The sequence below is a fragment of the Paraburkholderia sp. EG286A genome (assembly GCF_040965375.1).
In the GTDB taxonomy this organism is placed as follows: Bacteria; Pseudomonadota; Gammaproteobacteria; order Burkholderiales; family Burkholderiaceae; genus Paraburkholderia.
In genome coordinates, this window is record NZ_JBFRCB010000001.1 from 281,266 (window position 1) to 741,417 (window position 460,152).

Below are 460,152 nucleotides of genomic sequence, written 5' to 3' on the forward strand. Positions count from 1 at the left end.
ACACCGAACGAGAACGGGGCACCCAATTACGAGGACCCGGGCGAGTCGGGCGGTGCCGGCGGCGCGGGTGGTGCGGCCGCCCCCGGCGCGTCGAACAATGGTCTGCCGAATTACGACGATCCGGGCGAGGGGAGCGCGGCGGGCGCTGCCGGCGCTGCTGCGACGGGTGCTGCCGCGGCTGGTGCAGGTCCAGGTGCTGCTGCCGCGGCCGGCACGGCGGGTGTAGCGGCAGCGGCGGCCGCTTCCGCACCGGCGAGCGCATCGGCGCCTGTTGCGGCTTCGGGTGCGACGGCAGTGCCTGCGAAGCCGGCATCGGCGCCCTGAAAGCAGCATAGCGGCGGCCCGTTTGCGGGCGGGCGGCGTACAAACGCAAAAAAACCCGGCAACCTTTCCAGGTTGCCGGGTTTTTTATTGCGTCGTGCGCGCCGCTCAATGCACCGAAGCGTCCTCGCTCTCGGCCTGGCGTTCGGCCTCGTTCGCCGCCGCCAGCGCCGTGGCGTCCGCGGTCGTCTGCACGGTCTGGCGATAGCGCTCGTAGGCTTCGTCGGCGTAGCGGATGCGTTCGCGGCCGTGCGGGGCCGGCACGCCGTCGGCGCCCAGGTTCACGAACACCATCTTCTCGATCGTCAGGATGCTCTTGCGCGTGATCTTGTTGCGCACTTCGGCCCGCAGCGTGATCGACGTCCGGCCGAAATCCGTGGCCGTGATGCCGAGTTCGATGATGTCGCCCTGACGCGCTGAGCTCACGAAGTTGATCTCCGACATGAACTTGGTCACCACGCGCTGGTTGTCGAGCTGGCAGATCGCGTAGATCGCCGCTTCTTCGTCGATCCAGCGCAGCAGGCTACCGCCGAACAGCGTGCCGTTCGGATTCAGGTCTTCAGGCTTGACCCACTTGCGAGTATGAAAATTCATGGCTGGTAACTCCCCGAAATGTGATTCGTCCCCAGCTCGCGAGTACGAACCTAGGGTTAACACTGAGATGTTACCAGAGATAGGGGTTTACCCTAGGTATTTCAATAACCCGTCTGGGTCATTTGGGGAAAAAGGCGCCGGTGGCCGTCAACACCTGCCGCGCGGCGCTCAGCGACTGGCGTGCCGCTTTCGCGTCCGCGGCCACGCGCAGCAGGCCGCCCAGCTGCGCCGGGTCGCGCGCCAGCTCGCGCAGGACCGGGAGCACCGCCGTCGTGCCGTCGTCGCGCAAGCCGGCCATGGCTGCTTTCGGCAGGCTGCGCCACGCCGGATCGACGATCGCGCGGCACACCGCGAACGGCACGCCATGCGCGGCGGCCGCGGCGGCGGCCAGATGCGATTCCATATCGACGGCGAGCGCTCCGCACACGCTGAACAGCGCCGCCTTGTCCGCCGCACCGGTGAGCGGCGCGGCAACGGCTGCCTCCACGCCGCGCCGGGTTTTCGCGGCGAGCGGCGAGGCCATCAGCGCGTCGGCCATGCGTGCGCTCCAGGCGGCATCGGTCGCGACACGCCCGAACGGTCCTTCGATCGCCTGCGCGATCACGAGGGTGCCCGGCTCGAGATCGGGCGCCAGACCGCCCGCCGTGCCGAAACTGACGATGCCCGCCGCGCCGTCCTGGAGCGCCGCCGCGAGCGCACTCTGCAGCAGATCGGCGCGCGCGGCGTAGACGGCGCGCACGCCGTCCTGGCCCTTGCCCGCGGCAATGCTCGCCTCGAAGGCCATACCCGTTACTGCGATCACGGGCAGGGCACGCGCCTTGACGCCAGCCGCCACGCTCACAGACCGACCGTGACGCGCGTCACGCCCGCGCGCTTGAGGTTGCGGTAGCGCGCCAGCGCCCACAGCGGGAAGAACTTGCGATAGCCGTGGTAGCGCAGATAGAACACGCGCGGGAAACCCGTGGCCGTGAAGCGCGTCTCGTCCCAGAGGCCGTGCTCCTGCTGCGTTGCCTGCAGATACTCGATGCCGCGTGCCACCGCCGGATGATCGACCGCGCCCGCGGCCATCAGACCGAGCAGCGCCCAGGCCGTTTGCGAAGCGGTGCTCGTGGCGCGCTCGTAGCCGCGGTATTCGAGCTTGTAGCTCGTGCCGTCTTCGCCCCAGCCGCCGTCTTCGTTCTGGATCTGCACGAGCCATTGCACCGCGCGCGTCATGTGCGGGTCGTCGTGGCCGAGACCGGCCGCGTTGAGCGCGCACAGCGCCGTCCACGTGCCGTAGATGTAGTTCATGCCCCAGCGGCCATACCAGCTGCCATCGGCTTCCTGCTCTTCGAGCAGATAGTTGTACGCGCGGCGTGCATGCTCGCTCATGGCCGGCATCTCGCCGAGCTGCGCGAGCATCGACAGGCAGCGGCCCGAGACGTCGGCGGTCGGCGGATCGAGCAGTGCGCCGTGGTCCGAGAACGGGATGTTGTTCAGGTAGTACTGCGTGTTCTCCGGCTCGAACGCGCCCCAGCCGCCGTTGCTGCTTTGCATGCCGACGACCCATTCGCGCGCGCGGGCGATCGGGGCGTCGTAGGCCTTCGTGTTGTCGAGCTTGTCCACGCGGTCCATCGCGGCCACGACCACGGCCGTGTCGTCGACGTCGGGGTAGTGCGGGTTCGCGTACTGGAACGCCCAGCCGCCCGGGCGCACCGCCTCGCGGCGCGAAATCCAGTCGCCGCGCACGTCGAGAATCTGCAGCGGACGCAGCCATTCGAGGCCGCGGCGCGCGGCATCCTCGGCGCGGGCGTCGCCGGTCTCCAGCAGGGCGTGCGCCGCCAGCGACGTGTCCCACACGGGCGACAGGCAGGGCTGGACGTACGCTTCCTCCGTGTGCACCGTCACCAGCTTTTCGAGCGACTGGCGCGCGATCGCGCGATGCGGATGATCGGCGGGATAGCCGAGCACGTCGTACATCATCACGGCGTTGGCCATGGCCGGGAAGATCGCACCGAGACCGTCCTCGCCGTTCAGGCGCTCGTCCACGAACGCCACCGCGGCGTCGATCGCGCGCTGGCGCAGATAGCTCGGAAAGAGCGGATCGGTCACGCGCAGCACGCCGTCCACGGCGCGGAAGAAACCGAACCAGCCCTTGCTCTGATGTGGGGAGCGGGCGTTCAGGCCCACGCTCACCGGCGCGCCGCGGAACAGCTCGTCGATGCGCACGCCGCGCGGGTTGCGCGCCACCGGGCGCTTCGCGCCCAGCACGAGCAGCGGCACGATCACCGTGCGCGCCCAGTACGACACCTTGGAAAGATGGAACGGGAACCACTGCGGCAGCAAGGTGATCTCGACGGGCATCATCGGGACTGCGTACCACGTCACCACGCCAAACAGCGCGAGCAGGATGCGCGTGAACACGTTGACCTGCTCCGCGCCGCCCGCCGCGAGAATCGCCTCGCGCGCGCGCACCATGTGCTCGGCATCGTCGGCGTCGCCGATCATCTTGAGTGCGAAGTAAGCCTTCACGCTCGCGCTCACGTCCATCGCGCCGTCGGTGAAGAGCGGCCAGCCGCCGTCCGGCAGCTGGATGCGGCGCAGGTAGCGCGCAATCTTCTGTTCGAGCTCGAGGTTCGCGGTTTCGCCCAGGTAATGCACGAGCAGCACGTATTCGGCCGGGATCGTGGCGTCCGCTTCGAGTTCGTAGACCCAATGGCCATCGGCGCGCTGGTCGGCGAGGATCGTGTCGGTCGCGCGCACGACGGCGGCGTCGAGCGTGGCGAGCGGTGCGGCCGTCACTTCGGCAAACGTGGGGGTGGGCATCGCCACGCCTGGCGTGGCGACGCCGAGCATGTCCTGGGATAAATCGTTCATCTACGTTCCAAATTTTCGGTCAGGAGCAGCTCGGCGGCCTTGCGGCCCGAGCGGATCGCTCCTTCGATCGTCGCGGGCAGACCGGTAGCCGTCCAGTCGCCTGCAAGCATCAGATTGTTCCAGCGCGTGCGCGTCGCGGGGCGGCGCCATTCCTCGTCGGGCACCGCGGCGAAGGTCGCGCGCGCGTCGGCGCACACGCGCCAGGCGGGCAGCGGCTCGAGCGGCAGCGAGGCCGCCTCGGCCACGTCGGACCACACGCGGCGCGCGATCTCCTCGGGATTGAGGTCGAGCACGCCCTGCGCGTCGTGGATCGTCGCCGAGAGGCGACCTTCGGCCGCGCACAGCCAGTGGGCCGTGCCGTTGACGAGCGCCATCGGCGTCACGAGGCCCGGCGGCGCCGGCACCGCGTAGTGCACCGTGACGATCGCATTGTGGCGCTGCGGCGCCTGCAGCGCAGGCACGAGCGCCGCGGCGGCCGCGCCGGGCACGGCCAGCACCACCGCCTCGTCGGGCGCGAGCGTGACGCGCCCGTCTGAAAAATCGAGTGCGGCGACGCGGCCCGCCGCGTCGTCGTACACGATCTCCCTGAGCGGCGAGTCGAGGCGAATCGCCGCGCCGCCGTGCTGAAGCATGCGCAAGGCCGGATCGACGAACGCGCTGGAAAGGCCCCCACGCGCCGCCAGCGGCCGGAACGACTCGCCGCCCGCCGCGAGCGACTCGCGCAGCATCGCGCCCGCCAGCTCCGCGCTGCCCACGCGCGGCTCGACATTGAGCGCCGTGAGAAAGAACGGGTGCAGCAGCCGGTCCCACAGCACGCCTTCGCAGCGCATGGTCTGCGCCATCGTGCGGCCCGGCTTGGCGAACAGCAGCGGCAGCAGCCCCAGATAGTCGGCGGCGCGCGTACCCGGCACGCGCGAGCGCGAGTCGCCGATCCAGAACGGCATGCGCGAACGCGAGAAGCGCACCGTCCAGCGCGAGCGCGCAGCGATATCCATGAACGCGAAGCCCGGCTCGGTGGGGCCGGAGAGCGCGTCGCCGGCGCCGATCGTGCGCACGTACTCGAGCGTGCGCGCATGTCCCGCCAGCACCAGATGATTGCCCGTATCGAGCGTCGCCGACAGCGTGCGGTCGTAGTACGAGCGGCAGCGTCCACCTGCCTGGCTGGCGGCCTCGTAGAGCGCCACCTGCACGCCACGCCGTTGAAGCCGTACGGCCGTCGCGAGGCCCGCAAGCCCAGCGCCGATGACGTGGACTAGCCGAGGCATCAGAACAGCGCGTAACGCGCGACGATCCACATGAGCCGTGCGCGCGGCTTGCTGACTTTCGTGCGCGGCAGGTCGAAGCCGCGATCCACGGTGCGCTCGAGCAGCACGCGGTAGACACCCGACATGATGCGCGGCGCTTTCACCTGCGCGCGCGGCACGGCGTCCATGATCGCGTCGGCCTGCGCGAAGTGCGCGCGGGCGCGCTGCACGAGCGTCTCGCACACACGCGGCAGCGACGGGTCGGCGGCGATCGTGTGCGGATTGCCGGCCGCGATGCCTTCGCGCGCGAGCAGCTCGCGCGGCAGATAGCAGCGGTTGATGTCCGCGTCTTCGTCGATGTCGCGCAGGATGTTGGTGAGCTGCAGCGCGCGCCCCAGATGGTGCGACAGCAAGCGGCCCGGCTCCTCCTGCATCCCGAAAATCCTCACCGACAGCCGGCCTGCGGCGCTCGCCACGCGGTCGCAGTACAGGTCGAGCGTGTCCTCGTCGGGGGCGCAGATGTCCTCGGCGGCGTCCATGGCCATGCCGTCGATCATCGCGTGAAAATCTTCGCGCTGCAGCCCGAACGTATGGATGTGGCGCGTGAGCGCCGCAAGCGAGGCGCGCGGCGTGCCGGCATAGCACGCGTCGATGTCGGCGCGCCATTGGTCGAGCCCCGCCGCGCGCTCGGCACGCGGCAGGTCGCTGTCCGCGATGTCGTCGACAGCGCGGCAGAAGGCGTAGACCTGATACATGGCGTCGCGCTGCGCGGGGGGCAGGATCCGCATCGCCAGATAAAACGAGCTGCCCGACGAAGCGGCGGCAGCGTCGGTTTGTTGTGTATCGTCCACGACGAGATTGGAAACAGCCAAGACGATCTCCGCTGGGGGCGCCCTCACCGGGCGTTCGACTCTATTCGGGCCCGCATTGCCGCGGGTCGCCCGCGCGCGCGGACACGCGCGAGGCACCCGACCCTTAAATTGCTCGCCAGGTGGCGCGCAAGGCCGGAAACGGGCAAAAGTATATCAACCTTTGGGGCGACCCGCGTAGGGCGGTCGGCGCATGGGGACCGCAGTGGAGGCGCGGCCGCGTAGCCCCGGAGCATGGGGCGAAGAGCCGGATTGAGGCGGGGGCCGTCGGCGCCCCGGCAGGGATCAGGCGAGCGCGACCGAGCGGTTGCGCCCCTGGCGCTTGGCCGTGTAGAGGGCGGCGTCCGCCTCGTTGATCATGCCTTCGTAGTCGGGCGCACCCGTGCGCGCCGTCGCGGCGCCGACACTGGCCGTCACGGGCACGATCACGCCCTGCACCTCGATCGGTTCGTCGCCGATCGTGCGGCGGATCTTCTCCGCGACGTAAAGCGCGTCGTCGAGCGGCGTGCACGGCAGGAGCAGCGCGAATTCCTCCCCGCCGAAGCGGCCGAACACGTCCTGCTTGCGCACCACGCCCGAGACGCGCTGCGCCATCGAGCGCAGCACCGTGTCGCCGGCCACGTGGCCGAATTCGTCGTTGATGCGCTTGAAGTGGTCGAGGTCGAACAGCAGCATCGACAGCTCGCCGCCATAGCGCTGCCAGCGCAGGAATTCGTCGGCGAGGCGCGTTTCGAAAAAGCGCCGGTTCGCGATGCCGGTGAGGCCGTCGCGGTCGGCGTATTCGCGCAGCTTCGCCACGGCGTCCTCGCGCTCGCGCTGCATGACGCTCACGTGCGTGACGTCCGAGATGGTCACGCACACGGCGATCACGTCGCGCCCGCGCATGAGCGGCATGAAGGTGCAGTCCTGCTGCATGTAGTCCACACCGCCCGTGATCGGCCGGTCATGGTCGAACTGGAACAGATACGGGCGCTGCTCCCACGAGCTGAACGCGAAGCTGCCTAGCTGGAACACGCTTTCCACCTTGCGCGTGAGCCACGCGCGCGGCAGGTCGGGGAAGCGTTCGAAGATCGAGCGGCCGATCACATCCTCGGCGGTCACGCCGCTGTGATCCTGCATGAAGCGGTTCCAGCTCAGCACGTTCATGTCGCGATCGACCACGAAGATGCCGAAGCCCACCCGTTCGACCACGAGGTCCGCTAGTGTTGGCAACCCGGCTGGCTCGTTCATAGGCTATGTAACAACGCGTCGATGGCCCGGCTCACGACATGGATCGACTCCTCGGCCATCAGCATGACGAGGTGGGCGCGAAAGCGCTGGTCTTCCAGCGCGAAATTGACTTCGACGAGCAGCGCGACGTCCCAGGCGAGCAGGCCCGGCTGGAACACCTCGTCGAGCATGATCGCCTCGCCGAGCAGGCCCGGCTGCGAAAACACCGGCATGCGCCCGAGCTGGTCGAGCATCGACGACACGCACGCGCCCGTGAGCGCGTTGGCGACGTCGAACATCAGTTCTTCCTCGGTGAGGGCATCGTCGCCGATCGTCGCATAAGGTCCGCCGACCAGGCTGCCAAGTTCGGCGATCTCGCCGCTGCGGCAGATCACCAGCGCCTCGCCCTTGATCTCCGAGCGAAAGCCCTGGCGCACGGCCGCAACCGGGCCGTCGATACCGGTCATCTCGCGCAGCGCCGCCGCGGCCTCGGAGACGGCGACCACGCGCACGCGCGGCACCGACAGCTCGATGAAGGCGTTGAGCAGCCCCGACAGTCGCGTCGCAGCCTGCCCCATGCCGAGATTGGCGATCTCCTGCAGCGCGTCGCGCTGGAGTTCCGTGAACACTCGATCAGGCATACAACCCGTACTCCTTCAGGATGGGCAGCAGCGCCTCCTGGGTTACCGGCTTTGCGACGAACGCCGCCGCGCCCAGCGCGTGCACGCGCTCGCGGGCACGAGGCTGGACGTCCGCGGAAACGACGATCACGAACGTATTCAGGTCTTCGTGCTGCAACGCTTCGAGGACCTGGAAGCCCGTCAGGTCGGGCATCGTGAGGTCGAGGAACATCACAGCCGCGCGACCGGCGCGGTAATGGGCGAGCGCTTCGTGTCCGTTCGACGCGTACGAAATCGCCACGTCCCAGTCCTCGGGCAGCGCCTTCGTGAGCACCTTGCGGGCTAACAGCGAGTCATCGGCGATCACGATGGGCAAGGACATGGATATGCTGAATGAGTGTGCGTTGGACGGAGTGCGTTTCGACGGATTAACGGCGGCGCGGGCAATTACTTTAGGGAGACTTCAAAGAAAATTGCGAACCGGGCCGAATAATTCGTAACGCATAAACGGGCTCGCGCGCGGGCGCGCCGACGCAAGGCGCATGGCCGCGCCGTTGCCCAATGGCTACCGGCAACCCGTGCGCCGGTCGTGAAGGCCCTCGTCTGCATGCCTGCAGCCACCCCGTTGCATGGCCATGCGCCGCAATGGCGAGCATGGCGTTCATGCGAATGCGTTATTTATCGTGTCCGGGATTCTCGAATCAAATTGAATCAAATGCAACTCGCCGTTAATCAATCAACGAACAAAATCGACTCATTCCGGCTAGTTTATGGAAATAAATGATCCATCCCCTAAATAAAGAACGTCGATTATCCCTTTGTGGTACGTTTGCGCTTTGCCGATTTTCGCGCATTCGGCATCCGGCGAGAGGAAAACCCCTGGGCGGCCAGCCTGCCGCACGATGCTTGCGGCGCGCCGGGGATGCGCTGGCGTCGGGGCATCATCGCGGTCGTTTATCATGTCGACTGCCCCGCCGCCTTTTCCCTGCTTTTCCGTACGATGATTGCTGACCGGCCCGAGCGGCCAGACGAACGCATACCCCAGCCGCCCCCTGCCGACGACGCGCCGTTTCCGGCCGCGCCGGGCCACGACTTCACGGTACGCCGGCGCACGCTGCTCGCGCTGCTCGTCGCGGCGATCGTGCTGCCGTGCCTCTACGTCGCCGCCATGGCGTACAACGACCTGCGCGCGCGCGAAGCCGACGCCACCGACACCACGCTGCGCACCGTGCGCGTGGCCGAAGAGCACGCGCTCAAGGTGTTCGACATGAACGAGGCGCTCGACGCGCGCGTCGTCGACCTCGTGCGCGACCTGAACGACGACGGCATCCGCGCCAGCGAGCCGCAGATCCACGAGAAACTCGATGCGATCGGCGGCGGTTATCCGCAGGTGGCGGCGGTGTCGATTTTCGGGACGGACGGCGCCCTGCTCGCGAGCAGCCGCTATTCGCCGCCGCCGCCCATGTCGATCGCCGCGCGCGACGACTTCACCGGCATCCGCGACGGCCACGTGCTCGACCACGTCTCGCGCGTGATGCAGGGCCAGGTGAGCGGCGAGACCGTGTTCAACATGGGCGTGGCGCGCCTCGACAACGCCGGCGGATTCGCGGGTCTCGTCTCGGTCGCCTTGCGCCCCGGCTATTTCAGCTCGTTCTACCGCGACCTGCTCGGCCCCGACTCGCCGATGTCGCTCGGCCTCGTGCGCAGCGACGGCACGATCCTCGCCTTCGACCCGCCGCCGCGCGTGGACGGCCCGGCGATCACGCCGCACTCGCCGCTGGGCGCCGCGCTCCAGCGCGGCACCGAGTCCGGCGTCGTGCGCATGCATTCCGCGCTGCTCGGCAGCAACGTGATCCTCGCGTTCCGGCGCGTGGGCGCGTACCCCGTCTACGTGACCTGCGCGTATCGCACGCCGGCGATCTGGGCGGCCTGGTACCGGCACCTGAGTGTGCTCATCATCTCGATGTTCACGCCGTCGATTGCCCTCTGGTGCGTGATCTGGCTGTCGCTGCGGCGCCTCGCCGCCGAAGAGGAGGCGTGGGAGCGCTGGCAGGCCGAGGCTTCGATGCGCCGCTCGATCGAATCCGCCTACCGGCAGTCGCGCAAGATGGAAGCGCTCGGCAACCTCGTGGGCAGCGTCGCGCACGACTTCAACAACCTGCTGATGATCGTCTCGGCCAACGTGCAGATCGCGCGGCGGCGCGGCGCGGCGGGCTTCGAGCGCGAACTCTCGGCGGTCGAGCGCGCGCTCAAGAGCGGCCAGTCGCTCACGCGCCAGCTGCTCGGCGTGGCGCGCAAGCAGCCGCTGCGCAACGAGACGATCCACGTCGGGCGCTGGCTGCCGGCGGCCCGCGAACTGCTGCGCGCGTCGCTCGGCGCGAAGGTGTCGCTCATCGTCGAAGTCGACGACGACGTGTGGTCCGTGCTCGTCGATGTGGCCGAATTCGAGCTCGCGCTGATCAATCTCGCCGTGAACGCGCGCGACGCGATGCCCAACGGCGGCCGCTTCACGGTGCGCGCGCGCAACATCAGCTTCCGGCCGGGCGAAGGCTTCCCGCTCGACGGCGACTTCGTGCACGTCACGCTCGAAGACACCGGCACGGGCATGCCGCCGGATGTGCTCGCGCGCGCGTTCGAGCCGCTCTATACGACCAAGTCGAAGGGCACGGGCACAGGCCTCGGGCTGCCGCAGGTGTTCGCGTTCTGCGAGCGCACAGGCGGACTCGCTGCGATCGACAGTGCGATCGGCGCGGGCACGACGGTGCATCTGTATCTGCCGCGCTCGCTCGCCGAGCCGCCCGCGCCGCGCCCGAGCGAGCCGCGCGAGGAGAGCGCCCAGGTGCAGCACGGGCTGAACGTGCTGCTCGTGGAGGACAACGACGAAGTCGCGGCCGGCACCGAGGCACTCCTGCAGATGATGGGCCACCGCGTGACCTGCGCGAGCGACGCGGCGAGTGCGCTGGAACGGGTCGAAGCGCCGCCTGCCGAGGGCGAGCCCACGCCGCGCTTCGACCTCGTGCTTTCCGACATCCACATGCCGGGGACGATGAACGGCATCGATCTGGCCGAGGCCCTGCAGGGGCTCGAGCCGGACCTGCCCGTGATCCTCGTGACCGGCTACGCGGAGGAGCTCGAGCGCACGCGCAATGCCGATGTGCGCGTGCTGTCGAAGCCGTTCGACATCGCGCTGCTGGAGAAGATGCTCGAGGCGATTCGCGAGGACCGCCAGGCGCGTGCGAAGCGCGAGCACGATGCGACGCTCCCGAGCCCTCGGGCATGACAGGCCGCGGGTGACGCGCCTCGCGGCACGAGGCTTGCGGCAGGCGGCACGACCCGCAGAATCAGGCGGTTAGACGTCGCGCGCAGCATGCGCCAGCCGATGCACGAGCCACGCACAATCGGCGCATGATGTAAGCAGGCGTCGCCATCTGGCGAAGGAGGCTGCCATGAAACAGACCGTGACCGGCGTTTTCCAAACCTACGACGAAGCACGCCACGCGCAGGACGCGCTGCTGCAACGCGGCTTCGCGGCGGGCGACATCGACCTGCCGGCGCGCACCGAGGGCGTGCTGGCCGGCATCGAGCGGCTCGTGGGAAGTTTCTTCTCGTCGACGGGCGATGCGCGTCGCACCACCGAGGCGCAGACGGGCATGACGCCGCCGCCGGGCGAAGCGGTGCGCATCGGCGTGCACGTGAGCGACGAGGCGCACGCCAATCTCGCGTACGAGACGCTGCGCGAAGAGCACGCGATGGAAGTCGCGCTACGCGGCACGCCGTGGGCATGGCCCGCGACGGACCGTCCGGTTGCGCGTGAGCACTCGGCGCTCGACGAACTGGGTCTCTCCGAATTCGCCGACGCCATGCGCCGCCGCGCCGCGCAGACCGAAGCGGCGCGCGAACAAGGCTCCGTTGCCCCGACCGTCGAACCCACTGTCGAACCGGTGCGGCCGACGAGCGAAGCCGAAGCGACCGTGCTCACCTCCGCCAGTGCACCAGGCGCCGGTGCGGTGATGGGCGCGCATCACGTGGACGTTCCTGGCGCGCCCGAAGCGACGCGACCCGCAGCAGGTGTCGCGCCGCAAATTCCGGACGAATTCCTCGAGTACGAGGAAGACACGCCCGAGCACCACAAGGATATGCCGGGGCAGCGCCGCACGTTGCACTGAAGCCCCTCGCGCCAATGCGGCGTGGGTCGCGATCAGGCGTCAGCGGCCGAGCTGGCGCTTGACCCAGGCCACGTAGGTGTCGACGAAGCCCTGCAGGAACTTGCGCGTATCCTCGCTGACGATCTCGCCTTTCTCGTTGATGCGGCTCGGGTCGTGCTTGATGAACATCTCGGGCTGACCGAGCAGCGCGACGTCGAGATAGGCGAGCACGTTGCGCAGATGCTGCTGCGAGAGCGCTGTGCCCGTTGCCCCCACCGACGTGCCGAGCACCGCGCCCGGCTTGCCGCGCCACGAATTCGTGCCCCACGGCCGCGAACCCCAGTCGAGTGCATTTTTCAACCCGCCCGGAATCGAGCGGTTGTATTCGGGCGTGACGAACAGCAGGGCGTCGACCGCTTCGATCTGCTGCTTGAAGCGGCGCGCCACCTCGGGATAGTCGGCGTCGTATTCCTGGCTGTAGAGCGGCAGCACGCCGATGTCGAGATACTCGAAAGTAAAATCGGCGGGGGCCAGCGAAGTCACCGCGTGTGCGAGTTGCCGGTTGAATGAATCCTTGCGCAGACTGCCGACCACAACTGCGATCTTGTAGGCCATTTCGGTTTCCTCGGAAGCGCGCGCGAAGCGCAGTGGAAGGAAACATCATCATAGACGCGTGCGCATTCCGGCGATGCGCACGCGCTCGCCCGGACCCGCCCGATATCAGTATCGGCGCGGCGCTGTGGATAACCAGGGGTAACGCGAATTTATCCACAGATTTTGGGCATAAGCTTGTGGACAACTTGCGTGGAGAGCCGATGAACAGGGGCCTCGCGTCGGATTCGTCTGCAGGTTAGCAAAGATGCAATTTCCATGCGTGCATGGCGAGGATGGTACCTCGTCCATGCACGCGGGCTCATGCGCTCGCAATTCGCTCGCGTTTGGCGCGTGAGCAACCCAACGCATGCATCCCGCCAAGGTCAACCGAACAGCGCCGCGATGTTTTCGGTCGGGCGTCCGATCACGGCGCGGCCATCGCGTACGACGATGGGTCGCTGCAGCAGAATCGGATGCCGCGCAATTGCTTCGTAGAGCTGATCATCGGTGACTCCGGGTGCATCGAGGCCGAGCTCCGTGTACTCGGTTTCACCGGTGCGGATCATGTCGAGCAACGGGCCGCCCAGCATTGCGTGCAGCGCTTTCAGTTGGTCGACGGTGAGCGGCTGCTTCAGGTATTCAACCACCTCGACTGGCTCGTTCGCCTTTGCGGTGGAGACCAACTCGCAAGCCGCGCGGGACTTGGAGCAGCGGGGGTTGTGGTAGATCGTGATCATGGCGTCGGAAGTGCGAGAGGGGAGTAGTGGGTGAGCCTCGGTGAGACCGGGGCGTCGCTGCGATTTTACCGGGGGGCGTGTTGGCACGCGTAGGGGCTTCAGTCGATGAGGTCGGACTCTTGTGCTCAAGGCTTGCTGCCAGGGGGTCTCGCGTGTGGGATTCGCGCTGAGGTTCTCCGGTCGCGCGCTTGTGCGAGACGGGAGTGCGACGAGGTGAGGCTGACTTTATGCGCATAAAGCGGTGAGGTCCGCGCATGGTCATCTTCCAGCGCGCCCGTTATTCGACCGATCGACACCACGCACCGAGGGCATCGCTGAAGCGTATGTCAGTACTGCAGGCGACCGCTACGCGGCATCCCCATCCTCCGCCCGAGCTTTATGCGCATAAACCTTGTCCGAATGGCTAATTCAGCCACGAATTACGCCAAAAATCATTGAACTGAAAAACATTCCAGGTAAAATCCCAACCTAATAGCAAAAAGGAGAATACCAATTGGCAGCAGAGATAATCGCAGTCACGCAGCAAAAGGGCGGGGTCGGCAAGAGCACGATCGCGATGCATCTCGGCGCGGCCTTTCACGAGAAGGGGAAACGGGTTCTCGTCGTCGATGCCGACGGCCAAAACACGCTGGTCCATTGGGCCAGTGCGTCAGCCGATGGTGATACCGGCATCCCGTTTCCGGTCGTCAATCTTTCGGAAGCCGGTGGCCAGATCCACCGGGAGATCAAGAAGTTCGTCAACGACTACGACGTGATCGTCGTGGACTGCCCGCCGTCGATCACGGAAAAGGTCTCCGGTGTGGTGTTGCTCGCTGCGACCGTCGCCGTCATCCCGACTTCGTCTTCTCCGGCTGACTACTGGTCGAGTGTCGGTCTCGTGAAGCTCATCCAGCAGGCCCAGGTCATGAATGAAGATCTGCGCGCGGTATTCCTGCTGAACAAGACCGAAGAGAAGCGCATGCTCACCCGCGAACTGAAGCGCGCCCTCGAAGAGCTTGGTTTCCCTCTGCTCAGAACGCAGATTCCCACACGAGAGGCGTACAAGCAGGCGATGGCCTTGGGCCAGACGGTTCTGCAAATGAACGACCGCGGCGCTCGCCTCGCCGCAGTGGAAGTGCGCGCATGTGCCGACGAGATCGCGGCGATGCTCCCCTGACTTTATGCGCATAAAGGACCCTGAATGAAACCCTCCCAATTCGCCAAAGGCTTTCAGGCTCGCCCTGATACGACGAGCAGCGAGAAGCGCACTGCGCTCGACCGCCTCAACGCCATCGACGGGCTCGTCCAGGACAAGCCAAAAACGCGCGAAGTTGCTGGGCGCTCGAGTCAGCCTGCGCTTGTGACCGGCCTTGAACCTGCCGTCGAGCCGATTCTCGACGACGCAGTCGGCCTCGAAAACGAGTCGGTCGAATACCGCGCCTGGCGCATCGCGCAAGGCTACCGTCCGGGGCAGATCATCGAGTTGCCCCTCAAGGACATCAAGCCGAGCCCCTTCAACCCGCGTCACTTTTATCTGAAGGCCTCGATCGCCGAACTCGCTGTCAATCTCGCGAAACAAGGTCAGCAGCAGGCGATCCATGTGATCCCCGACTACGCGGCGCCGGGTAGCTACTACGTGAGCGATGGCGGCCGTCGCGTGCGGGCCCTGAAAGAAGCGAACAAGGAAGTCGTCAAGGCCATCGTCGTCGACCTGCCGATCGGCATCCAGAGCTACAAACTCGGTTACGACCTGAACGTCCAGCGCGACTCGCAAACCGTTTTCGATAACGCGGTGGTGTGGAAGCGATTCATCGACGAAAAGCATTTTCAGAGTCAACGCGAACTTGCCGACCACCTCGGCCTCGACGAATCGACGGTGGCGGTCGCGCTCGCGATCGGCAAGTTGCCGGAACCGGTCATGCAGGAAATGGTGGCACGTACGGACCGCTTCGGCTCGAACATGGCCTATCAGGTCGGGCGCTATCACGGCGCGCGCGGCACCGACGCCACGCTGCGTCTCATCAACCGCATCGTGGCCGACGACCTCAGCACGCGTCAGGTGGCGGATATCGTGAAAGGCCGGGCGAGCGCGCAGGAAAGTCCGAAGCCGGCTGGGCGGCAACGCTACGCACAACGGCTGGAGATCAAACTGGATGGTGTCGCCGTCGGCGACCTGAAGTCATATGGCGACGACCGGCTCGAGTTGCGCCTGAAGGGACTCACCAAAGATCGACGCGACGCGATTCTTCAGCAGATCGAGCAGATCCTGAAGACGAAGTAGGGTTGGAAAATGTGTCGACGGCTGCCATGCTTTGGGCGGACCGTCGACGATGGAAGCAGGATCGTTTCACGCCTCCCAATCGGCCGAACGGCCCCCACCATCACCGCCCCGCCTTGCACGGGCCGGCCACTCCTGACGCTCAGGCAGCGCGCGTCTGGCTCAACGTGAACGCGAGCAGATCGCCGTCGGTCGGTTCGCCCCAGGTCTTGCGCGCGAGCCAGTCGAAGAACGCTGTATCGGCTAGTTTCGATTCGAGCCCACGACGACGCCAGTCGTCGCGCAAATGCGTGCCCAGTCCCGGCAGTTCATCCGTCTCAAACGACTGACGCGCCAGTTCGCGCTCCATGTCGCCCTGCTCCTCGTAGAGCGAGCGCGCTTCCTTGCGCCGATACGCCGCGTATTCATCGAGCAGGCGCGCCTTCGGATCGTCGGCCGTCACCGCTGCCGCCGCGCTGCGGCCCACGGCCGGTGTCGCGCCAGCCGCCGTCTCGACCGGCGGCGCATAGCCCTTCTTCAACGCGTCCTTGAACAGCGCCGCGGCGCTGCGCACCGGCGGCAGGCTCGTACTGCGCATGCGCTGTTCGGTCAGCTGCAACGCGGCGCGAATGCGGTTTTCCTCGCTGTCGGCGTAAAGCGACTGCGCTTCCTTGAGCGGGATCCCGATCTTGACCATGCGGTCGACGAGCGTGCTGTCGAACACATTCGGATGCTCGTCGAGCGCAAGCATCGGCTGTTTGCGCTCGGTTACGCGAAACTGGATTTCGGCGACCCGGCGCCCTTCGCGGTGCTCGATCAACTCGACGAAGATATTCGTCACCGCGTTCACTTCGGCAATCGCGGGCCGCAGATAATCGCGCTTGAAATACTTGTACTCGCGTTTGGCTTCGTCGCCCGCTTCGGTGTCCGGGGTGCCGGACAGGATCGGGCGCCACCACTCCCAGGTCTCGCGCATCGTCAGATGGCTGGGGTTGGTCAGATAGCGCACGCAGATCTCGTAGAGCGCCAGCCCCGCGCTGCTGCGCAACTGACTCTGGAATTGCAGGCTCAGGCGGGCGTACTGGACCGGATCCAGCAGTTTCTTCTTGATCTTCGGCGCGAACGAGAACTCCACCCAGACGCGACGGGTTTGCGGATCCTCGAGAATTTCCGCGTCCGCAATCAGCGTGGAGATCCCCCACTTGCGACCGGGCTTCTGGCTCGACGTGCCCTGGCTCCATTCGACCTGCACCGACACCATGCGACGCAGGTGCTCCTTCACGAGCGCCGTATCGTTCGAATCGAACGCCGAGTTGGCGACGATGTCGGACAGCAGCGCACGGTAGGTATCGCCAGACTCGTCGGCCTGCTGGGCGACGGCCAGCAGGACGTTGAACAGCTTGCGGGTCAGCAGGGTGATCTTGCCGCTCTTCGGCTGGATCGCGATCGCCTCGACGGCCTTGCGCAATTCCGCCGAGCTGGGGCTTACCACATCGGTCTTTTTCACGCGCTTCGTGGCCATGCGTCGGGTCGAGGAGAGAATTTCGCGAAAGGATACCGTCTGTGGTGATAGGCGTCTATAGGGCCTCCCTCACCATTGCCGGTGATGCGCATCTCGCGCGCGCCGCTCACCGCGACACCTTCCCGTATCGCCTCACCTTTGGCTAGACGCCCATCCGGCGGGGCGCTTTGCGTCATGCACGATCCGGCTGGGTTCCGCATTTCTGCCGGTGTGCCAGGGGGCGCCATCGGCTCCCGCATTCGCTCACCTTAAATATTTTCGCGCGGACGGTGAAAAAAGTCCGTCGATGGTCCCGAAATCCTGGCGACCGGCCAGTTGCCAACCCAAACATACGCAACGAGGCGATCGCACTGCAACAAAACATGGTGTGTCACCGGCACAAAGCGATCGGAAAGCCTCAATTGTGGCGGCAAAAGTGGCCCGACACGGCGATCGAGGCACCCGATCATCGGCGCGGCGCCCAAAAGTGCCCGAAGCATCCCGAAAAGCCTCACCTGTCGTCGCGCGGACCAACGACATCGAACCGCTCCCGAAGGCCGTCGCTGCGGCTGCCATGCCGTAACCGCTCCTGAAAACTCTCACCTTTGGCGTCCAGGTACGGTTCCGCTGCACCGTCGTGGCGTCTCCCGGAGATCCTCACCATTCATCGCACCGAAAAGAAAAATTCAATGGATTCCGTGACTTATCCACATGCGCGGCAGGCGGGGGATGGCGATATCGGCTCCCGCATTCCCTCACCGCAGATCGCGACGCAAAATTCGGCCACGTGCGAGTTTGCCGGGAAAACCCTCCTGAAAAATCTCACCCATGCTGGATTCCAACCGGGAGCGACACCATCCGCGAACCCGTAATCTCGGCGTTTGCAGCGCAGTGAACACCAACTTTCTCCCGAATCGGCTCACCTTCGGCAGGAAATGTGCCAAAAAGCGCCCCCGAAAAGTCTCACCTTATCCCTCCAGGCGCCAACGGACGCCTCTGGTTTCGCGGCACTGCGGCAATCTCCCGAAAATCCTCACCTTTTGTCGCAAAAAGTCTTCGCGAACGTCCTGCGGGCAGCTGGCAGATCCGCGCGGCTCGCGTGCAAGCCCCCGAAAAAGCTCACCTCTGGGCCCCGAAAGCGCCCATTTCGCCCGATTTCGGGCGTCGGCTCCCGAAAAACTTCACCTTCGATCCGCATTTTTTCCCGATCCTTCTCACCCCACGCGTTTTAGCCCCTCGATTTAGCCGAAAAATGGCGCCAATCGCCGCTCCCGAATCCGCTCACCGTTGCATTTCCCGTAACATCCAGGCCAGGCCCGGCCACGCGTGATCTGCCCGGCCGCGTCTTCCCGTATCGCCTCACCCTTGCCGGGAAGTCAAGAATCCCCCCGCTCCTGAACCCGCTCACGTCCTCTCCTGCAGTGGCTCACCGGCGTTCCCGAAGCCCGCCACCCATCTGTCCCGCAGGTGCTCACCCAGGGTCCCGTAAAGCTTCACCTGATCGGCCGGAAAGTCCCGCCAGGTAAGGATTTGCCGTGGCGTTAACGTTTTTAACCGGTATCAAGGGTGTTTACTTTTATATCTCTCAAGCAAGAATCCCCCCGCGAGCTACCCGAGATATCCACAGCCCAAACCAGACACCGCGCCAGATCCTCGAGGCCGCTCGCGTGAAACAACGGATCGCAGTAGAATCGAGCGAGAAATTCGCGCGTTTACAAGGGCTTATGAAACAAAGTTCGATTTGTTTCACGGAAGCCCCACGCTAATTGCCTCTCGCGACGAGATAAAAGGCCCCATGAGCGCCGTTTCGCCACTCCCGGCAATCTCCAGATTCAAAAACGTAGCAAATAGAACGTAATTTGTTATTATTCGTCCACTCCCCTGCCGAGAAGACGAAGATGCGAGACCAGGACCGCCAAGCAATCCGCGAAGAAATCGAGGATTTGCGCAAAAACGGAGCACGCAGGCAGGAACTGTCCTTACACGCCTGCAAACGCTTGTTCTTCGATTTCGAGATCAAGCCATCGATGGCTGCCGTCCGTGAGCTGACCCAAACCGGAAGCGCCAGCGACATCCCCAAGGACATCGAGCTTTTCTGGCAGCGCATTCGCGCGACTTCCAAAGTGCGTGTCGGCGCCGGGGCCATTCCGCCCGCGCTGGAAGAGCGCGCCGGCGAGTTGCTGGGCGCGCTTTTCGAGGAAGCGCTCGCGCTAGCGGGCGAAGCCCTGCAGGCGGACCGCACGGAATTCGAAGCCGGCCGCCTCGATGCCGAGCAGGCGACCCGGGAGGCCGAAGCCCGTCGTTCAGCCGCCGATGAGATGCTGCAACGCAGCGAAGCGCGTGTGGAAGCCGCCTATGAGCGGGTGCGCGAACTCGAAAGCCAGCTCGCCGCGGCATCCGCCCAGGGCGTCGCGGCACATGGCAACCGCGAAGTGCTGGTACAGCGTCTGGAAATGGAAAACGACGCCCTGCGCAAACGGGTCGAGGCGGAGCAGACCACCAACGCGGGGTTGCGCGATCGCATCGACGGCTTGCACGAGGAAATGCGCAAGAGCACCGAGCATTACGCGCAGCAGATCAAGGACGCGCTCGCCGAGGCCGAACGGCGCGTCAAGCCGATGCTGGTCGAACTGGATTCGTTGCGTACGATGTCGTCGACCTGGCAGGCGGCCCAGCGCGATGCCAGCAAGAAGGAATTCGATTTCATCCAGCAGCTGGCGACGGCGAAGGCCCGCGCCGACCGGCTCGACGCCGTGCTGCGCGAACGCTCCGACGAAGTGGACGTGCTCACCCGCCAGGTCACGGCATTGCGCGGACAGCAGGGACTCGACACCTCGGTCGCGTCCTTGCTGTGTTCACTCGCCGCCGCGGGTCGACTAGGCGCAACCGAACTGGCGAACCTCGGCACCGTGGTCGATGGTCACGTCGCCTTGCCCGCGCGTTGTCCTAACTGTCACGAAGGGGAACCGGAGTTGTCCGAAGTGGACGAGGGTTTCGAATTCACGTGCCCGGAGTGCGAGCACACCTCGGGAACGGGGGCGTCGAAGCTTGCGGCGTACGCGCGCTTCATGGCCGGCAAGCATTCGCACGAACAGGCTTGACGTGAGCTTTTACGGGAGGCGGCACGCGCCTCTCAAACGCCCAATCGCCGGCCGACGCGGCGTTTCACGCCTCGTCCGCTTGCTCAGAGATGTGCTGGGACGCCTCGCGTTCCGCCCACGTTTTCCATGCGCGATGGAGCCGGCCCGCGGAGATCGGCTGCAGGAAGCCGAGCCACTGCCCTACCTGATCGGTATCGATGCCGCGCTCGAACAGGTCCGCCGCGAACGTGTTGCGCAAGGTCTGTGGGCTCGCGCGGTCGGCGCGCGTTTCCGCCACGCCGGCCGCTTCCATCAAAGCGTCGATGGCGCGCAGCACCGTGGCCTTGTGCATGGGGCGCCCCGAGGGCGAGCCCGGAAACACCAGCTGTCCCGGCAGTCCAGCCAGGCGGCGTGCTTCGAGCCAGGCGCCGAGCACGTCGACGGCAAACGGCGTCAGTCGCGTGACGCGCGTGAATGCCGGGTTGGCGGCTTCGATCGTGACCCACTCCGAGCCGATCGCCACGCAATCGAGCGTGAGCGCGATGGCGTCTCCCGTTTTCAATCCGCCGCCCAGAAAGATGGCGACGAGCGCCCGGTCGCGGCGTTCGCGCCATCGTTTCGCAGCCGATGGCTCGACGAGCGGCGAGAACAACTGGCCGATGATCGCGGCGCGCTCGGCGGTCGCCAGGAAGCCGGTCGGCTCGTTTTCGCGCGCGTTGCGCCATGCGGCTTCGCCGTCCTGGGCGATGAAGCGCGCCGGATTCGTCGAGGCAAGTTCGATTTCGCGCACGTGATCGAGCACGCGCTCGATGAGCCGCAGGTAGCGAAGCCGTTGCGGTTTTTTCACGTCGAGGCTGGCGACGAATTCGGCGATCGTGCCGGTATCCACGGTCATGATCGTCTTGCGCTTGAGCGCGAGCCATTCGAGAAAGCGTCCCCATTGCACGCGATAGACCTCGGCGGAGGAACGGCGCAAGTTCTGTGAGGCGAGCCAGGCGTCGAACGCGGCGACAGGGTCGCGCTGCCAGTCCTGGCGTTGCTGGTCGAAGAGGTCGCGTGAGGAAGTGGAAGACGCCATCTCTATCATTCCGTTAGTTGCGTTACAGGGCCATTATAGCGATAGCACGATCCTGGCTGACGCTATTGTTCCGTGCGATGCCTCGCCGCCTTGCGATCAGCCACCCCAGGCCCTCGCACGCCGTACAGCGTCGTGGCGTCTTGCCTGCCGGCGCGATTCTTCCGCGCCTTGGGCGGCGCGTTCGTAGGCCGACACCGCGAACGCAAATACGGCCGGCAGCGCGTTGGATTGTCCGAAGTCGACGGTCTCGTCCGTTTCCGGCCAGGCGAGGTCGCCCGGCCGCTGAAAGAGGCCCAGCATGAGGGCGTCGTGGCGGCTGGCGAAGCCGAGATCCGCGAGGGCTTCGGCCTCGATTGCATGCAGCAGGCGCCAGGTGAGCGGCACCTGCCGCGCGATATAGCGCTGCGCGATGTTGCGGACGATGTGTTCGAGGTCGCGCGCGGCGGCCTGAAAGCGCAAGGCCGCTAGGGCGGGCTCGCGCGGCAGTTCGGTTGGGAGGGACATCGACGGCTCCAGTCGGACTTTCACTGTATAAATATACAGTAGTCGAGCCGATCGCGCAGCCTCGTCCGTTCGGCCAAGGCTCGCGGTGAGGCGGTCCGTTAGCCGTGGATCACCACCAGCAGCGCGCGCGCCTCGCCCTTGCCGGCGTTGCGGATCGCATGCGCCTGATCGGCGATGTAGCGCGCCGTGTCAGCGGCCTTCAGGCGCTGCGTCGCGCCGGCCGCCTCGACCTCGATGCTCCCCTGCAGCACCGTGAGATGCTCGCGCGTACCCGGTTCGTGCGCCGCCGAAACCAGCGCCCCGCCCGGCTTGAGCGTCAGCTCATACCATTCGAAGTGGCCGGCCAGCTCGATGGGCCCCCACACGCGCAACTGGTAACCCGCGTCGTGGCCGTGCAGCGTCGGGATGTCGTGCGGACCGGCCACGGCGATCGCTTCGGGCGCCTTCGGGGCGGCGAACAGCGAATCGAGTTTGACGCCCAGCGCGTTCGTGAGCCGCCAGGCCACGGCAATGGTCGGGTTCGCCTTGTCGCGCTCGATTTCCGATAGCATGGATTTTGAGACGCCCGCGGCGCGCGAGAGGTCGTCGAGCGTCATCTTGCGCTCGGTGCGCAGCCGCTGGATCTGTTCGCCCACGCGCGGCGGCGTGGTGGCAGGTACGGCGGATGCAGGTGGTACGTTGGTTGCAGCCGATGCAGCCGACGCCGGTGCGTCAGGAACAGCGCCCGCCGGGGCGGTGCGCGATTTGCGGGTGCTTGCCATTCACGGCCTCATCGATTAGAGTGCGTTCGACATATCGAACTTGGGTTCGAAATAAAGGAAATTTTCGCCAGCGGCTGACGGCGACTATAGCAAACCGCGGGCAAACCGCAGGCAACCCGCAGGCATGTCGCAGCACAACTGCGGCAGGCCGCAGCGATGTGAGGAGCACGACTCATGCGTACCCCGTATCTCGACCACTTGCGCGCAACGCTCGACCAGATCCGCGCCGACGGCTTCTACAAGAACGAGCGCGTGATCGCCACGCCGCAGTCGGCCGATATCCGGCTCGCAGACGGCAGCGACGTGCTCAACTTCTGCGCGAACAACTACCTCGGCCTCGCCAATGACGCGCGGCTCATCGCCGCCGCCAAAGACGGCCTCGAGCGCGATGGCTTCGGCATGGCGTCGGTGCGTTTCATCTGCGGCACGCAAACCGTGCACAAGCAGCTCGAAAGCGCGCTCGCCACGTTCCTGCAAACCGAAGACTGCATTCTCTATTCCAGTTGCTTCGACGCGAACGGCGGCCTGTTCGAAACGCTGCTCGGCGAAGAAGACGCCATCATCAGCGACGAACTCAATCACGCGAGCATCATCGACGGCGTGCGTCTTTCGAAGGCGCGCCGCTATCGCTACAGGAACAACGATCTTGCGGATCTCGAAGCCAGGCTGAAAGAAGCCGACGAAGCCGGCGCGCGCTACAAGCTCATCGCCACCGACGGCGTGTTCTCGATGGACGGCATCATCGCCGACCTCAAGGGCATCTGCGATCTCGCCGACCGCTACGACGCGCTCGTGATGGTCGACGACTCGCACGCGGTGGGCTTCATCGGCGAGCACGGGCGCGGCACGCCCGAGCACTGCGGCGTCCTGCAGCGCGTCGACATCATTACCGGCACGCTCGGCAAGGCGCTGGGCGGCGCGTCGGGCGGCTATATCGCGGCGAAGCAGGAAGTCGTCGACTTGCTGCGCCAGCGCTCGCGCCCCTATCTGTTCTCGAACACGCTGACGCCGAGCATCGCGGCCGCCACGCTTGCGGTGCTCGAGCTGATTGCGAGCGACGAAGGCGCGCAGCTGCGCCGCCGGGTGCGCGAGAACGGCGCGCAGTTCCGCCGCGAAATGAGCGCGCTCGGCTTCACGCTCGTGCCCGGCGAGCACCCGATCATTCCGGTGATGCTCGGCGACGCCCAGGTCGCCTCGAAAATGGCCGACGCGCTCCTGCACGAGGGCGTCTACGTCATCGGCTTTTCGTATCCCGTCGTACCCAAGGGCCGCGCGCGCATTCGCACGCAGATGAGCGCCGCCCACACGTCCGCGCAGATCGGGCGCGCCGTCGAGGCGTTTGCACGCGTCGGCAGACAGCTCGGCGTGATTTAACAAGGATTGCGAAGCAAATGAAAGCACTCGCCAAACTCGAACGCGCGCCCGGACTCACGCTCACGCGCGTGAAGAAGCCCGAAGTCGGCCACAACGACGTGATGATCAAGATCCGCAAGACCGCGATCTGCGGCACGGACATCCACATCTGGAAATGGGACGACTGGGCGCAGAAGACCATTCCGGTGCCGATGCACGTGGGCCACGAATACGTGGGCGAGATCGTCGAAATGGGCCAGGAGGTGCGCGGCTTCCAGATTGGCGACCGCGTGTCGGGCGAAGGGCATATCACCTGCGGTTTTTGCCGCAACTGCCGCGCGGGGCGGCGCCACCTGTGCCGCAACACTACGGGCGTGGGCGTGAACCGCGAAGGCGCGTTCGCCGAATACCTCGTGATTCCGGCCTTCAACGCGTTCAAGATCCCGCCCGAGATCTCCGACGAGCTCGCCGCGATCTTCGATCCGTTCGGCAATGCCACGCACACGGCGCTGTCGTTCAACCTCGTCGGCGAGGACGTGCTGATCACGGGCGCGGGGCCGATCGGGATCATGGCTGTGGCGATCGCTAAGCACGTGGGCGCGCGCAACGTCGTCATCACGGACGTCAACGACTACCGGCTCGAGCTTGCACGCAAGATGGGCGCGACGCGAGCCGTGAACGTGGCGCGCGAGTCGCTGCGCGACGTGATGAACGAACTCCACATGACCGAAGGCTTCGACGTAGGCCTCGAAATGTCGGGTGTGCCGAGCGCGTTTACGGCGCTGCTCGAGTCGATGAACCACGGCGGCAAGGTGGCGCTGCTCGGCATTCCGCCCGCGCAAACCGCCATCGACTGGAACCAGGTCATCTTCAAGGGGCTGGAAATCAAGGGCATTTACGGCCGCGAGATGTTCGAGACCTGGTACAAGATGGTCGCGATGCTGCAGAGCGGGCTCGATCTCTCGCCCATCATCACGCACCGCTTCGACGTGGACGACTACGAGAAGGGCTTCGCGGCGATGCTCTCGGGCGAGAGCGGCAAGGTCATTCTCGACTGGACCACGGCCTGATCGCGCATCGATTCGATGCTGCGCTTACGACGCTGCGCCCGGCGCCGGCTGCTCGAATTCGGCCTCGATGCGCACGTCGATCTCGTCGCCCACGGCGGGATACCAGCTCGTCAATCCGAACGCCGAACGCTTGAAGCGGCCCGCTGCGGTGAAGCCGAGCGTGGGCTGCTTGGTCAGCGGATTCGGCGCGTAGCCGTTCAAGGTGACGTCGAGCGTGACTGGTTGCGTCACGCCGCGGATCGTGAGATTGCCCGTGAGCGTGCCGCGCCCTTCGCCCGTGCGCTCGAAGTGCGTGCTCGTGAAGCGGATCTGCGCATAGCGCGCTACATCGAGCATCTGCGGTCCTTTCACCATGGTGTCGAGTGCGCCGACGTTGGTGTCGAGGCTCGTGGCGTCGATGGTCGCGTCGACCGTGGCCGCTTCGAGGCCGCCGGCCTGCCAGTCGAGCGTCGCCTGCGCGCGGTCGAAGCGCATGACGAAGCGCGTGTAGTGGAAGTGATCGACGTCGAACACGACGCTCCAGTGATGCGCGTCCATCACGTAATGTCCCGCCGGCACGTCGGTTTCCGCGCGGCTCACGCTGTGCGTGACGACGCGCAGCGGCGTGCACGCGGCGAGACTCGCTGCGCATAGCGCCATGCAGAAGGCGCGGCGCGAGCCGCGAACGAGAGGCGCAAGCGATACCAGCGGCCGGTCTTTCATCTCATCTCCCTTTGACTCGTCGACACCCGTAAGGACGTTTGGCGACGTGCGTTTCTTCCATCCGGTTCGCGAAGCATAACGCGACGGGGCCGGATCACGGCGAACCGCGCAGTTCCTCGTCCAGGTCACGCGCACATTGCGCGCCGCGCGAAACTCGGGTCTCATACGCCGATTGGAGCCCGAACGAGCGGAGAGCCGAGCATGCCAGCCACGAACCACGCCGTGCGTTTTCACGCCACGCTGGTGCGCGACGTCGACGCGATGACGGCGGCCACGGCGCGCGCGTTCGGGCGTCACACGCACGACCAGTACGGCATTGGCGTGATCGATCGCGGCGGCCATGTCTCGCTCAGCGATGCGGGCCAGGTCGAGGCCGTGCCGGGCGACCTCATCCTCGTCAATCCGGGCGAGGTGCACGACGGCCGCCCGCTCGACGCCGCCGGGCGCACGTGGCGCATGCTGTATTTCGAGCCGCGCTGGGTCGATGCGCTGCAAGCCGACATCACGCAGGGTGACGACGCGGCGTTTGCGCTGCACGCGCCGGTGATCAGCGAGCCGCGTTTGCGCGCGCTGTTCGATGCGGCGTTCACCCACGTCACCAACCAGAGCAGCGACCTCTCGCAGATGGCCTTCGACGCCGCCGCGCTCGAGGTGATGACGCGGCTCGTCGAGGCGCTCGGCCACCGGCGCGCGCTCGCGCAGTGCTCACCGGCGTCGCTGGCGCGCGTGCGCGACATGATCGACACCGACCCGGCCCAGCCGTTCTCACTCGCCGAACTTGCGCAGGCGGCGGGGCTGAGCCGCTTCCAGCTGCATCGCGGCTTCCTGCGTGCGTTCGGCGTCGCGCCGCACGGCTATATCCTGCATCGCCGCGTGGCGCTCGCGCGGCGCCTGCTCAAGGCGGGCCATGCCCCGGCGCAGACCGCGCTGGCTGCCGGTTTCTGCGACCAGAGCCACCTGAACCGCGCGTTCGCGCGGCAGTTCGGCGTATCGCCGGGACGTTACCGGCTCGCGCGCGCGGCATGAGTCGCACGCGCGTCAGGCGCTGACGCACAACGATCCAAGACGGTGCGTCGTGGTGAGCCTATACAGGCGTATCACCACGAGGAGCGCTCCATGTCGAACCGATTGCCGTCGCGCGAAAATGCGCGGCGCTTGACCCACTCCCCCCGATCCGTCGCGCAGGCGCAATTGACGGCGGCCATGCTCACCGTCGGCAGCACGGTCATTGCGAGCAAGGCCATCGGCGCCGGGCTCGATCCACTGCCTGCCACCGCGCTGCGCTTCGGCATGGCGTTGCCGGTATTTCTGCTGCTCATGCGTCTCACCGGCACAGCGTTTCCGCGTCCCGGCCTGCGCGACGCGCTGCTGCTCGTCGCGCAGGCGGCGATCGGCAGCGTCGGCTATACGGTCTTGCTGATCGCGGGCACGCAGCGTACTTCGGCGAGCGACGCCGGCATCATCCTCGGCACCCTGCCTGCTGTTTGCGCGTTGACTGCCGCGCTCGTATTGGGCGAGCGGCTGAGCGCGAGCACACTTGTTTCGGTGACGATCGCGAGCCTCGGCGTCGCGATGGTCACACTCGCGCCTGGCGAGCATCGTGATGGCGCCCGCTCGCTCACGGGCGACGCGATGATCCTCGGCGCCGTCGTGTGTGAAAGCCTGTTCGTCCTGCTGAACAAACGGCTTTCGCGGCCGTGGCCGCCTCTTGCGCAAGCTAGCGCGATGACGGGAATCGGTTTCGTCGTAGCGGGCTTGTGCGCGCTGCCCGGCTGGTTTGGCGCGGCTCACACCGTGCCGTTGAACGCCTTGCTTGGCGTGGCGTATTACGCACTCGTGCCGACCGTGGCCGGATTCTGGCTGTGGTACGCGGGTGCGGCGCGCGTGCCGGGCGGCGAGGCCGCGGTGTTTACCGCGGTGGCGCCGGTGTCGAGCGTGGCGCTGGCCACGGTGCTGCTCGGCGAGCCGCTTACGCTCACGCGCGTGCTCGGCCTCACCCTGGTCGTGGTCGCTGTGTTCGCGGTTTCAGGACGCGGGCTGTGGGATCGCGTTAGAGCGCAGCGTAGCGCGCGCGACAGCAAAGTGTCTTGACTTCGGAGAATGATCGTTCTACATTGCGGGCTGGGAGAGCGATCATTCTCCCGCTGATTTCCGCAATCCCGCCGCAATCGCGCTGAACGAGACTAGCCATGAGCCCGCCCGCCGTAACAAACCCCGAAGCGAATGCAGACGCGCCGCAGGCCGACGCGCGCGAGCGCCTGCTCGAAGCCGCCGAGGCGCTGATCTACGCGGGCGGCATTCACGCGACGGGTGTCGATGCGATCGTTCGCGCGGCGGGCGCGGCGCGCAAGAGCTTCTACACGTACTTCGAATCGAAGGACGCGCTCGTCGCGGCTGCGCTTGCGCGGCGCGACGAGCGCTGGATGCGCTGGTTCGTCGCCGGTACGCTCGCGCGCGGACGTACGCCGCAGGCACGCCTTGTCGGCATGTTCGACGTCTTGCGCGAGTGGTTCACGTCCGAAGGCTTTCACGGTTGCGCGTTTCTCAACGCCGCGGGCGAGATCGCGTCGCCAGACGACCCCGTGCGCGTGGTCGCGCGCGAACACAAGGAGCGTCTGCTCGAGTTCGTGCGCGAACAGAGCGAGGCGTGGGCCGCGAGCGTCGGCGTCGATCGCCGGGTCGCCGCCCGCCTCGCGCGGCAATGGCTGATCCTGATCGACGGCGCGATCGGTGTCGCGCTAGTAAGCGGCGACGCCGATGCGGCGCTCGACGCACGCGCGGCAGGCCGATCGTTGCTCGACGCCCTCACACCGAAACGCAGTTCCGATTCTTGAAGCCCATCCCAAAACCGATCCCCATCGCGCGCACCGTCCCGGCGCGCCGCCCAACGCAAGGAGCAAGACCATGAGTGATTCGCCCGAAGTGCGTCCGCCGCTGCCGCCGTTCACGCGCGAGAGCGCCATACAGAAAGTGCGCGCCGCCGAAGACGGCTGGAACACGCGCGACCCGCAACGCGTTTCGCTTGCGTACACGCCGCAAAGCGTGTGGCGCAATCGCGCCGAGTTCGTGACGGGCCGCGAGGCCATCGTCGAACTTCTCACGCGCAAGTGGGCACGCGAACTCGACTATCGCCTGATCAAGGAGCTATGGGCGTACACGGACAATCGCATCGCGGTGCGATTCGCCTATGAGTGGCACGACGATTCGGGCAGCTGGTTTCGCTCGTATGGCAACGAAAACTGGGAATTCGACGCGAACGGCCTGATGGCGCACCGTCACGCATCGATCAACGACCTGCCGATCCGCGAGGCGGATCGTCTCTATCACTGGCCGCTCGGGCGCCGTCCCGACGATCATCCGGCTCTCTCCGAACTCGGCCTCTGACGCTTCGCTTTCATCGGGACGACTCGCTATGCTGGCACCATGCCAGCGGCGAGCGAGTTGCCCGATCCGAGCCTGGACTCCATTGCGCACGCATCGGGTTGCGGTACAGTTCGTCATTCACCGCGAACCAGCAATCAGAAAACAGGCGATCCCCAGGTGGATCGGCGCAAGAAAGGACGGAGAGCCCATGCGGTTTTGGCAGAAGCAAGGTGGCGCAACAACCATAACGACAACGAACGCGACAACGCGAGCGAACACGCAATCGAAGAGAACGAAACGCGGCGCGGCGGCAGCCCTGCTGCTCCTGCCGCTGCTGCTGTTCGGCGCGGCGCAGTCGGCACACGCGGCGAACTGGTGTAGTTCGGGACTCTGGGTCGATGCGATGGTGGGCTCGTACCACATCCATCCCGACAAGGACTTCGAACAATTCAACCCGGGCCTCGGCATCGAATGCTGGCCCGGCGATACGTGGGCGCTCACGGCTGGTGGCTTTCGCAACTCCTTGCGCCGGCCCTCTTATTATGGCGGCGCAGTGTGGGCGCCCGAGTTTCTGCACTGGGGCTTCGTGCGGCTCGCGGCGATGGGCGGCATCATCTCCGGCTACAACTATGGCAACTGGGGCCTTGGCCACGACCATACGATCGGGCCCGTGATCGCGCCTATCGTGATGGTCGCGTACAAGCGCGTGGGCGTGAACTTCATCGTCATTCCGCCGATACCGTCTGACGATCTGCCGTTTACCATTGGGTTTCAGTTGCGGTTCAAGTTTTAGGGTCCAACGTCCTCCCGCAAACTCTCACCTTTGCTGCTCACCTGACGCCTCTGCCATATTGGCGTCAGTGACGTGCCACGGCCCGACCCTAAGATACGAGCCTTCGCTTCACAGGCGCGCGACGTGACGCGCTATCCAAGTCAGAGGAAAAGAATGAAGAAGTTCACACGCATGCTGATCGCCGCAGGCGCACTGGCCATGAGCGCCGGCGCCATGGCCGCCGCGGCTCCTGAGCCCACCTGGTTGCCCGCAACGGCGGCTGCAAGCCTGCAGAATGCGAGTGCGATCGTCGAAGGTGCGAATGGGTCGAACGTGAAGTCGACGCTTTATGTCTTTATGGACCCAAACTGTATTTACTGTCACCTGGTGTGGAAAGCGCTGCAACCGTATGAAGCGGTCGGCCTGCAAGTGCATTGGATTCCTATGGGCTTTCTGAAGCCCGATTCGGCGGGCAAGGCGGCCGCGTTGCTGGAGGCGAAAGACGGCGCTGCGCTGCTCAAAGAGCTGGAAACGCACTACTCGGAGAAGGACGAATCGGGCGGCATCGCGCCGCTCGCGCACATTTCGGCCGCCGACAAGAGCAAGCTCGACGACAACATCAAGCTCTTTCAGGACCTCGGTTTCGACGGTACGCCTACGCTTGTTTATCAGGGCTCGGGCGGCCGCTGGGCCAATGTCAGCGGCCTGCCGAAGCTGGGCGACCTGCCGGGCATGCTGAATCTGCCGGCGCAACCGATCACCGATGCCGAACTGCAGAAGTATCGTTGAGCGCGCGCGGCGGTGAGTCATTCACCGCATCGTGAGTTCACCGATACAACGATAGGTGAGGAGTTCCAGGAGTCGAACGTCGTGCACTCCTCCCGAAAAGCCTCACCTTTGCCCTCGCGGCCCAGGTTTCAGAACCTGTAATCGGGATTCTTCGGATCGAATGCGTCGTCGTCGAAGGACTTCGGCGTGATGCTGTCGATGACGATTTTCTCGAACATCTGCCCGTCGTCGCCGTAGGCTTCGACGGTGCGGAAATACGGATGCCGCAGGTCCAGCCCGAGCGTCTGCTTCTTCGCGTAGAACTGCGGCTTGCCGCTCGGCGAAACGTAGGTCAGCGCCACTACGCGCACGCCATCTATCGTTTTCACCTCGACTTGCGGCTTGTATGACGCGCCCACTTCGACGTACTTCTTCGCGTCGGTCATGAACTGGCTCACGATGAATTCGGTGCCGAGATCCGTGATCTTGTGATTCGACTGCGAGCGCGCGAGCGTGCCGTCGAGCGCGGTCCACATTGGCATCACGCCGAGCAGGCCGCCGAGGTGTCCGTACATTTCGTCGTGGCGCTTCGAGGCGTCGTAGATCACCTCCTCGCCCGAATGATCGCTGTCAGGCAGCCATTTCGCGTAGATGCGCAGCGGCTCGTGATCCAGCTTCACCAGCATGTGCGCGGGCTTCGCGGGCCACTTGCCGTTCAGGCGCTCCCAGCGCGACAGCACGAATTCGTATGAGGGATAGCCCGCCGGGCCGAGCTTGATGAGCGTGGGCACGACGAGCGGATCGAACGCCTCGAAGAGCGCGGTGAGCTGCGCGTCGTCCAGCTTCGTGAGCGCGTCGGTCTTCTGCGCGCGCTGCAGCCAGCGTACCTGTTGATCGACGCTCAGTTTCGCGACTTCGGCGGCGGACGTCGCGCCTGGCGATGCGTTGCCTGTTTCTGCGCCGTCGCCCTGGGCGAATGCCGTGGCGCTGGCGAGCGCAAGCACCGCACACGCGATGAACGTCCGCGCTTGATGAACTTTCATTGCCTGTCTCCCTTGATGAATGCTTGCGGCCCACGCGTTCCCAGGCGGCCCGACGCATTTTTCAGTTTCGCGATTTCCTCGCCACGCAACGTATGCCGCGTGGCGGGGCCGGCTAAGTCGCGGACGGATTGCCCAGCACGCCCGGTGCCGGCGAACCGGTGTCCATGCCAGGCTGGTCCGCCTCGATTGGGCGCGCGTGGCCCGCGTGCACCGTGCCCGCGAGCGCGCAGAGCAGCCAGTCATAGGTCGTGGACGGCGCGGTGACGGGCAGCATGTGGCCGCCGCTCACCACCTTGAGCGTCACCTGGCTCGTGAGACGGCTCAGCGCGTCGCCGTGTCGGGTCCAATTCAGCACGACGTCGTCGCGTCCAAACAAAACATCGACGGGAACGCTCAGTTGTGCGTAGCGTTGCTCCATCTGCGCGAGATCGTCGGTGTCTTCAATCGCGATGAGATCGGCCGAGGCGTGGTAGAAGCCGCTGGGCCGCAAGCTCAGCAGTCCGCCGCCGCGCGTGCGGAAATCGCCCGGTACGGCCTCGGGTGCGAACACCTGCTTGAGGACGGCGGAACTGGTCGCGAGTCCGATGGGCGTCGCGAACGTGCGCGCCACGAAGCGGCGCACGGCCTGCGAGCGCAGCACGAGCGCGCGGAAGGCCTTGGGCACCTCGGTCTGTACGTGGGTGAGCGGCGCGATCAGCGCGAGCCGCGAAACGGCGTGCGGATGATCGAGCGCCACGGCCAGCGCGATCGCCCCGCCCAGCGAATGCCCGACGAGCACTGGCGATTCGAGACCCAACGCATCGATAAAGCGCGCGACCGTGCGCGCCTGCGCGCGGATGGTCGCCGATGCCTGCGGCCCGCGCGTGGAGTAGCCGGAGCCCGGGCGGTCGATGAGTATCACGCGATGTTCGCGCGCGAGCGCCTGCATGGGCAGCCAAGCGAAGTTGCGCATTTGCCCGCTCAGACCGTGAATGAACACCATGGGCGGCCCACTGCCGTATTCGACGTAATGAATCCGGTCGCCGTCGATGTCGATCAGTTGACCGTCCATCGGCACGGCGGCTTCGATGCGGCGCGTGGCGCGTCGCGAGAATGCGGCGAGCGCGGCGCTTCCTGCGACGAGAGCGGCGCCGGCGGCAACGACCGCGGCAGGCAGGGCAAGTGGGTTCACTGGCGGTCCTCAGAGTGCAGGTTGGGTTCGAAGCCTTGTGCGCGAGGCGAAGCGCACGTGGCAAAACGCGTGAAGCGCGCCGCGATCTGCCGTGCCTCGCTCACCACGGCCCAATGCGGCGCGGCGATGATTTCGCGCTGATGTGCGCCGAGCCAGCGCTCGACGCCTTCGGACATGGCCGGGGTCACGTAGCGGTCGAAGCGCGGCACGATGAACTGCACCGGAATACGTGTGCGGCGCTCGCGCGGGCGCCGCGCACACGCGAGAAAATTTGCGCGGTAGAGCTGCAGCCCGTTGAGCGCGTTGCGCAACTGCCGGGGATCCGGCTCGACGCGCACGCGCTCGGTCTTGCGCAGCCACCACGGCCACAACGCCGCGCCGCCGAGCCGCCAGGCGAGTTCGGGCACGAGCGGCAGATGAAAGAATGCGATGTACCACGACTTCAGCAATTGCGCGGGAACGCGCGGCTTGAGAAACACATGGTCGAGACAAGGACCGGAAATCGAGGTGTACGAAGCGATACGCGAGGCGTTCGCCGGATCGGTCACGGCCTCCCAGCACTGGATCGACCCCCAGTCGTGCGCCAGCAGATGAAATGGCCGCGCGCCGCAGGTGGCATCGGCGACCGCAAGCAGATCCCGCGCGAGTTGTGCGAGCGCGTAGCCAGACTGCGCACGCGGCGCTTCGGAAGCCCCCATGCCGCGCACGTCGTAGGCGATCACGCGAAAGCGCGTCTCCAGTTCGCTGCGCAACGCGCGCCAGACGCGCGCCGAGTCGGGGTAGCCGTGCACGAGCACGACGGGCGGCGCATCGACGGGCCCGCTGACGTAGACCGCGAGGCGCACGTCGTCGGACTGGACGAACACGGGTTCGGGCGCGCCGCGCATGACCTGCCTCACACCGCGCGCGGCGTTGCCGCCGGATGCAGCGGCACGCGGCGCGTGGCGGCGCGCGAGGCGTACTGCGCGTTGGTCTCGTCGATCTGTGCAACGAGGCCGTCGATGCGCACGAGATGCCGCCGGTTGTCGTGATCCCACGGATGAAAGCCGGGCTTGAAAAAACGCAGCCATTCGAGCGCAATGCCGGGAAACACGCCGTGACGCGGCCCGTAGAGAAACTTCACGAGCTTCCACATGCCGCGCACCTTGCCCTGGCGTCGGCGGTGCGCGCGCAGGAGCGCGAGGTGATAGTCGAACACGATGAGCCAGAAGAGAACCGTGGTGGCGAGCATCGTACCGGTTCGCATGAGATAGCGCTTGACGCCTGGCTCGATCACGAGATTCCAGACATCGAACGAGACCGACTTGTGCTCGGTTTCCTCCAGCGCGTGCCAGAGCCACATCTGCTTGTAGCCCGCCACCGAGCCTTCGATACGCGTGCCCGTGTCGGCGAGCAGCAGGTCGGCGAGCATGGCCGTGTAGTGTTCGAGCGCCACGGTCTGCGCGAGTTGCAGCGAAGGCGGCAACACCTTGCGCGCGAAATTGAGGATGGCCCACAGGCGCTTGTCGAGCTTGTGCGCGGGCAAGCCTGCCGCCTGCAGCAAGTCGTTGTACTCGACGTGCTCGCGCGTGTGCATCGCTTCCTGACCGATGAAGCCCATGACCTGCTTCTTGAGTTCGGGGTCCTCGATGCGGTCGCGATAATGCCGCACCGCATCCATGAAGAAGCGCTCGCCCGCGGGAAAGAGCAGCGAAAGCGCGTTGAAGAAGTGGGTGACCGGCACGCCTTCGACGTGCCAGTCACACGCCCTCTCGGGCGGCAATGCAAAGCGGATGTCGCGCCGTATCGGCATCATGTTATGGCTCCCTGTTGTGTGCCTGCTGTTGTTCATGGCGTGGCGGCCGACCCGCGCGCGGCGCGGCGGCGTGCCTTCGCGGCTTCGCGCCGCGCGCTCATCACGACCAGTGCCTGGTAGGCGGCGGGCAGCGTGCGCGCGAGCCAGTCCGCTGCGCGCGCGTCGCGGCCGATCAGCACGCGCCGCGCGTTGCGCTTCACGCCGCTCAGGATGGCGCGGGCCGCGTCGTCGGCGGTGGTGATGAAGAACTTCTCGAAGTCGTCCTTGCCTTGCTGCTCGCTCGCTACCATGAAGCCCACCATGTTGGGCGCCACGCGGCTCGATTGCGCGATGTTCGTGCGGATGCCGCCCGGATGCACGCAGGTCGCGGACACGCCGCAGCGCATCATGTCGAGTTCCTGGCGCAGCGCTTCGGTGAAGCCGCGCACGGCGTATTTGGTCGCGTTGTAGCCGCTCATGCCTGGTTGTGCGAAGAGACCGAACACGCTCGAGGTATTGACGATGTGTCCTTCGCCGCATGCCTTCAGATGCGGCAGAAATGCTTTCGTGCCATGCACGACACCCCAGAAGTTGATGTTCACGATCCATTCGAGATCGCTGTACGCCATGCCTTCGATGGTGCTCGACAGCGCGACGCCCGCGTTGTTGAAGACGAGATTGACGCCACCGTGCGTGGCCGCTGTCTCGTCGGCCCACGCGAATACGGCGTCGCGCTCGCTCACGTCGAGCACGCGAGTGCTCACGCGCACCGAAGGCGCGAGCGCGCCCACGATGCGGGCGGTCTCCTCGAGCGCCGGGGCGTTTCGGTCGGCGAGCGCGAGATGGCAGCCGGCGCCGGCAAGCTGGAGCGCGAGCGCGCGGCCCATGCCCGAGCCGGCTCCGGTGATGGCGGCGACCTTGTTGTCAAAGCGTTTCATGGGCGGGCTCCGGGTGGGGCGATGGCGCCTGGTCAGGCGGCCTCGGTGGGTTGCGTGGCGACGGTGAGCGGCGCTTCGGGCTGCGCGGCATGCGGCGCGCGATAGACCTGGTAATCGGCGAGGGAGAAGTGCGCCGTGGCGCGGCGAAAGCGCCAGGTGAAACCGGGCCACAGCGTCGTGTTCCGGCCGTTGCGCGGGTCGAGGTACCAGCTTTTGCAGCCGCCCACCGACCAGATCGCGCGGCCAAGCTTGTTCTGGATGCGCTCGTTGTAGCGCGCTTCCACATAAGGCCGCACGTCGATCGAATCGGCGCCGTCGTGCTTCATGGCGGCGAGCGCGCCGAGCACGTACTCGATCTGCGATTCGATCATGAACACCATCGAGTTGTGGCCTAGGCCGGTGTTCGGGCCGACCAGCATGAAAAAATTCGGATAACCAGGCAAGCTCGTGCCGAGGTAGGCATGCGCGCCGTTGCGCCAGGTCTCGACGATATCGATGCCGCCGCGGCCCACGATCGTGCCCGGCGGAAATGGGTCGGCCACCTGAAAGCCGGTGCCGTAGATCAGGCAATCGACCTCGTGATGCACGCCATCGGCCGTCACGACACCGGTGCGGTCCACCCGCTCGATCGCGTTCGTCACCACCTGCACGTTCTTGCGCGAGAGCGCCGGATAGTAGTCGTTCGAAATGAGCACGCGCTTGCAGCCTATCGTGTAGTCGGGCGTCACGGCCGCACGCAGTTCAGGATCGGGCACCTGATGGCGGATATGGCGCAACGCCAGCTTCTGGACGTTCTTCATGAGCGCGGGATGCACCGCGAAGCCGAGCACGCGCGTTTCGAGCATCCAGTAGAGCCCCGCGCGCGCGAGCGCCTGCGTGAAGGGCAGCGTGCGGAACAGCCATTGTTCGAAGCCCGAAATGGCGCGGTCGGGCTTGGGCATGATCCACGGCGGCGTGCGCTGGAAGAGCGAGAGTTGCGCCACGCGCGGCGCAATCTGCGGCACGAACTGAATAGCGCTTGCCCCCGTGCCGATGACGGCGACGCGCTTGCCTTCGAGCGCATAGTCGTGGTCCCAGTGCTGCGAGTGGAAGGTTTTGCCTTCGAAGGTGTCGAGTCCCGCAATCGCTGGCAACGCGGGGCGCGAAAGACCGCCCATGCCCGAGATCAGCACGCGCGCGGTGAGGCGCCGGCCGTTGGCGAACGCAAGGCGCCAGCAGTGCGCGGCTTCGTCCCATGTCGCGTTCGTGAGTGCGTGCCCGAAGTTGAGCCACGGAAAAAGCCGGAAGCGATCGACGCAGCGGTTCAAATAGGCGCGAATCTCGGACTGCGGCGCGAACATGCGCGTCCAGCGCGGATTGGGTGCGAACGAGAACGAGTACACGTGCGATTGCACGTCGCACGCGCAACCGGGGTAATGATTGTCGCGCCAGGTGCCGCCCACGGAATCGGCCTTCTCGAACACCGCGAAGTCCTGGTTGCCGCTTTGCAGCAGGCGGATCGCCATGCCAAGGCCGGCAAAGCCAGTGCCGATGATGGCGATGCCGATCGCGTCGCCGGTACGGGCGGGTGCGTTCATCCGGAGCGTCTCCCTGTTGTCGATCCATCTATGACTGTGACATTGATGGATGTAAACATAGTGCGATCGACGCCAATGCGCAAGGGGCTAGATTCAGCGCTCTAACCCATCAACAACCGTAGGGGCGCAAGGGGGCGCGAGCGCGCGAAAGGCCGCCTGGCGGGGCCTTTCACGCGTTCGGCAAAGCAGAAACCAGCAGGGACGAGGTGCGCGTTTAACGCTTCTTGAGCGCGGTTTTCTTCGCCGGGCGAGCCGGTTTTGCTGCAGCCGGCGCGCGCACGGCGCTCTTGCGAGGCGCGGCTTTGGGCGCGCGCTTCTTCGCGGCGCTGGCGGGCACGGAAGCGGCCGAAGGCGCGGCTTCGCTTGCGCGCTCGCGGCCGAGCGTCTTGTCGAGGATCGTGGCGACCCGGCCGCCCAGGTAGTCGCTCGACTGCGCTTCGAGCGCGCGCAGGATCTCGTGCTCGACGAACACGGTGGAAAGCGGCCGCAGCCGCCAGATCGCGTCGACGAGCGCGGGCATGTCTGTGGCGGGCGGCAGCGCGCCCTGATCGTAGCGATCGAGATGGCGCACGACCATTTCGACCAGCACGCGCGCGATGGCGTCGAAATGCGGACGCGTTTCTTCGAGCACGTCGAGCAGCTCGCGCGCGGGAATGCCCTCGCGCACGGTTGCCGCCGCGGCGTCGAGCATGCCCGGATTGCGCGAGACGAACGACAGCCCCTGGCGTTCGAGCAGCCCGAGGTCCGCGAGGCGCGCAAGGCTACTCGGCGCTTGCGGTCCGAACAGCTTGATGAGCTGCGGCAGCGAATATGTTTTCGGCCGCGCGTGCGACCACGGACCGCCAATCGCATTCTCGAGGCCGAGGATCGAGCGCAGGTCGCCGCCGTCGTCGATCGCCAGGATGAGATCCTGAATGTTGGCGAGCGTGTAGCCGCGCGCGAGCAGATGGTGAATGAGCTTGAGCCGCGCAACGTGCGAGTCGTTGTAAATGCCGACGCGCCCGCGCTTCTCGGGCGGCATGAGCAGGTCGCGGTCCTGATAGGCGCGCACGTTGCGCACCGTCGTGCCCGCCACGCGAGCGAGTTCGTCGACGGTGTATTCGCTGTCGGTGACGCGCTCGGGCGCGGCATCGGTCACGGGGGCTTTGGGCGTTTTCGGCATGCAGCGATTTTAGCGCGAGCGGCCCGGCCCACGCGAGCGCGCCTGGGTACACGCTCAGGTCCGTGCCCGGGCGTGCCCTTTCTCGCCCTTGCGCGCAGGCGCCGCCTCGCTGTTGCGCCGGCCCGGTGCGCCCCTAGAAGCGGTAAGAGAGCGCAAGGAACGAGATGATCGGATCGGCCTTGAGGTCGGCCCGGCTCACGCCGAGCTCGCTGCCGTCCGCAGCCTTGACGATCACCGATGACGTCGTCTTCAGCGGAATATAGGTGACCGACGCAACGATCCCCAGATGCTTCGTGACGTTGTAGGTGGCCCCGAGATTGAATACCGGCGACCACGACGACGACGCCTTCGCGCTGATCTGCGTTTGCCCCGACTTGCCCGCGCCGGCCGCGAGCACGGAGCCGAGATCGTCCTGAGTGGCCTTCACGAAGTTCGGATTGAGCTGGATATCCGAGAACCAGTTGTACGACACGCCGATGCCGAGGAACGGGCGGAATTTTGCATCGGCGTCGCGAAAGTAGTACTGGAAGATCAGCGCCGGGCTCCATTGGCGCACGCTGCCGACAATGGGGTTCGTCGCCGGGTCGCTGAGATTCTGGCTGCCGAGCGCGCCCGCCGGACCCGGCGGCTTGATCGTGCCGTGACCATAGAGCTTGAAGGTGGGCGGCACGCCCGCCACCGTGGTGAGCGCGATATGGTCCGTGAAGAAGTGGCTGATGACGAGGCCGACCGTATCCGCGTTCGACGACGAGAGCCCCGTGCCCGCCGAAGTGAACGAGCTGGGCAGCCGCAGCGGCGTGTTGATCGGCACGGGCGCGACGTCCGTGGTGAGCGGCGTGCTCGAATTCTGCGTCGTGACGTGAAACCAGCCGAGTGCGACGACGTTGTCGCCGGCGTGCTGCGCATACGCGCTCGCCGTCAGCCCGGCGGTCAGCGCCGCCACTGCCATGCGTTTCATGATGTCCCTCCCAGGTGCGGGTGTGCCTGACCCGCGCGCGGCGGCGCGACGCATGCTTCGGGATGCCCGGCATGCGTCGTCCGCTTTTGCTGCGCGCGCCTTTGTGGCCCGGCCGCCGCCGCGTTGCGCGACGACCGGGAGTGGCCACCTCGTGAATGGCGCGGTTCGCCGCGCCGTTATTGTTCGAAGATTCGCTTCGTGATCCTTACTGAACGAACGCGCCAGCCGTGAAGTACGGGTCCGATGGCGTCGTCATGTCGAGGTAGCCGAACACGCCGCCCGTGAAGATCATCTTGCCGGTGGGTGTCGCGCCGGTGGAGGCGCCCACGTGCGTGGTTGTCACCGTGCCCGGTACGGTTTGGGCGAAGTTCAGATCGAGGGCAGTGGCGAGCGCGGCCTGCGAGGCGTTGAACGGATCGAGCAGCGTGGCCTGGGTGCCCTCCAGCGCGAGCGTGCGATAGTCGAACTGGCTGTCCACGCCGATGTATTCGCCGTTCTGCGAGCCTTGCGCGATGGCCGTTTGCGGCGCGAGCACGGAGATGCCCGATTCGTCGTCGGCCACCGGGCCCGTGGCGCCGCTTTGCGGATCGACGCCGACCTGCGGATACGCCACGCCGGTGCGCACGAGCACGGGCACGAGCTGGCCGCGCAGCTTGCCGACAATCATGAAGCCCTTGCCGGCCGGCTCCGTAGTGACGAGCGTCGGCTTGACCTGCCCCTGGAAGTGATCGGTTTCGAACGCGCCGCTGCCATCGGCCGACTGCGCGAAGTTGGTGCCGGGCTGCTGGCATTTGCCGGCGTTCACGCCCGTGTTGTCGCATTCGGTCCATGTGCCGTTGGCATTGATCGTGATCTTCGCGTCAACCGCAGCCGGCTGGAAATTCTGCGAAGGCACCTGGTGATAGCCGAGCTGGCTGTACGTGCCGGCGACGTTCGCGAGATTCGTTTCGATCGCGGAGAAGCCGATGAACGGGTAGTACGGGAATGTCGTGTCCGGCACGACGCCGATACCGCCCGAGCCCTTGTACGCGATCTCGGCGCCCGGAATCGTGCCGCCCGCCACCCCTTCGCCAATGAATACGCGCGCCGGGCGGTTGGGATCGAGACTCGCGCCATTCAGGCGGAAGGCGCACTGGTTGAGCTTTGCCGTGGGGAGGCCGGTTTCCGCCGTCAGCGTGCCGGTGGCGAGCTGGCCTTTGCGCGTGGGCGTCACGGTGCCAGTGGTCTGCGGGATCGGCGACTCGACATAGGTGATTTGCCAGGTCATTTTGGCCGTGTCGAGCTGCAGCTTGACGAGTTCGCCGTCGCCGCCGCCGCCGGTGTACACCGTGTTGTAGTCGAGCGAGGTGGGGCAAAGCGCTGCTTCCACGAGCGGCGCGCTACTGCTGCTTCCATTGCCGCCACCGCACGCGCTGAGCGCTGCGATCATCGGTGCGGCAATCGAGAGCGCCGCGAAAAATTTCCATTGCATACTGCGTCTCCAGAGTCTTGTTGTTGGCGAGAGCGCCTGCCAGTCATTCGTAGTGCGAAGTTAAGGCGGTCGTGACAGATCGGGCTGCCGCGACCGCCTGATGGACTACTGTGGCTGGATCAGCGCACCGACGCCGAAGTAAGGCTGATTGGGCGTGGCGCTGTTCGCCGAACTGGCCGTGACGCCGCCGTTTTCTTCGCCGTTGATGAAGATGCCGTAAAGGCCGCCCACCGCAATCAGGTTGCCCGCCTTGCCCTGGGTATCGGTCACGCCGATCAGGCCGGGGTGCGTCTGCGTGTAGTCGAGCGTGAACTGGCTCTGCGTCGTCATCGTCGAAGGCTTGAGGAAGCCGGCCTGCTGGCCGTTGATGAGCGTTGCCGTGTAGGCGAAGTTCGAGTCCGCACCAATGTAGCTGCCGTCGAACGCGCCCGACGTGAGGGTCGTCGCGGGCGCGAGCAGGGCGATGCCGGACTCGTCGTCCACCGCGATCTGGTTGCTCAGGCTGATGGTTTCGTTCACGTAGCCGGTGCGTACGACCACGGGCACGATGGCTCCGTTGAGCTTGCCGAGGATCAGGTGCCCGGCGCCGCCCTGGCGGCTCACGATGACGTTGTTGCCGAGATTCAAGGGGAACGGCAACGGTGTGGGCGTCTCGATCTGCGGTGCGTCGGGGCTGTCGAAATAGCTGCCGCTCGTGCTCGCCGTCCATGCATTCGCCGCGGTTGCGCAACTCGTGTTGGTCGCGCCGCTGGGCACGCTGCAATTGCCGCTGCCGTCGTACTGCTCCTGTGTCACCTTCGCCGCCGGCGCAAAACTGCTGGAGGGGAGGATGTGATAAAGCAGCGCGTTATACGAGCCCTTGAGATCGGCGAGGCTCGTGCTCACCGACGAAAAGCCGATGAACGGATAGAAGTCGAACGTGCGCGGCGCGACCCCGCTGAAGAGCAGATTCGCGGTGGTATCGCCGTCGATGTTCACGGTCGCGCCCGGAATGCCGCCGCCCGCCACGCCAAAGCCAACATAGATCGTGGGCGGATTGTTCGCGTTGTACGCCGTGGTGTAGGTGCTGCCGTTGATCGTGCCCGTGCCCGCCTGAAGCTGGAACGCACACGTGATCTGCGCGGCGGTTGGCAGCGAGCCCGCGGGAGGATGCTGCACGGCGCCCGTGATGGTGAGGCCCGCACGCGTGTTTTGCACCGAACTCGCGGCCACGGGAATGGGCGAGGTGAGGAACGTGAGCTTGTACGTCATCTTCGTCGGGTCGATGTTCAGGCTCACGACCTCGCCACTGCCTGCGCCGCCCAGATACGTGTTCGCCGCGATGTCCGCCGCGGCGGGACACAGCGCCGTGGCCGTGGGTGCGCTACTGGGCGGGCCCTGGTTCGCGCATGACGAACCCGAGCATTGCGCCGGGGTGATGGGTGCCGGATTACTGGCGGTACCTCCGCCGCAGGCGACCAGCAAAGGGGTCGCGGCCGCGGCCAGCATCAAGCTGCTGCGGACAATGCTCTCCAACATTTGTCTGCCTCCCTGTGTCGTATTTATGCGCAGAAGATTGGATCATGACATTGACCACTGTCAATTGAACGAACCGTCTAAAACGCGTGACGAGGTCGCTTCTGCTTGATGCTTCGCGGTTTGCGCACGCAGCAAGCGGGGTTTTTCCCGAGGCCGCGGTGCACGCGCCGTGCGCCCCTGCGCAATTGGCGTGCCTGAAACGGCTCGTTGACATGTCATCGCGATTCGTTGCGTGCGCGACGGTCGCTGAAAGGCAGAGGAAAGCCAATGATGAAATCGCGTTGGTTGGCCAGTTGTTTCGGAATGCAGATGAATATGCGCGTACTGTCTGAGGGTGAGGATATTCGGGAGTAGTCATCGCGCCGCAATGCTCAACGGTGAGTACATACGGGAATGGTCGGGGTGAAGCACTGCACAAACCTGCGTAGCAGGGTGGGCGTCGCAAAGAAAACCAAAGGTGAGCGTGTGCGGGAGCGTAAGTTCACTGCGGTGTGCGCCGCGCGATTTTTCGTCGCACCGTTTCGCACATCGACGGCCACGTGCAGGGCTATGTGCCGCGCGTTGCGCAACCCAAAGGTGAGTGTTTTCGGGAGCATGAACGCAACGAGGGCCATTGCTGCGTTGCGGCAGCGTCGCCGCGGGTGGGTCGTGATTCGCGGTATAGTCATTCGCGACAAGAGGCCTCGTTGTGCGCCCTGCGCTTCACCGCCGCCGTGTCCGAGCGGTCTGCAACGGAGTTAATCCATGGGTATCCTGGACAGGCTTTGGCCGCGCGCCCGCGCGAAGCAGGTGCCGGAATCGCCGCAAATCCAGACGCTGATCGGGCGTCTGCTCGTGCTCAGCCCGACGCTCAAGCTCGTGCCCGAGTGGCGCGAACGGCTTGCCCCCGCGCTCGCGCAATCGGTCGCGTATGTGCGCGAGGTGGTGGACCGCATGCCGCCCGCGCGCGAAGCGAGCGCCGCCACGTGGTCGAGCGACCCCTATATTCACGCGTTTTTTGCCGCGCCCGACGAGGTCGGCCATGTGCTGAGCCGCTCGCCCGAGCTGCATGCCTGGTTCGAGAGTCATCCGCTTGCGCGCGAGACTTACGCGGTGCTCGGCATGGCTCTGAACGAGCGGCGCGCCTTCGGGGCCGAGCAGCATGGCGACGAAGTGCACACCGATGTCATGCAGACGACGTTGAGCTTCGACGATCATCAGGTGCGCGTGTGCGGCGAAACCGAAAGCGACCTTCGCGAGCAGATCGTGCAGCGCGTGGTCGAGCAGATCGCCCTGGAAGGCCTCGAGCAGATCGGCGCCGACGAGTCGCGCCGCGACGTGCTGGAACAGGAGCGCGCGCTGCTCAGAACGCGCCTGCAACTGCTCACGCGCCACGGCGCGGGGACGCAACGCATGCTGGGCGAGCACGCCGTGCCAAACGTCGCCGAAGTGGCGAAGGTCGAGGCGCAGATTGCGCAGAACGAGAGCGAGATCGCCGCGCTCGGCCTCAAGAGCGAAGCGCTCGAACATCAACTCACGGTGATCTGCAGGGTGCTCGCGAATCCCGCGCAATACACGAACGTCGAAATGCGCGAGATCTGCCTGAGTCCGATGAATGTCCTGCTCGCGAACGGCGGCCCGGGCAACAGCGCCTCGATCATGTTCCCGCTCGCTCGGCTGCCGTCGAGCCCGCAAGGTTTGCGCGCCTTCTCCCTGGTGCGCTTTGCGCGCACCGACCTGCAACCGTTGCCGCGAGTGCTCGTGGAAGACAGCCGCTTCATGATCTGAACGCGGCGCCGCGGTCATAGGTGAGAAGATCCGGGAGCCGTGTGCATCGCTTTGCGACGGTTCGTCGATGAAGCGTGCCGTAATCACCGTCGCGCGCGCTCGGCTGCGGAAGTTTCGTGATCCCGATGGACAGGAGAACCTGGTTCCAGCGCGCAAGATTTTCCTGGTAGTCCCAGGTTAAGGGATGCGAATATTGCCGACTACCAGGTGTTCGCAGTCGAAACCTTGCGCGCGTGAGCGCGAGACGGCAAAAGGTGAGAGTTTTCGGGAACCGTGAGCAACGGTGCGAAATGGCGTATCGAATCGCTAACCGTTTACGCAAAAAGCCCCTTTAGCCGGGGCTTTTTTGTCATCGGCCGCGACAACGGTGCAGGTCCGTCGGCGCGAAAGGTGAGCGTTTTCAGGAGGCGTGAATCAGGCGCCCTGCGACGCCGGCCAGGCAAGCACGCCGTTCGCGTCGATCGAGAAGCGCAGCTCGCCGGTATGCGATGCCGGCGCATCTTCTGCGGCGATATCGAAGGTTTCTCCGGCGATCTCGACGGTAACGTAGCGGTCGCCGTGACGCAGCGACGTGCCCGCAATACGCCCTTGCCAGGCGCCTTCCTGCGTCGCGACGAGCGCGCGCGGCGAGACCCGCCACATTACGCGCGTGCCCACCGCAAGCGAGGTATCGGCGCAGGGCAGGCGCAGTCCCGTCGGCGTTTCGATCGTGCCGCCGGCACGCACGATCCCCTCGCCGACGTTGTGCAGTCCGAGCAGTTCGGCCACGCGCAGCGTGGCGGGCCGCTGGAACACGTCGGCCACGGCGCCCGCCTGCAGCACGCTTCCCTGTTCGATCACGAGCACTTCGTCGGCGAGCAGCGCCGCTTCGTCGGGGTCGTGCGTGACGATCACCGTCACCGCGCCTACCTCGCGTTGCAGCGCCCGCAACGACTGCTGCAGAAGGCGGCGGCGCGGCGTGTCGAGCGCGGCGAACGGTTCGTCGAACAGCAGCAGTTGCGTGTGCCGCGTGAGCGCGCGCGCGAGCGCCACGCGCTGGCGCTGGCCGAACGAGAGCTGGCGAGGCAGGCGTTCGGTGAGCGTGTCGAGGCCGAGGTGCGCGAGCCAGTAGCGCGCGCTGGCCGCGTCGGCATCGACGGGAAACGCGAGCTGCTGCGCCACCGTCATGTGCGGGAAGAGCCCGTAATCCTGCGGCATGTAGCCGATCTGGCGGCGCTCGGGCGGCAGCGCGCCGAGGTCGGTCGCCCCGAGCGTGACAGCGCCCGCGTCGTTGCGCTCGAGCCCGGCGATGATGCGCAGCGCGAGCGACTTGCCCGAGCCCGAAGGGCCGATGATCGCGAGCCGGCGCGTTTGCGGCTGCCACGCCACATCGAGCGTGAATGCGCCGAGGTGCCGGCGCGCCGCGAAGGCGAGACGCAGGCCGGCGTTTTCGGCCGCGGTGGCGGCCGGCGTGATAGCGGTGAGTTCGTCGCCGTAGTCCACGTTCACCGCCAGCGTCGAGCGTGCGCTGCGGCTATAGACGGAGAGCACCGCGCAGATGATCGCAATGCCGAGCGTGGGCAGCAGGAGCGGCATCATCGCGGGCAGGCCCTGGCCGCCGAACACGACGTAGGTATACACAGGCAGCGAATACGGGTGATACGCGACCATCACGGTCGCGCCGAATTCGCCGAACGCGCGCAGCCAGGCGAGCGCGAGCCCCGCGCGGATGGCGGGCCACGCAATGGGCAGCGTGACACGAAAGAACCGGCTGGCGGCGTGATGGCCGAGCGTGGCGGCGACGTCGTCGTACACGGGATCGACGGCGCTGAACGCCGAGCGCGCCGCGACGATCAGGAAGGGCGCCGCCACGAAGGTCTCGGCGAGCACGATGCCCGTGAACGAGTCGGTGAGCGAGCCACCGAAGAGCTGGCCAATGCCACTATACGGTCCGATGAGAAACAGCAGCAGCACGCCGCTCGTCAGCGGCGGCAGCGCGAGCGGCAACTGCACGACGAAGCCGAGCAGGGCAATGCCGCGCGCGCGCGAACGCGCGAGCCAGTAGCCGAGCGGCACCCCGCCCAGCAAGATGATGAACGCGGCCACGCTCGCGCTCGCGACCGACACGCCCACTGCCGACCAGGTGGCGTGCCAGTCGACGCCGGCCCAGTCCGCCTGCCCGATCTGCGGAATGCTCGCAACGAACGGCGCGCACAGGTAGACCGCGAGCAGCGCGCCGAGCCACCAGAGCGGCTGGGCGCGTTTCACGGCAACCTGTTCGGCACGTTGCGCGGCTTGTGTCATTGCTGTGCGGCGTCGATTACGGCTTGCACCGACGGCGGGATCGCCTGGGTCTGACCGTTGACGGCGGGTTTGGTCACATCCACGCCGTGCTCGGCGAGCAGCTTGCGGCCTTCTGCCGAGAGCAGGAAGTTCACGAAGCGCGCGGCGCCGGCGCTGTTCGGTGCGTCGTTGAGAATCGTGAGCGTGTAGTTCGCCTTGATCTTCAGTTCAGGAGCGGGATGGATCGCCGGAATCTTCAGGTCGGACGTTTCGGTCGAGTAGAAGAAGCCCGCGTCGAGCTGGCCCGACTGCAGACGGCCAACGAGCGTTTCTTCCGGCAGCACCTGCTCGGGATTCTCCGGCGTGCCAAGCGTTTTCTGCACGAGGTCAGGCTGGTTGTACGCCTGCGCGGCCTTCGTCATGAGCTCGACGGTGAAGGCGCCCTTCGGGTCGAGCTTCGGATCGGTGCGGCCGAGGCGGATGCCCGGTTCCTGCAGCACCTGATCCCACTTCTTCGTCTTGAAGTCGCCGGCGAAACGGCTCTTCGGGTTGTAGCCGATCAGGAGCGGCGATTCGGCGAAATTCACGTACCACGTAACGTGATTGCCGTTGGCCTCGCCCGTCAGGCTCGCGTTGACCTTCGGGCTCGCACTGATGAACACGTCGCCGCGGCGCAGCTTGCCCTTGATCTCATTGGCGATCTTGTTCGAGCCGGCTGCATAGCCCTTGAAATGCAGGCCCGTTTCCTTTTCGAACGCGGGGCCCACGCTCTTCTCCATGAGGTTCACGAGCGAGCCTGCATAGAGCACGTTGACATCGGATTCGTCGGCGAATGCGTTGGCGCTCGCGCCCATCGCGCCCATCACACCGCTCATCACGACGACTGAAGCCACCAGCTTGCGGATAAACATGTTCGACACCCCGTTCGTTATAAAGGCCCATATATTACGATGGACTGCTGTATTCATGTGCTTGCGACATTCGCTATTTTGGCGATCCATGCCTGTGCGCGTCACACTGACACGGCTAAACTGGGGGGCCAGTTCTTTTCCCCGTTCATTGTCCTGTTCAATTGTGGAGGCCCTCATGCGCACCAGCGCCCGTAACCATTTCTCCGGCCAGATCAGTGCGGTCAAGGCCGGCGCCGTCAACGACGAAGTCACGCTGCGCGCCGACGGCGGCCTCGAGATCGTCGCGATCATCACGCATGGCAGCGCCGCTTCGCTGGGTCTTGCCGCTGGCAAGCCGGCCTTCGCGCTCGTGAAGGCATCGTCGGTGATCCTCATGGTCGACGGCGACGCGAGCAAGGTGTCCACGCGCAACGTCGTGGCGGGCACGGTTTCGTCGGTCACGAAGGGCGCAGTGAATGCGGAAGTCGTGCTCGCGGCCCCGGGCGGCGCGCAGATCGCGGCCATCGTCACGAACGACAGCGTCGATCGTCTCGGCCTCGCGGCGGGCAAGCAGGCCGCGGCGCTCTTCAAGGCCTCGAGCGTGATCGTCGGCGTAGACGGTTGATGCGTTGCGAGCGCACGTGAGTGCAATGACACAGGGCAGTCACGACCCCGGCGCGCCGCCGCGCGATGTCGATGCGCTGGCCGCCGCGCGCTGCGACGCCCTAACGGGGGCGCCAGAGACGCCGCGCACGCCCGATGCCTGGCTCTTCGCACGGCTCGTCGCGGCGCGCGCGGTGCGCGGCGAATTGCCGTTGCTCGGTCTAACGCGCGCGCAGATCGACGCGCTCGGGGCGCGGCACTTCGTGTGCGCGGTGACGAGTGAAGCGCCGCACACGCACGTGATGGCCGATGCGTCGCATGCTGCATTCGCCACGGCAATGCATGACTTTCTCGTGGCGCTTGCCGCGCCGCAAGCCGACCCCGACGATGTGCGTTGCCTCGCCGCGATCATTGCCCACGCATGCCTGCGCCCCGATCATTTGTGGCGCGATCTCGGCCTGCGTGGCCGCGATGACGTGACAGGCATGCTGGAGCGCTTTTTCCCCGAAGTCGTGGCGCGCAACGTGGAAGGCTTGCGCTGGAAGAAGCTGCTGGCGCGCGAACTCGCGCTGGCATCGGGCGCCACGCCGGGCCCGGCGCCCGGTTGCCCCGGCTGCGAGGACTTCGGCTTCTGTTTTCCTGCTGGTCATTAGCCATCCAGAGGGGAACGGGGTGCGGCACGCATCGTGTATCCTTGCGCGCATGACCAAGTCCCCCAACGATCAACCGCGCGCGGACGCTCCCGCGCCCGCCCAGGCGCAGCAACCGGCCCGACCCGAGGTGCGTTTTCGCATGCGCATCATCCAGGACGGCACGATCGCGCTCGGTCCAGGCAAGGTGTCGCTGCTCGAGGCCGTTCGCGAGCATGGCTCGATCTCGGCTGCGGCGCGCAGCATGAACATGTCGTACCGTCGCGCGTGGCTGCTGATGGATGAACTCAACCGCGCGCTGGAGTCGCCGGCCACGGTCTCGGAGCATGGCGGGCAGAGCGGCGGCGGCAGCATGCTCACGCCCGTGGGCGAAGAGATCGTGCGCCTGTATCGCAGCATCGAGGCGCGCGCCGCGGCGGTCTGCGAGGCCGAGATCGAAGCACTCGTCAAACTCGTGAAATCCTGATGCGATGTGACGTGATGTGACGTGATGTGACGCGGCGGCGCACAGCCGCCAACGCCAGGCGTCTAGCCGTGGCGCAGGCAGAAACGCGAGACGGGCACCGCCGCAAGCGTCGGCGTCGCGTTCGCATGTAGCCGCATCATCAACTCGACGAAGCTGGCAAGGCTCGCCGTGCGCAATGGGTGCCACGTGACCTGGTGGCGTTCGCACACGCGCTTGAGCGTGCTCATCGAATCGTGGTCGATGCAGTCGACGGGAAACACCGCGAGATCCGCGTTGGCGAGCGCTGCGGCGAGCAGCCCCTTGCGATCCTCCACGCCGCCGTCGTGCACGGTCAGCTCGCCTCCCGCCGACTGCACCCAGCGCCTGAGCGCGTGATTCGAACCCGGCCTGCCACCCACGTAGACGATCCGGCGGCCCTTTAATGCATCTTCGGGAAGCGCGCGTTGGGCCTGCGGGTCTTCGTGCGCCTGCGTGGTCTGCTCCATCGCATGGACTTCGGCGCGCAAGGCGTCGATCAGCGCGTGGGCCTCGTCGAGCTGCGCGCGCAGCGTGTGGAGCGCGGCGGCATCGGCATGCGCGCGCTGCTCGGCGATTTCGCGGCGGCTCGTGTGCAGGGCGACCCGCGCGTCGCGTGCCGCGAGCGCTTCCTGCAGCACTTCGAGCTGCGCGTGCTGCGGCGTCGTCTCGCGCTGCGCCGCCAGCTGTGCGGTTTGCGCATCGAGGGCATGGCGCGCGGCGTCGCGCTCTCGGCTCATCTCGTGCAGACGCGCCTGCTGGCGCTCGATTTTGGCCCGGAATTCGGCGTTTTCCGCTTCCAGCGCCACGAGGCGGCGCAAATCCGCGCGGTTGGCCGCGCCAACCAGGTGCGAGAGCATGTGCAGCTCGCCGAACGCGGCCTGGCGCACTTCCATCGTCGTGGCCGGATGTGTCATCACCGCCCAGTATGCGGGCGGGATGTCGCCGTTCGCGAGCGCTTCGTTCCAGAGCGCGAGCACGGCCTGCGTGTCGCGCGCACTGGCGAAACGGCGCACCGCGCCGGCATAGCGCGTGTCGAGGGCCTTTTGCAGTGCCTTGCCGCCCGCGCTGCCTTCTATCGCCAGCTCGACGGCGGCGTGATGGATCTCGAGATCGCTCGCGCGCTGGGCGTCGAGCCGGGTGAATTTCGGGACGAGCTTGCGCAGCTCGTGCGTGCTCAGGCATGTGCCGATGATGGAGCAATGCAGATGGGCGTCGAGTTCGACGAGGCGCGTGCGCTGCCGCGCGCGGGCGAGTTCGGCTTGCGAAGGGCCGCAGCAGTCTGCGCTCGTCAGGCCGCGCAGCGTGGTCTCTTCGGCGGATGTGCCGCCCGGCGTGCGGGCGAGGCGGAACGGCGGTGCGTGCATGATGACCTCTGATCCACTGCGGAACGCGGGGCGGTGCATGGGCGCGTGCGGCGGCTGTGCCTCGACCCGGCCAGGCGCCCCCGGCCAGGCGCCCCCGGCTGGGCGCCCCCGGCTGGGCGCCCCCGGCTGGGCGCCCCCGGCTGGGCGCCCCCGGCTGGCCGCGCGCCGACAGCGCAATATACCATGGAATATAACGAAGGCCGGATGGTGGCCAGGGACACGGATCAGGCGGCGGGTTCGCGCACGAGCGTTGCTTCGACGGCGCTGGCGGTGACGGCTTTGGCCACTGAGCGACTCGCGGCCGCCTCGCGTGAAAGCGTTTCACAGTGCGCGTCGGCCGCGTTGGCATGCTGCGCGAGCACATGCTCGACGCCGAGCCCGACGAAGGCGGCATCGAGCCGCTCCAGTTCGGCCACGGTGCGGCGCAGCGCTTCGGTATCGAGACAGAACGCGTCGCTGAAAAGCGCATCGCGCGTCTTGTCGAGGCGGCGCGCGTCGCGAATCGCGCGCTTGAGTTCGCGCTGGCGGACGAAGCGGGCCAGATCGATGCGCCGCGAGAGCGCGACGAGGAGCGGCTGCAGCGACGCCCCGGCTGGCGCCGCGTGCGCGTCACCCATGCCGCCACCGCCACTGCCGTCGCCACGCGCGAGCATGCGCTCGAAGCGCTCGATGCTGTTGCGCAGGCGCCGGAACGCGTCGATCAGGTCGCGGATCAGCTCCGCGCGCTCGCGCCCTGACGCGGGACGCAGCGTCGTGATCGTGGCCGCGAAGCCGTCCGCGCCGGCCCGCGCGGGTGCGCGACGCACCCGCGGTATCGATGTTGCCGGTGTTGCGCTTACGAGGCGCCGACTACTCGCCAATTCCTGCCTCCGTCTGCTGGATGGTCGTGCGATGTATTCTATAGGATATAGCGATTCAGAGAGGGAGCGCATGAATCGCGCGGCCCCGTGTTTCTGTGGCGCCACGTCGCATGAACTAAAATTCCCCCTTCACGCCTCGTTGCGCACGCACCCGATTTTTCGCTTTTTCCCGCTGTTCAATGACCACACCTTCTCCGGAGGCGGCGTCCGACGACCCGCCCAGCCTTTCGCGCAATCGCGGTTTCCGGCGCTTTTATGGCGCACGCGTGCTGTCGTCGCTCGCGTTCCAGATGCTCGCCGTCGCCATGGGCTGGCACATCTACGCGCTCACGCATAGCGCGTTCGCGCTCGGTCTCGTCGGCCTCGCGCAGTTCCTGCCGATGTTCTGCCTCACGCTCGTCGTCGGCCACGTGGCGGACCGCTACGACCGCAGACGCATCGCATCCGTCTGCCAGCTCATCGAATGCGCCGCCGCGCTGACCTTCGCGGCCGGCACCGTCGGCGGCTGGCTGAGCGCGCCGCTCATCTACGCGCTCGCCGCGTGCGTGGGCGCGGCGCGTGCGTTCGAGTCGCCCGCCATTTCGTCCTTGCTGCCGGGCGTCGTGCCGCGCTCGCAGCTGCCGAACGCGACCGCGTGGTCGACCTCGGCGAACCAGACCGCGAACATCGTCGGCCCGGCGCTGGGCGGCCTGCTGTACGGCATCGGCGCGACGCCGGCCTATGCGGCCTGCTCGCTCGCGTTCGCGGCGGCGGCCACGCTCTCGGGCACGATCCCGCTGCGCGCGAAACCGCCCGCGCGTGCGCCCGTCACGCTCGGGTCGGTGTTCTCGGGCATCGCGTTCATCCGTTCGCAGCCCGTCATTCTCGGCGCGCTGTCGCTCGATCTGTTCGCGGTACTGTTCGGCGGCGCGACGGCGCTCTTGCCCGTGTTCGCCCGCGACATCCTGCACGCCGGGCCCATCGCGCTCGGTCTGTTGCGCTCGGCGACGGCCGCGGGCGCGCTGGCGGGCTCGATCTGGCTCGCGCACTTTCCGCTGCGGCGCCGGCCGGGTCTTGCGATGTTCGGCGGCGTGATCGTGTTCGGCTGCGCGACGATTGCGTTCGGGCTCTCGCACAACATCGTCGTGTCGCTGATGGCGCTGGCGGTGCTGGGCGCGTCGGACGTGGTGAGCGTGGTCGTGCGCACGTCGCTCGTGCAGCTGCGCACGCCCGATGAAAAGCTCGGCCGCGTGAGCGCGGTCAATTCGCTTTTCATTGGCACGTCGAACCAGCTTGGCGAGTTCGAGTCGGGGCTCACCGCCGGCTGGTGGGGCGCGCAGCGTGCCGTGCTGGTGGGCGGCGTGGCGACGATCTGCGTCGCGCTGCTGTGGATGCGGCTCTTTCCGGCCCTGCGCGACACGCGCTCGCTCGAGCGCGAAGAGGCGCACGCCACCGCCAGCGCGAACTGATCGCGCGCGGCCGCCTGCGGCGCCCCGTCCCGCCGCTGCCGCGCGCCGGGGTTTGCCGTTATCCTTGCTCCAGGGCCCGCTCGCCGCAGCGGAAGTAGCGGACCGCCGTTTTTCTCATCCACCCATCAAGTCATGCATCCATCGACCATCGCCCCGAGGAGCGCCGCATGCGCGTAGGCCGCCCCGTCAAGGCGCTGCCGCAGCCGCTGTGCGACTACTGCGGCGCGAAAGCGGTGCTCGCGCGCTTTGCCGACGAGGCCTACCCGTATCGCGACGATCATGGCCCGCTCTGGGTCTGCACGCCCTGTGAGGCCTGGATCGGCGTGCCCGCGCGCAGCACGCGCAACGTGCCGCTCGGCCGGCTTGCCAACGCCGCCCTGCGCGACGCCAAGAGCCGCCTGCACGACGCGCTCGAACCGCTGGTGGCCGCGAAGATGCGGCGCGACAAGGTCAACGCCTTCGAAGCGCGCGGCAAGGCCATCCGCTGGCTCGGGGAGGAGCTGGGCTTCGACCTGCCCAATCCGTCGATCCACCTCCTGAGCCTCGAGCAGTGCGAGCAGGCCATCGCCCACATCGAGGCGTTCATGGCCGCGCGGCGCACCGAGGGCGGGGGCGAGCGCGAACCGCGCTGAGCCGGCCGCCGCCAGCCGCTTGCCCGCCCATCAGGCGATGCGCGGCGCATGTCTGTCACTGATCGTTACATTCGATTTGAGGGTCGGCGCTTAACCTTCGGCGCGCCGTGCCGTTATTGCACGGAACAGACTCTTACTTGCCCTTCCATGGCCAGGACCATCCCTTTTCCGCAGCGCTCGCAAGCCGGTCGCCCCCGACGCAGCAAGTCGATGCTGCTGCCGATCCCGCGCGCGGTCGCCAACGAGCTCGCGCTGCAGGTACATCTCGCGCTCGCCGCGCTGCGCCGCGGCGGCACCGGCGACGACGCACGCGCCTTGCTCCATGCTCACGTGCTCGCGCAATCGATTGCGGAGGCCGGATATGGCGTGCTCGAGCCGGAACAGGTGCGGGCGGCCGATGCCGCGCTGATCGCCTGCTTCGAGCGCGGCAACACGGGCGGCGGCTGGCAGCTGGACGAAGCGGGCTTCGAGGCGGTTGCGCAGCTCGTGAGTGTGTACGACCGGCAGCTGCAAGGCGCGCCGCTGTGGGCGCTGACCGAGGCAAGCGAGCGGCTCGAGCGCATGGGCGCGGGCGATGCCAGCCAGCAGGCCTTGCGCAAGAGCGCGTGACGTGAGGATGGGGCACGTCGGGTACGCCCCTTGCGGCGAGGTGGAATGACCGTCGCCGCACAGACGCAGTGGGCAGCAGGCAGTATGGTGAAGTGAACGATCCCTCTTTGAAAGACGAGCCGGATCGAGGCGATGGACGGAAGGCCGCCGGCGATGCATCCCCAAAAAATGCATGGCCGCTCCGGTCGAGCCTGGGATGCGCTGGAGCGAACCAGGGGCGAGCCCGACGCGGGCCGCCAGCGGGCGCTGTGGCGACATTGGCACGAGATTTGACGCGGGACGCGAATCGTGTTGACTTCGGACAGGTGGCGCGCCTAAAATTCGCCCGTCTTAACAAAAGGGGCTGACGCCTTGGACAGTAGCAGTTGTCGATCTTCGAACAGTTTCGCTGCCTGACCGGCAGGACGTCCGCGCTCCCTTTCTTTCAGCCGCCGTCTTGCCAGCCAGGCAGATGGTGCGCGTCCAGCAGTAAATCCTCGTGCACTCTTGAATAGCGTCGACCGACGCCGCAGCGCCTTGACCGTATCAAGCGCCGCGGATGGCCGACATCGCGCCGTAAGCCCGCCCTGATCGATGCGCGCTTGCGGCACGGTTCGTTCGTTGCGCCCTGCGCGCGACGCGCGGATCGACACATGCGCGCTTTGCAGCCCTTGAAGCCGCTTCGCGTTCGAGCCACCGGCTCGATGCAAGCCCTGGGGTCAGCCGCCGTGACGATAAGGAGTTCCGATGTCTGACAGTGACAGTTATCCGTTATGCCGCTTCCTTTTGAATTGCACTGAGGAAAGCGGGCAGACGCGAGCCGCCGCGCGCTGAACGAAGCGCTCTGCCGGGTCTGCTGGCTTTCCTCCCCAACGCGTCCCCCGCGACGCCAGGAGAACCAGTATGAACTTCGGCCTTCTTTTGCCGCATCTGTCGCAACTGCAGCAAACGCAGCACACCCTCCATCCCGATGTGCTCGGCGCGCGTGAGCGTGCGAGCGCCCCGCCGCCCTGCCGGGAATCGCAACTCGCCGCGCGCTGGCGAGACCTGCGAGCGCGCGTGTTTCGGGTCTGAATCAGACAAGCAGTAACGGATCCCCGCGCGTATGCCCAGCCGGCCGGGCCGGCCCTACGCGCCGCGCGAGGGATTCGCGCAATAACCCATCGCCGGTGCTTCGACATGAACCAGTTCAACCACACATTGCGAACGACCCGCCGCGCAGCGCGCGCCTGCGCCGGCGTGCTCGTGCCCACGCCTGTACTCGCCAACGGAGGCCGCTAATGGAGTTCAGCTTCAACCTGAACCGCACGGCCAACGCCTCGGCGTGGCGCGTGCTGCCGAACCGCTGGGACTTCGTGGCGTTCCCGCTGATGATCGGCCTCATCGCGATGGCGGCCGTGGGCTTTCACGAAACGATGGCGCCCATCGCCACGTTGAAGGCGCAGCCCATCTCGCTCGATCCCGCGAACCTGCCCGAGTACGCCATGCGCACCACGCTGCGCATGCTCGCGGCGATGGTCGCATCGCTGATCTTCACGCTCGTCTACGGCACGCTCGCGGCGAAGAGCCGCCGCGCGGGCCAGGTGCTCGTGCCGATTCTCGACATCCTGCAGTCGGTGCCGGTGCTCGGCTACATCTCGTTCACGGTCACGTTCTTTCTCGCGCTCTTTCCCTCGCGCGTGCTCGGTGCCGAACTCGCGGCGATCTTCGCGATCTTCACGAGCCAGGCCTGGAACATGACCTTCAGCTTCTACCAGTCGCTGCGTACGGTGCCGCGCGATCTGGACGAGGTCTCGCGAGGTTTTCACCTCACGGGCTGGCAGCGCTTCTGGAAGCTCGAAGTGCCGTTCTCGATGCCGGGCCTCATCTGGAACATGATGATGTCGATGTCGGGCGGCTGGTTCTTCGTGGTGGCCTCCGAAGCGATCACGGTGGGCAACAACACGATCACGCTGCCGGGTGTCGGCGCGTATCTGGCGCAGGCGATCGCGGAAAAGAACCTGCACGCCGTGGGCTGGGTGATCCTCGCCATGATCGTGGTGATTCTCGCCTACGACCAGTTCCTGTTCCGCCCGCTCGTGGCCTGGGCCGACAAGTTCCGCATGGAGAACACGAGCTCGGGCGACGCGCCCGAATCGTGGCTGCTCGATCTGATTCGCCGCACGCGCCTCATTCACCGTCTGCTCGTGCCGATGGGCTTCCTGCTCGCCACGCTCGCGCGCATTCCGTTGCGCGTGCAACTGCCGAAGTCGCTGCCCGTCGTCACCACGATCAGCAAGCGCTCGCGCATCGGCGACATCGTCTGGGCCGTGCTCGTGATCGCGCTGACCGTGTTCGTGGTGTGGCGCGTGGTGGCCTATGTGCGCACGGGCGTCACGCTCGATGAAGTCTGGCACGTGTTCGTGCTCGGCCTCATCACGCTGCTGCGCGTGCTGCTCCTGATCGCCATCGCTTCGGTGATCTGGGTGCCGCTCGGCGTGCTGATCGGCCTGCGCCCGTCGCTCGCCGAGAAGGTCCAGCCGCTCGCGCAGTTCCTCGCGGCGTTCCCGGCGAACCTGCTGTTCCCGGTGTTCGTGATCGTGATCGTGCGCTTTCATCTCAACCCTGACATCTGGCTGTCGCCGCTGATCGTGCTCGGCACGCAGTGGTACATCCTCTTCAACGTGATCGCGGGTGCCAGCGCGTATCCGAACGACTACAAGGAAGCGGCCACGAACTTCCGCATTCGCGGCTGGCAATGGTGGAAGAAGGCCATGCTGCCGGGCATTTTTCCGTACTACATCACGGGCGCGATCACGGCTTCCGGTGGCGCATGGAACGCGAGCATCGTCTCCGAGTTCGTGCAGTGGGGCGATACGAAAGTCGTCGCGCATGGCCTCGGCTCGTACATCGCACAAACGACCGCCGCTGGCGACTTCCCGAAGATCATTCTGGGCATCGCGATGATGTCCCTGTTCGTTACGTTGTTCAACCGCGTGCTCTGGCGTCCGCTGTACACGTACGCCGAGTCCCGGCTGCGCCTCGATTGAGATGGAGTGACATCATGCTGAATCCGAAAATCGTCTCATCCGACCTGCTGCCGATGCGGCCCACTCCCGGCCAGGAAGTGCTCGCCGTCAAGCATGTTTCGCGCGGCTTCGCGAAGAAAGAGGACGAGCGCCTCGTGCTCGACGACGTCAACCTCACACTGCGCGAGGGCGAGATCGTCGGCTTGCTGGGCCGTTCCGGCTCGGGCAAGTCCACGCTGCTGCGCATCATCTCCGGGCTCATCGAGCCGACCGAAGGCGAGGTGAACTGGCTCGGCAAGCCGCTCGAAGGGCCCGCCGAAGGCGTGTCGATGGTGTTCCAGACCTTCGCGCTGTTCCCGTGGCTCACCGTGCTGCAGAACGTGGAAGCGGGCCTCGAAGCGCAAGGCGTGGGCGCGCGCGAACGCCGCGAACGGGCGCTGGCGGCCATCGACCTGATCGGTCTGGACGGCTTCGAAAACGCCTACCCGCGTGAGCTGTCGGGCGGCATGCGCCAGCGCGTGGGGTTCGCGCGCGCGCTGGTGGTCGACCCGACGCTCCTGCTCATGGACGAGCCGTTCTCCGCGCTCGACGTGCTGACCGCCGAAACGCTGCGTACCGATCTGCTCGACCTGTGGACGCAAGGGCGTCTGCCGATCAAGTCCGTGCTGATCGTCACGCACAACATCGAGGAAGCGGTGTTCATGTGCGACCGCATTCTCGTGTTGTCGTCGAATCCGGGGCGCGTGTCGGCCGAGATCAAGGTGCCGTTCAAGCATCCGCGCAACCGTCTCGACCCGGCGTTCCGCAAGCTCGTCGACGACATCTACGCGAAGATGACGGCGCGCGAAGCCGCCGAGGCCACGACTCGCCGTCTCGAAGTGGGCAGCCGTCTGCCGGACGTGTCGACCAACATCATGGCGGGTCTGATCGAGACGCTGGCGGCCGCGCCGTATCACGGCCGCGCCGACATGCCGGAAATCGCGCGCTCGTTGCATCTGGAAGTCGACGACCTGTTCCCGATCGTGGAAATGCTGCAGCAGCTCGGCTTCGCCGACGTGCGCGAAGGCGATGTGCTGCTCACGCCGCCCGCACGCGTGTTTGCGGAGATGGGCACGCAGGCGCGCAAGCTCATGTTCGCCGACCACCTGCTGCGCAACGTGCCACTCGCGGCGCGGATCAAGAAGGTGCTCGACGAGCGGCCCGGCCATCGTGCGCCGCGCGTGCGCTTCGAGCAGGAGCTGGAGGACGTGCTTTCCGATGTCGACGCCGAAGAAACGCTCGATACCGTGATCGAGTGGGCGCGCTACGGCGAGGTCTTCTCGTACAACGACCAGTCGGAAATCTTCAGTTTCGAGGACGTCGAGGCGTAACGCCTGCGTCCTTGCAAAAACAAAAACGGGCGGCGAGGGTGACACCTCAACCGCCCGTTTTTTTGTCTTCAGAATCCGCTGGCCTTACTGGCCGATTCCGATCAGCTCGATTTCGAACGTGAGGTCGCTGTTCGGCGGGATCGGGCCGACCGCGCGATCGCCATAAGCGGTCGCCGCCGGGCAGGTCAGCTTCGCCTTGCCGCCGACCTTCATCTTCTGCACGCCCTGGGTCCAGCACGGAATCACGCGATTGAGCGGGAAGGTCGCCGCCCCGCCATGCTTGTCGGAGCTGTCGAATTCGGTGCCGTTCGCGAGCGTGCCGCGATAGTTCACGCGCACGACGTCGGTGGCGCTGGGCTGCGGACCGGTGCCTTGCTTGATGTGTTCGACGACGACGCCCGACGGCAACTTGTCGATGGGGTTGGCGGCGAACGCGGTCGTGGCAACGGTGGCAGCGGCGACCAGGGCAATCAGTGATTTCATGAGAGGTCCTCGTTGAATGGCAAATCGATTATATCGGGCGCGCGACCCGGGTCCCGGTTCGTTGCCGGTACGACGGTTCAGGCGCTCGCGTACGGCGTGCCGTCCTTGTGCAGAAACCGTCCGTCGCTGCTGGGGCTGATCATGTCGACGTCGGAGCAGGTGATGACGTCTGCCGGCGAACGCGAGCCGACTTCGAGATACACGGCGACGCGATCCGACCGGTTGATCATGTGGTGCCCGTTACCGGAGTGCTTCGCAAACGCCGCGCAGTCCCCCGCGCGCAGCACGGTTTCGCCATCGTCCTCGATCAGGGTCAACTCGCCTTCGAGGACGTAGACGAATTCGTCTTCGTCCGAATGCCAGTGACGCTGGCTCGACCAGTTGCCCGGCGGCAAGTGCATGAAGTTGACGCCAAAGTCGCGCAGACCGCCGGCGTCGCCGAGCCGCTGGCGGACACGCTCGGCGCATGGCGCGTCGAATGGCGCGGGATAGCCGGTGCCCTGACGCTTTGGCACGCTCGCGATGTCGATCTTCGGCATGGACGACTCCACAATTTGCGAAGGCAGAGGCATAGGTGAGCTTCTTCGGGACTCACCGCGCCGCGCGTGCGGCGCACCATGCTACCGCGCGCAGACCCTTGATTAGACGGAGAACTTTACCCTGCCAGCGTTGCGCCGCGAGGTGGCTTGCGGCGTATCGGTGAGATTTTTCGGGAGATGGACCGGGCGAAGCGACGGGTGAGACCGGCGCGCGCGAGCCGCGCACCGGCCAGGGTGCCGACCCATCAATTCGGCTTGCCGCTCGACGACCCGTTACCGTCGCCCGATGCACCGGCGCGGCCAGGGCGCGGCTTGCCGCCTTGCGAAGCCGTCTTCGAAGCGCCGTGCGCCTGCGCCCGCCCGCGATCGTTGTCGGTGGCGTCGTCGTCGTGATCGTCGTCGCCGTACGTATGCCCTTCGACATCGTCACCGCGCGCCATGCCGATGAGGAAGTTGCGCTGCGGATTCGCCAGCTCGATGCCGCGTTCCGTGAAGCGCAGCAACACGCGCTTGTTGAACTCGCGCTGCACGCCCCAGCGCGCCGAGTCCTTGCACTGAATCTGCCCGACGAGCGTCACGGCCGCGCCATCCACCTGATCCACGCCCCAGTAGGCGAAGTCGCTGAGAATGCCGTTCTTGAACGCGTCTTCCTTGCGGATCTCGGCGCCGATGTCCTTGAGCGTGTCGATGGCGCGCTGCAGATCCACGCCATGCGCGATCTGCACCTTCACCGCCGCGTTGCCGATGCCGCGATTCGTGTTGTTCACGGTCGTCACCGAGCTGAACGGCACGGTGTAGAGCGAACCGTCGCCGCCGCGCAGGCGCACGGTGCGGATCGAGAGAAACTCGACCGTGCCCGAGACGCCCGCCACCGTCACCCAGTCGCCCACCTGCATGGCGTTTTCCGTCAGCAGGAAGATGCCGGTGATGAAGTCCTGCACGAGCTTTTGCGAGCCGAAGCCGAGCGCCACGCCGAAGATACTCGCGCCCGCAATCAGTGGCGCGGTGTTCACGCCGAGCTGCGAGAGCGCGGTGAGCCCGACCACGACGAGGATCGAAACGAGCAGCGTGGTGCGGAACATCGGCAAGAGCGTGCGCAGGCGCGCGGCGCGCACGAAGTCGCCTGCGTCGGTCCAGGCGTTCAGGCGCCGCTCGGCCGCGCCGTTCGCGAACTCCCAGATCGCGACGGCGGCAATGACGGCGATCACGATAGTGAGGAGTGCAGAGCCCAGCAGATGCCCCATCGGCGCGAGCGCGAGAAGGCGTGCGGGACGCAGGCCCCAGACGTGCAGCAGCAGGTCGAGCGTGACGATCCAGATCGCCACGACGACGATGCGTCGCAGCGCCGGGTAATAGCGATACGCACGGCGCTGGCCGAAGCTCATTTTCTCCTGATCCTCGCGCAAGCCGAACGCGCGGCTCAACGCGCCGAGCAGCACGATGGCGCTCACGCGCGCGGCGAGCAGGACGACGAGCGAGAGTCCGCCCGCGCGCAGCAGCGCGGCGTAGCCGCCGCGCAGATCGAGCGCCCAGACGAACCAGAGCGCGAGGACGACGAAGAGCGCGACGCCAACCCAGATGTCGGCGAACCATTGCATGAACCAGGCATACGAGCCATGGCGCGCGGCGGCGGCGCGCATGGCGTCGGCCACGGGGCGGCGCAGCTGCAGGATCATCACGGCGAGCGCGAGGTGGCCGACCAGCGTGACGACCTTCACGAGCGCGAGATGCGCGTCCTCGGTCATGCCGAGCGGCACCGCGCCGCCGATCGCTCCGCCCACGCCGCCGATCACGGCGATGCGTACGAGCCAGCGCTGCGCGTAAGCGGCCCAGTCGTCGGGCAGCGGCACGAGGCGCAACGCGGCCGCGTCGGGCGCGAACAGCAGCTTGCCGAACATCACGATCACGCGGCAGATCACATACGTATCGACGATCTGGCCGACGGCTTCGGCGGGCGCGGCGTCGTCGGGGCCGAAGAGCGACAGCACGCCTGCGGCGCACAGGCCGAAGGCGACCACGGGCACGACTTCGAGCAGCATCACGAGCAACGCGCCCGGCAGACGCTGCAAGAGGCGCCAGTGATGCGCGCCGCGCAGCGCGTGGTAGGCCTCCTTCGCGCGGTCGGCGGCGGTCTTCGGCGAGGCGCCGGCGTTGTCCTCGGCTTGCGCCGCGACTACGGTGGCGCGCGCCGCCTCGTTGGCGCTGGCGTTCGCGTTGGGGCCGGCGTTCGGGTCGCCGTCCTTGTCGTCCTTGCCGTCCTTGCCCTCGGCCGGTTCCATGCCGGCGGCTTCGCGCAGGGCGTCCTGTTCCGCGTCGGCCTTCGCATCGGCGGCTTTCGCCTGCGCGGCGAGCGCGAGGCTCGTGCCCGTTGCTTCAGGCGTTTGTGGCTGCGGCGTCGGTGTGCCGCCTTGCGGGGGGCCGGCGTTCTCGCGCTGTTTCGCGGCCTGATGCGCGGCGATGGCACGCTCCGGCGTGGCGACGACGCGGCGCAGCACCGTGGCGAGCGCGAGCGCGGGCACCAGCGTGAGCAGCAGCACGCGCAGCAACGCGAGCAGCAGCGCGTGGCCTTCCGGCGTGTTCAGATGGTCCTGCCACCAGTTGCGCGTGGACCAGAGGCCGAGCAGCGTCGCGAACGTATGGTTCAGATGCTGGCCGATCGCGCGTGCGCCGTGCGCGGCGTGATCGGCGATCTGCACGACCAGACCGTTCGAGCGCAGTGCGCCCGCGAGCGGCGCCGAAGCGGGTGTGGCCGCCGCCGCGCCGGAGGCCGCGGCGGGCGCACTGGCCGGCGCGCTCGCCGAGGGGGGCACGGCCAGCGCGCCGGCGGCGGCGATGGCGCGCAGCGTGTCTTCCATGTGGCCGCGCTGCACGGGATCGTCGAGAACCTGCAGGGCGGCTTGCGCCTGGGTGGGCGTGAGCGCCACGGGGGCGGCCGGGTTGGCCGCGTTGGCGCTAGTGGCGGGCGCGGCAGGCTGGGCGGGATGCGCTGGGCTCGTGCCGGGCCTGAGCGCTTCGGCGACGGTGGCCGGTGTCGCCGCCGCCGCACTCGACGCGCCGAGCGCGAGCGTCAGGCCGGCTGAAACGGCGAGGACGGCGACGAGAGCATGCAGGCGCGATGCGCGCGGGAACCGAAAGGCAGAAGAAAGGGACATCCTTGTCATTGGCTTACGGGTCGCGACTGCGGCGACCCTTCAGTGGCGGCGGAGGAAAAGACAGCGGGACGAAACGCGCGGCTGGAAGCGCGTTGGCGCGGCGCACAGCCTGCCGCCGCCCGATTCGTCGGAACGTTCGACGCGCTGCCGCAAGTTTGGTGCCCACTTTGTGCGTGGGTGGCCCGCATGGCGTTTGCGGAACCGCCAAAAACGGCGCGGCGCGCGAAACGTGAGTGCTGACTATGCCGGGAGTATGCCTCTTTTACCTTACGAACGCGGATGAGGTGCGCACGCCGGGGCGCCGATAAAAGGGACGCTTCAATGCCGTGCGGTCTGCCGCCTACGCGGGTTTTGATCAGTGGCGCGTGCGCCCGCGCGAGTGCTACCGTTGCACGGTCAACATTCAGGCCCGCCAGAGGCCGACGAGGAGAGCCATGAACAGCGTCAGCATGACCGGAGTGCGCAAGGGCAAATTGAGCCGCACGCAGTTGATCGTCGCCGCAACGATCGGCAATGCGCTCGAATTCTTCGATTTCACCGTCTACAGCTTCTTCGCGCTGACCATCGGCAAGCTGTTCTTTCCCACCATGTCGAGCTACGGGCAGTTGCTGGCCTCGGTGGCGACCTTCGGCGTGGGCTTCGTGATGCGGCCGCTGGGCGGCGTCGTGATCGGCGCGTATGCCGATCGCGCCGGACGCAAGCCCGCCATGACGCTCACCATCTTCATGATGGCGCTGGGCTGCATGCTGATCGGCCTCGCGCCCACCTACGCGCAGATCGGGGTGGCCGCACCGGTGTTGATCGTGTTCGCGCGCCTGCTGCAGGGGTTTTCCGCGGGCGGCGAAGTGGGCGCTTCCACCACGCTGCTGATCGAGGCGGGCACGCCCGTCAATCGCGGCCTGCTCGGCAGCTGGCAGTTCGCGAGCCAGGGGATGGGCGTTTCGCTCGGCGCATTAACGGCGGGACTCCTGACGACTTTCCTCGCCGCCGACACGCTGCTCGCCTGGGGCTGGCGCGTGCCTTTCCTCATGGGCGTGGCGATCGCGCCGCTCGGCATGTGGATTCGCCGGCGTCTGGACGAGCAGTTGCCGCAGCAGGCGAGCGTGGTGCGCATGCCGGTGCTCGCCGTGCTGCGCGACCACTGGCGCCGCGCCGCGCTCGGCATCCTGCTGACGATCGGCTCCACGGTCACGGCCTATGTCGTCACGTTCTATATGCCGACGTATGCGATTCACGAACTGAAGGTGCCCGCGCCCACGGCCTTGCTGGCGGGGCTCGTTTCCGGCGTCGTGACCTTTCTGGTGGCGCCCGTATCGGGCCTGCTCTGCGACCGGTTCAGCCGCCGCGCTCTGATCTTCTGGCCGCGCGTGGGCGTCTTGTTGTTGATCTACCCGGCGTTCCTGTGGCTCGCGAGCGGCCCGGACGCCACGCGTCTTTTGACCACCGTAGGCGGCCTGAGCGTGCTGCTTGGGCTGCAGGCCGCGCCGTCCATCACCATGCTGCCCGAGATGTTCCCGCGCGCCGTACGCGCGACAGGCATGGCGATCGTCTACGGCATCGGCGTGGCGATTTTCGGCGGCTTCGCGCAGACCGTTGCCACCTGGCTCGTGAAGAGCACGGGCAATCTGCTCGCGCCCGCGTGGTACGTGATGGCGTGCGTGGCGATCTCGTGCCTCGCGTTGCCGTTCATTCGCGACCTTACGGGCAAGCCGCTCGAGGATTGACGGTTAGCCTTTCTGGCGCGCCGCTTCGAGATTCGCGTCGAGCTGCCGCGCCAGACCGTAGAGCATGCCGAGCGAGGGCGCCGCGACGCCCACACGCTGCGCCAGTTCATAGGGCGCGCCTAGCAGCGCTTCGACTTCGAGCGAGCGCTGCGCTTCGACGTCTTGCAGCATCGAAGTCTTGAACGCGCCGAGCTTGCGCGTGATCGCGTTGCGCTCCTCGATGGTCATCGCGAGGCGAATGCCGAGCGCTTCGCCAATCGCACGCGCCTCTGCCATGACCGCGCTCACGAGTTGAGTCGTGAGCGGGTCGTCGAGAATCACGTCGGCGGTCGAGCGCGTGAGCGCGCTGATGGGGTTCATCGTCATATTGCCCCAGAGCTTCGCCCAGATATCGGCCTGAATCGGCTCTGCCTTCGTGACCTCGAAGCCGGCCTGCGCAAGCAGCTCGCGCGCTTCCTGTGCGCGCGTGGCCATGTGCGCCGAGCCCTCGCCGACGATCAGATGATTGCCGCCGCCCTTGCGGATCACGCCCGGCCCCGCAATCGACGACGACAGATGCACGACGCAGCCCGAAGCCTGCGCGGGCGGCAATGCCTTCGAGACGACACCGCCCGGATCGACCGCTTCGAGCCGGCCGTTCGCGTGCGTGCCGCCGAAGCCGTGGAGGAACCACCAGGGCACGCCGTTCATCGCCGAGACGATATGCGTGTGCGGGCCCACCAGCGGCGCGAGCGAAGCGGCCGACTGGGCGAGCGCCTGACCCTTCAGGCAAACGAAGACGATGTCTTGCGCGCCGAGCGTGGCGGCGTCGTTCGTGGCGTTGACGGCTTGCGTGTAGCGCGTGTCGCCTTCGACGATCGTGAGACCGTCGCGGCGAATCGCTTCCAGATGCGCGCCGCGTGCGAGCAGATTCACGGCGATGCCCGCGCGCGCAAGACGCGCCGCGATCAGGCCGCCGATCGCACCGCCGCCGACGACGGTGATCTTCTGATTCGGTGTGTTCAAACTTTCACTCCAGATAGGACGGGTCGATGCGCGTGACGCGGCGGACCAGCGCGTCGAGCACGTTCTGGCCTGCGCCGTGTTCGGGCGAGAACTGCAAGGCGTCGCGCGTCGAGCGTTCGGTGATGGCGGGCGCGATCGGCAGCGTCTGGCCGCGCATCGAATCGGTCACGACCTGCACTTCGCACGCGCGGTTGAGCGTCCACAGCAGCGCAAACGCGTGCGCGAGGGTCACACCATGCGAGAGCAGCCCGTGATTGCGCAGGATCAGCAGCCGCTTGTCGCCCATCGACTTCAGGATGCGCGATTTTTCTTCGGCGTGCACGGTGATGCCTTCGAAATCGTGATAGGCGACCATGTCGTGCAACTGCGCCGAATAGAAGTTCGTATACGCGAGGCCGCCTTCCATGCACGCCACCGCGAGCCCTGCCGTGGTGTGCGTGTGCATGACGCAATGCGCGTCTGCCACGTTTGCATGAATCGCGCTGTGAATCACGAAGCCGGCCGGGTTGATCGGGTATTCGCTCGGGCTCAGGATATTGCCTTCGAGATCGATCTTGACGAGATTCGAGGCCTTGATTTCGTCATACGTGAGCCCGAACGGGTTGATGAGGAAATGCTTGTGCGGGCCGGGCACGCGCAGCGTAATGTGATTGAAGATCAGCTCGGTCCAGCCCATCAGATGAAACACGCGATACACGGCGGCAAGCTGCACGCGCGCCGCCCATTCCGTGGGGTCGCACCATTCGGGGCGCGTGCGCTGGATGTTTTCATTCATGAAAGTCTCCTCGTGGCGGGCTCTGATCAGGCCGATCCTACGCGCAAATAAATGCGTGTGCAAGCATCAAATTTTCCATGAAATGCCTGCAGAAAAGGGCTTTCATCGATGCTATCCTGATGCCGTGGCCGCATTTCGCGGCCGGTGAAAACCTGGCGGGAAGATCCATGACGGGGAAGTACAACATCGCGGAGCTGTTCACCTACCGGCTCCATGTGCTCAAGAAGCAGACCGATCGCACGATGGGCGACGCGTTCGAGGCAGCGCTTTCCCTGTCGCTCACGGAGGCGCGGCTGCTGCTCAGCGTGGGCGCGTTCGGATCGCTGTCGGTGTCGGATCTCGGGCGCGTGTCGAATCTCGACCGCAGCCAGGCGAGCCGCGCCACCGACGTGCTCGAACGCAAGGGCCTGCTCGCCAAGACCTCGAACGAGGCGGACGCGCGCGGCGTGCTCGTGGCGCTCACGGCGCAGGGGCGCAGCACCTACCGGCGCGCCGCGACGATCTCGAAGGCGACGAACGAGGCGATTCTCGCCACGCTGAGCGAGCACGAGCGCGAAGTGCTGGCGAGCGTGCTCGCCAAGCTCGTGCAGAGCGGGGAAGCGGGCGAATGAAGCGCGCCCCCGCGCGTGGTGGAGTGAGCGCGCGTTAGCCGCGCGCCGCGGGCTGGCGGAATTTCGCGGCCAGTTCGCTTGCGCTGCGTGCGAGCAAGGACACGTCGCTGCCCACGGCGACGAACGTCGCGCCGGCTTCCAGATATTCGTTCGCAATGACCGGATCGGCCGCGAGCACGCCCGCGCCTTTGCCTTGCGCGCGCACGGTGCGAATCCCGTTGCAGATCGCCTCGCGCACCGGTGGCGAGCCCGGTTGGCCCAGCAGGCCCATCGAAGCGCTCAGGTCCGCGGGCCCGAAGAACACGCCGTCCACGCCCTCCACCTGCGCGATGGCTTCGAGCTGGGCGAGCGCGCTTGCCGTTTCCACCTGGACCAGTACACAAAGTTCTTCCGCCGCATGATGCAGATAGTCGGCCGAGCCATTCCAGCGCGAGGCACGCGCAAGCGCGCTGCCCACGCCGCGCACGCCGTGCGGCGGATAGCGCGTCGCGGCGACGGCGGCGCGCGCCTCCTCGGCGTTCTCGATCATCGGCACGAGCAGCGTTTGCGTGCCGATGTCGAGCAGTTGCTTGATGATGGCGGCGTCGTTGCGCACGGGCCGCACGATCGCGTGCGTGGGGTAGGGCGCGACGGCCTGCAGTTGCGCGAGCGTGCTGCGCAGATCGTTGGGCGCGTGCTCGCCGTCGATCAGCAGCCAGTCGAAACCCGTATTCGCAAGCAGTTCGCTCACGTACGCGTCGGCGAGTGCGGCCCACAGGCCGATTTGCGGGTGGCCTTGCGCGAGCGCGCGCTTGAACGGGTTGGCGGGTACGGCCATGATTTCGGCGTCCTGATCAGATGAAATGGAAGCCGATGCCGCCCAGCGGGCCGTAGTCGGCATGGAACGTATCGCCCGCGCGCGCCGGAACCGGGGCCGTGAACGAGCCGCTCAGGATCACGTCGCCGGCTTCGAGGCGCTCGTCGTGCCGCGCGATCTTGTTGGCGAGCCACGCAACGCCGGTCGCCGGATGGTTGAGCACCGCGGCGGCCAGGCCGCTTTCCTCCACGGCGCCGTTCCTGTAGAGCAGCGCGCCGACCCAGCGCAGGTCCACGTCGAGCGGCTTCACCGGGCGGCCGCCCAGCACGACGCCCGCGTTGGCGGCGAAGTCGGAAATCGTGTCGAACACCTTGCGCGGCGCTTTGGTTTCGCGGTCGAACTGCTCGATGCGCGCGTCGATGATCTCGATGGCCGGCGTCACGTAGGCCGTGGCGTCGAGCACGTCGAAAAGCGTGACGTCGGGCCCTTGCAGCGGCCGGTTCAGCACGAACGCCAGTTCCACTTCCACGCGCGGCGCGATGAAGCGGTCGGCGCGAATCTCGCTGCCCGCGGGGATGAACATGCTGTCGAGCAGCGGCGCGTAGTCGGGCTCGTCGATCTGCGACGCGCGCTGCATGGCGCGCGACGTGAGGCCGATCTTGCGGCCCTTGATCGTGTGGCCCGCGGCGAGCTTGAGTTTGACCCACTCGCGCTGGATCGCGTAGCCGTCGTCGATCGTCATGTCCGGATGCGACCGCGAAAAATGCCGCAGCTGCGTGCGCGTGCGTTCTGCTTCGTCGAGCCGTGCAGCCAGCTCGCGGATGGTTTGCTGATCGAGCATCATGAACTCACGTTTTTGAGCCTGGCGTGCAGGTTGTTGTGCTTCCACGCGCCTTCCTCGCTGAACTCGACGATTTCGAGCGAGAGCGCGAGGCCGTGCGACGCGAAGGCTTGGGCGAAGTGCAGCTTGATCGCCTCGAAGAGCGCCTCGCCCGTCGCGCGGCGCACAGCCTGGGAGCGGCCCGCGCCGATCTTGAGGCAGCCGTGCAGGAAGGCGTTGCCGGGATCGCCGTCGGCAACGAAGTACTGTTCGCAGCGCAGCGCGCGCGTGCGAATGCCGCCGCGCGGATAGACGCGTGCGCCACTTTCATCGCGTTGCGCGTCGAGCACGTGGGCAAGCGATTCGCATAGCTGACTCATGCTGCTCGCGTCCGCGAGATTCGCGCTGTATTCGAGGGTGAGATGGGGCATGGCGTTTTCCCGTGCTTTAGCCGCTTAGACCGGCAGAGGCGTGACCGGCAGGATGGCATTGATCTGCCCGGTGCCGGAACTGCCGAAATACGGCGTGACGACTTCCGCGCGGCCTTCGTAGCGGTCCAATCCCAGCGCGCCGAGCAGCATGGCGGTGTCGTGCATGCCGCCTTCGCCCCAGCACTTTTCGTTGTACATCGGCAGCATGGCGCAAAAGGTTTTCCAGTCGCCGCGCTCCCACATCGCCACGACGTTGCGATCGGTCGCTTCGAGAAATGGGTCCCAGACCTTGTGCATGAAGGCTTCGGCCGTGCCGTTGTTGGCGAAGTGGTGGCTCAGCGATCCGCTCGCGAGTATCGCCGCCGTGCCGTCGTAGCGCTCTTCGATCGCGCGTCGCACGGCGAGGCCGAAGCGCGCGCTGGTGGCGAGGTCGTGCCACATGCACCAGCCCGCGACCGAAACGGTGCGGAAATGTTCGTCGCCGTTCATGTAGCGCATGGGGACGAGCGTGCCGTATTCGAGGTCGAGCGTCGTTTCACTATGGGCGCGCGTCTTGACGCCCATTTCGTTCGCGACATCGGCAATCAGCTGGCCAAGCTGCGGATTGCCCGGATACGCATACGGCATGTTCTTGATGAAGTGTGGCAGCTCGTTGCTCGTGTAGACGCCTTCGAAGCGCGGCGCGCAGTTGATGTGATACTCGCTGTTCACGAGCCAGTGCACATCGAACACGACGATCGTGTCGACGCCCAGCTCGCGGCAGCGGCGGCCGATCTCGTGATGGCCGTCGATGGCCGCCTGGCGGCAGCCCTTGTGGGGGCCGTCCAGTTCCGAGAGGTACAGCGAAGGCACGTGCGTGACCTTGGCTGCCAGCGCGAGTTTGCCCATTACACGCCCCAGTGCGGAATGTGATGCGAGCCGAGCGAAACACACACGTTCTTCGGCTCGAGGAACACTTCGTAGCTCCACGTGCCGCCTTCGCGGCCCACGCCCGAAGCCTTCGTGCCGCCGAACGGCTGGCGCAGGTCGCGCACGTTCTGGCTGTTCACGAAGCACATGCCCGCTTCGACGGCGGCGGCCACGCGCAGCGCGCGGCCGGTGTTCTCGGTCCACACGTAGCTGGACAGGCCATAGGCGATGTCGTTGGACTGGCGGATCGCGTGCGCCTCGTCGTCGAAGGGAATCAGACACGCCACCGGGCCGAAGATTTCTTCCTGCGCAATGCGCATGCGGTTATCGACATCGACGAACACGGTCGGCTGAACGAAGTTTCCGTTCTTCACCGCGTCGGGCAGCGCCGGCGCGTCGAGGCCGCCGCACGCGAGCGTCGCGCCTTCCTTCGGGCCGAGTTCGATATAGCTGCGTACTTTCGCGAGATGGCCCTGGCTGATCATCGGGCCGACGATGGTTTTCTCGTCGAGCGGATCGCCCACGCTGATGCGCTTCGCACGTTCGACGAAGCGCTCGGCGAACTTCGCGTAGATCGAACGCTGCACGAGAATGCGCGAGCCGGCCGTGCAGCGCTCGCCGTTGTTCGAGAAGATCATGAACACGGCGGCGTCGAGGGCGCGCTCGAAATCGGCGTCGTCGAAGATCACGAACGGCGATTTGCCGCCCAGTTCCATCGAGAACTTCTTCAGGCCCGCGGCCTGCACGATGCGGTTGCCCGTGGCCGTCGAGCCCGTGAACGACACCGCGCGCACGTCGGGGTGCGCGACGAGCGGCTCGCCCGCTTCCTTGCCATAGCCGTGCACGATATTGAGCACGCCTGCCGGAATGCCGGCATCGAGCGCGAACTGGCCGAGCATCGAGGCCGTGAGCGGCGACAGCTCGCTCATCTTCAGCACCGCGGTATTGCCGAACGCGAGGCAGGGTGCGACCTTCCACGTGGCGGTCATGAACGGCACGTTCCAGGGCGAGATGAGCGCGCACACGCCCACGGGATGAAACAGCGTGTAGTTCAGATGCGTGGACGTCGGGTAGGTGTGGCCGTCCACGGCGGTGCAGACTTCGGCGAAGTAGCTGAAGTTGTCGGCGGCGCGCGGCACGAGTTGCTTGCCGGTTTGCGAAATGGTCTGGCCCGTGTCCTTCGTTTCGGTCTGCGCGATTTCGGGCACATGCTTCGCGATCAACTCGCCGAGCTTGCGAATCGCCTTCGCGCGCTCCGCGGCGGGCGTGGCCGCCCAGGCGGGGAAGGCGTCTTTCGCGGCGCGCACCGCGAGATCGACTTCCTCCGCGCCGCCGCGCGCCACTTCCGCGAGCACGTCCTGGTTGGCCGGATTCACGGTCTCGAAGTAGTCGCGCCCGCTGTGCGCGCGGCCGTTGATCAGATGGTCGATTCGCATGTCTAACGTAGTCCGTGTTCGATTCGTTGGCGGATCAGCGCCCGTAGTCGGCGTCGCTCGCGATGGTGTTGACGAGACGGCCCAGACCGTCGATCTCGCACACCACTTCGTCGCCCGCATTCACGTTGACGACGCCTTCGGGCGTGCCGGTCAGGATGACGTCGCCGGGGGCGAGCGTCATGAAGCCGCTCAAATACTCGATGAGTTCCGCGATGCCGGTGACGAAATCGCGCGTGTTGCCGTTCTGTTTGAGTTCGCCGTTCACGTAAGTGCGCAGGCCGAGCGCGTTGACGTCGGCGACGTCGGCGGCGTCGACGAACCAGGGGCCCAGCACGGTGCCGCCATCGCGATTTTTCACGCGCAGGTTCGGGCGGTAGTAGTTCTCCAGGTAGTCGCGGATCGCGTAGTCGTTCGCGATCGTGTAGCCGGCCACGTACTGCATGGCGTCCTCGCGCTTCACGTGCTGCGCGGTGCGGCCGATCACGACGGCAAGCTCGCACTCGTAATGCATGAACGTGACGTCGGCGGGGCGGCGCGTGGTGCCGCGATGGCCGACCACGCTGCCCGGCCCCTTGAGGAACACGAGCGGCTCTTCCTGCTTCGAGAACTGCAGTTCTTTGGCGTGCTCGGCGTAATTGAGCCCGAGTGCGAAGATCGTGCCGGGCTCGAACGGCGCGAGCCAGACGACTTCGTGCTCCTCGCACACGCGGCCGTCGGCGAGCCGCACGCGGTTTCCTTCGGGCGTGGCTTCATGGATGGCGCCTGCATAGGCGACGCGTCCGCGCGTCATGCTTGTACTCCTTGCGCTTCACCTGCCGCGACGAATTCGATTTCGAGTGGCGCCCAGTCGCCAATGGAGATCGCTGCACGCGCACCGGCCTGCACCACGGGTGCGCCATGCGGCACGCCGAGCGTGATGACGTCGCCGGGGGCGAGCGTCATGAAGTCGGTGACATCGGCGAGCAACTGGGCGACGCCGCGAACGTTCGTAGCCGTTGTCGCACGGAAGGCCGCGCCGCCTTCGACGTTCACCGCAATGGCAAGCTCGTCGGGATCGGCCACATGCCGGCGCGCGACCACGGCGGGGCCGATGGCGCAGAAGTTGTCGCGCGCGCGAAACCGCACCGAGGGGCGGTAGACGCTCGCGTGCGGCACGCTCAGATCGGCCACGAGCGTATACCCCGCGATGTAATCGAACGCTTCGTGTGCGGCGACGCGCGCGGCGGTGCGCCCGATCACGACGCCGAGCGACGCGCCCACCTGGACGCCCTCGCCGCCCGGCACGGCCACGCGCGTGCGGTGGCCCGCGAGCGTGTTGCGCGGCTTCAGGTAGAGGATGGGCGCGCGCGGCGGCGCCTTGTAAGGGGGCGCGTTCACGGCGTCGCCCAGCGCTTCTAGCGCGTGGCGGTCGTTGAGCAGCGTGCCGTAGACAGCGCCGCTCACCGGCGCCCGGCAACGCGTGCCCGTGGCGAGCAGCTCGCGCATGGTGGCGACGCTGACGTCGCGCGGCAAGGCCTCGCCTTCGACGTGCAGCAGATGATCGGCAACGGAAAACATGGCTTGGATGGGCTTCACGGAAACACTAATATGTGAGTGATAGTGCGCTTGCTATCATCCGTCGTCAATCGTCGATGAGAATTTTTCGGGTTTCCCCTGGGCCTGTTCGTCGAATTCCTCGTTTAGCTGAAACCGCCATGTCCGATACTTCGCGTCCGACCACTCGCGTTGCGCATCGCAACCTGCCCATGCTGCTGCTGCGCGCACGCGAAAAGATGATGGAACGCTTTCGCCCGCTCATCACGTCGCACGGTCTCACTGAGCAGCAGTGGCGCGTGATCCGCGCGCTCAACGAAAGCGGACCGCTCGAGCCGCGGCAGATTTCCGACCTCTGCACGATATCCAGCCCGAGCATGGCGGGCGTGCTCGCGCGTATGGAAACCCTCGGGCTCGTGACGAAGGAGCGTTTCGCCGACGACCAGCGGCGCGTGCTCGTCTCGCTCACGAAGAAGAGCCATCAGCTCGTGAAAGCGATTTCGAAGGAACTGGAGGCGCGCTACAAGGCGCTGGAAGCGGAGGTGGGGCCGGAGGTGGTCGAGCGTGTGTATCGCGCGATCGACGATCTGCTCGCCGGCCTGGAGGCGTGAGCGCGACGCGCGCCTTCGGGCGCGCTCGCGGGCAAAGGTGAGGCTTTTCGGGAGCGGTCCGCGCAGATCGTTCGGACCGCGTAGGAGGGCCGCGCGCGACTACGCGAGCGAAGCGAACGCCTCGTCGAGTTCGGCGGCGTTTTGCGGACGCACGACACGCGCGACCTCCACGCCGTCGCGCAGGAAAATGAGCGTGGGCCAGAGCTTCACGCGAAACGAGCGGCCGAGCGCGCGGCCCGGTCCATCTTCCACTTTCAGGCGACGCACCTGCGGATTGCGCTCGAACGCCGCGCCGATCAGCGGTTGCGCGCCCTGGCAATAGCCGCACCAGTCGGTGCCGAATTCGACGACGGCGGCCCCGCTCAGCGAGTCGATTTCGTTGCGGGCGGGCGCGTGCGTGGCGTAGCTCATCGTGTGATTCCTCGTAATGGCATCTGCAGACATCCACGTACGATACCGCAACGCGCGGCATCGTTCAGGCTTCGCATCGGGGGCCCACAAGAACGTTTGCGCGATAGGTGAGGCTTTTCGGGAGTGAGCAGGTTGGCACCTGGTCACGCACCTTGAACGGAACGGTGCGAGCGCGCGGGTTGCGCCGTCACGAGCAAAAGTACCTTGAAAACAAGGGCGAAACGCCAATCCAGCGCGTGATGCGGTGAGCGCGAACCGATCGGCGGACGCACTCGAAGCGGCGTGAATCCACGCTTCGAAGCACAAAGGTGAGCGTTTGCGGGAGAGGCCGAAGCGAGCCGTCGGCGAGGCTTTGAAGCGAGGCGAAACACCTGCCGGTCCATCGTGTGAAACCCACATTAGCCCTGATTTCAAGGCTTTTTTTAGTCACCGGGCGTGACGAAGCGACAAGCCGTCGCGCTCGCGGCCTCGGCGTGTGCGCGGCAAAGGTGAGAAGATTCGGGAGTGCGCCCGGCGTTGGCCCTCGCGCTGCCGGGCCTCGAATGGACGCCCGCACCCGATGGGTATATAACATTGAAAAGTGCGGGATTCTTTTGACTACTGCTCACCAAGGGAGATCGACTTCATCATGACGAGCGACGACAAGCAAAAGCAGGACGCTCAAAAGCCTGGCGCCGGTTCATCGCAACCGGATCTGGAGAGTCTGAACGCCGCCTTCAGTCACGTCGACGAAGGCGTGAAGTCCGGCAAGATCGCGGCGGGCGCGGCCAAGGGCCTCGTCTTCAGCCTCGTCGAAACGCTGGGCGCGCTGGTGGGCGACCCCGACCTGCCGCAACACGCGCGTTCGGGCTACGAAGGGTTGCTCGAAGCCGCGCGCGAGCTGCGCGCCAAGCTGGAGCACTAATCGTTCTCAACGCGTGCGGCGGCTCTGGCGGGTCGGCAGCCGCACGCTCACGCAGCCAGCAGGGCGGCCGCGAGGCCGTCCGGCGCGGCGCCGATGCGCAGCTCCGGCGTGCCGTGCCAGTCCGCGCAACGCTGCAGCGCGCGGCGCAAGTCGGCCACCAGACGGCCGCTCGCGCGCACGCCGGGCTCCAGATGCAGCGACTTCACCTCGAACACCTGCTGCCCCCGATGCGCCTTCGCGTCGATGCGCCCGATCAATCGCCCGCGATTCAAGATCGGTAGTACGAAGTAACCGTACTTGCGCTTCGCAGCCGGTACATAGCATTCCATGGCGTAATCGAAATCGAATAGCGCGAGCGCGCGCTTGCGATCCCACACCACCGGATCGAAGGGCGAGAGCAGGGTTGTGACCGTGGAGGCGAGCTTGCCACTCGCCGCTTCGCCGATCAGCGCCGCGTGCTCGCTATGCACGAACGCGTCGTGCTTCCAGCCTTCCACGCGCACGGGCAGCAGCTCGCCCGCGTCGGCGAGTACGTGTAGGGCATCGGCATACGGGCGGCGCGGCAGGCGGAAGTAGTCGGCGGCCCAGTCAGCGCGGATCACGCCGAGCGCACGGCAGGAGCGCAGCAGCAGCTCGCGTTCCGCTTCGGCGCGTGGCGGCAGGTCGCGCGCGTCGTTCCAGTGCGGCAGCACGCGCTCGGCCACGTCGTACACGCGCTGGAAGTTGTGCCGCTGGGCCACCATCAACGCGCCGGTTGCGAACAGCACTTCCAGATGCCGCTTCTCCGGCTTCCAGTCCCACCAGCCGCTGCCTTTGGCGCCTTCGGCGCGCGCGAAGTCGGCGGAACGCACGGCGCCCCCGGCGCGAATGCGCTCGAGCAGGGCGTCGATCTCGTCGCGGTATTGGTCATGCCACTCGGCTGCGTATTTCCAGCCCATGCCGGAAGGATCGAGCATGCGATGGCGCAGCAGCCCGTAGTCCTCGATGGGCAGGAAGCAGGCCTCGTGCGCCCAGTATTCGAACAGGCGCCCTTGCGCGAGGTGCGCGTCGAGCCACGCCGGCTCGAACGCGCCGATGCGGCTGAACAGCACGAAATAGGGACTGCGCGCGACCACGTGGATCGTGTCGATCTGCAACTGCGCCATGCGGCGGATCGCGTCGAGCACGTCGTCCTGGGTCGCCTTGCGGCGCGGCGGCGCAAGCAGCCCCTGCGCCGCGAGGTGCAGCGTGCGGGCCGCCGCGAGCGGCAGCACTAGCGAGGAACCGGCTTCGGCAAGCGTGGGCGCTTCTGCAACCTCCGCAGCGCGCTCACGCATGGACGCCCGCGACCACCGTCACCGGCCGCAGCGCCGCGAGCCGTTGGTGGATCTGCGCGACCACGGCCGCGCCTTCGCCGACCGCCGCGGCCACGCGCTTGGTCGAGCCCGCGCGCGCGTCGCCGATCGCGTAGACGCCTTCCACCGAAGTCGCGAGGCTGCACGACTCGTTGTCGCCGGTCAGCACGAAGCCGTGCGGGTCGAGCTTCACGCCGCATTCCCGCAGCCAGCCGGTGTTCGGGTCCGCGCCCGTGAAGAGGAACAGATGGCGCGAATCGAAATGGTCGACGCCCTCCGGGCACGGCATCTTCAGGCGCACCGCGGCGAGGCCGCTCGTGTCTTCGTCGAGGCCGCCGATCTCGCTGTGCCCATGCACGCGCACGTTCGAGAGCGAGGCGATCCGGTCGATCAGATAGCGCGACATCGTCGATTCGAAACCGGCCTTGCGGATCAGCACGTCGATCTGGCGCGCGTGCGTGGAGAGATAGACGATCGCCTGGCCCGCCGAATTGCCGCCACCCACGAGCACGATGTTCTCGTGCTTGCAAAGCTTCGCCTCGACCGGCGAGGCCCAGTAGTAAATGCCGCGCCCCGTGTAGCGATCGATGCCCTCGATCGCGGGCTTGCGGTACACGGCGCCGCTCGCGATCACGACCGTATGCGCGCGTACATCGCCGCTACAGGTTTCGAGCCGCCGCGGTTCCTCATCGCAGATCAGCTTGCGCACCGAGACCGGAATGGCCACGTGCGCGCCGAACTTCTGCGCCTGCACGAACGCGCGGCCCGCGAGCGCCTGGCCGGAGATGCCGGTGGGAAAGCCCAGATAGTTTTCGATGCGCGAGCTGGCGCCCGCCTGGCCGCCGGGCGCGCGCGAGTCGAGCACGATCACCGAAAGGCCTTCGGAAGCGGCATAGACCGCCGTGGCGAGACCGGCCGGTCCGGCGCCCACCACGGCGACGTCGTAGACGCGCTCGCCGTCCAGTTCGGGCAGGATGCCGAGGGACGTGGCCAGTTCGGGCGCGCTGGGACGGCGCAGCACCGAGCCATCGGGGCAGATCACGAGCGGCAGGTCCTCGCAGCGCGCGGCGAAGCGCTCGATCACGCCGCAAAGCATGCCTTCGTCGCGCTCGTCGAGCACGGAATACGGATGGCCGTTGCGCGAAAGGAAGCCTTGCAGCGCAACGAGCGTGGGATCGTCGTGCTTGCCCACGAGAATCGGGCCGCCCGCGCCCTTTTCGATCAGCGAGACGCGGCGCAGGATCAGCGCGCGCACGATGCGCTCGCCGAGTTCGGCTTCGGCGACGATGGCCGCGCGCAGCCGCTCGGGCGGAATCAGGATCGCATCGACAGGTTCGAGCGCCGTGCCGTCCACGAGCGCCGGGCCGCCCGAAAGCTGGCCCACTTCGGCGAGGAAATGGCCGCGCCCATGCTCGACGATGAGCCTTTCGCGGCCCAGCCCGTCGCGCTGGGACACTTTCGCCGAACCGGAGAGCAGCACGAACATGCCGGGGCCGGTTTCGCCCGTGCGAAAGAGCAACTCCCCTGCCGACCAATGGCGCTCCTCGCCGAAGCGCGAGAGGCGCGCGATTTCGTCGTCGTTGAGCTCGGGGAACATCTGGTGGCGCCGCGTGGAGAGCGTCGAGAACGGCGCTTCGGCGGGTTGCGGCTGCGTGTCGGAGTGGCGGCTCGCGGAAGGAAGTTCCGCGGATTCCGGAACCTCGGCTTCGGTGATCGTGCCCATCTGGCGGTTCTCCTCGTGCGGGCGGCTCGGGAGCGGGCCGCCCGGATCAGACAGCTTTAGGCGTGATGTTGACCGGGACGTCGGCGTGGGCGTGCAGCTGGAGCGACTCGAGCGTGCGGCCGGCGTCGCGCCACGCATCGAGACCGCCCAGTAGCGGCACCACGTCGGTAAAGCCGGCCTCGGCGAGCTTCTTCGCCATCCAGGCCGCGGAAATTTCATTGGGGCACGAGCAGTAGATCACGAGCTTCTGGTCGTTCGGGTACTTGCCGACGATGTCTTCGAGCTTGCGCTCGTCGGCGAACAACGCACCGGGGATGATGTACGGATCGAGCTTGCGCTTTTCTTCTGAACGAATGTCGAACACGACCGGCGGCGGCTTGGCGCCCATCGCGCGGTAAAGATCTTCCACCGTGATGCGCGCGTTCGCGAGCTTTTTGATGAGCTGGCGGCGGCGTTGCCAGCGGTAGGTCGCGTAGAGCACGAGCAGCACGGCCACCACGACGAGTGCGAAGCGGCCAAGCCGGCTCGCGCCGCTCATCAGCATGTCGATCTGCGGCGCGAACATCACGCCGACGAGCAGGCCGGTGCCGGACCACAACGCCGCGCCAATGCCGTCGAAGCCGACGAACTGGCGGTAGGGCACGCCCATCGCCCCGGCCATCGGCACGGACACGAGCGACAGCCCCGGCACGAACTTGGCGACGGCGAGCACGCGCACGCCCCAGCGGCCGAAAAAGCGCTCGGTTTTTTTCACGCAGGTGTCGCGCGAAAGCGAGAGCTTGCAGAGCGTCTTGAGCGTGTTGCCGCCGTAGAGGCGCCCGGCCATGAACCACACGCTGTCGCCAATCAGCATGGCGAAGATGGCGAGCCCGAGCACCGGCGCGACCTGCTGGCCGATCGAACCGGGATGCATGGCCGCCATCGCGCCGAACAACACGAGCGCGGGCATCGCGGGCACGGGCAGCCCAAGCGATCCGGCAAGCACATTGATGAACACCAGCGCAGGCCCGTATTGCGCGATGAGGTCATGTAGCATCGGCTTACTTCCGTTGCGCCGTGAGGCGAGGAACGGGAAAGATAGGAGGGTAACGTAAAGATTATGGACGCATTTCGAAGGCGTGCAAGCGACCCCCCTGCACGCGCGTGAGAATGCCTGCCGGGTGGGGCAGGCATATGAAAAAAGCGCCGGATTGAAACGAGAGAAACGCGAGGTGTTCGCGAGATGCGCGCGATGAGCGGAAAGCGACAGAACGCGGCACACGAGACTGCGCGTGCCGCGTTCGTGTCGCCGGTTTCCGTGCGCTTAACGCGTGTGTGATTCCCCGGGCAGCTCGGCGCCTTGTGCGCGAATGGCCGCGATCAGCTCGGCCGGCGTGATTTCGTAACGCACTTCGCGATGGATGCCCGGCTTGCGCTCGTCGACTTCGACCAGCAAGAGGCTTTTGCCGTCGGCCGCCGATTCGAGGCGCAGTGAACGCAGTTCGCGTCCGGTCGCGTCGTCATGCTCGGTGAGCAGGGTCATGTTTCCGGAAGACCCGGTCGTGCGCATTGATGTTGTCCTCGTGCGTTGGGTGGTCGAGCCATTGTACGGGGTCGGCTGCGCGGCGTGTTTATGCAAGTGAGCGCAGACACACACAGCGAGATCGCTTTGCCGCGACCCTGGCCAGCCAGTGTAACGCGACTCGCCGCCGCAACGCCCGTTTTTGCGCGCCCTGCAACGGGCCATGCGAAATGCGTTGCGCGTTGCACCGCTGTCATGGTTGCGAAGCAAAGCGATGCCAGGCACCAGGCGGGCGCAACAGAAAAAACGGCCCACCCGGGCAGGCCGGGCGAGCCGTTGAAACGCCGTTGTTACTCGGATCAGCAAACCGGGGTACGGCTTGCTGACGGTTTTTATGGTGCCGCCCGCGCGCCGCACTGTCGAGATGGGACTAACGCCGATCTCTCAGACCAATAGGCGAAGCCAGCCGATTGCGTTTGCGGCGCGGCGTGCGAGCCGGTTGTTATGCCGCGATCTCCGCGGCCGCTTCGGCAAGATTGACGCTCTGGCGGCGCGCCGGGGTGCGGGCGGGCTTCGCGCGCTTTTCCGCTTCGGCGCCTGCCACGGTGAAGAGGCGCACGGCCTCGTCGAGCACGTCGGCCTGCTCGGCGAGCCGCTGCGCCGTGGCGGCGGCCTGCTCGACGAGCGCGGCGTTCTGCTGCGTGGCGCTGTCCAGATGCGCGACGGCCTGATTGACCTGGCGGATGCCTTCGGCCTGCTCGCCGCTTGCGTTCGCGACCTCGGTGATGATCGACGAGACGCGGCTCACGGCTTCGTCGATCGAGCGCATCTGCGCAGTCGTGTTGCCGACGAGGCGCGTGCCTTCGGCGATCTCGTTGACGCTGGCGTCCACGACCTGCTTGATCTCTCTTGCCGACGCCGCGCAGCGCTGCGCGAGCATGCGCACCTCGCCCGCCACCACGGCGAACGAGCGGCCGGCCTCGCCGGCGCGCGCGGCTTCGACGGCGGCGTTGAGGGCGAGGATGTTGGTCTGGAACGCGATGCCGTCGATCACGCCGGTGATGTCGCTGATCCGGCGCGACGCGTCGGTGATGCCCGTCATCGTGCGCTCCATCTGCGCGGCGATCGAGCCGCCCTCCGCGGCGGCGGACTGCGCGTCGCGCGCGAGATCGAGCGCGCGGGCGCTGGCTTCGGCGTTGGCCTCCACGGTGGTCGTGAGTTGATCCATCGTGGCGGCGGTTTCTTCGAGCGATGCGGCCTGCATTTCGGTGCGGCGCGAGAGATCGAGATTGCCGCTCGAGATTTCGTGCGCGGCGTCGAGCATGCCGTCGATCTGCGAGCGCACGTCGAACACGATCGCCGTGAGATTGGCCTGCAACTGGTTGAGCGCCTGGAGCACGTCGCCGAGATCGTCGTTGGTGGCGACCGCGAGCGTGGCCGTGAGGTCGCCCGCGGCCATGCGCGTGGAGGCCGAGGTCATCTGCGCGAGCGGCGCGCCGAGGTGGCGCGTGGTGAGACGCCAGGCGCCGAGCGCACACACGCAGGCCGCGCCGAACGCGCCCCAGAACGGCAGCGGCGGCAGCCCCTGCCAGGCGGCGAAGCCGGCCGCGGCGAACACGGCGGGCACGGCGCCATAGCCGAAGGCGATACGCGTGGCGATCGGCACGCGCAGCAGCGACTGCAGCGCGCCCACGAGTCCCGTGCGCACCACCGAGCCGTGGCGCAGCCGCACGCCTTGCAGACGGCCCTCGCGCATTTGCGCGTAGAAGGCTTCGGCCGCGCGGATTTCTTCGCGCGTGGGCTTCACGCGCACGCTCAGATAGCCGACCACCGTGCCCTGCTCGGCGACGGGCGTTACGTTCGCGCGCACCCAGTAGTGGTCGCCGGACTTGCGGCGGTTCTTGACGATCGCGGTCCAGGGACGGCCATCGCGCACGGTCTCCCACAAGTCGGCGAAGGCTTCGGCCGGCATGTCGGGATGACGAATGATGTTATGTGCCTTGCCGATCAGCTCTTCTTTCGTAAAGCCCGACACCGCGACGAACGCAGGATTGCAGTACTGAATGCGGCCCTTGAGGTCGGTGGCCGAGACGAGCATCTGCGAAGCGGGATAGTCGAATTCCTGTTGCGTGACGGGTTGATTGTTGCGCATGAGATTCCTTCGATGGGGCCGCTTGAGACCCAACAACACAGCGAGGCATAACGGCATTTCCCTTACAAACTTTAGGGATATGCACGCGTGAGGCGCGTCAGGGCCGATCCGCGCGCAGCGAGAAAATCCGTTGTGCTATCAATGGATTGGCGCGGATGTTGGGGGGTGTATGCACAGACTTTTCCCCGTTAACTGTGGACAAGTCCAGTGCCTCCAAAACGTGCAACTTCTCTGTCGCTTGGCGCATTGACGTTTGCGATCAGTGACTTAGGTTCGCTGTCCAGAAGTTGTGCACAGGGCTGCCAACAAAATCTGTGGAAAAGACGGGTGCGTTTCGAGGCGCTGCGAGACGCTGTTGCCGCGATTGGGAACGCCATGGGTTAACCGAAACGCATCAAGGACTTGATGCGGTCTTCCAACGGTTACGCACAGGGCTGCCAACAAAATATGTGGACAAGTCATGGCGCGCGGAACGGTTCGTGTTGCCAACGAAACCGGCCTCGACGGCGGCGCTTCGAACGGCGCGCCTTCACCGGCGACTTAACCTTGAGTTATGTCGACGTAACCGATTTCAATTGCCGCCTCGCTGCAAGGCATGAATACTCGGGTGCGGCGCACGAAGCGCCGACGGACCATCCGGAGGAGACTCAATGAAAAAAGTTACAACGCTCGCAGCCGTCGTCATGGGATGCACGTATCTCGCACCGGCTCAGGCGCAGGACGCCACGAGCGCTACCCTCAAAAAAATCCGCGATACAGGCGTGATTTCCCTGGGCGTGCGGGAATCGTCAGTGCCGTTCTCCTACTACGACAGCGAGCAACACACGATCGGCTATGCGCAGGACATCGCGCTGAAGATCGTCGACGAGGTGAAAAAGGAGCTGAAGCTCGACAAGCTCACGGTCAAGGAAATTCCGATCACTTCGCAGAACCGCATCACGCTCGTGCAGAACGGCACGATCGATATCGAGTGCGGTTCGACCACGCACACGAAGGAGCGCGACAACCAGGTCGCGTTCACGAACAGCTTCTTTCAGTACGGCGTGCGCCTGATTGCGAAAAAGGATTCCGGCATCAAGGATTTCCCCGATCTCGCAGGCAAGACGGTGGTGACCACGGCGGGCACGTCGGAGGACCGGCTGCTGCGCGAGATGAACAACGACAAGAAGATGGGCATGCAACTCATCGCCGCCAAGGACCACGCGGAGTCGTTTCTCAACGTGAAGACGGGGCGCGCGGTCGCGTTCGTGATGGACGAGCCGCTGTTGTACGGGGCGCGGGCCAAGGAGGCGGACCAGCAGGACTACGTGATCACCGGTACGCCGCCGCTTTCGGAGGTTTATGGCTGCATGGTGCGCAAGGACGATCCCGTCTTCAAGAAACTGGCCGATGGCGTGATCGCTCGCATGCAGACTTCGGGTGAAGCGCAGCGGCTGTACACGAAGTGGTTTACGCAGCCCGTGCCGCCCAAGGGGATGAACCTGAACTATCCGTTGTCCAACGAGAATCGGGCGCTGTTTGCGCATCCGAATGATCGGGCGCTCGACTGATCGCAGGATTTCAATGCGGCGGCCGCAAGCGGGCGGCCGCTGCGTCACGCACGCTTATTTCGCTTCCCCTTCCTGCCATTCTTCGGTCGCTTCCACATCCCCCGCCACCGAATACAGCACGCGCGTATTGCGCGTCTTGAGGAAGTCTTCGAGCGTCTCGCCGCGCATGGCCGCGTAGATGTGAAGGTTCGAAGTCCCGACGACTGCGCCGAGCTTTTCCAGCATGAAGAAGATCACGCCGTAGTGAATCAGTCCGCGCCAGTCGCGGCGGCGCACGAGAACCTTTTCCTCTTCGGTCAGCCCGGCCTCATTAAACGAGCGCTCCGGGTCGGCGAGAAACGCGCGCCGATGTCCCTCGTCGATCATCGCGTGCAGGTACTTGTTGAGGCGATACGCCTTCACGCTCGACTCGAGCCCGAACGGGTAGGTGCCCGTGAGCTGCTCCGCGCCGGCCAGTTGCCGCGCCATGTGCTGGCGGTGCCGCGCCTGCGCGTCGCCCGCCGGCGTCATCGCCGTGTTCTCGAGCACGAGCGTACCGATGCCCGTCATCGAAGGCAGGTAATAGCCGCTGTGCACCTGCTTCACGTTGCCGCTCAGCGCGCCGCGCATGATCAGCCACATGATGATTTCGGCGCCTTCGAGCCCGCCCAGTTGCGCGTACTCGGCGTGCGTCATGTCGGCGAGCGCCTGCGGGTCGTTCGTGATGGCGTCGAGGAAGCGGTGGTCCCAGTCCACGTTGTTGAAGCCCGCGTGTTCGCCATGCACCTGGTGCGAGAGGCCGCCCGTCGCCATCACCACCACGCGCAGGTCCTCGGGGTAGCTTTCGATCGCCCGCCGCAGCGCCTGGCCGAGCTTGAAGCAACGGCGAGCGGTCGGAATCGGGAATTGCAGCACGCCCACCTGCAGCGGCACCACGCGCGTGGGCCAGCCCGTTTCCGTGCGGTCGAGCAGCGCCGACATTGGCGAGAAGAAGCCGTGGTCGAGCGGCTTGTCCTGGAAGAACGACATGTCGAACTCATCGCTCATGAGGCTCGTGCCGATATGCCGCGCGAGCGCCGCGTGCCCGCCGATGCCGGGCAGGTCGCGCACGCCGCCGCCTTCGTCGGCGACCGCATATTCGTTGCCGATGCCGAGCGCGAACGCCGAGTAGTGGTCGAAGAAGAACGACGTCACGTGGTCGTTGTAGACGTAGACGATGGCGTCGGGCTGCTGCTCGCGCAGCCAGCGCTTGACCGGCTCGAAGCTCTCGAAGATCGGCGCCCAGGCGGGATCCTGCTCCTTGTGCGCGTCGTGCGCGAAGCCGATGGTCGGGGTGTGCGAAACGGCGATGCCGCCAACGATCGTGGCCATGTCTCCCTGCTCCTTGTCGCGGGTGATTGATGTGGATGGCGCCAATGTAGGGTTGACGGCAGGTTATGTAAATTGACTTATTCGCGAAAATTCCATAACTTCAGATTATGGAAAATAAGGCATCCCGGCGGCGGCCGGCGTCGGCCAGCAAGGCGGACATCCACGCAGACGCCGCCCGCGAGGCGGCAGACGAGGCCCAGCGGCAGCTGGCGTCGAGGCTGCGGCTGCGGCATCTGAACTGTTTCGTGGCGATCGCCCAGGAGCGCACGCTCGCGCGCGCCGCGGCGCGTCTGCATCTGAGCCAGCCAGCCGTTTCGAAAACGCTCGTGGAACTCGAGCAATGGGCGGGCGTGCGCCTCGTCGAGCGCGGCAGAAACGGCGCGGCGCTGACGGCGCAGGGCGAGCGCTTCCTGCGCTATGCGCTCGACGCCACGCGCGCGGTCGCAGCGTCCGCCCTCGCGCTGGCGCGGCAGGACGCGCATGCCGTGCCAGCGGTGCGCCTGGGCGCGTTGCCAACCGTGGCGACAGCGCTGCTGCCGAAAGCGCTCCTGCGTTTCAAGGCTTTGCACCCGCAAGCGGGCGTGAAGATTCACACCGACTCGAATGCCGAACTCCTGCGGGCGGTGAAAGCCGGCGACCTCGACCTGATGGTGGGGCGCATGGCCGAGCCGGCGATGATGCAGGGCGTGTCGTTCGAATATCTCTACACGGAGTCGCTGCTCGTCGTCGTACGGGCGGGACATCCGCTTGCGAACGACAGCGTTGCGCCCGCGCTCGGCGACGTGCTCGGGTTTGCGCTCGTGATCGCGGGCGAGCGCACCGCGCCGCGTCATCACACCGAGGCGTTTTTCGAAACGCATGGCTTCGCCGTGCCCGAAGGCGCGATCGAAACGCAGTCGGCCTCCGTGGCGCGCCTGATCGTTTCCGGCTCGGACGCCGTGTGGATCGTGCCGCAGCGTGTCGCACAGAGCGACATCGACGCGGGGCTGCTCGTGCAGATCGACGTGCCGGCCCCGCAGGGCGTCGAGCCGATCGGTATTCTCCGGCGCAGCACCGCTACGCTCGACGAGGCGATTGGCGCCCTCGCGCAGCAATTGCGCGAATGCGCGCAGCTGACCTAGAGCAAGATTTTGAATTTATTTCGGCATGCAGATGATATTCGGCGCGCGCAAAGACTTTGATCAGACGATTCATCGGCGTGCCCATTCTTTCGTCATTCGTAAAATTACATTTACCTTGATGTCACCAATGGTGTCGCTAAAACGGTGTCGCTAAAACGCCAATTCCATTTGAAAGAATATGCAAGATATGGAATGATATCGATTCTCATTACCGCGGACATTTTCGCGGCCAAACAACAAGACCAGCCAGCCTAGCGTCGTTTCCCTCGGTCCTTTCGGGGCGGCCCAGCCAGCCAATCGACCCGTGTCGTCCACGCCAGCTATCCGCGCGTGTCGCACGGCCGGGTCATACGCCGTGTACAGGGACCTCATGTTGAACCGGACGCCGCTCGCGAGTGCGCTCGCGCTGACCTTTGCTGTGCCTTTCGCTTCGTCTGCACTCGCCCAAAGCGAGCCTGCCGCCGCTACGGCGGCAAGCGCCACGAACACCACCACGCTGCCCACGATCGCCGTATCCGCCCAAAGCGATGCCCAGGACTTCCAGGCGGATCGCTCGACCGTCGGCGCGAAAACGCCCACCGCGCTGCGCGACATTCCGCAGTCGGTCACGGTGATCAACAAGGCCGTGATGCAGTCGCAGGGCGCCACGTCGTTCCAGGACGCGCTGCGCAACGCGCCCGGCATCACCATCGGCGGCGCGGAAGGCGGCCAGATCGGCAACAACATCAACCTGCGCGGCTTCACGGCGCAAAACGACATCTACCTCGACGGCTTTCGCGACCGCAACCAGTACTACCGCGACACCTTCGACCTCGAATCGATCGAAGTGCTCTACGGCCCCTCGTCGATGCTGTTCGGCCGCGGCTCCACGGGCGGCGTCATCAACCAGGTCACGAAGCAGGCGAACCTCAAGCCGCTCACCGAAGTGTCGACCACGATCGGCACCGACGACCGCTATCGCGCGACGCTCGATGTGAACCGTCCGCTCGGCGATCACGCCGCCTTTCGTCTGAATGCGTTCGGCCAGTCGATGGGTTCGACGCGCGACGTGATGAAAAACAAGGACTACGGTTTCGCGCCCGAGTTGCGCTTCGGCATCGGCACGCCGACCGAGGTCACGATCTCGGCGCTCATTCAGCACAACTACGACATGCCGGACTACGGCGTGCAGGCGATCAACGGCCGTCCGTTCGCGCCTTCGAAGAGCACGTTCTACGGCCTGACCGACGACCGCACGATCCAGGACGTGCAGACGGTGCAGGCGCGCGTGGAGCACCGTTTCAACGACCAGTTCAAGCTCACCAACCAGACGCAGTTCTCGCACTCGCTCACGGACGCGCGCGAGACCGCGCCCGGCGCGGTGCTGACGGGCCCGCTTGCTTCGAGCACGGCGCTCAAGAACGGCAACTTCACGAACCTGCCGCTCGAAGATCTCTACATCAAGCTGGCGAGCCACGATCGCGTGATCGAGAACCACTCGATCTACAACGATACGATGGCGCAATACAAGTTCACCACGGGCTTTCTGAAGCACGAGATGCTCGCGGGCGTCGAGGTGGGCCACGACAGCTACACGAATCAGGCCTATACGCGTAACAACCTGCCGATTCTCTCGCTGCTCAACCCGGTCTATATTTCGACGCCTTCGAACGTCACGACGACGGTCGGCAATCACGCGGCGTCGGGCGCAAACACGTTCGCGGCCTACTTCAACGAGACCATGTCGATCGGCGAGCACTGGAAGCTCATCGGCGGCGTGCGTTGGGATCGCTTCCAGGCGCATATCGCCAACACGATCAGCGCGCCGGCGTACGCGGATCAAACCAACACGTTCACGAGCGTGCGCGCGGGGGCGATCTATCAGCCGACCGACTGGCAGTCGTACTACTTCTCGTACGGCACGTCGTTCGACCCATCGCTCGAAGCGCTCACGGTCACGAACAACACGCAAAACCTCTCGCCCGAACATACGAAGTCGTATGAAGTCGGCGCGAAGTGGGACCTGCTGGGCGGCAATCTTTCGGTGACGTCGGCATTCTTTCAGCAGGAGATGGACAACGCGCGCACGCAGACTTCGACCGGTGAGTACACGCTCGAAGGCGACATTCGCGTGCGCGGCTTCCAGGCGGGCGCGACGGGCCACATTACGAACAAGTGGCAGGTGTTCGCAGGCTACACCTACATGGACGGCGTGGTCCTCAAGGCGCTCGACGGCACCCAGGGCAACACGCCGGCGAATACGCCGCGCAATACCTTCACGCTGTGGACCACGTACGCATTCACGCCGCACTGGGAAATTGGCGGCGGGCCGACCTATATGTCGGCGCGTTACGCAGCGAACACGAATTATGTGGAAACCGGCGGCTACACCCGCTGGGATGCAACGGCCGCGTACCACGAAAAGAAGTGGGACGTGCGGCTCAATCTGCTGAATCTGACCAACAAGTTCTACTACGACGCCCTCATCCAGTCGGACGGTGGGCGGTCGGTGCCGGGTATCGGTCGCACGTTCCTCGCGACGGCCGACTACCGGTTCTGACACCCGAGTGCTACGCGTGCGCGCTGCCTTTTTGCGTGCCGTCGCGCGAAGCCCGCATAATGCGGGCTTTTTGCGTAACGGCGCGCATGCACATGCATGCGGCCGCCTTGCCGCTTATGCGGCACAACGAAGGAATTGACGATGCTGGTTCACGTCCCCAACGTATTGACGCCCGAGCAGGTGCGCACGCTGCGCGCGCGGCTCGATCAAGCAGGCGACGCCTGGGTAGACGGCCGCGCAACGGCCGGCTGGTCGGGTGCGCCCGTGAAGCGCAATGTGCAGATCGCCGAGCACACGCCCATCGCACGCGAGCTCGGCGACATGGTGCTCGCGGCCATCGAGCGCAATCCGCTTTTCATCAGCGCGGCGCTGCCCAACCAGGTGTATCCGCCGCTCTTCAACCGCTATGAAGGCGGCATGACGTTCGGCAGCCACGTGGATGGCGCAGTGCGTGTGCTGCCCAACGGCGTGAAGCTGCGCACCGACGTTTCCTGCACGCTGTTTCTCTCGTCGCCCGACGAATACGACGGCGGCGAACTCGTGGTCGAAGACACCTACGGGGTGCAGGAGGTCAAGCTGCCGGCGGGCGACATGATCGTCTATCCGGCCACGAGCCTGCACCAGGTCACGCCGGTCACGCGCGGCGCGCGCGTGGCGAGTTTTTTCTGGGTGCAGAGCCTCGTGCGCGACGACACGAAGCGCGCGCTGCTCTTCGACATGGACACCGCCATCCAGCGCCTGAACGCAAGCGACGCCGACGCCCAGGCGCGGCGCAGCCTCGTGGGCTGCTACCACAATCTTTTGCGACTCTGGAGTGAAACATGAGCTTTTCCGATACCGCCGAGATCGACGCGCCGGTAACGCCGCGCACGCATCTCGACGCCGAACAGCGCGACGAGCGCGCGAAGCGCTCGCGCCGTGCGACCTTCATCAAGTGGCTGCGCAAGGTGCACGGCTGGGTAGGCCTGTGGGGTGCGGCGCTCGGCCTGCTGTTCGGCGCAACGGGATTCGTGCTCAACCATCGCGCCGAACCGCTGCGCATTTCGCCGGGCGCGCCGCAAGTCTCGACGGTGCAGATCGCCGTGCCCGACCCCGCGCCCGAAACGCCGCGTGAGATGGTGAAATGGCTGCGCTCGCAACCGGATCTCAAGTTGCCCGCGCGCATGGGCCGCGTGCAGAAGGAGCCCGAGCACAACGTGGCCTGGGGCGACCGCGAGGTCGTGCAGCCCGAGCATTGGCAGATGATGTTCACGTCGCCCGGCGAGAGCGTGATGGTCGAGTACTGGGTGGGTAACGACAAGCTCACGCTCAAGCGCAACGACAACTCGCTCGTCTCGACGATCACGAACCTGCACAAGGGTACGGGGATGAGCGTCGGCTGGGTGCTGTTCATCGACAGCTTCGCCGGGGCGCTCATTCTGCTTTCGCTCACGGGCGTGCTGCTGTGGACGGAGCTGAACAGGCGCAAGACGGTGGGCGCCGTGCTGTTGTTCGGCTCGATTATCGTGGCGGTATGCGTGGGGCTGGCGTAAGCCTCGACGTGTGAACCCGGCAACGGGCGCGAACGCCGAGGTTCGCGCCCGTTCGATTTCAGTCTTTCACGCCGCGCTTGCGCAGCAGATAGGTGTCCATGATCCATCCGTTCGCTTCGCGCGCCTCGGCGCGAACGCGGACGATCTCGTCTTTCACGTCTTCGAGCCGGCCCGCCATCAGGATCTCGTCGGGGGTGCCGACATAGGCGCCCCAGTAGATATCGAGTGCTTCGCCCGCGAGCTGCGCGTACGCGTTCTGCGCGTCGAGCATGACCACCGCGCTGTCCACGTCCTGCGGAAAACCGCCCTCCGCGAGCCGCCTTCCCGTCGTGATGCTCACCGGTTTGCCGATGAAGTTGAGCGGCACGCGATGCTTCGCCGCGAGCGCCTGCACGCTGCTGATGCCGGGAATCACCTCGAAGTCGAACGCGAGCCGGCCATCGGCCAGGATCGAATCGAGAATGCGGATCGTGCTGTCGTAGAGCGACGGGTCGCCCCAGACGAGAAACGCGCCGCATTGGCCGTCGGTCAATTCCTCTTCGATCAGGCGCTCGAATACGCGCTGCTTGTCGCGGTTGAGCTCGTCCACGGCGGCCTTGTAATCGAGGCCTTCGTCGCGGCGCCGCTCAGGGCTCGTGGCCTCCACGATGCGATAGTCGTGGTCCTTGATGAAGCGAGCGCAGATTTCCTTGCGCAGCGCGACGAGCTTGTCCTTGGCCGCGCCCTTGTCCATCACGAAGAACACGTCGGCCGCGTTGAGCGCTTCGATGGCCTGCACGGTCAGGTACTTCGGATCGCCCGCGCCGATGCCGATGATGAGGATCTTTTTCACGTTGCAGTTCCGGAATGGGAGTCGTCGGTGCGGCGCAATGATAGCGCGAGTTCCGCGCCGTGCCGCGCTCGCGGGCAGGGCAATTTTCTTCAATACGCGGGCGGCGGGCGCGTCTACCCTCGACGCTTGTTGATCGCCCCTGAGCGTAGCGAGGAAAACCGTGAGCACTGCCTTCTCGATGGCCGCCTTCGCGCTGGCCACTTCCATTACCCCCGGACCCGTCAATATCGTCGCGCTGAGCGCGGGCGCGCGCTACGGGCTGCGCGCGAGCCTGCGCCACGTCACGGGCGCGACCGTGGGCTTCACATTGCTGCTGCTGCTGATCGGTCTCGGTATGCAGCAACTGCTGGCGCGCCTGCCGTTTCTCACGCGCGCGCTCGAATGGGCGGGCGTTGCCTTCCTGCTGTACGTTGCGTACCGGCTCGCCACCGACGATGGCCGCATCGACTCTCCGAACGCGGCGCGCGGTCCTTCGCTGATGGTGGGCGCCACGATGCAATGGCTCAATCCCAAGGCGTGGCTCGCCTCGGTGGCGGGCATGGGCCTGTATGCGGCGTCCGGCGAGAATGCGCTCGTCTGGCAGTTCGCCGCGATCTATTTCGTGGTGTGCTACGTGTCGATTGCGTGCTGGGCGTGGGCGGGCGCGTCGCTGCGCCAGGCCTTGCGCGAACCCGCACGCGTGCGTTTCGTGAATCGCGCGATGGCGTTGTTGCTGGCGGGCAGTGCAGTCTGGCTGGTGCTCGCCTGAACGCGCGGCGGCTCCGTTAGCCGCGATACTGGCCAGGCGTCGCGGCAACGAACTGGCGGAACGCGCGCTGCAGATGTGCTTGATCGGCGAAACCCGCTTGCGCCGCCACATCGGCAATGGCGTGCCCGCGACGCAGTTGTGCGCGGCTAAACTCGATCCGGCGGTTCACGACATACGCGTGCGGCGTCATGCCGTATTGCTCGCGAAACGCGCGAATGAGGTACGAAGGCGAAAGATCGGCGGCGGCGCAGATCTCTTCGAGCTTGAGCGTGCGCGTGTAGTTGCCGTCGATGAATTCGGCCGCGCGCGCGAGGCGCTCGTTCGGTTCGCGTGCGCTGACCGGCGCAGGATTCAGGGACTGCTGGAGCCTCGAGAAATAGGCGACGGCGGCGCATTCCTTGCGCAATGCCGACTCATTCGTATCGGTGAGCAACGCGTAGAGCGCGTTGAGCCCGTCGAACAAATCGCGCTCCCAGCTCAAGGTCTGTTCGAATGGGCGAAAGCCCTCGTGCGCGCCGAAGCCCAGGTCGTGTTGCAGATTCGCGAGCCACGCGGTGTCGAGATAGAACATGCGGTAGGCCCAGGGCTCGTCGGCGGCCGGGTTGCAGGCGTGCACGACTTCCGGGTTGATGACCACCACCGCGCCCGCGCTGATATGCGAGAGCGTGCTCCCGTTCAGGTAGGTGCTGCGCCCGCCCGTGACCGCGCCGATCGAGAACGTGCTGTGTGCGTGACGGCCGTAGCGGACCTTGCGGCCGTCGGCGATGGCGCGCACCTCGATGAACGGCAGATCAGCGTCGCGCCAGAAGTAGGGTTGAGCGTCGGACGTCGTGGCTTGCGGCATGGGAGACCTCGGAGTGATGCTGCGCGCATCGAGCGACGCAGGTGGTCCATATTAGCGCAACGCGAGCCGGCAGGGGGACGTGATAGGCTTGTCCGAATCGCGCGAGTCATTCCCTTTCCATTGCCAGGCACTGCACATGAACGAAACGAATCCGACGAAGCCAACGAAAGCAACGATTCGCCCGTTGACCGAGCAGGACGCCGAGGCGTTTCACGCCATGCGTTTGTACGCGGCCGAAAATTATCCCGCCGGCATCGTCCCGACCTATGAAGAGGAATCGAAGCGCACGCCCGAAGAGACCCGGGCCCGGGTGCGCGCCACGGAGAACCAGGTCGTATTCGGCGCATTCGTGGGCGACACGCTCGTCGGCATCACCGGCCTCATGCGCGAGCCGCGCCGCAAGCTCGCGCACAAGGGGCTCATTTGGGGCGTGTTTGTCGATCCCGCGTGGCGAGGCGCCGGCATCGCCAGGCAATTGCTGGAAGGAGCCATCGCTCATGCCCGCGCGCTAGGCCTGCTCCAGGTGCAACTGGTGGTGAGCGTGCTGAACCCCCGTGCCCAGGCACTCTACCGCGCGTGCGGCTTCGTGCGCTACGGGGTCGAGCCCCGCGGCCTGTGCATCGACGGCGAGTACGCCGACGACGAACTCATGGTGCTCTTTCTCGACGACCCCGCCGTGCCCGACTGAGCGTCACGCCGTGGCCGGACAACGCGCAACGCAGAGCGGACGTCAAGTGTGGTGTAACGCACAGTGCGCTCGGGCGAATTATGCGTAGTCATCATTTCGTCATACCTGAACGTCGATAATCCACCGCGAATAAATTGGCCGACGTGTCCCGAGCTGCGCAACCATAGCGCAGCCGGCGCGACGAAGGCCCGGGGATTTCGACATGACCATTCGTCACCGCATCACGCTACTCATCGTCCTGATGTTCGTCGCGCTGTCCGCCATCGGCGGCTACGCGGCCTTGCAGGCCCGCCGCAGCGCCACCGACGTCCGCCAGGTTACCCAGGGCGTCGTGCCGAGCGCCCTCGCGTCATCCGACCTCGTGTCGCTCGTGAAAGACGTGCAGCTCGCCACCATGACGCTCGTCTACGCACCCGACGCCACGGTGGCGTCGCTTGCGCAAAACGAACTCAAGGACAAGGAAGCCGCGTTGCGCGCCGCGCTCGACGTGCAGCGCAAGGCGGCAGCCAGCCACGCGCAGGAAGGCCTGGTTTCGCAGGCGCAGGAAAGCCTCGCGAATTACTTCTCCGCGATCGACGACACCGCGAAGATGAAGGCGAGCGGCAAGAACGAACTCGCGCAGGCCTATCTCTTCGCGAACGTCGCGCAGTACCGCGACGAACTCGAAGGCATCGTCACGACGATGCGCGTGGAAAAGAACCGCCAGAAGGACGACGCCATCCGCACGCTCAACGGCACGCTCGACACCACGACGAGCGCGATTGCCGGCGTGACGGGCGGCGCGGTGCTGCTGCTCACGCTCATCGGCGCGCTGCTGTACCGCCAGATCACGCGGCCGCTCTCGCGCATGCAGGCCATGATGAGCGAGATCGCATCGAGCCAGGACTTCACGCGCCGCGTGCCCGTGGGCCGCATGGACGAAATCGGTCATTCGATCGTCGCCTTCAACGGCATGATCGAGAAGATCCAGCAGAGCTCCGCGCAGCTCAAGCGCAAGACTGCCGACATTCAGGCGATGCTGCAGAACATGCAGCAGGGCATTCTCACGGTGGTGGAAGGCGCGACGATCCACAACGAATATTCGGCGTATCTAGAGGCAATCTTCGAAACGAACGAGATTGCGGGCCGTTCGCTGATGGGCCTCGTGTTCTCGCATACGGATCTCGACGCCGACACCCTCGCGCAGATCGACGCCGCCGTGCACGCGTGCCTTGGCGAAGACGACGTGAACTTCGCGTTCAATCAACATCTGCTCGTGAACGAGATCACGCGCACGCTGCCCGATGGCCGCGCGAAGGTGCTCGACCTGAGCTGGTCGGCCATTACCGACGAAAACGACGTGGTCGTGCGCCTCATGCTGTGCGTGCGCGACGTGACGGAGCTGCGCGAACTCGCGGCCGAAGCGGGCGAGCAGAAGCGCCGCCTCGAAATGATCGGCGAAATTCTTGCGGTGAGCGAAGAGAAGTTCCATCACTTCGTGGAAAGCTCGACGAGCTTCATTCACGAGAACGAGCACATCATTCGCCAGCACGACTGCGCGGACACGAGCGCGATTGCCGCGCTGTTCCGCAACATGCATACGATCAAGGGCAATGCGCGCACGTACAGCCTGCAGCATCTCACGGGCGTGGTGCACGAAGTCGAGCAGCGCTACGACGCGTTGCGCCGCGAAGACACGAGCCACACGTGGGACCAGCAGGCACTGATTGACGATCTGGAGCGCGTGAAGACGGCGCTCGAGCACTATACGAGCATCAACGAAGTGAGCCTCGGGCGCGGCCCGCGTGCGGCTGGCGCGCAAAACGGCGCGGCGAGCCTCACGGTCACACGCGAAGCGATCGAAGAGACGCTGCGCATCGTCGATCGCACCGACGACAACGACCTGCCCGCACTGCGTGCGATGCGCGCCGAACTGCGCGCCACGCTGCGCGCCATCGGCACCGAGCGCGTGGCCGATGCGCTCGCGGGCGTGACCGGTTCGCTGCCCTCGCTCGCCCTGGAACTCGGCAAGGTCGAACCGGTGGTGCAGATCGCCGACAACGGCTATCGCCTGCGCAGCGAGGCCGCCGGCACAGTGAAGAACGTGTTCATGCACCTGCTGCGCAACTCGCTCGACCACGGCATCGAAACGCCGGCGCAACGCCGCGTAATCGGCAAGGACGAGTCGGGTCATATCGACATCGACGTGAACGTGCACAACGGTGCGCTGCAACTGACGCTCGCCGACGACGGCCGCGGCCTCGCGCTCGCGCGCATTCGCGGCATCGCGGTGGAGCGCGGCTGGCTGCAGGCCTATGAAGCGGTGAGCGACGACGTAATCGCGGCGTTCATCTTCCGCCCCGGCTTTTCGACCGCGGCGAGCGTGACCGAAGTCTCGGGCCGCGGCGTGGGCATGGACGCGGTGCGCGATTTCCTCGAACGCGAGGGCGGCGCCATCGAACTGCGTTTCACCGATGACCGTGCAGGCGCCGATTACCGGCATTTCCAGACCGTCGTGCGTTTGCCGCAGCAGTGGGCCGTAAAGATGACGGATGCAACGCAGGCAAAGCAAGAGGAAGCGCTGGCGGGCTAGCGCATGGCGGGGGTGGAAGTGGTCTTACCGTATTTGATCGAAGGCGCGGCGCTCGTCGCCGTGGCGGCCGGCCTGGCCGTCGCGTGGGGCAAGCGCGCACAAACGCAGGCACGTGAGGTAGCGCGCGCGCAGGACGCCGCGCATGCGGCCGTGCTTGCACAGGCTCAGGCCCAGCACGCGGCGCAGCAGCAAGACGCCGCGCGAGAACACGAGGGGCTGGCTGCGCAGATCGAGTCGCTGCGCGCGGAACTCGCCCAGCGCCGGTCCGTGGCCGACGCACTCGAAGCGGCGCTCGCCGGCGAGCGCGCGCAGCGTGACGACGCCATGCAGCACGCGGCGCGCATCGCGAGCGAGGCTTCGCGCCTGAAGCTCATGTCGTCGACGTTCGAGCGCTGGCACGAGCAGATGATCTCGCTGATGGCGCAGAACAACGACATGCACAAGAAGAACCAGGAGCTGTCGTCGATCGTGAGCCATGTGCTGATCGTCTCGCTCAACGCTTCGATCGAAGCGGCGCGCGCGGGCGCGGCCGGGCGCGGCTTCTCGATCGTGGCGGGCGAGGTGCGTTCGCTGGCCACGCGCTCGCAGGAACTCTCGAAGAGCTATCGCGACAGCCTGAACCGCAACGACCTCATCACGGCCGCGACGTTCCAGGACATTCAGGCGGGCGGCAAGATGATCGCGGCGACGCTCGCGAGCGTGGAAGCGTCGACGCAGCAGCTGCATCACCAGCTCGAAGCGACGCGCGCCGGGGCGCACGCATGATCGGCACGCACGCGAAGGACAGCATCGAGCGGATTTTTTTCGCGGCGGCGCGCATGCGTCTCGTGACCGACGCGCAGCACAGCTGCGAAATCGAGCCGCGTGCGGGCGACGCGCCCCAGGGCGAGCGTCTGGTCGTGCTGACGATTTCGTCGATGCAGTTCCGCCTGCTGTTGCTGCTGCACTTCGAAGATGACGAGCGCACGCAGCGCTACTACGTGGGTGACGCCGCGCGCGCGCTCACCGAATGCTTCATGGAGTTCGGCAACCTGTGCTGCGGAGCCATGAACCAGCAGCTGGTCGAGCATTTCCCCGACCTCGGCATGTCCACGCCCTATGCGCTCAGCAGTGGGTGCCTGCCGTATCTGCGCGAACTGAAGCCCGATTACGTGCAGTCGTATGCGCTCACGATCGATCACGATGTTCGGCTCGGCGCCACGCTGTGCGTCTGCACGCAAGCGCCGCTCGATTTCGTGGCGAGCACCGCAGCGGTCGAAGTGCACGACAGCGCGGGCGAACTCGAATTGTTTTGAAGGTAGAGAACGGAAACATGAACGCGAACAAGCCAGTCAGCAAGCTGTTGCTGCTGGAAAGCGATACGGCGCGCGCCGAGGCGATCGCGCAAACCGCAGCCGCACACGATTGCGTGTGCGTGCCGGTGCGGCGCGACGCACTCTCGGCGGCGCTGAAGACGCATTACGACCTGGGCGGCGTGCTGCTCGGCGAGGACTTTGGCGGCTCGCTCGAAGCCGCGGCGGCGGTGGCCGTCGCGCTGGAAGCGGAGCGCCCCGAACTGCCCGTCGTGCTGCGGCGCGCAGCAAACGAGCACGGCGATGCGTTGCCCGAGCCGTTGCGCCGCCTGCCGTGCGCGAGCTGGCACGACAGCGATCCCGCAACGCTGATCGCGGCGCTCGAAGCGCACGTGTTCTCGCACGACTACCCGGACCCGCTCGTGGACGGCATCACCGACATGACGCTCGGGCGTCTGCGCGGCCTCTTTGCCGGACTCGAAGTGAACTGGGACACGCCGAGCATCGTGCGCGACCGCATCATCTTCGGCGAGGTGTTGACGCTCATTCCGATCGAGACCGCATGGTGCCGCGGCTGGCTTCTCATGCAGACCGAGGAGGCGCCGCTGATCGAGCTGCTCCCGCCGCGCGCGGGCCGCGACGAAGCGAGCGACTTCCGCGACGTAAACGGCGTGCTCGCCGAACTCACGAATCTCGTGTGGGGGGCGTTCCGCAACCGTTATCTGGGCAACGCACACGCTGCCGGCGAGGCGGGTTGGGGGCGCGCGCAGGTGCAGGTGCCGCTGCTCATCAATCATCGGCGGCGCTATCTGTCGTTTGGCTCGGACAACCCGCAGCTGTGCATCAAGTACCGGCTCACGTGCCCGGATACGGGCCGCGAAGTGGTGATCGACCAGCGTTTCGTGTTCAGCCTCGGCTGGTCGCGCGAAGGCTTTGACGAGACGGCCGCGCAGGCCGCAGCCGCTGCCGTTGAAGAACAGGCGAGCGGCGAACTCGAATTATTTTGATCAAATGCGCGCCCAAAGCGGCGCAACAGAGAGGGACAACATGGCAAAGATTCTGGTGGTGGACGATTCGAGCACGGTGCGCGACGAAGTGGCAGGCTTTCTGCGCAAGAACGGTCTGGACGTCGATACGGCGGTGGACGGCAAGGACGGCCTCGCGAAGCTGCGCTCGAACCCGGGCGTGAAGCTCGTGGTGAGCGACGTGAACATGCCGAACATGGACGGCCTCACGATGGTCGAGAAGATCCGCAGCGAACTCGCGAATACGGCCGTGAACGTGGTGATGCTGACTACGGAAAGCAGCCCGGCCATGAAGGAGCGCGGCAAGGCGGCCGGCGTGCGTGGCTGGATCGTGAAGCCGTTCAAGGGCGAAGCGGTGCTCGAAACGTTCCGCAAGCTCGCGAGCTAAGCGCAGCGCAAGCAAAAAGGCCCCGGCGCCATTGCCGGGGCCTGCGGACCAGACATCACGCCGCGATGGCGTGATCGGCAGCCGTGGCAGGGCTCAGCAGCACCGGAATCGACTTCGACGTCGGCGTGCCTGCGCCGTCCGCAATCGACGAAAGCGGCACGAGCGGATTGGTCTCGGGATAGTACGCGCCGAGGCAACCGCGCGGAATGTCGTACTCCACCAGCATGAAGTCTTCGACGTGGCGCTCCACGCCGTCGTCCCACACGCTCGTGATGTCCACGTGCTGGCCCGGCTCGAAACCGAGCATCGTCATGTCTTCGCGGTTCGCGAACAGCACGCGGCGCAGGCCGTACACGCCGCGATAGCGGTCGTCGAGACCGTAGATCGTCGTGTTGTACTGATCGTGCGAGCGCGTGGTCATGAGCGTCATGAGCCGCGGGCCATGCTCGGCGCGCGCGCGGTGAATGGGCGTATCGAGCGCGATGGCGTGCACCACGAACTGCGCCTTGTTGCTCGGCGTTTTCCACACGCGGTCGCGCGAGGCCACCCCCAGGTGGAAGCCGCCCGGGTGCTTCAGGCGTTCGTTGTAGTTCTCGAAGCCGTCGAACACCTTTTCGATGCCGTCGCGGATCTTCGCGTAGTCGGCGGCGAGGTCGAGCCAGTCCACCTTGTCGCTGCCGAGCGTGGCGTGCGCCATGCGCGCGACGATCGCGATTTCCGAAAGCAGGTTGGTCGAAGCGGGGCGGTTCATGCCGTAGGAGATGTGCACCATGCTCATCGAGTCCTCGACGCTCACGCCTTGCGGCACGCCGTTCTGCAGGTCGATCTCGGTGCGGCCGAGCGTGGGCAGGATGAGTGCGTCGTGGCCGTGAACCAGGTGGCTGCGGTTGAGCTTCGTCGTCACGTGCACCGTGAGCGCGCACGCGCGCATGGCTTCCCACGTGCGCGGCGTGTCGGGCGTGGCGATCGAGAAGTTGCCGCCCAGACCGATGAACACCTTCACGTGGCCTTCGAGCATCGCGTGGATGGTTTCCACGACGTCGTAGCCATGCTCACGCGGCGGTTCGAAATCGTAGGCCTTGCCGAGGCGGTCGAGAAACGCCTGGGTGGGCTTTTCCTCGATGCCCACCGTGCGGTCGCCTTGCACGTTCGAATGGCCGCGCACGGGGCACAGGCCCGCGCCACGGCGGCCGATGTTCCCGCGCATCATCATGAGGTTCGACAGCAACTGGATCGTCGCCACCGAATTCTTGTGCTGCGTGAGGCCCATGCCCCACGTCGAGATGACGGCGCGGCCCTTCACGTAGATGTCAGCGAGCTTGAGCACTTCTTCGATCGGCACGCCCGCTTCGGCGACGATGGTGTCCCACGACTCGGCACGCAGGTCGGCCGCGAAGGCGTCGAAGCCCATGCAGTGCTCGGCGATGAAGTCGACGTCGAGCACGCGTTCCGTGCCTTGCGCGAGCGCTTCGTCGTCGAGTTCGATCACGCGCTTGGCCACACCCTTGATGAGCGCGAAGTCGCCGCCCACGCGCGGGCGGATGAATACCGAGCTGATCTGCACGCCCTTGGGCGAGAGCATGTCGAGCGTGTGCTGCGGGCTCGCGAAACGTTCCAGCCCGCGCTCCTTCAACGGATTGATCGAGACGATGGTCGCGCCGCGCTTCGCGCAATCGCGCAACTCGCCGAGCATGCGCGGATGGTTCGTCGCCGGGTTCTGGCCGAAGATGAGCAGTGTGTCGGCGTGCTCGAAGTCGTCCAGCGTGACCGTCCCCTTGCCGATCCCCACCGTGCCCGGCAGGCCGCGGCTCGTGGCTTCGTGGCACATGTTCGAGCAGTCGGGGAAGTTGTTCGTGCCGTACATGCGCACGAACAGCTGGTAGAGGAACGCGGCCTCGTTGCTCGCGCGGCCCGAGGTGTAGAACGCGGCGCGGTTCGGGTCGTCGAGCGCGTTGAGGTGCTTCGCGATCAGCTTGAATGCGTCGTTCCACTCGATCGGCACGTAGCGGTCCTGCAGCGCGTCGTAGACGAGCGGATCGGTCAGGCGGCCGTGCTGCTCCAGCTCGTAGTCCGACTGGGCCATCAGCTCGCTGACCGTGTGCTCCTGGAAGAACTGCGGCGTCACGCGCTTGCTGGTCGCCTCCGCCGCCACGGCTTTCACGCCGTTCTCGCAGAATTCGAACGTGGAAGCGTGCTCGCGGTCGGGCCATGCGCAGCCGGGGCAGTCGAAGCCGTCGGGCTGGTTCTGCTTGAGCAGCGTGCGGTAATTGCCGCCCGTCACCTTCTCCTTGATCAGGTTGATGGCGACCTGCTTGAGCGCGCCCCAGCCGGCGGCGGGGTGGTGATATGGCTCGATGCGACCTTGCGGCTTCTTCATGATGCGGTTGGCTTTTCGTTTTCCAGGGCGGTCTGCCCGATGACTCAAGGCTACTGTGTTCCTGTGCCCCCGGAGATCACAGAAAAACCAAAAAGCAAGGGATACAGTTGCGGCGTTTTGTCATAGACTTGCCGGCATCGGCCGCGCGCGCGGCCTCGCCCCTTAGCCTGATTGAACGCAACCCGAACGTGACCCGCTACGAGCAACTCGCCGACGATATCGAAGCCGCCGTGCGCCGCGGCGTGTTTGGCCCCGGCGAGCGCATTCTCTCCGTGCGGCGCGCGAGCCAGCAGCACGGCGTGAGCATCAAGACGGTGCTGCGCGCCTATGCGCTGCTGGAAAGCCGCAGCGTGATCGAGTCGCGGCCGCAATCGGGCTATTTCGTGCGTGCGCGCCTGGGTGCGCCGCAAGGGCGCGGCGCGGCGGGCGCACGAGGCGCGCAGGGCAAGGACGCCGATTCCCCGGTCAAGCCCCGCCGCGCCAGCGCGCCGCGGCAGCCCGTGCCCGCCAACGTGGATGTGAGCCGGCTCGTGCTTTCGACGCTGCGCAGCATCGGCGCGCAGGACGCCGTGCCGCTCGGCTCGCCGTATCCGGACCCGGCGCTGTTCCCGTGGCGGCGCATCAACCAGTACGCCAACGCCATTGCGCGCCGTCATGCGAGCTGGAACCTCATCGACGACCTGCCGCCCGGCAACCCCGAGCTGATCCGCCAGATCGCGCGGCGCTACGCCGAAAACGGCGTGAGCGTCGATCCCGAGGAAATCGTCATCACCGTGGGCGCGACCGAGGCGATCAACCTGAGCCTGCAAGCCGTGGCCAAGCCGGGCGACACGGTGGCCGTCGAGTCGCCGACGTACTACGCGATGCTGCACGCCATCGAGCGTCTGGGCATGCGCGCCATTGAAGTGAGCACGCACGCGGATACCGGCATCGACCTCGACGCGCTGGAGCGCGTACTGACGCGCCAGAAAGTCGCGGCCTGCATGGTGATGCCGAACTTCCAGAATCCGCTGGGCTTTCGCATGCCCGACGCAAACAAGGCGCGGCTCGTGGCGCTTGCCGAGGCGCACGACTTGCCCGTGATCGAGAACGACGTTTATCAGGAGCTGTACTTCGGGCAGACGCGGCCTTCCACGCTCAAGCAGTTCGACACGCGCGGCCTCGTGCTGCATTGCGCCTCGTTTTCGAAGAGCCTTTCCGCCTCGTACCGCATCGGCTGGGCGCTGCCGGGGCGCTACCGCGCGCAGGTCGAGAAGCTCAAGTTCCTCAACACGCTCACGACACCCTCGGTTCCCCAGGTGGCGCTGGCCGACTACTTGCGCCACGATGGCTACGACCGGCACCTGCGCCGCGTGCGGCGCTTTTACCGGCAACAGGCGCGGCTCATGCGGGCGATGGTCGAGCGCTTCTTTCCGGCGGGCACGCGCACCTCGGAGCCGCAAGGCGGCTACGTGCTGTGGGTGGAACTGCCGCCGCGCGTCGATTCGATGCGGCTCTATCAGGCGGCGCTCGCGCAGGGCATTACCATCGGGCCCGGTTACATGTTCTCGATGCGCAACGAGTATCACCACTACATCCGGCTGAACTACAGCTACCCATGGAACGCGCAGACCGAAGCCGCGCTGAAGACGCTAGGCGAAATGGCCGCGAAGATGGCATGAGGAGACAGACGATGAACGCAGATAAAGAGCGCGACGATGACGACGCAGACGAGTCGGGCGTCGACCCGGTGCTGATTGCTGTGCTCGAGCAGTTGTGGCGCGCAGAGTGCGAGAAGCACGAGCGGCCTGAGACTCAGGGCCGGGCGTGGTCGCTCGCGAAACTCTCGAAGCAGGCCGGCGTGCCGATGAGCGGACTGCGCAGGCAACTCACGGCGCTCGTGGACAGCGGCCTGGTGGTGACGACGCAGGCCGAAGATGGAACCGGCACGGCGAGTCTGTCGGATGAAGGGCGGGCGTTTTGTGCGGAGGTGTTCGGCGAGGGCGAAGCGTAGCGCGCCGCCTTGCTCGCTCGTAACCCGATGTTGCCGTTGTCGGTTTGCGACACGGTTCATGCGCAACGGGTCAATACATCTAGGACAAATCTGAAATTCCTGCGCAATCGCCGCTTTGACAATTTTTGACGTGTTTTGAGATAGTCGCCTGACCAGAATCGCCTGACAAACTGAAAGTGTCGGGCGACGATGAACAAGATTTACAGGCTGGTGTTCAGCCGTGCGCGCAACATGCTCGTCGCAGTCGAAGAGAGCGCGACGGCATGTGGCAAGCGGGGGCGCGGCGAGGCCGCTGTGGCGGCGGCCGTGTTGCTGGTGGGCGGGGCACCGCTGCTCGTGCACGCCCAGATCGTTCCTTCGGGTGCCCATGCGCCCGGCGTCATCAACACGCCCAATGGCCTGCCGCAGGTGAACGTCAACCGCCCCTCGGGCGCTGGCGTGTCGATGAACAGCTACTCGCAGTTCGACGTCCAGCAGCGCGGCGCGGTTCTCAACAATTCGCCGACGATCGCGAATACGCAGCTGGCGGGGCAGATCAATGGCAATCCGAACTATGTTGCGGGCCAGTCGGCGCGGATCATCGTCAACCAGGTCAACGGTGCCAACCCTACGCGGTTCAATGGCCCACTCGAAGTTGCAGGTCGGCGTGCCACGGTGGTGCTGGCAAACCCGTCGGGGATTTCCGTCAACGGTGGCAGCTTCATCAATACGAACCGCGCCGTTCTGACGACCGGCATCCCGCAACTCGACGCAAACGGTGCGCTCACGGGCTACAACGTCACGGGCGGCAATATCGCCGTGCAGGGCGCGGGCTTTAACGCGTCGAATGTCGATCAGGTCGATTTACTGGCAAGAGCCGTGCAAATCAATGCGGCGGTCTATGCCAACAGCCTGAGTGTCATCGCCGGCGCGAACAACGTCAATCACGATACGCTCGCGGCGACGCCGATCGCGGGCAATGGCGTTCCTGCGCCGGTCTCGATCGACGTCAAGCCAGCTAGGCGGTATGTACGCGGGCAAGATCTATCTGGGGTCCAACGAGCACGGCGTGGGCGTGTCGAACGCGGGCGTAATCGCCGCCCAGGCGGGCGACTTTACGCTGCGTTCGGATGGCCGCGTCCTGCTCACGGGCAGGACGACCGCAAGCGGCAACGTCGCCCTGAACTCGAATACAGGTATTACGAACACCGGCACCGCTTACGCGCGAGGCTCGCTTGCAGCGCATAGCGCAGGCGATCTCACGAACAGCGGCACGCTCGCGGCGCAGGGCGCGCTCAATGCGGGCGCGGGGTCGGTGAATTCGACCGGTTCGCTCGCCGCGGGCGTGAACGGCGATGGCGTGGTGACGCAGGCGGCGAATCTGAATGTTGATTCGTCGGGCGCGCTTTCAGCCACGGGCCATAACGTCGCGGGCGGGGATGCGACGCTTTCGGGCGTGTCGGTCAATCTCGCAGGCAGCGAAACGGCGGCGAACGGCAACCTGTCGCTCACGGCGAACGCAGGCGACCTGAATCTCTCGGGCGCGACGACGAGCGCCCAAGGCGCAGTGAACGCGCAGGCATCGGGCGCGATGGTCAACGACCACGGCGCGATGACGGGCGGTGCCGTGACACTCAACGCGGGCAGGCTCTCGAACCAGGGCGGCAATGTCTCGGCGCAGGGGCCGCTCAACGCGACGGCGGCAGGCGACGTGTCGAACCAGGCCGGCGTGTTCGTTTCGCAGGGCGCGATGCAGGTGCGCAGCGGTGGGGCCGTCGCCAACGGCCAGGGCACGATGCAGAGCGCGATGGGTTTTTCGCTGTCCGGCACGTCTCTGGACAACACGGCAGGCCGCATTACCTCACTGAACGGCGACGGCCTGAACCTCGGTGTGACTGGCACGCTGCTGAACGGCGTGGGTGGCGTGATCGGCGGCAATGGCAACGTGCAGATCAGCGCCTACACCTTCAGGAACGCGGGGCAGGTCAGCGCGCTGCATAACGCCATCCTGAACGCATGGAACCTGAGCAACAGCGGCTCGGCGAGCGCGGGCGATGCGTTGACGGCTACCGCGACCGGGTTGCTTGCCAACGCAGGCGGCACGCTCTCGGGTACGACCGTGACGGCTACGGGTGCGTCCATCGACAACGCGAAGGGCAACATCGATGCGGATACCGTAGCGGTCTCGACGCCTGGAGACCTCAACAACGAAGGCGGCGTGATCACGCAGACGGGCAGCAGCGCGCAGACGGCGAGCGTGGGCGGCAGGCTGGACAATTCGAACGGCGGGCGGATCGCATCGAACGCCACGAACCTGCGCGTAACGGGAGCATCGATTGATAACGGAGCAGGCGCGATTGCGCACGCTGGTACGGGCACGCTGACGGTCAGCGCGGGCAACGGCGCGGGTGCGGTATCGAACGCGGGCGGCGCGATTACCAGCAATGGGAATGTCGTGGCCCAAGCGGGCTCGCTCAACAACACGGCGGGTTCGGTCAGCGGACAGCGCGGCGTCGCGGCGACGGTCAGCGGCGCGCTGGACAATACCGGCGGCAAGGTACTGTCGAACACGGATCTGAGCGTCACAAGCGCCACACTCACGAACGATGGCGGTCAGATTGGCGCGGGCGCCAACGGGACGATCCGCATCGGTTCGATGACGAACAGCGGCGGGAAGGTCGTCGCGCCAAACCTCACGATCTCGACCGCCGACACGCTGGACAACAGCGGAGGCGATATCGAGTCAAACCGGCTCGCGCTCTCCGCCACCGATCTGCTGAACCACGGCGGCACGATCACGCAATACGACGCGGTGCCGATGGGCCTGCACATCAGCGGGACATTCGACAACTCGTCGGGCGGTACGCTGCAAACCAGCAGCACCGACTTCTCGCTCACGCCCTGGGCGCTCAACAACAACGGAGGCTCGATCCTCCACGCCGGCGCGGGCACGTTCACGATTGCACCGGGCAACGGCGCGGGTGCGCTCTCGAACGTGGGCGGCAGGATCATCACGGCGGGCGAACTCGTCGCGAACGCGGGGAGCGTCGACAACACGTCGGGCGTATTTGCCGCGCAGGGCTATCTCTCGGCCGCCATCGCGGGCGTGCTGAACAACACTCAAGGTGTGGTGCGCTCGCTCGCGTCCGCTTCCATCGACAGCGGGGCGCTGACGAACGTGAACGGCCAGATCCAGTCCGGCACCGGGGCGGCAGGCGACGTCAGCACGCTCGCCGTCCGCGCTGCGTCCACTGACAACACGCGCGGTGTCATCGGCAACCTCGGCAGGGGCGACACGACGGTTCAGGGCGGCAGCGAACTCCTGAATGCGGGTGGCCAGGTCACGGGCAACGGCAATCTCGACGTCAATGCGTCGTCGATCCTGAACACCCAGGGCGCTCAGGTGAGCGGCGCGAACGTCACGGTGACGGGCGATAACCTGAACAACACCAGCGGCGCAATCGGCAACGTCGCGGGCCTGACCGGTGATGTCACGGTCACGACTACGGGCGCGATCGACAACACCCGCGGCCAGATCGGCGCGACCCACGACCTCGCGGTGAGGGCATCGACGCTCACGGGCGGCGGCGCGTACAGCGCAGCCAATGACGTGGCGATCAGCATGCAGGGTGATTTCGCGACCGCGGTCGATGTGCAGTTCAACGCCGGTCACGACCTTACATTCACGCTGCCAGGAGCGTTCGCCAATGCGGCGCTGGTGGAGGCGGGCAACAACCTCGGCATCAACGCGGGCGACATCTTCAATAGCGGGACCATGATGGCGGGCGGCACGCTCACCACGCACTCGGGCACACTGCAGAACACGGGCACCATGGTGGGTGGCAGCGTATCGCTGTATGCGAACCGCAGCCTGACCAATGTGGGGCCAGCCGCGCTCATCGGTGCGACGGACAGCAACGGTACGCTGGAACTGCTTGCGAACGATATCGAGAACCGCGACGACACCACGGCCACCGACACGCAGGCGACCACCGCGATCTATGGCCTGGGCAAAGTCGTGCTGGCGGGCGGCAAGGATGCGAACGGGCACTACACCAACGCGGCGCTGATCCGCAATCAGTCGGCGCTGGTCGAATCGGCGGGCGACATGGAGCTGCACGCCGACCAGGTGACGAACACGCGGCGCGTGATGACGACGACCGGCCTTAATCAGCCTGTCGATCCCGCGCTGCTGGAACAGCTTGGCATCAGCCTGTCCGGGTGCGTCGCGACCTATATGGCCGCGTGCGGGCCGGGTAATCCGCAGGTCCTGGGTTCAAAGGGCGATCCGACGATGATCGGCGGTGTGCCGACCGACCCGCCGCATGGCGGGCAGTGGAACAGCACGTACCAGTACACGACCTATACGGGCGTCGCGGTGGCGAACCTGATTGCCGGCATCAGCCCGCAGGCGCAGATCATTGCTGGTGGCACTCTTGATGCCTCGTCGGTGGGCCTGTTCCAGAACTACTGGAGCGCGGTCGCGGCAGTCGCCAACATCGCTGCGCCTGTCTCGCTCGACCAGAATAGCTGGCGGGTTCAGGCCGCACCCGGCGTGCAGGTTACGTACTCGGGCCAGTATCACTACGACAACTACGACAACAGCGAGCACAACTGGCAGTTGCCGTTCGGTGATGCCGGGTTCGTCACCAACCATCCGGGCGGCTATACGCAGGCCGCACCCGCAGACATCCGCAACTACGCGCTGCCTGCCTACGAGTCGAGCTTTGTTGCGGGCGGCACGCTCTCCGGGTCGGGCATCCACATCGACAACACGGCGGGCAACGCGGGCATTCCTTCACTCGGGCTTGCCGCTGGCCAGTCGCTGACCGGCGTGGATGTCGGCGCGGTGAGCGGCAATGCCGGCGGCACGAAGGGCGGCACGGCCTCGGTCAAGGGCGGCGGGAGCAGGGTCGATCCGGTCATCGCGAGCGCGACCGCACAGAACGTGCTGCAAAACCTCACGATCCCCCAGGGGGGTCTCTTCAGGCCGGTGAGCACGCCCGGTGTGAATTACCTGATCGAGACGAACCCGGCGTTCACGAACCAGAAAGCGTTCATCTCGAGCGACTATTACCTGCAACAGCTTGGCCTGAATCCGCAGACGACCGAAAAGCGCCTGGGCGATGGCTTCTACGAGCAGCAACTCGTGCGCAACCAGATGACGTCGCTCACCGGCAAGGCCGTCCTTGGGCCCTATACCGATCTCCAGTCGATGTACGAAGCGATGCTTGCGGCGGGCGCATCGCTTTCGAAGTCGCTGGACCTGCCGCTCGGCATGAGCCTGTCGCCCGAGCAGGTGGCGCAACTCACGAGCAACGTCATCATCATGCAGACGCAGGTTGTGGACGGACAGTCGGTGCTCGTGCCCGTGGTCTACCTCGCGAAGGCGAGCCAGCAGAACATGGACGGGCCGCTCATCGCGGCAACCGATATCGACCTCAAGAACGCGCAGACCTTCACGAACAGCGGCACGGTGCAGGCGGCGAACTCGATGCAGATCGACGGCCAGTCGATCAACAACGCGTTCGGCGCGCTCACGAGCGGCGGCCTCATGGCGCTGGCCACAGCAGGCAACGTCGATCTGACCTCTGCGAAGGTGAACGCCGGGAGTCTTGTGCTCAACGCGGGCGGCAACGTGATCCTCGACGCGGCCACGAAAACGCTCAATCAGGTGAGCGCCACAGGCGCCACGCGCGTGAGCACGACGACGGGTCCGGTGGCGAGCCTGAACGTGGCGGGCGACGCGGCGATCATCACAGGAGGCAACTTCGAGCAGCACGGGGCCAACCTCGATATCGGCGGCAACCTCGGCATGGCCGTGGGCGGCAACTACGATATCGGCACGGTGCAGACGGGCGAGCACAAGGTGGTCGAGCGCGCGAATGGCGTGTCGGACACGAACATCAACAGCGTGACGGGCAGCACCGTGAACGTGGGCGGCGTCTCGGTGATTGGCGTGGGCGGCGACCTGACGGCGAGCGGCGCGAACCTCAACCTGGGCGGCGGGGGCACCATCGCGGCGAAGGGCGACGTCACGCTCGATGCGGCGAAGGCAACCTCGACCATCGACAGCAATAGTTCCGGCAGCGACGGTCACGGCAGTTACTCGGAGTCGTCGCACAGATCGCACGATGCGTTGACGGCGACCACGCTCAATGCGGGGGATTCACTCGCGGTGGTGTCGGGCAAGAACATCGACATCAACGGCAGCTCGGTCAACCTCGACAAGGGCACGCTGGCGCTTGCAGCAACGGGCGATGTCAATATCGGCGCGGCGACCGAAACGCACATCGATAGCTCGCAGGAGCAGCACAGCCACAGCAACGTGGTCAGCGGCAAGGAGGTGGCGAGTTCGCACGATACGACCGTCACGCGCTCGCAGGGCAGCACGATCTCGGCGGATAGCGTGTCGATCTCGGGCGGCCACGATATCAGCGTGAACGGCAGCACGGTTGTCGGGACGAACGATGTGGCGCTCGCTGCCGCGCATGACGTGAACATCGGCACGACGCAGGACACCATGCAGTCCTCGGGCAGCTATGCGGAGAAGCGCACGGGCCTGGGCACGAGCGGCCTGACGGTGACGGTCGGCTCCAGCAAGCTCGCGAAGACTGATCAGCAGTCGAGTGTCACGAACAACGCGAGTACGGTGGGGTCGATCAACGGCAATCTGGCGATCCAGGCGGGCAATACGCTGCATGTGACGGGTAGTGACTTGCTGGCGGGTGGCAACGTCACGGGCATGGCCTCGAACATCATCATCGATTCGGCCACCGATACCGCGCACCAGGCGCGGACGCAAAAGACCAGCAGCAGCGGCGTGACGATTGGCCTCGCCGGTTCGGTTGGCGATGCGATCAACAATGCGTATTCGGAAGGTCGCGCCGTCAGCCATTCTGCGGACAGCGGCAATGATCGTGCGGCGGCGCTGCATGCGATTGCAGCGGGGAGCGATGCTGCAATGGCAGGCGCGGGAGTGAAGGCCCTTGCCGATGGTGGGAAGCCCGATATCGGCATCAAGGTGAGCATCGGTTCGAGCAAGAGCCAAAGCCAGTCGTCGGAGGACATGACGACGCAGCGCGGCTCGAACGTGGCGGCGGGCGCTGCGGCGGCGTTCGTCGCAACGGGCGACGGTACACCCGGCAGCGGCAACGTCACGATTGCCGGTTCGAACGTGAGCGCAAACGACGTGCTGCTGGCGGCGAAGAACCAGGTGGACGTGGTCAACACCACGAACACCGATTCGACGCGCAGCTCGAACAGTTCCAGTAGCGCGAGCATTGGCGTGCAGTACACGCTGGGTGGCGGCTTTGGTGTGTCGGCCGCGATGGCGAACGCGCACGGCGATGCGAACAGCGACGCGGCGGTCCAGAATGCCTCGCACGTGAACGGCACGAACAGCGTGACGGTGATCTCGGGCAGCGACACGAACATCACCGGCTCGCAGGTCCACGGTGGGAAGGTGATCGCGGACGTGGGCGGCAACCTGAACATTGCAAGCGTGCAGGACGTGACGAACAGCGCCGCGCACCAGAGCAGCGCGGGTGGTGGCTTCACGATCAGCCAGGGCGGCGGCAGCGCGAGCTTCAGCGCGCAGAACGGCCATGCAGATTCGAACTATGCGGGCGTGAAGGAGCAGGCGGGGATCAATGCGGATAGTGGTGGCTTCGACATCAATGTGAGGGGGAACGCGGACCTGAAGGGCGGCGTGATAACGAGTGCGGCCGACGCAGCACAAAACAGCCTGACGACCGGGACGCTGACGTACGGCGATATCGCGAACCAGTCGCACTACAGCGCCAACAGCAGTGGCATCAGTGTGGGCGGCGGGCTAGATTCGACGGGCAAGGCGATCGGCCCCGGCTCGACGCCGGGCGGGGCGATCCCGACGTTTGCATCGCAGGCGGGCGACGAAAGCGCGACGACGAGGAGCGCCATTGGCGCGGGTACGATCACGATTACCGACGCGACGAACCAGACACAGGACGTGGCGAGCCTGAGCCGCGACACGACCGGCACGAACGGCATGGTGTCGAAAACGCCGGACGTGAACGAGATCCTGAACCAGCAGGCCGACACGATGCAGGCGGCGCGAGCGGCGGGTCAGGTGATTGCGCAGGGGATTGGCACGTATGCGCAGGGCAAGTACAGGGAGGCCCAGGATCAGGCGGATGCGGCGACAAAGGCGGGCAATCTGGAGCTGGCCGCTCAGTACCAGGCGGTCGCGGATTCGTGGGCTGAGGGTGGGAGTAACCGTGTAACGCTGCATATCGGGGGCGGAGCGCTGCTGGGCGGGCTGGGTGGCGGCAGTGTCGGGACGGCGCTGCAGGGGGCGGCCGGAGCAGGGCTGTCGGCAGCGCTGGCGAATCAACTGGACAGTCTGTCGAAGGGAATCGCGGACAGTACTGGCTCAACGCTGCTGGGCAGTCTGGCGTCGAACGTGGCGGCGGGTGTTGGTGGCGCGCTGGTTGGTGGGGGTGCGGGCGCGACCACGGCGGCCAATGCGGACCTGTACAACCGGCAGCTTCACCCGGACGAGCGAAAACTGGCGAAAAATATTGCCGATAAAAGCAACGGCCAGTACACGCAGGCGCAGGTGGAAGACCAGTTGCGGCTCATGGGCCTGTCGTCCGCGGATGGTAGCTCGGTGCCGCCGGGAACCGCCGAGGAACTGAACGGGCGCACCCCAACCGATCCGGGCGCGAAGTGGATCGATACGGGCTTGACGAACGCAAACGGAAATCCGCTGGTGATCCAGGCGCTGCCGCAGGCGAATCCGGAGTTGCAGGCGTTCATCCTGCAGAATTACAACTCGGCCACACCGGGCGGTGTCCCGAGCGTCTACACGTATACGCCGACCCCGGTCGCAACGGATGTACGGGGCGCGGTGGCCAATGTGGCGGAGAGCGTTTCGACGGCGGCAGGCCGGATAGGTTCTGCTGCCGCTGCGGGAGCCAGTCTTCCGACGCCGTATGCCCCGGCCCTAGATACCATCGCCTTTGGCAGCACGGTGACGGGCATCGCAGCAGATTTTATCCAACAAATCGCGCAGCCGAATTCGGCGCAATATGTGTTCAACGGCTTCACGGCAATGTTGAGTAACTACGCATCAAGCAAATTTCCTGGGCTCACGCCGGCTATTAATGAGCTAACAAACCAGGTGAACTCCAGTAGCGCCGCAGCCTCGATTCAAGACCGTACGAATAAAGCGGTGGGCGCAAACACCACAGGGAAAAAGCAATGAAGATTCGATTCATCGAGGACGGAAACCTTAGTTCGTGGCTGCGTCTTCTTCTTATTCTCCTCGGCATTGGGTTTGCTGCCACTGCAATTGAGTTCGATCTTCCCATTGTCTGGGCTCGCATGCTCCTGCTTATCGGATTCGCTATTGCACTTGTTGGGGGAATGACGAGTCGCGCTAAATTTCTGCACATAAAACCCTTCGACAACAGCTACAAAAAGGCGCGCAAGAGCTACGAAGTGAAAGACGACGGGCAGAACAAGTCCTGATAACAAACCGGCGTTGGCCGGGTTTATTGTTTGCAATACTGTTCAATCTGTCGTGGTGACAAGCCTGCTGTGCTCGACGATGATTCTCACGCGCTGACCGGGTTCCTCATTTGAGCGTCGGCTCCAGCAAGAGTGAAAGCCAGTCGTCGGAGGACATGACGACGCAGCGCGGCTCGAACGTGGCGGCGGGCGCTACGGCGGCGTTCGTCGCAACGGGCGACGGTACACCCGGCAGCGGCAACGTCACGATTGCCGGTTCGAACGTGAGCGCGAACGACGTGCTGCTGGCGGCGAAGCACCAGGTGGACGTGGTCAACACCACGAACACCGATTCGACGCGCAGCTCGAACAGTTCCAGTAGCGCGAGCATTGGCGTGCAGTACACGCTGGGTGGCGGCTTTGGTGTGTCGGCCGCGATGGCGAACGCGCATGGAGATGCGAACAGCGACGCGGCGATCCAGAACGCCTCGCACGTGAACGGCGCGAACAGCGTGACGGTGATCTCGGGCAGCGACACGAACATCACCGGCTCTCAGGTCAACGGTGGCAAGGTGATCGCGGACGTGGGCGGCAACCTGAATATCGTGAGTGTGCAGGACGTGACAAAGAGCGCCGCGCACCAGAGCAGCGCGGGCGGTGGTTTCACGATCAGCCAGGGCGGTGGCAGTGCGAGCTTCAGCGCGCAGAACGGGCATGCGGATTCGAACTATGCGGGCGTGAACGAGCAGGCGGGGATCAATGCGGGTAGTGGTGGCTTCGATATCAGCGTGAGGGGGAACACCGCGCTCACGGGTGCGGTTATTTCCAGCGCTGCGGATGTGGAGAAGAACAGCTTGAGCACCGGCACGCTCACATACAGCGATGTGCAGAACCACTCGCACTACGATGCGACGAGTAACGGCATCAGTGCGGGTGTGGGGATTGCAAATACGGGCAAGGCGGTAGGCCCCGGCTCAGGGTCGAACAGGGGCGGCGTAGCACCGATGTTGCCGCAGAGCGACAGCGGAGCGGCGGATGCGACCACGCGCAGCGCCGTGAGTGCAGGTGCGATCACTGTGACGGACGGGGCAAGCCAGAGGCAGGACGTGGCAAATCTCTCCCGGGACACGACGAACACGAACGGTACTGTGTCGAAGCTGCCTGACGTGAGCGCCCTGCTGAACGAGCAGGGCGACCGAATGAACGCCGCACAGGCCGCAGGGCAGGCGGTGGCGCAGCGCATCGGGGACTACGCGGACGCGCAGGCCAGGGCGACGGGTGACCCCGCGTGGGCCGAAGGCGGCAATAAGCGTGCGGAGATGCAGGCGGCGGGCGCGGCGGTCGTAGCGGGCCTGGGCGGCGGCGTGGGCAGTGCTGTCGCGGGTGCAGCAGGCGCGGGTATTGGCTCGAAGCTGGGGGGCGAGTTGAACAAGCTCAGTGATTCGATTGCTGCGTCGAACCTGACCGGCGATGCGAACATGAACGCCGCGCTTGGCAACATCGTGGCGAACGTGGTCGCGACGGGCGCGGGTGCGGCAGTAGGTGGCGCGGGTGCGTTTGGCAGTTCGACCGTGGATCTTTACAACCGGCAATTGCACCCTGACGAGCGCAAGTGGGCGAAGGACAACGCGGGCAAGTACGCGCAGATCTACCAGGACCAGACCGGGCGAACGATCACGGAGGATCAGGCGCAGCAGATGCTGCTGGCCAATGGTTATCGTCTGGTGGATGCTGCGGCGAGCAAGGGGCCGGGCGGAGACACAACGGCAATCCAGTACATCAGCCAGAACGGTGGCGGTCTGTTCGTCAAGGATCAGTACTACAACGATCCGTTGAAGTTTGGAAACACGGATGGTTCGCTGACACTCGAACAGAAGGCACTGCCTGGTGCGATTGCGAATCCGAAGGCAGGTCTAGCGATAGCGGGTGGTCTGGTGACGGCGGGTCTTGCCCCTGAAATCGTTGCTGGTGCATCGAATGGCGCAGCGTATGCACAGGACCTGTTTGCTGCGTATAAAGCGGCACAGGCAGGCTATTCTCTAACGACAGCGGCAGCGACCGGTGCAGCCGCATCGGGTACGCTTTACACAGGTGGTGCCGCAGCGGGAGCGTACGTCGATTATCGAAAGAATGGATCCGACTTTATGGACAGCTTCGACCAGCGCTTTTCTTACGCCGGCTTGGCAACGGCTGCTACGTTTGGTGCGTACAGTAGTATGTTCACCACATCAATGTTCAATTGGGCTGGGATTCCGAACTCGATTCAGAACATCACAACCGTTCCAGGAATCGTAATTCGTGGAACCAAGCTTGCATTAGGGCAGACGGCTGGAAAAGCAGCGCAGGCTGCAGTGAAGCCCAGCGAATCCAATAAGGATTGAGGAGCATCTATGTCCGGCGAATTTTTAAATGGTCTAATCGGTGGCGTACTCGGTCCCGTGTTCGGAAAAATACTCGGTCGATTCAGGCTTTGGAAGGTATTTGCGGTGTGTTTTTTCTCGATCTATCTGGTGATTTTCTTGATCGGCGCGCTTTACGTTGGGCCTAAGCAGGCGTTCTTTGAACTGCAGCAGTTCGTTCAAGCTCGCGCTTTGTTGATCTTTGCCGGGATATCTGGGGGCGCTACGCTCGTTGCTTTCTTAGGGCGCTCGACAAAACCTGCCTTGAATGACATTGGTGAAAATAGCGCGGCGGCAGCGAGCGAATCTAAGCATGATCTGGGAGACAAGCGGGGACGTTCGAAAAACAGTTGACTGCGGGTGGTGACGCAAGGGGGTGTTCTCAGCGTATGAAGCGCGGGCGGTGGCTTCACGATTAGCCAGGGCGGCGGCAGTGCGAGCTTCAGCGCGCAGAACGGCCATGCGGATTCGAACTATGCGGGCGTGAACGAGCAGGCGGGGATCAATGCGGGTAGTGGTGGCTTCGATATCAACGTGAGGGGGAACACGGGCCTGAAGGGAGCGGTGATTTCCAGCGCGGCGGATGCGGAGAAGAACAGCCTGAGCACCGGGACGCTCACGTACAGCGATGTGCAGAACCGCTCGCACTACGACGCGACGAGCAACGGGATCAGCGCGGGCGTGGGGATTGCAAATACGGGTAAGGCGGTAGGCCCCGGCTCAGGGTCAAACAGGGGCGGCGTAGCACCGATGTTGCCGCAGAGCGACAGCGGATCGGCGGATGCGACTACGCGCAGCGCCGTGACTGCAGGCACGATCACTGTGACGGACGGGGCAAACCAGAGGCAGGACGTTGCAAATCTCTCCCGGGACACGACGAACACGAACGGTACTGTGTCGAAGCTGCCTGACGTGAGCGCCCTGCTGAACGAGCAGGGCGACCGAATGAACGCCGCACAGGCCGCAGGGCAGGCGGTGGCGCAGCGCATCGGGGACTACGCGGACGCGCAGGTCAGGGCGACGGGTGACCCCGCTTGGGCCGAAGGCGGCAATAAGCGTGCGGAGATGCAGGCGGCGGGCGCGGCGGTCGTAGCGGGCCTGGGCGGCGGCGTGGGCAGTGCTGTCGCGGGTGCAGCAGGCGCGGGTATCGGCTCGAAGCTGGGGGGCGAGTTGAACAAGCTCAGTGATTCGATTGCTGCGTCGAACCTGACCGGCGATGCGAACATGAACGCCGCGCTTGGCAACATCGTGGCGAACGTGGTCGCGGCGGGCGCGGGTGCGGCAGTAGGTGGCGCGGGTGCGTTTGGCAGTTCGACCGTGGATCTTTACAATCGACAATTGCACCCCGACGAGCGGCAATGGGCGAAGGACAACGCGGGCAAGTACGCGCAGTTCTACCAGGACCAGACCGGACAGACGCTCACGGCAGACCAAGCGCAGCAGATGCTGCTGGCAAGCGGCTATCGGCTGGTTGATGCCGCAGCGAGCGCTGGACCGGCGCCGGACGGTAACAAATACGCAACGGCGTTCATCAGCCAGAATTCCGGGAGCAATATGTTCCGGGCCACCTCCGCGGAGTACAACAGTCCGTTCCTCTATGGCAATGCAGATCATTCGCTGACGCCAGAGCAAAGAGCACTGCCCGGGCACGAAGCGAATCCTGCGCTGGGTCTTGCGATTGCTGGTGCTCTGGCTGCGCCTGCGGTGCTTCCGGCATTGGCGGCGATTCCCGGTGCGCCGATCTTCGGGATAGATGGAGCGTTGGGATCGGGTGCATTGGCCTCAAAGGCTGGAACGGGCGCGATCAGCGCGGCAATCAATGCAGGTTCCCAATACGTCCAGAATGGAAATATCAATTGGTTGGATGTAGGGGGTTCGTATGCGACTGGCTTTATAGGCGCGTATGACCTTGGAGGGGCATATAAAAATCTCGCATGGAATGTCCTTGTGAATGCGGTTAACGGGGGCGGGACGACTGCGATCAAGAACACCATGAATGGAACGAGTGACAGCATTGCGTTTGGAGCATTCAGTGGAGCGACCGCTTCTGCTCTCGGTTTTGGAGCAGGCAAGATTGCTGACGCCGGGTTTGGCAGTCTCTTGCGTCCGACAATCAATGGCAATCTGGCTTGGTCGAATGTCGGCCAATGGGCTGGCCCGTCAGGGTTGAATATATTCGGGCCGAACAACTGGGCTACCGCCGGTGCGTCCATCGGTGGAAGCATTGGGGGAGAGGCCGCGGGAGCGGCTATAAATGGGACAAAGAGCCATATGGAGCGCCAGAAATGATTCGGCTTCTATTGTTTTTTGCGCTTGCTTTCGTCGCATCGATACTCTGCGTCTCTCTAATTAAGGTTGTGAGCGTATACGCAGCCGAAGTGTTTTTTGATGGCAAATACCAGTGGAGCTATGAAGACGTTCGTTTTATCTTAATTCGCGGCTCACTTATGGCGTTTGCCTTCTGTGTGCTCGGGTTGATTCGGTATATCAAAATCAGGAAAAACATCTAGAAAATGGGGCTGCTAGCGGACCGCTTCAACCGGCAGCTTCATCAGGACGGTAAGGCGCGGGACTGACGTACAGCGATATCGCGAACCACTCGCACTACGATGCGACGAGCAACGGCATCAGTGCGGGCGTGGGGATTGCAAATACGGGCAAGGCGGTAGGCCCCGGCTCAGGGTCGAACAGGGGCGGCGTAGCACCGATGTTGACGCAGAGCGACAGCGGATCGGCGGATGCGACTACGCGCAGCGCCGTGAGTGCAGGCACGATCACTGTGACGGACGAGGCAAACCAGACGCAGGACGTGGCAAATCTCTCCCGGGACACGACGAGCACGAACGGTACTGTGTCGAGGCTACCTGACGTGAGCGCTCTGCTGAACCAGCAAGGCGACCGCATGAGCGCTGCACAGGCCGCGGGGCAGGCGGTGGCGCAGCGCATCGGGGACTATGCGGACGCGCAGGCGAGGGCGACGGGTGACCCCGCTTGGGCTGAAGGCGGCAACAAGCGGGCGGAGATGCAGGCGGCGGGCGCGGCGGTCGTAGCGGGCCTGGGCGGGGGAGTGGGCAGCGCTGTCGCGGGTGCAGCAGGCGCGGGTATCGGCTCGAAGATGGGGGGCGAGCTGAACAAGCTCAGTGATTCGATTGCGGCGTCGAACCTGACCGGCGATGCGAACATGAACGCCGCACTTGGCAACATCGTGGCGAACGTGATCGCGACGGGCGCGGGTGCGGCAGTAGGTGGGGCGGGCGCGTTTGGCAGTTCGACTGTGGACCTGTACAACAGGCAATTGCATCCAGACGAGCGGCAATGGGCGAAGGACAATGCAGGCAAGTTCGCGCAGTTTTATGAAGGCCAGACTGGACAGACGATCACGACCGATCAGGCGCAGCAGATGTTGCTGGCGAACGGCTATCGGCTCGTCGATGACATGGCAAGCAAGGGCCCGGGCGGCGATCCTCTAGCTGTACAGTTTATCAGCCAAAACGCCAGTGGCTTGTTCAATGCTACTCCCGCTGAACGGGCGAACCCCGGGCGGCTGGGTGGACCGTTGACGCCTGAGCAACCTGCATTGCCCGGTTACGAGGCGCATCCGCAGGTTGGTATGGCGGTCGGCGCTGCGGTTGGTATAACAACCCTTGGAGCCGTTGCTCCCATCGCAGCTACAGCGTGGGGACTAGGTGCGTTGTACGACTATTCGGGCGACGCACTTAGTCGCGCCCTTGGCCTTTCGAATGATGATCCTAACGTCGGCAAGTCACTTATGGTTGGAGGAATTACTGCTGCCATTTCGGCGTTGTCTCTTCCGCTCGGAGCGCTAGGCAAAGAGGCCGGGATCGCGGGTAAGGTTGTCGTAGGCGGTTATAACGCGGCTGTAGCGGGGGTCGGTAGTTTCGGCGCAACCGCAGTCGCAGACTCTGGAAGCCCTGATCTCGCTGCCGGCGTGGGAATCGGGTCGAACGCACTTGGTGCATTGATGACGGGCATGATGCCTGGACCACTCGGTAACTTTTTGAAATAAATCAGGTTCTGGCGGGTCCGGCGCAAAGTGCAATCTCAAATGCATCGAAATCAGAGGGGAAGAATTGATCGCGAAAAGCAAGCGAAAAATCGTCTGGCGAAAGGCGCTTACTGCCTATGTTGCCGCTTGTGCGCTACCAATGTTCATTTTGGCAGTCTCCTTGGTGAAAGGTGCGGGTTGGCGTCCTGTACTGGTCGGATTGCCCGCTTATCTAACGTTCTTTGCGGCGATCACATATCAATTGGTCAAGGAACTTCGTGCGTTGGAGCGCGACGTCGAATCCAACTCATGAATCGATTGATCGCGTACCCATTCGATCTATTAACGCAAGGCGGAGCAGCGTCCATCATGGGATTGTCGCTTTTCCGGTGTCAACGTGTTTGGCGGTACGGCGGCGTTCGTCGCAACGGGTGACGGTACACGCGGCAGCGGCAACGTCACGATTGCCGGTTCGAACGTGAGCGCGAACGATGTGCTGCTGGCCGCGAAGAACCAGGTGAACGTGTTCAACACCACGAACACCGATTCGACGCGCAGCTCGAACAGTTCCAGTAGCGCGAGCATTGGCGTGCAGTACACGCTGGCCGGCGGCTTTGGTGTGTCGGCTGCGATGGCGAATGCGCACGGAGATGCGAACAGCGACGCGGCGATCCAGAATGCTTCGCACGTGAACGGCACGAACAGCGTGACGGTGATCTCGGGCGGCGACACGAACATCACCGGCTCGCAGGTCAACGGTGGGAAGGTGATCGCGGACGTGGGGGGCAACCTGAACATTGCGAGCGTGCAGGACGTGACGAACAGCGCTGCCCACCAGAGCAGCGCGGGCGGTGGTTTCACGATCAGCCAGGGCGGTGGCAGTGCGAGCTTCAGCGCGCAGAAAGGCCATGCGGATTCGAACTATGCGGGCGTGAACGAGCAGGCGGGGATCAATGCGGGTAATGGTGGTTTCGATATCAACGTGAGGGGGGACACGGACCTGAAGGGCGGCGTGATAACGAGTGCGGCCGACGCAGCACAAAACAGCCTGACGACCGGGACGCTGACGTACAGCGATATCGCGAACCACTCGCACTACGATGCGACAAGCAACGGCATCAGTGCGGGCGTGGGGATTGCAAATACGGGCAAGGCAATCGGGCCAGGCTCGGTGAGTGGTACGCCCGCTGTGTCACCGATGATGAGCCAGAACGAAAGCGGCGACCAGAGCGCGACGACACGCAGCGCGATCAGCGCGGGCACGATCAACTTGATCGACGCCGCGAACCAGAAGGAGGACATCGCGAGCCTGTCGCGCGACACCACAAACACGAACGGCATGGTTGCGAAAACGCCGGACGTGAACAGCATCCTGAACCAGCAGGCCGATACGATGCAGGCCGCACAGGCGGCGGGCCAGGTGGTGGCGCAAGGCATCGGCGCGTATGCGGAAAACAAACAGGAGACTGCGCAGGCAGCGGCTGACGCGGCGCAGGCTGCGGGCGACATGGACGGTTACGCGAAGTACCAGGCCGAGGCGAGTTCGTGGGCCGAGGGTGGGGACAGCCGGATAGCACTGCACATTGCCGGAGGAGCGCTGATCGGTGGTCTTGGCGGTGGCAGTGCCTTCTCAACCATCGGCGGTGCGGCGGGGGCGGGTCTGGCTGCGAAAATGGCGGACCAACTGGAGCAGATCTCGAAGGGAGTGGGATCGGCAACGGGTTCCGAACTGCTCGGCAATCTGGCTGCGAATGTTGTGGCGGGTGTCGGCGGTGCGCTGGTCGGTGGTGGAGCGGGAGCCGCCACGGCATCGAACGTCGAGCTGTATAACCAGGCCATGCACCGGAAAAAGAATGATCTGGTTGCGCAGGTGTGTAGTGGCATGAGCCCATGCAGTGAATTGCTGGTGACGGCAGCGGTCAATGCACAAGGAGCAAATGCGGAGGCGGCTGCGGGCACTCTCCAGCCCAATTACGCGACGGTCGGTGCGGGTAGCCTGTCAGGTTCAGTGGGCAGTGCGGTCAACCTTTACGATGGTACGGTCTATACGTCATACAGCGTTAGTCAGTCGTTTCCGCCTGCATCATGGGCGCCAGGCGCAACAGCCACGCTTGGTTGGATTTGGGGTGCGCGTGATGCGTCGTCGACGAATGCATTCATGAATGGAGATGGAAACCAGGTTTACGTTTCCGTTCCCTTTGGTAGAGTTAATTTGATGGGTGCTGTTACCCACGCTTATGGCGGCTCAACGGCTATTGAGGTAGGCGTAACGTCGCCGGGAGGAATTACGGCGGGTGTGGTGCCTTGGAGTCATTCGACTCCGCTCAACGAGAAGAAGTGACGATGGAGGAACACGATGCGAGGTCCAACGGACGAAGAATGGAAGCGCATGACCCCGGAGCAGAAGACGGCCTATAAAATATTTATTGGCGTTGCCCTTTGTATCTTGGTTCTAGTCTTTGCAAAGAAATTCTTCTTCTAAATTTATACGGCTAGAGCGACAAACCGAGCAGTCTGAAACAACAAACCCAGCCTTCGAGCTGGGATTGTTGTTTTGGGGGCATCAGAAGTGCTCGGGCGAGATGGTGAGGCAGTTGTTGCGGTAGTCGAAGGACAGGCGCATGGGTTGCCGAGGTTCAAAGCCGGCGCGTTGCAGGTAGAGGTCAGCGACCTGCGTCCACGGCATGAAAGCCTCAGTGGGTGGCGCGAGGTCGTAGTCGTGCGTCGTGCGCAGTGTCACGCAGCGGCTGTGCTGCGCGTGCGCAGGCGATAAATGTCGCTTAAGATTGGCCTCAGCCATGATCAGTTCCTCCGGGGAGCTGGTGGTGGTCAGCGGGCGGTATGGGTTGCCGCCCATGCGGCCCGCGCTTCGTTTGCGGTCCTGCGGTGCTTCCTTCTACACGCTGGCCGGCGGCTTTGGTGTGTCGGCTGCGATGGCAAATGCGCACGGAGACGCGAACAGCGACGCGGCGATCCAGAATGCTTCACACGTGAACGGCACGAACAGCGTGACGGTGATCTCGGGCGGCGACACGAACATCACCGGCTCGCAGGTCAACGGTGGGAAGGTGATCGCGGACGTGGGGGGCAACCTGAACATCGTGAGTGTGCAGGACGTGACGAACAGCGCGGCACACCGGAGTAGCGCGGGCGGGGGCTTCACGATTAGCCAGGGCGGCGGCAGCGCGAACTTCAGCGCGCAGAACGGCCATGCGGATTCGAACTATGCGGGCGTGAACGAGCAGGCGGGGATCAATGCGGGTAATGGCGGCTTCGATATCAACGTGAGGGGGAACACGGACCTGAAGGGTGCGGTTATTTCCAGCGCTGCGGATGTGGAGAAGAACAGCTTGAGCACCGGCACGCTCACATACAGCGATGTGCAGAACCGCTCGCACTACGACGCGACGAGCAACGGGATCAGCGCGGGCGTGGGGATTGCAAATACGGGTAAGGCGGTAGGCCCCGGCTCAGGGTCAAACAGGGGCGGCGTAGCACCGATGTTGCCGCAGAGCGACAGCGGATCGGCGGATGCGACTACGCGCAGCGCCGTGACTGCAGGCACGATCACTGTGACGGACGGGGCAAGCCAGAGGCAGGACGTCGCGAATCTCTCCCGGGAGACAACGAACACGAACGGTACCGTGTCGAGGCTGCCTGACGTAAGTGTCCTGCTGAACCAGCAGGGGGACCGAATGAACGCCGCACAGGCCGCAGGGCAGGCGGTGGCGCAGCGCATCGGGGACTACGCGGACGCGCAGGCCAGGGCGACGGGTGACCCCGCTTGGGCTGAAGGAGGCAACAAGCGTGCGGAGATGCAGGCGGTGGGCGCGGCGGTCGTAACAGGCCTGGGCGGCGGAGTGGGCAGTGCTGTCGCGGGTGCAGCAGGCGCGGGTATTGGCTCGAAGATTGGGGGCGAGTTGAACAAGCTCAGTGATTCGATTGCGGCGTCGAACCTGACCGGCGATGCGAACATGAACGCCGCGCTTGGCAACATCGTGGCGAACGTGGTCGCGACGGGCGCGGGTGCGGCAGTAGGTGGCGCGGGTGCGTTTGGCAGTTCGACCGTGGACTTGTACAACCGGCAGCTGCATCCGCAGGAAAAGCCGCTCGCGAAGCAGCTGGCCGACGGGAGCGGCGGAAAATATACGGAGCAGCAGATTGAAGACCAGATGCGCATCATGGGCGGCACGGTTGGCGGGGATCAAGAATCGGGCGCAGCGGCGACCCTGATCGGCCAGACGCCGACGGACTCGGGGGCAAAATGGATATCGGGCGGTACGACGGCAGACGGCAAACCGATCCTGACGCAGATCACGGTGCAACCGAATCCGGAATTGCAGAGCTACATCTTGGCGAATTCTGCATCGGCGCAGAATGGTGTGCCGAACATCGTCTATGACCAGACCGGAAACAAGGGTTATACGTTCAACCTGACGGGGCCGCTCACGAAGTTCGATCAATCAGATCTAAACTACGTGCGCAGCACTACTGCAGGCGCGACTTCGATGATTTCCAATACTGCCGGATGGGTTGGTTCCACTGCGGCTACCGCTGCAACAACTCCGTCCCCTCTTGCGCCAGTTTTCGGCCAGATTGCCTTTGGAGCTACTGTGGTTGGTACCGCTGCTGACGCGGTATCGCAATTGGCGCAGCCGAATGTTGGTCAATACACGTATCAAGGCGCGGTAGCGCTTGGTGGGCAGGTCGCGGGGGACCATTGGCCGGCGGCGTCATTGATTGTAAACGGGGTTACCTCAATCGTTAATAATTTGCCGAGCGCAAGTGACATACAGAATTGGATAACCAGCGAATCGAATTCGATTTTTAGTTCTAGTCCTAAAGGTGCCACAAGGTGAAACTCATCGAAGAAGGCAATTTCTCTGGCTGGCTGCGCATCACGATGTTTGTTGCTGGACTGGTAGTCTTTGCGGGTAGCTTGGCGCTCGACTGGTTGCCTCGATGGGCGAGGATGACCGGTTTTTTGCTCGGATTTGGATTAATGGCGCTAGGAGGATTTTCTAGCCGCGCGCATATGTTGCATATCAAGCCCTTCGATAGCAGCTACAAGAAGGCGCGCAAGAGCTACGAAGTGAAGGACCACGGGCAGGATAAGTCCTAACAGCAACAGACCCACGTGCAGCCGCATTTGCTGATTTGCTGGATCTGTACAACCGGCAGTTGCATCAGGACGGCAAGGCACAGGAAAAGACCCTCGCGAAGAAGCTGGCCGACGAAAGCGGTGGCAAGTACAGCGAGCAGGACGTGGAAAACCAGATGGCGATGATGAACCTGACGGTGAACGGCCAGACGGAATCGGGAGGTGTGCGGGTGGCTACCGGTGCACAGCCGCAGGACGGAACCGATTGGCAGCCCTACGGCGTGAACCAGGCTGGCCAGCAGGTGTGGGCGCAGAGCCTCGGGCCGGGAGATCCTGACTTGCAGGCGTATATCGTGAAGGGCGCGCAGGGCAGCGGTTTGTCGTATCAGGCGACCACGACCGGCTCGAACCCTGGATTGATCCGCGCGCCGGACTTTGTGAATTTCCAGGTGGATTACTTCGTGGGGAGTGTGTGGGGTACCTTTACACGTGACGGCAATTCGTTCTTTGGATATGGTGTGAATCTTGGTATTCCAAATTCCGTAGGCGCTGGTATTAATGTTTCCGCTGGCTATCTGAACACAACATCAGTCAGCCCTGGGCAGACGAATAACTTTGCCGGGGGATATGCCGGCGGTGGCTCTGCTCTATACGGTGGTTTGGGCGGCGGCATTATGGTGTCGCCTGGAAACGGGACTGCGACTGTCATCGGTTTCGGTGCGGGTACAAACGTAGGCAAAACCGATAATCCTGTATCAGTGGGCTGGGGCTTCTCTAACGATCAAGGTAAGACTGGAATCAGGTGGTAGCACTATGGGACCTTCGATTACATCAACGCCAAAAACTCGGACGCAAAAAATTATCTGGTGGTGTGCCTTCATGGCCATCATGGGCTTCATTGCGTACGTGATCGTAAAGAACGTGTTCTTTAGCTGAAACGCCAGGATACGCCCCGGGCAACGCGACGTTGAATAGCGGGAACAACGATAACGAGGCCGGCGGCAATGCTTCAGGCGATGTCAATTTGGCATCGCCTGATAGAACGACTCATATACTTACTGGAGATGCAACCGGCGGAGGCCATCAATGGCCAGGTGGCCCGGGTAGTCCGTGTTCCCGGAGAATTGGCCGGCTTCGAAGATTGTGGACACAGTCTCGGATATCGCTACGGACCCGACCATTGCTGAAACCGTTCAAGCCAACGGCAGAATAGTTAAGAATGGTATCCGTGATGGCATTGACATTCGTGTCGTAATCGAACCGGCTAGTAAGGGGGTCGGAATCGTCACGGCATTCCTAACAAATGTTCCGAGAAATCCTAAATGACGATGCAGCAAGAGCCTTATGGCGGGATTGAGCGACTGATGCGCGAATCTCTTGAACAGACCGGGAGCGAAATCTCCGAAAGTGACCGCAACGATGTATCGGAATACATTGACTTCGGCGAGTATGGCGTGGCCTATGAGCTGCTGACGTGCGTTCTTGACAAACTACAGATTGCCCATCCAGAGCCGTTGCTGGCTGCAGGAAAAATGATGGGTATGAGTAGCTGATGTGGATGGTGATAAACCCGGCCTAGGCCGGGTTTATTGTTTGCAGTGTCGTTTCGTGCGTGATGACGAGCCTGCCGTGCTGGACCTCGATCCTCACTTGCTGGCCTGCTTCAAAGCCCGCGAGTTCAAGCCAGCACCCCGAAAGCTTGATCCACGGGTAAAGCGGCGTCTCGGTGTGCCTTCGCGCATTGAGCCGCCGGTACCGCCACGATTGCTGGCTTCACGATCAGCCAGGGCGGCGGCAGCGCGAGCTTCAGCGCGCAGAACGGCCATGCGGATTCGAACTATGCGGGCGTGAAGGAGCAGGCGGGGATCAATGCGGGTAATGGTGGTTTCGATATCAGCGTGAGGGGGAACACCGCGCTCACGGGTGCGGTTATTTCCAGCGCTGCGGATGTGGAGAAGAACAGCTTGAGCACCGGTACGCTCACATACAGCGATGTGCAGAACCGCTCGCACTACGATGCGACGAGCAACGGCGCCAGTGCGGGCGTGGGGATTGCAAATACGGGTAAGGCGGTAGGCCCCGGCTCAGGGTCGAACAGGGGCGGCGTAGCACCGATGTTGCCACAGAGCGACAGCGGAGCGGCGGATGCGACCACGCGCACCGCCGTGAGTGCAGGTGCGATCACTGTGACGGACGGGGCAAGCCAAAGGCAGGACGTGGCAAATCTCTCCCGGGACACGACGAACACGAACGGTACTGTGTCGAAGCTGCCTGACGTGAGCGCCCTGCTGAACGAGCAGGGCGACCGCATGAACGCCGCACAGGCCGCAGGGCAGGCGGTGGCGCAGCGCATCGGGGACTACGCGGACGCGCAGGCCAGGGCGACGGGTGACTCCGCATGGGCCGAAGGCGGCAGCAAGCGTGCGGAGATGCAGGCGGCGGGCGCGGCGGTCGTAGCGGGCCTGGGCGGCGGCGTGGGCAGTGCTGTCGCGGGTGCAGCAGGCGCGGGTATTGGCTCGAAGATGGGGGGCGAGTTGAACAAGCTCAGTGATTCGATTGCTGCGTCGAACCTGACCGGCGATGCGAACATGAACGCCGCGCTTGGCAACATCGTGGCGAACGTGGTCGCGACGGGCGCGGGTGCGGCAGTAGGTGGCGCGGGTGCGTTTGGCAGTTCGACCGTGGACTTGTACAACCGGCAGATGCATTCCGAGGAGAAGACGCTGGCCAAGCGATTGGCGGACAACAGCGGTGGCCTGTACACCCAGACACAGGTCGAGGAACAGATGCGCATCATGGGAGTTTCCACTGATGGAAATCATGAGTCAGGGGCACCCGAGACACTGATCGGACAGGCCCCGAGCGATTCGGGAGCGCGATGGATTTCGGCTGGAACGACTGCCGACGGCAAGCCCATCCTGACGCAGGTCACCGCACAAGCCGATCCTGAATTACAGGCCTACATTCTGGCGAACTACAACTCGACATCGCGGGGCGATGTGCCGAGCCAATTCACCTATGACCGACCGACCGGCACGGGTTCGTGGAACATCTCGGGACCCTTTACGAAGTTCGATCAGTCGGATACGAACTTCGTACGCAGTACAACGGCGGATGGGGCGTCGATGATTTCGACGAATGCGGGACGAATCAGCGCAGCAGCCGGTGCTGCAGCTGCAGTTCCCGGCGTGCACCAACCCGCCGCAGCTTCGTTGGCAGCCGGGTCAGGGATGGTTGGCTTGGTAGCCGATGCCGTTGCTCAAATAATCAGACCGGACCCGGCTGCCATGTTCAAGGATGACATCATTATTGGCGTGCCGAGCAGCATTTTGGGGGATCGGTATCCTATGCTAGGTCCAGTAATCAACGAAGTTGGCGAGTACCTGAAGGGGGTGACTAGCAAATGAAACTATTGCAAGAAGGAAACCTAGCCCAACCACTTCGCGACGTGTGCATAGTGCTCGGATTGGCGCTGATATGGGGAAGCGCCTTTTTCATCAAAGACTTAGCTAATCCCTTGCTTTGGATATGCGTGTCAATCGGTACATTATTGGGCGGTGTCGGCGGCGCGTGTCATTTAGCCAGCAAGGCGGGTATCAAGCCCTTCGACAATAGCTACAAAAAGGCGCGCGACAGCTACACGGCAAAGGACGACAGACAGGAATGGCGAGAATGAATGAAACAGAACTTGATAGGGTCGCGATCGAGGATAGCTTTGCCGTCGCCCAAGTTGCGCTCTACCTATTTGCGATTCATCAGGTGGTGTTCACGCTGATGACTGTCACCGCGGGCGGTTCCGCTCGGCATCGCTCCGCAGGCATCGACAATGCAGCGCCTGTCGGCGACTACAAATGCGGCTGTCAACGTGCTTTGCTTTGCGGTGGGTTACATGCTGCTGGCGAGGTGTCTGAATCGATGCACGCCTCTGCTGTGGCGCATTGCGTTGGGCATATTCCTGCTCAACACAGGCGGCGGTGCACTAGCTATAGTAGCTCAACCCAACCTCTATCCAGCTTTGACCTGCGGTCTTTCTGTCGCCGGTGCGATCTCGGTATGGAACGGGCGCGGAGTGATCAGAAGGTGTGAACGTCTGGACCCGATCCGCAGACCTCTGCAACCGGCAGCTGCATCCAGAGGAAAAGACGCTAGCGAAGCAATTGGCCGATGGGAGTAACGGGAAATACACGCAGGCGCAGATCGAAGACCAAATGCGCATCATGGGTGTGAGCGCCAATGGCACGTACGAATCAGGCGCACCCACCACGCTGGTCGGGCAAACACCGACGGACTCGGGCGCACAGTGGATATCGGGCGGTACGACGGTGGACGGCAAGCCGATCGTGACGCAGCTAACGGCACAGGCTGATCAACAGTTGCAGTCGTATATTCTGGCGAACTACAACAGCACTTCGCCGGGCCAGGTTCCGAGTCAGTTTACGTACGCGTTGACGGGTAACAGCGGGTCGACCAACCTGACGGGGCCGTTCACGAAGTTCGATCAGTCGGATGTGAACTTCATGCGCAATACGACGGCGGATGCGGCGTCGTTGGCTTCGACCACTGCGGGGAGATTCGGAGCAGCAACTGCGGCAGCGGCAGCAATTCCGTCACCCTACTCGCCCGGGTTGACTACAGCGTCATACGTTGCAACGGTGGCCGGATGGTTAGCGGGAGGGCTCGAGCAAGCGGCGAGACCGAATCCCAGAGGTTACGTTTCCGATAGCCTGGTCGACACGGGTAACTTCTTTGTATCCGATCGTCTGCCAATGCTCGCACCAGCTTTTAACGAGACGGCAGAAAAAGTCAAATCATCGGATTGGATGCAACAACTTAAAAAGTAAATGATGCTCAAAGAAAAGTTCATTCGTAATGGAAATTTCACCCCCACAGTGAGGGGAGTGTTGTGCGTTGTTGGTATAGCTATTGGTATCGCTGGCTTAAAGTACGATCGCTCTCTGCTAATCGCCCTTGTCGGGCTTCTAATTGCTGCAGTGGGTGGTTACGCGAGCCGTGCTCATATGCTTGGCATCAAGCCCTTCGATAACTCGTACAAGAAGGCGCGCGAGAGCTATAAAGTCGAAGACGATAAACAGGATGAACCGAAATGAACGGAACGACATTCGACGAGGTAACCATTAGGGCAATTTTGCCCTCGCACAGATGGCACTCTATCTGTTTGCGCTTCTGAAAGTGGCGGCTGTACTAATGACGGCAACAATGGCAATCTGGCTTGGTCGAATGTTGGCTGATGGGCTGGCCCGTCAGGGGTGAATATATTCGGGCCGAACAACTGGGCTACCGCCGGTGCGTCCATCGGTGCGGCAAGCCGATCGTGACACAGATGACCGCGCAGGCGGATCCGCGATTGCAGGAATATATCCGCGCTAACTACAACTCAGCTTCACCGGGCGAGGTGCCGAGCGTGGTTCAATATCCGCAAATGTCCGCCGCCGGGTCGATCAATATCACGGGGCCGCTAACGAAGTTCGATCAGTCAGATGTCAACTTCATGCGTAATACGACGGCAGATGCCTCTGCGATGGTTTCAACCAATGCGGGACGGTTTAGCGCGGCGACCGCCGCTGCAGCCGCAGTGCCCTCCCCATATTCACCTATATTTGAGGCGGCTGCCTATGTAGGTACAGTTGTCGGAATTGGTGCAGACGCGGTTAGTCAAGCCATCCGTCCTGATGTGGGGCAATACTGGACGAATAGTGGCAGCGCCATGATTTCCGATCGTTTCTCTTCGAGATATCCGCTCGCGAGTCCCGTAATCAATGAAGCCGCAAACGCATTCAATACCAGCACTTTTTCCCAAAAAATTCAGGATTTCGTAAATGCATCGTGGAATAGCTTCGTTACTGAGCCGGTGAAAAAGTGAAAATTATAGACGACGGTAATTTATCCGGTTGGGCATGTACCATGCTAATCGCGGTTGGCATTGGGATTTCATACGTAACGTTCAAATGCGCACCTCCCTCAATCTGGAGCGCTTTCTTGGCGCTATTTGGATTCGTTCTTATGGCGGTTGGTGGCCTATGTAGTAGGGCCCGAATGCTACACATTAAGCCCTTCGACAACAGGTACAAAAAGGCGCGCGACAGCTACAAGGCCAAGGACGACAAACAGGAATAGCGAGAATGAATGAACCAGAACTTGGCAGGGTCGCGATCGAGGATAACTTTGCCGTCGCCCAGATTGCGCTCTACCTGTTTGCGATTCTGCAGGTGGTACCCACGTTGATGACTGCCACCGGGGCGGTTCCGCTCGGCATCGCTGCGCAAACCTCGACAATGCAGCGCCTGTCGGCGACGACAAATACGGCCGACAACCTTCTTTGCTTTGCGGTGGGTTATGTCCGCTGGCGCGGTGTCTGAACCGCTGTACACCACTGGTGTGGCGTATTGCGTTGGGCATATTCCTGCTCAACACAGGCGTCGCTGCACTAGCGATTGCCGCTCAACCCAACCCCTATCCAGTCTTGACTTGTGGCCTTTCTGTCGCCGGCGCGATATCGATATGGAACGGGCGCGGAGTGATCAGAAGGTATGAAAGTCCGGACCCGATCACCTGACCTTTACAACAGACAACTCCACCCTGATGAATACGCGCTAGCGAAGAAGAATGCGAAGCTCGTTGCCGATAAGCTGGGGATCAGTGTTCAGGAAGCGGAAGGCCGAATCATAGCGGAAATCCTGCGAAATTCCGATAAGCAGACGGCGGAAGCTTCGGGCGGCAAGCACGACTGGGAAATCCGCAGCATCGTGGGTTGCCAGAACTTGAACTGCGATGGCTAGCCACGCCGGGGACACCGGGGTATGCGCCCAGTAATGCGACGCTTAATAGTGGGAACGGTGATGACACAAACAGCGGCGATGGCGATAAGAGTACGTTCTGGTCTTCAACAAAGGACAAGACGTCAGTTGAAAATGCCTACGGCCATTCGACGAAACACGGTGACGAGTTCCCTGAGTATCAAAACTCGGTGCAATACGTTCAGGCAGCACAGGACTTCGTGAACAATCCACCCGATGGGACGCTTACCAAGACACGACCCAATGGTGATACTTTGTATTACGATCCAGCGACGAACACGTTCGCATCAAAAACCAAAGACGGTGCGCCAAAGACGATGTTCAAACCGGCGGCTGGAATGGACTACTGGAATAAACAATGATGCAAGAGAAAGAAAGTCGCTTACCGTGCCCATGCTGTGAGAGCCTGACAATTGGTGTACGAGACGATTATGAAATCTGCCCTGTGTGCGGCTGGGAAGACGATCCAGTGCAATCAAGTGACCCCACATTCGCAGGAGGTGCCAATCAAAGCAGCCTGAATGAGGCCCGTAAGCATTGGCAGACAACAAAAACCAAGGTGCATTAAAAGCAAACGCGGCCGGGTTCACTGTTTATGGGGTGGTTCCGTCCGGCGTAATGACGAGCCTGCCGTACTGGACCTCGATCCTCACGCGCTGGCCGGGTGGGAAGCCGGCCTGTTCAAGCCATATGCCGGCGATGCGCAGCCACGGGAAGAACGTAGGCGTTCGCCAGTACCTGCTGGGTTCCGGTGAAGGTCGCCAGCGCATGAGCTGCTGGACGGTGGCGCGGCGCTCGGGACGAGCGGGCGATGCATTAAGATCGGCGTCAGCCATGAACAGTTCTCCATGTGAACTGGTTGCGGTCAGCGGGCCGTATGGGCCGCCACCCATGCGGCCCGCGCTTCGATTACTCGCCTTCAACGGAGCTGCCACTGCGCTAGGCGTCGGCGCTGGGTTGATATTCGGCGAAACCGTCAATATTGGAACTGTCATGACCACGGACAAAGCAGGATGAAATGGTGATGTGATGCCTGTTTCCCGTTCTCGTATCCTGATCGATCGCGTCGCAGTCGAGTTGCATGCTTGATCGTCTTTACAACGATGACGGGTTTAATCGATTACGTCGTGGTGAAAAACATCTTCTTTGGTTGAAACAACCACCACCACCGTAGTCGGGTGTTCCCTGTAGTCACCAGAAACAAATGAACTCGCATGATTCGTAGCAACCAGCCGCCACACGCGAACCGCTATCTCAATAATTCAGGACTCCAGAAATAACAGGGTGTAATTTCCAACACCCCATCATCACGATGAGAATCCGAAAGAAGTTGGCCGTGCTGCTGCTCACAGCCCTGGCCACACTCGCGCCCAACGTGCCGGCACAAACCTTGGGCGGCATGGAAACCGAGCAAATGCAGCAACAGCGCCTCGACGCGCAGCAGCGCGAGGCCACCGTCCAGGCACCCGCCGTGCGCTCGGCCGTGCCGCAGGCGCAGGCGTATCCCGACCTGCCGCAGGAGACGCCTTGTTTCCGTATCGAGACATTCACGCTCGACGTGCCGCCCGGACTGTCCGACGCGGTACGAAAGCAGGGCGCGTCCGCGCTGCCGCAGGACCCGTTCGCTTTCGCGCTCGAATGGCTCGGCCACTACCAGGGGCAATGCATCGGTAAGGCCGGCATGGACGTGCTCGTGAAGGGCCTGCAACAGGCGATCCTCTCGCGCGGCTACATCACCACGCGTGCGCTGATGCCCGAGCAGGACCTGTCCTCGGGCGTCATGCGGTTTGCGCTCGTGCCTGGTGTCGTGCGCCAGGTGCGGTTGGCCGAGCCGTCGATGTGGGGCACATGGAGAACGGCATTCCCCACCGGCAGCGGCGAGCTGCTGAACCTGCGCGACCTCGAGCAGGGTCTGGAGCAGATGAAGCGCGTGGCGAGCCAGGACGCCGACATGCAGATCGAGCCAACCGGCGCGCCCGGCGAAAGCGATGTGATCGTGACGCTCAAGCGCAGCAAGCCGTGGACGTTCGTCGCCTCGGTGGACAACTCGGGCACCGACGCCACGGGCAAGTGGCAGGGCAACGTGAGTCTTGGCATCGACAACCCGCTCGGGCTGAACGACATCTTCACGGTCGGCGCGAACCAGGACCTCTCGTTCGGCAACAAGTCGCTGGGTTCGCACGGTTTCAATGGCTCGTATTCGGTGCCGTGGGGCTACTGGACGGCCACGCTCTCGGGCAACACGAACACCTACTACCAGAACATCGCGGGCGTGAACCAGACGTTCGTATCGAGCGGCAATTCGCAGACTGCCGCGCTGCGTCTCGCGCGTGTCATCGCGCGCGGCCAGAACGATGTCCTCGGTGGCTATATGCAGCTCTCGAAGCGGTTTGGCGACAGCTTTATCGATGACACGACCATCCCCACGCAGGCGCGCAACAACACGTTCCTCGAACTCGGGGTGACCGATCGTCATTACTTCGGCGCGGCACAGTTCGACGGCACGCTGGCGTATCGCCAGGGTATCGGTGGCTTTGGCGCGACACCGGATCCGTACACGAACGGTCCCACGTATCGCTTCCACATGGCGGTGCTCGACGCCAACCTCTCGGTGCCGTTTGCCATCGGCGCGCAGCGCTTCGCTTATGTGGGAACCGTGCACGGCCAGTTCACCAACGACACGCTGTTCTATATCGACGACCTGACCATCGGCAGCCGCTACACCGTGCGCGGCTTCGACGGCAACACGATGCTGGCCGCCGAGCGCGGCTTCTACTGGCGCAACGAGCTGCAATGGTCCGTGTTCCAGACGGGGCAGACGCTCTACGCAGGAGTTGACTACGGCCACGTGTTCGGGCCGGGTACGGCGTTCCTCGCGGGTACGCAGCTCGCGGGCGCAGTGATTGGCGTTCGCGGCGGGATCCCGATGAAATACGCAGGCTTGAGCTATGACCTTTTCATGGGAACGCCAATTTACAAGCCTCGTGGTTTCCCAACTTCACGCCTGACGGTCGGCGTGCAGGCCACCGCACAGTTCTGACAAATCGCCCCGTCGTCGTGCGTGAGTGGGCCGCGTTGCCCGGTGTTAAGCTACGCCAACACCATCCCCCTCACGACCATGGACTACATCGACAGCCTGCGGATCTTCCGCTCCGTCGTCGAGGCACGCAGCTTCACGCGTGCCGCGGACATGCACAGCCTCACCACGCCCGTCGTCTCGCGTGCCATCGCGCGCCTCGAAAAGCGCCTCGGCAGCCGGCTCTTTCATCGCAGCACGCGCGCGGTGTCGCTCACCGAGGCGGCTGAGCGCTTCTACGAAGGTTGCTGCCGCGTGCTCGACGACCTCGACGCGCTGGAGGCCGACGCCACCGTGCAAACGCGTGAAGCGAGCGGCGTGCTGCGCCTGGTCGCGCACACCACGGCCACGGTCAATCGCCTCGTGCCGCTCATCGCCAGCTTCAAACGCGCGCATCCCAAGGTGACGCTCGACGTGATCCTCACCGAGCGCCCCGTCGACCTGATCGCGGACGGCTACGATCTCGGCCTCGTGCTGCCGTTCATGCTCAACAACGAATCGACCGTCACGCGCCTGCTCGAGCGCATTCCGCTCGCGCTCGTCACGACGCCTGCGTATCTCGAAGCGCATGGCACGCCGAAGCATCCTGCCGACCTCGCCAACCACGTGTTCGTGCCGATGCCGCCTTCCATGCGCAAGCCCGTGATCGCGTTTCGCGTGGGCGAGGAGGAAGTCGTCGTGCCGTTGCATCACGAAATCGCCTCGAACAACCCCGAGTTCAACCGCGCGATGGTGCTGCAAGGCTTCGGCATCGGCATTCTCCCCACCGCGCTTGTCGGGGAGGAACTCGAGGCGGGCAAGCTCGTGACGGTGCTCGACGATTTCCCGCTCATCGACATGCAGATCGAGATTCGCCTCGCCTACACCACGCGCACGCTGCTGCCGGCGAAGGTGCGCGCGTTCATCGACCACGCCACGGCGTTTTTCGATGACGTGACGCACGAGACACCCTCCGAAATGAAGGCGGATTGAAAGGTTGGCGGCGATTATTGTCGCCGCGTCCATAATGTGATGCGGCGCATAAGCCTTGTTCGCGGCCTGACTGCCGACTAATCTGTGCATATGCACATCTATCAGTCACCCGAGCACGACGATTGCTTTGCCGTACGCCAGGCCGCGCGGCATCTGTCGCAGCTTTACGAGCGGCACCTGAGCGCGGCGGGCCTCACGCCCACGCAGTTCAGCATTCTCGGCGCGCTGGGCCGCGCGTCGAGCCTCACGATGGCGGAACTCGGGCGCTCGATGGTGATGGAGCGTACCACGCTCGTGCGGGCCTTGCGGCCGCTGTTGCGCGGTGCGCTCGTGGCCGATGCGCCGGACCGCGGCGGACGCCGCCGCCGCCTCGCGCTCACGCAAGTGGGCCGTACGCGGCTCGACGCGGCGCACGAACACTGGCGCGCGGCGCAGGACGAATTCGAGCGCCGCTTTGGCGCACGACGCGCCGCGTGGCTGCGGCGCGAGTTGTTTCGCATCACTCGGGCGGTTTAGTGTTTTCGGTCGGGTTTGTGGGTTGCGTCGCGCTTCTTCCCATCGCGGCGCTTTTTTCATCTTTAGCAGTGTATATGCACAGGTAAACGTCATGTCGAGTCCTTCCACTTCCGTCGTGGTCGAGCCGACGCAAGCGAGAGAGCGTACGCGCATCTCGCGCATGCGTCTCGCGCTCGGCGCGGTCGCTCTCGTGCTGGCGGCCGCCGCCGGCTACTGGTTCTTGGTGCTGCGCTTCGTCGAGACCACCGACGACGCCTACGTCGGCGGCAACGTCACCGTGATGGCGCCGCGTGTGAGCGGCTTCGTCGCCGAGATTCCCGTGCAGGACAACCAGCGCGTGCACGCGGGCCAGGTGCTGCTGCGTCTCGATTCGCGCGACTATGACGCGAAGCTTGCCCAGGCCAACGCGGAGCTAGCGAGCGCGCGCGCCGCGGTCGACGAGTTGCAGGCGAGGCGCACGTTGCAGGAAGCGGTGATCAACCAGCACCAGGCCGAAGTGCGTGCCTCGAACGCGGAACTTACGCGCAGCGGCCAGGACCAGACGCGCTACCGCGAGCTGGTGAAGGACGACGCAGTCTCGAACCAGCTGGTCGAGCGTGCAGATTCCGACTACGCGAAGGCCCAGGCGTCGGTTGCGCAAAGCGGCGCGGCGGTGCTGGCGGCGCAACGCCAGCTCGACGTGCTGGCCGCGCAGATCAACGACGCCCAGGCGCGTGTCGCAACGGCCGAGGCCAACCAGCGCCTCGCGCAACTGAACGTCGAATACACGACCTTGACTGCGCCCGTGGACGGCTACATCGGCAATCGCACGGCGCGGGTGGGCACGCTTGCCAACGTGGGCGCGCCGCTGCTGACCGTGGTGCCCGCCACGGGCCTGTGGGTGGACGCGAATTTCAAGGAAGACCAGTTGAAGAAGATGCACGCGGGCGACCGCGCCGACGTGACGCTCGACGCGGCCAGCGGCACGCTGCACGGCACCGTGGAGAGCCTCGCGCCCGCCACGGGTGCGACCTTCAGCGTGCTGCCGCCCGAGAACGCCACGGGCAACTTCACGAAGATCGTGCAGCGCGTGCCGGTACGCATCCGTGTCGACGCGAATGCGCCGGCTGACTTGCAAGCCGCGCTGCGCCCCGGTCTTTCGGCGACCGTGAAAGTGCATCTCACGCAAGCGCATTGAAGAGGCGACGACGATGAACGCCACGACCAGCGTCGACCCGACACTCGCTCCCCATCTTCAACCGATGGCGCAACGCGCTTTCGCGTTCGCGCTGATGTGCATCGGCTTCTTCATGGCCACGCTCGACATCCAGATCGTCGCTTCGTCGCTGCGCGACATCGGCGGCGGTCTTTCCGCGAGCCAGGACGAGCTGTCATGGGTGCAAACGGCTTATCTGATTGCCGAGATCATGGTGATTCCCATGTCAGGCTGGCTCTCGAAAGTGTTCTCCACGCGCTGGCTCTTCGCGGCCTCCGCGGTGGGCTTCACCATCACGAGCATGCTGTGCGGCCTCGCCTGGGACATCAACTCGATGATCGTGTTTCGCGGCCTGCAAGGCGCGCTCGGCGCGGCGATGATCCCCACCGTGTTCACCACGGCCTTCGTGCTGTTTCCCGGCAAGCAGCGTCTCGTCGCCTCCACGACGATTGGCGCGCTCGCCTCGCTCGCGCCCACGCTCGGGCCCGTGATTGGCGGCTGGATCACCGATCAATGGTCGTGGCATTGGCTGTTCTATCTGAACCTCGTGCCGGGTATTGCGGTGGCCGTGCTGGTGCCGAAGTACGTGAACATCGACAAGCCCGATCTTTCGCTGCTCAAACGTGGCGACTATCTCGGCATCGTGCTCATGTGCGGCTTTCTCGGCTGCCTCGAATACGTGCTCGAAGAAGGCCCGCGCAAGAACTGGTTCGGCGACGACGTGATCGTTGCCTGTACGTGGATCTCGGCGATCTGCGGCTTTCTCTTCATCGTTCACGCGCTCACGGCGAAGGACCCCATCGTCGATCTGCGCGCGTTGCTCGTCCGCAACTTCGGCATTGGCAGTCTGCTTTCGTTTGTTACGGGCATCGGCATTTTCGTGGCCGTTTATCTCACGCCGCTCTTTCTCGCGGAAGTGCGCGGCTACAGTTCGCTGCAGATCGGCTTGTCGCTGCTTTCGGTGGGTGTGTTCCAGTTGCTCGCGCTTGGCGTCTACGCCTTTGCCACACGCTATTTCAGCATGCGTGCGCTGATGCTGTTCGGGCTGATCTGCTTCGGGGTTGGCTGCTATCTGTATGTGCCGCTCACGCACGACTGGGGCTGGCAGCAGTTCCTCGTGCCGCAGGCGCTGCGCGGCATCGGCCAGCAGTTCGCCATTCCGCCCATCGTCACGATGTCGCTCGGCTCGCTGCCGCCTTCGCGGCTCAAGTCGGCAAGCGGGCTCTTCAACCTCATGCGCAATCTGGGCGGCGCGATCGGCATTGCCGTGAGCGCGACGATGCTCAACGACCGGCTCAACTTCCACTATCTGCGTCTGAACGAGAGCGTGACCGGCGGCGCGCCACAGGTGCAGCTGCTGCTGGCGGGCCGCACCGCGTACTGGTCGTCCGTGGCGGGCAATGCCGTCGATGCCGCCGAAGCGGGGCTCGCGCAACTGCATGCACTGGTGCTGCGCGAAGCGCTCGTGATGACGTTCTCCGATACGTTCTTCGTGCTCTCGCTTTGCTTCCTGGTCGCCATTGCGAGCGTGGCGTTCTCCAAGCCGATTTCGCTGGGCGGCCCGCCGCCCGACGCCCATTGAGGTGCCCCATGAAAATCCCTGAACGCTCATCGACTCCCATGCGTCTCGTACTCTCGCTGCTGTCCGCTGCCGTGCTCGCCGCGTGCGCGGTGCAGCCCGCGCAGCATCCCGACCTGCCCGCCACGGTGCACGAAACGGCGCCGGCGGCATGGCGGATCGACGCGCCGCAGGATGCCATCGAAGCGCGCGCCTGGTGGGCGCAGTTCGGCGACCCGACGCTCGATACGCTGCTCGCCACGGTGCTCGAAGGCAACCTCGACTTGCAGGCCGCCGCCGAACGTGTGAAGCAGGCGCAATCGATCACGACGCAAAAGCATGCGGCGCTGCTGCCGCAACTCGACTTCACCGCGCATGGCGCTTATACGCGGCAGAACACGCCGCCGCCGCTCGGCTACGTGAAGCAGGCCGGCGCGGGTCTCGCGCTGAGCTGGTCGCCCGACGTGTTCGGTGGTGAGCGGCTCGACCTGCTCGCGGCGCAAGCGAACCTCGTGGGCCAGAAGCATGCGCTCGATGCAGTGCGTCTCGCGCTGGCGGCAAATACGGCCTCGGCGTATGTCGATCTGCGCTATGCACAGGCGGAGTTGAAGATCCTTCAGGATAACCTGGAGATTCGCAAGCGCACCTTGCTGCTCACGCAAGACCGCCTGAAATACGGCCTTTCCACGCAACTGGACGTGGCCCGCGCGCAAACGCAGCTAAGCGAGCTGCAAGCGCGCATCCCGCGTGCGCAGGCGAGCATCGATCATCAGTTGAACCTGATCGCCGTGTACACGGGGCGCACGCCGGAGTCCGTGGCGCAACTCGCGCTCACGCAAACGGCGCCCATTCCCGGCGTGCCCGCGAGCGTGCCGCAGATGCTGCCTTCCGAAGCGCTGCTGCGCCGCCCCGACGTGCAGGCCGCCTACGCGACCGTGCAGCAGCGCGCGGCGGAAGTGGGCGTGGCGCGCGCCGAGCGTTATCCGAAGTTCACGCTCAACCTCACGGACGGCATTCTCGCCGTGTCCTATCTCGGCATGCCTACGCTCACGGATAACCTCTTTAGCGCAGCGATCGGCGCGACGAGTCCGATCTTCAACGCGGGGCGCATCACGGCCGACATCGACCAGAGCGAGAGCCGCATGCGCGAGTCGCAACTGAATCTGCACGAGACCATGCTGCAGGCTTTGCGCGAAGTGGAAGACAGCCGCAGCGATCTCGTGAGCACGGCGAGCCAGACCCAGCAGTTGAACGACGCGCTGGGTTCGTCGGCGCAATCGCTCAAGCTGGCCAACCAGCTCTACAAGGGCGGTGCCGCGGACTTTCTCGACGTGCTGAGCGCGCAGCAAACCCTGCTCGCCGATCAGGACCTGCTCAACGACGCGCAGCGCGAGCGCGCGCAGGCGGCGGTGGCGCTTTACCGGTCGCTGGGCGGCGGGTGGAGCCAAAGCGGCGACGTGGTGCTCGCGCAGGAAACGCCCGCGCACGGCGGCTAAACGGCACGGACAGAGCCATGACCTTGCGCTCAAGCGCCGGAAGCCGTCTCGCGCGCCAGCGAGCGCCACTGCGCAGGCGTCATGCCGACGTGGCGCTTGAAGCCGCGCTGGAAGGCGGCGTCCGACTGGTAGCCCACGAATTCGCCGATTTCGGCCACGCTGTCGTTGCTTTGCGCGAGCATGCGGCCCGCGAGGGTCATGCGGATATCGGTGAGCACGTCGGCGGCCGAGCGGCCGATGGCCTCGTCGAAGTGCCGCGCAAACGTCGCGCGCGACATGTGGCAAAGCTCCGCAAGCTCGGGCAGCGTCCAGGACTTGCCGGGCGCTTCGAACATGGCGTCGATGGCGGGTTGCAGGCGCGGCCGCTGCGCGAGCGCGAGCAGTCCGCGCGGCGGGGCGTCGCCGGCGCTCGCGTAGCGCAGCGTGAGCCCGAACAGCGCGCCCGAAAGATGGTTCACGAGCGACTCGCTGCCGGGCGCCGCCTCATACGCTTCGTCGCGCAACAGCGCGATCAGGCGCACGAGTCGTTCGGGTGCTTCCGTGCCGTCGCGCGCGCTATGCACGACGAGGCGCGCCGGCAGATTCTCGCGCAGCAGGCGCTGCGGCACGGCAGGCAGCAGGAAGCGGCCGCACAGGACGTCGGCGATGGCGCCGTCGCCCACATTCGTTTCGATGCTCACGCCGTTTTCCATCCGCTTGGCAACCGCCGCGGGCGCCGTGCCGCTGCCGTCGTGCAGCACGTGCGCGCTGCCCGAGGGAAACAGCACGATGTCGCCCGCATGGAGCGCGACGGGCGCGCCGTGCGCATCCTCGACGATGGCGCGCCCCGCAAGCAGTACGTGATAGCGGATCTCGCGCTCCTTCGCGGCGGGATCGTCGATGCGCCAGGGCGCGCCGAAATGGCAGCGCACGTCGAGGCGGCCGGCAACGGGCATCAGCGCGAGAAGGCGGCTCAGCAGATCCATGGTGGGCGAGTGAGACGATTGAGCATGAACTCGCGCCATTCTGGCATTAAAAGCGCGACGGTGCGCGACTAGACTGCATCCATGCCATCGACGATGGCAGCGCGACACAGACACCCGCTCGCGACCATGCAACGTTAAAGGAGCAAAACATGTCCCGTCTTTCCGCCATCAAGCCTGAAGCCGCCACCGGCGACGCCGCTGAAATCTTTGCAAAAATCCGCAAGGCCGTGGGCAAGGTGCCCAACGCCTACGCCACCATCGGCACGCATAGCCCCGAAGCGCTGGGCGCGCTGCTCAACATGGAGGCCGTGATCTCGGCCGGCACGCTGTCGAAGCCCGATATCGAAGCGATCAAGCTCGCGGTGAGCGAAGTGGCGGGTTGTGATTACTGTCTCGCCGCGCACACGCTGGCTGGCAAGTTCGCCGGGCTCGCGCCGGAAACGATGAAGGCGGTCCGCGCAGGTGAAGCGACCGGCGACGCGAAGCGTGACGCGCTCGTGCACTTCGTCCGCCTGCTGGTGAAGACGCACGGCACGGTGCCCGAAGCGGAAGTGAGCGCGATTCGCGAAGCCGGTTATACCGAGCGCCAGATCGTGGAAATCGCGCTCGCCGTGACGTCGATTACGTTCACGAACCTCGTGAACCGCATCAACGATACGACACTGGATTTCCCGGCCGCGCCGTAACGTAGCGGCAACGGTTTTACCACCCCGCGTGCGCTGGACACGACATCAATCGTGCCAGCGCACGCGAGCGCTTGTTCCACAAAATCGTTTGAAAGTGTGCATATGCATACATAGAATGCAAATGGAACGGTGCACATAAAGGAGAGTTGACCATGAGTACACGCGAGATCGTTTTGTGCCAGCCGGTGCGTACGGCAATTGGCGGATTCAACGGTGCGTTCAAGGGCGTGCCGGTTACGGAGCTAGGCGCGGTGGCGGTGCGCGAGACGCTCGCGCGCGCGAAGCTCGACCCGGCGCGGCTCGGCTCCGTGGTGCTCGGCAACGTGATCCAGGCGGGCAACAAGATGAATCCCGCGCGCCAGGCCGAGCTTGGCGGCGGCGTGCCGGTTCAGGTGCCTGCGCTCACGGTGAATCGCGTATGCGGCTCCGGCGCGCAAGCCATTGCGAGCGCCGCGCAGGAGGTGATGCTGGGTCTCGCCGACGTGGCACTCGCGGGCGGCATGGAGAACATGGATCGCGCGCCGTATCTGCTGGATGGCGGCCGCTGGGGTTATCGCATGGGCAACGCCGAGATTCACGACAGCATGCTGCGCGACGGCCTCGTCGATGCGTTTTCGGGCCAGCATTCGGGCTGGCATACGGAAGACCTCGTGACGCGGGCCGCGCTCACGCGCGCGGAGCAAGATAACTGGGCCGCGCGTTCGCAGCAGCGCTTTGCTGCCGCACAAGCGGCGGGGCGCTTCAGGGAAGAAATCGTCGCGGTGGAAGTGAAGGGCAGGAAGGGCATGGAGCGCATCGATACCGACGAAGCACCGCGCCCCGACACCACGGTCGAAGGGCTCGCGAAACTGCGTCCCGCGTTTCGCCCGGACGGCACGATCACGGCGGGCAACGCGCCTGGCCTGAACAGCGCGGCGAGCGCCATGCTCGTGGCCGAGCGCGGCTTCGCCGAAGCCGAGGGGCTCTCGCCGATGGTCAGGCTCGTGGCGTGGGGCGTCGCGGCGGTGGAGCCGGGGTTGTTCGGCCTTGGCCCCGTGCCCGCCGTGCAACTCGCGTTGGGGCGCGCTGGCTGGTCGCTGGCCGACGTCGAGCGCTTCGAGATCAACGAGGCATTCGCGGCGGTGCCGCTCGCGGTCATGAAGCAACTCGGCATTCCCGAGGACATCGTGAACGTGGAAGGCGGCGCGATCGCGCATGGCCACCCCATCGGCGCGACGGGCACGATTCTCACCACGCGCCTCGCATGGTCGATGCAGCGCGACGGGCTGCGTCGCGGCGTCGTGACGCTTTGCATCGGCGGTGGCCAGGGTATCGCGCTCGCGCTCGAGAAAGTATGATGGCCGGGCCACGTGAGGCGCGTGGGGCTGAGATACGGACTGGGACACAGGCGGGGAATACGATGACGAAGCGGATCACACGCGAGGAATGCAACTGTTTTGCGCTGCGGCAGGCCGCGCGTTTCGTCACGCAGTTGTACGAGCGGCATCTCTCGCAGGCCGACGTGACGGCCGCGCAGTTCACCATCCTCTCTCGCCTCGCGGGCCGGCCCGACGCCACGGCCGCCGAGCTTTCCGACGACCTCGTGATGGACCGCACGACGCTCGTGCGGGCGCTCAAGCCGTTGCAGCGCGACGGCCTCGTCCTCACGGCGGCGGCCGAGCACGACACGCGCACGCTGGTCTACCGGCTCTCGGCCGCGGGCTTGCGGCGCTACGACAAGGCGCATGCGTTGTGGCTCGACGCGCAGGCCGAGTTCGAGCAGCACATGAAGCGCGACCGCGCGAAGGCGCTGCGCACTGAGCTGTTTGCCCTGACAAAAGCTGCGGCGGGCTGACACTCCACTTACGCAAGGCCACATTTCGTAAGCCCTTGAGGCAAGGCGGCCACGCCGGCGATCAGATCTGGCGCGAAAATGGCATCATGGGAATTCTAGGAGTCTGACGCTCTGCCGCCGGGTTCTCATGAGACGATATCGACCGCCGCCGCCCAACTTTCTGCGTGACCACGCGCATCCAGCCTGGCGCGATATCGCGTTGACTACGCTGCCCGTGGCCCTGTTCTGCGCGGTGGTCGTCGGTCTCGTCTTCTGGCTCGTCGATCCGGCGCCGCCGCGCACGATCACGATCAGCGCGGGCCCCGCCGACAGCTCCTTCATGCAGATGGCGCAAGCCTACCGCGCGATCCTCGCGCGCAACGGCGTGACGCTCAAGATCCTCGAATCGGACGGCTCGGTGCAGAACCTGCAGCGCCTGCTCGATCCGAAGCAGCACGTGGACCTCGCGTTCGTGCAAGGCGGGGTCGCCGACGGCATCGACACACGCTCGCTGATGTCGCTCGGCAGCGTGGCCTATTTGCCTATTGTCGTTTTCTATCGCGGCTCGGGCCTCACACGGCTCTCCGAGCTCGACGGCCAACGCATCGCCATTGGCCGCGTGGGCAGCGGCACGCGCGAGCTGGCGCTCAAGCTGCTCTCCGCGAACGGCATCGACCCTGGCGGCGACTCCACGTTCCTGCCGCTCGACGGCATGGACGCGGCCACGGCGCTCGTCTCCGGCCGCGTCGAGGCCGCGATGCTGAGCGGCGACTCGACCACGCGCGCCCTGATGCTGCGTTTGCTCGATATCCCCGGCATCTCGGTCATGAGCTTCGACGAAGCGGCCGCTTATACGCGGCTCTTTCCGTATCTGGAGGACGTCGACCTGCCGCCCGGCGTGCTCGATCTGCGCCGGCGCCAGCCGCGCGAAACGGTGCACCTGATCGGCCCGACCGTCGAACTCGTCGCGCGCGATACGCTGCATCCCGCGCTCTCCGATCTGCTCATCGAAGCGGCGGGCGAGGTGAACGGCGCGCCCGGACTCCTGCAGCGCGAGGGCCAGTTTCCGAGCCCGGCGGTGCACGACTTTCGCGTGAGCGAGGACGCCACGCGCTACTACAAGTCGGGCAAGAGCTTTCTCTATCGCGCGCTGCCGTTCTGGCTCGCGAGCGTGACGGACCGTCTGCTCGTGCTGCTGCTGCCTCTGGCCGTGCTCGTGATTCCCGCGTTGCGCACGATACCGGCGCTGTATCGCTGGCGCGTGCGCTCGCGCATTTATCGTTACTATGGCGCGCTCATCGCCATCGAGCGCGACGCGCGCATGCATACGAACGAAGAACAGCGGCGCGCGCTGATCGAAGAGCTCGACGAGATCGAGCGCTCGCTCAATACGCTGCGCATGCCGCTCGCGTTCGCCGATGCGTTCTATGTGCTGCGCGAACACGTGGGTTTCGTGCGGATGCACTTGAATGCCAGCGAGTCGCAATCGCACTCCAGCGCGGTCTAATTCGTATTCACGATATTGTTACGCGCAACGTAGTTCTACGTCTCGTTGATGCGCGTCGCTTAATCGCAGTGTTGCAACACTTCTTCGGTTGACACTGCGAGTCTCGTCCCTTTATTTTTTGTAGCCACGCCGTCGCGGCTTCGAGACAGTAAGGATCGCTTGAGGTTTGCGAATGTTCGATCCCTGCGCGTATCAGAACCATTGTTCGTAACCGGGAGGACCATAACGTGAAAACATCCGGTGCAAGCCAGCGTCTTGCCTGGCTCGTGTGTGCCACACTCGCGGGCGCGCCGCTCTTCGTGGGGCCGCTCGGGCCCACTGCCGCGTTTGCGCAGAACGCGGCGCATTTTTCGAACCAGCAGCTCGATTCGCTCACGGCGCCCATCGCGCTCTATCCCGACGCGTTGCTCGCGCAGGTGCTCATGGCCACCACGTTCCCGCAAGACGTGTCCGCCGCCGCCGCGTGGTCGAAAGCCAACCCGAACCTCAAGGGCGACGACGCCGTAAAGGCTGTGGCTTCCGAGCCGTGGGACCCGAGTGTGCAGTCGCTGGTGGCGTTCCCGCAGGCGCTCGCCACCATGGCTTCGAAGCCAGAGTGGGTTCAGCAAATCGGCGATGCTTTTCTCGCGCAGCCCAACGACGTGATGGATTCCGTGCAGCGCCTGCGCGCGCAGGCGCAGAAGGCCGGCAACCTCAAGTCCAATGAGCAGCAGAAGGTCGTGGTGCAGCCGGCCTCGGGTACGTCGACCACGCAAACCATCGTGATCGAGCCGACCAATCCGCAAGTGGTCTACGTGCCGACGTATAACCCGACGGTGGTCTTTGGCGCGTGGCCGTATCCGGCCTACCCGCCTGTGTACATGCCGCCGCCTCCGGGCTATGCCATGGCCACCGCCTTCGTGGGCGGGCTTGCGTTCGGTGCGGGCGTGGCGGTTGCGAACTCGCTGTGGGGCGGGGTCAACTGGGGCACCAACAATGTCAACGTCAACGTCAATCGCTACAACAACATCAACGTCAATAACCGCATCAACACGACCAACGCCACGCAGAACTGGAATAGCAACGCCAACGTCCAGCGTCGGCAGCAGAACATCAACAACGCGAATCTCAACGGACAGCGCAGCCAGTACCGCGGCTATGACCAGTCCCGCACGCAGGCCATGCAGACCTTGCAGAACCGCACTGGCCAGAACATGAGCGGCAGTGCGCAACAGCGATACCAGGGCATCGAGCAGGGCGGCCGGCCGAATGCCAACGGCGGCAACGCGCCGAACGCCAATCGCGGCAACGAACTCAACAATCGCGCGCAAAACGGCGCGCAAAACGCAAACCGCGGCAACGAGTTGAACAACCGTGCGCAGAACGGCGCGCAAAACGCGAATCGCGCGAACGATCTCAACAACCGGGCTCAGAACACGAATCGCGACAACGCGTTACGCGGTGCGGGCGATGGCTCCAATGCGCGCCTCGAACAACAACGCGGCCAGCAAAGCCGTGAAGCGTTCCAGAGCCATGGCGGCGGTGGCGGCTTCAACGGCGGCGGGGGCGGAGGCGGCTTCCATGGCGGTGGTGGTGGCGGGTTCGGCGGTGGCGGCGGGGGTGGCGGACGTCACATCGGCCGTCGATAACGTTGAATCTCATGAGGAGTCGAAAAATGATCCGCATTTCCGCACGCCGCCTGCCGCACGACTATGCGCTCGCGCTCGGGACGGCACTCGCGCTCTTTGGCGCGCCCGCGCTGCTGCCGGCCCAGTTTGGCGGCGCCGCCGTCTACGCGCAAGCCGTCTTCGCCACGCCCGAAGCCGCCGCGAACGCGTTCACCGACGCACTCGCGACCAACGACCAGGGCGCCATGAAGCATGTGCTCGGCAACGATTTCACCGAGTTCATCCCCACGCAAAACATCGGTCGGGACGATATCGACGACTACCTTGGCGCCTGGGCGAAGGGTCATCGCGTCGTCCCCGACGCCACGCCGGTTGCCGGCAAGGCGAGCGCTCACGTCGAGGTGGGCGACAGCGGCTGGACGCTGCCCATCCCCATCGTGCAGTCGGGCAAGGGCTGGCATTTCGACCCGCGCGAAGGCGCGAGCGAAGTTCTCACGCGCCGCATCGGCCGCAACGAGCGTGCTGCCATGCTCACCTCGCTCGCCTACGTCGACGCGCAGAACGACTATCGCAAGCTCACGCAGCACTATGCGCAGCGGCTCGTGAGCACGCCGGGCACGCACGACGGTTTGTACTGGCCGCTCGAGCCGGGCGAGACCGAAAGTCCGCTCGGGCCGCTCGCGGCAGCCATGCCGGGCAACGCGAAGATCACGCCGGGGGAGGGGTATCACGGCTATCACTTCCGCATTCTCACGGCGCAGGGGCCGCACGCCAGCGGCGGTGCACGCAGCTATCTCGACAACGGGGACTTGAGTGGCGGCTTTGCGCTCGTGGCCTGGCCGGCGCAATACGGCAAGACCGGTGTGATGAGCTTCATCATCAACCAGGACGGCCAGCTCTATCAGAAGAACCTCGGGCCGAGCGGCGCGCATACGGCAGCGGCGATCAAGGCATTCGATCCCGACTCGTCCTGGCAGGCCACCAAACCCTGAGCGGCGATCCGCCGTCCGTCGGACGGCATGATTTCTGACGTTGTTCGCTAACGGACGCCTCACACGGAATTCGGGCACAATCAAGCCACGGCGACGTGGCTGTCGCCCGATGCGGGCTTTGGCCAACGGAAGCGGAGAGGTCGGGCATATGGCTTGCTCAAACTTCCCCGCACTCTCATTCGTGTGGAGATAACCAAATGCAACGACGCAACTTCATGCTAACGGCGGCGGTGACCCTTGCCTCGGGCGGTCTCACGCTCGCGGGCTGTAGCACCACGACGCCTTCGAATTCCACCGCGTCGCAGAACATGTCAAAGCGGCAGTCGATCGACGCGTCTGTGGACGGCACCCTCTCGCGCCTGACTTCGACCGTGAAGGGCTCGCACGAGCTCCTCGCGAAGTCGCGCGGCGTGCTGGTGTTCCCCGAAGTGCTGCAGGCCGGCTTCATCGTCGGCGCGCAGTATGGCGAGGGCGCGTTGCGTGTGGGTGGCGCGACGGTCGGCTACTACAGCACGGTGTCGGGTTCTTTCGGCCTCCAGGCCGGCGCTCAGTCGAAGGCGCTCATCTTCGCCTTCATGACGCAGGACTCGCTCGACAAATTCCGCGCGACGGATGGCTGGGCCGCGGGCGCCGATGCGTCGGTCGCGCTCGTGACCGTGGGCGCGAACGGCGTTGTCGATACCAACACGGCTACGCACCCGGTGGAAGTCTTCGTGCTGACCAACGCAGGCCTGATGGCCGACGTCTCGCTGGCGGGCACCAAGGTCACCCGTCTGAACATCTAAAGGGACGCGCTCCGGTAAAAAGCGCCGGATCATGTAAAAAGGGCAAGGCATCAAGCCTTGCCCTTCGTCATTTCTGAGCCGTACGTCGCCTCAGCAGCCCGTATTCTTCACGCGCTCGACTTCGAGCCCGAACCACGGGCGCAGTTTCGTACCGAGCACATTGCCGGCAAACGCGCACACGAGCCACAACCAGCCGTGCAGGCTGCCCGAGACGATGCCGCTGAAATACGCGCCGATATTGCAGCCGTAAGCGAGGCGCGCGCCATAGCCGAGCAGCAGCCCGCCGATCACGGCCGCCACGAGCGAGCGCAGCGGAATGCGCCACACCGGCGCATAGCGGCCCGCGAGCGAGGCCGCGGCCATTGCGCCGAGCACGATGCCGATGTCCATGACCGTGGTGACGTCGTGGCTTGCCGGGGCGGCGAGCGCGGCGGCGTTCGGGCCGGCCATCCAGTACTTCCAGTTCGCCACGTCGATGCCGAGCGTGGCAAAGCCCTTCGCGCCCCACAGCGCGAACGCCGAGGTCACGCCCCAGGGGCGGCCCGAAAGCGCGAGCGTCGCGAAATTCAGGATCGCGAGCGCGACCGCGCCTGCGAGCAGCGGCCACGGGCCATGCAGCCACGGGGAAGTGTGCGGCGCGCGCGGCTCGTTGACGAGGCGGCCGTGGCGGCGCTTTTCGACGACCACGGTGAGTGCGGCGATGAGCGCAAACACGACGAGGTTGAGTGCAATGGCGGGCGCGGCGCCGAACGCGTTCACGAACGAGAACGGCTTCAATTGCGGCATCGACGTCCAGAACGGCATGTGCGCCGTGGCAACGACGGAGCCCACGATAAAGGCGATGAGCGTCACGACCATGCGCGTACTGCCACCACCCACGGTATAGAGCGTGCCCGAGGCGCAGCCGCCGCCGAGCTGCATGCCCACGCCGAACATGAACGCGCCGACGATGACCGACGTGCCCGCGGGCGAAACGAGGCCCGTGACCGGATGGCCGAAGAGCGTTCCTGCCGCGAGCGCCGGGAAGAACAGCAGCACGCCGATGGCGAGCATGGCCATCTGCGCGCGCAGGCCGGCGCCGCGTCCGTCGGCGATGAATACGCGCCACGCCGAGGTGAAGCCGAACGCCGCGTGATAGAGCGTCATGCCGAGCAGCGCGCCGACCACATAGAGCGCCGCCTGACGCCCGCTCACGGTCTGCGCGAGATACACCGCGCCGAGCGCGACGAGCAACAGCGCGATGCCTAGCGGCTTGGGGTTGATGGAGTCGAGTCGGCGCGGCGCGCGCGCGAGCGGCGTGGAGAGGTCGGACATGGGAGCGAGGGCTGCGTGGAAAAGCCGCCAGGAAAAGCAATCGGCGAAAGCAAAACGATAGCACGAATCGCAAATCGGTCTGGCCGAGCCCCCGGCCCGGCTTTGGGCGACCCTCGGCGGGCCACGAATAATCGCCGCAAACCCCGTTCAGGCGGGGTTTTCCCAGACATTGGGATGTAGCCCCGCCAACCCCCGCGAAGCCCTGCGCTCATCATGGATTTCCCCTATGCAGCGCCGCGCCCCGTCTGCCGTTACGCGAGACGAGGTGCGAAGGCGCGTCGGGCCGCGCGGATTCGTACTGGCTGCAAGATAAAAGAAACGCAACGGAGACCTCATGCTGGGAAACATCACCATTCGCCGTGGGCTAACGCTCGTTATCGGTATCTTCGTCGCGTTTTTGCTGACGGTGATCGGCGTGTCGTATGGCGCGCTCAAGATCACCAACGACAGCCTGCACGACGCCCAGCGCGGCGCGCAGTCGCTCGACGCCCTCAAGACCAGTTCGGAACGCCTGCTCCAGGTGCGCCTCGCGCTCGGCGGCTACGAGACGCTCTTCAGCGTCGGCAAGGCCACGGACGGTTTGCTCGACAAGGCGCACCAGGTGCTCGTGAATTCGAACAAGGAGTTCGCGCTCTACAGCGCCGGCCCGTTCGACGACCCCGAAGAGGCGCGCCTCGCCCAGGCCGTGAGCAGCGCGCGCGAGGCGCTCGTCTCGCAGGCGCTCGAGCCCGAGTACAAGTCGCTCGTCGACAACGACTTCAACACCTTCCGCACGATCCAGGGCGAAACCGCCGACCGCTACTACGCCGCCTACGCGAAGGCGATCGACGCGCTCGAGACCTGGCAGGCCGCGCGCCAGCAGCAGGACGCCGATACGGCCACGCAGCGCTTTCGCCTTTCGCTCATCGTGTTCGGCCTGATCGGCGTGGTGGGTGTGGCGATTGGCGTGTTCGCGCGCGTGGGGCTCGCCGCCGCCGTGGTCAAGCCGGTGAACCATGCGATCCGCCATTTCGAGCGCATCGCCGCGGGCGACCTCACGGTGGACGTGCGGGTGCGTTCCAAGAACGAGATGGGCCAGTTGCTGGGCGCGCTGCAGACCATGCGCGACGGCCTCGTGGGCACCGTCTCGCGCGTGCGCGGCAGCACGCACGAAATCACCCAGGGCGCGAAGCAGATCGCGTCGGGCAACGTCGATCTGTCGGACCGCACGGCGCAGCAGGCGGCGGCGCTCGAAGAAACGGCGGCGAGCATCGAGGAGCTTTCGGCGGCGGTGCGCCAGAACACGGACGGCGCGAAGGAAGCAAGCGGGCTCGCCCAGACCGCGCTCGAAACGGTCACGCGCGGCGCCGAAGTGGTGGCCCGCGTGAACGCGACGATGAGCGACATCACGGCCTCGTCGCAGAAGGTGGAGGAGATCACCGGCATCATCGAGGGCATTGCGTTCCAGACCAACATCCTCGCGCTCAACGCGGCAGTTGAGGCGGCGCGCGCGGGCGAGCAGGGCCGCGGCTTCGCGGTCGTGGCGAGCGAGGTGCGCAGCCTCGCGCAGCGCTCGGGCACGGCGGCCAAGGAGATCAAGGAACTGATCGCGGCCTCGGCGGCGACCGTCGGCGCGGGCGCGCGCCTCGTGGAAGACGCGCGCCGCACCATGGACGAGGCGCGCAGTGCGGTGGCGCGCGTGAGCGGGATCATGAGCGAGATCGAGACCGCGACGCACGAGCAGAGCGACGGCATCGAGCAGGTGAACCGCGCGATTGCGCAGATCGACGAGGTCACGCAGCGCAACGCGGCGCTCGTGGAGGAAGCGGCGGCAGCCGCGCAGTCGCTCGAATCGCAGGCCGATCTGCTGCGCGAGGCCGTGGCGGTGTTCAATCTGGGCGGCGCGGGGCAGGCCGGTGCGCGCCCGGCGCATGCCGCCGCGGCGGACCCGCGCGCGGCCCGCGGGAGCGCGCCGGCGCTGGCCTGAGCCAGCCGCTGCGGGTTGTCCTTGCCGTTGCAAGGACAACTTCCAGCCGTTTTAACCTGAGGTTATACCCCGCGAGCAATTCGCAATTGAGTTCCCCATCGTTCCCGGCGAGACTGGCGGCATAGGCCGTCAGGGTTTGGCCGTTAGCGAAAGAGAACAAGGGATCATGCGAGTTTGCGTTTTAGGCGGTGGGGTGATTGGCGTGAGCACGGCATACGCGCTCGCTCGCGATGGACACGAAGTCACGCTCGTCGAGCGCCACGCCGACGTGGCGCGCGAAACGAGCCACGCCAATGGCGGCCAGCTCAGTTACAGCTACGTCGCGCCGCTCGCGGACCCCTCCGTGCTGCCCAAGCTGCCGCAATGGCTCTTCTCGCGCGACGCCGCGCTGCGTTTCGTGCCGCGGCTCGATCCACACCAATGGCGCTGGTGCGCCGCGTTCCTGCGTGCCTGCACGCGCGCGCGCAGCCGCGCGACCACGGCCGAACTGCTCGGCCTCGGTTTCTTGAGCCAGCGTCTCATGCACGAGGTGGTGGAGCGCGAAGCGTTTTCATTCGACTACGTGCGCAACGGCAAGCTCGTGGTGTATCGCGACGAGGAAGGGTTTGCGCTTGCGCGCCGCCAGGCGCAATACCAGTCGACGCTGGGCTGCGTGCAGCACGCACTCGACGGCGCGGCGTGTGTCGCGCTCGAACCCGCGCTCGCGCATATCGGCGCAGAGATCGTGGGCGGCATTCATACGCCAGGCGAAGAGGCTGCCGACTGCGATCAGTTCACGCGCGGCCTCGCACACGCGGCGCAGCGCGACGGCGTGAACCTGCAACTGGCCACCGAGTTCTCCGGACTACGAACGAAAGGGCTGCGGGTGCTTGCCGCGCAGACTTCGCAGGGCGACATCGAAGCCGACGCGTTCGTCGTGTGCCTCGGTTTCCAGAGCCAGCCGATGCTCGCCTCGCTCGGCGTGCACGTGCCCGTGTATCCGCTCAAGGGCTACAGCCTGACGCTCCCCAGCGCGAATGCACAGGGCGCGCCGCGCGTCTCGGTCACGGATGCGCACCACAAGGTCGTCTATGCGCCGCTCGGCGAGCGCCTGCGCATTGCGGGCATGGTCGATCTCACGGGCATGAACCCGCACGCCGACGACGCCCGCATCGCGCTGCTCACGCGCCAGGCGCGCGAAACCTTTCCCAACGCCGGCGACTACGACGCCATGCAGACGTGGACCGGCATGCGTCCCGCCACGCCGGACAGCAAGCCGGTGATTGGCGCCACACACTTTCGCAACCTGTGGCTCAACACGGGACACGGCGCGCTTGGCTTCACGCTCGCGCTCGGCAGCGCGCAGCTGCTCGTCGATCTGCTGGCGGAGCGCGAGTTGCCGATCGACGGCGACGCCTTCGCGCCGGGCCGCTGATCTGGCTCGCTGATTCGCCAACGCGGCGTTACTGCAGCGTCGCGCCTTCCTCGCGCACGACCACGCTCGTGCGTCCGTCGATGCTCACCGGTACTTCGCCGCGTACGGTCGCGCGCCGGACGACGCGGCGCGCGTCGCCGTAGTCGTTGATCGCGTAGTGCTGCGTGGCGCGGTTGTCCCAGATCGCGACGTCGCCTTCCTGCCAGGTCCAGCGCACCGTGTTTTCGAGCCGCGTGACGTGCTCGTGGAACACCTGCAGCAGATGCGCCGAATCGGACGACGAAAGACCTTTGAGCCGCTGCACGAAGTGGCCGAGCACGAGCGTGCGTTCGCCCGTTTCCGGATGCACGCGCACCACGGGATGTTCGGTTTCGTAGAGCTTCGACGTGAAGACCTCCCGGTAACGTTTGAGCTGCGCGCTGTCCGCGTTCGCGTGCGTGGACGCGTAGTCGTAGGCGTTGGTGTGGAGCGCCCAGAGCGTGTCGGCGAGCGCGCGCAGCGGCTCGGGCAGTTGCGCGTACGCGGCCGCCGTATTGGCCCACACCGTGTCGCCGCCAAACGGCGGAATCACCACGGCGCGCAGGATCGAGACTTTCGGGTAGGCGTCGACGAAGGTGACGTCGGTGTGCCACGAGTTGGCGCGGGCGCCGTGCAGCGAATCGAGTTCCAGCAGGCTGCCGCCTTCCACCGAGGGCACCGTGGGGTGCGCGACCGTCTCGCCGAAGCGCCGCGCGAAGGCTTCCTGCGTGGCATCGTCGAGATGCTGCTGGCCACGGAAGAACAGCACTTTGTGACGCAGCAGGGCGGCGTTGATCGCGTCGAACGTGGCGCGGTCGAGATCGGCGTGAAGACGCACACCGTCGATGCGCGCGCCAATGCGGCCCGCGACCTGATGGAGGTCGAGCGTGGTATCGGCGTGCTGCTGCGTGGAGGAATGCAGATGCGCAGACGGAACGGAAACGGTGGGGCGCTGCGTGTGAACGTCGGACATCGAAAGTCTCCTCGGCTGGACGTGGAACGCCCATTCAAGCAGGCTTGCGCCGCGAGAAGAACTGACGATTTCTGCGAAGCTATGCGCGCGTTAGTGCGCTATGTATAGCTGCGTGTGTGATTAGCACGTACCAAAAGAAAATGACGCAGACCCGCGAGGGAATGCGTCATTCACAAGATGCTGCAAGGTACAGCTTCTTTACTGCATGTTCGTTGGTAGGCTCGATTGGATTCGAACCAACGACCCCCACCATGTCAAGGTGGTGCTCTAACCAACTGAGCTACGAGCCTGTCGAGGCGCGAATTATAGAGACACTCGCGCGCGCTTGCAAGCGCTTTTCTCGAATCGGGCGAAACGCCGTGTTTTCGGGCGTGCGGGATCGCGTGCAAGGTGGCTGAGGTCGAACTCGGACGCGCGAGAACCGGGCTTAACGCTTCGCGTTTTCCTCCTGCGCCTCCAACGCCGTCACCATTTCCTGCGCGGCGCGCTGCAACTCGGGCACGAAGCGGCGCACCGCCTCCGCCGGATTGATGGCCTGTTCCAGGTAGATCACGTTCAGGCTCGCGAGCACGCGCCCATGCGCCTCGATGGCCGTTGCGAGCGCACCGATCTTGCGCTGATCCGACCAGTCGCCGTGGTTCGAGCCGAAACCGTCCGCGCGCGTCTGGCGCACGAGATTGCGAATATACGCCGTGTCGCTCGCCAGTTTCTGCTGCTGCTCGCCGCCCGCACCCGCGCGCAACAGTTCCAGGATGTCTTCGCGCTCGGCCTCGGGACACATCGCAAAGTACACACGGCCGGCCGCCGTGAGCAGGATCGGCAGGCGGCGGCCCACCATCGCGCGGTGGAACGAAAGCGGGCTGAAGCGGTGCGTGGTCTCGCGTATCACCATGGAGTCGCCATCGGGTGTCGTGAGATCCGATGGCCACACGGTGCGCTGGAGCATTTGCGCCATGATCGGCGGCGCGATGGTCGCGATCAGTTCGTCGTCGGTGAAGCCTTCGCTCAGGCCGCGCACGTTCATCGTCAGACGAAAGCTGTCGTCGGAAGCGCTGCGACGCACGAACTTCTCCTCTACCAGGGTTTCCAGCAGGCGCCTCACCGTCGTGCGGTGCAGGCCCGTTGCCTCGCTCAGCTGCTGGCTCGTGGCGCGCCCGTTCTCCATGGCGTTGAGCGCCTGGAGTACCTGCAGGCCGCGCGCCAGCCCCCGCACGTTTGCATACTTCGTCATCGAAAATGCCTTAAAAATCAACTGTGTGCATTCTATGCACATTTCTCTAAAAATGTTGAGCGCACATCGGGCGGAACCTAGACTCGCTTCCATTCACCGCACTGTGACAAAACGTCCAACCGGGTGATCCGTTTTCAGGCACCACCTGTCAGCATGCGCAGCGGCTCCATAAGCCGCGCGAGAAGGAGACACATGAACACCCCCCTCGCCCAGGTGGCGGATACCATCCGCCCTCGCCAGATTGCCACCGACGTCGCCATCATCGGCGCGGGTCCGGTCGGCCTCATGATCGCCAATATTCTCGGCCTGCAAGGCGTGCGTGTCACGCTCGTCGAGAAGCTCGACCAGATCATCGACTACCCGCGCGCCATTGGTCTGGATGACGAAGCATTGCGTGTGTTCCAGTCCATCGGTCTGGCCGATGCGCTGCTGCCGCACACCACGCCCGACCACTGGATGCGTTTCGTCACGAAGGACGGCCACTGCTTCGCCTCGATCGAGCCGCGCACCGACGAATTCGGCTGGCCGCGCCGCAACGCCTTCATTCAGCCCCTCGCCGACCGCGTGCTCTATGAAGGGCTCGCGCGCTTCGAGCATGTGGACGTGTTGTTCGGCCACGCGGTCAACGCATTCGAGCAGGATGCTCAGGGTGTGACGATCGACGTGAGCGACGCGAACGGCGAGCGCCGCACGATCCGCGCAGCGTACCTGGTGGGTGCGGACGGCGGCAACAGCTTCGTGCGCCGCGCGCTGAACGTGCCCTTCGAAGGCCGCACGAAACCGAATCAATGGATCGTGGTGGACGTGCGCAACGACCCCATCGGCTCGCCGCACATCTACATGCATTGCGATCATCAGCGCCCGTATGTGTCGGCTGCGCTGCCGCACGGCATTCGCCGCTTCGAATTCATGGTGATGCCGGGCGAGACGGAAGAAGAACTCTCGAAGCCCGAGAACATGGCCGCGCTGATCCGCAAGGTGGTGGCGGACCCCGACAAGGTCGACTACATCCGCAAGCGGGTGTACACGCACAACGCGCGCCTCGCCGAAACGTTCCGCGTGGACCGCGTTCTGCTCGCGGGCGACGCTGCGCACATCATGCCCGTGTGGCAGGGCCAGGGCTACAACAGCGGCATTCGCGACGCGAACAACCTGGGATGGAAACTCGCGATGGTCGCGAAGGGTCAGGCCGATGGCCGCCTGCTCGACAGCTATACCGTGGAGCGCCGCGCGCACGCGCGCTCGATGATCCACCTCTCCGAAGTGGCGGGCGATATCTTCGCGCCCACCACGCGCTTTGGCGCGCGCTTTCGCGACACGTTCGTGCGCTACATGAACGTATTCCCCTCGGTGAAGCGCTATTTCGTGGAAATGCGCTTCAAGCCGATGCCGCGTTATGAAGCGGGTGTCGTGCTGCTGCCGCCGCCGCAAAAAACAGGCGGCTGGTTCGCAAGCCTGCTGGAACGCTCGGGCAACTGGGCGCCGGGCCGCCTGCTCGGCCTGATGAGCCAGAAGCGCGACTCGCTGATCGGCCGCCTCGCATATGGCCGCGATCCGCTCGCGGCTTCGCCCGTGGGCCGCATGTTCATCCAGCCGCGCGTGCGTCTTGCCGATGGCCGCGTGGTGCGCCTCGACGACGCGATCGGCAATGGCTTTGCGGTGCTGGCCTGGGGCGCGGACCCGACCTTCGGCCTCACGCCGCAAGCTCGCGCGCAGTGGGAGCGCCTGGGCGCGCGCTTCGTCTTCGCGAAGCCGGACGTGCAACTCGAATACGCCGACGACGTGCCCGAGGGCGTGCTTGCGCTCGGCGACGTGCAGGGCCGCCTGAAGGAGTGGTTCAGCCGTCTGCCCGAATCGGTCGTGCTGCTGCGCCCGGACCGCTTCGTCGCGGGCGTGTGCACGCCGCAGCAGGTCTCGGACGCGATCGTCGAACTCGCGGGCAAGCTCGGCATGACCGAAGCCGCCTTGCATGGGGCGAGCGCCGCTGCCCCGCAGAACCGTCCCGTGCGCGGCGTGGCCGTTGCGCGCGCAGCAGGAGCATGAGCATGCCGATTCACCTCGAATGTCTGTCGCATACGCCGCTGCATGGCTATTTCGATCCGCTGCCTGAAGTGGTGGCGGAAGTCGAACGTGTAGGGCGCGCCGCGCGCGAACGCGTGGAAGCCTTCAACCCGGACGTGATCGTCGCGTTCGCACCGGATCACTTCAACGGCTTCTTCTACGACGTGATGCCGCCGTTCTGCATCGGCGCGCGTGCCGAGGCCATCGGCGACTTCAAGAGCATGGCCGGTACGCTGCCGGTGCCCGAAGCGCTTGCGCACAAGCTCGCCGAGACCGTGCTCGACGCCGATATCGACGCGGCGCTCTCGTACCGCATGCAAGTCGATCACGGCTGCGCGCAGGCGCTGGAAGTGCTCACAGGCGGTCTTGATCGTTACCCGGTGATCCCGGTTTTCATCAACTCCGTGGCGCCGCCCATGGCGACGCTGCGCCGCGCGCGTCTGCTCGGCGATGCGATTGGCCGCTTCTTCTCGCGCAGCGACACGCGTGTGCTCGTGGTGGGCTCGGGCGGCATCTCGCACGAACCGCCGGTGCCGGAACTGTTCGGCGCGACGCCGGAAGTGGCCGAACGTCTGATCGCAGGCCGCAACCCCTCGGCCGATTCGCGTGCCGCGCGTCAGGCGCGCACCGTGGCCGCGGCGAAGTCGTTCACGGCGGGCGACAGCCATCTGCATCCGCTCAACCCCGAATGGGACCGCGCGTTCCTCGCGCGCCTCGAGTCGGGTGAATTGACTTCGGTGGACGGCATGACCAACGCGGCCATCACGCGTGACGGCGGCAAATCGGCCCACGAGATCCGCACGTGGGTCGCTGCATTCGGCACGCTGGCGGCTTACGGCCCGTATCGCGCTTCGCTCGACTACTACCGCGAAATTCCCGAGTGGATCGCGGGTTTCGCCACCATGCACGCCACGCCCGACGCGGCTTGATAGAACATACGGACTCCGGAGAATCAATATGTCAGATTCGAAACTCGTCGCGGCGCTGGCCGCGCGCCTCTACGAAGCCGAAGCCTCGCGCGACGTGATCGAGCCGGTACGCGGCGAGATCGCTATCGACGATATCGCCACCGCCTACGCCGTTCAGCAAGCCAACGTCGATCTGCGCGTGGCGACCGGCGAGCGCATCGTGGGCCGCAAGATCGGTCTCACGTCGCTTGCGGTGCAGAAGCAGCTGGGCGTCGATCAGCCTGACTTCGGCGCGTTGTTCGCGTCGATGGCTTACGGCGACGCGCAAGCGATTCCGCTTTCGCAACTGATCCAGCCGAAGGTGGAAGCGGAAATCGCGCTCGTGCTGGAGCACGACCTCACGTTCGAAAAGCACACCTTCGTCGATATCCTGCGCGCCAGCGCGTATGCGCTGGCAGCCATCGAGGTGGTGGACAGCCGCATCCAGAACTGGGATATCCGCTTCGTCGATACGGTGGCCGACAACGCCTCGAGCGCGCGCTTCGTGGTGGGCAGCCGCCCGGTGCCGCTCTCGCAGATCGACCTGACCGCCTGCGCCATGGAGCTTTCGCGCGACGGCGAAGTGCTCTCGCGCGGCAACGGCGCCGCGTGCCTGGGCAACCCGCTCAACGCCGCCGTGTGGCTCGCCGACCGCATGGTCCAGCTCGGCACGCCGCTGCGTGCGGGCGACGTGGTGCTCACGGGCGCGCTCGGGCCGATGGTCGCCGTGAAGGAACCCGGCACGTACACCGCGCAGATCGAAGGCCTCGGCAGCGTTCGCGCGACTTTCTCCGCCTGACACAGGAATTCATATGGCTTCCGAAAAACTCAAGGCCGCGATCATCGGCTCCGGCAACATCGGCACGGACCTGATGATCAAGATCATGCGCAACAGCCAGCATCTGGAAATGGCGGCGATGGTCGGCATCGACCCCAACTCCGATGGTCTCGCACGCGCCGCACGCCTCGGCGTGGCGACCACGCACGAAGGTGTGGTTGGTCTCACGCGCCTGCCGGTGTTCAACGACATCGACTTCGTGTTCGACGCGACTTCCGCTGGCGCGCATGTGAAGAACGACGCGCTGCTGCGCACGTTCAAGCCGTCGATCCGCGTGATCGACCTCACACCCGCCGCCATCGGCCCGTACTGCGTGCCGGTCGTGAACCTCGACGCACACATCGACGCGCCCAACGTCAACATGGTGACGTGCGGCGGCCAGGCCACGATCCCGATGGTGGCGGCCGTCTCCCGCGTCGCGAAGGTTCACTACGCCGAAATCGTCGCGTCGATCAGCAGCAAGTCGGCGGGCCCTGGCACGCGCGCCAACATCGACGAGTTCACTGAGACGACGTCGAAGGCGATCGAAGTGGTGGGCGGCGCTGCCAAGGGCAAGGCCATCATCGTGCTGAATCCGGCCGAACCGCCGGTCATGATGCGCGATACGGTTTATACGCTTTCCGAAATGGCCGACCGCGAGAAGGTCGAGCAGTCCATCGAGGAGATGGTCGCGAAGGTGCACGCCTACGTGCCGGGCTATCGCCTCAAGCAGAAGGTGCAGTTCGACGAGATTCCCGCGAACGCGCCCTTGAATATTCCGGGCCTCGGCAAGTTCAGCGGCCTGAAGACTTCGGTGTTCCTCGAAGTGGAAGGCGCCGCGCATTATTTGCCCGCTTACGCAGGCAATCTCGACATCATGACTTCCGCCGCGCTCGCGACCGCCGAACGCATGGCGCAGACGCTTCTGAGCGTGGAGGGATAAGACCATGAGCAAGAAACTCTATATCTCCGACGTGACGCTGCGCGACGGCAGCCACGCCATTCGCCATCAGTACTCGATCCAGAACGTGCAGGACATCGCCCGCGCGCTGGACAAGGCGAAGGTGGACAGCATCGAAGTCGCGCACGGCGACGGCCTGCAAGGTTCGAGCTTCAACTACGGCTTCGGCGCGCACAGCGACCTGGAATGGATCGAGGCGGTGGCCGACGTGGTCAAGCACGCACAGATTGCTACGCTGTTGCTGCCCGGCATCGGCACGATTCACGACCTGAAGGCCGCGTACAACGCTGGCGCGCGCATCGTGCGCGTGGCCACGCACTGCACGGAAGCCGACATTTCGAAGCAGCACATCGAATACGCGCGCGAACTGGGCATGGACACCGTGGGCTTCCTGATGATGAGCCACATGACCACGCCGGAGAACCTCGCCATCGAAGCGAAGAAGATGGAAAGCTACGGCGCGACCTGCATTTACGTGGTCGATTCCGGTGGCGCACTCACGATGAACGACGTGCGCGACCGCTTCCGTGCCGTCAAACAGGTGCTCAAACCCGAAACGCAGACGGGCATGCACGCGCACCACAATCTCTCGCTGGGCGTGGCGAACTCGATCGTGGCGGTGGAAGAAGGCTGCGACCGCGTCGATGCGTCGCTCGCGGGCATGGGCGCGGGTGCCGGCAACGCGCCGCTCGAAGTGTTCATCGGCGCGGCGGAGCGCATGGGCTGGAACCACGGCACCGACCTCTACACGCTGATGGACGCCGCCGACGACATCGTGCGCCCGCTGCAGGACCGCCCGGTTCGCGTGGACCGCGAAACGCTGGCACTCGGCTATGCGGGGGTGTATTCGAGCTTCCTGCGCCACTCCGAAGTGGCCGCGAAGAAGTACGACCTGAAGACGGTGGACATCCTCGTCGAACTGGGCAAGCGCCGGATGGTGGGCGGCCAGGAAGACATGATCGTCGACGTGGCGCTCGATCTGAAAAAGCGCCAGCAAGCATTGCAGTCCTGATCAAGCGCGCCGCGCATCGCCTTTGGGTGATGCGCGGCGTTGCCACTTATAGCCGCCGGAAAGAGCGGCTCGCATATACATATGGAGACTTTTTATGACGTCGCGAAACAGTAGTGCTGGAGGAAGTGGAACGAGCAGCAAGGCAACCATCGCCCTATGTCTGGCGATTGCGCTGCTCGAAGGGTTGGACCTGCAATCGGCGGGCGTAGCGGGACCGCGCATGGCGAAGGAGTTTCATCTCGCCGTCGCGCAAATGGGCTGGGCGTTCAGCGCCGGCGCGATCGGCCTCTTGCCGGGCGCGGCGCTGGGCGGGCGGCTTGCCGACCGCTTTGGCCGCAAGCGCGTGCTCATGTGGTCGGTGGCGCTGTTCGGGCTGTTCTCGCTCGCCACGACCATGGTGTGGAATTTCGAAAGCCTGCTCGTCGCGCGTCTGCTCACGGGTCTCGGTCTCGGCGCGGCCATGCCGAACCTGATCGCGCTGTGCTCGGAGGCGGCGGGTGAGCAGCAGCGCAGCACGGCTGTGGGCGCGATGTACTGCGGCATGCCGTTCGGCGCGGCGATTGCCGCCGTCATCGGCATGCTCGGCACGGGGGACGCGAGCTGGCGCCACGTGTTCTATGTCGGCGGCCTCGGCCCGATCGTGATGGTGCCGCTGCTCGGCCTGTTCCTGCGCGAGTCGCAGCAGTTCGTCGCCGCGCAAGCTTCGAAGGTCGCGCAGGCCGGCGCGCCGAGCGTGACACAAGCGCTCTGGCAAGAAGGCCGCGCACGCACCACGATTGCGCTGTGGATCAGCTACCTCGGCACCTTGATCGTGCTGTACTTCCTGATGAACTGGCTGCCCTCGATGGTGCTCGCACGCGGCCTCACGCGCGTGCAGTCGAATCTCGTGCTGATGCTGTTCAACATCGGCGGCGGCATCGGCGCCGTTGCGATCGCAACGATCATGGATCGCTTCGGCCGCCGCGGCACGGTGATCGGCATGTACATCGGCATCGTGGCGGCGCTCACCGTGCTCGCAAGCGCGGGCGGCGCGAGTTCGACGGCGGTGGGCGGCCTGCTGTGCGGCTTCTTTATCGTGGGTGGCCAGTCGGTGCTGTACGCACTCGCGGGCCATGCGTACCCCACGGAAGTGCGCGGCACGGGTGTGGGCGCGGCCGTGGCCGTGGGGCGTCTGGGTTCGATTCTCGGGCCGCTCGTGGCGGGCCAGCTGTTCGCACTTGGCCAGAGCCCGTCGATGCTGGTGGGCTCGAGCATTCCGCTCGTCGTGATCGCGGCGCTTGCCGCGCTCAGCGTGGTGGGTGCATTCAGGCAGCGCAGCGCGCTGGGCGCACAGGGCGCATGAATGTGAAGGGGAGAAGGTATGCGCCTTCTTCCGCATGGGTTATTACGTTTTAAAGGATGGTCATCATGACGGATACGGCACAAGCAATCACCGAAGCCTCGACGAGCAAGTTCGCGCGCGTGAAGGACGGCGACGTCGAGTTCCAGATTCACTACAACGACGCAGGCGCCGGCGCCGAAACCGTCGTGATGCTGCACGGCTCGGGTCCGGGCGCGAGCGGCTGGGCCAACTTCAACCGCAACGTCGAACCGCTCGTCGCGGCCGGCTACCGCGTGATCCTGATGGACTGCCCGGGCTGGAGCAAGAGCGATCCGATCGTCTGCACGAGCTCGCGCTCGGACCTGAACGGCCGCGTGCTCAAGGGCCTGCTCGACGTGCTCGACATCGAGCGCGTGCATATTCTCGGCAATTCGATGGGCGGGCATAGCGCCGTTGCGTTCGCACTGGCGAACCCGCAACGCGTGGGCAAGCTCGTGCTGATGGGCGGCGGCACCGGCGGCCCGAGCAGCTTCATGCCGATGCCCACCGAAGGCATCAAGTTGCTGCAAGGTCTCTATCGCGATCCGACGATCGAGAACCTCAAGCGCATGATGAACGTGTTCGTGTACGACGCGAGCGCGCTCACTGACGAGCTGATGCAAACGCGCCTCGACAACATGCTCGCGCGCCGCGACCACCTGGAAAACTTCGTGAAGAGCCTCGCGGCCTTCCCGAAGCAGTTCAGCGACTACGGCCCGCGCCTTGGCGAAATCGCCGCGCCCACGCTCGTGATCTGGGGCCGCGATGACCGCTTCGTGCCGATGGATATCGGCTTGCGCTTGCTCGCGGGCATGCAGAACGCGCAATTGCACGTGTTCAACCGTTGCGGTCACTGGGCGCAATGGGAGCACGCGGAAGCGTTTAACCGCATGGTGATCGACTTCCTGAAGCACTAAACCGCGAAAGCACTGGCGGTAACGAAGCGGCGCACCTCGCGGTGTGCCGCTTTTTAATTGGGGCGAGTGCATTGCGTCTGCAAACCGGCTTTTGTGTGACGAAACCGTGAATCAATGCAGCGTCAGCAAGTTTGCCTAAAGGCAAACCCGTATTAGCGTAAAACGAAACGATTCGCCATTGACAAATTAAACCTGCCCCACCTATGATCGGCGTCACTGCCTGGAGACTCGCGAACCACGCGTCCAGGCGAGCCGCGCAAGGCGCGCAAGACGCCGCGCATCAACGGTCTGCCCGGGCCCGCCCGGGTGAGCCGCAGTCATGTTTGGAGACAGGCAGATGCCCCAATCGATTGCCCCGGACCGCCGGTCCGAAGCCGCGCGCGCGTACGCTACGTCCGCGCATCCCTCGCAGCAGGACGACGCGCTCTACCGGAAAGTTTCCGCGCGCGTCATTCCGTTCCTGTTCGTTTGCTACGTCGTCTCGTTCCTCGACCGCATCAACATCGGCTTCGCACAGTTGCAGATGAAGCACGACCTGGGCTTCAGCGACGCGATGTACGGCCTCGGCGCGGCCGTGTTCTACGTGGGCTACGTGCTGTGCGAAGTGCCGAGCAACATGCTGCTTGCGCGCTTCGGCGCGCGCCGCACCTTCACGCGCATCATGCTGCTGTGGGGCATTGCCTCGACCAGCATGATGTTCGTGTCGAGCCCGACGCAGTTCTATGCGCTGCGCTTTTTGCTGGGCGTGTTCGAGGCGGGCTTCTTTCCCGGTATCGTGCTCTATCTCACGTACTGGTATCCGGCGCGGCGCCGCGCGGCCGTGTTCTCGATCTTCTTCGCGGGCGTGGCGGTGGCGGGCGTGCTCGGTGGCCTCATCTCGGGCTGGATCATGCGCGACATGGCCGGCGTGGCGGGACTCGCTGGCTGGCGCTGGATGTTCCTGATTGAAGGGCTGCCGGCCGTGCTGCTCGGCCTCATGGCCGCGTTCTGGCTCGTGGACGGGCCCGAGAAGGCGCGCTGGCTGACCGATGCGGAAAAGGCCCACCTCCTCGCGCAACGCGACGGCGAAGGCGATCACCCGCATTCCACGCGTTCGTTCGGGGCGGCGCTGCGCAACCCGCGCGTGTATCTGTTCGCGTTCATCTACTTCTCGTTGACCTGCGCCTCGCTCACGCTGAACTTCTGGATGCCGCTCATGATCCGCGACTTCGGCGTGCATGACGTGCTGGCGATCAGCCTCTACACGGTCATTCCGAATGCGGTGGGCGCCGTGGGGCTCATGTGGATCGCGCGCCGCTCGGACCGGCGCGCCGAACGGCGCTGGCACTTCGCGGCGTGCACGGTAGGCGGCGGCATTGCGTTGGCGCTGCTCACGCTGCATCTCGCGAGCTTCGCCGCGATGATGGCCATTCTTTCGATCGCCGCGGTGCTGATCTTCGCCGCGCTGCCGATCTTCTGGGCAGTGCCGTCGGCGTATCTCACGGGCAAGGCCGCCGCGGCGGGCATCGCGCTCATCAGCAGTATCGGCATTACGAGCGGCATTGTGAGCCCGTGGGCAATCGGGCTCATCAAGACGCATACGGGCAGCATGGATAACGCGCTGTATCTGCTCGCGGCGCTGCTGGTGGCGAGCGGTGCGGCGTTGGTGGCCGGTGTGCCGGCGGTGAAGGCCGGCCGCTGAGCGCGCCTCAGGCCGGCTCGAGCAGCGTGCGCCACGCCGGCAGCCTGCCCTTTTCGTCGAGCGCGTCGACGAGCGGCGCGGCACGCTCGGCCAGCGCCTGCTGAACATTCGCAATGGCGTTGGCCAGCTCGCTCGACATGCCGAGGCCGTCGAGCATGGCCGCCGCCTCGCGCATTTCCTCGGAGCGCCGCTGTCCGTGCTCGACCACGCGGCCGATCAGGTACGACTCGTAGCCCGTGTCCCAACCCATGCCCGGGAAGCTGGCCGCAAGCGATGCCAGCACGCGGTCGTCCACGCCGAACTGCTTCGCGGCGAGCATCGATTGCACGCACATCGCTTCCATGCCTTTGATCATGATGCTGCGGCACAGCTTGATGGCGGAAGCGAGTCCCACTTCGGCGGCGACGGCTTGCGCGCGCATGCCGAGCGCGTTGAGCACGTCGGCAGTGCGTCCGGCCGCGCGCCCGCCCAGCAGCATCGGCACGCGTATGCCTTGTGGCGGCACGGGCGCCATGACAGCGGCTTCCACGTAGTCGGCGCCCACGCGCTCCACGGCCTGGCTGTTGCGCTGCTTGACGGCGGGCGAGACGGAGTTGAGATCGATGAACGTCTGGCCGGCCAGCAAATGCGGTGCGCACGCGCTCGCCACGGCTTCGGCCTGGCTCGCCGTAACGGCGGAAAACACGAGTTGCGCGCCCTGTAGCGCAGAAGCGAGATCGTCGGCTACCTGAGCGCCGCTTTCGCGCGCGCGTTTGAGGATCGTCTCGCGCGTCGCGCTTTCCTGCAGCTTGATGTCGTACGTCGAAACGTGCAGCCCGGCATGCGCCAATGCCTGCGCAAAAATAGGGCCCACTTCGCCGAAGCCGATGATCGCAACGCGTGTGACCGGCTGCTGGTTTTGCTGTTCCATGTTTGAATCGCTCTCGATGACGTTGATGAAGAGACAAGCGAAGAGACCAGCGCGCCAGGCTCACACGCGAGGTTCACTCGCCTGAACCGGCGGCGACTCGACCGGGGCCGCGAGACGCCGGTTCATGTGGGTGTCGAATTTTTGCTTGTCGAACATTCTTTCCCATTTCGACAAAACGAGCACGGCCACCGAATTGCCGATCACATTGGTCGTGGAAGTCGCAATGGCGAGAACGCGGTCGATGCCGAACAGCAGGCCCACGCCCGCAAGCGGCAGCGCGCGTGAGGTCTGGATCGTCGCCGCGAGCTTGACGAGCGCGCCGCCCGCCGCGCCCGCACCGCCCTTGGACGTGAGCATCATCACCGCGAGCAGCGCGAGTTGCTGCGAGAGGCTCAAGGGCGTATCGGTCGCCTGCGCGATGAAGCCGACGCCGCAGGCCATGTAGAGGCACGCGCCGTCGATGTTGAAGCTATAGCCCGCCGGCAGCACGAAGCCCACCACGACCTCGTCGCAGCCCGCCTGTTCGAGCTTGCTGACGAGCCTCGGAAACGCGACTTCGCTGGCGGCCGTCCCCATCGCGAGAATCGCTTCTTCCTTGATGAGCGAAAGGATTCTGAAGATCGAGAATCCCGCCAGGCCGGCCACGACGCCGAGCACGATGAACACGAAGCACAGCGTGCTGGCGTAATAGGTGAGCACGTAGCGCAGCAGGAACAGCAGCGTGACGCTGCCGTAGCTGCCCACGGCCGCCGCCATGGCGCCGAACGCGCCCAGTGGCGAGAGCCGCATGATGAAGCCGAGCATCTTGAAGACGACCGTTTGCGCTTCCTCGATCAAGCGGAATATGACCCAGTCGGGTTTCGCGCAGGTGGCGAGCGCGAAGCCCGCGAGCAGCGAAACGAACAGCACGGGAAGAATGTCGCCGCTGACGAACGCCGAAACGAGCGTATGCGGAATGATGGAGGTGAGAAAGTGCGTGAACGAGAAGTCGCCGCTCGTGCCCGCCTTGATCGCCGCTGCGGCACCTTCACCGGCGCTCAGCGAGCGCGCGTGGAGCCCGTCGCCGGGCCGCACGAGATTGACGACCGCAAAGCCGGTCAGCATGGCGAGCGTGCTGACCACTTCGAAATAGAGCAGCGTTTTCACGCCGAGCCGTCCAAGGCGTTTGAAGTCCTTGATGTGCCCAACGCCATGCACGACGGTGCAGAAGATGATGGGCCCGAGCATCATCTTGAGCAGAGCAATGAAGCTCTCTCCAAGCGGCCTCACTTTCACGGCCTCGTGCGGCGCGAGCAGGCCGAATGCAATAGCCAGCGCGATGGCAATCAAAACCTGGATGTACAGCTTGCGCAACAGCCTCACTGTCTCCTCCGCTGTGATTATTCATACGGAATTATGGAGGGGGAGGCGGATATTCAGGCTTTGCGAAACGCTAAATAAGCCATCTGCTTTTCTTATTGGAGAGACCGAAATGCGAGGGTGGCTGTACAGCAATTTTCATTCCGCATCCCCTTGCGGATGCAACCTTGACGTCACGGCTGCCCGCCGAGCTCCTCCAGCAGCCAGTCGCGAAACGCCACCAGCACGGGATGGCGTTGAGCACGCTCAGGGTAGACGAGGTAATACGAGCGCGAGCTCGGCACCGCTTCGAACGGGCTGAGAAGCCGGTTTTCCCGCAATTCGTCTTCCACCAGCATGCGCGGCACGAGGCCTACGCCGATACCGGCCACGACTGCCTGGATCAAATGCGAGGTCAGCTCGAAACTCGGGCCCGGCCGCAGCGCGTCGTGCGGCAGACCGAAGTGCGCGCACCATTCGCGCCATGCGTCGGGAAAGCTGCGCACCCGCAGCAGCGTGAGCCCTTCGAGGGAGTCGATGGTCGGCGCGGCGGCCCTGCGCCGCGATTTTCGCGCGAGCGGCAACGCGGCCGGGTTGCCGACCAGCACCAGTTCTTCCGCGTAGAGCCGGTGCGCCGTCACACCCGGCCAGCGGCCGTCGCCCACCACGATGGCAGCGTCGAGGTCCTGGGTCGAAAAATCGGCGGCCTCGATGCGCGAGTCGAGATCGATCTGCAAATCGGGGTGCGCCTGATAGAAGCGGTGTAGGCGCGGCAGCAGCCACTTGGCTCCGAACGTCGGCAGGGTCGCGACGCGCAGCTGCGTTTTTGGCGCGTTCGACGTGAGCGCCTGCAGCGTCGCGCTGCGGATCAGCGTAAGCGCATGAGAGATCTCGGCCATATAGGCGCGGCCGATATCCGTGGGGATGATGCGCTTGCCCTCGCGCGTGAAGAGCGCGAGATCGAGCATCGCTTCGAGCGCCTGCACCTGGCGGCTCACGGCGCTCTGCGTGAGCGACAGCTCCTCGGCGGCACGCGTGAAGCTCTCATGCCGCGCGGACGCCTCGAACGCGAGCAGCAGCGACATGGAAGGCGTGAGCTTGCGGAAATTCATTCATAAACCTCATGATCAACCCAACGAATATACGTTTGCCCGGTGCCGGCCGGGGACGCGACAATGCCCTGCCAGTAAGGGAATCATGTGCCCACGGCGAGACTTCGAGAACGATATGACAATTGCCCCGCTTGCCATCGGCGAATTCAGCAACCCGCTGATCCGTCAATTTTTGCATGAATTGGAGAGGTCGGGTTTCGAAGGCGAGGTGGATGCGACTCACGCGACGCGCACGGTGCTGGCCACGGACAATTCGATCTACCAGCGCTATCCGCAGGCGGCGGTGTTTCCGCGCCATGCGCAGGACGTCGTACGCCTCGCGGCGCTGCTCGGGCGCGAGGCGTTTCGCGGCGTGGCAGTCGCGGCGCGGGGCGGCGGCACGGGCACGAACGGGCAGTCGCTGACCGAAGGCATCGTCGTCGATATGTCGAGGCACATGAACCGGATCCTCGAAATCGATCCCGTTGCGCGCACGGCCAGGGTGGAGGCCGGTGTCGTCAAGGACCAGCTCAATGCCGAACTGAAGCGGCACGGACTCTTTTTCGCGCCGGAGCTGTCGACGTCGAACCGCGCGACCATCGGCGGCATGATCAGCACGGATGCGAGCGGGCAGGGCAGCTGCACCTACGGGAAAACGCGCGACCACGTGCTCGCGCTGGAAACGGTCCTCGTTGGCGGTGAGCGCCTGTCGAGCGCGCCGGTCGATGAGCCCGCACTCAGGGCGTTCTGTGCGCGCAAGGACAAGGTCGGCGAAGTGTTCCGCGCCGCGCGCGACATCTGCGAGCGCGAAGCCGGCCTGATACGCGAGCGCTTTCCCGAGCTGAACCGCTGCCTGACGGGTTACGACCTCGCCCATTTGCGTGACGGCGAGGGACGCTTCGACATCAACAGTGTGCTGTGCGGCTCGGAGGGCACGCTCGGCTTTATCGTCGAGGCGACGCTGAACGTGCTGCCGGTTCCGAAGCACGCCGCGCTCGTCAATATCCGCTACGAGGGTTTCATGGATGCCCTGCGCGACGCGCGCGCGTTGATGGCCCATCGTCCGCTCTCGATCGAGACCGTGGACTCCACGGTGCTGCGGCTGGCGCGCGAGGATAGCGTCTGGCAAAGCGTGGCCGACTATTTCCCCGCCGACGAAGGCGTCGAAGGCGGTGCGAGCGGCATCAACATGGTCGAATTCAGCGGCGACGATGCGGACGACTTGCGCGCGCGCGTGGCGGCGTTCGTCGAGCACCTGCGTGCCGATGCGAGCGTCAGGCGCCTGGGACATACGATCGCCGAAGGCGAGGCGGCGATCCATCGCGTCTATGCGATGCGCAAGCGTGCGGTGGGCCTGCTGGGCAACGCCCGCGGTGCGAGCCGCCCGCAGCCCTTCGTGGAAGACACGGCCGTGCCGCCCGAAAATCTCGCCGACTATATTGCGGAGTTTCGGGCGCTGCTCGATGGTTTTGGCTTGCGCTACGGCATGTTCGGCCACGTCGATGCCGGCGTGCTGCACGTGCGCCCCGCGCTCGACATGCGCAATCCCGACGAGGCCGCGCTCGTGCGCCCCATTTCGGATGCCGTGACCGCCTTGACGATGAAGTATGGCGGCCTGCTATGGGGCGAGCATGGCAAGGGCGTGCGCTCGGAGTACGTGCCGGAGTACTTCGGGCCTTTGTATCCCGCGTTGCAGCGGCTCAAGGCGGCATTCGACGCGCACAATCAGCTCAATCCCGGCAAGATCGCCACGCCGGCCGGGGCGAGTGCGGCGCTGCTGAAGATCGACGCGACGACGCTGCGCGGCGAACTGGACCGGCGCATCGACGAGCGCGTCTGGCAGGCCAATGCCGACGCCGTTCACTGCAACGGCAACGGCGCCTGCTACAACTTCGACCCGAACGACGCCATGTGTCCGTCGTGGAAGGCCACGCGCGAGCGCGTGCATTCGCCGAAGGGCCGGGCTTCGCTGATGCGCGAGTGGCTGCGCCGGCAACAGGATGCCGGAGCGGATCTCACTGCTGTGCCAGCTGCGGCGGCGTTGCCGGTGCGCATGGTCAATAGCCTGCGCAAACGCCAGGGCGAACAAGACTTCTCGCATGAGGTGTACGACGCCATGGCGGGTTGCCTCTCATGCAAGTCATGCGTGGGGCAGTGCCCCGTGAAGGTGAGCGTGCCAGAGTTTCGCGCCCGCTTTCTGGAGCTGTATCACACGCGCTATTTGCGGCCGCTGCGCGACTACTTGATCGGCGCGCTCGAGTTCACGGTGCCGCGCGTAGCGGCGCTGCCTGGAGCGAGAAGCGTCTACAACGCGGTGATGGGCGCGGGTCCCGTCAAGTCCCTGCTTGCGCGCTGCCTGGGACTTGTCGATAGCCCGTTGTTGAGCCCGGTGTCGTGGCGTGGCGCGCTGCGCCGCTCGGGAGCGGAAGTCGCAACCCCCGAACGCCTCTCGAAGCTCGGCGTTGCCGAGCGCCAGCGCAGCGTAATCGTGGTGCAGGACGCGTTCACGCGCTACTTTGAAACGCCGGTCGCCGCCGCGTTTCTGGAACTCGCCGCGCGGCTCGGGTTCAAGGTCTTCGTCGCGCCTTATCTGCCGAACGGCAAGCCGCTGCACGTGCAGGGGTTTCTGCCGCAGTTTCGCCGGGCCGCGCGGCGCAATGCGGCGCAACTGGCCGCGCTTGCCAGAACGGGTGTGCCGCTGGTGGGCATCGATCCGGCCATGACGCTCGTGTACCGCCAGGAGTATCGCAAGGTGGAAGGCATCGAAGCCTTGCCCGACGTTCAGTTGCCACAGGAGTGGCTGATCGGCGCCTTGCGCACGCGTGCAACGACGCCGCGTGCGTCCGGCTCGTTCAGGCTGCTGCCGCATTGTACCGAGCGCACCAACGCGAGCGCTGCCGCGCTCTTGTGGAAAGACGTCTTCGCGGCGGCCGGCCTGGCGCTCGCGACGCCGGCCGGCGGTTGCTGCGGCATGTCGGGCACTTACGGCCACGAGGCGCGCAATCGCGCGACCTCGGAAGCGATCTTCGAACAATCGTGGGCGCGACATGTCGATGCGGCATCGACCTCGACGCAGGGGGAGGATGAACTGCTCGCCACGGGCTATTCATGCCGCTGCCAGGTGAAGCGCCTGCGCGGGCGGCCGTTGCGCCACCCCGTTCAGGCGCTGCTGGACGCCCTGCGCTGATCCGGGTCAGTAGTTCCAGCGGCCCCGGTCGTGCCATTCGCGTTCACGCCACTGCCGCTCGCGCCATTCATGCTCGCGACGTTCGTGCTCGCGCCATTCGTGTTCCCGCCAACGCCGCGCGCGCCAGTCGTCGTCGCCTCGCCAGTCGGTCTGGACGGGAACCGGCGCATAGGCCGCGCCTGGCATGCCGACGCCCACAGCCACATCCACGTGGGCCAATGCAGCGGTCGAAGCCGCCAACGCCGTTGCGCCCAGGACCAGGCCGAGAATCGTCCTCTTCATATCGCCACTCCTTCGCACGCTGCGTGCGTTCTTGATGAGCACGGCTCCGAGTCTAGGCGCCGTCCCCTGACACAGGTGCAACGGTGCTGCGAGATTGGTAACAACGAGTTAAGCGCTTGCCGCGTTGCTGCTGTGCAAGGCAGATTGATCAGTACACCGATGAATTGTGCGTGATGCAGCATGCTGGATGGACTCCGACCCCTGGCGTGAGGTGACGCGGGCGTTTGCCGTTGGCGGAATCCGGGTACACTCGAAGGCGAACCGCGGTGCGGGTTCTGCCTGTGTCGCACCCGCTCTCCAGCCAGCTTTTTGTGCCCGATGCCAAAACGAATCTTGCTAGTCGATGACAACCGCGACGTCGCAGATGCGCTCGCGGCGCTCCTCGAGTTCGAAGGTCATCAAGCCCGATGCGCCGCCGATGGACAAGAGGCCCTGCTCGTCGCCGGGTCGTTCCTTCCCGAGCTTGCCCTCGTGGACTGGAAGCTTCCCGACATGAGCGGCGGCGACCTGGTGAGCCAGCTTCGGCTCAACCCCGCGCTGTCGCATACCCGGTACGTCCTGCTATCGGGACACGCCGACCCGGATATCACGGCCAGGGCGGCGGCAGCCGGTTTCGACAAATGTCTGATGAAACCGGTGCGGCTCGAAGACCTGCTCGCCTGCCTGTGACGCCGCTCTGACCGGCTGCCGCTTCGGCGCCGGTTGCCTGCCGCGGCGGTCTTGCCGGCTCCCGCCGGCAGCCGGAACGGGAATTGCGCACCCCGTCTCGCTCGTGCGCAGCCACTAATCTCCACGAACATCGTCTTTCGATCTCCAGCAGCGTCTCCTGGGAGCCGGGTCGCGTCATGAACAAGGAAGTTCCACCGCCGATCGAGCGCCCCTCCAGCCGCTCGCCGGGCGAAATGGCGGAGCGCATCGCCGCATTCGACTGGAGCGACACAGCGCTCGGCCCGCGCGAAACGTGGTCGGCGAGCCTCGTCGCCGCGATCAACATGCTGCTCGCCTCGCCATCTCCGCTCGTCATGCTTTGGGGCCGCGAAGGCACGATGGTCTACAACGACGGCTACGCGGTTTTCGCGGGCAGCCGGCATCCGTTCCTGCTCGGCAAGCCGGTCGAAACCGGCTGGCCAGAGGTGGCGGCGTTCAACCGCAATGTCGTCGATACGTGCCTCGCGGGCGGAACGCTGGCCTACCAGGACAAGCAGCTCGTGCTGTATCGCGAAGGTCATGCCGAAGACGTCTGGCTGGACCTGAGCTACAGCCCGGTTTTCGAAGACGACGAGCGGCCCGCGGGCGTCATCGCCATCGTGTTCGAAACGACCGCGAAGATCCTCGCGGAAAGGCAGCGCAAGGTGGCCGAAGACGCGCTGCTGCAACTGACCCAGACACTGGAGCAGCGCGTCGCCGAGGAAGTAGGGGCGCGTGTGGCGATGGAGGAGCGGCTGCGTCAGGCGCAAAAGCTGGAGGCGATCGGCAGTCTCACGGGCGGCGTGGCGCACGACTTCAACAACGTCCTGCAGGTCATCTCCGCCAACCTGCAGCTCATCGAGCTTTCGACGCGAGGCAACGCCGCACTCGAGCGGCGCGTGGCTGCGGTCAGCAACGCGGTGTCGCGCGGCGCGAAACTCGCCGCGCAACTGCTGGCCTTCGCACGCAGGCAACCGCTCGCGCCGGCCGTTCTGAACCCCTTCCGGCTGGTCGAAGGCATCGCCGAGATGCTTCACCGCACGTTGCCGGAGACGATCGAACTCGCCATCGTGCCCGCGCAGGAGAGCTGGAATATTTGTGCCGACCGAAGCCAGCTGGAAAGTGCGCTGTTGAATCTGGTCATCAACTCGCGCGACGCGATAGACGGACCCGGACGCATCGGCGTTTGTCTCGCGAACATCGATGCAAGCAACGACGAACTGGCGCGCCGCGATGGCGTGCCGGCGGGCGAATATGTGCGCCTGCGCGTGACGGACTCGGGCAGCGGCATGCCCGACCACGTGAAGGCGCGCGTGTTCGAGCCGTTCTTCACCACGAAAGCCGAGGGCCAGGGAACGGGACTGGGCTTGAGCATGGTGCACGGGTTCGTGGCGCAGAGTTCGGGCCACGTTTTCATTGAAAGCGCGGAAGGCCAGGGCACGACCGTCAACCTCTATTTCCCGCGCAGCCTGGAAGCGGAATACGACGCTTACAAGCCGACCGTTGCGAGACAGGAGCGAGGCGGCGAGACCATTCTCGTCGTCGAAGACGATGCCGACGTTCGCATTGCCGCGATCGAGATGCTGGCCCAGCTCGGCTATAAGGTGCTCTCCGCGCAAGACGGCGAAAGCGCGCTCAAGCTGATCCAGAGCGGCCAGCGTTTCGACCTGTTGTTCACGGATGTCGTGACGCCGGGCACGGTGCGAAGCAGCGAACTGGCTCGCATTGCGAGCGGGCCGCCGTATTACGCCGAGGTCCTGTTTGCCTCCGGCTATACGCGCGACGTCATTTTCCACGACGGCAAGCTCGACGAAGGTGTCGCGCTGATTAGCAAGCCTTATCGATACGACGAGCTTGCCGTTGCGGTGCGCAATGCGCTGAACAAGACCGACTGACGCAAGGTCAGGGCTTCAGCCCGATCTGCGCGCGTCCGAGCGGCGTCAGGTCTTCCACCGTTGCACGCCCGACGAAATCGACTTCGAAATGATCCGTCGGGAAGTCCGGCGGACTCTTGCCTTCGAGGAAGCTCGGTAGCTGCCGCGCGAGATACGCATCGTTCTTGGCGCAGGACGGCGCCGAAGCGATGTACATCACGTTGCTGTAGCCCTTGCCGCGATGCGCGTCCTCCACGGCATGAATCACGTCGCTATGCCAGAAGACGGTGTCGCCAGGCTGCATCAGGGGAATCGACGAAAGCGCGTGGAAAAGCGGCGCGTGATACTCCGGCTTGATCGAGAGCGCCCGGCCCGGCATCGCGCCGCACAGGTCGTCGTCGGCAATATCGTCCTGCAGCGCGCGCAGCAGGATGTAGACCATCGCGTTCGCAATGGGCACGAGCTGCAGCGTGCCGTCGCCGGGGCCTTGCTGCGTGAGCGCCGTCCAACCCTGAAACGTGCGGAACATCGAGCAGACAGCGGGCGACGGAATCTCTTCGACGGCGGTGCGCCACGCCGCATCGAACGCGTCATAGTCGCGCCAGTTTCCGGAGAACACGTGACGGTAGACCTTGCGGAAGTTCGCTTCGATCCAGCGCTCGACCGATCCGCCGTCGCAGTGCGCGGAAAGCCCCAGCGATTCGGAGCCGGGCGGCCGGCGGCGCAGCCGGTCTGCATAAACCGGCACGTGATCCGGGTCGAAATGCACGCGGCCTTCGCTCTCGGTGCGCCACAGCCGGTTCAGGAACACGCGCGCCTGGGTGAGCTCCGGCGACTGGCGCGCCAGCACTTGCGGCTTCGACCAGTAGACGCCGTAGATCTGCGGCTTGCTCGAGGCCAGCTGGCCGAAGTATTTGTCTTCGGCGCGATGCAGCAGCTTGCGGTCGAGATCGTTGCGCTCGACGTAGTCGGCAATCTCGTTGTCCCACTGCTCCACGAGCGAGCGGTCGAAGACCTTGCGGATGACACACGCGCCGCGCGCCTTCACGCGTGCGATCTGCTCCGCGCTCACGCGGTTGCCGACGATGTCCGCGAAGGCGATTTCGGGGATGACCGGCTCACCCCGGTCGCGAAGCTGGGCAATGCGATGCGCCTCTTCGTGCATGGCCGCTTCGACTTCGGCGAACACGGCCTGGTAATTGGGCAGTTCTTCCCGCAGTTCCTGCTTGGCCTTGCGGATAGCCGCGGGCAGGTCGTCGATATGCAAAGCCATGTCCTTGTCTCCACCCTGGTGATTTCGAATGATGGCAGCGTACGCCGGCACAGTCCTGGCCGGTGATATTATCGGGTCAATCTTTTTGTAGTTTCGGCCATGAAAGCAGCGTACGAGCACGTCGACTTCGGCAGCAGATGTTCGGTGCGGGTTTACCACCGGCGCTTGCCGCGCATTCCGTTCGAGTGGCATCACCACCCGGAATACGAACTCACGCTGACGATGAACAGCCAGGGCAAGCGCTATATCGGCGATTCGGTCACCGCTTATGGCGCCGACGATCTCGTCCTGGTCCCGCCGGACATGCCGCACACCTGGTCGTCCAATCGCTCGATCGACCCGGCGGACTCTCAGGTTGCCATCGTCATCTGGTTCGAAGGCAGCTGGGTGCAGCGCCTCGCCGACGTGTGCCCGGAATACGCGAACCTGCGCAACCTGCTGCGGCGTGCGGCCTGCGGACTGGTCTTCGAGGAAGGCGCCGGCGCGCAGATGCGCGGCTATCTGGACCGTCTCTTGTCGGCAGACCCGCGCGGGCGCCTGGCTGCCGTGCTGGAGATCCTCGTCTGGCTGACCGACTTGCCGGCTACCCAGTTGGCGACGCCCAGCGCGTTCGAAGGCCGCGTTGGCGCGTCGTCGGGCTACGAGCCCGAGCAGCTGAACCGGGTGCTCGCGCTGATCGAAACGCAGTTCTCGCAGCCCTTGCGGCTTTCGACGCTCGCCAAAGCCGCAGGTCTGTCCGAACGCACACTGACGCGGCATTTCGTGCAGCACACGGGCGAAAGCGTAGGGCAGTACCTCGCGCGGGTGCGAATCGGCCATGCCTGCCGGCTGTTGACCGACACGCAGATGCCCATCTCGGTGGTCGCCACCCGCTCGGGGTTCCCCAACGCCGCGAATTTCAACCGGCAGTTCAAGGCCACGAAAGCGTTGACGCCCGTGGCCTACCGGCAGCAATTCAAGGGCGCAGAGCATGACGAGGATCACGCTGCGCCGTCCCTGACCGAGCGCTCGCCTTCTCTCGAGCCTGCCCGGCGGACCGCGGGCGGCAAGCCCCGCTTGCGCCGGGCCTGAGGTCCCGAATGCGCGGTTGACTCGTCGCAAGTGGACCCAGGCGAACCGTAAGCCAGTCGCAATGACTCGCTATGCCGGCTCGCGTCAGCGATTTCCCTGGAGTGCTGTTATTAGCGTCTGGAATGTGGTGATATAACGAAAAATCGCACGGTCGGACAGAAAATTCACGCTCGATAAGCAATGCCCAAACAAAGGAGACAGTCCATGAGGATGTTGCGCTCGTTGCTGGTTGGTGCGGTGGTATCGTCGGCGTTGTCAGGAGGGGCCGCGCAGGCGCAGACGGTCAAGATTGCCTTCATCGATCCGCTGTCCGGCCTGATGGCGTCACTCGGAACGAATCAGCTGCACAGCTGGCAATACACGGCCGAATACGCCAACGAGCACAACTGGGCAAACGGCACGAAGTTCGAGGTGGTCGGATTCGACAACAAGCTGTCGCCGCAGGAAAGCCTGACCCTGCTGAACCAGGCCGCCGACCAGGGCATCCGCTATATCGTGCAGGGCAACGGCTCGTCGGTCGGCCTCGCGCTGGAGGATGCGGTCGCCAAGTACAACTCGCGCAATCCGGGCAAGGAAATCGTCTACTTGAACTACGCGGCGGTGGACCCGGCCATGACCAACGCGAAGTGCGACTACTGGCACTTCCGCTTCGACGCCAACGCCGACATGAAGATGGATGCGCTCACCACGTTCCTCGCGCGCGACAAGGACATCAAGAAGGTCTACCTCATCGATCAGGACTACTCGTTTGGCCACGACGTCTCGCGCGTGGCGCGCGAGGACCTGAAGAGCAAGCGCCCGGATATCGTGATCGTCGGCGACGATTTTCATCCGCTCGCGCGCGTGAAGGACTTCTCGCCTTACGCCACCAAGATCAAGGCGTCCGGCGCCGACACGGTGATCACGGGCAACTGGGGCAGCGACCTCGCATTGCTCGTGAAGGCGAGCAAGGACGCCGGTGTGACGGCCAACTTCTATACCTATTACGCGGGCACGACCGGCGTGCCGACGGCCATGGGCGCGTCCGGCGCCGACCATGTGAAGTACGTGGGCGTGTTCGGCCCGAACACGGCGAACAACCCGCCGGTGGTTGGGCAGATCATCGAGGGCTACAAGAAGAAGTACAACGACGACTACTACCTGGCGACGGCCTATGCCGCCATCGAAATGCTGAGCAAGGCGATAAGCGCGACGAAGTCGAGCGATCCCGTCAAGGTGGCCAAGGCCATGGAGGGCATGACGGTCGACGGCATGAACGGTCCCGTGGCGATGCGCGCTGCCGATCACCAGGCGCAGCAGTCGCTCGTGATCGCGACATGGACCAAGGCGGACGGCAAAACGGTAAAGTACGACCAGGAGAACACCGGCTATGGCTGGCGCACCGACGTCCAACTCGGGCCGACCGCGGCAACGCAGCCGACCACTTGCCAGATGAAGCGCCCGGGCTGAACGTGCTCTCGCTACGACACTTCACAAGGATCATCGGGCAGTGGAATTCCTGACCATCTCTCTGTTGAACGGCATCGGCTACGGGTTGCTGCTGTTCATGCTTTCCTCGGGCCTCACCTTGATCTTCAGCATGATGGGCGTGCTCAACTTCGCGCACGCCAGCTTTTACATGCTCGGGGCCTACTTTGCCTACACCATAGCGAGCAAGATCGGTTTCTGGCCCGCGCTCGTGGCGGCGCCGGTGCTCGTGGCGTGTGTCGGCGCGCTCGTCGAGCGTTTTGGCTTGCGCACCGTGCACAAGTTCGGGCACGTGGCGGAATTGCTGTTCACCTTCGGCTTGTCGTATCTGATCGTGGAGGGCGTCAAGCTGGTCTGGGGACTGGCTGCGGTGCCGTACGCCATTCCGCCCGAACTGAACGGGGCGCTGTTCAAGGTGTACACGTCGGAGTTTCCGAAGTATCGCGCCTTTATGATGCTCATCTCGATCGCCATGCTCGCGGCGCTGTATCTGGTGCTGACGCGCACGCGCATCGGCCTCGTCATTCAGGCGTCGCTCACGCATCCGGAAATGGTCGAGGCGCTCGGGCACAACGTGCAGCGCGTGTTCATGCTGGTGTTCGGCGGCGGCGCCGCGCTGGCGGGCCTCGCGGGCGTGATCGGCGGCAATGCGTTCGTCACCTCGCCCTCGATGGCCGAGTCGGTCGGCACCATCGTGTTCGTGATCGCCGTGGTGGGCGGCATGGGCTCGCTGCCGGGCGCGTTCATCGCCTCGCTGCTGATCGGCATCATGCAGACCTTCGCCGTCACGATCGATGCCTCGCTTTCCGATCTGTTTTCACTCGTTGGCGTGACGGTAACCGACAGCACGACGCTCTCGTCGCTGTTGCGCATGCCGGTCTCGCAGGTCGCGCCGATTCTGCCTTATCTGCTCATGGTGCTCATGATGATCCTGCGACCGCGCGGCTTGCTCGGCAAGCGGGAGGGCTGACCGATGAAACCGCTCATTCAGGCCAGCGCCGGTTCGGCCATGCAACGCCACGGATGGCGGCAGTCCGCGCATTCGCTGCGCTGGATCATCTGGGGCGCCACGGTGCTCATCATGCTCGTGCTGCCGCTCGTGTTTTCCAGCGGCTTCGCGATCGCGCTGCTTTCGCAGATGGGCATCATGATCATCTTCGCGCTCTCGTACAACATGCTGCTCGGGCAGACCGGCATGCTCTCGTTCGGGCACGCGGTGTACTCCGGGCTCGGCGCATTCGTGGCGGCGCATGTGCTCAACCAGATCGGCGCGAACCATTTCCCGTTGCCCGTTTCGCTGCTGCCGCTGGTCGGCGGGCTCGGGGGCATGCTGTTCGGCGTGCTGTTCGGCTACGTGACCACGCGCAAGTCGGGCACCACCTTTGCGATGATCACGCTCGGCATCGGCGAAATGGTGGCGGCGAGTTCGCTGATGTTTCCCGGGTTTTTCGGCGGCGAAGGCGGGGTGCCGACCAATCGCACGGTTGGCCATGCGGTGCTCGGCATCACCTACGGACCGGCGATTCAGGTGTACTACCTGATCGCGGTATGGTGCCTCGTGTCGATGATCGCCATGTACGCATGGACGCAGACACCGCTCGGCCGCATCGCCAATGCCGTGCGCGACAATCCCGAGCGTGCGGAATTCGTCGGGTACAACACGCAGCGCGTGCGCTTTTTCGTGATGGTCCTCTCGGCATTCTTCGCCGGCATAGCGGGCGGCCTCTCCGTGATCGACTTCGAGATCGTGACGGCCGAGAACGTCGGCGCCGCGCAGTCCGGCGGCGTGCTGCTCGCGACGTTTATCGGCGGCGGCGCATCCTTCTTCGGGCCGATCATCGGTTCGATCCTGTTCGTGCTGTTTGCGGTCGCGCTGTCCAATCTCACGCCGGCATGGTTGCTGTACCTCGGCCTCTTCTTCGTGCTGGTGGTGATGTTCGTGCCAGGCGGCGTGTCGAGCCTGCTGATGAAGCAGGTCCCTCTGATTGCGGCGCGCAAGCTGCACCGCATGCTGCCTTCCTATGCGGCCGCGCTGGGCGCCGCGCTGATCTTGCTGGCTGCGCTCGTGCTGACGGTCGAACTCGTCTACAAGGTGCAGATCGATAGCGACAACGGCACGGCCATGGCGTTCTTCGGCCTGCACTTCGATGCCGCGTCGTGGAAGCCCTGGGCCGTCGCGGCGGTGCTGTGGGCGCTGGGCGCGCAGGCGGGACGCCTCGCGGCCGCGCGGGTGCGCGACGCGTGGGATGGCGTGCAACGGGAAATCGCAGGGGGCAACGTATGACGGCCGCACTGGAGTTGCGTGACGTGCGCAAGAATTTCGGGCGCACCGAGATCATTCGCGGTGTCGACCTCAATATCGCGCAGGGCGAGCGTCACGCGCTGATCGGTCCCAACGGCGCGGGCAAGTCGACGACGTTCAACCTGATTTCGGGACGCATGGCGCCGAGTTCCGGCACGGTCAAACTCAATGGCGTCGAGATCGGCGGCCTGCCGCCGTACAAGATCAACCGCATGGGGCTCTCGCGCAGCTTTCAGGTGACGAACATTTTTCATCGCCTTTCGGTGTTCGAGAATTTGCGCTGCTCCGTGTTGTGGTCGCTCGGCTACCGGTATTCGTTCTGGCATCGCCTCGAGCAATTGCGCGACGCGCGCGAGCGCGCCGACGAAGTGCTCGAGCTGATCGGCCTGCAGGGCCGCCACGACACGCTTGCCGGGCTGCTGACTTACGCCGAGCAGCGCGCGCTCGAAATCGGCATCACGATTGCGGGCGGCGCCGAGGTGATCCTGCTCGACGAACCTACGGCAGGCATGAGCCGCTCGGAGTCGGATCACGCGGTGGAACTGATTCGCCGGGTCACCGTCGGCAAGACGCTGGTGATGGTCGAGCACGACATGAGCGTCGTCTTCGGCCTCGCCGACCGCATTTCGGTGCTCGTGTACGGCGAAGTGATCGCCACGGACACGCCGCAAGCCATCCGTAACAACCGCCGCGTGAAGGAAGCCTATCTGGGCACCACGCTGGACGAACCCGCAGGTGCACATTGATGGCGACCGCGAATTCCATGCTCCAGGTGCGCGACCTGCACGCGTACTACGGCAAGAGCCATATCCTGCACGGCGTCGAAATGCAGGTGGGCGAGGGCGAGATCGTCGCCTTGCTCGGGCGCAACGGCGTGGGCCGCTCGACGCTGGCCAAAGCCATCATGGGGCTCGTGCGGTGCGAGGGGCAGATTCTGCTGCGCGGCGAGGAAGTGCGCGGACTGCGCACCTTCGAGGTCGCGCACCGGGGCATCGGCTACGTGCCGGAGAACCGCGATATCTTCCCGACGCTCACCGTGCGGCAGAACCTGATGCTCGGCGAAAAGCGCAACCGTTCGCGCCAGAAGCCGCGCTGGCAGTTCGACGACATGTACCGGATGTTCCCGCGCCTGAAGGAGCGCGAGGACACGCCCGCGGGCCTGCTGTCCGGCGGCGAGCAGCAGATGCTGACGCTGTGCCGCACGCTCATGGGCGACCCCGACCTCATCATCATCGACGAGCCGACCGAAGGGCTCGCGCCGCTCGTCGTCGCGCAGGTGGGCGAGTATCTGAAGACGCTGAAGGCGCGCGGCATTTCGGTGCTGCTCGTCGAGCAGAAGCAAGCCATCGCGCTCGATATCTCGCAGCGCGTGTACGTCATGGGGCACGGGCAGATCGTGTTCGAGGGGACGCCGCAGCAGTTGAAGGCCGATGCGCGCGTCCGCCAGGAATGGCTGGAGGTGTAGGACTTCGTTCGTTCGCCCTGCCGAAGCAATGCCGCTTAGCGTGCTGGCAAGTTACCCGGTGAGTAGTTGGGCTGCTGGCCGTTAGCCCCAAAAAGATCTTCGGGTTGGCCGTTCATCCGCTGCCGTATGTTGTCGTTGACGACCATGCCTGCCGGGAAGGCCCGCGCGCCCACGCCCGCGGCCAGCCAGACAGCGTCCGCCACCCATTCGCGATGCCGCGGCCCCAGGGGATTGGACTGGACCGCAACGGGCGGATGAAGGGCGAACTTCAATCCCACATCCGTGTGCTGCAATCTGTCCACGATCCAGACCAGCGGGCCGTCGGAGAGGCCGTGATCGGCATAGCCGCCGCCGACATCGCAATGACCGCCCGGAAAGAGCGCTTGCGTCACGTTCGGGTTGGGATTCCACAGCGTCGGTTCGAACGGCCTGCGTTGCTCGTCGAGCGAGACGGCGTGCACGCCGAGGCCAATGGCCGGGTTGAGCGTCAGATCGCAGAACCGGAACAGATCGATGGCGGAACCCTCATAGTAGATGGGAATGCCGAGCGAACCGACCGTGTCCCAAACTGCCACTGCGGTGACTTTTGCGTTCACAAACGAGTTGGCGTCCAAAGGCTTCGCTTTGGAGAAGGCGCGATGGATCGTCAAGAACTCCATCACGCCGTCTGCGATCTTCTGGAACGTCGTTTCGTGGCCGTGTCTCCATCGATACCAGGCCGCCACGGCGGTGTCGTAACGATTCTGATCGTCGATCGCGGCGAGCTCTGGCCGAAGCAGGCCCTGTCCCGCAATCAGTCCGGCAAGGGCTCGTGCGGTGTACGCGCCGCGGCTAAAACCGACGATCACGATGCTGTCGCCCGGCTCGAAATTGCGCGAAATATACGTATAGCCACGCGCGATGCGGGCGACGACGCCGACGCCAAACGCGCCGCCGGCGACTTTATCGAGCAGTTGCCCGGAATTCCCGACCCCGTGAATGTATTTCGCGATTTGTACGGGTGTGCCGTTGGCGTTGGCGTCGGCAAGCGCCTTTTCCATCTCGACGCCGCCCCAGTCGGTGCCTTCGGGCAGCATGTTTCCGTCGAGCCACGCGAAAAGCTTGCATACGTTGGTCAGTCCCGGCTGACACCCGGCCGCGGCGTCCGGCGCGACGCCATCGCCTTTTCCTGCCGGATCTTCGGGGCCGTTCCACGTGCCGTCTGCGCAAAAGACTATCGTTTTGGACATCGCTGGCTCCTCACACACGCAATCCAGTCGCTATCTACGGAACGTTTGTTCGCTATCCTGAGTATCGTCCTGGTGCGGTAACCCAACCAATGCGGCATCGCGTGCGCTGCGCGTGGCAAACGTCTGATCTACAAATATAGCTTCTGTGTTCCGGATTGCGAGGTCGGGAGTGTGCGATGACGCACGTATGACAAGGTGGCAGTAGTGCTGAAGTGGGCCGCAGAGGCCCCGGCGGGTCAACTGAACTGCTCTATAGGGGCTTTCGCGTGGGGGAAGCAAGCTTTCGCGCTTGGGGGGAGAATGCATGTCGACGCGCGCTCGGAGACGTGCGAAAGGCGGGGGCGCGGTTTTGGCCGCGAGCTTCGAGAGGCTGGGCAGGATGCCTGGTCGAAGTAACTCGTCGGAAACGAATGTAGACGTTAACAGATGTTCTGAATTGACCGACAGTCTCCGTACTCGGCGGCGGTACGAGTCCCCACAGAGTGCCTGGTGGCCTCCAGCGTAGCCGGCATTTGGCGTCGTCCTCTCCAGCGAATGTAGCGGCGCCCATGGCCAGTGTGGTTGCATTCGATGCTGGCAGGAAAAGCAATGCCATTCGCGGTAACCGGTAACCCGTGAGGTGCCGTTGACTGATCTCCCCCACAACGTCAGGACCTCGCTATCATGCAAAACGAATCGGAAGATGTTGTCGCTCGTCGCGCCTTCATGAAGAAGGCCGTTGCGCTGGTCGGCGCAACATCCGCGTTGGTCACGCAAAGCGAGGCCGCAAGTGCCCAAGGCGCCAATGCGCCGACCGCCGGGGGCCGGCAAGGGACGGGGACGGTTTATACCGGCGATGTGATCCAGGGAAAGAAAGTCATCAGCGCGCTCGACGTCGGCGACCTCGAGCGCGGCAAGACACACAAGTTCTACTTTCAGGGCGTGCAAATGCCGACGGGTCAGGACTGGTATGTGTCGGTTATCGTTGTCCACGGTGCGAGGCCGGGCAAGCGCGTCGCGCTGATCAGTGGGGTGCATGGCGACGAAATGAGCCCCGTGCATACCATCCACGGCGTGATAAGCCAGCTCGATCCCGCGCAGATGTCAGGCACCGTGCTGGCAGTTCTCGACGTATCGCGCCCCGCGCTCGAAGCCATGGAGCGCAGATGGCCCAATTCCGCACTTGGTATCGGCCTCATCGACATCAACCGCGAATGGCCGGGCAACGAGAATGGCGCCAGCGCGCCGAGCCGGCATGCGGGACTGCTGTTCAACCGGCTGTTGAGGCCGAACACCGACTACGCACTCGATTTTCATACGGGCACGACCGGCATGGACGTGACGTCCTTCATTCTCGCCAGAATGGAATTGCCGGAGGCGCGAGCCATGGCGGAGCTTTTTCCGATCAAGCAGATCTTCGACAACCCCGCCTATCCCACGCTGCTTGCAAATGCATTCATCAATGTGGGGATTCCCGCAATCACGCCCGAGATCGGATCTGCGCGCGCTTTCGATTTCGACATGATTCCGTCGTTCGTCGAGGGCACGATGAACGTGCTTAAGCGCTACAACGTCGTATCGGGTCCGATGGGGCGCACTGGGCGAGACGTGGGGACCATCGTTGGCAACAGCGGCCACACAGTCATGTCGACGCACGGTGGATTCGTCGAACTGCTGGTCAAGGTGAATGACAAGGTCAAGGCGGGCCAGAAAGTGGCAATCCAGCGCAATACCTTTGGCGAATTGGTCGCGGAGTATACGACCGAAGTCGCGGGCGAGGTGACGGCACGACGAAGCGACGCCACGGCAGAGCCCAGAATTCCTCTCTTGATGGTTCTTTATCAGAGCGCGGCAAAGGAGAATCCGGAGGACTTTTCCGAATGAATCGGGTCGGGCAGGGCGGCACGGGTTTGCCGCCCTTGTTTCAGATGATATGGCCACGCTGCAGCTTGCGTTTCCGGAGAAAGAAAAACTCAAGTTGTTTCGCCAGCTGAAGGTGAGACCAAAAGTGCATATTCCCGTGCCTCATAAAATCCAGACAGTTTGATGCTGGTGCCTTCAATTTTGCATGGCATCACTGGACGCGAGAACTAGTGCGTCCAGGACCGCCGCAACGGCGGGACGCTTCGCAGTCCCCTTCGGCAGCGCCGTAAAGACACGTCTATTGAGAACGGGCTCAATCGGTAGGACTGAAAAGTCCTTATCCACCTCGACCTTTTGCAGGCCTAACCGGGGCAGCACGGCCACCGCGCCTCCGATTCTCACCATTTCCAGAGTGACAGCGGTGTTGCGGCTGCTGTACATAACCTTTGGCGTAAAGCCCGCGGCAATGCATGCGTTCATGAGAAACGTGTGATACGTCGCTGCAGATTGGTTCAAAGCCCAACGCTCATGGGCGAGGTCAGAAAGTTGGATAGCCTTTCGTCCCGACAACTTGTGGCCCGACGCGACCACCGCGTCGAAGTGGTCGACACACAAGGGCTGGAAGTCGAGGACGTTTGCGAGTGCTTCTGCGCTCACCAGGTCATCAACAATCGCGATATCAGTCTGCTTCGCGGCGGCAGCGCGAAGCCCTTCAGATGGCTCCAGTTCGGTGAACTTCACATGGAGTTGAGGGTGCGCCTCCAGGAGTATTTTTATCGCCTGCGGGACCACGCTGCTGGCCAGTGACCCGAATGCGGACATTCGAATCTCCCCACTGACTTCTACGTTCGCGGCTGCGACTTCCGCTTCGATTTTCTCGACCATCTCAAAGAGTTCAGTCGCTCGCGCGACCAGGCGCCTACCGGCGGGCGTGAGTTGCACTCCGCGTCCAGAGCGTTCGATTAACACGGTCTCAAGCTCATCTTCGAGTTGCGCCAACTGCTGGGAGACGGCAGGGCGCGTCAGGTGTACGGCGTCGGCCACCGCAGAAATCGTCCCCAAAACGGACAACTCGTGGAGCAGTCGGAGGCGGCTGAGATTGAGCATCGGCATCTCTACTTGGGTCTGGGTCGGAACGCTCAAATGGTAATAAAAACTTTCGTATAGCGTCAAAAAGTGTCGTCTTTTTTTCCTGTTTTTGTCTTCCTATAGTCACATCACAGGCAGTCAAACAAGCTTGGTCATAGGGAAAACCCTTGTAAATCATGGCGTTGTGCGGCGTGCCCGTTTTTCAATACGAACCCCGTCGGAGGAAGTCGAAATGAAGGTTGCATTTATCGGTGTCGGTCGCATGGGTGGTCGCATGGCGGGCCGACTGGTCGCAGCTGGCCACCAGGTGCGCGTGTTTGACCCCAGCCATGCTGCCGTGGAAGCGCTGGCAGCCAAGGGTGCGGTCGCCACAAAGAGCCCCGCGGATGCGGCAATCGACGCCGAACGCATCCTCCTGAGCCTTCCGAGCCCGAAGACGCTTCGTGATGCGGTAACCGGCACCGAAGGCGTGCTGAAGACGGCGGCGGAAGGCGCAATCATCGTTGACTTCAGCACCGTCGACCCTGCGACGACCAAGGAAATCGCGGCGGCGGCGGCGCAGCGAAAGGTTGCATTCGTCGATTCGCCCGTAAGCGGCGGCGTGCTCGGCGCAGAGAACGGCAAGCTGGTGCTCATGGTCGGTGGCACAGCGGACGTGCTTGAAAAGCTGAAGCCGGTATTCGACGTCCTCGCTGGCCGTGTCGTGCACTGCGGCGATATTGGTGCGGGGCAACTGACGAAGCTCAGCCACAACCTCCTCACGGCCATCAATACGGTCGCACTCGGCGAGGTGCTCACCGCGAGCGTCAAGGCCGGCGCGAAGCTCGACGTGCTGTGCGATGTGCTGACTGCGGGCCTTGCGGGCAGCAAGATGCTCGACTACCTGCCGAAGACACTCTTCACGGCAGAGCGTCCCGCGAACTTCGCCATCGACCTGATGCACAAGGACATCAAGCTCTGCCTCGACGAGTTCTCGAATCTGCCGATGCCACTTGGTCAGCTCGTGCTGCAGACGTACAACGCGGCTCGTGCGAAGGGCCTCGGAGGCAAGGACTCCACCAGCGTGAATGAAATCTACGAAGAGCTGCTCGGCGTGCGTCTCAGCCTGCCTGCTGCCCAGTAACCAAACGGACCATCGAAGGACACATTGTGAATTCCCGTACCGATAACCTCACCGCTGAAGTCGTCGTGCCGAAGGCTGGCATTACTGGTCTGCTCATCAACAACGAATGGCGTGCCCCCGCCAAGGGCAAAACGCTCGACGTCGAAAATCCGTCGCGTCGCGAGAAGCTCGCCACCATTGGTGCGAGCGACGCCGACGATGTCAAGGCGGCGGTCGCCGCCGCGGCAGCCGCGTTCCCGAAGTGGCGTCGCCTGGCTTCGCGTGCGCGCGGAGCGTTGCTCACAGAACTGGGCAATCGCGTGACCGCGAACGCCGAGGAAATCGCTCGCGTGCTTGCAGCGGAAAGCGGTAACGCCCTGCGCACGCAGAGCCGTCCGGAAGTACTGGGCGCGGCTGAAGTGCTTCGTTACTACGGCGGCGTTATTGCCGAGCAGAAGGGGGAAACCCTGCCGCTTGGCCCTGGCCTTTTCAGCTATTCGACGCGTGAGCCCCTGGGCGTCGTTGGCGCCATCATCCCGTGGAATTCGCCTGTGGTCCTGGCGGCTGTGAAAATCGGTATGGCACTCGGCACGGGTAACACGCTGGTGCTCAAGCCCGCTGAAGATGCGCCACTGGCCGTCATCAAGATTGCGGAACTGGCTACCGGCCTGTTTCCCGCGGGCGTGTTCAACGTCGTGACGGGTACCGGCATCGAAGCTGGAGCGCCTCTTGCTGCGCATCCAAACGTGGCCAAGGTGTCGTTTACGGGTTCGCTGGAGGTCGGCAAGCTAGTCGGCCACGCTGTCGCCGACCGCATCGGACATGCGACGCTCGAACTGGGTGGCAAAAGCCCTTGTATCGTTTATCCGGATGCTGCGACGCCGGATTACATCGATGCCACGGTGGCCGGCATCATCAACGCGATGCGCTTCGCGCGCCAGGGTCAGTCGTGCACTGCGGGTTCACGTCTCTATGTTCACAAGGACGTGTGGGATGCGGTCATGACAAAGCTCGTCGCGAAGGTCAAAGAGCTGAAGATTGGCGATTCGCTCGACGAATCCAGCGACATTGGCGCAATCATCAATGCCGAACGGTATTCGGAAGTGCGTGCGTTCATCAAGGAAGCCATCGATGCAGGTGCCAAGGTGCTGACTGGCTCGCTGCCGCCGACGGTCGAGGACGCGAAGGGCTTCTTCCCCGAACCCGTCATCTTTGCTGGCGTCGACAATAGTTGGCGTGTCGCGCGCGAAGAGGTGTTTGGACCGGTTCTGGTGGCGATCCCCTGGTCGGACGAAGACGAAGTCGTCCGCTGGGCGAACGATACGGTGTATGGGCTCGCCGCTTATGTGTTCACGAACGACATCACGAAGGCGCTGAAGGCGACCGGGCAAATCGACGCCGGCTGGCTCCAGGTCAATCGTGCAGGCGGTCAGATTCCGGGCATGTCCTACGGCGGTGCAAAGCAGAGCGGCATCGGCGCGGAGTATTCCATCGAAGGCGCGCTCGAAGCCTATACCTCGCGCAAGAGCGTGACCATCAACGTCTAAACGGGACGTGAAAGACGGCCCGGCGATTGACCGGGCCGCCCATACCCATGACTACATGCAGGTTTGGAGTGAGATGATGAATGCAAATCTGGCAGCATCCGCGGCCGTAGCGCATGGTGAGATGCGCTCGACGTCGACACGAGCGGCGTTGAGCTCGTTCATCGGAACGACGGTTGAATGGTACGACTACTTCCTCTATGGGACCGCAGCCGCACTGGTCTTTCCGAAAGTCTTCTTTAACGAACTGACTCCCGAGCTGGCGACGCTGGCCTCCATGGCCTCGTTTGCCGTGGCGTTCATCCTTCGCCCTCTGGGCGGCATGGTGATTGGTCACTTCGGTGACCGGTTGGGCCGCAAAAAAATGCTGGTTTTCACGCTGCTGGTCATGGGGCTGTGCACCGCAGCGATTGGCTTCCTTCCGTCCTATAACGCGGTGGGGTACTGGAGCCCTGGATTGCTCATCGCTCTGCGCGTCGTGCAAGGCTTCGCACTCGGTGGTGAATGGGGAGGTGCTGCGCTTATGTCTGTCGAGCATGCGCCCGAAGGTCGGCGTGGCCTGTTCGGCGCGACGATGCAGATGGGCGTTCCGGCAGGGCTGCTGGTTTCGACTGGCGCCTTTGCTTTGGTTTCGGCACTTCCCGACCAGCAGTTCTTTGCATGGGGCTGGAGATTGCCGTTCATTTTCAGCCTGGCACTCCTTTGCATTGGTATGTACATCCGGCTTCAGGTCAGTGAACCGCCGAGCTTCGAGAAGGTCAAGGCTTCGGGTACCGTCTCGCGTGCGCCGCTGCTTGAAGTCTGGCAAAACGAAAAGAAAAAGACCCTCATCATGGTCTTCTTCCAGACGGCAGCCAATGTCGGCTACTTCCTGATTACAGTCTACGCACTGACGTATATCACGGGTACGCTTCATCTCCCGCGTAGCGTTGCATCGACTGGTTTGCTGATTGCGGCCGCCGTCGATCTCGTGATGCAACCCGTGTTCGGTTGGCTGTCGGACAAGGTGGGGCGAAAGGTCGTGTATGGCTTCGGCGCCATCTTCTTCGCGGTCTATGCGTTTCCCATGTTCTGGTTGCTGAACACCGCGAACCCGGTCCTCATCACCATTGCTCTCGTACTCGGTCTCGGCATTGGTCACGCTTCGACGGGCTCGCTGCATGGCGTCATTTACGCCGAGCAATATCCGACACGTTATCGATTCAGCGGGTCGTCTACCGCGTATCAGCTTTCCGGGATTGTTTCGAGTGCGCCGACTCCGCTGATTGCTGCGTGGCTCGTGTCCTCGACGGGGAATTCAATGGCGGTCTCCTGGTACGTGGTCGTCGCAGCCATCATTACGCTGGTTTGCGTGTTCCTCGTGAAGGAAACGTATCGCGACCCGATTGACCGTTGAGTCTGAGAACAGCAATGACCAGGACAAACGAAAAGCTGACCGGCGAGCGAATCGACCGCCTGATGACGGTGGAGATTCGTCCGCTCAACGGAGGTCTGCCGGCAGGTTTCGTCGTGCCAATGTACGAAGTCTGCCGCGCGCACCACGGGGAGCCGCTCAGCTCGCTCGCTGCCCGGCGCCTCACTGACATCTTGAATCGTGGTGACACTGTCTTCATTGCGACCGGAGCAGGTGTGGCTCCCAAGCTGCCGCAAGGAGAGACGGATGGTCCGGTCGGGGCGGCGGTGTTGGCGCGCGCGCTGATTCTCGCATTTGGCGTGCGGGTTGTCCTCGTGACGGAAGACGCGCATGCAGCGCCAGTGGCGGCTGTCGCCGATGTCATCAACGCAGAGCTGGTGGAGCGGGGCAACCAGCGTGCGGTCTCCGTCGTCACGTTTCCTTTGGGACTCGAGCGCGGAGTGCAAATTGCCGGCGCGCTGATGGAGGAATACCGTCCGGCCGCTGTGGTGTTCGTCGAGCGTGACGGTCCCAACAAGGAGGGCTTCTTCCACGGTGTGCGCGGTGATTGCCGCAACCCGGAAGATGTCGGCCACGTGTATCTGCTTGCCGACCTGGCGCGCAAATGCGGTGTGCTGAGTGTTGGGATAGGCGACGGCGGTAATGAAGTGGGCTTCGGCGCAGTGCGCGATGCGATTACCGCAGTTCATCCGCTTGGGGGCAAGTCGCTTGCCGGCCATGCGTCCGGCGTCGTGACGGTGACGGCAACCGACGTCGTTGTCAGTGCTTCAGTTTCGAACTGGGGGGCCTACGGGATTGCGGCCGCGCTTGCTTCCATTCGCAAGGACGTGGATGTGCTGCATACGCCGCGGCTCGAGCACACGCTCATAAAAGCAACGGTCGACGCAGGTGCCCGAGACGGCGCTACATCGAAGGCGGAGGTTGCAGTCGATGGCATCAACTGGGAGGGACATACGTCCTTTGTCGAGCTCCTCAGAAGCATCGTCACCGTTTCCATCTGAAAGAAACGGGATATCGAGTCAGCCTCTCGCAGCCCCTTTTTGACCTGACAAGGTGTATGAAATGAGTGACGTCAAAGAAAAGAAGGCGAATGAGCCTTCGACAAATGTGCCGGTCAAGACCGACAGCTTTGGAAATCCGATTGACCCGACCGTGGGATTCGCGCGCGGCACCATCATTCGCTCCAGCATCGATGAAGCATTGCGTTTGCGTCACGGTCAGGCGGTTGCTGCGCGGCGCGTCAAGATGCTCGGCGCTGAATCAATCGGCGTATTTACCGGAAACCAGCGCGATTTCCCGATTCGAGCCGAGGACATCGCGACCCTGTGCGAAGAGTGGGTCGGTCCCGGCCTGGAAGCTGAGGAGCTGCGCCAGGTAGCCATCGGGCACATGGGCGCCCGTGGTGACGACGCCGTCGCGATATTCAATCGCACCAGCGCCGGCATAATCGCCACCATTGCCGCACTTGCGGACGGCAGGCCTGTCGTGTCGGTCGTCCCGCCAAAGGGTCGTTCGCACGCGTCGGTTGTGCGCGGCGCGAAGATTGCCGGCGTCCCCGTCCATGAAGTGCAGGGTGACAACGAATGGCTTAAGGTTATCGAAGCACGGCGTCCGGCGCTGGTCGTCATCACCACGGTCACCAGTAGCCTTGAACGCCTCGAGGACCACGTTACACTCGAAGTTGCTCAGTACGCTCGCGCGCTAGGCGCGAAGGTCTTCCTCGACGAAGCCTATGGTGCGCGTCTGCGCACGGTACTTCACGGCGGCCGCTTGAGCCTGCAACTCGGCGCAGACATCGCCGTGACGAATTGCGACAAGGCGGGATTGTCCGGGCCGCGAGCTGGCGTGCTCGTCGGCCGTGCGGAACTCGTCACCGCTGCTGCCGCACAGGGCGCGGAATTCGGAATGGAGGCGCGTGCCCCTATCGCAGCCGCGGTGCTGCGCTCCTTGCAGAAGTATCAGCCGGAAGACCTGCGTCAGGAGTCCGCTGCGGGCCAGAAACTGGCTGAAGCGCTAGCGCGGAAGATGGGCGCCGACCTCGTTCAGCGCAGCGACCTTGGGCCGATGGTCGAAGAAGATGCTGTGCTTCGGGTCCTCCTGAGGATTGCCGGACGTGAAAGCGAGAAGCCTGCCGTCGTACCCTGTGAGGCGACCTCGGCGCTCGGCATGGCCCTCCTGGAGGACCACGGCATCCTCACCGTCAATACGCACGGTCAACCAGGGGCCCGCGTCTCGTTGCGCCTCAAGCCGACGCTCGACGCTCTCGGTCGGACCGGCGGATTCGATGCAGTCGTCTCCGCGGTGATGCAGGCACTCGACAAGGTCGCGGCGGTAGTTCACGACCGCGATGCAATCGCGCAACTGATTCTCGGTAAGTGAAAAATGGCAAATAAAGAATTCAGTCAAATCGACGACCGTCTCGACGCGCTGGTCTCGCTCGACCTCGGCGGACGTGGTGTGGAGCACCTGTATCGTGCCGCGCGTGAGCGTCAAGGCGGCTCTCTCGTCGGTGCTGCCGCAGATGCTCTTTTGAGCATCCCGGAGAAGGCCAACGTATTTGTCACGACTGGCTCCGTTTCTCGTGCGTGGATTTCGCCGTCCATTGGCGAGAACGACGGACCTGCTGGCCTTGCCGCAGTCGTTCGTGCGTTGGCGTTGTCGAAGAACGCGCTGTGCATCACATTTGCGGAGGACACGCTGATTGAAACTACCGCGGCGATTCTCACCACTGCAGGGTTGACCGTCCTGCCGTACGAGCAGGCGAAGAATGCACGCGATGACGGAAGTCTCGCTGTCGTTTGTGTCGAAGCCTTCCCGGTCGATGACGCCCAGGCGAAAGCAGTCTCGCCTACGCTCATCGAGAAGTACAAGCCTGCGCTGTTCTTTTCGACTGAGCGTGTTGGCCGCAATGTCGATGGTATCTACTGCAGCATGCGAGGCATTGACTATGGCATGGGCCGAGCCCGTATCGACTATCTGTTCGACGAGTGCATCGAGCGGAGAGTCCCGACCGTTGCGGTTGGTGATGGTGGCAATGAAATCGGTATGGGCGTTGTCGCTGAAGCAGTCAAAACCTACGTGAAGTTCGGCGACAGGCGCCCCGATGGCAGCGCTGGCATTGGCGCAGTGACGGGAACTGACGTACTTGTCACTGCTGCATGTTCGAACTGGGGTTGTTACGCAATCGCAGGGGCATATGCAGCGCGATGCAGGAAGGCATCGCTTGCACATACCCCATTGATGGAGGCCGCGTTGCTGCGCCGAGGCGTCGACGTGGGTCTCATCAATTCCGTGGCGAATGTAGTCGACGGTAACGTCGACGGTATCCCGGAGGCAACGCATCTCGCAGTTGCGCAACTCATTTCGACGATTATTTCACCCGCGTTCAACTGAGTATAGCGGGTCTGATTGTCACGATAGATTGGCTCCGTTTTCATGAGCCATTCTTGCACTCGTGAGGGGATGACACTCCAATGGATGGCGTTTGGATGTCTTACTGCGGTCGTCGTCGATGGATAGAGTTCGAGGACATCTGCGGCGACCGCATCAACCTCTGACCAAACATGTCGAAGTCGAGCTGAAGCGAAGATTCCGCTGCGGGCCACGGTCGCGAAAGAGTAGATTGAGCAAACGACCCAGCTGTCACACCATTGGTGCCTACTTTTTGCCTTTGAGGGTAAACGGCGCCAAGAGCGATTGAACGTCCACTTGTTGTCCTTGAAGTACAAGTAGGCGAGCGTGAAGCACTGTATTTTCAAGAACGAGCTTTGCGGTGCTGAGCAGGTACATCGCATGCACGTCCGATTCAGCCATCGCGGATTCCACCGCGTGGTGCCGCTCGACAAGTGAACTCATGACGAGGCGTCGTAGTTCCTGTTCACCAAACGGCAGGTCCGCGTAGTCAATGGGGTCCTCTGCTTCGACTTCGCGCAGCAGGTCGACAAGCGCATCGATGCTCACTTCCATGTGCCAGCTCCTTGACGTGGGTCAGACTGTTCACAAAGTACTTCCAGCCTAACGACTTCCGCGTCGAACGTCTAGCGTCCGCATGTGAATGATGAGCAACATTTATACCTGAGCGGCGTCGTCTAGTTGCTGGCGCCCACGCCCGGATTAGCCACCCGACTCTTTGTCTTCAGAAGGTGAAATCTACGTATGGGACTGACAATCGATGCACGACAGAAGCACTGAAGCAATTTGGTGATTATGCTCGTGGCGTCGCGTAATCGACACATCGGTCAGTGATGGGGAACTTCAGAAACTCCACAGCGGAGGCAACGGACGCTTGCGATGGGTGGCTGCATGGGGTCCAGGCATTCTGGTGATGCTCACGGATTGTGATGCTGGCAACGTGGTGACAGCGGCACAGAGCGGAGCGGTCTGGGGAGCAGGGGCAGCAAGCACTATGTCTCGCTGGACTCTGTCATCAAGACAATGATGCAAACGGGCGCTGACATGAAAACCAGGTACAAGGAGACCGCAAGAGGCGGTCTCGCCGTGAATATCATCGAGTGCTAGATTGACGGGGCGCCAAGTGCCCGGCAAAGGGTAGTCAACTCGTTGATAGTCAGGTGCGCGTTCTTCCCGGCGGCAGTTGCTGGAGGCAGCACTGCCGTTGCGCCGCGAACGAGCCAAGCCGCCTGAAGTCCCGCATTCAAGGCCCCTTCGACATCGAGTTGATAGTCGTCACCGACGTGCAGCATTTCTGCTGGTGCTGTCCCGGCAGCGCGCGCTGCAAGGTGGAATATCGCGGCATCTGGCTTCGCAACACCTACTGCCGCAGCACTCAAGGTCGCGCGGAAAAATTCGCTGCCGCCAGTCAGTCGAAGGTCGGCATTGCCGTTGCTCACTGCCACAAGAGGAAACCTCGCACTGAGCCACTGTAACGCGGGCATCACGTCTTCAAAGAACGTCACCTTCTGGCGTGCGGCAAAGAATACGTCGTAGGCTAGTTCGCTTAGCTGCAGGTCTTCATTTGCCAGTTCTAACGCGAGGCTGATGGAGCCGATACGCAGCGCTCGGAAATCGCCGACTAGCTCAGGGTGCGAGCGCTCATAGTCATTTCGCAGTTCGGAAAGAGCAATACTCGTGGGAAGCACACTCGCGGTTCTGGGTGCATGCTCGAGGAGCCACAAATGCAGCGTTTCCTCGGCGTGCTTGAGCGTATCTGCGAACGACCACAACGTGTCATCGAGATCGAGCGAAATGGCAGATATTTTGCCTAGGCGCATAGTGGCTCAAGCAGCGGTTGCGCGATGCGCAAGTAATCGGACGAGGCGAGCACTATCGACGTGTCCAGTCGTCCAGCATTGAACGCGATTTCATCGAAGCTGGTTACGAGTCCGGGGTCGACGACCAGCTTAATGTTCGGAGAGAACGAAAAGGGGGGAATCGCTCCGATGACGCATCCAGTCTCGCGCTCGGCTTCGTCTGCAGAAGCGAGCGTGGCTTTCTTGACCTGAACGGCGTTGGCGACTTTCTTGAAGTCGAGCTTCTGGTTACCAGGAAGGATGGCGAGTATCAGACTCCGAGCATCGTCTTTGGTCTTGCACAGCATCGCCTTTGCCCCTTGCCCGGGAGCCGTCCCGCGGATGGCGGCGACGAGGTCAGAGCGTCCTTCAGCCGGATGCTGAATAATTCGATATTTGGCGCCTTCCTTATCGAGGAGGGCGAGTAGCTTCTCGTACATAGTCGGCATGGTCCGACTATTCTCGCAGATTTCATAGCCAGCGCGGACGGAGGTGTGTCTCCACACCTCCTATAAACCGACGTGGCTGGCGCGTCGCTCGACGCACTCCATGCAGATTGAGCCTCTCGTGTGGCAAAGACGCGGTAGAGGTGCAGGGCGATGTCCTAGTCGCAGCCTGAGTCGATTCCGAACTGCCCAGCGAACACGGGAGCTCAGGTGCCAGCGGCGTATTTGGCCAGACGCGTGCCAGCAAAAGGGTCGTCGCTCCAGTCCACTACAGGCTTGTTGGTTGGTCTTGGCTTAGCACGTTCGCTAATTTCAAAACGCTGTAGTGATTGCCCCGCCGCCGTCGCTTGAACAACCCACTGGGGCGGGGCTCCTTTGCCGTCCCAAGCATGGCCAGCAGCGTCCCGATAGCGCGTTGCGCGCAGTCGTTCTTGGTCCGCGGCGATAGAAGCGGCAATGTCGTCAGGCTTGATTCCGAGTTCAGCCATCCTGCGCCGAAGATATCTGCAGCTTAGCAAGTCCTTAACAGAACGGCTAAAGGCTCGCATGTTTTGGAGTCTGATTACGACGCGCTCAGGGAGTCGCCCGAGACATGAACGCGCTCACCGACCTGGACCGGTGGCTGCGTTGAATAGTTGAAGTTCCGGTAGCTACCGTCCTGCATTCTCACCTGCACCTGGTAACTTGTCGCCTTGCGAACAGCATGCTCAATGCCATTGCCTGCAAGGCCACCGCCGACGGCGCCGGCAATCGTTGCCAAAACGCGACCGCGACCTCCGCCGACCTGATTTCCCAACAACCCGCCGGCGACTGCCCCGCCTACGGCCCCGAGACCCGTCGTCGGCTCGGGTTCCTGGACCGTATTGATGGCGACGACTTCGCCGGCGGTCGGGTCAATGGCGACTGGTCTCGGAGCCGGCTGTGCCGACGATTGATATGTGTCGTTGTTCGCATACCTTGGGGACTGCTCAATTGACACACTATGGTGATGATGGACGCGCGGCTGGGCAGGCGTTTCCTCCCGCGTCACGCGCTGGTCCGCGTTCGATTGCAGTGAAGCGACCGGTGCGCTCGCGATTTCTGCAGCGACCGGAATAGCTTGCGTCGGAGGAGCAGTCACAGCTCGGGATGTCGGAAGCACGCCGGTCATCGCAGCGATACCTGTAGCGCTGGCCAAGATGACCGCCACGGCTGCGCCAGCAACCAAAGGGTGAATGCGACTACGCTGCTGCGAACTGGAAGTCAGATTGGTGCTCATGTCGCGCTCCGTTGAGATGTGTCAGCAAGAACGCCGCAATCGACACAGCGGTGCACCAGGCTAGTGTGAGATTTGTAAGCAGTTGTAGTGCTCTACGGAAGGTTCGAGGGAAAGCGTCTTCGAGGGTGGACCGTTAAAGAGTCAAGGACAGCCTTGGGTCAGGCTGAGTTTTTAAGGTCGCGCGAATGCATTTCCAACGGCGCCCGTCGAGTGTGCGCTTCCGAACAGTTTCCCGCTATTCAGGCGTTTCAAATACTCGAAGCCGACAAGAGGCACGAAAATCCGCCTCTGCATTATTGCGGTGCCTCTCGGACTGAGGACTGCGTTGGCCCCTCAAGCACACCTGTACGGTCTACAACGACGGAGGAGGTTTCATGACTTCAATGAAATCGGAAAACGGAGGCGTCTGGCCTATGTTTTTCCTCGTCTGGATGAAAGAGATTGCTGACTCCTTTTGCTACGCGCCTAAGCACCTTCAGCAATCTATAAATCCCTGGACGTTCAACGGGCTCGTAATCAATGAGAAAAATTCCAGGAATCCGGCCGCCGAGCGGGCGATTGTGAGTGAAGTCAGCTACGGGCAGCAATTGGGCCGCGTCGAAGACGTTGTTGAAGCAATCATCAAGGGGGCACCCCGAAGCGACAAAGCGTTCGGTGCATTACGGAGATGCGGCAGAAAATCGCAGACGTCAAGAGAGACAGCCGGAAAGAACGATTCGAGGCCGTTTTGGCGGACCTCAAGCAGATGAAGCTGGACGATAACCACGGGTTCAAGGCCTGCATGGAGAGCATCGAAGCGTTAGGGCGCGAGGAGTAGAAGACGCAGACTATGCCACGCGGATTGGCCTGGCTGACAAAATTTTCGATATCTTTTGCAAGCTTTTAGCCCAGAACCGTTGGACTGGTGCGGAGTTGAAGCGGGGGCTGTTTGAACGCTTCCTCGTGCTCTCGCTTTACACCAAGCACCAAGGCTTTCACGACGAGCGGGAATGGCGCTTTGCTTACATGAAGCACTGGGACACCGCGGGCCTGCTGGCCAGGATGTTTGACTATCACTTCGGGTCGAGAGTACTCGCCTCGCACTGCGCTAGGTTCATTGCGGTCAGAGAGTAGTCCAGTCGTTCGACTTACGCCGAACGACTGGCGCTAACACAGCGATGCAAGTCACCCAAAGCCGTGGGAGGCAAAGGACCCGCGCTGTAAGCAGGGGCCCCTGAACAGGAAGCCCTTCGTCAAACAAGTACCGTCCTGTGGCTAGTCATTCCCCCCATAGCCGAGTGTCGCCGGGTCCGAGTTCTTGAAGATTAAATAGTAGGGAGCTTGCAGTGGGGTGCCTGCCGGCGAAGCGATGTCACAAGCCTTTGTCTTGACGTTGCAGCGGCGCAGTTGCCCCCCCGTCGTGGGGTCTCCGCCCGAAATCGGGATGTATAGCCTGTCTCCAGGACCGAAGAGGATTGCCTGCGCGTAGGCCCGCGGCGCAGGCGGTGTCGACAGCACGAGTTCGTCGAGAAGGGCGCCAGTCTTGCCATTCAGCTTCAGAATCTTGTCGCTATCGCTAGAGCTGCCTTGAAAGCTCGTTATCCATAGGTTGCCGTCCTTGTCAAAGACCAACCCCTCGGGGCGATGCAGGTCAGGAACGGTTTGATTGGACGCGAACACATCGACGAATGCTTTCGTGCTCGCGTTGAATCGCAAGACGTAGCCGGCAAGCAAATCCCGGTTGAGCGCGGTAGGGCACGCAAACACCGAAACGTACAGCAGACCGTCTGGTCCGAACACTAAGCCACGTGGGAAGAACCCGCCAGTAAATTTGGACCGGTCCAGATTGCCAAGAAACGCTCCTGCGTCGTTGTATACCTTGATGTTGCCTTGGCTGGTGCAATCACTGCCAATATCGGCGACATAGAAGGCGTCGTCAGGTCCCCCGCGCACAATGCCGCGTGGCGCGTAAGGGGCATTGGCGTCACTCGACGAGACAAGCTTTCCGATGAACGTCCCTGTTTTGCCATCAAACCTGAAAATCTCGCCGTTGTACGGAGTGTTCACGTTCTGGTTGACGACCACAAGCTCGCCGTTCGTATAAATCATACCCATAGGGCCGGACAGCCCTGCAGCTCCCGACGGCACAAAGACACCACGGTATGCGCCGCTCGAACCATTGAACTCCTGGACCGTATTCGCACTGGGAGCGGTATCGCCGATGAAAAGTTGCTGCGCACGCGAAGGCGGGCTCGCCGATAGCGCGCCTATCCCGAGCAATGTGGGAATTAAGATAGAGCGGAAGAGGTGGCGATGGATTGTCGACGGTTTGCGAAAAAGCAGGCCCAGACGCAGGACTAAAGAAGGACGTGTTTTCATGTGCCACTCCATTTATAGAGGACTGCGTAAAATGATGAACGATGCTACGTATGCGATTGCCGGGGGTGCGGCGCCGCGCGAGCGGAAAGACCGGGTAACGAACCGACGCGACACCGATTTGGTGACGGACGATCGTCTCTATAAGCGTAGAAATCAGTGCGTTTTCTATTTTTAAGATAGTTCTCGGACTCTAGGGTGATGAACTTTCGCGCGAAGGAGACGTGATTGTTGTGTTGTAACGTCAATCAATTTCGAGCATCGGCGAGAGGGGTTCGTGATTGCCCCAGAGAAGGGGCAGCCGATATCGCGTGCCCCACGCAGACTATATTGCCTTGAACTGCGATTCGCCTCCATCAAATGATGGAGAGCCGCAATGAATGCGCATTCAAAGGTGCCAGTTTCATAGAGAAGCAAGGGTGAGCACCGTCGAACCGCGAAAGTTCTTCCGATCGATTCGACGTTGTTGTGCGTAGTAGAGTGAGGAACTATCGACCGTGTGAAGGATTGATGTCTTGAGCAAGTAAACCTGCAATAGCGTTTCCGCATACGAGAGCCCCGCTACGCACCATGCATGTGCACGCTAGGACCCGACTGTAATCAGGAGCGTTGTGTCCTTGATGACGTCCACTGGGTCTGGCCCGAACACACCCGCCGGGATATGGAATTTTCCCCCGTAGTGAATCTTATGGGAGCCGGGAGGCAGCGGCTCGAGCATCAAGAAATACCCGTCGCCCACGGCGGTGCCGGTTCCGCCTGTACCCGTTGGGTAGAAAACCCATGGTGTGGGAGCGGTAAAGGTGAACTGGTTGGTTGTCGTCCGATAGGCAGTCACGTTTGCGACGGAGACGTCGTCGATACTAACGAACAAGTCCTGGATATAGTTAGCGAACTGCTGAGCAACCGCTAGCTGGAGTTCCGGTGTGGTTTGATGAAACGGTGTGGTCGGGTCGTCCAGAGAGGATGCCTCTATATCCAGCGTGGAAAGAAAGATAGAGGTCCCGGGCGGAATCATCGTCGCTGTTTGATTGCAAATCTCATTTGGTTGGTCTGGGGCGGACCAATACCAGACGTTACCGCTTTGCCCAGCCGAGATGGGGCGGTTGGTACAGTCGTTGAAAGGATGAGGCAGCGGACTCAGGGGCAGGGCTAGCGCCCACTGCCAGAACGAGACCTCCCACTGACTATACGTCCTGCCACGGTACGCCGCATTGTGCGGAATCACGTGCGAATTGCCAGAGCCCGCTGGCAGTGCAGAACTATGGGCCACTGCCGCATCAGTCGCAGCCCCACTATCGCCTCCCCCACAACCGGCAAATGCCGTTGCCAGCACCGTTACGATTGCCGATGCCTGGAATATTCGCTTGATGAGTACAACCAGGTTGTTCATGACGACCTCCGAAGAGCTGAAGCGTGTTCCTGTGGGGGGAGCGGTTCGAGCCGCGGTGGGCAGCGACCCGAATGCCACGCACCCATGGCGCAACAGGTTGGCCGGAGAAATTGCAAAGCTGCGCATCGGGAGATTGAAGAGCGGCAGCGGGCTTCGTATGTAGCTCTATTCGACGTCCCAGCTTTGGATTGACCTCAAAACGGGCGAACACAATCGTCCAGCCTCTATGCGGTGTCGATAGATACAAACGCACGCACAGGGTCGGAAAGCGCGCGCTAGGGCGCTACTGACGGAGTATCGAAAGTATGTGCTGGAAGCAGCTGTCCATAGGTCGCCGATTCGTCTTGATTCACTACACGCGACAACGAACTCACGATGCAGGAGAGGTACCTGTCAACCTTCAATATATGGGTAAAGCCTAGGGCAGCGGTTAGTCAAATTCAATGCGCGGCGCATATATATTTTACGGCGGCATTTGGCTGAAGTTGCTACTGCGTCGCTGAGTCAGAATGTCTGCTGACTGTGTGGAACGTCGCTTCAGTCGGCGTCCGACCAACGAGCAACCGGCGAGAACAGCGAATGCCGCTTAGCTCGCAATCATGGGGTTGCGCCTTTTTGTGAATTTGGGGTGTTTCGTTACGTAGAGGTCGCTACGAGCCCCCCACATCAAACAATCCCCGTCGCATAGTACACGGCGATCACGAAGAAGACGGCCAACGTCTTGATCACCGTCACCGCAAAGATGTCCCGATACGACTCGCGGTGCGTGAGCCCCGTGACCGCGAGCAGCGTGATGACCGCGCCGTTGTGCGGCAGCGTGTCCATGCCGCCGCTGGCCATGGCCACCACGCGGTGCAGCACTTCCATCGGAATATGCGCCGCCTGCGCGCTCTTGATGAACAGATCCGACATGGCCGCGAGCGCGATGCTCATGCCGCCCGAGGCCGACCCCGTGATACCCGCGAGCGCACTCACCGACACGGCGGCGTTCACGAGCGGATTCGGAATGCTCTTGAGCGCATCGCTCACGACGATGAACCCGGGCAGCGCCGCAATCACCCCGCCGAAGCCGTATTCCGAGGCGGTATTCATCGAGGCCAGCAGCGCCCCGGCCACGGCCGCCTTCGTGCCGTTCGCGAAGCGGTCTTTCACGCGGCCGAACGCCGTGACGATCACGAGCACGATGCCCGCGAGCAGCGCGCCCTGAACCGCCCAGATCGCCACGACCTGCTTGACGGTGGCCGTGACCGGCGTATGAATGCCGGGCAACACTTCGGGCGGGACGGTCACGGTGTCGCCGTACCAGACGGGAATCCAGTGCGTGAGCAGGAAGTTCGCCACGCCCACGAGCACGAGCGGCGCGACGGCGAGCAGCGGGTTGGGCAGGTGTTCGGTCTTCACGTGTTCCGGCTCGTTCACGAGCGAGGTGCCGTAGCCTTCGCCTTTCGACATCGCACCGCGGCGGCGCCATTCGAGGTACGAGAGGCCCACCACGATGATGAAAAGCGATCCGATCACGCCAAGCGCGGGCGCGGCCCACGCGGTGGTCTTGAAGAAGGTGGTGGGAATGATGTTCTGGATCTGCGGCGTGCCGGGCAGCGAATCCATCGTGAACGAAAAGGCTCCGAGTGCGATGGCGCCCGGCATGAGGCGCTTCGGAATATCGCTCTGGCGATAGAGCTCGGCTGCGAACGGGTAGACGGCGAACACCACCACGAAGAGCGACACGCCGCCGTAAGTGAGCAGCGCGCACACGGCGACGATCACGGCGTTGGCGCGCGAGCGGCCGATATAGCGGATGGCGGCGTGCACGATCGCCTCGGAAAATCCCGATAGTTCGATCACCTTGCCAAATACCGCGCCGAGCAGGAACACGGGAAAGTAGAGCTTCACGAAGCCCACCATCTTTTCCATGAAGATGCCCGAAAAGACGGGCGCGACGGCGGCGGGTTCGGTGAGGAGGACCGCGGCGAGCGCGGCGATGGGCGCGAAGAGAATCACGCTGTAGCCGCGGTACGCGGCAAGCATGAGGAACGCGAGGGCGGCGAGAACGATAACAAACGACATGGAGTCTCCTGCGGATCGATCGTGGTGCGCGATTCAGCTTGCTGCGTGGGCGAGGGCTTTAGTTGCGTCTCTTCATGCGGCGAGGCGGTGGTGCGTCGCAGCGATTGTAACGAAAGGATTTATCTCGTTATTGCGAGCGTGGCCGCGCGGTCCTATCGTTGCGCAGAAGAGCGAGCCGGAGTGAGCCGGTGAGGTGACAGTCGATGAGTGCAAACGGTAAGGGCGGCCCAGGTGCGCGGCACGCGGGCGTGACGATAGCGCGGCTCGCAACGGCGCTTGTTTGCGCGGGCGTTTTCGCGGGCATTTGGGCGGGCGCGGCGCTCGCGCAAGCGCAGGCCGGCGCCTCCGCGCCCGCCTCAAAGGCAGAGAACGCACCGGACACCCAGCGCAAGAACTGGTACAACGACCCGTTTTTCGCGCTGTCGAACGCGATCAGCGCCTGCCCGCAGCCGCTCGGCCCGCGCATGACGAAAGCCGAAGCCGACGACGACGCCCACTATCGCGTGGAGCGCGGCACGACCTGCTGGCTCGCGCACAAGTGCTCGAAGCCGAACTCGTATCTTTACGACGCGGACATTGCAGCGGCGATTCGCCAGCAACTGCAAGGCGATGCCCTGTTTGTGGGCACGAGCATCTGGATCACGGTGCAGCGCCGTTTCGTTTACGCGGAAGGCTGCGTGGGTCCGGGCTTCGACAGCGCAGCGCTCGAGCGCAGGCTCGCCGCGATTCCCGACGTCGAGCAGGTCTTCGTACGCGTGAGTTCGGACCCACGCGGCGCGCTGCCGTACAAGACGCTTTCGACGGCGCCCTGAGCGCGCACAGCTGGCGCTCGCGGCGATGCATCGCACATGGCTCGCGGCATGGCACAATCGCAACGTCGAAAAACTAGAAGCCCGTTGGGGTGCTCCAAATGACTCGTCCTGGTTCGTCGTTGTTCCGTTTGCGCAGATTGCCGTTCGCGGCGTGCGCGTTGTCCTTGATCGCGGGGCTGTCTGCATGCAGCAGCGGGCCGCCGCTGTTCCTGTCGGACGGCCGACCGACGATCCAGGTGCAATGCCCGGCCTCGGGCGATCGCGATTCCTGCGCGCAGCAGGCGCGTGCCCGTTGCGCCGGCGCAGGCTACGACACCGTCGCGACCTCGACCGACAACGGCAACTACACCCTCGTGTTCGCCTGCCGCAAGGCCCAATAAGCCTGTCGCGCGCCGCTCAGCCTTCGGCGGCGGCGCCCGTGCCGCGCGCCGGCAGATTCAGCAACAGGCGCAGCAGGTCGGGCTGGCGGCGCGTCGCCGTCTTCTGAAAGATCGATTGCAATTGTTTGCGCACGGTGTCGTGCTGCACGCCGACGTGCGCGGCGATTTCCTTTTGCGTGAGACCTTCCGCGAGCAGCAGCGCAATACGGCATTCGGCCGGCGAGAGATCGAAGGCCGTGGCGAGCACCCGCTCGTCGACCAGCGGCGCGGAGCGCGGGTGGTAGAAGGTCAGCGCCGCGAAGGCGCGCAATTCCGGGGCCGAGGCGTCGTCGGCCGTCACCACGTGATAGAACGCGTAGAGCACCTCCTGCTGGCTCGCCGGGGCCTGTGCGCGGCCCCGCCCGCTATGGGTCTGGCCGTGCGGGTCCGTTGCGGCCGCAGCGTCAGGCGCATCCGGCGCGAGCGTGCCGTCGGCGGCGCCGACGATACGCAACGCGCGAAAGCGCGCCGCCGCCGCGCGCGCGCCGCTCATGCGGTTACGCAGGCGCGCCTCGCTCACGGCGATGTCCTCGAGCAGGCGCGCGTGATGGGGCGCCGCGAGCGTGATGCGCCGGCCGCGCACCCGCACGAGCGAGGTCGCCTTCAGGAGCCGCTGTGCGGCCTCGTTGCTATGGAGCACCTCGCCCAGCGCGCTCACGAGCATCGCTGGCGGACGTGAGCGGTTTGCAAGCGTGTCGGCGTTCAAGGCAAAGCGGCGCAGATACAGGCGCACCGCGCGCACGAGGTGCGGCGTGAGCCGCTCGAGCAACTCGCGGTGCTCGCCCGCGAGCGGCCCAGCCTCGGCGTGCGCGCGGCACGCGAGCATGACGGCGAGCCCGTTCTGTTCGATCAGCTTGCACAGCGCCGCGCAGCGATGGCCTTCCTCGAGCGGGCAGAGCTCGAACCCGGCTGCACAGTCGCCGTCCGCGCAGTCGAGCTCGATGCCGCAATGCAGCCACTTGCCCGGCGGGTAAGCGCGCAGCCATGCCAGACGCGTGTCGTCGCGGTACAGCGGCCGAATGCGCTCCAGCGGTTCCGCGCCGGCAAGTGCGAAACCGTCGCTCCAGGAAAATAGATCGCGCTGCCGGTCAAAGGCATACAGATGAATCGACGCCACCCCAATCGCTTCGCGCAATTGCGCGCAAAAATCCTTCCAGGCGCAAGGATTATCGAGTGTGTCGTAAACAAGATGCAGCAGGCGATCGTATTGTGATTCGTTTGTTTTCACGCCATTCTCGTTGTTCGTATTGTGAAAAGCCGTCGGCGGCAAAATGCGCTCCGCATAGCGTTCCACAATTGAGGAATATACAGACGCAATAGCCCCCGTTAATCTGCCTTCCGATATGGATGCGGATACAACCGTCAGCGTGGACGAGCGGCCTTTGAGATTCCGTGCGGTATCCAACGGATAGCCGGGCGCGCTGGCCTTATTCTGGTCTGACAGTACGAACAAAAGCCGTCAATCCGCTGCGGCGTGCATTTTGCACGGTCAGCCGGCGCGATTACCAAACTGACCGATTATCCGCAGCGTGCGGAAAATCGGCGATGCGACGAAAGTGAGTGCGCGCTATTTGTGCGCGCTCGATAAAACTTGTCATTACCGGGGGCAGCGATGAATCATCACCAACTCGAAAAGGACATAGAGCATCTCGAACACATCATCGGGCGGCTCTCGGGGCGCGACCGTATTCCGCTCTCTTATTGGCGCGGCCGGCTCGAGTCGGTTTCCAGCGAGAACCTCGTCCCTTCGCAGGTGCAGCGCGTGAAGCGGCTCAACGAAGCGCTGCGCGCGCTCGAAAGCCGTCTGTCGCACGAATCGCTGCGGCAACGCGAACGGTAACGCCAACGTTTGCGGCAGCGTTGTAAAAAAGCGCGCCTGCATCGTCGCACGGGCTCCAAACCGGTCACAATGGCACTCTCTTGACCGAACTGGAGATGCGTTTTCATGCCGAGCTACAAGCAACTGACCGCCCAGCTGGAGAAGCTTCACAAGGAAGTGGCTGCGGCCCGTGAAAAGGAAATTGACCAGGCGATCGCCGAGATCAAGGAAAAAATCGCGGAGTACGACATCACCGCGGAAGAACTGGGCTTCACGAGCCGACGTGCAGGCCCCGCGCGCAAGAAGGTGCTGCCGGCCCGCTACATGAACCCGAAAACCGGCGAGACCTGGAGCGGCCGTGGCCGGGCACCGGGCTGGCTGGCGGGCAAGAACCGCGAACGCTTCCTCATCAAGGAATAACGGGCCAACTCTCGCCAGGCCGTCACATGGGGTGCGCAGCACCCCATGTGACGGCCGCAGCGCTTCAAGCCTCCCGAAAAAGCTCACCTCACGCCCCGCGCGGCGCGCAGCGGCACGCCGCAACGTGCGGGACCACGACGTTCACGCAGCGGGTGGACGTCTGAGGCGAAAGGAAATTCTCGCGAAAATGAGGGGCGTCCTGCGAGTGCGGCGGGTGCACGAAGGTGTCGACGGTGCGCTCGCATCGAGGTCCTGTAAAAGCTCACCTTTGTCGAAGCGGTGCCGATCCGTACGCCTAACCCGTTCGAACCCCATCAAACCTTTAGTCGGCGGGGCGAATGCCGTGTATCATTCGGTCCCGGCGCCTTTTCGCTTTTTTGCGCGGGCATCCGCGGGACATTCCCGATCGCTCGTGCTATTTGCCGTGCGTCGCGGTCCGCGCACTGCCGCCGCACGCGCCGTAAGCGTTGCCTGAAAACGCGCCCGCAAGCGCCGCCGCGCTCGCCGCAACCCCCGCCGCGCGGCCCGGTTGCCCGAATTCATCCGTGATACCCGCCAGATCCATGTCAGTAGCCGAACTCAGACGCCGCCGCACGTTCGCGGTCATTTCTCACCCGGACGCGGGCAAGACCACGCTCACCGAAAAACTGCTGCTGTTTTCGGGTGCGATCCAGATCGCCGGTACCGTGAAGGGCAAGAAGAGCGGCCGCTTCGCGACCTCCGACTGGATGGAGATCGAAAAGCAGCGCGGCATTTCGGTCGCCAGCTCGGTCATGCAGTTCGAGTACGGCGACGCCGTCATCAACCTGCTCGACACACCGGGCCACGAGGACTTCTCGGAAGACACCTACCGCGTGCTCACGGCCGTCGATGCGGCCGTGATGGTGATCGACGGCGCGAACGGCGTGGAAGCGCAAACGCTCAAGCTGCTCGAAGTCTGCCGCAGCCGCAAGACGCCCATTCTCACGTTCATCAACAAGCTCGACCGCGAAGTGCGCGAGCCGCTCGACCTGCTCGACGAAATCGAGCAGCACCTGGGCGTGGCCGCCGTGCCGTTCACCTGGCCCATCGGCATGGGCAAGGAGTTCCAGGGCGTGTACGACATCCAGCGCGACCAGGTGCGCGTGTTCCGCGCGGGCCAGGAGTCGCTGGGCGGCGCGGTGGAAACGCTGCAGAACCTCAGCGAAGCCGATGGCGAAGCGCGCTTCGGCTATCACTGGAAGCGCACCAAGGAAGAAGTCGAGCTGATCACGGGCGCGACGCCCACCTTCGATCGCGACGCCTTCCTTGCGGGCGAGCAGTCGCCGGTGCTGTTCGGCTCGGCGATCAACAACTTCGGCGTGAAGGAAATTCTCGACGCGCTGGTCGATCTCGCGCCGCCGCCGTCGCCGCGTATGGCCGTGCAGCGTCCGGTCTCGCCGGAAGAAACGAAATTCACGGGCGTCGTGTTCAAGGTGCAGGCCAACATGGACCTCGCGCACCGTGACCGCGTGGCGTTCATCCGCGTGTGCTCGGGGCATTTCGAGCGCGGCATGCAACTGAAGGTCACGCGCAACAACAAGACCTTCCGCGCGAACAACGTGGTGAGCTTCCTCTCGCAGCGCCGCGAGACCGTGGCCGAGGCGTATCCTGGCGACATCATCGGTATTCCTAACCACGGCACGCTGAGCCTCGGCGACACGCTCACTGAAGGCGAAGACCTGCAATTCACGGGTCTGCCGTTCTTTGCGCCGGAAATCTTCCAGACCATCGAAGTGGTCGATCCGATGCGCGCGAAGCAACTGGGCGAAGCGCTCAAGCAGCTCGGCGAAGAGGGCGCGATCCAGGTGTTTCGCCCGATCCACGGCGGCGCGACGATTCTGGGCGCGGTCGGCCAGCTGCAGTTCGAAGTGGTGTCGCACCGCCTCGCGGCCGAGTACAAGGTTGCCGTGCGCCTGATGCCCGCGCGCTATCGCCTCTCGCGCTGGGTGACCTGCGACGATCCCACCGAGCTGCGCCGCTTCACCGATTCGTACGAGGCCCGCATGGCCTACGACGCGTCGAACGCGCCGACCTATCTCGCCTCGCACGTCTCCGAAATCGAGGTCGCGCAAAAGGCCTGGCCGAAGATCGTGTTCAACGAGCTGCGCGAGCATTCGGGCGCGCCGTTCCGCAAGTCGATGTAACACGCGCGGCGCGCTCGCGCCGCGTTCACAAACCAGCGAAGTTCCCTCTCGTGCATCGTGGTGTCACACGCCCAGGGCGGCGTGCGACGCCATACCGCCGCATTTGCGCTCATACTCGCCGGGCGAAAATCGCGCAGCGCCTGCGCGCTTGCCCTATCCTCTTCTCGTAACGGTAAAAGACGACAAACCGGCGTTCGCCTGGATGGCCAGCGCCTGTCCGACCGACGAGGAGTGCCTGTGACCGTACGCAATCTCGATGCAGTGTTCCAGCCGAAATCCGTGGCCGTGATCGGCGCTTCGCAGCGCCCCGGCAGCATCGGCAGCATGGTGTGGCGGCGGCTGGTCGATGGCGGCTTCACGAGCCCGCTGTGGGCCGTCAATCCGCGCCATGCGGGCGACTTCGAAGCCTTCGACGGGCGACCCGTGCTCGCCGACGCAGGCGACCTGCCCGAGGCGCCCGGCGTCGCCATCATCTGCACGCGGCCCGCCACGTGGCCCGCGCTCGTGCATCGCCTGGGCGGCATGGGCACGCGCGCGGCGATCATCGTCGGCGAGGTGAGCGACGAAGCCGATCAGGCCGACCTGCGCCACGCGCTGGCGGCGGCGCGCCCGCATCTGCTGCGCATCGTCGGCCCCGGCAGTCTCGGCGCGCTCACGCCCGCGCTCAACGCGCAGCTGGGCGCGGCGGCGTCGATTGCGCGCAAGGGCGGCGTGGCCTGGGTGTCGCAATCCAACGCGCTCACCAACGCGGTGCTGCGCTGGGCCGCCCCGCGCGGCCTGGGCTTTTCGCACGTGATCGCGCTCGGCGACGAAGCCGACGTCGACGTGGGCGACGTGCTCGACTATCTCGCGAGCGACCCGAGTACGCGCGCGATCCTGCTCGAAGTGGACACGATTCGCGCGGCGCGCAAGTTCATGTCGGCGGCGCGCGCGGCGGCGCGCAACAAACCCGTGCTCGCGCTGCGCAGCGGCCGCGACGACAAGGGCGATGCGCTCTACACGGCGGCCTTCCGGCGCGCGGGCCTCGTACGCGTCGACACGCTCGACGACCTGCTCGACGAAATCGAAACGCTCGGCGTGGGCCGCGTGGCTGCGAGCGACACGGCCACGCTCATCACGAGCGACCGCGGCGTGGCCACGCTTGCGCGCGACGCCTTCATGAAAGCCGGCGACACGCTCGCCCGCTGGAACGACGAAGCGCTCGCGGCCGTCCAGGCCGCGCTGCCGCACGCGCAAGCCGGCAATCCGCTCGTGCTCGGCGACACCGCGAAGCCCGAGCACTTCGGCCTCGCGCTGCAAACGCTCGCTCCGCACCGCTCGAGCGGCACGGCGTTCGTCGTGCACGCGCCCACCCACAGCGCGCCGGTCGACGCGGTGGCGCGCACCCTCATCGAGCAACAGCGTTTCGCGTATCGCGGCATGCTCGCGTGTTTCTTCGGCGGGGTGGACGAAACCACGCGCGACGAACTGCACGCGCACGGCATTCCGGTGCACACCACGCCGCGGCGCCTGGCGCGCGCGTTTGCCCGTCTCGTCGATTACCGGCTGGGCCGCGAGCTCTTGATGCAGACGCCCGAGACGATGCCCGCCCAGGGGCCCGCCGCGATCGAGGCCGCGCAGGGCGAAGCGCGCGCGGCGCTGGCGGCCGGGCGCACGGAACTGAAAGGGGAGGAGGCGGGACGATTGCTGGCCTTGTTCGGGCTCGCCACGCAGGCGCAGGACGAACCGGGCGTGAAGCCGGTGGTGGACGTGTCGGTCGAGTTTCGCGACGACGACAACTTCGGCCCGGTGTTCCGTTTCGCCGCGCCGTCGCCGGACGACTTTTCGCCGCCGCTGCGCGTGTACAGCCTGCCGCCGCTGAACCCCGTGCTCTCGCGCGACATCGTCGCGCACTCGCCCTACGCACGCTACACGGCGCCCGAGCCGACGCTGGCCGCGCTCACCGAGCTATCGCAGCTCGTGTGCGAGGTGCGGGAAATCGTCGGCATGCGTCTGACGCTGCGTGTGCTGCCCGAGGCGGTCGTGGTCGTCGCGCCCAGCCTGCAGATCGCGGAAAAACGCAGCCGCTTCGCGATCATGCCGTATCCGCGGCGGCTGGAAGAAACCATCGACTGGCACGGCGAGCGCCTCACGATCCGGCCGATCCGTCCCGAAGACGAGGACATGCACCGCACGTTCGTCGAGTCGATGACGCCCGACGACTTGCGCCTGCGTTTCTTCTCGGCGGTGCGCAGCTTCGATCACACGCAGCTCGCGCGCATGACGCAGATCGATTACGACCGCGAGATGGCGCTCATCGCGGTCGTGCATGGCGAGGACGGCCAGCCGCGCACGCTGGGTGTGGTGCGCGCCGTCGCCGATCCGGACAACGAGACCGCCGAGTTCGCGGTCGCGATTCTGTCGAATCTCAAGCGCGGCGGCCTTGGCCGCTTGCTGATGTCGCGCATCATCGAGTACGTGCGCTCGCGCGGCACGCACTGGCTGCTCGGCGAGGCGCTGCGCGAGAACGCGCCGATGATCGGCCTCGCGCGCGCCTGCGGCTTCACCGTCACGCCCACGGAAGACCCGGGCGTGGTCGGTTTTCGCATGCCGCTCGACTGAGCGGGCACGCGGCCTGGTTCGTGACGGCGCTTACGCGGCCAGCTTCGCGAGCGCGTCGTCGATCTGGCCGCGCGTGAGGGCGAGCTCTTCGAGCCACGCCTCGCCGTACTGAGCGCCGGTTTCCTTCTCCAGCCGCGCGATGGTCGCGGCGCAGCGCGCGGCGTCCTTGGGCGTGGCGATGAACGCCTTCACCGACTGGCCGCCCTGGAACGCCTCGAACAGCGGCGCGCGGATTTCCTCGGGCAGCGCGCGCGTGGTCCACTGGTGCGTCTTGCCGTTGAAGGTGAGCGACGGCGGCAGCACGCGCTCCTTGCGCGTGGCCGGAATCAGGCCGAAATTGCGCGCGGCTTCGGCGATCTGCTCGGCCGTGAAAAGCTCCTCGGGGGCGATTTCGAATTGCGCGATGGCGGTTTCGACGGTCTTCATCGCGTCGGCGCGGTCGTCGCGCTTTTTCTGCGCGCGCGCGACGATGTCGCGCAGCTCGTCGGCTTCGTCGGGCGTGATCGTGAAGCTCGCCTGTTTCTGCTGAAGCTCGGAAAAGCGCTGGAATTCTTGATCGGACAGGAGTTTCGCCATGGGTTTCGAATGCGCGTGAGCCGCTCGCTCGCCGTCTTGCGGCAGCGCGCGGCGCACAGGTTTTTTTGAGAGGGCCGCCATTCTAACCGTTTTGCGTGACCAGCCCTCCATGCACGAGGATCCGTGGATCGTCACGTTCGACGCAGGGCGCTGGGGCATCAAGCAACGTTCGTACTGAGCCCCATTGCACACCACTGCGCATCAGGCCGCGCCGTCCTCGCGAAACATCGACAAGGTCTGCACGGTCGCGCTAAGCATTCGGGTCGCCTCGTCGAGCGAGGGCGCGACATAGTCGTCGATGCGCTTGAGGAACGGGCAGGTGAGCGCCGCGATCGCCTGACCCGAAGGCCCGAGCACCGGAAACGTCACATCCGTCACGCCGAAAATCTGCTGACTGTCCTTGCGCGAGAAGCCCGCCTCGCGCACCTGTTCGCACGCGGCTTCCAGCGCCACGTGGTCGATCGCCACTTCGCCCTTCACCTTCGTATGCTCCGCGAGCATGTGCGCGCGCTGCTCCGGCGTTTGCCAGGCGAGCAGCGTGCGGCCCGAACTCGTATCGACGAGACCCACGCGCGAACCCAGCCGTACCGCGATGCCCCAGGTGCCAGGCCCGTCCACCTGGGCGATCACGAGCAGGTTGCCGCGGTCGTACACGGTGAGATGGCAGGACTGCTCGGCTTCGTCGGCGAAGCGCTGCATGAGCGGCAGCGCCTCCGAGATCAGGCGCTCCATGGGCGGGTGGCGATGGGCGAGCGCGAAGAGTTTCAGGCTCAGCGCATAGCGGTCGCCGCCTTCCGAACGGATGACGTATTGCCGCGCGACCAGCCGCTCGAGCATGCGATAGATCTCGCTCGCGTTGCGCCCCAGCGCCTTCGTGATCTCGGCGCGCGTGAGGCCGCCGCGCTGCTCCGCAAGCAGTTCGAGGATGTCGAGCCCCTTGTCCAGCGCGGGCGCGCGATAGCGATCGGCGTCGTCTTTCTCGTCGGCTTCGTCGGGCACGGTGTCCATCTGGCGCTTCTTCGTGTTCTTTTCCATTCGATCGTCCCCAGGGAAATCACGGACCCATGCTGCACTGCACATCGCTTGACCTCGTGATGTGCGTATATGAATAATACGTTCACTGGTGAACAAACACCAGCATCGTCAGGTAAGGAAGAGGCAGTTGCAACGGGTCGCCGGCGCTTCGAGCATTCCACGTGGGCGCGGCAAACACATGCGATTCATCAACGACAGCATCGGCGTGCGAGGCGCGTCGACAGGAGACACACATGGCGTTCGCATCCGGGCTCTCGAAGGCCCGCCGCTCCACCGGCATTCATCAAGCGCGTGGCGCCTTCGCCCGCGCCGCCACCAGGACGCTGTGCGTCGCCGCGGCCTGTGCTGCGGCGTTCGGCGCGTCGGGTGCAAGCCAGGCAGCCGAACCCGGCAAGGTCGGCCTCGGCCTGCCGCTCCTCACTTCGCCGTTCTGGCAGTCGTACAACAACTACCTTGGCGCTTACGCGAAGCAGGACGGCATCGAGATCCTCGCGCCCGTGAACTCGAACAACGATCCCGCCCAGCAGATCACGGACATGAACAACATGATCAATCTGGGCGCGAAGGGCATCGTGGTCGGGCCGATCGATTCGGCGGCGATCAGCCGCGCGCTCGGCAACGCCGCGCAGAAAGACGTGAAGGTCGTGGCCGTGGACGTCGCGCCCACGCAGGGCAACGTGGCGATGGTCGTGCGCGCCGACAATCGCGCCTACGGCGAGCAGGCCTGCAAATACATCGGCGAGCATGTGAAGTCGGGCAAGGTCGTGCAGATCATGGGCGACCTCGCCTCGGTGAACGGCCGCGACCGTTCGGAGGCGTTCCGCGCGTGCCTGAAGAACTATCCGAATCTGTCGCTGCTCGAAATTCCGGCCGGCTGGAAGGGTGACGTCGCGGCAAGCGCGCTGGACAGCCTGCTCACCGCGAACCCCGACGTGAAGGGCATCTACATGCAGGCGGGCGGTGTGTATCTCTCGCCCACGCTGCAAACGCTGCGCCGCAAGCAGCTGCTCCTTCCCGCGGGCGATCCGAAGCACATCGTGATCGTTTCCAATGACGGCATTCCGCAGGAGTTCGACGCCATCCGCAAGGGCGAGATCGATGCGACCGTATCGCAGCCCGCCGACCTCTATGCGAAGTACGGCCTCTACTACATCAAGGCCGCGCTGGAGGGCAAGACGTTCAAGCCGGGCAAGACCGATCACGACAGCACCATCATCCAGCTGCAGTCCGGCATTCTCGAAGACCAGTTGCCGGCGCCGCTCGTGACGAAGCAGAACGTCGACGACAAGAACCTGTGGGGCAATACCGTCAAATGAACGATCGAACCAGCGATCGGGCCGTGGCGGATAGCGCGCCGCCGTGGGGCGGCGAGCTATCGGTGGGCAGCCGCGAGGCGGCCATGCGGGCCCGCTTGCCGGTGGTCGAGGCGAGCGGTGTGACGAAGCGTTATGGCTCCACCGCGGCGCTCGCCGACGTGAGCCTGCGCGTGATGGCCGGCGAATCGCACGCACTGGTGGGCCGCAACGGCGCGGGCAAGTCCACGCTCGTTTCGATCCTCACCGGCCTGCGCAAGCCCGACGAAGGCAGCGTGCGCTTCAACGGCGAGAGTGCGCCCGCGCTCGCCGACCGCGACGCCTGGCGCGAGCGCGTGGCCTGCGTGTATCAGCATTCGACCATCATTCGCGATCTCACGGTCGCGGAGAACCTTTTCATCAATCGCCAGCCACGGCGGCGCGGGGTGATCGACTGGCCCACCATGCGCCGCGACGCGCGGGCGCTGCTCGACCACTGGCGCATCGACGTGCGCGAGGACGCGCGCGCGGGCGACCTCTCGGTCGAGGCGCGCCAGCTCGTGGAGATCGCACGGGCACTTTCGTACGGCGCGCGTTTCATCATCCTCGACGAACCGACCGCGCAGCTCGACGGCGAGGAAATCAAGCGCCTCTTCCGGCGTATCGACGAATTGCAGCGCGAAGGCGTGACGTTCCTGTTCATCTCGCACCATCTGCAGGAGGTGTACGAGATTTGCCAGGCCGTCACGGTGCTGCGCGACGCGCGGCACATCGTGAGCGCGAGCGTGGCCGAGTTGCCGCGCGAGCGGCTCATCGAAGCCATGACGGGCGAGCGCGGCGGCCTGAATGTCGCCGATGCGGCAGCGCGCGCGGCGCTGCCCGCCAATGCGCCGCTCGCGCTCGAAGTGCGCGGCCTCTCGGGGCATGACTATCACGACGTGTCGTTCACGCTCAAGCGCGGCGAAGTGGTGGGCCTCACGGGCGCGACGAGCAGCGGCCGCACGAGCGTGGGCGAGGCGATTGCGGGCCTCACGGCGCAGCGCGCGGGCGAGATTCGCGTGAAAGGCGCGCCGCTCACGCCCGGCGACGTGCCCGCGGCGCTCGCGAGCGGCGTGGGCTGCGTGCCGAAGGATCGCCATCACGAAGGGCTCGTGCTCACGCAGTCGGTGGCCGAGAACGCTTCCATGACGATTGCGGGCTTGCTGGGGCGCTTCGGATTCGCCCCGCCGGCGAAGAAGCAGGCATTCGGCAAGCGCATGATCGAGGCGCTCGGCATCGTTGCGCAAGGCCCGGATCATGTGGTTTCCGGGCTTTCGGGCGGCAACCAGCAAAAGGTGGTGATGGCGCGCGCACTGGCAAGCAATCCTGACGTACTCGTGCTGATCGACCCCACGGCCGGCGTGGACGTGAAGTCGAAGCAAGCGCTGCTCTCGGTCGTGGACCGCGTGCGCGACGAAGGCAAGGCTGTGCTCGTGGTGTCGAGCGAACTCGACGACTTGCGCACCTGCGACCGCGTGCTCGTGATGTTTCGCGGCGAGGTGGTCGCCGAAATGGCGGCCGGATGGCAGGACCACGAACTGATCGCATCGATTGAAGGAGTCGATCTCCATGAAGAATAGTGTTTCGACGCCCGCGTTCGCGGCGGCGCAGGCCGATGCGGCCGCGAGCGCTCGCCGGGCGCGTCCGCGCATCCAGCTGGCGCGCCTGCGCGATTTCGCGCTGCTGCCCGCACTGGTGCTGCTGCTCGTGATCGGCGGTTTCGTGAGTCCGAGCTTTCTCACGCGTGCGAATCTCATCAGCGTGCTCGGGGCTTCCGCTGCGCTCGCGCTCGTGGTGCTCGCCGAATCGCTGATCGTGCTCACGGGCAAGTTCGATCTTTCGCTCGAATCGACCGTGGGCATTGCGCCCGCCGTTGGCGCGATGCTCGTCATGCCGGCCGCTTCGGCGGGCTTCGGCCTGCAATGGCCCGCGTTTGCGGGGCTCGCCGCCATCGTGGCGGTCGGCGCGCTGATCGGCTTCATCAACGGCTTTCTGGTGGTGCGGCTGCGCCTGAACGCCTTCATCGTCACGCTCGCGATGCTGATCGTGCTGCGCGGCATGCTGGTGGGCGCAACCAAAGGCGGCACGCTCTTCGACATGCCTTCGTCGTTCTTCGCGCTCGCCACCACCATCGTACTCGGCCTGCCGGTTTCCGTGTGGCTCGCCGCTGCCGCGTTCGCGATCGCGGCGTTCATGCTGCGCTATCACCGCGTGGGCCGCGCGCTCTATGCGATCGGCGGCAATCCCGACGCGGCGCGCGCCGCCGGCATCCGCGTGGAGCGCATCACGTGGGGCGTGTTCGTGCTCGGCAGCGTGCTCGCCGCGATTGGCGGCTTGATCGTCACCGGCTACGTGGGCGCGATCAACGCGAATCAGGGCAACGGCATGATCTTCACGGTGTTCGCGGCGGCCGTGATCGGCGGCATCTCGCTCGACGGCGGCAAGGGCACGATGCTCGGCGCGCTCTCGGGTGTGCTGCTGCTCGGCGTGGTGCAGAACCTGCTCACGCTCGCCCAGGTGCCGTCGTTCTGGATCCAGGCGATTTACGGGGCGATCATCCTGGGCTCGCTGATGGTGGCGCGGCTCGCCGGCGGCGAGGCCCAGAACTAAACGCGGAGACTATCTGTGAACGGCAACGCACCCCATACCGACTCACGCCTCATTCTGCTCGCGCCTGAGGACAACTGCCTGATCGCGGCGGCGCGTCTGGCAGCGGGCGAGACGGTGGAGATAGAAGGCGAGCGCGTGACGCTCGCGAAGACGATCGAACTCGGTCACAAAGTGGCGCGCCGCGCGCTTGGGCAAGACGAGAAGGTGCTGCGCTATGGCGCGCGCATCGGCCACGTGAACGAGCCGGTGGCGCGCGGCGCGCATCTGCACACGCACAACCTGGAAAGCGATTACTTGCCGACCTATACGCACGCCGCGGGGCACGAGTTCGTGCCGCACAAGTAACGCCACCATGATGCGGCACGCGCCGCGAGCAGGATTCAAGTTATGAGCGATAGCAACGTCACCCCTTCACCAGCCGCCGCGCCGATGCTCGCAGGCTGGCTGCGCAACGACGGCCGCAAGGGCATACGCAACGTGGTTGCGGTGGCCTATCTCGTGGAATGCGCGCACCATGTGGCGCAGGAAATCGTCGCGCAGTTCCGCGAGCCCTTTGGCGCGTTCGACGATCCGCACTCGCTGCAGCAGCCAAAAGAGCCGCCGGTGCATCTGATCGGCTTTCCGGGCTGTTTCCCGAACAGCTACGCCGAGAAGATGATGAAGCAGCTCACCACGCATCCGAACGTGGGCGCGGTGCTGTTCGTTTCGCTCGGCTGCGAGAGCATGAACAAGCACTATCTCGTGGAGCAGGTGCGCGCGAGCGGCCGTCCGGTAGAGGTCCTGACGATCCAGGAAAAGGGCGGCACGCGCAGCACGATCCAGTACGGTCTCGACTGGGTGCGCGAAGCGCGTGCGCAACTCGCCGCGCAGCAGAAGGTGCCGATGCGCCTCGATGAACTCGTGGTCGGCACGATTTGCGGCGGCTCGGACGGCACGAGCGGCATCACCGCCAATCCGGCTGTGGGCCGCGCCTTCGATCAGCTGATCGCGGCGGGTTCGGCCTGCATTTTCGAGGAGACCGGCGAGCTGGTGGGCTGCGAATTCCACATGAAGAGCCGCGCGGCCAGGCCCGAGCTGGGCGAGGAGATCGTCGCGTGCGTGGCCAAGGCGGCGCGCTACTACTCGATTCTCGGCCACGGTTCGTTTGCCGTCGGCAACGCGGACGGCGGCCTCACCACGCAGGAAGAGAAGTCGCTCGGCGCGTATGCGAAAAGCGGCGCCTCGCCGATCGTCGGCATCGTGAAGCCGGGTGACGTGCCGCCCACGGGCGGTCTCTATCTGCTCGACGTGGTGCCCGATGGCGAGCCGCGCTTCGGCTTTCCGAATATCAGCGACAATGCGGAAATCGCGGAGCTGATCGCCTGCGGCGCGCACGTGATCCTGTTCACGACGGGGCGCGGGTCGGTGGTGGGTTCGGCGCTTGCGCCGGTCATCAAGGTGTGCGCGAACCCGCTGACCTACCGCAACCTCGCCGGCGACATGGACGTGGACGCGGGCCGCATTCTCGAAGGGCGCGCGACGCTCGACGAAGTGGGGCGCGAAGTGTTCGACCGCACGCTGGCGGTGGCGGGCGGCGAGCGTTCGAAGTCGGAAATGCTCGGGCACCAGGAGTTTATCCTCACGTACAAGAGCTTCGAGCCCGTCGGCCCCGCATGCCTGCCCGCCAGTGCGCGCGTGGCTATAGTCGAAGCCGCGAACTGAACCGCGCAGTCGGATGATTTCGTTGTGGGAACAACCATTTCCAGGAGGTGACGAGCCATGGCGCAAGAACAGCATCCCAGGGTGGCGCACAGGCGCCGTATCGGCCGCACGGCGCTCGAAGTCAGCGCATTGGGTCTAGGCACCGCGCCGCTCGGCGGCCTGTATCGCGACCTGTCCGAAGAAGAGGCGCAAGCCACTGTCGACGCCGCGTGGGAAGCCGGCATCCGCTTTTTCGACACCGCGCCGCACTACGGCCACACCAAGGCCGAGCACCGGCTGGGCGCGGCGCTGCGGCGCTATCCGCGCAACGAGTACGTGATCTCCACGAAAGTGGGCCGCCATTTTGTGCCGCGCACGCACCCGTACGACGGCAGCGAGGGCTGGCAAAATCCGCTGCCCTTCGAGGCGATCTTCGACTACACGCGCGACGGCATCCTGCGTTCGTTCGAGGACAGCCAGCAGCGGCTCGGCCTCGTCGATATCGATATCCTGCTCGTGCACGATATCGGCCGCTACACGCACGGCGAGCGCAACGAGCACTACTGGCGGCAACTGCGCGACAGCGGTTTCAAGGCGCTCGATGAACTGCGCAAGGCGGGCGCGATCAAGGCGATCGGCTTCGGCGTGAACGAGCGCGAAGTGATACGCGAGGCGATGCAGGAATTCGACATCGACTGCGCGCTGCTGGCGGGCCGCTATACGCTGCTCGAACAGGCGCCGCTCGACGACCTGCTGCCCGAATGCGAGAAGAAGGGCGTGAGCATTCTGCTCGGCGGCGCGTTCAATTCGGGCATCCTCGCGCACGGGCTGCTCGGCGAACTCAAGTTCAACTACGCCGACGCGCCTCAGGAAGTGGTCGAACGCGTGGCGCGGCTCGATACGATCTGCCGGACCTACGACGCGCCGCTCGCGGCGGCGGCGCTGCAGTTTCCCTACGCGCACCCGGCCGTGGCGACGGTGCTCAACGGCGCGCGCAGCCCGCAGGAGGTGCGCGAGAACGTCGCCTCGTTCGAGACGAACTTGCCCAGCGAGTTGTGGCTCGCGCTGCGCGACAAGGGTCTCCTCGATCCGCGCGCGCCGCTGCCGCAGGCCTGAGCCATGGCTACGACCGAACGGATCGACGCCCATCAGCACTATTGGGACCCCGCGCGCGGCGATTACGGCTGGCTCACGCCCTCGATGACCGTGCTTTATCGCGCGTTCGGACCCGCCGATCTCGCGCCGCTGCGCGCGTCGTGCGGCGTGGCGCGCACGGTGGTCGTGCAGGCCGCGCCGACTGTCGAAGAAACGCGCTGGCTGCTCGATCTTGCGCGCCACGAGCCGTCGATTGCAGGCGTGGTGGGCTGGGTGCCGCTGGACGACCCGCACGTCGCCACGCTGATCGCCGAACTCGCGCGCGAGCCGAAGCTGCGCGGCGTGCGCCCGATGCTGCAGGACCTGCCCGACGACGACTGGATCGAGAACGCCGATACCGCGCGCGGCGTGGAAGCGCTCATCGCACACGATCTCGCCTTCGACGCACTCGTTTTCACGCGCCACGCGCATGCACTCGCGACATTTCTCGCGCGCAATCCCGCGCTGCGCGTGGTGATCGATCATGGCGCGAAGCCGCCAATTGCCGACGGTGGCGAAAGCGGCTACACCGCGTGGTCGCAGGCCATCTCGCGGTTCGCGCGATTTCCGCAAGTGCACTGCAAGCTCTCGGGGCTCGCGACCGAAGCCGCGCCTGGCTGGGACGACGCCACGCTGGCGCCGTGGGTTGCGCATCTGCTCGCGTCGTTCGGCCCGAAGCGTCTCATGTGGGGCAGCGACTGGCCGGTGCTGAACCTCAACGGCGACTACGCACGCTGGCACGCGAGCGCGCAACGGCTTACACAAGCACTTTCCGTAGACGAGCGCGCCGCCGTATTCGGCGGCAACGCTGCGGCTTTCTATCGGCTTAAAACCGGGCTCGGGGACCCTCCAGCCGGTTAGAAAACGTCCGCCGAACGCCACGAGGCGCGCCTGCGTCGCCATAATGGCCGTTTGCGTCATCCCAACTTCTTCCCGCGATTGCATCGCTCGATCGCGGCATGGGACGCCTGCTGCAACACGGGGTATCGCCATGCCGCGCTTCCAACCGGAGTGGCAGATGGTACAAAGACTGGCCGGCAAGACGGCCTTGATCACCGCGGCGGGCCAGGGCATCGGCTACGCGGCCGCCGAACTGTTCGCGCGCGAAGGCGCACGCGTGATCGCCACTGACCTGCGCATCGACGCGCTGGCGGCGCTGCCGGTCGAGGCGCGCAAGCTCGACGTGCTCGACGGCGCGGCCATCACGGCGCTCGCGCAGGAACTGGGCGCGATCGACGTGCTGTTCAACTGCGCGGGCTTCGTGCACGCGGGCTCGATCCTGGAAGCGAGCGAAGAAGACTGGGACTTCGCGTTCGATCTGAACGCGAAGGCGATGTACCGGACCATCCGCGCCTTCCTGCCGGGCATGCTGGCGAAGGGCGGCGGGTCGATCATCAACATGTCGTCGGCGGCGTCGAGCGTGAAGGGCGTGCCCAACCGCTTCGTGTACGGCGCCTCGAAGGCCGCTGTGATAGGGTTGACGAAGGCCGTGGCCGCCGACTTCGTGACGCGCGGCGTCCGCTGCAACGCGATCTGCCCGGGCACGGTGTCGTCGCCGTCGCTGGAGGAGCGCATCGCCGCGCAGGCGGCGGCGCAGGGCACGAGCGTGGACGCGGCGCGCGCCGCGTTCGTCGCGCGCCAGCCGATGGGGCGCGTGGGCAAGCCCGAGGAAATCGCGGCGCTCGCGCTCTACCTCGCCTCCGACGAATCCGGTTTCACGACCGGCCAGGCGCATGTGATCGACGGCGGATGGTCGAACTAGTTAGCCCGAACCATCGCCCCAGGCGATTCTGACCGACTGCAACGCACAGACACACGAGGAACACAGACGATGAAACTGCTTCGCTATGGCTCGAAGGGCCACGAAAAACCGGGCCTGCTCGACGCCGAAGGCCGCATTCGCGCGCTCTCGGGCAACGTGGCCGACATTGCGGGCGACGTGCTCTCGGACGCCGGCCTCGCGCAACTGCGCTCGATCGACCCGGAAACGCTGCCGCTCGTCGAAGGCAATCCGCGTATCGGGCCCTGCGTGGGCCATATCGGCAAGATGGTCTGCATCGGCCTGAACTATGCCGATCACGCCGCCGAGTCGGGCATGCCGGTGCCGGGCGAGCCGGTCGTCTTCAACAAGTGGACGAGCGCCATCGTTGGCCCGAACGACGACATCGAGATCCCGCGCGGCTCGCAGAAGACCGACTGGGAAGTGGAACTGGGCGTGGTGATCGGCAAGCACGCGAAGAACGTGAGCGAGGCGGATGCGCTCAACTACGTGGCGGGCTACTGCGTGATCAACGACGTGTCCGAGCGCGCATGGCAGATCGAGCGCGGCGGCCAGTGGGACAAGGGCAAGGGCTTCGACACCTTCGGCCCGACCGGCCCGTGGCTCGTCACGCGCGACGAAGTGGCCGATCCGCAGAACCTCTCCATGTGGCTCGAAGTCGACGGCCATCGCTACCAGAACGGCAGCACGCGCACGATGATCTTCACGGTCGCGAAGCTGGTTTCGTATCTCTCGGAGTGCATGAGCCTGCAGCCGGGCGACGTGATCTCCACCGGCACGCCGCCGGGCGTGGGCATGGGCGTGAAGCCGAATCCCGTGTACCTGAAGGCGGGGCAGACGGTGCGTCTTGGCATCGAGGGCCTCGGCGAGCAGCAGCAGAAAACGCGCGCGGCCGAGTAAGCGCGCCTGAAGACACACGAAAAAGCGCGCGAGGGGAGGCGGGATACACCCGCTTCGCCTCGCGCGCTTCGTTTTACGGCGCAGACCTTTCAGTTCGTCGGACTTTTGTCTTCCGGCCCGCTGCCTTCCGCGAGCCGGTTCACCGTCCCCTGCGCGAGCGCCACGAGCTTTTCGTCGCCGTTTTCCATCACGTACACGCTGCACTGGCAGGTGGCCTGGTGGCGCCCCGCGTGCACCACGCGCGCCCGCGCCATCAGCGTGCCCTTGAGCGCCGGGCGCAGATAGTTGATCTTGTATTCCCCCGTCACCACCCGCGGCCCGAGCGCCAGCGCGCCGGCGAAGGTCAGCGCGTTGTCGGCGAGATAGCTGATCACGCCGCCATGCACGTAGCCGTGCTGCTGCTTGAGGTCGTCGCGTACGGGCAGGCGCAGGGTCAACTCGTCGGCTCCCACGTGGGTCAGTTCCGTTCCGAGCAGCACGCTGAACGGTTGGGCGTGCAAAGCGCCGCGTGCGCGGTCCACAAGATCTGTCATCGTCGCGTTCCCTGGGTCTATCCCCGAGTGGTTTCCTAACCACTCTAGGAAGCCACAGCGTCGAGTCAAGGTGAATCGAATCGAGTCGGCATTCTATTGTTGCGAGAAATGCTGGGAATGGCCGTGCAACCATTGCTGAAATGATCCGTTGCGCATTTTGGGGCGTTTTTTCACGGTTTAGGGCTCAAAAACCGGCTTTGCGTGGCCGTAAACGCAGTGCGGGCCCGAGCGATCACATGCTCGCGCCTCACTCATTCACTGCCATCCAGGTGTCCCGATGTTCAGCAAGATCAAGGTCGCATCCGGCCTGTTGTGTGTCCTCGTCGCGTTCTGTGTACTGCAGCTCGTGACCGCAGGACTTGGTTACTGGTCGCTCACGCGCACGCACGACGACGTGGCCGACCTCTCGAAAGTGGCGTTGCGGCAGGCGAGCGCCGCCAACGTCATCACCCAGCAGTTGATGGACGCCCGTATCAATCTCTCGCGCGCGGGCACGCGCATGGTCCGCGGCGGCACGGTGCCGACCGACATGGTCAATCACGCGCGCGACCAGCTGGCCGCCGCCGACACCACGTTCGCGGCGCTCATGGCCGTACCGCCGATCAACGACGACAACCGCGCGCGCGTCGCCGCGCTCGGCGAGCGCTACCAGGTGTACCGCAAGGCGCTCGGCGAGCTGATCGACGACCTCAACGGCAACAATCTGCAGGCCTTCCTCGACCAGCCGACGCAGTCGTACCAGGACGCCTATCTCGCCGAGCTGCACGCGTTCACGCAGTTCAACGCCGCGGCGAGCCGCGCTTCGCTCGATTCGATCGACTCGCGGCTCGCGCTCTTCCAGGGCGTGGGCGTCGTCATCCTGCTCCTGCTGATCGCGCTCGCGACCGGCGTGCACTTCGCGCTGCGCCGCGGTGTGGTGGAGCCGCTCGAGGAAGCGGGGCGCCATTTCGACCGCATCGCACGCGGGCGCCTCGACGAGCGCATCGCCGCGCGCGGCGAGAACGAGATCGGCCGGCTGTTCCAGGGCCTGTCGCTGATGCAGTCGAGCCTCGCGCGCACGGTCCACACCGTGCGCGAAACGGCCGGCTCGATCAACGTGGGCGCCGACGAGATCGCCACCGGCAACGCCGACCTGTCGGCGCGCACCGAATCGCAGGCGGCGTCGCTGGAGCAAACGGCGGCGAGCATGGAGGAACTGACGGGCACCGTGCGCAACACGGCCGAGAACGCGCGCGAGGCGAACGCGCTGGCCGAGGCGGCGCTCGACGCGACCGCGCGCGGCGGCGCCGTGGTGGGCGAGGTGGTCGAGCGCATGCGCGGCATTGCGCAAAGCTCGGACAAGATCGCGGAGATCATCGGCGTGATCGACGGCATCGCGTTCCAGACCAACATTCTCGCGCTCAACGCGGCCGTGGAAGCGGCGCGCGCGGGCGAGCAGGGCCGCGGTTTCGCGGTCGTGGCGGGCGAGGTGCGCGGACTCGCGCAGCGCAGCGCGCAGTCGGCCAAGGAGATCAAGACGCTGATCAGCGAGTCGGTTTCGCAGATCCGCGGCGGCTCGGAGCTGGTGGAGCGCGCGGGCGAGTCGATGCGCGAGGTGTCGAACTCGATCTCGCGGGCCACGCAGATGATGGCGGGTATCAGCGCCTCGTCGCTCGAGCAGAGCACGGGCATTGATCAGGTGAATCAGGCCGTCTCGCAGATGGACCAGATGACCCAGCAGAACGCGGCGCTCGTCGAGGAGGCCGCGGCTGCCGCGGCTTCGCTGCATCAGCAGACGCGCCAGCTTTCCGAGGCCGTGGCGGCGTTCGAGATTTCGCCGGCGGTGCTGGCGGCCTGAATGGCTTGAACTGCCGGAGTGGCTTTATCGCTCCGGCTGGCGGGCTTGCGCCCGCCTGCCTCGGCGCTTCGCGCTATTGCGCCTCAGACGCCCATGCCCTGGTAGGCCGTCAAGAGGTGATACGGCGTCGTGGACGGCATGTCCGCGCGCGCCACGTCGCCGTTTGCGCTGCGGCATTCCACCCAGCCCTGCGGCGTGAGAAAGCGCGGCGCGAAGCGCCCGATCTGCGGCGCGAGCGCGGCGCGCACTGCGGCGTCGCCGTGCGTGGCGAGCGCTCGCAGGTATTCCGTTTGCGCCCAGATGCGCTGCGTCGCATCAATCACCCGGCCCTGCTCGTCGAGCGCGGCCGCCACGGCGCCCGTTTCCGGGTCCACGCCGTGCTTCTGTGCAAAGACGAAGGCGCGCGCGAGCGCTTCGTCCAGTCCTGACGCGCCCAGCCGCGCGCCTGCGCGCGTTGCCAGCCAGAACCATTCGAACTGATGTCCGGGCTCGAGGCGGTTGTCCGCCGCGCCGACCGGCAATTCCGCGATGCAACCCGTCGGCGCGTGCAGAAAGCTGCGCGCGAGCGCCTCGACGAGACGCGTGATCGCCGTGTCAAATGCGCTGTCGCCGGTCGCTTCGCTCGCCGCGAGCCAGGCTTCGGTGAGGTGCATGAGCGGATTCTGCAGCGGGCCGCCGGTGACGCTCGCAAAGGACGCGTCGAGCGCCGCGTTGAGCAGGCCGTCGCGGGCCGCGAAGCGGTCGACGATCAGCGCGGACGTTTCGCGCGCGACGTCGAGCGCCTCGGCCGCGCCGAAGCGCTGGCCGTAGGCCGCGGTGGCGAACACCACGAAGGCGTGCGTGTAGAGATCCTTGGTGGTGTCGAGCGGCGCGCCGGCTGCGTCGACGCTATAGAACCAGCCGCCGTGCTGCGGGTCCCGATAAGTGTGGCGCAGCGTTTCGAAGAGCGTTTGCGCGTGCGCGGCGTCGCCGGCCTGGGAGAAGACGAAGAGCTGGCGGGCGCACGCCATCGCGCGGTAGCGCGTGACGGGTAGCGGCTGCACGCCGGCCGCATCGAGCGCCTCGTAGGGCAGGCGCAGTTCGGCATTGAAGCCCGGGCCGCGCCACATCGGCAGGACGACGCGGTCGAAATGCTCGCGCAGGCTGGCTGCGCTCGTAAGTGTGTTCATGGCGTAAAGGTGCGGCGAAGCGCGTCGCGTCAAAAGAGCAATGCCGGCGATTGTACGCATTCGCGCATGGCGCGGACATTCCGGCCCGCCGTAGCGCGTTCGCCCACGACAACGAGACCCGGAGGGTGACAACAATGATCGGAAACTGGGAACTCATTGCGCGCCTGGTGCTGGCCGCGCTGCTCGGCAGCGTGATCGGCTTCGAGCGCGAGCGGCTTTCGTGGGCGGCGGGGCTGCGCACCCATATGCTCGTGAGCGTGGGCTCGGCGCTCATCATGCTCGTCTCGGCCTACGGTTTCGCCGACGTGCTCAAGGATGACCACGTCGTGCTCGATCCTTCGCGGATGGCGGCACAGGTCGTCTCGGGCATCGGCTTTCTCGGCGCGGGCTCGATCCTGCTGCGCGGCGAGATCGTGCGCGGGCTCACGACGGCGGCGAGCCTCTGGTCGGTCGCGGCCGTGGGCCTCGCGGTGGGCGGCGGGCTCTATACGGGCGCGATTGCGGCGACCGTCATCATTCTCATCATCCTCGCGGGCATCAAGCCGCTCGAGCGGCGCTTCATCACGTTCCGTCAGCGACGCCAGCTCACGCTGCTGGTGAGCCGCGGCGCGCTCACGTTTCACTCGCTGCACGACGCGCTCGGCACGTCGAGCCCGCGCGTGAAGCAGTTCGTCGTGCAGCAGAGCGACGACTCGCCCGAGCTGGACGAGGTGATGATCACGCTGAGCCGCGTGTCGTCGACGGAATACGAGGCGATTTGCGCGACGCTGCGCCGCTTGCCCGACGTGAAGGACTTTCGCGAGGACGGCGCAGCGGGTTGACCGCGCGGGGCGTTGGGTCGATGCAGGCTGGGTAAGTCGGGGCAGAGCCCCTGGCCGCGCGTTCCGGCATGCGACAATGCGCGTTCGAACCAGAACACGAGGACGTCGCCAAGCGGCCGTGACCGGCCGGCGCGCGACGCGAACCGCATCGCTGACCCATGGCTGATTACGCAGATACCGCATCCTTGAGCTCTTCGCATCCCGACCGCAACGCGCCGTGGCAGCCCCGCGCGACGTCTGCGCCGTCCGACGTGACTGAATCCCCGCTTGCTGTCGAATCCGACGCTCCGCATGCGCTTGCCGGCGAGGAACTCGCCGCTGTTGCCGAAGCGGATGCCCCTGTGCGCCAGGGCACGCTGAGCGGCTTCGAAAGTCCCGAGTCCACTCAAGCGGTGGCAGCGCCCGTCGACGAAGCCAGCGCGACGAGCCCTGTTGCGGCTGCAACGACCGCGCGCCGCGCGCCGCGGGCGAAACGTGCCGCTGCGCCTGCCGTGGCCGATGCGGTGGAGCCGGGCGTTGGAGCGGTCCAGGAACCGGCTGCCGCAGCCTTTGTCGCCGAGCCGTCGTTTGCCGCCGGCCCTGCCGAGCGCGTGGAGCCCATTGGGTTCGCGTCCGAAGCGGCGCAGGCGGCTACCGAGCCGGACACGCTCGCGCAGCGCCTCGACGCGCTCCAGGGCGCGCTCGCCGAGCAGCGCCGCATGGCAGTCGCCTCGTCGCGGCAACAAAAGTGGGTGCTCGCCGCCGCTTCGGCGGCGGTGCTCGCATCGGTCGGTTTCGGCATCGCGCAGTCGGTGCGGCTCGACAGCCTCGCAAACGAATCCCGCGCCGACGAGGCGCGCCTCGAGCAGTTCATCCTGAAGCAGCAGTCCACGCTCGACGACCTGTCGCAGCGCGTGGCCGCGCAAACCGCCGCGGCCGCCGCAGCTGCTGCGGCCGCTACCGCTGCCGCGGAAACCCCGGCGGCGGCGCCCGCACGCGTGTCGTCCAGGGCGGCGCCCGCCAAGGCATCGCCCGCCCCGGCGCACCACGCAGCGGCCCATTCCACGCGTGCGGCTCACGCGAAAAGCGCCCAGAAAGCCACGCGCTGACCGGCTTCGCTCCGCGATCCCGCCCCTGTATCCGAAATCTCGATGCGTTGTATTGCTGCAACGCATCGATTGCGCTCGACCCCGTGCGACGGCGCGTCGCAGATTTTTTGCTGCGCTGCACTAGCGCTGCCCTAGGGAAAACCCTATAATTCGTTCTGTCTTAGGGAAAACCCTGAACTGCAGCCTAACTGGGAGTCGCCATGAGCTTCATCTTTGCCCTGTTCCAAAAGGTGAGCGACCTCTTCGCGTCGCCGTATCTGCCGATGGATTCGGAATACTCGTACGAAGCGCGCCACCGCGAAGCCGAGCGCGTCCGCCGCTCGCAATACATGCCGTTCGGCATGCCGCGTGACTGATCGAAGCTGAGGCGCTTCGGGCGGCGCGCGCCGTCCAACGCGTTTCTCCGGTCAGACCGCCAGGACTTCAAGCAAGGCCGGCTCTCGCAAGAGAGCCGGCCTTGTTGCGTTTGGGGCGGCTGCAAGCCGAAGGCGCTTCGCCTCGCGTGACGGCAGCCGCGCGCGGCTCGTGTCATAGTGATGCCGCTTCGAAATCGCTACGCCACATCATGTCCAATACCTACTTCTACGACCCCGCCCAGGGCCATGGCCTGCCGCACGATCCGTTCAAGGCGATCGTCGCGCCGCGCGTGATCGGCTGGATCTCCAGCCGCGCAAAAAGCGGCGCGCTCAATCTCGCGCCCTACAGCTTCTTCGGCGCGTTCGCCACGTTTCCGCCGATCATCGGGTTCTGCAGCGAAGGCCGCAAGGACAGCATCAGCAATATCGAAGAGACCGGTGAGTTCGTCTGGAATCTCACGTCGAAGGCGCTGGCGCCGCAGATGAACCGCACCTCCGCGCCGGTCGCCGCCGACGTCGACGAATTCGCGCTCGCCGGCCTCACGGCCGCGCCGGGCCGCAGCGTGGCGGTGCCGCACGTGGCCGAGTCGCCGGCCGCGCTCGAATGCAAGCTGCTGAAAGTCGTGCGGCTCAACACGCTCGATGGCGCGCCCATGGACAACTGGCTCGCGCTCGGGCAGGTGGTGGGTGTGCACATTCGCGAGGAATTCCTGAAGGACGGCCTGTTCGACACGCACGCCGCCCAGCCCGTGATGCGCGCGGGCTATCGCGCCGACTACGCACAGATCGGCGAGATGTTCCAGATGGTGCGGCCGGGCGCGTAAGCCGCTGCGGGCGTGCGCTTCGGGATCAACGGGGCGCGGCGTTGCCGCGTCCTGTCCGCCCGCCGATAATGGCCCGACAGCGCGAGGCGCACAGGGAGGCAATCCATGCAATCTCCGACGGGATCGGTGGTGGCGCTCAGTTCTGCCGCCTCGACGATGTTTTCGATCGGCCTGATCGCGCTGGGCTACTGGGGGCTGCACGAGCCGTCGGCCTGGCGCGTCGGCGACCGGGTGGTCGTGGGCATCGCGCTCGCGGGCTTCGCGTGCCTTGGCAGCGTGCCCTGGCTCGCTACCTCGCCCGCGAAGCCCAACGACGAGTCGCGCTTCCTGATGGCGCGCCGCGCCTTTCTCTGTGGCGCGGCTGCCGTGTGGGTGTCGATCGCGCTTTCGCTCGTGTTGTGACGAGAAGCCTGATCAGAAGCGGGCGCGCAAGCCCACCGTGCCCACCACCTGATTGGCCGTCGTAGACGCGCCGCCTGCCGTGTTGATGAACGCCACGTAGTTGTGCCCCGAGGCGTGCTGGTACATGGCCTCGCCGTAGAGGTCGGTGCGCTTCGAGAGGCGGTACACGACCTGTGCATCCACCTGGTTCCACTTCGGATCGGCGCCGAAGGTGGTCGTGTTGCTCACGTGGCCATCCGTGAAGGTGTAGGCGAGGCCGAGGCTCCATGCCGGGTTCAACTGATACTTGCCGTTCACTTCGTAGTTGTTGAAGCTCATGTCGCCGCCCTGCGAGCCGAACGAGCTGGTGCCCGCGTACTCGCTGCGCGTGAAGACGAAGCCCGCCGTGGCCGGCCCGAACGTGTAGTTGATGCCGCCGCCGAACGAACGCAGGCGGTCGGCGCCGAGCGCGAAGCCGCCCTTGCCGTTGGCCGTCGACTCCGCGAGATCCACCGCGCCCGGGCTGCTCGCCGTCGCGCCCTGGGTGCCGTTCAGCTGCAGATAGCCGGCCGCGATGGCGAGCGGCCCGTTGGTGTAGCTCGCGCCGAAGCTGTAGGCGCGGTTCACGGCGAAGTCGGTCTGGTTCGAGAACGCGTACAACGCGCCGAACTTCAGGCCGCTATACGTGTTGCTCGTGAACTTGACGGCGTTGCTCATGCGCAGCGAGTGGTTCAGGTTGTCGTTGTCGAACGGATGCGCGAAGCCCGTGTCGCCGAAGGTGCCCGCCGTGGCCGAAAGCGGCGCGACGAAGTCGACGAGCGAGTCGTACTGGCGGCCGAGCGTGAGCGCGCCGAACTGGTCGCTCGCGAGGCCCACGTAGGCCTGGCGGCCGAACATGCGGCCGTCCTGGCCGAGCTTGCCGTTCTGCACGTTGAAGCCGTTTTCGAGCACGAAGACCGCATGCAGGCCGCCGCCCAGGTCCTCGCTGCCGCGCACGCCGAAGCGGCTGCCGTTCACGTTGCCGCTCGTCGCCTGCCAGAGCGCGCCGCCCGACTTGCCGCTCGCGACGTTGTTCGTGTACATGATGCCGGCGTCGATCAGGCCGTAGAGCGTGACCGAGCTTTGCGCGTGGGCCGCGGGCGCGGCGAGCGTGCCGAGGGCGCCGAGCACGGCGGCAGCGGTGGTGAGCGAGAGGGGATTCTTCATTCGAGGTTCCTGTAGCGTTGTTGTTTCGTGGCATGTGCAACAGCGACAGGAGTGTAGGGAGGGAAAGGCGCTGGAAAAACCGGCTGTGACTGGAGAGGATTCTTCCTCGATCTGGAACGATGATTTCATCTCCCTGTCATAAATCGACTCGGGCATCGACTCGGGCGATCCTGGGCTTGCACCTGGCCGGAAGCAGGAGTGGTCTTGCGAGTTTGGTACGATTCACGCTTTGCCAGCCGACCCTACCTGCCGCGTGAAGCGTTACGTGCCGTTGATCCGCGATCGAATCGCGATGTCGTTGTCCCGCCTGAAGCCTGCCGCCGCGCGGCTGGGCGGGTTTATTCGTCCGCTGGGGGCGCGTGCGCGCCATCATCTGCGGCACCCCACGCGGCGCGGCGTGCTCATGACGATTGGCGCGGTGCCGGCGCTCGTCCTGCTCTACGTGCTCGTGCTGATTCCGTTCACGCCGAGCATTGGCGACATCCGCAAGGCGCGGGTGGACGAACCGGCCCAGATTCTTTCCGCCGACGGCAAGGTGCTCGCCGAGTTCAAGCCCTCGAACCGCGAATGGGTGCCGCTCGCACAGATCTCGCCGCACATGGTCGATGCGCTGATCTCCACCGAGGATCACCGTTTCTACGAGCACCACGGCATCGACTTCAAGCGCACGGCGGGCGCGGCGCTGCACACGTTCTCGGGCGAGCGCCAGGGCGGCTCGACCATCACGCAGCAACTCGCGCGCAATCTCTATCCCGATGAAATCGGCCGCGCGCCCACGCTCACGCGCAAGATCAAGGAAGCGATCACGGCGTTCAAGATCGAGGCGGTGTACAGCAAGCAGCAGATTCTCGAGACGTATCTGAACACGGTGCCGTTCCTCTACAACGCCTACGGCATCGAGATGGCGGCGCGCACCTACTTCGGCGTGTCGGCCGATCAGCTCGACATCCTGCAAGCCGCGACGCTCACCGGCATGCTCAAGGGCAACGCCTACTACAACCCGGTGATCAACCCCGAGCGCGCGCTCGCGCGGCGCAACACCGTGCTCGGCCAGATGGTGAAGTACGGCAAGCTCAGCGAGGCGCAGTACGCCACGCTCTCGAAGAAGCCGCTGCGCCTCGACTTCGAGCGTCAGACCGAGCCGCCCGGCCCCGCGCCGCACTTCGCGTTGCAACTGCGCAAATGGCTGATTTCCTGGGCCGACCGCAACGACTACAACATCTATTCGGATGGCCTCGTGGTGCGCACCACGATCGATTCGCGCCTCCAGCAGATGGCCACCGCCGCGCTGCGCCAGCACACGAACCAGCTGCAGGGCATCGCCAACGGCGCATGGAGCGGACGCAACGGCTGCGTGGCCGGCAACGACCTGTTCGCGACCTTCATGCGCGAAACGCAGGACTACAAGAGCGTCCGCGACGCCGGTGCGAACGACGCCGACGCGCTCAAGCAACTCGCCGGCGACCGCACCTTCATGCGCAACCTCTGCAAGAGCAAGACCGCGGTGGAGGCGGGCTTCCTCGCCATCGACCCGCGCAACGGGCAGATCAAGGCGTGGGTGGGCAGCCGCGACTTCACCGACGAACCGTTCGACCACGTGCAGCAGGCGCGCCGTCAGCCGGGCTCGACGTTCAAGCCGTTCGTGTACGGCGCGGCCTACGCGGCGGGCGCGAAGCCGAGCGACACGTTCATCGACCAGCCCGTGGAGATTCCGCTGGCGGGCGGCGAAATCTGGAAGCCGACCGACGACGTGCCGCCGAGCAATCGCCCGATGACGCTGCGCGACGCGATCGCGTTCTCGCGCAACCGCATCACCGCGCAACTGATGCAGACGGTGGGCCCGGACAAGGTCGCGCGGCTCGCGCGCGCGATGGGCGTGCGCGACAGTCAGCTCGACCCCGTGCCGTCGCTCGCGCTCGGCACGAGCCCGGTCACGTTGAAGGAGATGGTCTCCGCGTACAGCACCATCGCCAACGACGGCGAGTATCTCGAACCGCGTATGGTCACGAGTATCGAGGACCACAAGGGCAACGTGCTCGCGCAGTTCGAGAGCGCTTCGCCCGAGCGGGCGCTTTCGGCAGAGGCGGACCGCACGCTGCTCGACACGATGCGCGACGTCGTCAACCGCGGCACGGGCGCGGCCATCCGCTCGCGCTTCGGCATTCGCGGCGACGTGGCGGGCAAGACCGGCACGACCCAGGGCAACACCGACGGCTGGTTCATCCTGATGGACCCGCAACTCGTGGCGGGCGCGTGGGTCGGCTTCGACGACGGCCGCGTGACGCTCGACGACTACTGGGGGCAGGGCGCGCGCAGCGCGCTGCCGATCGTCGGCGACTTCTTCCAGCGCGCGCAGCGCTCGCGCCTCGTCGATCCGCGTGCGCGCTTCAACACCGAGGTGACGCCGGGCGCGTTCGAAACCTTCCGCGAGAACCTGCGGGCGTGGATGGACAAGCTGTTCGGCAAGCACGAAGCACCGCCTGCGGCCCCGCCGGTGCGGCATGCGCCGCCGCCGCGCGTGAGCGCGCCGGCACCGGCCTCCGTGCCGGCTGCGGCCTCGGAGGCAGGGGCGTCGGCGCCTGCGGAGGCATCGGCACCGTCTGCCGCTTCGGCAGCAGCCGCGGAATCCGCGGCGCGCGCGATCATGGGCTTGCCGCCGATCATCGGGCCGTCCAGTGCGCCGCCGGCGCAGGCCCCGCAGCCCTCGTATCCGGCCCAGGCGCCGGCGCTTGCGCCGACCCCGACGCCCGACGAGGCGGACCCTGACACGCCGGGCGCGAGCGCGAGCTACACGCCGCCCGTGGCCCAGCCGCAGCAGGGGCAATGAGCGGGGCGTCGCGCGGCCGGCTCAGCGAGTCGCGCGCGCTTCTGCCGTGCCGGTAGCGACAGGGCGCGCCGCGTGCCGGGCGCGCAGGTGGGCGAGCAGGGCACGGCGCACGGGCGCGTCGTAGTAGCGATCGGCGGCCCACGCAAGCAGCACGACGCCCGGCACGAACACCGCGGCGATGACCCGAGACGGATGGCTCAGTGTGTGAATGCGTGACACGAGGTCCTGCACGATGAATCCGAGCGGCACGTGAAGAACATAGATGCCGTAGGAAACGAGGCCGGAAAAGGCGAAAAGCGGCAGCAGGCGCGCCGGCGGCTCCACGCGGGACGCCACCCAGACGATTCCGGGAAGGACCACCAGCGAGAGAAACAAGTCGATCGCGTTTTGATGCGCTGCTGGCCAGGGCATGCAGAGCAGTGCGATCACCAGCACGATGACCGCGATCGCCGCAAGATGTCTGCGCTCGCGCGCGGGGCGGCCGAATCGATAGAGCAGCAAGCCGGCGGGAAAGGCGTAGCCAAGGCGGGCGAAGCCCGAATCGAACGTGTCCCAGGCAACGCCGCCGCCGATGGAGGACGTGCAGGCCAGGTACACGAGACAGAGGCCGGACACGCACATGATAGTGACGAGCGTGCGCGTCGTCAGATCGCGAAAGAACACGCCGTAGGCAATGCTCGCCACCAATTCGAAGAACAGAGACCAGGCCGGAAAGTCGAGCGGGTAAATAAAATTCCAGACCGTCGGCCAGGGATAGAACGTTGGCATGCCGACGTGTGACGGCAGCATCAGCAAGCTTGCCGGCAGCGCCGAAGCGATCTCGCTCCAGTCCGATACGGGCAGACGCAGCCCCATGGCGACGATACCGAGCGTGAGGCCGGCGCAGTAAAGCGGATACAGGCGAACCAGTCGCAGCTGGGTGTATTGACGGCAGCTCAAGGCGCCCGAAGCGAGCTTGCAATCGTAAGCATTCCCAATGACAAAGCCGCTCATGACGAAAAAGAGATCGACCGCCAGATAGCCGTGCCCGATGGCACGCACGTGGCACAACATGGGAAAGTGTACGAAGACGACAAGCAGCGCAGCAGCGCCGCGCAGGCCATCTAGCGTGGCGTATCTCGAACCCGGCTGGGTACCCTGCATGACTCGTTCCCCTTGCGATTTTCTTATCGCTTGTGCTCGCAAGGGTATCTGCCCTGGGGGATGGGGGTGTGTTCGCTATCGAGCATATCCGGCGGAAACCGGGCTCGACGATTTCCGCCGCTGCGGCGCGCGCTGGGGTCAGATATGCATTCGAGCGCGGTTGAACGCGTTGAGCCGCGTTACAGACCGCGCCGAAGCATACGCGTGCGTTACTCGCGCACCTTGAACACGGAAACGAGTTCGGCGAGCGCTGCCGCATGATCGTTGAGCGCGGCGGCGGCGCGCTCGGCGTCGCCCACGAGCACGGCGTTCTGTTGCGTCGCCGCGCCGATCTGCGAAACCGCGATATTGACCTGCTCGATGCCGCCCGACTGCTCGCGCGAGGCCACGCTGATCTCGCCGATGATCGAGCGCACTTCATCCACGCGCGAGACGATGCCGCGCATGGTCGTGCTCGCTTCGCCGGCAATGCGGTAGCCCGTCTCGACTGTCGACGACGATTCGGTGATCAGCGCGGAGATTTCCTTCGCGGCCGCCGCGCTGCGTTGCGCGAGCGCGCGCACTTCGCTCGCGACCACCGCGAAGCCCTTGCCGTGCTCGCCCGCACGCGCCGCTTCCACGGCCGCGTTGAGCGCGAGGATGTTGGTCTGGAACGCGATGCCGTCGATCACGCCCGTGATCTCGGCGATCTTCTGCGATGAGCGGCTGATGTCGTTCATCGTTTCCACGACGCGGCTCACGGCACGCCCGCCGTCGAGCGCGGCTTCGGCTGCGCTCGTCACCACGGTGTTGGCGCGCGTCGCGTGATCGGCGTTCTGCTGCACGGTCGAGGTGAGTTCCTCCATGCTCGCCGCCGTTTCCTCCAGGCTGCTCGCCTGGCTCGCGATGCGCGAAGCGATCTCGCCGCTGCCCTGCGCGATGCGTGAGGTGTCCTCGCTCATCTGCGCCGTGGCGCTGCGCACCTGCGCGACGATCTGCGCGAGGCCCACGCCGATGCCGTCGATGGCGCGCGTGAGGCGGCCGATCTCGTCAGCGCCCGCCGTGCCTTGCGCGTTTGCTGCGTTGCCATGTCCGATGCCGTTGCGGCTGTCGTTGCCGATGCGCACCGTGAGGTCGCCCGCGGCGAGCTGGCCGGCGGCTTGCGCGGCGGCGTCGAGCGGCCGGCTCACGAGGCGGCGCGCCGCGTAGATCGACAGCGCCGCGAACAGCGCGACCAGCACGAGGCCGATGGCCGCGAAGCGGTCGCGCGTGGCGTTCACGTCGGCCATGATCTCGTCGCGCACGGCGACGCCGCCCACGAGCCATTGCCACTGCGGCACGCTCACGAACGAGACGAACTTCGCGCGCGCGTCGCTCTCGCCGCGCGTCGAGTCGGCCGAGGTGTAGTCGAGCGTGCCTTCGCGCGCTTCGAGCATGCGCGACCAGGGGGCGTCGGCGTCGTCATAGTGTTTGCCGACGGCGCTCGGATGGACGAGGAAGGTGCCGCGCGTTGGGCCGTTCGAAGCATCCATCACGAAGTAATAGCCGCTCTCGCCGATCTTGAGCTTGGCGATTTCGCTCTTGAGCGCGTCGATCTGCGCGCCCACATCCACGCCGACGAACAGCGCGCCGATCACGTGGCCGCTCGCGTCGAGAATCGGCTTGTACTGCGTGATGTACTGCTTGCCGAACAACTGGGCGAGGCCGGTAAAGGTGCGGTTGGCCATCACCGGGCCATACGCGGGGCCCTTGCGGTCGAGCAGCGTGCCGATCGCGCGCGAGCCGTCCTGCTTCTTGAGCGAGGTGGTCACGCGTACGAAGTCGTCGCCGCTGCGCGCGAAAACGGTGGCGATTTCGCCGCTGCGCGCGAGAAACTGGTCGGGGATCGTGAAGTCCAGGTTCAGCACGTGGTCGCCGGACTTGAAGACCGGCGTGGCCTTGCCGCCAATGTCGACCGTCTGCGTGGGGTCGAGCGTGAACGTGCCGGGCAGGAAGCTCTCGAAGAGCTGCATGGCGCGGTCGACTTCGGCCTCGAGCGCGCCATTGATGAGCGAGATCGAGGAGGCGACCGTCTGGTCCTTTTCGGCAATGCGCATGCGCACCTGGTGGCCGACCTGTGTCGCCGCCGAATGCGTGATCGCCCACGTGAACGCGGCAAATATGGCTGCGACGAGCACGCACGATAGCAAGGCGAGACGCACGCCGACGCTCGCGCGGCTTGATAAGCGTGAAAGCATGAATTCGGTTCCGGAATAGAGCGGGTAAGAAAGGAACCTGCGCCTTCGAGGCGCTGGCATGACGCATTACGGCGCGCGCGAGCGATCCTTTAGGGGTAGGACTGAAAAACCTTACAGTTACGTAAAGATTACCGATCGGTCATGCCATTTCGGTGTGCAGACTGTGGGATATTTCGGATCCCAAAATAACGTCGGCACAAGGAAAAGGGCGCATGAAGCGCCCTTTCGTTATATTCAACGCGATACGTCGCGCCGTGAATTTCTGCGTTAACGGCGGGCCCGCCACGTTCTGAGCAAGAGCGCGTTGGTCACGACGCTCACGCTGGAAAACGCCATGGCCGCGCCCGCGAGCATGGGGTTGAGCAGGCCGAAGGCGGCGAGCGGAATGCCGATCAGGTTGTAGAAGAACGCCCAGAACAGGTTCTGCTGGATCTTGCGCCAGGTGCGCCGCGAGATATCGATTGCGGCGGCGACGAGCGCGGGGTCGCCGCGCATCAGCGTGATACCGGCCGCGTGCATGGCGACATCGGTGCCCGTGGCCATGGCGATGCCGATGTCGGCGGCGGCGAGCGCCGGCGCGTCGTTGATGCCGTCGCCGGCCATCGCGACGATGCCGCCGCTCCTGATCTTGAGGTCGCGGATCGTGCGCGCCTTGTCGTCGGGCAGCACCTGCGCGTGGACTTCGCCGATGCCGAGCTGCGCGGCCACGGCCGCCGCGCTGCCCGCGTTGTCGCCGGTCACCAGCACGCTGCGGATGCCCATCGCCTCGAGGCTCGCGATGGCGTCGCGCGCCGTGGGCTTCACGGTGTCGCCGAAAGCGAGCAGGGCGAGCACGCCGCCGTGCGGCTCGAATAGCCACGACACCGTATTGCCCGCCTCTTCGAGCGAACGCGCGCGGGCAGCGAGCGCGGGCGGTACGGGGAGCGCCAGTTCGTCGAGCCAGCGGCCGCTGCCGATGGCGAGGCGCCGGCCGTTCACTTCGGCCTCCACGCCGCGCCCGGGCACCGCACGCGCATGAACGGCGACGGCGAGGGCGCCCGGCGCCTGGGCCTGCGCTTCATACGCCTGCACCACGGCCTTCGCGAGCGGATGATCGCTGTGCCGCTGCACGGCGGCGGCGAGCGCGAGCGCCTCGCCGCGCTCGAGGCCCTCGGCCGCTTCGAACGCGGTGAGCGAGGGCTGGCCGAGCGTGAGCGTGCCGGTCTTGTCGAAGGCGACCACGCTCACGTTGTGGGCGGTCTCCAATGCTTCGGCGTCCTTGATGAGTACGCCGTGGCGCGCGGCCACGCCGGTCCCGGCCATGATCGCGGCAGGCGTGGCGAGGCCGAGCGCGCACGGGCAGGCGATCACGAGCACCGCCACGGCGTTGAGGATCGCCGTTTCGGCGCTCGCGCCCGCGAACAGCCAGCCGCCCAGCGTGATGGCGGCGATCACGAGAATCGCGGGGACGAACACGGCGCTCACGCGGTCGACGAGACGCTGGATCGGCGCTTTTTCGGCTTGCGCGCTTTCGACGAGACGAATGATGCGCGCGAGCGTGGTTTCCGCGCCGATAGCCGTCGTGCGCACGGCGATCGCGCCTTCGCCGTTGATCGAGCCGGCCGTGACGGGATCGTCGGGCGCTTTCGGCACCGGCAGGCTTTCGCCCGTGATGAGCGATTCGTCGATGTGGCTGCGCCCTTCGAGCACGACGCCGTCCACAGGCAGGCGCTCGCCGGGGCGCACGACCACCACGGTGCCGACGCGAACCTGAGCGAGCGGAACTTCGCGCTCCTCTGCGTTGGCGCCATTTGCGCCATCGACACGGATGCGCGCGCGATCGGGCCGCAGCGCATTGAGGGCGCGGATCGCGTCGGTGGTCTGGCGCTTCGCGCGCGCTTCGAGCCACTTGCCGAAGCGCACCAGCGTGATGACCACGGCCGAAGCCTCGAAATACAGGTGCGCCATGTCGCCGGGGTGCGCGAGCATCGCATAGACGCTCACGCCGTACGCGGCCGAAGTGCCGAGCGCGACCAGCAGATCCATGTTGCCGGCGCCGGCGCGCACGGCCTTCCACGCGGCGCGGTAGAAGCGCGCGCCGAACACGAACTGCACGACGCTCGCGAGCGCCAGCTGTGCCGCGGCGGGCAGCATCCAGTCGAGGCCGAGCCAGTGGCCGAACATCGGCAGCATGAGCGGGGCCGTGAGCACGGCCGAAATCAGCACGGCGCGCCATTCGCGGCGCGCCTCGTCGCCGGCGGCAGCGCTTTTCGCCGGGGTGGCGGCGTCTTCGTCGGCGGCGAGCGGCGTGGCTTCGTAGCCGGCTTTCTTGACGGCGGCGACGAGCAGGTCCTGCAATTCGCCCGTGAGCGGCGAGCGCGTGTTCACGGTGGCCTGCTCGGTGGCGAGGTTGACGCTCACGCCGGCCACGCCGGGCACGCGCGCGAGCGCCTTCTCGACGCGGTTCGCGCACGACGCGCAAGTCATCCCGCCGATGGCGAGCGTGGCGGCTTCCGTGGCGACAGGCACGGCTTCATAGCCGGCCTTTTCGACGGCGGCGACGAGCGCGGCGGGCGCGACGGCGCCGCTGGCCTCGACGGTGGCCTTTTCCGTGGCGAGGTTGACCGAGGCGCGCGTGACGCCCGGGACCTTTGCAAGCGCTTTCTCGACGCGCATGGCGCACGAGGCGCACGTCATGCCGTGGACTTCGAGTTCGGCCACGGCGGTATCGGTGCGTTCTGCAACGAGGGGTTCATTCATGATGGGGTGCGAGCACTGGCTGTCATCGATGTTACGCAGTATCTACGTTCCCATCATGGGAAGGTCAAGGGGCGCGACACTACGCCCCTTTCGTTTCAGAGGGAAGTCCTGAGCGCAAGCTCTCCGCCTGTAAGGCAATATTCCACGCCACAGTCTTTTCAGGCCCATGCGCGAGCGATACGATACCAACCGGCGGCATTGGCGCCTTGCCGCGCGCAGACTACGGCCCTGGGGGGGCCCGCGCGCGGAGTGGCCAGCCGGTCGACGTCACTTCATGGACCGCCCGCACCGAATACAACCAACAAATGACAACAATACATCGAGCATTCTCTACGTACCGTAGCTGCTCTGCGCTTGCCTGCCTTGCCCTGATTGCCGGATGCGCCTCGGCGCCGGGCGACGTTGCGCCGAAGAGCAACGGCTGGATGAAGGACGAAGTCTCCGACTCCTATGTGTTTGGCTATCCGCTCGTGCTGATGGACGTGGCGCGCGAAGCCGCCACTGGCAGCGGGCCCGGCCAGGCCGCGCCGAACACGCTGCGCCACGCGCAGTCGCTGCCGCCAGTCGGGGCTTCGAGCCCGCCCGAACCCAATCTCGACACGCTGACTTCCAGCGGCTGGCTCGACGTTTCGAGCGAGCCGGTGCTCGTCACGCTGCCCGACACGCATGGCCGCTACATGGACGCACGCGCGCTCGACATGTGGACGAACGTCGTCTGGTCGACAGCCGCCGCGCAGACCGGCGAGCGTGTCAGCGGTCTGAAAGCGCAAACGATTGCATTTGTTCCGGCCGGCTGGAAGGGCACGCTGCCCGCGCGCGTGAAGCGCGTCGACGTGTCGACGCGCTACGTGTGGTTCCTCGCGCGCATCCAGACGCGCGGCGGCGCCGACCTCGCGGCCGTACGGCGGCTGCAGCACGGCCTCCAGGTCACGGCGCTGTCCGGCTGGGACGAGCGCAGCGCGCGCGGCAAGGCCGGCGCACGCGGCGGCCGCGGCAACGAGCCGAGCGGCGCCACGCAGAGCGGCGATCCGGCGGCGCCGGGCACGCCGTCCGCCCAGGTCGCGGCGCTCGACGCGCACGGTTTCTTCGACCGGCTCGCCCTGGCGCTGGAAGACAACCCGCCCACGGCGGACGACGCGCACGCGCTCAAGATTCTCGGCGACATCGGCGTACACCCGGGCGACCCGGCGCAGCTGCCCGCGGGCGCGAAGGACGCCGCGGTCGTCAAGGCCGGTCTCGCCGATGGGCGCACGCGCGCCGCGACGCCGCCGCCCAACCTGCTGGCGGGCAACGGCTGGCTCTGGGTGGGCGACGACGCGGGCAACTACGGCCCCGACTACTCGCTGCGCGCCTACGCGGCGTACACGTCGCCGGGTCTGCCGACGACCCGCGACGAAGTGCGCGCCCGCGTGAGCCAGGACAGCGACGGTCATGCGCTCAACGGCGCGAACCGCTACACGATCCACTTCACGGCGAAGCAGTTGCCGCCGGTGCGCGGCTTCTGGTCGATCACGGCCTATACGACCGACGGCGCGCTCGATGCCGACGCGCCCGTGCGCGTCGCGTTCGGCGACCGCAGCGGCGCACGGCGCAATCGCGACGGCTCGCTCGACGTGCACGTGGGCGCCGAGCGGCCGCGCGGCGGCGCGAACTGGGTGCCGGCGCCGCATGGCGACTTCCGCCTCGTGATGCGTCTCTACGCCGCCAAGCCGCAGGCGACCGATGGCAGCTGGCAGCCGCCCGCCGTCGAGCGGCAGTAATGGCTGAACCGGGCTGAACGAAGCGTTGGCGGGGCGCTGTCCCGTCAACGCTTTTTTTGCGCCGCATAAGCCCGCTCGAGCGCGCCACGCCCGGCTTCTCCACCCGCGTTTTCATGCATCGCGCAACACGCGCGACGGACTCCACGCATTCGCCGGGCCATCGTCTTTGCGCTGTTACTTCTTGTTGCGCAATACCTGCGCCGCGGGCGGCGTTTTCCCGCCGTCCGATCTTCTATCGGACCTATACTTCCGGCTGTCGGCATCCCCGGATTTCCGACATCAGACCCACATCCCGCGGCGGGCCTGTTGCCGCCTCATCCGCAAGCAAGCATGGCAAGCCTCAACAAAGCGTCGCTCAACTCCTCCTTGCAATCGGTGCGCGCGGTCGCGCGTGCGCCCCGCACCCGGCGCATCCTCACGGGCGTCCTCGTCTTTCTGATTGTGTTCGGTCTGGTCGGCTTCTTTGCCGCGCCGCCGATCATTCGCCACGTTGCCGAGCAGCAGTTGAGCAAGCAGCTCGACCGGCCCGTCACGATCGGCCGCATCGCGCTCAATCCGTACACGCTGCGTCTCGAAGCGGACCGCGTGCATATCGGCGAGCGCGGCGGCAATGGCGACTTCTTCGATGTCTCGCGCGCCGTCGTGCAGGCGTCGTGGTCGTCGATCTTTCGCGCGGCGCCCATCGTCGACGAACTGCGGCTCGACTCGCCGCGCGCCACGATCGTGCGGCTCGACGCGCAGCATTTCAACTTCTCGGACCTCATCGAGAAGTTCTCGACGCCCTCGAAACCCAGCAGCAAGCCCACGCAATTTTCGGTTTCAAACATCCGCATCGAGAACGGCCAGATCACCTTCGACGATCGCCTGCTCAACGAAAAGCACGTGATCGACCGCTGGTCGCTCGGCATTCCGTTCATCGCCACGCTGCCTTCCAAGACCGATATCTTCGTTCAGCCGATGCTGCGTGCGCGCATCGACGGGGCGAGCACGCTCGCCATCGACGGCAGGACCAAGCCCTTTTCCGCGACGCGCGAGTCGGAAGTGGAGCTGCGCCTGACTGACCTCGACGTGCCGAAGCTGCTCACCTACGCGCCGACGAAGCTGCCCGTCACGGTGAAGAGCGGCAAGCTCTCGACCAACCTCAAGCTCGATTTCGTGATGTCGGGCGAAAAGCCCACGCTGCGTGTGACGGGCACGACCGACCTGAACGACTTCGACTCGACCGACAACGCCAACGCGCCGTTCTTCGGCGCGCGCAGCCTGCACGTGGCGGCGGCCTCGCTCGAACCGTTCAGCAACGTCTATCGTTTCGATGACATCCATCTCGACGCGCCCACCGTGTGGGTCGCGCGCGACAAGCAAGGCGTGCTGAGCGTCGAGAAGCTGATGGGCGCGCCGGCCGCACACAACGCGCCGGCCGCAAACGAGGCCGCGGGCAAGGCCGCGAGCGCCGCGCCGGCCTCGGGCGCCTCGGCTGCCCAGAGCGCGCAGGCGGCGCCCGAGCAAGCGAAGCCCGCGCCGCTCGATGTCTCGATCCGCCAGCTCGCGCTCACGAACGGCACCGTGCACATTGCTGACGATCTGCCCGCGCGGCCGGTGAACGTCGAACTCACGCAGCTTTCCACCACGCTGACCAACTTCTCGACGACCGCCAAGGCGGGCGCGCCGTTCACGTTTGCGACCAACGCGAACGACGGCGGCACGATCAAGGCGTCGGGCACGGTGAGCCTCGCGGGCAAGAACGCCGACGCCAACATCGCGCTCGAGCGCTTGAGTTTGCCGCGGGCGCAGCCGTATATCGACAACCTGAGCAGCGCGCAGATTCTGGACGGCAGGCTCAATCTCACGTCCACGCTCAAGGCTGACTGGGCGCAGCAGCCTGCCGTCGTGCAGGTCGGCCAGAGCACGCTGGGCCTCGAATCGCTGAAGCTCGCGGCGCGCGGCGCGAAGGCGCCTGCCATCGCGCTCGACCGGGGCACCGTGCAGGTGACCGGCATCGACCTCAACGCGCGCAAGGCGCAGATCGCTTCGGTGGACGTGACCGGCCTCGTCGTGAACGCCGAGCGCCAGAAGGACGGCAAGGTGGACCTGGCGCAACTCGCCTCCACGCAGCAGGCGGTGCCCGAGCGCACGGCGATTCGCGCGGCGCAGAAGTCGGTGCAGGAGGGGCCGGCCTGGCGCTACACGATCGACACTTTCACGCTGAACAACGGCACGATCAACGTCACGGACAGCTCGACGCCGCGCCCGGTGAAGCTCGCCATCACGCCGCTCGACCTGAAGATCCAGCAGATCAGCGACGACCTGCGGCACCCGCTGCCGATCGACCTGAAGGCGACCGTCAACCGTAAGGGCACACTCGCGCTGAGCGGCAAGATCAACCCGACGCCGCTCACGGCGCAGTTGAAGATCGACGCGAACCGGCTCGACGCCGCCGCGTTCGAGCCTTACTTCGGCAATCAGCTCAATGCGGTGGTTGCGAGCGCGCTGCTCAACATGAACGGGCAGCTAACGGTTGAGCAGGGCAAGGCGCTCAAGGCGAACTATCGCGGCGACGCGGCGCTCGTGGACGTGCGTATGCTCGACAAGGCCACGTCGGGCCCATTCGCGGGCTGGCGCTCGCTCGCGCTCACGAACCTGAAGGCGAACTACGACGACGCGCGCGGCACCGACGTGGACGCGAGCCGCGTGACCTTCGCCGGCTTCTATGGCCGCGTGCTGCTCGACGCGCAAGGCAAGCTCAATCTCAAGGACGTGGTTGCGCATCAAACCGGCGCGGCGCAGTCGCTCACGCAGGACGCGAGCGGCAAGCCAGGCGCGCGCGAGCCGGTGCCGCTCACGCCGCAGGCGGCGAGCGCGCCGGTGCAGACGGCTTCCGCACCGGCGCCGGCTTCCGCGCCGGCAACCGTCGTGGCCGCGCAGCCGCCGAAGAACCCGGTGCGCCTGCACTTCGGCGAACTCGTGCTGCAGGACGGCCGCGTGAACTACACCGACAACTTCATCAAGCCGAACTACACCGCCGATCTCGTGCAGATCCACGGCACGGTCGGCGCGTTCGGCACGCAGTCGACCACGCCCGCGCCCGTGGATGTCTCCGCGAAGCTCGCGGCGAACGGTCCGCTCTCGATCAAGGGCACGGTGAACCCGCTCATCGAGAAGCCGTCGCTCGACCTCACGGCGAGCGCGCACGATATCGAGCTCACGAACCTCACGCCGTATTCGGCGAAGTACGCGGGCTATCCGATCACGAAGGGCAAGCTCAACGTCGATCTGCATTACCAGCTCGCGAACGACGAACTCACGGCGAACAACCATATCTTCATCGACCAGCTCACGTTCGGCGATCACATCGACAACGATACGGCCACCAAGCTGCCTGTGCGGCTCGCGATCTCGCTGCTCAAGAACCGCAAGGGCGAGATCGACGTGAACATTCCGGTGTCGGGCTCGCTCTCGAACCCCGAGTTCAGTCTGGGCGGCCTGATCTGGAAGGCGGTGCTCAACCTCATCGCGAAGGCGGTGACCGCGCCGTTCACGCTGCTCGCCAACGCGTTCGGAGGCGGCGGCGAAGACCTGGGCTATGTCGAATTCGCGGCCGGCACGGCAACGCTGACCGAGGCCGACCAGAAGAAGCTCGACACGATCGTCAAGGCGCTCGACGACAAGCCTTCGATCAAGATCGATCTGATCGGCCGCGTCGATCCGGCCGTGGACACGCCCGCGCTGCGCGAGCGGTACGTGGATCGCCTCGTGCGGCTTCAGAAGGTGAAAGACACGGTGGGCAACGGTGAGAGCGTGGATACCTCGCAAGTCAAGGTGGACGACAAGGAGTACGAGAAGTACCTCACCAAGGTCTACAAGGATGCGGACTTCAAGAAGCCGCACAACATGATCGGCTTCACGAAGACGCTGCCCGTGGACGACATGAAGCAGGCGCTGGCCGACCACGCACCCGTTGACGACGCCACCTTGCGCAACCTCGCTCAGGACCGCGCGCAGGCGGTGCAGCAGTACTTCGAAGGCAAGGTCGATCCGAGCCGCGTGTTCATCGTGGCGCCGAAGCTCGACGCCAAGGGCATCGACGACAAGGGCGCGACGACGCGGGTGGATTTCGGGCTCAAATAAGCGGTGGTTTTCTGATTCGATGCAGCGGCGCGTTTCGGTCTAACCGGCGCGCCGCAGCTTTTTCGGGTTCGCAAACGCGTGCTCCTCGATGACCTGCGCGAGCGTCGCAAAGGCCGGCGCGATTTCCTCGTGAGGCACACACGCGTAACCCGTTAGCAATCCTTTGCGGTCCTGGCGCACGCTGTAGTAGGCCGCAAGCGGGCGCACGATCACGCCCGCGTCGTAGGCGGCCGCTGCGATGGCGCGATCGTCGGCATGGTCGGGCAGGCCGAGCACGAAGTGCAGGCCCGCTTCGTCGCCCATGACCGGCAGCGCATCGCCAAAGTGGCGCGTCACTGCGTCGATCAGCAGCTGGCGCCGCTCGCCATAGAGCGTGCGCATGCGGCGCACGTGCGAAGTGAGATAGCCATCCATGATGAATTCGGCGAGCACGGCCTGCTGCATGAGCTGGCCTTCGCGATACAGTTCCGCCACGCCCGTGCGGAACGTGGCGGCGAGCCGCTCGGGCACGACCATGTAGCCGATGCGCAGGCCCGGAAACAGCAGCTTGCCGAGGCTGCCCACGTAGATCACGCGGTCCGATTCGTCGAGACCCTGCAGCGAGGCGAGCGGCCGGCTGCCGTAGCGGAACTCGCTGTCGTAGTCGTCCTCGATGATCCACACCTTGTGCTGGCGCGCGTATTCGAGCAGCGTGCGGCGGCGCGCGAGGCTCATCACCATGCCGAGCGGGTATTGATGCGACGGCGTGACGAGCGCGATGCGCGGCGGGTCGCGCAGGTCCTGCTCACGCGGATTGAGCCCTTCGTCGTCGACGGGAATCGGTGCGAGCTTCAATCCCGATGACTGCAACACACTGCGCGCGCCCCAGTAGCACGGTTCTTCGACCCACGCCGTGTCGCCGTGGTCGGCGAGCAGCCTCACGGCGAGATCGATGGATTGGTGAATACCCGTAGTGATGATGATCTGGTCCGGCGTGCAGCGCACCGAGCGTGCCACGCGCAGGTAGTCCGAAAGCGCGCGCCGCAGCGGACGGTAGCCGCCGCCGGGCGCGTAGGTAAGCAAACCATGATTGGCCGACTTCCACAGCCGGGCCTGCAGGCGGCTCCACGTGCGCGCCGGAAACTCGGCCACGTCGGGCACGCCCGGCATGAAGGCGCCCCACTGCCTGGCGGACACGCCCGCCTCGTCGATGAGCCGTTGGCCGCGCATCGACATGTCGCCGCGCGGGGAGGCGCCGCTCGCGTCGTCCTCGTCCTCGTCGGCGGGGTCGCCCGCCGGCGAGGGCTTGCTCGTGGGCGTACTGACGGCGGCCGAGTCGGGGCGCGTGTCGGCGACATACGTGCCGCTGCCCGTGGTCGAAATCACGTAGCCTTCCGCGCTCAACTGGTCGTAGACGTGCAGCACGGTGTTGCGGGCCACGCCGAGGTCGACCGCGAGGATGCGCGAACTGGGCAGCTTGGTGCCGGGCGCGAGCCGCCCCGTCAGGATGGCCTGCTGCATGAGCTGTAATAGCTGACGATACGCGGGTTCGGCGCTCTCCTTGTCGAGTTGCGCCGCGAGCCATTCGGACAGGATGACCATGGCCAAGTGGTTCCATCAGGAATAATGAAATGGCTCCATTGAATAGAGCCGGGACCATCTATAGTAATTCGCACGTCAGTTCCGGTTAATGCCCGCGACAGGATTTATTTAATCGCGTCAGATGGGGCGGGCGGACCGGGAAAAGAGCAAGCAAAGGAGACAGGGCGAATGAAGACCTCGGATGTGATCGTCAGCTTTCGCGGCGTACGCAAGACCTACGACGGCGAAACGCTGGTCGTCAAACAACTTGACCTTGATATCTATCAAGGTGAGTTTCTGACGCTGCTCGGGCCGTCCGGCTCGGGCAAGACCACCTGCCTGATGATGCTCGCCGGCTTCGAGTTTCCCACCGGCGGCGAAATCCGCCTCGAAGGCAAGCTGCTCAACAACGTGCCGCCGCACAAACGCGACATCGGCATGGTGTTCCAGAACTACGCGCTCTTTCCGCATCTCACGGTCGAGCAGAATGTCGCTTACCCGCTCGGCGTGCGCAAGGTGCCCACTGCCGAGCGCGCCCAGCGCGTGAACGACGCGCTCAAGATGGTGCGCATGGAAGGCTTCGCGAAGCGCTATCCCGCGCAGCTCTCGGGCGGCCAGCAGCAGCGCATCGCGCTCGCCCGCGCGCTCGTGTTCCAGCCCAAGCTCGTGCTCATGGACGAGCCGCTCGGCGCGCTCGACAAGCAGTTGCGCGAACATATGCAGTACGAACTGAAGTCGCTGCACGAAAAGCTCGGCGTCACGTTCGTCTATGTCACGCACGATCAGGGCGAGGCGCTCACGATGTCGGACCGCGTCGCCGTGTTCGACAAGGGCATCGTGCAGCAGCTCGACAGCGTGGACCGGCTCTACGAGTCGCCGTGCAACGAGTTCGTCGCGAACTTCATCGGCGACAGCAACCGGCTGCGCGGCACCATTGCCGCCGTGGATGGCGAGTACTGCGAAATGCATCTCGCCGACGGCACGCGCCTCAAGGGCCGCAATGTGGCGGGTGCGCAGGCAGGCGCCTCAGCCATCGCCTGCATTCGCCCCGAGCGCATGAAGCTCGCGAACGGTTCGAAGGGCAACGGTGCGAACGCGCTGGCGGGCGAAGCGCGCGGCCTGATCTATTTCGGCGACCACGTGCGCATGCGCTGTGGCCTGCCCCAGCAGGACGAGTGCTTCGTGAAGGTGCCGCTCGGCACCGAGGCGCTCGACGGCTTCGCGCCCGGCCAGCCGGTCGCACTTGAATTCGCGCCTGAGCATTTGCGCGTGTTCGCTTGAGGCGTGCGGGCGCGGCGCGCAATCTCGCGCGCCGTTGCCTCGCGAAGCAGGCGTCTCGACGATCGGGCCACGTTTCTCGCATCGAAGGGCCCGGCAAGACAAACCACCAAGGAGAAGGGACTCAACCATGAAGCAGATCGGCAACATGCGCGTTGCAGCGGTCGCGGCCGCGCTCGCACTCTCGTTCGGCGTGGCGAATGCCGCGGAGCTGACCGTCGTGAACTTTGGCGGCGCCAATGGCAATGCGCAGAAGGCGGCGTTCAACGAGCCGTTCCAGTCGCAGACGGGCAACAAGATCACCGCTGTCGAGTACAACGGCGAGCAGGCCAAGGTGAAGGCCATGGTCGATGCGAAGCACGTGGACTGGGACGTGGTGGAAGTCGAGACCGGCGACATCGCGCGGGGCTGCGATGAAGGCCTCTACGAGAAGCTCGACTGGGCCAAGCTCGGCAACAAGGGCGATTTCATGAAGGCGGCACAGCAGCCCTGCGGCGCAGGCTTCTTCGTGTGGTCCACGGCGCTTGCCTATAACGCCGACAAGCTCAAGACCGCGCCCACGAACTGGGCCGACTTCTGGGACGTGAAGAAATTCCCGGGCAAGCGCGGTATGCGCAAGGGCGCACGGTACAACATGGAATTCGCCCTGATGGCCGACGGCGTGGCGCCGCAGGACGTCTACAAGGTGCTCTCGACGAAGGCCGGTCAGGACCGCGCTTTCAAGAAGCTCGATGAACTGAAGCCGAACATCCAGTGGTGGGAAGCCGGCGCGCAGCCGCCGCAGTTCCTGGTCGCGGGCGACGTGGTGATGTCCACGGCGTACAACGGCCGTATCGACGCCGCGCAGCGCGAAGGCAAGAACCTCAAGGTAGTGTGGACCGGCAGCATCTACGACCTCGACTACTGGGCGATCCCGAAGGGCGCGCCGAACAAGGCGCTGGCCGAGCAGTACATCGCCTACACGCTTTCGCCGAAACCGCAGCAGGAGTACGCCCAGCACATCGCGTATGGCCCGGTGAACGCGAACGCGATCAAGGCGCTCGATGCGAAGACGCTCGCCAACCTGCCGAATTCGCCGGCCAACGGCAAGGACGCCATCCAGGAGAACCTCACGTTCTGGACCGACCACGGCGACGAACTGGAGCAGCGTTTCTCCTCGTGGGCCGCGAAGTAAGGGTGGGTTAGACGCTCCGGCGTGCGAGCGCCGGAGCGTTTTGTAGCATGGCAGGGGGAGACCAGGTGTGACTACGATGACGACCGTGACCAACGTTGCCGGCGCGGCACGCGAGGAGACCGCGCGGCTGAAGCGCGAACTGCGCGTGGCGCAAGCGAAGAAGCGCACGATGGCGCTCATGCTGATCGCGCCGCTGGCGATCTTTCTGCTGCTGATTTTCGTGGTGCCGATCGCGGCGCTGCTCACGCGCGCGGTGCAGAACCCCGAAGTGGCGACAGCGCTGCCGCATACCATCACGGCGCTGCGCGGCTGGGACCGCAAGAGCGCGCCGCCCGACGCGGCTTACGCTGCGCTTGCGCAGGACCTCACCGTCGTAAAGGAAGGTGATGCGATGGGCGCACTGGCGCGGCGCCTGAACGTCGAAATCGCGGGCTTCCGCTCGCTGGTCGCGAAGACCGCGCGCGCCATGCCGCTCGCCGACGACGACGGCAAGCCGCTCACGCTGACGCCCGCGCAAACGCGCGCCAGGATCGTCGAGCTCGACGACCGCTGGGGCGACGTGACCTACTGGCAAGCCATTGCGAAGAACAGCTCGCGCATCTCGCCGTTCTATCTGCTCGCCTCGCTCGATCATCGTCAGGATGCGTTCGGCCGCATCGTGGCCGCCGATCCCGAGCAGCAGATCTATCTCGACGTGTTCGCGCGCACCTTCGTCATCAGCGTGTTCGTGACGGTGTTCGCGCTGCTGCTCGGCTACCCGCTCGCTTACTGGATCTCGACGCTCTCCGAGCGCCGCGCGAATCTCGTGATGATCCTCGTGCTGATTCCGTTCTGGACGTCGATCCTCGTGCGCGTGGCGGCGTGGATCGTGATCTTGCAGGGCGAGGGCCTCGTCAACAAGGCGCTGATGGGCTCGGGCCTCATCTCGCATCCGCTCGCGCTGCTGTTCAACCGCGTGGGTGTCTATATCTCGATGACGCACATCCTGCTGCCGTTCATGGTGCTGCCGCTGTACAGCGTGATGAAGTCGATTCCGCCCACTTACCAGCGCGCGGCCGTGTCGCTCGGCAGCCATCCGTTCGCGGCCTTCTGGCGCGTGTACGTGCCGCAGACGTACCCCGGCGTGGGCGCGGGCGTGCTGCTCGTGTTCATCCTCTCGATCGGCTATTACATCACGCCGGCGCTGCTCGGCGGCCCGGGCGACCAGATGGTCAGCTACTACGTGGCGTACTTCACCAACGTGTCGATCAACTGGGGCATGGCCTGTGCGCTCGGCGCGCTGCTGCTGGTGGCGACCACGTTGCTCTATTTCGTCTACGGGCGCTTCACGCGCACGCAACTGAGCCTTGGCTGAGGGAGGCGCGATCATGAAATTTGCCAAGCCGCTGTTTGCGCCGCATACGTCGGCCGTCGAACGCGTGTGGTACTTCGCGCTGCGCGCGCTCGTCGTGCTCACGCTGCTGTATCTGATCCTGCCCGTGCTCGCGATCGTGCCGCTGTCGTTTTCGTCGAGCACGTTCCTTGTGTATCCGATTCCGGGCTGGTCGCTGCGCTGGTACGAGAACCTCGTGATGTCCGACGAATGGCGCATGGCCGCGAAAAACAGCTTCATCGTTGGCCCCGCCGCCACGGTCGTGGCGACCGTACTCGGCACGCTCGCTGCCATTGGCATCACCAAGGCCGATTTTCGCGGCAAGGCGGTGCTCATGGCGGTCCTCATTTCGCCGATGATCGTGCCCGTGGTGGTGGTGGGCGTGGGCATGTACCTGTTCTTCGCGCCGCTCGGCCTCGCCAATACGTATCTCGGCCTGATTCTCGCGCACGCGTCGCTGGGCGTGCCGTTCGTCGTGACCACGGTGGCAGCCACGCTGCAGGGCTTCAACCATAATCTCGTGCGTGCGAGTCTTTCGCTCGGGGCGAATCCGGTCACGACGTTCTTCCGCATCACGCTGCCCGTCATCGCGCCGGGCGTGATCTCGGGCGCGCTGTTCGCGTTCGCCACGTCGTTCGACGAAGTCGTCGTGACGCTGTTCCTCGCGGGCGCCGACCAGACCACCTTGCCGCGCCAGATGTTCACGGGCATCCGCGAGAACATCAGCCCGACGATCGCCGCGCTCGCCACGATCCTGATCGTGTTCTCCACGTGTCTGCTGCTCGCGCTCGAATGGCTGCGCGGCAGGAACGCGGCGCGTGCGGTGAAGGCGTGAGGGTGTGAGCTGTCGATGCAAAAAAAGGCAGCGCCGCGGCGCTGCCTTTTTGCTTTTGCGCGTTACGCCTGCAGCAGCGCCGGCACGCGCCGCTTGACCCACTGCGTGGCCTGATCGTACGCGTGGGCGAGTTGCAGCACGGAGAGATCCGCGTGCGGCTTGCCGATCACCTGCAGCCCCATCGGCAGGCCTTGCGCACTGAAGCCCGCCGGCACGCCGATGACGGGCAGCCCCGCGAGACTGCCGCCGATCACGACTTCCATCCAGCGGTGATAGGTATCCATCGTGCGGCCCGCGATCGACTTCGGCCAGTGCTCGTTCGCGTCGAACGGGAAGAGTTGGGCGCTGGGCAGCACGAGGTAGTCGTAACGCTCGAACAGTGCGAGCAGCGCGTTGTACCACTGGCTGCGCGTGACCGAGGCGTTCCACACGTCTTCGCCCGAGAGTTTCAGGCCGCCTTCCACTTCCCATTGGGCTTCCGGCTTGAGCAGCGCGCGCTTTTCCGGGTCGCGATAGAGCGCGCCGAGCGTGCCCGCGCAAGAGAAATGGCGCAGCGTGAGCCACGTTTGCCACACGCGCTCCATGGCGAAGTCGGGGCGCGCGGCTTCGACCTTGCAGCCGATGGATTCGAAGTCCTTGAGCGCCGTTTCGCAGAGTGCGAGCACGCCGTCTTCCATGGGCAGATAGCCGTCGTAATCGCCTAGCCAACCGATGCGCGCGCAACTAAAGTCGCGCTCGAGCGGACCCGCGAACTGCGCGGGATCTTCGGCAATGGACAGCGGCGCACGCGCGTCGTAGCCCGCCTGGGTGGCAAGCAGCATCGCGAGGTCGGGGACAGTGCGGGCCATCGGTCCCGCATAGCCGAGCTGGTGGAAGAACAGTTCGTGCGCAGGCACGGAGGGCACGCGGCCTTGCGACGGACGGAAACCAAACACGTTGTTCCAGCCCGCGGGATTGCGCAGCGACCCCATCATGTCGCTGCCGTCCGCCACGGGCAGCATGCGCAGTGCGAGCGCCACGGCCGTGCCGCCGCTGCTGCCGCCCGCGCTGCGCGTGGGGTCGTAAGCGTTGAGCGTGGCGCCGAAGACCGTGTTGTAGGTGTTCGAGCCGAGGCCGAATTCCGGCGTGTTCGTCTTGCCGATGAAAATCGCGCCCTGTGCGCGCATGCGCGCGGCCATCAGGGAATCTGCCGCGGGCACTTCGTTGCGGAACAGCGGCGAGCCTTGTGTGTACGGGATGCCGGCCGTGGCCGTGAGATCCTTCGGCGCTTGCGGCATGCCGTGCATCCAGCCAAGGTACTCGCCTCGCGCGATCTGGGCGTCGCGAACGTCCGCCTCGGCGAGCAGCGTGGCGCGCTCGCGCAGCGAGACGATTGCGTTGGCCGGCGTATTCACGCGCTCGGTATGGTCGAGAAACGCCGTCATCACTTCGCGGCAGGACACCTTGCGCAGGCGTATCCATTCCGAAAGCGCAAGGGCGTCGGCCGTGACGAGATCGTTGGGGGACAGTCTTGCGCGGGATAGCGATGCCTGGTTCATACGTGTCTCTCGTTTGCGGATGGAGCAGGGGAGGGTCATTGTCGCGCAGGCGCGGCGCAAGCGAAAGGAAACGAATGGTTGCCGCCGCGGGTTGATGGTTGCCGCGTGGGGCGGCCAGGTTACCGGACGGCCGCGGCGGGCGCCGATGGGTCGTTGCCTTGCGCTGGCGGTGCGGCGCCTGGGAGCGGGGCGCCGCCGAGGGCTTGATAGAGTGCCGCGGTGTCGGTTAGGCGGTCCGCATGAGCGCGCGAGCGGTCGAGCATGGTCTGGAGTGCCTGGCGTTGCGCATCGATCAGCGAAAACTCGCTCACGCCGCCTGCGTTGTAGCGCGTTTGTGCGATCGCCGCGTTGGCCTGCGCCTCGCGAGCGGCGTCGTCGCGCGCCTGCAGCTCGGTCGCATCGTTCTGGAGCGCCTGGAGCGAGTCGGCGACCTGCTGCAGCGCCTGCAGGACCGTCTGTCGATAGTCGGCGAAGGCGGCCTCATAGGCGGCTTCTGACGCGCGTTTCTTCGCGCGCAATTCGCCGCCATGAAACAGCGGCTGCGTGAGGCCGAGTCCCACGTTCCAGATGTTCAGCCCGCTGATGACGTCCTCGATACGCGTGCGCTCCGAGCCAATACTCGCCGACAGCGAGATCTGCGGATAGAGATTCGCCGTCGCCACGCCCACGTTGGCGCCGGCCTGGTGCAGCAGCGCCTCGGCGGCGCGTATGTCGGGACGTTCGCGGGCCAGTGTGGAAGGCACCGTGAGCGAAACCGTATCGGGCAGATGCAGTGTATCGAGAGAAAGGGCGTCGAGCGGCGCGGCGAACTGCGCTGGCGCAACGCCCAGCAGGGTGGCAAGCTGATGCTCCGCAGCCGCGCGCTGCGTTTCGAGCGGCGGCAGCGAGGCGCGCGTCTGCGCGAGCAGGGTGCGCTGGCTACGCAGGTCGATCTGCGCCACACCGCCGGCCGCGTAGCGCGCCTGCATGATCGCGAGCTGGCGCGCCTGCGTCTGCGCGAGTTGCGTGGTGAGGTCGATCTGGCGTTGCAGCGACGCGCGGCGGATGGCGGTGGACACCACGTTGGCGGCCACCGAGAGTCGCGCGGCCTCCATTTCGTATGCCTGATAATCGACCTGTGCGAGCGTGGATTCCAGCGCACGACGGTTCGCGCCGAACAGGTCGAATACGTACGAGACGCTGACCGAAGCGTTGTAAAGCGTAAACGGCGGCGGGTTCGGCACTTGCGTGATGCCGAAAGCGGCGAGATCGACCTTCTGGCGCGTACCGGAGAGTTTCAGATCGACGGCGGGATAGTTCGTCGCGCCTGCCTGCGCGTTGTAGTTTTCGCGCGCTTCCACGAGTTTCGCGCGCGCCGAGTCGAGCGTGGGGCTCGCGCGCAAGGCCTGATCGACGAGTTCGTTCAACTGCGCGCTGCCAAATTGCGTCCACCAATCGTTTGGAGCGTGTTCCGCAGCCGTGAAGGTCTGCGCGCCGCCGCCGGGGCCGGTGGCGCTGGCGGTGGAAGCCGGCACGGGCTCGCGCGTCCAGCCCGTGGCATCGGGTGCGGCGGGCGGGTGGAAATCGGGGCCCAGGGTGCAGCCCGCGAGCATGAGCACAAGCAGGAAGGCAAAGGCGGCGTCGCGCGTCATGGTCGTGTGCCTCGCGCTAGTCGAGCGTGCGCCGGTAAAAGCGCACGGCGATCGCCATGACCGCGACCGTGAAGACGGCGAGCGGCCAGACCGCGGGCCACAGGTCGGTCCAGCCGTTGCCCTTGAGCAGGATGCCGCGCACGAGCCGGTTGAAGTACGTGAGCGGCAGCAGATTGCCGAGCCACTGCGCCCAGCGCGGCATGCCGCCGAACGGGAACATGAAGCCCGAGAGCAGCAGGCTTGGCAGGAAATAGAACATCGTCAGCTGCATGGCCTGCAACTGGTTCTGCGCGAGCGACGACAGCGTGATGCCCACCGTGAGATTAGCGGCGATGAACAGCAGCGCCGAAAGATAGAGCGTAACGAGGCCACCTGCGAACGGCACGTGAAAGACGTAGCGCGCGGCGAGCACGATGATGGTCGCCTGGATCAGCCCGATCGCCACGTACGGAATGATCTTGCCCGTCATCACTTCGATGGGCAGCACCGGCGTGGCGAGCAGGTTCTCCATCGTGCCGCGCTCGCGCTCGCGCGTGATGGCGAGGCCCGTCATCATCACCATCGTCATGGTGAGGATCACGCCCATGAGGCCGGGCACGACGTTGTATTGTGTGATGCCCTCGGGGTTGTAGAGCCGGTGCACCTGCACGTCGAACGCGGCGGGCGTGCCGTTCAGATGCGCGAGCGGACCGGTGAGGTCTTTCGCGGCCACGGGCGCGACCAGTCCGGGCAGCGCCGCGAGTGCGGTGGTGATGGCGGTGGGGTCGCTCGCGTCGGCTTCGACGAGCAGCGAGGGTCGTTCGCCGCGCAGCAGGCGCCGCGAGAAATCGACGGGAATGCTGAGCACGAACTGCACCGTGCCGCGCGCGAGCGCACGACGCGCCGAGGCTTCGTCGGGCAGCGTTTCGATCACGTCGAAATAGGCGGAATTACGCATGCCCGCGACGAAGCTGCGCGCGAACACGCTGTCCTCGCCCACGACGATGGCCGTGGGCAGATGCTTGGGGTCGGTGTTGATCGCATAGCCGAACAGCGTGAGCTGGATGATCGGCAGGCCAACGATCATCGCGAACGTGATGCGGTCACGCTTGAGCTGCAGGAACTCCTTGAGCACGATGCTCCACCAGCGCGCCACGGAAAACGGGAACGACGCGCTCACGACGTGACTCCGTAATTGTCCTGAGCATGGCTCATCAGGTAGATGAAGACATCTTCGAGACCGGTGTCGATGCGTTCCGCGCGTAGCGGCCGGCCTTCTACGGCGCGCTCGACCGCTTTGGCGAGCGCTGCGTGATCGCGTCCGCTCGCATGCAGCGCGGAGCCGAACACCACCGTCTGGTCGATGCCCGGCGCTTCGCGCAGCTGTGTGGCGAGTGCGCTGAGCCGCTCGCCATGAATCGCCCACGTTGCGAGGTTCTGTTCGGCGATGACCTCGGCGGCGGTGCCCTGCGTGAGCAGCTTGCCGTAGGCGATATAGGCGAGCTTGTGGCAGCGCTCGGCTTCGTCCATGTAGTGCGTGCTCACGAGCACCGAAATGCCCCGTGCGGCGAGCCGGTGCAACTCCTCCCAGAAGTCGCGGCGCGCGGTGGGATCGACGCCCGCCGTCGGTTCGTCGAGCAGCAGCAATTCGGGCTCGTGCAGCATGCAGGCCGCGAGCGCGAGCCGCTGCTTCCAGCCGCCCGAAAGCGCACCCGTGAGCTGGCTCGCGCGGCTGGCGAGCCCGAGCGATTCGAGCGCACGGTCGACGGTTTCGCGGCGGTTCGGCATCTGGTAGATGCGCGCAACGAAGTCGAGGTTCTCGCGGATCGTCAGGTCTTCCCAGTACGAGAAACGCTGCGTCATGTAGCCCACGTGACGCTTGATCTGCGCGCTCTCGCGCACGATGTCGTAGCCAAGGCAGGTGCCCGAACCGGAGTCAGGCGTGAGCAGCCCGCACATGAGCCGGATCGAGGTGGTTTTGCCGCTGCCGTTCGGGCCGAGAAAGCCGAAGATCTCGCCGCGCGCCACCCGCAGCGACACGTCGTTTACGACATGCTTGCTGCCGAAACGCTTGTTGAGATTGCGCACGTCGATGGCGTACTCGCCGGAAGGTTGATCAGGTGTGCTCATTGCAGCGTCACCTCGACCGGCTGACCCGGATGCAGCTTCACGGCGTCTTCTGCGGAAGGCCGCGCCTCGATCATGAATACGAGCTTCGCGCGGTTCTCGTTGCTGTAGATGACGGGCGGCGTATATTCGGCGGCGTTCGAAATCCACGTGATGGTGGCGGGCACCAGGGCGGCGCAGCCGTCGCAGCGCACGTTCACCTTGCGGCCGGGCGCGAGCGATCCGACGATCGTTTCCGGCACGAAGAAGCGCACCTTCACGTTCTGCGGCGGCAACATCTGCACGACGGGGTTGCCCGCCTGCACCCACTCGCCCACACGAAACAGCGTGTCGTAGACGAGGCCGCCGCTCGGCGCGCTCACGCGCTTCTGGTCGAGCCGCCATTGCGCCTGCGCAAGCGAGGCGCGCGCGGCCTCGACGTCGGCGGCCTGGGCGGCGATTTGCGCGCTACGTCCCGGCAGATTCGCCACGCGCACCTGGTTTTGCAGCTCGCGCACCTGGGCGGCCGTGGAGGCGGCCTGCGCGCGCGAGTCGTCGAGCTGCGCCTGTGCAATGCCGCCCGCGCGCAGTTGCGTTTCGTCGCGCGTGAGCTGGAGCGCGGCCTTGCGCGCGTTCGCCTCGGCCTGCGCGAGCTGCGCCTCGGTCACGCGCACTTCGGGCGGACGCTTGCCGGTCTGGAGGTCGGCGAGCTGCTGCTGTGCGGCCGTTAGCCGATGCTGTGCCTCGTCGCGCGCGGCCGCTTCTTCGACGGAGTCGAGCGCGAAGGCGGGCGCATTGGCGGCGACAGTCTGCCCGCGCTGCACGTCGAGGTGCGTGAGCGTGCCCGGCTGCGACGACGCGAGATAGACGTACTCGCCTTCGGCATAGCCCTGCCAGCCTGCCGGTCCATGCCGGGAACATGCGGCGAGCACGAGCGCCGCTGCGCATATGACGGCAAAGGGGCGCTTCATGACGCGTCCTCCTTGCGGCTCGCTGCTGCGCCCGTCACGCGGCGCGCCCGTGCGGCCTGCGGCGCGGGCCGCAAGGCCGCGCTCAACAGCGCACTCACGTGCCGATGCAGCGCCTCGCGCTCGATCTTCGGAAAGCCGCGCACACTTTGCCAGAGCTTCGAAGTGGCGAGCGGCAGCATGACGAGCGCGAGAATCGAGATGAAGAGCAGCGGCGCTTCCAGTTCGGCGTTGACGCTGCCGTCGCGCTGCGCCTCGTTGACGCGTGCGGCAAAGCGCTGCAATTGCTCGGTGGGCAGCCGCTTGAGCATGCGCTCGCGCAGCAGGCCACCTTCGTTGACGATTTCGCGCAGCCAGAGCGGCGGCAGCCAGGGCATGCGTGCGGTGACATCGAAGAGCCGCGCGACCAGTTCCTCCACGAGCGCGTGAGGGTCTTGCGCGAGGTCCCCCCGGGCGCTGTCCACACTCTCCCACACGAAGGCGATCGAGCGCGCAATGCGCTCTTCGACCACGGCGTCGAGCAGCTTTTCGCGGTTCGTGAAGTAGTAATGAACCATGGCGGACGTCACGCCTGCGGCCTCGGCGATCTGCGCCATGGTGGTGGCCGCGATGCCCTGCTCGCCGAACAGTTGCGTGGCGCTGGCGAGCAGCCGCTCGCGCATGTCGAGGTCGGCGGCGGCCACGCGGCGCCGGCCGCGCGGGCGGGGCGCAGCAGCAGCGGTGCGGGTGCGCGTGATCATCGCTCTACTTTAATTCACGCGTTAGTTAAATTCAAACTGTGCGCGCAATGGTTAACCCTGCGACGTTTTCTTGCAGGTTCTTTCAGATCTTTCCTATACAAAATCGCCGGCAGGTCGGTCAGGCTGTGAGATTCACGCTGAAGGGTCAAACAAATACGCCACCATGGAACAGAAAATGAAACGCGTCGTCGTCATCGACGACCATCCGATTGTGCTGAAGATGCTCGCCAACGTACTCAATACGGAGTACGAACTGGTGGGCGAGTGCAGCGACGGCGAAGCGGGCCTGCGTCTTGCACAGGAATTGCATCCCGACCTGGTGATTCTCGACCTCGAGTTGCCGAAGCTCGACGGCCTTTCCGTCATCCGTGGCATTCGCGCGACGCAGCCCGGCGCGCGCATTCTCGTGCTCTCTGCGAAGCCCGAGCTGGTCATGGCCAATCACACGCGCATCGCGGGCGCGAACGGCTATGTCAACAAGAATCGCGGTGTGGAGGAACTGTGCGGTGTGGTCAAGGCGGTCTTGCTCGGCTACGACTGCTTCCCGGCGGGCAGCTGCGGCGGCGGCCGCGACGTGGCGCTCAACGGGCTGTCGCCTCGTGAAGTCGAAGTCCTGCAGTATCTCGCGCGCGGTTTGAGCAACAAGGGTATCGCGGCTCGGCTCGGGCTTTCCGATAAAACCGTCAGCACCTATAAGACCCGCGTGCTGGACAAGCTCGGCGTGTCGTCACTTGCGGCGTTGATCGAGTTCGCGACGTTGAACAAGCTGATCGAATAGCCCGACCCGAAGCACAGCCGAAAAAAAAGCCCGACTTGCGTCGGGCTCCAAGTGTGACCGCACCCGTTGCCGGGCGCGGCACCTGCAAAAAACTGCGTACTTACGCTGCGAGCAGCGAGCGCAGCACGAACGGCAGAATGCCGCCGTGCTTGTAGTAGTCGACTTCGATCGGCGTGTCGATGCGCAGCAGCACCTGCACGCGCTGATCCTTGCCGTCCTTGTGGTGGATCACGAGCGTCAGGTCCTGTTGCGGCTTGAAGTCGTCCGTCAGGCCTTCGATATCGAACGTTTCTTCGCCGCTCAGGCCGAGCGACTGAACGCTGTCCGAACCCTTGAACTGCAGCGGCAGAACGCCCATGCCGACGAGGTTCGAGCGGTGGATACGCTCGAAGCTGCGTGCGACCACGGCCTTCACGCCCAGCAGTTGCGTGCCCTTGGCTGCCCAGTCACGCGACGAACCCGTGCCGTACTCTTCGCCTGCGAACACCATGGTCGGCGTGCCGGCGTCGATGTACTTCATCGCTGCATCATAGATCGAGAGCTGTTCGCCGCTCGGCTGATGGATCGTCAGGCCGCCTTCCACGCGCGTGCCGTCGGCCTTCGCCGGGATCATCAGGTTCTTGATGCGCACGTTCGCGAAGGTGCCGCGCATCATCACGTCGTGGTTGCCGCGGCGCGAGCCGTAGCTGTTGAAGTCGGCCTTCTGCACGCCGTTCTCCTTCAGCCACTTGCCTGCGGGCGAGTCTTCCTTGATCGAGCCGGCCGGGCTGATGTGGTCGGTCGTGACCGAGTCACCGAAGATGCCCAGGGCGCGCGCGCCCTTGACTTCGGGCACTGCCGACGACGGCGTCATCGAAAAATTGCTGCCGAAGAACGGCGGCTCGGCGATGTAGGTCGACTTCGGCCAGTCGTAGACCTGACCTTCTTCGCCTTCGATCTTGCTCCACAGGTCGCCCTTCTTCGTGAGCTGGCTGTAGTTCTTCTGGAACGCGTCCGGATCGAGCGCGAACTTGAGCAGCGCGTTGACTTCGTCGCTCGTCGGCCAGATGTCGCCGAGGTAGATGTCACGGCCGCCCTTGCCCTTGCCCACCGGTTCCGTCATCAGGTCGCGCGTGATGTTGCCCGCGATCGCGTAAGCGACGACCAGCGGCGGCGAGGCCAGGAAGTTCGCGCGGATGTTCGGGTGGATACGCGCTTCGAAGTTGCGGTTGCCCGAGAGCACCGCAGCCGCGACGACGTCGTTCTTGACGATCGATTCGTTGAGTTCGGCCGTCAGGTCGCCGGCGTTGCCGATACAGGTCGTGCAGCCGTAGGCCGCGAGTTCGAAGCCGAGCTTCGAGAGGTAGGGCAGCAGGCCCGTCTTCGTCAGGTATTCCGTGACGATGCGCGATCCCGGCGCGAGCGACGTCTTGATGTGCGGCGCGACCGTCAGGCCCGCTTCCACGGCCTTCTTCGCGAGCAGGCCGGCGGCCAGCAGCACGCTCGGGTTCGAGGTGTTGGTGCACGACGTGATCGCGGCGATCAGCACGTCGCCGTTGTGCAGCTTGACCTTGTCGCCCGCCGCGTATTCGGCGGAAAGGTCGGCGGCCTTCTTGTTGAAGCCGTTTTCCGCGACCGGCTTCGAGAACAGGTCCGTGAAGGTCGACTTCACGTTGCCGATTTCGATGCGGTCTTGCGGGCGCTTCGGACCGGCCAGCGACGGCGCGACCGTGCCGAGGTCGAGGACGAGCGTCTTCGTGTAGTCGATGTCGCCGGCCTTCGGCACGCCGAAGAGGTCCTGCGCCTTGAAGTAGTTCGCGAATGCGTCGATTTCGGCTTCCGTGCGGCCCGTGCCCTTGAAGTAGTCGATCGTCTTTTCGTCGACAGGGAAGAAGCCCATCGTTGCGCCGTATTCCGGCGCCATGTTGCCGATGGTCGCGCGGTCGGGCACGCCGATCGACGCCGTGCCTTCGCCGAAGAACTCGACGAACTTGCCGACGACCTTCTCCTTGCGCAGCATTTCGGTGATGGTCAGCACGAGGTCGGTGGCCGTGCAGCCCTCGCGCAGCTTGCCCTTGAGCTCGACGCCCACCACGTCAGGCGTGAGGAAGTACACCGGCTGGCCGAGCATGCCGGCTTCCGCTTCGATGCCGCCCACGCCCCAGCCCACCACGCCGATGCCGTTGATCATCGTGGTGTGGCTGTCGGTGCCGACGAGCGTGTCGGGGTAGTAGACGGTATCGCCGCCTTCGGCCTTCTTGTGCACGCCGCGTGCGAGGTATTCCAGGTTCACCTGGTGGACGATTCCGATGCCCGGCGGCACGACCTTGAACGTGTCGAACGCCTGCATGCCCCACTTCATGAACTGGTAGCGCTCGTTGTTGCGCTGGAATTCCAGTTTCATGTTCAGGTCGAGCGCGTCCTTCTGGCGGAAGTAGTCGATCTGGACCGAGTGGTCGACGACGAGATCCACCGGCACGAGCGGCTCGATGACCTTCGGGTCACGGCCGACCTGCTTGGCCACGCCGCGCATGGCGGCGATGTCGGCGAGCAGCGGCACGCCCGTGAAGTCCTGCAGCACGACGCGGGCGACCACGAACGGGATTTCGTCGACGCGCGTGGCGTTCGGCTTCCAGTTCGCGAGTTGCTCGATGTGCTCTTCCGCGATCTTCTTGCCGTCGTAGTTACGCAGCACAGACTCGAGCACCAGACGGATCGAGACCGGCAGACGATGGATCTTCACGCCAAGCTGCTTGCCGAGTTGCGGCAGCGAGTAGAACTTGCCTTTGCCGGAACCGCTGTCGAATTCTTTTAGCGTTTTGTGGAGATTGTGGGCCATAGTGTTTTCCTTCGTTTAATCGCGGAAATAACGCTTACTGCTCGTTTGCTGCTGTCACGGATACCTGCCTGATTGCTCAGATCACATACATGTCGACGTACTCGTTGACGGGCAGGGCGCAAAGCCGCGCCTCGTCGAGCGAGACATCGAGAATCGCCTGCTGCTGCTTCGCGGGGAAGCGGCGCGCAAGGTTGATTCGAAACTTCTCGATCAGCAGCGGAATGCCTTCTTCGCGGCGCCGCTTGTGGCCGATCGGGTACTCCACGACGACCTCGTCGAGCGTCGTGCCGTCGCTGAGCTCTATGGTGAGCGCATTCGCGATCGAGCGCTTGTCCGGATCGTGATAATCCTGCGTAAATTGCGGGTCTTCCACGCATACCGTCTTCGCGCGCAGCGCGTCGATGCGCGGGTCGCCCGCGACGTCGTCTTCGTAGTCGGAGGCGGTGAGGCGGCCGAAGATCAGCGGCACGGCGACCATGTACTGAATACAGTGGTCGCGATCGGCCGGGTTGGCAAGCGGCCCGCTCTTGTCGATGATGCGGATGGCCGCTTCATGCGTGCGGATGGTGATGCGCTTGATGTCCCCAGCCGTTTTGCCGCGTTGCGCGAGCACGCCGTGCAGCGTCATCGCGGCTTCGGCGGCGGTCTGCGCGTGGAATTCGGCGGGGAAAGAAATCTTGAACAGCACGTTTTCCATCACATACGTGCCGTAGGGGCGCTGGAACCTGAACGGCTGTCCCTTGAACGAGACGTCGTAGAAGCCCCACGTTTTTGCCGTGAGCGCCGAGGGATAGCCCATCTCGCCCGTTTTCGCCATGAGCGCGAGGCGCACGGCGCGCGAGGTCGCGTCGCCTGCGGCCCACGACTTGCGCGAGCCCGTATTGGGCGCGTGGCGGTAGGTGCGCAGCGACTGGCCGTCGACCAGCGCGAGCGAAACGGCGTTGATCAGCTCGTCGCGCGTGAGCCCGAGCATTTGTCCGACCACGGCGGTCGAGGCGAGCTTCACGAGCAGCACGTGGTCGAGACCGACCTGGTTGAACGAGTTTTCCAGCGCAATGCAGCCCTGGATCTCGTGCGCCTTCACCATGCCTTCGAGCACATGCTGCATGGTGAGCGGCGACTTGCCCTGGGCGACGGCGGTGCGCGAGAGCCAGTCGGCGGTCGCGAGGATGCCGCCCAGGTTGTCCGACGGATGGCCCCATTCGGCGGCGAGCCAGGTGTCGTTGAAGTCGAGCCAGCGGATCATCGCGCCGATGTTGAACGCGGCCTGAACCGGATCGAGCTGGAATGACGTGCCCGGCACCTTCGCACCGTGCGGGACGATCGTGCCCGGCACGATCGGTCCCAGCAACTTGGTGCAGGCGGGGTAGGAGAGCGCCTCGAGTCCGCAGCCGAGGGTATCGATCAGGCAATGCCGGGCCGTCGTCAGCGCGAGCGCGCTGTCAACCCGGAAACCCAGCACATAGTCGACGATATCGACCAGTACCTGGTCCGGCTGCGGCCTGACGTTGGAGATCAGGGCGGACATCGAGGCGATCCTGCGGTCCTTACTGGCCCGCGGCGCCGCTGGCGGCTGCCGGAGCGCGGGTAGCCGGGTTCAGCGCTTGAGCCTGGGTCGGCGCCATTGCGCCTTGCTGCATTGCAACAGTTTTGCACTCGTCGGCCAGACGCGAGCTGTCCTTGTCCGAGAACAGCATGGCCTTCGTCGGGATCACGACGAGGTCGAGGCCGGTGGCGGCGTCGTGGAAGCGGTCGGCGCCCGTGGTCGTGACCTGACGCGGCAGGTTGTAGTTCTTGTTCGCCCAGTGAACGGTGACGATCTGGTCACGTGCCATGTCGCCCTTCAGGTCGAACTGTGCGCCTTCCGCGCAGCTCCAGTGCTCCGAGCCTTCCGGGACCGGATCGACCTTCGCTTCCTTGGCCGGGTTGGCCTTGCGCTTGATGATGCGATGCTTCGGAGCCGGCTTCTTGGCGGTCGTGGTCGACGTGCCTTGTGCGGCGGCGTCGGTGGCAGCCAGCATCAGCGTCGAGGACAGCGTGCCGATAACAGCGGCGATCAGCAGTTTCTTCATGAGTGTCAAACCTTTATCTATCTAAAAGCGGTTGATCAGTGCGCGGTTGAACAGGCAACCGCCGTTTGCACTGCGCGCGCCCCGAAAGCGCGCAGCGGACGCTATTTTCACCTATTTATCGCCATGAACTTCAATTTCTCCGGCCCGGTGTTGTTTGCAGCCTGGTTCGCAAGTAACTGCCTGTAACTGTCCGTGACTGCCGTCGCTGCGCTATGCGGTGCGAGATCCGCCAGGTTGCCCGGGCGCGGTACGCTGAAAACGTTTTCTGCGTCCGTTCGCGGCGCGCATCAGGCCGACTCCTGCGTGAGCTCGCCTGGTGCGAACAGCGGCGCCGCCTCGGCCGGCACGGCGCGGCCCGTGGCGCGCGCGCGGCGCAGCACCGACCAGTAATAGCGATAGCTCGCGCGGTCGTGCAGCGTGTCGCCGTGGCGTGTCGGACCCCATTGCGCGTGTTGCGCGGCCAGCAGGATTTCGGCGGCCAGCGCAATTTCTTCGTCGCGCGGCGCGAAAGCGGCGACGATCGCGGGAATCTGCGCCGGGTGAATGCTCCACATGCGCGTGTAGCCGAACTCGTTGCGTGCGCGGCGCGCGTCGTTCGCCACCACGTCCATGTCGCGCACTTCCGTGCTGACATTGTGCGAGGGCACGCGGCCGAACGCGTGGCACGCGGCCGCGATTTCGAGCTTCGCGCGGCGCACGAGCGGGTGGTCGAACTGGCCGGGCGAGCGCATGGCCGTGTCGGGAATCGCGCCGTCGTGCGCGGAGACGAAGTCCATCAGCCCGAAGCTAAGCGACTCGACCCCGCGCAGCGCGGCGAGGTCGAACACGCGCGCGAGTGCGCCATGCGTTTCGACGAGCAATTGAACGGGAATGGGCTGGTCGATGCCCATCTCGACGCGCGTGGCTTCGATGAACGCCGTCATTTCGGCGGCGTCGCCCACGGCGCGGATCTTCGGCACGGTGATGAAGGCCGGCGCGCGCTTCGCGGCGCGCAGGATCATGCGCACGTCGTCGCGCCAGTGCGGGTGATGGAAATCGTGGATGCGTACGCCGACGCGCCCGAACCGGTCGTGTTCGCCGCCGATGAACGACGCCACGAGTTCGGCGTGTTCGGCCTCGCGGCCCACCTGCGCGCCGTCTTCGCAATCGAGCGTGATGTCGAAAACCGGGCCCAGCTGCTGCTGCAGCGCGAGCGATTTGAGCATCAGCTTCTCACTGCCCGCGTAGTGGTCGCATGCGGGCAGGATGGCGGGCGGCGCTTCGCCGTCAAACAGCACTTCGGCTGGCAGAATGGCGCGCATCTTCGGCGTCGGGAGTCGAGTTTTGTAGGAGATACCGGATTCGCATGCGCCCTGCCGGCAAGGCAAGGCGCATGCGGATCGGGCGGCACCCTGGCCGGCCCGCATGGAACGGGCCGCTCAGGTCGGGCTGCGGAGGCTGTCCGCGTGCCCATAAAGCAGAACGGAACGGGCGTCAAACGCGCGTTCCGTTCGTCCAGCTGGCTTACTTGCCGAGCAGGTGAGCGACGCCTTCGCGCTCTTCGAGCAGCTCGTTGAGCGTGCCGTCCATCTTCTCGCGCGAGAACGCGTCGATTTCGAGGCCTTCCACGCGCTTGTACTCGCCGTTTTCGCAGGTCACCGGCACGCCGTAGATGATGTCTTCGGGAATGCCGTACGAGCCGTCCGACGGGATACCCATCGTGACCCACTTGCCGTTCGTGCCGAGGACCCAGTCACGCACGTGGTCGATCGCTGCGTTGGCGGCCGAAGCTGCCGACGAGAGGCCGCGCGCTTCGATGATCGCCGCGCCGCGCTTGCCGACCGTCGGGATGAACGTGTTGCGGTTCCATTCGTCGTCGTTGATCAGCTTGGTCAGCGACTGGCCTTCCGCCGTTGCGACACGGAAGTCGGGGTACATCGTCGGCGAGTGGTTGCCCCACACGGCGAGCTTCTCGATCGAAGCGACCGGCTTGCCCGATTTGGCGGCCAGTTGCGAGAGCGCGCGGTTGTGGTCCAGACGCAGCATGGCGGTGAAGTTCTTCTTCGGCAGGTCCGGAGCCGACTTCATGGCGATGTACGCGTTCGTGTTGGCCGGGTTGCCGACGACCAGCACCTTCACGTCGCGGCTGGCGACGTCGTTCAGCGCCTTGCCCTGAACCGTGAAGATTTCGGCGTTGGCCGAGAGCAGGTCCTTACGCTCCATGCCCTTCGAGCGCGGACGTGCGCCAACCAGCAGGGCGACGTCGGCGTCCTTGAACGCGACCTTCGGGTCGTCGGTGATGACCACGCCCGCGAGCAGCGGGAATGCGCAGTCGTCCAGTTCCATCACGACGCCCTTGACGGCGGCTTGCGCTTGCGGCAGGTCGAGCAGTTGCAGGATGACGGGCTGATCCTTGCCGAGCAGGTCGCCATTCGCAATGCGGAACAGCAGGGAGTAAGCGATCTGACCTGCGGCGCCGGTGACGGCAACGCGCTTTGCGGGCTTAGCCATTGAAAATCTCCAGGAAGATGCGTTAGACGCCAGGGTAAAACGCCATTCTATATGCGCGATACACGAAGCGTAGGTGAAACAGGCGGTCTTGATCGCCGGCGTGCGCGCTTCACTGGAACAACCATGACTGACAAGCCGTGAAGCGTGCGCCGCCGGCATGGACCGCCGTGCCGGTAACCTGTGCAACATGGCAAGAGGTGAACGGGGCGCCCTTCGAGGGACACCAGACGCTGGCCGCTTCGCGTGTGCCGACTCCTGCAACAGCTCGCTCGGGCTCTCCCACAGACGCGCGGCGCGCAACGACTCACGCGTGCCGGCTGGGCGGATCGAAACCTCTACTGCGTTTACTGCGTGAGGGAACAGCATCGTGCAAGGCGGCTCGCGGCGCATTCGCCACGAGGTGGATGCAGCCGGCGGCGCCTCTTCGTCATGCCGCTTTCATGTCCTGAAATTAGCATGCAGGCCGCCCGCAAACCCTTGCTCGATCGGGAGTGTAGGAGTCGTCAGGGTCAAAGTCAACAGTATCTTATGTCTTATATAAGACATAACTATTGCAGGCAAAATGCTTGATGCGTAGGGGGCTTTATGTTGAAATGCGCGCCATGAGTGCAAACCCGGCCAGCAACGCGAATTCCACCGCTCCCGAGAGCGGGGCTCAAGCGTCTGCGCCCGCGGTGCCGCCGTCCCCGACCTTCAGTCCGCTGTACCAGCAGATCAAGGGGCTCATCACACAGAGCCTTGAGTCCGGCGAATGGAAGCCCGGCGAAATCATCCCCAGCGAAGTCGAACTGGCCGCCCGTTACAAGGTGAGCCAGGGGACCGTACGCAAGGCGATCGACGAGCTGGCTGCCGACAATCTGCTGGTGCGCCGCCAGGGCAAGGGCACGTTTGTTGCAACGCACAACGAAGAACGCGCCCAGTTTCGCTTTCTCAGGTTACTCGCCGATGACGGCGCGGAACACCCGCACGTGAGCAAGCTGCTCGAGTGCCGGCGCCTGCGCGCTTCGGCCGAGATCGCGCGCCAGCTCGACCTCAAGCCCTCGGACCCGGTGGTGCTGATCCGGCGTCTGCTGCAGTTCGACGGCGAAAGCACCGTGCTCGACGAGATCTGGCTGCCCGGCGGCGTGTTCCGCGGGCTGACGAGCGAGCGCCTCGCCGAGTACAAAGGCCCGCTCTACGCCATGTTCGAGGCGGAATTCGGCACGCGCATGATTCGTGCGACCGAGAAGATCCGCGCCGTGGCCGCGGAGCCCACGGTGGCCGATCTCCTCAAGGTGCCGGCAGGTTTTCCTTTGCTATCGGTCGAGCGGGTGTCCTATACCTATGGAGACCGGCCGGTCGAGGTACGCCGCGGATGGTATGTCACAACCGGGTACTACTATCAGAATGATTTGAGTTGACGGGCGACCGCGCAAAAGGCGCGGAGCCCTTTCCCAGAGTGCCTTTGCTTGCGCGCACCACCAGCCGTACCCGACGTGGATTTCGCTGCAGCGCGATATGAAAAGGCGCTAAAATTGCGAATTAGTGTTAACACATAGTAGGGGTCTAGCATGGCAGAAGCCGCAAAAAAACCGAGGCCGGAATACCGGAACATCGGGCTTGGGCAGATATTGTTCGCATACCGCCTGCCTCTGGCCGGTCGTGTGTCGATCGGCCACCGCATCAGCGGTGTGTTGTTGTTCCTGTTCCTGCCTTTCATCTTGTTCCTGTTGGACCAGAGCCTCACTTCGGAGCTTAGCTTCGAGGTCTTCAAGGGCTTCCTCTCGAACATCATCGTCAAGCTCATCGTGCTGGTCCTCGGGTGGGCGTTCCTGTTTCACTTCTGCGCTGGCGTGCGTCACCTGTGCATGGACTTCAACCATGGCCTCGTGAGCAAGGAAAAAGGCAAGTCGACCTCCCTCGTCGTCGTGATCATCTCCACGGTCCTCACGATCGCCTTTGCGGCAAAACTCTTCGGAGCGTTCTAAAAAATGTCGGCTAATAACGGTATCGGTCCGAAGCGCCTTGTCGTCGGCGCTCACTACGGCATTCGCGACTGGATCGCACAACGCGCCACCGCCGTGATCATGGCGATCTACACGATCGTGCTGCTCGTCCTGTTCTTCGGCGCGCACGACTTCTCGTATGACGGCTGGGCCTCGATCTTCGCCGCGCAGTGGATGAAGCTCGCGACGTTCGTCACCCTGATCGCGCTGTTCCTGCACGCGTGGGTCGGTGTGCGTGACATCTGGATGGACTACATCAAGCCGGTCGGCCTGCGCATCACGCTGGACGTCCTCACGATCGCATGGCTGCTGGGCAGCCTCGGCTACGCCGCTCAGATTCTCTGGAGAGTGTAAAAGAATGGCTGCAATCAAGAATTCATTGCCGCGTCGCAAGTTCGACGTGGTCATCGTCGGTGCTGGCGGCTCGGGGATGCGCGCTTCGCTGCAACTCGCGCGCGCTGGCCTGTCGGTTTGCGTGCTCTCGAAGGTGTTCCCCACGCGTTCGCACACGGTGGCGGCGCAGGGCGGCATCGGCGCCTCGCTCGGCAACATGAGCGAAGACAACTGGCACTACCACTTCTACGACACGATCAAGGGCTCCGACTGGCTCGGCGACCAGGACGCGATCGAGTTCATGTGCCGTGAAGCGCCGAACGCCGTGTACGAACTCGAACACATGGGCATGCCGTTCGACCGTAACGCCGACGGCACGATCTACCAGCGCCCGTTCGGCGGCCACACGGCCAACTACGGCGAGAAGCCGGTTCAGCGCGCCTGTGCTGCTGCTGACCGTACCGGCCACGCGCTGCTGCACACGCTGTACCAGCAGAACGTCGCGGCGAAGACCACGTTCTTCGTCGAATGGATGGCACTCGACCTGATCCGCGACGCCGACGGCGACGTGCTCGGCGTGACCGCGCTCGAAATGGAAACGGGCGACGTCTACATCCTCGAAGGCAAGACCACGCTGTTCGCCACGGGCGGCGCGGGCCGGATCTTCGCGGCATCGACCAACGCGTTCATCAACACCGGTGACGGCCTTGGCATGGCGGCCCGTTCGGGCATCGCGCTGCAGGACATGGAGTTCTGGCAGTTCCACCCGACCGGCGTGGCCGGCGCGGGCGTGCTGATCACGGAAGGCGTGCGCGGCGAAGGCGGCATTCTGCGTAACTCGAACGGCGAGCGCTTCATGGAGCGTTACGCGCCGACCCTGAAGGACCTGGCGCCGCGCGACTTCGTTTCGCGTTCGATGGACCAGGAAATCAAGGAAGGCCGTGGCGTGGGTCCGCACAAGGACCACGTGCTGCTCGACCTCTCGCACATCGGCGCCGAGACGATCATGAAGCGTCTGCCGTCGATCCGCGAAATCGCGCTCAAGTTCGCGAACGTGGACTGTATCAAGGAGCCGATCCCGGTCGTGCCGACCATCCACTACCAGATGGGCGGCATCCCGACGAACATCAACGGCCAGGTCGTTGGCACGCCGAAGGGTCACGAAGAAGTCGTCAACGGCTTCTACGCCGTGGGCGAATGCTCGTGCGTCTCGGTGCACGGCGCGAACCGTCTCGGCACGAACTCGCTGCTCGACCTCGTGGTGTTCGGCCGTGCGGCTGGCAACCACATCGTCAAGCACGTCAAGGAACTCAAGGAGCACAAGCCGCTGCCGGCCGACGCCGCCGACTTCGCGCTCTCGCGCCTCGCCGAGCTCGACAAGTCGACTTCGGGCGAGTACGCGCAAAGCGTCGCGAACGACATCCGCGGCTCGATGCAGAAGCACGCAGGCGTGTTCCGCACCTCGAAGCTGCTCGCAGACGGCGTGCAGGACATCGCGCAGATCGCCGAGCGCGCGAAGCACATCCACCTGAAGGACAAGTCGAAGGTGTTCAACACGGCGCGCGTGGAAGCGCTCGAAGTGGCGAACCTGGTCGAAGTTGCGCGCGCAACGATGGTTTCGGCTGAAGCCCGCAAGGAAAGCCGTGGTGCGCACGCACAGAGCGACTTCGAACACCGCGACGACGAAAACTGGCTGCGCCATACGCTCTGGTTCAGCGAAGGCGACCGACTCGAATACAAGCCGGTCCACATGCAACCGCTGACCGTCGAGTCCGTGCCGCCGAAGGCGCGTACGTTCTAAGGCACACGCCAGTCAAAAGGAATTGGAAATGGCCAAACGCATTTTTGAAGTCTATCGCTACGACCCGGACAAGGACGCGGCGCCGCGCATGCAATCGTACGAGCTGGAAATCACGCACGAGCGCATGCTGCTCGACGCGCTGGTCAAGCTCAAGGAACTGGACGAAACGCTGTCGTTCCGCCGTTCGTGCCGTGAAGGCGTGTGCGGTTCGGACGCCATGAACATCAACGGCAAGAACGGTCTTGCGTGCCTCACGAACCTGAACGACCTGCCGGCGAAGATCGTGCTGCGTCCGCTGCCGGGCCTGCCCGTCGTGCGCGACCTGATCTGCGACTTCACGCAGTTCTTCAACCAGTACCACTCGATCAAGCCGTACCTGATCAACGACACGCCGCCGCCCGAGAAGGAGCGTCTGCAGTCGCCTGAGCAGCGTGACGAACTCGATGGCCTGTACGAGTGTATTCTGTGCGCAAGCTGCTCGACTTCGTGCCCGAGCTTCTGGTGGAACCCGGACAAGTTCGTCGGCCCGGCAGGTCTGCTGCAGGCTTACCGCTTCATCGCGGACAGCCGCGACGAAGCGACCGGCGAGCGCCTCGACAACCTCGAGGACCCGTACCGTCTGTTCCGTTGCCATACGATCATGAACTGCGTCGACGTTTGCCCGAAGGGCCTGAACCCGACGAAGGCGATCGGCAAGATCAAGGAACTGATGTTCCGCCGCGCGGTTTGATGTTGCTGTTCTGAAATGGAATCGCACCAGTCTGACCCCCATCGCCGCGCGCGCCTTCGCTGGCGCGCGCGGCGCGGCCTGCTCGAAAATGATCTGATTTTTGAGCGGTTTTTCGAGCGCTATGAGCATGAACTCAGCGACGCCGACGTGGGTGCTCTCACGCGCCTGCTCGAGCTGAGCGATAACGACCTGATGGACTTGCTGCTCGCGCGCAAGGAACCAGAAGGCGACCTTGCCGACCCGGACGTGAAGCGGGTGCTGGAGCTGCTTCGGAACGTCTGAGCGCGGCGGCGCGCAGTCATGTCGACTGTCGCCGCGCCGGACGTACAAAACTATCGAATCCCGTGTTTATCTTCGATTGAGGATGTGCTATGACCCCGTCTGATGTAAAAGCCACGCTATCGTTCAGCGACAATTCGCCGAGCGTCGAACTGCCGATCTACAAGGGCACGATGGGCCCGGATGTGATCGACATCCGCAAACTGTACGGTCAGACCGGCAAGTTCACGTATGACCCGGGCTTCATGTCGACGGCGTCGTGCAACTCGGCGATCACGTACATCGACGGGGACAAGGGCGAGCTGCTCTACCGCGGCTACCCGATCGACAACCTCGCGCAAAACGCCGACTTCCTCGAAACCTGCTACCTGCTGTACCGCGGCGAACTGCCGAACGCGGCCCAGAAGGAAGAGTTCGTGAAGACCGTCACGCAGCACACGATGGTTCACGAGCAGATGCAGTTCTTCTTCCGCGGCTTCCGTCGCGATGCGCACCCGATGGCGATTCTCGTCGCCGCAGTCGGCGCGCTGTCGGCGTTCTATCACGACTCGCTCGACATCAACAACGCGAAGCACCGCGAAGTTTCGGCGATCCGCATGATCGCGAAGCTGCCGACGCTCGTCGCCATGGCGTACAAGTACTCGATCGGCCAGCCGTTCGTGTATCCGCAGAACAATCTGTCGTACAGCGCGAACTTCATGCGCATGATGTTCTCGAACCCGTGCGAAGAGTACAAGGTCAACGACGTGCTCGTGCGCGCGCTCGACCGTATCCTCATCCTGCACGCCGACCACGAGCAGAACGCTTCGACCTCGACGGTGCGTCTGGCTGGCTCGTCGGGCGCGAACCCGTTCGCGTGTATCGCTGCTGGTATCGCCTGTCTGTGGGGCCCTGCGCACGGCGGTGCGAACGAAGCCGCACTGAACATGCTGGAAGAAATCGGTTCGCCGGACAAGATTCCTGAGTTCATCAAGCAGGTGAAGGACAAGAACTCGGGCGTGAAGCTGATGGGCTTCGGCCACCGCGTGTACAAGAACTACGACCCGCGTGCGAAGCTCATGCGCGAAACGTGCTACGAAGTGCTGAACGAACTCGGTCTGCACGACGATCCGCTCTTCAAGCTCGCCATGCAGCTCGAAAAAATCGCGCTGGAAGACGAATACTTCGTGTCGCGCAAGCTGTACCCGAACGTCGACTTCTACTCGGGTATCGTGCAGCGCGCGCTGGGCATCCCGACCTCGATGTTCACGTGCATCTTCGCGATGGCGCGTACGGTGGGCTGGATTGCGCAGTGGAACGAAATGATCGCCGACCCCGAGCAGAAGATCGGCCGTCCGCGTCAGCTGTTCATCGGCGAAACGCCGCGCGAAGCGAAGCCGATCGCGCAACGCTAAGCAGTTTCGCTTTGCCACGGCGCGCGCTCGATCACGCGCCGCGTGCTAGCTCTCATGCAAACGCCCCGACGGGTTATCGCCCGTCGGGGCGTTTTCTATTTGAACCTGCGGACGCGCTCAAATCCAGCCGTCGATCTTCAGCCCGCTCGCCGCTTCCGCTTCTTCGCGCGTGACCTCGCGCACCGTCTCGCCGAAGCTCCACACGTGGCCTTCGGGGTCGCATGCCACATAGACGCGGTCGCCGTAGAACTGATCCGCCGGCTCGCGGATGATCTTTGCCCCGGCGGCGCGGGCGCGTTCGCAATGCGCGTCGAGGCCGCTTTTCAACTGCACGTGCACGGACTGCGTGTTCTTGCCGTCCGCGTCGGCCGGGCTCGCGTAGGGCATGCCGGGCCAGCCGCTACAAATCATCACGTAGCCGTCCCCAAAGCGCATTTCCGAGTGACCGAGCTTCCCGTCCGGCGACGTGACGACGAACTGGCGCGTAAAGCCGAACGCCTTTTCGAGCCAGTCGAGCGCGGCGAACGGATCGCGATAGTAAATGGCAGACCCAAAGGCCGGACGCGGCGAGGTGTTGCTCATGCTTGTCTCCTGAGCTGTCTATGTGACGAATCTAGCACCAGTGTGGTGCGACTGCGCGCAGCGCGCTCACGTGCGGCCATTACCTCCGACGTAATCGTCAGCCCACACGGCATCGACGACGATGTCGCTCATCGGCACACCCTACCCGCAAGGAGCGACGACCATGGCAACTTTCAACGCCCGCCAACCCGGCTACATCCGCATCGACGACGATACCGCGCTGCACTATCGCGACTGGGGCGATGGCGCACCGCTCGTGTTCCTTTCGGGCTGGACGCTCAACGCCGACATGTGGAACTACCAGTGCGCGCCGCTCGCGGCCGCGGGCTTTCGCTGCGTGGCCTACGACCGCCGCGGGCATGGCCGCTCCAGCGACCCGGGCCGCGGCTATGACTACGACACGCTCGCCGACGATCTCGAAGCCGTACTCGCCGCCCGAGGTCTGGAGCGAGTTACGCTGGTCGGCCATTCGTTCGCGAGCGGCGAGATCGTGCGTTATTTGAGCCGCCACGGCTCTCGCCGCGTGGCGGGCATCGTGCTGGTTTCGCCGGCGTCGACGCCGTGCTTGCTCAAGACTGCTGACAATCCCGGCGGGCTCGATGCGAGCCTCTTCGAAGCGTCCATCGACGAGATGCTCACGTCGTTTCCCGACTGGATCTCGCGGCGCGCCGAAGCTTACTTCAGCCCCGGTACGTCGCAGGCGGTCATTCAGTGGACGGCCGACATGATGCTGGACACGTCGCTCTATGGCGCGGCGCAACTGTCGCGCGTGCAGATGGTCACCGACTTCCGCCGCGAACTGGCCGCGATCGACGTGCCGGCGCTCGTGCTGCACGGCGACTGCGATGCCTCGGCGCCGCTCGAGATCACCGGCCGCCCCACGGCGGCGGCGCTCGAACACGCGACGCTGAAGGTGTATGAAGGCGGCACGCATGGCATGTACTTCAACCACGCCGCGCGGGTGAACGACGATATCCGCGCGTTCGCCACGCGGTGGCAGGCGTGAAATGCGACACGGCCAGCTGGCGAATACACGTCGCGGATACAAGTCGTAATCAGGGCCCGGCCGCTCGTGCCGGGCGCAAAGGAATAGCGCCCCTGCGCCCCTCGTTTTGCAGATGACACGCGGCCGGCGCGAGCCCGCTCACGCGCCGCGTGCCAGGCGTACCGATGGAGTCTTCACGGCCAAGGCGCACAGCCCGTGCGCCGCGAGGCCGGTCCGTCGAGAGGGGCGACATCATGCGCAAACTTCTCGCCTTCACGGCGCTGGCCGGTCTGCTGAGCGCGTGCACGACACCGGTCGCGTCGCAGCAGCCCGCGGACGCGTCGTATTACCCGCCACCGCCCGACTGCCGCACCGTCACCGGCACTGCCGAGATCGACGGCACGCCGCAGGTGATCAGCGGCCTCGCCTGCCTGCAGCCCGACGGCACCTGGCAGATCGTGCAGGGTAACGACGGCACCCAGGTCTACCCCATGGCATGGAACGACGCGACGACCTGGTACGCCGGCCCATGGTACGGCTGGTGGCCGCCGGTGTTCGTGGGCGGCTCGTTCGTGTTCGTCGATCACTTCCATCACTTTCATCACATGGATCACGTCTTTCCAGGCGGCCCGCATATGCATCCGGTGCCAGGCATGCATGGCGGATTTCATGGCGGCTTCCATGGCGGCTTCCACGGGGGTCATGGCGGCGTCTGGAGCGGGACGGGTGGCATGCACGGCGGCTCGCATCGCTGAAACACATCGCACAGCCTGATTTGCGCACGGCGAATCCTTTATGATGGAGCGCGCCTTCCCACCCGAGACGCTCCATGTTTTTCGCCGCGCATTCCCTGCATCGCCGCCTGAGCATTGCGATCGGCACGCTCGCGATCCTCGTCGGCGTGCTGGGTGCGCTCGGCACCTTCCTCGTCGTGCGCAGTCTCGCCGCCGAGTTCAACACGACGCTGCGCGACGCCGCCGCGCACGTGCAGACCGGCGTGCCGCATCGCGCGATCGAGCCGCGCGGCGACAGCGACGCCGCCGACAATTTCGTCGTGCAGATCTGGTCCGCCGACGACGGCGAAGTCCCGAGCCGCACGAGCAACGCGCGTATCGCGTTGCCGCGTGCGCAAAGCGGCTTCTCGTCGGTCGATTACGACGGTGAGTCCTGGGACGTGTTCGCGCTCGCCGCCGGCGACGAATACATTCAGGTGGCCGAATCGCGCAGCATGCGCAATCGCAACGCCTTGCGCGTGGCGTCCTGGAGCCTGCTGCCCGTGCTCGCGCTGCTGCCGCTGCTCGCGCTCACGATCGCGGTGACGGTGCGCGTTTCGCTGCGGCCGCTGGAGCGCGTCGGGCGGCGTGCGGCGAAGGTCGATCTGCACGACCTCAAGCCGCTCGAAGTGGGGCAGGCGCCCGTCGAGCTGCGGCCCTTCGTCGAGTCGATCAACCGCATGATCGAGCGCCTTTCCGTGCTCGTGAATGCCGAGCGCATGTTCATCGCCGATGCCGCGCACGAACTGCGCTCGCCAATCTCCGCCATGCAGTTGCAGATCGACAACCTGCGCAATGCGCCTCCCGAACAGTACCCCGAGCGCTTCGAGGAGCTGCGCCGCGGCATCGTGCGCACCGGGGCGCTCGTTTCGCAGCTGCTCGGTCTGGCGCGCGCCGAAATCGGCAGCACGCAACGCGTGCTGACGGAGGTGCCGCTCGCGCAAGTCGTCACGGACGTACTGGCCGACCTGCTGCCGCTTGCCGACGCGCGCGACGTCGATCTCGGCGTGACGCGCCTCGACGACGTGACGGTGCGCGCCACCGAGACCGACATGCGCGTGCTCGTGCGCAATCTCGTGGACAACGCGATCCGCTATGGCCACCCAGGCGCGAACGTGGACGTGGCGGTGCGCCGCGAGGACCAGGGCGTCGTCATCGACGTCACCGATAACGGCCCCGGCATTGCGGAGGCCGATCTGCCGCGCGTGTTCGACCGGTTTTTCCGCGCGGGCGGTCATCGGGGCGACCCGCGGGGTGAGCACGACTCGCACGGCAGCGGCCTCGGCCTCGCCATCGCGCAGGCGGTGGCGCGCAGTTATCGCGGGTGCGTGACGCTCGCGAACCGGCGCGACGGGCAAAGCGGCATCGTCGCGCGTATCGAACTACCGCGCGCGTGAGCGTCGCGTCGATCCAGCGAACGCGGGTCAGGCAAAATCCGGGAAAGCATGCGAAACAAAGGAAGGACACGATGCGCATTCTGCTGATCGAAGACGATCTGCTGATCGGCCCGGCGCTGCTGCGCGCGTTGAAGGACGCGTCGTACAGCGTCGACTGGGTGCGCACGGGCGAGAGCGGCCGCGACGCCATTCGCGACGGCTCGTATACGGCGGTGCTGCTCGACCTGGGGCTCGGCGACATGAGCGGGCTCGACGTGCTGCGTGCGCTGCGCGAGTCGCAGGACGCCACGCCCGTGCTCATCATCACCGCGCGCGACGACGTGGACACGCGCGTGGAAGGCCTCGATCTCGGCGCCGACGACTATCTCGTGAAGCCATTCGAGAGCAAGGAGCTGCTCGCGCGCATCCGCGCCGTGGTGCGGCGCAAGTCGGGCTTTGCCTCGCCGACCATGGGCAGCGGCCGCGTCACGCTCGACATGAATGCGCGCCGCCTCATGTTCGATGGCCAGTCCGACGATCTCTCCGCGCGCGAATATGCACTCATGCTCGCGCTGCTCGAGCGGCCGGGCGCGATCCTGTCGCGTCAGCAAATCGAGGAGCGGCTCTATGGCTGGGGCGAGGAAGTGGAAAGCAACGCGGTGGACGCCGTGATCTACAGCGTGCGCCGCAAGTTCGGGCACGCGGTGATCCGCAATGTGCGCGGGCTCGGCTGGGCCGTGTGCGTGTGAGCGTCTGCGCAATCGAAGAAAAAAGCGCGCAAAAAAGCTGCGCGCTGTAAAAACCGCGGCGAGCGCGGGGCTCGCCGCGTGGCGCGATGCGCGGGGGAAGGACACGCATCGCGCTCGAACTTACGCCAGCAGGCGCTGCCAGGGTTCCTTCTGCCACGCACGGCTAAGCGAGGCGAGCAGAGCGACTTCGCTCTCGGCCACGTGCCGGTCCGAATACACGGCCACATGGCACAGATTCAGCACTTCGGCACGCAGCGCGGGATCGTCGAGCTCGCGCATCACCTGCTGCATCACGTCGGAGTCGAGCTTGCACGCATCGCTCCAGTTCAGGTGCGAAGTGGTCTGCAAGTCTTCGCACAGGCCCTTGAGGATGTCGCCGAATTCGCCGGGCGCGAGGCCGAGCCGGTCGGCAAGGCGCGCACGATGGACGGCTGCAAGCTCCTCGCTGCTCAGGTGGCCGTCTGCGAGCAGCGCGACGGCGACGATCCGGCCCGCGGCTTGCGGGCTGTTGCAGATGTAGGTACGCATGGTCAGGAATCCTCTTGAAACGTGATGTCGATAAAACGGCAGGCGGAGCAGCGGCTCAGTCGAAGATGTCCTGCAGCCACGACTTGCGACGGTGGCCGTTGCCGCGGTAGCTTTCGTGAGCGCGGCGCGGGGCATAGTCGCCGTGCTTCGAACCGTGCTGGCGGAATGCCTGTGTATCGTCTTCGTTGCGATAGTGCCGGTTGCCGCTGCGTTCGATCAGCTTGTCGAGTTCGCCGCGATCGAGCCAGACGCCGCGACACTGCGGGCAGTAGTCGAGTTCGACGCCCTGACGCTCGGCGAGCGAGAGGGTGACGTCAGGGCAGTTGGGGCATTTCATGATGCGCTCCGTGATGAGTGACAGGTCATCGAGGCCGTTGCCGTCTTGTGTGGAGGGCAACGCGGCCTCGATGGAAACCATCCTGGCAGAGCAAAATGAGCGAAGAATGAGGAGCGCGCGGGGCGCTCTGTTCGCGTCCGGTTCGGCCTCAGGACGTGCCGAGCGTGTCCTTCGGCTTCTGCGTCTTGACGAGCGACACCACCACGCCGCCCGCGAGCAGCGCGGCGGTCACGCCAAGGCTGAACAGGGCGGGAATCTTGCCGATGATGCCCACCAGAAAGATCTTCGCGCCGATGAACACCAGCACGAGCGCGAGCGCATGCTTGAGGTAATGGAAGCGATGCGCCATGGCTGCGAGCGCGAAGTAGAGCGCGCGCAGGCCGAGCACGGCGAAGATGTTGCTCGTATAGACGATGAACGGATCGGTCGTGATCGAGAAAATCGCCGGGATCGAATCGACGGCGAAGATCAGGTCGGCGAACTCGATCAACAGGAGCGCGAGCAGGAGCGGCGTGGCGAGCAGCGCGGGTTTGCCGGTGCGCGGATGCGCTTGCCTCACGAGGAACGCGCGACCCTCGAGCTGCGGCGTGACCGGCAACTTGCGGCGCAGCCAGCGCAAGAGGGCGCTGTCGTTCATGCCGGGCTCGTCCTTCGGGCCCAGCAGCATCTTCACGCCGGTCACGGCGAGAAACACGCCGAACACGTACAGCATCCACTCGAAGTGCGTGACGAGCGCGGCCCCGAGCCCAACCATCACTGCGCGCAGCACCAGCACGCCGACGATGCCCCAGAACAGCACGCGATGCTGAAGCTGGCGCGGCACGGCAAGCGCACCGAAGATCGACGCGATCACGAACACGTTATCGAGCGACAACGACTTTTCGATCAGGTAACCGGTGATGTACTCGGTAGCGGGCTGCGCGCCGAGCTGCCACCAGACGAAGCCGCCGAACAGCACGCCCACGGCGACATAGCCGAGCGAGAGCCAGAGACTTTCGCGGATGCCGATTTCGTGGTCGTCACGGTGCAGCACGCCGAGGTCGAGTACGAGCAGCACGATCACCACCGCGAGGAAGGCGATCCAGAGCCACGCGGGCTGACCGAGGAAGGAGGCCGTGGCGATCGGCGCGAGCATGGTCGATCCTTTGAACGTAGAGGGAAACGCGGCCCGCGTGCGCGGTTTTTGCGGGCACAAGCGGCCGACTGGGCCTGGCGCCCAGACGGTCAAGGATAGTGGCGAAGAATGAGCGGTAAATGAGCGGCGGCCGGGCAGGCGCCTTCTCGCGCGACATGCGCCGGCCTGACGCCGGTCAGGCGGCCGGCCACGCTAGAACTGGTAATTGATCGAGACGTCGCAAACGCCGCCTGTCTTCGACTGGATGATCGGGCTGTGCGAGGCGCTGCCGAGCAGGCGCTTGATGGCGCCGTCCGCGCTCACGAACCAATGTTTGTTGACGAAGTACACCATCGTGATGCCGAAGCCAGCCGACTTGAGGCCCGCGCTCGCGTCGTACTGACGGTAACCCGACGCGGCCGCCTGCTGCGGCGTCACGCCAAACCAGCTCTGCATGTAGTTCGAGTCGGCGAACGTGACCGAGGGGCCGGCGAACCAGTAGAAGTTCTGGTTGCTGCCCGGCAGCGGCATATAGGCGCCGAGATCCGCGGTCCAGCCATTCGAACCGCCGAAACTGCGCGTGAAGGCGGTGCGGAACACGAGCGGAAAGTCCTTCGAAATCACGTACTCGCCGGCGATCTTCAATTCCGGCGCCGGGTTGATGTTGCCCATGCCGTGCAGCCGCGTCGGGTCGTCCTGGCCGCGCCGCCCGAGGTCGTAGACCCCGGCGACGCTCACGCGCCAGTTCGGGCCCTGCAGAACGTTGGCGCCGAAGCCTTCGCCCGTCGAGCCGAACAGGATGTCCTTGTAGCGCAGGTCGATGCTGGGCCCGACCAGCGTGTGATAGCGGTCCGAGCCGTCGTAGCGCGGTTCGAAGGTCGCGCCCACGCCGAGCCGCGCCTCGAAGTCGGGACGGTTCGGCTGAAACATCTTTTCGAGCGGAATGCCTGCGGAATATTGCCATTCGCCGAGCGGCGAGGGGGTCTGCGCCTCGGCGCGCGGGGCGAGCGCGGCGAGGGCGCATGCCGCGGCGGCGAGCGACGCACGCTGCGTGACCCGCGAGCGGCGCGGCGCTGCTGGTTTTATTCTGCTTTTTCGTTGTTGCGCAGTGCGGATTGCGAGTGGCATGAAGCCTCCGGGTTTGCCTGGTCGGCCGCGGCGTCTTTCGTTGAGTGCGACGCACTCACGATGGAACTCCGCGCGGCCGGGCTCGTCTCGCAAACCTCGTGCCTGGCTTATCCATGACCGGGCGGCGTCCGCCCCGGCGGCTCGCGGCGCCCGCCGGAAGCGAGGGCCGTTGAACGCGTGAAACGAGTCTGGATAATCGGGATCGCTAATTAAATTACGAAGGCTCCCGTGCACCGTTCTGGAGCGCCGCATTCGCCCCGATTAAACCCTGGCGCCAATTTGCCGTTAGACAGCCATGGACCTCGGCGATGCGGCCCCCCCTGTGTCGCGGAACCCGAAGCCCATGTTGCACCGTTCTCACAACGGTCACCAACTTGCGCCGGTCGTGGTCGGGCCGGCGCATCTCTTTTTTGCATCCCCGAACCCTTGCAACGCGCGGCAAAGCGGCGCCCGCTACGGCGTGGCGCAGATCCGCGACGATGACGCGCGCGCCGGGTAACGCTGATACAGGTATCGCGACTACCACCATAACCCCCTGTTTTTTATCGCTTTTTTCAGGAAAGGCCCTGTGGCGAGCGGGTTTCGCGTGGCATAATCGATTCACACCATATTGCCCCGCAGACAAACATTTCCCCGCACATCATGGCAAAGACGCTCTACGACAAATTGTGGGACACGCATGTGGTCCACACGGAAGACGATGGCACGACGATTCTCTACATCGACCGTCATCTGTTGCACGAAGTCACCAGTCCGCAGGCTTTCGAAGGCCTGAAGATGCATGAGCGCCCGGTGTGGCGCATCAGCGCGAACCTGGCCGTTTCCGACCATAACGTGCCGACCACGGACCGCAGCCACGGCATCGCCGACCCGGTCTCCAAGCTGCAGGTGGACACGCTCGATTCGAACTGCGACGCCTTCGGCATCACGCAGTTCAAGATGACCGACCAGCGCCAGGGCATCGTGCACATCGTCGGTCCGGAACAGGGCGCGACGCTGCCCGGCATGACCATCGTCTGCGGCGACTCGCACACGTCCACGCACGGCGCGTTCGGTGCGCTCGCGCACGGCATCGGCACGTCGGAAGTCGAGCACGTGCTGGCCACGCAAACGCTCCTGCAAAAGAAGAGCAAGAACATGCTCGTGAAGGTCGAGGGCCAACTGCCGCGCGGCTGCACCGCGAAGGACATCGTGCTCGCCATCATCGGCAAGATCGGCACGGCGGGCGGCACGGGCTACGCCATGGAGTTCGGCGGCTCGATGATCCGCAGCCTCACGATGGAAGGCCGCATGACCGTGTGCAACATGGCGATCGAAGGCGGCGCGCGCGCCGGCATGGTCGCCGTGGACGACACCACGATCGACTACCTCAAGGGCCGTCCGTACTCGCCGCAAGGCGCGGAGTGGGATCAGGCCGTCGAATACTGGAAGAACTTCCGCACCGACGAAGGCGCGCACTTCGACCGCGTGGTCGAACTGAGCGCGGCCGACATCGTGCCGCAGGTCACGTGGGGCACGTCGCCGGAAATGGTCACGGCAGTCGACAGCCGCGTGCCGGACCCCGAGCGCGAGAAGGACCCGGTCAAGCGCGACGCGATGGAACGCGCGCTGCAGTACATGGCGCTCGAACCGAATACGCCGATCGAGTCGATCAAGCCGGACAAGATTTTCATCGGCTCGTGCACGAACGCGCGCATCGAAGACCTGCGCTCTGCCGCTTACGTCGTGAAGAAGCTCGGCCGCCGCGTGGCGCCGAACATCCGCCTCGCGATGGTCGTGCCGGGCTCGGGTCTGGTGAAGGCGCAAGCCGAGCGCGAAGGCCTCGACAAGGTGTTCACCGAAGCCGGTTTCGAATGGCGCGAGCCGGGCTGCTCGATGTGTCTCGCGATGAACGCCGACCGGCTGGAGCCGGGCGAGCGCTGCGCGTCGACCTCGAACCGCAACTTCGAAGGCCGCCAGGGCGCGGGCGGTCGTACGCACCTCGTGAGCCCGGCCATGGCAGCCGCCGCGGCAATCGAAGGCCATTTCGTCGACATTCGCAAGCTGGGCTGAGCTGAGGCTACACGGATCATGGAAAAATTCATCGTACACACTGGCGTCGTGGCGCCGCTCGATCGCGAGAATGTCGATACCGACGCGATCATTCCCAAGCAGTTCCTCAAGTCGATCAAGCGCACCGGCTTCGGCCCGAATGCCTTCGACGAATGGCGTTACCTCGACCACGGCGAGCCGGGCCAGGACAACTCGAAGCGCCCGCTGAACCCGGACTTCGTGCTGAACCAGCCGCGTTATCAGGGCGCCTCTGTGCTGCTCACGCGCAAGAACTTCGGCTGCGGCAGCTCGCGCGAGCACGCGCCGTGGGCGCTCGACCAGTACGGCTTCCGCGCGATCATCGCGCCGAGCTTCGCCGACATCTTCTATAACAACTGCTTCAAGAACGGCCTGCTGCCGATCGTGCTTTCCGAATCGGATGTGGATCACCTGTTCAACGAGACGTACGCGTTCAACGGCTTCCAGCTCACGGTCGATCTGGACAAGCAGGTCGTGCGCACGACGGACGGCTCGAAGGAATATCCGTTCGAAGTGGCCGCGTTCCGCCGCTACTGCCTGCTGAACGGCTTCGACGATATCGGCCTCACGCTGCGTCACGCCGACAAGATCCGCCAGTACGAAGCCGAGCGCCTCGCGCGCCAGCCGTGGCTGAACAACCGCGTGCTCTGATCAACGCAGAACAAAATACAGCGAGGAAACAAGGATGAAGATTGCAGTGTTGCCGGGCGACGGCATCGGTCCCGAGATCGTCAAGGAAGCCGTCAAGGTGCTCAACGCACTCGGCGAAAAGTTCGAGATGGAAGAGGCACCGGTTGGTGGCGCGGGCTACGAGGCAAGCGGCCATCCGCTGCCCGAGGCGACGCTGGCGCTGGCGAAGTCGGCCGACGCGATCCTGTTCGGCGCCGTGGGCGACTGGAAGTACGACAAGCTCGAGCGCGCGCTGCGTCCCGAGCAGGCCATTCTCGGCCTGCGCAAGCATCTGGAACTGTTCGCGAACTTCCGCCCGGCGATCTGCTATCCGCAGCTCACGGGGGCGTCGTCGCTGAAGCCGGAAATCGTTTCGGGCCTCGACATCCTGATCGTGCGCGAACTGAACGGCGACATCTACTTCGGCCAGCCACGCGGTACGCGCGAAGCGCCGGACGGGAACTTCAAGGGCGCGCGCGAAGGCTTCGACACGATGCGCTATGCGGAGCCCGAAGTGCGCCGCATCGCTCACGTGGCGTTCCAGGCCGCGCAAAAGCGCCAGAAGAAGCTCACGTCTGTCGACAAGGCCAACGTGCTCGAAACGTCGCAGTTCTGGAAGGACATCATGATCGATGTCTCGAAGGAATATCCGGATGTCGAGCTGTCGCACATGTATGTCGACAACGCGGCCATGCAGCTCGTGAAGGCGCCGAAGGCGTTCGACGTGGTGGTGACCGGGAACATGTTCGGCGACATTCTCTCGGACGAAGCCGCGATGCTCACGGGCTCGATCGGCATGCTGCCCTCGGCCTCGCTCGACAAGAACAACAAGGGTCTGTACGAGCCGTCGCACGGTTCGGCGCCGGACATCGCGGGCAAGGGCATCGCCAACCCGCTCGCCACGATCCTTTCGGCCGCCATGATGCTGCGCTACTCGCTGGGCCGCCCGGAACAGGCGGACCGCATCGAGAACGCAGTGAAGAAGGTGCTGGAGCAAGGCTATCGCACCGCCGACATCGTCACGCCGGACTGCAAGCAGATCGGCACGGTGGCAATGGGCGATGCGGTGATCGCAGCGCTGTAAGGTCGCAAAAAGGGCATGCCGTTTCAGGCGTGCCCTTTTTTGTATCGCGCGCCAGAACGGGCGTCCAAATAGCGGAAAGTATGGTTTTTTCCGCGCAAATTAACTGTTTCGTGTATATTGCTTCGATGGCGAAGATCTCCCAGATCACGACTGTTACGAACATCCACGGCATGAAAGCCCGTGCGATTTCGCTCGCCATCACCACGAAAACGACGATTATCAAAACGATCACCATTCGTTGATCGCTCGTCGTGCCCGCTCATCTTCCCCGCGCGGCCACGCCGGGCGAGCGAAGCGGGGAAGTGTCCATCTCAAGGGTTAGTCATGAACGTAGGTCTCGTAGGTTGGCGCGGCATGGTCGGCAGCGTGCTGATGCAGCGCATGCAGGAAGAACGTGATTTCGACCTGATCGAACCGGTGTTTTTCAGCACCAGCAACGCAGGCGGCGCAGCTCCGTCGTTCGCCAAAAACGAGACGAAGCTCAAGGACGCGAACAGCGTCGACGAGCTCAAGAAGTGCGACATCATCATCACCTGCCAGGGCGGCGACTACACCAACGAGGTGTATCCGAAGCTGCGCGCGGCAGGCTGGAACGGCTACTGGATCGACGCGGCCTCGGCGCTGCGCATGAAGGACGACGCCGTCATCATCCTCGACCCGGTCAACCTCGACGTCATCAAGGACGCGCTGGTCAAGGGCCAGAAGGACTTCGTCGGCGGCAACTGCACGGTCAGCCTCATGCTGATGGCGCTGGGCGGCCTGTTCCGCGAAAACCTCGTCGACTGGATGACGGCCATGACCTACCAGGCCGCTTCGGGCGCGGGCGCGCAGAACATGCGCGAGCTGCTTTCGCAGATGGGCGCGCTCAACGCATCGGTCGCGAGCGACCTGGCGAATCCGTCGTCGGCGATCCTCAACATCGACCGCAAGGTGCTCGCCACGATGAACAGCGACGCCATGCCGACCGAACACTTCGGCGTGCCGCTCGCGGGCTCGCTGATTCCGTGGATCGACAAGGATCTCGGCAACGGCATGTCGAAGGAAGAATGGAAGGGCGGCGCGGAAACCAACAAGATTCTCGGCAAGCCGGCCATGGGCCAGCCGGGCTCGATTCCGGTCGACGGCCTGTGCGTGCGTATCGGCGCGATGCGCTGCCACTCGCAGGCGCTCACGATCAAGCTGAAGAAGGACGTGCCGCTCGACGAGATCGACGGCATCCTCGCCTCGGCCAACGACTGGGTCAAGGTGGTGCCGAACCAGCGCGAGGCGTCGATGCGCGATCTGTCGCCGGCCGTGGTCACGGGCACGCTGTCGGTGCCGGTGGGCCGTCTGCGCAAGCTGGCCATGGGCGGCGAGTATCTGTCGGCCTTCACGGTGGGCGACCAGCTCCTGTGGGGTGCGGCTGAACCGCTGCGCCGCATGTTGCGCATTCTGCTCGACAAGTGAATGAATTAAACTACGCGGCTAATGACGCGTAGACAGGGTGAAAAGCGCCGCGCCAGTCGCGGCGCTTTTTTTATTGCATGCTTTTTATTGCATGCATCGATGCAATCGCCCCGAAGCACACACCTATTTGATCGACAGCCGCAAGAGCGGTATGCCAGGGCAACTGATGATCGTTCGATTTGATTCTGTTTCCGCCGCGCCTCGCGCGAAGCGCGCCCAAGGGCGGCGCGCCATCCGCGCCACCGTGGCGGCGGCGAGTTTCCTGTTCTGCGGCCTCGCTGCTGCGCAGGGCGGCGCGAGTGCGGCGCAAGGCGCTGCAGGTGCCAGTGCTCCCAGTGCTGCATCGTCCGCTGCGGCGGCGGTGAGCATCGCGGGGCAATACACCGTTCATCCCGGCCAGTCGTTGCACGACGTGGCCGTCGACCTCACGCAGTCGCACGACAAGGCCGCGCTCGCACGCATGAGCCAGGCGCTCTTCGATGCGAACCCCAATGCGTTCATCAAGCAGGATCCCAGCCGCATGCGCGTGGGTGCGAACCTGAACGTGCCGGCGACGCCGGACGTTTCGAGTGCGGCGCAGGGCATGACGGCGGCATCGGGTGGGTCGGCTGCGGCTGCCGCCAGCGCGCCCGCCACGGCGGCGGCTGTGCCTGCCAGCACACCGGCCGCTGCTTCGAGTGGCGCTGCCGAGGCTGTGGCGGCTGCATCGTCGGCGGCTGCTGCCGCAACGGGTGGCGCGAGTTCGGCCAGTGCTGCCGCGACGACCGCGGGGGCTGCCTCGGCAGTCGCAGCGAGCGGTCCCGAAGCGGCCGCGCAAGGCGCTTCTGGCGCCGCTGCCGTGGGCGCCAGCGCCGCGGCGCCGGCGTCGGCGGCCAGCGACTCGCACGTATGGAGCGGTGCGGTCCAGCAGGCCCCGGCCAGCAGCGCATCGGCAGAAGGCGGGAAGGCGCCCGTGACGGTCTCGAGCCTGCAGCAGCTCCTCGCCTTGAAGAACCGCGTGCTGATGGCGTTGCAGCAGCACGGCATCGGCAAGCCGGCGCAGACGGCCGGCGGAGCGTCCGCGGGTGCGCCTGCTGCGCAAGGCGGGGCGCCGGTGCAGAACGGCGCGGCGAACGCCGGGCCGGCTGGCGGTCAACCGGAAGTCTCGCCGATCGCCATGGGTGCCGTTGCGGCGATCGTCGTGGTGCTGCTCGCGTTGTTCGTGCGCCTGCTCACGCGCAAGCGCAAGAAACCGGCTGAGCAGGCGCCTGAGGCTTCGCCCGAAGCGCACGAGCCCGCGCCGTCCGGATCGGCTGCTGCTGCCGTAGCCGCCGCGCCTGTGGCCGAGGAGCCGCCGGTACTGCACGAGCCGATTTCGCGCGCCGGGGATGAGCCGGGTGTGAACGAAGTCGCGCCCGTCGAGGAGTCGGAGTTTGTGCCGCCGGTTGCGCCGGCAGAACCCGCAGCGGACGAAGTCGCGATCACGCCGGTGCCCACGCCGGCCGTCACTGCCGCGCCGCTCGAACACGAGGAGGCGCTGCCGCCCACACTGACCGACAAGTTGCACCCGGCCACCCCGCAAGCGCCTTCGGTTGCGCAGGAAGCGCACGCAGCCCACGAACTGCCGCACGGCGTCGAGCCGGGCGAACCGCAGACGCTTGCCGACGCGACCGACGCCGCCAGCCTTGCCGCCGCGGCGGAACTGGGTGCGGATGCGCTGCCGCCCGACAGTCTCGGCGCGCCGCGCGCAGCCGAAGACGCCGAAGCGCTGGCGCGCACGCTGGAAGAACCGGCGCACGCCGAAAAGCCCGCTACGCCCGATATCGCGCTCGACTTCGGCGACGGCGCACCGCAGGCCGAGCAGGCGCCGCAGGCCGAACCGCCCGTCGCAACGCCGCCCATCACGGAAGCCTTCGAGCGCCCGCCGGCGCCGCTCACCGCACCTGAAATTCCGTCAGTACCCGCAGTCACCGCAGAAGACATGAGCTACGCCGAGGTCCCGATTGCGTTCCCGCAAGATGCAGTAGCAGCGCTGGGCGGCCTCGACCTGCCCCTGCCGCCGCGCATCGGGGAGCCGGTCATGCCCGCGGCGCCGCTTTCGACCGAGCCGGCCGCCACGCCCGAGGCGTCGGCGCGTCTCGCGTCGCCGTTCTTCGAGCCGCCTCCGCCGCTGGCGGGCCAGGCCATCGAGGCCGGTACGGCGGGCGCTGGTGCGCCCGCGGGCCTCGGCGCGCCGCGCTTTGGCGCGCTCACGCTCGACTTCGACCTGAACCTGCCGCCCGATTCGGCCGAGCCGCTGCCGGTCTTCACGCCCGAACAGCTCGCGCGCATCGCGCGCAACAAGCTCGACCTCGCGCACGAATACATCGCGCTGGGCGACGTATCCGGCGCCCGCTCGCTGATCAACGAAGTGATCGAGTCGAACGACCCCGCCACGCGCAGCGACGCGCAGGCGCTGCTGTCGACGCTCGCGCCGCTTTCGTGACGCTGCCGCAAGCCGTATGCGTATCGCGCTAGGAATCCAGTACGACGGCGCCGCGTTCTGCGGCTGGCAGTCGCAGCCGCACGGCAAGACGGTGCAGGACGCGCTCGAGCGTGCGCTGCGCGAATTCGCCACCGTGCCGCTGTCCACCATCGTCGCGGGCCGCACCGACACGGGCGTGCACGGACTCGGCCAGGTGGTGCATTTCGACACCGATCTCGACCGCACGCCGTTCTCGTGGGTGCGCGGCACCAACGCGTTCCTGCCCTCCACGGTGGCCGTGCAGTGGGCCAAGCCGATGCCCGAGGCGTTCCACGCGCGCTTCGCCGCGTTCGAGCGCACCTACTACTACGTGCTCTACGTGAACCCCGTGCGCTCGCCGATGCTGGCGGCCCGCGCGGGCTGGATCCACACGCCGCTCGACGTCGACGCCATGCGCGAGGCGGCGGCGCACCTCATCGGCGAGCACGATTTTTCGTCGTTTCGCTCGTCGGAGTGCCAGGCGAAGACGCCCGTGAAGCATCTGTACCAGATCGACATCCGGCCGCAGGGCGACTTCATCCACTTCCGCTTTCGCGCCAACGCGTTCCTGCACCATATGGTGCGCAACCTCATGGGTTGCCTCGTGGCCGTGGGGCGAGGGCGCTATCCGGCCGCGTGGATGGCCGAGGTGCTCGCGGGCCGCGACCGTACCGTGGCGGCGCCGACCTTCATGCCCGACGGCCTCTATCTCGCCCAGGTAGGCTATCCTGATGAGTTCGCAGTACCCGCGCCGCATACCGCCAGCGTGCCGTGGAGCACGATCTGGAGCGACGCGCCCGAAGGCCGTGCCTGAAGCGGCCCGCACCGCGAATCGCCCCAGCGATCACGTTGCGATTGAATCATCGAGACCAACACCGCATCCGGAACCATGACGTCAGCCGAGCCTCTCGCCCCCGCGCACCGCACCCGCATCAAGCTGTGCGGACTTTCGACGCCCGAGGCGGTTGCGCACGCCATCGACCTCGGCGCCGACGCCGTCGGTTTCGTGTTCTATCCGCCCAGCCCGCGTTCGGTGAGCGTGGCGCAGGCGGTCGAGCTTACGCACGACCTGCCGCCGTTCGTCTCGGTCGTCGGTCTCTTCGTGAACGCCACGCCGCAATGGATGAGCGAAGTGGCGAGCAATGTCTCGCTCACCATGCTGCAGTTCCACGGCGACGAAACGCCCGAGCAGTGCGAATCGCTGGCTTCCGTTGCCGGTTTGCCCTGGTTGCGCGCGCTGCGAGTGGCGGCCGATACTCAGCAAGCCGATTTGATAGAATCGGCTAATCGTTATTCATCAGCCAGCGGCCTGTTGTTCGACACCCATGTCGAAGGTTACGGCGGCGGCGGAAAGGTCTTCGATTGGTCACTTATTCCCGCAGGGCTCGCGCGTCGGGCCGTTTTGAGTGGTGGCTTGAACGCGCAAAACGTCAGTGATGCGATTCGCCAGGTGCGTCCGTTCGCTGTCGATGTCTCCAGTGGCATCGAAGTGCCGGGCGCAAAGGGCGTGAAGGATCACGCCCGCATGGCGGCGTTCGTACGCGCAGTGCGCGAAGCGGACGCGGGATGAATCCGGGGCGGATGCCCCTTTGGCCGGCACGGCCCGCGCAACGCGGGTCCTTCCAAGCCCGGTCGAGCGAGTGACTTATGTACAATTTGCCAGATGAACGCGGCCATTTTGGCCCTTATGGCGGCGTATTCGCTGCCGAAACCCTCATGCAGGCGATCGACGAACTGCGCGACGCCTACGCGAAATACAAAGGCGATCCCGACTTCCGCGCCGAATATGAGCGCGAGTTGAAGCATTTTGTCGGCCGGCCGTCGCCGATTTATCACGCACAGCGGTGGAGCGAGTTGCTGGGCGGCGCGCAGATCTATCTCAAGCGTGAAGACCTGAATCACACCGGCGCACACAAGGTGAACAACGTGATCGGCCAGGCGCTGCTCGCCAAGCGCATGGGCAAGCCGCGCGTGATCGCCGAAACCGGTGCGGGCCAGCACGGCGTGGCGACGGCAACGATCGCGGCGCGTTTCGGCATGGAGTGCGTGGTCTACATGGGCGCCGAGGACGTGCGCCGCCAGGCCGCCAACGTCTACCGCATGAAGCTGCTAGGCGCGACCGTGGTGCCGGTCGAGTCGGGCTCGCGCACGCTCAAGGACGCGCTCAACGAAGCCATGCGCGACTGGGTCACCAACGTCGAAAACACCTTCTACATCATCGGCACCGTGGCGGGCCCGCACCCGTATCCGATGATGGTGCGCGACTTCCAGCGCGTGATCGGCGACGAATGCCGCGTGCAGATGCCTGAAATGACGGGCCGCCAGCCCGACTCCGTGATCGCCTGCGTGGGCGGCGGATCGAACGCGATGGGGATCTTTTACCCGTATATCGACGACACTTCGGTGCAGTTGATCGGCGTCGAGCCTGCCGGCGACGGCATGGACACGGGCCGTCACGCCGCCTCGCTCGCGGCGGGCACCGTGGGTGTGCTGCACGGCAACCGCACGTACCTGCTGCAGGACGAGAACGGACAGATCATCGAGACGCATTCGGTTTCGGCGGGCCTCGACTATCCGGGCGTCGGTCCCGAGCACGCGTGGCTCAAGGACAGCGGCCGTGCGCAGTACGTCACCATCGACGACGAGGAAGCGCTCAAGGGCTTCCACGACTGCTGCCGCATCGAAGGCATCATTCCCGCGCTCGAATCGAGCCACGCGCTCGCGTACGCGGCGAAGCTCGCACCGACGTTGCCGAAGGAGAAAATCCTGCTGGTGAACCTGTCGGGCCGCGGTGACAAGGACATGCACACGGTCGCTGAGCGATCGGGCATCCAGTTCTGAGCGCCCGGAGCGATACAAGCGATGCGTGACGAGTTCGACGAGCCGCAGATGCCGGCGCCCGTGGGTGAGGTGAACGCCGAAGCGGCTGCTCTGGAGGCCGCGGAGGCGGTCGCCAACGCGGCCGCCGAGTTACCCGCACTCGCCACGGTGCCGGAAACCATCCGGCTCCTGAACCGCGATTTTCTGACCGATGCAGCCAACCTGCCCGATGCCTCGATCGACCTGATCGTCGCCGACCCGCCCTACGGGCTCGGCAAGGACTACGGCAACGACTCCGACATGCGCTCGGGCGAGGACTTCCTCGCCTGGACGTATGAATGGCTCGACCTGGCGATTCCGAAGCTCAAGCCCACGGGCTCGCTCTACGTGTTCTGCACGTGGCAGTACGCGCCTGAGATCTTCGTCTATCTCAAGTCGAAACTCACGATGATCAACGAGATCGTCTGGGATCGTCGCGTACCCAGCATGGGTGGCACGACGCGCCGCTTTACCTCGGTGCACGACAACATCGGTTTCTTCGCGGTCTCGAAGAATTACTACTTCGACCTCGATCCTGTCCGCATCCCGTACGATGCCGCCACGAAGAAGGCGCGTTCGCGGAAAATATTCGAAGGTAGCAGGTGGCTGGAGCTCGGCTACAACCCCAAGGACGTCTGGTCCGTCTCGCGGCTGCATCGCCAGCACGCGGAGCGCGTGGATCATCCCACCCAGAAGCCCCTGGAAATCGTCGAGCGCATGGTGCTCGCGAGTTGCCCGCCGGGCGGCCGCGTGCTGGACCCGTTCATGGGCAGCGGCACCACGGCAGTGGCTTGCGCACGTCAGCAGCGCGAATTCGTCGGCTATGAAATTAACGAAAGTTACTGCGCGATCGCGCGCGAACGCGTCAGCGCGGCCGCCGCAAGCGCCGTTGCGGCCGGCGCCTGATGCGCCGCCGCCGGACCCACGCGCAGTAACCCCTGAAAATTGAGGACCCTGAAATGTCCCGTATCAAGACCACGTTCGAGGCGCTCGCCGCCCAAGGCCGCAAAGGCCTGATCCCGTTCATGACGGCCGGCGACCCCGATCCCGCGCGCACCGTCGAGTTCATGCACGCGCTGGCCGCCGGCGGCGCCGATGTCATCGAGCTGGGCGTGCCGTTTTCCGACCCGATGGCCGACGGCCCCGTGATCCAGCAGTCGTCCGAACGCGCGCTCGAGAAGGGCGTGACGCTCAAGAGCGTGCTCGCCGACGTGAAGCGCTTTCGCGAAACCGACGACAAGACGCCCGTCGTGCTGATGGGCTACGCGAACCCCATCGAGCGCATGGGCGCCGATGGGTTCGCGCAGGCCGCGAAGGAAGCGGGCGTGGACGGCGTGCTCGTGGTGGACTATCCGCCCGAGGAGTCGGTCGAGTTCGCGGCGAAGATGAAAGCCGCCGACATCGATCCGATCTTCCTGCTCGCGCCGACGTCGACCGATGAGCGCATCGCCGAAGTGGGGCGCGCCGCGAGCGGCTATGTTTACTACGTCTCGCTCAAGGGCGTGACGGGCGCCGCGAATCTGGACGTTTCGAGCATCGCGGGTAAAATCCCGGCGATCAAGAAGCATGTCTCGCTGCCCGTGGGTGTGGGCTTCGGCATTCGCGACGCGCAAACGGCCGCTGCCGTCGCGCAGGTTTCGGACGCCGTCGTGATCGGCAGCCGCATCGTTCAGCTGCTCGAACAGGCCGCGCCGGAGACGGCCGCCGACACGCTCACGCAGTTCATCACGGGCATTCGCGCGGCGCTGGACGAAGTCTCCGTCGCGTAGCGCTGCAGGCTGGCGTAGTTGGCTAGAGTCGAGACTGCTGTAAAATCCACTTTTCGCCATGCGCGGTCGGGGTCGGAACCCGGTCGGTTTTACCGATCGGACGATGAAGCGATCCGCCGCGCCCGCGCATCACGAAGGTCAAGGAAGGAACATCAATGAGCTGGCTCGATAAACTGCTGCCGCCCAAGATCAAGCAAACCGATCCGAAAAGCCGCAAGAGCATTCCGGAAGGGTTGTGGATCAAGTGCCCGTCGTGCGAAGCGGTTCTGTACCGCAACGACGTCGAGGCGAATCTCCACGTCTGCCCGAAGTGCGATCACCACATGCGCATCAATGCGCGCGAGCGTCTTGACGGCCTGCTCGATCCGGAAGGCCGCTACGAGATCGGCCAGGAGATCGTGCCGGTCGACGCGCTCAAGTTCAAGGACAGCCGCAAGTACCCGGACCGCCTGAAAGAGGCGATGGACGAAACCGGCGAAACCGACGCGATGGTGGTGATGGGCGGTGCGATCCGCACGCTGCCCGTGGTGGTGGCCTGCTTCGAGTTCTCGTTCATGGGCGGCTCGATGGGCTCGGTGGTGGGCGAGCGCTTCGCGCGCGGCGCGCAGAACGCGCTCGAGCAGCAAGTGCCGTTCATCTGCTTCACGGCTTCGGGCGGCGCGCGCATGCAGGAAAGCCTGCTGTCGCTCATGCAGATGGCCAAGACCACGGCCATGCTGACCAAGCTGGCCGAGGCCAAACTGCCGTTCATCTCCGTGCTGACCGACCCGACGATGGGTGGCGTTTCGGCGAGCTTCGCGTTCCTTGGCGACGTGGTGATCGCCGAGCCGAAGGCGCTGATCGGCTTTGCCGGCCCGCGCGTGATCGAGCAGACCGTGCGCGAAAAGCTGCCGGAAGGCTTCCAGCGCGCCGAGTTCCTGCTGCAAAAGGGCGCGATCGACATGATCGTGGACCGCCGCAAGTTGCGCGACGAAATCGCGCAAATGCTGGCGCTGCTGCAGCGTCAGCCCGCCGACGCGGTGGCTTGATCCTTGTTTTGAGCGATCCGCGGCGCTGCGTGCGCTGCAAGCCGCAACGCTTTACCCGACGCGCCGCGAGCGAAAGCAAGCGGCGCGTTGTCATTTCCGCGATAATGCCGTTCTTTCGAAGCGGATCATTCGTGTGAACCCGCCGCCGTTGGCGGCGTCTCACGCGCAGCACCTGGCAATTTCTATCCTGATGAGTACCTTTCCCACCCTCGATGCGTGGCTCACGCACCTCGAAACTGCGCATCCGGTCGGCATCGACATGGGGCTGGACCGCATCCGTCAGGTGAAGGACGCGCTGGACCTCAAGTTTGACTGCCCGATCATCACGGTGGGCGGCACGAACGGGAAGGGCTCGACCTGCGCGATTCTCGAAACGATCCTGCTCAAGGCGGGCTATCACGTGGGCTGCCACACCTCGCCGCATCTGCTCGAGTTCAACGAGCGCGCGCGCGTGGATGGCCAGCAGGCCAGCGACGCCGAGCTGCTGCCGCACTTCGAGGCCGTGGAAGCCGCGCGCAATTCGCTCGCCACGCCCGTGACGCTCACGTACTTCGAGTTCACGACGCTCGCGATCATGCATCTGTTCGCCTCGCGCGGGCTCGACGCCGTGATCTTCGAGGTGGGTCTGGGCGGGCGTCTGGACGCCGTCAACGTGCTCGACACCGATTGCGCGATCATCACGAGCATCGACCTCGATCACACGGAATACCTCGGCGACACGCGCGAGAAGATCGCGTTCGAGAAGGCCGGCATCTTCCGTGCGGGCAAGCCCGCGATCTGCGCCGACCCGATGGCGCCGCAGTCGCTCATCGACCATGCTGAGGCGATCGGCGCCGAACTGTGGCTCTTCGGCCGCGATTTCCGCTACGAAGGGCAGCCCGGCAACGAACGCCAGCAGTGGAGCTATGTGGGCCCGACGATGCGGCGCTCGGCGCTCGCCTATCCGGCGCTGCGCGGCGCGAACCAGCTGATCAACACCTCGGCGGCGCTCGCGGGCCTCGAGTCGCTGCGCGACCGCCTGCCGGTATCCGCGCAGGACATCCGCCTCGGCCTCGCCAACGTCGAACTGCCGGGGCGCTTCCAGGTGCTGCCGGGCAAGCCTTCGATCATCCTCGACGTCGGCCACAACCCGCACGCGGCGGCCGTGCTCGCGCAAAACCTCGGCAGCATGGGCTATTTCCCGTACACCTACGCGGTGTTCGGCGCGATGCGCGACAAGGACATCGCGGGCGTGATCGAGCACCTGAAGGGCGAGATCGACCACTGGTGCGTGACCGATCTGCCGCTGCCGCGCGCGGCCACGGCCGGGCAGCTCGAAGAAGCGCTGCGCGAAGCGGGCGTAACGGACGGCGCCGATAGCAGCGTCACGCGCTACGAAAATCCCGCTGCCGCCTTCCAAGATGCGCTAAAACGTGCAACCGAAAATGATAGAATTCTTGTTTTCGGAAGTTTCCTGACGGTTGCCGGGGTCATGGCCTGGCGAAAGTCGCAGCAACACTGACCGCCCGGCACCCGCACGCCGCCCACGTAAGACAGGCCAGGTAGGCCAACAGCAAGCCATACATGGGAATTTTCTCGTTCGGCAAGAAAGATGAAGCTGACGCGCCCCGCCGGCGCGGCACCGAGTCCGGCTCCAGCCGGCGCAGCAATCAGAGCGCGCGCGTGGAGCGGCGCAGCCGCCGGCCGGACCGGTCGGGCGACGCCGAGGCGATGCTGCTCGACCCCACACTCCCTGAAAAGCAACGCGCGCGCCGCCGTCTCGTCGGCGCGATCGCGCTGGTGCTCGCGGCCATCGTGATCCTGCCGATGGTGCTCGATTCGCACCCGAAGCCCGTCACCGACGATATCGCCATCGACATTCCGAGCCGCCCGGCCGACAAGGCCGCCGCGCGCCAGCGCGACGCCGAAGACACGCAAGCCGGCGTCGCCCCCGACAATCCCGCGGCCGCCGAAGCGACGCCTGGCGCGTCGGGTCTCGCGGCCGCTTCGGGCGCCGCGGCCGCGCAGAGCGCCCAAAGCACGGACAACGCGCCGGCAACGGCCACCAAAAAGCCCGCCCAGGCGGCAGCCGCTCCCGCCCAATCGACGCAAACCGCCCAGACGCCAAAGCCCGCTGCCAAACCGGCCGCGCCGGCCAGCACGGCCGTTGCCGCGAACAGCAAGCCGACGACGGCCGCAAACGACACGGCTGACAGCAGCGACAGCAACGGCGCGAAAACCGAATCCGGCAAGCCGGCAGCGCCTCCGGGCGCGCGTTTCGCGGTGCAGCTCGGCGCGTTCTCGAACGGCACGACGGCGAACAATTGGGTAACGAAGTTGAAAGCGGCGGGTGTACCCGCATATACCGAACAGCGTAAGGAAGCAGACGGCACGACGCGCACACTGCTGCGCGCGGGCCCGTTCCCGGACCGCGCCTCGGCCACGGCGGCGATCGCCAAGGTGCGCGGCGCCGGCCTGATGGCGGGCTCGAACGCCAACGCGGAATAAGCCGTCGATGTTCACCGCATTCGACTACGCTGTAATGGCGGTGATGGGCCTGTCGGCGCTGCGCGGCGCATGGCGGGGCTTGATCGGCGAGATTTTTGGATTGATCGGCTGGATCGCGGCGTTGCTCGTGGCCTGCCGCTACGTGGACCACGTGGTGCCCTGGATTCCGGCGAACTGGCCGGGCGGGGCGCTCACCCAGTGGCTGATCGCCTTCGCGCTGATCGTCATTGCCGTGGTGCTCGTGGCCGGCGTGGGCAACGCACTGATCGGCCGTCTGGTGCAGGTGAGCGGATTGTCCGGCGTGGACCGTTCGCTCGGGATGATGTTCGGCCTCGTGCGAGGCGTCGTGCTGGTGCTGATCCTCGTCGTCCTCGGCGGGCTGACTGAGCTGCCCCAGCAGGACTTCTGGCGCCACGCGCTGCTGCGGCCCTATGCCGTGCAGGGCGTGCTCGAACTGAAACCGCTGTTGCCCGAGGCGCTCGCGGCCTACGTTCACGTCTGATCAGAAACTGATCGGACGCGATGCGAGGCGCAGCTTTCCGGCAACACTGCCCATTTGCGGCGCTCGACCGGTGTGGATGAAGCTGGGCGACCCGCGACCGATTTCGCTTTTTTGAAGGACCTGCCATGTGCGGCATCGTAGGCGTAGTTTCCCGCTCTCCCGTCAACCAGCTCCTCTATGACGCGCTGCTGCTGCTGCAGCACCGCGGTCAGGACGCGGCCGGCATTGCCACCGCGAACGGCAGCACGTTCCACATGCACAAGGCCAACGGCATGGTGCGCGACGTGTTCCGCACGCGCAACATGCGCAGCCTCCCCGGCACCAGCGGCATCGGCCAGGTGCGCTACCCGACGGCCGGCTCGGCGTCGAGCGAAGAAGAAGCCCAGCCGTTCTACGTGAACGCGCCGTTCGGCATCGTCCTCGCCCACAACGGCAATCTCACGAACTGGCAACAGCTCAAGGAAGAGATGTTCCGCGTGGATCGCCGCCACATCAACACGCATTCCGACACCGAAGTGCTGCTCAACGTGCTCGCGCACGAAGTGCAGCTCGCGACCTCGGGCCTCGAGCTCGACCCGGCCGCGCTCTTCAAGGCGGTTGCGGGCGTGCACCGCCGCCTGCGCGGCTCGTACGCGATCGTCTCGCTGATCTCCGGCTACGGCCTGCTCGCGTTCCGCGACCCGTTCGGCATTCGCCCGCTGTGCATCGGCAAGATGGAAACGCCGGAAGGCACCGAGTGGATGCTCGCATCGGAATCGGTGGCGCTCGAAGGCATCGGCTTCGAGTTCGTGCGCGACGTTCGCCCAGGCGAAGCGGTGTTCATCGACTTCGACGGCAACTTCCACTCGCAGCAATGCGCCACGGCGCCGACGCTGAACCCCTGCATCTTCGAACTCGTGTATCTCGCGCGTCCGGACTCGGTGCTCGACGGCGTGCCCGTGTACAACGCGCGTCTGCGCATGGGCGACTATCTCGCCGAGAAGATCAAGCGCGAGCTGCCCGACGTGAAGATCGACGTGGTCATGCCGATTCCCGATTCGTCGCGCCCCGCGGCCATGCAGGTCGCGAACAAGCTCGGCGTGGAGTATCGCGAAGGCTTCTTCAAGAACCGCTACGTGGGCCGCACCTTCATCATGCCGGGCCAGGCCATGCGCAAGAAGTCGGTGCGCCAGAAGCTCAACGCGATGGGCATCGAGTTCAAGGGCAAGAACGTGCTGATCATCGACGACTCGATCGTGCGCGGCACCACCTCGCAGGAAATCGTGCAGATGGCGCGTGACGCCGGCGCGACCAAGGTGATCTTCGCTTCCGCGGCCCCGCCCGTGAAGTACCCGAACGTCTACGGCATCGACATGCCCACGCGCGGCGAGCTCGTCGCGCACGGCCGCACCGATGACGAAGTGGCGCGCATCATCGGCGCCGATTACCTCGTGTATCAGGACGTGGAATCGCTCAAGCAGGCAGTGCGCGACATCAATCCGGAGTTGAAGGAGTTCGAGGCTTCGTGCTTCGACGGCGACTACATCACCGGCGACATCACGAGCACGTACCTCGACAACATCGAGACGGCGCGCCTCGCGCCCCAGGCGCAGTCGGACCGCGACGCCGCCAGCGACGCGATGGACGGCGGCTCCCGCTCGCAGTTGCACCTGCAGCTCTCGGTGGAGTGATCCCTTCGGCAAACGCGAGCGTGAGGCTCGCGTTTCCGCCGAATCCGAAAGCCCGCTTTCTGCCCACGCAAAAGCGGGCTTTTTTGCGCCTGCACGTGCAGGATTGAAGCCTGATTGTTCAGCACACGGAGAACACGAACATGGACGACACCTTCAACTTCGACACGCTGGCCGTTCGCTCGGGCACGCTGCGCAGCGAGTTCAACGAACATTCGGAAGCGCTCTACCTCACGTCGAGCTTCTGTTTCGGCAGCGCCGCCGAAGCCGCCGAGCGCTTCAAGAACGCCGAAACCGCCTATACGTACGCGCGTTTCTCGAACCCGACCGTCACCATGTTCCAGGAGCGTCTCGCCACGCTCGAAGGCGGCGAGGCGTGCATGGCGACGGCTTCGGGCATGGCCGCGATCATGTCGGTGGTGATGGCCGCGCTGCAGGCGGGCGACCACATCGTCAGCTCGCAGAGCATTTTCGGCTCGACGCTCGCCATGTTCTCGCAGATCTTCAGCAAGTTCGGCATCGCGACCACCTTCGTCGATCCGACCGATCTCGAGGCGTGGCGGAACGCCGTGCGCCCCGAAACGAAGATGTTTTTCCTCGAGACGCCGTCGAACCCCTTAACCGAAGTTGCCGACATCGAAGCCGTGGGCAAGATCGCCCGGGCGGCGGGTGCGCTATTCGTGGTCGACAACTGCTTTTGCAGCCCGGCGCTTCAGCAGCCGCTCAAGTTCGGCGCGGACGTGGTGATGCATTCGGCCACCAAGTTCCTCGATGGCCAGGGCCGCGTGCTGGGCGGTGCGCTCGTGGGCTCGAAGGCGTTCATCATGGAGAAGGTGTTTCCGTTCGTGCGCACCGCGGGCCCGACGCTTTCCGCGTTCAACGCGTGGGTGCTGCTCAAGGGCATGGAAACGCTCTCGCTGCGTGTGGAGAAGCAGTCCGGCAATGCACTCGAAATCGCGCGCTGGCTGGAGACGCATCCGGCCATCGAGCGCGTTTTCTATCCGGGCCTCGAGTCGCATCCGCAGCATGCGCTCGCCATGCGGCAGCAGAAGCTGGGCGGCGCGATCGTCTCGTTCGAAGTGAAGGGCGACACGCCGGAGCAGCAGCGCGCGAATGCCTGGCGCGTGATCGACGGCACGAAGATCTGTTCGATCACCGGCAATCTCGGCGATACGCGCACGACCATCACGCACCCGGCCACGACGACGCACGGCCGTATCACGCCTGAAGCGCGTGCGGCGGCCGGCATCACCGAAGGGCTGATCCGCCTCGCCGTCGGCCTCGAAAACGCGCAGGACGTGCGCAACGATCTCGCGCGCGGACTCGATGCGGCGCGGTAAGCGGTTTTAAGCAGCGGTTGTATCATCGTGGGTCGGGCGCTGCCCGGCCCATTTCCTTTTTCTTTTCCCGTGAGTTCGCCATGCCCATCGTTCGTGCGTTGTTCGTCTATCCCGTGAAGTCGTGCGGCGCGATCGCGCTCGACGATGCACAGCTCGGCCTCAAGGGCATCGAGTGGGACCGCCACTGGATGGTCGCCGACGGGAACGGCCGCCTCGTCACACAGCGCCAGTACGCGGCCATGGCGCGCATCGTGCCCACGTTCGTCGAAGACGGCGTGCGCCTCACCATGGAAGGCATGGGCGCAGCGCTCCATCTGCCGTTCGCGCCGCGCGGCGGCGAGGCGCGCGTGCCGGCCTCGGTCTGGGACGACGATTTCGAGGCGCTCGACGAAGGCGATCACGCGGCGCAGTGGTTCACCCAGGCGATAGGCGCGCCGGTGCGTCTGCTGCGCTTCGCGCACGACGTGACGCGTCTCGCGAGCAGGAAGTGGACGAACGGCGAAGACGCGCCCACGCAATTCGCCGACGGCTTTCCGATTCTCGTGACGAGCGAGGCGTCGCTCGCGGAACTCAACGCGCGCCTCGCGGCGAAGGGCGCGCCGCCCGTGCCGATGGCGCGCTTTCGTCCGAACATCGTGGTCGGCGACATTGACGACGCATTCGAGGAAGACTTCATCGACACGCTCGCCATCGAATCGGCAACGGGCGGCGAGGAGATCGTGCTGCGTTTCGTGAAGCCCTGCGCGCGCTGCCCGATCACGACGATCGATCAGCTATCGGGCGAGCGCGACGCGCATTGGCCCACCGAACCGCTCGACACGCTGGCCGTATTTCGCGCCGATCCGCGCGTGGACGGCGGCCTCACGTTCGGCCAGAACGCGATGGTCGTGACGGGCGCGGGCAAGCACGTGACGGTGGGCGCACGCGCCGCATGGGAATACCGCTTCGACGAATGAGGCGCGGCTGCGCGCTCAGTGTGACGGCAGCGCGCGCCACTGGCCGGGCGCGAGCCCGAAGCGGCGCGTGAACGCGTGTGTGAACGCGCTCTGGTCGCCGAAGCCCACTTCGAGCGCGATGTCGGTGAGCGAGGTGCGCGGGTCGGCGAGCAGCGTGAGCGCCGTGTCGAGCCGTAGCCGCTGCAGGTAGCGATGCGGCGTCTCGCCGAACGCCTCGATAAAAAGCTGATGAAAGCGCCGCATGCCGAAGCCGCAGTGCGCGGCGAGATCGGCAATGCGCAGCGGCTGCGCGAGATGCGCGCGCAGCCAGCGGTCGATGGGCGCGAATTCCAGGCCGGCAGCCGCGCTGAATTCGGCGCTCGCTGCCACGCCGGTTTGTGCGATGAAGGCCGCGCACAGGCGCGCCGAGGCGTCCCAGTGAAAGCGGCGCGCGCGCAGGTCGGCGCTGTCGCGCGGCGGCGCGGCCGCGGCGGCGCGCTGCGCGATCTGGCTCACGAGCTGCGTGAGCGCGGGGTCGAGGCGCACGGCGCGCGCGGTGTCGAACAGCCGTTCGGGCACCGCGAGCGTGGCCGCGGGCAGGTCGAGCACGAGCTGGCGGTTATCGCCAATGCCCATGTAGTCGTGCCGCGCGCCCGCCGGAATGAGCCACGCGGAACCACTGTCGATGCGCTCGCCCCGGCCGTTCACGGTCATCTCCATCTCGCCGTCGAGCCCGAGCACGATCTGGTGAAAATCGTGCAGATCGGTTGCCTCGATCGCGCCGTAGCGGCGCAGTTCGACGCCGGGCGCGGTGACGGGAGTGTGGTGATGCGGATTCATGATGACCGGTTGCGATTGCAATTAAGGCGAGCGCCGTGACGCGTCAAGCGGGCGTCAGACGTCGAGCAGCTCGACTTCGAACACGAGCGTCGCGTTCGGCGGAATCACGCCGCCTGCGCCGCGCACGCCGTAGCCCAGTTGCGGCGGAATCGTCAGCTTGCGCACGCCGCCCACCTTCATGCCCTGCACGCCTTCGTCCCAGCCCTTGATGACCATGCCGCCGCCCAGCACGAAGGCGAACGGGTCGTTGCGGTCCTTGCTCGAATCGAACTTCTGGCCGTCCGTCAGCCAGCCGGTGTAGTGCACGCTGACGGTTTGGCCGGCCTTGGCTTCGGCGCCGGTGCCTTCGGTCAGGTCCTCGTACTTGAGGCCGGATTCGGTGGTCACGATAGACATGAAAAACTCCTGATTCGGATAGGTTGGACCCGTCATTGTAGGCGCTTTGCCGGGCCGGGCGGGCAGCGCCTTGTCGGGCACGCCGGTTGCTCGCTAGCCGCTGCCTATAATGGGGGACCGCTCGCCCGGCTTGTGGCGAAATACGAGGGATCAGATGTCGACTTCGCAAAACCGTACCGAGCGCACGGCGCGCTTGTGCGCCGAGGCAGCGCTGTTCATGCGCGACCACGTGCTCTCGCGCGTCTCGCATGATCTGCGCAGTCCGCTCAATGCAATCCATAGCTGGGCTTACGTGCTCGAACGCAAGATCGACAACGCCGACGCCTCCGCGCAACGCGCGCTGGGCGGCATTCGCACGGGCGTGGAGCAGCAGGTTCGGCTGCTCGAAACGCTCGTCGATACCACACGCGCCGAGACGCGCAAGCTGCGCATCGAGCGCGCGCCGTTCGCCGTCGCGGCACTGATCGGCGAGGCCGTGGACGACGCCCGCGCCGCGCTCGGCGATGCGCGCGGCGTGACGTTCGCCGTGCACGACTCGACAGGCGCGGCGACGCTCGACGGCGACCGCGAACGCATTGCGCAGGCGCTGTGGCTGATGCTGGTGTTCGCGGCGGAAACGAGTGCTCAGGGCGCCAGCGTGACGCTCGCGGCGAGCGCGAGCGCCACTGCCGCCCAACTCGAAGTGCAATGGCGCGCCACGCGTGCGGCGCTCACCGACGGCGCGCTGGCGCACGTGCTGGAACCGTTCGCGCGCGCCCAGGCGAGCGAGCAGCAGGAAGCGGGGCGCTACGCGTGGGTGCTGGCGCTGTGCCACCGCGTGGCCGAGGCGCATGGCGGACGCTTCGAGGCGCCGGCGCTCGTGGGCGAGGGCGAGGAGATGGTGCTGGTGCTGAATGTGCCGCTGAGCGGCGCGTGAGCGGGGTCGAGCCGGATTGCACGTGAACGGCTGCCGCGTGAGCGGCGGGCCGGATTGAGCCCGCCACACCTTTCATTCACCTTGCACCCTTATACTGAGCGCTTCGTCCCTCGGAGCCATGTGTCTTGATCCAGCTTCTCGCCCTCATCGGGGCGTTCCTGCTCGTTGCCCTCAACGGTTTCTTCGTCGCGGCCGAGTTCGGCCTCGTCAAGCTGCGCGCCACGCGCGTGCAGGCCCTCGCGCACCAGCACGGCCTGCGCGGCCGCCTGCTCGCCAAGGTTCACGGCCAGCTCGATGCCTATCTTTCCGCGTGCCAGCTCGGCATCACGCTCGCTTCGCTCGGCCTCGGCTGGATCGGCGAGCCGGCGTTCGCGCAGTTGCTCGCACCGGTATTCGAACTGCTCGGCGTGCAATCGGCCGATCTCGTGCACGCCATCTCGCTGGTGTTCGCGTTCACGGTCATTTCGTTCCTGCACATCGTGGTGGGCGAACTTGCGCCGAAGTCGCTCGCCATCCGCCAGGCCGAGAAGATTTCGCTGTGGACGGCCATGCCGCTCTACGGCTTCTACTGGACCATGTATCCCGCGATCTGGGTGCTCAATACGAGCGCGAACGCGGTGCTGCGTCTCGCGGGCCTGTCGTCGGAGCACGGCCACGACACGCACTATTCGACCGACGAACTCAAGCTGATCCTGCGCAGCCGCCGCGCCGCCGCCCAGGCCGAGGCGCATGACGCGACGCACGAGCCACGCGGCGCAAAGAGTGCGAACGGCGCGGTGCCGCTGCTCCCCGCACCCGCCGCGAACGCCTATAGCGCCGACGAATGGAACACGCTCGCCCATTCGCTCGACTTCTCGCGCCTCACGATTTCCGACCTCATGCGGCCGACGCACGAGATGGTGGGCCTGCGTCGCGACCTGTCGCTGCGCGAGAACATGCAGATCGTGGCGCGCCATCGTTTCAGCCGCTACCCGCTGTTCGAGGACGCCGCGGGCGAACGCGTGGCGGGCCTCATCCACCTGAAGGACCTGCTGCTCGCCCGCGAGGCGGGCAACGCCCTCAGCGATCTCGGCAAGTTCGTGCGCCCCGTGCAGTACGTGCGGCCCGACACGCCCGCGCTGGCACTGTTCCGCCGCTTTCGCAAGGGCGCGCCGCATTTCGCGCTGGTGGGCCACAAGAACGCCCGCCCGGTCGGCTTTCTCACGCTCGACAATCTGCTCGGCGCGCTCGTGGGCCAGATTCACGACGAGTTTCACCAGGCCGACACCGACTGGACCCGCATGGACGACGGCACGCTGATGGGCCGCGGCAGCCTGCCGGTGGTGTCGCTTGAGCAGGCGCTCGGCATCGATATCGACGAAGGGCGCGCGGAGTCGGTGGGCGGTCTCGTGATTCATGCGCTCAACGATCTGCCCACCGAAGGGCAGCGCGTGGAGTTCGACCGCTTCGACATCGTCGTGAAGAAAATGAAGGGGCCGCGCATCGTGCTCGTGCGCGTGTATCCGAAAGATCTCGAGGACGAGGGCGGCTGAGCGCGCCTTGCGCGTAGCCTAACTGCGCGTGAGTGTGGAGAGCACCGCTACGGGCATGGCGCCCAGGATGTCGCGCAGTGCGAGCGCGCCGCCTTCGCGCACCGTGTGCGTGGCGTCGCTGAGCCAGTCGTGCAGCGTGCCTTGCGCGCATCCTTTGGGCAATTCGACGGCCGTATCTTCCCAGCGTTCCGGGGCGACGAGCGGCGTGTCGCCATCCAGCAAGCCCGCCGCGAGGCGGGTGCCGATCACGACGGCCCACGCGTTGCCGTGATGGCGCGCGAACGCGATCACATGCGAGGCCTGCGCGCCGCTAGCCGTGAGCGGCAGATAGTCGCCTTCGCGCAGCAGTTCGGGCGCGCGCGAGCGCAGCGCGAGCAGGCGGTGCACGGTGGCCAGCTTCACCTGTGCATTGCGCCAGTCTTTCAGCTTCGCGGCGGGCGCCTGCTCATCGAGTGCGGCCGCGCGGGCGGCGTAATCGACGGGCCGCCGGTTATCCGGATCGACGAGACTGAAGTCCCATAGCTCGGTGCCCTGATAGAGGTCGGGCACGCCCGGCGAGGTCAGCCGCAGCACCGTCTGCAGCAGCGTATTGAGCGCCCCGGCGGGCGCCACGCGCGCGACGAATTCGGCCAGCGCCTGCAGGAAGCCGTCGCGCCGCTGCGGTGCGAGGATATCGAAGAGAAATGCCTGGCAGTCCGATTCGTAGGCCTCGTCGGGCGAGAGCCAGTTCGTGCGCAGCTTCGCTTCGCGCAACGCCTTGAGCAGCCACGTCGAGACGCGCTCCGCCAGCGCACGCACGCCCGCTTCGTCGCCCGGGTCCAGTTCGGGCGGCCAGCAGCCCACCAGCGTTTGATACAGCATCGCCTCGGCGGCCGGTCCCGGCGACCAGGCCGTGCCGGCCGTCCCGTCGTTGCGGCGATGCGTCTGGTTCAGCGTCGACCAGGCGCGCAGCGTGGCGCTCCAGTCGAGCGCAATCTCGCTCAACACGGCGAGCCGCGCGCGCACGTCCTCGCCGCGCTTGTGGTCGTGCGTGGCCGTGGCGAGCAGTCCATAAGGACGCCGCTGGCGCAGCCGGTTCGTCGCATGAAAGTCGTGGGGCGTGCGCGCGAAATCGTCGGGGTCTGCGCCCACTTCGTTACGCGAGAGCAGGCGGCCGTAGCGATAGAGCGCCGTGTCCTCCGTGGCCTTCGCCGCGAGCGGCGCGGTGAGCTGCGAGAACAGCGCGAGCGCCGTGCGTTGCGCGATGAGCGCGTGGCTGAGCGGCGTATTCGCCGGGTTGGCGCTCGCACTCGCACTCGCACCCGCGTTCGCGCCGGCTGGCGCGGCGCGTGGCGTCCTGGCGCCGCTGCCTCCACTGTTGCCGCCGCCGCCGCCGCTGCCGGCGCTGTTCGCGGCCGGTTCGGGCGTGCGCCCGCCTAGCCAGCCATCGACCAGGTCGAGCGCCGCGAGGCTCGCGCGTGGCAGTGCGCGTCGCGCGGCGTCGAGCGCAACATCGAAATAACGGTTGTCGAGCGCGCTGCGCAAGCCGTTCGCCGGATAGATCCGGTAGATCGGAAAGTACATGGCCAGATGCGCGGCCACGCGATGCACCGACGCATAGGTGGTGTCGCGCGTGCCGGGGAGTTCGCGCGCGATGCGGTGCAGCGCGCGCGTCACGTGGTCGAGTTCCGCGGGTAGATAGGCGGCCAGCATCTCGCGGCGCGCGTCGAGCGCGTAGGCCGCGAACGGCCGGTCGTCGCCGGAGATGGCGGCCCACGCTTCGGCAAGCGGCGCCGCGCCCGCGGGATCGTGCAGCAAGGCGCCCACGTCGTTCATGAAGTCGTAGCCGGTCGTGCCTTGCACGGACCAGTCGTCGCGCAGCGTTTCGCCTTGCGCGAGGATCTTCTCGACCACGATGAAGGGCGGCGTGGCGCGCAGCGCGGCGAGCCGCTGCCGCAGGCGCTCGCAGTACTCGCGCGGGTCCGCGAGCCCGTCGATATGGTCGATGCGCAGGCCGTCGATCACGCCGTCGGCGTAGAGGCGAAACACGAGCTTGTGCACGGCCTCGAACACGTCGTGACGTTCTACACGCACGCCAGCGAGCGCGGTGATGTCGAAGAAGCGCCGCCAATTGATCTCGTCGGTGGCGGTGCGCCACCACGCGAGCCGGAAGTGCTGGCGCTCCAGCAGGCGGTGCAGCCGCTCGCGCGGCACCGGGTCGCCGCTTGCATAGGATTCCAGAACGAAGTCGATGGGGTCCGTGCCGACCCGCTCGACGAACGCGCGCAGCGCGTCGCGCCCGGCGCTGGCGCGCGCCTGGTCGTCGGGCTGGGTCGTGAGGCCCTGAAACGGCCCGGCGAGCGTGTTGAGATCGGCGCGGTTCGCGGACTGCAGGAGCGTCGCGTAATCGGTCGGGCAGATCGGGCACACGTGCGGCCCGTACTGCACGTAAAAGCGCGCGGCGGCGGGGTCGAACTTCAGCTCGATGCGGGCCGCAGCGAGTTCTTCGCCGTACTGTGCGCCGAGAAACGGCATCAGTACCTTGCCGCGCAGGGCGGGGTCGGGCGAGTGCCAGTCCACGTCGAAGTGGCGCGCATACGCGCTGTGACGGCCCCATTCGAGGATGTCCAGCCACCAGGCGTTGTGGCCGCCGCCCACGCCCATGTGATTCGGCACGAAGTCGGCGATGATGCCCATGCCGCGCTCGTGCACTTTCGCGGCGAAGCGGCGCAGCGCGCCTTCGCCGCCCAGCTCCGCGCTCACCGTGCCGTAGTCGACGGTGTCGTAGCCGTGCATCGAGCCGGGCTGCGCGGTCGTGACGGGAGACAGGTAGAGATGGCTCACGCCGAGCGCGGCGAAGTAGTCGAGCTGCGCGAGCGCGTCGACGAACGTGAAGCCGTGATGGAGCTGCAGGCGCAGCGTCGCGCGAGGGTGTGTCATGGCGTCGGCTTCTTTTCGGTCGCACCTGGCGCCGAGCTGGCGGTTGGGTTGGCGTCGCTCGCGCCTGCACCGGCGCTCGGGTCGGCCTGCGTGCGCGCGACGGCCTCGCGTGCGCGTACGACGGCTTCGACACGCGCGGCGACGGCCGCATCGGCGAACAGCGTCTCGACGGGCAGCGGCAGGCGGCGGCGCCAGTTCGGATGCTCGTCGATCGAGCCGGGCAGATTCGGCTGGTCGGACAACGCGAGCAGGTCTTCGAGCGGGCAGGTGACGAGCGGGCTGCGCGTTGCCGCGATATAGGCGAGCGCGGCATTCACGGGCGGCTCGTCGGTGGGCGGCGGTTCGGTGGCGCGCGGCGCGAGCCCGCTGTGCTGGAGCGCATGCCAGAGCGCGACGCGATCCGTCGCGCGCCGCGCGTGGTCGAGCGCGACGGGGTCGCGCCCGTCGGCACGCGGCAGCGTCTGGCCGATGCGGTTGCGCCAGTCGATATCCGCGCCGCTCCACCAGCCCGCGACGGTCGGCAGATCGTGCGTGGTGGTCGTCGCGACGCCGTGCGGGTCCCAGCGCGCGGGCGCGAGAAAGCCCTTGCCGTCGTGCTCGAACCACAGTACGCGAATGCCATACAGCCCGTGCGCGGCGAGCCGCTCGCGCAGCCCTGGCGGCACGGTGCCGAGGTCTTCGCCGATCACGATCGCGCGATGCCGCCACGATTCGAGCGCGATGAGCCGCACGAGGTCGTCGAACGGATAGCGCAGATACGCGCCGTGGCGCGCGCTTTCGCCTTCGGGCACGAGCCAGAGCCTGCGCAGCCCGAGGATATGGTCGATGCGCACGCCGCCCGCATGGGCGAAGGCGGCGCGCAGCATGTCGATGAACGCGCGAAAGCCGTTGGTGTGCATGGCGCGCGGCGAGAACGTCGTGAGCCCCCAGCTTTGCCCGGCCTGGTTGAAGATGTCGGGCGGCGCGCCGACCGACACGCGTTGCAGCATGTCCTGCGGCAGCGACCATGCGTGCGAGCCGCCGCCGTCGCAGCCCACGGCGAGATCGGCGACGAGGCCGATCGCCATGCCGGCCTCGCGCGCGCGGCGCTGCGCGCCCGAGAGCCCAAGCGCCGCGAGCCATTGCAGGAAGCAGTGAAAGTCGACTTCGCGCCGGTGCTCCTGCGCGAACGTCGCCACATCGGCGCTGCGCGGGTCGCGCAGCGGTTCGGGCCAGTCGCGCCAGTGACGCTCGCCGCCGGGGCCATGCAGCATGGCTTCCTGCAGTGCCTCGAAACGCGCGTGGTCTTCGAGCGCCTCGCCGCCCTGCGCGCAGAACGCGGCGAAGGCGGCGGCACGCGGCGAGCCGCTCGCGCGCTCGTCGGCGTCGAAGCGCTCGAACAGCGCGCGCAGCACCTTGAGCTTGAGCGGCAACGCACGCTGCCAGTCCACGAGCGGCGCAGCTTCGAGTTCGCGCCAGGCGTCGAGCGCATTCGCGGCCACGCTCGCGTCGTGCGCGCCCTTGGCGCCGAATTCCGCGGCGGGGTCGATATGCGCGACATTGACCCACAGGCGCGACGACGGCGAATAGGGGCTGAAGTGGCCCGGCTCGGCGCTGAACATCGCATGGGTCGGGCTCACCGCGAGCGCCTGCGCGCCGCGCCGCGCGCTTTCCGCGGCAAGCGTGGCGAGCGCGGTGTAGTCGCCGATACCGCCGTCGCCGTTGCGTCGGAGTCCATACAATTGCGCGGCGAGGCCCCACAGCGGCGGCACCGCGCCGCTGTCGCCGTGCCGTGCGCGCCAGGCGTCGGCGACGGTATGGCAGTGCGGCGGCGCGACCGCAATCGTCAGGCGATGATCGTTGACGGTGAGCGTGTGGTAGCCCGGCTCCGCGAGCGGCGCGAGCAGCGCGCTCTCGCCGCGCGGCGAGGTGAAGCGGCCCTCGATATGCTCGCCGCTTTCGAGGTCGATCCGATAGTGGCTGCCCGCGCGTACGGCCGAAGGCGGCAGCTCGATCGCGCTGTCGTATTCGGCGGTGATGAGTGGCGGCAGTCGCCGCGTCGACTGTTCAGCGTTGAGCGCGGAGGTGCTCTGGCGGATTTGCGTGGCGTTGGCGCAAGGCAGGCCCGCGCACTCCAGCAAGGCAGCGAGCGTGCTGTCGGGCACGCGCTGCACGGTGCCGTGCGCGTCGGTCCATTCGACCTCGAAGCCCGCGCGGGCGGCAAGGGTCGCGAGCGTTTCGCCGCGGCGCGCCGTGCTCATGCGTTGGGCTCCTCGCGATGCACGACGCGCGCGTCGTGTTCGCTCGAATACTCGGGCACGTCGCCGGTGAGCCATGCAATGCACGCGCTCTCCGGCAACACGCCGTTGTCGGCATGGTCGCGCGCCCGCGGTGGCGTTTCGAAGATCACCATACCCTCGGGCCGTGGCTCGAGCAGCACGCCGTCGCGGCCCAGGTTCAGCGCGATCGTGAGCGTTTCGCCATCGTCGAGGCACCAGCGCGCGACGAGCGCGGCGAGGCCGTTCGCGGCGTCGTCGGCGAGCACGGTCGCGCCGAGCGCGCGTGCGTGGCGCAGGCGCGGCATCAGCAAATGCGCCCGCACGCACAGCGCCGACTTGTAGAAGTGCATCCATTCGAGCCGTTCGCCGTCGAGCGGCACATCGGCCAGCGGCGACGAATTCAGGAAGGTCTGCAGATCGTTCGGATCGGGAATGCGTGCGCGGCTCGCTTCGTCGTTGAACGCGCTGAATGCCTTGAATTCGCGGCGCCGGCCTTCACGCACTGCATCGGCGAGCTGGCCGGTGAAGGCGGTGAAGAACTGGAACGGCTGCGTCGAGCCGTATTCCTCTTCCATGAAGAGCAGTGGAATCTGCGGCGACAGTAGCAGCATTGCCGTGGCCGCGCGCAGGGCGTCGTCGTCGGCCAGCGTGCGCAGCCGGTCGCCGAGCGCGCGGTTGCCGATCTGGTCGTGGTTCTGCAGGAACATCACGAACGCGGTGGGCGGCAGGTGCGCGCTCGGTTCGCCGCGCGGCTTGCCCGCATGCACGGGCGACGGGTCGCCCTGGTACACGAAGCCTTCGCCGAGCACGCGCGCGAGCTTGCCGATGGGCGAATCCTTGAAGGCGCGATAGTAGCCTTCCGACTCGCCGGTCAGCAGCACGTGAAAGCAGTGATGCGCGTCGTCGTTCCATTGCGCGCTGAAATGCGATTCGAGCAGATTGGCTTCGTTGTGCTCGTTTTCGAGCACGAGGTGCACATGCCGCCCGGGCTCGACACGCGCCTTCACGTGGTCGGCCAGCTCGCGCAGCCAGTCGGTGTTGCCGATCGCGTGCGCGGCGTCGATGCGCAGACCGTCGAAGCGATATTCCGTGAGCCAGTAGAGTGCGTTGTCGCAGTAGAAGTCGCGCACTTCGAAGCGGTCGAAGTCGAGCGCTTCGCCCCACGGCGTCTTCACGTCCTGGCGGAAAAACGGCTTGGCGTAGAGGCCAAGCCAGTTCCCGTCGGGGCCGAAGTGGTTGTACACGACGTCGATGAACATCTGCAGCCCCAGCCCGTGCGCGGCATCGACGAGCGCTTTCAGTTCGTCAGGACTGCCATAGGCCGCGTGCGGCGCGTAAGGCAGCACGACGTCGTAGCCCCAGCCGCGCTCGCCCGGATAGTCGTTGAGCGGCATGAGTTCGACGGCCGTCACGCCGAGCGCCGCCAGCGCGGGCAGACGTTTCATTACACCCTGATAGCCGCCCAGCGCGCCCACGTGCAGCTCGTAGAGCACGGTCTCTTCCCAGGGGCGTCCTTGCCAGTGCGCGTGCTGCCAGGCGTACGCGCGCGGGTCGAGCACTTCGCTCGGCCCGTGCACGCCCTGCGGCTGGAAGCGCGATGCGGGGTCGGGTACGCGTTGCTGGCCGTCGAGGCAGTAGCGGTACAGCGTGCCCGGACCGCACGGCGCCTGTGCTTCGAACCAGCCGTTGCCGGTCGGCGTCATGTCGAGCGGCGGCGCGTCTCTCACGTTCTCGAACACGATCTGCACCGTTTGGCACGACGGCGCCCAGAAGCGAAAGCGCGTATGCGGTTGCGCGTGCGCCGCGCCGATCAGCTGCGCGCCGAACGGCAGGCAATGCATGTATTGGCGGGTGTGCGGATCGTGCGAAAGCGGGGACATGGTGGATTCCTGGTTGCGTCCTGTTCCTATCCAGCGGCGGCTTCGTCCGGGCCCGCGGGGGCGCCCGGGCCGGAAGCGCCGGGCGTGCGGCGCGGGTCCGGCGTGGGCGCGTCGCCGCGCGTGCCCGCTGGCCGGTGCGTGTCGGCACGCGCCGGACGGGCGCAGAGCACGGCGAGCGCGCGCGCGGCCAGCTCGTACGTGGTGTCGGGCAGCGCGTAGGGCGCCGCGTCGGGCCGCGCGGTATCGAGCAGCACCTCCCATGCCATGTGCGGCGCGGGCGCCATGAACGTCACCGCGCCCTGCGAGGCGTTCAGCATCATTAACAATACTTCCATTTGGCCGTGGAGTCCCGCTCCCGCGCGCCGCATGGTGAACGCGCTCGCTTCCGGGTCGTGCCAGGCGTCGGGCGAGAGCGGCTCGCCGCGTTCGTCGAACCAGTCGATGTCGTGCATGCCGGGCATCAGTTCGCGCTCGCCGAACAGAAAACGCGTTTCGTGCAGCAGCGGATGTTCGCGGCGCAGCGCGATCACGCGCGCGGCGAAACGCGTCATCGCCTTGCCCTGGGGCGTTTCGGCGAGCGCCCAGTCGAACCACGAAATGTCGTTGTCCTGGCAGTACGCGTTGTTGTTGCCGCGTTGCGTGCGGCAGGCCTCGTCGCCGGCGAGCAGCATCGGTGTGCCGAGCGCGATGAGGAGCGTGGCCATCATCGAGCGGGCCACGCGCGCACGCGTGGCGAGGATGGCGGGGTCGTCGGTCGGACCTTCCACGCCCCAGTTCGCGCTCCAGTTTTCATTGTGGCCGTCGCGGTTTTCTTCGCCGTTCGCTTCGTTGTGCTTGCGCTCGTACGAAACGAGGTCGGCGAGCGTGAAGCCGTCGTGCGAGGTGATGAAATTGATCGACGCCCAGGGCCGGCGCTTGCGCTTGTCGAACAGGTCCGCGCTGCCGGTCAGGCGTGCCGCGAGGTCGGCGCGCTGGCCCGGCGCGCCGCGCCAGTAGCGCCGCACGCTGTCGCGAAAGCGATCGTTCCATTCGGAAAAGCCGGGCGGGTGGTTGCCAAGCTGATAGCCGCCCGGGCCCACGTCCCACGGCTCGGAAATCAGCTTGCATTGCGACAGCACGGGGTCCTGGCGCAGCACGTCGAAGAAGCCGCCGTTCGGGTCGAAGCCTGCCGGCTCGCGCCCGAGCGTCACGCCGAGGTCGAAGCGAAAGCCGTCGATGCCATATGACGTGACCCAGTGGCGCAGCGAGTCGGCGACCATCTGCAGCACGCGCGGATGCGAAAAGTCGAGCGTGTTGCCGCAGCCCGTGTCGTTGATGAAGTGGCGCTCGTCGCCAGGCACGCAGCGGTAATAGCTGGCGTTGTCGAGGCCGCGCCACGAGACGGTGGGGCCCATTTCGCCGCCTTCGCAGGTGTGGTTGTAGACCACGTCGAGCAAGACTTCGATACCCGCCGCATGAAGCTGCCGCACGGCAATGCGCATTTCGTCGGTGTCGTAGCCCACGAGGTAGCTGGGCTCGGGCGCGAAGAACGCGGCGGAGTTGTAGCCCCAGTAGTTGCGCAGTCCGCGATCGATCAGAAAGCGCTCCGAGAGAAACGCGTGCATCGGCAGGATCTCGATGGCCGTCACGCCGAGATTGTGCAGATGCTCGATGAAACGTGGCGCCGCCAGCCCGGCGAACGTGCCGCGCATGTGCGTGCGCAAATCGTGCCGCTGCATCGAAAGACCGCGCAGATGCGCCTCGTAGATGACGGTGTCGCCCCACGGCGTGTTGGGGCGCCGGTCGCGCGACCAGTCGAAGTTGTCGTTCACGACCACGCACTTGGGCATGGCCGGGGCGGAATCGCGCCGGTCGATCGACAGGTCCACGCGGTTCGAATGCGCGCGGTAGCCATAGAGCGTGTCCGACCAGCGGAACTGGCCGATGAGCTGCTTCGCGTACGGGTCCAGCAGCAGCTTGTGGGGATTGAAGCGGTGCCCGAGATGCGGCTGATAGGGCCCATGCGCGCGCAGGCCGTAGACGGTGCCGGGATGCGCGCCCGGCAGATAGCCGTGCCATACCTCATCGGTGCATTCGGGCAAGGTGTAGCGAGTGCGTTCCTTGCGGCCCGTGGGGTCGAACAGGCACAGCTCGATGCGCCACGCGTGGGCCGAGAACACGGCGAAGTTGGTGCCGAGTCCGTCCCACGTCGCCCCGAGCGGCCAGGGGGAGCCGGGCAGCAGGCGCTCAGGCGGACCGTTTGCCATGACGATGCTCCATCTGTTGTTCTTCGTTTTGCATCGGGTTCCTGATCAAATCCCGCCGCTGCGCCGGCTTAGCGGCGCAGGCGCAGGATCAGCGTGCCGAGCGGCGGCAGGACGAGTGCGGCCGACTGCGGCTTGCCGTGGCTCACCACGCTCTCCGTGGTGACGAGGCCCCCGTTGCCCATGTTCGAGCCGCCGTACACTTCGGCGTCGGTGTTGAGCGCTTCTTCCCACTGTCCCGGCTGGGGCATGCCGATGCGGTAGCCGTGGCGCGGCACCGGCGTGAAGTTGCAGATCACCACGATCTCGCGGCCCGTGCCGTCCACGCGGCGCCATGCGAGCACGCTGTTTTCGCTGTCGTCGGAAACCAGCCATTCGAAGCCGCCGGGTTCCGAGTCGAGTGTGTAGAGCGCGGGCTCGCTCGCGTAGAGACGGTTGAGGTCGCGCACGAGCGTTTGCACGCCGCGGTGCAGCGGGTCGTCGAGCAGGTTCCAGTGCGGCGTGCCGTCGTGATCGAACTCGGCCATCTGCCCGAACTCGCCGCCCATGAACAGCAGCTTCTTGCCGGGGTGCGCCCACATGAAGCCGAAGTACGCACGCAGGTTCGCGAACTTCTGCCAGCGGTCGCCCGGCATCTTGCCGAGCAGCGACCCCTTGCCGTGCACCACTTCGTCGTGTGACAGCGGCAGCACGAAGCGTTCGGACCACGCGTAGACCATCGCGAACGTCATCAGGTGATGGTGATAGCGGCGATAGACGGGGTCCTCGTGCATGTAGTGCAGCGTGTCGTGCATCCAGCCCATGTTCCATTTGAACTGGAAGCCGAGGCCGCCATCCTCGGGGCGCGCCGTGACGCCCGGCCATGCTGTGGATTCCTCGGCGATGGTGATGACGCCGGGGCGTTGCGGAACATATTGCGTTTCGTGATTGAGGCGCTTGAGAAACGCAATCGACTCGAGATTCTCGCGTCCGCCATAAATGTTGGGCACCCACTCGCCTTGCGCGCGCGAATAGTCGCGGTAGAGCATCGAGGCGACCGCGTCCACGCGGAGCGCATCCACGTGATAGCGCGTGAGCCACGCAAGACCCGACGCGACGAGGAACGCGCTCACCTCGCGGCGTCCCAGGTTGTAGATCATCGTGTTCCAGTCGGGGTGATAGCCCTCGCGCGGGTCGGCATGCTCGTAGAGTGCCGTGCCGTCGAAATCGACGAGACCGTGCGCGTCGTTCGGGAAGTGCGCGGGCACCCAGTCGAGAATTACACCCAGCCCCGCCTCGTGCGCGCGGTCGACGAACGCCGCGAAGTCCACCGGCGCGCCAAGACGCGCGGTGGGCGCGAACTGCGAGAGCGGCTGATAGCCCCACGAGCCGCCAAACGGGTGTTCCGCCACGGGCAGCAATTCGATGTGCGTGAAGCCCATGCCCTGCGCGTAGGGGATCAGGCGCTCGGCGAGCGCGCCCCAGTCGGGCGCCGGGGCGTCGGCGCCTTGCGTGGGTAGCCACGAAGGCGCATGGACCTCGTAGACCGACATGGCCGCGCGCGCGTTCTGCCGTTCGGCGCGCGTTTGCAGCCACTCCTGATCGCGCCACGCGTAGTGGTCGATCGCCTCGACGGGCGCGACGATCGAGGCCGTGCCCGGCGGGCATTCCGTCTGCAGCGCACAGGGATCGGCCTTGAGCGGCAGGACCGCGCCGCGCGCGCCGAGTATCTCGTACTTGTAACGCGCACCGGGCGCCACACGCGGAATGAACAGCTCCCAGACGCCAGCTTCGTGGCGCAGCCGCATGGGGTGACGCCGCCCGTCCCACGCGTTGAAGTCGCCCACCACGGAGACGCGCTTCGCATTCGGCGCCCAGACCGCGAAGCGCACGCCGGGTACGCCATCGCACGTCAAGGGCCGCGCGCCGAGGCATTCGAGCACCGCGTAAGGGTCGCCGTCTGCGAGGCGCACCAGCGCTTCGTGCGAAAGCTGCGGGCCGAATGAATAGGTGTCCTCGATTTCCTGGCTCACGCCCTGCCAGTCGACCACGAGCCGGTAGGGCACCGCTTCCGCGAGCGGTCCTGCGTAGAGTCCTGCGGGATGCACGAGCGAGAGTTCGCCCAGCGTGTGGGCGCGGTCGCGCGCCGCCACGCTCGCGCCCGAGGCGTTGGGCAGCCATGCGCGCACGTAGGGGGCGCCGTCCACCCAGTGCAGCCCGAGCACGGAGAAGGGATCGGAGTGGTACGCGCCGGCGAGTGCGTCGGCGTCATGGGGATTCAGCCCGGCTTGGGGTGCGCGTTCAACCATGGCCACCTCCGCCGGAATGCGATTGCGTGGACTGCGTAGGCGTGAGTCCGAGCACGCGTGCCGCCAGCGCCGCGAGACCGCGTACCGGCAGCGCGAGCCAGGTGGGGCGGTTGGCCGCCTCGTAGCGGATTTCGTAAGCCGCTTTCTCGATCAGGAACAGGTCGAGCAGCGCCTGCTCGTGCGAAGCGCTGACGAGCGTGAGCGGACCTTCGGCGACGGCTGCGCGGTACTGGCTCAGGAACGCTTCGGCCGCATAGCCGCGGAAGCGTTCGAACAGGGCGCGCTTGCGATCGACGACTTGCTGCGGCGCGTTCTCGATCGTCGATTGCGCGGCGGCACCCGCATACGAGAGCGAGCGCAGCAAGCCCGCCACGTCGCGCAGCGGCGAGGCCTTGGCGCGCCGGTATTCGAGCGCCCGCGCGGGCTCGCCTTCGAAGTCGATCAAATACGCGTCGCCCTGGGACAGCAGGACCTGGCCCAGGTGGAAATCGCCGTGGATGCGGATGCGCGCGGCCTTGGTGTCGTCGGGCACGAGTTCGTCGACCTTCGCGACGAGCGCCTTGCGGCGATCGATCAGACTGCGCGCGAGGTCGCGTGCGTCGTCGTCGAGTGTTTGTTCGTCTTCGCCCGTATGCTGTGCGACGATGTCGAGTGCTTCGTTGAGCATGGTTTTCGTGTCGGCAATCCAGTTGCGCACGTCGTCGGGTGTGGCGGCAACGGGCGCGAAGGCTTCGTCGTCGCTGGGTTGGGAGAGCATCGCGTGCAGCTCGCCCAGGCGCTTGCCGATGGTGCCGATCACCGCGCAGTAGCCCTGCACGGCTTCCTCCTCGTGCGCCTGGTCGACGCTCGTGTCGTCGTCGACGGCGAGCGCGAGCTCGTCGATCGTGCGGCGCTGATAGTCGAGCGCCCAGTCCCACGCATTGCCCTGATTGTCGATGAAACCCTGCACGATGATGAGCGTATGCGGCACGCCTGCGGGATCGACACGCACCACTTCGCCATAGAGCGGCGCCGTATTCGCGTAGCCGAGCTTCGTGAGGTAGCGGCTCATTTCCGCTTCGGGGTGCACGCCCGCCATCAGCCGGCGCACGATCTTGAGCACGAGGGTTTCCGCGATCACGAGCGAACTGTTGCTCTGCTCAGCCGCGAGCCAGCGCACTTCCGGCGTCTCGCCAAGGTCGAGCTCGTCGAGGCGCCCGGTCGGCTCGAAGCGGATCGTGCTCTGCTGCACGGTGGGCACCGTAGCGCGCTCGCGCAGCTTGCGCAGCACGCCATAGGCGAACCACGGCAGCGAGAACGCATCCGTGAGATAGCCCACCGTGCGGCCGCGCCGCACGCGCGAGAGCGCGAGCTGGATGTGCAGCGGCGTGGTGATTTCGGTGCCCCAGGTAATGGCGATCGGCAGAACGTAGCGCTCGCTCGTGCCATCCGCCAGCTCGGCCTCGATCTCCGTGAACGCGAAGCCCGCGCCGTAAATCGTCGTCAGTGCCGCGAGGCGCACGGCGCGCAGCGGCTTGTCCTTGGAGGCGAACCAGCGGCGACGCGAGAGCCACGAAGGCAGCACTTCCGATTCGAGCAGCCGCACGTTTTCGGGCGTCGCACCGGTCTGCCCTTCGCGGATCACCACGGTCACGAACTCGGGCAATTGCTCCGAGGTCGGCTGGCTCCACGAAGGCCGCTGATCGCCGGCGCTCAGGAGGAACCACAGGAAGCCGTAGGGCGGGAAAGTCAGTAGATAAGGCAGCTGCCCGATGGCCGGAAACACGGAGTCGGCCGTCATTTCGACGGGGGACATGCCTGCGAATTCGGAAAGATCGAGTTCCACCGCCTGCGGCGCGCGCGACAGGTTCGCCACACACAGGATCGGCGCTTCGTCGGGCATTTCGCGCAGGTACGCGAGAATCTTGCGGTTCGCGGGCCGCAGGAAGCGGATCGTGCCGCGCCCGAACGCCTGCTTGGCGCGGCGCGTGGCGAGCATGCGGCGCGTCCAGTTGAGCAGCGAATGCGGATCGCGGCTTTGCGCTTCGACGTTGATGGCGTCGTAGCCGTAGAGCGAGCCCATGAGCGGCGGCAACACGAGCTGTTCGGGGTCGGCGCGCGAGAAGCCGCCGTTGCGGTCCGACGACCACTGCATCGGCGTGCGCACGCCATCGCGGTCGCCCAGGTGAATGTTGTCGCCCATGCCGAGTTCGTCGCCGTAATAGATCACGGGTGTGCCGGGCATGGAGAGCAGCAGCGAGTTGATGAGTTCGATGCGGCGGCGGTCGCGTTCCATGAGCGGCGCGAGACGCCGGCGAATGCCGAGGTTCAGGCGCGCGCGCCGGTCGCTCGCATAGGTGTTCCAGAGGTAGTCGCGCTCGGAGTCCGTCACCATTTCGAGCGTGAGTTCGTCGTGATTGCGCAGGAAAATCGCCCACTGGCAGCTCGGCAGCAAGTCAGGCGTCTGCTTCATGATGTCGAGAATCGGGAAGCGGTCCTCGCTCGCGATCGCCATGTAGAGGCGCGGCATGAGCGGGAAGTGGAACGCCATGTGGCATTCGTCTTCGTTGCCGAAGTACTCCTGCACATCTTCCGGCCACTGGTTCGCTTCGGCCAGCAGCATGCGGTTCGGGTAGTGCTCGTCGATGGCCGCGCGTATGCGTTTGAGAATGCCGTGCGTCTCGGGCAGGTTCTCGTTGTTCGTGCCTTCACGCTCCACGAGATAGGGCACGGCGTCCAGACGCAGCCCGTCGATGCCCATGTCGAGCCAGAAGCGCATGACCTGCAGCACTTCGCGCAGCACGGCCGGATTGTCGAAGTTCAGGTCGGGCTGGTGCGAATAGAAGCGGTGCCAGTAGTACGCGCCGGCCACCGGGTCGTGCGTCCAGTTGGACGGCTCCGTGTCGATGAAGATGATGCGCGTGCCCTGGTACTTCTGGTCGGTGTCGGACCACACGTAGTAGTTGCGATGATTCGAGCCGGGTTTGGCGCGGCGCGCGCGCTGGAACCACGGGTGCTGGTCCGAGGTGTGGTTGATGACCAGTTCGGTGATCACGCGCATGCCGCGCGCATGCGCTTCCTGAATGAAGCGGCGCACGTCGGCGAGCTGGCCGTAGTCGGGGTGAACGTTGCGATAGTCGGCGATATCGTAGCCGTCGTCGCGGCGCGGCGAGGGATAGAACGGCAGCAGCCAGATCGCCGTGACCCCGAGGCTGGCAATGTAGTCGAGCTTCGCGAGCAGGCCAGGGAAGTCGCCCACGCCATCGTTGTTCGCATCGAAGAACGATTTCACGTGCACCTGGTAGATGATCGCGTCCTTGTACCAGAGCGGGTCGTCGGACAGCATCGACGGCTTGCCGCGCCGTTGTGTGCCGCGTTCCTCATGGTGCGGATCGTGTGCGGTCGAGTCTCGCGTGACGGTCTGCACGTTCGTTGCCACAGGCTCGTGCGTAGCGGGGTCGCGTTTCATGTCGCTCCTCCGGGCGGGAAGTCCGCGTCCAGTTCGGGATGGCCCTCGATGTGCTCATCGGCGTGTTCAGGCAGCGGTTCTTCGCGCGGCAGGCCCTTCGCGGGCTCGATGCGCCAGATCGCAAACGCTCGCGCATGCGGGTCGAGCCGCACGTGCTGCCAGCGCCCACGCCACTCGAAGCGCTCGCCCGTCATTTCGTCGATCACATTGAGGGAGGCGTGGTCGTCGAGGTGCCAGCGCTGGAACGTCGCCCACGAAAGTTCGAAGTCGGCGCCCTGCTCGTTGAAGGCATCGAGATTGATCGCCACGACGAGCACGTTGTCGCGCGCGGGCGTGGCCTTCTCGAAGCAGAGCAGCGAGTCGTTGCGCGCGTCGAGGAACGTGATGCCGAGATGCGTGTGCAGCGCCGGGTTGGCGCGCCGGATGCGGTTGAGCGTGGCGATCTCCGCGACGATGTTGCCGGGGCGATGCCAGTCCCATGCACGCAGTTGATATTTTTCGGAGTCCAGATATTCCTCCGAATTGGGCATGGCGCGTCCTTCGCACAGTTCGAAGCCGCAATACACGCCCCACAGCCCGGAGAGCGTCGCGGCCAGCGCGGCGCGGATCAGGAAGCTCGAGCGCGCGCCGGTCTGCAAATGGCGCGGATTGATGTCGGGCGTGTTGACGAAGAAGTTCGGCCGATAGAAGTCGCGCACCCCGGTTTGCGTGAGTTCCGTGAGGTACTCGGTGAAATCGCGCTTCGATTCGCGCCACGTGAAATACGTGTACGACTGCGAGAAGCCGAGCTTGGCGAGCCGGTACATGAGGCGCGGCCGCGTGAAGGCTTCGGAGAGGAAGATCACGTCGGGGTGGCGTGCGCGCACGTCGGCGATCATCCATTCCCAGAACGGCAGCGGCTTCGTGTGCGGGTTGTCCACGCGGAAAATACGCACGCCCGTGTCCACCCAGAACAGGATCGCGTCGCGCAGCGCGAGCCACAGATCAGGCTTCGAGTCGTGCGCGTAGAACTCGGGGTTGACGATGTCCTGGTACTTCTTCGGCGGATTTTCGGCGTAGCGCAGCGTGCCGTCGGGCCGCCATGCGAACCAGGTGGGATGCGCCTTCAGCCACGGGTGGTCGGGCGAGCATTGAATCGCGAAGTCGAGCGCGATTTCGAGGCCTTGCTCACGCGCCGCGGCAAGCATGCGGCAGAAGTCCTCGAGTGTGCCCAGTTGCGGATGCACCGCGGTGTGGCCGCCTTCGGCCGCGCCGATGGCGTAGGGGCTGCCCACGTCGCCGGGTTGCGCATTGAGCGTGTTGTTGCGCCCCTTGCGGTTGGCGAGGCCGATGGGGTGGATCGGCGGGAAGTACAGCACGTCGAAGCCCATTTCGCGGATGCGCGGCATCTTCGCGATCACGTCATCGAAGGTGCCGTGGCGCGATTCGTCGTCGCTCATCGAGCGCGGGAAGATCTCGTACCAGCTCGCGAAGCGCGCGGCGCCGCGCTCCGCATCCACGCGATTGACGATCGTATCGCGCGAAAGAAACGGCCGATGGCGCGCGGCGCGCACGGCCGCAGCCGTCGAAGGCGCGGCGATGATCGCGCAGCGTGTTTCGGTGTCGGCACCAATGAAGCGCTTGACGATGGCGTCGAGCGTTTCGTTGGTGCGCTTCTGGTCGTCATCGCCCGTGCCCGATGTTTCCGCGGTGGCGAGCACGAGCGCGAACAGACGGCTCGCTTCCTCGAGCTCCAGATCGACGGGCTGGTTCGCCGCGCGCTTCTTGTGCAGATGTTCCGCAAGCGAAGCGAAGTCGTCGCGCCACGCGATCACGACATACTCGTAGCGTCCGATGCGATCGAGCGGAATGTGGCCGGCCCACAGGTCGGTGCCCGCGGGCGGCACGGCCGTCATCGGCGATTCGTGCCAGGCGGTTTCGTCGGCGGCGCGCCAGAGCACGGCGGCGTCGATGCGGTCGTGGCCCTCGGCGAAGATGGCCGCGCGTACTTCGCAGCGCTCGCCCACGGTGCGCTTCGCGGCGAAGCGGCCGTGATCGACCGAGGGCTGCGCGCTTTCGATGGCGATGCGGGGCGCGGCGATCGCTTCGAGCACGCTCTTGTGTCCACTCGTGTCGGTCTTGCCGCGATCTTCGGGCGGCGCGAGGACTACGAGCGGGCTCGCGAGCGCGCGGAACATCCAGCATGCGCCCGCGGGCAGCGTGAACGTCTCGGGGATCGCACTCGCGTCGCGCGGCGCGGGCAGGCGGGCGCCGCGCAGCGTTTCGGCGTCGAGCGGCGCGAAGCGCGTGAAGCCGCCAGGCACACCGTCGAGCAGGCGCGCGAGATCCACGCGCACCGGCGCGGCGAGCGCGGGGTTGATGAGCGTGAGGATGGCGTCTTCCGCGTCGCGCAGGTCTGCGCGGTCGCCGCGCACGAGCGCCGCGACGCTGGCGCCAGGGCCATTGAGCGCGCGCAGTTCGCCGTTGGTCTGCAGCGCCCACGTTTCGCGTTGCAGCGCGTTGGCGTGCGCGACATCGGCGCTCAGATCGAAGGGCGCGCGCGCCTTCGCGGCTTCCCATGCGTGCGCGCTGTTGCCGCTGTGCGAGGTCGCTTCGTCCACGCCATATTCGAAGCCCATCGGCATGAGCCAGCCGGTGCCGAGCGCGGCCGCCGTGCGCAGCATGCGGCGATAGGCGCGCTCGACCGCGCGCGCGTCGGCGGCGCCTTCCTGATCGTGTGCGTAACGCGCGCCATAGGGTGCTTCTGGAAACGTTATCGGTGAGCCCACGCGGCGCAAGGCGGCGTGCTCCTCGACCATCCAGCTCGACGAGAAGTCCCACCAGCGCAGCGACGAGAAGGCCGCGTCGAAGCCCGCACCTTCGAGGTGCGCGAGCGCCTCGCGCGGCAGGCCCGGTGTCGCGGCGAGCCAGCGCGCTTGCGGAAAGCGCGCGCGTACGGCATCGAAGATCGCGCGCAGGACATGGGGCGGCGTGCGGTGCGGCGAGTCCACACGAAAGCCGCCGATACCCGCTTCGACGAGCGCGATGGCGCGCGCCGTCCACCATGCGATGAGCGGCGCGCTCGCGCGCTCGAAATCGGCATAGGCGACGTTGGCTTCGCTGTGGCCGTGGCGTGGGTCGAGGCGCGCGTCTTCGGGCTCGAAAGGGTGGAACCACTCGGGATGCGCGGCGTAGAGCGCGCCGTCGGCAGCGCTGCGATCGAGGACGAGATCGGCGAGCAGCGTGACGCCGCGCGATTGCGCCGCGAGCGCGAGTTCGCGCACGGCGTCGTCTGCGGAAAGCGGGCTGCCGAAGGCCGCGTTCAGGCGCGCGTGGTCGGCGACGACGCGGTCGTCGCCCGACGCGCCCGAGGCGAACAGCGCGCCGATCAGGACGTGATCGAAGCCCAGCGACGCCGCGCGGGCGATGTGCGCCGGCCACGCGTCGAGGGGTCCTGCCAGGACGGAATGGACGAAGTAGATCCGCGGCGCATAGGCGTGGGGGGGTTCCATCGGTCGTATTCCAGGTACGTCAGGCGAAGGGGATGCAAGTCGGGGTTAGCCGAAATGCGATCGCGCCGCCCGGGGGCTGCCGGAGCGTGCCGCGCTGCGCGTGGTGGACAGGCACCTGTTCAGAGTAGTGCAAGAGCAGGCCGGAACCAAACCGCTTGCGCCGCGTGGCGACTTGCGGGGGAGTCGAGCAAGGCACATGCCCATGAGCGACCCTGGCGCGCGGCGCCGCGTGCAGGCGCACGTTCGCAAAGGCTGGGCGCAAAGACGGGGGATTCGAGCGGAGAAAGCGGCGGCGATTGCCGGTATCCGTTGCAGCGGAGAAAAACGGCTCAGCTACCGACCATGCTCGCGGCGATGTTCACGCACAGGCCTAGCACAGAAACGTTGAAATAGAACGACAAAATCGATTGCGCGAGCACGCCGCGCCGCGCGCTGCGCCCGCGCAGGCCGATATCGGCGGTTTGCGACGCGCAGGCGATGGTGAACGAGAAGTACAGAAAGTCCCAGTAATTCGGCGTGAGCTTTTTGTCGGGAAACACGAGGGCGGGCTCGTTGGGATCGGAACCGTAGTAGAGGCGTGCGTAGTGCAGCGTGAAGATGGTGGGAATGAGAAACCACGCCCCGATGAGCGTGAGCCCCGTGAGCAGCGAATGCAGCACTTTCGAGGCCGTGCCGAGATCCTTCGTCGTGCCCAGCTCGATGACGATGGCGACGATGCTCGCCACCGTCGCGATGCAGATGAGAAACAGCACGGTGCCGGCGTTTTCGTCTTCGCGGCGAGCGTTCGCGCGCACGCTCTCTTCGTTTGCTAACACCATGTGCAGCCAGATCAGCACGAGGTAGGTCCATACCGTGGCGTCCCAGCCGAGCAGGACGCGCGCGGAAGTATGGATCGAGGCGGGCGCGAGCAAGCCGAGCGCGACGCCCACAGCGATAGCGATCATCAAGTGCGGCCGGTTGCGTAGTACCAGCGGGATGAGGTTCATGGCGTGGCGCGGGGTGGCGCGGGTTAGCAATCGATTGCGGCGATTCTACCGTGCGTGATCCGCCGGGGTGACGCGCTGCTCGCCGTTATGCCGGGCATGCAAGCTTTCGGTTTGTCTTATCGGGCCATAAGGGGCTATATTGCTTGCGCAACGCGGCAGCGCGCTTTCGCAGGCAGCGCAACGATGGTGCATATGCAGTGATCCGCGTTGAATGACGATAGCAAACGTTGTTGGTATGGCCTGGTTTCAGGCGCCGCCCGCGCCGGCGGCAAGCGTGTTTCGCCCCCAGCCAGGGGAACCTGGCGGGATCGACCTCATCTGGAGTGCCCATGACAGATGTGACACAACACGGGATGTCTCAGGCGCCGCACGATCTTCCCGCTGTATTCGAGCGCCTTGACCGTCCCGGCCGCAGGCGTTTCGTCTCGGGAACGTGCGCAGCGGCGCTGCTCGCCTTCGCGGCTGCCGGGCGCTCGCGCGCGCCGTTCGGCATGGGCCGCGCTTTCGCGGCGACGCCGGCGAGCGCGTCCGGCAGCGGCTATGACGCCTTCATCAAGCTATCGCAGCGCCTCACTGGCCGCACGAGCTTCGACGCCGTGCTCGGCAAGCGCGTCTATGCCGCGCTCGACCACGCGAGCAGCCAGTTCGACGCGAACGTCGCGACGCTCAACACCTGGATTCAAGGTCACGGCGGCGTGCCCTCCGATACCGTGACCGCCGCACTCGAGCCCGATCAGCCGGAACTCGCCTCGATGGTGGGTGACATCATGCGCGCGTGGTATCTCGGTCTCGTGGGCAAGATGCCGAAGGTGCAGGTGGTGGCCTTCGAAAAGGCGTTGATGTTCGACCCCGTCAACGACGTGCTCACGATTCCCTCGTATTGCCGCGACGTGCCGTTCTACTGGAAGCACAAACCCGCAGGCGAATAGCGGCGCAACGGGCACGCGCATCACGGCCGCGCCAGGCCCCCACAACGAAAGCCAAAGGATGAGATCGACAATGGCGACAGGACATTCCGCCGACGTGGTCGTCGTCGGTTCCGGCGTGGCGGGCAGTCTGGTGGCGCACCAGCTCGCCCGGGCCGGCGCTTCCGTGGTGTTGCTCGAAGCGGGGCCGCGCCTCGCGCGCTGGCAGATCGTGGAGAACTTCCGCAACTCGCCCGCCAAGGACGATTTCGCCACGCCGTATCCGTCTGTGAGCTACGCGCCGCATCCGGAATACGCGCCGCCCAACGAGTATCTCGTGCAGAAGGGCGATTATCCGTACAACTCACAATATTTGCGGCTCGTGGGCGGCACCACGTGGCACTGGGCCGCCGCCGCGTGGCGTTTGCTGCCGGCGGACTTTCGTTTGAAAACGCAGTACGGCGTAGGTCGCGACTGGCCCTATCCCTACGAGACGCTGGAGCCGTGGTATCAGCTCGCGGAAGAGGAACTGGGCGTGTCCGGACCGGACGCGGCCTACGATCTCGGCTCGCCGCGCACGAAGCCGTATCCAATGAGCATGCTGCCGCTTTCCTGGATGGATCAGCGCTTCTCGCAAGTACTGAATGCGAATGGCTTTCACGTGGTGCCCGAGCCGGTCGCGCGCAATAGCCGCCCGTTCGATGCGCGTCCCACCTGCTGCGGCAACAACAACTGCATGCCGATCTGCCCGATCGGTGCGATGTACAACGGCGTGGTTCACGCGGACAAGGCCGAGCGGGCGGGCGCGAAGCTCGTGCCGCAGGCCGTGGTCTATCGCATCGAGGCCGACAACAAAGGGCTCGTTACCGCGGTCCACTACAAGGACCCGTGGGGCAGAAGCACGCGTGTGACCGGCAAGCTCTTCGTGCTCGCCGCGAACGGCATCGAGACGCCCAAGCTCATGCTGATGTCGAAGAGCGATGCGTTTGCCCACGGCATCGGCAACAGCTCCGACCAGGTGGGCCGCAATCTCATGGATCATCCGGGCACGGGCATCACGTTCATGGCCAACGAACCGCTATGGCCGGGGCGCGGGCCCATGGAGATGACTTCGGTCGTGAACTTCCGCGACGGCGCGTTCCGCTCCGCGTATGCCGCGAAGAAACTGCATCTGTCGAACGCGGTGCCCACCATGGCCGTCACGGCCGCGCTCATCAAGAACGGCTTGACCGGCGCGGAGCTGGACCGGCAGATCCGCGAGCGCACGTCGCGCACGCTCACCATCAACAGTTTCCACGAGCATTTGCCCGAACCGCAGAACCGCGTGCTGCCCTCGGGCGAACACAAGGATGGACTCGGCATTCCGCAGCCCGAGATCTATTACTCGATCAACGATTACGTGAAGAAGAGCGCGGCGAACACGCATGAACTCTATGCGCAGATCGCGCAGCTTTTCGGCGGCACGGACATCGCGTTCGACGACACCTTCGCCCCCAACAACCACATCATGGGCACGACGATCATGGGCGCGAATGCCGCCGATTCGGTCGTCGATGCCGATTGCCGCACGCACGATCATGCGAATCTGTTCGTCGCCAGCAGCGCGGTGATGCCCTCGGCCGCCTCGGTGAACTGCACGCTGACGATTGCCGCGCTGTCGCTGAAGCTGGCCGACAAGCTGCGCCACGAGCTTTGATACGAGCCAGACGATGAAAACAGCGAAGTCCTCCACCGCGGCCACCACGAATCACGAGCGAGAGAGACGCGCGCGTGCCGCTATCGCGGCCGCGCTCTTCTGCGCCTTCGCGCTCTATATCGCGTGGCACGCGTCGCACGAATCGCGCACGCGTCCGGTCGACGAACTGCCGATGTCCACGGCGCGCGGCGACGACACATCGACGCCGATTGCGGACGCGGACAAGCCCGAACTCATCAAGCGCGGCGCCTATCTGGCGCGCATAGGCGACTGCGTGGCGTGCCATACCGCCGACCCAGGCAGGCCGTTTGCGGGCGGCCTGCCCATCAGCACGCCGTTTGGAAAAATCTACACGCCGAACATCACGCCGGACCCCGACACCGGTATTGGCAAGTGGAGCGATACCGACTTCATACGCGCGCTGCACGAAGGCATCGGCAAGGGCGGCGAGCGGCTGTATCCCGCGTTTCCATACGTCGAATTCACGCGCATGACCGAGCAGGACATGCTCGCGATCCGCGCGTATCTGAATACGGTCGCGCCGGTGCATTACACGCCGCCCGCCAACGAGCTGCGCTTTCCATTCAACCAGCGCTGGCTGATGATCTTGTGGAATCTCTTCAACTTCAACGAAGGCCGCTTCGTGCCCGACCCGAAGCAGAGCGCCGAATTCAACCGCGGCGCCTATCTCGTCGAAGGCCTTGCGCATTGCGAGGAATGCCACACGCCGCGCAATTTCATGCAGGGTCTCAAGACGACGGAGCGTTTCTCGGGCGCGACGCAAGCGGGCTGGCAGGCCTACAACATCACGCCCGACCGCACGAGCGGCATCGGCAACTGGAGCGACGACGCGCTGATCGCCTATCTTTCCACGGGCATTGCCGCGGGCCACGCCAGCGCAGCCGGTCCGATGGCCGACGTGGTCCAGCACTCGACGCAATACCTGACGCATGAGGACCTGCGTTCGATCGTGGCGTATCTGCGCGCGCTGCCGCCGGTTTCGGGCGGCGTGACGCGGCCGCGCGACGGCTGGGGCAAGCCCGCTGTGAACGACATCACCGCGCTGCGCGGCACGGCGATCACGTCCGTGAACGGCTTGCAGCTTTTCGTGGCGAACTGCGCGAGCTGCCACCACTGGACCGGCGAGGGCGTCGGGGGAAGCGCGCCGGGCGCGTATCCATCGCTCATTCATAACAGCGTCGCGGGCGCGCCGAGCCCGAACAACCTCGCGATGGTGATCCTGCACGGAGTGAGGCGTCAGACCAGGGACAGCGACGTGCTGATGCCGGCATTCGGCGATGCATTGAGCAACGAACAGGTGGCGGCCCTTTCCAACTACGTGACGACGCAGTTCGGCGATCCGCGGGCCACCCTCACGGCCGGCGAGGTCGCGGCGCTGCGTGCCCAGCCCCAGTAGCTCGCCAGCCGCGCCGGACTTTGCGCCGCGCTCGCGGCGACACGGATAGCCGCAAACGCGTATGCTGTGAATGCAGGCACGTCGCTTGCGTGTAGTCTGCTTTGTGACGCGCCTGCTGCAATCGTACTCGGTACGATATTTGGCGCTCATATGGCCCACTCACACAGCGCTATGATGAAGTGATGACGCATACACCCGACGCTCTCGTGCAGCACCATGCCGCCAACCTTGCAGGTCGCGATTTCGTAGTAGGCGATTTGCATGGTTGCGTGGAGGCGTTGCGCTATCTTTTGCGCGAAGTCGAGTTCGACACCGCGCGTGACCGGCTGTTTTCGGTGGGCGATCTCGTTGACCGGGGCGAACGCGAGCAGTGCGAACAGGCGCTCGCGCTGCTCGACAAACCGTGGTTCTACGCCGTGCTCGGCAATCACGAAGACGCACTGTGCGCGGTGGCCGAAGGGCGGATGCCGCGCAACCGCTGGTACGGCATCGGCGGCGGCTGGGCGCAGAGCGTGCCCGACGCCGAACTCGTGCACTACGCGCAACGGCTGCGCCAGTTGCCGCTCGCGCGCGTGGTGGGCGAGGGCGAAAAGCGATTCAATATCATTCACGCGGAATTTTTCGGCGACGACGCCGCGCTCGACAGCGGCCAGTTCGATTCCGACGTGCGCGAACGTATGCTGTGGGGTCGCGATCTCGTGCTCGGCACGGGCGACCCGGCGCGCTATGCGCTCTCGCTCACGTTCTGCGGGCATACGCCGGTGCGCGAAGTGCGGCAGATCGGCTCGCAGGTGTTCATCGACACCGGAGCGTTCATCACCGAAGGACGCCTCACGATGGTCGAGGCGCTCACGTCGCGCATCTTGTCGGTCTCGCAGGTCGAAGCGCTCGCGCACGGCGCGGCCGCGATCGTGCTGCCCTGAGGCCCGGCCCCTGCCGGTCTCCCGTTGGCCGCTCGAGCTACACGATGCGGTTCAACTCGAACACCATGTCGATGGTGTGCCCATTCCAGTTGTATTCCAGATACGCCGCGTGATGGCATGCGCGCAGCAGCGTCGTGCTGAGGGCGGCGAGACATTCGCCGTCCTCGTCGCGCACCGACGGATACGCAATGCCCGGCGCACGCGCCTCGCGGGCGGCGCGGCCTAGCGTCTGGCCGGCCGTGTAGTCGTCGGGCGAGAGCACGCCCGGGTCGAGCGCCGGGTCGCCGCGCAGATCGATCACCTCGCCATGCGCGATCACCGTATAGAGCCGCATTTGCTGGCGGATGGGCGGCTCGTTCGTGGCGGCGAGAAAAAGCCCCGAGTGATAGCGCGTTTCCGCCACGGCGGTGGCGCGCGAGCGCGCGCAGTAGAACACGCCGTAGGTGCCGTCGGAAAAACGGCTGCCCTGTGGATTCAGGTGCGTGAAGGCCGCCATGATCGGCCCGTAGCCGGGGCCGAAGCGGCGCTCCTCGCGCGGCACGAGGTCGAGGTCGCCGGTTTCGGTGCGCAGCCGGTCGTTGGTGAGCGCTTCGAGCGCATAGAGCGCCTCGAAGTCGTCCGCGGAAGCCACGCGGTCGAACAGGTTCACGGCGGGAAACCGGGTGGGAATCACCCTGAACGCGGGTGACCAGGTGAGCTGCGCGCTGCGCCAGCGGTCTTGCCAGTTCGTTTGCGTCACGCCCAGCCGCCTCGCATTGCGTCGAGATACTGGCGCACCGCTACGAGGTCGCTGACGTTGCCGGCCAGCATGCGGTCGAGCGCGCGCCGTCCGCCAAAGGGCGGCGCGCTGTTGGGGCGCTTGATCCAGGTGTCGGCGGAGGTGGGTTGGGGCAGGAGAATCTGCAGCGCCTTGTAGATGCCGAGCAGCAGCGAAAGGCGTTCGAGTGTGTCGCGGCCCAGCCGGGCGGTTTGCGGGGACTGCTTCCACTTGAAGAACGTGGATCGGCCCGGCGAGCCGAGCAGAATAATCTGCTCTTCGGCGCTCAGGTCCCAGTCGCGCGCTATGTTGAAGAACGCCCTGAGCCCCGCCGCCGACATTTCGGTGAGCGAGGGTTCGGCGCGGGGACGTCGCGACGGCGTGACGGAAGCAGTGGCGGGTGACATGGTGGTCGAGTCCTGAATTGAACTTTTAGTAGATATTAGTCCATATATGGATTATTGCAAGTTTTGACTCGGTATAATCCTCGCCGGACATTGGGATGGCATTTGGGGAGAGACGAGGTGCGGGCAGGCGTATTGATGGTCGCGGCAATGGTTGTTGCCGCGCCGGTGTGGGCATGGGGGCAGGGGAAGACAGCCGGAGCGCATGCAGGACAGGGCGCGCCGGCTGCACAACAGTCGCATGGCGGGCAGGCGTCCAAAGCGCGTGGCGGGCACAGCGGCGCGGCGTCGCACACAGCCGGAGGTCATACGCACGCGACGGGTTCCACCCATGCGAGCGCCCCGCGCCATGCAGCGAAGGCCGACAAGCCGCCGCACGCGAAGGGCCACGCGCCGGCGCAGCGGCACACGCCCGGCGAGGCCCACGCGGCGGCACATGCGGCGCATCATCCAGCTGCTGGCGCGGCGCCTGCGCCCAAAACCGTCACGCAAAAGCGTCCCACGCCGAAGCCGGCCGCCGTGCGGCCCGCGCCACGCCACAAGCTCGTGGTGGATGCGCCGCCGCCGCACATCCAGCGTGCGATTCCCGTGCCGCACGCGCTGCCGCCCATCCTGAGCTGAGCGCCAGCTAGCCTGTGCCGAGGCCCGACGCGAGCAATTGCAGCGTCGCCGCGGTTCGCGGCTCGCGCACCCGCGAGTGGAGCAGGACCTGCGAAACCGGCAGCGCGGGCAAACCGAGCCGTGCGCCGACGTCGATCAGTTCGCGCGGCGCGACCCGGCGCGCCAGCGGCGAGACCGCGAGCCCGGCGGCCAGCGCCGCGCCCACCGCGGCGACCCCGCCGCCCACGAACACTTCGGTCCACGCGACGCCCGCTGCGTCGAGCGCGCGAATCGCCGCGGCCCGCACCGCGCATGGCGCGGCGAGCAGCGCGAGCGGCAGCGCCGTGCCGGGCTGCCGCTGCCATTGCGGCGCGGCCAGCCAGACGAGCGGCTCCGCGAAGAGCCGGCGGGCATCGCCGCGTGGCACCTCCTCTTCGTCCTGACGCACGACGACGGCAGCGAGCCGCCGCTCGTCGAACTGCGCGAGCAGGTGCGCCGAGTGCCCCAGATGCAGCTCGATCACGAGCCCCGGATCGTGGACGCGAAGCTGGGCGAGCTGGCGGGCCAGGTTGGCGTCCGCGACATGCTCGCTCAGGCCGAGCGCGAGCCGCCGCTCGTCGCCCGAAAGCGCCCCGAGCGCGCGCTCATGTGCGCCCAGCAGGTCGCGCGCGGCGGCGAGGAACGTGAGGCCATCGGCCGAAAGCCGCACGACGCGCGGCGTGCGTTCGAGCAATTGCCTGCCCAGATGCGCCTCGAGACGCTTGAGCTTGAGGCTCACGGCCGACTGCGTGGTGTCGAGGGCGTCGGCGGCGCGCGTGAAGCTGCGCAGCTCGGCGACGAGCACGAAGGCGCGCACGGCGTCGAGATCCAGTGGTTTCATTTCAGATGGAAATGGATGAAATATCGATCTATGCCTGTTTATTATGATAGATCGCACCTAAGCTGATGTCATCTCAAACCCACCGAAGCAGGAGATCGACATGCCGTTCACTCGTATCGCGGTTCGCGCAGGCAAGCCCGCCACGTATCGCAAGGCGCTCACGCAGGGCATTCATCAAGCGCTGATGGAGGTGTTCAAGGCGCCCGAAGACGACATCTTCATGATCATCACCGAGCACGATGCCGATAACTTCGTGTTCGGCCGGCACTACCTCGGGATCGAGCGCAGCGACGACCTGGTCATGATCCAGATCGCCGTGAGCAACACGCGCGGGCAGGATCAGAAGAAGGCGCTGTTCGCGCAGATTGCCGAAAACCTCGCGCGCGATCCGGGGGTGCGGCGCGAGGACGTGTTCGTGAATCTCGTGGATGTCGCGCGGGAGAACTGGTCGTTCGGGAATGGGGTGGCGCAGTACGCGACTTGAGCGCGGAGCCTGACGCCTGACGCCTGACGCGGCCGTCAGCATGCCTCGCGATTGCTTTCGCGAGGCGGCCGCATCACCATTTCTTCTCGTCGAGCAGCCGGTCGAAAAGCCGTTCCCGCAGCGTGTCGGGCATGGCCGACAGCCCGAGCAGCGTGCTGAACGCAATGCCGCTCGCGGCGAAGTAGCGTAGCAGCGAGAGTTCGAGGTCGCGGGCCTCGGCCTGCAGCTGTTCCAGCTTGGCCGCGTCCTGGGCCTTCAGGTCTTCGAGCAGCGCCGGGCTTTCGACCAGGGCCGCGAGCACGGCGCGCGCGACGGAGTCCGGCTGGTTGATCGACTCCCTGAAAATCGCGATCTGCGCCGAAAGGACCGGTTCCGCCCGGGCCTGGCCGCCCGCCGCCAGGTGATCTTGCGCGATCTGCTCGAATTGTTCCCGCTGACGATCCAGCAGCGCGCGCAGCACGCCCAGTTTGTTACGGAACTGGTGTAGCAACCCGCCTTTGCTGATACCGCTTTCGCGCGCGAGCGCATCGAATGTCAGGCCGCCGACCCCGTCGCGGGTCAGGATCGCAAGCGCCGCGTCAATCGCCTTTCTGCGGGAAATCTCGGAACGTGTCTGGTTATCCATGGGCGTGATTGTACCCCTGCATCGCATCGTAAACAAACCGGATAGACGGTTTACATCCTCCGAGACCGATGCTACGCTTCGTCTCGTCGTGAACTCGGCCGGATGCCAGGCGGTATCCGGCAACTTTTAAAAGGATGCCTTCGTGCTCAACAACCGTCTTCTTCTCACGTCTTCGGCTTGCGTAGTACTCCTGATGTTGTCGGCGTGTGCGGGCGTGCAGCCCGTTGCCTATAGCAGCCTCGCCTCGTCTTCGCAGCTCAAGGAGAACCGGGATCACGACGCCGCGCAGACGCCATTCCGTTATGCGGCGCCGGTGCTCTGGTCGCGATATTCGCAGGTCATCGTCGATCCGGTCGCGGTGTATCAAGGCGCCGACAATCAGTTCGGCGACCTGTCGGACTCGGACAAGGACGTGCTCGCCGCCTACATGCACAAGACGTTTGCCGACACGCTATCGAAGCGTTTTGACCTGGCGACCCAGCCGTCGCCCGCAACGCTGCGCGTGAAGCTCACGTTGACCGGCGCAGAGAAAACGACGGCCGTGATCGGCCAGGCGATGCATTTCGACATCGCGGGCAATCTCTATAACGGCGTCCAGGCGATCCGGGGCGGCAAGGGGGCGTTCAGCGGCTCGGTGTCGTATGCCGTGGAGGTCTACGACAGTGCGTCAGGGCGTCTGCTTCGCGCCTATGTGACGAAGCAATACCCGAACGCGATGAATCTGCCCGCCGCGTTCGGCTCGCTGAGCGCGGCCGAAACCGGCATCGACAAGGGCGCCGATGCACTCGTCGAGCAGTTGCGCTAACGGCGAAGCCGCCTGTGGGCAAAGGGCGCCGCCGGTCCGAATTTCATCGACTTTCTCGCCAGAACTTCAACGCACCGTGAGTCTCTCCAGCTTGTTTGCATGCGCGTTCGGCCGTGCGCTCGCCTTTGCATCCCGCTTTGCAAGGCGCGTATGGCATGTCGTCGTGGGGAAGTTGTGAGTGACCGGCGGTGGTGGCACGCCGCAGTCTGGGCCGCGTGGGTTCTGGCGAACCTGGCTGGCGGCCTGCTGCTTGCTCAAGCGCTGTCGCAACGCAGCACGCGCGTCACCGTGAGCTTCGTGTCCGGCGCCGGGCTCGTCGCCGGGAAAACGCCAGTGCGATATCGCGGCGTGGTCGTTGGCCGGCTCGAGCATCTGCGTTTGTCCGCGGATGGACAGCGCGTCGATGCCGAACTGAGGCTCGATGCCGCCGGACCGCACATCGCCACGTACGGCACGAAATTCTGGGTCGTGCGTCCGCGCATCGACGTGAAGAACATATCCGGGCTCCTGACCGCCGTATCGGGAACGTGGATCGACGTCGATATCGACGCCCATTCGCTCAGGGCGTGCTACACGTTCACCGGTTTCGACACGCCGCCGGCCATCACCAGCGACCAGGAGGGCGCGCGTTTCGTGATTCGCGCCCCAACGCTCGGCTCGCTGAATGCCGGCTCGCCCGTTTATTTTCGCGGTGTGCAGGTCGGGGAGGTGCTCGGCTATTCGCTGGTGCCCAGCGGCGACAACGTCCGTATCGGCGTTTTCGTCAGGAGACCGTTCGATCGTCTGGTCACGTCCGATACGCGCTGGTGGCAATCGAGCGGCGTCGAACTCAAGCTCGATTCCAGCGGCATGCGGCTGGAGACGCCGCCGGCCGCGGCGCTGCTCGCGGGCGGCCTGGCATTCGATACGCCGCGTGGGAGCGTGCGCGCCGTGTCCGTCACGAGCGTGGAGGATTTCCGCCTCGCGGAAAGCCGCACGGACGCGATGCGCGCCAACGAAGGTCCGCCTGCCGTGGTGCGCATGCGTTTCGCGCAGTCGGTGCGAGGGCTGTCCGTTGGCGCGCCAGTCGAATTCCGCGGGGTCGGGTTGGGCACGGTCACGGCAATCGCGATCGACCTCCAACCCGAAAGCGGACGTTTCGACATGCTGGTCACGCTGAGCCTGTATCCCTCGCGGCTCGGCCGCAACTACCGCGACGCGCTCGGCGACGGCGCGGGAATGGCGGGTAAGAGCCTGCTGCACCAGCTCGTCGCTCAGGGACTGCGCGGACAGTTACGCACGGGAAGTCTTTTGACGGGGCAGAAGTACGTCGCACTCGACATCTTCCCGCACGCACCCGCGGCGCGCGTGGACACGGAGCGCTCGCCGGTCGAACTGCCGACGGTGCCCAACTCGCTCGAGGAACTCCAGGATCAGGTGTCGAATATCGTGCGCCGGCTCGACCGTATGCCGCTTCAGGAGATCGGGCGCAACCTGGACGCCTCGTTGCAGCAGTCGAATGTCCTGTTTGCACGGCTAAATACGGAGCTCGTGCCGGCTGCGCGTTCGACGCTCGAATCGGCGCAACAGGCGTTTCGTTCCGCGCAAGCGATGCTCGACGAGAGTTCGCCGTTGCAGCGCGATACGCGTCAGGCGCTGGCCGGGTTGCGGCGCACGCTGGCCAGCCTGAACGCCCTGGCCGATTATCTCGAACGCCACCCCGAGGCATTGATCTGGGGGAAGCGCGCAGACCCGTGAATCGGCAAGCCGACTACAGCGCCCGACTCACCAGCAACGGATCGACTACCCCAATCGCCTCCCCATCCCGGCTCGCATAAGGCAGCTTGTGCAGCACGAATCGCATGGCATTGAGCCGCGCGCGCTTCTTGCAATCGGAGCGGACGACTGTCCACGGCGCATCGGCGGTGTCCGTCTGCGAGAACATCGCCTCTTTCGCTTGCGTATACGCCTCCCATTTGTCGAGCGAAGCGAGATCGACGGGACTCAGCTTCCATTGCTTGAGCGGATGCACCTTGCGCTCCTTGAAGCGCCGCCGCTGCTCGCCACGGCTGACCGAAAACCAGAACTTGATCAGGTGGATGCCGCTGCGAATCAACTGCCGTTCGAACTCCGGCACCTGCTGCATGAAATCGGCATATTCCTCAGGCGAGCAGAAGCCCATGACATGCTCGACGCCTGCGCGGTTGTACCAGGACCGATCGAACAGCACGATCTCCCCCGCCGAAGGCAGATGCTGCACGTAGCGCTGGAAATACCACTGGCCGCGCTCGACTTCGGTGGGCTTTTCGAGCGCGACGACGCGCGCGCCGCGCGGGTTCATATGCTCCATGAAGCGCTTGATCGTGCCGCCCTTGCCGGCCGCGTCGCGGCCCTCGAACAGGATCACCACGCGCTGACCGGTTTCGCGCACCCACGCCTGGAGCTTGAGCAGTTCGACCTGCAGCCGATACTTCTGCCGCTCGTAGGCGCGGCGCGACATCAGATTGCGATACGGATAACCGCCTTCGCGCCAGCCAGAGGCGAGTTCCTCGTCGGGGTGGCGCGTGCGCGAGGGGCGCCAGTCGGCAGGGTTGCCTTCGAGGATCAGGCTGCGCAACCGGGCGGCTTCGTCGGGCGACATGCCTTGCATCAATGCCGCGATCGACTCGAGCAGCATGGCGGGCGGATTGTGCCCGGCGCGAGTGCGCGCGACGAGATCGTGGACAGCGCCCGCGATGGCCTCGCTCGCGGATTCGACGGCACTGTCGACCGTGCGCAACTCGGCGCTGTGGGGCGTGACGAGCGGTAGTCGCGCGGCGGGGCCGGCGGTGTCGGAAGCAGGGCACGGAATGGATTTGGGCATGGTGTCGGCGGATGCGGGGAGGGGAGCGCGTGCGGAGTGACTCGCATTCAAGGCGGATGCCCCGAAGTGCGAGCGTCAATGGCGCGCAGGAAGTCGTCGCGGCTTGACTGGCAGGGCGGCGCCGGGGCAAAAGCCGGCGCGCCGACGGCCAGCGCCAGCCCGTCAATCCAGCTGACAGCCAGCGCCGGACGCCGGCTGGTTCAGGCGTTTGCCGCCTTTTTGAGGATGAGGTAGAGCGAGTCCTTGAGTTGAAGCTTTTCCTTTTTCAGCTGCTCGACTTCCATGCCGTGCGAAGCCACGACGCCCGCTTCCATGTTCTTGATCTGCTGGTCGAGTTCGTTGTGACGATGAAAAATCCGGGCGAAATGGTCGTCCTGGATCTTGAGGCGCGAAATTAAATCTCTGTACTCAGGGAACACTCAACACTCCTTATAGACAGGCAAAATGAGAGAAATCGGCACGTAATTATTTTTCCATCGTCCAGTCGTGGCAGTCTTGACCATCATCAGACTCTGGTTGCCGGAAGGGTCAGGGACGTTACCTGGGGCATCGAGGCGCGCGCGCGTGTACCATCGATCGCGTCGTCGCAGTTCCTGGCTCTCCATCCGCTTGCACTGTTCCAAGCCGTCGCCCGACAGAACCCTGGAGCGTTCATGGATCGCGTTCTGGAAATCGTGCTGGATGTCGTGATCCCGGCAGCGCCGGATAGAAAAAGCGCAAAAAAAGTCGCCGCCGCCACGGGAGCGGCGTCCAGGGCGCACGCCAGCCCGAAACCATCGGAGCGGGCCGCCAGCCTGTGCGCGGCTTTGCCGACGCTCGTGGCGCTGCACGATGCGCACGAGCGCGTGACGACGGTCGCCTTCGACCGCGGCGGCGTCCTTGGGGGACTCGGCTGGCGCGTGGCGGTCGAATCGCGCGGCGACACGCAGCGCGTCGTCGTGTCGAGCCGGCGCGTTCACACGCCGGGGGTCACCGTGGTCGCACCGATCTTCGAGGCGGCGCTCGATGCGAACGGCATCGCGCATGCGCTCTTCGACGCCGCGCCCGAGCCGTTTCGCGAGGCGCTGGGCAGCGCGGACGATCTCGCTGCGTCGGCCACGCTCGTGGCGACGCGCAGCCGCTGGCAGTGGCCGCGTGACGGCATTGAGGTGCTGCTCACATTCGACGAAGATTTGCATGAGCCGTCGGCAGCGCAGCAAGAACCGCCGGCTCAGGACACTCACGGCGTGGATGTTGCGCACCCGCCCGACTCGCACGAATTGCACGAGTTGCACGAGTTGCACGAGTTGCGCGTGAGCGCGCCCTGGCCCGAAGGCGAGGACGAGCGGCCCATCGTCGATGTGCTGTTTGCCTGTGCTGGCGACCTGATCGGGGCGCTGCCCGCATTCGTGCGGCTGACCGACGCGCTCGAGCGCGCCAGCGCCGGCAGCGTGACCGGCGACGCCGAAGCCATCAAGGCCGAAGCCGTGGATCTGGCCGGCGCGGCCACCGCCGAGGCCGCGCTCGTGGCGATCGGGCGCAACATCAGCGCGCAGTGGTTCGGCAACGACGCGGGCGTGCGCGACAGCACGAACGGCGAGTTCATCCATCAGATGCGCGTGTCGCAGCGTCGGCTGCGCACCGCCATGCGCATCTTCTCGCGCTGGTGCGACGAGACCTGGGAAACGCGCATCGAGCCGGAGCTCAAATGGCTCGGCGGCCTGCTCGGCGATGCGCGCGACCGCGATGTCTTCGTCGAATCGACGCTGCCGGCGCTCGCCACCGCCGACGTCGAGCCGGGCCGCTGGGACGCGATTCGCGACGCGGCAAACGCGCAACGGCTCGCCGCGCGCGCGCGGCTGCGCGAGGCGCTGGCTTCGCAGCGCTACGCGCTCGCGGCGCTGGCGTGGCTCCAGTGGCTCGACCTCCTCGCGCGGCGCGCGCACGACGCCGGCAGCGCCGGGTTTTCGCTGCACCGCCACGCGAAGAAGCGCGTGCGGCGCTACTACGAGCAGCTCGCGAGCACGCAAAAGCTCACGGCCATCGACGAGGCGAGCCGTCATCGGGCGCGCATCAATGCGAAGTATTTGCGCTACACGATCGAATTCTTCGCGACGCTCACGTCGCGCCGCACGCGCATGGAGGTGGCGCGCTCGCTCGCGCGGCTGCAGAGCGTGCTCGGCGACGGCAACGACGCCGCGGTGGCCCTGCGCTACCTCGAGCGCATGGATGCCGAGCCGTATCAGCTCGGCTTCGCGCGCGGCTGGTGCGAGGCCGTCAAGCGCTATACCGCGAAGGAGGGCGAACGCCTGTTGCGCGAACTGGGCGAGCCGAAGGTGGCGCGCGGCGCCTGAGGCGCGTCTCTATAATCGTCGGCGCGGATTGGCGGATTGGCGGATTGGCGGATTGGCGGATTGGCGGATTGGCGGTTTGGCGAGCCGCGCCGAACCATCGCTCGTTTCGTCTTGTTTCGTCTTGTTTCGTCTTGTTTCGACTTGTTTTGGCTTGTTTTGCGCATGATGAATCCCACTGACCCGAACTCCCCACCTACCGGAGCCGGCCAAGCCGACACCGGTTCCACTGACACATCGACACCCGCGGAAGCGCCGGAACTGGGTCTGGGCGGCTCGGTCTGGTTTCAGTCCGGCCAGCAGATGCTGGGTGGCGCGGCGCGCATTGCACTGCTGGAAGCCATCCATGCAACCGGTTCGATCACGGGCGCCGCGAAAGCGGTCGGCATGAGCTACAAGGGCGCCTGGGACGCCGTCGACGTCATGAACAATCTCGCGGGCGAGGCGCTCGTGGTGCGCGCGACGGGCGGCAAGGGCGGCGGCGGGACGACGCTCACGCCGCGGGCGCTGCGGCTCGTCGAGACGTTTCGCGCCATCGAGCACGAGCACCAGCGCTTCATCGAGCGTGCGGCGCTCTCGCTCGGGGCCGTTTCGAGCGAAGGCGGCGATGCGCACGCTGGCGGGTTCGCGCGCGACCTCGCCGTGCTCGGCCGTTTCGCCATGCGCACGAGCGCGCGCAATCAGCTCTTCGGCACCGTCTCGGGGATCGTGCGGGGCGCGGTGAACGACGAGGTGTCGATCGCGCTGCCCGGCGGCGAAGCCATTGTGGCCACGATCACGCACGAGAGCGCCGAAGCGCTCGGGCTTGCCAGGGGCGCGCCTGTGGTGGCGCTCGTGAAGGCGACTTCGGTCGTGCTGGTCGCGAGCGCGGCGGACGCGGAGCGGCTTTCGGCGCGCAACCGGCTCAGCGGGACGATCGAGGTCGTGCGGCGCGGCGCCGTGAACGCCGAAGTGACGCTCGCCCTGCCGGGCGGCGCCGTGATCGCCGCGATCGTGACCGAAGCGAGCGTGGACGCGCTGGGATTCGCCGCAGGACAAGCGGCGACGGCCGTGTTCAAGGCTTCGAGCGTGCTGCTAGGGGTGGCCGGTTGAGCGGCGAACGACACCGGCGGCCGCCAGTCAGGCGGGTGGTTCAGGCGTGGCGCTGGGCGGGGGGCGTGAGGCCGTTGCGGGTTTGCGAGACGGGCGCGACCGGCGCGCGGTTGGGGCGGTTGGCCTTCCATTTGGCGCGCACGTAGGGCCGGTCGTGACCTGAAACCGTGAGCGCGATGTTCGTGACCCAGCGATGCGTGGGCACGTGCACGTTGTGCAATGCGACAGTCAGCGCCGCGAGGCTCAGCGCGACGACCGCCGCCGATATGCGCTGGGCCTGCGCCTGCCACCAGTAGCGCGCGAACACGAGTGCGGTGAGCGCCCCGACCACGCAACCGGTGACGGCCTCAGAAGGCGAATGAGCGTCGAGCACCACGCGCGAGAGCGCGACCGCGAGCCCCACCGCTAGCCCGATGGTCACGCCGGCGGCGCGCACGAAGGACGGCGCGCCTTGCAGCATCAGGAAAAACGCAACGGGATAGACGGCCGTGGACAACATGGCGTGGCCGCTGATCCCCGTGAAATCCAGTTCTCTTACCCCCACACCCCAGCCGAGAAACGCGATCTTGGTAAGCGTCACCAGGCCGATCGCCAGGCCGAGCACCAGCACCCAGCTCGCCGCCATGCGCCACGAATAGCCAACTATCAGCCACAGCGCGATCGCCAACGCGAGCGGCAGGGTGAGCCCTGCGCCGCCGAGGTTGGTAATCGAGTACCAAAGGTGAATGGGCAAATCTGGCATGAGTCCGCGCTGCCGGCTGTCAGAAGAAGGATCCTGGGGTTGCAGGTGCTTAACCGCTACTTCATAGCGACTTAACGCGCGAGCCGCCTGGCTGGCCGACACGCGCGTGAGACATGCATCCAGTATAGCTGCCCCGCATAGACGAAGGCGTGCCTCGACGAACGCACGCCCGGACAGAATCCAGCCTGTCCGATCTGCAGCGTCATCCAAATGGTGTTATTGTGCGTTGCACAACGACGGATCGCGGCAAAACGCCACGATGTGTCAGACCCTTTTACGAGGCCATAGATGACGAAAAATCTGACGAAGCTATGGGCTGGTGGCATGCGACGTCTGCTCGCCATCCAGACCCGGGCGGCCCGCGACGCCCTGAAAGGCGCGGGGATCGATACACCCAGGCCGCAGGCAATCTGGCGCGCCGCTCAGGCCGCAGCCGAGCAGGCGGCCAAACACGTCACGCCGACGCAGGCGCGCAGCGGCGCGCCGGTACGCGAGTCGCGCGTGGGTCCGCGCGCGGCCGCGTGGGCTGCGGGCGAATGGCGCCGCGCGGAGCACCTTGTACCGGCGAACGACCAGCATGCCGGGCGCTCGCTGCCTTACGGGCTCTATTTGCCGCCGGGGCGCACGACGGCGGGCATGCCGCTCGTCGTGATGCTGCACGGCTGCAAGCAGTCGATGGATTCCTTCGCCGAAGGCACCCGCATGAATCTGCTCGCCGACCGCCATGGCTTCGCGGTGGTGTATCCCGAGCAGTCGGAACGCGCGCACCCGCACCAGTGCTGGCATTGGTACGACGCGCGCGACGCGGCGGGCGGCGGCGAAGCGGCGTCCGTCGTTTCGCTGGTCGATGCGCTCGTCGAAGAGCACGGCTTCGACCGCTCGCGCGTCTATCTGGCGGGGTTGTCGGCGGGAGCGGGGCTCGCGATGCTGCTCGCGGTGCGCTCGCCCAGCCGCTTCGCCGCCATCGCGCTGCATTCCGGCCCCGCTTTCGGCGAAGCACGCTCCGGCGTGACGGCGCTCGATGTGATGCGGCGCGGCGTGCACCACGAGCCGGTGGCGCTCGTCGATACCCAACTGGGCGCGCGCATCCATCCGGGCATGCCGGCGATCGTCGTGCAGGGCGAGGCGGACGGCGTCGTCGCGCCCGTCAACGCGGAACAGCTCGCGCTGCAACTGCTGCGCCTGAACGGTCTTGCGGATACGCGTGGCGTGCGTCAGGGCGTCGTGTCGCGCGAGACCTTCAAGGACGGTTATCGCGAGCAGGATTACGAACTCGACGGTGCGAGCGTCGTGCGGCTGTGCCGCGTGGCGGACCTCGACCACGCCTGGAGCGGCGGCGACGACACCGTGCCGTTCCATTCCTCGACGGGACCGGACGCGAGCACGCTGATCTGGGACTTTTTCGAGGCCCAGCGCCGCGAGGCCTTCGACGAGGCCTACGACGCCGAATTGACACAGGACGTTGGTTAAAAGCGACTACGGGTAACTTAGGGGTTTACCCTTAGCAGGGTTTACCCTATAATGGCTTCATTCGATTCGCGGGCACGTGCCCGTCAAAGAAGGGCCAAATCATGTACCTGCTCAGCCGTCTTTTCCTGTTCCTCTCCGAAACCGCCGAAGCTCGCCGCCAGCAGCGCGAGGAAGCGTATCTCGCGCAGTCCGTCGACATCTACGATCTCGAGTTCCGCATGCGCAAGATGGATCGCGAGAAGGCCACGCGCCACCCGTCGTGGATGAACCACTACGGCTAAGCAGGAATGCTGCGCCCCGCTAACGGGGCAAAATGAAAACGGCGCCAAAAGGCGCCGTTTTTGCATGGTGCGCGTGAAGGACGTGCCGCGCCGTTCAGCGGCCCGAGTCCGGCATTTCGGCGGCCTGCTTTTCCTGCACGCCGAAGCAGCCGCGATAGGTCGCGTAGAACGAGCAATAGAGCATCGTCGTCACGATGATGAGCGCGGGCATCAGGATCGCCACCGTGAAGTCGCCGGCACCGAGCGCGCGCAGCAGCGTCGACAGGCCGATCGATACGACCGTCGAGACCGCAAACCACAGCGCCCCGTACACCATGAACGCGCCCTTGTTGCGCCAGCAGCTCACAATGCTGAAGAACATGGCCTTCACGGGCGGCACGTCGTGCCACGCCGTGAGCACGGGCGCAAACCAGAACAGCATCGACACCGGCACGTAGCAGAGCAGCGAAGCCAGCACCGCGAGCGGCACGTCGCTGTTGGCGAGCGCTTCCGCGTCGAGGTCGCCGCCGATCGTCATCAGCCGCAATAGCGCGCCGCCGTCCACGAACGCAGACGCGGCCAGCACCAGCAACATCGCCACCACGTAAATCGCCCCGAGCGCCAGCAGGTGCTTCGCCACGTTGCTGCCGTACGAACGAAAGCCGTCGATCAGAATGGTCGGGAACACCGGTTTGCCCGCGATCGTGTCGCGGCACGCCGCCATGAAGCCGACGGCCACGCCGGGCACGAACAGGAGCGGCAATACGCCGCCGATCACGGGAATGGCGGAAATCAGCGTCATCGCCAGCAAATAGGCGAAAAACAGCGTGAGAAACGCGAGCGGATTGCGGCGGAACAGCCAGATACCCTGGCGGAACCAGACGTAGCCCGTCTTCGCGGGGACTTCAATTAGTTGCATGGGCGATGGGGCAAGGCGTGATGGGAGCCCGCCTCGCTGCCGGCGAGGCGCTCGCGCAGGATGCGCTCGAAGTGGCCGGGATCGTGCGGCTTGAGCAGCTCGGCCGAGCGAGGCAGGTGGAAATCATACAGGCGCGAGACCCAGAAGCGGTACGCGCCTGCGCGCAGCATGTCCATCCAGTGGCGCGTTTCCTCGGGCGTGAACGGGCGCACGGTCTGGTAGGCGCGCAGGAGCGCGTCGGCGCGCGCGGTGTCGAGCTTGCCGGTGGCGAGGTCGACGCACCAGTCGTTGACGGTCACGGCCACGTCGAAGAGCCACTTGTCGCAGCCGGCGAAATAGAAGTCGAAAAAGCCGCCCAGCCGAACTTCGTGGCCCGGCGCGGGGTGCGAGTGCGCGAACATCGCGTTGTCGCGGAACAGGTCGCAGTGGCACGGACCGCCCGGCAGCGCCGCATAGTCGGCCGAGCCGAAGAATGCGCGCTGGTGGTCGAGTTCGGTCGTGAGGAGCGTGCGCTGGGCGTCGTCCAGAAACGGCAGCACCGTCGGCACCGTTTCTTCCCACCACGAAAGGCTGCGCAGATTCGGCTGGTCGCCGCGGAAGTCGCGGCCCGCCAGGTGCAGGCGCGCGAGCATCTGGCCCACTTCCGCGCAGTGCTCCACGCCGGGCGCGAGTTCGGGCTTGCCTTCGAGCTTCGAGACGATGGCCGCGGGCTTGCCCTGCAGCAGGCCGAAGAGCGCGCCGTCCTTGCGCGGCATGGGGTCGGGTACCGGTACGCGATGCGAGGCGAGGTGCCGCATCAGGTCGAGGTAGAACGGCAGTTGTTCGGCGGTCAGCTTTTCGAAGATCGTCAGGACGTATTCGCCGCGCGTCGTCGTCAGGAAGAAGTTGCTGTTCTCAATGCCGGACTGGATGCCGCGAAATTCGACGACATCGCCGAGATCGTAGTCGCGCAGCCATTGGGCAAGCTCTTGGTCGGTGACAGCGGTGAAGACGGCCATGCAAGAAGGTCGGTTGATTGGTAATGGCGGGTCGGCGAACGCTGCGAGGTGCTGCCCGAGGGGCTTGCAGGCGTGTCCGGCTCAGGCGCGATGGCCGCGGCCCGGCTCATGGGGCGGCGCACATGGCGTTGGCGCGGGCATGCCCCCAAATGGCAATCCCCCCCCCGGATTGGGCAGTAATGCAGGTTGATCGACGGCAGGCGCGTGCTGGCCTGGCCGTTGTTGCGCACTTGCGGCGAGGTGTCGGGGTTCGCGCTCATCGTGTAGCGCGTGCCGAAGTTCGAATGCACGTTGATCTCGACGGGCTTGCCCTTGTCGCGGAACTCGGTGATTTCGGTGCCGTTCGGGCTCACTTCGTGATAGCTGGGCACGCGCGGCACGTCGTTGATGTTGACCTTCGAGGTGACGCGTGCGGCCGGCTTGTTGTTGATCGCAGCCAGATCGGGCAGGCCCGCGCGTTCGTTCTCCGATTGCGCGGATTGTGCCTCGACGGCGGTCTTTGCGTCGTCGGCCGGCGCGGCCATGGCGACCCCGCTGAAAGCGAGCGTCACCGCGACGGCGGCAAGAAGGTGCGACTTCATGGTCTTTCTCCGATGGGATGCCCCAATTCTAGCAAATCCGGGCGCTTTGCCCCATGTCGCGCAAGCGCCGCGGCCCGCGCCCGGCGGGCGGTGCGCGGCGCTCGCGGCCCGTGCGTGGCGGGTGCTCCAAAAGCCCCGGGCGCGGCGAGGTCGGTCGCCAGAAAGTCGCACCTTCCGTGGTAATGTGGACCCATCAAACGGAGAGGCAACGAAGATGAACAACGACAGCTACCTGCGGCCCCTCATGACGCCGGCGCACGACTTCCCGGACGAATTCTTCGAAGACGCCGCCGACGCCGTGGCGCGCCTCTCGAGCATCTACGAAGCGAATACGTCGTTCCTGCGCGACGCGTTTGCGCGCTATCGCCGCGGCGAGGCGTTCGAGCGCCGCGTGCGCGCGTGCTATCCGTTCGTGCGCATTCGCACCAACGTCAACACGCATATCGACTCGCGCCGCTCGTATGGCTTCGTGGCGGGCCCCGGCGTGTTCGAGACGACCGTCACGCGGCCCGATCTTTTCGGCAATTACTATCGCGAGCAGTTGCGTCTGCTGGCGAAGAACCATCATGTGGGCATCGAAGTGGGCGTGTCGGATCAGCCGATTCCCGTGCACTTCGCGTTCGCCGAAGGCATCCACCTCGAAGGCGATCTCGACCGCGAGCGCCTCTTCGCCATGCGCGACGTGTTCGATACGCCCGATCTCGCGCAGCTCGACGACCGCATCGTAAACGGCACCTACGAGCCGGAGCCGGGCGAGCCGCATCCGCTTGCGCTCTTCACCGCCCCGCGCGTGGACTTTTCGCTGCACCGGCTCAAGCACTACACGGCGACGTCGCCCACGCACGTGCAGAACTACGTGCTCTATACGAACTATCAGTTCTATATCGACGAGTTCGTGAAGCTCGGCCGCGCGATGATGGCGCACACCGACGACGCCGACCTGCGCAACTATCGCAGCGAATACACCTCGTTCGTCGAACCCGGCGACGTGGTGACCTACAACGCGAACCTGGGCGAACAGGACGACGAAGGCAAGGCGCCCGCGCGCCTGCCGCAAATGCCGGCCTATCACCTCAAGCGTGCGGACGGCAGCGGCATCTCGATGGTCAACATCGGCGTGGGGCCGTCGAACGCGAAGACGATCACCGACCACATTGCCGTGCTGCGTCCGCATGCGTGGATCATGCTCGGCCACTGCGCGGGCTTGCGCAACACGCAGCGTCTGGGCGACTACGTGCTCGCGCACGGCTATGTGCGCGAGGATCACGTGCTCGATGCCGATCTGCCGCTGTGGGTGCCGATTCCGGCACTCGCCGAAGTGCAGCTCGCGCTCGAGCGTGCGGTCGCGGAGGTCACGAAGCTCGACGGCGTGGAACTCAAGCGCGTGATGCGCACGGGGACGGTGGCGAGCGTCGACAACCGCAACTGGGAGCTGCGCGATCATCGCGAGCCGGTGCAGCGCCTCTCACAGAGCCGCGCGATCGCGCTCGACATGGAAAGCGCGACCATCGCCGCGAACGGATTCCGCTTTCGCGTGCCGTACGGCACCTTGCTGTGCGTGTCCGACAAGCCGCTGCACGGCGAACTCAAGCTGCCGGGCATGGCCGATTCGTTCTATCGCGCGCAGGTCGATCAGCATCTGCAGATCGGCGTGAAGGCGATGGAGATTCTGCGCACGAACGGCCTGCACAAACTGCATAGCCGGAAATTGCGCAGCTTTGCGGAGGTGGCGTTTCAGTAGACGCTTTATGGCTGGCTGGCGCATGGTGAGCGCCGGCCAGTCTGTCGAATTGCGCTGTTGCCTTGCATCAATTCGGATGCCGAATCATTTGCCGGCGGTCGCTTACTGCCCGAACCCCGTCAACCCGATCAAACTCCCCGCGCCAAGCAGCCAAAGCGGGTGAATCTTCGTGCGAAACGCGAGCACGGCGCACACGCCGGTAATCGCCCAGGCGATCCACGAAGGATCGGAGGCCCTCGCGATCAGCACGGCGCTCGCGGCCACGAGGCCCGCCGTCACCGGCACGAGGCCCTTTTGCGCGATGCGCCGCCACGGGCGGTCCTTGAAGCGATCCCACGCATGCAGCGCGGCGATCGTGACGAGCGACGACGGCCCGAACTTCGCAATCGACGTGACCAGCATGCCTGCCCAGCCGGCCACGTGCCAGCCCACCAGCGTCACGACCATCATGTTCGGGCCCGGGGCGGCCTGGGCGAGCGCGAATAGCGCGCTGAACTCGCTCGCCGGCATCCAGTGGTGGACCTCGACGACCTGGCGCTGCATCTCAGGCAGGATCGTGTTGCCGCCGCCGAAAGCGAGCAGCGAGAGCTGGCCGAAGATCGCGGCGAGCGCAACGAGTGTGGCGCTCATCGCGAGCCTCCTTCCTTGCGCGCCGCGCGGGCCGCGAGCGCGATGCCGATCGGCGTGAGCACGAGCATGGTGGGCAAGAGCGGCGTGCGCAGCACGGCGATGGCCACGAAGCCGAGCGCGGCGACGACGGCCGCGGCGGGATCGCGCCGCAGCGGCAGCACGATTTTCAGCGCCATCGAGACGAGCAGCCCGGCGGCTGCCGCGGCGAGCCCGACGAACAGATGCCGCACATGCGGGTCGTCTTGCGTGCGCTCGTAGAGCACGCCGAGCCCGATCACGACGAGCGACGGACCCGCGATCAGGCCGAGGATGCCGGCGAGCGCGCCGCGCCATCCATGGAAACGCATGCCGAGCGCGACCGAGAGATTGATGACGTTGCCGCCCGGCAAAAACTGGCAGAGGCCGAGCAGGTCGGTGAACTCGCTGGCGGTGAGCCAGCGGCGCTGCTCGACGATGGTGCGGCGCGCCAACGGCAGTGCGCCGCCGAACGACGTGAAGCCGAGACCGAGAAAGCCGAGGAACAGATCGCGTACCGTCGGCGTATGCAGGCCGCCGTCCGTGCCATGTCCGGCTGCGGCGGGCGATGAGATGGGTTGTTTCATGAATGGAAGGGACCTCTGAGGCAAGTTCGGAGATTAAGCCCATTCGCGCGCGCGGCAAAACGATTTCTATGGCGCGCTCTTGTGATCTACACTCACAAGCATGGCACGCTCCCTTCCTCCCTTTCCCGCGCTGCGCGCGTTCGAAGCCGCCGCGCGGCACAACAGCTTCTCTGCCGCGGCGGGCGATCTCAATGTGACTCACGGTGCCATCAGCCGGCAGGTGGCCGCGCTCGAGGCGTGGGTCGGCGTGCAGGTGTTTCACCGGCACGGCAAGCGGGTCGCACTGACCGAGGACGGGCGGCGCTACCTCGCCGCCGTGCAGTCGGCGTTCGACGACATCGCGCGCGCAACCAGCCAGTTGCGCGACACGGGCGTGGTGCACGTATTGCGCGTGAGCGCGCTGCCTACCTTCGCGATGAAATGGCTGCTGCCGAGGCTCTCGCAGTTTCAGCGGCTCGCGCCGAACGTCGAGTTGCGCCTGTCCACCTCGAACGCCCCGGTCGAGACGCTCGAAGGCTTCGACGTGGCCGTGCGGCGCGGTCCGGCCCACTGGCGCGACTGCGAGGCCGGTCATTTTCTCGACGAGATGGAACTGCCGGTGTGCAGTCCGGCGCTGCTCAAACGCGCGCCGATTCATCAGGCGAGCGATCTTGCGCGCCACGTGCTGCTGCATTCGGACACGCGGCCCGATGCGTGGCGCACCTGGCTCGCGGCCGCAGGCGTGAAAGCCAAATGCCGCAAGAAGCAGTCGTTCGACCACTTCTATCTGGCCTTGCAGGCCGCCGTGGATGGTCTGGGTGTCGCGCTCGGCCCGCTGCCGCTGCTCGACGACGAGCTCGCGTCAGGGCGGCTCGTCACCCCGCTCGCGGGGCCGCATCTCGACGCGCGCGGCTACTGGTGGGTGGCGCGCCGCGAGGTGGCGCAAGCGCCGCTCGTCATGCAGTTTTGCCGCTGGCTGGAGGAGCAGGCGAGCGCGCGGGCGCCGCTCGGTGCATCCGGCGTGCCCGCAAGCGCGGAGCAAGCGTGAGGGGAGTGACGCGCTGAGGCGCGAGCGGTGCGCAGGCCTGCGAAAACGTCAACCGCAGGCCAGCCGCACGCCGCGCCACACGCGATGCATCAGAGGTAGAACATCCGGTCTTCGTCGGAGTCGCGGTCGCGGCGCGCCGGGTGTTCCTTGCCGGTATCTTCGGCGGTGTCCGCATCTTCGTAGAACTTGAGAACGGCTTCGAGCACCTGATCCGGGTCGTCGATCACCTGCATCAAATCCATGTCTTCGGGATTGATGAGGCCCATGGGCACGAGCGCCGAGCGGAACCAGTCGAGCAGGCCCTTCCAGAATGCGGCGCCCACCAGAATGATGGGCACATGACGCGACTTTTTCGTCTGGATGAGCGTGAGCACTTCGGCCAGTTCGTCGAGCGTGCCGAAGCCGCCGGGCATGACGATCACGGCGTCCGAGTTCTTCACGAAGGTGACCTTGCGCGTGAAGAAATGGCGGAAGCGCAGCGAGATGTCCTGCCACTGGTTGCCCGACTGCTCGTGCGGCAACTCGATGTTCAGGCCCACGGAAGGCGACTTGCCCGCATGCGCGCCCTGGTTCGCGGCTTCCATGATGCCGGGGCCGCCGCCGGAGATCACGGCGAAGCCCGCATCGGACACCTTGCGCGCGATGGTGGTGGCGAGCTGGTAGTACTCCGACTCCGGTTTCAGGCGGGCGGAACCGTAGATGCTGACCGCTGGCCGGATCTCGGACAGGTACTCGGTCGCCTCGATAAACTCTGCCATAATCGTGAACATCTGCCACGATGCGCGCGCCTTCTTGGCCGTCGCGCGCTCTTGATCTGCGAGTGAACGCAGACTCGGAATCACTTTTCTCTTGTCCATAATGCCTGAAGAACTACGCGTGGATACAAAGCTAAAGCTACAAAACGGGCTGGAAGGTAAGACCCTGTTGCTGGTCGACGGTTCTAGCTATCTCTATCGGGCCTTCCATGCGATGCCGGATCTGCGCGGTCCTGACGGCGAACCCACGGGCGCGCTATACGGCATCATCAACATGCTGCGTCGCATGCGCAAGGACGTTACGGCAGAGTATAGCGCGTGCGTGTTCGATGCAAAGGGCAAGACGTTCCGCGACGACTGGTACCCCGAGTACAAGGCCAACCGGCCTTCCATGCCCGAGCCGCTCGCTGCACAAATCGAGCCCATTCACACGGCCGTGCGCGCGCTCGGCTGGCCGCTGCTGATGATCGAAGGCGTGGAGGCCGACGACGTGATCGGCACGCTCGCGCATCAGGCCGAGAAGCTCGGCATGAAGGTCATCGTTTCCACGGGCGACAAGGACCTGGCGCAGCTCGTGACGGACCACGTCACGCTCATCAACACGATGACGAATGAAACGCTCGATCGCGAAGGCGTGATCGCGAAGTTCGGCGTGCCGCCGGAGCGCATCATCGATTATCTCTCGCTCATCGGCGACACCGTCGACAACGTGCCGGGCGTGAACAAGTGCGGCCCGAAAACGGCGGTCAAGTGGCTCGCGCAATACGACTCGCTCGACGGCGTGATCGCGCATGCGGATGAAATCAAGGGCGCTGTGGGCGGTTATCTGCGCGACGCGCTCGACTTCCTGCCGATGGCGAGAAAGCTCGTCACGGTGGAAACGGCTTGCGATCTCGCGCCACATCTCGAGTCGATCGAAGCGTCGCTTGCCACGCGAGCCGAAGCGCGCGAAGAACTGCGCGATATCTTCGCGCGCCACGGCTTCAAGACCTGGCTGCGCGAAGTCACCGAAGCGAGTCAGCAGAGCGAGACGGTGCCCGCCGCAACCAAAGGCGATGCGCCCGAAAAAGACGCGATCGTGCAGCCCGCGTTGTTCGTCGATGCGCCGCGCCATTACGAAACGATCCAGACGTGGCCGCAGTTCGACACGTGGCTCAAGCGGATCGAAGCCGCCGAACTCACCGCGTTCGATACCGAGACCACGGCGCTCGATCCGATGGTCGCGAAGCTCGTCGGCATGTCGTTCTCGACGGAACCGGGTGTGGCCGCCTATTTGCCGCTCGCGCACCGCGGCCCGGACGCACCCGATCAACTGCCGCAGGACGAAGTGCTCGCGCGCCTGAAGCCCTGGCTCGAAAGCGGGAAGCACAAGAAAGTCGGCCAGCACATGAAGTACGACGAGCAGGTGCTCGCGAACTACGGCATCGAGCTGAATGGCGTGGAGCATGACACGCTGCTCGAATCGTATGTGCTCGAATCGCATCGCAGCCACGACATGGACAGCCTCGCGCTGCGCCATCTGGGCATCAAGACGATCAAGTACGAAGAGGTGGCGGGCAAGGGCGCGCAGCAGATCGGCTTCGACGAAGTCGCGCTCGACAAGGCCGCCGAATACGCTGCCGAAGACGCCGACGTCACGCTGCAACTGCATCGCGCGCTCTATGCGCAGATCGCGCCCGAGAAGGGCCTCGATTACGTGTATCGCCACATCGAGCTGCCCACGTCGCGCGTGCTGCGCAAGATGGAGCGCAACGGCGTGCTGATCGACAGCGAAAGGCTCGAAAAGCAGAGCGCGGAAATTGCGGTGCGGCTCATCGCGCTCGAAGAGGAAGCGTATGCGCTCGCGGGCGGCGAATTCAATCTGGGCTCGCCCAAGCAGATCGGCCAGATTTTCTTCGAGAAGCTGCAACTGCCGGTCGTGAAGAAAACGCCGAGCGGCGCGCCTTCCACCGACGAAGAAGTGCTGCAGAAGCTCGCCGAGGATTACCCGCTGCCCAAGATCCTGCTCGAGCATCGCGGGCTTGCCAAGCTCAAGTCCACGTACACCGACAAGCTGCCGCGCATGGTGAATGCGCAAACGGGCCGCGTGCACACGAACTACGCGCAGGCGGTGGCGGTCACGGGCCGCCTTGCGTCGAACGATCCGAATCTGCAGAACATCCCCGTGCGCACGGGCGAAGGCCGGCGCATTCGCGAGGCGTTCATCGCGCCGCCGGGGCACAAGATCGTTTCCGCCGACTATTCGCAGATCGAACTGCGCATCATGGCGCATATCTCGGGTGACGAGTCGCTGCTCGCGGCGTTCGCGCGCGGCGACGACATTCACCGCGCCACGGCTTCCGAGGTGTTCGGCGTCACGCCGCTCGAAGTGAGCGCGGACCAGCGGCGCATCGCCAAGGTCATCAATTTCGGCCTGATTTACGGCATGAGCGCGTTCGGGCTCGCATCGAATCTCGGCATTACGCGCGACGCGGCGAAGCTTTATATCGACCGTTATTTCGCGCGCTATCCGGGCGTCGCGCGCTACATGGACGAAACGCGCATGGACGCGAAGTCGCGCGGCTATGTGGAGACCGTCTTCGGCCGCCGTCTGTGGCTGCCCGAGATCAACGGCGGCAACGGTCCGCGCCGCCAGGCCGCCGAGCGCGCCGCCATCAACGCGCCCATGCAGGGCACGGCCGCCGACCTCATCAAGCTTTCCATGGTCGCGGTGCAGAAATGGCTCGACGAACGCAAGATCAGCACGAAGATGATCATGCAGGTGCACGACGAACTCGTGCTCGAAGTGCCGGGCGGCGAACTCGCCGAAGTGCGCAAGCGCTTGCCAGAACTGATGTGCTCGGTGGCGCAGCTCAAGGTGCCGCTCGTCGCCGAAGTGGGCGTGGGCGAGAACTGGGAAGAGGCGCATTGAAGACGCGTCGAAGCGCTTAGCAAAGCTCTACTAAGTACATACTGAATGCGCTGTACCGCAGCAAAGCCGTAACTGCGCGCGCGCGATAAGGCAAGCCTCGCGTGCGTGATGTCGCGAATGCGCGCCGCAAGGGTTGCCGCCGCGCGCTCCGTCAGCCGACAATGATTTGATTGAAGGCCGGTGCCTCGCACGTCATGTTGTCGATGCATCGGCCTTTCTATCGCCTTTCGACATGCACGGAGAGTCTATGCATCGCTTTATCGTTGTGGGAGGAGGCGCAGGCGGGCTGGAACTGGCAACACGGCTCGGCGATCGTTACGGCGAAGCGCGCGCGAAGCGGGGCAAGCCGCAGGCGGCATCGATCACGCTGGTCGACCGCAATCCAACGCATATCTGGAAACCGCTCCTGCACGAAGTCGCGGCGGGCAGCATGGATCCGTTCACGCATCAGCTCGAATATCCGGCGCAGGCGCGCTGGCACGGCTTCGAGTTCCAGCAGGGCGAGCTGACCGGCCTCGACCGCGCGGCGAAGCGCATCACGCTCGGGCGCGTGCTCGACGAAGACGGCGCGGAAATGCTGCCCGAGCGCGTGCTCGAATACGACACGCTCGTGCTCGCGATCGGCAGCACGACGCACTTTTTCGGCGTGCCGGGCGCGGCCGAGAATTCCATCGCGCTCGACACCGTCGAGCAGGCCGAGCGCTTTCGCAAGCGTTTGATCGCGGCGTGCATGCGCGCCGAACATCAGGCGCCCGAAAGAGTCGCGGTGGAGGTGACGGCGGACGACCTCGCGCCGGCCATGAACGCCGGCGCCGAGCCGCGCGTGCAGGTGGCGATCATCGGCGCAGGCGCGACGGGCGTCGAGCTTTCCGCCGAACTGCGCAACACCGCACAGGTGCTGTCGGCCTATGGATTGCACAAGCTCGATCCGCGCCACGACGTAGGCATCGTGCTGATCGAGGCGGGCCCGCGCATCCTGCCCGCGCTGCCCGAGCGCGTGTCGTCGGCCACGGGCGAGCTGCTGCAGAAGCTCGGCGTGAAGCTGCTCACGAGCGAACGTGTGATCGAAGTGGCGCCTGGCGTCGTGCGCACCGCGAGCGGCAAGAACCTGCGCGCGGACCTCACGGTCTGGGCCGCGGGCATCACCGCGCCGGCCGTGCTGTCGCGGCTCGACGGCCTCACCGTCAACAAGCTCGGCCAACTGATCGTGCGCCGTACGCTGCAAACGGAACTCGATGACAACATCTTCGCGCTCGGCGACTGCGCGGCCTGCGAATGGCCGGGCCACGAGCGCGGTGTGCCGCCGCGCGCGCAAGCCGCGCACCAGCAGGCCACTTTCCTGTTCAAGTCGCTGGGCAATCTGCTCGCCGGCAAGCCGCTCGAGGAGTTCACCTATCGCGACTTCGGCTCACTGGTGTCGCTCGGCCACTTCAGCGCGGTCGGCAATCTGATGGGCGGGCTGATCGGCGGGAATATGTTGATCGAAGGATTGTTTGCCCGTTTCATGTACATGTCGCTGTACCGGCTGCACATCGCGGCGCTGCACGGCTACGCGCGCATGGTGCTCGATACCTTCGCGCACTGGCTGCGCCGCACGACGTTGCCGCGCGTGAAGCTGCACTAGGCGGCAGCACTGAGCGTCTGCATCGAGCGGTGCTTGTGTCCGGGGCGCGGCGCCATTCCGCCTGTTTCCGCTGTTTGATCTTCAAGGAGCGCTGCATGCTGAAACCCGAAGTCGATAGCCTCGTCCCGCACGTGCCGTTCGATCGGCGCACCTTCATCAAGGCGGCGCTCGGCAGCGGATTCGCCGCTGCCGTGCTGCCCGTCTCCGCGCAAACCATCCACACCGACAGCGAAGGTCTCGAAGCCGGCGAGATCGGCTTCCAGTCGAGCGGCACGCTCATCCCGGCGTATCGCGCGCAGCCGCGCGGCAAGACGCACTTGCCGGTGATCATCGTGATTCACGAGATCTTCGGCGTGCACGAGCATATCGCCGATGTGTGCCGCCGCTTTGCGAAGCTCGGCTATCTGGCCATCGCGCCGGACTTCTTCGTGCGCCAGGGCGATGCCTCGGTGTACCCGACGGTGCAGCAAATCAGCGAGAACATCGCGAGCAAGGTGCCTGATGCCCAGGTGCTCGGCGACATCGATGCGGCGCTCGTCTGGGCCGGCGAGCACGGTGGCGATCTGAAGCGCGTGGGCGTCAATGGCTTCTGTTGGGGCGGGGTCTACACGTGGCTCTATGCCGAGCACAATCCGCGCATCAAGGCGGCGGTTTCCTGGTATGGCCGCGTGGCGGGCGCGCACACGGAAAATTCGCCGCAAAATCCGCTCGATCTCGCGGGCAATCTGCAGGTGCCGGTACTCGGCATGTATGGCTTGCAGGACAACAGCATTCCGCAGGACACGCTCGAGCAGATGAAGGCCGCCATCGCGCAGGGCCCGCAGGGTGGGCGCGGCTCGCAAATCGTCGTGTACGACGACGCGGGCCACGCGTTCTTCGCGGACTACCGGCCGAGCTATCGCAAGGCCGATGCGGAAGACGGCTGGAAGCGCGCGATTGCCTGGTTCAAGGAGCACGGCGTGGTGTGACGCCGTGCCCGCTTCCGGATTCCCGGCTCAGGGGGTGGGGCCAGTCGCGACCGGCCGCGACGCGTCGGCGCTCCATTCGCTCCACGAACCGGGATAGAGCGCCGCGCCGTGCAGGCCGGCAATCTCCATCGCGAGCGCATTGTGGCAGGCGGTCACGCCCGAGCCGCATTGCAGGACCACGTGTTCGGGCGTGATGCCCGGCAGCACCGCCGTGAAATCCTCGCGCAGCGCATGCGCCGACTTGAAGCGGCCATCCGGCGTGAGATTGTCCTGATAAAACCGATTGCGCGCGCCAGGAATATGGCCGCCCACCGGGTCGATCGTTTCGTTCTCGCCGCGATAGCGGTCGGCGGCGCGCGCGTCGACGACCGTGAGTTCGTGCGTCGCGAGATTGCGGACGATGGCCTGGGCGTCCACTGTCACCTGCAGCGGCGCGCCGGCCTTGAAAGTGCCGCGCGCGGGCGTGGGCACGTCGCGCACGAGCGGGAAGCCCGCCGCCTCCCACGCCTTGAGGCCGCCGTCGAGCACGGCCACCGAGTCGTGGCCGAGCCAGCGCAGCAGCCACCATAGACGCGCGGCGTAGGCGCCGCCTTGCGCGTCGTAGGCCACGACCTGCTGGCCTTCGTTGAGCCCGCGCAGCAACAGCGTGGCGACGAGCGCCGAGCGGTCGGGCAGCGGATGGCGGCCGTTCTTGCCGGTCTTCGGGCCCGAGAGGTCGCGGTCCAGATGCAGGTATTGGGCGCCGGGCAGATGGCCCAGCGCATAGCCGTTCTCACCCGCGGCGGGGTTGGCGAGATCGAAGCGGCAGTCGAAAACCAGCACGCTGCCCGGCGCGGCGGTCAGGCGTTCGTGCAGATTGGCGGCCGAGATCAGCGTGGTGTAGTGCGTGTGGGGCATGACGGCTCCTTGAATCGTGCAAGGCCGCCCTCTCTCGCTATGCGACGGCCCGGTGCCGTCAGTCTAAACAAAAAGACGGGCCTAAGCCCGTCTTTCCGTGATGCGTTCGCGCTGCCCGACGCCGGCGCCAGGCCGCGCGTCAGATCGATCCCAGCTCGCGGCGCAGAAACTCGTGGAAGTGCTGCATGCCGTCTTCCATCGGGCTCTGATACGGGCCGACTTCGGAAACGCCGCGCTCGAACAGCGCCCGGCGGCCGGCGTCCATGCGCTCGGCGATCTCGTCGTCTTCGACGGCGGTTTCCATATAGGCGGCGCGCTCGGCCTCGACGAACTCGCGCTCGAACAGCGTGATTTCCTCGGGGTAATAGAACTCGACGATGTTGGTCGTTTTCTGCGTGCCCTGCGGGATGAGCCACGAGACCACGAGCACGTGCGGATACCACTCGATCATGAGATTCGGGTAGTACACCATCCAGATCGCGCCGAACTCGGGCGGCACGCCGTTGCGAAAGCGCAGGACTTCGTCGTGCCACTTGCGGTACGTCGGGCTGCCCGGCTTGCCGAGGTGCTTGTGCACGCCGACCGTCTGCACGCTATACCACTCGCCGAACTCCCACTGGAGGTCGTCGCACGAGACGAAGTTGCCGAGGCCCGGGTGGAACGGCACGACGTGATAGTCTTCCAGATAGACCTCGATGAAGGTCTTCCAGTTGTAGTTGCACTCGTGCACCTCGACGTGATCGAACAGGTAGTCCGTGAAGTCGAGGTGTTGCGCCGGCCCAAGGCGTGCGAGATCGCGCGCGACGTCGCGGCCCGCGGATTCGAACAGCAGCCCGTTCCACTTCTGGAGCGGCGAGCTGTTCAGGTTCAGACACGGCTTGTCAGCGAAGTGCGGTGCGCCGAGCAGTTCGCCCTTGAGGTCATAGGTCCAGCGATGCAGCGGACATACAATGTTGTCTGCCGTGCCGCGACCGTTTAGCATGATGGCCTGGCGATGCCGGCACACGTTCGAGAGCAGCTCGATTTCGTTGCTCTTGTTGCGAACGAGCACGCGGCCTTCTTTTTCGCCGGGCAACGCAAAATAGTTTCCCGCCTCGGGCACCATGAGTTCGTGCCCGACGTAGCGAGGACCCTTCTGGAAAAGCGTGTCGATTTCGCGCTTGAGTAGCGCTTCGTCAAAATAAGCGGTGACTGGCAGCTGGCTGTGGATAGACTTCAGCTGCAATGCATTGCTCAGATTGGACATTCCCACTCCCGATGAAGACGTGAAAGCAGTGAACAACCCAACCATCGAAGATTCGATTTAGGGAGCCGGCGATTATACCCGGTTACCCCGTCATGGGGTAGCTAAGTGACTGATTTTTGCCAAAATTACACCGGAAAGACGGCAGGAATTCAGGAAATATGAGACAAAGGCACGGGTAATCGGGCCTTCTGGAACCGATTTGTACTGGCCCCGAGCGTGTGGTCGAGAGGGTACACAAGCCGGGGAGCGGGTCGAAAGGGACCTTTTGCCGTAGAATGTCCGCCTTGTTTCATTCTGGCGACGACTCATGGCGAAATCCGCATCGAAAGACCGCGCTGGCGCGGGCGAAAGCGCAGCCGGGCTGGCCGAGGGCGAAGCCCTGCCCGAGAGCTACGAGGCGGCGCTGGCGGAGCTCGACGGGCTCGTTGCACGCATGGAAGGCGGCAGCCTGAGCCTGGAAGAATCGCTTGCAGCCTACCGCCGTGGCGCGGCGCTCGTGCGCTTTTGCCAGCAGCAGCTCGAAAAGGTTGAACAACAGGTGCGCGTGCTCGACGGCGAGACGCTGCGGCCCGTGCCCCTCAATACGACAGACTCCGCAGCGGGCGGAGACGACGATCTATGACATTTGACCAATGGACCCGGCAGGTACTCGACCGGGTCGAAAGCGCGCTCGATCACTATTTGCCGGCTGCCGACGTGCTGCCGGCGCCGCTGCATGACGCCATGCGTTATGCCGTGATGGGCGGCGGCAAGCGGGTGCGTCCGCTCCTGTGCCACGCGGCGGGCGAACTCACGAACGCCACGCCGGAAGCGCTCGACGCGGCGGCCTGCGCGCTCGAAATGATCCACGTCTACTCGCTCGTGCACGACGACATGCCGTGCATGGACGACGACGACATGCGTCGCGGCAAACCCACCGTACACGTCAAATATGACGAACCGACGGCGCTGCTGGTGGGCGATGCGCTGCAGTCGCAAGCCTTCGTCACGCTGACCTCGGAAGTGCTCGGTGCCCAGCACCAGGCATCGCTCGTGCGCGAACTCGCGCTGGCCAGCGGCTCGATCGGCATGGCCGGCGGCCAGGCCATCGACCTCGCGAGCGTGGGCCATTCGCTCACCCGCGAGCAACTCGAAACGATGCACCGCCTGAAGACCGGCGCGCTTCTGCGCGCCGCGGTCCGCATGGGCGCGCTGGCGGGCGAGACGCCTTCGGCGCAAAGCCTTGCCGCGCTCGACAAATACGCGGCGGCCGTGGGTCTCGCTTTTCAGGTGGTGGACGACATTCTCGACGTCACCGCCGACTCCGCAACGCTCGGCAAGACCGCGGGCAAGGACGCGAAGGACGGCAAGCCGACCTACGTGTCGATTATCGGTCTTGATGCATCGCGTGCGCTCGCGCAGCAGTTGCGCGCCGACGCGCACGCGGCGCTCGAACCGTTCGGCGCGCGCGCTCAGCGCCTCGCCGAACTCGCTGACCTGGTGGTGAACCGGGTGAGCTGACCGCGCAACCCGCCCACGCGCATGAAACGGAAGTAATGCGCAGAAAAAGTGCGGGAGCGCCAGTTTTCCTACAATGGAACGACGATGTACGACTTGCTGAAAACCATTGACGACCCGGCGGATTTGCGCCGCCTTGATCGCCGCCAGTTGCAACCGCTTGCCGACGAACTGCGTGCCTTCGTTCTCGAAAGCGTCTCGCAGACGGGCGGCCACCTGTCGTCCAACCTCGGTACGGTCGAACTGACGATCGCGCTGCACTACGTGTTCGACACGCCGCGCGACCGCATCGTCTGGGACGTGGGCCATCAGACCTATCCGCACAAGATCCTGACGGGCCGCCGCGACCAGATGTCGACGCTGCGCCAGCTCGGCGGCATTTCGGGCTTCCCGAAACGCGACGAGTCGCCGTACGACACGTTCGGCACCGCGCACTCGAGCACGTCGATTTCGGCGGCGCTCGGCATGGCTGTCGCGAGCAAGCTCAAGGGCGACAACGCCATGGGCATCGCCGTGATCGGCGACGGCGCGATGACGGCCGGCATGGCCTTCGAGGCACTGAACAACGGCGGCGTGGAAGACGACGTGCCGCTGCTCGTCATCCTCAACGACAACGACATGTCGATTTCGCCGCCGGTGGGCGCGCTCAATCGCCATCTCGCGCGCCTCATGTCGGGCCGCTTCTACGCCGCCGCACGCGCGGGCGTGGAGCGCGTGCTGCGCCATGCGCCGCCGGTGCTCGACCTCGCGCGCAAGCTCGAAGAGCACGCGAAGGGCATGATCGTGCCGGCTACGCTGTTCGAGGAATTCGGCTTCAACTACATCGGGCCGATCGACGGCCACGATCTGGATTCGCTGATCCCGACGCTGCAGAACATCAAGGAACTGCGCGGCCCGCAATTCCTGCACGTCGTGACGAAGAAAGGCCAGGGCTACAAGCTCGCCGAAGCCGACCCGGTCCTGTACCACGGTCCCGGCAAGTTCAACCCGGCCGAAGGCATCAAGCCGTCGACAACGCCCGCCAAGAAGACCTACACGCAAGTGTTCGGCGAGTGGCTGTGCGACGCGGCCGAACTCGACCAGCGCGTGATCGGCATCACGCCGGCCATGCGCGAAGGCTCGGGCCTCGTGGAGTTCGAAAAGCGCTTCCCGGACCGCTACTACGACGTCGGCATCGCCGAGCAGCACGCCGTGACGTTCGCGGGCGGTCTCGCAGCCGAGGGCCTGAAGCCCGTGGTCGCGATCTACTCGACCTTCCTGCAGCGCGCGTATGACCAGCTGATTCACGACGTGGCGCTGCAGAACCTGCCGGTCGTGTTCGCGATCGACCGCGCGGGCCTCGTCGGCGCGGACGGCGCGACGCACGCGGGCGCGTACGACCTCGCGTTCATGCGCTGCATCCCGAACATGATGGTCATGGCGGCGTCGGACGAAAACGAGTGCCGCCAGATGCTCTACACGGCGCTCCAGCAAGACTGCCCGACGGCCGTGCGCTACCCGCGCGGTGCGGGCACGGGCGTGGCGACCGTCAAGCAGATGGCCGCGCTGCCGGTGGGCAAGGGCGAAGTCCGCCGCGAGAGCAACGCGCCGGCAGGCAGCCGCATCGCGATCCTCGCGTTCGGCACGATGGTTGCGCCGTCGCTCAAGGCCGCCGAGGAACTGGACGCCACCGTGGCGAACATGCGCTTCGTGAAGCCGCTCGACGCGGACCTCGTGAAGCAGCTCGCCGAAACGCACGACTATCTCGTGACCGTCGAGGAAGGCTGCATCATGGGCGGCGCCGGTTCGGCCTGCGTGGAAGCCCTCCTTGAAAGTGGGGTTATCAAGCCCGTACTACAATTGGGCCTCCCCGACCGCTTCATCGACCATGGCGACCCGGCGAAGCTGCTGGCGGGCTGTGGGCTCGACGCAGCAGGCATCGCGAAGTCGATTCGCGAGCGCTTTCTCGACAAGGCAGTGTCCGGCAAGTCGGTGATGCGCGTTGCCTGAGGTCGATTGAGATCGCGATAGTTTGATTGGTGCGTCGCCCTCGCGGCAGCCCAATTCACATTTGAACTGGCGGGCGGGTTTCCTACCCGGCTTTCCGCCAGCAAACGCCGGCTCATGCCGGCGTTTGTTATTTGCGCGCCGCCTATGGCGCGGCTTGAGGATAAGAACATGAATCAGATGAACCCGGCCTTCGTGATGCCGGACGTCCAAAGCTCCGTCGATACCCGTCAGATCGTGATCCAGCGCGTCGGCGTGAAGGCCGTGCGCCATCCGCTCACGGTGAAGACGGCCGCGGGCGACGTCCAGCCGAGCGTCGGCACGTGGAATCTCGACGTTCATCTGCCGGCCGACCAGAAGGGCACGCACATGTCGCGCTTCGTCGCGCTGCTCGAAGAGAACAAGGCGCCGCTCGAACCCGCCACGTTCCGCGCGATGCTGGCCGCGATGCTCGCGAAGCTCGAATCGCAGGCGGGCCGTATCGAAGTGACGTTCCCGTACTTCGTGAAGAAAGTGGCGCCGGTGTCGGGCGTGGAAAGTCTGCTGGACTACGAAGTGACGCTCACGGGCGACGTGCGCAACGGGCAGACGCGCCTGTTCCTCAAGGTGCTCGTGCCCGTGACGAGCCTGTGCCCGTGCTCGAAGAAGATCTCGCAATACGGCGCGCACAACCAGCGCTCGCACGTGACGATGAACGTCGAGTTCGAAGGCGATCTGCCGGTGGAAGACCTCGTTCGCATCGCCGAACAAGAGGCGTCGTGCGAGCTGTGGGGCCTGCTCAAGCGTCCGGACGAGAAGTTCGTGACCGAGCGCGCGTATGAGAACCCCAAGTTCGTCGAAGACCTCGTGCGCGATGTCGCCGTGCGACTGAACGCCGATGCGCGCGTGATCGCCTATACGCTCGAAGCCGAAAACTTCGAGTCGATCCACAATCACAGCGCCTACGCCGTGATCGAGCACGACAAGCGCGCCGCGTAAAGCGGGCCGCACAGGTTGCGTCGTCAACAAAAAAGCCGCCCTTGGGCGGCTTTTTTGCTTCTGCGGCGGCAAACGGCTTACTGCTGCGCGAGCGAGGTCAGATCCCAGCGCGGCTTCACCGTGAACGCGTAGTCGCGCGTGGCCTGCTCGGGCCAGCGCGCGAGGCGCAGCGCGCCCGCGAGCGCGATCATCGCGCCGTTGTCGGTGCACAGCGACAGGTCCGGGTAATGCACTTCGAAGCCGCGCTTTTGCGCCGCCGCCGAAAGCGTCTCGCGCAACTGCTTGTTCGCGCCCACGCCGCCCGCCACCACGAGGCGCTTCATCTTCGTGCGCTTGAGCGCGGCGAGCGATTTCGCGGCCAGCACCTCGACGGCTGCATCGACGAAACCGCGCGCGATGTCGGCCTTGCCCTGCTCGCAGATGTTCGTGCCGAGTTTCTTCACTTGCGTGAGCACAGCCGTTTTGAGGCCGCTGAAGCTGAAGTCGAGATCGCCCGAATGCAGCATCGGACGCGGCAGTTCGACCGCGCCCGGCGTGCCGAACTCGGCGAGGCGCGAGACTTCCGGGCCGCCCGGATAGCCGAGGCCGAGCAGCTTGGCCGTTTTGTCGAAGGCTTCGCCGGCGGCGTCGTCGAGCGTCTCGCCGAGGGTTTCGTAGACGCCCACGTCGGTCACGCGCATCAGTTGCGTATGGCCGCCCGACACGAGCAGCGCGACGAACGGAAACGGCGGCGGCGCATCGACCAGCAGCGGCGAAAGCAGGTGCCCTTCGAGGTGGTGAATCCCCACGGTCGGCCGGTTCCAGGCCATGGCGAGCGCATTGGCGATGCTCGCGCCCACGAGCAGCGCGCCGGCGAGGCCGGGGCCTTGCGTGAAGGCGATGGCGTCGATGTCGCTTTTCGCCGCGCCGCTCTTCGCGAGCACTTCTTCGAGCAGCGGCAGCGCGCGGCGGATATGGTCGCGCGAGGCCAGCTCCGGCACGACGCCGCCGTACTCGCGGTGCATGGCGATCTGCGAGTGCAGCGCGTGCGCGAGCAGGCCGCGCTCGCTGTCGTAGAGCGCGAGGCCGGTTTCGTCGCAGGAGCTTTCGATGCCGAGAACGAGCATGATGTGGGGCAGGGCAACGGGATTGCGCGGCACGAGCCGCCAAAAACCGTCGCTAAATCAAGAATTAACAGAACATAAAAGTATAGCAGCGTGCGTCGTAGCCGGTTGAGGGCGGCAAGCGGCGCTCCCCGCGGACAAGCCCCGCCGCCGCGCAGGTAGAATGCGCGCCATGGAATCTTTCGACATCGCCGTGATCGGCGCAGGGGCGGCCGGCATGATGTGCGCGGCGGTGGCGGGCCAGCAGGGCCGCCGCGTGGCGCTGATCGACCACGCGCCGCGCCTCGCGGAAAAAATCCGCATCTCGGGTGGGGGGCGCTGCAACTTCACGAACCTGCAGGCGAGCCCGGCCAACTATCTCTCTCACAACCCGCATTTCTGCCGGTCGGCGCTGGCGCGCTACACGCCGCGCGACTTCCTCGCGCTGCTGCGCCAGCATCGCGTGACCTGGCACGAAAAGCACAAGGGCCAGCTTTTCTGCGACCAGTCGAGCGAGGCGATCATCGACGTCCTGCGCGCCGAGTGCGACGCGGGCCAGGTGGCGTGGCGCCGGCCGCTGCCGGTGGAAGCGGTGAGCCACGCCGACGGCGCGGGCTTCACGCTCGGCACGCCACAGGGCGAGATCCGCGCGAAAGCGCTGGTGATCGCGACGGGCGGCCTGTCGATCCCAAAGATCGGCGCGACCGACTTCGCGTATCGCATCGCGAAGCAGTTCGGCCACAAGCTCATCGACACGCGCCCCGCGCTCGTGCCGCTCACGTTCGCGCAGGACGAGTGGGCGCCCTATGTGCCGCTCGCGGGCGTTTCGCTCGAAGTCCACGTGGCGACGGGCGAGCGCAAGACCGGCGGCGCGTTCGACGAGGACCTGCTCTTCACGCATCGCGGCCTTTCCGGTCCCGGCGTCCTGCAGATTTCGAGCTTCTGGCAGCCGGGCCAGCCGATCCGCGTGAACCTGCTGCCCGAGCACGATCCGGGGGCGGCGCTGATCGAAGCCAAGGGCGCGACGAAACGCCAGATCGGCAACCTGCTCGCCGAGTGGGTGCCGGCACGCCTCGCACACGTGTGGCTGGAGGCGCATCAGGTGAAGGCCGACGCGCGGATCGCCGATCTGCCCGATAAAACGCTGCGCAAGATCGGCGAAGGGCTTGCCCAGTGGACGCTCACCCCCACGGGCACCGAAGGCTACAAGAAGGCCGAAGTCACGCGCGGCGGCGTGGACACGCGCGAGCTCTCGTCGGCGACGATGATGAGCCAGCGCGTGCCGGGCCTCTATTTCATAGGCGAAGCCGTGGACGTGACGGGCTGGCTCGGCGGCTACAACTTCCAGTGGGCCTGGGCCTCGGGCGTCGCGGCCGGGGAAGCCGCCGCCGAATATTCGCTGGGCGCTGGCTGATTTTCTGACCGATACGCCGTGCCGAATCTCTCGCGGTTGACCCCTGTCATTGTTGGCTCGGCGTCCGAGGTTCACGCTTGAATGCCTGACCCACGAGGAAAAGGAACGAAACGTGAATCGAGAGGAACAGCAGCACAGCGTGCAAATGCGCGGGCCCCTGCGGCGAATCATGATTGCCGTGGACGATTCGAAGGCATCGACGCAGGCACTGCGTTTCGCGTCGCGCGTGGTGCCGCGCGACGCCCAGGTGCGTATCGTCTGCGCGGCCGAACAGCCGGATGCGTGGAATGCGGGCGGCGCTTACACCGCGGGCGATGCGTGGATGACGGGCGCGCTCAACGCGGCGCGCGACTGGCAGGCCGACATGCTGGTGGTCGGCACGCGGCACCAGGGGCGCATGAAGCGCTGGGTCGACGGATCGGTTTCGGGCGCGCTCGCGGTTTGCGCGCCTTGCCCGCTGCTGGTCGTGCCCGTGGAGTACGAAGAAACGAACGGTCACGCGCCGCTCGCCCGTATTCTGCTGGCGACGGACGGCAGCCCGGCCTCGGCGCAGGCGATCGACGCGGCGTTGCGGTTGGCCGAGCCGCAAGCCACGTTGCGCGCGGTTTATGTCGTCGATCGCAGCAGCGTGGCCGGCGACCCGGTGCCCGGTTCGGTGCTGGAAGATGCGCTCGCCGACCTGGGGCGCAAGGCGCTGGCCAGCGCACACACGCAGCTCGACGTGTCAGGCCGCGCCTATGAAACGGCGCTCGTGGCCACCGGGCGCATGCGCGACGACGTTGCCCACACCGTGTTGCGCGACGCGCGGGACTGGCAGGCCGATCTCGTCGCGCTCGGCACGCAGGGCCGGCGGGGTGTCGCGCGCTGGCTGCTCGGCAGCGTCGCCCAGCGTGCCATCGAGATCACGCATGTGCCGTTGCTGCTGGTCGGGCCGGGCGCTGCCTGATGCTGCGCAGCCCCGCCGGGGAAGGCTCTGCGGGCGGTCGGTGCGGTTGCCGGAATTGGGGTTTCCCCCCAAACCGGCACGCGATGCCCAAATCCGGAACTGCTATACTCAATCTTCTTTACCCCCGATCCGTTATTGGAAAATGACGACCATCCGCGTAAAAGAAAACGAACCCTTTGAAGTTGCCATGCGCCGCTTCAAGCGCACGATCGAGAAGAACGGTCTCCTGACCGAGCTTCGCGCGCGCGAGTTCTACGAGAAGCCCACGGCTGAACGCAAGCGCAAGAAGGCGGCGGCGGTCAAGCGCCACTTCAAGCGTCTGCGCAGCCAGATGTTGCCGAAGAAGCTGTACTGATTCCGGCGTAGCCGTGACGCGTGGCCGCGCAGTTCGAGTGTGGGCCTCGCATCAATGTCACGGCGACGTGGACAGCCGGTCCGCGGCCTCTGGTTTCATCGCGCAACGCGGCCGCCGCTGTCCTCTGGTGTGGTCGCAACCATGTCGAATTTGCGCCAACCCGCCTGGAAGCGTTTCCAGGCGGGTTTTTGCATTCCAGCAACCCCAACGTATTTCAGGTGAGTGATGAGTCTCAAAGACCAGATCAACGACGACATGAAAACCGCGATGCGTGCGCGCGAAAGCGAACGCCTCGCCACGATTCGTCTGCTGCTCGCCGCTATCAAGCAACGTGAAGTCGACGATCGCGTGACGCTCGACGACGCCGGCATCACGGCCGTCATCGACAAGATGATCAAGCAGCGCAAGGACTCGATCAGCCAGTTCGAGGCCGCGGGCCGCACCGATCTCGTCGAGAAGGAGGCCGCCGAGCTGACCGTCCTGACCGCCTACATGCCCGCGCAGCTCTCGGACGCCGAGATCGCCGCCGAAGTGCAGGCCGCCGTCGCCCAGGTGGGCGCAGCCGGCCCGCAGGACATGGGCAAGGTGATGGGCGTGCTCAAGCCGAAGCTGGCCGGGCGCGCCGACATGACGGCCGTTTCCGGGCTCGTCAAAGCCGCGCTCTCGAAGTAAGCGCACCCGGCTCGCACGCGGCACCGGCCCGGCCCAGGGCGACGCCGCGAGGCCCGTACGTCACGCGTCTGTCACGCGTATGTCACGTATAGGGCCGCGCGAGCCCCGGCTGCCCAAGCGCGCTCGCTTCGATGATTCCGCATTCGTTCCTGCAAGACCTGCTGAACCGCGTCGATATCGTCGACGTGGTGGGTCGCTACGTGCAGCTCAAGAAGGGCGGCGCGAACTTCATGGGCTTGTGTCCGTTCCACAACGAGAAGAGCCCTTCGTTCACGGTTAGTCCAACCAAGCAGTTCTATCACTGCTTCGGCTGTGGCGCGCACGGCACCGCCATCGGCTTCCTCATGGAGCACGCCGGGCTGACTTTCCCTGAAGCCGTCGAGCAACTCGCCCAGTCGGTCGGCCTGACCGTGCCGCAAGAGCCTTCGCCCATGCGTGCCGGTGGTGGGGCTGGTGCTGGCGGCGGCTATGCGCCGGCTGCCTCGAAGGCCGTCACCACTGCGCTCTCCGACGTCATGCAGACCGCCTGCGACTACTACCGCAAGCAGTTGCGCAGCGCGACCAACGCCATCCAGTACCTCAAGAAGCGCGGCCTCACGGGCGAAATCGCCGCGCGCTTCGGCCTGGGCTACGCGCCCGATGGATGGCAGAACCTCGAATCTGCGTTTACCAATTATCGCGACGACGCGCTGGTCGAGGCGGGCCTCGTGATCGTCAGCGAAAAGCAGGACGCGCAAGGCCAGGCGCGCCGCTACGACCGCTTCCGCGACCGCGTGATGTTCCCGATCCGCAACGTGAAGGGTCAGGTCATCGGCTTTGGCGGCCGCGTGCTGGACGGCGGCGAGCCGAAGTATTTGAATTCCCCGGAAACGCCGCTATTTAACAAGGGCAGCGAACTGTACGGGTTGTTCGAGGCGCGCCTCGCGATCCGGGAACAGCGCTATGTTCTGGTGGTCGAGGGGTATATGGATGTCGTCGCGCTCGCGCAGCTGGGTTTCCAGAACGCCGTGGCGACGCTCGGCACCGCGTGCACGCCGATCCACGTGCAGAAGCTCATGCGTCAGACCGACACGGTGATCTTCAGCTTCGACGGCGACTCGGCGGGCCGCCGCGCCGCGCGCCGTGCGCTCGACGCGTGCCTGCCGCACGCGGCCGATAACCGCACGATCCGCTTCCTGTTCCTGCCCCAGGAGCACGACCCGGACAGCTATGTGCGCGAATTCGGCGCCGAAGCGTTCTCGGAGCAGGTCGAGCGGGCCATGCCGCTGTCCCAGTTCATGCTCAACGAGGTGCTGGCGGACAAGGAACTGGACCAGCCGGAAGGGCGCGCCCGGGCGCTGTTCGACGCAAAGCCGCTGCTGCAGCAACTGCCGGCGAACGCCCTGCGGGCGCAGATCATGCACATGTTCGCGGACCGCCTGGACGTGCCGTTCGAGGAAGTGGCCGCGCTGTGCGAAGTCGACGCGCGCATTGCCCAGGCGGCGCGCCAGGCGCCCGCACGCAAGGACCGGCACCTCGTGACCGGTATCGAGCGCAAGGCGCTGCGCAACCTCGTGATGCACCCGCGCATCGTGCTGCAACTGGAGGAAGAGGCCGAAAAAGCGCTGATTGGACTGACGCGCCACGGCGAGCTGTTCGAGGAAGTGACTACTCACGCGCGGGCGCTGGGCGACTCGGCGGAATTTCAGCTCCTTTCGGACCTGCTGAGAAATGGGGCCAATGCTCCAACCTTCGAGGAGATTTTTCGCGAAATTCTGGACTATGATGAAAACGTTCGGGATTTGCTGATGAAAAATCCGGAAGATGGCGCTGCAGTAGAGGAGCGCCGCGAGCAGGAGCGGCTCGTGAGCGAAGAATTGACGGCGGCAATCCTGAAAATGCGGTACGACGCCTGTTGCGATCGCCTGGACGCGCTTTCGCGGCAGTCGCGACATACGCCTGAGGAACTTGCCGAATTGATGTCACTGAATCAGACGCGGGCTGACATGAAACGTCAGCTCGGTTTGTAAGGGAAGGACCGCACAGGGGGATTATTGCCCTGCGTGCTAAAATAACAGGTTTTCAGCGGTTTGTTTTTGTTTTTTCCGGGTGGGCATAATGGGTTGGGGTAATCCGTGAATGTCCAGTTTTCCAGCAAGGGGCGGAATGGCAATGGCAAAGACTACAGGCGGAAAAAAGGCAACAGGCAAGGGCTCGACGGAGCCGACCAGCAAGATCACAGAGGCCACAGTTGCCAGTTCTTCCGCCCGGTCGTCGGGCAGTGAGTCCACCAACCGTTCTGAACCGGCTACCCGGAAGAGGTCGATGACTGTTTCGGCTGCGCGAGCAGCGCCTGTCCGTGCGGCGAAAGCCGCTACGCAGCCGGCAACGAAGCGGTCCGGTTCGAGAAGTGCAAGGGAAGTGCCTGCCGTCGAGGACGATGCGGCAGAGCGCGAGGCTCAAGCATCCACGGTTCAAGAGGCTGTTGTCCAGCAGCCGCGAGTCGAGACACTAGCCGGTACGGCGAACTCCATGACGAAAAAGCTGAATGAAGTACCCGTCGATGACGACGCAAACCAGAGCGACGACAGCACCCCCGCCGCGGGCAAGGTCGAAAAGACCACCCGTGCGCGCGACCGGCGAGCGAAGGAAAAGGCGCTGCTGAAAGACGCATTTGCGTCGTCGCAGCCCGGCACCGTCGAGGAGCTCGAGGAGCGCCGCACGAAGCTGCGTGCGCTCATCAAGCTCGGCAAGGAGCGCGGCTTCCTCACCTATGCGGAAATCAACGATCACCTTCCGGACAACTTCACGGAAACCGAGGCGATCGAAGGCATCATCAGCACGTTCAACGACATGGGCGTGGCCGTCTACGAGCAGGCGCCCGACGCCGAAACGCTGCTGCTCAACGACAACGCGCCCAACGCTTCCTCGGACGACGAAGTGGAAGAGGAAGCGGAAGTCGCGCTCTCCACCGTCGACTCCGAATTTGGCCGCACGACCGACCCGGTGCGCATGTACATGCGCGAAATGGGCACGGTCGAGCTCCTCACGCGCGAGGGCGAAATCGAAATCGCCAAGCGCATTGAAGACGGCCTCAAGCACATGGTCATGGCGATCTCCGCCTGCCCGACCACCATTGCCGACATCCTCGCCATGGCCGAACGCGTGGCGAACGACGAGATTCGCGTGGACGAGCTCGTCGACGGCCTGATCGATCCGAACGCCGAAGACACCGACGGCTTCAACGCCAAGGAAGCGGAAGAGATCGAAAACGAGGACGAAGAGGAAGAGGCCGAAGAGGAAGAAGAAGAGGAGGAGGAAGAGGACGACGGCGCGGCGCAGGCGACGGCCAACGCGGCGCAGCTCGAAGCGCTCAAGCGTGCCTCGCTCGAAAAGTTCGCGCTCATCAGCGAGTGGTTCGACAAGATGCGCCGCGCGTTCGAGAAGGAAGGCTACAAGTCGAAGTCTTACCTCAAGGCGCAGGAAACCATCCAGAACGAGCTGATGTCGATCCGCTTCACGGCGCGTACCGTCGAGCGCCTGTGCGACACGCTGCGTGCGCAGGTGGACGAAGTGCGCCAGGTCGAACGCCAGATTCTTCACACGGTCGTGGACAAGTGCGGCATGCCGCGCTCGGAGTTCATCGCGCGTTTCCCGGGCAATGAAACCGACCTCGAATGGTCGGAGAAGATCGTCGGCGAGAGCCATGCGTATAGCGGCATCCTCTCGCGCAACATTCCGGCCATTCGCGAACAGCAGCAGCGCCTGCTCGATCTGCAGGCGCGCGTGGTGCTGCCGCTCAAGGACCTGAAGGAAACCAACCGCCAGATGGCGGCCGGCGAACTCAAGGCGCGCCAGGCGAAGCGCGAGATGACCGAGGCGAACCTGCGTCTCGTGATCTCGATTGCGAAGAAGTACACGAACCGTGGCCTGCAGTTCCTCGACCTGATCCAGGAAGGCAACATCGGCCTGATGAAGGCGGTGGACAAGTTCGAATATCGTCGCGGCTACAAGTTCTCGACCTACGCGACGTGGTGGATCCGTCAGGCCATCACGCGCTCGATCGCGGACCAGGCGCGCACGATCCGCATTCCGGTTCACATGATCGAAACGATCAACAAGATGAACCGCATTTCGCGGCAGATCCTGCAGGAAACCGGTCTCGAGCCGGATCCGGCAACGCTCGCCGAGAAGATGGAAATGCCGGAGGACAAGATCCGCAAGATCATGAAGATCGCGAAGGAGCCGATCTCCATGGAAACGCCGATCGGCGACGACGACGATTCGCATCTGGGCGACTTCATCGAGGACAACAACACGGTGGCGCCTGCCGACGCCGCGCTGCACGCCTCGATGCGCGATGTCGTGAAGGATGTGCTCGACTCGCTCACGCCGCGCGAGGCGAAGGTGCTGCGCATGCGCTTCGGTATCGAAATGAGCACCGATCACACGCTCGAAGAGGTGGGCAAGCAGTTCGACGTGACGCGCGAACGCATTCGCCAGATCGAAGCGAAGGCGCTGCGCAAGCTGCGCCACCCGAGCCGTTCGGACAAGCTCAAGTCGTTCCTTGAAGGGAATTGAGTTTGATTAGTTTTAATGCACAGAAGTCATGTGCAAGATGGCCAGGCCGACCCGCTTTCGTGTAGTATGTCGGCCTGTCGTCGAAAAGCCCGGCCTTTGGGTAGACCGGGCTTTTTTGTTGATACGTCATCGTTGTTTCGTTTTGTCGCTACGCTTCGTAGCTTCGTGGGCCGGACGCCGTGTTGGTTGCAGGCAGCGGACTCATAATCCGCCTCCGAAAGGACGTCGTGGGTTCGAACCCCACCCGGCCCACCAAGGGTTTCAGCGATTGCTGCCCTGACCGCCACCAGAACTCTCTCATCTGGTCGGCCTGAACTTTTCCCCTCGCCTTTTCGCTCTTGCCTGATTGTCCCGGGCTCACCCCTTGCCGCCGATAAAAGCCGGCAGGGCGACGGCCGTTGGCCATCCATCACCAGGGACATTCCTGGGGCGGCTTTTTGGGATCCAGCTTGACCTCGCGTATTCCTGTGTGTGAATATTCATTCACCGCAGTGAATTTTAGTGCGTGCGCTCACGTTGAGCCAGAACGCAGGACATCACCGTTCTCCACTGTCAGACACCACTTGGCAATTCACCAATCGGCATCAATCAGTCAGTAGTACAGATCGAAATGGACACTCCTTCATCTCCAGCAGCTGGATCCCTGCACGGCCTGCGCGTCGTGGACCTGTCCCGTGTTCTCGGCGGCCCCTACTGCACGCAGATTCTCGCCGACCACGGCGCAGAAGTGATCAAGATCGAGCCGCCCGGCGGCGACGAAACGCGCGGCTGGGGGCCGCCGTTCGATGGCGAGACCGCTTCGTACTTTCAGGGCGTCAATCGCAACAAGCTGGGCGTCGTGCTGGATCTCACCCAGCCGGCGGAGCGCGAACGGCTGCTCGCGCTGCTCGAAACGGCGGACGTCCTCGTCGAGAACTTCAAGATCGGCACGCTCGAGCGCTGGGGGCTCGGTTACGACACCGTGCTCGCCACGCGCTTTCCCCGGCTCGTCCACTGCCGCGTGTCCGGCTTCGGCGCGGACGGTCCGCTCGGCGCCTTGCCCGGCTATGACGCGGCGATCCAGGCGATGACCGGGCTCATGAGCGTCAACGGCGAGGCTGGCGGCGCGCCGCTGCGCGTCGGCGTGCCGATCGTCGATCTCGTGACGGGACTCAATGCGGCCCTCGGCGTCCTGATGGCGTTGCGCGAGCGCGAGGTAAGCGGGCGCGGCCAGTTCGTCGAATCCACGCTGTTCGATTGCGCGCTCTCGATCCTCCACCCGCACACGCCCAATTACTTCTATTCGGGCAAGGAGCCGCGGCGTACCGGCAACGCCCATCCGAACATTACGCCTTACGACATGTTCCACACCGGCAGCGGCGATATCTTCCTCGCGGTCGGCAACAACACGCAGTTCGCAGCGCTCTGCCGTCTGATCGATGTCGCGCACCTCGCCGACGATCCACGCTTTGCCGACAATCGCTCGCGCAGCCAGCACCGGAACGAACTGCGCGCGCAACTCGAACAACGTTTCGCCGGCTGGGATGGCCCACAGCTTGCCGACCTGCTCGTGCGCCACGGCGTGCCCTGTGCGCCGGTGCTCGGCGTGGGGGCGGCGCTCGCGCATCCGCACGTTGACCACCGCGCAATGAAGGTCGAGATGGGGACCTACCGCGGCATCGCCTCGCCGATCAAGCTGGGCCGCACGCCGGCCACTTACCGGAGCGCGCCGCCGGCACTCGACGAACACGCGGCGCAGGTCTTCGGCGAACGAACACGCGAGACCTAGCCCGCGCATCGACAGGCAGCCGGACATAACCACAACGGCGGCGCACGCAACGCCGCGCAGGAGACAGCAATGGCATCCACCCACGAGGCAAGCAGTCGTACGCACAGGGAGACCGGTTCATGCTCGCGCTAATTGGAACGCTCGCGATCATCGCCCTGTTCACGCTGATCATCACGAAGCGGCTCTCGCCGCTCGTCGCGCTGATCGCCGTGCCGATCGTCGCCGCACTCGCCGCGGGATTCGGGCTCTCCACCGCGAAATTCATTGTTCACGGGGTGCAGAACATCGGTCCGGTTGCGGGGATGTTCGTCTTTGCGATTCTTTTCTTCGGCATCCTGACGGATGCGGGCATGCTCGATCCGATCATCAACGGCGTATTGCGCGTGGTGGGCTGCCATCCTCCACGCATCGTCATGGGTTCCGCACTGCTGGCGCTGCTTATCCACCTCGATGGGTCGGGCGCCGTCACGTTCCTCGTCACACTGCCCGCGATGATGCCGCTCTATACCCGCCTCGGCCTCGACCGCCGGATTCTCGCGTGTGTCGCCTCGATGGCCGCGGGCGTCAACTTCCTTCCCTGGGTCGGGCCCATGCTGCGCGCTTCCGCGGCCCTGCATATTCCGGGCACTGTGATCTTCTATCCGATGATTCCCGTGCAGATCGTCGGCCTGGTTTTCGTGTTCGGCACGGCGTACGTGCTCGGCAAGCGCGAGGAGAAGCGCTTTGGCCTCACACGCGAGCATGCCGCCGGCATTGCCGCCACCCCGCGCGTGCTCACGCCGGAGGAACTCGCGTTGCGCCGGCCCGAGCGCTTCTGGATCAATCTGGTGCTCACGCTGGTCGTGCTCGTGACACTCGTGTCGGGCGTCGTCGATCCCATGGTCATGTTCATGATCGGCACGGTGCTGGCGCTGGTCATCAACTATCCGGATGTGAACCAGCAGCGCGAACGCGTCGACGCGCATGCGAAGGCGGCCCTGATGATGGCGAGCGTGCTGCTTGCGGCGGGGGCGTTCACGGGCATCATGACCGGCACCGGCATGCTCAATGCCATGGCCGAAGTGGTCGTGCAGCATGTGCCCGCCGATCACGCGCGCCATATGCCGTTGGTGCTGGGACTCGTTTCGATGCCGCTCAGCCTGCTGTTCGACCCCGATTCGTTTTACTTCGGCATCCTGCCGGTTCTCGCGAAGAGCGGGGAGATGCTGGGCGTGCCGTCCGTGCAGATGGCGCAGGCGGCGCTGCTCGGTCAGATGACTACCGGCTTCCCCGTCAGCCCGCTCACGCCGGCAACCTTCCTGATCGTCGGCCTGACGGGCGTGGAACTCGCCGAGCATCAGAAGTTCACGATTCCATTCCTGTTCGCCGCCACGGTGCTGATGGTGTTCACCGCGGTGCTGGTGGGCGTGTTCCCGCTGTAACACCGTATTCGTTTATGCCTTGAGAGGAAGTCCGCATGAATTTCAACCTCAATGAAGACCAGCAGTCGATCGTCGCCGCAATCGAAAAGATCTGCGAGCGCTTCGACGACAGCTACTGGCTCGAACGCGACCGCGAAGGTGGCTTCCCGCACGACTTTCACCGCGCACTCGCCGATGCCGGCTGGCTTGGTATAGCGATGTCGCCAGAGTTCGGCGGCTCGGGGCTCGGCATGACCGAGGCGGCTCTGATGATGCGCACGATCAGCGCTTCCGGCGCGGGCCTTTCGGGCGCGTCGGCCGTGCATATGAACATCTTCGGGCTCAATCCGGTGCAGGTGTTCGGCAGCGAAGCACAGAAGCAGCGGTTTCTTCCGCCGCTCATCGAGGGCCGCGACAAGGCGTGTTTCGCTGTGACCGAGCCCGACGCCGGCCTCGACACGACACACCTGAAAACCCAGGCCGTGCGCGATGGCGATCACTACGTGCTCACCGGCCGCAAGATCTGGATCTCCACAGCGCAGGTCGCGAACAAGATGCTCATCATCGCGCGCACGACGCCGCTGGACCAGGTGGCGAAGCCGACCGATGGTCTGAGCCTTTTCTATACCGACCTCGACCGCACGCGCGTCGAAGTCCGCGAGATCGAGAAGATGGGCCGCAAGGCCGTCGATTCGAACATGCTTTTCATCGACGGCCTGCGCGTGCCGGTGGACGACCGCATCGGGGAGGAGGGCAAGGGCTTCCATTATCTGCTGCATGGCCTGAATCCGGAGCGCATCCTGATCGCTTCGGAAGCGGTCGGGCTCGGCCAGGCGGCGCTGCGCCACGCAACGCAGTATGCGAAGGACCGTGTCGTGTTCGGACGTCCCATCGGGCAGAACCAGGCGATCCAGCATCCGCTCGCGCAGGCGTGGATGGCGCTCGCGGCGGCGAACCTGATGGTGATGAAGGCCGCCACGCTGTACGACGCGGGCGAGCCGTGCGGCGCCGAAGCCAACGCCGGAAAATACCTCGCCGCCGAAGCCGCGTTCCAGGCGTGCCAGACGGCCATTGCCACGCTGGGCGGCATGGGTTACGCGAAGGAATACCACGTCGAACGCTATTTGCGGGAGTGTATGATTCCAAGGCTCGCGCCCGTCAGCCCGCAATTGATCATGTGCTTCATCGCGGAGAAGGTGCTCGGGCTGCCGAAGTCTTACTGAACCGTGCAAGGGGGATCGCGCCGCCTTGCGATCGAATGCCCGACCCAAGCCCGACCCACGCCCGATCCATGGACGTCAAACTCGTTGCCCGCACGCTCGACCTGTTCGAGCTCTTCGCCGCCGAACAGAGGCCACTGGCGCTCGCCGAAATGGCGCGGCTTCTGGAGGTGCCGTCGTCGAGTTGCCTCGCGCTTGCCCGCACGCTCGTGAGCCGCGGCTATCTCTACGAAGTGCGCAAGCGGGGCGGCTACTATCCCACGCGGCGTCTGCAACTGCTCGCCAACGCGATCAATGCCGTCGATCCGGTGGTGCAAATGCTGCATCCCCGGCTTGTCGAGCTGCGCGACGCGACGGGAGAAACCATCGTGCTTGGCAAGATCCATGGCACGCAGGTCATCTATCTCGACGTGGTCGAATCGGAGAAGGCCGTGCGCTATGCCTGCGCGCCCGGGTCACTGCGCCCGTTGCATGCGAACTCGATTGGCAAGGTGATTTGCGGCGAACTCGATGCGTCGACGCGCGAAGCACTCTGCGCGAAGCTCCATTTCGAGCGATTCACGGCTGCCACGGTCGCCGACTGTGCCACGTTCATCGATCAGGTCGGCGCTGCACATGAGCGAGGCTGGTACGCGAATATCGGCGAGAGCGCGCCCGAGCTTTCGGCGGTGGCCGTCGCTCTCGATTTCGGCGGCGACCTGTACGGTCTCTCGATTGGCGGTCCGACCGAAAGGATCCGCGAGCAGCTGAGCGAGCACGTGGCGACGCTGACCACGGCGAAGCAGCAGATTCTTTTGACCTGGCAAAAAAGCGAGGCGGACTGAGCGGCAGCGTTGTGACGTTGCTGGTCGAAGTACCCAGGTGACCGGCGTTGCGCCTGCGCTTTACCCGTGCGTGTCGACCCACGCCTTTGCCCATGCGATTCCCGCGTCCTGCGCTTCTTCCTCCGAATCGAACAGGTCGAGGACGCCGGAAGTGCAGATGAGCTTGTTACCCTGGATGATGGTCCCGCCACCCGCGTAGCGCTCCGGCGTCAGCAGCTCTGCCTGTTGCGCGATGGCGTGACCCCACAAATCGTAGCCTTTGTATGTCTCTCGTTCCATCTTTCTCGTGCCCGAAGACGGGAGCCGTTGCCTATCTCGTTCTCATCTTAACTTCTCTCATCGACGAGGGCATACCGTCAAGCGCCGTGGCGGCAGCGTGCGCCGCCGAATCGCCGGCCAGGCAAGGCTTTCGACATGTCGGCGTTGTTTAAGCTCGATTTAAGTGACGCTACGTACTCTTCGAAAGAATCCTTGAGTGGACAACGACTCGAGGCATCCATAGATGCGAAGAGGTTCAAATGGTGTACCTGATTACCGATCTGACGATGGTCGAAAGCTACGGCCGCATCAAGGCTGACAGCGGCAAGGACGCGCTGGAAGCGTTTGCGCTCAGCAACGGCTTCGTCAACCTGATGGAGTTCGCCTCCGCCCGGCCCACGTTCGTCAACGACTTGATGGCTGTTCAACTGCAATAAGGAATACTGACGTGGCCATGACTTTGGGGCAGGCCCTCGTGCACGCTGAGCAGCTGGAAGTCTACGGGGTGATTTCCAGAACGGCGCAGGCGCTCATCCGGCTGAAGCAGGAGTACCGCGAGGTAGTCGGCGCGGAAAAATACGAGCAGATTATCGAGGAAGCGGGCCTGGCGCATCCGGACTCGCAGTGACCCCGGGGCGCGCCGGTCGCTACTTTTGCGACTCGAGCATGTCGAGGTTGGCTTGCGCGGTCTCCTCGGGATGCATCGAGCAGTAAGCGTCGAAGAGGGTCGAGCATAGTTGCGCGAGTGCCGCGAGATTCACAGCCTGGCCCGCATGTTCAACTTCCCCGGCGTTGAGTATGTCGTCAACGACGGGGGCGAGACGGCGCAGTCGCCGGAAAGTCTCCGCATCGATTTCCATTGCACTTCTCGTGTTCAAGCGCCAGGGCGCACTCGACAAACCCTTACGGTAACACTTCAACGACGCGCCCGCAGAATGCGACTTCGGCAAAAGCTGAATACCCGACGCTGATCTTACCCTTTGGGGCGATGTTGACGCGTTGCACAATCAAGACACACGCCAGTCAGATTCGGCCGCAGCGTCAGCATGGCGCTGAAGTGTCGGATCTTCCGATATGGCCCGATAACGGGCGCAAGATCGGATCCATCTACACTGGGTAGTTTATTGTGCAATGCACAGAAACAACGGCTTTTCACCGGCCGACAAAGGGAATACCCTTAGAGAATTCCCCTATCGGAGGCTTGTGGTTGTGTCGACTCTTCTCGAGCAGGACGGGCTGGTAGCGACCTGGCGTCGGATGCACCCCAGCGCAGATTCCGGGGCGTGGGAATGCTGTGAACTCGACGGCCGCGGTGAAGCGGTGCCGCATCCTCAACCCTCGGCACGGCGCCAGATCGTTCTCACCGACGTGTACTGCCAGATCGCCGAGCAGATCGGTCACGTGGCGGCGATGTCGGTTGCCGTGGCGACGCCGTCATTTGGCATCCGCGTACCCGACGTCGTCTGGATGCCGCCTGAAAAGTGGGAAGGGTTTGACCGGGACGATCCCGTTCCGTTTGTGCCGGATCTGTGCGTCGAGGTGCTCCTCGACCGCAAGTATGCGCATGACATCGGCGCGCGGGTCAGGGCGTACCTGGAGGGCGGCGCCCAGGAGGTCATCGTCGTCGGCCAGCGCGGAGAGCTGCAATTCTATGGCGCCAATGGACTGCGGCAAACTTCGCAGTTCGGCATCACGCTCACACTGGAGCGGATGTACTTCGAAGCGTTCGCTCCGTCTTCGCACTGATCCAAACGTGAGCGTCGGCCGACGCTCACCACTCCACCAGCAGTACTGACTAATCCAGCGCGAAATCCGCCGGGGCCTCCGGCTCCCTGGCGTAACGGAACACGTTCAAATCGTCGTGCTCGATAGCGGGCTTTCTACCTGAAATCAGGTCGGCGAGTAGCTGCGCCGAACCACACGACATGGTCCAGCCAAGCGTCCCATGGCCCGTGTTCAGGAAGAGGTTGGGCACGGCGGTGCGGCCGACAATGGGCGTGCCGTCCGGCGTCATCGGCCGCAGCCCGGTCCAGAACGTCGCCTTCGATGTATCGCCGCCGCCCGGGAACAGGTCGTTCACACACATTTCGAGTGTCTCGCGGCGGGCCTCGCGCAGGCGCTTGTCGAACCCGACGATTTCGGCCATGCCGCCCACGCGAATGCGTTTATCGAAACGCGTGATGGCGATCTTGTAGGTCTCGTCGAGGACAGTCGAGACAGGGGCGCGTGCCTCGTCCACGATAGGCGCCGTGATGGAATATCCCTTGAGCGGGTAGACCGGAATCTTCACGAGGCCTGACAGGAAGCTCGTCGAATACGAGCCAAACGCGACAACGAACGCGTCGGCGTGAATGAGCCTGGTTCCGTGACGCACGCCAACGACCTTGCAGTCTTCGACGACGAGCGTATCGACGGTCGTGTTGTAGCGGAACGTGACGCCGGCCTCCGCGGCGAGAGCGGCAAGCCGGGTCGTGAACAGTTGGCAGTCGCCTGTCTCGTCGCCGGGCAAGCGAAGACCGCCGGTCAATTTATGCGAGGCCGCGGCGAGGGCCGGCTCGGCCCGCGAGAGTTCGCTTGCAGTGAGCAACTCGTAGGGAACGTTCGCCTCTTTCAGCACGGCGATGTCCTTTGCCGCGCCGTCGTACTGCTGCTGCGTCCGGAAGACCTGCAGCGTGCCGCCGGTCCGTCCTTCGTACTGGATACCGGTTTCCGCGCGCAGCGCCATCAGGCAATCGCGGCTGTACTGCGCGAGCCGCACCATGCGGTTCTTGTTGATGGCGTAGCGCTCCGCCGTGCAGTTCTGCAGCATCTGCCACATCCACTGGAGCTGGAACTGCTTGTCCGCGTCATCCGGGCGGATGGCGAGCGGGGCATGCTTCTGGAACATCCATTTAACGGCTTTGAGCGGCACGCCAGGGGCCGCCCACGGCGCCGCGTATCCCGGAGAAATCTGCCCGGCGTTCGCGAAGCTCGTCTCTAACGCGGGACCTTGCTCGCGGTCGATGACAGTGACTTCATGACCGGCGCGCGCCAGATAGTACGCGCTCGTCACGCCGACGACCCCGCTACCCAATACCAGAACTCGCATATCCGTCGACTCCCCAGCCAGGAGGCCGCACATATCTGACAAACGCTGCCGGTATTCGATCCGGCAGCCGATGATTGAATGCTAGCGACATGCGAGCAGTTTTCAATAATGCGCACATATCTGACAAACGCTGCCGGTATTCGATCCGGCAGCCGATGATTGAATGCTAGCGACATGCGAGCAGTTTTCAATAATGTTTAGTTGGCCCTTTCTGGTTGAAATAGCCATGCCGACTGGAGGAGGCCGGATGTTTTCAAACCGGCTTCACGGCTGAGGCATTGTTTGCGAAATACGCGAACAGTATTGGAAGGAATCGGGACAAAATAATCGATGTGTGCATATACACTCTAGCCCATCGATGTCGCGGTGAAGGAAGCAAGCTCCGCGGCTTCGCCCCTGTCACGTCGGACAAGCAGTGATCGACGTGACTTCCCATCATTCTTCGGGTCAATCATGTCCAAGCTCTTTTCTGAAGTCAAAGTCGGGCCTTACACGTTCTCGCACCGCGTCGTTCTTGCACCGCTTACCCGCATGCGCGCCGAAAGCGGTGCGATTCCCGGCCCGCTGATGGCGGAGTATTACGCGCAACGCGCTTCGGCCGGCGGCTTCCTGATCGGCGAGGCCACCATCGCTGCGCCGAACGGCAACGGATACCTTGGTGCGCCTGGCCTGTACGACGATAGTCAGATTGCGGGCTGGAAGCGCGTGACCGATGCCGTCCACGCGAAAGGCGCAAAGATTTTCCTGCAGCTCTACCACGCTGGGCGCCAGTCGAATTCGGAGCTGCAACCCGACGGCGGGCGGCCCGTGGGTGCCTCGGAAGTGCTTCACGGCGGCGTCGCCTACACGGACGCCGGCTGGGTTCCGAATACGCCGAATCGCGCCCTGGAGACGGATGAAATCGCGGGCATCGTCGAGAGTTTTCGCGCGGCGGCGGCTCGCGGCGTCGCGGCCGGCTTCGACGGCGTGGAACTGCATGCCGCCAACGGCTATCTGTTCGACCAGTTCCTGCAGGACGGCAGCAACAAACGGACGGACGTCTATGGCGGTTCGTTCGAAAACCGCGCGCGCCTGTTGATGGAAGCCACCCGTGCTGTGATTTCCGTGTGGGGAAGCGACAAGGTTGCCGTGCGCCTTGGGCCGAGCGGGTCGTGGGGCGATATGTCGGATAGCGATCCTGTCGGGCTGTTCACGTATGTTGCGCAAGAACTCGCGAAGCTGAATCTCGCGTACCTGCACCTCATCGAACCCCGCATTCTCGGCAATGTCGAAAACGAGGCCGCGGATCCGGATCCGGTTGCTGCCCAGCTCATTCGCAAGCACTATGCGGGCACCATCATCGCGGCCGGCGGCTTCGACGGCGAAAAGGCCGAAGCGATTCTGCAGGCCGGCGATGCCGATCTGGTTGCATTCGGTCGTCACTTCATTGCGAATCCCGATCTTCCGGAGCGGCTCCGTCGCAAGCTGTCGCTCAACCCGTATGACCGCCCGACATTCTTTGGCGGCTCACACATCGGTTACACGGACTACCCGTTCTATCGGTCGGAGGCACAAGCGATAGCCTGAACCAGGAGGCCACCCAATTGCGCGAACTCGGCGCGATATTGGGCTCGTTTCGGGCAATTGGTTCAGCGCGTCTACGCCTACACTGTCTTTCATGGAGCGAGACGTTGGCTTCATCCCGGGATTCCCCTCCTGCGGTCGAGTTGGACCATACCGTGTACCCGTTGCAGAACAGCAGTCCGGCAGTTGTCGTCGTAGGTGGCAGAGTTGAGCGGTTAATGTCGAAGCACCATGCTGTCAAATCAATCAGGAGTGCAGGGCAACTCGTAGTTGAAGTGCAGATTATCGTGCAGTTGAAGAGCAGGGCATCACGCAGTTGAAGTGCGGAACACCACGCAGTTGAAGTGCAGGGCAACACGCAGTTGAAGTACCGCGTCATTCAGGCATCATGTGATTGCAAGTCCAGGCCGCTTACATCGGAACGGGTGTGAGCGGCCGCCGCGCATCGGCCGGGGTGTCGTGTACCGAATGCCCGTTTCCGGCCGAACATTGATTCGCTGCGCCATTAGCGCTACCTTTACGTCTATCCTGGTCGTCGAGTTCCAATCAACGCGGGGAGAGTCGTTTCGTGAAGAGAGCGTGGGTTTTCCCTTGCGTCGTCGCCATGAGCGCGATCCTTGGCGGATGCGGCAAGGAGAGTTCGCGAAACGCCACCGAGGCGTCGGGCGCCTCCGCGAGCCAGGCGCCGGGTCAGCCGGCGCAGGGCGCAAGCGGTACTCCCGCCGCATCGGGCACGCAAGCGCCTGGCGCGCTGGGCACCGTCACCAAGACACAGTTGCCGGGCGAAGCGGCCGAGACACTGCGGCTGATCAAGGCGGGCGGCCCCTTTCCTTTCGCGGACGACGGCGTCCTGTTCCGTAATACGGCGCAATTGCTGCCGAAGCATCCGCGCGGCTACTACCACACATACACGGTGCGCACCCCGGGCATGACGGATCGCGGGCAGCGCAGGATCGTATGCGGCGGACCGCGCAAGCAGACCAGCGACTGCTATTACACCGACGACTACTACGTCAGTTTCAAACGCATTGCCGAATAAAGGCGAATCCTGATCCTCGTAGTTGACGACGCCTTGCGGCCTCTCGCCTCCGCCTGCCGCCATGCCCCGCCGTGGCTTAACGAAACACTCAACGCGTCGGCGTTTTAATTCAATAGTCTAAGTATTTACCCTGGTGTCGAATACTAACTTCGTTGCTGCAGCAAACGCTGCGGCCAAACCGAAGTTAGAAGGGTAAGAACATGAACATGTCGATCAAAGCCGTTTTCGTCACCGCCGTCGCTCTGCTTCCCGCGCTCGCATTCGCGCAGTCGAACGAGCCGCTCACTCGCGAGCAGGTTCGCGCGCAACTCGTAGAACTCGAAAAGGCTGGCTACAATCCGCTCGCCGATTGCACGGGGGAATGCCCGGAAGGCCTGCTCCGTGCCGAGGCGCGCGTCGCGCAACAACGGGCCAATGCAAACGCGGGCTATGGTCCCGGCTTGAATGGCACGGTCGAGTCCGGGAAATGAGCGGGTATCACGCTGACCGCAGCTTCACCGCCACGCCTTAACACTACGCGCAAACGTCCGGAAAGATTCAAAGACTGGCTGGCGGTGATGCACCAGAAAAAATTCGGTTCCCTAAATAACTATGCGATGCATTCTCACTGTCTCAGGATCCATTCAGGGACGAACGTACGTGCGAAGATTTGATTGAAGCCTATGCACAGGCACGCGCGTTCAGACTCCATCGCCATACGACATCCCCTCGCACAGCGCGAACTTTAACCGTTCACTCAATCGCTACGCTTTTTTTCTCAATAGACCTGCAGCGGCGCGCTGGCAAAATTTCGTTGCGTTACAAAGAAACCTAAAAGCTGGCCCACACCGAGACAGTGACTGATTTCAGTTTGCTGCCAAGGCGAATCGAGGCCCAATACAAGGAGACAGCAACGATCATGAAGTACACGACCGCAATATGTGCGTGCGCGGCGCTGATGAGCATTGCGCCGACGTGGGCACGAGCTGAAGACGAGAGCGCGGCCGAGAGTCAATCCATGGGTGCCAGCTCGGTCACCATGTACGGGTTGATCGATCAGGGGGTGGAGTACGTCAACAACGTGGCCCAGGGTAAGCATGCGACCACGCACACCGTTCGCACGGGAGATGGGACGGCCACGTCCTACTTCGGGATTCACGGTATCGAAGATATCGGCGGGGGCACGAAGGCCATCTTCGATCTGCAGGGCGGCTTTCAGCCGAACAATGGCGCTTCCCGGCAGGGCGGACGCCTGTTCGGACGCCAGTCGTATGTGGGTCTCGACGGGCCGTACGGTCGTCTGACGTTCGGTCGCCAGTACACGATGCGCTTTTTCGCCACCTCGTTCATCAATCCATTCGGCACCGGTGCGCAGGGCCTGACCACGCTGGATAACGGCATCGCCAATGCGCGTGCCGACAACTCCGTGAGCTACCGCTTTTTCCTCGGCAGCCTGGAGGGTGGCGTGAACTATAGTTTCGGACGCGATGCCGTGGCCGGAAGCGGTGCTGCCGCCTCGAATTGCCCCGGCGAAACCACCCCTTCAAACGAATGCCGCGAATATTCGGCAATGCTCAAGTACGACGCGCATACCTGGGGCGTGGCAACTTCCTATGAGCGCAACTACGGGGGCACGTCCGCGACATGGGGCGGTCTCACGTCGCCGAAACTCACGGACAGCCGTTTCACGTTGGGCGGTTACTTCAAGATCAAGGACGCGAAGTTCGGCTTGGGCTGGATCCGGCGCGATGACGAAGGCATCGCGACACCCAAGAGCAACCTGTTCTGGGTGACCGGCATCGTGCCCGTGACGCCCTTCATTTATGTGGACGGCATGGTGGCGGATCTCAAATACGATCATTCGCACAACAGCGCGCTGGTGTTCGTCTTGCGCGGCGAATATTTCCTGTCGAAGCGGACGTTCCTCTACCTGACGGCCGAGCATATTCATAACGACGGCAACCTCGCGCTCGCGGCGACGACCATTACGCCCGTGCCCACGCCCCCGGTTGGCGGCTCGCAGATCTCCGTCATCGCCGGTATCCGGCACACGTTCTAACGCACAGAGCAGGTCACACGCAGAGCCGTTGCATCAAGTGAACCCCGAAGTCCGGATCGTCGATCCGGTCTTTGGGGCTTTTTTTATGGGGGAAGCCGGAACTCAGGCGTGCAGTTGCGCGGCTGCATTGGCGGCCGACATGTCGGCCACGGCGTCGAACGGCTGCTTCTGCTGCAGGATGCCGAGACCGATGTACATGTCCTGCAGATAGCCGATGTCGTCGCTCGTGAGCGTCAGGTCTTTCGAGTAGGGGCGCTGCGTCTCGTTGAACGTCCAGATCGCCTGGGCCGATGCCTTGTCGAACTTCTTTTGCGCGTGCTTGCGCGCTTCGAAGAGGGCATCGCGCGAGGCCGGCGACATCAGGAATTCGTAGAGCGCGCCGTAGGCCGCCATCACGGCGACCATGCCCTCATGCTTGTCGCGGATCGCGGAGTTCGAAGCATAGGCGGTCTGGAAAATGCATTGGGGTAGCGCTTGCCACATGTTGGCGTCGTCGAGTACCACGAGCCCGTCGCGATCGTTCAAATGCGAAATGCTGGAGCAGCAGGCGTCGACTTCGCCCTTGACGACGGCTTCATGGCACGCGTCGTTGCTGCCTTTATCCACGAAATTGACCTGCGTAGCGTCGATCCCTCTTTCTTTCATGAGCTGCAGCATCAGCGAATGCAACAAGCCGCGAGCCGGGCCGACAGCAACCGTCTTGCCCTTCAGGTCGGCGAGCGTATGGATGCCCTCGGGCCTCGCGAAGACCGTCAGTGCGCATTTCTTCATGCCTGCGCCGACGATCTTGACGTTCGCGCCGCGTGCGATGCGCGACAACACCAGGTTGTAGCCGGAGACCATGCAGAGGTCCCCGTCGCCGGCTGCGATGGCATTGAAGGGGCCCGTTGCGCCGGGGATCTCGACGATCAGCGCATTCACGCCGAATTGCCTGAAATAGCCCAGTTCGTCCATCAACGCATTGAGCGTGGCGTTCTCGAGCCCAGGGTTGCTGACGATGCGGAGCTGCGAGGAAGCGCCGCGCGCGAGATAGGGCGCGGCGAGCCCGGCGGCAGCGATGCTCAGGCCGAGAACGCCGGCGCTGCGCAAGAAGCCGCGTCGAGTGAGGGTTGTCATCAGGTGTCTCCCTATGCCGGTTGAGCCGGCTAGTCGTTGTGATGGATTCGACAGTCGCCGCGGGCGCGGCAAAAGACAGGGAATGCCGTATGCGCAATGACGCGCAGCGTGATCCTGCCTGCGAACCCGACCGTGCGGCAATTGAGTAAAATGGCCACAGGCTTAACCAGATCGTAAAACGGGGAGAGGTACGCGACGTGTCGGCGCTTGACTGGTACTTGCAGATCAACCTGAAGGCACGGCATTTGCACCTTCTCGCGGCAATTGATACCTACCGCAATCTCACACAGGTGGCAGATGTTACCCATGTGACGGTGCCTGCCGTCTCGAAGGCGCTCGCCGAACTCGAGCGCGGGCTCGGTCTCACGCTGTTTTCCCGCACCGCGCAAGGCCTCGTGCCCACGCCCTATGGCGACTGCCTGATTCGCCACGCGCGGGAAATGCTGACCATCCTCCATCAGGCGCGCGACGAGTTAAAGGCGCTGAGTTCCGGCGCCGAGGGCAAGGTGCATATCGGCATGCTGCCGGCTTCGGCTTCTGTATTGTTGCCGCAGGCGCTGGGCCTGTTGAAGCAGCGTTCGCCCGGCACCAATGTGGTGGTGATCGAAGGCACGACGGCCTCGCTGCTGCCCGAACTCTGGCAGGGCAAGCTCGATCTGGTCGTGGGCCGTCTGCCGGCTCCCGATACGCTCGGCAGCTTCGAGGAGAAGGAACTGCTCGAGGACCCCGTGACGCTCGTGACGGGGCGCCACCATCCGTTGGCGCGCAAGAAGCACCTCAAGTGGGAGGACCTGCATCCGTATCCGTGGATCCTGCCGCCACCCGGCTCGATATTGCGTGACCCGCTGGAGCGCGCGCTCGAAGTGCATGGCGTGCCGCTCACGAGCAACTACATCGAAACGCTGTCGATTCACGTCGTGCGCGCGCATCTGCAGGTCTCCGATTTCGTCGCGGTGATGGCCGACACACCCGCCAACGACCCCACCCAGCCGCTCCATACGCTGCCGTTGAGCCTGCCGCGGCTGCTGCGCCCGGCAGGCGTGCTGTGGAACCGCAATCGGGGCCTCACGCCGAGCGCGCAACTCATGGTGTCGTGCCTCGAAGAGGCGGCACAGCATCTTGACGCGAAGAGCCACGCCGAGCCGTAAGCGTCTTTCGAACGATCGTGCCCTCCGCCCGCAATCCCATGCGGGCGCCTCCCCAGCCTTAACCCCTCGCAAGCCTTAACCGTTTGCTCAAACCTCGGGCATATTTTCTCAATTCATTCCCTCTCGACGGGCTGGCAGAATTTCACTGCGTTCACTCGATGTTGAACGCAGACGTCGCGATTCACGCTACGGGACTGCAATGGTCTCAGGCTTGCCACGACGGCGCATCGCGAAACATGACCGGAGACAGGGACGACCATGAAGTTCACGACCGCAATACGCGCTTGCGCGGCGCTCATTTGTTTTGCCGCGATGGCGATTGCCGGACCCGCATATGGTCAATCGGTCGAAGACTTCTATCACGGCAAGATCCTGACCATCGTCGTGAGCGCCGACGCCGGCACGCCGACCGACATCATCGCGCGCCAGTTCGCGCGCTTCTTCGTGAACTACATTCCCGGCAAGCCCCGCGCGGTGGTGATGAACGTGGTGGGCGCAGGCGGGATGGTTGCGGCCGCATCGCTTCAGACCCGCCAGCCGAATGACGGCACCGTGATCGGCTTCCTGCAACGCAATAACCTCTATATTCCGCTGCTCGATCCGCGGCAGAACCGCTTCGATCCGCGCAAGGTGCGGTGGCTCGGCAGCCTCAACAAGGTCCAGTACTGCATCGTTTCCATGACGCGCTCCGGCGTCACCACGGCGGACGATCTCACGAAGAAGAAGATGTATATCGGCGCGACGGGCTTCGCGAACGAGGACAGGACACTGCCCGCGCTGCTCGACGAGTACCTGGGCGCAAAGATGAGCATCGTGCCGGGCTACACGGGGCGCGGTGAAGTGTATCTCGCGATGCAGCGCGGCGAAGTCGACGGCTGGGCCTCGACGATCGACGGCCTGCAGCAGGGCGAGCCGGTGCGCATGCTCGCCAACGGCAAGATGAAGGTGTTGCTGCATCTCGGCTGGAACAGTCCGGCGCCCTTTACCAACGTTCCCAACCTGAGCACCTATATCACCGATCCCGACGTGAAGGCGCTGTTCAACCTGTTCCTGCTGCCGTTCAATGCGGGGCGGCCGATCGCGGTGCCGCAGGGCGTGCCTGAGGATCGTCTGGATGCGCTGCGCGCGGCCTTTGCGAAAACGATCGCGGATCCCGCGTTCATCGAGGCCATGAAACGTTCAGGCTACCCAATCGATCCGATCGACGGCAGCGCGGTGGAACAGATCGTCAGCAAGCTGTACGCGACGCCCCAACCGCAGATCGAGAGCGCACGCAAGCTCATTTTCAGTTCGCACTGAACACACCGAAACAGAGAACGTCATGAACCTGCGGGTGCGTGACAGTCGTTCACCGAGAGGTTAAATCGCATGACACCCGAAATCATCGACATTCATCCCCATATCATCTCGACGGATACGGTTCGTTATCCTGTCGCTCCGCAGCACGGTCATCGCTCGAAGTGGTCTGCGACGCGTCCGGTCACGTTCGAGCAGCTGGTCGCCGAGATGGACGAGGCCGGCGTTGCGAAGGCGGCGATCGTGCATTCGTCGACGACTTACGGCCACAACAACGGGTATGTGGCCGACAGCGTGGCGCAAGATCCGAAGCGATTCACCGGTGTCTATTCATTCGACGTGATGGCGCCCGACGCATTGAAGACCTTCGATCACTGGCTGGCCAACGGCATGGGCGGCATCCGGCTCTTCACCGGCGGCGCGACGCATCAGACCGATGGCAGCTGGCTCGTCGATCCCGCGACCTTCCCGATCTGGGAGCGCTGCGCCGAAATCGGCATGACCATGGTGGTGCAGACCACCCCTGAGGGCTTGTCGATGGTGGCCGAACTGGCCACGCGTTTTCCCACAGTGAAGATCGCGCTCGATCACTGCGGCAGACCCGATCTCGAAGACGGCCCTCCCTACGCGCGCTGCGCGGCGCTGTTCGATCTGGCGAAGTACGACAACGTGTACCTGAAGATCACGCCGAAAACGTTCGATCTCGCGCAGGCGGCGCCGGGCGGGGCAGAGGCGTTTTTCCCGCAACTGGTGAAGGTGTTCGGCGCGGATCATCTGGCCTTCGGCTCGAACTATCCGGCTTCCGCAGGTCCGCTGAAAACATTGATCGAGCAGGGCAGCGCATGTTTCGCGGCGCTGAGCGAGGAAGAGCGCGCATGGGTTTGGGGCCGCACGGCGAAGGTGCTGTATCCGTCGCTTGCCGACTGAAGTCGACTGAGCGCGCAACGAGGTCGAAGACTCCGGCCATTTCATCAGGATGACGCATGGAATTTTTCAACGACGCAACGGTAATGGCAGCAGGCCATGCGCTGTCGACGCTTCTGCAATTCAACCGACTGATCTTCCTCGTATTCGGCGTCATGGTCGGACTGGCGATCGGATTGCTGCCGGGCATCGGAGGGCTGACGGGCTTTGCATTGCTGGTGCCGTTCACCTACACGATGGACCCGTATGCGGCGTTCGCCATGCTGCTCGGCATGGCGTCGGTCATTACGACTTCGGACGTGATTCCCGCCGTGCTGTTCGGCGTGCCGGGCCATGCCGCTTCCCAGGCGACCGTGCTGGATGGGTTGCCGATGACGAAGCGCGGTGAAGCGTCGCGCGCGTTGAGCGCCTGCTATACGTCCTCGTTGATGGGCGGTTTGATCGGCGCCATCATCCTGGCGATTTCGCTGCCGCTGGTGCGCCCGTTCGTTCTCTCGATCGGCACCCCCGAAATGCTGGGGCTCACGATATTCGGCGTGTCGATGGTGTCGGCGCTGTCGGGCAACGCGCCGCTCAGGGGCGTGGTCGCAGCGTGCTTCGGCATTCTCGTCGGCATGATCGGCACCAATGTCGAGACCGGACAAATGCGCTGGACGGGCGACCTCCTTTACCTGCAGGACGGCATTCCGCTGGTGCCGATCATTCTCGGCATCTTCGCGCTGCCCGAGTTGTGCGAACTCGCGATCCGCCGTACCGCTATCGCCGACAACGTGCAATTCAGTTCGCGCGAGGGCATGCGGCAGGGCGTGATCGACAGTCTGCGCAACTGGTTCCTCGTCCTGCGTTGCGGCGGCCTCGGCGCGATCCTCGGGGTCGTGCCGGGCATCACGGGCGCGGTGACGGACTGGATCGCCTACGGTCACGCGCTGCAGACCTCGAAGGGTGCAAAGGAATCCTTTACGACGGGCGACGTGCGCGGCGTGATCGCGCCGGAAGCGGCGAATAACGCGCGCGAAGGCGGCAGCCTCGTGCCGATGCTGTCGTTCGGCGTGCCGGGCGGCGCCGCGCAGGCCATTTTGCTCGGGGCGATGATGGTGCACGGGTTCATTCCCGGCCCCGACATGCTGACCAGGCATCTGGACTTTACCTATTCGATGGTGTGGTCCATCGCGCTTGCCAATATCTTCGGCGCGGGCCTGTGCTTTTTGCTCAGTGGGCAATTCGCGAAGATTTCGACGCTGCGCTACACGTTGATCCTTCCGGTCATCATGCCGATCATCTACGTCGGCGCTTTCCAGGGCTCGCGCAGCTGGGGCGATCTGTTCGTCCTGCTGATCGCCGGGGTGATCGGCTGGACCATGAAGCGCTTGCGTTGGGCGCGGCCGCCGCTGATCCTCGGTCTCGTGCTCGGTACGCTGATGGAGCGCTACATGACGATCTCCTTCGTGCGCTACGGCACGGACTGGCTCACGCGCCCGGTCGTCATGGTGCTGCTCACGCTCGCCGCGCTGGTCTTCTTCAAGCCGTTGTTCAACGCGCTGCGCAGCGGCGGCCTCGCGCGCATGCGGCCGAGCGGCAAGATCGTTCTGAAGCTCGAAGACCTGGTTTATGTGTTCTTCATCGGCATCGGGGTCTACATGCTGGTGACGGCGCAGAGCTGGTTGCTGATGGCGAGGATCGGACCGACGGTCATTGCGAGCATTCTCGTCATCGCCGGCACGCTCAGTCTCGCCTACAAGGTGTTCGTCATCCCGGCGCAGGCAGGCGCGGCGAAGGCCGACGGTGGCATTCACATGGACGTATCGAGCGACCACGGCGAAAAGCTCTCGAACAAGGTGACGCTGATCCGCGCCGCCCGGTTCTTCGGCTGGTTCGTGGCATTCCTTGTATGCATGTCGCTAATCGGCATGATTCCCACAGTGCCGATCATGATCGTGGCGTTCATGCGCATAGAGGGCGGCGAGTCGTGGAAGCTCAGCCTGATTCTCGCGGCTTGCGTGACGGCGCTCATCTACGGCGTGTTCGACCAGATCATTCATATCCCCTGGCCGAGCAGCCTCTTTTAAAGCGGCGATCGAGACGATGCGAGAGGGTGCCTTGCACAAGTGCCACTTCCGGTTTCTTTGGCGGACGCACGACAACGAGATTCGATGGGTTTGTCGTACATGCGGTGTGCTACTGCTTCGCGGAAAACTCTACGAGCCATTGTGAGCGCTAGCGCGCGGCACGCTGCGAATTCATATTGAACATGGGAAGGAACTGGAATGACGAAGAACCGGCTTGAACGTATCGATCCGGAGAAGGCCACGGACGATCAGAAGAAAGTGATTGCGCGACTCGGCGAGGGGCGAGGGCGTATCCCCACACCGTTCAACATCTGGCTGCACAACCCGAACCTCGCTGGCGGGATGGAGATCATCGGCACGCACGTCGATCGTTCGCCCGTGCTCAGCGAGGCCGAAAGCGAGGTGGCGATTCTGTCGACCGCCGTCTTCTGGAATGCGCCCTATGTGATCGCCAATCATCGCCGGCATGCGTTGAAGGCAGGCGTACCCGAGACCGTGGTCGCGGCGATTCTGGAGAAACGCCGGCCCGAGGCAGGCGACGATCGCTTTGGCCTCGTCTGCGATGCGGTCTGCGACATCCTTGCGGGCGGCGCGATCGACGACGCGCGTTTCGACCGCTACGACGCCGGACTCGGCCGTGCGGTGATTGCGGAACTGCTAGTTACCGTGGGTTACTTCACCTCGATTTCGCTTGGCATGACGCTGCACGCGCTCGAGCCCAAGGACTGACCTGAAGGATCCGGCGGCGAACGCGCTCAACGGTCGTTCGCCGCCCTGGAATACTGCTTTAACGAGCTGGTGAAACCGCGGAGGACCACGACGTGTCCGCTCTCGACTGGTACCTGCAGATCAACCTGAAGGCGCGGCACCTGCGCCTGCTCGTGACGATCGACACATACCGCAACCTGACCCAGGTGGCCGACGTCACCCATGTGACCGTGCCTGCCGTCTCGAAGTCGCTGGCCGAACTCGAACGGGGTCTCGGCCTCACGCTGTTTGCACGTACGGCGCAGGGACTCGTACCGACGCAGTACGGCGATTGCCTGATTCGCCACGCGCGCGAAATGCTGACCATCCTGAATCAGGCCCGCGACGAATTGAAGGCGCTCAGTTCGGGTACCGAAGGCAAGATCCATATCGGCATGCTGCCCGCCTCGGCCTCGGTGCTGCTGCCGCAGGCGCTGAGCCTGCTGAAGCAGCGCTCGCCGGGCACCAACGTGATGGTGACGGAAGGCACGACAGCGTTGTTGCTGCCCGAACTCTGGCAAGGCCATCTCGACCTCGTGGTGGGCCGCCTGCCGCCACCCGATACGCTCGGCAGCTTCGAAGAGAAGGAACTGCTCGAGGAACCCGTGACGCTGATGACGGGCCGCCACCATCCGCTGGCCCGCAGAAAGTCGCTCACATGGTCGGATCTGCGTCCCTTTCCATGGATACTGCCGCCACTCGGCTCGATACTGCGCGACCCGCTGGAGCGCGTGCTCGAAGCGCATGATGTGCCGCTGACCAACAACTACATCGAGACGCTCTCGATTCACGTTGCGCGTGCGCATCTGCAGATTTCGGACTTCATTGCGGTAATGGCGGGCACGCCGGGTGGCGATACGGCCCAGCCGCTTCATACGCTTCCGTTAAGCCTGCCCCGCCTGCTGCGGCCGGCGGGCGTGCTGTGGAATCGCAATCGCGGTTTGACGCCTAGCGCGCAACTCATGGTGTCGTGCCTCGAGGAGGCTGCAGAGCGGCTCAGAACGGGGGCAGGGACAGCAGCGCGAGCGATGGTGCAGTCGGTCAAGCCCGGCCGGCCACAGCTGCCTACCGAGACGCATTGAGACGCACTAAGACGCATTGAGCGGCCTGAAAAGCCGCCCTTAGCCATTCGCTCAACATAACCGAAGCCTCAATCTCGAAGCCGAGCCTCGAGGCGCATTTACTCCTTCGATCCAGGCCCGTCACGGCATCCAGCCATTGCGTTCGCCGGGACCTTTACCGAATGGTTAAGTCACCCGCAGGTTAATTCAATAGACGGAAAACCGGCGCGGAAAGATCATCTAGCCAACGAGATCACCTGAGCAGCCACGCCGCTTTCCCGCAATGGGCATGCAGCAGCGACGCGAAGCAGGTTGAATCGATTGTCCAGGTCCAAGGAGACTAAATTGACCAAGAAAGTCCACCTCAAGCTCGCGATCGCCGAGCATCCGCACACCGCTGCCATCCGTAACGGCTCCATTCCGATCGAAGGCGTCGACGCCGAATTCATCACGGTTCACCCGCAAATCGGCGCGTTCCGCCGCATGGTCCGCGACGTCGAATTCGACGTGTGCGAACTGGCGCCGACCACGTACATCATCGCGCGCGCCTATGGTGCGCCTTTCGTTGCGCTGCCGATCTTCGTGGTCCGCCGCTTCCATCACTCCGGGCTGCTGGTGCGTCCGGATGCCGGCATCAAGACGCCGAAGGACCTCGAAGGCAAGAAGGTCGGCGTGCGCGCCTATTCGGTGACGACCGGCGCATGGACGCGTCAGGTGCTGATGGACGAATTCGGTCTCGATTCGTCGAAGGTGACGTGGGTGGTCGACGACGAAGAGCACGTCACGCAACTCGAGCTGCCGCCGAACGTGATTCATGCGCCGGCCGGCACCTCGCTCGCCGAGATGATGGCCAAGGGCGAACTCGTTGCGGGCTTTCATGGCAACGCGGGTATCGGCCGCACCGGCGACCCGACGGGCGGCTGGAAGGAAGTCGAGGCCAACTACCCGGACCTGTTCCCGAACGCCGGCGAACTCGAAGCCGAGTACTACGCGCGCACCGGCGTCTACCCGATGCACGGCACCATCGTCGTGAAGGATTCGGTGCTGGCCGAGCATCCGTGGGTCGCGAAATCGATCTACGACGCGTTCGACAAAGCCAAGAAGGACTGGCTCGCGAAGCTCGACGCGGGTGAACTGACCGACAAGAAGAACAAGAAGTACGTAGAACTGCAAAAGATCGTTGGCCGCGACCCGCTGCCCTACGGCATCGAGGAAAACCGCAAGACCATCGAAGCGCTCGAAGCGACCGCGTTCAAGCAGGGCCTCACGCCGCGCCGCATGAGCATGAACGAACTGTTCGTCGATCCCCGCGCCTGAATGGTGCGCTGAACTCCGCACGGAAGAAAACATGATCATCGATTGTCACGGTCACTTCACGACCGTTCCCGCCTCGTTCCGCGACTGGCGCGCCAGGCAGATCGCCGCTGCCAACGATCCGGCCAACGCGCCGCCGCTTGCGGGCGCGCACGTCAGCGACGACGAGATCCGCGAAGGCGTCGGCAACGGCCAGTTGCGCCTGCAGAAAGAGCGCGGCGGCGACCTCACGCTGTTCTCGCCGATCGCCGGCCTGATGAGCCACCACCTCGGCAACGAGCGCACGAGCCTCGAGTGGGCCGAGGTCTCGAACGATCTCGTGCGCCGCGTGTGCGACATCTACCCGGACAACTTCGCGCCCGTCTGCCAGTTGCCGCAGTCGCCGCTCGCGCCGCCGAAGAACTCGGTTGCCGAACTGCGCCGCTGCGTCGAGGAAATGGGCTTCGTCGGCTGCAACCTGAATCCGGACCCGAGCGGCGGCTACTGGACCGGCAAGCCGATGACGGACCGCGAGTGGTATCCGCTCTACGAGGCGCTGTGCGATCTCGACGTGCCGGCCATGATCCACGTCGCCGCTTCGTGCAACGCGTGCCATCACGGCACCGGCGCACATTACCTGAACGCCGACACGTCGGTTTTCATGCAGCTGCTGCAGGGCAACGTGTTCAAGGACTTCCCGACGCTGCGCCTCGTGATTCCGCACGGCGGCGGCGCGGTGCCTTACCACTGGGGCCGTTACCGCGGCATGTCGCTGGAGATGATGGACCGTCCGCTCGAAGGACTGCTGAACAACATCTTCTTCGACACCTGCGTGTATCACCACCCGGGCGTGGAGCTGCTCACCAAGGTCGTGCCGACGAGCAACGTGCTGTTCGGCTCGGAAATGATCGGCGCCGTGCGCGGCCGCGATCCGAACACCGGCGAGTACTTCGACGACACCAAGCGCTACGTCGACGCCTGCACGGCACTGAGCGACGCGGACCGCCACGCGATCTTCGAAGGCAATGCACGCCGCGTCTATCCGCGCCTCGACGCGCACCTCAAGGCCAAGGGTCTGTAACGAAGCCGATAGCTGAACGGACATCATGAACTTCATCGACATTCATCCTCACATCATCTCGGACGATGAGAAGCGCTACCCGCCCGCGCCGCTGTTCGGCAAGCGCTCGGACTGGTCGCAGGAGCGCCCCAACACCGTCGAGGCGCTGATCAAGGCGATGGACGAAGCCGGCGTTTCGAAAGCCGCTGTCGTGCATTCGTCGACGACCTACGGTTTCGACAACAGCTACGTCGTGGACGGCTGCAACCAGTACAAGAACCGGCTCGTGGCCGTGGGCTCCGTGGACATGCTGGCCGACGACGTGCCTGCCGTGATCAAGGGCTGGGCCGACAAGGGTCTTGCCGGCCTGCGCATCTTCACGGGCGGCTCGACCAAGGACTTCGATCCGAGCGAGCTGGACAATCCCAAGTCCTTCAAGGCATGGGAAATGCTCGCGGAACTGCAGTTGCCGATGTGCATCCAGACGGGGCCGATCGGTCTGCCCCAGGTGCGCATGCTGGCGGAGAAGTTTCCGGGCGTGAACATCATTCTCGACCACCTTGGCCGCCCCGACGTGCTCGACGGCGCGCCGTACGCGAATGCCGCGAGCCTCTTCGCGCTGGCCGATCTGCCGAACCTCTACATGAAGCTCACGCCGCGCATTTTCGGCGACGTGAAGAAGGAAAAGGCCAGCGCAGAGACGTTCTTCCCGCGCGTGGTCGAAGCCTTCGGCGCGCAGCGCATGGCATGGGGCTCGAATTTCCCGACCTCGCCCGGCAAGCTCGGGGAGATTCTTGCCACGGCGGAAGAAGGGCTCGCTTGCCTCGGTGCGGAAGACCGCGCCTGGATTTTCGGCAAGACCGCACAGAAGCTGTACCCGGCTCTAGCCTGATCGAACATTGCCAACCGCGCGTGCGCCGCGACTGCCGCGGCGCCGCGCAGCGAGAAAGAGAGATTCGCATGTCCACTAATCGTCTGAACAGCATCATCCGCGCGTTCGAGTCGGGCAAGGCCGCGCATGCGGCCTTCGCCAAGCTCGACAAGCAGACCGCCATCGAAATGAGCGATTCGCCCTATGACGGGCTCGTCTTCGAGATGGAGCACAACCCGTACGACGTGGCCGCGCTCGGCGACGCGCTGCAATACATGCTCAGCCGCAAGCAGATCGCCGAGTCCGCATCGGTGGCGCCGAAGGTCACGCCGATTGCGCGCATTCCCGCCAATGGCGTGGAGATGAACCAGAGCTTTGCCAAGCAGGTGCTCGATCGCGGCGCCTACGGCGTGATCTGGCCGCACGTGGCGACCGTCGAGCAGGCGTATAACGCGGTGGCGTCGTGCCGCTATGCACGGCCGAAGCACGCGCCGCTGTACGAGCCGAAGGGCGTGCGCGGCGACGGTCCGGCCAACGCGGCGCGCTACTGGGGCCTCAGCATGGCCGACTACTACAGGAAGGCCGACGTGTGGCCGCTCGTGCCCGAAGGCGAGATTCTCGTGGGTCTGATGTGCGAGAGCACGCAGGCGATCGAGAACCTCGACGACATGCTCGCGAATGTGCCCGGCATCGGCTTCATTCTCATCGGTGAAGGCGACCTGAGCCAGGAACTGGGCTTTCCGCGCCAGTACGAGCACCCCGAAGTCATCGACGCCATGCGCCAGATCGTCGAGACCTGCAAGAAGCACAACGTGATCGTGGGCCACCCGCACGTCACGGCCAAGAATCATCGGCGCCTCTCGGAAGAGGGCTACCGCTTCCTGATGTCGGCGCCGCAGCGCACGTACGGCGTGGTCGGTCTCGCTCGCGATATGGCAGGCTACTGATGAACGGCGCCGAAAGTCTCGTCGCGACCCTCGTCGATCAGGATGTCGACATCTGTTTTGCGAATCCCGGCACTTCGGAGATGCACTTCCTGGCGGCCCTCGGCAACAACCCGGGGATGCGCAGCGTGCTGTGCCTGTTCGAGGGCGTCGCCACGGGGGCGGCCGACGGCTGGTACCGGATGAAGGACAAGCCGGCCTCGACGCTGCTGCACCTGGGCCCCGGTCTTGCGAACGGCCTCGCGAACATCCACAACGCGAAGCGTGCGTCGTCGGGCATGGTCAATGTCGTGGGCGAGCATTCGGTGTCGCATCTCAAGTATGACCCGCCGCTCACCTCCGATATCGAGGGCCTCGCGCGGCCGCTGAGCCACTGGGTGCGCCGCGCCGAATCGGCGGACACCATCGCGTGGGACACGGCGCAAGCCGTGGCCAAGGCCAGCGAGCACCCGGGGCAGATCGCCACCTTGATCCTGCCGGGCGACACCTCGTGGCAGCGCACGGAAGCGGAGCCGGTGCTGCCGCCGGCGGCCGTGACGCGTCGCAAGACGCCGGGCGCCGCGCGTATCGAACATGTCGCGCGGGTGTTGCGCTCCGGCGAGCCGACGCTGTTCATTCTCGCCAACAAGGCGACGCGCGGCGCGGCGCTCGAGAAGGCCGGCCGTGTGGCCTCGGCCACCGGCGCGCGGCTGGGCTCGCAGTTCTTCACCGCACGCATCGAGCGCGGCGCGGGCCGCGTGCCCATGGCGCGTATTCCGTACGCGGTGCCGCAGGCCATGGCGTTTCTCAAGGACTTCAAGCACATCGTCACGGTCGAGACCACCGAGCCGGTGGCCTTCTTCGCCTACCCGGACAAGCCGAGCCTGCTCAAGGCCGAGGGCACGCTGGTGCACGCGCTGGTCGAGGCCGACGAGGACAGCGAACTCGCCTTCGACATGCTGCTGCAGGCACTGGGCGCCGCCGATGCGACTGCGCTCTTGCAACCGCGCATCGAAACCCCGGTGCCGACGGGCGCGCTCAATCCCACGAGCATCGCCCATGCGCTGGCTGCCGCCTTGCCAGAGCACTGCATCGTCGTCGATGAATCACTCACCACGGGCCGTGAATCGATGAGCCTGACCATGGGCGCGCGGCCGCACGATCTCATCAACAACATGGGCGGCTCGATCGGGTATTCGACGCCCGTGGCAACCGGCGCGGCGCTCGCGTGCCCGGACCGGCGCGTGTTCTGCATGGTCGGCGACGGCAGCGCGATGTACACGATCCAGTCGCTGTGGACCCAGGCGCGCGAAGGGCTGAACGTCACGACGATCATCTTCGCCAACAACAGCTACGCGATTCTCAAGGCCGAGTACGCCAACATGGGCGCGGGCACGCCGGGCGAACGCGCGCTCTCGATGATCGACATCGACAAGCCGCGCATCGACTGGCTCGCGATGGCGAAGAGCATGGGCGTGCCGGGCAAGGCCGTCGAGACGGCCGAGGACTTCTACAAGGCGATGGTCGATTCGACCCGCGAGCCGGGTCCGTGCCTCATCGAGGTGCGGCTGTAATTCGGCTTTCGTTCGGCATTAACACGCGATTTCAAGAAACAAGCATAAGGAGAGACATTCATGACAACGACGCTGACTGGCGTGCCGACGTTGCGCACCAATCTGGCCGAATACGCGGTGACGAAGGCAATGCGCGATGGGCGCGTGGCGTCGGATCTCGTGACGCTGGACTTCTGCGGGCCGACCCCGGCGCACAACGGCTTCAAGGCCATGGTGCGCGAGAACAAGTTCGATGCGGGCGAACTGGCGATCGTCACGTTCCTGCAGGCCAAGGCCTATGGCAAGCCCTACGTCCTGCTGCCGGCGCCGATTTCGGGGCGCTTCCAGCATCACTGCGCGGGCTTCAACATCGACTTCGGTCATCTGGATCCCAAGGATATCGAAGGAAAGAAGGTCGGCGTGCGTACCTACACGCAAACGACCGCACTCTGGATTCGCGGCATCCTGCGCCATGAATACGGTGTGGATCTCGACAAGGTGACCTGGATGACGCTGGGCGACGGGCATCTGGCCGAGTACAACGATCCGCAAAACTGCCAGCGTCTGCCGGCCGGATCGTCGATTCCGGAGATGATGCTCGAGGGCGAACTCGCAGCCGCGCTGCTCGGCGAAGACATGCCGAAGGACGAGCGTGTGCGCACGCTGGTGCCGGACGCGCATGCCGCCGCGAAGGACTGGTTCGCGCGCACCGGCGTCGTGCCGATCAACCATATGTTCGTGGTGCATGAAGATCTGTCGAAGGCGCGCCCGGACATCGTTCGCGAACTCTATCGCATGGTCGCGGAAAGCCGCTCGCTCGCCGAAGGCGTGCCGGCCATTTTCCCGCCGATCGGGCTGGAGGCGAACCGCAAGGGGCTGCAACTGGCGGTCGATTGGGCGCTCGACCAGAAGATCATTCCGCGCCGTCTCACGGTCGACGAGTTGTTCGACGACGTGACCGGCAGCCTGGGCTGAGCCAGGCAGTCATCGGAGACGACGGGTGGAGATCACAGTACGAAAAGCGGCGCGCACGGAGAATCGCTGGGGCATTCTCGTGCTGCTCGCGCTCGGTCTGATGATCTCCTTCGTAGACCGAACGAGCATGTCGGCGGCGCTCGCGGATCGTCACTTCGTGCACGAATTCGCGCTGACGCACGTCGAGCGCGGCTGGCTCGGCTCCGCCATGTTCTGGTCTTACGGGTTGTTGCAGATGCCCATGGGCTGGGTGGTCGACCGCTATGGCGTGAAATGGCCTTATACGGTCTGCTTCCTGCTGTGGTGTCTCGCGGCGGCGGCAACGGGTGTCGTGACGACACTGTCCGCGCTGATTCTCGTGCGCCTCTTGATCGGCGTTGCCGAGGCGGTGGTGGTGCCCGCCACCTATCGCTATCTCGCCAATAACTTCGACGAGGCGCACAAGGGCACGGCGCTCGGCATCTACTCGATTGGCGGCAAGATGGGCCCGGCGCTCGGTGCGCCGATCGCGGCGTGGCTCATCGCCGTCAGCTCGTGGAAGACCATGTTCGTCGTGACGGGTCTTGCCGGCCTGGTGTGGCTGCTGCCGTGGCAACTGATGCTCAACAACGATTTCCCGTCGAAAGCCGAGCTTGCGGTGGCGAAGCGCCGGGCGGCCTCGGTGCCGCTTCGCAACCTGCTGTCGAGCCCGGTGGTGTGGGGCGGGCTGATCACCAACTTCTGCTACAGCTATTTCGTGTTCTATTGCATGACGTGGATGCCGGCGTATCTGGTGGAGCAGCGCGGGCTCTCGCTGCGGCAGTCGGGGCTGTATACCTTCTTCAGCTTTGCTGGCATCGCGGTCGTGGCCGCGTTGGCGGGGTGGGCCGCGGACCGGTTGATCGCGCGAGGCCATGACGCGGTCGTAGTGCGCAAGTCGTTTATCGTGGCCGGCTTTATCAGCGGTACGACGGTGTTAATGGGCGCCTATGCGCGCTCGCCGCAAATGGCGTTGTTCTGGAATATCGTGTCTCTTTCATTGCTGGGCCTCGTGACCGCGAACAACCTCGCGCTCGTCAAGCTCACCTTGATTCCCAAACCGGCGGTGGGCCTGAATACGGGCTTGCAGCAAGTGGCCACCAGTCTTGCGGGTGGCGTATCCGCCAGTCTTTCCGGCTGGTTGCTTCATGTCGGGCGCAGCTACACGCTGCCCATGCTGGCCATTTTCGTGTTTCTCATTCTGGGCGCGACGAGCACCGTGGTGTTGCTCCAGCGGAAATGGGCGCCGAAAGTCAACGAGAGCGAGCCCGAAGCGCAGCACCCGGACAGGATCGGCCTTCCGTAGCCTCTGCTTTATGCCAGAAGAAGTTTCTAAAAATCACCTGCACGTGGACCACGTGCATGGCTGGAAGTCCTTATGAGCCACGCTAACGAAACGTCCCCGCCGGCGCTGGAGGCGTCGACCGGCATGATGCCCTTGCTGCGGCACGCATCGCTCACGCGCTTCCTGATCGCGCGCGTCGGTTCCATCACCGCCCAGCAGATGCTCATGCTCGCGATCAGCTGGCATATGTACGACCTCACATCGAGTGCGTGGTATCTCGGTCTCGTCGGACTCTTTCAGTTCATTCCCGGGCTCGCGACTACGCTGGTCGCCGGGCATTGCGCCGATCGCATGCATCGCGGCCAACTGGTCGCGATCTGCCTCGCCGCCCAGGCGGCCATCGGCACCATGCTCGCCGTGTCTTCCATGACGCACGCAGTGACTCGCGAACTGCTGCTGGGTCTCTCGCTCGTGCTTGGCGCCATCCGGCCGTTTCAGATGTCGGGTCAACAGGCACTGTTGCCGATGCTCGTTCCGCAGCGCCTGCTGGCAAGGTCGATGGCGCTCAGCACCGTCGTGCAGCAGGTGTGTGTCATAGCGGGGCCGGCGTTGGGCGGCTTGCTGTTCGCAACCGGCGTGAACGCGCTCTATTTCACCTGCGCGGCGCTCTTTTGCGTGAGCGCCGCCATGTATGCCCTGATACGTTACGACCACGTGGCGCCGCCGCGGGAGCCCGTGACGGCCGACACCGTGTTTGCCGGCCTGCGCTTCGTCTGGAGCCATCCGCTCTTGCTCGGCGGGATTTCGCTCGACCTCTTCGGCGTCTTGTTTGGGGGCGCCACGGCGCTCCTGCCGGTCTACGCGAAAGAGATTCTGCACGTCGGGCCGCAAGGTCTGGGCTTGCTGCGCTGCGCGCCTGCGGTGGGCGCGCTCTGTGTCGGGCTCATGCTATCGCGGCGTGCGATCGGCAGCGGGGTCGGCAGGAAACTGCTCATCGCCGTCGCGGTGTACGGCGCTGCGATTGCGGCGTTTGGGATTTCCCGCTCGTTTCCTGTCTCGCTGCTTCTGCTGGCGATATCGGGCGGCGCCGACACGATCAGCGTGGTCGTTCGCCAGACGCTCATTCAGCTGGAAACGCCGGACCGCATGCGTGGACGCGTCGCGGCCGTGAACACGCTTTTTATCGGCGCAAGCAATCAACTCGGCGAATTCGAATCCGGTCTGACGGCGACGGCATTTGGTGCGGTTGGCTCGGTTGTTCTCGGCGGATGCGCAACCATTCTCGTGAGCGCCGCGTGGAGTCAGTTGTTCAAGCCGCTGGCCAGACGCGAAACGCTGCATTGACGGCACCGTGCACACCGTACGTTAACCCTTCGGTTAAACCCTCAACGATTAACTTCAATGGACGAGATGCGGCCCGCAACCGATGATGATCCTACCGTCCTGACTTCCCCCGTTGAAGCCAGCCAGATCGGATCGTTTGGTGTTGGCGCACGAACGAAATTGCTGCGTAAAGCTTTGTGGATTCGCCAACACGTCCGCGAAGCGCGGAGACGCTTATGAGCGGTCAGCGCACATCCCTTCGCGCCCTGGTCAACGACTGGTTTGGAAATGGGGAAAATCTCAGCGTCACGCGACCCGGTCGCTCGACGAAGATGCCGTGGCGGGCAGTACAGGTCGAAGTCGCACGTTCGTCTGGAACGTTCGCGATCGTCTTCTTCCGACACCATGATGGCTCATGGTGCGTCTATCCACCTCCCATTGCCCGGCCTGTAGTTAACTGGCTATTCAACTAGCCGCCGAGCGGGCGCCAAGGCGAAGAACAACTACACACAACGCGTTCCAGGAAATCGACATGACTATGAATGGCGACATGCTTATCGGCTTCTCTTCGGTGCGAGGCACCGAGGGCGAGCAGCGGGCATTCAATCCGGCCAGCAACTCGGAAATCGCAGACCCGGTGTTCGGGATGGGCGGCTCTGCCGAGGTCGAGCGAGCGGCTTCACTCGCAGCCGCTGCTTTCGACTCCTACCGAAATGCCCCGCTCGCACAGCGCGCGGCTTTTCTCGAGGCCATTGCCGAGAATATCCTCGCGCTCGGCGACGAACTGATCGAACGCGCGCAAGCCGAGACGGGGTTGCCTGCCCAGCGCCTTCAAGGCGAGCGGGCACGCACGGTCGGACAGTTGCGTCTGTTTGCCAAGGTCGTGCGGGATGGCCACTTTCTCGCCGCCACGATCGATCATGCGCAGCCCGCGCGCGAGCCGCTGCCGCGTGCGGATCTGCGCCTGGCAAAGGTGCCGTTGGGTCCCGTTGCGGTGTTCGGCGCGAGCAACTTCCCGCTCGCATTTTCGGTTGCGGGAGGGGACACGGCCTCCGCACTGGCTGCGGGTGCACCCGTCATCGTGAAGGCGCACAGCGCGCACCTGGGCACGTCGAAGCTCGTAGGCTGCGCAATCCAGAAAGCCGTCAAGGAACAGGGCCTGCCCGAGGGCACGTTTTCGCTGCTGTTCGGCGCCGGTCGCAAGCTGGGCGAAGCGCTGGTCTCGCATCCGGCAATCAAGGCGGTCGGCTTCACGGGTTCGCGGCAGGGCGGACTCGCGCTGATGCGGCTCGCGAACGCGCGTCCCGAGCCGATTCCCGTGTACGCGGAGATGAGCAGTATTAATCCGGTCTTTCTGTTCCCGCACGCGCTCGCGAACCGGGCGGAGGCGATCGGCAAGGCGTTCGCCGATTCCCTGACCATGGGCGCCGGTCAATTCTGCACGAACCCGGGCCTCGTGCTCGCCGTGGACGGTCCGGACCTCGACCGCTTCGTCGAGGCGGCGGGAGCGGCGCTGGCCTCGAAGCCGGCCCAGACGATGTTGACGCCCGGCATCTTCGACGCCTACTGCAGCGGCAAGCAAAGCACGGGCGCCGTGGCGGGCGTGACGAAGGTGGCAGAGGGCGAGCCCGCCGGTGAGCGCGCGAATGCCGCGCAGGCGGCGCTCTATGTGACCGATGCGGCGCGCCTGCTTGCCTCGCCGGAACTGGAGGCCGAGATGTTCGGTCCGGCCTCCGTCGTGATCCGTGCGCGAGATTTCGGCGAACTGCTCGAAATCGTCGAGCATCTCGAAGGACAACTGACCGTTACGCTGCAAATCGATGCGGCCGATCTCGCCGATGCGAAGCGCCTCTTGCCCGCACTCGAACGCAAGGCCGGACGCATTCTGGCGAATGGCTTCCCGACCGGTGTCGAGGTTTGCCATGCGATGGTTCACGGTGGCCCCTATCCATCGACTTCGAATGCGATGTTTACGTCGGTGGGGGCCGCCGCGATCGACCGCTTCCTGCGTCCTGTCTGTTATCAGGACTTGCCGGATAGCCTGCTTCCCGACGCGTTGCAGGCAGCCAATCCGCTGGCTGTCTGGCGTCTGGTCGATGGCGCACCCGTTGCACCGGTGTAACAGGCGCGTACGGCGGCAGCCGTTCGCGAGGTAACGCAAAGCCGTCAAGCCGGCTTGTGAAAGGGCGATGCAACTGTATAGCGGCATCGCCCTTTCTTTGCGACGTTTCAATGCACACCAGGTTCGCTGAATGCGCAACTCACCTGGCAAACTTCTCGCAGATATCGTTCACGGCGCTGCACACGCGCGCTACGTCGGCTTCGGTCATCTGCGTGAAGAGCGGCAGCGTGACCGTGCTTGCGCCAAAGCGCTCCGCGTGCGGGAACATGCCCGTCTTGAAACCACGCTCGCGGTAGAGCGTGAAAAGATGAATGGCGGGGTAGTGCGCGCCCGAGCCGATGCCGCGTTCCTTCAATTCGGCCATGAAGCCGGCTCGATCGATGGTGAGCTGGTCGAGTGGCAGTGTGATCTGAAACATGTGCCAGTTGCTGTTGGCGAAATCGGCGAGTGGCAGGCCCATGCCGAGCTTAACCGCCGCGCCGCCCTCGAGGCGTGCGAAGTACGCGCGCGCGAGGGCGCGCCGCTGCGCCGTGAAGCGCTCGATGTGCTTGAGCTGACCGAGCCCGACGCGCGCGGCGACATCGGTAAGGTTGTACTTCCCGCCGAGCACGTCGCAGTCCATACCATCGAAGCCCGTGCGCGTAATGCCTTGCAGACGGTATTTCTGCGCGAGCACGGCTTCAGCCTCGTCGTTGAGGACGAGTGCGCCGCCTTCGATCGACGTGAGGTTCTTGTTGGCGTGGAAGCTGAACGAGACGATGTCGCCGATCGCTCCGATGCGCTTGCCGTTCCAGCTCGAGCCGAACGCCTGCGCGGCGTCCTCGATCACGCGCAGCTTGTGCTGGCGGGCGATCGCGTAGAGGCGGTCCATGTCGACGGGCAGGCCGGAGAGAAAGACCGGGATGATGGCTTTGGTCTTCGGCGTGATGGCGGCTTCGAGCTTGTCGAGGTCGATGTTGCGTGTAACAGGATCGATGTCGGCGAACACGGGTGTCGCTCCTACCTCGTAGATCACGTTGCTCGTGGAAACCCACGACGCGGGCGTAGTGATGACTTCATCGCCCGGGCCCACGCCGGCAATGCGCAAACCGGTTTCGAGCGTCGCCGTGCCCGAGTTGAAGGTGCGCACGGGACGGCCACCGCAGTATTCGGAGAGCGCCGCTTCGAACGCCTGGTTCTGCGGGCCGGTCGTGATCCAGCCCGAGCGCAGCACGTCGACGACGCCCTGGATGGTCTCCTCGTCGATTTCGGAGCGCACGAACGGCAGGAACGGAAGGGACGACTGCGAAGATGACTGACTCATGAATGCTTGACTCGTTGTACTGAAAAATGAAATGAGGTGCGCGGTGGTTCGCGAGTGAATGTCCCGGCGATTCGCGCTTTCGTCCAAAGGCATGACCGCAATTGTCCGTTACTCTCGACCGTGGAGACAATCCCCTTAAAAAAGGGGTTTTTACAAGGTGATACATGAAACTGGTCCATCAACTTCCGCTGGCGCTGGGCGCCGCGTTGCTGGTCGCTTCGGGGGCGGGGCTATTCGGCGTATTGCAGATGAACCGTGCGGCGCACACCTATGAGCGGCTCGTTTCGGTCGACGATGCACAGGCGCGCGAGGTGGACGACGCGCTGGTCGCATTCAAGAACCAGGTGCAAAACGGCAAGGATATTCTGGTGCGAGGCAAGGACCCCCAGCAATTCAAAAAGTACTGGGGCGCATTCCAGAAATACGAGGACACAGCTCAGACCATAACGGAAAAGCTTGCACGCGAATTGCCGCCCGGTGACGCGCGCGAAAAGATCGAGCGCTTCAACGCGTTGCACAAGCAGATGGGCGCATCGTTTCGCGCGGCGCTCGGAAAGTTCGAAGCGTCGGGCTTCGATATCGGCGTCGGCGATCGCGCAATCGACGGCATCGACCGCGATTCCGCCATTACGCTGCGCGAATCGGGTGAGGCGATCGTTGCACGGACCACCGCTGCCATCGCGCTGGCAAAAGCACGGCAACGACGCGCCATGGTGGCGAGCGTGAGCGTCATGGCGATCATCGTGCTTGCGGGTGTCGCGGCTGCATTGAAATTCTCGCGCGCGATCACGCGCAAGCTCGGTGGCGAGCCCGACGACGCGCGCGAGGCCGCCCGCCAGATCGCGAGGGGCAACCTCAACGTCGACTTGCATCTGCGCCCCGGCGATACCGACAGCCTCATGGCCGCCATGCACGCGATGACGGTGGCGCTCGCGGGCATCGTCGAGCAGGTGCGCACGAGCAGCGACGCCATCGCGACCGGGTCGGCGCAAATCGCGTCAGGCAACGCGTATTTGAGCCAGCGTACCGAGGAGCAGGCGAGCGCCCTGCAGGAAACCGCGGCGTCGATGGAGCAGTTGAGCGCCACCGTGAAGCAGAACGCCGCGAATGCGCTCGAGGCCAGCGAACTGGCGACCGGCGCATCGTCGATTGCGGTCGAAGGGGGAAACGTCGTTGGATCCGTGATCGAGACGATGAGGGGCATCAACGAGGGTTCGCGCAAGATCGGCGAGATCATCGGCATCATCAACGACATCGCGGCGCAGACCAATATTCTCGCGTTGAACGCGGCGGTGGAAGCGGCGCGTGCGGGCGAGCAGGGCCGTGGCTTTGCCGTCGTCGCGACGGAGGTGCGTTCGCTTGCGAAACGCAGCGCGCAGGCTGCCCACGAGATTCGCGGATTGATTACGTCCAGCGTGGAGCGTGTCGATCAAGGCAGCGCACTCGTCGACGAGGCAGGCGCGACGATGACGCAGGTTGTCGCCGCGATTCAGCGCCTGAGCGTGCTCGTCGCCGAGATCAGCCATGCGAGTGCGGAGCAGAGCACCGGTGTCGGGCAAGTCGGCGAAGGCGTCACCCAGATGGATCAAACCACTCAGCAAAATGCGGCGCTGGTCGAAGAGAGCGCCGCTGCTGCCGAGAGCCTGAAACACCAGGCGGCCAATCTTGTCGACTGCGTCGCGCAATTCAGGCTTTGAGGAAGCTTTGAAGCGCGAATGGCGGCGCCACGAAGCGGCGCCATTCGCATTGCAGGGCGTTATTTCACGAACGCAACGCTGGTGGGATCGGGGACATCGGCCGACTGCCCGCTGGCGGAGACCTTGCCAGTGACGCGGTCGATGTGGAATACGCTCACATTGCCGCTGCGCTGATTGGCGACGAACAGCCACTTGCCCGATGGGTCGATCGCAAAGCCCCACGGTTTCTCGCCGCCCGAAGGCGTGCGCTGCACTTCGGCGAGCTTGCCGGTGGCGCCGTCCACGCGATAAACGACCAAGGCATTTTCGCCGCGGTCTTCGACATAAACGAATCGACCGTCGTGGCTGAGCGCCATTTCGGCCCCGCTCTTCGCGCCTGCGAAGCCTTCGCTGCTAATGGGCAGTGACTGCACGAGCGTAAGTTGGGCCTTCGACGCGTCCCAGCGCAACACCATGAGTTCCGCGCTGAGTTCGGTGAGCACATACGCATAGTCTCCCGATGCACCGAATGCAACGCGCCGTGGGCCGCTGCCCGGAGGGGCGACGAAAGCGCGCGGCGAGTCGCCGTCGAGTTGCGTCAGGGCATGAGTCTTTCGATCGAAACCATAGATGAACACGCGATCGGAGCCGAGGTCGGGAACGAGGGCATAACGGCCGGACGGGTCGACCGTGACGCCGTGTGCGTGTGCACTGGTTTGACGCGGGTTCGGGCCCGAGCCGGTCTCCGCGATCGTCGATTCGAGCGTCCCGACGCTGCCGTCGCGGTTGACCGCTACGCTCGATACCGACCCGCTGTTGTAGTTCGCGCCGAGCAACGTAGAGGACGGGGTATCGAAGCGCAAGAACGTGGTGCCGCGCCCGCCCGTGAGCACGTCGTTGATGCGCGCGAGCGAGCCGGTGCCGCGATCGACCGCGTATGCCGTAATGCTGCCTTCCTTGTCGCGGTCGTCGTCGACGGCGTACAGGACGGGCAATACGGGATGCGCGGCGACCCACGTGGATTTGAGCCCTTGCGCGACCGGACCGATGGGGGTGAGTGCGCCGGTGGTCACGTCGAAGCGCAAGGCGGTGATTTGCTGGTGCAGCGTGCCCACATAGACGTATTCCGTGCCGGCGGTCGCCGGCACGGTCGCGGCCATCGCTTGCGCCGAGAACGCGCATGCGGCAAGGCTGGCCAGAATAGTGTGCCGCGCCGTGCGCGCGGGCTTCACGAGTTGCGCCATATTCGAATTACCCGGAGTAAGAATGGGAGTGAATCTTTGGCCGCTTCCCTGCAACGGGGAAGCGGAAAACCGGAAAACGCGAAAAGGGTATTCGCAGCGCCTGGGCGGGTCCCTGCACAAAAGCCGGATTCGCTGGCACTTTTGAGTGGAACCAGGGAAGATCCCGGTGCGAGAAGCGCGGTGTGCGACGCTTGGGGAAAGGTGCGGAAAGGAATCGCAGCAGACACCTTGGGCCGCGGAACCTCGAAGCTATCGCCGCGCGTCGCTGCGAAACTGGCTTGGCGCCTGCCCGACTTCCCGGCGAAAGAAGCGCGTGAAATACGCGGCGTCTGCGAAGCCCAGCCAGAACGCGATCTGCTCCACCGACATGTCGCCGAAAATGAGTTCGCGTTTCGCTTCGGTGATAATGCGCGCGTGAATCATCTTGGTCGGGCTTTTTTCCGCGGCGGACGCACATGCGGCGCGCAACTGCACGAGCGACACCGCCAGCATCGAAGCGTACTCCTGGAGCGGCAGATTGCTGCGGTAATGCTCGTCGATCAGCTTGCGGAAGCGCTCCACGAGGCGCACGTCGTGGCGCGGCGCGCTGTCGTTGACGGTCTGCTCGTGGCGCGCTTCGCGAATCAGCGTCAACAGCAGCATCGTCAGCAAGGCTTCGGTACCGGTGACCTGGCCCACCGCGTCGGACTCCACTTCCTGCTTCAGGCGCTGAATCAGGGTGTAGAACTCGCTGGCGGCGTCGGCGCTATGCGCGAACGGGATCATGCGCGGCGAGGACCAAAGCGCGATGAACTCGTGAAGCTTCGCGTTGACCTGCGTGAGATAGGACACTTCGATCGTGACGACCCACCGGTCGACATCGATTTCATAGTCGAGACCGTGGATGCATTCGGTGGGCACCAGCAGCGCGCAGGGTCCTTCGAACGGCACGCTGCGGCCCTCCAGATTCATGACGCCGCGGCCGTTGCGCACGAAGATCAGTTGCCCGTACGCCGGATGGGCGTGGGGCTCGGTGCGCCAGCGCCCGCGCTCGGTCACGTGGCCGACGTGCACAAACCAGTTTTCCTCTTCGGGCCGCTCGACGTAAAGCCGCACCTTGGGAACCGCGGTCAACCGGCCTTCACCGGTGGTTTTGCGCGGGGGTTTGCTGATCATTGCACCGTGTGCCATGCGGTCTCCTGGACGGCCATTCAGGCGAGGCCGCCATTGCGATTGGAAGTTCGCCTGAACGCAGTACCTTCAGGCCGGGCACGCGTGCGAATTTCTCGGTTTACCCCTTGAAAAAGGGGCGGTGGATATCGTCATATTTTTTCATGGATTGGCCGCCAGGCGCATTGCGATATACCCCGAGACCGGCACCGGAACTTTACGGCGCCGATCCCACCCCGAGATCAGAAGGTATGCACCATGCCAAGGATGACGCCGCGCGTATTCGAACCCGGCGCCACCGTGACCCCGCCATAGGCGGTGCCGTTGAGCGTGAAACTCGCCTGATTGCGGTTGTTGATGAACCCGGCCGACGCGTACAGCGTCGTGCGCTTCGACAGATAGTGCTCGTAGGTCATGCCGATCTGCTGGGCGTTGTTGCCCTTGCCGGTGCGGTCGTGCACATAGCCGTACATCAGCGCGAGCTGGTCCGCCGGGCTGAAGTTCCAGGAGCCGGAGCCTTCATACACGTCACGCTTGATGCTGTTGTCAGTCTGATGCTCCGTGTGATACGCGAGATAGAAGCGCGCCGGGCCGACGCCGACCGAGGCGCCCGCGTTGAACACCTTCAGTGTCGACGTGCCGGTGGCGTTGTCCGCCTGCTCGTAACCCGCCGCGATTCTGAACGGGCCGTTCTCGTAGCGCGCGGCCGCGTTGTAGAACTGCAGGCCGTTGCTCGGCTTGGTCGCGGCGTCGCGCATCGCGACCATGAACTGCGCACTCAGCCCATAGACCGTCGGTGTGAAGTAGGAGATCGCATTGTTGACGCGAATGGTCAGCGAGTTGAAGTTGAGCATGGGCGAGCCCATGCTCATCACCGCGACCGGATCGAGCTCCCGGTTCAGGAAAATATACTGCGGCGTGTTTTGCAGGCCAAAGCGCACTTCACCGAAGCCGCCCGAGAGCCCCACCCACGCCTGCCGGTTGAAGGCTTCCGCGGAATTGGCGGCGGCGCCGGTCATGGCGGAAAAGCCCTGCTCGAGCTGGAAATTGACGTGCAGCCCGCCGCCGATATCCTCGCTGCCTTTCAGGCCGTAACGGCTTGCAAACAGGCCGCCCGAGGTGGCGCGTACGACGGCGCCGTTGCCGCCGTTCTGATATTCGATGGCGTTGTCGATCACGCCGTAGAGCGTGACGGACGACTGCGCATGAGCGGTAGTAAAAAGGCAGGCCGACGCGATGCCGGATGCCAGCATCCACACTTTCTTCATTCTTGTCTCCAACGTTACTTATAGTTATTGCGCTCATTGACCCGTAGGCGCGGGGGCGTTCGTCTCCAACGTTTGAAATAATTCGTAAAACTAATCAGTAAATTCAGAATTCCAGGGAACAGACATTGCTGACGTCGCTGACCCCGTCCTCGAAGCCTGTCCTGCCGCAGGCGGGTCAGTACCCCGCCATTTCGCGCGCCGCACCGACCACGCCATAGCTGCGCGTGGGCGCCGACATGAGGAAGCGATAGCCTTCCTGAATCAGCCGCTGGTGATTCTTCGCCGTGACATGCGGATTGCCGACCACGACGTTGTGCGTGTGGCAGGTCTCGACGATCCGGCGCATGGCGTCGAGCACTTCGGGGTGTTCGTACTGTCGCGGGAAGCCCAGTTCCTGGCTGAGGTCGCCTTCGCCGATGAGGATGAAGCCGATGCCCGGCACATTGGCGAGGATGTCGTCGAGGTTCTCGATCGCCTGCGTGCTTTCGCACATGAGGCCCACGAGGATCTCGCCGTGCGGGGCGAGCGGCCAGACGTCGGCCTTCTCGTAGTACTCCTGCATCGACAGCCCCCAGTAGCGCGCCGCATTGGCCGGGCCGTCGCCGCGCACGCCCTTGGGCTCGTAGAGCGGGGCGTGTTTCGGGCGGGCGTAGCGGCACGAGGCCACCGCGTTATAGGCCTGCTCGACGGTGGCGATGTGGGGCCACACGACGCCGTACGTGCCGCGATCGAGCACCTGCTTGGCGAAGGCCTGGTTCATCTCCGCGCCGTTGGCGGGAATCCGCGCGATGGGCGTGACGCGCGGCGCGACCGACCCCGACTCGGCGATCTGCTTGCGGTTGAGCATGTACTGCATGGCGTCGCCGAGCGCGGCGACGTCATACGGGTTGTGCTCCATTTCGAACACGACGCCGTCGTAGGGCGCTTCGCTCATCTCGATGGCGGTTTGCTTGTCGAGCTTGGAGAACGCAGCGAACGCGGGCTTGCCGGATTCGAACGCACGAATGATGCCGTTCAGGCGGGTGTTGCTCATCGGTCTGTCTCTCATCCACGGAAGTGAAAAGGGCGGGGCGTCCGGCTCACTCGTCTGCTTTCCAGTACATGAAGCCCATGCCCTCGCCGGTGCCGGCGGGCGTGCGCCAGCAGGGGACGTAATCGACCAGCGTCATCTCGGCGCCGGTCTCTTGCACCGCTTTCATCACGCTCACGTAGAGCTTGATTTCAGAGGTGCCGGATTGATATGAGCGGTCGTCCACGGCGGCGAGGCCGTCGTAGTCGTAGGTCGCCAGCATCTTCATGATGCGGTGGTCGAACTCCTCGTCGTTCACGAAGTGCGAGAGTCCGCCCGAGGCGAAGATGCCCACGCGCACGTCTTCGGGCCAAGCCGTGATCGCATCGCGCAGCACGCGGCCGAACTCGATGCAGCGCGACATCGAAGGCTGCGTCGGCGGGTAGAAGCAGTTCATGATGATCGGCACGTGCGGCGGCGGATTGTCGTCCATGATCTGGTGATAGACGAAGCTGTACGCATGCGGCACGACCGGGTAATCGGGGAGCGGCTTCATCCACACGTTGTCGGGCCATGCGAACAGATCGGCGAGATCGAAGCCGTTCGCCTGGAAGTGGTTGATCAGGTACGCGGCCAGTTCCGGGTGGCAATCGTGCGTGACATGATGGTCGGGCGCGTAGACGGATCGCTGCGGCGGACCGTTGTGGACTTCCTCGCCGCTGAAGATCGCGATGGAAGGCGAGAAGTCCGTGAAGATCTCCTTCTGGTCCTTGCCGAGAATGATCGCCACGTCGATCTTTGCGTCGCGGTACGCGGCCGCCATCTTGTCGAGCGCGGCACGGCAGCGCGCGGCGCGCGCCGTGCGCTCTTCGAGCGTGAGGAACGGCGCGAACGCGGCCTCGCGGTGCGCTTCAAGTTCGGGGTAAGTCCACGTGCGGTTGCGGAACCACAATTCCGGATTGTTGCGGTCGCGCTCGCCGTTCTTCAGCCAGTCTTCCGGCGCCTGGCCGAGCATGCCGCTGTGCGGCACCGCCATCCCGAATACGATCTTCGCCATGTAGGTTGTTTCCAGTTTTACAGTCGGTCGCCACGGCCAAGGCCGTTGGCGTTGTTGAAGTGACAGGCGCTCTCAGGCGGGCGCCACTGTTTCTTTGCTTTGGACTACGATGGTTCGTTTGCCGCGAGGATCACGCCTCGCGCAGTTCGCGCTGCGGCTCGCTGACCTTCGGCGCCCAGTCGGGGCGATAGAGGATCGCCGTGGCCGCCGCGCCCACCAGCAGGAACACGAAAATCACCATCATCGGCAGGTCGTAGCTCCCGCCCACATGCAGCAGCCAGCCCGAGAGGCTTGCGGCCACGCCGCCTGCGAGGCTGGTCGCGACCTGCTGCACGCCGGTCACGAGGCCCACGGTCTGTTTGGGGATCAAGGTGAGCCGCGACAGCACGAGATTGTTCGCGGTAGTCAGGCCGAGCAGCGAAAGCGACAGCACGTTCCAGAAGAGGGCGGTTTCGAGCGTGTTCGCATAGGCGCCCAGCAGGACCGTGCAGCCGCCAAAGAAGCCCGCGATGATGAACGCCTTGCGCACGAAGATCGCATTGCCGCCGCGCGCGATGATGCGGTCCGCCGCCCAGCCCGCAATGGCCGCGACGATCGCGATGCCGGCGAAGCTGAAGAACGTGAAGATGCCCGATTTGCCGATCGACAGGCCGCGCTGCTCGACGAGGTAAGCGGGCATCCACGTCATGCAGTAGAACGTGAAGTAGCCGTAGCAGAAGTTCGTGATCATGCCGCCCCACACCACCGGGCTCGACAGGATGCTGCCGAAGCTCACCGTGCGGGCGCTGCGATTGGCCTGGCGCACGGTGTCGCGCGAGGGCAGGTCGTTACGCACGAGGAGCAGCCAGGGCACGAGCCAGAGCAGCCCGACGAGACCGGTGGCGACGAACATCGCCTTCCACGAATAGTTGACGATGAACCACGCGGCGACCGGCGCGCCGATTGCCGGGCCGAACTTGTTGCCCATGGCGAGAACGCCCACGGCGAGGCCGCTCTGGCTTTCGTGAAAGTTGTTGCGGATCCAGCGGTAGCTGGCCGGGATCACGATCGCTTCGGCGATCCCAACGAGCAGGCGCATGACGACGAGGCCTGCCAGCGTCGTGACGGCGCCCATCAGCGCAGTGGCCGCACACCACAGTGCAAAGCAGATCGCATAGGGCCATTTCACGCCGTAGCGGTCGGAGATCCAGCCCATTGGCACCTGAAAGAGCCCATACGACCAGAAGAACGCCGAGTTGATCCAGCCGCGGTCGACGTTGGTCAGCGCAAAGTGCTGGATGAAGTGACTATCCGCAAGGACGCTGGAAATGCTGGTGCGGTCGATAAAGGACGTCAACACGCCAATCGCGAGCAGGGCGAGCACGCCCCAGTTGCTCACGACGCTCGATTCTGTTTTGCTCGTCTCCATCTGCTTTTTCGTACCTCGATCGATTCTGTTACATGGCCGGACGGCGCGCAGGTTGCGTATCGCCCGACCGCAATGGGCGCCGGCTGGCGGCATCGGCTCAGACCAGCGCCGGATACAGCTTGAGTGCCGTCTTGCCGAAAATCCACGCACGGTCGGCCGCGTTCAGGCATTGCAGCCCGGCCTGCGCCGTCGCAAGAATGTCCTGCAGCGTACCCGGCGAAGTGGGAAAATTCGACCCCCACGCCATACGCTGTGCGCCGAAGGTGTCGACCACGCGCGGGAAAAACGTCTCGGCGCTCGCGCGCTCCTTTTTCACGTCGCCGAAGATGCGCGGCGTGAGCTTCAGGAAAATGTTCTCGTACTGCGCGAGGTCGAAGAGGCTCTGCGCCTTCGCGTACGGCGCGCCATCGGTTACATCGGGGCGGCCAAGGTGGTCGAGGACGATGGGCACGCCCGGAAAGCGCCTGGCGAGCGCCGTGACCTGCGGCAGACCGACCGGACCCGTCTGGATGCACATCGGCAGCCCGAGGTCCGCACACAACTCCCACGCCGGAAAGGCGCGCGGATCGTCCAGCTCGCTCGGGTCGAATTCCTTCGTACTGCCACCGGTAAAGAGGCGCAGCCCTTCGAGGCCGCGCTCGACCCATTCGCGAATGCGCTGCGGCGCGTCGGGCTGCAGCACGTCCACGGAGCCCACGGCCACGAGGCGATCCGCATAGCGCGCGCAACTGTCGGCCACATAGCTGTTGTCGAACCCGTAGGTGGTCGACGAATGCACCACCGCGGCCTTGCCCACGCCGGCTTCGTCCATCGCGGCGATCAACGTTTCGACGGTGGTGGGGCGCTCCTGCGACCACTCCGAGCGCTTGCCGAAGAGGGGCGCGGGCGGATAGCGGTCTTCGTTGCCGGAAATGATGTGCGGGTGAATATCAACGATTGGGGATGGCATGGGTGTCCCGGTTGTTTTTCGAGTGCCTGCAGGAGGAGCGAAAATCATTTGCCGCGCGCCTTCAGCCGTGCGTCGAGTCGCGGATAGACGCGGCGGGCGTTGCCTTCGAAGATCCTGAAGCGGTCCTCGTCGGTGAGCGCCGGGCAGGCGTCGAGGTAGCGCTTCGTGTCGTCGAAGTAGTGGCCCGTGCAGGGGTCCTTGCCGCGCACCGCGCCGATCATCTCCGAGCCGAACAGTACGTTGCTCGACGGGATCACCTTCGTGAGCAGTTCCACGCCCGGCTGGTGATACACGCACGAATCGAAGAAGATATTGTTCAGCAGTCCTTCGAGCGGGCGGTCGCGCATTTCGAGCGACATGCCGCGGTAGCGGCCCCAGTGGTAGGGCACCGCGCCGCCGCCGTGCGGAATCACGAGGCGCAGCGTCGGGAAGTCCCTGAACAGATCCGACTGCAGAATCTGCATGAACACCGAGGTGTCCGCATTCAGATAATGTGCCCCGGTGCCGTGGAAGCACGGGTTGCACGACGCGGCCACGTGGATCATGGCGGGCACGTCGAGTTCGCAGAGCGCCTCGTAGAGCGGATACCACTCGCGGTCCGTCACCGGCTTGCCGGTCCAGTAGCCGCCGCTCGGGTCCGGGTTCAGGTTGCAGCCCACGAAGCCCATCTGCTCGACGCAGCGGCGCAGCTCCGCCACGCTGTTGGCGGGCGCCACGCCCGGTGACTGGGGCAACTGGCAGACCGGCGCGAAGTTGTCCGGGAACATCTCGGTCACGCGGTAGACGAGATCGTTGGAGATCTCGGCCCACTCGAGGCTCGTGCGCTCGTTGCCGAGGTGGTGGCTCATGAGACCGGCGATCGGCGAGAACAGTGTGAGGTCGCTGCCGCGTTCGCGCTGCAGCTTGAGCTGGCCGTTGCCGATGGCTTCGCGGATCTGCTCGTCGCTGACCCAGGCGCCGGCGCGCGAAGGGGCATTGGTCGGGTCGTTGGCGAATTCGACCTGGGTGGCGCGCCAGTTCCTGAACGAGGCGGGAACGGTCGTGAAGTGGCCGTGGCAATCGATGATCATGGTCTGTTCCTGCGGATCAGCGGGCCGGCGGGTCGACGAACAGCTCGTTCATGCTCATGCGGCGCGGCGTGAGCCCCTGCTTGAATGCGGTCGCTTCGAGCGCTTCGATGGTCTTGCGGTTTTCCTCGATGCCGTAGGGCAGCGGGTCGTGGCCGACGATCTTGCGCAGTTCCAGATATTTCTTGTCCCCGGCGCTGACGGCTTCGCCGGCGTCGAGACGCGCGAGCCATTCCTGCTTGGCCTGCGCGAAGGCGTCGTAGAGCGATTTCGCGATCCACGGATGCTCGGCGAGCACCGAGTCTTTCACGACGATGGTGCCGTGCATCGGATAGATGCCGGTGCGCGCGTAATACTCCTTTTCGAGGTCGGCGGCGTGCGGCAGCAGGTCGGGGTAATCGGCCTCGACTTCCTTCCAGCCGCCCGTGGGTGCGCCCGTGCGGCCGATGCCGGCCGCCGCCGCGAAGCCCGCCGCGAGTTCGCCGCTCGCCATCATGTCGGCAAGCGAGCTGCCGGCCGGCGCGTGCACGACGTTCGCGGGCAACTCGAGTTGCGTGACGTGCTCCTCGTCGTCCACGACCCACGTGACTTTGGACGAATCGAGCCCGAACTCGTCGATCAGGACCTGGCGCGTCCAGACGCCCGTCGTGACGGAGTAGGCGCGCACGCCGACCTTGCGGCCTTCGAGGTCCTTCGGGTGCTTGATGCCGGCTTCGGGGCGCACGAGCAGGCCGCCGTGGTGGAAGCGGCGCGTGACGAAGATGGGCAGGCCGACGAAGGGCGCGCCATAGGCGCGAGCGATGATATAGGTGGTCGGGGCCAGTTCGCAGACGTCGAACTCGACGTCGCGCACCATGCGGCGGAATGCGCCGATCTGCGGCTGGACCGTGACGAATTCGGCGTCCACGCCCTCGATGGGGATCGATCCGTTGCGAATTGCCGAGGTATGCGGGTGTTCACCGACCGCAAGTTTGAGCCGCACTTTCTGAGCCAACATCCTTCTCCCTGAATTTTTGCCGTCTGGGGCCCGGATAGGGGGCGGCGCCGGACGGAACACTTCGATGGAGAGAGAATATTTGACCTGACCAGGCGCGTCCCTATACAAAAGGGAGATTCGATGGCACTTTTTGCAGCTGGATAGCGGGAGGCTGGCGGGGCATTAGCGTTTTCCCGCACGTGCCGCCATGCATCTCTGCCTGCCCGCCGTTCGATTTCTTGCAGGGTCCTGGGTGTGCCCGCGCCCGGGCTGTCCAAACCGTCAGGGTGTGGGCGCTTCGGAAATTAATCGGATAACTAAGCATTTCGAGGCGTCGGCGCATGCCGCATTGCGGGAACGAAATCGAATCGCCCCCGTTTTTTTCGTCAGCATTTCTGCGCCGTTCCCCTTAAAATTGCCTGATCCTGCTGTACCGGAGCACTACCATGGAACGAAAGAAAGCTGAACACATCCTGCTCGAAGCCGACGAAATCGCCGGCCTGGTTCTCAACGGCTTCGACATGACGATGGAAACCGACGCCGGGCGCGCGCTCTACGATCGTACGTTTAACGCCTATATCCACAACGAAATCGGCGATTTGCCCGTTGGGGAGCTGTACGACGCCTTGAACGGCTCGCCCGGAGCCTTTAACGCCACCACGCCGCATTGAGTCGGCGCCCCGCCAGATAACCACGAACGAGCCACGCTGCGAATACGCAAGAACTCGCAGCATGGTCTCCTCTTGTCGTTACCCGTTCACTTCACGTCGAACGAGTAATGTCCGGTCGTGCGGTGCCCATCGGCGGCAACCGCGACCCACACCACCGAATACTTGCCGGGCGTCAGTGCGTTCAGCGCAACCGACATGCGCTTGCTGTTGCCCGCATCGACCTTGGCCTTCTCGCGAATGACGGATTTGCCCTGCGCGTCGGTCACGTCGATGGAGCTGAAGGCGGGCTCGAGCCCGTCGTCGAAGTCGATCACGACCGCGTTGAGCGTGGCCGGCGCGGTCGATCCCGCGGGCGGTTCCTGATGCTTCGGATAAGCGTGCGCCCACGCGAGGTGGGCGGCGAGCAGCGCGATCGAAGCGACGGCCGTGCGCAAAGTAGCGAGTTTCATGGCGATATTCCTGTGTGATTGTGCTGGCTTACTGGAACAGCGGCTTGCCGATCGTGCGCGGCGCGACATCGTCGAAGAAGATGTGCACCTGCGCGAGGATGCCGACGTGTGAGCCGCTTGCGCGGTTGATCGGGATCTGCGCTTCGATGCCGAGCTGGCCGTAACGGTTCATCCAGATGAAGCCGGGGTTGACGGTCCCGGTCGTTTGTCCCTGGCTGCGCGAGAGGGGCACTTCGACCAGCGGGATCAGGTTGGAAAACGGCTGCGGCAGGCCGAGGTCGTGCACGTGTTGTTGCAGGTAGGGCAGGCTGTACTGGAACGTGAAGCCATAGTCGAACGAGTTCGGCTGGCCGCCGCCGGTCGTGAACGACGGTCCCGCTTCGCCCGTGATGGCGATGGGCCGCAGCCATGCGAGCGAGTCGGGCAGATCGCCCATGCCCTTGCCGGCGAAGACCGTGGGCGAGATCGTCGAGAAGTTGTTGGCGATCGCGCGGCTGCCCGTGCCGCCGAGTTCGGCGTTCACGCCGACCGAGGTCATGAATTCATGCGCGTCGTTCACGTAGAGCAGGTACTTGAGCCCCACGCCGAAGTTGTCGAAGCCGCGCGCGGTGGGGTTGTTCTGCATGACGTAGCCGCCGTCCACCGAGAAGGCGAGCCGCGGCGTGATGAGCTTGTCGTACTCGAAGCTGAACGTGTTGATGCTCTGGTCGCCGGCGTCGCCCGGCACGCGCTGGTGCCCGAATTCGAAGTTGGCTTCGTCGCCTACGCCGGGGTCGTCGACGGAGAGCGTGGAAGGGAACACGCGGTCGCCCGCGATGGCGTGCGCATGGGCCGCGCACGGTCCGAGCAGCAGCGCGCAGCCGAGGAGCCGGCTCAGTGCGCGAAGGTTGGCAAGAACGCCCGGCGCCATGCGGCTGGAAGGCGATTGGTCAGACATGAGTTGTCCTGTCGAGGAGCGAGGCGCGCGCGCGAGCCAGGGCGGCGCGCGGGCAGACCCGGCGACACGCTGGGCGCATCGTCCGGGATTGGCATGATCGATCGAGTCAGGACAGGGGTGGGGCGCGTGCGTGGATGTGGCGCGCGGGCGCGACGAGGCGAACGCTCTCGAACTGCGCCGCGATACGTGCCTGCACGAGCCGGCCGACGACGAACAGCGCCACGGGTACGCCGGACACGACGGGCAGGTGCGCGAAGAAGCTGCAATAGCCGCAGTCCTGCATGTCGCCCGACGTGGCGTGCGCGCCCGCCGTGCCGCTCGCGCCGTGCACGTGGTGCTCCATCGAAGGCATGCCGCAGGGCGCGCGTTCCACCGTGCCGGGCGCCATCTGCATGGCCTGGGCGGCAAGCAGGTGCGAAACCACGGGCGCGAGCGTCGCCATGAGGAGCGCAAGCGTCCCCAGTAGACTGCCCAGCCTGAGATGGAATCGGCGCACGGCGTGAAGTGGCGGAAATATTGCGGGGATTATGCCACGCAGACCGCACCCCCGCCGCGCCGCTTACGGCAGCGCCGCCCGTCAAAGCGTCGCGGCCGCGCACGTGGCGTGCGAGGCCGCGATCGAGCCCGCGCGAGGCGGGCATGCAGCCGGCATCAAGCGATCAGGCGCGCAGGCCGACCGTGTGCCGCAATTCCTGGTAGCTGCGCAAGCCCGCGACGCCCAGTTCGCGGCCGATGCCGCTCAGGCCGAAGCCGCCCCAGCACACTTGCGGAAAGATCAGTTGCGGGGTGTTGACCCAGACGAGCCCGGCGCGCAGCTGCGCCTTGTAGCGTCGCGCGGCCTTGTCGTCGCTCGTCACGACCGTGGCGACCAGTCCGTAACGCGTATCGTTGGCGAGGGCGATTGCTTCGTCATCCGAACGGAATGATTTCACGCACGCGACCGGGCCGAAGATCTCGTCGGTCCACAGCACGTTGTCCGCCGCGGGCTCCGCAATGACGACGGGCGCCATGAAGAAGCCATCGGCGCAGGCGGGATCGAGCTGGCCCGCGAACGCGATCTGTGCACCGGCTTCGACGCCTTGCGCCACGAGCGCGGCCACGCGCGCGTGCTGCGCCGCGCTGATGAGCGGTCCCATCGCCACGTCCGCGCCCTGAGGCGGCGCGACCACGACGGCTCGCACCGCGGTTTCGAACGCGGCCATGAACTTGCGATACACGTTGTCGTGCACGAGGATGCGCGCAGTGGCCGAGCACATCTGCCCGGCGTTGGTGAACGCGCCGCCCACCGCGAGCGAGACGGCCTGCGCCACATCGGCGTCTTCGCGCACGATCAGCGCGGACTTGCCGCCCAGTTCGAGCGTGAGGCGCTTCATGTCCTGCGCCGCGGCCTGCATGACCTTGCGGCCCGACGCCGTGCTGCCGGTAAACGAGATCTTGTCGACGAGCGGATGCGCCGTCAGCCAGGCGCCGACTTCGCCGCCGCCGTTGACCACGTTCACGACGCCATCGGGCACGCCCGCTTCGCTCACGATTGCGGCGAGCATGTGCTCGGTGGGGGAGGTGAATTCCGAAGGCTTGATGACGACCGTGCAGCCCGCGGCCAGCGCGGGTGCGAGTTTCCATGCCGTCGTGACCATCGGGAAATTCCACGGCACGATCAGCGCCGCGACGCCCACCGGTTCGTGCATGCGTTCGGCCAGCAGCGCATCGTCCGGCAGCGCGACCGGTTCGGCGGCGAACACCGACGCGTCTTCGCACAGGCCCGCGTAATAGTTGAACGTCGCGATGGCGTCGCTCACGTCGAGGTCCGCTTCGAACGGCGGCTTGCCGCTCACCTGCATCTGCATGGCAGCGAGGCGTGCGCGGTCGGCTTCCAGCAACTCAGCGATCTTGCGCAGCAGCTTGCCGCGCGCGGCGGGCGTCGTGTGCCGCCACGCGATGAGTGCATCGTGCGCGGCGTGCACGGCGCGATCGACCATCCCGGCTGTGGCGTGCTCCTGCCAGCCGATCGTTGCGCCCGTGGCCGCATTGCAGATGCGCGTGCACACTTCGTTGTCCGCCGCGCAGAAGGTTGCGCCCGCAATCGTGGCGGCGGGCAGCACAAAGGCCTCGCCGTCGATCCGACGTTCGGCGATTTGACGTTCATTTTTCGTAGCCATGATGTGTCTCCTCGCGCCCTAGCGGTAAGCCACGCCGGGCATGATGCAAAGCATTTCGAAGGCCAGATTCGCGCCCACGAGCGCGGTCGTGCCGGCCTGGTCGTACGGCGGCGAGACTTCGACGAGATCGGCGCCCACCACGTTGAGCCCCTTCATGCCGCGCACGATTTCGAGGCCCTGGTGCACGGTCAGTCCGCCCACCTCGGGCGTGCCGGTGCCGGGCGCGAAGGCGGGATCGAGCCCGTCGATATCGAAGCTCAGATACACGGGCGTGTCGCCCACGCGCTCGCGCACCTCTTCCATGAGCGGCGCGAGCGAGCGGTTCCAGCAGGCCTCGGCCTGCACGACGGTGAAACCCTGCTTGCGGCACCAGTCGAAATCTTCGGCGTGATAGCCGGTGCCGCGCAGGCCGATTTGCGTGACCTTGTCGCATTGCAGGAGGCCATCCTCGACGGCGCGGCGAAACGGCGTGCCGTGCGCGATCTTTTCGCCGAACATGGTGTCGTTGACGTCGGCGTGAGCGTCGATATGGACGACCGCGACCTTGCCGTACTTCTTGTGCAGCGCGCGCAGGATCGGCCATGCGATCGTGTGGTCGCCGCCGAGCGTGATCGGGCGGCAGCCCGTCTCGACAATGCGATCGTAGGCCGCTTCGATCAGACGAATCGAATCCTTCAGGTCATACGGGTTCGTTGCGACGTCACCGATATCGGCCACCTGCAGCGAATCGAACGGCGCCGCGCGCGTGGCCATGTTGTACGGGCGCAGCAGCACCGATTCCGAGCGGATCTGGCGCGGCCCGAAGCGCGTGCCCGAGCGGTTCGAGGTGCCGATATCGAGCGGCACGCCCACGAAGCAGACGTCGAGGCCCTCGGTGGTCTCGGCCTGCGGCAGGCGCATCATCGTGGCGATGCCGCCGAACCGCGGCATCTCGTTGCCGCCCAGCGGCTGGTTGAACTGGCGCTCCATCTGGTGTGTCTCCGATCGTTAGAGTCAAATCGATCGGGCGATGGTAGGGGAGATCCCGCGCGGCCAGATATGGAAGTTGAGATGTTTACATCGATGGAAATCGATGTATGCAAGCCCTTAATCGGTCAAACGCCGCGGTTAAACGGCCTGCTTAAACCGCGGCGTGGCCCCAGGCGATCAGCTCGCGCTTGGTGCGCACGCCCAGTTTCGCGAAGGCGCGCTTCACGTACGACTCGGCGGTAGCGACCTGCACGCCCTGGATCTGTGCGGCTTCGGGCACGGTCTTGCCCGTGATGAGGTGGGCGCAGGTTTCGTATTCGCGTTTGGACAGGCGCACGTTGTCTGCCGCGATACGCGCGTCGAACTGCGCGAGCGGATGCATGAAGGGAGCCGCATGGGCGATGCGCCGGGCCGCGCTCGTGGAGGCGTGCAGTTCGAGCAGCGGAAACAGAAACTCGCTGACGCTGCGAAAACGGTTCATTTCCACGAGCGTAAACGGCGGTTCGCGCAGACCGCGTTCGAGCGCGATGGAGTCCTGCGCGTGGCGCGTGCCGCGAGCGAGCACGCATTCGTGGGCAATGCGCGCCTCGTCGAAGAGCCGCTGGCGGAATTCGCCCGGCGGTATCGCGCCGATGTCGCGCACCACCAGCATCGTGCCGAGCTTGCCGCGAATGCCCGCGAACAGCGGATCGCTTTCGTAGAAGCGGTCGTAATACAGGGTCATCACGTCCGAGATCGCGCCCGAATCCATTCCGACCCCGCCACTGCCGATCCATTCGCAACGAAAGCCCGTGGGCATCGTGCTGTCCGCGCGCGAGCGCTCGATATGCACGACATTGACGGGCACGACTTCGTTGAGCAGCAGCGTGAGACGCGGCACGAAATCGGGCGTGCCGACGGCCTCGATCACGTTGCCGAGGGTCTTGAACGAGAGCGGAAAGTTCGGTTGATCGCGGTTCAGCGCGGGGACGTTGAGCAGCATGGCACGCCCATTCGTAATGGCTGATTCATTATAGCCGAAGGCTATTGGCCGCCAAAAATGCCCAAATCGGGCAGCAAAACACCGCTTGCCCCCCCTGAGGGGGGGCATACCGCAACGGCGCCAGTCGGTAACTTTGGCGTCACTCAATCAATCAACCGGAAGCGACGCAAATGAGCAAACTGATTCAGGACATCGTGCCGCTGGGCGCTGGCATCGGCGAATTCACCAGGCTGGAATATGGCATGGACGAAAGCGACTGGCGCGCGACCGTCGGCAAGAACAATAACTATGTGATCGGCTGGTGGGAAGGCAAGGTCGGCGCGGTGGACTTTCCGGCCACGACCGCCGACGAAGCGGTATGGCTCGTGGAAGGCAAGATCGCCCTGACCGACGCGAACGGCGCCCGCAAGGAATTTGCGGCCGGCCAGGGCTACCTCCTGCCCGCCGGCTTTGCAGGCCGCTGGGAAACCCTCGAAGACGCGAAGAAGTTCTACGTCGTGCTCGAACAGGCCTAAGGACCATGGCGGGCTGCCTCCTGCGGGAGGCGGCTCTGTTTCTCCCGTTCCGCGCAGTGAAGCCAATCATGAGTACCCCTGCAGAAGTTGAAGTCGAATCGCGCCCGGGCGTCACGCTCGGCGTGCAAGAGGCGCTTTCGCGCACACGGTTCTTTCCGTACTGGCTCGACAACCCCGCCGAGCCGCCGACCGAACCCAGGCTCACCGCCAACGTGGAGGCCGACCTGCTGATCGTCGGCGGCGGCTTCACGGGGCTCTGGGCCGCCGTGCAGGCCAGGGAGCAGATGCCGCATCTGAACGTCGTGCTGATCGAGGCGGGCAAGGTTGCGCACGGCGCGTCGGGCCGCGCGGGCGGCATCATCTCGACTTCGGTGATGCATGGACTGCCCAATGCCGTCCGGGTATTCCCCAACGATATTGCGCAACTCGAAGAATTCGGCCATCACAATCTCGACGGCTTCGAGGAAACGCTGAAGCGCTACAACATCGACGCCGACATCGAATGGAACGGCGAAATGACCGTGGCGGTCGATCCCGAGCATATCGAGCATTTGCGCGGCGACTACGAGCTGCACCAACGCTACGGGCACGACGTCGTGCTGCTCGACGGCGAAGCGACGCGCGAGCAACTCGATTCGCCGTTGTTCGCCGGCGCGCTGTGGTCGCGCAATCGCAGCGGCATCGTGCATCCGGCCAAGCTTGCGTGGGGCCTGAAGCGCGCGGCGCTTTCGCTCGGCGTGAAGCTCTACGAGCACACGCCGCTCATCGATGTCATCGACGAAGGCCAGACTGTTTACGTGAAGACGCCCGAAGGCAGCGTGCGCGCACCGCGCGTGGTGTTCGGCAGCGGTACGGCGAAGGTCGGCATTCCCGATATCAACCGGCGCGTGCTGCAGGTGCGCGACCACGTGCTCGCCACCGAACCGCTCACCGAAGAACAGCTCGCGCGTATCGGCTGGAAGAATCGCCAGGGCATTTACGACACGCGCACGCAGCTCAATTACTTCCGCCTCACGAAGAACAACAACATCATCTTCGGCGGACTCGTGAGCTATCACTTCGACGGCGATCCGAATCCTCCGCAGGACCAGAAGGCCGAGACCTATTATCGGCTCGCGCAGGCGTTCTACCGCACCTTCCCGCAGCTTGCCGACGTGCGCTTCTCGCATGCGTGGGGCGGCCCGATCGACTACTGCTCGCGCGGCTCCGTGTTCGCGAAGCGCTATCTGAACGACAAGGCCGTTTTCGTGGCGGGCTACACGGGTTTTGGCGTGGCGGCGAGCCGCTTCGGCGCCTTCATGGGCCTGAATATCCTGTTCGACCGCAACAGCCCCGAGCGCGCGCTCGATATCGCCAACCAGAGCCCGACTTATATCCCCCCGGAGCCGGTGCGCTGGCTGGCCGCCAAGGTGACGTTCCATGCGTTCGACGGCGCCGACGCCGAAGGCGGCTGGAAGCGCGCGTGGATCAAGGGTATCAAGGCGATGGGCTTTCCGATGTGAAGGATGAGCGGCATGTTCTCCAATACCTCCGATCTCGACCTGCGGCTTATCCGCGTGTTTCTCGCCGTGGTGGACGCGCGCGGCATCACCGCGGCCGAAGCGACGCTCGGTGTGCGGCAGTCCACCATCAGCACGCAGCTCTCGGCGCTCGAAGCGCGCGTGGGCTTCAAGCTCTGCGAGCGCGGGCGCGGCGGCTTTCGTCTCACGTCGAAGGGCGAACGTTTCGTGCCCTCAGCGCGCGCGCTCGTTGCGGCCACCACCGAGTTCGTCGCGCGGGTGCGCGATATCGACCGCAAGCTCGTCGGCACGCTCGGCATCGGCCTGATTGGCCAGGCTTCGCATGTCGAGAACGCGCGGCTCGCGGAAGCGATCGGCGCATTCCGCCAACGCGATCAGGCCGTGCGCTTCACGATGAAGGTCGCGGCGCCGCAGGAACTCGAGGAAAGCCTCGTCAACAATCACCTCGACATTGCGATCGGCTACTTCTGGCATCGCGTGGCGGGCCTCGACTACACCGAGCTGTTCAACGAGCGCCAGGTGCTGTGCTGCGGGCGCGGGCATGCGCTGTTCCACCATGCCCCGCACGTCAATGTCGATGACCTGCGCGAGCACGACTGGGTCTGGCGCAGCTATCCGATACCGGAGGAGCTGGCCGGTATCGGCGACCGGCAGGTGACGGCGATTGCCGACAGCATCGACGCCGCCACGGTCCTGATCCTGTCGGGCAGCCATATCGGCTATCTGCCTGCGCATCACGCCGAGCCGTTCGAGCAGCGCGGCCTCATCCGGGCGCTCGGACGCACCACGTTCGGCTTCGACGTGCCGATGCATCTGGCCGTCAAGCGCAGCGCGGCGGAAAAGCCCATCGTGCGCGCGTTCTGCGACGATCTGCTGGGCGTCTATGGGCAGCATGCCGCCGTGCCCGAAGCGCTCGTTGAATGAAAGAAGCGCTGCGCGCCATACATTGGCTGCGCGAGATGTGAACGTATGGAATGCAGAATAATTAGCCCACTGTGATCGATTAAAGTGGGCGAGAGACGTTGATAGTGCGTTGACCGGTTGCTTGCAAACACAACCAGATCGGCGCGGCAAGGAGTGAGACAATGAGCAATAACAGCATTACCCAGATCGAAACATTCGGTTTCGAACGCATTCCCGATGCGTCGCGCTACGCGCGGCCCATCGATCTGTTCCGGCTGCTGTTCGGCGGCTGCAATACCTTCTCCACCTCGGTGCTGGGCAGCTTTCCGGTGCTGGTCGGCCTCTCGTTCAAGGCCGGCGTGTGGTCCATCGTGCTCGGCGTGCTCGCCGGCACCTGCATTCTCGCGCCCATGAGCCTGTTCGGTCCGCGCAACGGCACGAGCGATCCTGTTTCGTCGGGGGCGCACTTCGGCATTCACGGGCGGATCGTGGGCTCGTTCCTCGCGCTGCTCACGTCGATCGCGTTCTTCGCACTCGCCGTCTGGAGTTCGGGCGACGCACTCGTGGGCGGCGCGCACGACATGGTCGGCGTGCCGGTCAACACCTGGACGCTCGGCACGGCCTACATGGTGTTCGCCGTGCTCGTGGTGGTGGTGTGCATCTACGGCTTTCGCTTCATGCTGTGGGTGAACAAGATTGCCGTGTGGGCAGCGAGCCTCATGTTCGTGGTGGGCGCCTTCGCGTTTGCGGGCGCGTTCGATCCCGGCTACGCCGGCACGCTGCACGAGGGCGGCGCGGGATTCTGGGTGGCCTTCGTGAGCGCCGTGCTCGTCGCATTGAGCAACCCGGTGTCGTTCGCCTCGACGCTCGGCGACTGGGCGCGCTACATTCCGCAACACACGCCGCGCCACCGCGTGATGGGCGCCGTATTCGCCGCGCAGATCGCCACCTTCGTGCCGTTCTTCTTCGGCCTCGTCACGGCCACGCTCATTGCAACGAAGGCGCCGAGCTATATCGCCTCGAACGACTATGTGGGCGGGCTGCTGGCCGTGTCGCCGCGCTGGTTTCTGCTGCCGACCTGTCTCATCGCGATCATCGGCGGCATGTCCACTGGCACGACCGCGCTCTACGGCACCGGCCTCGACATGTCGAGCATGTTCCCGAAGCTCCTGAACCGCGTGCGCGCGACCATGCTGATCGGCACGCTGGCCATCGGCTTCATCTTCGTCGGCCGCTTTGCGTTCAATCTCGTCGAAAGCGTCTCGACGTTCTCCACACTGATCTGCACGTTCAGCTGCCCGTGGATGGCGATCATGGTGATCGGCTTCATGACGCGCCGCGGCCACTATCTCGCCGACGACCTCCAGGTCTTCAATCGCGGCGGCCGTGGCGGGCACTACTGGTTCACGCACGGCTGGAATCTGCGCGCGATGGGCGCGTGGCTGCCGGCGGCGTTCCTCGGTCTTTCGTTCGTGAATCTGCCGGGGCAATTCGTCGGTCCGCTTGGCTCGCTGGCGGGCGGCCTCGATCTGAGCGTGCCGGTTTCGCTGGCGGTGGGCGGCATGATCTATGTCGTACTGCTGACGATCTTCCCCGAGCCGGATGCCGTGTATGGCCGGGAAGGGCGCCGCTTCGTGCGCGGCGGCGCGCGCGGGCAAGCCGACGGGACCGTTATGCCGGTTCATGCCCCGCGCATGCGCGAAGAGCAGACGGCTGGCGCGGTGCGTGAACTGCAGCGCAGCCCGGAGTACGCCGAGTAAGTTCGCAAGCACCGGGTCGCCTCGCCGGAGGCCGTTGCGTAGAGACCGGGTAAGATCACGGCTTTGCGCAGCGCGTAAGGAGGCGATCTTGCTTCGTTCACTCGTGAGGGGCGGTGCCGGTGCTCTGCTGTTCGCCATCGCCCTCAGCAGTCCCGCTATTGCCGCCGAACCCGCCGCCGGCAGCGACGCACAAATCCGCGAAGCCGCGCTTGCGTTCATGCGCGAAAACGGCATCCCCGGTCTCGCGATCGGCGTCGCCGTGAACGGCACGGAGCGCTTCTACAACTTCGGCGTCGCGTCGAAGGAAACGGGCGCGCCGGTCACGAACGAGACGCTGTTCGAACTCGGTTCGATGAGCAAGACGTTTGCCGCCACCCTCGGCGGGTGGGCGCAGGTGACCGGCAAGCTTTCGCTCGATGCGCCGGTGAGCACCTATCTGCCCGAGATGCGCGGCACGCCGTTTGGCGCGCTGACGCTCGTCAATCTCGGCACGCACACCGGCGGCGGCTTCCCGCTGCAGGTGCCCGACGAAGTCACGAACGACACGCAGCTGACGGCGTGGCTCGAGGCATGGCGGCCGCGCTATCCGGCGGGCACGCAGCGCACCTATGCGAACCCGAGCATCGGCATGTTCGCGCGCATCACGGCGCAGCAGCTCGGTATGAGCTACCCGGATGCCGTGGAGAAGCTGCTCTTTCCGAAACTCGGGCTCGCGCACACGTTCATCCGCGTGCCGGCATCGGAGCGCGCGGCCTACGCGCAGGGCTACAACAGCAAGGACGCGCCGGTGCGCCTGAATCCCGGCGTGCTCGCCGACGAAGCCTACGGCGTGAAATCGGATACGCGCGACATGCTGCGCTTTCTCGAAGCGAACCTGGGCCAGGTCGTGGTGGAGCCGGAGTTGCAGCGCGCGCTGGAGGCCACGCATGTGGGCTATTTCCGCACGGGGCCGTTCATTCAGGACCTCGTATGGGAGCAATACACGCAGCCGGTGGGCCTGAACGATCTCGTGAAAGGCAACGCGAACGTGATGGTGCTGGAGGACAACCCGGCCACGGCGTTGATCCCGCCGCTGCCGCCGCAGCCCGACGTGTTGCTCGACAAGACGGGCGCGACCAATGGTTTTGGCGGCTATCTGGCGTTCGAGCCTTCGCGCAAGACGGCCATCGTCATTCTCGCCAACCGCAATCACCCCACCGAGTCGCGCGTGCGGTTCGCCTATCGGGTGCTGGAACTGGTGCAGGGCGTCCCTGCACCTTAGGCCGAATCGCTCGTCGCCCGCGCGGTTCGGCTGGCGGGCGCATTCGTGCTGGTCGCCGGGCTGTCGTGTGCAGGCAGCCCGCTCACCGCAGCCGTGAGCCCGCGCCCGCCCGGGTTGTTGCGCAGCGTGAACGTCAGGCCATGACGCTGCGCGATGCGCGCCACGATCGAGAGACCGAGCCCGCTGCCCGTGCCCTGGGCATGGTCGCCGCGAAAGAAGCGGTCGACCACGCGTTCGAGATCGGCTTCGGGAATCCCGGGCCCGTTGTCGATGACTTCGAAGCCGAGCGCGTCCTGCGAACGCGTGAGCACGAGATCGATCTTGCCGCCTGCCGGTGTGTAGCGAATCGCGTTGTCGAGCAGGTTGTTCAGCAGGGTGTTCAGGCCGTGCGCGTCGGCGTTCACGTTGCAGATGCACTCGGGCGTCACGGGCGGCCGCGACTCGAGGCCCAGGTCGATGCCTTTCTCTTCCGCGAGCAGCGAGAAGTCGCCGATGGCCTGCTCGCCCAGCCGCCGCAGGCTCACGACAGTGGCGGGCGTACTCGCTTGCGCATCTTCGCGCGCGAGCGTGAGCAATTGCTGCACGAGGCGGATCGTACGGTTCAGGCGCGTTTGCATGCGATCGAGCGTGCGCGGCTCGCCGTTCAGCGTGCCGTCGTGCAGCGCCGCCTGCCATTGCAGCTTGAGCGCGGCGAGCGGCGAGCGCAGCTCGTGCGCCGCGTCGGCGATGAAGGTGCGCTGCGCCTGCGAGGCCGTATTCAGGCGGTCCAGCAGATCGTTGAGCGCGACGACGAGCGGGCGCAGTTCGACGGGCACCGAGCCGTCGAGGCGCAACGGCTCCAGTTCATGCGCCGAGCGCGAAGCGAGCAGCGCCGACAACGCGCCCACCGGCGCGAGGCCGCGCGTCACCACGAACAGCAGCAGCACGATGGCCACCGGCACGAGCAGGGCGAGCGGCCACAACGTATGCAGCGCGAGGTGCAGCGCCAGCCCGTCGCGCACGGAAATGGGCTGCGCGACCTGAACGAAGCGGTCCGGTTGCGCGATGCCGTACACGCGCCAATGCACCTCGTCGTGCTCGATCGTGCGAAAGCCCGTGGCCTGGCGCGGCAGCACGGGCGTTTCCTGCGAGCGGTAAACCAGCTTGCCGTCGCGGTCCCAGATCTGGATGAGAATGCGGTCGTCGGCGATCTCGTCGAAGCCGGGGCCGGACTGCTCCACCTCGCGTGCCGTCGCGGCGCTCGCGGGCATGGATTGCGCCACGGCATGCAGCTCGTAATCGAACAGCTCGCCCGCTTCTTCGCGCGCACTGTGAAAAATGCCGAAGCCGGCCACGAGGGAAGCGGCCGCGAATCCGCAGATGAGCCAGCCCAGCAGGCGGCGGCGGATGGAGTTCATTCCGATCTCTTGAGCCGGTAACCCACGCCGCGCACGGTCACGATCTGGTCGGTGCCGATCTTGCGGCGCAAGCTGTGCACATGCACCTCGATCGCGTTGCTGCCGACTTCCTCGCCCCAGCCGTACATGCGCTCTTCGAGTTCGGCCTTCGTGAACACGCGCGCAGGCTGCTCGATGAGCACGCGCAGCAGCGCGAATTCGCGCGGCACGAGCGCGACGCTTTCGCCGTCTTTCGTCACCTCGTGCGCGGCGGGGTCGAGCGCGAGGCCGCTGTGCGTGTAGACGGGCTGTTTCTGGCCCGTGCGCCGGCGGAGCATGGCGCGCGTGCGGGCGGCCAGCTCGTCGAGATCGAAGGGCTTGATCAGGTAGTCGTCGGCGCCGGCGTCGAGCCCGGCGATGCGGTCCGTCACCGAGTCGCGCGCGGTCAGGATCAGCACGGCCGCTTCGCCGCCCTTGCGGCGGTAGCCGTTCAGCACCTCGATCCCGTCCTTCTTCGGCAGCCCGAGGTCGAGCAGCACGAGGTCGTACACGTCGTTGTCGAGCGACAGCTCCGCTTCCCGCCCGTCGCGCGCCCAGTCGACGGCATGACCCTCGCGGCGCATCGAATCGAGCACCGTTTCGGCAATCATTTCGTCGTCTTCCACCAGCAACAGGCGCATCGCTCGCTCCCCCAATTTCCAGCCTTACATTGTCGCTCATCCCGGCTTAACCGGTGCTTAAGCGGCACGCTGAAAGGGAGCCTGGCAATCAGTCGAGGAGTTTCAGCACATCGTCATAAAGTGTGCGCGGCACCGTCACGCCATCGCGTTCGCTGCGCTCGCGCGCCTCGAAACGGCGCTGCGACGGCAAGCGCGCGCCCTGATCGGTGATGGCGGCGAACAGCCGCTCGGCGCGCGCCTGGCCGGCTGCGTAACCGTCGTCGCCAAAGCGCCGGGGATCGATGGCGATGACGAGTTCGCCATGGCAAGGGCTCGCGCCCGCACCGCCGTCGAAGGCCTGCGACTCCATGCTCGTGAGGTCGCCGATCAGCGCGCCCGCGAGCAGCTCGATCATGGCCGCGAGCGCCGAGCCCTTGTGGCCGCCGAACGTCTGCATCGCGCCGTCCAGCGCGGCGCGCGCGTCGGTGGTGGGCTGGCCGTCGCGGTCGAGCGCCCAATGCGGCGGAATGGGCTTGCCCTCGCGCGCGTGGAGTTCGATGTCGCCGCGCGCAATCGCGCTCGTGGCGAAGTCGAACACGAACGGCAGGCCGCCTTCGCGCGGCCACGCGAACGCGAGCGGATTCGTGCCGAACACGCCGCGCGTGCCGCCGGCCGGCGCGACCCAGCTATGGCTCGGATTCATGGCGATGCCTACGAGCCCTTGCGCCGCGATGGCTTCGACTTCGGGCCACAGCGCCGAAAAATGAAAGCAATGATTGATGGCCATCGCCGCGATGCCCTGGCTGCGCGCTTTCTGCGCCAGCACGGGCAGGCCGTTTTCGAATGCGAGCAGCGAAAAGCCATAGTGCGCGTCCACGCCCAGCACGCCGGGCGCGATATCGCGCAGCGTGGGCTCGGCGCGCGCATCGACCTTGCCGCTCTTGAGCGAGCGTGCGCAGACGAGCAGGCGATAGATGCCATGCGAATGGCATTCGTCGCGCTGGCCTTGCGTGATGACGCGCGCGATCGCATCGGCGTGCGCCTCGGACATGCCGTGCCGCAGCAGCACGTTACGCGAGAGCGTGAAGACTTCGTCGAGCGTGAGGACGATGGTGGCGGACATGGCATCCCGTGTAAAAAAACAAACCGGGCCAACGTGGCCCGGTTTCGGTGATTCGAATGAGGATTGGGAGAGAGGCGCGCTGAATGCGTGACGCTTACAGACCGACGTCCGGCAGGGCGGGGCGCGTGGCGAGCGCCTTCTCGACCACGGCCTTCACATGCGCGAGCGCTTCGCCTTCGAGCGGCAGGCGCGGCGGCCGCGTGACCGCGCTGCCGCGGCCCACCAGTTCCTCGCACAGCTTGATGCATTGCACGAGGTCCGGGCGCGCGTCGAGGTGCAGCAGCGGCATGAACCAGCGGTACAGCGCGAGCGCTTCGTCAAAGCGCTTTTGCTTGGCGAGGCGGAACAGCGTTTCGCCTTCCTTCGGGAACACGTTCGACATGCCCGAGACCCAGCCTTGCGCGCCCACGGCCACGCTTTCGACCACCACGTCGTCGAGGCCCGCGAACAGCACGAAGCGGTCGCCCACGGCGTTGCGCAAATCGATGAAGCGGCGCGTATCGCCCGACGAATCCTTGAAGCAGACGATATTTTCGCAATCCTGAAGAGCGATCAGGATGTCGGGCGTCACATCGTTCTTGTAGATCGGCGGATTGTTGTAGACCATCACCGGCACGTCGGTGCTGGAAGCGACGGCGCGGAAATGCGCGGCCGTTTCGTGCGGCTTCGAGGAATACACGAGCGCCGGCATGACCATCACGCCGTCCACGCCCACGCGCGCCGCTTCTTTCACGGTCTGGCGCGCGAACGCCGTGGTGAATTCGGCGATGCCCGCGATCACCGGCACCTTGCCGCCTGCCGCGTCGCGCGCGGCTTCGATCACTGCGATCTTTTCATGCGTCGCGAGCGAGGTGTTCTCGCCGACGGTGCCGCACACCACGAGGCCCGACACGCCGTCCTTGACGAGATTGCTCACCACCCGGTGCGTGGCGTCGATATCGACCGAGAAGTCCGCCTTGAACTGCGTGCTGACGGCGGGAAACACCCCGCTCCACTGGATAGCGCTCACTGTGACTCACTCCTTGAATGCGTAGCGGCTCGCGCCGGTACCTGTTGAATATGAGTGAAGTATCGCTGTCCAGATCGTTTGACGCTTGGGGCCTTTCGCGCCTCAAAAAGACGAAATCTGCATAGTCCAGCGCTTTCTTAAAGCAGTCCAGGGACAACCCTGGGCGCGAGGCTCAAGCGCCGGACGCCTGCGCGCTTGCGGGCGTTTGCAGCAGCGCGCGATACTGGCTCGGCGTGACGCCCACCGTGGCCTTGAACTGCCGCGTGAATGCGCTGTGATCGTTATAGCCGCACTGCGTGGCGATGTCGGTGATGCTCAGGTCGCTCGCGAGCAGCACCGAGGCCGCGTCCAGACGCGTTTTCAGCAGCATCTGGCGGGGCGTGAGGTGAAAGATCTTGTGGAAGTAGCGCTCGATCTGCGCCACCGACATGTTGATGAGCTTCGCCAGGTGCGCGAGCTTGAGCGGTTGCGCATAGTTGTCCTGGATGTACTTCGCGGCGACCGCGAGCCGTTGGTAAGCGGGATGCGTGCCTTCGGCCGCCTGCAGATCGCGCGAAATGCCCGCCACGCCCAGCACGCGGCCGCGCGCGTCGTGCAGCGGGACTTTCGAGGTGAGACACCAGCCCGGCTGCCGGCCCGGATACAGATGCAGTTCGAGCTGGTCGATGAGACTGCTGTCGAGCCGCACCACGGCCTGGTCCTGCGCGGTATAGCTGTGGCCGAAGCGCGAGGGAAAGACCTGCTCGGCCGTCTTGCCGAGCAGCGCGCGCTTTTCCTTGAAACCGCAGCGCGCGGCGAGCGTGGTGTTGGCGATCACGTAGCGCGCCTCGTGATCCTTCACGAAGAACACCACGTCGGGCATGGCGTCGAACAGCGGTTCGAGCATGATGAAATGCGCGACCATCTGCGCAAACGTGGCGTTTTCGAGGGCGGCGGGCAGGACCAGTTCGGGCATCGCGAGGCGCTTGGGGCGGGATCGGCGGAAAGTACCATTGTGCCGATTTGCGCACGCGCGCGCATCTGCAACAAAAAACGGCTGTGGCGCTATTGCGCCGTTTCTGCGTGCAGCAAGGTGTCGATGCGCGCGGGCGAGAACGGCGGGCGCTGGCCGTTTCGCGGCCAGCCGAAGCAGAACGCCGCCGCCTCGCCGCAAATCTTGCCCTGGCAGGGGCCCATGCCGCAGCGCGTCTGCAGCTTGGCGTCGCGCCACGACACATGGCGCGCGACGTCGCGATACGCGACGTCCTCGCAACGGCAGAACACGGTGTCGGGCTGCGGGAGCGTCCGCAACGCGGGGGCGAGTTCGAACGCCGCGTGCAGGCGCATGGCGAAACGCCGGTCACGCTCGCGTTCGGCGAACAGGCGCCGGGCGTTCGCGTGGTCGCTGAGCGCGGCGTACGCGGCGATGCGTCCTTCCACTGCTGCGAGTTCCATGCCGCCCACGCCCGTGCATTCGCCGGCCGCGTAAATGGCTTCGGCGGAGGTCTGCTGCCACTCGTTCACGGCGATGGCGGGAGAGCCCGCATGGGTTTCGAGGCGACAATCCAGCGCCGCGCCGAGGCCCGTATTCGGCACGAGGCCATAGGCGCACGCGATCCGGTCGCAATCGACCAGCATGTCGTCGTTGCCGCGCCGCACGCGCGCCTGCGTCACGCGCGTCATGCCGATGGCTTCGGCAACGTACGCATCGCACCAGTAAGGCGTGGCGCGCAAGTCGAAGCGCATGCGCAGCGCCTGCGCGAGCTTCGCGGGCGTATGGACGAGGCCAGCCGCGAAGCGGCGCACCGCCTGGGGCGGCGCCTGCTCGACGATGGCGGCGATCGTTGCGCCATGCTGGCGCGCGGTCACGGCGGCGGCCCACAGCAGCGGCCCGCTGCCCGCGATGACGATGCGTTCGCCGCGCACGGGCATGCCGCCCTTGATGAGCGCCTGCAAGCCGCCCGCGCCCGTGACGCCCGGCAAGGTCCAGCCGGGATAGGGCAGGAAGCGCTCGCGCGCGCCCGAGGCGACGATGAGCTTGCCGTAAGCGAGCGTGAGCGCACGGTCGGGGCTTTCAGCGAGCAGTTGCCGCCCGGGCAGCGCCTGCACGATGCGGGTTGCGCTCAGCAGCGTGACGTTGGTGCGTGCGGCGAGGGCGTCGAGCACGACGCGCGCGGGGCCAGTGGCGCGATGACCGGGACCCTGACGCCAGATCTGGCCGCCGGGCAGCGCATTGTCGTCGACGATGCCGACGCTCGCGCCCGCCTGTGCAGCGATGCGCGCGGCGTTCAATCCGGCCGGTCCGGCACCGATGATCAGGATATCGAACTTCATGGTGCCGAATTCCCGGTGACGACCTTCATGCCCGCGACGCAAACCGTCTGGCAGGCAAGCCGATGCGGCACGCCGTCGATGGTGACGCGGCATTCCTGGCAGATGCCCATGCCGCACAACGGCCCGCGCAGCGCGCCGCTCACCGAACGCCGCGTGACGGGCGCCGCGTGTTCCGCATGCGCGGCAATGGCGAGGGCGGCGGCAACCGAGCTACCCGGCGCGACGCCCACCTTGCGCCCGTCGATCGTCAACGTCGTATTGGCTTCAGGCATGCACGGCCCCCTGGTCAGCGAAGCGCGCGGGAAGATAGGGCGTCGCGTCGATCTCGGCGGCGCGTCCGAGCATTTGCGCAGCAATCAGCTTCGCGGTGCCGAGCGCCGTGGTGACGCCGAGGCCCTCGTGTCCGGTGGCGAGCCACGTGGACGGATGGCTGTCGTCGTCGGCGAACGAGGCCGCGGGGCCGATCAGCGGCATGCCGTCGCTCGATGCGGGGCGAAAGCCCGTCCATGCGCGGATCGCATTGAGCGCAGGCAGTTGCGGCAGATATTCGGCGGCGCGGCGCAGCATGCGCGCGAGGATCGCCGGCTCGACGGCGGGGTCGGTGCTGTCGAACTGGCGCGACGAGCCGATCAGCAATTGCCCGGTCGGCCGCGGCTGCACGTTGAACGCCACCGAGGTGCCGCTCGCGTTGTGCGCGCTCTTGATATAGCCGAGTTCGAGAATCTGGTGGCGAATCGTGCCGGGATAGCGGTCGGTAATGAGCAGGTGGCCCTTCTTCGCCTGCAGCGGCAGGCGCGGCAGTAACTCGAGCGCCTGGAGGCCGTTTGCGATCAAGACTGCGCCAGCGCCGACGACCTCGCCATCGGCGAGGTGCACGCCCGCGCGATCGATACGCGCGACCTGCGTTTGCGTGCGGCACGTCAAACGTCCGCTGACCGGCTGCTCGAGCAACCATGCCGCTACGGCAGGCGCATAAACCACGGCGTCGTTGTCGACGATCATGCCGCCCACAAGGCCCTTGCGCAGCCCCGGTTCCGCTTCGCGCAACTGGCGCGCGGCCAGTATCGAGCACGCCACGCCCTGGCGTTGCAGCGCCTGCTGACGCGTCTGCGCGAGCGCCAGTTCTTCCTCGTCGGCGGCGACCCAGAGCGTGCCGCAGCGCAGGAACGCATGGCGCGCATCGAGGCGCGGCGCGAGCGCGTGCCACAGCGCCAGCGACCATGCGCTCAGCGCGAATTCGGCGGGCGTGTCGTCCATCACGACGAGGTGGCCCATGCCGGCGGCCGTCACGCCGCCGCCTATGCCGGCGCGCTCGATGACGAGCACGTTCAGGCCCTGCGCCGCGAGTTCGTGCGCGCAAGCCGCGCCCACGATGCCTGCGCCGATCACGACGACATCGTATTGACCGCTCGACCCTTGCATCACGCGGGAATGCCCCACGCGAACGGATCGTCATCGGAGAAAATCAGTTTGGATTCCGCGCTAATATGCGCGCTGCCGCGTATGCTCGGGCGCACATGGCCCGCGGGGAGATCGGGCGTGATTTCATAGCAGGCTTCGAACACGCTGCCGATGATGCTTTCCTGGCGCCACTGCGCACCGGGCGCGAGCGTGCCGTCCGCTGCGAGGCACGCGACCTTCGCGCTCGTGCCGGTGCCGCACGGCGAACGGTCGTAGGCCTTGCCGGGACACAGCACGAAATTGCGGCTGTCGATGCCCGCGACGTCCGAGTGAGCGAACAGTTCGATATGGTCGATCAGCGCGCCGTCCGCGCCGGTGATGCCGTTCGCCTCGAGCGCCTGGCGCATGGCCCACGTGGCTTCGGTGAGCGCTTCGACGTTGCGCGCTTCGAGCGTCAGGTTGTGGTCGGCAACGAGGAAGAACCAGTTGCCGCCCCAGGCGATGTCGCCGTGCACGCGGCCGAAGCCGGGCACGTCGAGCGGCACGCCCTGGCGGTAGCGATACGCCGGCACGTTGCGCACGGTGACGCTGCCGTCGGCGTGCAGTTCGGCTTCGACGTTGCCGACCGGCGTTTCGATGCGATGCACGCCGGGCGCGATGCGCCCGAGATGCGCGAGCGACACGATGAGGCCGATGGTGCCGTGCCCGCACATGCCGAGAAAGCCGACGTTGTTGAAGAAGATCACGCCCGCGGAACAGGACGGATCATGCGGCTCGCATAGCAACGCGCCGACCATCACGTCGGAGCCGCGCGGCTCGTTGACGACGCCCGCGCGCACGCGGTCGAAGTCGCGACGGAATACGGCGAGGCGTTCGGCGAGCGGGCCGCGGCCCAGTTCGGGGCCGCCGGCGATCACGAGGCGCGTGGGCTCGCCGCCCGTGTGGGAGTCGATAACGGTCAGGGTTTTCATGGCGACAATCGTAGGTCGCGCCATTTTGGCCGTCTTGCTCGAACGACCCATGCGCGGTGACGATTTCGGCATAGTGCGCCGGGCGTGAATGCGCGGCGCTCCGGGGGAACCCTGGCGCGTGCTTTCTTCAGTCTTTCACGAGCGCCAGTTGCTCCAGCTGGCGCACCACTTCGGCGCGCAGGCGCGGCGGCATGTTCTGGTAGCCGAGCAGGTCGGAGATCCACAGGCCGTCCGCCGCGAGCCGGCAGATCATGAGCCGCGCGGCGGCTTCGAGCGGCAGCGGGTCGGGGCGCGTCCACTTGCGCATGGGCGCGGCGTAGCGCTCGCGAATCGCGGGGTCCGTCATCATCGCGGCCACCAGCACGCGCAGCACGTTGGTGCTGGCAGCGGGGCTCGTTTCGTCGAGCGTGGTGTGCAGGTAGGCGCGCGCGGCGGCGCCGTGTTTCGGCGCGCCCTGCGCCACGCCTTCGTCGATGCGCGTGTGCATCTGCTGCTCGAAGCGCGTGAGCGTCTGCTCGAAGAGCGCATCGAGCAAGCCCTGCTTGTTGGCGAAGTGATACTGCAGCGCGCCCTTGGTCACGCCCGCGCGTTCGGCCACGGCGTCGAGCGTCACGGCGGGCACGCCTTGATCGGTGGCGATATCGGAAGCCGCTTGCAGCAACTGCGCGCGCACCTGGACCGGGGCTTTCTTGCGGCGCGTGCCGGCGGCGGGCGCCGCGTCCTTGCGTGGGGAACGGGACTTCGGGGCCGGAGAGGCCGGTGGAGCCGAGGGGGCCGCTGCGTCAGCCGCCTTCGCGCTGCGCCTTGTCGCGCGCGCGGGCGCCTTGACGGAGGAGTCTTTCATGGCGGCGATCATACCATTGCAGGCGTCGCTGCTAAACATTCCGTACGGATGGTATGATCCGCCGATGAAAAATTCCAACCCGCCTTTTACCGCCTCTGCAGCCGCCATGGCGGCGCTCGACGCCTCGATCGTTCGCGGCCGCGAGGCGCTCGTGCGAGAGCAGGACGCCGATGGAAGCTGGTGCTTCGAACTCGAATCGGACGCCACGATCACCGCCGAATACATCCTCATGATGCATTTCATGGGCAAGATCGACGTGGTGCGTCAGGAGAAGATGGCGCGCTATCTGCGCGCGATCCAGCGTTTGCAAACGCACGGCGCATGGGACCTCTACGTGGATGGCGCGCCCGATGTCTCGTGCAGCGTGAAGGCGTACTTCGCGCTGAAGGCGGCGGGGGATTCGGCGAATGCGCCACACATGGTGCGTGCGCGGGAGACCATTCTGAAACTCGGCGGCGCGGCGAAGTCCAACGTGTTTACGCGCATTCTGCTCGCCACCTTCGGTCAGGTGCCATGGCGCGCCACGCCGTTCATGCCGATCGAATTCGTGCTGTTCCCGAAGTGGGTGCCCATTTCGATGTACAAGGTTGCCTACTGGGCGCGCACGACCATGGTGCCGCTGCTCGCGCTCTGTTCGCTGAAGGCGCGCGCGGCCAATCCGCATGATGTGTCGATTGCCGAACTGTTCGTGACGCCCCCCGACGAGGAGCGGGAATACTTTGCGCGCGGCAAGGGCATCCGGCGGTTCTTTCTCGCGGCTGACCGGGTGCTGCGCCATCTCGAGCCGCTGCTGCCGCGCGCGCTGCGCCAGCGCGCCATGAAGCACGCCGAGGCCTGGTGCGCCGAGCGCATGAACGGCGAGGACGGCATGGGCGGCATCTTTCCGCCGATCGTCTACAGCTACCAGATGATGCAGGTGCTTGGGTATCCTGAGGATCATCCGTTGCGCCGCGATTGCGAGAATGCGCTGGAAAAGCTGCTCGTCGAGCGCCCGGACGGCAGCGTGTATTGCCAGCCGTGTCTCTCGCCGGTGTGGGACACGGCGTGGAGCACGATGGCGCTCGAGCAGGCGCGCACGGTCGCGCCCGCCGATCCGGCGTCGGCCGCGATCAGCGACACGGAACTGCAGCAGCGCATTGCGCGCGCGTACGACTGGATTGCCGAGCGCCAGGTGGAGGACGTGCGCGGCGACTGGATCGAGAACGCGCAGCCCGACACGCCGGTTGGCGGCTGGGCCTTTCAGTACGAGAACCCGTACTATCCCGACATCGACGATACGGCCGTGGTCGCCGCCATGCTCCATCGGCGCGGCCTTGGGGAGGCGCGCAAAACGGGCGTGGACCCGTATGCGGCGCGTGTCGCGCGCGCGCTCGACTGGATGCGCGGCCTGCAATCGCGCAACGGCGGCTTCGGGGCCTTCGACGCCGATTGCGACCGTCTCTACCTGAACGCGATCCCCTTCGCGGATCACGGCGCCTTGCTCGACCCGCCTACCGAAGACGTGTCGGGCCGCGTGCTGCTGTGCTTCGGCGTGACGGGCCGAGAGGAGGACAAGGCAGCGCTCGCGCGCGCCATCGAGTACGTGAAGGCCACCCAGCGCGCCGACGGCAGCTGGTGGGGCCGCTGGGGCACCAACTACATCTACGGCACGTGGAGCGTGCTGGCGGGTCTCGCGCTCGCGGGCGAGGACCCGAAGCAGCCGTACATCGCACGCGCGCTCGCGTGGCTGCGCGCACGCCAGCACGCCGATGGCGGCTGGGGCGAGACCAACGACAGCTATATCGACCCGCGTCTGGCGGGCACCAATGGCGGCGAAAGCGCGTCGAACTTCACTGCGTGGGCGCTGCTCGCGCAAATGGCCTTCGGCGACTGGCAATCCGAATCGGTGCGGCGCGGCGTGGCGTATCTGCTATCCGTGCAGCAGGAAGACGGATTCTGGTGGCATCGTTCGCATAATGCGCCGGGGTTCCCGCGCATTTACTACCTCAAGTATCACGGGTACACGGCCTATTTCCCGCTGTGGGCGCTGTCGCGTTACCGGCGGCTCGCGGGCGGTGCGGTCGTGGTGCGGGAAGCGGAAGAAGCCGCGCTCGCAGTCTGAATGCGACGCGGGGCGCAAGCGCCCCGCGCGGTTCGCTTAGCGCGACTTCGCCAGCGTAATCGTTTCGAACAACTCATAATTTCCGGTCGGCGTCTGATCCGCACCCGGCGCGTGATAGTAGTTCATCGTGATCGTCGTCTTGCCGCCGTGCGTGCCGGGATCGACGTCGAACACCGCAATGCCATAGCCCGTGCCCGTATCGCGCTGCGCCGACCAGATCGCGTCTTCGAGCGCATCCGCCGTGGGGCGCGCAAACGTGCCCGCGGTCGTGCCCGCCACCGGGTGGTTGGGCTTCGTGAATATCTGGGCCTGCGGATTGCCGTTGCCGGCATCCACGCCATACACGTCGAGCGGCGCGCTTGTGCCGCCGCCGCCCAGGATCAGGTGGATCGTGCCGTGGCTCGTATCGTAGGTGTTGCCCGTGCCCTGGGCGTGCGTGACGGGACGCGGCTGAAGCGTGTCGACGCTCGCGCCGGTCTTCGCATCGACGCCCGCGTGATGATTGCAGCCGCGCACCGGGTAGCTGCGCTCGTAGTCGTGATCGTGGCCGCACACCACGAGGTCCACGCCATAGCGGTCGAAGAGGGGCAGCCACGCTTCGCGTATGCCCTTGTCCGAGCCGTTGCCCGTCTTCGACGAGCTGAGCGCGTCCTGGTGCATTTGCACCACGATCCAGTCGATATCGTCGTCCTCTCTTGCCTGCTTCAGGGTTTGCTCGAGCCAGCGCGTCTGCACGCCGTTACTATAGCCGCGCACATAGAACGACGTGCCCGGCTGAACGGGCGCGTTGCCGGTGCTGGCGGCGGGCACGAGCGGCGTGGGGCCGGCCACGAACGCGGCGGCGTCCTGGTAGACCACGTCGTCGGCGTCGAGCGAGACGAACAGCACGTTGCTCACGCGGAAGCTGTACCAGCGGCCCGAAAACTGCGTGCCGTTATGCGGCAGCGTGTAGCGCGTGAGATACGAATTCAGACCCTGCGGGCCGTTGTAGAACTCGATTTCGTGATTGCCGGGGCACGGCATCCACGGACGATTCGCCGACGACGTCTGATTGTTGTTGCCGAAGTCGCGCCACACATCGGTCTGGTGCGCGGGATTCAGGTTCGCGTAGCAGAGGTCGCCATTGAGCAGATGAAAGAGCGGCTGGAAGCGCTCCACGGCCTCGACGGCGAAGCGGCTTTGCGGCGACGACAGCACCCAGCCCGTATTCGGCGTGGCGAGGTCGCCGTAGCTCGTGAAGCGGAACTTGGCGCGCCCGCGCGGCGCCGTGGTGAAGCTCGACGAAAACGGGCTGCCCGCGTGGCTGTCGTTATCGGCGGTGACTTCGTAGCGGTAGGTCGTCGCCGGCTCCAGCCCATGCAGCCGAGCGTGATACGTGAAGACGACGACGCCGGTGAGCCCGTCGGTATAGGTGCGTTGAACGGCGTGCACCGTCTCGCGTTTGCCGCGATCGGCGCTGTAGATCACGCGCGGATTCGTCGAGGAGGCGAGCGATGCCCACGACACGACGACTTCGCGTGTCGGGTCTTCGCCCCAGGTGAGATGGATCTGCTCGGGCGTGCCGTCGGGCGTGGCGGCGTCGGCTTTCGCGCTGCCCGCGAAAGCGCCGGCCGCGCTTGCGAAGCCGGAAGCCCCGGCAAGCTTGAGGAAGCCGCGGCGCGAGACACTGGCGCCGCTTTCGGTGGATGCATTCTCGGGGATGTCTTTATTCGTCATGTCGTCTCGCCTCGGGAGCAGAAGGCGAAGCCTGCGCTGGCGGACTTGCATGACTGACGCGCGCGGGCGCAAGCATCGCAGGGTGAGTGTCTGCGCAACGATGGCGCGCTTGCATGACCTGGCGATGACACTGCCCTTATTTTACGCAGCACGACGGGCCGCGCTTGCATCGCGCGGCCCGCGCTCACCCGTTAAGCATGGGCTTAGAACTTCAGGCGCATGCCTGCTGCGACGACTGCCTGCGTATTGCTGGACGAAGCCGCGAGGTTGTAGATCGACGCATTGCCGAGTACCGGAATGCCTTGCGCACCGGAAACGCGCTGATAGACGCCTTCGAGATATACGTCGGTGCGGCGGCTCAGCGCGTAGTCGGCCTGCAGCATGAACTGGTTCCAGTGCGGCGACGCGTTGCCCTCCGCACGGCTGACCGAGCCGTCCGTATACGTATAGGCGCCGCCCAGGCTCAGTTGCGGCGTGAGCGCGTAACGCCCGTTCACTTCGAAGTTATTGAACGTCAGGTAGTCGGCGTCGAACGCATTGAGCGAGCCGCCCTGGGCGATCTGCGTGGGCTCGGCGACCATCGTGCGCGTGAACACGAGGCCCACCTTCGCCGGCCCGATCGTATAGCTGCCGCCCGCGCCGAGCGTGCGCGTGCGTGCCGCCACGAACATCGGATCGTTGTCGGTGCCGCTGCCGGCGCTCAGCGCGCCGTTGGTGGTCGAACCGGGCTCGTTGCCCTGGAAGTACGCCACGGCCAGGTTGATCGGGCCGCCGTTCCACGAAGCGCCCATCGTGTAGGCGTTATTGTTCGCGAAGCCGCCGCCCTGGTTGCTGAACGCGTAGGCGCCTTCCACCTGGAAGCCCGCGTAGGTCGCGCTGCGGAACTTGACGGCGTTGTTCATGCGCACGTCGTTATTGAGGTTGTCGTTGTCGAACGGGTGCATCGCGATGTTGCCGCCGAAGCCGGAGCCGGTGGCCGACATGGGCGCGATCATGTCGACGAGCGCGTCGTACTGGCGCCCGAGCGTGAGCGTGCCGTACTGGTCGCTGGAGAGGCCCAGCCACGCCTGCCGGCCGAACAGATAACCGCCGTTGGAGCCCTTGCCGTTGACGACCGAGAAACCGTTCTCGAGGTCGAAGATCGCCTTGAGCCCGCCGCCCAGGTCTTCCGTGCCGCGCAGGCCCCAGCGGCTCGTGCTCACGTTGCCGGACTGCATGCCCCACGTCGTGCCATGACCCGTGGACGACTTCTGATTGCTGACGTAGTCGAGGCCCGCATCGACCGTGCCGTAGAGCGTCACGCTGCTTTGTGCGTGAGCGCTCGTGCAGGCCGCGGCCGCCGCGAGCGCGAGGAGATTCAACAACGCTTTTTTCATTTCGGTTCCGTTGAGAAGGAGAATGCTTCGTGTGTGGCGGAACCGGAAATTTAGGCGAGGGCGATTACGCAAACGTGTCGAAAATGGCCCCTAAAATGAAACTTCGTTCAGGTTCTTGATACGTTCTGTTCATGGGGAAAATCGGTCGTGATATGTGGTTGATAAGTCAACCCTATGCACCGCGGCTTTCAGTATGCGAGCGCGGCATGATGGGGCCCGGGGCAGCGCCGGCGCCCCGGGCGTGTTTTGCGCTTCGGTCAATCGACGATCTTCTTCGTGACCACGAGTGCGATCACGAGGAACACCACGCACAGCACCACGAAGATAAAGAACAGAATCTTCGCAATCGCGGCCGCGCCGGCCGCGATACCCGTGAAGCCAAACAGGGCCGCGATCACGGCGATCACGGCAAAGAACAGGGCCATTTTTAGCATGATCGGTTTCCTCCTCGCGTGAAGGCGCCGCCACATGGGCCGCGCTGCTTGATGGACGACAGCGCACCCGTTCAGCAATCGATGTGCCCAGCAGGGGCGCCTGGCCGGGCGAGAAAGAAAAACGGCCCGGCGTGCGGAGGCACACGCCGGGCCAACACGGCGCCGCACAGGGGAGCACGGCGCCGTCGAGGGTCGAAAACGAACTGAATGGTCGCGGGACTGCAGGCGCGTTGCGCTTACAGGTAGGAGGTCCCGTCGATATAGGCCTTGCGCCAGCGCACGATCTTCACGCTCTCGAACAGCCCGACGTGCGTGAACGGATCCTGCGCGATGAAGCGTTCGGCTTCCTCGCGGGTTTCGAGGTCGACGATATAGATGCCGCCGCCCGCGCTGCTGCCGTCGTCGTTGAGCTTCGCGCCGCAGGCCAGCAACAGCGCCTTGTTTTGCGCGAGAAACGCCAGATGTGAATCGCGCTCGCGTGTCCGCACTTCGGCGTGACCGGGCTTGTCGAACGTTTCGATCAGAAAAGGCATAGGGCGTTCCTCTCAGTTGGGCACGATGGCCGACGGATGCTGGGCGAGCGGCGTCACGCTGATCTTCAGGAACGGGAAGAGCGGCAGCGCGGTAAGCAGCGTATGGAGTTCGTCGTTCGATTCGACATCGAACACGCTGTAGTTCGCGTATTCGCCAGCCACGCGCCACAGGTGGCGCCACTTGCCTTCTCGTTGCAGCTTCTGCGAAAACGCTTTTTCCTCGGCCTTGAGGGCGTCGGCGAAGGCGGCGTCGGTGCCGTGCGGAATCTGCACCTGCATGTGCACGAGAAACAGCATGGATAGTCTCCGGTGAGGATGGGGTTCAGTAAGGGGCGCCGATAAGTGCCAATCAGCCCCAGGCGAGAATCGCAACCGAATACACGATGCCGATCCAGAACATCATGATGACCGTGTAGCCCATGATGTCCTTGAGCTTGAGCTTCGAAAGCGCGAGCGCAGGCAGGATCCAGAACGGCTGCACGAGGTCGTTCCAGGCATTGCCGAGCATCACGGCCGTGGAGGTATGGCCCACGGAGGCGCCGATGGTCTTCGCCGCTTCGATCATGAACGGTCCCTGGATGACCCAGTGGCCGCCGCCCGAAGGCGCGAAGAAGTTGATGACGAACGAGCTGATCAAGCCCCAGAACGGCAGCGTGGCCGGCGTCGCGATCTTCACGAAGGCTTCGGAAAACGTATTGACGAGACCCGAAGACGCCATGATCGCCATGATGCCCGCGTAGAACGGGTACTGCAGAATGATGCCGCTGATCGTGCGAATGCCTTCGTTGAGTTTCTCCACATAGCGGATCGGCGTGCCGAGCAGCAGGATGCCGAGGAACAGGATGAAGAAGTTGATCAGGTTCAGGTCGATCGAGCCGCCCTGCACGAAGTGCAGCGCGACATAGCCCATGCCGATCAGGCCGATCACGTAGCTCAGCAGACGGCTGTTGTTCAGGCGGTTGGCGAGCGTGTTGCCTTCGTCGAGATCCACGCCGAGCGCCGCGGCCTTCTGCTGCTTTTCTTCCTGGGCGCGGTTGATTTCCTTGATCGGCTGACCCGGCTTGGGGTGCAGCCATGCGTTCAGCAGCGGCAGCGTGATGAGGGTCACGAGGCTCGTGATCAGCATGGTGGGCGAGAAAATCGTTTCGGATAGCGGAATGACACCCATCTGCGCTTCGAGCGGATGGCCCTTGGTGGAGATCAGCACGGGAATGCTGGCCGAAAGCCCGAGGCCGTAGAGCGTAAAGCCGCTATACGCCGAAGCGATGATGAGCGGGTAGTGCACGCCCTTCACACGCAGCGCGAGCTTGCGCGCGACGATGCCGCCCACCACGAGGCCGAAGCCCCAGTTCAGATAGCTGCCGATGCCGCCCACCAGCGTGGCGACGATGATCGCCATGCGCGGATCGTTCACGCGCGCCACCAGGCGGTTCAGAAAGCGGTCGGTGAGCGGCGCGGTTGCGAGCACGTAGCCCATCGCGAGAATCACCGCCATTTGCGTGGTGAACGCGAGCAGCGCCCAGAAGCCCTTGCCCCAGCTCGTGGTGAGGGCCGTGACGGCTTGTCCCTGCACGATCACGGCAAGGGCCATCGTCAGCAAGGTGAGGCCGATCGCGAAGACGAACGGATCGGGCAAATACCGGCGCATCAGCTCGGTAAAGAAAGCGGTGACTTTCTGCATGGAAGTGTCTCTATCTGAATCGTAATAGTTGTCGGGTCTCTTCGGCTCTCGGCGCGTGCGTTCGACGCGCTTATGAGTCGTCGTGGCTTGGGGTCTTGCGATGGCGGGCGAGATGCATGAGCTGGCGGTCGCGCCAGCCCACACGTTCGTTCCATTGATCGAGCGGCAACGCCGCGCGTCTCGCCGCCTCGACCTGGGCGACGAGTTCGGGCGTCCACGGGTCGTGCTGGCCGCGTTCGGCGCCCATGCGCGCGTACGAGGGGCCCATCTTCTGCGCATGCGAGGCGATGCCGCCGCGCGTGTTCAGATCGACGGTCTCGAACGGGCCGATCACCGACCAGCGCGGGCCGAGGCCTTCGCGCATCACGGTGTCGATGTCTTCCACCGACGCCACGCCGTCGCGCACGAGGCAATACGCTTCGCGCAGCACGGCGCCTTGCAGGCGGTTGAAGATGAAGCCTTCCACTTCGTGCTTCACGCGCACGGGCTTCATGCCCGCTTCGGCGTAGAGCGCGATTGCGCGCGCGGCCGCCGCTTCGGACGTGAACGGTGCGGGCACGACCTCGATCACGGGCACGAGGTAGGGCGGGTTGCCGGGATGGGCGACGAGGCAGCGCGCGCGACCGGGCAGCGTAGCGTCGACGAACTTCGAAGCCGCGAGAAACGACGAAGCGCTCGCGAGGATCGCTTCGGGCGGCGCGGCGCGGTCGAGCTGCGCGAAGAGCTCGCGCTTGAGTTCGGCGCGCTCGGGTGCGCATTCCTGCACGAGATCGGCTTGCGCCACCGCGGCCTCGAGCGTGTCGACGATCGCGACGCGCGCGGCGATTGCCTGCGCGCTTTCGTCGAGCAGGGCGTATTGCGTGAGATCGGCGAGGCGCAGCGCGATCTCTGCAGGCGCGGCGGCGCGGCGTGCCGCGTCGGGATCGTAGAGGCGCACGCGCCAGCCGGCCCGCGCAAAGCAGATCGCGAACGCCACGCCGATGCTACCCGCGCCGACGATGCCGGCGCGTCGCGGTTCGCAGGCTTGCACAGGCGTTTCGGGGGCCGCCATCGTCAGACTCCCGCGACGCCGACGGTCATGCCGCCGCACACGTAGAGCACCTGGCCGGTCACGAAGCCGCTGCGCGCGTCGAGCAGATACGAGGCCGCGTGCGCGACATCGTCGGGCGTGCCTACGCGCTTGACCGGCACGGCATTGATGATCGCTTCGGTGCGCGGCGCGCCGGGCGGATTGGCGCGGTCGAACAGCTCGGTGCGAATCGGGCCCGGGCCAATCGCGTTCGCGGTCACGCCGAATGCGCCGAGTTCGAGCGCCCAGACGCGCGTCATGCCGATCAACGCGGCCTTGGTGGCCGAATAGGCCGTACGCAGCTCTTTGCCGAGCGCGGCGCGCGACGACATGTTGACGATGCGGCCGAAGCCCGCCGCCTTCATGCCGGGCAACAGCGCCTGCATGCACTGCTGCGCGCAGCGCACGTTCAGCGACCATGCGCGTTCGAGTTCTTCGAGCGACTGGTGCTCGGCGTCGTTGGGCACGACCACGCCCACGTTGTTGATGAGGCGCGTGATCGGGCCGCCTTCGAGCGCGCGGGCGAGTGCGGCTGCCGTGGCCTCGATGTCGGAGAGGTCGGCGATGATGCCGTCGCCCACGCGGTCGATCACGACGGCCTCGTAGCCGTCGGCCTCGCAACGCGCGGCGCAGGCGGCGCCGATGCCGGCAGCGCCGCCGGTAATCAAGACTCTTTCTTTAGCCATGTCTTTCTGGAATACGGATAAAACAGAGGATAGCGAAGCAGTTCGTCAAACCGTGGCGACAGGCGTGACGGGCGAGCCCATGGCGCCCGGCAGCCGCAGCGGCGGCGCGGTGAGCATGAAGCGCGAGCGCTGGTGCTCGCGCAGCCACTGGGCGAGATCGCGCAAGTACCAGAGCTCGCCCAGCGGCAGGCCAAGCTTGAACAGGCAGTGGTGATGCAGCGGCATGAGCGGGTGGTCGCCGGGTGCCGCGGGCGCACGCGCGGGATAGCGTTCGACGGCGTAGTTGTCGGCGGCGAGCGCCGCGATGCCCGAATCGGTGATCCATTGCAGCAGGCGCTCGTCGCGCCCGTCGAGTGCGCTGCAGTGGCTCGACAACACGGCTTCGTCGGGCTGGCGGTTCATTTCGAGCACCATCTCCGCGAAGCCGGTGCGCAGCACGAGCATGTCGCCGCGCTCGACTTCCACGCCGTCGGCCTCGATCACGCGCATCAGGTCGTCGTAGCCCACGGTGCGAAAATCACGGCCAAAATGCGCGGCGAAATCGATCAGCACGCCGCGGCCTTGCATGCCCTTCACGGCAAGATGCTCGATGCCGAGCACATCGGCATGGCTATGCTCGCCGCCGCACGCGTGAGGCGCGAAGTTGTCGTCCGCGCGATATTCCATCGGGCCGACCACGTCCACGTTAGCGCGATAGCCGTTGTAGTAGACGCTCTCGGCCACGCCGTCGCCGTTGGCGTCGAAGCGTGCGCCCACGTGCGCGAGCGAATCCCACTGCGTGGAGTACTGGAGCGAGAGCAGCACCTGATCGTCGCTCACCACGTCGGTCGCACCCGCTTCGTTGCGAGCGAACGGGAAGTTCACATAGGGCAGGCCGTCGCGGAAGGTGGGACGCAGCACCGGCGGATGGCGGCGCACGTTGAGCTTGCTGTCGCCGGGAAAGTCGAGCGGCAGCGAAAGGGTGAACGTGAGACCCGCGCGAATTTCCTGCGCGCCTTTGAGCACCTGCTCGGCGCCGATGAGATTGGGGCGCCCCAATTGATCGTCGGGACCGAAGTCGCCCCAGTTCGAGCCTTCCGGCCGGTTGTTCCAACGCATGCTTGACCCTCCACTTCAGGAATTCCGCGCTCCGCGCCTCGCTGCATTCAGCGCCCGAGGCGCCTGACGTGCCTCACGCCGCGAGCAGCGTTGGCGGGATTTGCGCGTACACCTCGAGCAGCGCCTTCACGGCGTTCTGCTCGTTCTTGAGAAGACGCGCCTTGGGCGCGCCGATGACGAGCGCAAACGCCTCGCCATGAATCAGGAAACCGCGCGCGAGGCCGGCTACGTCCTCCACGCTCTCGCCCGTCGAGCGATGCCAGCCGTCCGTCACGCCCTGCTCGACGTCGCGCTCGAACGCACCGCGGTCGATCACCGCGCCGTTGGCCGAGTGCAGCTGCGGCTCGCAACTGTCGAGCAGTTTGCGGCGCGCGGCCGGGGCGAGCGCGCCGAGCAGCGCCTTGCCCGCGGCGCTCGCAATGGTCATGAAGCCGCCCGGCTCGTCGCTGTAGCGGATCTTCTGGCGCGACTCCATGACGTCGAGATAGACCACGCGGTTGCCCGCAAGCGTGGCGAGCGCGGCGGTCTCGCCGGTCGCGTCGCGCAACGCGGAAAGCAGCGGCTGGAACATCAGCGTGAGCGGGTCCTCGCTGCAGATGTCGCGCGCCACGTGCAAGAGACGCTGCGTGGGGTAGTAGCCCGCCTTCACGCCCGGCGCGTACAGATAGCCTTTGGCCACCATCGTCTGCAACAGCGCGTGGCAGCTCGACAGCGGGATCTCGGTTCGACGCGCAATCTCGCTGTAGATCATCGGTTGCCGGACTTCGGCAAAGAGGTTGATCACGTCGAAGACGCGCACTGCAGTTTTCACATCCATGAGAGTATTATCGGCATACCGATAACCAGCTGACAATACGATAACGGGTAAACACCTAAATCGTCGCGACAATCGAGTCCGCGCCCGTTTGCGTTCGAGCACTTGCGTCTTCGCATTTCATAACGTATCGTTTTGATACGTTATGATTCGAGCCGTTAGGAGGCAACGTGCATTCACGCTTCGACCGTTTCAAGGCGACGCCGCTCGCCAGCCAGCTGGAAGCCTTGATCGACGCGCCTGGGCGCTATGTGGAGTACGCGGTGCTGTCGCGCGTCGGCGTGGCGGCGATTGCCGCCGTGGCCGAGGAAATCGCGCAGAAGTTTCCGGAAATCGGCGCAGACACCACGGCGCGCCAGTACTGCGGCGCGCTGGTGGCCGAGGTGATGCGCCGCCACGGCCACGAAGTCGCGCAGGCGCGCGGCCGTGTGAGCGGGGCGCTGTTCAGCTATGGCGCGGTGTTCAGCGCGCAGCCGGTCGTCTTGCCGTTCGACGCGGTGATCGAAGCGCTCGCAACCATGCCGGAACGCTTCGAGGCGCTCGTCGAGCGCGTGCCTATGGGTCTATGGGCGCGCCGGCCGGGCGGCACGGGCTTCTCGTTGCTCGAACACGCATGCCATTTGCGCGATCTCGACGCCGTTTTCGCCGAGCGCTTCAGCGTCGTACGCAAGGCTCAGCTGCCGGAAATCGCATCGGTGAACGGCACGGCGATCGCGGAAGAACGCGAATACATGAAGCAGGATCTCGTCGCCGCAATGGGCGAATTCAGCGAGGGGCGGCGCCGTCTATGCGCCTCGCTCAAACGCCTCACGCCCGAGCAGCGCTTGCGCTGCGGGCTGCGCGACGGCGTACGGCGCATGACGCTGGAAGAACTCGTGCGCGAGCTGCTCGACCACGACCGCACGCACGGTCTGGAGCTGGAAGAGCTCGAAGGCGAGCTGCAGGAAGCCGCTTAACCCCGCGCCTTCTCCGCCTCCTGATACAGCTCGCGCAGCGACTGCCCGAAAGTGGCGTCGACGTCGCGCAGCACGCCTGCGCGCGTGAACATCGCCACCGGCGGCAGCGTCCAGTCGAGCGTGTACGGCACGATCGCCACGCCCGCGAAGTGCACGAGTTCCTCGGCAATATCGGCGGGCACGATCGACACGGCGTTCTCGTTCGTGCTGATCATCTCGCCGATCAGCCGCGACGTGTAGCTCTCCACGATCGGCACGGGCGGCGCCACGCCCGCATGCAGGAAGAGGTCGGAAATCTGCTCGCGGATAGGCGTGTGCGGCGCGCCCAGGATCCAGTCCAGTTCGACCAGCTTTTCCCAGTCGAGCTTGCCGCGCGCGAGCCGCGCCGCGAGCCGGCGGCTGGCAATGAGCCGCGGCTTTTGCTGATGCAGCACCTCGAAGCGCAACTGCGAGACGTCGACAGCCGAAGACGCGCGCCCGATCACGATATCGAGCGTATGGTCGCGCAGCTGCGGCAGGAGCGCGTCGCTCGTGCCTTCGTGAATCGTCATGGTGACGCGTTGCGGCAGCCGCGACTGCGTGAGGCGAATGGCGGCGGCGAGCGTGCGTCCCGAGATGAACGGAATCACGCCCACGTGCACGCGCGTGGCGTGGCCGGCCACCACGGCTTCGATGTCGCGCGCGAGGTGGTCGAGGTCGTGCAGCATGGCCTGGGCGCGTGCGAGCACCACGTTGCCGAGCGCCGTGGGCGTCATGCCGCGCGGCGTACGGTCAAACAGCGGCGCGCCGAACATGCTCTCCATTTCAGCCAGCGCGTTGGTGACGGCGGGCTGGCTCGTCGCCATGTGTTCCGCCACGCGCGTGAGCGAGCCGTGCTGGCGGATCTGCAGGAGCAGGACCAGATGGCGCATTTTCAGGCGCGTATTCAACCGCCTCGTCACGTCGTCAATGCTGAAAGACACGATTCCCCAGGGTATTACCAAAAAATGATGGCCCCATACTAAATCAAAATGGACACGTTATGAGGGCTCTCTAGAATCGCCTCATTCGAACACGACCGCCGCGCCTTCCGTGCGCGGGGCACACCACCAGAGTGAGGAACATGAACAAGACCGATCGTCAGGCCGCCCTCGAATATCACGAATTCCCCACCCCGGGCAAGATTTCGGTGACGGCCAGCAAGCCGCTCGTCACCCAGCGCGACCTCGCGCTCGCCTATACGCCGGGTGTGGCCGTGGCCTGCGAGGAGATCGTCGACAATCCGCAGAACTCGTTCCGCTACACGGCGCGCGGCAATCTGGTGGGCGTGATCACGAACGGTACGGCCGTGCTCGGTCTCGGCAACATCGGTGCGCTGGCCTCCAAGCCGGTCATGGAAGGCAAGGCGGTGCTCTTCAAGAAGTTCGCCGGCATCGACGTGTTCGACATCGAAATCACCGAAAGCGACCCGGACAAGCTCGTGGACATCATCGCGAGCCTCGAAGCCACCTTCGGCGGCATCAATCTGGAAGACATCAAGGCTCCCGACTGCTTCACGGTCGAGCGCAAGCTGCGCGAGCGCATGAAGATTCCGGTCTTCCACGACGATCAGCACGGCACCGCCATCACCGTTTCGGCCGCGTTCATGAACGGCCTGAAGGTGATCGGCAAGGACATTTCGAAGGTCAAGGTCGTGACCTCGGGCGCGGGCGCAGCGGCGCTGGCCTGTCTGGACCTCATGGTGGATCTGGGCCTGCCGCTCAAGAACATCTGGGTGACCGACATCGACGGCGTGGTCTACCAGGGCCGCACGACGCTCATGGACCCGGACAAGGAACGCTTCGCGCAGGACACCTCGGCGCGCTCGCTTGCCGACGTGATCGAAGGCGCGGACGTGTTCCTCGGCCTGTCGGCCGGCGGCGTGCTCAAGGCCGAAATGGTCAAGAAGATGGCGGACAAGCCGCTGATTCTCGCGCTCGCCAACCCCACGCCGGAAATCTTCCCCGAGGTCGCGCTCGAAGCGCGCCCGGACGCGGTGCTCGCCACGGGCCGTTCGGACTTCCCGAACCAGGTCAACAACGTGCTGTGCTTCCCGTACATCTTCCGCGGCGCACTCGATGTCGGTGCAACGACCATCACGCGCAACATGGAAATCGCGGCGGTGCACGCCATCGCCAAGCTCGCGGAAGAAGAGCTGAACGATTCGGTGGCGGCCGCCTACGGCGCCTATGATCTGCGCTTCGGCCCGAAGTACCTGATTCCGAAGCCGTTCGACTCGCGCCTGATCGTGCGTATCGCCCCGGCCGTCGCGAAGGCGGCGATGGAAGACGGCGTGGCCACGCGCCCGATCGACGACTTCGGCGCGTACACGAACGAGCTGCAGCAGTTCGTGTATCACTCGGGCGCGTTCATGAAGCCGATTTTCGCGGCCGCGAAGCAGTTCGTGCGTGACGGCGGCAAGTCGCGCATCGTGTTCGCCGAAGGCGAGGAAGAGCGCGTGCTGCGCGCCGTGCAGGTGATCGTCGACGAGAAGCTCGCGCGTCCGATCCTGATCGGCCGTCCGGAAGTGCTGCTCGCCCGCATCGAGAAGTTCGGCCTGCGCCTGAAGCTCGGCGAAGACGTGGAAGTCACGAACCCCGAGTACGACGAGCGCTTCCACCAGTACTGGACGACCTATTGGGAACTGCGTTGCCGCGACGGCATTTCGAAGGAAATGGCGCGCGTGGAAATGCGCCGCCGCCTCACGCTGATCGGCGCAATGATGGTGCGCCTGGGCGACGCGGACGGCATGGTGTGCGGCACGGTGGGCGCGTATCACGACCACCTGCGCTTCGTCGACGAGGTGATCGGCAAGCAGCGCAACGCGAATACGTATGCGGCGATGAACATCCTGCTGCTCGACAAGCGCACCGTTGCGATCGTCGACACGCACGTGAACGACAACCCGAACGCCGAGCAGATCGCCGAGTTCACGCTGGCCGCGGCACGCCAGATGGAATGGCTGAATCTGCAGCCGAAGGTCGCGCTGCTCTCGCGTTCGAACTTCGGCTCGGGCAGCTCGGCTTCGGGCACGAAGATGCGCGAAGTGCTCAAGCTCGTGACGGAAACGAATCCCGATCTGGAAATCGACGGGGAAATGCACGGCGACTGCGCGCTGGACGAGGCCCTGCGCCTGCGTATCCTGCCGCATTCGAAGCTCAAGGGCGCGGCGAACCTGCTCGTGTGCCCGAACGTGGACTCGGGCAACATCGCCTACAACCTGCTCAAGACGGGGGCGGGCAGCAACGTGGCGGTCGGCCCGTTCCTGCTGGGCGTGAACGCGCCGGTGAACGTGCTGACGTCGAGCTCGACGGTGCGACGCATCATCAACATGGCCGCATTGACCGTGTTGCAGGCGAACCGCGACTGAGTGCAGGCACAGGACGCACGCAGTGCGTCCCGATGAAAAACGCGCGATGGCTTCTGGCTGTCGCGCGTTTTTTCTTTGGCGGGTCAGGGCGCCGTTGCGGCGAGCTGTTCGTCGATCAGGCGGCGGGCCTCACTGTAGCCGCCCATCAGGGCGTCGATATCGGAGTGGAAGGGCAGCCCGGCGGCGTTGTCGATTTTCAGGGGCGAGGGCGAGGCGGGCTTGTCGAGTGCCGTGATACTTACCACCGCTGCATAGCGAGGCCGTTCGATTTCCAGGCGCTCGAGCGGGACCGTGCCATTTGCTTCGACGCCAACGCGGATTGCGTAGCCGCGATATTCATAGGTGCGATTCATGACTGCATTGCCGTACGGATTACAACCTGCAAGGGTACGGCGTGCGAGCTTAAGTCAACCTTAGGTAAGCACTGAATGAACCGGAAGAGACCTTTCTGCGTTGCGCACGAATCGAGGCAAGACGAAAGGCGCTGAAAGGCGTTGGTCGGTAAGGTGCGCAAAGAATTATCGTCCGACGATAAAAGCGTTATCGCAGGCGCCTTTCCTTAAGGTTCTCTTCAGCTTGGGGCAGGCACGATCCCATGATCGCTGCCCAGCTTCGCGCGTTGCCATGCGTATGACATTCGCGAGGCGTAGGGTGTAACCAGCCAGACTCGATATCGTTGTCCGCGCAACTTTCTGGAGTGCAGCCCCATGAAGCCGCCGACCGATCGCCTGCACGCCTACCTGTTCGTCGCTTCACTTTCGGCGATCCTCATTCAGGTCGCCGTGTTCATTTCCATTCTCCTGCTGCACGTGCCGGAACGCGCCTTCGAGTCGTCGCCGTTTCGCGTCGCCGTGGTCGCGGCCATAGGCGGCGTGCTGCTCGTCGTGCGCCGGCAGGCGCGGCGCGCCACGCGCGAGGCCGAGTTCCGCAACCGCAGTCAGGCGAAGCTGCGTGCCACGCGCGCGGCGTGCGCCTCGAAGCGCGCGGCCCGTGCGCCGCTGCGCGCGCGCCATATCCGCAACGCCATGATGGCGGCTGCGCACCGCTCCAGCGCACGTTGAGGCACCGGGCGCGCCAGCGTCAGCCGTCCACCGGCGGGGCGGGCATCTCCAGATTGAGCTGGTAGAACGCGGCATCGAGCCAGCGTCCGAACTTGAATCCTGCTTCCTTGATCGTGCCCGAGTGCGTGAAGCCCAGCTTGTCGTGCAGCGCGATGCTGCCGGCATTGGTGGCGTCGATGCAGCCGACGATCACGTGAATCTGTTCCTCACGGGCGCGGCGGATCAACTCGAGCAGCAGGCGCTCGCCGAGGCCACGGCCGCGCTGGTCGCGGTGCACGTACACGCTGTGCTCGACCGTGTACTTGTTGGCGGGAAACGCGCGAAACGTACCCCAGCTCGCGAAGCCGAGCAGCGTGCCGGCTTCGTCTACGGCGCCCACCACCGGAAAACCGTTCGCGCGCTTGGTGCCGAACCACGTGACCATCGCTTCGGGCGGACGCGGTTTGTAGTCGTACAGCGCGGTCGAATTGACGATCGCGTCGTTGAGGATCTCGAGAATCGCCGAGGCGTGGTCCGTTTCGTTGCAATCGATGAAGCGTACGCCATCGCTGCGTGAGTTCGAATTCATGGGGAATCCTCTTTAAATGTATAGGGTGAAAGATCGCGGCGTATGACGCGGGTTCAAAGACCGCTTGCGTCGCAAATGGCGACGACGTAGCGCGCGGCCTGCGAGCCCGGATTGCTGAAGATGAGCGGCTGATCGAGCCGCATGGCGAGGCAATCGCCCGCGTGAAGCGCATGCCGGTCAGTGCCCAGTTCCACGTCGATCCGTCCTTCCATCACCCAGACCTGCTGGTGAATCACATTCTCGCGGCTGCCCGTTTCGTAGGCTACGCGCGCGCCGGCCGGGAAATCCACTTCGACCAGCTGGATCGGCGAGGGCCAGTTGGGCGGCGAGACGCTCCGGCGCGTATAGCCCGACTGCGGGTCGCGCCACTGTGCCTGCTGTGCGCGGCGCACCAGCGGCTCGGCGGGCGTGCTCTCGCCGCTGGCGCCGAACAGGCTCGCCATCGAGACCGACAGCCCCGCCGCGAGCTTTTCGAGCACTACGGCCGTGGGGCTGGCGGCGCCGCGCTCGATCATCGAGATCATCGAACGGCTCACGCCGCTGCGCGTGGCCAGCGCGTCGAGCGTGAGGCCGCGCGTGGCGCGCAGGTCGCGCACGCAGCGGGCAATGCGCTCGTTGATGCCGGCGTCGGTCGGGGTATCCATGGGGTTTGTTTCCAAGATGATGGAGACATTATCCAGTAAATTGGAAATCGCGGTCAATAAAAAGCGTGCGGCCCAGTATCAGGGCCACACGCTCGGCAGGGTTATGCCTTTTCCGGCAGGAACCAGTTCATCACAAGCGCGCAGATGCCGCCCGTTGCGACGCCCGACTCCAGCACGTTCTTGAGCGCGTGCGGCAGGCTGGTCAGAATCTCCGGCACCTGCGAGACGCCGAGGCCCAGCGCGAGCGACACCGCGATGATGAGCAGGGCGCGGCGGTCGAGGCGCGTGCCCGCGAGAATGTTGATGCCCGAAGCGGCCACCGCGCCGAACATCACCATGGCCGCGCCGCCCAGCACGGGTTCAGGTACGGCCTGCAGCACGCCGGCCACGGGCGGGAAGAGGCCCAGCACGACGAGCATGCCCGCGATCCAGAGGCCGACGTGGCGGCTGGCAATGCCGGTGAGCTGGATGACGCCGTTGTTCTGCGCGAACACGGAGCTGGGAAACGTGTTGAAGAAGCCCGCGAGCAGCGAGTTGAAGCCGTTCACGAGCACGCCGCCCTTGATGCGCCGCATCCACACGGGGCCTTCCACCGGCTCCTTCGACACCTTGCTGGTGGCGGTGACGTCGCCGATCGCTTCGAGCGAGGTCACGAGGTAGATGATCAGCATGGGCACGAACAGCGACCACGAGAAGCCCAGGCCGAAATGCAGCGGGGTCGGAATCTGGAACAGCGCGGCTTCGCGCGCGCCGGTGAAGTCGAGCCGGCCCATTGCGCCCGCAACGATGTAGCCGATGGCGAGGGCGATGACGAGCGCCGTGCTGCGCACCCAGACGACGGGCACACGGTTGAGCACGATGATGGTGCCGAGCACGAGGCCCGAGAGCGTGAGGTTCTGGATGCTCGCGAAGTTGCCCTTGGCGATGGCGCCATAGCCGCCGCCCATGCTGATCAGGCCGACCTTGATGAGCGTGAGGCCGATCAGCAGCACGACGATGCCGGTGACGAGCGGGGTGATGAGCCGCTTGATGAAGGGCAGGATGCGCGACACGGCCATTTCGACGAACGAACCCGCAATGACGACGCCGAAGATGGCGGCCATCACGGTTTCGACGGCCGTGCCCTGCTTGACCATCAGGCTGCCGCCCGCGATGAGCGGGCCGACGAAGTTGAAGCTCGTGCCCTGCACGATGAGCAGGCCCGCGCCGAGCGGCCCGACGCGCTTGCACTGCAGGAACGTGGCGATGCCGGAAATCACCAGCGACATCGAGACGATCAGCGTGGTGTCGCGGCTGGAGACGCCCAGCGCCTGGCAGATCAGGAGCCCAGGCGTCACGATCGGCACAAGGATCGCGAGCAGATGCTGGAGCGCGGCCACGAAGGCGATGGTGGGCGCGGGGCGGTCGTTGGGGCCGTAGACGAGGTCGTGGGTGAGTTCGGTGTCGTGCGCGTCGCGGGTAGCGGCGGGCGAGGTCGATGGAGCGGAGTGCATCGGGCGCGGCGGGTGAAAAGGGAAAGCGCAGCATTTTAACGGAAGCTCCGGGGGAACCCTGGGCGCGCCTGCTTCAGGGCGCGCCCAGTAGCCCATGCTCGCGTCCCGCTACTTGCCGTTGCGCTCCCGCGCCTGCTCGGCGAGCGCCTTGTAGTCGTAGGTCGGATAGAACTCCGTGCGATAGCCGCCCCACGCGGTCTGCTCGATCGCGCGGTTCACCTCGCGCAGCCGGTCGGCGGGCACGCGCAGCGTCACGACCTGGCCGATCCCCATCATCACGTACCACGAGACCACTTCGATGCCGGGCGGCGGAAAGGCCTTGTAGAAGCCCTGTTCCGCGAGCTGCTGATTGATCTTCGGCAGCGGCTTCGACTCGTCGTGCTTCAGGAAGATCGTCAGGAGGAAGGTGCCGTCGCCGGCGGGCGTGGCGGGGGCAGCGGGTGCAGCAGGGGGCGTAGCGCCGGAGTTCGTTTGCGCGGCGACGGGCAGCGGGGCCCACAGCGGGGCCAGCATGGCGGTCACGGCGGCGCCTGCTATCCATTTGCGTACGGCATGCATCGGCTTTCTCCTGATTCGGGTGGGCAAGCCCTTACAATAGGTCGGTCCTCACTTGCCTGCCAAACGAGCCAATGACACGAGATCCTCGCCTCACCCTGAACGCGCGCCAGCAGGAAATGCTCGAATGGGTGCAACGCGACGGCTTCGTCACGGTCGACGATCTCGCCTCGCATTTCGACGTCACGCCGCAAACCATCCGCCGCGACGTGAACTGGCTCGCCGACATGAATCTGCTGCGCCGCTATCACGGCGGCGCGAGCCTGCCCACGAGTTCGGAGAACGTCTCGTACAGCGCGCGGCAGCACATGTTCCATGATGAGAAGCGCCGCATCGCGGCGCTGGCGGCCCAGCACATTCCCGATCAGGCCTCGCTCTTCATCAACCTCGGCACCACGACCGAGGAAGTCGCGCGCGCGCTCAATCATCATCAGGGCCTGCGCGTCGTCACGAACAACCTCAACGTGGCGAGCGTGATGAGCGGCTACCCCGACTGCGAAGTGATGATCACGGGCGGCGTCGTGCGGCCCTGGGACAAAGGCATCGTCGGCGAGCACACCATCGACTTCATCCGCCAGTTCAAGGTGGATTACGCGATCATCGGCACCTCGGCCATCGAGACCGACGGCACGCTGCGCGACTTCGACACGCGCGAAGTCCGCGTGGCGCAGGCCATCATCGAGCATGCGCGCACGGTCTATCTCGTAGCCGACCATTCGAAGGTCGGCCGCCCGGCGCTCGTGCGCCAGGGGCATCTGAGCCAGATTCATGCGCTCTTCACCGACCAGCCGCTGCCCGAGGAAATGAACGAGGCGGTGCTCGCAGCAGGCACGCAGGTTCACGTCGCCGCGTAAGCCGCGGGATTCTCGTCCGCGCTTTTTTCGGACGCGTCGTCCGCGCGTTTTCTCCGTCTTCGATCTGAAATCCGGCGCGTTTCGCGAGTGGGCGGGGTGTTGCCCATCGGGCGCGCGTGCAAACGCGCAAGGCCCCGTTTTCATTCGCGCCTGACGACCGTTCGATACTGTTCGGTGCATGTTCGTTTACGCACTGCTTTCGGTCAATTTCCCGTAAAACGAACCTTTACTTTTTCGTTCATGTTCGATAAATTTCGAATTCGAACATTTCGAGGTTCGTTTTTCTTTCAGGGACACAGCAGGGTGACTCAACAGAACCGGTACGATCTGCTCGTCGTGGGCGGCGGGATCAACGGCGCGGGCATCGCGCGCGACGCGGCCGGCCGCGGGTTGTCGGTGCTCCTTTGCGAGCAGGACGATCTCGCCTCGCATACCTCGTCGTCCAGCACCAAGCTGATTCACGGCGGCCTGCGCTATCTCGAGTACAAGGAATTCGGGCTCGTGCGCAAGGCGCTGCAGGAGCGCGAAACGCTGCTGCGCGCCGCGCCCCACATCATGTGGCCGCTGCGTTTCGTCATGCCGCACATGCCGAATCTGCGGCCCGCCTGGCTCATTCGCATGGGCCTGTTTCTCTACGACCATCTCGCGAAGCGCGAATTGCTGCCGGGCTCGCGCGGCATCGACATGCGCCGCCATGCGGCCGGTGAGCCGCTCATCGACTCGATCCAGCGCGGCTTCGTGTATTCGGACGGCTGGGTCGACGACGCGCGCCTCGTCGTGCTCAACGCGCTCGACGCGCAAGAGCGCGGCGCGCAAATCCTCACGCGCACGAAGCTCGTTTCCGCCGTGCGCACGAACGCCACGAACGGCACGGATAGCGAATGGCAGGCGCTGCTGCGCCGCCCGGACGGCAGTACCTTCGACGTGCGCGCCCGCGCCATCGCCAACGCGGCCGGGCCGTGGGTGGGCGAAGTGCTCCACGGTGCGCTCGGGCGCGGCGCGCAACACAGCGTGCGGCTCGTGAAGGGCAGCCATATCGTCACGAAGCGCCTGTTCGAGCACGACCACGCGTACATCTTTCAGAACCCGGACAAGCGCATCATCTTCGCGATTCCGTACGAGCACGACTTCACGCTCATCGGCACGACCGACGTGGAGTATCACAACGACCCCGCGAAGGTCTCGATCGACGGCGACGAAACGCGCTATCTGTGCGAGTCGATCAACCGCTATTTCAAGCGCAAGATCTCGCCGGCCGACGTGCAATGGACCTACTCGGGCGTGCGTCCGCTGCTCGAGGAAGAGGGCGCGGAGAATGCGTCCGCCGTCACGCGCGACTACAAGCTCGAACTCGACGAAACCGCTGGCGCGCCGCTGCTTTCGGTGTTCGGCGGCAAGATCACGACCTTCCGCAAGCTCGCGGAAGAGGCTTCGGACATGCTGTGCCGCGTGCTCGATCACGCTGCGCCTTCGTGGACGGCGGGCGTGCCGCTGCCTGGCGGCGATATCGCGAACGCGCGTTTCGAGCCCTTCGCGCAGGACTTCGCCAGACGCCATGCGTGGCTGCCCGCCGCGCTGGCGCGGCGCTACGCACGCGCATACGGAACGTGCGCCGAGCGGCTCCTCGACAACGCGCAATCGCTCGCGGACCTCGGTGCCGAAGTCGCGCCGGGCATTTACGAAGCTGAATTGCGCTACCTGCGCAACGCCGAATGGGCCACGCGCGCCGACGACGTGTTGTGGCGCCGCTCGAAGCTGGGCCTCCATGTCGCGCCGGGCACGCTCAACGGCGTGGCCGCCGCAATCGATCACTGGTTTGCCGCAACAAGCGCGACGGCGACCGCGCAGCACTGAAGTTCGCCGGCAGCACGCAAGGTAGGTCACGCACCCCCACGCGCCGTCCCCGCGGCGCGTCATCACAACTAGTACAGACGGAGATGAGAGACATGCAGGAACAGTACATTCTTGCGCTCGACCAGGGCACCACGAGTTCGCGCGCCATGCTTTTCGACCGCCAGGGCAACATCGTTTCGGTTGCCCAGAAGGAGTTCGAACAGATTTATCCGCAGCCGGGCTGGGTCGAGCACGATCCGCAGGAAATCTGGTCGACCCAGGCGGGCGTTGCCGCCGAGGCCGTGACGC

At 65.2% G+C, this 460,152-nt stretch carries 397 protein-coding genes, 2 tRNA genes and 8 pseudogenes (2 of these 407 cut by a window edge); 234 read left to right on the forward strand and 173 right to left on the reverse strand.

Features of this window, described 5'->3' with window-relative positions; genetic code table 11:
• Positions 1-324, forward strand: partial view of a VacJ family lipoprotein gene (locus AB4Y35_RS01330; RefSeq protein WP_368703044.1) — the end only. 735 nt of this gene lie to the left of the window's left edge; only the last 324 of its 1,059 coding nucleotides appear in the window; its start codon lies beyond the left edge, outside the window; its stop codon occupies positions 322-324.
• 105 nt (positions 325-429) lie between these two features.
• On the opposite strand, the gene AB4Y35_RS01335 is transcribed toward AB4Y35_RS01330, so the two are convergent.
• The 8 genes from AB4Y35_RS01335 to AB4Y35_RS01370 form a co-directional block, all read right to left on the reverse strand.
• Positions 430-915 carry an acyl-CoA thioesterase gene (locus AB4Y35_RS01335; RefSeq protein WP_069261559.1) on the reverse strand — a complete coding sequence of 162 codons (486 nt, stop codon included), beginning with the start codon at positions 913-915 and terminating at the stop codon, positions 430-432.
• Between the two features lie 118 nt (positions 916-1,033).
• Positions 1,034-1,699: a phosphorylase gene (locus tag AB4Y35_RS01340; protein ID WP_368703818.1), complete on the reverse strand. Its 666-nt coding sequence runs from the start codon at positions 1,697-1,699 to the stop codon at positions 1,034-1,036.
• A gap of 53 nt (positions 1,700-1,752) precedes the next feature.
• A complete protein-coding gene (gene shc / locus AB4Y35_RS01345; protein WP_368703819.1) occupies positions 1,753-3,720 on the reverse strand; it encodes a squalene--hopene cyclase in 1,968 nt (655 codons plus the stop codon).
• A 47-nt stretch (positions 3,721-3,767) separates the two neighbouring features.
• Positions 3,768-5,036: a hydroxysqualene dehydroxylase HpnE gene (gene hpnE / locus AB4Y35_RS01350; protein WP_368703045.1), complete on the reverse strand. Its 1,269-nt coding sequence runs from the start codon at positions 5,034-5,036 to the stop codon at positions 3,768-3,770.
• Complete coding sequence (gene hpnD / locus AB4Y35_RS01355; RefSeq protein WP_368703046.1) at positions 5,036-5,887, reverse strand: presqualene diphosphate synthase HpnD; 852 nt, start codon at positions 5,885-5,887, stop codon at positions 5,036-5,038. Before hpnD ends, hpnE begins: the two co-directional genes overlap by 1 nt.
• A 282-nt stretch (positions 5,888-6,169) precedes the next feature.
• Complete coding sequence (locus AB4Y35_RS01360; RefSeq protein WP_324160122.1) at positions 6,170-7,114, reverse strand: diguanylate cyclase; 945 nt, start codon at positions 7,112-7,114, stop codon at positions 6,170-6,172.
• Complete coding sequence (locus AB4Y35_RS01365; RefSeq protein WP_110383369.1) at positions 7,111-7,734, reverse strand: chemotaxis protein CheC; 624 nt, start codon at positions 7,732-7,734, stop codon at positions 7,111-7,113. The genes AB4Y35_RS01360 and AB4Y35_RS01365 overlap by 4 nt, the downstream gene beginning before the upstream one ends.
• A complete protein-coding gene (locus AB4Y35_RS01370; RefSeq protein ID WP_321925897.1) occupies positions 7,727-8,095 on the reverse strand; it encodes a response regulator in 369 nt (122 codons plus the stop codon). Before AB4Y35_RS01370 ends, AB4Y35_RS01365 begins: the two co-directional genes overlap by 8 nt.
• A 618-nt stretch (positions 8,096-8,713) precedes the next feature.
• On the opposite strand from AB4Y35_RS01370, the gene AB4Y35_RS01375 reads away from it, so the two are divergent.
• Together AB4Y35_RS01375 and AB4Y35_RS01380 are read left to right on the forward strand one after the other, a co-directional pair.
• Positions 8,714-10,993, forward strand: coding sequence for an ATP-binding protein (locus tag AB4Y35_RS01375; RefSeq protein WP_368703820.1), 2,280 nt, complete (start codon positions 8,714-8,716; stop codon positions 10,991-10,993).
• A 166-nt stretch (positions 10,994-11,159) separates the two neighbouring features.
• Positions 11,160-11,879, forward strand: coding sequence for a hypothetical protein (locus tag AB4Y35_RS01380; RefSeq protein WP_368703047.1), 720 nt, complete (start codon positions 11,160-11,162; stop codon positions 11,877-11,879).
• 39 nt (positions 11,880-11,918) lie between these two features.
• On the opposite strand, the gene AB4Y35_RS01385 is transcribed toward AB4Y35_RS01380, so the two are convergent.
• On the reverse strand, positions 11,919-12,473 hold the full coding sequence (locus tag AB4Y35_RS01385; protein WP_368688690.1) for an NADPH-dependent FMN reductase: 555 nt from the start codon (positions 12,471-12,473) through the stop codon (positions 11,919-11,921).
• A gap of 362 nt (positions 12,474-12,835) precedes the next feature.
• Positions 12,836-13,189: an arsenate reductase (glutaredoxin) gene (arsC, locus tag AB4Y35_RS01390; protein WP_368703048.1), complete on the reverse strand. Its 354-nt coding sequence runs from the start codon at positions 13,187-13,189 to the stop codon at positions 12,836-12,838.
• 493 nt (positions 13,190-13,682) lie between these two features.
• On the opposite strand from arsC, the gene parA reads away from it, so the two are divergent.
• Together parA and AB4Y35_RS01400 are read left to right on the forward strand one after the other, a co-directional pair.
• Positions 13,683-14,345 carry a ParA family partition ATPase gene (gene parA, locus AB4Y35_RS01395; protein WP_042271984.1) on the forward strand — a complete coding sequence of 221 codons (663 nt, stop codon included), beginning with the start codon at positions 13,683-13,685 and terminating at the stop codon, positions 14,343-14,345.
• Positions 14,346-14,369: 24 nt separating this feature from the next.
• A complete protein-coding gene (locus tag AB4Y35_RS01400) occupies positions 14,370-15,449 on the forward strand; it encodes a ParB/RepB/Spo0J family partition protein (RefSeq protein ID WP_368688692.1) in 1,080 nt (359 codons plus the stop codon).
• Positions 15,450-15,588: 139 nt separating this feature from the next.
• Here AB4Y35_RS01400 and AB4Y35_RS01405 read toward each other — a convergent pair whose 3' ends face one another.
• The gene (locus AB4Y35_RS01405) at positions 15,589-16,947 is read right to left on the reverse strand and encodes a replication initiation protein (RefSeq protein WP_368688693.1); all 1,359 of its coding nucleotides are present in this window, start codon (positions 16,945-16,947) and stop codon (positions 15,589-15,591) included.
• 1,877 nt (positions 16,948-18,824) lie between these two features.
• On the opposite strand from AB4Y35_RS01405, the gene AB4Y35_RS01410 reads away from it, so the two are divergent.
• Positions 18,825-20,027, forward strand: coding sequence for a DNA-binding protein (locus AB4Y35_RS01410; RefSeq protein WP_368703049.1), 1,203 nt, complete (start codon positions 18,825-18,827; stop codon positions 20,025-20,027).
• A 64-nt stretch (positions 20,028-20,091) separates the two neighbouring features.
• Here AB4Y35_RS01410 and AB4Y35_RS01415 read toward each other — a convergent pair whose 3' ends face one another.
• The 3 genes from AB4Y35_RS01415 to AB4Y35_RS01425 all read right to left on the reverse strand — a co-directional run bounded on the left by AB4Y35_RS01415 (position 20,092) and on the right by AB4Y35_RS01425 (position 22,349).
• Positions 20,092-21,084 carry a tyrosine-type recombinase/integrase gene (locus AB4Y35_RS01415; RefSeq protein ID WP_368703050.1) on the reverse strand — a complete coding sequence of 331 codons (993 nt, stop codon included), beginning with the start codon at positions 21,082-21,084 and terminating at the stop codon, positions 20,092-20,094.
• Between the two features lie 96 nt (positions 21,085-21,180).
• On the reverse strand, positions 21,181-21,588 hold the full coding sequence (locus AB4Y35_RS01420; protein WP_324160132.1) for a DUF2471 family protein: 408 nt from the start codon (positions 21,586-21,588) through the stop codon (positions 21,181-21,183).
• 98 nt (positions 21,589-21,686) lie between these two features.
• Positions 21,687-22,349, reverse strand: a complete 663-nt coding sequence (locus tag AB4Y35_RS01425; protein ID WP_368703051.1) for a helix-turn-helix domain-containing protein — start codon at positions 22,347-22,349, stop codon at positions 21,687-21,689.
• 174 nt (positions 22,350-22,523) lie between these two features.
• Between AB4Y35_RS01425 and AB4Y35_RS01430 the strand changes: the two genes are divergently transcribed.
• Positions 22,524-23,723: a glycine C-acetyltransferase gene (locus tag AB4Y35_RS01430; protein ID WP_254353548.1), complete on the forward strand. Its 1,200-nt coding sequence runs from the start codon at positions 22,524-22,526 to the stop codon at positions 23,721-23,723.
• A 17-nt stretch (positions 23,724-23,740) separates the two neighbouring features.
• A complete protein-coding gene (gene tdh, locus AB4Y35_RS01435) occupies positions 23,741-24,772 on the forward strand; it encodes an L-threonine 3-dehydrogenase (RefSeq protein WP_368703052.1) in 1,032 nt (343 codons plus the stop codon).
• A gap of 24 nt (positions 24,773-24,796) precedes the next feature.
• Here tdh and AB4Y35_RS01440 read toward each other — a convergent pair whose 3' ends face one another.
• A complete protein-coding gene (locus AB4Y35_RS01440; protein ID WP_368703821.1) occupies positions 24,797-25,411 on the reverse strand; it encodes a YceI family protein in 615 nt (204 codons plus the stop codon).
• A 264-nt stretch (positions 25,412-25,675) separates the two neighbouring features.
• On the opposite strand from AB4Y35_RS01440, the gene AB4Y35_RS01445 reads away from it, so the two are divergent.
• The 6 genes from AB4Y35_RS01445 (at position 25,676) to AB4Y35_RS01470 (ending at position 30,398) form a co-directional block, all read left to right on the forward strand.
• Entirely contained in the window at positions 25,676-26,500 is an 825-nt protein-coding gene (locus AB4Y35_RS01445; RefSeq protein ID WP_368703053.1) for an AraC family transcriptional regulator, read from the forward strand.
• 90 nt (positions 26,501-26,590) lie between these two features.
• On the forward strand, positions 26,591-27,565 hold the full coding sequence (locus AB4Y35_RS01450; RefSeq protein ID WP_368703054.1) for a DMT family transporter: 975 nt from the start codon (positions 26,591-26,593) through the stop codon (positions 27,563-27,565).
• A gap of 98 nt (positions 27,566-27,663) precedes the next feature.
• Positions 27,664-28,308, forward strand: coding sequence for a TetR/AcrR family transcriptional regulator (locus tag AB4Y35_RS01455; RefSeq protein WP_368703055.1), 645 nt, complete (start codon positions 27,664-27,666; stop codon positions 28,306-28,308).
• Between the two features lie 70 nt (positions 28,309-28,378).
• On the forward strand, positions 28,379-28,858 hold the full coding sequence (locus AB4Y35_RS01460) for a DUF1348 family protein (protein ID WP_368703056.1): 480 nt from the start codon (positions 28,379-28,381) through the stop codon (positions 28,856-28,858).
• Between the two features lie 187 nt (positions 28,859-29,045).
• Positions 29,046-29,630: a hypothetical protein gene (locus AB4Y35_RS01465; protein ID WP_368703057.1), complete on the forward strand. Its 585-nt coding sequence runs from the start codon at positions 29,046-29,048 to the stop codon at positions 29,628-29,630.
• 153 nt (positions 29,631-29,783) lie between these two features.
• The gene (locus tag AB4Y35_RS01470; protein WP_368689133.1) at positions 29,784-30,398 is read left to right on the forward strand and encodes a thioredoxin fold domain-containing protein; all 615 of its coding nucleotides are present in this window, start codon (positions 29,784-29,786) and stop codon (positions 30,396-30,398) included.
• Positions 30,399-30,526: 128 nt separating this feature from the next.
• Here the strand turns inward: AB4Y35_RS01470 and AB4Y35_RS01475 are convergent, their stop codons facing one another.
• From AB4Y35_RS01475 to AB4Y35_RS01520, 10 genes are all read right to left on the reverse strand, one after another.
• A complete protein-coding gene (locus AB4Y35_RS01475) occupies positions 30,527-31,420 on the reverse strand; it encodes a DUF1571 domain-containing protein (RefSeq protein WP_368703058.1) in 894 nt (297 codons plus the stop codon).
• A 112-nt stretch (positions 31,421-31,532) separates the two neighbouring features.
• Complete coding sequence (locus tag AB4Y35_RS01480; protein WP_368703059.1) at positions 31,533-32,591, reverse strand: alpha/beta fold hydrolase; 1,059 nt, start codon at positions 32,589-32,591, stop codon at positions 31,533-31,535.
• Positions 32,588-33,478, reverse strand: a complete 891-nt coding sequence (locus tag AB4Y35_RS01485; protein ID WP_368703060.1) for an alpha/beta fold hydrolase — start codon at positions 33,476-33,478, stop codon at positions 32,588-32,590. The genes AB4Y35_RS01480 and AB4Y35_RS01485 overlap by 4 nt, the downstream gene beginning before the upstream one ends.
• An 8-nt stretch (positions 33,479-33,486) precedes the next feature.
• Positions 33,487-34,386: a metal-dependent hydrolase gene (locus AB4Y35_RS01490; RefSeq protein WP_368703061.1), complete on the reverse strand. Its 900-nt coding sequence runs from the start codon at positions 34,384-34,386 to the stop codon at positions 33,487-33,489.
• A 32-nt stretch (positions 34,387-34,418) separates the two neighbouring features.
• Positions 34,419-35,303 (reverse strand): SDR family NAD(P)-dependent oxidoreductase, encoded by an 885-nt coding sequence (locus tag AB4Y35_RS01495; protein ID WP_368703062.1) that lies wholly within the window; start codon positions 35,301-35,303, stop codon positions 34,419-34,421.
• 32 nt (positions 35,304-35,335) lie between these two features.
• Positions 35,336-36,880, reverse strand: coding sequence for a flavin-containing monooxygenase (locus AB4Y35_RS01500; protein WP_368703063.1), 1,545 nt, complete (start codon positions 36,878-36,880; stop codon positions 35,336-35,338).
• A gap of 214 nt (positions 36,881-37,094) precedes the next feature.
• The gene (locus tag AB4Y35_RS01505) at positions 37,095-38,042 is read right to left on the reverse strand and encodes a MerR family transcriptional regulator (protein ID WP_368703064.1); all 948 of its coding nucleotides are present in this window, start codon (positions 38,040-38,042) and stop codon (positions 37,095-37,097) included.
• 133 nt (positions 38,043-38,175) lie between these two features.
• The gene (locus AB4Y35_RS01510; protein ID WP_324151147.1) at positions 38,176-39,000 is read right to left on the reverse strand and encodes an OmpW family outer membrane protein; all 825 of its coding nucleotides are present in this window, start codon (positions 38,998-39,000) and stop codon (positions 38,176-38,178) included.
• A 205-nt stretch (positions 39,001-39,205) separates the two neighbouring features.
• Positions 39,206-40,471, reverse strand: a complete 1,266-nt coding sequence (locus tag AB4Y35_RS01515) for a DUF2957 domain-containing protein (protein ID WP_368703065.1) — start codon at positions 40,469-40,471, stop codon at positions 39,206-39,208.
• Positions 40,472-40,576: 105 nt separating this feature from the next.
• Positions 40,577-41,989, reverse strand: a complete 1,413-nt coding sequence (locus AB4Y35_RS01520) for a DUF2957 domain-containing protein (RefSeq protein WP_368703066.1) — start codon at positions 41,987-41,989, stop codon at positions 40,577-40,579.
• 744 nt (positions 41,990-42,733) lie between these two features.
• Here AB4Y35_RS01520 and AB4Y35_RS01525 point away from each other — a divergent pair.
• Positions 42,734-43,756 (forward strand): hypothetical protein, encoded by a 1,023-nt coding sequence (locus AB4Y35_RS01525; protein WP_368703067.1) that lies wholly within the window; start codon positions 42,734-42,736, stop codon positions 43,754-43,756.
• Between the two features lie 414 nt (positions 43,757-44,170).
• On the opposite strand, the gene AB4Y35_RS01530 is transcribed toward AB4Y35_RS01525, so the two are convergent.
• Both AB4Y35_RS01530 and AB4Y35_RS01535 read right to left on the reverse strand, forming a co-directional pair.
• Positions 44,171-46,039, reverse strand: a complete 1,869-nt coding sequence (locus AB4Y35_RS01530; RefSeq protein ID WP_368703068.1) for an ATP-binding cassette domain-containing protein — start codon at positions 46,037-46,039, stop codon at positions 44,171-44,173.
• Positions 46,036-46,929: an extracellular solute-binding protein gene (locus AB4Y35_RS01535; protein WP_368689144.1), complete on the reverse strand. Its 894-nt coding sequence runs from the start codon at positions 46,927-46,929 to the stop codon at positions 46,036-46,038. The genes AB4Y35_RS01530 and AB4Y35_RS01535 overlap by 4 nt, the downstream gene beginning before the upstream one ends.
• Before the next feature lie 175 nt (positions 46,930-47,104).
• Here AB4Y35_RS01535 and AB4Y35_RS01540 point away from each other — a divergent pair, with 175 nt between their 5' ends.
• The 3 genes from AB4Y35_RS01540 (at position 47,105) to AB4Y35_RS01550 (ending at position 48,627) form a co-directional block, all read left to right on the forward strand.
• On the forward strand, positions 47,105-47,533 hold the full coding sequence (locus AB4Y35_RS01540; protein WP_069261529.1) for a molybdopterin-binding protein: 429 nt from the start codon (positions 47,105-47,107) through the stop codon (positions 47,531-47,533).
• Between the two features lie 25 nt (positions 47,534-47,558).
• Complete coding sequence (locus AB4Y35_RS01545; RefSeq protein WP_368703069.1) at positions 47,559-48,164, forward strand: nitrogen fixation protein NifQ; 606 nt, start codon at positions 47,559-47,561, stop codon at positions 48,162-48,164.
• A gap of 139 nt (positions 48,165-48,303) precedes the next feature.
• Positions 48,304-48,627 carry a winged helix-turn-helix domain-containing protein gene (locus AB4Y35_RS01550; protein WP_133183914.1) on the forward strand — a complete coding sequence of 108 codons (324 nt, stop codon included), beginning with the start codon at positions 48,304-48,306 and terminating at the stop codon, positions 48,625-48,627.
• Positions 48,628-48,689: 62 nt separating this feature from the next.
• On the opposite strand, the gene AB4Y35_RS01555 is transcribed toward AB4Y35_RS01550, so the two are convergent.
• Together AB4Y35_RS01555 and AB4Y35_RS01560 are read right to left on the reverse strand one after the other, a co-directional pair.
• A complete protein-coding gene (locus tag AB4Y35_RS01555; protein WP_368703070.1) occupies positions 48,690-50,009 on the reverse strand; it encodes a DUF2325 domain-containing protein in 1,320 nt (439 codons plus the stop codon).
• A 224-nt stretch (positions 50,010-50,233) separates the two neighbouring features.
• A complete protein-coding gene (locus tag AB4Y35_RS01560; RefSeq protein WP_368703071.1) occupies positions 50,234-50,815 on the reverse strand; it encodes a hypothetical protein in 582 nt (193 codons plus the stop codon).
• 233 nt (positions 50,816-51,048) lie between these two features.
• Here AB4Y35_RS01560 and AB4Y35_RS01565 point away from each other — a divergent pair, with 233 nt between their 5' ends.
• The 6 genes from AB4Y35_RS01565 to AB4Y35_RS01590 all read left to right on the forward strand — a co-directional run bounded on the left by AB4Y35_RS01565 (position 51,049) and on the right by AB4Y35_RS01590 (position 57,915).
• Entirely contained in the window at positions 51,049-52,317 is a 1,269-nt protein-coding gene (locus AB4Y35_RS01565; RefSeq protein WP_368703072.1) for an MFS transporter, read from the forward strand.
• Between the two features lie 167 nt (positions 52,318-52,484).
• Positions 52,485-52,949: a zinc-finger-containing protein gene (locus AB4Y35_RS01570; protein WP_368703073.1), complete on the forward strand. Its 465-nt coding sequence runs from the start codon at positions 52,485-52,487 to the stop codon at positions 52,947-52,949.
• A gap of 210 nt (positions 52,950-53,159) precedes the next feature.
• The gene (locus tag AB4Y35_RS01575; RefSeq protein ID WP_342919167.1) at positions 53,160-53,558 is read left to right on the forward strand and encodes a hypothetical protein; all 399 of its coding nucleotides are present in this window, start codon (positions 53,160-53,162) and stop codon (positions 53,556-53,558) included.
• 882 nt (positions 53,559-54,440) lie between these two features.
• Positions 54,441-54,611, forward strand: a complete 171-nt coding sequence (locus AB4Y35_RS01580) for a hypothetical protein (RefSeq protein WP_368689152.1) — start codon at positions 54,441-54,443, stop codon at positions 54,609-54,611.
• Positions 54,612-54,817: 206 nt separating this feature from the next.
• Positions 54,818-56,566, forward strand: a complete 1,749-nt coding sequence (locus tag AB4Y35_RS01585) for an ABC transporter permease (RefSeq protein ID WP_368703074.1) — start codon at positions 54,818-54,820, stop codon at positions 56,564-56,566.
• Between the two features lie 14 nt (positions 56,567-56,580).
• Entirely contained in the window at positions 56,581-57,915 is a 1,335-nt protein-coding gene (locus tag AB4Y35_RS01590) for an AAA-associated domain-containing protein (RefSeq protein ID WP_368703075.1), read from the forward strand.
• Positions 57,916-57,999: 84 nt separating this feature from the next.
• Here the strand turns inward: AB4Y35_RS01590 and AB4Y35_RS01595 are convergent, their stop codons facing one another.
• From AB4Y35_RS01595 to AB4Y35_RS01605, 3 genes are all read right to left on the reverse strand, one after another.
• Positions 58,000-58,398, reverse strand: a complete 399-nt coding sequence (locus tag AB4Y35_RS01595; RefSeq protein WP_368703076.1) for an FKBP-type peptidyl-prolyl cis-trans isomerase — start codon at positions 58,396-58,398, stop codon at positions 58,000-58,002.
• Positions 58,399-58,475: 77 nt separating this feature from the next.
• Entirely contained in the window at positions 58,476-58,937 is a 462-nt protein-coding gene (locus AB4Y35_RS01600; RefSeq protein WP_368703077.1) for a cupin domain-containing protein, read from the reverse strand.
• Between the two features lie 245 nt (positions 58,938-59,182).
• The gene (locus AB4Y35_RS01605; protein ID WP_368703078.1) at positions 59,183-62,089 is read right to left on the reverse strand and encodes a mechanosensitive ion channel family protein; all 2,907 of its coding nucleotides are present in this window, start codon (positions 62,087-62,089) and stop codon (positions 59,183-59,185) included.
• A 434-nt stretch (positions 62,090-62,523) separates the two neighbouring features.
• Here AB4Y35_RS01605 and AB4Y35_RS01610 point away from each other — a divergent pair, with 434 nt between their 5' ends.
• The gene (locus AB4Y35_RS01610) at positions 62,524-63,813 is read left to right on the forward strand and encodes an MFS transporter (RefSeq protein WP_368703079.1); all 1,290 of its coding nucleotides are present in this window, start codon (positions 62,524-62,526) and stop codon (positions 63,811-63,813) included.
• A gap of 3 nt (positions 63,814-63,816) precedes the next feature.
• Here the strand turns inward: AB4Y35_RS01610 and AB4Y35_RS01615 are convergent, their stop codons facing one another.
• Together AB4Y35_RS01615 and AB4Y35_RS01620 are read right to left on the reverse strand one after the other, a co-directional pair.
• Entirely contained in the window at positions 63,817-64,818 is a 1,002-nt protein-coding gene (locus AB4Y35_RS01615) for a 2-dehydropantoate 2-reductase (protein ID WP_368703080.1), read from the reverse strand.
• Between the two features lie 4 nt (positions 64,819-64,822).
• Positions 64,823-65,593, reverse strand: a complete 771-nt coding sequence (locus tag AB4Y35_RS01620) for a class II aldolase/adducin family protein (protein WP_368703081.1) — start codon at positions 65,591-65,593, stop codon at positions 64,823-64,825.
• A 167-nt stretch (positions 65,594-65,760) separates the two neighbouring features.
• Between AB4Y35_RS01620 and AB4Y35_RS01625 the strand changes: the two genes are divergently transcribed.
• Positions 65,761-66,204 carry a MarR family winged helix-turn-helix transcriptional regulator gene (locus AB4Y35_RS01625; protein ID WP_368703082.1) on the forward strand — a complete coding sequence of 148 codons (444 nt, stop codon included), beginning with the start codon at positions 65,761-65,763 and terminating at the stop codon, positions 66,202-66,204.
• Between the two features lie 34 nt (positions 66,205-66,238).
• On the opposite strand, the gene hpaI is transcribed toward AB4Y35_RS01625, so the two are convergent.
• The 7 genes from hpaI to AB4Y35_RS01660 are packed head-to-tail and all read right to left on the reverse strand — an operon-like array spanning position 66,239 to position 72,153.
• Entirely contained in the window at positions 66,239-67,021 is a 783-nt protein-coding gene (gene hpaI / locus AB4Y35_RS01630) for a 4-hydroxy-2-oxoheptanedioate aldolase (RefSeq protein WP_368703083.1), read from the reverse strand.
• 16 nt (positions 67,022-67,037) lie between these two features.
• On the reverse strand, positions 67,038-67,841 hold the full coding sequence (gene hpaH / locus AB4Y35_RS01635; protein WP_368703822.1) for a 2-oxo-hept-4-ene-1,7-dioate hydratase: 804 nt from the start codon (positions 67,839-67,841) through the stop codon (positions 67,038-67,040).
• Positions 67,841-68,251, reverse strand: coding sequence for a 5-carboxymethyl-2-hydroxymuconate Delta-isomerase (locus AB4Y35_RS01640; RefSeq protein WP_368703084.1), 411 nt, complete (start codon positions 68,249-68,251; stop codon positions 67,841-67,843). The genes hpaH and AB4Y35_RS01640 overlap by 1 nt, the downstream gene beginning before the upstream one ends.
• A 24-nt stretch (positions 68,252-68,275) precedes the next feature.
• Entirely contained in the window at positions 68,276-69,139 is an 864-nt protein-coding gene (hpaD, locus tag AB4Y35_RS01645; RefSeq protein WP_368703085.1) for a 3,4-dihydroxyphenylacetate 2,3-dioxygenase, read from the reverse strand.
• Entirely contained in the window at positions 69,139-70,596 is a 1,458-nt protein-coding gene (hpaE, locus tag AB4Y35_RS01650; RefSeq protein ID WP_368703086.1) for a 5-carboxymethyl-2-hydroxymuconate semialdehyde dehydrogenase, read from the reverse strand. Before hpaE ends, hpaD begins: the two co-directional genes overlap by 1 nt.
• A gap of 34 nt (positions 70,597-70,630) precedes the next feature.
• The gene (locus AB4Y35_RS01655; protein ID WP_368703087.1) at positions 70,631-71,386 is read right to left on the reverse strand and encodes a fumarylacetoacetate hydrolase family protein; all 756 of its coding nucleotides are present in this window, start codon (positions 71,384-71,386) and stop codon (positions 70,631-70,633) included.
• On the reverse strand, positions 71,383-72,153 hold the full coding sequence (locus AB4Y35_RS01660) for a fumarylacetoacetate hydrolase family protein (RefSeq protein WP_368703823.1): 771 nt from the start codon (positions 72,151-72,153) through the stop codon (positions 71,383-71,385). Before AB4Y35_RS01660 ends, AB4Y35_RS01655 begins: the two co-directional genes overlap by 4 nt.
• A 188-nt stretch (positions 72,154-72,341) precedes the next feature.
• Between AB4Y35_RS01660 and hpaR the strand changes: the two genes are divergently transcribed.
• A complete protein-coding gene (hpaR, locus tag AB4Y35_RS01665) occupies positions 72,342-72,740 on the forward strand; it encodes a homoprotocatechuate degradation operon regulator HpaR (RefSeq protein WP_368703824.1) in 399 nt (132 codons plus the stop codon).
• 99 nt (positions 72,741-72,839) lie between these two features.
• Here hpaR and AB4Y35_RS01670 read toward each other — a convergent pair whose 3' ends face one another.
• Positions 72,840-73,151 carry a thioredoxin family protein gene (locus AB4Y35_RS01670; RefSeq protein ID WP_368696554.1) on the reverse strand — a complete coding sequence of 104 codons (312 nt, stop codon included), beginning with the start codon at positions 73,149-73,151 and terminating at the stop codon, positions 72,840-72,842.
• A gap of 628 nt (positions 73,152-73,779) precedes the next feature.
• Between AB4Y35_RS01670 and AB4Y35_RS01675 the strand changes: the two genes are divergently transcribed.
• Positions 73,780-74,055, forward strand: coding sequence for a hypothetical protein (locus AB4Y35_RS01675; RefSeq protein WP_028207911.1), 276 nt, complete (start codon positions 73,780-73,782; stop codon positions 74,053-74,055).
• Positions 74,056-74,102: 47 nt separating this feature from the next.
• On the opposite strand, the gene AB4Y35_RS01680 is transcribed toward AB4Y35_RS01675, so the two are convergent.
• The 5 genes from AB4Y35_RS01680 to AB4Y35_RS01700 all read right to left on the reverse strand — a co-directional run bounded on the left by AB4Y35_RS01680 (position 74,103) and on the right by AB4Y35_RS01700 (position 80,765).
• A complete protein-coding gene (locus AB4Y35_RS01680; protein ID WP_368703088.1) occupies positions 74,103-75,371 on the reverse strand; it encodes a winged helix-turn-helix domain-containing protein in 1,269 nt (422 codons plus the stop codon).
• Entirely contained in the window at positions 75,364-77,112 is a 1,749-nt protein-coding gene (locus AB4Y35_RS01685) for an FAD-dependent oxidoreductase (RefSeq protein WP_368703089.1), read from the reverse strand. The genes AB4Y35_RS01680 and AB4Y35_RS01685 overlap by 8 nt, the downstream gene beginning before the upstream one ends.
• Before the next feature lie 46 nt (positions 77,113-77,158).
• Positions 77,159-78,148, reverse strand: a complete 990-nt coding sequence (locus tag AB4Y35_RS01690; protein WP_368703090.1) for a DedA family protein/thiosulfate sulfurtransferase GlpE — start codon at positions 78,146-78,148, stop codon at positions 77,159-77,161.
• Positions 78,149-78,415: 267 nt separating this feature from the next.
• On the reverse strand, positions 78,416-78,661 hold the full coding sequence (locus tag AB4Y35_RS01695) for a hypothetical protein (protein WP_028207914.1): 246 nt from the start codon (positions 78,659-78,661) through the stop codon (positions 78,416-78,418).
• Positions 78,662-79,115: 454 nt separating this feature from the next.
• On the reverse strand, positions 79,116-80,765 hold the full coding sequence (locus tag AB4Y35_RS01700; RefSeq protein ID WP_368703091.1) for a methyl-accepting chemotaxis protein: 1,650 nt from the start codon (positions 80,763-80,765) through the stop codon (positions 79,116-79,118).
• A 650-nt stretch (positions 80,766-81,415) separates the two neighbouring features.
• On the opposite strand from AB4Y35_RS01700, the gene AB4Y35_RS01705 reads away from it, so the two are divergent.
• The gene (locus AB4Y35_RS01705; RefSeq protein WP_342919185.1) at positions 81,416-82,315 is read left to right on the forward strand and encodes a glutamate/aspartate ABC transporter substrate-binding protein; all 900 of its coding nucleotides are present in this window, start codon (positions 81,416-81,418) and stop codon (positions 82,313-82,315) included.
• A gap of 54 nt (positions 82,316-82,369) precedes the next feature.
• On the opposite strand, the gene AB4Y35_RS01710 is transcribed toward AB4Y35_RS01705, so the two are convergent.
• On the reverse strand, positions 82,370-83,665 hold the full coding sequence (locus tag AB4Y35_RS01710; protein WP_368703092.1) for a gallate dioxygenase: 1,296 nt from the start codon (positions 83,663-83,665) through the stop codon (positions 82,370-82,372).
• A 107-nt stretch (positions 83,666-83,772) separates the two neighbouring features.
• On the opposite strand from AB4Y35_RS01710, the gene AB4Y35_RS01715 reads away from it, so the two are divergent.
• The 4 genes from AB4Y35_RS01715 (at position 83,773) to AB4Y35_RS01730 (ending at position 88,857) form a co-directional block, all read left to right on the forward strand.
• Positions 83,773-84,786, forward strand: a complete 1,014-nt coding sequence (locus AB4Y35_RS01715) for a LysR substrate-binding domain-containing protein (RefSeq protein WP_368703093.1) — start codon at positions 83,773-83,775, stop codon at positions 84,784-84,786.
• A gap of 370 nt (positions 84,787-85,156) precedes the next feature.
• Positions 85,157-87,325, forward strand: coding sequence for a TonB-dependent receptor (locus AB4Y35_RS01720; protein WP_368703094.1), 2,169 nt, complete (start codon positions 85,157-85,159; stop codon positions 87,323-87,325).
• Between the two features lie 141 nt (positions 87,326-87,466).
• Entirely contained in the window at positions 87,467-88,150 is a 684-nt protein-coding gene (locus tag AB4Y35_RS01725; protein ID WP_368703095.1) for a Fe2+-dependent dioxygenase, read from the forward strand.
• Positions 88,147-88,857: a PepSY-associated TM helix domain-containing protein gene (locus AB4Y35_RS01730; protein WP_368703096.1), complete on the forward strand. Its 711-nt coding sequence runs from the start codon at positions 88,147-88,149 to the stop codon at positions 88,855-88,857. The genes AB4Y35_RS01725 and AB4Y35_RS01730 overlap by 4 nt, the downstream gene beginning before the upstream one ends.
• A gap of 58 nt (positions 88,858-88,915) precedes the next feature.
• Here AB4Y35_RS01730 and cobF read toward each other — a convergent pair whose 3' ends face one another.
• On the reverse strand, positions 88,916-89,689 hold the full coding sequence (gene cobF, locus AB4Y35_RS01735) for a precorrin-6A synthase (deacetylating) (RefSeq protein WP_368703097.1): 774 nt from the start codon (positions 89,687-89,689) through the stop codon (positions 88,916-88,918).
• A gap of 160 nt (positions 89,690-89,849) precedes the next feature.
• Between cobF and AB4Y35_RS01740 the strand changes: the two genes are divergently transcribed.
• Complete coding sequence (locus AB4Y35_RS01740; protein WP_368703098.1) at positions 89,850-90,437, forward strand: LysE family translocator; 588 nt, start codon at positions 89,850-89,852, stop codon at positions 90,435-90,437.
• Positions 90,438-90,453: 16 nt separating this feature from the next.
• Here AB4Y35_RS01740 and AB4Y35_RS01745 read toward each other — a convergent pair whose 3' ends face one another.
• Positions 90,454-91,281 (reverse strand): AraC family transcriptional regulator, encoded by an 828-nt coding sequence (locus AB4Y35_RS01745; protein WP_368703099.1) that lies wholly within the window; start codon positions 91,279-91,281, stop codon positions 90,454-90,456.
• Positions 91,282-91,417: 136 nt separating this feature from the next.
• On the opposite strand from AB4Y35_RS01745, the gene AB4Y35_RS01750 reads away from it, so the two are divergent.
• From AB4Y35_RS01750 to AB4Y35_RS01775, 6 genes are all read left to right on the forward strand, one after another.
• On the forward strand, positions 91,418-91,969 hold the full coding sequence (locus AB4Y35_RS01750) for an N-acetyltransferase family protein (protein WP_368703100.1): 552 nt from the start codon (positions 91,418-91,420) through the stop codon (positions 91,967-91,969).
• Positions 91,970-92,171: 202 nt separating this feature from the next.
• Positions 92,172-94,541 (forward strand): HAMP domain-containing protein, encoded by a 2,370-nt coding sequence (locus tag AB4Y35_RS01755; protein ID WP_368703101.1) that lies wholly within the window; start codon positions 92,172-92,174, stop codon positions 94,539-94,541.
• Positions 94,542-94,544: 3 nt separating this feature from the next.
• Positions 94,545-95,306 carry a methyl-accepting chemotaxis protein gene (locus AB4Y35_RS01760; RefSeq protein WP_368703102.1) on the forward strand — a complete coding sequence of 254 codons (762 nt, stop codon included), beginning with the start codon at positions 94,545-94,547 and terminating at the stop codon, positions 95,304-95,306.
• A complete protein-coding gene (locus tag AB4Y35_RS01765; RefSeq protein ID WP_368703103.1) occupies positions 95,303-95,836 on the forward strand; it encodes a hypothetical protein in 534 nt (177 codons plus the stop codon). Before AB4Y35_RS01760 ends, AB4Y35_RS01765 begins: the two co-directional genes overlap by 4 nt.
• A gap of 17 nt (positions 95,837-95,853) precedes the next feature.
• On the forward strand, positions 95,854-96,840 hold the full coding sequence (locus AB4Y35_RS01770; protein WP_368703104.1) for a chemotaxis protein CheX: 987 nt from the start codon (positions 95,854-95,856) through the stop codon (positions 96,838-96,840).
• Positions 96,841-96,880: 40 nt separating this feature from the next.
• Positions 96,881-97,246, forward strand: coding sequence for a response regulator (locus AB4Y35_RS01775; protein ID WP_028229743.1), 366 nt, complete (start codon positions 96,881-96,883; stop codon positions 97,244-97,246).
• Positions 97,247-97,301: 55 nt separating this feature from the next.
• Here the strand turns inward: AB4Y35_RS01775 and AB4Y35_RS01780 are convergent, their stop codons facing one another.
• On the reverse strand, positions 97,302-99,623 hold the full coding sequence (locus AB4Y35_RS01780; RefSeq protein WP_368703105.1) for an FdhF/YdeP family oxidoreductase: 2,322 nt from the start codon (positions 99,621-99,623) through the stop codon (positions 97,302-97,304).
• A 188-nt stretch (positions 99,624-99,811) separates the two neighbouring features.
• Here AB4Y35_RS01780 and AB4Y35_RS01785 point away from each other — a divergent pair, with 188 nt between their 5' ends.
• The 11 genes and pseudogenes from AB4Y35_RS01785 to AB4Y35_RS01835 form a co-directional block, all read left to right on the forward strand.
• A complete protein-coding gene (locus AB4Y35_RS01785; protein ID WP_368703106.1) occupies positions 99,812-101,284 on the forward strand; it encodes a PLP-dependent aminotransferase family protein in 1,473 nt (490 codons plus the stop codon).
• A gap of 11 nt (positions 101,285-101,295) precedes the next feature.
• Complete coding sequence (locus tag AB4Y35_RS01790) at positions 101,296-101,616, forward strand: ArsR family transcriptional regulator (RefSeq protein ID WP_324160490.1); 321 nt, start codon at positions 101,296-101,298, stop codon at positions 101,614-101,616.
• 231 nt (positions 101,617-101,847) lie between these two features.
• Positions 101,848-102,555 (forward strand): annotated as a pseudogene (locus tag AB4Y35_RS01795) (filamentous hemagglutinin N-terminal domain-containing protein); the annotation flags it as partial.
• 67 nt (positions 102,556-102,622) lie between these two features.
• Entirely contained in the window at positions 102,623-110,842 is an 8,220-nt protein-coding gene (locus AB4Y35_RS01800) for a hemagglutinin repeat-containing protein (protein WP_368703107.1), read from the forward strand.
• The gene (locus AB4Y35_RS01805) at positions 110,839-111,108 is read left to right on the forward strand and encodes a hypothetical protein (protein ID WP_368696537.1); all 270 of its coding nucleotides are present in this window, start codon (positions 110,839-110,841) and stop codon (positions 111,106-111,108) included. Before AB4Y35_RS01800 ends, AB4Y35_RS01805 begins: the two co-directional genes overlap by 4 nt.
• Positions 111,109-111,218: 110 nt before the next feature.
• Positions 111,219-113,468, forward strand: a pseudogene (locus AB4Y35_RS01810) (hemagglutinin repeat-containing protein); the annotation flags it as partial.
• A 9-nt stretch (positions 113,469-113,477) separates the two neighbouring features.
• A complete protein-coding gene (locus tag AB4Y35_RS01815; protein WP_368703108.1) occupies positions 113,478-113,840 on the forward strand; it encodes a hypothetical protein in 363 nt (120 codons plus the stop codon).
• Positions 113,841-113,879: 39 nt separating this feature from the next.
• Positions 113,880-114,818 (forward strand): annotated as a pseudogene (locus AB4Y35_RS01820) (filamentous hemagglutinin); the annotation flags it as partial.
• 1,426 nt (positions 114,819-116,244) lie between these two features.
• Positions 116,245-117,513 carry a hypothetical protein gene (locus AB4Y35_RS01825; protein WP_368703109.1) on the forward strand — a complete coding sequence of 423 codons (1,269 nt, stop codon included), beginning with the start codon at positions 116,245-116,247 and terminating at the stop codon, positions 117,511-117,513.
• Positions 117,514-117,577: 64 nt separating this feature from the next.
• Positions 117,578-117,805: a hypothetical protein gene (locus tag AB4Y35_RS01830; RefSeq protein WP_368703110.1), complete on the forward strand. Its 228-nt coding sequence runs from the start codon at positions 117,578-117,580 to the stop codon at positions 117,803-117,805.
• Positions 117,806-117,895: 90 nt separating this feature from the next.
• Positions 117,896-119,833: pseudogene (locus tag AB4Y35_RS01835) on the forward strand (hemagglutinin repeat-containing protein); the annotation flags it as partial.
• Between the two features lie 222 nt (positions 119,834-120,055).
• Here AB4Y35_RS01835 and AB4Y35_RS01840 read toward each other — a convergent pair.
• Positions 120,056-120,292, reverse strand: a complete 237-nt coding sequence (locus tag AB4Y35_RS01840; RefSeq protein WP_368703111.1) for a hypothetical protein — start codon at positions 120,290-120,292, stop codon at positions 120,056-120,058.
• Positions 120,293-120,404: 112 nt separating this feature from the next.
• On the opposite strand from AB4Y35_RS01840, the pseudogene AB4Y35_RS01845 reads away from it, so the two are divergent.
• From AB4Y35_RS01845 to AB4Y35_RS01865, 5 genes and pseudogenes are all read left to right on the forward strand, one after another.
• Positions 120,405-121,619: pseudogene (locus AB4Y35_RS01845) on the forward strand (hemagglutinin repeat-containing protein); the annotation flags it as partial.
• 728 nt (positions 121,620-122,347) lie between these two features.
• A complete protein-coding gene (locus AB4Y35_RS01850; RefSeq protein ID WP_368703112.1) occupies positions 122,348-122,614 on the forward strand; it encodes a hypothetical protein in 267 nt (88 codons plus the stop codon).
• 35 nt (positions 122,615-122,649) lie between these two features.
• Positions 122,650-123,402: a hypothetical protein gene (locus AB4Y35_RS01855; RefSeq protein ID WP_368703113.1), complete on the forward strand. Its 753-nt coding sequence runs from the start codon at positions 122,650-122,652 to the stop codon at positions 123,400-123,402.
• A gap of 301 nt (positions 123,403-123,703) precedes the next feature.
• On the forward strand, positions 123,704-123,919 hold the full coding sequence (locus AB4Y35_RS01860; RefSeq protein ID WP_368703114.1) for an EndoU domain-containing protein: 216 nt from the start codon (positions 123,704-123,706) through the stop codon (positions 123,917-123,919).
• Positions 123,916-124,146 carry a hypothetical protein gene (locus AB4Y35_RS01865; protein WP_368703115.1) on the forward strand — a complete coding sequence of 77 codons (231 nt, stop codon included), beginning with the start codon at positions 123,916-123,918 and terminating at the stop codon, positions 124,144-124,146. The genes AB4Y35_RS01860 and AB4Y35_RS01865 overlap by 4 nt, the downstream gene beginning before the upstream one ends.
• A gap of 22 nt (positions 124,147-124,168) precedes the next feature.
• On the opposite strand, the pseudogene AB4Y35_RS01870 reads toward AB4Y35_RS01865, so the two are convergent.
• Positions 124,169-124,300, reverse strand: a pseudogene (locus AB4Y35_RS01870) (SymE family type I addiction module toxin); the annotation flags it as partial.
• A 140-nt stretch (positions 124,301-124,440) separates the two neighbouring features.
• Here AB4Y35_RS01870 and AB4Y35_RS01875 point away from each other — a divergent pair.
• The 10 genes from AB4Y35_RS01875 (at position 124,441) to AB4Y35_RS01920 (ending at position 129,976) form a co-directional block, all read left to right on the forward strand.
• Positions 124,441-126,000, forward strand: a complete 1,560-nt coding sequence (locus AB4Y35_RS01875; protein ID WP_368703116.1) for a hemolysin — start codon at positions 124,441-124,443, stop codon at positions 125,998-126,000.
• Positions 125,997-126,269: a hypothetical protein gene (locus AB4Y35_RS01880; RefSeq protein ID WP_368696535.1), complete on the forward strand. Its 273-nt coding sequence runs from the start codon at positions 125,997-125,999 to the stop codon at positions 126,267-126,269. Before AB4Y35_RS01875 ends, AB4Y35_RS01880 begins: the two co-directional genes overlap by 4 nt.
• Positions 126,266-126,679 carry a hypothetical protein gene (locus AB4Y35_RS01885; RefSeq protein WP_368703117.1) on the forward strand — a complete coding sequence of 138 codons (414 nt, stop codon included), beginning with the start codon at positions 126,266-126,268 and terminating at the stop codon, positions 126,677-126,679. Before AB4Y35_RS01880 ends, AB4Y35_RS01885 begins: the two co-directional genes overlap by 4 nt.
• A complete protein-coding gene (locus tag AB4Y35_RS01890; protein WP_368703118.1) occupies positions 126,676-127,434 on the forward strand; it encodes a hypothetical protein in 759 nt (252 codons plus the stop codon). The genes AB4Y35_RS01885 and AB4Y35_RS01890 overlap by 4 nt, the downstream gene beginning before the upstream one ends.
• The gene (locus tag AB4Y35_RS01895) at positions 127,435-127,701 is read left to right on the forward strand and encodes a hypothetical protein (protein ID WP_368703119.1); all 267 of its coding nucleotides are present in this window, start codon (positions 127,435-127,437) and stop codon (positions 127,699-127,701) included. It begins immediately after the preceding gene.
• A gap of 224 nt (positions 127,702-127,925) precedes the next feature.
• Positions 127,926-128,474, forward strand: a complete 549-nt coding sequence (locus AB4Y35_RS01900) for a hypothetical protein (RefSeq protein ID WP_368703120.1) — start codon at positions 127,926-127,928, stop codon at positions 128,472-128,474.
• A gap of 259 nt (positions 128,475-128,733) precedes the next feature.
• On the forward strand, positions 128,734-128,970 hold the full coding sequence (locus tag AB4Y35_RS01905; protein WP_368698957.1) for a hypothetical protein: 237 nt from the start codon (positions 128,734-128,736) through the stop codon (positions 128,968-128,970).
• A gap of 171 nt (positions 128,971-129,141) precedes the next feature.
• Positions 129,142-129,390: a hypothetical protein gene (locus AB4Y35_RS01910; protein WP_368703121.1), complete on the forward strand. Its 249-nt coding sequence runs from the start codon at positions 129,142-129,144 to the stop codon at positions 129,388-129,390.
• Positions 129,363-129,770, forward strand: a complete 408-nt coding sequence (locus tag AB4Y35_RS01915; protein WP_368703122.1) for a hypothetical protein — start codon at positions 129,363-129,365, stop codon at positions 129,768-129,770. The genes AB4Y35_RS01910 and AB4Y35_RS01915 overlap by 28 nt, the downstream gene beginning before the upstream one ends.
• Positions 129,770-129,976, forward strand: a complete 207-nt coding sequence (locus AB4Y35_RS01920) for a CPCC family cysteine-rich protein (protein ID WP_368703825.1) — start codon at positions 129,770-129,772, stop codon at positions 129,974-129,976. Before AB4Y35_RS01915 ends, AB4Y35_RS01920 begins: the two co-directional genes overlap by 1 nt.
• A gap of 25 nt (positions 129,977-130,001) precedes the next feature.
• Here the strand turns inward: AB4Y35_RS01920 and AB4Y35_RS01925 are convergent, their stop codons facing one another.
• Positions 130,002-130,244, reverse strand: coding sequence for a SymE family type I addiction module toxin (locus AB4Y35_RS01925; protein WP_368703123.1), 243 nt, complete (start codon positions 130,242-130,244; stop codon positions 130,002-130,004).
• Positions 130,245-130,720: 476 nt separating this feature from the next.
• Between AB4Y35_RS01925 and AB4Y35_RS01930 the strand changes: the two genes are divergently transcribed.
• The 6 genes from AB4Y35_RS01930 (at position 130,721) to AB4Y35_RS01955 (ending at position 138,221) form a co-directional block, all read left to right on the forward strand.
• A complete protein-coding gene (locus AB4Y35_RS01930; RefSeq protein WP_368703124.1) occupies positions 130,721-132,448 on the forward strand; it encodes a ShlB/FhaC/HecB family hemolysin secretion/activation protein in 1,728 nt (575 codons plus the stop codon).
• 78 nt (positions 132,449-132,526) lie between these two features.
• Complete coding sequence (locus AB4Y35_RS01935; protein WP_368693408.1) at positions 132,527-133,456, forward strand: LysR family transcriptional regulator; 930 nt, start codon at positions 132,527-132,529, stop codon at positions 133,454-133,456.
• A 90-nt stretch (positions 133,457-133,546) separates the two neighbouring features.
• Positions 133,547-133,972, forward strand: a complete 426-nt coding sequence (locus AB4Y35_RS01940; protein WP_342919254.1) for a MarR family transcriptional regulator — start codon at positions 133,547-133,549, stop codon at positions 133,970-133,972.
• Between the two features lie 91 nt (positions 133,973-134,063).
• The gene (locus AB4Y35_RS01945) at positions 134,064-135,149 is read left to right on the forward strand and encodes an HlyD family secretion protein (protein ID WP_368689200.1); all 1,086 of its coding nucleotides are present in this window, start codon (positions 134,064-134,066) and stop codon (positions 135,147-135,149) included.
• Positions 135,150-135,213: 64 nt separating this feature from the next.
• Complete coding sequence (locus AB4Y35_RS01950) at positions 135,214-136,749, forward strand: DHA2 family efflux MFS transporter permease subunit (RefSeq protein WP_368703826.1); 1,536 nt, start codon at positions 135,214-135,216, stop codon at positions 136,747-136,749.
• A gap of 8 nt (positions 136,750-136,757) precedes the next feature.
• A complete protein-coding gene (locus tag AB4Y35_RS01955) occupies positions 136,758-138,221 on the forward strand; it encodes an efflux transporter outer membrane subunit (protein WP_368703125.1) in 1,464 nt (487 codons plus the stop codon).
• 29 nt (positions 138,222-138,250) lie between these two features.
• Here AB4Y35_RS01955 and AB4Y35_RS01960 read toward each other — a convergent pair whose 3' ends face one another.
• The gene (locus tag AB4Y35_RS01960) at positions 138,251-139,186 is read right to left on the reverse strand and encodes an AraC family transcriptional regulator (protein WP_368703126.1); all 936 of its coding nucleotides are present in this window, start codon (positions 139,184-139,186) and stop codon (positions 138,251-138,253) included.
• A gap of 149 nt (positions 139,187-139,335) precedes the next feature.
• Here AB4Y35_RS01960 and AB4Y35_RS01965 point away from each other — a divergent pair, with 149 nt between their 5' ends.
• The 7 genes from AB4Y35_RS01965 (at position 139,336) to AB4Y35_RS01995 (ending at position 146,576) form a co-directional block, all read left to right on the forward strand.
• Positions 139,336-139,872 (forward strand): carboxymuconolactone decarboxylase family protein, encoded by a 537-nt coding sequence (locus tag AB4Y35_RS01965; protein ID WP_368703127.1) that lies wholly within the window; start codon positions 139,336-139,338, stop codon positions 139,870-139,872.
• Positions 139,873-140,024: 152 nt separating this feature from the next.
• Complete coding sequence (locus tag AB4Y35_RS01970) at positions 140,025-141,209, forward strand: acetyl-CoA C-acyltransferase (protein ID WP_368703128.1); 1,185 nt, start codon at positions 140,025-140,027, stop codon at positions 141,207-141,209.
• Positions 141,210-141,271: 62 nt separating this feature from the next.
• Entirely contained in the window at positions 141,272-141,706 is a 435-nt protein-coding gene (locus AB4Y35_RS01975) for a MarR family winged helix-turn-helix transcriptional regulator (protein WP_158760710.1), read from the forward strand.
• Between the two features lie 127 nt (positions 141,707-141,833).
• Positions 141,834-143,192, forward strand: a complete 1,359-nt coding sequence (locus AB4Y35_RS01980; RefSeq protein ID WP_368703129.1) for a TAXI family TRAP transporter solute-binding subunit — start codon at positions 141,834-141,836, stop codon at positions 143,190-143,192.
• 227 nt (positions 143,193-143,419) lie between these two features.
• The gene (locus AB4Y35_RS01985) at positions 143,420-144,820 is read left to right on the forward strand and encodes a DUF3300 domain-containing protein (RefSeq protein ID WP_368703130.1); all 1,401 of its coding nucleotides are present in this window, start codon (positions 143,420-143,422) and stop codon (positions 144,818-144,820) included.
• A gap of 26 nt (positions 144,821-144,846) precedes the next feature.
• A complete protein-coding gene (locus tag AB4Y35_RS01990) occupies positions 144,847-145,791 on the forward strand; it encodes a DUF2950 domain-containing protein (protein ID WP_368703131.1) in 945 nt (314 codons plus the stop codon).
• A gap of 197 nt (positions 145,792-145,988) precedes the next feature.
• On the forward strand, positions 145,989-146,576 hold the full coding sequence (locus AB4Y35_RS01995; RefSeq protein WP_324161497.1) for a YSC84-related protein: 588 nt from the start codon (positions 145,989-145,991) through the stop codon (positions 146,574-146,576).
• A gap of 90 nt (positions 146,577-146,666) precedes the next feature.
• On the opposite strand, the gene AB4Y35_RS02000 is transcribed toward AB4Y35_RS01995, so the two are convergent.
• Entirely contained in the window at positions 146,667-147,890 is a 1,224-nt protein-coding gene (locus AB4Y35_RS02000) for a YeeE/YedE family protein (RefSeq protein WP_368703132.1), read from the reverse strand.
• A 334-nt stretch (positions 147,891-148,224) separates the two neighbouring features.
• Here AB4Y35_RS02000 and AB4Y35_RS02005 point away from each other — a divergent pair, with 334 nt between their 5' ends.
• Both AB4Y35_RS02005 and AB4Y35_RS02010 read left to right on the forward strand, forming a co-directional pair.
• Positions 148,225-149,856, forward strand: coding sequence for a methyl-accepting chemotaxis protein (locus tag AB4Y35_RS02005; RefSeq protein ID WP_368703133.1), 1,632 nt, complete (start codon positions 148,225-148,227; stop codon positions 149,854-149,856).
• A 166-nt stretch (positions 149,857-150,022) separates the two neighbouring features.
• On the forward strand, positions 150,023-151,270 hold the full coding sequence (locus tag AB4Y35_RS02010; protein ID WP_368703134.1) for a D-amino acid dehydrogenase: 1,248 nt from the start codon (positions 150,023-150,025) through the stop codon (positions 151,268-151,270).
• Positions 151,271-151,298: 28 nt separating this feature from the next.
• Here AB4Y35_RS02010 and AB4Y35_RS02015 read toward each other — a convergent pair whose 3' ends face one another.
• The 3 genes from AB4Y35_RS02015 to AB4Y35_RS02025 form a co-directional block, all read right to left on the reverse strand.
• Positions 151,299-152,261: a TauD/TfdA dioxygenase family protein gene (locus AB4Y35_RS02015; RefSeq protein ID WP_368703135.1), complete on the reverse strand. Its 963-nt coding sequence runs from the start codon at positions 152,259-152,261 to the stop codon at positions 151,299-151,301.
• 213 nt (positions 152,262-152,474) lie between these two features.
• Positions 152,475-152,551: transfer RNA gene (locus tag AB4Y35_RS02020), tRNA-Val, on the reverse strand.
• A 137-nt stretch (positions 152,552-152,688) separates the two neighbouring features.
• Complete coding sequence (locus tag AB4Y35_RS02025) at positions 152,689-153,492, reverse strand: DNA-binding transcriptional regulator (RefSeq protein WP_368703136.1); 804 nt, start codon at positions 153,490-153,492, stop codon at positions 152,689-152,691.
• A gap of 192 nt (positions 153,493-153,684) precedes the next feature.
• On the opposite strand from AB4Y35_RS02025, the gene AB4Y35_RS02030 reads away from it, so the two are divergent.
• The 8 genes from AB4Y35_RS02030 to AB4Y35_RS02065 all read left to right on the forward strand — a co-directional run bounded on the left by AB4Y35_RS02030 (position 153,685) and on the right by AB4Y35_RS02065 (position 163,248).
• Complete coding sequence (locus tag AB4Y35_RS02030) at positions 153,685-155,535, forward strand: bifunctional 3-(3-hydroxy-phenyl)propionate/3-hydroxycinnamic acid hydroxylase (protein WP_368703137.1); 1,851 nt, start codon at positions 153,685-153,687, stop codon at positions 155,533-155,535.
• Between the two features lie 2 nt (positions 155,536-155,537).
• The gene (locus AB4Y35_RS02035) at positions 155,538-156,482 is read left to right on the forward strand and encodes a 3-carboxyethylcatechol 2,3-dioxygenase (protein WP_368703138.1); all 945 of its coding nucleotides are present in this window, start codon (positions 155,538-155,540) and stop codon (positions 156,480-156,482) included.
• A 28-nt stretch (positions 156,483-156,510) separates the two neighbouring features.
• Complete coding sequence (gene mhpD, locus AB4Y35_RS02040; protein ID WP_368703139.1) at positions 156,511-157,299, forward strand: 2-keto-4-pentenoate hydratase; 789 nt, start codon at positions 156,511-156,513, stop codon at positions 157,297-157,299.
• A 13-nt stretch (positions 157,300-157,312) separates the two neighbouring features.
• Complete coding sequence (locus AB4Y35_RS02045; protein WP_368703140.1) at positions 157,313-158,260, forward strand: acetaldehyde dehydrogenase (acetylating); 948 nt, start codon at positions 157,313-157,315, stop codon at positions 158,258-158,260.
• A 4-nt stretch (positions 158,261-158,264) separates the two neighbouring features.
• Positions 158,265-159,290 carry a 4-hydroxy-2-oxovalerate aldolase gene (gene dmpG, locus AB4Y35_RS02050; RefSeq protein ID WP_368703141.1) on the forward strand — a complete coding sequence of 342 codons (1,026 nt, stop codon included), beginning with the start codon at positions 158,265-158,267 and terminating at the stop codon, positions 159,288-159,290.
• Positions 159,291-159,384: 94 nt separating this feature from the next.
• Positions 159,385-160,632, forward strand: a complete 1,248-nt coding sequence (gene mhpT, locus AB4Y35_RS02055; protein WP_368703142.1) for a 3-(3-hydroxy-phenyl)propionate transporter MhpT — start codon at positions 159,385-159,387, stop codon at positions 160,630-160,632.
• A gap of 65 nt (positions 160,633-160,697) precedes the next feature.
• Positions 160,698-161,567 (forward strand): alpha/beta fold hydrolase, encoded by an 870-nt coding sequence (locus AB4Y35_RS02060; RefSeq protein WP_133183800.1) that lies wholly within the window; start codon positions 160,698-160,700, stop codon positions 161,565-161,567.
• Between the two features lie 337 nt (positions 161,568-161,904).
• The gene (locus tag AB4Y35_RS02065; RefSeq protein ID WP_368703143.1) at positions 161,905-163,248 is read left to right on the forward strand and encodes an MFS transporter; all 1,344 of its coding nucleotides are present in this window, start codon (positions 161,905-161,907) and stop codon (positions 163,246-163,248) included.
• 7 nt (positions 163,249-163,255) lie between these two features.
• On the opposite strand, the gene AB4Y35_RS02070 is transcribed toward AB4Y35_RS02065, so the two are convergent.
• The 3 genes from AB4Y35_RS02070 to AB4Y35_RS02080 form a co-directional block, all read right to left on the reverse strand.
• A complete protein-coding gene (locus tag AB4Y35_RS02070; RefSeq protein ID WP_368703144.1) occupies positions 163,256-164,158 on the reverse strand; it encodes a DUF1932 domain-containing protein in 903 nt (300 codons plus the stop codon).
• 60 nt (positions 164,159-164,218) lie between these two features.
• Positions 164,219-165,520, reverse strand: a complete 1,302-nt coding sequence (locus AB4Y35_RS02075; RefSeq protein WP_368703145.1) for a cation:dicarboxylase symporter family transporter — start codon at positions 165,518-165,520, stop codon at positions 164,219-164,221.
• 170 nt (positions 165,521-165,690) lie between these two features.
• Positions 165,691-166,608 carry a LysR substrate-binding domain-containing protein gene (locus AB4Y35_RS02080; RefSeq protein ID WP_368703146.1) on the reverse strand — a complete coding sequence of 306 codons (918 nt, stop codon included), beginning with the start codon at positions 166,606-166,608 and terminating at the stop codon, positions 165,691-165,693.
• Positions 166,609-166,723: 115 nt separating this feature from the next.
• Between AB4Y35_RS02080 and AB4Y35_RS02085 the strand changes: the two genes are divergently transcribed.
• Positions 166,724-169,774, forward strand: a complete 3,051-nt coding sequence (locus AB4Y35_RS02085; protein WP_368703147.1) for an FAD-binding and (Fe-S)-binding domain-containing protein — start codon at positions 166,724-166,726, stop codon at positions 169,772-169,774.
• 6 nt (positions 169,775-169,780) lie between these two features.
• Here AB4Y35_RS02085 and AB4Y35_RS02090 read toward each other — a convergent pair whose 3' ends face one another.
• Complete coding sequence (locus AB4Y35_RS02090) at positions 169,781-170,056, reverse strand: hypothetical protein (RefSeq protein ID WP_368703148.1); 276 nt, start codon at positions 170,054-170,056, stop codon at positions 169,781-169,783.
• A 333-nt stretch (positions 170,057-170,389) separates the two neighbouring features.
• On the opposite strand from AB4Y35_RS02090, the gene AB4Y35_RS02095 reads away from it, so the two are divergent.
• Together AB4Y35_RS02095 and AB4Y35_RS02100 are read left to right on the forward strand one after the other, a co-directional pair.
• On the forward strand, positions 170,390-170,725 hold the full coding sequence (locus tag AB4Y35_RS02095; RefSeq protein ID WP_368703149.1) for a response regulator: 336 nt from the start codon (positions 170,390-170,392) through the stop codon (positions 170,723-170,725).
• 176 nt (positions 170,726-170,901) lie between these two features.
• Entirely contained in the window at positions 170,902-172,638 is a 1,737-nt protein-coding gene (locus AB4Y35_RS02100; protein WP_368703150.1) for an ATP-binding protein, read from the forward strand.
• Between the two features lie 7 nt (positions 172,639-172,645).
• Here AB4Y35_RS02100 and AB4Y35_RS02105 read toward each other — a convergent pair whose 3' ends face one another.
• A complete protein-coding gene (locus AB4Y35_RS02105) occupies positions 172,646-173,890 on the reverse strand; it encodes a DUF1479 domain-containing protein (protein WP_368703151.1) in 1,245 nt (414 codons plus the stop codon).
• 99 nt (positions 173,891-173,989) lie between these two features.
• Between AB4Y35_RS02105 and AB4Y35_RS02110 the strand changes: the two genes are divergently transcribed.
• The 6 genes from AB4Y35_RS02110 to AB4Y35_RS02135 all read left to right on the forward strand — a co-directional run bounded on the left by AB4Y35_RS02110 (position 173,990) and on the right by AB4Y35_RS02135 (position 180,195).
• Positions 173,990-174,961: a helix-turn-helix domain-containing protein gene (locus AB4Y35_RS02110; protein WP_368703152.1), complete on the forward strand. Its 972-nt coding sequence runs from the start codon at positions 173,990-173,992 to the stop codon at positions 174,959-174,961.
• A 204-nt stretch (positions 174,962-175,165) separates the two neighbouring features.
• Positions 175,166-176,410: a branched-chain amino acid ABC transporter substrate-binding protein gene (locus tag AB4Y35_RS02115; protein WP_368703153.1), complete on the forward strand. Its 1,245-nt coding sequence runs from the start codon at positions 175,166-175,168 to the stop codon at positions 176,408-176,410.
• Between the two features lie 40 nt (positions 176,411-176,450).
• Positions 176,451-177,398 carry a branched-chain amino acid ABC transporter permease gene (locus AB4Y35_RS02120; protein ID WP_324159037.1) on the forward strand — a complete coding sequence of 316 codons (948 nt, stop codon included), beginning with the start codon at positions 176,451-176,453 and terminating at the stop codon, positions 177,396-177,398.
• 39 nt (positions 177,399-177,437) lie between these two features.
• Positions 177,438-178,712 carry a branched-chain amino acid ABC transporter permease gene (locus tag AB4Y35_RS02125; protein WP_368703827.1) on the forward strand — a complete coding sequence of 425 codons (1,275 nt, stop codon included), beginning with the start codon at positions 177,438-177,440 and terminating at the stop codon, positions 178,710-178,712.
• Entirely contained in the window at positions 178,709-179,476 is a 768-nt protein-coding gene (locus AB4Y35_RS02130; protein ID WP_368703154.1) for an ABC transporter ATP-binding protein, read from the forward strand. Before AB4Y35_RS02125 ends, AB4Y35_RS02130 begins: the two co-directional genes overlap by 4 nt.
• The gene (locus AB4Y35_RS02135; RefSeq protein WP_368693361.1) at positions 179,476-180,195 is read left to right on the forward strand and encodes an ABC transporter ATP-binding protein; all 720 of its coding nucleotides are present in this window, start codon (positions 179,476-179,478) and stop codon (positions 180,193-180,195) included. The genes AB4Y35_RS02130 and AB4Y35_RS02135 overlap by 1 nt, the downstream gene beginning before the upstream one ends.
• A gap of 35 nt (positions 180,196-180,230) precedes the next feature.
• On the opposite strand, the gene AB4Y35_RS02140 is transcribed toward AB4Y35_RS02135, so the two are convergent.
• Positions 180,231-181,424, reverse strand: a complete 1,194-nt coding sequence (locus AB4Y35_RS02140; RefSeq protein ID WP_368703155.1) for a DUF2235 domain-containing protein — start codon at positions 181,422-181,424, stop codon at positions 180,231-180,233.
• Positions 181,425-182,087: 663 nt separating this feature from the next.
• Between AB4Y35_RS02140 and AB4Y35_RS02145 the strand changes: the two genes are divergently transcribed.
• Positions 182,088-183,287, forward strand: coding sequence for a succinylglutamate desuccinylase/aspartoacylase family protein (locus AB4Y35_RS02145; RefSeq protein WP_368703156.1), 1,200 nt, complete (start codon positions 182,088-182,090; stop codon positions 183,285-183,287).
• Between the two features lie 174 nt (positions 183,288-183,461).
• Here the strand turns inward: AB4Y35_RS02145 and AB4Y35_RS02150 are convergent, their stop codons facing one another.
• Entirely contained in the window at positions 183,462-184,373 is a 912-nt protein-coding gene (locus AB4Y35_RS02150; protein WP_324159423.1) for a LysR family transcriptional regulator, read from the reverse strand.
• Between the two features lie 214 nt (positions 184,374-184,587).
• Between AB4Y35_RS02150 and AB4Y35_RS02155 the strand changes: the two genes are divergently transcribed.
• The 6 genes from AB4Y35_RS02155 to AB4Y35_RS02180 all read left to right on the forward strand — a co-directional run bounded on the left by AB4Y35_RS02155 (position 184,588) and on the right by AB4Y35_RS02180 (position 191,808).
• A complete protein-coding gene (locus tag AB4Y35_RS02155) occupies positions 184,588-185,478 on the forward strand; it encodes an NAD(P)-dependent oxidoreductase (RefSeq protein ID WP_368703157.1) in 891 nt (296 codons plus the stop codon).
• Between the two features lie 65 nt (positions 185,479-185,543).
• Complete coding sequence (locus AB4Y35_RS02160; protein ID WP_368703158.1) at positions 185,544-187,004, forward strand: aldehyde dehydrogenase family protein; 1,461 nt, start codon at positions 185,544-185,546, stop codon at positions 187,002-187,004.
• A gap of 7 nt (positions 187,005-187,011) precedes the next feature.
• Positions 187,012-188,397, forward strand: coding sequence for an MFS transporter (locus tag AB4Y35_RS02165; protein WP_368703159.1), 1,386 nt, complete (start codon positions 187,012-187,014; stop codon positions 188,395-188,397).
• A gap of 14 nt (positions 188,398-188,411) precedes the next feature.
• Positions 188,412-189,416 carry a glutamate cyclase domain-containing protein gene (locus AB4Y35_RS02170; RefSeq protein ID WP_368703160.1) on the forward strand — a complete coding sequence of 335 codons (1,005 nt, stop codon included), beginning with the start codon at positions 188,412-188,414 and terminating at the stop codon, positions 189,414-189,416.
• Positions 189,417-189,477: 61 nt separating this feature from the next.
• Positions 189,478-190,794, forward strand: a complete 1,317-nt coding sequence (locus AB4Y35_RS02175) for an aminotransferase class I/II-fold pyridoxal phosphate-dependent enzyme (protein ID WP_368703161.1) — start codon at positions 189,478-189,480, stop codon at positions 190,792-190,794.
• Positions 190,795-190,797: 3 nt separating this feature from the next.
• A complete protein-coding gene (locus tag AB4Y35_RS02180; RefSeq protein ID WP_368703162.1) occupies positions 190,798-191,808 on the forward strand; it encodes a glutamate cyclase domain-containing protein in 1,011 nt (336 codons plus the stop codon).
• Between the two features lie 264 nt (positions 191,809-192,072).
• On the opposite strand, the gene AB4Y35_RS02185 is transcribed toward AB4Y35_RS02180, so the two are convergent.
• Entirely contained in the window at positions 192,073-192,381 is a 309-nt protein-coding gene (locus AB4Y35_RS02185) for a hypothetical protein (RefSeq protein ID WP_368703163.1), read from the reverse strand.
• Positions 192,382-192,813: 432 nt separating this feature from the next.
• Between AB4Y35_RS02185 and AB4Y35_RS02190 the strand changes: the two are divergent.
• Positions 192,814-192,933 (forward strand): annotated as a pseudogene (locus AB4Y35_RS02190) (L-serine ammonia-lyase, iron-sulfur-dependent, subunit alpha); the annotation flags it as partial.
• Here the strand turns inward: AB4Y35_RS02190 and AB4Y35_RS02195 are convergent.
• The 4 genes from AB4Y35_RS02195 to AB4Y35_RS02210 form a co-directional block, all read right to left on the reverse strand.
• Positions 192,930-193,646 carry an HAD family hydrolase gene (locus AB4Y35_RS02195; protein WP_368703164.1) on the reverse strand — a complete coding sequence of 239 codons (717 nt, stop codon included), beginning with the start codon at positions 193,644-193,646 and terminating at the stop codon, positions 192,930-192,932. The pseudogene AB4Y35_RS02190 and the gene AB4Y35_RS02195 sit on opposite strands and share 4 nt — an antisense overlap.
• Positions 193,637-194,104, reverse strand: coding sequence for a YbaK/prolyl-tRNA synthetase associated domain-containing protein (locus tag AB4Y35_RS02200; protein ID WP_368703828.1), 468 nt, complete (start codon positions 194,102-194,104; stop codon positions 193,637-193,639). The genes AB4Y35_RS02195 and AB4Y35_RS02200 overlap by 10 nt, the downstream gene beginning before the upstream one ends.
• 212 nt (positions 194,105-194,316) lie before the next feature.
• Positions 194,317-194,658 (reverse strand): H-NS family nucleoid-associated regulatory protein, encoded by a 342-nt coding sequence (locus AB4Y35_RS02205; protein ID WP_368703165.1) that lies wholly within the window; start codon positions 194,656-194,658, stop codon positions 194,317-194,319.
• Positions 194,659-194,672: 14 nt separating this feature from the next.
• Entirely contained in the window at positions 194,673-195,368 is a 696-nt protein-coding gene (locus AB4Y35_RS02210) for a glycine zipper 2TM domain-containing protein (protein ID WP_368703166.1), read from the reverse strand.
• A 374-nt stretch (positions 195,369-195,742) separates the two neighbouring features.
• Here AB4Y35_RS02210 and AB4Y35_RS02215 point away from each other — a divergent pair, with 374 nt between their 5' ends.
• The gene (locus tag AB4Y35_RS02215) at positions 195,743-196,117 is read left to right on the forward strand and encodes a hypothetical protein (RefSeq protein ID WP_368703167.1); all 375 of its coding nucleotides are present in this window, start codon (positions 195,743-195,745) and stop codon (positions 196,115-196,117) included.
• A 505-nt stretch (positions 196,118-196,622) separates the two neighbouring features.
• Here AB4Y35_RS02215 and AB4Y35_RS02220 read toward each other — a convergent pair.
• The 3 genes from AB4Y35_RS02220 to AB4Y35_RS02230 form a co-directional block, all read right to left on the reverse strand.
• Complete coding sequence (locus AB4Y35_RS02220; RefSeq protein WP_368703168.1) at positions 196,623-197,726, reverse strand: hypothetical protein; 1,104 nt, start codon at positions 197,724-197,726, stop codon at positions 196,623-196,625.
• A gap of 580 nt (positions 197,727-198,306) precedes the next feature.
• On the reverse strand, positions 198,307-199,113 hold the full coding sequence (locus AB4Y35_RS02225; protein ID WP_368703169.1) for a hypothetical protein: 807 nt from the start codon (positions 199,111-199,113) through the stop codon (positions 198,307-198,309).
• A gap of 666 nt (positions 199,114-199,779) precedes the next feature.
• Positions 199,780-201,180, reverse strand: coding sequence for a GntP family permease (locus tag AB4Y35_RS02230; RefSeq protein WP_324159410.1), 1,401 nt, complete (start codon positions 201,178-201,180; stop codon positions 199,780-199,782).
• 203 nt (positions 201,181-201,383) lie between these two features.
• Between AB4Y35_RS02230 and AB4Y35_RS02235 the strand changes: the two genes are divergently transcribed.
• Both AB4Y35_RS02235 and AB4Y35_RS02240 read left to right on the forward strand, forming a co-directional pair.
• Entirely contained in the window at positions 201,384-201,992 is a 609-nt protein-coding gene (locus AB4Y35_RS02235; RefSeq protein ID WP_368703170.1) for a BON domain-containing protein, read from the forward strand.
• Positions 201,993-202,150: 158 nt separating this feature from the next.
• The gene (locus AB4Y35_RS02240) at positions 202,151-202,372 is read left to right on the forward strand and encodes a hypothetical protein (RefSeq protein WP_342918486.1); all 222 of its coding nucleotides are present in this window, start codon (positions 202,151-202,153) and stop codon (positions 202,370-202,372) included.
• A gap of 16 nt (positions 202,373-202,388) precedes the next feature.
• Here the strand turns inward: AB4Y35_RS02240 and AB4Y35_RS02245 are convergent, their stop codons facing one another.
• A complete protein-coding gene (locus AB4Y35_RS02245; RefSeq protein WP_368703171.1) occupies positions 202,389-203,639 on the reverse strand; it encodes a helix-turn-helix transcriptional regulator in 1,251 nt (416 codons plus the stop codon).
• A 384-nt stretch (positions 203,640-204,023) separates the two neighbouring features.
• Between AB4Y35_RS02245 and AB4Y35_RS02250 the strand changes: the two genes are divergently transcribed.
• The 4 genes from AB4Y35_RS02250 to AB4Y35_RS02265 all read left to right on the forward strand — a co-directional run bounded on the left by AB4Y35_RS02250 (position 204,024) and on the right by AB4Y35_RS02265 (position 209,416).
• The gene (locus AB4Y35_RS02250) at positions 204,024-204,251 is read left to right on the forward strand and encodes a hypothetical protein (protein WP_254319783.1); all 228 of its coding nucleotides are present in this window, start codon (positions 204,024-204,026) and stop codon (positions 204,249-204,251) included.
• A 105-nt stretch (positions 204,252-204,356) separates the two neighbouring features.
• Positions 204,357-204,650, forward strand: coding sequence for an H-NS family nucleoid-associated regulatory protein (locus tag AB4Y35_RS02255; RefSeq protein WP_368703172.1), 294 nt, complete (start codon positions 204,357-204,359; stop codon positions 204,648-204,650).
• 563 nt (positions 204,651-205,213) lie between these two features.
• Entirely contained in the window at positions 205,214-206,815 is a 1,602-nt protein-coding gene (locus AB4Y35_RS02260; protein WP_368693356.1) for a peptide chain release factor 3, read from the forward strand.
• Positions 206,816-207,052: 237 nt separating this feature from the next.
• Positions 207,053-209,416: a GNAT family N-acetyltransferase gene (locus AB4Y35_RS02265; protein ID WP_368693355.1), complete on the forward strand. Its 2,364-nt coding sequence runs from the start codon at positions 207,053-207,055 to the stop codon at positions 209,414-209,416.
• A 30-nt stretch (positions 209,417-209,446) separates the two neighbouring features.
• Here AB4Y35_RS02265 and AB4Y35_RS02270 read toward each other — a convergent pair whose 3' ends face one another.
• Positions 209,447-209,992, reverse strand: a complete 546-nt coding sequence (locus tag AB4Y35_RS02270; RefSeq protein ID WP_368703173.1) for a hypothetical protein — start codon at positions 209,990-209,992, stop codon at positions 209,447-209,449.
• Between the two features lie 201 nt (positions 209,993-210,193).
• The gene (locus AB4Y35_RS02275; protein ID WP_368703174.1) at positions 210,194-211,027 is read right to left on the reverse strand and encodes an IclR family transcriptional regulator; all 834 of its coding nucleotides are present in this window, start codon (positions 211,025-211,027) and stop codon (positions 210,194-210,196) included.
• A 233-nt stretch (positions 211,028-211,260) separates the two neighbouring features.
• On the opposite strand from AB4Y35_RS02275, the gene AB4Y35_RS02280 reads away from it, so the two are divergent.
• The 9 genes from AB4Y35_RS02280 to AB4Y35_RS02320 all read left to right on the forward strand — a co-directional run bounded on the left by AB4Y35_RS02280 (position 211,261) and on the right by AB4Y35_RS02320 (position 220,462).
• Positions 211,261-212,343, forward strand: a complete 1,083-nt coding sequence (locus tag AB4Y35_RS02280) for a sugar ABC transporter substrate-binding protein (protein WP_368703175.1) — start codon at positions 211,261-211,263, stop codon at positions 212,341-212,343.
• 83 nt (positions 212,344-212,426) lie between these two features.
• Positions 212,427-213,938 carry a sugar ABC transporter ATP-binding protein gene (locus AB4Y35_RS02285; protein WP_368703829.1) on the forward strand — a complete coding sequence of 504 codons (1,512 nt, stop codon included), beginning with the start codon at positions 212,427-212,429 and terminating at the stop codon, positions 213,936-213,938.
• The gene (locus AB4Y35_RS02290) at positions 213,928-214,968 is read left to right on the forward strand and encodes an ABC transporter permease (protein ID WP_324156819.1); all 1,041 of its coding nucleotides are present in this window, start codon (positions 213,928-213,930) and stop codon (positions 214,966-214,968) included. The genes AB4Y35_RS02285 and AB4Y35_RS02290 overlap by 11 nt, the downstream gene beginning before the upstream one ends.
• Before the next feature lie 15 nt (positions 214,969-214,983).
• Positions 214,984-215,313 carry a UxaA family hydrolase gene (locus AB4Y35_RS02295; protein WP_368703176.1) on the forward strand — a complete coding sequence of 110 codons (330 nt, stop codon included), beginning with the start codon at positions 214,984-214,986 and terminating at the stop codon, positions 215,311-215,313.
• Between the two features lie 42 nt (positions 215,314-215,355).
• Complete coding sequence (locus tag AB4Y35_RS02300; RefSeq protein ID WP_368703177.1) at positions 215,356-216,669, forward strand: UxaA family hydrolase; 1,314 nt, start codon at positions 215,356-215,358, stop codon at positions 216,667-216,669.
• A gap of 57 nt (positions 216,670-216,726) precedes the next feature.
• On the forward strand, positions 216,727-217,764 hold the full coding sequence (locus AB4Y35_RS02305; protein ID WP_368693349.1) for an aldo/keto reductase: 1,038 nt from the start codon (positions 216,727-216,729) through the stop codon (positions 217,762-217,764).
• A 3-nt stretch (positions 217,765-217,767) separates the two neighbouring features.
• Positions 217,768-218,643, forward strand: coding sequence for an amidohydrolase (locus tag AB4Y35_RS02310; protein WP_368703178.1), 876 nt, complete (start codon positions 217,768-217,770; stop codon positions 218,641-218,643).
• A gap of 157 nt (positions 218,644-218,800) precedes the next feature.
• Positions 218,801-219,544: an SDR family oxidoreductase gene (locus AB4Y35_RS02315; RefSeq protein WP_069261439.1), complete on the forward strand. Its 744-nt coding sequence runs from the start codon at positions 218,801-218,803 to the stop codon at positions 219,542-219,544.
• Positions 219,545-219,613: 69 nt separating this feature from the next.
• Positions 219,614-220,462: an ureidoglycolate lyase gene (locus AB4Y35_RS02320; protein ID WP_368703179.1), complete on the forward strand. Its 849-nt coding sequence runs from the start codon at positions 219,614-219,616 to the stop codon at positions 220,460-220,462.
• An 89-nt stretch (positions 220,463-220,551) separates the two neighbouring features.
• On the opposite strand, the gene AB4Y35_RS02325 is transcribed toward AB4Y35_RS02320, so the two are convergent.
• Positions 220,552-220,995: a PaaI family thioesterase gene (locus AB4Y35_RS02325; RefSeq protein ID WP_069261437.1), complete on the reverse strand. Its 444-nt coding sequence runs from the start codon at positions 220,993-220,995 to the stop codon at positions 220,552-220,554.
• Positions 220,996-221,272: 277 nt separating this feature from the next.
• Between AB4Y35_RS02325 and AB4Y35_RS02330 the strand changes: the two genes are divergently transcribed.
• On the forward strand, positions 221,273-222,832 hold the full coding sequence (locus AB4Y35_RS02330; RefSeq protein ID WP_368703180.1) for a methyl-accepting chemotaxis protein: 1,560 nt from the start codon (positions 221,273-221,275) through the stop codon (positions 222,830-222,832).
• A gap of 83 nt (positions 222,833-222,915) precedes the next feature.
• On the opposite strand, the gene AB4Y35_RS02335 is transcribed toward AB4Y35_RS02330, so the two are convergent.
• The gene (locus tag AB4Y35_RS02335; protein WP_368703181.1) at positions 222,916-224,001 is read right to left on the reverse strand and encodes an AGE family epimerase/isomerase; all 1,086 of its coding nucleotides are present in this window, start codon (positions 223,999-224,001) and stop codon (positions 222,916-222,918) included.
• A gap of 134 nt (positions 224,002-224,135) precedes the next feature.
• On the opposite strand from AB4Y35_RS02335, the gene AB4Y35_RS02340 reads away from it, so the two are divergent.
• The 5 genes from AB4Y35_RS02340 to AB4Y35_RS02360 all read left to right on the forward strand — a co-directional run bounded on the left by AB4Y35_RS02340 (position 224,136) and on the right by AB4Y35_RS02360 (position 227,492).
• Entirely contained in the window at positions 224,136-224,822 is a 687-nt protein-coding gene (locus AB4Y35_RS02340; RefSeq protein ID WP_368689247.1) for an MgtC/SapB family protein, read from the forward strand.
• A gap of 251 nt (positions 224,823-225,073) precedes the next feature.
• Positions 225,074-225,910 carry a hypothetical protein gene (locus tag AB4Y35_RS02345; RefSeq protein ID WP_368703182.1) on the forward strand — a complete coding sequence of 279 codons (837 nt, stop codon included), beginning with the start codon at positions 225,074-225,076 and terminating at the stop codon, positions 225,908-225,910.
• Between the two features lie 200 nt (positions 225,911-226,110).
• The gene (locus tag AB4Y35_RS02350) at positions 226,111-226,266 is read left to right on the forward strand and encodes a hypothetical protein (protein ID WP_165979393.1); all 156 of its coding nucleotides are present in this window, start codon (positions 226,111-226,113) and stop codon (positions 226,264-226,266) included.
• 209 nt (positions 226,267-226,475) lie between these two features.
• Positions 226,476-227,090, forward strand: a complete 615-nt coding sequence (locus AB4Y35_RS02355) for a flavin reductase family protein (RefSeq protein ID WP_342918504.1) — start codon at positions 226,476-226,478, stop codon at positions 227,088-227,090.
• A gap of 105 nt (positions 227,091-227,195) precedes the next feature.
• On the forward strand, positions 227,196-227,492 hold the full coding sequence (locus AB4Y35_RS02360) for a hypothetical protein (RefSeq protein WP_342918505.1): 297 nt from the start codon (positions 227,196-227,198) through the stop codon (positions 227,490-227,492).
• Between the two features lie 12 nt (positions 227,493-227,504).
• On the opposite strand, the gene AB4Y35_RS02365 is transcribed toward AB4Y35_RS02360, so the two are convergent.
• The gene (locus tag AB4Y35_RS02365) at positions 227,505-228,677 is read right to left on the reverse strand and encodes a porin (protein WP_368703183.1); all 1,173 of its coding nucleotides are present in this window, start codon (positions 228,675-228,677) and stop codon (positions 227,505-227,507) included.
• A gap of 292 nt (positions 228,678-228,969) precedes the next feature.
• Here AB4Y35_RS02365 and AB4Y35_RS02370 point away from each other — a divergent pair, with 292 nt between their 5' ends.
• Positions 228,970-231,504 (forward strand): transglycosylase domain-containing protein, encoded by a 2,535-nt coding sequence (locus AB4Y35_RS02370; protein WP_368703184.1) that lies wholly within the window; start codon positions 228,970-228,972, stop codon positions 231,502-231,504.
• Between the two features lie 21 nt (positions 231,505-231,525).
• Here AB4Y35_RS02370 and AB4Y35_RS02375 read toward each other — a convergent pair whose 3' ends face one another.
• The 3 genes from AB4Y35_RS02375 to AB4Y35_RS02385 all read right to left on the reverse strand — a co-directional run bounded on the left by AB4Y35_RS02375 (position 231,526) and on the right by AB4Y35_RS02385 (position 237,602).
• Positions 231,526-232,647, reverse strand: a complete 1,122-nt coding sequence (locus AB4Y35_RS02375) for an acyltransferase family protein (protein ID WP_368703185.1) — start codon at positions 232,645-232,647, stop codon at positions 231,526-231,528.
• Positions 232,648-232,856: 209 nt separating this feature from the next.
• Positions 232,857-234,863 carry a Cache 3/Cache 2 fusion domain-containing protein gene (locus tag AB4Y35_RS02380; protein WP_368703186.1) on the reverse strand — a complete coding sequence of 669 codons (2,007 nt, stop codon included), beginning with the start codon at positions 234,861-234,863 and terminating at the stop codon, positions 232,857-232,859.
• 267 nt (positions 234,864-235,130) lie between these two features.
• A complete protein-coding gene (locus AB4Y35_RS02385) occupies positions 235,131-237,602 on the reverse strand; it encodes a heavy metal translocating P-type ATPase (RefSeq protein ID WP_368703187.1) in 2,472 nt (823 codons plus the stop codon).
• Positions 237,603-237,907: 305 nt separating this feature from the next.
• On the opposite strand from AB4Y35_RS02385, the gene AB4Y35_RS02390 reads away from it, so the two are divergent.
• Entirely contained in the window at positions 237,908-239,362 is a 1,455-nt protein-coding gene (locus tag AB4Y35_RS02390) for a DUF1254 domain-containing protein (RefSeq protein WP_368703188.1), read from the forward strand.
• Between the two features lie 330 nt (positions 239,363-239,692).
• On the forward strand, positions 239,693-243,487 hold the full coding sequence (locus AB4Y35_RS02395; protein ID WP_368703189.1) for a DUF748 domain-containing protein: 3,795 nt from the start codon (positions 239,693-239,695) through the stop codon (positions 243,485-243,487).
• A 39-nt stretch (positions 243,488-243,526) separates the two neighbouring features.
• On the opposite strand, the gene AB4Y35_RS02400 is transcribed toward AB4Y35_RS02395, so the two are convergent.
• The gene (locus AB4Y35_RS02400) at positions 243,527-245,074 is read right to left on the reverse strand and encodes a PLP-dependent aminotransferase family protein (RefSeq protein WP_368703190.1); all 1,548 of its coding nucleotides are present in this window, start codon (positions 245,072-245,074) and stop codon (positions 243,527-243,529) included.
• Positions 245,075-245,236: 162 nt separating this feature from the next.
• Here AB4Y35_RS02400 and AB4Y35_RS02405 point away from each other — a divergent pair, with 162 nt between their 5' ends.
• The 4 genes from AB4Y35_RS02405 (at position 245,237) to AB4Y35_RS02420 (ending at position 249,706) form a co-directional block, all read left to right on the forward strand.
• The gene (locus tag AB4Y35_RS02405; RefSeq protein ID WP_368703191.1) at positions 245,237-246,328 is read left to right on the forward strand and encodes an ABC transporter ATP-binding protein; all 1,092 of its coding nucleotides are present in this window, start codon (positions 245,237-245,239) and stop codon (positions 246,326-246,328) included.
• Positions 246,329-246,473: 145 nt separating this feature from the next.
• On the forward strand, positions 246,474-247,499 hold the full coding sequence (locus AB4Y35_RS02410) for an ABC transporter substrate-binding protein (protein ID WP_368689343.1): 1,026 nt from the start codon (positions 246,474-246,476) through the stop codon (positions 247,497-247,499).
• 76 nt (positions 247,500-247,575) lie between these two features.
• Entirely contained in the window at positions 247,576-248,853 is a 1,278-nt protein-coding gene (locus AB4Y35_RS02415; RefSeq protein ID WP_368689344.1) for an ABC transporter permease, read from the forward strand.
• A gap of 13 nt (positions 248,854-248,866) precedes the next feature.
• Positions 248,867-249,706 carry an ABC transporter permease gene (locus tag AB4Y35_RS02420; protein WP_368689259.1) on the forward strand — a complete coding sequence of 280 codons (840 nt, stop codon included), beginning with the start codon at positions 248,867-248,869 and terminating at the stop codon, positions 249,704-249,706.
• 62 nt (positions 249,707-249,768) lie between these two features.
• On the opposite strand, the gene AB4Y35_RS02425 is transcribed toward AB4Y35_RS02420, so the two are convergent.
• The 6 genes from AB4Y35_RS02425 to AB4Y35_RS02450 all read right to left on the reverse strand — a co-directional run bounded on the left by AB4Y35_RS02425 (position 249,769) and on the right by AB4Y35_RS02450 (position 256,668).
• Positions 249,769-251,244, reverse strand: a complete 1,476-nt coding sequence (locus tag AB4Y35_RS02425) for an amidase (protein WP_368703192.1) — start codon at positions 251,242-251,244, stop codon at positions 249,769-249,771.
• A gap of 119 nt (positions 251,245-251,363) precedes the next feature.
• Complete coding sequence (locus tag AB4Y35_RS02430; protein WP_368703193.1) at positions 251,364-252,875, reverse strand: efflux transporter outer membrane subunit; 1,512 nt, start codon at positions 252,873-252,875, stop codon at positions 251,364-251,366.
• Positions 252,876-252,891: 16 nt separating this feature from the next.
• On the reverse strand, positions 252,892-254,034 hold the full coding sequence (locus AB4Y35_RS02435) for an ABC transporter permease (RefSeq protein WP_368689262.1): 1,143 nt from the start codon (positions 254,032-254,034) through the stop codon (positions 252,892-252,894).
• Positions 254,031-254,984 carry an ABC transporter ATP-binding protein gene (locus tag AB4Y35_RS02440; protein ID WP_368703194.1) on the reverse strand — a complete coding sequence of 318 codons (954 nt, stop codon included), beginning with the start codon at positions 254,982-254,984 and terminating at the stop codon, positions 254,031-254,033. The genes AB4Y35_RS02435 and AB4Y35_RS02440 overlap by 4 nt, the downstream gene beginning before the upstream one ends.
• Positions 254,981-255,931 (reverse strand): HlyD family secretion protein, encoded by a 951-nt coding sequence (locus AB4Y35_RS02445; protein ID WP_368703195.1) that lies wholly within the window; start codon positions 255,929-255,931, stop codon positions 254,981-254,983. The genes AB4Y35_RS02440 and AB4Y35_RS02445 overlap by 4 nt, the downstream gene beginning before the upstream one ends.
• Positions 255,928-256,668 carry a TetR/AcrR family transcriptional regulator gene (locus AB4Y35_RS02450; protein ID WP_368703196.1) on the reverse strand — a complete coding sequence of 247 codons (741 nt, stop codon included), beginning with the start codon at positions 256,666-256,668 and terminating at the stop codon, positions 255,928-255,930. Before AB4Y35_RS02450 ends, AB4Y35_RS02445 begins: the two co-directional genes overlap by 4 nt.
• Before the next feature lie 175 nt (positions 256,669-256,843).
• On the opposite strand from AB4Y35_RS02450, the gene AB4Y35_RS02455 reads away from it, so the two are divergent.
• Positions 256,844-257,446 (forward strand): response regulator, encoded by a 603-nt coding sequence (locus AB4Y35_RS02455; protein ID WP_368703197.1) that lies wholly within the window; start codon positions 256,844-256,846, stop codon positions 257,444-257,446.
• 100 nt (positions 257,447-257,546) lie between these two features.
• On the opposite strand, the gene acnA is transcribed toward AB4Y35_RS02455, so the two are convergent.
• From acnA to AB4Y35_RS02480, 5 genes are all read right to left on the reverse strand, one after another.
• Positions 257,547-260,264 (reverse strand): aconitate hydratase AcnA, encoded by a 2,718-nt coding sequence (gene acnA / locus AB4Y35_RS02460; protein WP_368703198.1) that lies wholly within the window; start codon positions 260,262-260,264, stop codon positions 257,547-257,549.
• Between the two features lie 76 nt (positions 260,265-260,340).
• Positions 260,341-261,792, reverse strand: coding sequence for a bifunctional 2-methylcitrate dehydratase/aconitate hydratase (locus tag AB4Y35_RS02465; protein WP_368703199.1), 1,452 nt, complete (start codon positions 261,790-261,792; stop codon positions 260,341-260,343).
• A 19-nt stretch (positions 261,793-261,811) separates the two neighbouring features.
• Positions 261,812-262,336: a hypothetical protein gene (locus AB4Y35_RS02470; protein ID WP_342918523.1), complete on the reverse strand. Its 525-nt coding sequence runs from the start codon at positions 262,334-262,336 to the stop codon at positions 261,812-261,814.
• Positions 262,337-262,623: 287 nt separating this feature from the next.
• A complete protein-coding gene (locus AB4Y35_RS02475; protein ID WP_368689269.1) occupies positions 262,624-263,637 on the reverse strand; it encodes a CoA ester lyase in 1,014 nt (337 codons plus the stop codon).
• A gap of 202 nt (positions 263,638-263,839) precedes the next feature.
• Positions 263,840-264,826, reverse strand: coding sequence for a malate dehydrogenase (locus AB4Y35_RS02480; protein WP_254337501.1), 987 nt, complete (start codon positions 264,824-264,826; stop codon positions 263,840-263,842).
• Positions 264,827-265,428: 602 nt separating this feature from the next.
• Here AB4Y35_RS02480 and AB4Y35_RS02485 point away from each other — a divergent pair.
• The 7 genes from AB4Y35_RS02485 to gltA all read left to right on the forward strand — a co-directional run bounded on the left by AB4Y35_RS02485 (position 265,429) and on the right by gltA (position 271,348).
• Positions 265,429-266,226: a GntR family transcriptional regulator gene (locus AB4Y35_RS02485; RefSeq protein WP_342918525.1), complete on the forward strand. Its 798-nt coding sequence runs from the start codon at positions 265,429-265,431 to the stop codon at positions 266,224-266,226.
• A gap of 150 nt (positions 266,227-266,376) precedes the next feature.
• Positions 266,377-266,793, forward strand: a complete 417-nt coding sequence (gene sdhC, locus AB4Y35_RS02490) for a succinate dehydrogenase, cytochrome b556 subunit (protein WP_133183855.1) — start codon at positions 266,377-266,379, stop codon at positions 266,791-266,793.
• 3 nt (positions 266,794-266,796) lie between these two features.
• Positions 266,797-267,165 carry a succinate dehydrogenase, hydrophobic membrane anchor protein gene (gene sdhD, locus AB4Y35_RS02495; RefSeq protein WP_042273220.1) on the forward strand — a complete coding sequence of 123 codons (369 nt, stop codon included), beginning with the start codon at positions 266,797-266,799 and terminating at the stop codon, positions 267,163-267,165.
• 4 nt (positions 267,166-267,169) lie between these two features.
• Positions 267,170-268,945, forward strand: coding sequence for a succinate dehydrogenase flavoprotein subunit (gene sdhA, locus AB4Y35_RS02500; RefSeq protein WP_368703200.1), 1,776 nt, complete (start codon positions 267,170-267,172; stop codon positions 268,943-268,945).
• Positions 268,946-268,973: 28 nt separating this feature from the next.
• The gene (locus AB4Y35_RS02505; RefSeq protein ID WP_133183858.1) at positions 268,974-269,675 is read left to right on the forward strand and encodes a succinate dehydrogenase iron-sulfur subunit; all 702 of its coding nucleotides are present in this window, start codon (positions 268,974-268,976) and stop codon (positions 269,673-269,675) included.
• 15 nt (positions 269,676-269,690) lie between these two features.
• Entirely contained in the window at positions 269,691-269,957 is a 267-nt protein-coding gene (locus AB4Y35_RS02510) for a succinate dehydrogenase assembly factor 2 (protein WP_028202905.1), read from the forward strand.
• A gap of 89 nt (positions 269,958-270,046) precedes the next feature.
• Complete coding sequence (gene gltA, locus AB4Y35_RS02515) at positions 270,047-271,348, forward strand: citrate synthase (protein WP_368703201.1); 1,302 nt, start codon at positions 270,047-270,049, stop codon at positions 271,346-271,348.
• Between the two features lie 117 nt (positions 271,349-271,465).
• Here the strand turns inward: gltA and AB4Y35_RS02520 are convergent, their stop codons facing one another.
• On the reverse strand, positions 271,466-271,930 hold the full coding sequence (locus AB4Y35_RS02520) for a VOC family protein (protein ID WP_342918529.1): 465 nt from the start codon (positions 271,928-271,930) through the stop codon (positions 271,466-271,468).
• A 163-nt stretch (positions 271,931-272,093) separates the two neighbouring features.
• Between AB4Y35_RS02520 and AB4Y35_RS02525 the strand changes: the two genes are divergently transcribed.
• The 4 genes from AB4Y35_RS02525 (at position 272,094) to AB4Y35_RS02540 (ending at position 275,813) form a co-directional block, all read left to right on the forward strand.
• On the forward strand, positions 272,094-272,936 hold the full coding sequence (locus AB4Y35_RS02525; protein ID WP_368703202.1) for an alpha/beta fold hydrolase: 843 nt from the start codon (positions 272,094-272,096) through the stop codon (positions 272,934-272,936).
• A gap of 233 nt (positions 272,937-273,169) precedes the next feature.
• Positions 273,170-273,670, forward strand: a complete 501-nt coding sequence (locus tag AB4Y35_RS02530; protein WP_368703203.1) for a hypothetical protein — start codon at positions 273,170-273,172, stop codon at positions 273,668-273,670.
• 74 nt (positions 273,671-273,744) lie between these two features.
• Positions 273,745-275,085, forward strand: coding sequence for a sensor histidine kinase (locus AB4Y35_RS02535; protein WP_368703204.1), 1,341 nt, complete (start codon positions 273,745-273,747; stop codon positions 275,083-275,085).
• 71 nt (positions 275,086-275,156) lie between these two features.
• Positions 275,157-275,813 (forward strand): response regulator transcription factor, encoded by a 657-nt coding sequence (locus AB4Y35_RS02540; RefSeq protein ID WP_368689276.1) that lies wholly within the window; start codon positions 275,157-275,159, stop codon positions 275,811-275,813.
• A gap of 120 nt (positions 275,814-275,933) precedes the next feature.
• Here AB4Y35_RS02540 and AB4Y35_RS02545 read toward each other — a convergent pair whose 3' ends face one another.
• The 4 genes from AB4Y35_RS02545 to AB4Y35_RS02560 all read right to left on the reverse strand — a co-directional run bounded on the left by AB4Y35_RS02545 (position 275,934) and on the right by AB4Y35_RS02560 (position 278,920).
• Positions 275,934-276,341, reverse strand: coding sequence for a TerB family tellurite resistance protein (locus AB4Y35_RS02545; RefSeq protein WP_368703205.1), 408 nt, complete (start codon positions 276,339-276,341; stop codon positions 275,934-275,936).
• Positions 276,342-276,396: 55 nt separating this feature from the next.
• Positions 276,397-276,678, reverse strand: coding sequence for a zf-TFIIB domain-containing protein (locus tag AB4Y35_RS02550; RefSeq protein WP_324158658.1), 282 nt, complete (start codon positions 276,676-276,678; stop codon positions 276,397-276,399).
• Between the two features lie 148 nt (positions 276,679-276,826).
• Positions 276,827-277,813: a TerC family protein gene (locus AB4Y35_RS02555; RefSeq protein WP_368703206.1), complete on the reverse strand. Its 987-nt coding sequence runs from the start codon at positions 277,811-277,813 to the stop codon at positions 276,827-276,829.
• A 192-nt stretch (positions 277,814-278,005) separates the two neighbouring features.
• Positions 278,006-278,920 (reverse strand): MipA/OmpV family protein, encoded by a 915-nt coding sequence (locus tag AB4Y35_RS02560; protein WP_368703207.1) that lies wholly within the window; start codon positions 278,918-278,920, stop codon positions 278,006-278,008.
• Between the two features lie 642 nt (positions 278,921-279,562).
• On the opposite strand from AB4Y35_RS02560, the gene leuC reads away from it, so the two are divergent.
• The 17 genes from leuC (at position 279,563) to AB4Y35_RS02645 (ending at position 299,279) form a co-directional block, all read left to right on the forward strand.
• Positions 279,563-280,972: a 3-isopropylmalate dehydratase large subunit gene (gene leuC, locus AB4Y35_RS02565; protein WP_368703208.1), complete on the forward strand. Its 1,410-nt coding sequence runs from the start codon at positions 279,563-279,565 to the stop codon at positions 280,970-280,972.
• A gap of 18 nt (positions 280,973-280,990) precedes the next feature.
• Entirely contained in the window at positions 280,991-281,641 is a 651-nt protein-coding gene (gene leuD, locus AB4Y35_RS02570; RefSeq protein ID WP_158760568.1) for a 3-isopropylmalate dehydratase small subunit, read from the forward strand.
• 34 nt (positions 281,642-281,675) lie between these two features.
• Positions 281,676-282,743, forward strand: a complete 1,068-nt coding sequence (gene leuB, locus AB4Y35_RS02575; RefSeq protein WP_368703209.1) for a 3-isopropylmalate dehydrogenase — start codon at positions 281,676-281,678, stop codon at positions 282,741-282,743.
• A gap of 324 nt (positions 282,744-283,067) precedes the next feature.
• Entirely contained in the window at positions 283,068-284,189 is a 1,122-nt protein-coding gene (asd, locus tag AB4Y35_RS02580; RefSeq protein ID WP_368703210.1) for an aspartate-semialdehyde dehydrogenase, read from the forward strand.
• A 166-nt stretch (positions 284,190-284,355) separates the two neighbouring features.
• Positions 284,356-286,653 (forward strand): FimV/HubP family polar landmark protein, encoded by a 2,298-nt coding sequence (locus AB4Y35_RS02585; protein ID WP_368703211.1) that lies wholly within the window; start codon positions 284,356-284,358, stop codon positions 286,651-286,653.
• 16 nt (positions 286,654-286,669) lie between these two features.
• Entirely contained in the window at positions 286,670-287,485 is an 816-nt protein-coding gene (truA, locus tag AB4Y35_RS02590; protein WP_368703212.1) for a tRNA pseudouridine(38-40) synthase TruA, read from the forward strand.
• Positions 287,486-287,560: 75 nt separating this feature from the next.
• Complete coding sequence (locus AB4Y35_RS02595) at positions 287,561-288,241, forward strand: phosphoribosylanthranilate isomerase (protein ID WP_368703213.1); 681 nt, start codon at positions 287,561-287,563, stop codon at positions 288,239-288,241.
• 77 nt (positions 288,242-288,318) lie between these two features.
• Entirely contained in the window at positions 288,319-289,512 is a 1,194-nt protein-coding gene (gene trpB / locus AB4Y35_RS02600; RefSeq protein WP_368703214.1) for a tryptophan synthase subunit beta, read from the forward strand.
• 21 nt (positions 289,513-289,533) lie between these two features.
• The gene (locus tag AB4Y35_RS02605) at positions 289,534-290,436 is read left to right on the forward strand and encodes a site-specific DNA-methyltransferase (RefSeq protein ID WP_368703215.1); all 903 of its coding nucleotides are present in this window, start codon (positions 289,534-289,536) and stop codon (positions 290,434-290,436) included.
• Positions 290,437-290,489: 53 nt separating this feature from the next.
• Positions 290,490-291,299 (forward strand): tryptophan synthase subunit alpha, encoded by an 810-nt coding sequence (trpA, locus tag AB4Y35_RS02610; RefSeq protein ID WP_368703216.1) that lies wholly within the window; start codon positions 290,490-290,492, stop codon positions 291,297-291,299.
• A 155-nt stretch (positions 291,300-291,454) separates the two neighbouring features.
• Positions 291,455-292,327, forward strand: a complete 873-nt coding sequence (gene accD / locus AB4Y35_RS02615) for an acetyl-CoA carboxylase, carboxyltransferase subunit beta (RefSeq protein ID WP_342918547.1) — start codon at positions 291,455-291,457, stop codon at positions 292,325-292,327.
• 190 nt (positions 292,328-292,517) lie between these two features.
• Entirely contained in the window at positions 292,518-293,828 is a 1,311-nt protein-coding gene (folC, locus tag AB4Y35_RS02620) for a bifunctional tetrahydrofolate synthase/dihydrofolate synthase (protein ID WP_368703217.1), read from the forward strand.
• A 62-nt stretch (positions 293,829-293,890) separates the two neighbouring features.
• The gene (locus AB4Y35_RS02625) at positions 293,891-294,814 is read left to right on the forward strand and encodes an SPOR domain-containing protein (protein WP_368703218.1); all 924 of its coding nucleotides are present in this window, start codon (positions 293,891-293,893) and stop codon (positions 294,812-294,814) included.
• Positions 294,815-294,821: 7 nt separating this feature from the next.
• Positions 294,822-295,316: a CvpA family protein gene (locus AB4Y35_RS02630; protein WP_069261374.1), complete on the forward strand. Its 495-nt coding sequence runs from the start codon at positions 294,822-294,824 to the stop codon at positions 295,314-295,316.
• A gap of 125 nt (positions 295,317-295,441) precedes the next feature.
• Positions 295,442-296,986: an amidophosphoribosyltransferase gene (purF, locus tag AB4Y35_RS02635; RefSeq protein WP_368703219.1), complete on the forward strand. Its 1,545-nt coding sequence runs from the start codon at positions 295,442-295,444 to the stop codon at positions 296,984-296,986.
• Positions 296,987-297,126: 140 nt separating this feature from the next.
• Positions 297,127-298,323, forward strand: a complete 1,197-nt coding sequence (locus tag AB4Y35_RS02640; protein ID WP_368703220.1) for an O-succinylhomoserine sulfhydrylase — start codon at positions 297,127-297,129, stop codon at positions 298,321-298,323.
• Positions 298,324-298,403: 80 nt separating this feature from the next.
• Complete coding sequence (locus AB4Y35_RS02645; RefSeq protein ID WP_368703221.1) at positions 298,404-299,279, forward strand: MOSC domain-containing protein; 876 nt, start codon at positions 298,404-298,406, stop codon at positions 299,277-299,279.
• A gap of 15 nt (positions 299,280-299,294) precedes the next feature.
• Here the strand turns inward: AB4Y35_RS02645 and AB4Y35_RS02650 are convergent, their stop codons facing one another.
• The gene (locus AB4Y35_RS02650; RefSeq protein ID WP_368703222.1) at positions 299,295-300,098 is read right to left on the reverse strand and encodes a helix-turn-helix domain-containing protein; all 804 of its coding nucleotides are present in this window, start codon (positions 300,096-300,098) and stop codon (positions 299,295-299,297) included.
• 54 nt (positions 300,099-300,152) lie between these two features.
• A complete protein-coding gene (locus tag AB4Y35_RS02655; RefSeq protein ID WP_028202932.1) occupies positions 300,153-300,494 on the reverse strand; it encodes an FKBP-type peptidyl-prolyl cis-trans isomerase in 342 nt (113 codons plus the stop codon).
• Between the two features lie 154 nt (positions 300,495-300,648).
• On the opposite strand from AB4Y35_RS02655, the gene AB4Y35_RS02660 reads away from it, so the two are divergent.
• Both AB4Y35_RS02660 and AB4Y35_RS02665 read left to right on the forward strand, forming a co-directional pair.
• Complete coding sequence (locus tag AB4Y35_RS02660) at positions 300,649-301,410, forward strand: HAMP domain-containing sensor histidine kinase (RefSeq protein WP_342918554.1); 762 nt, start codon at positions 300,649-300,651, stop codon at positions 301,408-301,410.
• 125 nt (positions 301,411-301,535) lie between these two features.
• Positions 301,536-302,942, forward strand: a complete 1,407-nt coding sequence (locus AB4Y35_RS02665) for a hemolysin family protein (protein WP_368703223.1) — start codon at positions 301,536-301,538, stop codon at positions 302,940-302,942.
• A gap of 18 nt (positions 302,943-302,960) precedes the next feature.
• Here the strand turns inward: AB4Y35_RS02665 and treY are convergent, their stop codons facing one another.
• The 8 genes from treY to AB4Y35_RS02705 all read right to left on the reverse strand — a co-directional run bounded on the left by treY (position 302,961) and on the right by AB4Y35_RS02705 (position 322,455).
• Positions 302,961-305,861: a malto-oligosyltrehalose synthase gene (gene treY / locus AB4Y35_RS02670; RefSeq protein WP_368703224.1), complete on the reverse strand. Its 2,901-nt coding sequence runs from the start codon at positions 305,859-305,861 to the stop codon at positions 302,961-302,963.
• Positions 305,858-308,101 carry a 4-alpha-glucanotransferase gene (malQ, locus tag AB4Y35_RS02675; RefSeq protein WP_368703225.1) on the reverse strand — a complete coding sequence of 748 codons (2,244 nt, stop codon included), beginning with the start codon at positions 308,099-308,101 and terminating at the stop codon, positions 305,858-305,860. The genes treY and malQ overlap by 4 nt, the downstream gene beginning before the upstream one ends.
• A complete protein-coding gene (treZ, locus tag AB4Y35_RS02680; protein ID WP_368703226.1) occupies positions 308,098-309,999 on the reverse strand; it encodes a malto-oligosyltrehalose trehalohydrolase in 1,902 nt (633 codons plus the stop codon). Before treZ ends, malQ begins: the two co-directional genes overlap by 4 nt.
• A gap of 26 nt (positions 310,000-310,025) precedes the next feature.
• Positions 310,026-312,245, reverse strand: coding sequence for a glycogen debranching protein GlgX (glgX, locus tag AB4Y35_RS02685; protein ID WP_368703227.1), 2,220 nt, complete (start codon positions 312,243-312,245; stop codon positions 310,026-310,028).
• 68 nt (positions 312,246-312,313) lie between these two features.
• Positions 312,314-314,530, reverse strand: a complete 2,217-nt coding sequence (gene glgB / locus AB4Y35_RS02690; protein ID WP_368703228.1) for a 1,4-alpha-glucan branching protein GlgB — start codon at positions 314,528-314,530, stop codon at positions 312,314-312,316.
• The gene (treS, locus tag AB4Y35_RS02695; RefSeq protein WP_368703229.1) at positions 314,523-317,978 is read right to left on the reverse strand and encodes a maltose alpha-D-glucosyltransferase; all 3,456 of its coding nucleotides are present in this window, start codon (positions 317,976-317,978) and stop codon (positions 314,523-314,525) included. Before treS ends, glgB begins: the two co-directional genes overlap by 8 nt.
• On the reverse strand, positions 317,975-321,469 hold the full coding sequence (locus tag AB4Y35_RS02700) for a maltotransferase domain-containing protein (RefSeq protein ID WP_368703230.1): 3,495 nt from the start codon (positions 321,467-321,469) through the stop codon (positions 317,975-317,977). Before AB4Y35_RS02700 ends, treS begins: the two co-directional genes overlap by 4 nt.
• A 329-nt stretch (positions 321,470-321,798) precedes the next feature.
• On the reverse strand, positions 321,799-322,455 hold the full coding sequence (locus tag AB4Y35_RS02705) for a DUF1345 domain-containing protein (RefSeq protein ID WP_368703231.1): 657 nt from the start codon (positions 322,453-322,455) through the stop codon (positions 321,799-321,801).
• Between the two features lie 353 nt (positions 322,456-322,808).
• On the opposite strand from AB4Y35_RS02705, the gene AB4Y35_RS02710 reads away from it, so the two are divergent.
• From AB4Y35_RS02710 to AB4Y35_RS02725, 4 genes are all read left to right on the forward strand, one after another.
• Positions 322,809-323,384, forward strand: a complete 576-nt coding sequence (locus AB4Y35_RS02710; protein WP_368703830.1) for a sugar dehydrogenase complex small subunit — start codon at positions 322,809-322,811, stop codon at positions 323,382-323,384.
• A gap of 70 nt (positions 323,385-323,454) precedes the next feature.
• Positions 323,455-325,056: a GMC family oxidoreductase gene (locus AB4Y35_RS02715; protein WP_368703232.1), complete on the forward strand. Its 1,602-nt coding sequence runs from the start codon at positions 323,455-323,457 to the stop codon at positions 325,054-325,056.
• Positions 325,057-325,069: 13 nt separating this feature from the next.
• Entirely contained in the window at positions 325,070-326,473 is a 1,404-nt protein-coding gene (locus tag AB4Y35_RS02720) for a c-type cytochrome (protein ID WP_368703233.1), read from the forward strand.
• A gap of 182 nt (positions 326,474-326,655) precedes the next feature.
• Positions 326,656-327,396: a metallophosphoesterase gene (locus AB4Y35_RS02725; RefSeq protein WP_342918567.1), complete on the forward strand. Its 741-nt coding sequence runs from the start codon at positions 326,656-326,658 to the stop codon at positions 327,394-327,396.
• 37 nt (positions 327,397-327,433) lie between these two features.
• Here AB4Y35_RS02725 and AB4Y35_RS02730 read toward each other — a convergent pair whose 3' ends face one another.
• Together AB4Y35_RS02730 and AB4Y35_RS02735 are read right to left on the reverse strand one after the other, a co-directional pair.
• Positions 327,434-328,135 (reverse strand): RES family NAD+ phosphorylase, encoded by a 702-nt coding sequence (locus AB4Y35_RS02730; RefSeq protein WP_368703234.1) that lies wholly within the window; start codon positions 328,133-328,135, stop codon positions 327,434-327,436.
• Positions 328,132-328,560, reverse strand: a complete 429-nt coding sequence (locus AB4Y35_RS02735) for an MbcA/ParS/Xre antitoxin family protein (protein WP_028202945.1) — start codon at positions 328,558-328,560, stop codon at positions 328,132-328,134. Before AB4Y35_RS02735 ends, AB4Y35_RS02730 begins: the two co-directional genes overlap by 4 nt.
• A 117-nt stretch (positions 328,561-328,677) precedes the next feature.
• Here AB4Y35_RS02735 and AB4Y35_RS02740 point away from each other — a divergent pair, with 117 nt between their 5' ends.
• Positions 328,678-329,178 carry a hypothetical protein gene (locus tag AB4Y35_RS02740; protein WP_368703235.1) on the forward strand — a complete coding sequence of 167 codons (501 nt, stop codon included), beginning with the start codon at positions 328,678-328,680 and terminating at the stop codon, positions 329,176-329,178.
• 7 nt (positions 329,179-329,185) lie between these two features.
• Here AB4Y35_RS02740 and AB4Y35_RS02745 read toward each other — a convergent pair whose 3' ends face one another.
• The gene (locus AB4Y35_RS02745; RefSeq protein WP_368703236.1) at positions 329,186-330,037 is read right to left on the reverse strand and encodes a LysR family transcriptional regulator; all 852 of its coding nucleotides are present in this window, start codon (positions 330,035-330,037) and stop codon (positions 329,186-329,188) included.
• A 100-nt stretch (positions 330,038-330,137) separates the two neighbouring features.
• Here AB4Y35_RS02745 and AB4Y35_RS02750 point away from each other — a divergent pair, with 100 nt between their 5' ends.
• Positions 330,138-330,521, forward strand: a complete 384-nt coding sequence (locus tag AB4Y35_RS02750; RefSeq protein WP_028202948.1) for a tautomerase family protein — start codon at positions 330,138-330,140, stop codon at positions 330,519-330,521.
• A gap of 73 nt (positions 330,522-330,594) precedes the next feature.
• On the opposite strand, the gene AB4Y35_RS02755 is transcribed toward AB4Y35_RS02750, so the two are convergent.
• Positions 330,595-331,146, reverse strand: a complete 552-nt coding sequence (locus AB4Y35_RS02755) for a TetR/AcrR family transcriptional regulator (protein WP_368703237.1) — start codon at positions 331,144-331,146, stop codon at positions 330,595-330,597.
• Positions 331,147-331,339: 193 nt separating this feature from the next.
• On the opposite strand from AB4Y35_RS02755, the gene AB4Y35_RS02760 reads away from it, so the two are divergent.
• Both AB4Y35_RS02760 and AB4Y35_RS02765 read left to right on the forward strand, forming a co-directional pair.
• Complete coding sequence (locus tag AB4Y35_RS02760) at positions 331,340-331,951, forward strand: DUF3313 domain-containing protein (protein ID WP_368703831.1); 612 nt, start codon at positions 331,340-331,342, stop codon at positions 331,949-331,951.
• A gap of 174 nt (positions 331,952-332,125) precedes the next feature.
• Positions 332,126-333,688, forward strand: coding sequence for an intermembrane transport protein PqiB (locus tag AB4Y35_RS02765; RefSeq protein WP_368703238.1), 1,563 nt, complete (start codon positions 332,126-332,128; stop codon positions 333,686-333,688).
• A 13-nt stretch (positions 333,689-333,701) separates the two neighbouring features.
• On the opposite strand, the gene ppk2 is transcribed toward AB4Y35_RS02765, so the two are convergent.
• Both ppk2 and AB4Y35_RS02775 read right to left on the reverse strand, forming a co-directional pair.
• On the reverse strand, positions 333,702-334,793 hold the full coding sequence (ppk2, locus tag AB4Y35_RS02770; RefSeq protein ID WP_368703239.1) for a polyphosphate kinase 2: 1,092 nt from the start codon (positions 334,791-334,793) through the stop codon (positions 333,702-333,704).
• Positions 334,794-334,993: 200 nt separating this feature from the next.
• Positions 334,994-335,212 (reverse strand): YdcH family protein, encoded by a 219-nt coding sequence (locus AB4Y35_RS02775; protein WP_028202952.1) that lies wholly within the window; start codon positions 335,210-335,212, stop codon positions 334,994-334,996.
• Positions 335,213-335,446: 234 nt separating this feature from the next.
• Here AB4Y35_RS02775 and AB4Y35_RS02780 point away from each other — a divergent pair, with 234 nt between their 5' ends.
• Both AB4Y35_RS02780 and AB4Y35_RS02785 read left to right on the forward strand, forming a co-directional pair.
• Complete coding sequence (locus AB4Y35_RS02780) at positions 335,447-337,126, forward strand: CHAD domain-containing protein (RefSeq protein WP_368703240.1); 1,680 nt, start codon at positions 335,447-335,449, stop codon at positions 337,124-337,126.
• Between the two features lie 162 nt (positions 337,127-337,288).
• On the forward strand, positions 337,289-338,215 hold the full coding sequence (locus tag AB4Y35_RS02785) for a TOBE domain-containing protein (RefSeq protein ID WP_368703241.1): 927 nt from the start codon (positions 337,289-337,291) through the stop codon (positions 338,213-338,215).
• Positions 338,216-338,255: 40 nt separating this feature from the next.
• On the opposite strand, the gene AB4Y35_RS02790 is transcribed toward AB4Y35_RS02785, so the two are convergent.
• A complete protein-coding gene (locus tag AB4Y35_RS02790) occupies positions 338,256-338,957 on the reverse strand; it encodes a phosphatase PAP2 family protein (protein WP_342918577.1) in 702 nt (233 codons plus the stop codon).
• A gap of 288 nt (positions 338,958-339,245) precedes the next feature.
• Between AB4Y35_RS02790 and AB4Y35_RS02795 the strand changes: the two genes are divergently transcribed.
• Entirely contained in the window at positions 339,246-340,427 is a 1,182-nt protein-coding gene (locus AB4Y35_RS02795; protein WP_368703242.1) for a PHB depolymerase family esterase, read from the forward strand.
• Between the two features lie 101 nt (positions 340,428-340,528).
• A complete protein-coding gene (locus AB4Y35_RS02800; RefSeq protein ID WP_042269847.1) occupies positions 340,529-340,708 on the forward strand; it encodes a DUF3563 family protein in 180 nt (59 codons plus the stop codon).
• Positions 340,709-340,802: 94 nt separating this feature from the next.
• Here AB4Y35_RS02800 and AB4Y35_RS02805 read toward each other — a convergent pair whose 3' ends face one another.
• From AB4Y35_RS02805 to AB4Y35_RS02815, 3 genes and pseudogenes are all read right to left on the reverse strand, one after another.
• Complete coding sequence (locus AB4Y35_RS02805) at positions 340,803-341,606, reverse strand: BPSS1780 family membrane protein (RefSeq protein ID WP_368703243.1); 804 nt, start codon at positions 341,604-341,606, stop codon at positions 340,803-340,805.
• Positions 341,597-342,604, reverse strand: coding sequence for a homoserine kinase (locus AB4Y35_RS02810; RefSeq protein ID WP_368703244.1), 1,008 nt, complete (start codon positions 342,602-342,604; stop codon positions 341,597-341,599). Before AB4Y35_RS02810 ends, AB4Y35_RS02805 begins: the two co-directional genes overlap by 10 nt.
• A gap of 176 nt (positions 342,605-342,780) precedes the next feature.
• Positions 342,781-343,185, reverse strand: a pseudogene (locus tag AB4Y35_RS02815) (hypothetical protein); the annotation flags it as partial.
• A 214-nt stretch (positions 343,186-343,399) separates the two neighbouring features.
• Here AB4Y35_RS02815 and AB4Y35_RS02820 point away from each other — a divergent pair.
• The gene (locus AB4Y35_RS02820; protein WP_368703245.1) at positions 343,400-344,926 is read left to right on the forward strand and encodes an AMP nucleosidase; all 1,527 of its coding nucleotides are present in this window, start codon (positions 343,400-343,402) and stop codon (positions 344,924-344,926) included.
• 102 nt (positions 344,927-345,028) lie between these two features.
• Here the strand turns inward: AB4Y35_RS02820 and AB4Y35_RS02825 are convergent, their stop codons facing one another.
• Complete coding sequence (locus tag AB4Y35_RS02825) at positions 345,029-345,556, reverse strand: chromate transporter (protein WP_069261343.1); 528 nt, start codon at positions 345,554-345,556, stop codon at positions 345,029-345,031.
• Positions 345,553-346,158 carry a chromate transporter gene (locus tag AB4Y35_RS02830; protein WP_368703246.1) on the reverse strand — a complete coding sequence of 202 codons (606 nt, stop codon included), beginning with the start codon at positions 346,156-346,158 and terminating at the stop codon, positions 345,553-345,555. The genes AB4Y35_RS02825 and AB4Y35_RS02830 overlap by 4 nt, the downstream gene beginning before the upstream one ends.
• Before the next feature lie 100 nt (positions 346,159-346,258).
• Between AB4Y35_RS02830 and AB4Y35_RS02835 the strand changes: the two genes are divergently transcribed.
• Positions 346,259-347,185: a transcriptional regulator GcvA gene (locus AB4Y35_RS02835; protein ID WP_368703247.1), complete on the forward strand. Its 927-nt coding sequence runs from the start codon at positions 346,259-346,261 to the stop codon at positions 347,183-347,185.
• 89 nt (positions 347,186-347,274) lie between these two features.
• Here the strand turns inward: AB4Y35_RS02835 and AB4Y35_RS02840 are convergent, their stop codons facing one another.
• The gene (locus AB4Y35_RS02840; RefSeq protein WP_133180503.1) at positions 347,275-348,042 is read right to left on the reverse strand and encodes a TIGR00730 family Rossman fold protein; all 768 of its coding nucleotides are present in this window, start codon (positions 348,040-348,042) and stop codon (positions 347,275-347,277) included.
• A 1-nt stretch (position 348,043) separates the two neighbouring features.
• On the opposite strand from AB4Y35_RS02840, the gene polA reads away from it, so the two are divergent.
• The 3 genes from polA (at position 348,044) to AB4Y35_RS02855 (ending at position 353,443) form a co-directional block, all read left to right on the forward strand.
• Positions 348,044-350,851 (forward strand): DNA polymerase I, encoded by a 2,808-nt coding sequence (gene polA, locus AB4Y35_RS02845; RefSeq protein ID WP_368703832.1) that lies wholly within the window; start codon positions 348,044-348,046, stop codon positions 350,849-350,851.
• 247 nt (positions 350,852-351,098) lie between these two features.
• A complete protein-coding gene (locus tag AB4Y35_RS02850) occupies positions 351,099-352,475 on the forward strand; it encodes an NAD(P)/FAD-dependent oxidoreductase (protein ID WP_368689324.1) in 1,377 nt (458 codons plus the stop codon).
• Between the two features lie 95 nt (positions 352,476-352,570).
• Entirely contained in the window at positions 352,571-353,443 is an 873-nt protein-coding gene (locus tag AB4Y35_RS02855; protein WP_368703248.1) for a dienelactone hydrolase family protein, read from the forward strand.
• Positions 353,444-353,470: 27 nt separating this feature from the next.
• Here the strand turns inward: AB4Y35_RS02855 and AB4Y35_RS02860 are convergent, their stop codons facing one another.
• Positions 353,471-354,340, reverse strand: coding sequence for a sulfurtransferase (locus AB4Y35_RS02860; protein ID WP_368703249.1), 870 nt, complete (start codon positions 354,338-354,340; stop codon positions 353,471-353,473).
• A 139-nt stretch (positions 354,341-354,479) separates the two neighbouring features.
• Positions 354,480-355,586: an aromatic ring-hydroxylating dioxygenase subunit alpha gene (locus AB4Y35_RS02865; RefSeq protein ID WP_368703250.1), complete on the reverse strand. Its 1,107-nt coding sequence runs from the start codon at positions 355,584-355,586 to the stop codon at positions 354,480-354,482.
• Positions 355,587-355,893: 307 nt separating this feature from the next.
• Between AB4Y35_RS02865 and AB4Y35_RS02870 the strand changes: the two genes are divergently transcribed.
• The 4 genes from AB4Y35_RS02870 to folE2 all read left to right on the forward strand — a co-directional run bounded on the left by AB4Y35_RS02870 (position 355,894) and on the right by folE2 (position 360,047).
• Entirely contained in the window at positions 355,894-356,208 is a 315-nt protein-coding gene (locus AB4Y35_RS02870) for an exodeoxyribonuclease VII small subunit (protein ID WP_368688099.1), read from the forward strand.
• Positions 356,205-357,086: a farnesyl diphosphate synthase gene (locus AB4Y35_RS02875; RefSeq protein WP_342918589.1), complete on the forward strand. Its 882-nt coding sequence runs from the start codon at positions 356,205-356,207 to the stop codon at positions 357,084-357,086. Before AB4Y35_RS02870 ends, AB4Y35_RS02875 begins: the two co-directional genes overlap by 4 nt.
• 84 nt (positions 357,087-357,170) lie before the next feature.
• Positions 357,171-359,072 carry a 1-deoxy-D-xylulose-5-phosphate synthase gene (gene dxs, locus AB4Y35_RS02880; protein ID WP_368703251.1) on the forward strand — a complete coding sequence of 634 codons (1,902 nt, stop codon included), beginning with the start codon at positions 357,171-357,173 and terminating at the stop codon, positions 359,070-359,072.
• A gap of 168 nt (positions 359,073-359,240) precedes the next feature.
• On the forward strand, positions 359,241-360,047 hold the full coding sequence (gene folE2 / locus AB4Y35_RS02885) for a GTP cyclohydrolase FolE2 (RefSeq protein WP_368688101.1): 807 nt from the start codon (positions 359,241-359,243) through the stop codon (positions 360,045-360,047).
• A gap of 77 nt (positions 360,048-360,124) precedes the next feature.
• Here the strand turns inward: folE2 and tsaD are convergent, their stop codons facing one another.
• Complete coding sequence (gene tsaD / locus AB4Y35_RS02890; RefSeq protein WP_110386183.1) at positions 360,125-361,153, reverse strand: tRNA (adenosine(37)-N6)-threonylcarbamoyltransferase complex transferase subunit TsaD; 1,029 nt, start codon at positions 361,151-361,153, stop codon at positions 360,125-360,127.
• Positions 361,154-361,322: 169 nt separating this feature from the next.
• Here tsaD and AB4Y35_RS02895 point away from each other — a divergent pair, with 169 nt between their 5' ends.
• From AB4Y35_RS02895 to dnaG, 5 genes are all read left to right on the forward strand, one after another.
• A complete protein-coding gene (locus AB4Y35_RS02895; protein ID WP_342918593.1) occupies positions 361,323-362,543 on the forward strand; it encodes an NAD(P)/FAD-dependent oxidoreductase in 1,221 nt (406 codons plus the stop codon).
• A 112-nt stretch (positions 362,544-362,655) separates the two neighbouring features.
• Positions 362,656-363,489 (forward strand): universal stress protein, encoded by an 834-nt coding sequence (locus AB4Y35_RS02900; protein ID WP_368703252.1) that lies wholly within the window; start codon positions 362,656-362,658, stop codon positions 363,487-363,489.
• A 142-nt stretch (positions 363,490-363,631) separates the two neighbouring features.
• Positions 363,632-363,844: a 30S ribosomal protein S21 gene (rpsU, locus tag AB4Y35_RS02905; RefSeq protein WP_013434742.1), complete on the forward strand. Its 213-nt coding sequence runs from the start codon at positions 363,632-363,634 to the stop codon at positions 363,842-363,844.
• 225 nt (positions 363,845-364,069) lie between these two features.
• Positions 364,070-364,516, forward strand: coding sequence for a GatB/YqeY domain-containing protein (locus tag AB4Y35_RS02910; RefSeq protein ID WP_322030263.1), 447 nt, complete (start codon positions 364,070-364,072; stop codon positions 364,514-364,516).
• Positions 364,517-364,647: 131 nt separating this feature from the next.
• Positions 364,648-366,525 (forward strand): DNA primase, encoded by a 1,878-nt coding sequence (gene dnaG / locus AB4Y35_RS02915; RefSeq protein WP_368703253.1) that lies wholly within the window; start codon positions 364,648-364,650, stop codon positions 366,523-366,525.
• A 36-nt stretch (positions 366,526-366,561) separates the two neighbouring features.
• Here dnaG and AB4Y35_RS02920 read toward each other — a convergent pair whose 3' ends face one another.
• Positions 366,562-366,786, reverse strand: a complete 225-nt coding sequence (locus AB4Y35_RS02920; protein ID WP_368703254.1) for a hypothetical protein — start codon at positions 366,784-366,786, stop codon at positions 366,562-366,564.
• A 34-nt stretch (positions 366,787-366,820) separates the two neighbouring features.
• On the opposite strand from AB4Y35_RS02920, the gene rpoD reads away from it, so the two are divergent.
• The 6 genes from rpoD (at position 366,821) to AB4Y35_RS02950 (ending at position 374,288) form a co-directional block, all read left to right on the forward strand.
• Positions 366,821-369,076, forward strand: a complete 2,256-nt coding sequence (rpoD, locus tag AB4Y35_RS02925; RefSeq protein ID WP_368703255.1) for an RNA polymerase sigma factor RpoD — start codon at positions 366,821-366,823, stop codon at positions 369,074-369,076.
• Between the two features lie 167 nt (positions 369,077-369,243).
• A tRNA-Ile gene (locus AB4Y35_RS02930) sits at positions 369,244-369,331 on the forward strand.
• A 355-nt stretch (positions 369,332-369,686) separates the two neighbouring features.
• The gene (locus tag AB4Y35_RS02935; RefSeq protein ID WP_368703256.1) at positions 369,687-370,844 is read left to right on the forward strand and encodes a CaiB/BaiF CoA transferase family protein; all 1,158 of its coding nucleotides are present in this window, start codon (positions 369,687-369,689) and stop codon (positions 370,842-370,844) included.
• A 119-nt stretch (positions 370,845-370,963) separates the two neighbouring features.
• Positions 370,964-372,265, forward strand: coding sequence for a CitMHS family transporter (locus AB4Y35_RS02940; RefSeq protein WP_368703257.1), 1,302 nt, complete (start codon positions 370,964-370,966; stop codon positions 372,263-372,265).
• Positions 372,266-372,300: 35 nt separating this feature from the next.
• Positions 372,301-373,467, forward strand: a complete 1,167-nt coding sequence (locus AB4Y35_RS02945) for an acyl-CoA dehydrogenase family protein (protein WP_368703258.1) — start codon at positions 372,301-372,303, stop codon at positions 373,465-373,467.
• Positions 373,468-373,535: 68 nt separating this feature from the next.
• On the forward strand, positions 373,536-374,288 hold the full coding sequence (locus AB4Y35_RS02950; RefSeq protein ID WP_368703259.1) for an IclR family transcriptional regulator: 753 nt from the start codon (positions 373,536-373,538) through the stop codon (positions 374,286-374,288).
• Positions 374,289-374,348: 60 nt separating this feature from the next.
• Here AB4Y35_RS02950 and AB4Y35_RS02955 read toward each other — a convergent pair whose 3' ends face one another.
• Complete coding sequence (locus AB4Y35_RS02955) at positions 374,349-374,567, reverse strand: hypothetical protein (protein WP_069266156.1); 219 nt, start codon at positions 374,565-374,567, stop codon at positions 374,349-374,351.
• A gap of 239 nt (positions 374,568-374,806) precedes the next feature.
• Between AB4Y35_RS02955 and AB4Y35_RS02960 the strand changes: the two genes are divergently transcribed.
• Both AB4Y35_RS02960 and AB4Y35_RS02965 read left to right on the forward strand, forming a co-directional pair.
• Complete coding sequence (locus tag AB4Y35_RS02960; protein ID WP_368688111.1) at positions 374,807-374,983, forward strand: hypothetical protein; 177 nt, start codon at positions 374,807-374,809, stop codon at positions 374,981-374,983.
• Between the two features lie 11 nt (positions 374,984-374,994).
• Positions 374,995-375,174, forward strand: coding sequence for a hypothetical protein (locus tag AB4Y35_RS02965; RefSeq protein WP_368688426.1), 180 nt, complete (start codon positions 374,995-374,997; stop codon positions 375,172-375,174).
• A 19-nt stretch (positions 375,175-375,193) separates the two neighbouring features.
• On the opposite strand, the gene AB4Y35_RS02970 is transcribed toward AB4Y35_RS02965, so the two are convergent.
• Positions 375,194-375,406: a hypothetical protein gene (locus AB4Y35_RS02970; protein ID WP_342918612.1), complete on the reverse strand. Its 213-nt coding sequence runs from the start codon at positions 375,404-375,406 to the stop codon at positions 375,194-375,196.
• Between the two features lie 349 nt (positions 375,407-375,755).
• On the opposite strand from AB4Y35_RS02970, the gene AB4Y35_RS02975 reads away from it, so the two are divergent.
• Positions 375,756-376,292, forward strand: coding sequence for a Uma2 family endonuclease (locus tag AB4Y35_RS02975; RefSeq protein ID WP_368703260.1), 537 nt, complete (start codon positions 375,756-375,758; stop codon positions 376,290-376,292).
• Between the two features lie 49 nt (positions 376,293-376,341).
• Here the strand turns inward: AB4Y35_RS02975 and AB4Y35_RS02980 are convergent, their stop codons facing one another.
• Positions 376,342-377,676, reverse strand: a complete 1,335-nt coding sequence (locus tag AB4Y35_RS02980; RefSeq protein ID WP_368703261.1) for a D-amino acid dehydrogenase — start codon at positions 377,674-377,676, stop codon at positions 376,342-376,344.
• A 411-nt stretch (positions 377,677-378,087) separates the two neighbouring features.
• Between AB4Y35_RS02980 and AB4Y35_RS02985 the strand changes: the two genes are divergently transcribed.
• From AB4Y35_RS02985 to AB4Y35_RS03000, 4 genes are all read left to right on the forward strand, one after another.
• The gene (locus tag AB4Y35_RS02985) at positions 378,088-379,200 is read left to right on the forward strand and encodes an alkene reductase (RefSeq protein ID WP_368703262.1); all 1,113 of its coding nucleotides are present in this window, start codon (positions 378,088-378,090) and stop codon (positions 379,198-379,200) included.
• A gap of 565 nt (positions 379,201-379,765) precedes the next feature.
• Positions 379,766-380,236, forward strand: a complete 471-nt coding sequence (locus tag AB4Y35_RS02990; RefSeq protein ID WP_368703263.1) for a ribonuclease domain-containing protein — start codon at positions 379,766-379,768, stop codon at positions 380,234-380,236.
• 206 nt (positions 380,237-380,442) lie between these two features.
• Positions 380,443-380,706 (forward strand): DUF4148 domain-containing protein, encoded by a 264-nt coding sequence (locus AB4Y35_RS02995; RefSeq protein ID WP_368703264.1) that lies wholly within the window; start codon positions 380,443-380,445, stop codon positions 380,704-380,706.
• Between the two features lie 428 nt (positions 380,707-381,134).
• Positions 381,135-382,274 (forward strand): porin, encoded by a 1,140-nt coding sequence (locus tag AB4Y35_RS03000; protein ID WP_368703265.1) that lies wholly within the window; start codon positions 381,135-381,137, stop codon positions 382,272-382,274.
• Positions 382,275-382,376: 102 nt separating this feature from the next.
• Here AB4Y35_RS03000 and AB4Y35_RS03005 read toward each other — a convergent pair whose 3' ends face one another.
• Positions 382,377-383,390, reverse strand: coding sequence for an ABC transporter substrate-binding protein (locus AB4Y35_RS03005; protein WP_368703266.1), 1,014 nt, complete (start codon positions 383,388-383,390; stop codon positions 382,377-382,379).
• A gap of 197 nt (positions 383,391-383,587) precedes the next feature.
• Between AB4Y35_RS03005 and AB4Y35_RS03010 the strand changes: the two genes are divergently transcribed.
• The 15 genes from AB4Y35_RS03010 to AB4Y35_RS03080 all read left to right on the forward strand — a co-directional run bounded on the left by AB4Y35_RS03010 (position 383,588) and on the right by AB4Y35_RS03080 (position 402,055).
• Complete coding sequence (locus tag AB4Y35_RS03010) at positions 383,588-384,538, forward strand: LysR substrate-binding domain-containing protein (protein WP_368703267.1); 951 nt, start codon at positions 383,588-383,590, stop codon at positions 384,536-384,538.
• Between the two features lie 258 nt (positions 384,539-384,796).
• Positions 384,797-385,837: a Bug family tripartite tricarboxylate transporter substrate binding protein gene (locus AB4Y35_RS03015; RefSeq protein WP_368703268.1), complete on the forward strand. Its 1,041-nt coding sequence runs from the start codon at positions 384,797-384,799 to the stop codon at positions 385,835-385,837.
• 69 nt (positions 385,838-385,906) lie between these two features.
• Positions 385,907-386,761, forward strand: a complete 855-nt coding sequence (locus AB4Y35_RS03020; RefSeq protein ID WP_368703269.1) for an amidohydrolase — start codon at positions 385,907-385,909, stop codon at positions 386,759-386,761.
• A 56-nt stretch (positions 386,762-386,817) separates the two neighbouring features.
• The gene (locus tag AB4Y35_RS03025) at positions 386,818-388,824 is read left to right on the forward strand and encodes a tripartite tricarboxylate transporter permease (RefSeq protein WP_368703270.1); all 2,007 of its coding nucleotides are present in this window, start codon (positions 386,818-386,820) and stop codon (positions 388,822-388,824) included.
• A 198-nt stretch (positions 388,825-389,022) separates the two neighbouring features.
• The gene (locus AB4Y35_RS03030) at positions 389,023-389,553 is read left to right on the forward strand and encodes a carboxymuconolactone decarboxylase (protein WP_368703271.1); all 531 of its coding nucleotides are present in this window, start codon (positions 389,023-389,025) and stop codon (positions 389,551-389,553) included.
• A 92-nt stretch (positions 389,554-389,645) separates the two neighbouring features.
• Entirely contained in the window at positions 389,646-390,653 is a 1,008-nt protein-coding gene (locus AB4Y35_RS03035) for a LysR substrate-binding domain-containing protein (RefSeq protein WP_368703272.1), read from the forward strand.
• A gap of 324 nt (positions 390,654-390,977) precedes the next feature.
• A complete protein-coding gene (locus tag AB4Y35_RS03040) occupies positions 390,978-391,949 on the forward strand; it encodes an ABC transporter substrate-binding protein (RefSeq protein WP_368703273.1) in 972 nt (323 codons plus the stop codon).
• A gap of 31 nt (positions 391,950-391,980) precedes the next feature.
• Positions 391,981-393,006 (forward strand): amidohydrolase family protein, encoded by a 1,026-nt coding sequence (locus AB4Y35_RS03045; RefSeq protein ID WP_368703274.1) that lies wholly within the window; start codon positions 391,981-391,983, stop codon positions 393,004-393,006.
• Positions 393,007-393,028: 22 nt separating this feature from the next.
• Positions 393,029-393,877 (forward strand): amidohydrolase, encoded by an 849-nt coding sequence (locus AB4Y35_RS03050; protein ID WP_368703833.1) that lies wholly within the window; start codon positions 393,029-393,031, stop codon positions 393,875-393,877.
• 68 nt (positions 393,878-393,945) lie between these two features.
• Entirely contained in the window at positions 393,946-394,803 is an 858-nt protein-coding gene (locus AB4Y35_RS03055) for an HpcH/HpaI aldolase/citrate lyase family protein (RefSeq protein ID WP_368703275.1), read from the forward strand.
• A complete protein-coding gene (locus AB4Y35_RS03060; RefSeq protein ID WP_368703276.1) occupies positions 394,803-396,353 on the forward strand; it encodes an acetolactate synthase large subunit in 1,551 nt (516 codons plus the stop codon). Before AB4Y35_RS03055 ends, AB4Y35_RS03060 begins: the two co-directional genes overlap by 1 nt.
• A 60-nt stretch (positions 396,354-396,413) precedes the next feature.
• A complete protein-coding gene (locus tag AB4Y35_RS03065; RefSeq protein WP_368703277.1) occupies positions 396,414-397,307 on the forward strand; it encodes a phosphate ABC transporter substrate-binding protein in 894 nt (297 codons plus the stop codon).
• A gap of 25 nt (positions 397,308-397,332) precedes the next feature.
• Positions 397,333-398,631 carry an MFS transporter gene (locus AB4Y35_RS03070; protein WP_368703278.1) on the forward strand — a complete coding sequence of 433 codons (1,299 nt, stop codon included), beginning with the start codon at positions 397,333-397,335 and terminating at the stop codon, positions 398,629-398,631.
• A 126-nt stretch (positions 398,632-398,757) separates the two neighbouring features.
• The gene (locus tag AB4Y35_RS03075) at positions 398,758-399,954 is read left to right on the forward strand and encodes an MFS transporter (RefSeq protein ID WP_368703834.1); all 1,197 of its coding nucleotides are present in this window, start codon (positions 398,758-398,760) and stop codon (positions 399,952-399,954) included.
• Between the two features lie 511 nt (positions 399,955-400,465).
• A complete protein-coding gene (locus tag AB4Y35_RS03080) occupies positions 400,466-402,055 on the forward strand; it encodes an aldehyde dehydrogenase (NADP(+)) (protein ID WP_368703279.1) in 1,590 nt (529 codons plus the stop codon).
• Between the two features lie 139 nt (positions 402,056-402,194).
• Here the strand turns inward: AB4Y35_RS03080 and AB4Y35_RS03085 are convergent, their stop codons facing one another.
• Positions 402,195-403,358, reverse strand: a complete 1,164-nt coding sequence (locus AB4Y35_RS03085) for a DegT/DnrJ/EryC1/StrS family aminotransferase (RefSeq protein ID WP_368703280.1) — start codon at positions 403,356-403,358, stop codon at positions 402,195-402,197.
• A 164-nt stretch (positions 403,359-403,522) separates the two neighbouring features.
• Here AB4Y35_RS03085 and AB4Y35_RS03090 point away from each other — a divergent pair, with 164 nt between their 5' ends.
• The gene (locus AB4Y35_RS03090) at positions 403,523-405,055 is read left to right on the forward strand and encodes a methyl-accepting chemotaxis protein (protein WP_368703281.1); all 1,533 of its coding nucleotides are present in this window, start codon (positions 403,523-403,525) and stop codon (positions 405,053-405,055) included.
• A gap of 59 nt (positions 405,056-405,114) precedes the next feature.
• Here AB4Y35_RS03090 and AB4Y35_RS03095 read toward each other — a convergent pair whose 3' ends face one another.
• From AB4Y35_RS03095 to AB4Y35_RS03135, 9 genes are all read right to left on the reverse strand, one after another.
• Positions 405,115-406,278 (reverse strand): lactonase family protein, encoded by a 1,164-nt coding sequence (locus AB4Y35_RS03095; RefSeq protein ID WP_368703282.1) that lies wholly within the window; start codon positions 406,276-406,278, stop codon positions 405,115-405,117.
• A gap of 249 nt (positions 406,279-406,527) precedes the next feature.
• Positions 406,528-407,448: a helix-turn-helix domain-containing protein gene (locus AB4Y35_RS03100; RefSeq protein ID WP_368703283.1), complete on the reverse strand. Its 921-nt coding sequence runs from the start codon at positions 407,446-407,448 to the stop codon at positions 406,528-406,530.
• 221 nt (positions 407,449-407,669) lie between these two features.
• Positions 407,670-408,695, reverse strand: a complete 1,026-nt coding sequence (locus AB4Y35_RS03105; protein ID WP_368703284.1) for a porin — start codon at positions 408,693-408,695, stop codon at positions 407,670-407,672.
• 175 nt (positions 408,696-408,870) lie between these two features.
• Positions 408,871-409,728, reverse strand: a complete 858-nt coding sequence (locus AB4Y35_RS03110; RefSeq protein WP_368703285.1) for an HpcH/HpaI aldolase/citrate lyase family protein — start codon at positions 409,726-409,728, stop codon at positions 408,871-408,873.
• Between the two features lie 46 nt (positions 409,729-409,774).
• Positions 409,775-410,761, reverse strand: coding sequence for a protocatechuate 3,4-dioxygenase (locus AB4Y35_RS03115; RefSeq protein WP_368688137.1), 987 nt, complete (start codon positions 410,759-410,761; stop codon positions 409,775-409,777).
• Between the two features lie 130 nt (positions 410,762-410,891).
• Complete coding sequence (locus AB4Y35_RS03120) at positions 410,892-412,169, reverse strand: MFS transporter (protein WP_368703286.1); 1,278 nt, start codon at positions 412,167-412,169, stop codon at positions 410,892-410,894.
• Positions 412,170-412,266: 97 nt separating this feature from the next.
• Complete coding sequence (locus AB4Y35_RS03125) at positions 412,267-413,118, reverse strand: amidohydrolase (RefSeq protein ID WP_368703287.1); 852 nt, start codon at positions 413,116-413,118, stop codon at positions 412,267-412,269.
• Between the two features lie 44 nt (positions 413,119-413,162).
• Positions 413,163-414,188 carry an amidohydrolase family protein gene (locus tag AB4Y35_RS03130; protein ID WP_368703288.1) on the reverse strand — a complete coding sequence of 342 codons (1,026 nt, stop codon included), beginning with the start codon at positions 414,186-414,188 and terminating at the stop codon, positions 413,163-413,165.
• 16 nt (positions 414,189-414,204) lie between these two features.
• Entirely contained in the window at positions 414,205-415,182 is a 978-nt protein-coding gene (locus AB4Y35_RS03135) for an ABC transporter substrate-binding protein (protein WP_368703289.1), read from the reverse strand.
• Between the two features lie 425 nt (positions 415,183-415,607).
• On the opposite strand from AB4Y35_RS03135, the gene AB4Y35_RS03140 reads away from it, so the two are divergent.
• A complete protein-coding gene (locus AB4Y35_RS03140) occupies positions 415,608-415,832 on the forward strand; it encodes a hypothetical protein (protein WP_368703290.1) in 225 nt (74 codons plus the stop codon).
• A gap of 86 nt (positions 415,833-415,918) precedes the next feature.
• On the opposite strand, the gene AB4Y35_RS03145 is transcribed toward AB4Y35_RS03140, so the two are convergent.
• The 6 genes from AB4Y35_RS03145 to AB4Y35_RS03170 form a co-directional block, all read right to left on the reverse strand.
• Positions 415,919-416,281 (reverse strand): copper resistance protein CopC, encoded by a 363-nt coding sequence (locus tag AB4Y35_RS03145; protein ID WP_069266144.1) that lies wholly within the window; start codon positions 416,279-416,281, stop codon positions 415,919-415,921.
• Between the two features lie 28 nt (positions 416,282-416,309).
• Positions 416,310-417,191, reverse strand: a complete 882-nt coding sequence (locus AB4Y35_RS03150; protein WP_368693402.1) for a hypothetical protein — start codon at positions 417,189-417,191, stop codon at positions 416,310-416,312.
• A 133-nt stretch (positions 417,192-417,324) separates the two neighbouring features.
• A complete protein-coding gene (locus tag AB4Y35_RS03155; RefSeq protein WP_368703291.1) occupies positions 417,325-417,714 on the reverse strand; it encodes a DUF2946 domain-containing protein in 390 nt (129 codons plus the stop codon).
• Positions 417,715-417,877: 163 nt separating this feature from the next.
• Positions 417,878-419,377, reverse strand: a complete 1,500-nt coding sequence (locus AB4Y35_RS03160; protein WP_368703292.1) for an aldehyde dehydrogenase family protein — start codon at positions 419,375-419,377, stop codon at positions 417,878-417,880.
• Positions 419,378-419,395: 18 nt separating this feature from the next.
• Positions 419,396-420,346: an agmatinase gene (gene speB, locus AB4Y35_RS03165; RefSeq protein WP_342918618.1), complete on the reverse strand. Its 951-nt coding sequence runs from the start codon at positions 420,344-420,346 to the stop codon at positions 419,396-419,398.
• 151 nt (positions 420,347-420,497) lie between these two features.
• Positions 420,498-421,328: a helix-turn-helix transcriptional regulator gene (locus AB4Y35_RS03170; RefSeq protein ID WP_324154439.1), complete on the reverse strand. Its 831-nt coding sequence runs from the start codon at positions 421,326-421,328 to the stop codon at positions 420,498-420,500.
• Between the two features lie 170 nt (positions 421,329-421,498).
• Between AB4Y35_RS03170 and AB4Y35_RS03175 the strand changes: the two genes are divergently transcribed.
• The 5 genes from AB4Y35_RS03175 (at position 421,499) to ampC (ending at position 427,287) form a co-directional block, all read left to right on the forward strand.
• Positions 421,499-421,843 (forward strand): cupin domain-containing protein, encoded by a 345-nt coding sequence (locus AB4Y35_RS03175; RefSeq protein WP_368703293.1) that lies wholly within the window; start codon positions 421,499-421,501, stop codon positions 421,841-421,843.
• 68 nt (positions 421,844-421,911) lie between these two features.
• Positions 421,912-423,345, forward strand: a complete 1,434-nt coding sequence (locus tag AB4Y35_RS03180; RefSeq protein WP_368703294.1) for an NAD(P)/FAD-dependent oxidoreductase — start codon at positions 421,912-421,914, stop codon at positions 423,343-423,345.
• A 12-nt stretch (positions 423,346-423,357) separates the two neighbouring features.
• On the forward strand, positions 423,358-424,287 hold the full coding sequence (locus tag AB4Y35_RS03185; protein ID WP_368703295.1) for a LysR family transcriptional regulator: 930 nt from the start codon (positions 423,358-423,360) through the stop codon (positions 424,285-424,287).
• A gap of 161 nt (positions 424,288-424,448) precedes the next feature.
• Positions 424,449-426,026 carry a cytosine permease gene (locus AB4Y35_RS03190; RefSeq protein WP_368703296.1) on the forward strand — a complete coding sequence of 526 codons (1,578 nt, stop codon included), beginning with the start codon at positions 424,449-424,451 and terminating at the stop codon, positions 426,024-426,026.
• A gap of 88 nt (positions 426,027-426,114) precedes the next feature.
• Entirely contained in the window at positions 426,115-427,287 is a 1,173-nt protein-coding gene (gene ampC / locus AB4Y35_RS03195) for a class C beta-lactamase (protein WP_368703297.1), read from the forward strand.
• Here the strand turns inward: ampC and AB4Y35_RS03200 are convergent.
• From AB4Y35_RS03200 to AB4Y35_RS03245, 10 genes are all read right to left on the reverse strand, one after another.
• Entirely contained in the window at positions 427,284-428,684 is a 1,401-nt protein-coding gene (locus AB4Y35_RS03200; RefSeq protein WP_368703298.1) for an ATP-binding protein, read from the reverse strand. The two genes, ampC and AB4Y35_RS03200, sit on opposite strands and share 4 nt — an antisense overlap.
• Entirely contained in the window at positions 428,681-429,343 is a 663-nt protein-coding gene (locus AB4Y35_RS03205) for a response regulator (RefSeq protein WP_028203032.1), read from the reverse strand. Before AB4Y35_RS03205 ends, AB4Y35_RS03200 begins: the two co-directional genes overlap by 4 nt.
• Positions 429,344-429,431: 88 nt before the next feature.
• Entirely contained in the window at positions 429,432-430,445 is a 1,014-nt protein-coding gene (locus tag AB4Y35_RS03210) for an Ldh family oxidoreductase (RefSeq protein ID WP_368703299.1), read from the reverse strand.
• Positions 430,446-430,539: 94 nt separating this feature from the next.
• A complete protein-coding gene (locus AB4Y35_RS03215) occupies positions 430,540-431,454 on the reverse strand; it encodes a dihydrodipicolinate synthase family protein (protein WP_368703300.1) in 915 nt (304 codons plus the stop codon).
• 172 nt (positions 431,455-431,626) lie between these two features.
• Entirely contained in the window at positions 431,627-432,409 is a 783-nt protein-coding gene (locus tag AB4Y35_RS03220; protein ID WP_368703301.1) for a helix-turn-helix domain-containing protein, read from the reverse strand.
• Between the two features lie 89 nt (positions 432,410-432,498).
• Complete coding sequence (locus AB4Y35_RS03225) at positions 432,499-433,767, reverse strand: FAD-dependent oxidoreductase (RefSeq protein ID WP_368703302.1); 1,269 nt, start codon at positions 433,765-433,767, stop codon at positions 432,499-432,501.
• Positions 433,764-434,039 (reverse strand): 2Fe-2S iron-sulfur cluster-binding protein, encoded by a 276-nt coding sequence (locus tag AB4Y35_RS03230; RefSeq protein WP_368703303.1) that lies wholly within the window; start codon positions 434,037-434,039, stop codon positions 433,764-433,766. Before AB4Y35_RS03230 ends, AB4Y35_RS03225 begins: the two co-directional genes overlap by 4 nt.
• A complete protein-coding gene (locus AB4Y35_RS03235) occupies positions 434,032-435,189 on the reverse strand; it encodes an NAD(P)/FAD-dependent oxidoreductase (protein ID WP_368703835.1) in 1,158 nt (385 codons plus the stop codon). Before AB4Y35_RS03235 ends, AB4Y35_RS03230 begins: the two co-directional genes overlap by 8 nt.
• On the reverse strand, positions 435,189-436,148 hold the full coding sequence (locus tag AB4Y35_RS03240; protein ID WP_368703836.1) for a 4-hydroxyproline epimerase: 960 nt from the start codon (positions 436,146-436,148) through the stop codon (positions 435,189-435,191). Before AB4Y35_RS03240 ends, AB4Y35_RS03235 begins: the two co-directional genes overlap by 1 nt.
• A 118-nt stretch (positions 436,149-436,266) precedes the next feature.
• Entirely contained in the window at positions 436,267-436,983 is a 717-nt protein-coding gene (locus AB4Y35_RS03245; protein ID WP_368688159.1) for a TetR family transcriptional regulator, read from the reverse strand.
• Positions 436,984-437,047: 64 nt separating this feature from the next.
• On the opposite strand from AB4Y35_RS03245, the gene shc (AB4Y35_RS03250) reads away from it, so the two are divergent.
• Positions 437,048-439,084, forward strand: a complete 2,037-nt coding sequence (gene shc / locus AB4Y35_RS03250; RefSeq protein ID WP_368703304.1) for a squalene--hopene cyclase — start codon at positions 437,048-437,050, stop codon at positions 439,082-439,084.
• Between the two features lie 36 nt (positions 439,085-439,120).
• Here shc (AB4Y35_RS03250) and AB4Y35_RS03255 read toward each other — a convergent pair whose 3' ends face one another.
• The 10 genes from AB4Y35_RS03255 to AB4Y35_RS03300 form a co-directional block, all read right to left on the reverse strand.
• Complete coding sequence (locus AB4Y35_RS03255; RefSeq protein WP_368703305.1) at positions 439,121-440,800, reverse strand: purple acid phosphatase family protein; 1,680 nt, start codon at positions 440,798-440,800, stop codon at positions 439,121-439,123.
• A 203-nt stretch (positions 440,801-441,003) separates the two neighbouring features.
• A complete protein-coding gene (locus AB4Y35_RS03260; protein WP_368703306.1) occupies positions 441,004-442,176 on the reverse strand; it encodes a porin in 1,173 nt (390 codons plus the stop codon).
• 257 nt (positions 442,177-442,433) lie between these two features.
• Positions 442,434-442,610, reverse strand: coding sequence for a DUF1328 family protein (locus tag AB4Y35_RS03265; RefSeq protein ID WP_028203043.1), 177 nt, complete (start codon positions 442,608-442,610; stop codon positions 442,434-442,436).
• A 236-nt stretch (positions 442,611-442,846) separates the two neighbouring features.
• Complete coding sequence (locus AB4Y35_RS03270) at positions 442,847-443,143, reverse strand: YciI family protein (RefSeq protein WP_368703307.1); 297 nt, start codon at positions 443,141-443,143, stop codon at positions 442,847-442,849.
• A 12-nt stretch (positions 443,144-443,155) separates the two neighbouring features.
• Positions 443,156-443,440, reverse strand: a complete 285-nt coding sequence (gene catC, locus AB4Y35_RS03275) for a muconolactone Delta-isomerase (protein WP_069266126.1) — start codon at positions 443,438-443,440, stop codon at positions 443,156-443,158.
• Between the two features lie 52 nt (positions 443,441-443,492).
• On the reverse strand, positions 443,493-444,824 hold the full coding sequence (locus AB4Y35_RS03280; protein WP_368703308.1) for a short-chain fatty acid transporter: 1,332 nt from the start codon (positions 444,822-444,824) through the stop codon (positions 443,493-443,495).
• A gap of 70 nt (positions 444,825-444,894) precedes the next feature.
• A complete protein-coding gene (locus AB4Y35_RS03285) occupies positions 444,895-445,875 on the reverse strand; it encodes a 3-hydroxyacyl-CoA dehydrogenase (protein ID WP_368703309.1) in 981 nt (326 codons plus the stop codon).
• Between the two features lie 2 nt (positions 445,876-445,877).
• A complete protein-coding gene (locus AB4Y35_RS03290) occupies positions 445,878-446,579 on the reverse strand; it encodes an SDR family oxidoreductase (protein WP_368703310.1) in 702 nt (233 codons plus the stop codon).
• Between the two features lie 45 nt (positions 446,580-446,624).
• Entirely contained in the window at positions 446,625-447,677 is a 1,053-nt protein-coding gene (locus tag AB4Y35_RS03295) for a cyclase family protein (RefSeq protein WP_368703311.1), read from the reverse strand.
• Between the two features lie 73 nt (positions 447,678-447,750).
• The gene (locus tag AB4Y35_RS03300) at positions 447,751-448,494 is read right to left on the reverse strand and encodes an IclR family transcriptional regulator (RefSeq protein ID WP_368703312.1); all 744 of its coding nucleotides are present in this window, start codon (positions 448,492-448,494) and stop codon (positions 447,751-447,753) included.
• Between the two features lie 167 nt (positions 448,495-448,661).
• Here AB4Y35_RS03300 and AB4Y35_RS03305 point away from each other — a divergent pair, with 167 nt between their 5' ends.
• Positions 448,662-449,447, forward strand: coding sequence for a DinB family protein (locus AB4Y35_RS03305; RefSeq protein ID WP_368703313.1), 786 nt, complete (start codon positions 448,662-448,664; stop codon positions 449,445-449,447).
• Here AB4Y35_RS03305 and AB4Y35_RS03310 read toward each other — a convergent pair.
• Positions 449,444-450,409: a LysR family transcriptional regulator gene (locus AB4Y35_RS03310; RefSeq protein ID WP_069266119.1), complete on the reverse strand. Its 966-nt coding sequence runs from the start codon at positions 450,407-450,409 to the stop codon at positions 449,444-449,446. The two genes, AB4Y35_RS03305 and AB4Y35_RS03310, sit on opposite strands and share 4 nt — an antisense overlap.
• A 140-nt stretch (positions 450,410-450,549) precedes the next feature.
• Here AB4Y35_RS03310 and AB4Y35_RS03315 point away from each other — a divergent pair, with 140 nt between their 5' ends.
• Positions 450,550-452,835 (forward strand): NADP-dependent malic enzyme, encoded by a 2,286-nt coding sequence (locus tag AB4Y35_RS03315; RefSeq protein ID WP_368703314.1) that lies wholly within the window; start codon positions 450,550-450,552, stop codon positions 452,833-452,835.
• Positions 452,836-452,918: 83 nt separating this feature from the next.
• Here AB4Y35_RS03315 and AB4Y35_RS03320 read toward each other — a convergent pair whose 3' ends face one another.
• Positions 452,919-453,188, reverse strand: coding sequence for a hypothetical protein (locus AB4Y35_RS03320; protein ID WP_368703315.1), 270 nt, complete (start codon positions 453,186-453,188; stop codon positions 452,919-452,921).
• Positions 453,189-453,542: 354 nt separating this feature from the next.
• On the opposite strand from AB4Y35_RS03320, the gene AB4Y35_RS03325 reads away from it, so the two are divergent.
• Positions 453,543-453,896 carry a hypothetical protein gene (locus AB4Y35_RS03325; RefSeq protein ID WP_368703316.1) on the forward strand — a complete coding sequence of 118 codons (354 nt, stop codon included), beginning with the start codon at positions 453,543-453,545 and terminating at the stop codon, positions 453,894-453,896.
• Positions 453,897-453,915: 19 nt separating this feature from the next.
• Here AB4Y35_RS03325 and AB4Y35_RS03330 read toward each other — a convergent pair whose 3' ends face one another.
• From AB4Y35_RS03330 to AB4Y35_RS03345, 4 genes are all read right to left on the reverse strand, one after another.
• On the reverse strand, positions 453,916-454,464 hold the full coding sequence (locus tag AB4Y35_RS03330) for an N-acetyltransferase family protein (protein ID WP_368703317.1): 549 nt from the start codon (positions 454,462-454,464) through the stop codon (positions 453,916-453,918).
• Between the two features lie 53 nt (positions 454,465-454,517).
• Positions 454,518-455,108 carry a helix-turn-helix domain-containing protein gene (locus AB4Y35_RS03335; RefSeq protein WP_368703318.1) on the reverse strand — a complete coding sequence of 197 codons (591 nt, stop codon included), beginning with the start codon at positions 455,106-455,108 and terminating at the stop codon, positions 454,518-454,520.
• Between the two features lie 101 nt (positions 455,109-455,209).
• Positions 455,210-456,601: a uracil-xanthine permease family protein gene (locus AB4Y35_RS03340; RefSeq protein WP_368703319.1), complete on the reverse strand. Its 1,392-nt coding sequence runs from the start codon at positions 456,599-456,601 to the stop codon at positions 455,210-455,212.
• Positions 456,602-456,709: 108 nt separating this feature from the next.
• Positions 456,710-457,159 carry a hypothetical protein gene (locus AB4Y35_RS03345; protein WP_368703320.1) on the reverse strand — a complete coding sequence of 150 codons (450 nt, stop codon included), beginning with the start codon at positions 457,157-457,159 and terminating at the stop codon, positions 456,710-456,712.
• A gap of 71 nt (positions 457,160-457,230) precedes the next feature.
• On the opposite strand from AB4Y35_RS03345, the gene AB4Y35_RS03350 reads away from it, so the two are divergent.
• The 3 genes from AB4Y35_RS03350 to glpK all read left to right on the forward strand — a co-directional run.
• Positions 457,231-458,010: a DeoR/GlpR family DNA-binding transcription regulator gene (locus AB4Y35_RS03350; RefSeq protein WP_254316502.1), complete on the forward strand. Its 780-nt coding sequence runs from the start codon at positions 457,231-457,233 to the stop codon at positions 458,008-458,010.
• Positions 458,011-458,313: 303 nt separating this feature from the next.
• Positions 458,314-459,864, forward strand: a complete 1,551-nt coding sequence (gene glpD / locus AB4Y35_RS03355) for a glycerol-3-phosphate dehydrogenase (protein ID WP_368703321.1) — start codon at positions 458,314-458,316, stop codon at positions 459,862-459,864.
• Positions 459,865-459,956: 92 nt separating this feature from the next.
• Positions 459,957-460,152: the start of a glycerol kinase GlpK gene (gene glpK, locus AB4Y35_RS03360; protein ID WP_368703322.1), read on the forward strand. The gene runs 1,307 nt beyond the window's last position; the window shows 196 of its 1,503 coding nt (coding positions 1-196); it begins with the start codon at positions 459,957-459,959; its stop codon lies beyond the right edge, outside the window.

Bases quoted from the DNA above. Each gene is read 5' to 3' on its own strand.
- sdhC (WP_133183855.1), top strand. From the start codon at position 266,377: ATGGCAGAAGCCGCAAAAAAACCGAGGCCGGAATACCGGAACATCGGG.
- AB4Y35_RS01995 (WP_324161497.1), top strand. From the start codon at position 145,989: ATGCAACGACGCAACTTCATGCTAACGGCGGCGGTGACCCTTGCCTCG.
- AB4Y35_RS02150 (WP_324159423.1), bottom strand. From the start codon at position 184,373: ATGCTCAATCTCAGCCGCCTCCGACTGCTCCACGAGTTGTCCGTTTTG.
- AB4Y35_RS02750 (WP_028202948.1), top strand. From the start codon at position 330,138: ATGCCGTTCACTCGTATCGCGGTTCGCGCAGGCAAGCCCGCCACGTAT.
- AB4Y35_RS02785 (WP_368703241.1), top strand. From the start codon at position 337,289: ATGATGAATCCCACTGACCCGAACTCCCCACCTACCGGAGCCGGCCAA.
- AB4Y35_RS03150 (WP_368693402.1), bottom strand. From the start codon at position 417,191: ATGGCGCCGGGCGTTCTTGCCAACCTTCGCGCACTGAGCCGGCTCCTC.
- AB4Y35_RS02230 (WP_324159410.1), bottom strand. From the start codon at position 201,180: ATGTCGTTTGTTATCGTTCTCGCCGCCCTCGCGTTCCTCATGCTTGCC.
- AB4Y35_RS02945 (WP_368703258.1), top strand. From the start codon at position 372,301: ATGAATTTCAACCTCAATGAAGACCAGCAGTCGATCGTCGCCGCAATC.
- AB4Y35_RS02640 (WP_368703220.1), top strand. From the start codon at position 297,127: ATGGACGACACCTTCAACTTCGACACGCTGGCCGTTCGCTCGGGCACG.
- AB4Y35_RS03230 (WP_368703303.1), bottom strand. From the start codon at position 434,039: ATGCCTGAAGCCAATACGACGTTGACGATCGACGGGCGCAAGGTGGGC.
- AB4Y35_RS02705 (WP_368703231.1), bottom strand. From the start codon at position 322,455: ATGAACCTCATCCCGCTGGTACTACGCAACCGGCCGCACTTGATGATC.
- AB4Y35_RS02630 (WP_069261374.1), top strand. From the start codon at position 294,822: ATGTTCACCGCATTCGACTACGCTGTAATGGCGGTGATGGGCCTGTCG.
- AB4Y35_RS02310 (WP_368703178.1), top strand. From the start codon at position 217,768: ATGGCTACGACCGAACGGATCGACGCCCATCAGCACTATTGGGACCCC.
- AB4Y35_RS02430 (WP_368703193.1), bottom strand. From the start codon at position 252,875: ATGACGCGCGACGCCGCCTTTGCCTTCCTGCTTGTGCTCATGCTCGCG.
- AB4Y35_RS02145 (WP_368703156.1), top strand. From the start codon at position 182,088: ATGCAAAACGAATCGGAAGATGTTGTCGCTCGTCGCGCCTTCATGAAG.
- AB4Y35_RS01420 (WP_324160132.1), bottom strand. From the start codon at position 21,588: ATGTCCCTCCCAACCGAACTGCCGCGCGAGCCCGCCCTAGCGGCCTTG.
- AB4Y35_RS01775 (WP_028229743.1), top strand. From the start codon at position 96,881: ATGGCAAAGATTCTGGTGGTGGACGATTCGAGCACGGTGCGCGACGAA.
- AB4Y35_RS03100 (WP_368703283.1), bottom strand. From the start codon at position 407,448: ATGGCACACGGTGCAATGATCAGCAAACCCCCGCGCAAAACCACCGGT.
- AB4Y35_RS01505 (WP_368703064.1), bottom strand. From the start codon at position 38,042: ATGCCGAAAACGCCCAAAGCCCCCGTGACCGATGCCGCGCCCGAGCGC.
- AB4Y35_RS03160 (WP_368703292.1), bottom strand. From the start codon at position 419,377: ATGGCTACGAAAAATGAACGTCAAATCGCCGAACGTCGGATCGACGGC.
- AB4Y35_RS02700 (WP_368703230.1), bottom strand. From the start codon at position 321,469: ATGGAACCCCCCCACGCCTATGCGCCGCGGATCTACTTCGTCCATTCC.
- AB4Y35_RS02065 (WP_368703143.1), top strand. From the start codon at position 161,905: ATGCCCCAATCGATTGCCCCGGACCGCCGGTCCGAAGCCGCGCGCGCG.
- AB4Y35_RS02595 (WP_368703213.1), top strand. From the start codon at position 287,561: ATGACGTCAGCCGAGCCTCTCGCCCCCGCGCACCGCACCCGCATCAAG.
- AB4Y35_RS01750 (WP_368703100.1), top strand. From the start codon at position 91,418: ATGAACGAAACGAATCCGACGAAGCCAACGAAAGCAACGATTCGCCCG.
- AB4Y35_RS01770 (WP_368703104.1), top strand. From the start codon at position 95,854: ATGAACGCGAACAAGCCAGTCAGCAAGCTGTTGCTGCTGGAAAGCGAT.
- AB4Y35_RS02465 (WP_368703199.1), bottom strand. From the start codon at position 261,792: ATGTCCGCCCTGATCTCCAACGTCAGGCCGCAGCCGGACCAGGTACTG.
- accD (WP_342918547.1), top strand. From the start codon at position 291,455: ATGAGCTGGCTCGATAAACTGCTGCCGCCCAAGATCAAGCAAACCGAT.
- AB4Y35_RS02045 (WP_368703140.1), top strand. From the start codon at position 157,313: ATGGCTTCCGAAAAACTCAAGGCCGCGATCATCGGCTCCGGCAACATC.
- AB4Y35_RS01925 (WP_368703123.1), bottom strand. From the start codon at position 130,244: ATGGCTGACGCCGATCTTAATGCATCGCCCGCTCGTCCCGAGCGCCGC.
- AB4Y35_RS02110 (WP_368703152.1), top strand. From the start codon at position 173,990: ATGAAAGCAGCGTACGAGCACGTCGACTTCGGCAGCAGATGTTCGGTG.
- AB4Y35_RS02850 (WP_368689324.1), top strand. From the start codon at position 351,099: ATGCATCGCTTTATCGTTGTGGGAGGAGGCGCAGGCGGGCTGGAACTG.
- AB4Y35_RS03255 (WP_368703305.1), bottom strand. From the start codon at position 440,800: ATGACGAATAAAGACATCCCCGAGAATGCATCCACCGAAAGCGGCGCC.
- AB4Y35_RS02550 (WP_324158658.1), bottom strand. From the start codon at position 276,678: ATGAAATGCCCCAACTGCCCTGACGTCACCCTCTCGCTCGCCGAGCGT.
- AB4Y35_RS02955 (WP_069266156.1), bottom strand. From the start codon at position 374,567: ATGGAACGAGAGACATACAAAGGCTACGATTTGTGGGGTCACGCCATC.
- AB4Y35_RS02935 (WP_368703256.1), top strand. From the start codon at position 369,687: ATGGACACTCCTTCATCTCCAGCAGCTGGATCCCTGCACGGCCTGCGC.
- AB4Y35_RS03295 (WP_368703311.1), bottom strand. From the start codon at position 447,677: ATGCGTTGGAACAACCGGCCGGAAGGCTCGAACTGGGGCGACTTCGGT.
- catC (WP_069266126.1), bottom strand. From the start codon at position 443,440: ATGCTGTTTCTCGTGCACATGCAGGTGCAGATTCCGCACGGCACCGAC.
- AB4Y35_RS02080 (WP_368703146.1), bottom strand. From the start codon at position 166,608: ATGAATTTCCGCAAGCTCACGCCTTCCATGTCGCTGCTGCTCGCGTTC.
- sdhD (WP_042273220.1), top strand. From the start codon at position 266,797: ATGTCGGCTAATAACGGTATCGGTCCGAAGCGCCTTGTCGTCGGCGCT.
- AB4Y35_RS02780 (WP_368703240.1), top strand. From the start codon at position 335,447: ATGGATCGCGTTCTGGAAATCGTGCTGGATGTCGTGATCCCGGCAGCG.
- AB4Y35_RS02155 (WP_368703157.1), top strand. From the start codon at position 184,588: ATGAAGGTTGCATTTATCGGTGTCGGTCGCATGGGTGGTCGCATGGCG.
- AB4Y35_RS01500 (WP_368703063.1), bottom strand. From the start codon at position 36,880: ATGAACGCACCCGCCCGTACCGGCGACGCGATCGGCATCGCCATCATC.
- AB4Y35_RS02130 (WP_368703154.1), top strand. From the start codon at position 178,709: ATGACGGCCGCACTGGAGTTGCGTGACGTGCGCAAGAATTTCGGGCGC.
- AB4Y35_RS01375 (WP_368703820.1), top strand. From the start codon at position 8,714: ATGATTGCTGACCGGCCCGAGCGGCCAGACGAACGCATACCCCAGCCG.
- AB4Y35_RS02305 (WP_368693349.1), top strand. From the start codon at position 216,727: ATGGCGCAAGAACAGCATCCCAGGGTGGCGCACAGGCGCCGTATCGGC.
- AB4Y35_RS03345 (WP_368703320.1), bottom strand. From the start codon at position 457,159: ATGCATGCCGTACGCAAATGGATAGCAGGCGCCGCCGTGACCGCCATG.
- AB4Y35_RS01455 (WP_368703055.1), top strand. From the start codon at position 27,664: ATGAGCCCGCCCGCCGTAACAAACCCCGAAGCGAATGCAGACGCGCCG.
- AB4Y35_RS03105 (WP_368703284.1), bottom strand. From the start codon at position 408,695: ATGAAGAAAGTGTGGATGCTGGCATCCGGCATCGCGTCGGCCTGCCTT.
- hpnE (WP_368703045.1), bottom strand. From the start codon at position 5,036: ATGCCTCGGCTAGTCCACGTCATCGGCGCTGGGCTTGCGGGCCTCGCG.
- AB4Y35_RS01465 (WP_368703057.1), top strand. From the start codon at position 29,046: ATGCGGTTTTGGCAGAAGCAAGGTGGCGCAACAACCATAACGACAACG.
- AB4Y35_RS02125 (WP_368703827.1), top strand. From the start codon at position 177,438: ATGCAACGCCACGGATGGCGGCAGTCCGCGCATTCGCTGCGCTGGATC.
- AB4Y35_RS01950 (WP_368703826.1), top strand. From the start codon at position 135,214: ATGGCGCAACGCGCTTTCGCGTTCGCGCTGATGTGCATCGGCTTCTTC.
- AB4Y35_RS01445 (WP_368703053.1), top strand. From the start codon at position 25,676: ATGCCAGCCACGAACCACGCCGTGCGTTTTCACGCCACGCTGGTGCGC.
- AB4Y35_RS02660 (WP_342918554.1), top strand. From the start codon at position 300,649: ATGTCGACTTCGCAAAACCGTACCGAGCGCACGGCGCGCTTGTGCGCC.
- AB4Y35_RS02000 (WP_368703132.1), bottom strand. From the start codon at position 147,890: ATGTCCGACCTCTCCACGCCGCTCGCGCGCGCGCCGCGCCGACTCGAC.
- AB4Y35_RS01600 (WP_368703077.1), bottom strand. From the start codon at position 58,937: ATGCCGAAGATCGACATCGCGAGCGTGCCAAAGCGTCAGGGCACCGGC.
- AB4Y35_RS02275 (WP_368703174.1), bottom strand. From the start codon at position 211,027: ATGGAAAAGAACACGAAGAAGCGCCAGATGGACACCGTGCCCGACGAA.
- AB4Y35_RS02425 (WP_368703192.1), bottom strand. From the start codon at position 251,244: ATGAACCAGGCATCGCTATCCCGCGCAAGACTGTCCCCCAACGATCTC.
- AB4Y35_RS02035 (WP_368703138.1), top strand. From the start codon at position 155,538: ATGCCGATTCACCTCGAATGTCTGTCGCATACGCCGCTGCATGGCTAT.
- dnaG (WP_368703253.1), top strand. From the start codon at position 364,648: ATGATTCCGCATTCGTTCCTGCAAGACCTGCTGAACCGCGTCGATATC.
- AB4Y35_RS02180 (WP_368703162.1), top strand. From the start codon at position 190,798: ATGGCAAATAAAGAATTCAGTCAAATCGACGACCGTCTCGACGCGCTG.
- AB4Y35_RS01945 (WP_368689200.1), top strand. From the start codon at position 134,064: ATGTCGAGTCCTTCCACTTCCGTCGTGGTCGAGCCGACGCAAGCGAGA.
- AB4Y35_RS02235 (WP_368703170.1), top strand. From the start codon at position 201,384: ATGAGTGCAAACGGTAAGGGCGGCCCAGGTGCGCGGCACGCGGGCGTG.
- AB4Y35_RS02300 (WP_368703177.1), top strand. From the start codon at position 215,356: ATGAGCGATAGCAACGTCACCCCTTCACCAGCCGCCGCGCCGATGCTC.
- tsaD (WP_110386183.1), bottom strand. From the start codon at position 361,153: ATGCTCGTTCTCGGCATCGAAAGCTCCTGCGACGAAACCGGCCTCGCG.
- rpsU (WP_013434742.1), top strand. From the start codon at position 363,632: ATGACGACCATCCGCGTAAAAGAAAACGAACCCTTTGAAGTTGCCATG.
- AB4Y35_RS01510 (WP_324151147.1), bottom strand. From the start codon at position 39,000: ATGAAACGCATGGCAGTGGCGGCGCTGACCGCCGGGCTGACGGCGAGC.
- AB4Y35_RS03085 (WP_368703280.1), bottom strand. From the start codon at position 403,358: ATGAGTCAGTCATCTTCGCAGTCGTCCCTTCCGTTCCTGCCGTTCGTG.
- AB4Y35_RS03005 (WP_368703266.1), bottom strand. From the start codon at position 383,390: ATGACAACCCTCACTCGACGCGGCTTCTTGCGCAGCGCCGGCGTTCTC.
- AB4Y35_RS02070 (WP_368703144.1), bottom strand. From the start codon at position 164,158: ATGGAACAGCAAAACCAGCAGCCGGTCACACGCGTTGCGATCATCGGC.
- AB4Y35_RS02910 (WP_322030263.1), top strand. From the start codon at position 364,070: ATGAGTCTCAAAGACCAGATCAACGACGACATGAAAACCGCGATGCGT.
- AB4Y35_RS01545 (WP_368703069.1), top strand. From the start codon at position 47,559: ATGACACAGGGCAGTCACGACCCCGGCGCGCCGCCGCGCGATGTCGAT.
- AB4Y35_RS03075 (WP_368703834.1), top strand. From the start codon at position 398,758: ATGCCCTTGCTGCGGCACGCATCGCTCACGCGCTTCCTGATCGCGCGC.
- AB4Y35_RS02205 (WP_368703165.1), bottom strand. From the start codon at position 194,658: ATGCGAGCCTTTAGCCGTTCTGTTAAGGACTTGCTAAGCTGCAGATAT.
- AB4Y35_RS02320 (WP_368703179.1), top strand. From the start codon at position 219,614: ATGAAACTGCTTCGCTATGGCTCGAAGGGCCACGAAAAACCGGGCCTG.
- AB4Y35_RS02820 (WP_368703245.1), top strand. From the start codon at position 343,400: ATGAACAACGACAGCTACCTGCGGCCCCTCATGACGCCGGCGCACGAC.
- AB4Y35_RS02350 (WP_165979393.1), top strand. From the start codon at position 226,111: ATGAGCTTCATCTTTGCCCTGTTCCAAAAGGTGAGCGACCTCTTCGCG.
- AB4Y35_RS02540 (WP_368689276.1), top strand. From the start codon at position 275,157: ATGCGCATTCTGCTGATCGAAGACGATCTGCTGATCGGCCCGGCGCTG.
- AB4Y35_RS01575 (WP_342919167.1), top strand. From the start codon at position 53,160: ATGCTGCTGCCGATCCCGCGCGCGGTCGCCAACGAGCTCGCGCTGCAG.
- AB4Y35_RS02090 (WP_368703148.1), bottom strand. From the start codon at position 170,056: ATGAAGAGGACGATTCTCGGCCTGGTCCTGGGCGCAACGGCGTTGGCG.
- AB4Y35_RS02355 (WP_342918504.1), top strand. From the start codon at position 226,476: ATGTCCAATACCTACTTCTACGACCCCGCCCAGGGCCATGGCCTGCCG.
- malQ (WP_368703225.1), bottom strand. From the start codon at position 308,101: ATGAGCACGGCGCGCCGCGGCGAAACGCTCGCGACCCTTGCCGCCCGC.
- AB4Y35_RS01670 (WP_368696554.1), bottom strand. From the start codon at position 73,151: ATGAGCTACGCCACGCACGCGCCCGCCCGCAACGAAATCGACTCGCTG.
- AB4Y35_RS01660 (WP_368703823.1), bottom strand. From the start codon at position 72,153: ATGTTTTCCGTTGCCGATCATCTGCTGCACGTCGAAGGCGAGGCCTTG.
- AB4Y35_RS03325 (WP_368703316.1), top strand. From the start codon at position 453,543: ATGAAGCCGCCGACCGATCGCCTGCACGCCTACCTGTTCGTCGCTTCA.
- AB4Y35_RS03335 (WP_368703318.1), bottom strand. From the start codon at position 455,108: ATGGATACCCCGACCGACGCCGGCATCAACGAGCGCATTGCCCGCTGC.
- gltA (WP_368703201.1), top strand. From the start codon at position 270,047: ATGACCCCGTCTGATGTAAAAGCCACGCTATCGTTCAGCGACAATTCG.
- AB4Y35_RS02380 (WP_368703186.1), bottom strand. From the start codon at position 234,863: ATGCTTTCACGCTTATCAAGCCGCGCGAGCGTCGGCGTGCGTCTCGCC.
- AB4Y35_RS02445 (WP_368703195.1), bottom strand. From the start codon at position 255,931: ATGAAGCGCCCCTTTGCCGTCATATGCGCAGCGGCGCTCGTGCTCGCC.
- AB4Y35_RS03135 (WP_368703289.1), bottom strand. From the start codon at position 415,182: ATGTTGGCTCAGAAAGTGCGGCTCAAACTTGCGGTCGGTGAACACCCG.
- AB4Y35_RS02505 (WP_133183858.1), top strand. From the start codon at position 268,974: ATGGCCAAACGCATTTTTGAAGTCTATCGCTACGACCCGGACAAGGAC.
- AB4Y35_RS02325 (WP_069261437.1), bottom strand. From the start codon at position 220,995: ATGACAGATCTTGTGGACCGCGCACGCGGCGCTTTGCACGCCCAACCG.
- AB4Y35_RS03220 (WP_368703301.1), bottom strand. From the start codon at position 432,409: ATGCCCGAACTGGTCCTGCCCGCCGCCCTCGAAAACGCCACGTTTGCG.
- AB4Y35_RS02405 (WP_368703191.1), top strand. From the start codon at position 245,237: ATGAAGACCTCGGATGTGATCGTCAGCTTTCGCGGCGTACGCAAGACC.
- AB4Y35_RS01930 (WP_368703124.1), top strand. From the start codon at position 130,721: ATGAGAATCCGAAAGAAGTTGGCCGTGCTGCTGCTCACAGCCCTGGCC.
- AB4Y35_RS01895 (WP_368703119.1), top strand. From the start codon at position 127,435: ATGATGCTCAAAGAAAAGTTCATTCGTAATGGAAATTTCACCCCCACA.
- AB4Y35_RS01935 (WP_368693408.1), top strand. From the start codon at position 132,527: ATGGACTACATCGACAGCCTGCGGATCTTCCGCTCCGTCGTCGAGGCA.
- AB4Y35_RS02210 (WP_368703166.1), bottom strand. From the start codon at position 195,368: ATGAGCACCAATCTGACTTCCAGTTCGCAGCAGCGTAGTCGCATTCAC.
- mhpT (WP_368703142.1), top strand. From the start codon at position 159,385: ATGACGTCGCGAAACAGTAGTGCTGGAGGAAGTGGAACGAGCAGCAAG.
- AB4Y35_RS02185 (WP_368703163.1), bottom strand. From the start codon at position 192,381: ATGGAAGTGAGCATCGATGCGCTTGTCGACCTGCTGCGCGAAGTCGAA.
- AB4Y35_RS02985 (WP_368703262.1), top strand. From the start codon at position 378,088: ATGTCCAAGCTCTTTTCTGAAGTCAAAGTCGGGCCTTACACGTTCTCG.
- AB4Y35_RS02865 (WP_368703250.1), bottom strand. From the start codon at position 355,586: ATGTCCAATCTGAGCAATGCATTGCAGCTGAAGTCTATCCACAGCCAG.
- AB4Y35_RS02260 (WP_368693356.1), top strand. From the start codon at position 205,214: ATGTCAGTAGCCGAACTCAGACGCCGCCGCACGTTCGCGGTCATTTCT.
- AB4Y35_RS01745 (WP_368703099.1), bottom strand. From the start codon at position 91,281: ATGCCGCAAGCCACGACGTCCGACGCTCAACCCTACTTCTGGCGCGAC.
- AB4Y35_RS02220 (WP_368703168.1), bottom strand. From the start codon at position 197,726: ATGAAAACACGTCCTTCTTTAGTCCTGCGTCTGGGCCTGCTTTTTCGC.
- AB4Y35_RS01765 (WP_368703103.1), top strand. From the start codon at position 95,303: ATGATCGGCACGCACGCGAAGGACAGCATCGAGCGGATTTTTTTCGCG.
- AB4Y35_RS02365 (WP_368703183.1), bottom strand. From the start codon at position 228,677: ATGAAGAATCCCCTCTCGCTCACCACCGCTGCCGCCGTGCTCGGCGCC.
- AB4Y35_RS01910 (WP_368703121.1), top strand. From the start codon at position 129,142: ATGAAAGTCCGGACCCGATCACCTGACCTTTACAACAGACAACTCCAC.
- sdhA (WP_368703200.1), top strand. From the start codon at position 267,170: ATGGCTGCAATCAAGAATTCATTGCCGCGTCGCAAGTTCGACGTGGTC.
- AB4Y35_RS02140 (WP_368703155.1), bottom strand. From the start codon at position 181,424: ATGTCCAAAACGATAGTCTTTTGCGCAGACGGCACGTGGAACGGCCCC.
- AB4Y35_RS01990 (WP_368703131.1), top strand. From the start codon at position 144,847: ATGATCCGCATTTCCGCACGCCGCCTGCCGCACGACTATGCGCTCGCG.
- AB4Y35_RS02385 (WP_368703187.1), bottom strand. From the start codon at position 237,602: ATGAATGAACCCCTCGTTGCAGAACGCACCGATACCGCCGTGGCCGAA.
- AB4Y35_RS01780 (WP_368703105.1), bottom strand. From the start codon at position 99,623: ATGAAGAAGCCGCAAGGTCGCATCGAGCCATATCACCACCCCGCCGCC.
- purF (WP_368703219.1), top strand. From the start codon at position 295,442: ATGTGCGGCATCGTAGGCGTAGTTTCCCGCTCTCCCGTCAACCAGCTC.
- AB4Y35_RS03185 (WP_368703295.1), top strand. From the start codon at position 423,358: ATGTTCTCCAATACCTCCGATCTCGACCTGCGGCTTATCCGCGTGTTT.
- AB4Y35_RS02720 (WP_368703233.1), top strand. From the start codon at position 325,070: ATGAAAACAGCGAAGTCCTCCACCGCGGCCACCACGAATCACGAGCGA.
- AB4Y35_RS02760 (WP_368703831.1), top strand. From the start codon at position 331,340: ATGTTGTCGGCGTGTGCGGGCGTGCAGCCCGTTGCCTATAGCAGCCTC.
- hpaH (WP_368703822.1), bottom strand. From the start codon at position 67,841: ATGCTCGATCAGCAAACCATCCGCGAGCTGGCTGCACGGCTCGACGAA.
- AB4Y35_RS01975 (WP_158760710.1), top strand. From the start codon at position 141,272: ATGACGAAGCGGATCACACGCGAGGAATGCAACTGTTTTGCGCTGCGG.
- AB4Y35_RS01730 (WP_368703096.1), top strand. From the start codon at position 88,147: ATGAGCTTTTCCGATACCGCCGAGATCGACGCGCCGGTAACGCCGCGC.
- AB4Y35_RS01960 (WP_368703126.1), bottom strand. From the start codon at position 139,186: ATGGATCTGCTGAGCCGCCTTCTCGCGCTGATGCCCGTTGCCGGCCGC.
- AB4Y35_RS03260 (WP_368703306.1), bottom strand. From the start codon at position 442,176: ATGAAAAAAGCGTTGTTGAATCTCCTCGCGCTCGCGGCGGCCGCGGCC.
- AB4Y35_RS01520 (WP_368703066.1), bottom strand. From the start codon at position 41,989: ATGTTGGAGAGCATTGTCCGCAGCAGCTTGATGCTGGCCGCGGCCGCG.
- AB4Y35_RS01380 (WP_368703047.1), top strand. From the start codon at position 11,160: ATGAAACAGACCGTGACCGGCGTTTTCCAAACCTACGACGAAGCACGC.
- AB4Y35_RS02560 (WP_368703207.1), bottom strand. From the start codon at position 278,920: ATGCCACTCGCAATCCGCACTGCGCAACAACGAAAAAGCAGAATAAAA.
- AB4Y35_RS02525 (WP_368703202.1), top strand. From the start codon at position 272,094: ATGGCAACTTTCAACGCCCGCCAACCCGGCTACATCCGCATCGACGAC.
- AB4Y35_RS01920 (WP_368703825.1), top strand. From the start codon at position 129,770: ATGCAAGAGAAAGAAAGTCGCTTACCGTGCCCATGCTGTGAGAGCCTG.
- AB4Y35_RS01485 (WP_368703060.1), bottom strand. From the start codon at position 33,478: ATGCGCGGCGCGCCCGAACCCGTGTTCGTCCAGTCCGACGACGTGCGC.
- AB4Y35_RS01955 (WP_368703125.1), top strand. From the start codon at position 136,758: ATGAAAATCCCTGAACGCTCATCGACTCCCATGCGTCTCGTACTCTCG.
- AB4Y35_RS02105 (WP_368703151.1), bottom strand. From the start codon at position 173,890: ATGGCTTTGCATATCGACGACCTGCCCGCGGCTATCCGCAAGGCCAAG.
- AB4Y35_RS01685 (WP_368703089.1), bottom strand. From the start codon at position 77,112: ATGGGCACGATCACCGAAGCCGAGGTTCCGGAATCCGCGGAACTTCCT.
- AB4Y35_RS02390 (WP_368703188.1), top strand. From the start codon at position 237,908: ATGACAACAATACATCGAGCATTCTCTACGTACCGTAGCTGCTCTGCG.
- AB4Y35_RS01405 (WP_368688693.1), bottom strand. From the start codon at position 16,947: ATGGCCACGAAGCGCGTGAAAAAGACCGATGTGGTAAGCCCCAGCTCG.
- tdh (WP_368703052.1), top strand. From the start codon at position 23,741: ATGAAAGCACTCGCCAAACTCGAACGCGCGCCCGGACTCACGCTCACG.
- AB4Y35_RS01340 (WP_368703818.1), bottom strand. From the start codon at position 1,699: ATGGCCTTCGAGGCGAGCATTGCCGCGGGCAAGGGCCAGGACGGCGTG.
- leuB (WP_368703209.1), top strand. From the start codon at position 281,676: ATGAAGATTGCAGTGTTGCCGGGCGACGGCATCGGTCCCGAGATCGTC.
- AB4Y35_RS01755 (WP_368703101.1), top strand. From the start codon at position 92,172: ATGACCATTCGTCACCGCATCACGCTACTCATCGTCCTGATGTTCGTC.
- AB4Y35_RS02470 (WP_342918523.1), bottom strand. From the start codon at position 262,336: ATGAAGAAACTGCTGATCGCCGCTGTTATCGGCACGCTGTCCTCGACG.
- AB4Y35_RS03340 (WP_368703319.1), bottom strand. From the start codon at position 456,601: ATGCACTCCGCTCCATCGACCTCGCCCGCCGCTACCCGCGACGCGCAC.
- AB4Y35_RS02340 (WP_368689247.1), top strand. From the start codon at position 224,136: ATGATCGGAAACTGGGAACTCATTGCGCGCCTGGTGCTGGCCGCGCTG.
- AB4Y35_RS01840 (WP_368703111.1), bottom strand. From the start codon at position 120,292: ATGGCTGAGGCCAATCTTAAGCGACATTTATCGCCTGCGCACGCGCAG.
- AB4Y35_RS02840 (WP_133180503.1), bottom strand. From the start codon at position 348,042: ATGGACAAGAGAAAAGTGATTCCGAGTCTGCGTTCACTCGCAGATCAA.
- dmpG (WP_368703141.1), top strand. From the start codon at position 158,265: ATGAGCAAGAAACTCTATATCTCCGACGTGACGCTGCGCGACGGCAGC.
- AB4Y35_RS03025 (WP_368703270.1), top strand. From the start codon at position 386,818: ATGGAATTTTTCAACGACGCAACGGTAATGGCAGCAGGCCATGCGCTG.
- AB4Y35_RS02970 (WP_342918612.1), bottom strand. From the start codon at position 375,406: ATGGAAATCGATGCGGAGACTTTCCGGCGACTGCGCCGTCTCGCCCCC.
- AB4Y35_RS02835 (WP_368703247.1), top strand. From the start codon at position 346,259: ATGGCACGCTCCCTTCCTCCCTTTCCCGCGCTGCGCGCGTTCGAAGCC.
- AB4Y35_RS03330 (WP_368703317.1), bottom strand. From the start codon at position 454,464: ATGAATTCGAACTCACGCAGCGATGGCGTACGCTTCATCGATTGCAAC.
- AB4Y35_RS01410 (WP_368703049.1), top strand. From the start codon at position 18,825: ATGCGAGACCAGGACCGCCAAGCAATCCGCGAAGAAATCGAGGATTTG.
- AB4Y35_RS03095 (WP_368703282.1), bottom strand. From the start codon at position 406,278: ATGGCGCAACTCGTGAAGCCCGCGCGCACGGCGCGGCACACTATTCTG.
- AB4Y35_RS02555 (WP_368703206.1), bottom strand. From the start codon at position 277,813: ATGCTCGCGCCGATCGCCACGGCCTCCTTCCTCGGTCAGCCCGCGTGG.
- AB4Y35_RS02005 (WP_368703133.1), top strand. From the start codon at position 148,225: ATGCTGGGAAACATCACCATTCGCCGTGGGCTAACGCTCGTTATCGGT.
- AB4Y35_RS02710 (WP_368703830.1), top strand. From the start codon at position 322,809: ATGTCTCAGGCGCCGCACGATCTTCCCGCTGTATTCGAGCGCCTTGAC.
- folC (WP_368703217.1), top strand. From the start codon at position 292,518: ATGAGTACCTTTCCCACCCTCGATGCGTGGCTCACGCACCTCGAAACT.
- AB4Y35_RS03090 (WP_368703281.1), top strand. From the start codon at position 403,523: ATGAAACTGGTCCATCAACTTCCGCTGGCGCTGGGCGCCGCGTTGCTG.
- AB4Y35_RS02825 (WP_069261343.1), bottom strand. From the start codon at position 345,556: ATGAGCGCCACACTCGTTGCGCTCGCCGCGATCTTCGGCCAGCTCTCG.
- AB4Y35_RS02870 (WP_368688099.1), top strand. From the start codon at position 355,894: ATGGCGAAATCCGCATCGAAAGACCGCGCTGGCGCGGGCGAAAGCGCA.
- AB4Y35_RS02015 (WP_368703135.1), bottom strand. From the start codon at position 152,261: ATGTCCGACGTTCACACGCAGCGCCCCACCGTTTCCGTTCCGTCTGCG.
- AB4Y35_RS02225 (WP_368703169.1), bottom strand. From the start codon at position 199,113: ATGAACAACCTGGTTGTACTCATCAAGCGAATATTCCAGGCATCGGCA.
- AB4Y35_RS02545 (WP_368703205.1), bottom strand. From the start codon at position 276,341: ATGCGTACCTACATCTGCAACAGCCCGCAAGCCGCGGGCCGGATCGTC.
- AB4Y35_RS03125 (WP_368703287.1), bottom strand. From the start codon at position 413,118: ATGCCATCCCCAATCGTTGATATTCACCCGCACATCATTTCCGGCAAC.
- AB4Y35_RS03140 (WP_368703290.1), top strand. From the start codon at position 415,608: ATGGAACGAAAGAAAGCTGAACACATCCTGCTCGAAGCCGACGAAATC.
- AB4Y35_RS02270 (WP_368703173.1), bottom strand. From the start codon at position 209,992: ATGGCGAAACTCCTGTCCGATCAAGAATTCCAGCGCTTTTCCGAGCTT.
- AB4Y35_RS03280 (WP_368703308.1), bottom strand. From the start codon at position 444,824: ATGCAGAAAGTCACCGCTTTCTTTACCGAGCTGATGCGCCGGTATTTG.
- treZ (WP_368703226.1), bottom strand. From the start codon at position 309,999: ATGTCCCCGCTTTCGCACGATCCGCACACCCGCCAATACATGCATTGC.
- AB4Y35_RS03350 (WP_254316502.1), top strand. From the start codon at position 457,231: ATGACACGAGATCCTCGCCTCACCCTGAACGCGCGCCAGCAGGAAATG.
- AB4Y35_RS02650 (WP_368703222.1), bottom strand. From the start codon at position 300,098: ATGAATCCGCATCACCACACTCCCGTCACCGCGCCCGGCGTCGAACTG.
- AB4Y35_RS02790 (WP_342918577.1), bottom strand. From the start codon at position 338,957: ATGCCAGATTTGCCCATTCACCTTTGGTACTCGATTACCAACCTCGGC.
- AB4Y35_RS02855 (WP_368703248.1), top strand. From the start codon at position 352,571: ATGCTGAAACCCGAAGTCGATAGCCTCGTCCCGCACGTGCCGTTCGAT.
- AB4Y35_RS01550 (WP_133183914.1), top strand. From the start codon at position 48,304: ATGCGCATCATCCAGGACGGCACGATCGCGCTCGGTCCAGGCAAGGTG.
- AB4Y35_RS03315 (WP_368703314.1), top strand. From the start codon at position 450,550: ATGAACAAGACCGATCGTCAGGCCGCCCTCGAATATCACGAATTCCCC.
- folE2 (WP_368688101.1), top strand. From the start codon at position 359,241: ATGAATCAGATGAACCCGGCCTTCGTGATGCCGGACGTCCAAAGCTCC.
- AB4Y35_RS01400 (WP_368688692.1), top strand. From the start codon at position 14,370: ATGAAACCCTCCCAATTCGCCAAAGGCTTTCAGGCTCGCCCTGATACG.
- AB4Y35_RS02315 (WP_069261439.1), top strand. From the start codon at position 218,801: ATGGTACAAAGACTGGCCGGCAAGACGGCCTTGATCACCGCGGCGGGC.
- AB4Y35_RS02625 (WP_368703218.1), top strand. From the start codon at position 293,891: ATGGGAATTTTCTCGTTCGGCAAGAAAGATGAAGCTGACGCGCCCCGC.
- AB4Y35_RS01965 (WP_368703127.1), top strand. From the start codon at position 139,336: ATGTCCCGTCTTTCCGCCATCAAGCCTGAAGCCGCCACCGGCGACGCC.
- AB4Y35_RS02895 (WP_342918593.1), top strand. From the start codon at position 361,323: ATGGAATCTTTCGACATCGCCGTGATCGGCGCAGGGGCGGCCGGCATG.
- AB4Y35_RS02830 (WP_368703246.1), bottom strand. From the start codon at position 346,158: ATGAAACAACCCATCTCATCGCCCGCCGCAGCCGGACATGGCACGGAC.
- hpaR (WP_368703824.1), top strand. From the start codon at position 72,342: ATGCTGCTGCTGCGCGCACGCGAAAAGATGATGGAACGCTTTCGCCCG.
- truA (WP_368703212.1), top strand. From the start codon at position 286,670: ATGCGTATCGCGCTAGGAATCCAGTACGACGGCGCCGCGTTCTGCGGC.
- AB4Y35_RS03015 (WP_368703268.1), top strand. From the start codon at position 384,797: ATGAAGTTCACGACCGCAATACGCGCTTGCGCGGCGCTCATTTGTTTT.
- AB4Y35_RS02645 (WP_368703221.1), top strand. From the start codon at position 298,404: ATGCCCATCGTTCGTGCGTTGTTCGTCTATCCCGTGAAGTCGTGCGGC.
- AB4Y35_RS02725 (WP_342918567.1), top strand. From the start codon at position 326,656: ATGACGCATACACCCGACGCTCTCGTGCAGCACCATGCCGCCAACCTT.
- AB4Y35_RS03055 (WP_368703275.1), top strand. From the start codon at position 393,946: ATGTCCACTAATCGTCTGAACAGCATCATCCGCGCGTTCGAGTCGGGC.
- AB4Y35_RS02115 (WP_368703153.1), top strand. From the start codon at position 175,166: ATGAGGATGTTGCGCTCGTTGCTGGTTGGTGCGGTGGTATCGTCGGCG.
- glgX (WP_368703227.1), bottom strand. From the start codon at position 312,245: ATGGCAAACGGTCCGCCTGAGCGCCTGCTGCCCGGCTCCCCCTGGCCG.
- AB4Y35_RS03000 (WP_368703265.1), top strand. From the start codon at position 381,135: ATGAAGTACACGACCGCAATATGTGCGTGCGCGGCGCTGATGAGCATT.
- AB4Y35_RS02715 (WP_368703232.1), top strand. From the start codon at position 323,455: ATGGCGACAGGACATTCCGCCGACGTGGTCGTCGTCGGTTCCGGCGTG.
- AB4Y35_RS01415 (WP_368703050.1), bottom strand. From the start codon at position 21,084: ATGGCGTCTTCCACTTCCTCACGCGACCTCTTCGACCAGCAACGCCAG.
- glgB (WP_368703228.1), bottom strand. From the start codon at position 314,530: ATGGTTGAACGCGCACCCCAAGCCGGGCTGAATCCCCATGACGCCGAC.
- AB4Y35_RS01490 (WP_368703061.1), bottom strand. From the start codon at position 34,386: ATGATGCCGATACGGCGCGACATCCGCTTTGCATTGCCGCCCGAGAGG.
- polA (WP_368703832.1), top strand. From the start codon at position 348,044: ATGCCTGAAGAACTACGCGTGGATACAAAGCTAAAGCTACAAAACGGG.
- AB4Y35_RS02360 (WP_342918505.1), top strand. From the start codon at position 227,196: ATGCAATCTCCGACGGGATCGGTGGTGGCGCTCAGTTCTGCCGCCTCG.
- AB4Y35_RS01885 (WP_368703117.1), top strand. From the start codon at position 126,266: ATGAATGAAACAGAACTTGATAGGGTCGCGATCGAGGATAGCTTTGCC.
- AB4Y35_RS02485 (WP_342918525.1), top strand. From the start codon at position 265,429: ATGAGTGCAAACCCGGCCAGCAACGCGAATTCCACCGCTCCCGAGAGC.
- AB4Y35_RS03170 (WP_324154439.1), bottom strand. From the start codon at position 421,328: ATGCTGCTCAACGTCCCCGCGCTGAACCGCGATCAACCGAACTTTCCG.
- AB4Y35_RS01540 (WP_069261529.1), top strand. From the start codon at position 47,105: ATGCGCACCAGCGCCCGTAACCATTTCTCCGGCCAGATCAGTGCGGTC.
- AB4Y35_RS02480 (WP_254337501.1), bottom strand. From the start codon at position 264,826: ATGGCTAAGCCCGCAAAGCGCGTTGCCGTCACCGGCGCCGCAGGTCAG.
- AB4Y35_RS01790 (WP_324160490.1), top strand. From the start codon at position 101,296: ATGAACGCAGATAAAGAGCGCGACGATGACGACGCAGACGAGTCGGGC.
- AB4Y35_RS03030 (WP_368703271.1), top strand. From the start codon at position 389,023: ATGACGAAGAACCGGCTTGAACGTATCGATCCGGAGAAGGCCACGGAC.
- AB4Y35_RS02250 (WP_254319783.1), top strand. From the start codon at position 204,024: ATGAATCATCACCAACTCGAAAAGGACATAGAGCATCTCGAACACATC.
- AB4Y35_RS02950 (WP_368703259.1), top strand. From the start codon at position 373,536: ATGGACGTCAAACTCGTTGCCCGCACGCTCGACCTGTTCGAGCTCTTC.
- AB4Y35_RS03115 (WP_368688137.1), bottom strand. From the start codon at position 410,761: ATGGCGAAGATCGTATTCGGGATGGCGGTGCCGCACAGCGGCATGCTC.
- AB4Y35_RS02655 (WP_028202932.1), bottom strand. From the start codon at position 300,494: ATGTCTATCGTGACCACCGAATCCGGCCTCAAGTACGAGGACCTGACC.
- AB4Y35_RS01470 (WP_368689133.1), top strand. From the start codon at position 29,784: ATGAAGAAGTTCACACGCATGCTGATCGCCGCAGGCGCACTGGCCATG.
- AB4Y35_RS02995 (WP_368703264.1), top strand. From the start codon at position 380,443: ATGTCGATCAAAGCCGTTTTCGTCACCGCCGTCGCTCTGCTTCCCGCG.
- AB4Y35_RS01815 (WP_368703108.1), top strand. From the start codon at position 113,478: ATGTCCGGCGAATTTTTAAATGGTCTAATCGGTGGCGTACTCGGTCCC.
- AB4Y35_RS03065 (WP_368703277.1), top strand. From the start codon at position 396,414: ATGACAACGACGCTGACTGGCGTGCCGACGTTGCGCACCAATCTGGCC.
- AB4Y35_RS03190 (WP_368703296.1), top strand. From the start codon at position 424,449: ATGAGCAATAACAGCATTACCCAGATCGAAACATTCGGTTTCGAACGC.
- trpA (WP_368703216.1), top strand. From the start codon at position 290,490: ATGTCCCGTATCAAGACCACGTTCGAGGCGCTCGCCGCCCAAGGCCGC.
- AB4Y35_RS01495 (WP_368703062.1), bottom strand. From the start codon at position 35,303: ATGAAACGCTTTGACAACAAGGTCGCCGCCATCACCGGAGCCGGCTCG.
- AB4Y35_RS03175 (WP_368703293.1), top strand. From the start codon at position 421,499: ATGAGCAAACTGATTCAGGACATCGTGCCGCTGGGCGCTGGCATCGGC.
- hpaE (WP_368703086.1), bottom strand. From the start codon at position 70,596: ATGCGAATCGACCATCTGATCAACGGCCGCGCGCACAGCGGGCGCGAC.
- AB4Y35_RS03290 (WP_368703310.1), bottom strand. From the start codon at position 446,579: ATGGCTAAAGAAAGAGTCTTGATTACCGGCGGCGCTGCCGGCATCGGC.
- AB4Y35_RS03210 (WP_368703299.1), bottom strand. From the start codon at position 430,445: ATGTCCGCCACCATCGTCCTCACGCTCGACGAAGTCTTCACGCTCTCG.
- AB4Y35_RS01725 (WP_368703095.1), top strand. From the start codon at position 87,467: ATGCTGGTTCACGTCCCCAACGTATTGACGCCCGAGCAGGTGCGCACG.
- AB4Y35_RS01475 (WP_368703058.1), bottom strand. From the start codon at position 31,420: ATGAAAGTTCATCAAGCGCGGACGTTCATCGCGTGTGCGGTGCTTGCG.
- AB4Y35_RS03245 (WP_368688159.1), bottom strand. From the start codon at position 436,983: ATGAAAGACTCCTCCGTCAAGGCGCCCGCGCGCGCGACAAGGCGCAGC.
- hpaD (WP_368703085.1), bottom strand. From the start codon at position 69,139: ATGGGCAAACTCGCGCTGGCAGCCAAGGTCACGCACGTGCCTTCGCTG.
- AB4Y35_RS03285 (WP_368703309.1), bottom strand. From the start codon at position 445,875: ATGGCGGCCCCCGAAACGCCTGTGCAAGCCTGCGAACCGCGACGCGCC.
- AB4Y35_RS01980 (WP_368703129.1), top strand. From the start codon at position 141,834: ATGAGACGATATCGACCGCCGCCGCCCAACTTTCTGCGTGACCACGCG.
- AB4Y35_RS01440 (WP_368703821.1), bottom strand. From the start codon at position 25,411: ATGGCGCTATGCGCAGCGAGTCTCGCCGCGTGCACGCCGCTGCGCGTC.
- AB4Y35_RS01625 (WP_368703082.1), top strand. From the start codon at position 65,761: ATGACGGGGAAGTACAACATCGCGGAGCTGTTCACCTACCGGCTCCAT.
- AB4Y35_RS02455 (WP_368703197.1), top strand. From the start codon at position 256,844: ATGAAACGCGTCGTCGTCATCGACGACCATCCGATTGTGCTGAAGATG.
- AB4Y35_RS02795 (WP_368703242.1), top strand. From the start codon at position 339,246: ATGACGAAAAATCTGACGAAGCTATGGGCTGGTGGCATGCGACGTCTG.
- AB4Y35_RS01555 (WP_368703070.1), bottom strand. From the start codon at position 50,009: ATGCACGCACCGCCGTTCCGCCTCGCCCGCACGCCGGGCGGCACATCC.
- AB4Y35_RS01570 (WP_368703073.1), top strand. From the start codon at position 52,485: ATGCGCGTAGGCCGCCCCGTCAAGGCGCTGCCGCAGCCGCTGTGCGAC.
- AB4Y35_RS03180 (WP_368703294.1), top strand. From the start codon at position 421,912: ATGAGTACCCCTGCAGAAGTTGAAGTCGAATCGCGCCCGGGCGTCACG.
- AB4Y35_RS02410 (WP_368689343.1), top strand. From the start codon at position 246,474: ATGCGCGTTGCAGCGGTCGCGGCCGCGCTCGCACTCTCGTTCGGCGTG.
- AB4Y35_RS02520 (WP_342918529.1), bottom strand. From the start codon at position 271,930: ATGAGCAACACCTCGCCGCGTCCGGCCTTTGGGTCTGCCATTTACTAT.
- AB4Y35_RS01385 (WP_368688690.1), bottom strand. From the start codon at position 12,473: ATGGCCTACAAGATCGCAGTTGTGGTCGGCAGTCTGCGCAAGGATTCA.
- AB4Y35_RS02810 (WP_368703244.1), bottom strand. From the start codon at position 342,604: ATGGCCGTCTTCACCGCTGTCACCGACCAAGAGCTTGCCCAATGGCTG.
- AB4Y35_RS02475 (WP_368689269.1), bottom strand. From the start codon at position 263,637: ATGCGCGCCATTCTGCCAGCCGAAGTGCTGTTTGACGGCGAAGCGCCG.
- AB4Y35_RS02510 (WP_028202905.1), top strand. From the start codon at position 269,691: ATGGAATCGCACCAGTCTGACCCCCATCGCCGCGCGCGCCTTCGCTGG.
- AB4Y35_RS01880 (WP_368696535.1), top strand. From the start codon at position 125,997: ATGAAACTATTGCAAGAAGGAAACCTAGCCCAACCACTTCGCGACGTG.
- AB4Y35_RS01705 (WP_342919185.1), top strand. From the start codon at position 81,416: ATGAAAAAAGTTACAACGCTCGCAGCCGTCGTCATGGGATGCACGTAT.
- AB4Y35_RS02440 (WP_368703194.1), bottom strand. From the start codon at position 254,984: ATGAGCACACCTGATCAACCTTCCGGCGAGTACGCCATCGACGTGCGC.
- AB4Y35_RS02280 (WP_368703175.1), top strand. From the start codon at position 211,261: ATGGCGTTCGCATCCGGGCTCTCGAAGGCCCGCCGCTCCACCGGCATT.
- AB4Y35_RS01535 (WP_368689144.1), bottom strand. From the start codon at position 46,929: ATGTTTATCCGCAAGCTGGTGGCTTCAGTCGTCGTGATGAGCGGTGTG.
- AB4Y35_RS02395 (WP_368703189.1), top strand. From the start codon at position 239,693: ATGGCAAGCCTCAACAAAGCGTCGCTCAACTCCTCCTTGCAATCGGTG.
- AB4Y35_RS01425 (WP_368703051.1), bottom strand. From the start codon at position 22,349: ATGGCAAGCACCCGCAAATCGCGCACCGCCCCGGCGGGCGCTGTTCCT.
- AB4Y35_RS01595 (WP_368703076.1), bottom strand. From the start codon at position 58,398: ATGAAATCACTGATTGCCCTGGTCGCCGCTGCCACCGTTGCCACGACC.
- AB4Y35_RS01675 (WP_028207911.1), top strand. From the start codon at position 73,780: ATGACGAGCGACGACAAGCAAAAGCAGGACGCTCAAAAGCCTGGCGCC.
- AB4Y35_RS03270 (WP_368703307.1), bottom strand. From the start codon at position 443,143: ATGCCTTTTCTGATCGAAACGTTCGACAAGCCCGGTCACGCCGAAGTG.
- hpaI (WP_368703083.1), bottom strand. From the start codon at position 67,021: ATGGCCGTACCCGCCAACCCGTTCAAGCGCGCGCTCGCGCAAGGCCAC.
- AB4Y35_RS03265 (WP_028203043.1), bottom strand. From the start codon at position 442,610: ATGCTAAAAATGGCCCTGTTCTTTGCCGTGATCGCCGTGATCGCGGCC.
- AB4Y35_RS02370 (WP_368703184.1), top strand. From the start codon at position 228,970: ATGTCGTTGTCCCGCCTGAAGCCTGCCGCCGCGCGGCTGGGCGGGTTT.
- AB4Y35_RS03235 (WP_368703835.1), bottom strand. From the start codon at position 435,189: ATGCAAGGGTCGAGCGGTCAATACGATGTCGTCGTGATCGGCGCAGGC.
- AB4Y35_RS01610 (WP_368703079.1), top strand. From the start codon at position 62,524: ATGAACAGCGTCAGCATGACCGGAGTGCGCAAGGGCAAATTGAGCCGC.
- AB4Y35_RS02290 (WP_324156819.1), top strand. From the start codon at position 213,928: ATGAAGAATAGTGTTTCGACGCCCGCGTTCGCGGCGGCGCAGGCCGAT.
- AB4Y35_RS01805 (WP_368696537.1), top strand. From the start codon at position 110,839: ATGAAGATTCGATTCATCGAGGACGGAAACCTTAGTTCGTGGCTGCGT.
- AB4Y35_RS01655 (WP_368703087.1), bottom strand. From the start codon at position 71,386: ATGACGCGCGGACGCGTCGCCTATGCAGGCGCCATCCATGAAGCCACG.
- AB4Y35_RS02960 (WP_368688111.1), top strand. From the start codon at position 374,807: ATGGTGTACCTGATTACCGATCTGACGATGGTCGAAAGCTACGGCCGC.
- AB4Y35_RS02100 (WP_368703150.1), top strand. From the start codon at position 170,902: ATGAACAAGGAAGTTCCACCGCCGATCGAGCGCCCCTCCAGCCGCTCG.
- AB4Y35_RS02195 (WP_368703164.1), bottom strand. From the start codon at position 193,646: ATGCGCCTAGGCAAAATATCTGCCATTTCGCTCGATCTCGATGACACG.
- AB4Y35_RS01865 (WP_368703115.1), top strand. From the start codon at position 123,916: ATGACGATGCAGCAAGAGCCTTATGGCGGGATTGAGCGACTGATGCGC.
- AB4Y35_RS02735 (WP_028202945.1), bottom strand. From the start codon at position 328,560: ATGTCACCCGCCACTGCTTCCGTCACGCCGTCGCGACGTCCCCGCGCC.
- AB4Y35_RS03060 (WP_368703276.1), top strand. From the start codon at position 394,803: ATGAACGGCGCCGAAAGTCTCGTCGCGACCCTCGTCGATCAGGATGTC.
- AB4Y35_RS01940 (WP_342919254.1), top strand. From the start codon at position 133,547: ATGCACATCTATCAGTCACCCGAGCACGACGATTGCTTTGCCGTACGC.
- shc (WP_368703819.1), bottom strand. From the start codon at position 3,720: ATGCCCACCCCCACGTTTGCCGAAGTGACGGCCGCACCGCTCGCCACG.
- trpB (WP_368703214.1), top strand. From the start codon at position 288,319: ATGTACAATTTGCCAGATGAACGCGGCCATTTTGGCCCTTATGGCGGC.
- AB4Y35_RS01720 (WP_368703094.1), top strand. From the start codon at position 85,157: ATGTTGAACCGGACGCCGCTCGCGAGTGCGCTCGCGCTGACCTTTGCT.
- AB4Y35_RS02530 (WP_368703203.1), top strand. From the start codon at position 273,170: ATGCGCAAACTTCTCGCCTTCACGGCGCTGGCCGGTCTGCTGAGCGCG.
- AB4Y35_RS02805 (WP_368703243.1), bottom strand. From the start codon at position 341,606: ATGCAACTAATTGAAGTCCCCGCGAAGACGGGCTACGTCTGGTTCCGC.
- rpoD (WP_368703255.1), top strand. From the start codon at position 366,821: ATGACTGTTTCGGCTGCGCGAGCAGCGCCTGTCCGTGCGGCGAAAGCC.
- AB4Y35_RS01695 (WP_028207914.1), bottom strand. From the start codon at position 78,661: ATGCGCACGACCGGGTCTTCCGGAAACATGACCCTGCTCACCGAGCAT.
- AB4Y35_RS02285 (WP_368703829.1), top strand. From the start codon at position 212,427: ATGCGGGCCCGCTTGCCGGTGGTCGAGGCGAGCGGTGTGACGAAGCGT.
- AB4Y35_RS03120 (WP_368703286.1), bottom strand. From the start codon at position 412,169: ATGGAGACGAGCAAAACAGAATCGAGCGTCGTGAGCAACTGGGGCGTG.
- treY (WP_368703224.1), bottom strand. From the start codon at position 305,861: ATGACACACCCTCGCGCGACGCTGCGCCTGCAGCTCCATCACGGCTTC.
- AB4Y35_RS02860 (WP_368703249.1), bottom strand. From the start codon at position 354,340: ATGCCCCACACGCACTACACCACGCTGATCTCGGCCGCCAATCTGCAC.
- AB4Y35_RS02330 (WP_368703180.1), top strand. From the start codon at position 221,273: ATGTTCAGCAAGATCAAGGTCGCATCCGGCCTGTTGTGTGTCCTCGTC.
- AB4Y35_RS01365 (WP_110383369.1), bottom strand. From the start codon at position 7,734: ATGCCTGATCGAGTGTTCACGGAACTCCAGCGCGACGCGCTGCAGGAG.
- AB4Y35_RS02085 (WP_368703147.1), top strand. From the start codon at position 166,724: ATGACAATTGCCCCGCTTGCCATCGGCGAATTCAGCAACCCGCTGATC.
- AB4Y35_RS03205 (WP_028203032.1), bottom strand. From the start codon at position 429,343: ATGCGCCTGTTGCTGGTGGAAGACGACGAAATGATTGCCGAAACGGTG.
- AB4Y35_RS01530 (WP_368703068.1), bottom strand. From the start codon at position 46,039: ATGACACAAGCCGCGCAACGTGCCGAACAGGTTGCCGTGAAACGCGCC.
- AB4Y35_RS01800 (WP_368703107.1), top strand. From the start codon at position 102,623: ATGTACGCGGGCAAGATCTATCTGGGGTCCAACGAGCACGGCGTGGGC.
- AB4Y35_RS01680 (WP_368703088.1), bottom strand. From the start codon at position 75,371: ATGCGTGAGCGCGCTGCGGAGGTTGCAGAAGCGCCCACGCTTGCCGAA.
- AB4Y35_RS01565 (WP_368703072.1), top strand. From the start codon at position 51,049: ATGACCACACCTTCTCCGGAGGCGGCGTCCGACGACCCGCCCAGCCTT.
- AB4Y35_RS03145 (WP_069266144.1), bottom strand. From the start codon at position 416,281: ATGAAACTCGCTACTTTGCGCACGGCCGTCGCTTCGATCGCGCTGCTC.
- AB4Y35_RS02585 (WP_368703211.1), top strand. From the start codon at position 284,356: ATGATCGTTCGATTTGATTCTGTTTCCGCCGCGCCTCGCGCGAAGCGC.
- AB4Y35_RS02170 (WP_368703160.1), top strand. From the start codon at position 188,412: ATGACCAGGACAAACGAAAAGCTGACCGGCGAGCGAATCGACCGCCTG.
- AB4Y35_RS01970 (WP_368703128.1), top strand. From the start codon at position 140,025: ATGAGTACACGCGAGATCGTTTTGTGCCAGCCGGTGCGTACGGCAATT.
- AB4Y35_RS02030 (WP_368703137.1), top strand. From the start codon at position 153,685: ATGAACACCCCCCTCGCCCAGGTGGCGGATACCATCCGCCCTCGCCAG.
- AB4Y35_RS01605 (WP_368703078.1), bottom strand. From the start codon at position 62,089: ATGTCCCTTTCTTCTGCCTTTCGGTTCCCGCGCGCATCGCGCCTGCAT.
- AB4Y35_RS03020 (WP_368703269.1), top strand. From the start codon at position 385,907: ATGACACCCGAAATCATCGACATTCATCCCCATATCATCTCGACGGAT.
- AB4Y35_RS03110 (WP_368703285.1), bottom strand. From the start codon at position 409,728: ATGAGCAACACCCGCCTGAACGGCATCATTCGTGCGTTCGAATCCGGC.
- AB4Y35_RS03225 (WP_368703302.1), bottom strand. From the start codon at position 433,767: ATGAAGTTCGATATCCTGATCATCGGTGCCGGACCGGCCGGATTGAAC.
- asd (WP_368703210.1), top strand. From the start codon at position 283,068: ATGAACGTAGGTCTCGTAGGTTGGCGCGGCATGGTCGGCAGCGTGCTG.
- AB4Y35_RS01580 (WP_368689152.1), top strand. From the start codon at position 54,441: ATGAACTTCGGCCTTCTTTTGCCGCATCTGTCGCAACTGCAGCAAACG.
- AB4Y35_RS01640 (WP_368703084.1), bottom strand. From the start codon at position 68,251: ATGCCCCATCTCACCCTCGAATACAGCGCGAATCTCGCGGACGCGAGC.
- AB4Y35_RS01335 (WP_069261559.1), bottom strand. From the start codon at position 915: ATGAATTTTCATACTCGCAAGTGGGTCAAGCCTGAAGACCTGAATCCG.
- AB4Y35_RS03200 (WP_368703298.1), bottom strand. From the start codon at position 428,684: ATGAACTCCATCCGCCGCCGCCTGCTGGGCTGGCTCATCTGCGGATTC.
- AB4Y35_RS02135 (WP_368693361.1), top strand. From the start codon at position 179,476: ATGGCGACCGCGAATTCCATGCTCCAGGTGCGCGACCTGCACGCGTAC.
- AB4Y35_RS01360 (WP_324160122.1), bottom strand. From the start codon at position 7,114: ATGAACGAGCCAGCCGGGTTGCCAACACTAGCGGACCTCGTGGTCGAA.
- speB (WP_342918618.1), bottom strand. From the start codon at position 420,346: ATGGAGCGCCAGTTCAACCAGCCGCTGGGCGGCAACGAGATGCCGCGG.
- mhpD (WP_368703139.1), top strand. From the start codon at position 156,511: ATGTCAGATTCGAAACTCGTCGCGGCGCTGGCCGCGCGCCTCTACGAA.
- AB4Y35_RS02375 (WP_368703185.1), bottom strand. From the start codon at position 232,647: ATGCAGGGTACCCAGCCGGGTTCGAGATACGCCACGCTAGATGGCCTG.
- AB4Y35_RS03300 (WP_368703312.1), bottom strand. From the start codon at position 448,494: ATGGATGTGAAAACTGCAGTGCGCGTCTTCGACGTGATCAACCTCTTT.
- AB4Y35_RS03320 (WP_368703315.1), bottom strand. From the start codon at position 453,188: ATGAATCGCACCTATGAATATCGCGGCTACGCAATCCGCGTTGGCGTC.
- treS (WP_368703229.1), bottom strand. From the start codon at position 317,978: ATGAAACGCGACCCCGCTACGCACGAGCCTGTGGCAACGAACGTGCAG.
- leuD (WP_158760568.1), top strand. From the start codon at position 280,991: ATGGAAAAATTCATCGTACACACTGGCGTCGTGGCGCCGCTCGATCGC.
- AB4Y35_RS02200 (WP_368703828.1), bottom strand. From the start codon at position 194,104: ATGTACGAGAAGCTACTCGCCCTCCTCGATAAGGAAGGCGCCAAATAT.
- AB4Y35_RS02060 (WP_133183800.1), top strand. From the start codon at position 160,698: ATGACGGATACGGCACAAGCAATCACCGAAGCCTCGACGAGCAAGTTC.
- dxs (WP_368703251.1), top strand. From the start codon at position 357,171: ATGTACGACTTGCTGAAAACCATTGACGACCCGGCGGATTTGCGCCGC.
- AB4Y35_RS02255 (WP_368703172.1), top strand. From the start codon at position 204,357: ATGCCGAGCTACAAGCAACTGACCGCCCAGCTGGAGAAGCTTCACAAG.
- AB4Y35_RS02415 (WP_368689344.1), top strand. From the start codon at position 247,576: ATGACGACCGTGACCAACGTTGCCGGCGCGGCACGCGAGGAGACCGCG.
- AB4Y35_RS02420 (WP_368689259.1), top strand. From the start codon at position 248,867: ATGAAATTTGCCAAGCCGCTGTTTGCGCCGCATACGTCGGCCGTCGAA.
- AB4Y35_RS01760 (WP_368703102.1), top strand. From the start codon at position 94,545: ATGGCGGGGGTGGAAGTGGTCTTACCGTATTTGATCGAAGGCGCGGCG.
- AB4Y35_RS02755 (WP_368703237.1), bottom strand. From the start codon at position 331,146: ATGGATAACCAGACACGTTCCGAGATTTCCCGCAGAAAGGCGATTGAC.
- AB4Y35_RS01700 (WP_368703091.1), bottom strand. From the start codon at position 80,765: ATGCGCAACAATCAACCCGTCACGCAACAGGAATTCGACTATCCCGCT.
- AB4Y35_RS01710 (WP_368703092.1), bottom strand. From the start codon at position 83,665: ATGGCCACGATCGTTGGCGGCATCGCCGTTTCGCACACCCCGACCATC.
- arsC (WP_368703048.1), bottom strand. From the start codon at position 13,189: ATGATCACGATCTACCACAACCCCCGCTGCTCCAAGTCCCGCGCGGCT.
- AB4Y35_RS02875 (WP_342918589.1), top strand. From the start codon at position 356,205: ATGACATTTGACCAATGGACCCGGCAGGTACTCGACCGGGTCGAAAGC.
- AB4Y35_RS01585 (WP_368703074.1), top strand. From the start codon at position 54,818: ATGGAGTTCAGCTTCAACCTGAACCGCACGGCCAACGCCTCGGCGTGG.
- AB4Y35_RS02605 (WP_368703215.1), top strand. From the start codon at position 289,534: ATGCGTGACGAGTTCGACGAGCCGCAGATGCCGGCGCCCGTGGGTGAG.
- AB4Y35_RS02025 (WP_368703136.1), bottom strand. From the start codon at position 153,492: ATGACGAAGTATGCAAACGTGCGGGGGCTGGCGCGCGGCCTGCAGGTA.
- AB4Y35_RS02215 (WP_368703167.1), top strand. From the start codon at position 195,743: ATGACTTCAATGAAATCGGAAAACGGAGGCGTCTGGCCTATGTTTTTC.
- ppk2 (WP_368703239.1), bottom strand. From the start codon at position 334,793: ATGCCCAAATCCATTCCGTGCCCTGCTTCCGACACCGCCGGCCCCGCC.
- AB4Y35_RS02535 (WP_368703204.1), top strand. From the start codon at position 273,745: ATGTTTTTCGCCGCGCATTCCCTGCATCGCCGCCTGAGCATTGCGATC.
- AB4Y35_RS01450 (WP_368703054.1), top strand. From the start codon at position 26,591: ATGTCGAACCGATTGCCGTCGCGCGAAAATGCGCGGCGCTTGACCCAC.
- AB4Y35_RS01715 (WP_368703093.1), top strand. From the start codon at position 83,773: ATGGAAAATAAGGCATCCCGGCGGCGGCCGGCGTCGGCCAGCAAGGCG.
- AB4Y35_RS01905 (WP_368698957.1), top strand. From the start codon at position 128,734: ATGAATGAACCAGAACTTGGCAGGGTCGCGATCGAGGATAACTTTGCC.
- AB4Y35_RS02175 (WP_368703161.1), top strand. From the start codon at position 189,478: ATGAGTGACGTCAAAGAAAAGAAGGCGAATGAGCCTTCGACAAATGTG.
- AB4Y35_RS01525 (WP_368703067.1), top strand. From the start codon at position 42,734: ATGGGTATCCTGGACAGGCTTTGGCCGCGCGCCCGCGCGAAGCAGGTG.
- AB4Y35_RS01620 (WP_368703081.1), bottom strand. From the start codon at position 65,593: ATGAATGAAAACATCCAGCGCACGCGCCCCGAATGGTGCGACCCCACG.
- acnA (WP_368703198.1), bottom strand. From the start codon at position 260,264: ATGGCCCACAATCTCCACAAAACGCTAAAAGAATTCGACAGCGGTTCC.
- AB4Y35_RS01515 (WP_368703065.1), bottom strand. From the start codon at position 40,471: ATGCAATGGAAATTTTTCGCGGCGCTCTCGATTGCCGCACCGATGATC.
- AB4Y35_RS02745 (WP_368703236.1), bottom strand. From the start codon at position 330,037: ATGAAACCACTGGATCTCGACGCCGTGCGCGCCTTCGTGCTCGTCGCC.
- AB4Y35_RS02010 (WP_368703134.1), top strand. From the start codon at position 150,023: ATGCGAGTTTGCGTTTTAGGCGGTGGGGTGATTGGCGTGAGCACGGCA.
- AB4Y35_RS02450 (WP_368703196.1), bottom strand. From the start codon at position 256,668: ATGATCACGCGCACCCGCACCGCTGCTGCTGCGCCCCGCCCGCGCGGC.
- AB4Y35_RS01430 (WP_254353548.1), top strand. From the start codon at position 22,524: ATGCGTACCCCGTATCTCGACCACTTGCGCGCAACGCTCGACCAGATC.
- leuC (WP_368703208.1), top strand. From the start codon at position 279,563: ATGGCAAAGACGCTCTACGACAAATTGTGGGACACGCATGTGGTCCAC.
- shc (WP_368703304.1), top strand. From the start codon at position 437,048: ATGAAAAATTCCAACCCGCCTTTTACCGCCTCTGCAGCCGCCATGGCG.
- AB4Y35_RS03045 (WP_368703274.1), top strand. From the start codon at position 391,981: ATGATCATCGATTGTCACGGTCACTTCACGACCGTTCCCGCCTCGTTC.
- AB4Y35_RS03130 (WP_368703288.1), bottom strand. From the start codon at position 414,188: ATGATCATCGATTGCCACGGCCACTTCACGACCGTTCCCGCCTCGTTC.
- AB4Y35_RS03080 (WP_368703279.1), top strand. From the start codon at position 400,466: ATGACTATGAATGGCGACATGCTTATCGGCTTCTCTTCGGTGCGAGGC.
- AB4Y35_RS01590 (WP_368703075.1), top strand. From the start codon at position 56,581: ATGCTGAATCCGAAAATCGTCTCATCCGACCTGCTGCCGATGCGGCCC.
- AB4Y35_RS01460 (WP_368703056.1), top strand. From the start codon at position 28,379: ATGAGTGATTCGCCCGAAGTGCGTCCGCCGCTGCCGCCGTTCACGCGC.
- AB4Y35_RS02335 (WP_368703181.1), bottom strand. From the start codon at position 224,001: ATGAACACACTTACGAGCGCAGCCAGCCTGCGCGAGCATTTCGACCGC.
- AB4Y35_RS02940 (WP_368703257.1), top strand. From the start codon at position 370,964: ATGCTCGCGCTAATTGGAACGCTCGCGATCATCGCCCTGTTCACGCTG.
- AB4Y35_RS01690 (WP_368703090.1), bottom strand. From the start codon at position 78,148: ATGCTACATGACCTCATCGCGCAATACGGGCCTGCGCTGGTGTTCATC.
- AB4Y35_RS01370 (WP_321925897.1), bottom strand. From the start codon at position 8,095: ATGTCCTTGCCCATCGTGATCGCCGATGACTCGCTGTTAGCCCGCAAG.
- AB4Y35_RS02800 (WP_042269847.1), top strand. From the start codon at position 340,529: ATGTACCTGCTCAGCCGTCTTTTCCTGTTCCTCTCCGAAACCGCCGAA.